This is a genomic window from Enterobacter cloacae complex sp. 385G4, assembly GCF_057320665.1.
Genome location: NZ_JBXWDD010000001.1, coordinates 960540 through 1416907, shown reverse-complemented (window position 1 = coordinate 1416907; position 456368 = coordinate 960540). Strand labels below are relative to the sequence as shown.

The 456368-nt window shown below is 55.9% G+C and carries 420 protein-coding genes, 7 tRNA genes, 8 pseudogenes, 2 riboswitches and 1 other annotated feature (2 of these 438 cut by a window edge); of the genes and pseudogenes, 269 read left to right on the top strand and 166 right to left on the bottom strand.

Annotation, left to right across the window (positions count from 1 at the left end; genetic code table 11):
• Together AC2FAJ_RS06950 and AC2FAJ_RS06945 are read left to right on the top strand one after the other, a co-directional pair.
• Nucleotides 1-63, top strand: the 3' end of a protein-coding gene (locus tag AC2FAJ_RS06950; RefSeq protein WP_041909050.1) for an ABC transporter ATP-binding protein. The gene continues 888 nt to the left of window position 1, outside the view; 63 of the gene's 951 nt are visible here — the last part of the coding sequence; its start codon lies off the left edge, out of view; the stop codon is at nt 61-63.
• Nucleotides 47-784, top strand: a complete 738-nt coding sequence (locus AC2FAJ_RS06945; protein WP_485453956.1) for an ABC transporter permease — start codon at nt 47-49, stop codon at nt 782-784. The genes AC2FAJ_RS06950 and AC2FAJ_RS06945 overlap by 17 nt, the downstream gene beginning before the upstream one ends.
• Here AC2FAJ_RS06945 and AC2FAJ_RS06940 read toward each other — a convergent pair.
• Both AC2FAJ_RS06940 and mlrA read right to left on the bottom strand, forming a co-directional pair.
• Entirely contained in the window at nt 759-872 is a 114-nt protein-coding gene (locus tag AC2FAJ_RS06940) for a protein YohO (protein ID WP_008500895.1), read from the bottom strand. The two genes, AC2FAJ_RS06945 and AC2FAJ_RS06940, sit on opposite strands and share 26 nt — an antisense overlap.
• A gap of 69 nt (nt 873-941) precedes the next feature.
• Entirely contained in the window at nt 942-1682 is a 741-nt protein-coding gene (mlrA, locus tag AC2FAJ_RS06935) for an HTH-type transcriptional regulator MlrA (RefSeq protein ID WP_041909054.1), read from the bottom strand.
• A gap of 218 nt (nt 1683-1900) precedes the next feature.
• On the opposite strand from mlrA, the gene AC2FAJ_RS06930 reads away from it, so the two are divergent.
• Genes AC2FAJ_RS06930 through AC2FAJ_RS06920 form a run of 3 tightly spaced genes read left to right on the top strand, consistent with a single transcriptional unit; the run spans nt 1901 to nt 4816 of the window.
• Nucleotides 1901-3586 carry a sensor histidine kinase gene (locus AC2FAJ_RS06930; protein WP_041909056.1) on the top strand — a complete coding sequence of 562 codons (1686 nt, stop codon included), beginning with the start codon at nt 1901-1903 and terminating at the stop codon, nt 3584-3586.
• Nucleotides 3580-4299, top strand: a complete 720-nt coding sequence (btsR, locus tag AC2FAJ_RS06925) for a two-component system response regulator BtsR (protein WP_023312443.1) — start codon at nt 3580-3582, stop codon at nt 4297-4299. Before AC2FAJ_RS06930 ends, btsR begins: the two co-directional genes overlap by 7 nt.
• A 46-nt stretch (nt 4300-4345) precedes the next feature.
• Entirely contained in the window at nt 4346-4816 is a 471-nt protein-coding gene (locus AC2FAJ_RS06920) for a YehS family protein (RefSeq protein ID WP_041909058.1), read from the top strand.
• Between the two features lie 30 nt (nt 4817-4846).
• Here the strand turns inward: AC2FAJ_RS06920 and metG are convergent, their stop codons facing one another.
• Nucleotides 4847-6880, bottom strand: a complete 2034-nt coding sequence (metG, locus tag AC2FAJ_RS06915) for a methionine--tRNA ligase (RefSeq protein WP_049000348.1) — start codon at nt 6878-6880, stop codon at nt 4847-4849.
• Between the two features lie 137 nt (nt 6881-7017).
• Here metG and apbC point away from each other — a divergent pair, with 137 nt between their 5' ends.
• Nucleotides 7018-8127 carry an iron-sulfur cluster carrier protein ApbC gene (gene apbC / locus AC2FAJ_RS06910; RefSeq protein WP_028013834.1) on the top strand — a complete coding sequence of 370 codons (1110 nt, stop codon included), beginning with the start codon at nt 7018-7020 and terminating at the stop codon, nt 8125-8127.
• A gap of 93 nt (nt 8128-8220) precedes the next feature.
• On the opposite strand, the gene AC2FAJ_RS06905 is transcribed toward apbC, so the two are convergent.
• A complete protein-coding gene (locus AC2FAJ_RS06905) occupies nt 8221-8700 on the bottom strand; it encodes a GNAT family N-acetyltransferase (RefSeq protein WP_041911989.1) in 480 nt (159 codons plus the stop codon).
• Nucleotides 8651-8983 carry an RcnB family protein gene (locus AC2FAJ_RS06900; protein ID WP_008500887.1) on the bottom strand — a complete coding sequence of 111 codons (333 nt, stop codon included), beginning with the start codon at nt 8981-8983 and terminating at the stop codon, nt 8651-8653. The genes AC2FAJ_RS06905 and AC2FAJ_RS06900 overlap by 50 nt, the downstream gene beginning before the upstream one ends.
• A gap of 474 nt (nt 8984-9457) precedes the next feature.
• On the opposite strand from AC2FAJ_RS06900, the gene AC2FAJ_RS06895 reads away from it, so the two are divergent.
• From AC2FAJ_RS06895 to AC2FAJ_RS06880, 4 genes are all read left to right on the top strand, one after another.
• Nucleotides 9458-10597: a polysaccharide export protein gene (locus AC2FAJ_RS06895; RefSeq protein WP_485453955.1), complete on the top strand. Its 1140-nt coding sequence runs from the start codon at nt 9458-9460 to the stop codon at nt 10595-10597.
• A complete protein-coding gene (locus tag AC2FAJ_RS06890) occupies nt 10597-11046 on the top strand; it encodes an arsenate reductase/protein-tyrosine-phosphatase family protein (protein WP_028013831.1) in 450 nt (149 codons plus the stop codon). Before AC2FAJ_RS06895 ends, AC2FAJ_RS06890 begins: the two co-directional genes overlap by 1 nt.
• Nucleotides 11046-13217, top strand: coding sequence for a polysaccharide biosynthesis tyrosine autokinase (locus AC2FAJ_RS06885; protein ID WP_485453954.1), 2172 nt, complete (start codon nt 11046-11048; stop codon nt 13215-13217). The genes AC2FAJ_RS06890 and AC2FAJ_RS06885 overlap by 1 nt, the downstream gene beginning before the upstream one ends.
• Before the next feature lie 75 nt (nt 13218-13292).
• Nucleotides 13293-13808, top strand: coding sequence for a protein disulfide oxidoreductase (locus tag AC2FAJ_RS06880; protein ID WP_248112483.1), 516 nt, complete (start codon nt 13293-13295; stop codon nt 13806-13808).
• Nucleotides 13809-13844: 36 nt separating this feature from the next.
• On the opposite strand, the gene AC2FAJ_RS06875 is transcribed toward AC2FAJ_RS06880, so the two are convergent.
• The 3 genes from AC2FAJ_RS06875 to AC2FAJ_RS06865 form a co-directional block, all read right to left on the bottom strand.
• Nucleotides 13845-15311 (bottom strand): pyridoxal phosphate-dependent decarboxylase family protein, encoded by a 1467-nt coding sequence (locus AC2FAJ_RS06875; RefSeq protein WP_028013828.1) that lies wholly within the window; start codon nt 15309-15311, stop codon nt 13845-13847.
• Between the two features lie 18 nt (nt 15312-15329).
• Nucleotides 15330-16706, bottom strand: coding sequence for a diaminobutyrate--2-oxoglutarate transaminase (locus tag AC2FAJ_RS06870; protein ID WP_014884533.1), 1377 nt, complete (start codon nt 16704-16706; stop codon nt 15330-15332).
• Nucleotides 16707-17049: 343 nt separating this feature from the next.
• Entirely contained in the window at nt 17050-18057 is a 1008-nt protein-coding gene (locus AC2FAJ_RS06865; RefSeq protein ID WP_045629848.1) for a LacI family DNA-binding transcriptional regulator, read from the bottom strand.
• Between the two features lie 237 nt (nt 18058-18294).
• Here AC2FAJ_RS06865 and AC2FAJ_RS06860 point away from each other — a divergent pair, with 237 nt between their 5' ends.
• Nucleotides 18295-19536, top strand: a complete 1242-nt coding sequence (locus AC2FAJ_RS06860; protein ID WP_028013826.1) for an MFS transporter — start codon at nt 18295-18297, stop codon at nt 19534-19536.
• 17 nt (nt 19537-19553) lie between these two features.
• The gene (locus tag AC2FAJ_RS06855) at nt 19554-20987 is read left to right on the top strand and encodes a glycoside hydrolase family 32 protein (RefSeq protein ID WP_045629847.1); all 1434 of its coding nucleotides are present in this window, start codon (nt 19554-19556) and stop codon (nt 20985-20987) included.
• Nucleotides 20988-21035: 48 nt separating this feature from the next.
• Here AC2FAJ_RS06855 and AC2FAJ_RS06850 read toward each other — a convergent pair whose 3' ends face one another.
• Nucleotides 21036-21506, bottom strand: a complete 471-nt coding sequence (locus AC2FAJ_RS06850; RefSeq protein ID WP_041909077.1) for a hypothetical protein — start codon at nt 21504-21506, stop codon at nt 21036-21038.
• 159 nt (nt 21507-21665) lie between these two features.
• Entirely contained in the window at nt 21666-22745 is a 1080-nt protein-coding gene (locus AC2FAJ_RS06845; protein ID WP_223239598.1) for a YadA C-terminal domain-containing protein, read from the bottom strand.
• A gap of 639 nt (nt 22746-23384) precedes the next feature.
• Nucleotides 23385-23482: riboswitch (TPP riboswitch) on the top strand.
• 35 nt (nt 23483-23517) lie between these two features.
• Here AC2FAJ_RS06845 and thiM point away from each other — a divergent pair.
• Genes thiM through AC2FAJ_RS06830 form a run of 3 tightly spaced genes read left to right on the top strand, consistent with a single transcriptional unit; the run spans nt 23518 to nt 25874 of the window.
• Nucleotides 23518-24288 (top strand): hydroxyethylthiazole kinase, encoded by a 771-nt coding sequence (thiM, locus tag AC2FAJ_RS06840; protein WP_047363130.1) that lies wholly within the window; start codon nt 23518-23520, stop codon nt 24286-24288.
• Entirely contained in the window at nt 24285-25085 is an 801-nt protein-coding gene (thiD, locus tag AC2FAJ_RS06835; protein ID WP_047363132.1) for a bifunctional hydroxymethylpyrimidine kinase/phosphomethylpyrimidine kinase, read from the top strand. Before thiM ends, thiD begins: the two co-directional genes overlap by 4 nt.
• Nucleotides 25086-25127: 42 nt before the next feature.
• On the top strand, nt 25128-25874 hold the full coding sequence (locus AC2FAJ_RS06830; RefSeq protein WP_028013821.1) for a GntR family transcriptional regulator: 747 nt from the start codon (nt 25128-25130) through the stop codon (nt 25872-25874).
• Here the strand turns inward: AC2FAJ_RS06830 and AC2FAJ_RS06825 are convergent.
• The 3 genes from AC2FAJ_RS06825 to AC2FAJ_RS06815 are packed head-to-tail and all read right to left on the bottom strand — an operon-like array spanning nt 25848 to nt 29076.
• Complete coding sequence (locus AC2FAJ_RS06825; protein ID WP_047363134.1) at nt 25848-26801, bottom strand: PfkB family carbohydrate kinase; 954 nt, start codon at nt 26799-26801, stop codon at nt 25848-25850. The genes AC2FAJ_RS06830 and AC2FAJ_RS06825 overlap by 27 nt on opposite strands.
• Entirely contained in the window at nt 26798-27802 is a 1005-nt protein-coding gene (locus AC2FAJ_RS06820; RefSeq protein WP_045629844.1) for an ADP-ribosylglycohydrolase family protein, read from the bottom strand. Before AC2FAJ_RS06820 ends, AC2FAJ_RS06825 begins: the two co-directional genes overlap by 4 nt.
• Nucleotides 27799-29076 (bottom strand): nucleoside permease, encoded by a 1278-nt coding sequence (locus AC2FAJ_RS06815; RefSeq protein WP_028013818.1) that lies wholly within the window; start codon nt 29074-29076, stop codon nt 27799-27801. The genes AC2FAJ_RS06820 and AC2FAJ_RS06815 overlap by 4 nt, the downstream gene beginning before the upstream one ends.
• A gap of 250 nt (nt 29077-29326) precedes the next feature.
• On the opposite strand from AC2FAJ_RS06815, the gene fbaB reads away from it, so the two are divergent.
• Complete coding sequence (gene fbaB, locus AC2FAJ_RS06810; protein WP_008500869.1) at nt 29327-30379, top strand: class I fructose-bisphosphate aldolase; 1053 nt, start codon at nt 29327-29329, stop codon at nt 30377-30379.
• 68 nt (nt 30380-30447) lie between these two features.
• On the opposite strand, the gene yegS is transcribed toward fbaB, so the two are convergent.
• The 11 genes and pseudogenes from yegS to yegD form a co-directional block, all read right to left on the bottom strand.
• Nucleotides 30448-31347 carry a lipid kinase YegS gene (gene yegS, locus AC2FAJ_RS06805; RefSeq protein ID WP_047363137.1) on the bottom strand — a complete coding sequence of 300 codons (900 nt, stop codon included), beginning with the start codon at nt 31345-31347 and terminating at the stop codon, nt 30448-30450.
• Between the two features lie 160 nt (nt 31348-31507).
• Nucleotides 31508-32059 (bottom strand): hypothetical protein, encoded by a 552-nt coding sequence (locus AC2FAJ_RS06800; protein ID WP_041911991.1) that lies wholly within the window; start codon nt 32057-32059, stop codon nt 31508-31510.
• A gap of 61 nt (nt 32060-32120) precedes the next feature.
• Nucleotides 32121-33085, bottom strand: a pseudogene (ssp4, locus tag AC2FAJ_RS06795) (Ssp4 family T6SS effector).
• A 415-nt stretch (nt 33086-33500) separates the two neighbouring features.
• The gene (gene trhP / locus AC2FAJ_RS06790; RefSeq protein ID WP_008500866.1) at nt 33501-34862 is read right to left on the bottom strand and encodes a prephenate-dependent tRNA uridine(34) hydroxylase TrhP; all 1362 of its coding nucleotides are present in this window, start codon (nt 34860-34862) and stop codon (nt 33501-33503) included.
• 168 nt (nt 34863-35030) lie between these two features.
• Nucleotides 35031-35753 carry an envelope stress response regulator BaeR gene (gene baeR / locus AC2FAJ_RS06785; protein ID WP_047363139.1) on the bottom strand — a complete coding sequence of 241 codons (723 nt, stop codon included), beginning with the start codon at nt 35751-35753 and terminating at the stop codon, nt 35031-35033.
• Nucleotides 35750-37153, bottom strand: coding sequence for an envelope stress sensor histidine kinase BaeS (baeS, locus tag AC2FAJ_RS06780; RefSeq protein WP_041909090.1), 1404 nt, complete (start codon nt 37151-37153; stop codon nt 35750-35752). The genes baeR and baeS overlap by 4 nt, the downstream gene beginning before the upstream one ends.
• Entirely contained in the window at nt 37150-38565 is a 1416-nt protein-coding gene (gene mdtD / locus AC2FAJ_RS06775) for a multidrug transporter subunit MdtD (RefSeq protein WP_485453953.1), read from the bottom strand. The genes baeS and mdtD overlap by 4 nt, the downstream gene beginning before the upstream one ends.
• Nucleotides 38566-41643 carry a multidrug efflux RND transporter permease subunit MdtC gene (gene mdtC / locus AC2FAJ_RS06770; RefSeq protein ID WP_485453952.1) on the bottom strand — a complete coding sequence of 1026 codons (3078 nt, stop codon included), beginning with the start codon at nt 41641-41643 and terminating at the stop codon, nt 38566-38568.
• Entirely contained in the window at nt 41644-44766 is a 3123-nt protein-coding gene (locus AC2FAJ_RS06765; RefSeq protein ID WP_485453951.1) for an MdtB/MuxB family multidrug efflux RND transporter permease subunit, read from the bottom strand.
• Complete coding sequence (locus AC2FAJ_RS06760) at nt 44766-45968, bottom strand: MdtA/MuxA family multidrug efflux RND transporter periplasmic adaptor subunit (RefSeq protein ID WP_485453950.1); 1203 nt, start codon at nt 45966-45968, stop codon at nt 44766-44768. Before AC2FAJ_RS06760 ends, AC2FAJ_RS06765 begins: the two co-directional genes overlap by 1 nt.
• Before the next feature lie 159 nt (nt 45969-46127).
• Nucleotides 46128-47480 carry a molecular chaperone gene (gene yegD / locus AC2FAJ_RS06755; protein ID WP_041909098.1) on the bottom strand — a complete coding sequence of 451 codons (1353 nt, stop codon included), beginning with the start codon at nt 47478-47480 and terminating at the stop codon, nt 46128-46130.
• Nucleotides 47481-47610: 130 nt separating this feature from the next.
• Between yegD and alkA the strand changes: the two genes are divergently transcribed.
• Nucleotides 47611-48483, top strand: a complete 873-nt coding sequence (alkA, locus tag AC2FAJ_RS06750) for a DNA-3-methyladenine glycosylase 2 (RefSeq protein ID WP_485453949.1) — start codon at nt 47611-47613, stop codon at nt 48481-48483.
• On the opposite strand, the gene AC2FAJ_RS06745 is transcribed toward alkA, so the two are convergent.
• The gene (locus AC2FAJ_RS06745; protein ID WP_485453948.1) at nt 48448-51777 is read right to left on the bottom strand and encodes a diguanylate cyclase; all 3330 of its coding nucleotides are present in this window, start codon (nt 51775-51777) and stop codon (nt 48448-48450) included. The genes alkA and AC2FAJ_RS06745 overlap by 36 nt on opposite strands.
• Before the next feature lie 343 nt (nt 51778-52120).
• On the opposite strand from AC2FAJ_RS06745, the gene udk reads away from it, so the two are divergent.
• The 3 genes from udk to asmA all read left to right on the top strand — a co-directional run bounded on the left by udk (nt 52121) and on the right by asmA (nt 55308).
• Nucleotides 52121-52762 carry a uridine kinase gene (gene udk / locus AC2FAJ_RS06740; RefSeq protein WP_008500855.1) on the top strand — a complete coding sequence of 214 codons (642 nt, stop codon included), beginning with the start codon at nt 52121-52123 and terminating at the stop codon, nt 52760-52762.
• Nucleotides 52763-52853: 91 nt separating this feature from the next.
• Nucleotides 52854-53435 carry a dCTP deaminase gene (gene dcd / locus AC2FAJ_RS06735; protein ID WP_028013805.1) on the top strand — a complete coding sequence of 194 codons (582 nt, stop codon included), beginning with the start codon at nt 52854-52856 and terminating at the stop codon, nt 53433-53435.
• Nucleotides 53436-53457: 22 nt separating this feature from the next.
• A complete protein-coding gene (asmA, locus tag AC2FAJ_RS06730; protein ID WP_041909104.1) occupies nt 53458-55308 on the top strand; it encodes an outer membrane assembly protein AsmA in 1851 nt (616 codons plus the stop codon).
• Between the two features lie 91 nt (nt 55309-55399).
• Here asmA and AC2FAJ_RS06725 read toward each other — a convergent pair whose 3' ends face one another.
• Nucleotides 55400-56983 (bottom strand): TerC family protein, encoded by a 1584-nt coding sequence (locus tag AC2FAJ_RS06725; RefSeq protein WP_041909106.1) that lies wholly within the window; start codon nt 56981-56983, stop codon nt 55400-55402.
• 692 nt (nt 56984-57675) lie between these two features.
• Between AC2FAJ_RS06725 and AC2FAJ_RS06720 the strand changes: the two genes are divergently transcribed.
• The 36 genes from AC2FAJ_RS06720 (at nt 57676) to ugd (ending at nt 98290) form a co-directional block, all read left to right on the top strand.
• Nucleotides 57676-58815: a polysaccharide export protein gene (locus AC2FAJ_RS06720; protein WP_014170829.1), complete on the top strand. Its 1140-nt coding sequence runs from the start codon at nt 57676-57678 to the stop codon at nt 58813-58815.
• A 6-nt stretch (nt 58816-58821) separates the two neighbouring features.
• Nucleotides 58822-59265: a low molecular weight protein-tyrosine-phosphatase Wzb gene (wzb, locus tag AC2FAJ_RS06715; protein ID WP_041909108.1), complete on the top strand. Its 444-nt coding sequence runs from the start codon at nt 58822-58824 to the stop codon at nt 59263-59265.
• A gap of 2 nt (nt 59266-59267) precedes the next feature.
• Entirely contained in the window at nt 59268-61430 is a 2163-nt protein-coding gene (wzc, locus tag AC2FAJ_RS06710) for a tyrosine-protein kinase Wzc (RefSeq protein ID WP_041909110.1), read from the top strand.
• 116 nt (nt 61431-61546) lie between these two features.
• Nucleotides 61547-62389: a colanic acid biosynthesis glycosyltransferase WcaA gene (gene wcaA / locus AC2FAJ_RS06705; RefSeq protein WP_028013800.1), complete on the top strand. Its 843-nt coding sequence runs from the start codon at nt 61547-61549 to the stop codon at nt 62387-62389.
• Nucleotides 62389-62880 carry a colanic acid biosynthesis acetyltransferase WcaB gene (gene wcaB / locus AC2FAJ_RS06700; RefSeq protein WP_041909112.1) on the top strand — a complete coding sequence of 164 codons (492 nt, stop codon included), beginning with the start codon at nt 62389-62391 and terminating at the stop codon, nt 62878-62880. Before wcaA ends, wcaB begins: the two co-directional genes overlap by 1 nt.
• Nucleotides 62877-64094 carry a colanic acid biosynthesis glycosyltransferase WcaC gene (gene wcaC, locus AC2FAJ_RS06695; RefSeq protein ID WP_041909114.1) on the top strand — a complete coding sequence of 406 codons (1218 nt, stop codon included), beginning with the start codon at nt 62877-62879 and terminating at the stop codon, nt 64092-64094. The genes wcaB and wcaC overlap by 4 nt, the downstream gene beginning before the upstream one ends.
• Nucleotides 64069-65289: a colanic acid polymerase WcaD gene (wcaD, locus tag AC2FAJ_RS06690; RefSeq protein ID WP_028013797.1), complete on the top strand. Its 1221-nt coding sequence runs from the start codon at nt 64069-64071 to the stop codon at nt 65287-65289. Before wcaC ends, wcaD begins: the two co-directional genes overlap by 26 nt.
• 16 nt (nt 65290-65305) lie before the next feature.
• On the top strand, nt 65306-66052 hold the full coding sequence (gene wcaE, locus AC2FAJ_RS06685; RefSeq protein WP_041909116.1) for a colanic acid biosynthesis glycosyltransferase WcaE: 747 nt from the start codon (nt 65306-65308) through the stop codon (nt 66050-66052).
• A gap of 15 nt (nt 66053-66067) precedes the next feature.
• Entirely contained in the window at nt 66068-66616 is a 549-nt protein-coding gene (wcaF, locus tag AC2FAJ_RS06680) for a colanic acid biosynthesis acetyltransferase WcaF (protein ID WP_041909117.1), read from the top strand.
• Between the two features lie 24 nt (nt 66617-66640).
• Nucleotides 66641-67762: a GDP-mannose 4,6-dehydratase gene (gene gmd / locus AC2FAJ_RS06675; protein WP_003863514.1), complete on the top strand. Its 1122-nt coding sequence runs from the start codon at nt 66641-66643 to the stop codon at nt 67760-67762.
• 2 nt (nt 67763-67764) lie between these two features.
• A complete protein-coding gene (gene fcl / locus AC2FAJ_RS06670) occupies nt 67765-68730 on the top strand; it encodes a GDP-L-fucose synthase (protein ID WP_024908102.1) in 966 nt (321 codons plus the stop codon).
• 2 nt (nt 68731-68732) lie between these two features.
• A complete protein-coding gene (locus AC2FAJ_RS06665) occupies nt 68733-69212 on the top strand; it encodes a GDP-mannose mannosyl hydrolase (protein WP_072201675.1) in 480 nt (159 codons plus the stop codon).
• Nucleotides 69209-70432, top strand: coding sequence for a colanic acid biosynthesis fucosyltransferase WcaI (gene wcaI, locus AC2FAJ_RS06660; RefSeq protein ID WP_045260413.1), 1224 nt, complete (start codon nt 69209-69211; stop codon nt 70430-70432). The genes AC2FAJ_RS06665 and wcaI overlap by 4 nt, the downstream gene beginning before the upstream one ends.
• 3 nt (nt 70433-70435) lie before the next feature.
• Complete coding sequence (gene cpsB, locus AC2FAJ_RS06655; RefSeq protein WP_028013792.1) at nt 70436-71872, top strand: mannose-1-phosphate guanyltransferase; 1437 nt, start codon at nt 70436-70438, stop codon at nt 71870-71872.
• A gap of 109 nt (nt 71873-71981) precedes the next feature.
• Nucleotides 71982-73352 carry a colanic acid biosynthesis phosphomannomutase CpsG gene (gene cpsG / locus AC2FAJ_RS06650; protein WP_485453947.1) on the top strand — a complete coding sequence of 457 codons (1371 nt, stop codon included), beginning with the start codon at nt 71982-71984 and terminating at the stop codon, nt 73350-73352.
• 46 nt (nt 73353-73398) lie between these two features.
• Complete coding sequence (wcaJ, locus tag AC2FAJ_RS06645) at nt 73399-74793, top strand: undecaprenyl-phosphate glucose phosphotransferase (protein ID WP_041909129.1); 1395 nt, start codon at nt 73399-73401, stop codon at nt 74791-74793.
• A gap of 1 nt (nt 74794) precedes the next feature.
• Nucleotides 74795-76273 (top strand): colanic acid undecaprenyl disphosphate flippase WzxC, encoded by a 1479-nt coding sequence (gene wzxC, locus AC2FAJ_RS06640; protein WP_041909130.1) that lies wholly within the window; start codon nt 74795-74797, stop codon nt 76271-76273.
• Between the two features lie 17 nt (nt 76274-76290).
• Nucleotides 76291-77571 (top strand): colanic acid biosynthesis pyruvyl transferase WcaK, encoded by a 1281-nt coding sequence (gene wcaK / locus AC2FAJ_RS06635; RefSeq protein WP_485453946.1) that lies wholly within the window; start codon nt 76291-76293, stop codon nt 77569-77571.
• On the top strand, nt 77568-78788 hold the full coding sequence (wcaL, locus tag AC2FAJ_RS06630) for a colanic acid biosynthesis glycosyltransferase WcaL (RefSeq protein ID WP_485453945.1): 1221 nt from the start codon (nt 77568-77570) through the stop codon (nt 78786-78788). Before wcaK ends, wcaL begins: the two co-directional genes overlap by 4 nt.
• A gap of 12 nt (nt 78789-78800) precedes the next feature.
• Nucleotides 78801-80192, top strand: coding sequence for a colanic acid biosynthesis protein WcaM (gene wcaM, locus AC2FAJ_RS06625; protein ID WP_041909137.1), 1392 nt, complete (start codon nt 78801-78803; stop codon nt 80190-80192).
• A 176-nt stretch (nt 80193-80368) separates the two neighbouring features.
• The gene (galF, locus tag AC2FAJ_RS06620) at nt 80369-81265 is read left to right on the top strand and encodes a GalU regulator GalF (protein ID WP_041909139.1); all 897 of its coding nucleotides are present in this window, start codon (nt 80369-80371) and stop codon (nt 81263-81265) included.
• Nucleotides 81266-81640: 375 nt separating this feature from the next.
• Nucleotides 81641-82591: an NAD-dependent epimerase/dehydratase family protein gene (locus tag AC2FAJ_RS06615; RefSeq protein WP_080351060.1), complete on the top strand. Its 951-nt coding sequence runs from the start codon at nt 81641-81643 to the stop codon at nt 82589-82591.
• The gene (locus tag AC2FAJ_RS06610) at nt 82591-83634 is read left to right on the top strand and encodes an MraY family glycosyltransferase (RefSeq protein WP_041909140.1); all 1044 of its coding nucleotides are present in this window, start codon (nt 82591-82593) and stop codon (nt 83632-83634) included. The genes AC2FAJ_RS06615 and AC2FAJ_RS06610 overlap by 1 nt, the downstream gene beginning before the upstream one ends.
• Complete coding sequence (locus tag AC2FAJ_RS06605; RefSeq protein WP_022648623.1) at nt 83627-84187, top strand: PglD-related sugar-binding protein; 561 nt, start codon at nt 83627-83629, stop codon at nt 84185-84187. Before AC2FAJ_RS06610 ends, AC2FAJ_RS06605 begins: the two co-directional genes overlap by 8 nt.
• Before the next feature lie 38 nt (nt 84188-84225).
• Complete coding sequence (locus AC2FAJ_RS06600; protein ID WP_041909144.1) at nt 84226-86112, top strand: polysaccharide biosynthesis protein; 1887 nt, start codon at nt 84226-84228, stop codon at nt 86110-86112.
• 102 nt (nt 86113-86214) lie between these two features.
• Complete coding sequence (gene rfbB, locus AC2FAJ_RS06595; RefSeq protein WP_041909146.1) at nt 86215-87300, top strand: dTDP-glucose 4,6-dehydratase; 1086 nt, start codon at nt 86215-86217, stop codon at nt 87298-87300.
• Complete coding sequence (gene rfbD, locus AC2FAJ_RS06590) at nt 87300-88199, top strand: dTDP-4-dehydrorhamnose reductase (RefSeq protein ID WP_041909148.1); 900 nt, start codon at nt 87300-87302, stop codon at nt 88197-88199. The genes rfbB and rfbD overlap by 1 nt, the downstream gene beginning before the upstream one ends.
• A gap of 52 nt (nt 88200-88251) precedes the next feature.
• Complete coding sequence (gene rfbA, locus AC2FAJ_RS06585) at nt 88252-89130, top strand: glucose-1-phosphate thymidylyltransferase RfbA (protein WP_041909149.1); 879 nt, start codon at nt 88252-88254, stop codon at nt 89128-89130.
• Nucleotides 89131-89133: 3 nt separating this feature from the next.
• Nucleotides 89134-89682, top strand: coding sequence for a dTDP-4-dehydrorhamnose 3,5-epimerase (rfbC, locus tag AC2FAJ_RS06580; RefSeq protein ID WP_041909150.1), 549 nt, complete (start codon nt 89134-89136; stop codon nt 89680-89682).
• A 62-nt stretch (nt 89683-89744) separates the two neighbouring features.
• Entirely contained in the window at nt 89745-90965 is a 1221-nt protein-coding gene (locus tag AC2FAJ_RS06575; RefSeq protein WP_041909152.1) for an oligosaccharide flippase family protein, read from the top strand.
• The gene (locus AC2FAJ_RS06570; protein WP_485453944.1) at nt 90962-92128 is read left to right on the top strand and encodes an O-antigen polymerase; all 1167 of its coding nucleotides are present in this window, start codon (nt 90962-90964) and stop codon (nt 92126-92128) included. The genes AC2FAJ_RS06575 and AC2FAJ_RS06570 overlap by 4 nt, the downstream gene beginning before the upstream one ends.
• Entirely contained in the window at nt 92125-93213 is a 1089-nt protein-coding gene (locus AC2FAJ_RS06565; RefSeq protein WP_041909156.1) for a glycosyltransferase WbsX family protein, read from the top strand. The genes AC2FAJ_RS06570 and AC2FAJ_RS06565 overlap by 4 nt, the downstream gene beginning before the upstream one ends.
• Before the next feature lie 13 nt (nt 93214-93226).
• Entirely contained in the window at nt 93227-94096 is an 870-nt protein-coding gene (locus tag AC2FAJ_RS06560) for a rhamnosyltransferase (RefSeq protein ID WP_041909157.1), read from the top strand.
• A 74-nt stretch (nt 94097-94170) separates the two neighbouring features.
• Nucleotides 94171-95283: a glycosyltransferase family 4 protein gene (locus AC2FAJ_RS06555; RefSeq protein ID WP_041909159.1), complete on the top strand. Its 1113-nt coding sequence runs from the start codon at nt 94171-94173 to the stop codon at nt 95281-95283.
• 208 nt (nt 95284-95491) lie between these two features.
• Nucleotides 95492-96898 (top strand): NADP-dependent phosphogluconate dehydrogenase, encoded by a 1407-nt coding sequence (gene gndA / locus AC2FAJ_RS06550; RefSeq protein ID WP_028013772.1) that lies wholly within the window; start codon nt 95492-95494, stop codon nt 96896-96898.
• A 225-nt stretch (nt 96899-97123) separates the two neighbouring features.
• A complete protein-coding gene (gene ugd / locus AC2FAJ_RS06545) occupies nt 97124-98290 on the top strand; it encodes a UDP-glucose 6-dehydrogenase (RefSeq protein ID WP_163332522.1) in 1167 nt (388 codons plus the stop codon).
• A gap of 51 nt (nt 98291-98341) precedes the next feature.
• On the opposite strand, the gene AC2FAJ_RS06540 is transcribed toward ugd, so the two are convergent.
• Nucleotides 98342-99346 (bottom strand): NAD-dependent epimerase, encoded by a 1005-nt coding sequence (locus AC2FAJ_RS06540; protein ID WP_063154995.1) that lies wholly within the window; start codon nt 99344-99346, stop codon nt 98342-98344.
• Between the two features lie 192 nt (nt 99347-99538).
• Between AC2FAJ_RS06540 and wzzB the strand changes: the two genes are divergently transcribed.
• A complete protein-coding gene (gene wzzB, locus AC2FAJ_RS06535; RefSeq protein WP_163332523.1) occupies nt 99539-100519 on the top strand; it encodes an LPS O-antigen chain length determinant protein WzzB in 981 nt (326 codons plus the stop codon).
• A gap of 40 nt (nt 100520-100559) precedes the next feature.
• Here wzzB and hisIE read toward each other — a convergent pair whose 3' ends face one another.
• The 9 genes from hisIE to hisL form a co-directional block, all read right to left on the bottom strand.
• Nucleotides 100560-101171, bottom strand: a complete 612-nt coding sequence (gene hisIE, locus AC2FAJ_RS06530) for a bifunctional phosphoribosyl-AMP cyclohydrolase/phosphoribosyl-ATP diphosphatase HisIE (protein WP_485453943.1) — start codon at nt 101169-101171, stop codon at nt 100560-100562.
• The gene (gene hisF / locus AC2FAJ_RS06525) at nt 101165-101941 is read right to left on the bottom strand and encodes an imidazole glycerol phosphate synthase subunit HisF (RefSeq protein WP_041909169.1); all 777 of its coding nucleotides are present in this window, start codon (nt 101939-101941) and stop codon (nt 101165-101167) included. The genes hisIE and hisF overlap by 7 nt, the downstream gene beginning before the upstream one ends.
• Nucleotides 101923-102660 (bottom strand): 1-(5-phosphoribosyl)-5-[(5-phosphoribosylamino)methylideneamino]imidazole-4-carboxamide isomerase, encoded by a 738-nt coding sequence (gene hisA / locus AC2FAJ_RS06520; RefSeq protein WP_063942195.1) that lies wholly within the window; start codon nt 102658-102660, stop codon nt 101923-101925. The genes hisF and hisA overlap by 19 nt, the downstream gene beginning before the upstream one ends.
• Nucleotides 102660-103250, bottom strand: a complete 591-nt coding sequence (gene hisH, locus AC2FAJ_RS06515) for an imidazole glycerol phosphate synthase subunit HisH (protein WP_028013765.1) — start codon at nt 103248-103250, stop codon at nt 102660-102662. Before hisH ends, hisA begins: the two co-directional genes overlap by 1 nt.
• Nucleotides 103250-104317, bottom strand: a complete 1068-nt coding sequence (gene hisB, locus AC2FAJ_RS06510; RefSeq protein ID WP_248112449.1) for a bifunctional histidinol-phosphatase/imidazoleglycerol-phosphate dehydratase HisB — start codon at nt 104315-104317, stop codon at nt 103250-103252. Before hisB ends, hisH begins: the two co-directional genes overlap by 1 nt.
• A complete protein-coding gene (hisC, locus tag AC2FAJ_RS06505) occupies nt 104314-105375 on the bottom strand; it encodes a histidinol-phosphate transaminase (protein WP_060571642.1) in 1062 nt (353 codons plus the stop codon). The genes hisB and hisC overlap by 4 nt, the downstream gene beginning before the upstream one ends.
• On the bottom strand, nt 105372-106676 hold the full coding sequence (gene hisD, locus AC2FAJ_RS06500; protein ID WP_193358770.1) for a histidinol dehydrogenase: 1305 nt from the start codon (nt 106674-106676) through the stop codon (nt 105372-105374). Before hisD ends, hisC begins: the two co-directional genes overlap by 4 nt.
• A gap of 5 nt (nt 106677-106681) precedes the next feature.
• A complete protein-coding gene (hisG, locus tag AC2FAJ_RS06495; protein ID WP_000886595.1) occupies nt 106682-107581 on the bottom strand; it encodes an ATP phosphoribosyltransferase in 900 nt (299 codons plus the stop codon).
• Nucleotides 107582-107626: 45 nt separating this feature from the next.
• Nucleotides 107627-107750 (bottom strand) — a sequence feature (His leader region).
• Complete coding sequence (hisL, locus tag AC2FAJ_RS06490; protein ID WP_001364200.1) at nt 107726-107776, bottom strand: his operon leader peptide; 51 nt, start codon at nt 107774-107776, stop codon at nt 107726-107728. Its footprint overlaps the feature before it by 25 nt.
• A 175-nt stretch (nt 107777-107951) precedes the next feature.
• Between hisL and AC2FAJ_RS06485 the strand changes: the two genes are divergently transcribed.
• The 4 genes from AC2FAJ_RS06485 to plaP all read left to right on the top strand — a co-directional run bounded on the left by AC2FAJ_RS06485 (nt 107952) and on the right by plaP (nt 111377).
• Nucleotides 107952-108776: an SDR family oxidoreductase gene (locus tag AC2FAJ_RS06485; RefSeq protein ID WP_485453942.1), complete on the top strand. Its 825-nt coding sequence runs from the start codon at nt 107952-107954 to the stop codon at nt 108774-108776.
• Nucleotides 108777-108817: 41 nt separating this feature from the next.
• A complete protein-coding gene (locus AC2FAJ_RS06480) occupies nt 108818-109747 on the top strand; it encodes a LysR substrate-binding domain-containing protein (protein ID WP_041909174.1) in 930 nt (309 codons plus the stop codon).
• Nucleotides 109748-109966: 219 nt separating this feature from the next.
• Nucleotides 109967-110029 carry a membrane protein YoeI gene (yoeI, locus tag AC2FAJ_RS06475; RefSeq protein ID WP_099458931.1) on the top strand — a complete coding sequence of 21 codons (63 nt, stop codon included), beginning with the start codon at nt 109967-109969 and terminating at the stop codon, nt 110027-110029.
• On the top strand, nt 110019-111377 hold the full coding sequence (gene plaP / locus AC2FAJ_RS06470; protein ID WP_028013759.1) for a putrescine/proton symporter PlaP: 1359 nt from the start codon (nt 110019-110021) through the stop codon (nt 111375-111377). The genes yoeI and plaP overlap by 11 nt, the downstream gene beginning before the upstream one ends.
• A 59-nt stretch (nt 111378-111436) precedes the next feature.
• Here the strand turns inward: plaP and sbcB are convergent, their stop codons facing one another.
• Nucleotides 111437-112873, bottom strand: a complete 1437-nt coding sequence (sbcB, locus tag AC2FAJ_RS06465; protein ID WP_153656654.1) for an exodeoxyribonuclease I — start codon at nt 112871-112873, stop codon at nt 111437-111439.
• Nucleotides 112874-113071: 198 nt separating this feature from the next.
• Here sbcB and dacD point away from each other — a divergent pair, with 198 nt between their 5' ends.
• The 4 genes from dacD to AC2FAJ_RS06445 all read left to right on the top strand — a co-directional run bounded on the left by dacD (nt 113072) and on the right by AC2FAJ_RS06445 (nt 116477).
• Nucleotides 113072-114238 carry a serine-type D-Ala-D-Ala carboxypeptidase DacD gene (gene dacD / locus AC2FAJ_RS06460; RefSeq protein ID WP_193358768.1) on the top strand — a complete coding sequence of 389 codons (1167 nt, stop codon included), beginning with the start codon at nt 113072-113074 and terminating at the stop codon, nt 114236-114238.
• Nucleotides 114239-114357: 119 nt separating this feature from the next.
• Nucleotides 114358-114831, top strand: a complete 474-nt coding sequence (gene sbmC / locus AC2FAJ_RS06455) for a DNA gyrase inhibitor SbmC (protein WP_041909176.1) — start codon at nt 114358-114360, stop codon at nt 114829-114831.
• Between the two features lie 92 nt (nt 114832-114923).
• Nucleotides 114924-115982: an FUSC family protein gene (locus AC2FAJ_RS06450; RefSeq protein ID WP_485453941.1), complete on the top strand. Its 1059-nt coding sequence runs from the start codon at nt 114924-114926 to the stop codon at nt 115980-115982.
• Nucleotides 115983-116141: 159 nt separating this feature from the next.
• Nucleotides 116142-116477: a DUF496 family protein gene (locus AC2FAJ_RS06445; RefSeq protein WP_028013754.1), complete on the top strand. Its 336-nt coding sequence runs from the start codon at nt 116142-116144 to the stop codon at nt 116475-116477.
• A gap of 163 nt (nt 116478-116640) precedes the next feature.
• On the opposite strand, the gene AC2FAJ_RS06440 is transcribed toward AC2FAJ_RS06445, so the two are convergent.
• Nucleotides 116641-116716: transfer RNA gene (locus AC2FAJ_RS06440), tRNA-Asn, on the bottom strand.
• 161 nt (nt 116717-116877) lie between these two features.
• Between AC2FAJ_RS06440 and emmdR the strand changes: the two genes are divergently transcribed.
• Both emmdR and AC2FAJ_RS06430 read left to right on the top strand, forming a co-directional pair.
• On the top strand, nt 116878-118332 hold the full coding sequence (emmdR, locus tag AC2FAJ_RS06435; RefSeq protein ID WP_222567013.1) for a multidrug efflux MATE transporter EmmdR: 1455 nt from the start codon (nt 116878-116880) through the stop codon (nt 118330-118332).
• A gap of 103 nt (nt 118333-118435) precedes the next feature.
• A tRNA-Asn gene (locus AC2FAJ_RS06430) sits at nt 118436-118511 on the top strand.
• A 142-nt stretch (nt 118512-118653) separates the two neighbouring features.
• On the opposite strand, the gene AC2FAJ_RS06425 is transcribed toward AC2FAJ_RS06430, so the two are convergent.
• The 3 genes from AC2FAJ_RS06425 to shiA form a co-directional block, all read right to left on the bottom strand.
• Nucleotides 118654-120420, bottom strand: coding sequence for an aminopeptidase P family protein (locus tag AC2FAJ_RS06425; RefSeq protein ID WP_485453940.1), 1767 nt, complete (start codon nt 120418-120420; stop codon nt 118654-118656).
• An 18-nt stretch (nt 120421-120438) separates the two neighbouring features.
• On the bottom strand, nt 120439-121893 hold the full coding sequence (locus tag AC2FAJ_RS06420) for an AMP nucleosidase (RefSeq protein ID WP_041909184.1): 1455 nt from the start codon (nt 121891-121893) through the stop codon (nt 120439-120441).
• 73 nt (nt 121894-121966) lie between these two features.
• Nucleotides 121967-123283 (bottom strand): shikimate transporter, encoded by a 1317-nt coding sequence (gene shiA / locus AC2FAJ_RS06415; RefSeq protein WP_041909186.1) that lies wholly within the window; start codon nt 123281-123283, stop codon nt 121967-121969.
• A gap of 255 nt (nt 123284-123538) precedes the next feature.
• Here shiA and pagP point away from each other — a divergent pair, with 255 nt between their 5' ends.
• Complete coding sequence (gene pagP, locus AC2FAJ_RS06410; protein ID WP_028013749.1) at nt 123539-124114, top strand: lipid IV(A) palmitoyltransferase PagP; 576 nt, start codon at nt 123539-123541, stop codon at nt 124112-124114.
• Here the strand turns inward: pagP and AC2FAJ_RS06405 are convergent.
• Genes AC2FAJ_RS06405 through AC2FAJ_RS06395 form a run of 3 tightly spaced genes read right to left on the bottom strand, consistent with a single transcriptional unit; the run spans nt 124111 to nt 129220 of the window.
• Nucleotides 124111-125076 carry an acyltransferase gene (locus AC2FAJ_RS06405; protein WP_045629806.1) on the bottom strand — a complete coding sequence of 322 codons (966 nt, stop codon included), beginning with the start codon at nt 125074-125076 and terminating at the stop codon, nt 124111-124113. The two genes, pagP and AC2FAJ_RS06405, sit on opposite strands and share 4 nt — an antisense overlap.
• A complete protein-coding gene (locus tag AC2FAJ_RS06400; RefSeq protein WP_485453939.1) occupies nt 125073-128135 on the bottom strand; it encodes an efflux RND transporter permease subunit in 3063 nt (1020 codons plus the stop codon). Before AC2FAJ_RS06400 ends, AC2FAJ_RS06405 begins: the two co-directional genes overlap by 4 nt.
• Complete coding sequence (locus AC2FAJ_RS06395) at nt 128135-129220, bottom strand: efflux RND transporter periplasmic adaptor subunit (RefSeq protein WP_045629805.1); 1086 nt, start codon at nt 129218-129220, stop codon at nt 128135-128137. The genes AC2FAJ_RS06400 and AC2FAJ_RS06395 overlap by 1 nt, the downstream gene beginning before the upstream one ends.
• A 395-nt stretch (nt 129221-129615) precedes the next feature.
• Here AC2FAJ_RS06395 and AC2FAJ_RS06390 point away from each other — a divergent pair, with 395 nt between their 5' ends.
• From AC2FAJ_RS06390 to ldtA, 3 genes are all read left to right on the top strand, one after another.
• Complete coding sequence (locus AC2FAJ_RS06390) at nt 129616-130047, top strand: universal stress protein (RefSeq protein ID WP_045629804.1); 432 nt, start codon at nt 129616-129618, stop codon at nt 130045-130047.
• 47 nt (nt 130048-130094) lie between these two features.
• The gene (locus AC2FAJ_RS06385) at nt 130095-132788 is read left to right on the top strand and encodes a cation-transporting P-type ATPase (protein WP_232927316.1); all 2694 of its coding nucleotides are present in this window, start codon (nt 130095-130097) and stop codon (nt 132786-132788) included.
• Between the two features lie 61 nt (nt 132789-132849).
• A complete protein-coding gene (gene ldtA / locus AC2FAJ_RS06380) occupies nt 132850-133746 on the top strand; it encodes a L,D-transpeptidase (RefSeq protein ID WP_045629803.1) in 897 nt (298 codons plus the stop codon).
• A gap of 145 nt (nt 133747-133891) precedes the next feature.
• Here ldtA and AC2FAJ_RS06375 read toward each other — a convergent pair.
• A tRNA-Asn gene (locus AC2FAJ_RS06375) sits at nt 133892-133967 on the bottom strand.
• A 320-nt stretch (nt 133968-134287) separates the two neighbouring features.
• On the opposite strand from AC2FAJ_RS06375, the gene nac reads away from it, so the two are divergent.
• The 3 genes from nac (at nt 134288) to AC2FAJ_RS06360 (ending at nt 137700) form a co-directional block, all read left to right on the top strand.
• Entirely contained in the window at nt 134288-135205 is a 918-nt protein-coding gene (gene nac, locus AC2FAJ_RS06370) for a nitrogen assimilation transcriptional regulator NAC (RefSeq protein ID WP_028013742.1), read from the top strand.
• Nucleotides 135206-135301: 96 nt separating this feature from the next.
• Nucleotides 135302-136252: an HTH-type transcriptional regulator Cbl gene (gene cbl, locus AC2FAJ_RS06365; RefSeq protein WP_041909200.1), complete on the top strand. Its 951-nt coding sequence runs from the start codon at nt 135302-135304 to the stop codon at nt 136250-136252.
• A 161-nt stretch (nt 136253-136413) separates the two neighbouring features.
• The gene (locus AC2FAJ_RS06360) at nt 136414-137700 is read left to right on the top strand and encodes a hypothetical protein (protein WP_485453938.1); all 1287 of its coding nucleotides are present in this window, start codon (nt 136414-136416) and stop codon (nt 137698-137700) included.
• A gap of 160 nt (nt 137701-137860) precedes the next feature.
• Here the strand turns inward: AC2FAJ_RS06360 and AC2FAJ_RS06355 are convergent, their stop codons facing one another.
• Nucleotides 137861-138781 carry a LysR family transcriptional regulator gene (locus AC2FAJ_RS06355; protein ID WP_485453937.1) on the bottom strand — a complete coding sequence of 307 codons (921 nt, stop codon included), beginning with the start codon at nt 138779-138781 and terminating at the stop codon, nt 137861-137863.
• A 141-nt stretch (nt 138782-138922) separates the two neighbouring features.
• Between AC2FAJ_RS06355 and AC2FAJ_RS06350 the strand changes: the two genes are divergently transcribed.
• The 4 genes from AC2FAJ_RS06350 to AC2FAJ_RS06335 all read left to right on the top strand — a co-directional run bounded on the left by AC2FAJ_RS06350 (nt 138923) and on the right by AC2FAJ_RS06335 (nt 141187).
• Nucleotides 138923-139312: a RidA family protein gene (locus tag AC2FAJ_RS06350; protein WP_045629800.1), complete on the top strand. Its 390-nt coding sequence runs from the start codon at nt 138923-138925 to the stop codon at nt 139310-139312.
• A 48-nt stretch (nt 139313-139360) separates the two neighbouring features.
• Nucleotides 139361-140320: a quinone oxidoreductase family protein gene (locus tag AC2FAJ_RS06345; RefSeq protein WP_319879121.1), complete on the top strand. Its 960-nt coding sequence runs from the start codon at nt 139361-139363 to the stop codon at nt 140318-140320.
• A gap of 276 nt (nt 140321-140596) precedes the next feature.
• Nucleotides 140597-140854, top strand: a complete 258-nt coding sequence (locus AC2FAJ_RS06340; protein ID WP_028013736.1) for an AbrB/MazE/SpoVT family DNA-binding domain-containing protein — start codon at nt 140597-140599, stop codon at nt 140852-140854.
• Entirely contained in the window at nt 140855-141187 is a 333-nt protein-coding gene (locus AC2FAJ_RS06335) for a type II toxin-antitoxin system PemK/MazF family toxin (RefSeq protein WP_485453936.1), read from the top strand.
• 54 nt (nt 141188-141241) lie between these two features.
• Here AC2FAJ_RS06335 and AC2FAJ_RS06330 read toward each other — a convergent pair.
• The 6 genes from AC2FAJ_RS06330 to AC2FAJ_RS06305 all read right to left on the bottom strand — a co-directional run bounded on the left by AC2FAJ_RS06330 (nt 141242) and on the right by AC2FAJ_RS06305 (nt 149448).
• Nucleotides 141242-141317 (bottom strand) — tRNA-Asn (locus tag AC2FAJ_RS06330).
• Between the two features lie 164 nt (nt 141318-141481).
• Nucleotides 141482-143671, bottom strand: coding sequence for a TonB-dependent siderophore receptor (locus tag AC2FAJ_RS06325; protein WP_028013734.1), 2190 nt, complete (start codon nt 143669-143671; stop codon nt 141482-141484).
• 26 nt (nt 143672-143697) lie between these two features.
• Nucleotides 143698-145023: a lysine N(6)-hydroxylase/L-ornithine N(5)-oxygenase family protein gene (locus tag AC2FAJ_RS06320; RefSeq protein WP_485453935.1), complete on the bottom strand. Its 1326-nt coding sequence runs from the start codon at nt 145021-145023 to the stop codon at nt 143698-143700.
• Nucleotides 145020-146762, bottom strand: a complete 1743-nt coding sequence (gene iucC / locus AC2FAJ_RS06315; RefSeq protein WP_485453934.1) for an aerobactin synthase IucC — start codon at nt 146760-146762, stop codon at nt 145020-145022. Before iucC ends, AC2FAJ_RS06320 begins: the two co-directional genes overlap by 4 nt.
• Nucleotides 146759-147706 (bottom strand): GNAT family N-acetyltransferase, encoded by a 948-nt coding sequence (locus AC2FAJ_RS06310; RefSeq protein WP_485453992.1) that lies wholly within the window; start codon nt 147704-147706, stop codon nt 146759-146761. The genes iucC and AC2FAJ_RS06310 overlap by 4 nt, the downstream gene beginning before the upstream one ends.
• A complete protein-coding gene (locus tag AC2FAJ_RS06305; protein ID WP_045629795.1) occupies nt 147706-149448 on the bottom strand; it encodes an IucA/IucC family protein in 1743 nt (580 codons plus the stop codon). Before AC2FAJ_RS06305 ends, AC2FAJ_RS06310 begins: the two co-directional genes overlap by 1 nt.
• A 138-nt stretch (nt 149449-149586) precedes the next feature.
• Here AC2FAJ_RS06305 and AC2FAJ_RS06300 point away from each other — a divergent pair, with 138 nt between their 5' ends.
• Nucleotides 149587-150798, top strand: coding sequence for an MFS transporter (locus tag AC2FAJ_RS06300; RefSeq protein WP_041909217.1), 1212 nt, complete (start codon nt 149587-149589; stop codon nt 150796-150798).
• On the opposite strand, the gene mtfA is transcribed toward AC2FAJ_RS06300, so the two are convergent.
• Nucleotides 150795-151592, bottom strand: coding sequence for a DgsA anti-repressor MtfA (gene mtfA, locus AC2FAJ_RS06295; RefSeq protein WP_222567025.1), 798 nt, complete (start codon nt 151590-151592; stop codon nt 150795-150797). The genes AC2FAJ_RS06300 and mtfA overlap by 4 nt on opposite strands.
• A gap of 550 nt (nt 151593-152142) precedes the next feature.
• Between mtfA and AC2FAJ_RS06290 the strand changes: the two genes are divergently transcribed.
• Entirely contained in the window at nt 152143-153348 is a 1206-nt protein-coding gene (locus AC2FAJ_RS06290; RefSeq protein ID WP_051486075.1) for a conjugal transfer protein TraF, read from the top strand.
• A gap of 315 nt (nt 153349-153663) precedes the next feature.
• A complete protein-coding gene (locus AC2FAJ_RS06285; protein WP_060571660.1) occupies nt 153664-154341 on the top strand; it encodes a class I SAM-dependent methyltransferase in 678 nt (225 codons plus the stop codon).
• A 70-nt stretch (nt 154342-154411) separates the two neighbouring features.
• On the opposite strand, the gene AC2FAJ_RS06280 is transcribed toward AC2FAJ_RS06285, so the two are convergent.
• From AC2FAJ_RS06280 to fliE (AC2FAJ_RS06245), 8 genes are read right to left on the bottom strand one after another with little or no spacing between them, the layout of a single operon-like run.
• Entirely contained in the window at nt 154412-154819 is a 408-nt protein-coding gene (locus tag AC2FAJ_RS06280) for a flagellar protein FlhE (protein WP_041909225.1), read from the bottom strand.
• Entirely contained in the window at nt 154816-156909 is a 2094-nt protein-coding gene (gene flhA / locus AC2FAJ_RS06275) for a flagellar biosynthesis protein FlhA (RefSeq protein WP_045629794.1), read from the bottom strand. Before flhA (AC2FAJ_RS06275) ends, AC2FAJ_RS06280 begins: the two co-directional genes overlap by 4 nt.
• Entirely contained in the window at nt 156909-158054 is a 1146-nt protein-coding gene (gene flhB / locus AC2FAJ_RS06270; RefSeq protein ID WP_485453933.1) for a flagellar biosynthesis protein FlhB, read from the bottom strand. The genes flhA (AC2FAJ_RS06275) and flhB (AC2FAJ_RS06270) overlap by 1 nt, the downstream gene beginning before the upstream one ends.
• Before the next feature lie 18 nt (nt 158055-158072).
• Nucleotides 158073-158711, bottom strand: coding sequence for a protein phosphatase CheZ (gene cheZ / locus AC2FAJ_RS06265; protein ID WP_041909231.1), 639 nt, complete (start codon nt 158709-158711; stop codon nt 158073-158075).
• 5 nt (nt 158712-158716) lie between these two features.
• On the bottom strand, nt 158717-159103 hold the full coding sequence (gene cheY / locus AC2FAJ_RS06260) for a chemotaxis response regulator CheY (RefSeq protein WP_041909233.1): 387 nt from the start codon (nt 159101-159103) through the stop codon (nt 158717-158719).
• Nucleotides 159104-159121: 18 nt separating this feature from the next.
• Entirely contained in the window at nt 159122-160171 is a 1050-nt protein-coding gene (locus AC2FAJ_RS06255) for a protein-glutamate methylesterase/protein-glutamine glutaminase (RefSeq protein WP_041909235.1), read from the bottom strand.
• Nucleotides 160168-161022, bottom strand: a complete 855-nt coding sequence (locus tag AC2FAJ_RS06250; protein WP_041909237.1) for a CheR family methyltransferase — start codon at nt 161020-161022, stop codon at nt 160168-160170. The genes AC2FAJ_RS06255 and AC2FAJ_RS06250 overlap by 4 nt, the downstream gene beginning before the upstream one ends.
• Nucleotides 161023-161038: 16 nt before the next feature.
• On the bottom strand, nt 161039-161362 hold the full coding sequence (gene fliE / locus AC2FAJ_RS06245) for a flagellar hook-basal body complex protein FliE (protein WP_041909239.1): 324 nt from the start codon (nt 161360-161362) through the stop codon (nt 161039-161041).
• 263 nt (nt 161363-161625) lie between these two features.
• On the opposite strand from fliE (AC2FAJ_RS06245), the gene fliF (AC2FAJ_RS06240) reads away from it, so the two are divergent.
• The 13 genes from fliF (AC2FAJ_RS06240) (at nt 161626) to fliR (AC2FAJ_RS06180) (ending at nt 172030) form a co-directional block, all read left to right on the top strand.
• Complete coding sequence (gene fliF, locus AC2FAJ_RS06240; RefSeq protein WP_041909241.1) at nt 161626-163305, top strand: flagellar basal-body MS-ring/collar protein FliF; 1680 nt, start codon at nt 161626-161628, stop codon at nt 163303-163305.
• Complete coding sequence (gene fliG, locus AC2FAJ_RS06235; RefSeq protein WP_041909243.1) at nt 163305-164291, top strand: flagellar motor switch protein FliG; 987 nt, start codon at nt 163305-163307, stop codon at nt 164289-164291. Before fliF (AC2FAJ_RS06240) ends, fliG (AC2FAJ_RS06235) begins: the two co-directional genes overlap by 1 nt.
• The gene (locus AC2FAJ_RS06230; RefSeq protein ID WP_485453932.1) at nt 164278-164982 is read left to right on the top strand and encodes a flagellar assembly protein FliH; all 705 of its coding nucleotides are present in this window, start codon (nt 164278-164280) and stop codon (nt 164980-164982) included. The genes fliG (AC2FAJ_RS06235) and AC2FAJ_RS06230 overlap by 14 nt, the downstream gene beginning before the upstream one ends.
• Nucleotides 164979-166343 carry a flagellar protein export ATPase FliI gene (gene fliI, locus AC2FAJ_RS06225; RefSeq protein WP_060571664.1) on the top strand — a complete coding sequence of 455 codons (1365 nt, stop codon included), beginning with the start codon at nt 164979-164981 and terminating at the stop codon, nt 166341-166343. Before AC2FAJ_RS06230 ends, fliI (AC2FAJ_RS06225) begins: the two co-directional genes overlap by 4 nt.
• A gap of 12 nt (nt 166344-166355) precedes the next feature.
• The gene (fliJ, locus tag AC2FAJ_RS06220; RefSeq protein WP_485453931.1) at nt 166356-166805 is read left to right on the top strand and encodes a flagellar export protein FliJ; all 450 of its coding nucleotides are present in this window, start codon (nt 166356-166358) and stop codon (nt 166803-166805) included.
• Nucleotides 166802-167851, top strand: a complete 1050-nt coding sequence (locus tag AC2FAJ_RS06215; RefSeq protein WP_485453930.1) for a flagellar hook-length control protein FliK — start codon at nt 166802-166804, stop codon at nt 167849-167851. The genes fliJ (AC2FAJ_RS06220) and AC2FAJ_RS06215 overlap by 4 nt, the downstream gene beginning before the upstream one ends.
• Before the next feature lie 129 nt (nt 167852-167980).
• Entirely contained in the window at nt 167981-168487 is a 507-nt protein-coding gene (locus AC2FAJ_RS06210; RefSeq protein WP_047362963.1) for a flagellar basal body-associated FliL family protein, read from the top strand.
• A 5-nt stretch (nt 168488-168492) separates the two neighbouring features.
• Nucleotides 168493-169485, top strand: coding sequence for a flagellar motor switch protein FliM (fliM, locus tag AC2FAJ_RS06205; protein WP_041909255.1), 993 nt, complete (start codon nt 168493-168495; stop codon nt 169483-169485).
• Between the two features lie 7 nt (nt 169486-169492).
• The gene (gene fliN / locus AC2FAJ_RS06200; protein WP_041909256.1) at nt 169493-169876 is read left to right on the top strand and encodes a flagellar motor switch protein FliN; all 384 of its coding nucleotides are present in this window, start codon (nt 169493-169495) and stop codon (nt 169874-169876) included.
• The gene (gene fliO / locus AC2FAJ_RS06195; RefSeq protein WP_309257303.1) at nt 169876-170244 is read left to right on the top strand and encodes a flagellar biosynthetic protein FliO; all 369 of its coding nucleotides are present in this window, start codon (nt 169876-169878) and stop codon (nt 170242-170244) included. The genes fliN (AC2FAJ_RS06200) and fliO (AC2FAJ_RS06195) overlap by 1 nt, the downstream gene beginning before the upstream one ends.
• Complete coding sequence (fliP, locus tag AC2FAJ_RS06190) at nt 170241-170972, top strand: flagellar type III secretion system pore protein FliP (RefSeq protein ID WP_447087459.1); 732 nt, start codon at nt 170241-170243, stop codon at nt 170970-170972. Before fliO (AC2FAJ_RS06195) ends, fliP (AC2FAJ_RS06190) begins: the two co-directional genes overlap by 4 nt.
• 9 nt (nt 170973-170981) lie before the next feature.
• The gene (fliQ, locus tag AC2FAJ_RS06185; protein ID WP_041909262.1) at nt 170982-171251 is read left to right on the top strand and encodes a flagellar biosynthesis protein FliQ; all 270 of its coding nucleotides are present in this window, start codon (nt 170982-170984) and stop codon (nt 171249-171251) included.
• Nucleotides 171251-172030 carry a flagellar biosynthetic protein FliR gene (fliR, locus tag AC2FAJ_RS06180; RefSeq protein ID WP_041909263.1) on the top strand — a complete coding sequence of 260 codons (780 nt, stop codon included), beginning with the start codon at nt 171251-171253 and terminating at the stop codon, nt 172028-172030. The genes fliQ (AC2FAJ_RS06185) and fliR (AC2FAJ_RS06180) overlap by 1 nt, the downstream gene beginning before the upstream one ends.
• A gap of 3 nt (nt 172031-172033) precedes the next feature.
• On the opposite strand, the gene AC2FAJ_RS06175 is transcribed toward fliR (AC2FAJ_RS06180), so the two are convergent.
• Nucleotides 172034-172558 (bottom strand): hypothetical protein, encoded by a 525-nt coding sequence (locus tag AC2FAJ_RS06175; protein WP_045629787.1) that lies wholly within the window; start codon nt 172556-172558, stop codon nt 172034-172036.
• The gene (locus AC2FAJ_RS06170) at nt 172524-173345 is read right to left on the bottom strand and encodes a winged helix-turn-helix domain-containing protein (RefSeq protein WP_485453929.1); all 822 of its coding nucleotides are present in this window, start codon (nt 173343-173345) and stop codon (nt 172524-172526) included. Before AC2FAJ_RS06170 ends, AC2FAJ_RS06175 begins: the two co-directional genes overlap by 35 nt.
• Nucleotides 173346-173801: 456 nt before the next feature.
• On the opposite strand from AC2FAJ_RS06170, the gene AC2FAJ_RS06165 reads away from it, so the two are divergent.
• The 4 genes from AC2FAJ_RS06165 to AC2FAJ_RS06150 all read left to right on the top strand — a co-directional run bounded on the left by AC2FAJ_RS06165 (nt 173802) and on the right by AC2FAJ_RS06150 (nt 178354).
• Nucleotides 173802-174293, top strand: a complete 492-nt coding sequence (locus AC2FAJ_RS06165) for a DoxX family protein (RefSeq protein WP_319879106.1) — start codon at nt 173802-173804, stop codon at nt 174291-174293.
• 113 nt (nt 174294-174406) lie between these two features.
• Complete coding sequence (locus tag AC2FAJ_RS06160) at nt 174407-175570, top strand: methyl-accepting chemotaxis protein (RefSeq protein WP_485453928.1); 1164 nt, start codon at nt 174407-174409, stop codon at nt 175568-175570.
• Nucleotides 175571-175589: 19 nt separating this feature from the next.
• Entirely contained in the window at nt 175590-177485 is a 1896-nt protein-coding gene (locus AC2FAJ_RS06155) for a methyl-accepting chemotaxis protein (RefSeq protein WP_485453927.1), read from the top strand.
• 419 nt (nt 177486-177904) lie between these two features.
• On the top strand, nt 177905-178354 hold the full coding sequence (locus AC2FAJ_RS06150; RefSeq protein ID WP_485453926.1) for a hypothetical protein: 450 nt from the start codon (nt 177905-177907) through the stop codon (nt 178352-178354).
• A 178-nt stretch (nt 178355-178532) separates the two neighbouring features.
• Here the strand turns inward: AC2FAJ_RS06150 and AC2FAJ_RS06145 are convergent, their stop codons facing one another.
• Nucleotides 178533-179990, bottom strand: a complete 1458-nt coding sequence (locus AC2FAJ_RS06145) for a FliC/FljB family flagellin (protein ID WP_485453925.1) — start codon at nt 179988-179990, stop codon at nt 178533-178535.
• Nucleotides 179991-180290: 300 nt separating this feature from the next.
• Between AC2FAJ_RS06145 and fliD (AC2FAJ_RS06140) the strand changes: the two genes are divergently transcribed.
• From fliD (AC2FAJ_RS06140) to fliT (AC2FAJ_RS06130), 3 genes are read left to right on the top strand one after another with little or no spacing between them, the layout of a single operon-like run.
• A complete protein-coding gene (gene fliD / locus AC2FAJ_RS06140) occupies nt 180291-181784 on the top strand; it encodes a flagellar filament capping protein FliD (protein WP_485453924.1) in 1494 nt (497 codons plus the stop codon).
• Nucleotides 181785-181827: 43 nt separating this feature from the next.
• A complete protein-coding gene (fliS, locus tag AC2FAJ_RS06135) occupies nt 181828-182235 on the top strand; it encodes a flagellar export chaperone FliS (protein WP_041909279.1) in 408 nt (135 codons plus the stop codon).
• On the top strand, nt 182228-182548 hold the full coding sequence (gene fliT, locus AC2FAJ_RS06130; RefSeq protein ID WP_060571669.1) for a flagellar protein FliT: 321 nt from the start codon (nt 182228-182230) through the stop codon (nt 182546-182548). Before fliS (AC2FAJ_RS06135) ends, fliT (AC2FAJ_RS06130) begins: the two co-directional genes overlap by 8 nt.
• 136 nt (nt 182549-182684) lie before the next feature.
• Here fliT (AC2FAJ_RS06130) and AC2FAJ_RS06125 read toward each other — a convergent pair whose 3' ends face one another.
• From AC2FAJ_RS06125 to flgA, 3 genes are all read right to left on the bottom strand, one after another.
• Entirely contained in the window at nt 182685-183128 is a 444-nt protein-coding gene (locus AC2FAJ_RS06125; protein WP_045629778.1) for a flagella synthesis protein FlgN, read from the bottom strand.
• A gap of 17 nt (nt 183129-183145) precedes the next feature.
• Entirely contained in the window at nt 183146-183439 is a 294-nt protein-coding gene (gene flgM, locus AC2FAJ_RS06120; protein ID WP_485453923.1) for a flagellar biosynthesis anti-sigma factor FlgM, read from the bottom strand.
• Between the two features lie 72 nt (nt 183440-183511).
• Entirely contained in the window at nt 183512-184210 is a 699-nt protein-coding gene (gene flgA, locus AC2FAJ_RS06115) for a flagellar basal body P-ring formation chaperone FlgA (protein ID WP_041909287.1), read from the bottom strand.
• Nucleotides 184211-184447: 237 nt separating this feature from the next.
• Here flgA and flgB point away from each other — a divergent pair, with 237 nt between their 5' ends.
• The 20 genes from flgB to psrA all read left to right on the top strand — a co-directional run bounded on the left by flgB (nt 184448) and on the right by psrA (nt 203429).
• A complete protein-coding gene (gene flgB / locus AC2FAJ_RS06110) occupies nt 184448-184858 on the top strand; it encodes a flagellar basal body rod protein FlgB (RefSeq protein ID WP_041909289.1) in 411 nt (136 codons plus the stop codon).
• 6 nt (nt 184859-184864) lie between these two features.
• Nucleotides 184865-185269 carry a flagellar basal body rod protein FlgC gene (gene flgC, locus AC2FAJ_RS06105; RefSeq protein ID WP_041909291.1) on the top strand — a complete coding sequence of 135 codons (405 nt, stop codon included), beginning with the start codon at nt 184865-184867 and terminating at the stop codon, nt 185267-185269.
• Between the two features lie 8 nt (nt 185270-185277).
• Nucleotides 185278-185985: a flagellar hook assembly protein FlgD gene (locus tag AC2FAJ_RS06100; protein WP_041909293.1), complete on the top strand. Its 708-nt coding sequence runs from the start codon at nt 185278-185280 to the stop codon at nt 185983-185985.
• 23 nt (nt 185986-186008) lie between these two features.
• Nucleotides 186009-187211 (top strand): flagellar hook protein FlgE, encoded by a 1203-nt coding sequence (gene flgE / locus AC2FAJ_RS06095; protein WP_041909296.1) that lies wholly within the window; start codon nt 186009-186011, stop codon nt 187209-187211.
• Nucleotides 187212-187220: 9 nt separating this feature from the next.
• Nucleotides 187221-187958, top strand: coding sequence for a flagellar basal body rod protein FlgF (locus AC2FAJ_RS06090; protein WP_485453991.1), 738 nt, complete (start codon nt 187221-187223; stop codon nt 187956-187958).
• Between the two features lie 21 nt (nt 187959-187979).
• Complete coding sequence (flgG, locus tag AC2FAJ_RS06085) at nt 187980-188762, top strand: flagellar basal-body rod protein FlgG (RefSeq protein WP_044856822.1); 783 nt, start codon at nt 187980-187982, stop codon at nt 188760-188762.
• Between the two features lie 64 nt (nt 188763-188826).
• On the top strand, nt 188827-189513 hold the full coding sequence (locus AC2FAJ_RS06080) for a flagellar basal body L-ring protein FlgH (protein ID WP_041909302.1): 687 nt from the start codon (nt 188827-188829) through the stop codon (nt 189511-189513).
• A 1-nt stretch (nt 189514) separates the two neighbouring features.
• Complete coding sequence (locus tag AC2FAJ_RS06075) at nt 189515-190642, top strand: flagellar basal body P-ring protein FlgI (RefSeq protein ID WP_041909304.1); 1128 nt, start codon at nt 189515-189517, stop codon at nt 190640-190642.
• On the top strand, nt 190642-191562 hold the full coding sequence (gene flgJ, locus AC2FAJ_RS06070; protein ID WP_047362926.1) for a flagellar assembly peptidoglycan hydrolase FlgJ: 921 nt from the start codon (nt 190642-190644) through the stop codon (nt 191560-191562). Before AC2FAJ_RS06075 ends, flgJ begins: the two co-directional genes overlap by 1 nt.
• Before the next feature lie 107 nt (nt 191563-191669).
• Nucleotides 191670-193310, top strand: a complete 1641-nt coding sequence (gene flgK / locus AC2FAJ_RS06065) for a flagellar hook-associated protein FlgK (RefSeq protein ID WP_041909307.1) — start codon at nt 191670-191672, stop codon at nt 193308-193310.
• A gap of 10 nt (nt 193311-193320) precedes the next feature.
• On the top strand, nt 193321-194211 hold the full coding sequence (gene flgL / locus AC2FAJ_RS06060) for a flagellar hook-associated protein FlgL (protein ID WP_041909309.1): 891 nt from the start codon (nt 193321-193323) through the stop codon (nt 194209-194211).
• 75 nt (nt 194212-194286) lie between these two features.
• Entirely contained in the window at nt 194287-195912 is a 1626-nt protein-coding gene (locus tag AC2FAJ_RS06055; protein WP_041909311.1) for a methyl-accepting chemotaxis protein, read from the top strand.
• Nucleotides 195913-196070: 158 nt separating this feature from the next.
• Nucleotides 196071-196796 (top strand): RNA polymerase sigma factor FliA, encoded by a 726-nt coding sequence (fliA, locus tag AC2FAJ_RS06050; protein WP_041909313.1) that lies wholly within the window; start codon nt 196071-196073, stop codon nt 196794-196796.
• Between the two features lie 361 nt (nt 196797-197157).
• Nucleotides 197158-197508: a flagellar transcriptional regulator FlhD gene (gene flhD / locus AC2FAJ_RS06045; protein WP_188245997.1), complete on the top strand. Its 351-nt coding sequence runs from the start codon at nt 197158-197160 to the stop codon at nt 197506-197508.
• A 2-nt stretch (nt 197509-197510) separates the two neighbouring features.
• Nucleotides 197511-198086, top strand: a complete 576-nt coding sequence (gene flhC, locus AC2FAJ_RS06040) for a flagellar transcriptional regulator FlhC (protein ID WP_041909315.1) — start codon at nt 197511-197513, stop codon at nt 198084-198086.
• 84 nt (nt 198087-198170) lie between these two features.
• Nucleotides 198171-199067: a flagellar motor stator protein MotA gene (gene motA, locus AC2FAJ_RS06035; RefSeq protein WP_041909317.1), complete on the top strand. Its 897-nt coding sequence runs from the start codon at nt 198171-198173 to the stop codon at nt 199065-199067.
• Nucleotides 199064-199969 carry a flagellar motor protein MotB gene (gene motB, locus AC2FAJ_RS06030; RefSeq protein ID WP_041909319.1) on the top strand — a complete coding sequence of 302 codons (906 nt, stop codon included), beginning with the start codon at nt 199064-199066 and terminating at the stop codon, nt 199967-199969. The genes motA (AC2FAJ_RS06035) and motB (AC2FAJ_RS06030) overlap by 4 nt, the downstream gene beginning before the upstream one ends.
• On the top strand, nt 199956-201911 hold the full coding sequence (cheA, locus tag AC2FAJ_RS06025; protein ID WP_041909321.1) for a chemotaxis protein CheA: 1956 nt from the start codon (nt 199956-199958) through the stop codon (nt 201909-201911). The genes motB (AC2FAJ_RS06030) and cheA (AC2FAJ_RS06025) overlap by 14 nt, the downstream gene beginning before the upstream one ends.
• The gene (locus AC2FAJ_RS06020; RefSeq protein ID WP_041909323.1) at nt 201908-202429 is read left to right on the top strand and encodes a chemotaxis protein CheW; all 522 of its coding nucleotides are present in this window, start codon (nt 201908-201910) and stop codon (nt 202427-202429) included. The genes cheA (AC2FAJ_RS06025) and AC2FAJ_RS06020 overlap by 4 nt, the downstream gene beginning before the upstream one ends.
• Nucleotides 202430-202529: 100 nt before the next feature.
• A complete protein-coding gene (gene psrA, locus AC2FAJ_RS06015; protein WP_041909325.1) occupies nt 202530-203429 on the top strand; it encodes an L-proline-binding transcription factor PsrA in 900 nt (299 codons plus the stop codon).
• Here the strand turns inward: psrA and AC2FAJ_RS06010 are convergent.
• From AC2FAJ_RS06010 to AC2FAJ_RS06000, 3 genes are all read right to left on the bottom strand, one after another.
• Nucleotides 203404-204195, bottom strand: a complete 792-nt coding sequence (locus tag AC2FAJ_RS06010) for a substrate-binding domain-containing protein (RefSeq protein WP_163332553.1) — start codon at nt 204193-204195, stop codon at nt 203404-203406. The two genes, psrA and AC2FAJ_RS06010, sit on opposite strands and share 26 nt — an antisense overlap.
• Nucleotides 204196-204210: 15 nt before the next feature.
• Nucleotides 204211-205506: an MFS transporter gene (tcuC, locus tag AC2FAJ_RS06005; RefSeq protein ID WP_041909329.1), complete on the bottom strand. Its 1296-nt coding sequence runs from the start codon at nt 205504-205506 to the stop codon at nt 204211-204213.
• A 261-nt stretch (nt 205507-205767) separates the two neighbouring features.
• Nucleotides 205768-207063, bottom strand: coding sequence for a serine hydrolase domain-containing protein (locus AC2FAJ_RS06000; protein WP_485453922.1), 1296 nt, complete (start codon nt 207061-207063; stop codon nt 205768-205770).
• A 95-nt stretch (nt 207064-207158) separates the two neighbouring features.
• Here AC2FAJ_RS06000 and AC2FAJ_RS05995 point away from each other — a divergent pair, with 95 nt between their 5' ends.
• Entirely contained in the window at nt 207159-208064 is a 906-nt protein-coding gene (locus tag AC2FAJ_RS05995; RefSeq protein ID WP_222567065.1) for a LysR family transcriptional regulator, read from the top strand.
• Here AC2FAJ_RS05995 and fumA read toward each other — a convergent pair.
• Together fumA and AC2FAJ_RS05985 are read right to left on the bottom strand one after the other, a co-directional pair.
• A complete protein-coding gene (gene fumA, locus AC2FAJ_RS05990) occupies nt 208053-209702 on the bottom strand; it encodes a class I fumarate hydratase FumA (protein ID WP_063437812.1) in 1650 nt (549 codons plus the stop codon). The genes AC2FAJ_RS05995 and fumA overlap by 12 nt on opposite strands.
• Nucleotides 209703-209755: 53 nt before the next feature.
• On the bottom strand, nt 209756-211264 hold the full coding sequence (locus AC2FAJ_RS05985; RefSeq protein ID WP_485453921.1) for an anion permease: 1509 nt from the start codon (nt 211262-211264) through the stop codon (nt 209756-209758).
• A 609-nt stretch (nt 211265-211873) separates the two neighbouring features.
• On the opposite strand from AC2FAJ_RS05985, the gene AC2FAJ_RS05980 reads away from it, so the two are divergent.
• Together AC2FAJ_RS05980 and AC2FAJ_RS05975 are read left to right on the top strand one after the other, a co-directional pair.
• Nucleotides 211874-214654, top strand: a complete 2781-nt coding sequence (locus AC2FAJ_RS05980) for a flavocytochrome c (protein WP_041909335.1) — start codon at nt 211874-211876, stop codon at nt 214652-214654.
• 58 nt (nt 214655-214712) lie between these two features.
• Nucleotides 214713-215675: an FAD:protein FMN transferase gene (locus AC2FAJ_RS05975; protein WP_248112425.1), complete on the top strand. Its 963-nt coding sequence runs from the start codon at nt 214713-214715 to the stop codon at nt 215673-215675.
• Here AC2FAJ_RS05975 and dcuR read toward each other — a convergent pair.
• Entirely contained in the window at nt 215656-216375 is a 720-nt protein-coding gene (gene dcuR / locus AC2FAJ_RS05970) for a two-component system response regulator DcuR (RefSeq protein WP_028013719.1), read from the bottom strand. The genes AC2FAJ_RS05975 and dcuR overlap by 20 nt on opposite strands.
• Entirely contained in the window at nt 216372-217988 is a 1617-nt protein-coding gene (locus AC2FAJ_RS05965) for a sensor histidine kinase (RefSeq protein ID WP_060571685.1), read from the bottom strand. Before AC2FAJ_RS05965 ends, dcuR begins: the two co-directional genes overlap by 4 nt.
• Nucleotides 217989-218153: 165 nt before the next feature.
• Between AC2FAJ_RS05965 and AC2FAJ_RS05960 the strand changes: the two genes are divergently transcribed.
• Nucleotides 218154-219017: an N-acetylmuramic acid 6-phosphate etherase gene (locus AC2FAJ_RS05960; RefSeq protein WP_193358744.1), complete on the top strand. Its 864-nt coding sequence runs from the start codon at nt 218154-218156 to the stop codon at nt 219015-219017.
• Between the two features lie 57 nt (nt 219018-219074).
• Here the strand turns inward: AC2FAJ_RS05960 and ompC are convergent, their stop codons facing one another.
• On the bottom strand, nt 219075-220241 hold the full coding sequence (ompC, locus tag AC2FAJ_RS05955) for a porin OmpC (RefSeq protein ID WP_047362895.1): 1167 nt from the start codon (nt 220239-220241) through the stop codon (nt 219075-219077).
• Nucleotides 220242-220526: 285 nt separating this feature from the next.
• Here ompC and AC2FAJ_RS05950 point away from each other — a divergent pair, with 285 nt between their 5' ends.
• The 3 genes from AC2FAJ_RS05950 to AC2FAJ_RS05940 all read left to right on the top strand — a co-directional run bounded on the left by AC2FAJ_RS05950 (nt 220527) and on the right by AC2FAJ_RS05940 (nt 223177).
• Complete coding sequence (locus tag AC2FAJ_RS05950; protein ID WP_045260359.1) at nt 220527-221228, top strand: phosphohydrolase; 702 nt, start codon at nt 220527-220529, stop codon at nt 221226-221228.
• A gap of 61 nt (nt 221229-221289) precedes the next feature.
• Nucleotides 221290-222705 (top strand): DNA cytosine methyltransferase, encoded by a 1416-nt coding sequence (locus tag AC2FAJ_RS05945; protein WP_309487351.1) that lies wholly within the window; start codon nt 221290-221292, stop codon nt 222703-222705.
• Complete coding sequence (locus AC2FAJ_RS05940; RefSeq protein ID WP_041909351.1) at nt 222686-223177, top strand: very short patch repair endonuclease; 492 nt, start codon at nt 222686-222688, stop codon at nt 223175-223177. The genes AC2FAJ_RS05945 and AC2FAJ_RS05940 overlap by 20 nt, the downstream gene beginning before the upstream one ends.
• On the opposite strand, the gene yedA is transcribed toward AC2FAJ_RS05940, so the two are convergent.
• The gene (yedA, locus tag AC2FAJ_RS05935; protein ID WP_028013712.1) at nt 223149-224063 is read right to left on the bottom strand and encodes a drug/metabolite exporter YedA; all 915 of its coding nucleotides are present in this window, start codon (nt 224061-224063) and stop codon (nt 223149-223151) included. The two genes, AC2FAJ_RS05940 and yedA, sit on opposite strands and share 29 nt — an antisense overlap.
• 175 nt (nt 224064-224238) lie before the next feature.
• Here yedA and AC2FAJ_RS05930 point away from each other — a divergent pair, with 175 nt between their 5' ends.
• From AC2FAJ_RS05930 to dgcQ, 3 genes are all read left to right on the top strand, one after another.
• On the top strand, nt 224239-225153 hold the full coding sequence (locus AC2FAJ_RS05930) for a DUF808 domain-containing protein (RefSeq protein ID WP_169804339.1): 915 nt from the start codon (nt 224239-224241) through the stop codon (nt 225151-225153).
• A gap of 78 nt (nt 225154-225231) precedes the next feature.
• Nucleotides 225232-225414 carry a YodC family protein gene (locus tag AC2FAJ_RS05925; protein WP_041909353.1) on the top strand — a complete coding sequence of 61 codons (183 nt, stop codon included), beginning with the start codon at nt 225232-225234 and terminating at the stop codon, nt 225412-225414.
• 73 nt (nt 225415-225487) lie between these two features.
• The gene (gene dgcQ, locus AC2FAJ_RS05920; RefSeq protein WP_485453920.1) at nt 225488-227188 is read left to right on the top strand and encodes a cellulose biosynthesis regulator diguanylate cyclase DgcQ; all 1701 of its coding nucleotides are present in this window, start codon (nt 225488-225490) and stop codon (nt 227186-227188) included.
• Here the strand turns inward: dgcQ and AC2FAJ_RS05915 are convergent.
• Together AC2FAJ_RS05915 and yodD are read right to left on the bottom strand one after the other, a co-directional pair.
• On the bottom strand, nt 227173-227973 hold the full coding sequence (locus tag AC2FAJ_RS05915; protein ID WP_485453919.1) for a mannosyl-3-phosphoglycerate phosphatase-related protein: 801 nt from the start codon (nt 227971-227973) through the stop codon (nt 227173-227175). The genes dgcQ and AC2FAJ_RS05915 overlap by 16 nt on opposite strands.
• Before the next feature lie 300 nt (nt 227974-228273).
• On the bottom strand, nt 228274-228501 hold the full coding sequence (gene yodD, locus AC2FAJ_RS05910) for a YodD family peroxide/acid resistance protein (protein WP_028013707.1): 228 nt from the start codon (nt 228499-228501) through the stop codon (nt 228274-228276).
• A 128-nt stretch (nt 228502-228629) separates the two neighbouring features.
• Here yodD and dsrB point away from each other — a divergent pair, with 128 nt between their 5' ends.
• Complete coding sequence (gene dsrB / locus AC2FAJ_RS05905; RefSeq protein WP_013097741.1) at nt 228630-228818, top strand: protein DsrB; 189 nt, start codon at nt 228630-228632, stop codon at nt 228816-228818.
• Between the two features lie 102 nt (nt 228819-228920).
• Here the strand turns inward: dsrB and rcsA are convergent, their stop codons facing one another.
• From rcsA to fliF (AC2FAJ_RS05835), 14 genes and pseudogenes are all read right to left on the bottom strand, one after another.
• On the bottom strand, nt 228921-229544 hold the full coding sequence (rcsA, locus tag AC2FAJ_RS05900; protein ID WP_013097740.1) for a transcriptional regulator RcsA: 624 nt from the start codon (nt 229542-229544) through the stop codon (nt 228921-228923).
• Between the two features lie 287 nt (nt 229545-229831).
• Nucleotides 229832-230624: pseudogene (gene fliR, locus AC2FAJ_RS05895) on the bottom strand (flagellar biosynthetic protein FliR); the annotation flags it as partial.
• 7 nt (nt 230625-230631) lie between these two features.
• Nucleotides 230632-230901 (bottom strand): flagellar biosynthesis protein FliQ, encoded by a 270-nt coding sequence (gene fliQ / locus AC2FAJ_RS05890; RefSeq protein WP_008500315.1) that lies wholly within the window; start codon nt 230899-230901, stop codon nt 230632-230634.
• A gap of 9 nt (nt 230902-230910) precedes the next feature.
• Nucleotides 230911-231648 (bottom strand): flagellar type III secretion system pore protein FliP, encoded by a 738-nt coding sequence (gene fliP / locus AC2FAJ_RS05885; protein ID WP_028013705.1) that lies wholly within the window; start codon nt 231646-231648, stop codon nt 230911-230913.
• The gene (gene fliO / locus AC2FAJ_RS05880) at nt 231648-232022 is read right to left on the bottom strand and encodes a flagellar biosynthetic protein FliO (protein ID WP_045260352.1); all 375 of its coding nucleotides are present in this window, start codon (nt 232020-232022) and stop codon (nt 231648-231650) included. Before fliO (AC2FAJ_RS05880) ends, fliP (AC2FAJ_RS05885) begins: the two co-directional genes overlap by 1 nt.
• Nucleotides 232023-232024: 2 nt before the next feature.
• Complete coding sequence (gene fliN / locus AC2FAJ_RS05875) at nt 232025-232438, bottom strand: flagellar motor switch protein FliN (RefSeq protein WP_003859592.1); 414 nt, start codon at nt 232436-232438, stop codon at nt 232025-232027.
• The gene (gene fliM, locus AC2FAJ_RS05870) at nt 232435-233439 is read right to left on the bottom strand and encodes a flagellar motor switch protein FliM (RefSeq protein ID WP_028013703.1); all 1005 of its coding nucleotides are present in this window, start codon (nt 233437-233439) and stop codon (nt 232435-232437) included. Before fliM (AC2FAJ_RS05870) ends, fliN (AC2FAJ_RS05875) begins: the two co-directional genes overlap by 4 nt.
• Before the next feature lie 4 nt (nt 233440-233443).
• A complete protein-coding gene (gene fliL / locus AC2FAJ_RS05865; protein ID WP_021241388.1) occupies nt 233444-233914 on the bottom strand; it encodes a flagellar basal body-associated protein FliL in 471 nt (156 codons plus the stop codon).
• A gap of 106 nt (nt 233915-234020) precedes the next feature.
• Nucleotides 234021-235253: a flagellar hook length control protein FliK gene (gene fliK / locus AC2FAJ_RS05860; RefSeq protein WP_485453918.1), complete on the bottom strand. Its 1233-nt coding sequence runs from the start codon at nt 235251-235253 to the stop codon at nt 234021-234023.
• Nucleotides 235250-235693, bottom strand: a complete 444-nt coding sequence (gene fliJ, locus AC2FAJ_RS05855; protein ID WP_485453917.1) for a flagellar export protein FliJ — start codon at nt 235691-235693, stop codon at nt 235250-235252. Before fliJ (AC2FAJ_RS05855) ends, fliK begins: the two co-directional genes overlap by 4 nt.
• Before the next feature lie 21 nt (nt 235694-235714).
• Complete coding sequence (gene fliI, locus AC2FAJ_RS05850) at nt 235715-237085, bottom strand: flagellar protein export ATPase FliI (protein ID WP_023330814.1); 1371 nt, start codon at nt 237083-237085, stop codon at nt 235715-235717.
• The gene (gene fliH / locus AC2FAJ_RS05845) at nt 237085-237792 is read right to left on the bottom strand and encodes a flagellar assembly protein FliH (protein WP_163332567.1); all 708 of its coding nucleotides are present in this window, start codon (nt 237790-237792) and stop codon (nt 237085-237087) included. Before fliH ends, fliI (AC2FAJ_RS05850) begins: the two co-directional genes overlap by 1 nt.
• The gene (fliG, locus tag AC2FAJ_RS05840) at nt 237785-238783 is read right to left on the bottom strand and encodes a flagellar motor switch protein FliG (protein ID WP_014832476.1); all 999 of its coding nucleotides are present in this window, start codon (nt 238781-238783) and stop codon (nt 237785-237787) included. The genes fliH and fliG (AC2FAJ_RS05840) overlap by 8 nt, the downstream gene beginning before the upstream one ends.
• Nucleotides 238776-240455 (bottom strand): flagellar basal-body MS-ring/collar protein FliF, encoded by a 1680-nt coding sequence (gene fliF / locus AC2FAJ_RS05835; RefSeq protein ID WP_150144302.1) that lies wholly within the window; start codon nt 240453-240455, stop codon nt 238776-238778. Before fliF (AC2FAJ_RS05835) ends, fliG (AC2FAJ_RS05840) begins: the two co-directional genes overlap by 8 nt.
• A 228-nt stretch (nt 240456-240683) precedes the next feature.
• Between fliF (AC2FAJ_RS05835) and fliE (AC2FAJ_RS05830) the strand changes: the two genes are divergently transcribed.
• Together fliE (AC2FAJ_RS05830) and yedD are read left to right on the top strand one after the other, a co-directional pair.
• Entirely contained in the window at nt 240684-240998 is a 315-nt protein-coding gene (gene fliE / locus AC2FAJ_RS05830; protein WP_013097729.1) for a flagellar hook-basal body complex protein FliE, read from the top strand.
• A 74-nt stretch (nt 240999-241072) separates the two neighbouring features.
• A complete protein-coding gene (gene yedD, locus AC2FAJ_RS05825) occupies nt 241073-241486 on the top strand; it encodes a lipoprotein YedD (RefSeq protein ID WP_045260349.1) in 414 nt (137 codons plus the stop codon).
• Nucleotides 241487-241588: 102 nt separating this feature from the next.
• Here yedD and amyA read toward each other — a convergent pair whose 3' ends face one another.
• From amyA to fliD (AC2FAJ_RS05805), 4 genes are read right to left on the bottom strand one after another with little or no spacing between them, the layout of a single operon-like run.
• A complete protein-coding gene (amyA, locus tag AC2FAJ_RS05820) occupies nt 241589-243076 on the bottom strand; it encodes an alpha-amylase (RefSeq protein WP_194385665.1) in 1488 nt (495 codons plus the stop codon).
• A gap of 52 nt (nt 243077-243128) precedes the next feature.
• The gene (gene fliT / locus AC2FAJ_RS05815) at nt 243129-243503 is read right to left on the bottom strand and encodes a flagella biosynthesis regulatory protein FliT (RefSeq protein WP_045260347.1); all 375 of its coding nucleotides are present in this window, start codon (nt 243501-243503) and stop codon (nt 243129-243131) included.
• A gap of 5 nt (nt 243504-243508) precedes the next feature.
• Nucleotides 243509-243913 carry a flagellar export chaperone FliS gene (gene fliS / locus AC2FAJ_RS05810; protein WP_045260346.1) on the bottom strand — a complete coding sequence of 135 codons (405 nt, stop codon included), beginning with the start codon at nt 243911-243913 and terminating at the stop codon, nt 243509-243511.
• 21 nt (nt 243914-243934) lie between these two features.
• The gene (fliD, locus tag AC2FAJ_RS05805) at nt 243935-245359 is read right to left on the bottom strand and encodes a flagellar filament capping protein FliD (protein WP_224065808.1); all 1425 of its coding nucleotides are present in this window, start codon (nt 245357-245359) and stop codon (nt 243935-243937) included.
• Nucleotides 245360-245758: 399 nt separating this feature from the next.
• Here fliD (AC2FAJ_RS05805) and AC2FAJ_RS05800 point away from each other — a divergent pair, with 399 nt between their 5' ends.
• The 9 genes from AC2FAJ_RS05800 (at nt 245759) to sdiA (ending at nt 253675) form a co-directional block, all read left to right on the top strand.
• Nucleotides 245759-246589, top strand: coding sequence for a flagellin N-terminal helical domain-containing protein (locus AC2FAJ_RS05800; RefSeq protein WP_126818452.1), 831 nt, complete (start codon nt 245759-245761; stop codon nt 246587-246589).
• A gap of 62 nt (nt 246590-246651) precedes the next feature.
• On the top strand, nt 246652-247857 hold the full coding sequence (fliB, locus tag AC2FAJ_RS05795; protein WP_485453916.1) for a flagellin lysine-N-methylase: 1206 nt from the start codon (nt 246652-246654) through the stop codon (nt 247855-247857).
• A 129-nt stretch (nt 247858-247986) separates the two neighbouring features.
• Nucleotides 247987-248706, top strand: a complete 720-nt coding sequence (locus tag AC2FAJ_RS05790) for an RNA polymerase sigma factor FliA (protein WP_014170714.1) — start codon at nt 247987-247989, stop codon at nt 248704-248706.
• 54 nt (nt 248707-248760) lie between these two features.
• On the top strand, nt 248761-249312 hold the full coding sequence (fliZ, locus tag AC2FAJ_RS05785) for a flagella biosynthesis regulatory protein FliZ (protein WP_028013680.1): 552 nt from the start codon (nt 248761-248763) through the stop codon (nt 249310-249312).
• An 86-nt stretch (nt 249313-249398) separates the two neighbouring features.
• Nucleotides 249399-250199: a cystine ABC transporter substrate-binding protein gene (gene tcyJ, locus AC2FAJ_RS05780; protein WP_028013679.1), complete on the top strand. Its 801-nt coding sequence runs from the start codon at nt 249399-249401 to the stop codon at nt 250197-250199.
• Nucleotides 250200-250305: 106 nt separating this feature from the next.
• Nucleotides 250306-251292 (top strand): D-cysteine desulfhydrase, encoded by a 987-nt coding sequence (dcyD, locus tag AC2FAJ_RS05775; RefSeq protein WP_485453915.1) that lies wholly within the window; start codon nt 250306-250308, stop codon nt 251290-251292.
• Nucleotides 251293-251313: 21 nt separating this feature from the next.
• Nucleotides 251314-251982 carry a cystine ABC transporter permease gene (gene tcyL / locus AC2FAJ_RS05770; RefSeq protein ID WP_028013677.1) on the top strand — a complete coding sequence of 223 codons (669 nt, stop codon included), beginning with the start codon at nt 251314-251316 and terminating at the stop codon, nt 251980-251982.
• A complete protein-coding gene (gene tcyN / locus AC2FAJ_RS05765; RefSeq protein ID WP_028013676.1) occupies nt 251979-252731 on the top strand; it encodes an L-cystine ABC transporter ATP-binding protein TcyN in 753 nt (250 codons plus the stop codon). Before tcyL ends, tcyN begins: the two co-directional genes overlap by 4 nt.
• A 221-nt stretch (nt 252732-252952) precedes the next feature.
• A complete protein-coding gene (sdiA, locus tag AC2FAJ_RS05760) occupies nt 252953-253675 on the top strand; it encodes a quorum-sensing transcriptional regulator SdiA (RefSeq protein ID WP_028013675.1) in 723 nt (240 codons plus the stop codon).
• 66 nt (nt 253676-253741) lie between these two features.
• On the opposite strand, the gene AC2FAJ_RS05755 is transcribed toward sdiA, so the two are convergent.
• Both AC2FAJ_RS05755 and AC2FAJ_RS05750 read right to left on the bottom strand, forming a co-directional pair.
• On the bottom strand, nt 253742-253966 hold the full coding sequence (locus tag AC2FAJ_RS05755; protein ID WP_222567081.1) for a DUF2594 family protein: 225 nt from the start codon (nt 253964-253966) through the stop codon (nt 253742-253744).
• A 25-nt stretch (nt 253967-253991) separates the two neighbouring features.
• Nucleotides 253992-254060 (bottom strand): annotated as a pseudogene (locus AC2FAJ_RS05750) (hypothetical protein); the annotation flags it as partial.
• Nucleotides 254061-254430: 370 nt separating this feature from the next.
• Between AC2FAJ_RS05750 and uvrY the strand changes: the two are divergent.
• The 6 genes from uvrY (at nt 254431) to AC2FAJ_RS05720 (ending at nt 257968) form a co-directional block, all read left to right on the top strand.
• Nucleotides 254431-255087 carry a UvrY/SirA/GacA family response regulator transcription factor gene (gene uvrY / locus AC2FAJ_RS05745; protein WP_013096026.1) on the top strand — a complete coding sequence of 219 codons (657 nt, stop codon included), beginning with the start codon at nt 254431-254433 and terminating at the stop codon, nt 255085-255087.
• Entirely contained in the window at nt 255084-256916 is a 1833-nt protein-coding gene (gene uvrC, locus AC2FAJ_RS05740) for an excinuclease ABC subunit UvrC (RefSeq protein WP_045631540.1), read from the top strand. The genes uvrY and uvrC overlap by 4 nt, the downstream gene beginning before the upstream one ends.
• Nucleotides 256917-256972: 56 nt before the next feature.
• Complete coding sequence (gene pgsA / locus AC2FAJ_RS05735; protein ID WP_041909393.1) at nt 256973-257521, top strand: CDP-diacylglycerol--glycerol-3-phosphate 3-phosphatidyltransferase; 549 nt, start codon at nt 256973-256975, stop codon at nt 257519-257521.
• A 152-nt stretch (nt 257522-257673) separates the two neighbouring features.
• A tRNA-Gly gene (locus tag AC2FAJ_RS05730) sits at nt 257674-257749 on the top strand.
• Between the two features lie 46 nt (nt 257750-257795).
• Nucleotides 257796-257869, top strand: a tRNA-Cys gene (locus AC2FAJ_RS05725).
• A 12-nt stretch (nt 257870-257881) separates the two neighbouring features.
• A tRNA-Leu gene (locus tag AC2FAJ_RS05720) sits at nt 257882-257968 on the top strand.
• Between the two features lie 208 nt (nt 257969-258176).
• On the opposite strand, the gene AC2FAJ_RS05715 is transcribed toward AC2FAJ_RS05720, so the two are convergent.
• From AC2FAJ_RS05715 to AC2FAJ_RS05685, 7 genes are all read right to left on the bottom strand, one after another.
• The gene (locus AC2FAJ_RS05715; protein WP_047362808.1) at nt 258177-258629 is read right to left on the bottom strand and encodes a DUF3828 domain-containing protein; all 453 of its coding nucleotides are present in this window, start codon (nt 258627-258629) and stop codon (nt 258177-258179) included.
• A 1-nt stretch (nt 258630) separates the two neighbouring features.
• Nucleotides 258631-258990: a CHAP domain-containing protein gene (locus AC2FAJ_RS05710; protein WP_485453914.1), complete on the bottom strand. Its 360-nt coding sequence runs from the start codon at nt 258988-258990 to the stop codon at nt 258631-258633.
• Between the two features lie 161 nt (nt 258991-259151).
• Entirely contained in the window at nt 259152-259868 is a 717-nt protein-coding gene (locus AC2FAJ_RS05705) for an ABC transporter ATP-binding protein (protein WP_045631541.1), read from the bottom strand.
• Nucleotides 259865-260740 carry an ATP-binding cassette domain-containing protein gene (locus AC2FAJ_RS05700; protein WP_045260336.1) on the bottom strand — a complete coding sequence of 292 codons (876 nt, stop codon included), beginning with the start codon at nt 260738-260740 and terminating at the stop codon, nt 259865-259867. The genes AC2FAJ_RS05705 and AC2FAJ_RS05700 overlap by 4 nt, the downstream gene beginning before the upstream one ends.
• Nucleotides 260737-262011, bottom strand: coding sequence for a high-affinity branched-chain amino acid ABC transporter permease LivM (gene livM, locus AC2FAJ_RS05695; RefSeq protein ID WP_047362806.1), 1275 nt, complete (start codon nt 262009-262011; stop codon nt 260737-260739). The genes AC2FAJ_RS05700 and livM overlap by 4 nt, the downstream gene beginning before the upstream one ends.
• Before the next feature lie 11 nt (nt 262012-262022).
• Complete coding sequence (locus AC2FAJ_RS05690; protein ID WP_060571696.1) at nt 262023-262937, bottom strand: ABC transporter permease subunit; 915 nt, start codon at nt 262935-262937, stop codon at nt 262023-262025.
• Between the two features lie 100 nt (nt 262938-263037).
• Complete coding sequence (locus AC2FAJ_RS05685) at nt 263038-264159, bottom strand: branched-chain amino acid ABC transporter substrate-binding protein (protein WP_028013667.1); 1122 nt, start codon at nt 264157-264159, stop codon at nt 263038-263040.
• Nucleotides 264160-264574: 415 nt separating this feature from the next.
• On the opposite strand from AC2FAJ_RS05685, the gene AC2FAJ_RS05680 reads away from it, so the two are divergent.
• A complete protein-coding gene (locus AC2FAJ_RS05680; RefSeq protein WP_049001195.1) occupies nt 264575-265243 on the top strand; it encodes a YecA/YgfB family protein in 669 nt (222 codons plus the stop codon).
• Between the two features lie 37 nt (nt 265244-265280).
• Here the strand turns inward: AC2FAJ_RS05680 and tyrP are convergent, their stop codons facing one another.
• The 3 genes from tyrP to yecR form a co-directional block, all read right to left on the bottom strand.
• The gene (gene tyrP / locus AC2FAJ_RS05675) at nt 265281-266492 is read right to left on the bottom strand and encodes a tyrosine transporter TyrP (protein ID WP_485453913.1); all 1212 of its coding nucleotides are present in this window, start codon (nt 266490-266492) and stop codon (nt 265281-265283) included.
• 245 nt (nt 266493-266737) lie between these two features.
• A complete protein-coding gene (gene ftnA, locus AC2FAJ_RS05670; RefSeq protein WP_028013664.1) occupies nt 266738-267235 on the bottom strand; it encodes a non-heme ferritin in 498 nt (165 codons plus the stop codon).
• Nucleotides 267236-267438: 203 nt separating this feature from the next.
• Nucleotides 267439-267777 carry a YecR family lipoprotein gene (gene yecR / locus AC2FAJ_RS05665; protein ID WP_041909409.1) on the bottom strand — a complete coding sequence of 113 codons (339 nt, stop codon included), beginning with the start codon at nt 267775-267777 and terminating at the stop codon, nt 267439-267441.
• Between the two features lie 254 nt (nt 267778-268031).
• Here yecR and AC2FAJ_RS05660 point away from each other — a divergent pair, with 254 nt between their 5' ends.
• From AC2FAJ_RS05660 to AC2FAJ_RS05650, 3 genes are all read left to right on the top strand, one after another.
• A complete protein-coding gene (locus AC2FAJ_RS05660; RefSeq protein WP_028013662.1) occupies nt 268032-268670 on the top strand; it encodes an RpiB/LacA/LacB family sugar-phosphate isomerase in 639 nt (212 codons plus the stop codon).
• A 118-nt stretch (nt 268671-268788) separates the two neighbouring features.
• Complete coding sequence (gene azuC / locus AC2FAJ_RS05655; RefSeq protein ID WP_014884364.1) at nt 268789-268872, top strand: stress response protein AzuC; 84 nt, start codon at nt 268789-268791, stop codon at nt 268870-268872.
• 110 nt (nt 268873-268982) lie between these two features.
• Nucleotides 268983-269234, top strand: a complete 252-nt coding sequence (locus tag AC2FAJ_RS05650; protein WP_008500405.1) for a DUF2766 family protein — start codon at nt 268983-268985, stop codon at nt 269232-269234.
• A gap of 40 nt (nt 269235-269274) precedes the next feature.
• Here AC2FAJ_RS05650 and AC2FAJ_RS05645 read toward each other — a convergent pair whose 3' ends face one another.
• Both AC2FAJ_RS05645 and AC2FAJ_RS05640 read right to left on the bottom strand, forming a co-directional pair.
• Nucleotides 269275-270618, bottom strand: a complete 1344-nt coding sequence (locus AC2FAJ_RS05645; protein WP_028013661.1) for an anaerobic C4-dicarboxylate transporter — start codon at nt 270616-270618, stop codon at nt 269275-269277.
• 163 nt (nt 270619-270781) lie between these two features.
• Nucleotides 270782-271285, bottom strand: a complete 504-nt coding sequence (locus AC2FAJ_RS05640) for a non-heme ferritin-like protein (RefSeq protein WP_028013660.1) — start codon at nt 271283-271285, stop codon at nt 270782-270784.
• Between the two features lie 787 nt (nt 271286-272072).
• Between AC2FAJ_RS05640 and araF the strand changes: the two genes are divergently transcribed.
• The 5 genes from araF (at nt 272073) to otsA (ending at nt 278022) form a co-directional block, all read left to right on the top strand.
• Complete coding sequence (gene araF / locus AC2FAJ_RS05635; protein WP_008500409.1) at nt 272073-273062, top strand: arabinose ABC transporter substrate-binding protein AraF; 990 nt, start codon at nt 272073-272075, stop codon at nt 273060-273062.
• Nucleotides 273063-273133: 71 nt separating this feature from the next.
• A complete protein-coding gene (gene araG, locus AC2FAJ_RS05630; RefSeq protein ID WP_485453912.1) occupies nt 273134-274648 on the top strand; it encodes an L-arabinose ABC transporter ATP-binding protein AraG in 1515 nt (504 codons plus the stop codon).
• Between the two features lie 14 nt (nt 274649-274662).
• Complete coding sequence (araH, locus tag AC2FAJ_RS05625) at nt 274663-275643, top strand: arabinose ABC transporter permease AraH (protein ID WP_032644894.1); 981 nt, start codon at nt 274663-274665, stop codon at nt 275641-275643.
• A 176-nt stretch (nt 275644-275819) separates the two neighbouring features.
• Nucleotides 275820-276623, top strand: a complete 804-nt coding sequence (gene otsB / locus AC2FAJ_RS05620; protein ID WP_028013657.1) for a trehalose-phosphatase — start codon at nt 275820-275822, stop codon at nt 276621-276623.
• A complete protein-coding gene (otsA, locus tag AC2FAJ_RS05615) occupies nt 276598-278022 on the top strand; it encodes an alpha,alpha-trehalose-phosphate synthase (RefSeq protein ID WP_485453911.1) in 1425 nt (474 codons plus the stop codon). Before otsB ends, otsA begins: the two co-directional genes overlap by 26 nt.
• Before the next feature lie 16 nt (nt 278023-278038).
• Here otsA and uspC read toward each other — a convergent pair whose 3' ends face one another.
• Nucleotides 278039-278467 carry a universal stress protein UspC gene (gene uspC, locus AC2FAJ_RS05610; protein WP_485453910.1) on the bottom strand — a complete coding sequence of 143 codons (429 nt, stop codon included), beginning with the start codon at nt 278465-278467 and terminating at the stop codon, nt 278039-278041.
• 795 nt (nt 278468-279262) lie between these two features.
• Here uspC and flhD (AC2FAJ_RS05605) point away from each other — a divergent pair.
• From flhD (AC2FAJ_RS05605) to cheW, 6 genes are all read left to right on the top strand, one after another.
• Nucleotides 279263-279613 (top strand): flagellar transcriptional regulator FlhD, encoded by a 351-nt coding sequence (gene flhD, locus AC2FAJ_RS05605; RefSeq protein ID WP_028013654.1) that lies wholly within the window; start codon nt 279263-279265, stop codon nt 279611-279613.
• 2 nt (nt 279614-279615) lie between these two features.
• Nucleotides 279616-280194: a flagellar transcriptional regulator FlhC gene (flhC, locus tag AC2FAJ_RS05600; protein WP_013096051.1), complete on the top strand. Its 579-nt coding sequence runs from the start codon at nt 279616-279618 to the stop codon at nt 280192-280194.
• A gap of 123 nt (nt 280195-280317) precedes the next feature.
• Nucleotides 280318-281205: a flagellar motor stator protein MotA gene (gene motA / locus AC2FAJ_RS05595; RefSeq protein ID WP_008500417.1), complete on the top strand. Its 888-nt coding sequence runs from the start codon at nt 280318-280320 to the stop codon at nt 281203-281205.
• Nucleotides 281202-282131, top strand: coding sequence for a flagellar motor protein MotB (gene motB / locus AC2FAJ_RS05590; RefSeq protein WP_028013653.1), 930 nt, complete (start codon nt 281202-281204; stop codon nt 282129-282131). The genes motA (AC2FAJ_RS05595) and motB (AC2FAJ_RS05590) overlap by 4 nt, the downstream gene beginning before the upstream one ends.
• A gap of 4 nt (nt 282132-282135) precedes the next feature.
• Nucleotides 282136-284172, top strand: coding sequence for a chemotaxis protein CheA (gene cheA / locus AC2FAJ_RS05585; RefSeq protein ID WP_045631228.1), 2037 nt, complete (start codon nt 282136-282138; stop codon nt 284170-284172).
• A gap of 19 nt (nt 284173-284191) precedes the next feature.
• On the top strand, nt 284192-284695 hold the full coding sequence (cheW, locus tag AC2FAJ_RS05580; protein WP_041909416.1) for a chemotaxis protein CheW: 504 nt from the start codon (nt 284192-284194) through the stop codon (nt 284693-284695).
• Nucleotides 284696-284790: 95 nt separating this feature from the next.
• On the opposite strand, the gene AC2FAJ_RS05575 is transcribed toward cheW, so the two are convergent.
• Complete coding sequence (locus tag AC2FAJ_RS05575; RefSeq protein WP_447615025.1) at nt 284791-286050, bottom strand: dicarboxylate/amino acid:cation symporter; 1260 nt, start codon at nt 286048-286050, stop codon at nt 284791-284793.
• A gap of 432 nt (nt 286051-286482) precedes the next feature.
• Here AC2FAJ_RS05575 and AC2FAJ_RS05570 point away from each other — a divergent pair, with 432 nt between their 5' ends.
• The 16 genes from AC2FAJ_RS05570 to bglB all read left to right on the top strand — a co-directional run bounded on the left by AC2FAJ_RS05570 (nt 286483) and on the right by bglB (nt 304850).
• Complete coding sequence (locus AC2FAJ_RS05570) at nt 286483-287055, top strand: Csu type fimbrial protein (RefSeq protein ID WP_485453909.1); 573 nt, start codon at nt 286483-286485, stop codon at nt 287053-287055.
• An 8-nt stretch (nt 287056-287063) separates the two neighbouring features.
• Nucleotides 287064-287612 (top strand): Csu type fimbrial protein, encoded by a 549-nt coding sequence (locus tag AC2FAJ_RS05565; RefSeq protein WP_028013649.1) that lies wholly within the window; start codon nt 287064-287066, stop codon nt 287610-287612.
• A 17-nt stretch (nt 287613-287629) separates the two neighbouring features.
• Nucleotides 287630-288391: a fimbrial biogenesis chaperone gene (locus AC2FAJ_RS05560; RefSeq protein ID WP_045260435.1), complete on the top strand. Its 762-nt coding sequence runs from the start codon at nt 287630-287632 to the stop codon at nt 288389-288391.
• Nucleotides 288367-290751, top strand: a complete 2385-nt coding sequence (locus AC2FAJ_RS05555) for a fimbria/pilus outer membrane usher protein (RefSeq protein ID WP_045260326.1) — start codon at nt 288367-288369, stop codon at nt 290749-290751. The genes AC2FAJ_RS05560 and AC2FAJ_RS05555 overlap by 25 nt, the downstream gene beginning before the upstream one ends.
• Nucleotides 290748-291710 carry a Csu type fimbrial protein gene (locus AC2FAJ_RS05550; RefSeq protein WP_319879082.1) on the top strand — a complete coding sequence of 321 codons (963 nt, stop codon included), beginning with the start codon at nt 290748-290750 and terminating at the stop codon, nt 291708-291710. Before AC2FAJ_RS05555 ends, AC2FAJ_RS05550 begins: the two co-directional genes overlap by 4 nt.
• Before the next feature lie 84 nt (nt 291711-291794).
• Nucleotides 291795-293462: a methyl-accepting chemotaxis protein II gene (gene tar / locus AC2FAJ_RS05545; RefSeq protein ID WP_193358907.1), complete on the top strand. Its 1668-nt coding sequence runs from the start codon at nt 291795-291797 to the stop codon at nt 293460-293462.
• Nucleotides 293463-293506: 44 nt separating this feature from the next.
• Nucleotides 293507-295108, top strand: coding sequence for a methyl-accepting chemotaxis protein IV (gene tap / locus AC2FAJ_RS05540; protein ID WP_485453908.1), 1602 nt, complete (start codon nt 293507-293509; stop codon nt 295106-295108).
• A gap of 19 nt (nt 295109-295127) precedes the next feature.
• Entirely contained in the window at nt 295128-295994 is an 867-nt protein-coding gene (gene cheR, locus AC2FAJ_RS05535) for a protein-glutamate O-methyltransferase CheR (RefSeq protein ID WP_014884342.1), read from the top strand.
• Complete coding sequence (locus tag AC2FAJ_RS05530) at nt 295991-297040, top strand: protein-glutamate methylesterase/protein-glutamine glutaminase (protein ID WP_014884341.1); 1050 nt, start codon at nt 295991-295993, stop codon at nt 297038-297040. The genes cheR and AC2FAJ_RS05530 overlap by 4 nt, the downstream gene beginning before the upstream one ends.
• Before the next feature lie 17 nt (nt 297041-297057).
• Nucleotides 297058-297447 (top strand): chemotaxis response regulator CheY, encoded by a 390-nt coding sequence (gene cheY, locus AC2FAJ_RS05525; protein ID WP_000763862.1) that lies wholly within the window; start codon nt 297058-297060, stop codon nt 297445-297447.
• Nucleotides 297448-297457: 10 nt separating this feature from the next.
• Nucleotides 297458-298102, top strand: coding sequence for a protein phosphatase CheZ (gene cheZ / locus AC2FAJ_RS05520; protein ID WP_028013643.1), 645 nt, complete (start codon nt 297458-297460; stop codon nt 298100-298102).
• Between the two features lie 148 nt (nt 298103-298250).
• Nucleotides 298251-299399, top strand: coding sequence for a flagellar biosynthesis protein FlhB (gene flhB / locus AC2FAJ_RS05515; protein ID WP_485453907.1), 1149 nt, complete (start codon nt 298251-298253; stop codon nt 299397-299399).
• Nucleotides 299392-301470: a flagellar biosynthesis protein FlhA gene (gene flhA / locus AC2FAJ_RS05510; protein ID WP_045631222.1), complete on the top strand. Its 2079-nt coding sequence runs from the start codon at nt 299392-299394 to the stop codon at nt 301468-301470. The genes flhB (AC2FAJ_RS05515) and flhA (AC2FAJ_RS05510) overlap by 8 nt, the downstream gene beginning before the upstream one ends.
• Entirely contained in the window at nt 301467-301859 is a 393-nt protein-coding gene (gene flhE / locus AC2FAJ_RS05505) for a flagellar protein FlhE (RefSeq protein WP_028013640.1), read from the top strand. The genes flhA (AC2FAJ_RS05510) and flhE overlap by 4 nt, the downstream gene beginning before the upstream one ends.
• A 263-nt stretch (nt 301860-302122) precedes the next feature.
• Nucleotides 302123-303706, top strand: coding sequence for an MFS transporter (locus tag AC2FAJ_RS05500; RefSeq protein ID WP_041909434.1), 1584 nt, complete (start codon nt 302123-302125; stop codon nt 303704-303706).
• Between the two features lie 4 nt (nt 303707-303710).
• Nucleotides 303711-304850 carry a beta-galactosidase BglB gene (bglB, locus tag AC2FAJ_RS05495; RefSeq protein ID WP_041911995.1) on the top strand — a complete coding sequence of 380 codons (1140 nt, stop codon included), beginning with the start codon at nt 303711-303713 and terminating at the stop codon, nt 304848-304850.
• Nucleotides 304851-304884: 34 nt separating this feature from the next.
• Here the strand turns inward: bglB and argS are convergent, their stop codons facing one another.
• Entirely contained in the window at nt 304885-306618 is a 1734-nt protein-coding gene (argS, locus tag AC2FAJ_RS05490; RefSeq protein WP_028013635.1) for an arginine--tRNA ligase, read from the bottom strand.
• 239 nt (nt 306619-306857) lie between these two features.
• Between argS and AC2FAJ_RS05485 the strand changes: the two genes are divergently transcribed.
• Both AC2FAJ_RS05485 and cutC read left to right on the top strand, forming a co-directional pair.
• Nucleotides 306858-307418 (top strand): VOC family protein, encoded by a 561-nt coding sequence (locus AC2FAJ_RS05485; protein WP_047362797.1) that lies wholly within the window; start codon nt 306858-306860, stop codon nt 307416-307418.
• Nucleotides 307419-307496: 78 nt separating this feature from the next.
• On the top strand, nt 307497-308240 hold the full coding sequence (gene cutC, locus AC2FAJ_RS05480) for a copper homeostasis protein CutC (protein ID WP_485453906.1): 744 nt from the start codon (nt 307497-307499) through the stop codon (nt 308238-308240).
• Between the two features lie 120 nt (nt 308241-308360).
• Here the strand turns inward: cutC and cmoB are convergent, their stop codons facing one another.
• The 5 genes from cmoB to AC2FAJ_RS05455 are packed head-to-tail and all read right to left on the bottom strand — an operon-like array spanning nt 308361 to nt 311942.
• Nucleotides 308361-309332 carry a tRNA 5-methoxyuridine(34)/uridine 5-oxyacetic acid(34) synthase CmoB gene (gene cmoB / locus AC2FAJ_RS05475; protein ID WP_028013632.1) on the bottom strand — a complete coding sequence of 324 codons (972 nt, stop codon included), beginning with the start codon at nt 309330-309332 and terminating at the stop codon, nt 308361-308363.
• Entirely contained in the window at nt 309329-310072 is a 744-nt protein-coding gene (gene cmoA / locus AC2FAJ_RS05470; RefSeq protein WP_041909439.1) for a carboxy-S-adenosyl-L-methionine synthase CmoA, read from the bottom strand. The genes cmoB and cmoA overlap by 4 nt, the downstream gene beginning before the upstream one ends.
• Nucleotides 310073-310112: 40 nt before the next feature.
• Nucleotides 310113-310508: an MAPEG family protein gene (locus tag AC2FAJ_RS05465; protein WP_028013630.1), complete on the bottom strand. Its 396-nt coding sequence runs from the start codon at nt 310506-310508 to the stop codon at nt 310113-310115.
• Between the two features lie 52 nt (nt 310509-310560).
• The gene (locus AC2FAJ_RS05460; protein WP_041909441.1) at nt 310561-311379 is read right to left on the bottom strand and encodes a DUF72 domain-containing protein; all 819 of its coding nucleotides are present in this window, start codon (nt 311377-311379) and stop codon (nt 310561-310563) included.
• Nucleotides 311376-311942, bottom strand: a complete 567-nt coding sequence (locus tag AC2FAJ_RS05455) for a hydrolase (RefSeq protein WP_041909443.1) — start codon at nt 311940-311942, stop codon at nt 311376-311378. Before AC2FAJ_RS05455 ends, AC2FAJ_RS05460 begins: the two co-directional genes overlap by 4 nt.
• 264 nt (nt 311943-312206) lie before the next feature.
• Between AC2FAJ_RS05455 and aspS the strand changes: the two genes are divergently transcribed.
• From aspS to ruvB, 6 genes are all read left to right on the top strand, one after another.
• The gene (gene aspS / locus AC2FAJ_RS05450; protein ID WP_041909445.1) at nt 312207-313979 is read left to right on the top strand and encodes an aspartate--tRNA ligase; all 1773 of its coding nucleotides are present in this window, start codon (nt 312207-312209) and stop codon (nt 313977-313979) included.
• Between the two features lies 1 nt (nt 313980).
• Nucleotides 313981-314424: a dihydroneopterin triphosphate diphosphatase gene (gene nudB, locus AC2FAJ_RS05445; RefSeq protein WP_041909447.1), complete on the top strand. Its 444-nt coding sequence runs from the start codon at nt 313981-313983 to the stop codon at nt 314422-314424.
• A gap of 27 nt (nt 314425-314451) precedes the next feature.
• A complete protein-coding gene (locus tag AC2FAJ_RS05440; protein WP_003859747.1) occupies nt 314452-315192 on the top strand; it encodes a YebC/PmpR family DNA-binding transcriptional regulator in 741 nt (246 codons plus the stop codon).
• Between the two features lie 34 nt (nt 315193-315226).
• Nucleotides 315227-315748 carry a crossover junction endodeoxyribonuclease RuvC gene (gene ruvC, locus AC2FAJ_RS05435; RefSeq protein WP_003859749.1) on the top strand — a complete coding sequence of 174 codons (522 nt, stop codon included), beginning with the start codon at nt 315227-315229 and terminating at the stop codon, nt 315746-315748.
• Nucleotides 315749-315828: 80 nt separating this feature from the next.
• Nucleotides 315829-316443, top strand: coding sequence for a Holliday junction branch migration protein RuvA (ruvA, locus tag AC2FAJ_RS05430; RefSeq protein WP_028013624.1), 615 nt, complete (start codon nt 315829-315831; stop codon nt 316441-316443).
• 8 nt (nt 316444-316451) lie between these two features.
• The gene (gene ruvB, locus AC2FAJ_RS05425; protein WP_028013623.1) at nt 316452-317462 is read left to right on the top strand and encodes a Holliday junction branch migration DNA helicase RuvB; all 1011 of its coding nucleotides are present in this window, start codon (nt 316452-316454) and stop codon (nt 317460-317462) included.
• Nucleotides 317463-317514: 52 nt separating this feature from the next.
• On the opposite strand, the gene znuB is transcribed toward ruvB, so the two are convergent.
• Nucleotides 317515-318300, bottom strand: a complete 786-nt coding sequence (gene znuB / locus AC2FAJ_RS05420; RefSeq protein WP_041909449.1) for a zinc ABC transporter permease subunit ZnuB — start codon at nt 318298-318300, stop codon at nt 317515-317517.
• Nucleotides 318297-319052, bottom strand: a complete 756-nt coding sequence (gene znuC, locus AC2FAJ_RS05415; protein WP_028013621.1) for a zinc ABC transporter ATP-binding protein ZnuC — start codon at nt 319050-319052, stop codon at nt 318297-318299. The genes znuB and znuC overlap by 4 nt, the downstream gene beginning before the upstream one ends.
• 77 nt (nt 319053-319129) lie before the next feature.
• On the opposite strand from znuC, the gene znuA reads away from it, so the two are divergent.
• The 3 genes from znuA to lpxM all read left to right on the top strand — a co-directional run bounded on the left by znuA (nt 319130) and on the right by lpxM (nt 322501).
• Complete coding sequence (gene znuA / locus AC2FAJ_RS05410; protein ID WP_041911996.1) at nt 319130-320074, top strand: zinc ABC transporter substrate-binding protein ZnuA; 945 nt, start codon at nt 319130-319132, stop codon at nt 320072-320074.
• Nucleotides 320075-320089: 15 nt separating this feature from the next.
• Nucleotides 320090-321409 (top strand): murein DD-endopeptidase MepM, encoded by a 1320-nt coding sequence (gene mepM / locus AC2FAJ_RS05405; RefSeq protein ID WP_028013619.1) that lies wholly within the window; start codon nt 320090-320092, stop codon nt 321407-321409.
• Nucleotides 321410-321529: 120 nt separating this feature from the next.
• On the top strand, nt 321530-322501 hold the full coding sequence (lpxM, locus tag AC2FAJ_RS05400) for a lauroyl-Kdo(2)-lipid IV(A) myristoyltransferase (protein ID WP_028013618.1): 972 nt from the start codon (nt 321530-321532) through the stop codon (nt 322499-322501).
• Nucleotides 322502-322549: 48 nt separating this feature from the next.
• Here the strand turns inward: lpxM and pyk are convergent, their stop codons facing one another.
• The gene (pyk, locus tag AC2FAJ_RS05395; RefSeq protein WP_028013616.1) at nt 322550-323992 is read right to left on the bottom strand and encodes a pyruvate kinase; all 1443 of its coding nucleotides are present in this window, start codon (nt 323990-323992) and stop codon (nt 322550-322552) included.
• 139 nt (nt 323993-324131) lie between these two features.
• Nucleotides 324132-325001: a MurR/RpiR family transcriptional regulator gene (locus tag AC2FAJ_RS05390; protein ID WP_041909454.1), complete on the bottom strand. Its 870-nt coding sequence runs from the start codon at nt 324999-325001 to the stop codon at nt 324132-324134.
• A gap of 358 nt (nt 325002-325359) precedes the next feature.
• On the opposite strand from AC2FAJ_RS05390, the gene zwf reads away from it, so the two are divergent.
• From zwf to kdgA, 3 genes are all read left to right on the top strand, one after another.
• Nucleotides 325360-326835, top strand: coding sequence for a glucose-6-phosphate dehydrogenase (zwf, locus tag AC2FAJ_RS05385; protein ID WP_028013613.1), 1476 nt, complete (start codon nt 325360-325362; stop codon nt 326833-326835).
• Between the two features lie 234 nt (nt 326836-327069).
• Nucleotides 327070-328881, top strand: coding sequence for a phosphogluconate dehydratase (edd, locus tag AC2FAJ_RS05380; protein WP_485453905.1), 1812 nt, complete (start codon nt 327070-327072; stop codon nt 328879-328881).
• Nucleotides 328882-328920: 39 nt separating this feature from the next.
• Nucleotides 328921-329562, top strand: coding sequence for a bifunctional 4-hydroxy-2-oxoglutarate aldolase/2-dehydro-3-deoxy-phosphogluconate aldolase (gene kdgA / locus AC2FAJ_RS05375; RefSeq protein ID WP_014884307.1), 642 nt, complete (start codon nt 328921-328923; stop codon nt 329560-329562).
• A 41-nt stretch (nt 329563-329603) separates the two neighbouring features.
• On the opposite strand, the gene purT is transcribed toward kdgA, so the two are convergent.
• On the bottom strand, nt 329604-330782 hold the full coding sequence (purT, locus tag AC2FAJ_RS05370; protein WP_041909459.1) for a formate-dependent phosphoribosylglycinamide formyltransferase: 1179 nt from the start codon (nt 330780-330782) through the stop codon (nt 329604-329606).
• 170 nt (nt 330783-330952) lie between these two features.
• Between purT and AC2FAJ_RS05365 the strand changes: the two genes are divergently transcribed.
• The gene (locus AC2FAJ_RS05365) at nt 330953-331603 is read left to right on the top strand and encodes a tellurite resistance TerB family protein (RefSeq protein WP_163332586.1); all 651 of its coding nucleotides are present in this window, start codon (nt 330953-330955) and stop codon (nt 331601-331603) included.
• Nucleotides 331604-331688: 85 nt separating this feature from the next.
• The gene (gene ptrB / locus AC2FAJ_RS05360) at nt 331689-333749 is read left to right on the top strand and encodes an oligopeptidase B (RefSeq protein ID WP_041909462.1); all 2061 of its coding nucleotides are present in this window, start codon (nt 331689-331691) and stop codon (nt 333747-333749) included.
• Here ptrB and exoX read toward each other — a convergent pair.
• The 3 genes from exoX to AC2FAJ_RS05345 all read right to left on the bottom strand — a co-directional run bounded on the left by exoX (nt 333746) and on the right by AC2FAJ_RS05345 (nt 335424).
• Complete coding sequence (exoX, locus tag AC2FAJ_RS05355) at nt 333746-334408, bottom strand: exodeoxyribonuclease X (RefSeq protein WP_025756911.1); 663 nt, start codon at nt 334406-334408, stop codon at nt 333746-333748. The two genes, ptrB and exoX, sit on opposite strands and share 4 nt — an antisense overlap.
• A gap of 24 nt (nt 334409-334432) precedes the next feature.
• On the bottom strand, nt 334433-335083 hold the full coding sequence (locus AC2FAJ_RS05350) for a nitrilase-related carbon-nitrogen hydrolase (protein WP_041909464.1): 651 nt from the start codon (nt 335081-335083) through the stop codon (nt 334433-334435).
• 110 nt (nt 335084-335193) lie between these two features.
• On the bottom strand, nt 335194-335424 hold the full coding sequence (locus AC2FAJ_RS05345) for a DNA polymerase III subunit theta (RefSeq protein ID WP_008500465.1): 231 nt from the start codon (nt 335422-335424) through the stop codon (nt 335194-335196).
• A gap of 136 nt (nt 335425-335560) precedes the next feature.
• Between AC2FAJ_RS05345 and yobA the strand changes: the two genes are divergently transcribed.
• The 3 genes from yobA to AC2FAJ_RS05330 are packed head-to-tail and all read left to right on the top strand — an operon-like array spanning nt 335561 to nt 337158.
• Complete coding sequence (gene yobA / locus AC2FAJ_RS05340; RefSeq protein ID WP_041909466.1) at nt 335561-335932, top strand: CopC domain-containing protein YobA; 372 nt, start codon at nt 335561-335563, stop codon at nt 335930-335932.
• A gap of 1 nt (nt 335933) precedes the next feature.
• Nucleotides 335934-336803 carry a copper homeostasis membrane protein CopD gene (copD, locus tag AC2FAJ_RS05335; RefSeq protein ID WP_041909468.1) on the top strand — a complete coding sequence of 290 codons (870 nt, stop codon included), beginning with the start codon at nt 335934-335936 and terminating at the stop codon, nt 336801-336803.
• 16 nt (nt 336804-336819) lie between these two features.
• A complete protein-coding gene (locus AC2FAJ_RS05330) occupies nt 336820-337158 on the top strand; it encodes a YebY family protein (RefSeq protein WP_028013604.1) in 339 nt (112 codons plus the stop codon).
• 441 nt (nt 337159-337599) lie between these two features.
• Here AC2FAJ_RS05330 and AC2FAJ_RS05325 read toward each other — a convergent pair whose 3' ends face one another.
• The 3 genes from AC2FAJ_RS05325 to AC2FAJ_RS05315 form a co-directional block, all read right to left on the bottom strand.
• A complete protein-coding gene (locus AC2FAJ_RS05325) occupies nt 337600-338268 on the bottom strand; it encodes a glycosyltransferase family 17 protein (RefSeq protein ID WP_485453904.1) in 669 nt (222 codons plus the stop codon).
• On the bottom strand, nt 338265-338435 hold the full coding sequence (locus tag AC2FAJ_RS05320; protein ID WP_395756337.1) for a hypothetical protein: 171 nt from the start codon (nt 338433-338435) through the stop codon (nt 338265-338267). Before AC2FAJ_RS05320 ends, AC2FAJ_RS05325 begins: the two co-directional genes overlap by 4 nt.
• Nucleotides 338436-338643: 208 nt before the next feature.
• A complete protein-coding gene (locus AC2FAJ_RS05315) occupies nt 338644-339585 on the bottom strand; it encodes a VirK/YbjX family protein (protein ID WP_041909470.1) in 942 nt (313 codons plus the stop codon).
• Between the two features lie 168 nt (nt 339586-339753).
• Here AC2FAJ_RS05315 and pphA point away from each other — a divergent pair, with 168 nt between their 5' ends.
• Nucleotides 339754-340398 (top strand): protein-serine/threonine phosphatase, encoded by a 645-nt coding sequence (gene pphA, locus AC2FAJ_RS05310; RefSeq protein ID WP_041909471.1) that lies wholly within the window; start codon nt 339754-339756, stop codon nt 340396-340398.
• Nucleotides 340399-340432: 34 nt separating this feature from the next.
• On the opposite strand, the gene AC2FAJ_RS05305 is transcribed toward pphA, so the two are convergent.
• The 4 genes from AC2FAJ_RS05305 to yebS all read right to left on the bottom strand — a co-directional run bounded on the left by AC2FAJ_RS05305 (nt 340433) and on the right by yebS (nt 346183).
• A complete protein-coding gene (locus AC2FAJ_RS05305; protein ID WP_041909472.1) occupies nt 340433-340672 on the bottom strand; it encodes a YebV family protein in 240 nt (79 codons plus the stop codon).
• A 105-nt stretch (nt 340673-340777) separates the two neighbouring features.
• Nucleotides 340778-342226, bottom strand: a complete 1449-nt coding sequence (rsmF, locus tag AC2FAJ_RS05300) for a 16S rRNA (cytosine(1407)-C(5))-methyltransferase RsmF (protein ID WP_204376005.1) — start codon at nt 342224-342226, stop codon at nt 340778-340780.
• A gap of 71 nt (nt 342227-342297) precedes the next feature.
• Nucleotides 342298-344931: a PqiB family protein gene (locus tag AC2FAJ_RS05295; protein WP_045630782.1), complete on the bottom strand. Its 2634-nt coding sequence runs from the start codon at nt 344929-344931 to the stop codon at nt 342298-342300.
• Nucleotides 344900-346183, bottom strand: a complete 1284-nt coding sequence (gene yebS / locus AC2FAJ_RS05290) for a membrane integrity lipid transport subunit YebS (RefSeq protein WP_041909475.1) — start codon at nt 346181-346183, stop codon at nt 344900-344902. Before yebS ends, AC2FAJ_RS05295 begins: the two co-directional genes overlap by 32 nt.
• 132 nt (nt 346184-346315) lie before the next feature.
• Here yebS and AC2FAJ_RS05285 point away from each other — a divergent pair, with 132 nt between their 5' ends.
• The 4 genes from AC2FAJ_RS05285 (at nt 346316) to htpX (ending at nt 350739) form a co-directional block, all read left to right on the top strand.
• Nucleotides 346316-346813 carry a GAF domain-containing protein gene (locus AC2FAJ_RS05285; RefSeq protein ID WP_008500476.1) on the top strand — a complete coding sequence of 166 codons (498 nt, stop codon included), beginning with the start codon at nt 346316-346318 and terminating at the stop codon, nt 346811-346813.
• 96 nt (nt 346814-346909) lie between these two features.
• The gene (gene proQ, locus AC2FAJ_RS05280) at nt 346910-347596 is read left to right on the top strand and encodes an RNA chaperone ProQ (protein ID WP_028013543.1); all 687 of its coding nucleotides are present in this window, start codon (nt 346910-346912) and stop codon (nt 347594-347596) included.
• Between the two features lie 19 nt (nt 347597-347615).
• Entirely contained in the window at nt 347616-349664 is a 2049-nt protein-coding gene (gene prc / locus AC2FAJ_RS05275; RefSeq protein ID WP_028013542.1) for a carboxy terminal-processing peptidase, read from the top strand.
• Nucleotides 349665-349857: 193 nt separating this feature from the next.
• The gene (gene htpX, locus AC2FAJ_RS05270; protein ID WP_010432647.1) at nt 349858-350739 is read left to right on the top strand and encodes a protease HtpX; all 882 of its coding nucleotides are present in this window, start codon (nt 349858-349860) and stop codon (nt 350737-350739) included.
• Nucleotides 350740-350789: 50 nt separating this feature from the next.
• Here the strand turns inward: htpX and AC2FAJ_RS05265 are convergent, their stop codons facing one another.
• On the bottom strand, nt 350790-352163 hold the full coding sequence (locus tag AC2FAJ_RS05265) for an MFS transporter (RefSeq protein WP_041909476.1): 1374 nt from the start codon (nt 352161-352163) through the stop codon (nt 350790-350792).
• A 178-nt stretch (nt 352164-352341) separates the two neighbouring features.
• Between AC2FAJ_RS05265 and kdgR the strand changes: the two genes are divergently transcribed.
• Nucleotides 352342-353133 carry a DNA-binding transcriptional regulator KdgR gene (kdgR, locus tag AC2FAJ_RS05260; RefSeq protein ID WP_014884288.1) on the top strand — a complete coding sequence of 264 codons (792 nt, stop codon included), beginning with the start codon at nt 352342-352344 and terminating at the stop codon, nt 353131-353133.
• Between the two features lie 65 nt (nt 353134-353198).
• On the opposite strand, the gene AC2FAJ_RS05255 is transcribed toward kdgR, so the two are convergent.
• Nucleotides 353199-353438: a YobH family protein gene (locus tag AC2FAJ_RS05255; RefSeq protein WP_041909477.1), complete on the bottom strand. Its 240-nt coding sequence runs from the start codon at nt 353436-353438 to the stop codon at nt 353199-353201.
• Nucleotides 353439-353597: 159 nt separating this feature from the next.
• Between AC2FAJ_RS05255 and mgrB the strand changes: the two genes are divergently transcribed.
• The 7 genes and pseudogenes from mgrB to rlmA all read left to right on the top strand — a co-directional run bounded on the left by mgrB (nt 353598) and on the right by rlmA (nt 358830).
• Nucleotides 353598-353741: a PhoP/PhoQ regulatory lipoprotein MgrB gene (mgrB, locus tag AC2FAJ_RS05250; RefSeq protein ID WP_006175995.1), complete on the top strand. Its 144-nt coding sequence runs from the start codon at nt 353598-353600 to the stop codon at nt 353739-353741.
• A gap of 74 nt (nt 353742-353815) precedes the next feature.
• Entirely contained in the window at nt 353816-354106 is a 291-nt protein-coding gene (locus AC2FAJ_RS05245) for a YebO family protein (protein WP_047364849.1), read from the top strand.
• A 23-nt stretch (nt 354107-354129) separates the two neighbouring features.
• Complete coding sequence (locus AC2FAJ_RS05240; protein ID WP_075206196.1) at nt 354130-355119, top strand: MBL fold metallo-hydrolase; 990 nt, start codon at nt 354130-354132, stop codon at nt 355117-355119.
• 524 nt (nt 355120-355643) lie between these two features.
• Nucleotides 355644-355788 (top strand): annotated as a pseudogene (locus AC2FAJ_RS05235) (DUF2627 domain-containing protein).
• 13 nt (nt 355789-355801) lie between these two features.
• Entirely contained in the window at nt 355802-356011 is a 210-nt protein-coding gene (cspE, locus tag AC2FAJ_RS05230) for a transcription antiterminator/RNA stability regulator CspE (RefSeq protein ID WP_001062678.1), read from the top strand.
• A 217-nt stretch (nt 356012-356228) separates the two neighbouring features.
• On the top strand, nt 356229-357947 hold the full coding sequence (gene ftsI, locus AC2FAJ_RS05225; protein WP_248112399.1) for a peptidoglycan glycosyltransferase FtsI: 1719 nt from the start codon (nt 356229-356231) through the stop codon (nt 357945-357947).
• A 67-nt stretch (nt 357948-358014) separates the two neighbouring features.
• The gene (gene rlmA, locus AC2FAJ_RS05220; protein ID WP_041909483.1) at nt 358015-358830 is read left to right on the top strand and encodes a 23S rRNA (guanine(745)-N(1))-methyltransferase; all 816 of its coding nucleotides are present in this window, start codon (nt 358015-358017) and stop codon (nt 358828-358830) included.
• Here the strand turns inward: rlmA and mntP are convergent.
• From mntP to manX, 5 genes are all read right to left on the bottom strand, one after another.
• The gene (gene mntP, locus AC2FAJ_RS05215) at nt 358827-359393 is read right to left on the bottom strand and encodes a manganese efflux pump MntP (protein ID WP_041911997.1); all 567 of its coding nucleotides are present in this window, start codon (nt 359391-359393) and stop codon (nt 358827-358829) included. The genes rlmA and mntP overlap by 4 nt on opposite strands.
• Before the next feature lie 81 nt (nt 359394-359474).
• Nucleotides 359475-359594, bottom strand: a riboswitch (yybP-ykoY riboswitch).
• 198 nt (nt 359595-359792) lie between these two features.
• Nucleotides 359793-360251 (bottom strand): DUF986 family protein, encoded by a 459-nt coding sequence (locus AC2FAJ_RS05210; protein WP_041909484.1) that lies wholly within the window; start codon nt 360249-360251, stop codon nt 359793-359795.
• A 54-nt stretch (nt 360252-360305) separates the two neighbouring features.
• Nucleotides 360306-361157, bottom strand: coding sequence for a PTS mannose transporter subunit IID (locus AC2FAJ_RS05205; protein ID WP_006810994.1), 852 nt, complete (start codon nt 361155-361157; stop codon nt 360306-360308).
• A gap of 12 nt (nt 361158-361169) precedes the next feature.
• Nucleotides 361170-361970: a PTS mannose transporter subunit IIC gene (gene manY, locus AC2FAJ_RS05200; protein ID WP_003859914.1), complete on the bottom strand. Its 801-nt coding sequence runs from the start codon at nt 361968-361970 to the stop codon at nt 361170-361172.
• Between the two features lie 47 nt (nt 361971-362017).
• A complete protein-coding gene (gene manX / locus AC2FAJ_RS05195) occupies nt 362018-362986 on the bottom strand; it encodes a PTS mannose transporter subunit IIAB (protein ID WP_028013533.1) in 969 nt (322 codons plus the stop codon).
• A 462-nt stretch (nt 362987-363448) separates the two neighbouring features.
• Here manX and yoaE point away from each other — a divergent pair, with 462 nt between their 5' ends.
• On the top strand, nt 363449-365008 hold the full coding sequence (yoaE, locus tag AC2FAJ_RS05190; RefSeq protein ID WP_028013532.1) for a CNNM family cation transport protein YoaE: 1560 nt from the start codon (nt 363449-363451) through the stop codon (nt 365006-365008).
• 240 nt (nt 365009-365248) lie between these two features.
• Here the strand turns inward: yoaE and sdaA are convergent, their stop codons facing one another.
• From sdaA to pabB, 3 genes are all read right to left on the bottom strand, one after another.
• Complete coding sequence (gene sdaA / locus AC2FAJ_RS05185; protein WP_028013531.1) at nt 365249-366613, bottom strand: L-serine ammonia-lyase; 1365 nt, start codon at nt 366611-366613, stop codon at nt 365249-365251.
• 184 nt (nt 366614-366797) lie between these two features.
• Nucleotides 366798-367376 carry a CoA pyrophosphatase gene (locus AC2FAJ_RS05180; RefSeq protein WP_028013530.1) on the bottom strand — a complete coding sequence of 193 codons (579 nt, stop codon included), beginning with the start codon at nt 367374-367376 and terminating at the stop codon, nt 366798-366800.
• 2 nt (nt 367377-367378) lie between these two features.
• The gene (pabB, locus tag AC2FAJ_RS05175; RefSeq protein WP_485453990.1) at nt 367379-368707 is read right to left on the bottom strand and encodes an aminodeoxychorismate synthase component 1; all 1329 of its coding nucleotides are present in this window, start codon (nt 368705-368707) and stop codon (nt 367379-367381) included.
• Nucleotides 368708-368768: 61 nt separating this feature from the next.
• On the opposite strand from pabB, the gene AC2FAJ_RS05170 reads away from it, so the two are divergent.
• Nucleotides 368769-368951 carry a YoaH family protein gene (locus tag AC2FAJ_RS05170; protein WP_008500497.1) on the top strand — a complete coding sequence of 61 codons (183 nt, stop codon included), beginning with the start codon at nt 368769-368771 and terminating at the stop codon, nt 368949-368951.
• 6 nt (nt 368952-368957) lie between these two features.
• On the opposite strand, the gene AC2FAJ_RS05165 is transcribed toward AC2FAJ_RS05170, so the two are convergent.
• Nucleotides 368958-369302, bottom strand: coding sequence for a RidA family protein (locus AC2FAJ_RS05165; RefSeq protein ID WP_028013528.1), 345 nt, complete (start codon nt 369300-369302; stop codon nt 368958-368960).
• Between the two features lie 133 nt (nt 369303-369435).
• On the opposite strand from AC2FAJ_RS05165, the gene yoaA reads away from it, so the two are divergent.
• The 5 genes from yoaA to rnd all read left to right on the top strand — a co-directional run bounded on the left by yoaA (nt 369436) and on the right by rnd (nt 375815).
• Nucleotides 369436-371346, top strand: coding sequence for a DNA repair helicase YoaA (gene yoaA / locus AC2FAJ_RS05160; RefSeq protein ID WP_485453903.1), 1911 nt, complete (start codon nt 369436-369438; stop codon nt 371344-371346).
• Nucleotides 371347-371412: 66 nt separating this feature from the next.
• Nucleotides 371413-372108: a tRNA (adenosine(37)-N6)-threonylcarbamoyltransferase complex dimerization subunit type 1 TsaB gene (gene tsaB, locus AC2FAJ_RS05155; RefSeq protein ID WP_059355709.1), complete on the top strand. Its 696-nt coding sequence runs from the start codon at nt 371413-371415 to the stop codon at nt 372106-372108.
• A gap of 37 nt (nt 372109-372145) precedes the next feature.
• A complete protein-coding gene (locus tag AC2FAJ_RS05150) occupies nt 372146-372727 on the top strand; it encodes a Slp family lipoprotein (protein ID WP_041909497.1) in 582 nt (193 codons plus the stop codon).
• 203 nt (nt 372728-372930) lie between these two features.
• Complete coding sequence (fadD, locus tag AC2FAJ_RS05145) at nt 372931-374616, top strand: long-chain-fatty-acid--CoA ligase FadD (RefSeq protein ID WP_072252102.1); 1686 nt, start codon at nt 372931-372933, stop codon at nt 374614-374616.
• A 71-nt stretch (nt 374617-374687) separates the two neighbouring features.
• Nucleotides 374688-375815, top strand: a complete 1128-nt coding sequence (rnd, locus tag AC2FAJ_RS05140; protein WP_028013523.1) for a ribonuclease D — start codon at nt 374688-374690, stop codon at nt 375813-375815.
• Nucleotides 375816-375889: 74 nt separating this feature from the next.
• Here the strand turns inward: rnd and minE are convergent, their stop codons facing one another.
• Genes minE through minC form a run of 3 tightly spaced genes read right to left on the bottom strand, consistent with a single transcriptional unit; the run spans nt 375890 to nt 377706 of the window.
• A complete protein-coding gene (minE, locus tag AC2FAJ_RS05135; RefSeq protein ID WP_010432714.1) occupies nt 375890-376159 on the bottom strand; it encodes a cell division topological specificity factor MinE in 270 nt (89 codons plus the stop codon).
• A 3-nt stretch (nt 376160-376162) separates the two neighbouring features.
• Nucleotides 376163-376975, bottom strand: a complete 813-nt coding sequence (gene minD / locus AC2FAJ_RS05130; RefSeq protein WP_028013522.1) for a septum site-determining protein MinD — start codon at nt 376973-376975, stop codon at nt 376163-376165.
• 23 nt (nt 376976-376998) lie between these two features.
• Nucleotides 376999-377706: a septum site-determining protein MinC gene (gene minC, locus AC2FAJ_RS05125; protein WP_193358917.1), complete on the bottom strand. Its 708-nt coding sequence runs from the start codon at nt 377704-377706 to the stop codon at nt 376999-377001.
• A 123-nt stretch (nt 377707-377829) separates the two neighbouring features.
• Here minC and AC2FAJ_RS05120 point away from each other — a divergent pair, with 123 nt between their 5' ends.
• The 3 genes from AC2FAJ_RS05120 (at nt 377830) to AC2FAJ_RS05110 (ending at nt 379346) form a co-directional block, all read left to right on the top strand.
• Nucleotides 377830-378105 (top strand): YcgL domain-containing protein, encoded by a 276-nt coding sequence (locus AC2FAJ_RS05120; protein WP_485453902.1) that lies wholly within the window; start codon nt 377830-377832, stop codon nt 378103-378105.
• A gap of 47 nt (nt 378106-378152) precedes the next feature.
• Nucleotides 378153-378812 (top strand): fumarylacetoacetate hydrolase family protein, encoded by a 660-nt coding sequence (locus tag AC2FAJ_RS05115; RefSeq protein ID WP_028013519.1) that lies wholly within the window; start codon nt 378153-378155, stop codon nt 378810-378812.
• A 93-nt stretch (nt 378813-378905) separates the two neighbouring features.
• Nucleotides 378906-379346 carry a YcgN family cysteine cluster protein gene (locus AC2FAJ_RS05110; RefSeq protein WP_041909501.1) on the top strand — a complete coding sequence of 147 codons (441 nt, stop codon included), beginning with the start codon at nt 378906-378908 and terminating at the stop codon, nt 379344-379346.
• A gap of 33 nt (nt 379347-379379) precedes the next feature.
• Here AC2FAJ_RS05110 and dsbB read toward each other — a convergent pair whose 3' ends face one another.
• Complete coding sequence (gene dsbB / locus AC2FAJ_RS05105; protein ID WP_028013517.1) at nt 379380-379910, bottom strand: disulfide bond formation protein DsbB; 531 nt, start codon at nt 379908-379910, stop codon at nt 379380-379382.
• A 46-nt stretch (nt 379911-379956) separates the two neighbouring features.
• A complete protein-coding gene (nhaB, locus tag AC2FAJ_RS05100; protein WP_248112396.1) occupies nt 379957-381495 on the bottom strand; it encodes a sodium/proton antiporter NhaB in 1539 nt (512 codons plus the stop codon).
• 201 nt (nt 381496-381696) lie between these two features.
• On the opposite strand from nhaB, the gene fadR reads away from it, so the two are divergent.
• The gene (fadR, locus tag AC2FAJ_RS05095; protein WP_028013515.1) at nt 381697-382416 is read left to right on the top strand and encodes a fatty acid metabolism transcriptional regulator FadR; all 720 of its coding nucleotides are present in this window, start codon (nt 381697-381699) and stop codon (nt 382414-382416) included.
• Nucleotides 382417-382461: 45 nt separating this feature from the next.
• Here fadR and AC2FAJ_RS05090 read toward each other — a convergent pair whose 3' ends face one another.
• Complete coding sequence (locus AC2FAJ_RS05090) at nt 382462-383994, bottom strand: SpoVR family protein (RefSeq protein WP_023293929.1); 1533 nt, start codon at nt 383992-383994, stop codon at nt 382462-382464.
• A gap of 321 nt (nt 383995-384315) precedes the next feature.
• Between AC2FAJ_RS05090 and AC2FAJ_RS05085 the strand changes: the two genes are divergently transcribed.
• The 3 genes and pseudogenes from AC2FAJ_RS05085 to AC2FAJ_RS05075 all read left to right on the top strand — a co-directional run.
• On the top strand, nt 384316-385614 hold the full coding sequence (locus AC2FAJ_RS05085) for a D-amino acid dehydrogenase (protein WP_041909503.1): 1299 nt from the start codon (nt 384316-384318) through the stop codon (nt 385612-385614).
• A 9-nt stretch (nt 385615-385623) separates the two neighbouring features.
• On the top strand, nt 385624-386694 hold the full coding sequence (gene dadX / locus AC2FAJ_RS05080; protein WP_485453901.1) for a catabolic alanine racemase DadX: 1071 nt from the start codon (nt 385624-385626) through the stop codon (nt 386692-386694).
• Nucleotides 386695-386710: 16 nt separating this feature from the next.
• Nucleotides 386711-386803 (top strand): annotated as a pseudogene (locus AC2FAJ_RS05075) (hypothetical protein); the annotation flags it as partial.
• 3 nt (nt 386804-386806) lie between these two features.
• Here AC2FAJ_RS05075 and AC2FAJ_RS05070 read toward each other — a convergent pair.
• Nucleotides 386807-388441 (bottom strand): annotated as a pseudogene (locus AC2FAJ_RS05070) (potassium/proton antiporter); the annotation flags it as partial.
• 121 nt (nt 388442-388562) lie between these two features.
• On the bottom strand, nt 388563-389477 hold the full coding sequence (gene ldcA / locus AC2FAJ_RS05065) for a muramoyltetrapeptide carboxypeptidase (RefSeq protein ID WP_485453900.1): 915 nt from the start codon (nt 389475-389477) through the stop codon (nt 388563-388565).
• 106 nt (nt 389478-389583) lie between these two features.
• Between ldcA and emtA the strand changes: the two genes are divergently transcribed.
• Nucleotides 389584-390195, top strand: coding sequence for a membrane-bound lytic murein transglycosylase EmtA (emtA, locus tag AC2FAJ_RS05060; RefSeq protein WP_028013510.1), 612 nt, complete (start codon nt 389584-389586; stop codon nt 390193-390195).
• 36 nt (nt 390196-390231) lie between these two features.
• Here emtA and ycgR read toward each other — a convergent pair whose 3' ends face one another.
• Complete coding sequence (ycgR, locus tag AC2FAJ_RS05055) at nt 390232-390963, bottom strand: flagellar brake protein YcgR (RefSeq protein ID WP_045630797.1); 732 nt, start codon at nt 390961-390963, stop codon at nt 390232-390234.
• A 207-nt stretch (nt 390964-391170) separates the two neighbouring features.
• Between ycgR and AC2FAJ_RS05050 the strand changes: the two genes are divergently transcribed.
• Nucleotides 391171-391425, top strand: a complete 255-nt coding sequence (locus tag AC2FAJ_RS05050) for a GlsB/YeaQ/YmgE family stress response membrane protein (protein WP_028013508.1) — start codon at nt 391171-391173, stop codon at nt 391423-391425.
• Between the two features lie 112 nt (nt 391426-391537).
• A complete protein-coding gene (locus tag AC2FAJ_RS05045) occupies nt 391538-393640 on the top strand; it encodes a TonB-dependent siderophore receptor (protein ID WP_485453899.1) in 2103 nt (700 codons plus the stop codon).
• 60 nt (nt 393641-393700) lie between these two features.
• On the opposite strand, the gene AC2FAJ_RS05040 is transcribed toward AC2FAJ_RS05045, so the two are convergent.
• Nucleotides 393701-395386: an alpha,alpha-trehalase gene (locus tag AC2FAJ_RS05040; protein ID WP_047364869.1), complete on the bottom strand. Its 1686-nt coding sequence runs from the start codon at nt 395384-395386 to the stop codon at nt 393701-393703.
• A 102-nt stretch (nt 395387-395488) separates the two neighbouring features.
• On the bottom strand, nt 395489-396445 hold the full coding sequence (locus AC2FAJ_RS05035; protein ID WP_485453898.1) for an AraC family transcriptional regulator: 957 nt from the start codon (nt 396443-396445) through the stop codon (nt 395489-395491).
• Nucleotides 396446-396560: 115 nt separating this feature from the next.
• Here AC2FAJ_RS05035 and AC2FAJ_RS05030 point away from each other — a divergent pair, with 115 nt between their 5' ends.
• Complete coding sequence (locus tag AC2FAJ_RS05030) at nt 396561-397748, top strand: MFS transporter (RefSeq protein ID WP_047364873.1); 1188 nt, start codon at nt 396561-396563, stop codon at nt 397746-397748.
• A gap of 40 nt (nt 397749-397788) precedes the next feature.
• Here the strand turns inward: AC2FAJ_RS05030 and gap are convergent, their stop codons facing one another.
• Both gap and AC2FAJ_RS05020 read right to left on the bottom strand, forming a co-directional pair.
• Nucleotides 397789-398799, bottom strand: a complete 1011-nt coding sequence (gene gap, locus AC2FAJ_RS05025; RefSeq protein WP_047364875.1) for a type I glyceraldehyde-3-phosphate dehydrogenase — start codon at nt 398797-398799, stop codon at nt 397789-397791.
• Nucleotides 398800-398877: 78 nt separating this feature from the next.
• Nucleotides 398878-399858: a GlxA family transcriptional regulator gene (locus AC2FAJ_RS05020; RefSeq protein ID WP_049138808.1), complete on the bottom strand. Its 981-nt coding sequence runs from the start codon at nt 399856-399858 to the stop codon at nt 398878-398880.
• 148 nt (nt 399859-400006) lie between these two features.
• On the opposite strand from AC2FAJ_RS05020, the gene AC2FAJ_RS05015 reads away from it, so the two are divergent.
• Both AC2FAJ_RS05015 and AC2FAJ_RS05010 read left to right on the top strand, forming a co-directional pair.
• Nucleotides 400007-400978, top strand: a complete 972-nt coding sequence (locus AC2FAJ_RS05015) for a fatty acid desaturase (protein ID WP_485453897.1) — start codon at nt 400007-400009, stop codon at nt 400976-400978.
• Complete coding sequence (locus tag AC2FAJ_RS05010; RefSeq protein ID WP_485453896.1) at nt 400971-401729, top strand: phosphate/phosphite/phosphonate ABC transporter substrate-binding protein; 759 nt, start codon at nt 400971-400973, stop codon at nt 401727-401729. The genes AC2FAJ_RS05015 and AC2FAJ_RS05010 overlap by 8 nt, the downstream gene beginning before the upstream one ends.
• On the opposite strand, the gene AC2FAJ_RS05005 is transcribed toward AC2FAJ_RS05010, so the two are convergent.
• On the bottom strand, nt 401708-402604 hold the full coding sequence (locus AC2FAJ_RS05005) for a LysR family transcriptional regulator (protein WP_048956565.1): 897 nt from the start codon (nt 402602-402604) through the stop codon (nt 401708-401710). The two genes, AC2FAJ_RS05010 and AC2FAJ_RS05005, sit on opposite strands and share 22 nt — an antisense overlap.
• Nucleotides 402605-402627: 23 nt before the next feature.
• Nucleotides 402628-404917 (bottom strand): annotated as a pseudogene (locus AC2FAJ_RS05000) (FdhF/YdeP family oxidoreductase).
• A 977-nt stretch (nt 404918-405894) separates the two neighbouring features.
• Between AC2FAJ_RS05000 and AC2FAJ_RS04995 the strand changes: the two are divergent.
• The 29 genes from AC2FAJ_RS04995 to comJ all read left to right on the top strand — a co-directional run bounded on the left by AC2FAJ_RS04995 (nt 405895) and on the right by comJ (nt 442512).
• Complete coding sequence (locus tag AC2FAJ_RS04995) at nt 405895-406389, top strand: hypothetical protein (protein ID WP_045630807.1); 495 nt, start codon at nt 405895-405897, stop codon at nt 406387-406389.
• A gap of 23 nt (nt 406390-406412) precedes the next feature.
• Complete coding sequence (gene tssJ / locus AC2FAJ_RS04990; protein WP_028013495.1) at nt 406413-406916, top strand: type VI secretion system lipoprotein TssJ; 504 nt, start codon at nt 406413-406415, stop codon at nt 406914-406916.
• 28 nt (nt 406917-406944) lie between these two features.
• Nucleotides 406945-408288, top strand: a complete 1344-nt coding sequence (gene tssK / locus AC2FAJ_RS04985) for a type VI secretion system baseplate subunit TssK (RefSeq protein WP_041909533.1) — start codon at nt 406945-406947, stop codon at nt 408286-408288.
• A 17-nt stretch (nt 408289-408305) separates the two neighbouring features.
• Nucleotides 408306-409544, top strand: a complete 1239-nt coding sequence (locus tag AC2FAJ_RS04980) for a DotU family type VI secretion system protein (RefSeq protein ID WP_028013493.1) — start codon at nt 408306-408308, stop codon at nt 409542-409544.
• A gap of 2 nt (nt 409545-409546) precedes the next feature.
• Nucleotides 409547-413167: a type VI secretion system membrane subunit TssM gene (gene tssM, locus AC2FAJ_RS04975; RefSeq protein WP_485453895.1), complete on the top strand. Its 3621-nt coding sequence runs from the start codon at nt 409547-409549 to the stop codon at nt 413165-413167.
• A 16-nt stretch (nt 413168-413183) separates the two neighbouring features.
• Nucleotides 413184-413900, top strand: a complete 717-nt coding sequence (tagF, locus tag AC2FAJ_RS04970; RefSeq protein WP_008502646.1) for a type VI secretion system-associated protein TagF — start codon at nt 413184-413186, stop codon at nt 413898-413900.
• 11 nt (nt 413901-413911) lie between these two features.
• Nucleotides 413912-414928, top strand: coding sequence for a type VI secretion system protein TssA (tssA, locus tag AC2FAJ_RS04965; protein ID WP_041909535.1), 1017 nt, complete (start codon nt 413912-413914; stop codon nt 414926-414928).
• 75 nt (nt 414929-415003) lie between these two features.
• Nucleotides 415004-415528, top strand: coding sequence for a type VI secretion system contractile sheath small subunit (tssB, locus tag AC2FAJ_RS04960; protein WP_022648413.1), 525 nt, complete (start codon nt 415004-415006; stop codon nt 415526-415528).
• Between the two features lie 3 nt (nt 415529-415531).
• Nucleotides 415532-417031 (top strand): type VI secretion system contractile sheath large subunit, encoded by a 1500-nt coding sequence (gene tssC / locus AC2FAJ_RS04955; RefSeq protein WP_006810956.1) that lies wholly within the window; start codon nt 415532-415534, stop codon nt 417029-417031.
• Between the two features lie 225 nt (nt 417032-417256).
• Complete coding sequence (locus AC2FAJ_RS04950) at nt 417257-417739, top strand: Hcp family type VI secretion system effector (protein ID WP_008502640.1); 483 nt, start codon at nt 417257-417259, stop codon at nt 417737-417739.
• Nucleotides 417740-418333: 594 nt separating this feature from the next.
• A complete protein-coding gene (locus AC2FAJ_RS04945; protein ID WP_041909539.1) occupies nt 418334-419323 on the top strand; it encodes a hypothetical protein in 990 nt (329 codons plus the stop codon).
• Complete coding sequence (locus AC2FAJ_RS04940) at nt 419317-419733, top strand: hypothetical protein (protein ID WP_041909541.1); 417 nt, start codon at nt 419317-419319, stop codon at nt 419731-419733. The genes AC2FAJ_RS04945 and AC2FAJ_RS04940 overlap by 7 nt, the downstream gene beginning before the upstream one ends.
• Nucleotides 419734-419820: 87 nt before the next feature.
• Nucleotides 419821-421581 (top strand): type VI secretion system-associated FHA domain protein TagH, encoded by a 1761-nt coding sequence (tagH, locus tag AC2FAJ_RS04935; RefSeq protein ID WP_193358934.1) that lies wholly within the window; start codon nt 419821-419823, stop codon nt 421579-421581.
• Nucleotides 421578-422375, top strand: a complete 798-nt coding sequence (locus AC2FAJ_RS04930) for a PP2C family protein-serine/threonine phosphatase (protein ID WP_302232080.1) — start codon at nt 421578-421580, stop codon at nt 422373-422375. Before tagH ends, AC2FAJ_RS04930 begins: the two co-directional genes overlap by 4 nt.
• A 16-nt stretch (nt 422376-422391) precedes the next feature.
• Nucleotides 422392-423390, top strand: a complete 999-nt coding sequence (locus AC2FAJ_RS04925) for a hypothetical protein (RefSeq protein ID WP_047364890.1) — start codon at nt 422392-422394, stop codon at nt 423388-423390.
• Nucleotides 423391-423399: 9 nt separating this feature from the next.
• Nucleotides 423400-424212 carry a type VI secretion system accessory protein TagJ gene (locus tag AC2FAJ_RS04920; protein WP_047364892.1) on the top strand — a complete coding sequence of 271 codons (813 nt, stop codon included), beginning with the start codon at nt 423400-423402 and terminating at the stop codon, nt 424210-424212.
• Entirely contained in the window at nt 424205-424768 is a 564-nt protein-coding gene (gene tssE, locus AC2FAJ_RS04915) for a type VI secretion system baseplate subunit TssE (protein ID WP_028013485.1), read from the top strand. The genes AC2FAJ_RS04920 and tssE overlap by 8 nt, the downstream gene beginning before the upstream one ends.
• 2 nt (nt 424769-424770) lie before the next feature.
• Nucleotides 424771-426642, top strand: coding sequence for a type VI secretion system baseplate subunit TssF (gene tssF / locus AC2FAJ_RS04910; protein WP_041909549.1), 1872 nt, complete (start codon nt 424771-424773; stop codon nt 426640-426642).
• The gene (gene tssG, locus AC2FAJ_RS04905; protein ID WP_041909554.1) at nt 426639-427682 is read left to right on the top strand and encodes a type VI secretion system baseplate subunit TssG; all 1044 of its coding nucleotides are present in this window, start codon (nt 426639-426641) and stop codon (nt 427680-427682) included. The genes tssF and tssG overlap by 4 nt, the downstream gene beginning before the upstream one ends.
• Nucleotides 427683-427717: 35 nt before the next feature.
• Nucleotides 427718-430333, top strand: coding sequence for a type VI secretion system ATPase TssH (tssH, locus tag AC2FAJ_RS04900; protein WP_041909556.1), 2616 nt, complete (start codon nt 427718-427720; stop codon nt 430331-430333).
• A gap of 24 nt (nt 430334-430357) precedes the next feature.
• A complete protein-coding gene (locus AC2FAJ_RS04895; RefSeq protein ID WP_473209192.1) occupies nt 430358-431776 on the top strand; it encodes a serine/threonine protein kinase in 1419 nt (472 codons plus the stop codon).
• Between the two features lie 20 nt (nt 431777-431796).
• Nucleotides 431797-432600 (top strand): DUF8093 domain-containing protein, encoded by an 804-nt coding sequence (locus AC2FAJ_RS04890; protein WP_485453894.1) that lies wholly within the window; start codon nt 431797-431799, stop codon nt 432598-432600.
• Entirely contained in the window at nt 432584-433036 is a 453-nt protein-coding gene (locus tag AC2FAJ_RS04885; protein WP_485453893.1) for a hypothetical protein, read from the top strand. Before AC2FAJ_RS04890 ends, AC2FAJ_RS04885 begins: the two co-directional genes overlap by 17 nt.
• A gap of 71 nt (nt 433037-433107) precedes the next feature.
• Complete coding sequence (tssI, locus tag AC2FAJ_RS04880) at nt 433108-435669, top strand: type VI secretion system tip protein TssI/VgrG (protein ID WP_485453892.1); 2562 nt, start codon at nt 433108-433110, stop codon at nt 435667-435669.
• On the top strand, nt 435669-436367 hold the full coding sequence (locus AC2FAJ_RS04875) for a hypothetical protein (RefSeq protein ID WP_041909562.1): 699 nt from the start codon (nt 435669-435671) through the stop codon (nt 436365-436367). The genes tssI and AC2FAJ_RS04875 overlap by 1 nt, the downstream gene beginning before the upstream one ends.
• Nucleotides 436368-436449: 82 nt before the next feature.
• Complete coding sequence (locus tag AC2FAJ_RS04870) at nt 436450-436890, top strand: DcrB-related protein (protein ID WP_485453891.1); 441 nt, start codon at nt 436450-436452, stop codon at nt 436888-436890.
• 3 nt (nt 436891-436893) lie between these two features.
• Nucleotides 436894-441357 carry an RHS repeat-associated core domain-containing protein gene (locus tag AC2FAJ_RS04865; RefSeq protein WP_485453890.1) on the top strand — a complete coding sequence of 1488 codons (4464 nt, stop codon included), beginning with the start codon at nt 436894-436896 and terminating at the stop codon, nt 441355-441357.
• A gap of 19 nt (nt 441358-441376) precedes the next feature.
• Nucleotides 441377-441742 (top strand): hypothetical protein, encoded by a 366-nt coding sequence (locus AC2FAJ_RS04860; RefSeq protein WP_071993716.1) that lies wholly within the window; start codon nt 441377-441379, stop codon nt 441740-441742.
• A 287-nt stretch (nt 441743-442029) separates the two neighbouring features.
• Nucleotides 442030-442512 carry a competence protein ComJ gene (gene comJ / locus AC2FAJ_RS04855; protein ID WP_041909565.1) on the top strand — a complete coding sequence of 161 codons (483 nt, stop codon included), beginning with the start codon at nt 442030-442032 and terminating at the stop codon, nt 442510-442512.
• A gap of 73 nt (nt 442513-442585) precedes the next feature.
• Here comJ and ychF read toward each other — a convergent pair whose 3' ends face one another.
• Together ychF and pth are read right to left on the bottom strand one after the other, a co-directional pair.
• On the bottom strand, nt 442586-443680 hold the full coding sequence (ychF, locus tag AC2FAJ_RS04850) for a redox-regulated ATPase YchF (RefSeq protein WP_003856650.1): 1095 nt from the start codon (nt 443678-443680) through the stop codon (nt 442586-442588).
• 126 nt (nt 443681-443806) lie between these two features.
• Entirely contained in the window at nt 443807-444391 is a 585-nt protein-coding gene (gene pth / locus AC2FAJ_RS04845) for an aminoacyl-tRNA hydrolase (RefSeq protein WP_008499504.1), read from the bottom strand.
• Nucleotides 444392-444665: 274 nt separating this feature from the next.
• Here pth and ychH point away from each other — a divergent pair, with 274 nt between their 5' ends.
• Both ychH and AC2FAJ_RS04835 read left to right on the top strand, forming a co-directional pair.
• Nucleotides 444666-444941, top strand: a complete 276-nt coding sequence (gene ychH / locus AC2FAJ_RS04840) for a stress-induced protein YchH (protein WP_028013466.1) — start codon at nt 444666-444668, stop codon at nt 444939-444941.
• A gap of 120 nt (nt 444942-445061) precedes the next feature.
• Complete coding sequence (locus AC2FAJ_RS04835) at nt 445062-446111, top strand: MerR family transcriptional regulator (protein WP_041909567.1); 1050 nt, start codon at nt 445062-445064, stop codon at nt 446109-446111.
• On the opposite strand, the gene dauA is transcribed toward AC2FAJ_RS04835, so the two are convergent.
• The 4 genes from dauA to lolB form a co-directional block, all read right to left on the bottom strand.
• Nucleotides 446106-447785, bottom strand: coding sequence for a C4-dicarboxylic acid transporter DauA (gene dauA / locus AC2FAJ_RS04830; protein WP_047364925.1), 1680 nt, complete (start codon nt 447783-447785; stop codon nt 446106-446108). The genes AC2FAJ_RS04835 and dauA overlap by 6 nt on opposite strands.
• A gap of 124 nt (nt 447786-447909) precedes the next feature.
• Nucleotides 447910-448857, bottom strand: coding sequence for a ribose-phosphate diphosphokinase (gene prs / locus AC2FAJ_RS04825; RefSeq protein WP_003856663.1), 948 nt, complete (start codon nt 448855-448857; stop codon nt 447910-447912).
• A 125-nt stretch (nt 448858-448982) separates the two neighbouring features.
• A complete protein-coding gene (gene ispE / locus AC2FAJ_RS04820; protein WP_028013463.1) occupies nt 448983-449852 on the bottom strand; it encodes a 4-(cytidine 5'-diphospho)-2-C-methyl-D-erythritol kinase in 870 nt (289 codons plus the stop codon).
• Entirely contained in the window at nt 449849-450460 is a 612-nt protein-coding gene (gene lolB, locus AC2FAJ_RS04815) for a lipoprotein insertase outer membrane protein LolB (protein ID WP_028013462.1), read from the bottom strand. The genes ispE and lolB overlap by 4 nt, the downstream gene beginning before the upstream one ends.
• Before the next feature lie 201 nt (nt 450461-450661).
• Here lolB and hemA point away from each other — a divergent pair, with 201 nt between their 5' ends.
• The 6 genes and pseudogenes from hemA (at nt 450662) to kdsA (ending at nt 455706) form a co-directional block, all read left to right on the top strand.
• Nucleotides 450662-451918, top strand: coding sequence for a glutamyl-tRNA reductase (gene hemA / locus AC2FAJ_RS04810; protein ID WP_021240361.1), 1257 nt, complete (start codon nt 450662-450664; stop codon nt 451916-451918).
• Nucleotides 451919-451959: 41 nt separating this feature from the next.
• The gene (gene prfA / locus AC2FAJ_RS04805) at nt 451960-453042 is read left to right on the top strand and encodes a peptide chain release factor 1 (protein WP_021240360.1); all 1083 of its coding nucleotides are present in this window, start codon (nt 451960-451962) and stop codon (nt 453040-453042) included.
• Nucleotides 453042-453872 carry a peptide chain release factor N(5)-glutamine methyltransferase gene (gene prmC / locus AC2FAJ_RS04800; protein ID WP_309257229.1) on the top strand — a complete coding sequence of 277 codons (831 nt, stop codon included), beginning with the start codon at nt 453042-453044 and terminating at the stop codon, nt 453870-453872. The genes prfA and prmC overlap by 1 nt, the downstream gene beginning before the upstream one ends.
• Nucleotides 453873-453880: 8 nt before the next feature.
• A pseudogene (locus AC2FAJ_RS04795) lies at nt 453881-453964 on the top strand (siroheme synthase); the annotation flags it as partial.
• Nucleotides 453965-454005: 41 nt separating this feature from the next.
• Nucleotides 454006-454815 carry an invasion regulator SirB1 gene (gene sirB1, locus AC2FAJ_RS04790; protein ID WP_028013460.1) on the top strand — a complete coding sequence of 270 codons (810 nt, stop codon included), beginning with the start codon at nt 454006-454008 and terminating at the stop codon, nt 454813-454815.
• Between the two features lie 36 nt (nt 454816-454851).
• Nucleotides 454852-455706 (top strand): 3-deoxy-8-phosphooctulonate synthase, encoded by an 855-nt coding sequence (gene kdsA, locus AC2FAJ_RS04785; protein WP_028013459.1) that lies wholly within the window; start codon nt 454852-454854, stop codon nt 455704-455706.
• A 74-nt stretch (nt 455707-455780) separates the two neighbouring features.
• Here kdsA and chaA read toward each other — a convergent pair whose 3' ends face one another.
• Nucleotides 455781-456368, bottom strand: partial view of a sodium-potassium/proton antiporter ChaA gene (chaA, locus tag AC2FAJ_RS04780; protein ID WP_041909576.1) — the 3' portion only. Its footprint extends 513 nt past the window's final position; only the last 588 of its 1101 coding nucleotides appear in the window; its start codon lies off the right edge, out of view; the stop codon is at nt 455781-455783.

Sequence of the window (456368 nt, the reverse complement as noted above, 5' to 3'; positions counted from 1 at the left end):
TGCGGCAGCCTGCATTTTCGCGATCTGCTGGCCGGGGAGGTGACGCGTGAAGGCACTGCGTGATCCGCTCCTCTGGCTGGTAGCGCTCTTTGTCGCCTTACTGTTTCTGATGCCTCACAGCGCGGCGCTGTTTAACACTCTTTTTCCGGGGCTACCGCGGCCGGTGTATCAGCAGGAGAGCTTTATTAACCTTGCCCTGGCGCATCTCTGTCTGGTGGCGCTCTCAAGCGTCATCGCGGTGGTGCTGGGAGTAGGGGCGGGCATCGCGGTCACGCGACCTGCGGGCCGGGAGTTTCGTCCGCTGGTGGAGACGGTTGCGGCCATTGGACAGACGTTTCCGCCGGTGGCGGTGCTGGCGATAGCGGTGCCGGTTATGGGTTTTGGTCAGCAGCCCGCGATTATTGCGCTGATTCTGTACGGCGTGTTGCCCGTTCTGCAGGGCACGCTGGCGGGCGTTGCGGCGGTCCCGGCGTCTGTTTTAAGCGTGGCGGAAGGGATGGGGATGAGCCGCTGGCAGCGGCTGCGCAAGGTAGAACTGCCGCTTGCGGCACCGGTTATTATTGCCGGGATCCGCACGTCGGTGATCATTAACATCGGGACGGCGACCATTGCGTCTACGGTCGGTGCCAATACGCTGGGAACGCCGATCATCATCGGCTTAAGCGGGTTTAATACGGCTTATATTGTGCAGGGGGCGGTACTGGTCGCGCTGGCGGCTATCGTCGTCGATCGCCTTTTTGAGCGGCTGGCGCTATACCTCAGCCGACACCGCCACGAACGATAAACGAGTATCCTGCAAGCATCACGCCGCCGATACCGCTTACGGCCATCAGGACAAAAAGGGTAATAATGGCGAGTTTGGTTGCCTTCATCATGTGCTCCTGTTGTTAACGGAACAATTATACGGTGAAGCGCAGCTGTTAATAAACCATTAAATGCCGTTATGGCTCATCCGGGCCAAGGGAATAAACCGGATAACCATGCTCACGCCACTCCGTCAGCAGCTGTTGCTGCGTGGCGGACGGCACTTCGCCACACCAGACCAGCAGGGTCTGGCCGTCGAAAAACTCGGGTTTGAGCTGCCCCAGCGAGTGCGCAAGGACATCCACGCGCCAGCCCTTTTGGGTGGCGATCCACGCTTCCAGCCACAGACGGGTGGTATCGTGCACGTTCCAGCCGACCACCAGCGCATCTTTTCCTGCCTTGTTCTTCGCCGAGGCAAGACAGACGGCAATATAGTTGATCAGCACCCCGTCAAGCATGCTGAGCAGCGCCTGCAGGGTAGACTGTTGGCACTGCAGGCGCCGACGGAGCGGAATGAAAAGATGGGTGATAAGCGTTTTCGCCGGATAATCGCGACCCTGCTCTTTGATCCAGGCGCGCAGTCGCTGCAGGTTACCGGCCTGCAGGAGCCGCAGCAGCGTTTCCTGCTGCTCGCGCCAGAGGCGTTGCGTGTCCGGGTCGTCGTGGCTCAGCAGGGACTTCACTTTCCCGACCTGCACCCCGTTGTCGATCCAGCTTTTGATTTCACGGATCCGGTCGATATCGGTATCGTTGAAAAGGCGATGACCACCGTCCGTCCTCTGCGGTTTGAGCAATCCATACCGTCGCTGCCACGCCCGTAGGGTAACGGGATTGATATCACAAAGGAGTGCCACTTCACCGATTGTGTAAAGCGCCATATTTGCCCCCTGGCTTACGCGTCCCCAGCTTAACTGTAGACCCACTTTGCCGAACCAGGAAGAATTGATTAATTTTTAAACAAATAATGCGAACCATGCACGATGTGCAGAAAAAGATGTGATAACGGACACGATTTTACGCTTTTTTGGGGCGCTTCAAAGAAAGTTCAGCCGCATCCGTGTATGTTACGCGTTTTTTAGCGTGTGCGGTTTTGAGTATGTACGAGTTTAACCTTGTGTTGCTGTTGCTTCAGCAGATGTGCGTGTTTCTGGTCATTGCCTGGCTGATGAGCAAAACGCGTCTTTTCATTCCGCTGATGCAGGTCACCGTACGCCTGCCGCACAAGCTGCTCTGCTACGTCACCTTCTCTATTTTTTGCATCATGGGGACCTACTTCGGCCTCCACATCGAAGACTCTATTGCTAATACGCGTGCCATCGGCGCTGTGATGGGCGGGCTGCTGGGCGGCCCGGTCGTCGGTGGCCTTGTCGGTTTAACCGGTGGGCTGCATCGCTATTCCATGGGCGGGATGACGGCGCTCAGCTGCATGATCTCGACGATCGTCGAAGGGCTGCTTGGTGGCCTGGTGCACAGCTATATGATTAAGCGCGGTCGCCCGGACAAGGTGTTTAGCCCGCTTACCGCCGGGGCCATCACATTTGTGGCTGAAATGGCGCAGATGGCGATCATTCTGCTGATTGCCCGCCCGTTCGAGGATGCTCTGCACCTGGTCAGCAGTATTGCCGCCCCGATGATGGTGACCAACACCGTCGGCGCGGCGCTGTTTATGCGTATTCTGCTCGACAAGCGCGCCATGTTTGAGAAGTACACCTCGGCCTTTTCCGCCACGGCGTTGAAGGTTGCCGCCTCGACCGAAGGGATCCTGCGTCAGGGGTTTAACGAAGAGAACAGCATGAAGGTCGCGCAGGTGCTCTATAAAGAGCTGGATATCGGCGCGGTGGCCATTACCGATCGCGAAAAGCTGCTGGCGTTTACCGGCACCGGAGACGATCACCACCTGCCGGGCAAACCGATCTCGTCGACCTATACGCTGCGCGCCATTGAAACCGGCGAAGTAGTGTATGCCGACGGTAACGAAGTGCCTTACCGCTGCTCGCTGCATCCGCAGTGCAAGCTGGGCTCCACGCTCGTCATTCCGCTGCGCGGGGAAAATCAGCGGGTGATGGGCACCATCAAGCTGTATGAGGCGAAAAACCGTCTGTTCAGCTCCATCAACCGCACGCTGGGGGAGGGTATCGCCCAGCTTCTTTCCGCGCAAATTCTGGCCGGGCAGTATGAACGGCAGAAAGCCCTGCTGACGCAGTCTGAAATTAAGCTGCTGCATGCCCAGGTCAATCCGCATTTCCTGTTTAATGCCCTCAACACGCTCAAAGCGGTGATTCGCCGCGACAGCGATCAGGCCGCGCAGCTGGTGCAGTTTTTGTCGACCTTTTTCCGTAAAAACCTGAAGCGCCCGTCAGAGATCGTGACCCTCGCCGATGAAATTGAGCACGTGAATGCCTATCTGCAAATTGAACAGGCGCGGTTTCAGTCCCGCCTGCAGGTGTCGCTCTCCGTTCCGGACGAGCTGGCGTATCAGCATCTTCCGGCCTTTACCCTGCAGCCTATTGTGGAGAACGCCATCAAGCACGGTACCTCGCAGCTGCTGGGGAGAGGGGAGATAACCATTGCCGCCAGCCGTTTTAACCACCATCTGGTGCTGGATATTGAAGATAACGCCGGGCTGTACCAGCCTTCCGCTTCGGGCGGATTAGGGATGAGCCTGGTTGATAAACGTCTGCGCGCCCATTTTGGCGACGACTGTGGCATTACCGTCGCCTGCGAGCCTGACCGTTTTACCCGTATTACCGTTCGACTGCCGCTGGAGGAAAACGCATGTTAAGAGTGCTGATTGTGGATGACGAGCCGCTGGCACGGGAAAACCTGCGCGTTCTGCTGCAGGAGCAGCCAGACATTGAGATTGTGGGGGAGTGCGCCAACGCCATTGAGGCCATCGGTGCGGTGCACAAGCTGCGCCCGGACGTGCTGTTCCTCGACATTCAGATGCCGCGCATCAGCGGGCTGGAGATGGTCGGCATGCTCGACCCGGCGCATCGTCCCTACATCGTGTTTCTGACGGCGTTCGACGAATATGCCGTTAAGGCTTTTGAGGAGCACGCGTTCGATTATTTACTCAAGCCGATTGAAGAGAAGCGGCTGGAAAAAACGCTCACCCGCTTACGCCAGGAGCGAACCGTCCAGGACGTTACGCTGCTGCCGGAAAACCAGCAGCCGCTGAAATTTATCCCTTGCACCGGGCACAGCCGGATTTATCTGCTGCAAATGGATGATGTGGCGTTTGTCAGCAGCCGCCTGAGCGGGGTGTTTGTCACCAGCGCGGAAGGGAACGAAGGGTTTACCGAGCTGACCCTGCGCACGCTGGAGAGCCGTACGCCGCTGATTCGCTGTCACCGTCAGTATCTGGTGAACATGGCACACCTGAAGGAGATCCGTCTGGAAGATAACGGTCAGGCCGAGCTGGTGCTGCGCGCCGGGCAGACCGTCCCCGTCAGCCGCCGCTATCTGAAAAGTTTGAAAGAGGCGATTGGCCTGTAAAACTGGTACACTGCGCGCCATTGCATCATCGACATTCGAAGGCTCTATGCTAAGTAACGATATTCTTCGTAGCCTGCGCTACACCCTGAAAGCAAACAATAACGACATGGTGCGCATTCTTGCGCTGTCCGACATTGAATCCACGTCTGCAAATTTTGATACCTGGATGACCAAAGAGGACGAAGAGGGCTTCGTCCGCTGCCCGGACATCATTCTGTCGGGTTTTCTGAACGGGCTGATTTACGATAAACGTGGAAAAGATGACTCCGCGCCCGAGCTGGCGCTGGAGCGTCGGGTGAACAACAACACGGTGCTGAAAAAGCTGCGTATCGCCTTCTCGTTGAAAACGGACGATATCCAGGCGATCATGACCGAGCAGAAATACCGCGTGTCGATGCCGGAAATCACTGCCATGATGCGCGCGCCGGACCACAAAAATTACCGCGAGTGCGGCGACCAGTTTCTGCGTAATTTCCTGCGCGGGCTGACCCATCGGGTGCATCACCCGAAACCATAAAAAAGCCGGAGATTATCTCCGGCTTTTTTTTTATTTCACCTGCTGGCCCGGCTTCGCGCCTTCGTCTGGGCTTAACAGGAAGATATCCTTCCCGCCAGGGCCTGCTGCCATCACCATCCCCTCGGAAATGCCGAAGCGCATTTTGCGCGGCGCCAGGTTAGCGACCATCACGGTTTGACGGCCGATCAGCACCTGCGGGTCCGGGTAGGCAGAACGGATGCCGGAGAAGACGTTGCGCTTCTCGCCGCCGAGATCCAGCGTCAGGCGCAGCAGCTTGTCAGAGCCTTCCACGAATTCTGCGTTTTCAATCAGCGCCACGCGCAGGTCGACTTTAGCAAAGTCATCAAAAGTGATGGTTTCCTGAATCGGATCGTCCGCCAGCGGGCCGGTTACCGGTGCTGCAGCCGCTTTCACCTCTTCTTTAGAGGCTTCGACCAGCGCTTCAACCTGCTTCATCTCGATGCGGTTATACAGCGCCTTAAAGGTGTTCACCTTGTGGCCGAGCAGCGGCTGTGCCATTGCATCCCAGGTCAGTTCGGTGTTCAGGAACGCTTCAGCGCGGGCTGCCAGCTGCGGCAGAACTGGCTTCAGGTACGTCATCAGTACGCGGAACAGGTTGATGCCCATGGAGCAGATGGCCTGCAGATCGGCATCGCGGCCTTCCTGTTTAGCGACAACCCACGGCGCCTGCTCGTCCACATAGCGGTTAGCCAGGTCAGCCAGCGCCATGATTTCACGCACTGCTTTACCGAACTCGCGCGTTTCCCAGGCTTCGCCAATGGTGGCTGCCGCGTCGGTGAAGGTTTGGTACAGGGCAGGGTCCGCCAGCTCAGCGGCCATTACGCCGTCAAAGCGCTTGGCGATAAAGCCCGCGTTACGGGACGCCAGGTTCACCACCTTGTTGACGATGTCTGCGTTCACGCGCTGCACGAAATCTTCCAGGTTCAGGTCGATATCGTCGATGCGGGAAGAGAGCTTCGCGGTGTAGTAGTAGCGCAGGCTATCCGCGTCGAAGTGGTTCAGCCAGGTGCTGGCCTTGATGAACGTCCCGCGGGACTTGGACATCTTGGCGCCGTTCACCGTGACGTAGCCGTGTACGAACAGGTTGGTCGGCTTGCGGAAGTTGCTGCCTTCCAGCATGGCCGGCCAGAACAGGCTGTGGAAGTAAACGATGTCTTTGCCGATGAAATGGTACAGCTCGGCGGTAGAGTCTTTCTTCCAGTATTCGTCGAAGCTGACGGTGTCGCCCCGCTTGTCGCACAGGTTCTTGAAGGAGCCCATGTAGCCGATTGGCGCGTCCAGCCAGACGTAGAAATATTTGCCCGGCGCATTCGGGATTTCGAAGCCAAAGTACGGCGCATCGCGGGAGATATCCCACTGCTGCAGGCCGGATTCGAACCACTCCTGCATCTTGTTCGCCACCTGCTCCTGCAGCGCGCCACTGCGGGTCCACGCCTGCAGCATTTCGCTGAAGGACGGCAGGTCGAAGAAGAAGTGCTCGGAATCACGCATCACAGGTGTGGCGCCGGATACCACGGATTTGGGCTCAATCAGTTCGGTCGGGCTGTAGGTCGCGCCGCAGACTTCGCAGTTATCGCCGTACTGATCCGGGGATTTACATTTTGGACAGGTGCCTTTGACGAAACGGTCCGGCAGGAACATGCCTTTTTCCGGATCGTACAGCTGAGAGATAGTGCGGTTTTTGATGAAACCGTTCTCTTTCAGACGGGTGTAGATCAGCTCCGACAGCTCGCGGTTTTCGTCGCTGTGCGTGGAGTGATAGTTGTCATAGCTGATGTCAAAGCCAGCAAAATCGGTCTGATGCTCCTGACTCATTTCGGCAATCATCTGCTCCGGGGAAATCCCCAGCTGCTGCGCTTTCAGCATAATCGGCGTGCCGTGGGCATCGTCCGCACAGATGAAGTTAACCTCGTGGCCGCGCATTCGCTGGTAACGGACCCAGACATCAGCCTGGATATGCTCCAGCATGTGGCCGAGGTGGATTGAGCCGTTGGCGTACGGCAGGGCGCACGTTACCAGAATTTTTTTCGCGACTTGAGTCATAGTAGGCATTACTTCTTTTAACTGTGAAAAGGGTTTTCGATATTACCAAAAGGGGCATTATTAAGTAAGCACAAACCACGGCCTTTCAGGTAAACTTGTTTGTCTAAGGTCTTATTCACAAGAACAAAGGAGTCGGGATGAGTTCTCAATCCCAGGCCAAATCACCGGAAGCCTTACGAGCAATGGTCGCCGGGACGCTGGCTAACTTTCAGCATCCAACCCTGAAGCATAACCTCACTACGCTGAAAGCGTTGCACCACGTCGCATGGCTGGACGATACGCTGCACGTTGAAGTGCAGATGCCGTTCGTCTGGACCAGCGCCTTTGATGCGCTGAAAGAGCAGACCAGCGCCGAGCTGCTGCGCATTACCGGTGCGAAAGCGATTGACTGGAAGCTGAGCCACAGCATTGCCACGCTGAAGCGTGTGAAAAATCAGCCGGGCGTCAACGGGGTGAAAAACATCATCGCCGTGAGTTCAGGTAAGGGTGGGGTGGGTAAATCCTCTACCGCCGTTAACCTCGCGCTCGCGCTGGCGGCGGAAGGGGCAAAGGTCGGTATTCTGGATGCCGATATCTACGGTCCGTCTATTCCAAACATGCTGGGTGCGGAAAATCAGCGTCCAACCTCGCCGGACGGCACGCATATGGCGCCGATCGTGGCGCACGGTCTGGCGACCAACTCCATCGGTTACCTGGTGACCGACGATAACGCTATGGTCTGGCGCGGCCCGATGGCCAGCAAAGCGCTGCTGCAGATGCTGCAGGAAACGATGTGGCCGGATCTGGATTATCTGGTGCTGGACATGCCGCCGGGCACCGGTGACATTCAGCTGACGCTGGCGCAGAACATCCCGGTAACGGGGGCCGTTGTGGTCACCACGCCGCAGGATATCGCGCTGATCGACGCCAAAAAAGGCATCGTGATGTTCGAGAAAGTGGAAGTGCCGGTGCTCGGCATCGTCGAGAACATGAGCATGCACATCTGCAGCAACTGCGGACACCATGAGCCTATCTTTGGTACGGGTGGGGCGGAAAAACTGGCAGCGCAGTATCACACCCAGCTGCTGGGGCAGATGCCGCTGCATATTTCCTTGCGTGAAGATCTGGACAGCGGGAAGCCGACGGTCGTCAGCCGTCCAGACAGCGAGTTCGCTGAGATGTACCGCCAGCTGGCGGGGCGCGTTGCGGCGCAGCTGTACTGGCAGGGTGAAGTGATCCCGGGTGAAATCGCCTTCCGCGCGGTGTAACCCCCCAGCGCTGGATTGCCGGGTGGCGGTTTCGCCTTACCCGGCCTACGAAATACGATTTTGTAGGTCAGGTAAGCGAAGCGCCACCTGACTTTACCCAAGCCGGTAATGCATAAGATAGTACTCTCCCTCAGGAGAATTCCCCGTCGCCTCAATGTGCCAGCCGTGCCGCTGGTAAAACGTAATAGCCCGCGTATTTTTCACCAGACACTTGAGTGAGCCCGTGCTGGTAAACGTCTTCTGTACGTGCTCAAGCAACACATGTCCGACGCCCAGGCTCTGATACTGCGGGTCGACAAACAGGTTGTGCAGAAAATTATCGTTCGTCCAGACTGAGGCGAAGCCAAGTCGGTGCCCATCCTGCTCCGCCACCCAAATCTCTTCGTCCAGGGTTGCCGCGTCAAAATCTTCAAGCTGCCACGCAGAACTGTCCAGCCACGGCCAGGCTTCACGCCGGGCGTGGAGGTAGAGCGTACGCAGGAAAGGGCGGTCGCTCTCCTGCCACGGACGGATTACGATCGTATCAGCGATGATAGAAAATATCTCCATTGTAGGCTTTGTAGATTTTGCCATCTGCATCGCCAATCAGGACGTAGTTTTCGCCCATGTAGGTCCAGTGGGTACCGGCATCCGGTGCCGGAAGGTTACGCAGCTGGTACTGTTTAATGGTGTACTCCGGCGTTTGATACTGCGCCGGTGCCGTATCGCCGATTTTAAACTTCGTGAAATCGGCGATGAACTCTTGTTCTTCATAGGCCTTGATGCCCGATGGCGCAGCGGCGGTTTGCGGGGCAGAAAACGCGGAGCCCGCCAGAGACAGTAACACACCCAGAAGCAGCAATTTACGCTTAGCCATTTTTTCTCCAGTGATATTGTTTCAGAGACTTTCGTCTGCAGGGCACACAGCACAAGACAGACGGTCTATTTTAAGTATCAAAGCATGATGCGTTTGATAAAAAATGTAACAAAAGTGGAGGGGTTTGGGTAGTCGATAACGGTGATGTTCATCATTGCTGTGAATGTTGATTGTGCGGAATATTTGTTATTTTTATTATTTTATTAATCTATTCTGAAAATAAGTTTATACGTCAAAATAGCACCGTTAAGCGAATGCTTTCGTAAGGGATAACATTTAATATCGCGGCGCATAAAGTATTATTACTCTCCGTTTTCTTGCGCAATTGTGCGCTGTTTTTTAACTTTTTAAACGACAGCGAACGTGTGTTTTACAGTATCACGGTGAAATAATAAATAACGATATTTCAAGGATTTGCTTGCTTTTTTTGCGAGTTAACTACCCAGCGCAACGATAAATCAACATTTTATATAAATGAAAAATACAACTGCTCTTTTACTGTCCTTTCTGACTCTCAGCCAGCTAACAGGATGTGTATTTTCACCAGGCCAGAACTTAAGTCTTTCCGGGAAAAAAGTCACTACCGGTGAGGAAATTAACGATCCGCTGGACAAACGCGTGGAAGTTTTTCCTTTAACCCCTGGATTGATTGAAAAACTGCGCCCACCCGTTTCTAAATCTCAGGCAAATCCTACTCTGGATGAGCAGCTCAAAAACTGGGAATACCGCATTGGCTCAGGGGACATTTTGACGGTCACCGTCTGGGATCACCCTGAACTCACGACGCCCGCAGGGCAGTACCGTAGCGCGAGCGACGCGGGTAACTGGGTTAACGCCGATGGTACGCTTTTCTACCCCTACGTCGGCAAGCTGAAAGTGGCGGGCAAAACGGTTTCGCAGGTACGTGAGGAGATCACCGCGCGGCTGGATGAGGTCATTGAGAGCCCTCAGGTGGACGTCAGCGTTGCCTCCTTCCGTTCTCAAAAAGCCTATATTACCGGAGAGGTTGAGAAATCGGGCCAGCAGCCAATAACCAATATTCCATTGACGGTAATGGATGCGGTGAACGCCGCGGGCGGTCTCTCTGCGGATGCCGACTGGCGTAACGTCGTGCTCACGCATGATGGCCAGGACTCGCGCCTTTCACTCTATGCTCTGATGCAACATGGCGATTTAACCCAAAATAAGCTGCTTTATCCGGGCGATATCCTGTTTGTTCCCCGGAACGACGCGCTGAAAGTGTTTGTGATGGGCGAGGTGGTTAAACAGAGCACCCTTAAGATGGATCGTAGCGGCATGACGCTGGCCGAAGCCCTGGGGAATGCAGGCGGGCTGAACCTGAATATGGCCGATGCAACCGGGATTTTTGTTATTCGCCCGGTTTCACGAAAAGGCGAGAAAGACAAAATCGCCAACATCTATCAACTCAATGCGGAAGATGCCTCAGCCATGGTGCTGAGCACAGAATTCGAGCTGGAACCGTACGACATTGTCTATGTCACGACGGCACCGCTTTCACGCTGGAATCGTGTGATCGCCCAGCTGGTACCCACCATCAGTGGTGTACATGACCTGACCGAAACCGTCCGTTACATCAGGTCGTGGCCGCAATAATGTTCAATTCAATTCTCGTGGTTTGCACCGGCAATATTTGCCGTTCACCGATTGGTGAGCGGCTGTTGCGCCAGCAGCTACCCGACGCGCAGGTGACCTCGGCAGGTATTTTCGGGCTTGAAGGACGCCCGGCGGATGCGACTGCAAAGGCAGTCGCCTTACGTCATGGCGTTTCGCTGGAAGGTCACGTGGCGCGTAAGGTCACACGTTTTCTGTTACAAAAATCCGATTTGATTCTGGTGATGGAGCCAGAGCATCTCCGTTTTATTGCCTCAGTGGCGCCGGAGAATCGGGGGAAATCGCTGTTGTTTGGTCAGTGGCTGGAAACAAAGGACATTCCCGACCCGTATCGCAAAAGCCGGGAAGCCTTCGAATATGTTTTCGAGCAGTTAGGAAAAGCCAGTCAGGAATGGGCTCGTCGTTTGCGTCAACAAGGAATGAAGCAGTAATGTCGTCTCATAAATCAGACAAATTTGGTGCTGCGTCACCGCATGATAATGAAATTGATCTCATTCAGCTGTTGGCTGAGATGTTTGATCATCGGGTAATGATAGCGTGCATCACGCTCCTGTTCACCGTATGCGCCGGGATCTATGCGTATAGCGTCACACCGATCTATCAGGCTGATGCTCTTGTGCAGATAGAAGCGAAGCAGGACAACTCGTTGCTCAAAAGCTTAAGCCAGTTTGGTACCGATCTTTCACCTGATGTTGCGCCCGAACTCTTGCTGCTCAAGTCGCGGATGATTCTGGGAGAGACCGTTGATAAGCTGGGGCTAACGTACAGCGTCAAACGGCGCGTGCCTGTCATTGGGCCGCTGCTGGAACGAGGGCGTAAAGCCGGTGAACTGACAATTGGCGCGCTTACCCTTCCTCTTCTGGAAGACAAGCCACAGGAACTTTTACTGACCGTTCAGGAGCAGGGCCGGTATCACCTCGAAGGAAAAACGCTTGAGGCTGATGGCGTTGTTGGGAAGACGCTGGTTAAAGACGGAGTAACGCTGCTTGTCACCTCGCTCAGTGCGGCACCAGGCACCCGGTTTGCCCTCAAAACCGTCACAAAGCTTGAAGCAATTAACGCCCTTCAGCGCCGACTCATTGTTTCTGAGTCGGCGAAGCAGAGCGGAATTATTACCTTAACGCTGACGGGCGAGGACCCTGACAAGATCGCCGTGGTGCTCAATACCATTGCTGAAAATTATCTCAGCCAGAATATTGCGCGCCAGGAAGCTAAAGATACCCGCAGCCTGACGTTTTTACAGGACCAATTACCTAAAATCAGGCGCGAACTGGATGAAGCCGAAGCACGACTGAACGCCTACAGAGAGCAGCGCGATTCTGTCGATCTATCCCTTGAGGCGAAGACGGTTCTCGATCAGGTTGTTAATGTGGAAAATCAGCTTAACGAGCTGACGTTCCGCGAAGCAGAAGTTTCTCAGCTTTTCAAAAAGGATCACCCAACCTACCGCGCATTACGGGAAAAAAAACAGACCCTGGAGCAGGAACGTACGCGTCTGAATAACCGCGTCTCATCCATGCCTTCTACACAGCAGGAAATTTTGCGTTTAAGCCGTGACGTTGAGTCCGGGCGCACCATCTATCTGCAGCTGCTGACGCGTCAGCAGGAGCTGAATATCTCGCGCTCCAGCGCCATCGGAAACGTGCGGATCATTGACCCGGCAGTAACGCAGCCTGGACCCGTCAAACCGCACAAAGTGATTATCATTGTGTTCGGTATGCTGGTGGGATTGATGCTCTCTGCAGGAACGGTGTTGGTGCGCTCTGCGTTTAAACGGGGCATCACCTCGTCTGAACAGCTGGAAGCGCAGGGAATGCCTCTTCTGGCTACGCTCCCGCGTTCAGTGTGGCTATGGAAAAAAACGCATTTACGCAGAAGGACGCTGTTTGCTTCCCACTGGAAGCACAGGACGTCAAACGTACCTTTCCCGCCCGTTGACCGTCCGGCGGATATATTTGTCGAGGCGGTGCGCGGGTTACGCACCAGTCTGCATTTTACCATGATGAATGCCGTTAATCGGATAGTGGTGATTTCAGGCCCTTCGCAGGACTGCGGAAAGACTTTGGTGAGCACCTCGCTGGCGTCGATTGCCGCTCAGGCAGGTCAACGGGTACTGTTTATTGATGCGGATATGCGCAAGGGATATGTTCACAATATTTTCAAACTGAACAACCAGCATGGCTTGTCCAGCGTGCTGGGGGGAAGCGTAGAGTGGCAGGATGCGATTCAACGCTCCGAGAAAGGTGGCTTTGATGTCTTGACCTGTGGGCCTCAGCCTTCACATCCTGTCGAGCTGCTCATGAATGAGCGCTTCCAGACGGTAATGTCGCGAATAGACAAAGCGTACGACATCGTGATTGTTGACACGCCACCGGTGCTGGCCGTAACGGATGCGTTACTCGTCGCCAGAGCCGCGGCAACCACATTGCTGGTTGCCCGTTTCGGTAAAACCAGCGTCAAAGAGATCGAAAACTGTCGGAAGCGTCTGCAGCAGATGGGCGTCCAGGTTGAAGGCGCGATTCTCAATGATATTGTGAAATCCGCTGCGTTCTATTACCACTCGGGTTATAGCCATTACAACTACGGCTATACCCCGGAATAAAGTGACGCGACACTTCTTTACAGCATGACGCCGAATAGCCCGCTAAGATGACCTCCGTTAAATCGAGAGGTCATAATGGATAACCGTAAATTGAGTCGCCTGCGCCGCTGGGCGCGGGAAGGGATCATACTCATTCTGCTTACGCTGGCGGTCCTGTGGGGCGTGGATCAATACCGAAAGCCGTCATTACCCGCCAGCTTTAGCGCAACGCCTATGCAGAGCATCGACGGTAACATTCACGATATCGCGGCGCTCAGCAAGGAGCGCCCCCTGTTGATTTACGTCTGGGCAACCTGGTGTAGCATCTGTCGTTATACGACACCTGCGGTCGATAAGCTGGCAAAAGAGGGCGGTAACGTCGTAAGCATTGCCATGCGCTCCGGTGACGATGCAAAGCTCGCTCGCTGGGTTGAAAAGAAAAACCTGAGTATGCCGGTGATTAACGATGCAAACGGTGCCGTGTCGCAGCAGTGGCAGGTGAGCGTAACGCCGACGCTGGTGATTGTGTCAAAGGGGAAAGTAGTCAGTACCACAACGGGCTTGACGAGCTACTGGGGATTGAAAATCAGAATGTGGTGGGCAGGCGTATAAAGATAACCCCTCTTCCGTCGGAAGAGGGGTTTTGTATTACTTCGCGAGAACTTCCTGCGCGGTGCGCTCAACCAGCGACAGCAGGATTTTGATATCCTCCAGCGTCACGGTTGGGTTCAGCAGAGTCAGCTTCAGGCAGGTGATGCCGTTATGCTCGGTCACACCGACGTTTGCACGGCCGGATTCCAGCAGCGCATCACCAATTTTCTGGTTCAGCAGGGCGATGCCCGCGTCGTCCATCTGCACCTGGCCACGGAAGCGGAACAGCACGCTTGCCAGCTGTGGCTGCATAACCAGTTCCAGAGCAGGCTGCTCTTTCACGTAGGCCGCAACCTGCTGCGCCAGCGTTACGCCGTGATCGATGATCGCCGCGTATTGCTCCTGACCCAGTGCTTCCAGGCTCATCCACAGCTTCAGCGCGTCGAAACGACGGGTGGTCTGCAGAGATTTGGACACCAGGTTAGGCACGCCCGCTTCTTCGTCGAACTCAGAGTTCAGGTAGGCCGCCTGATAGCGCATCAGCTCATAGTGACGCGCTTCTTTCAGCAAGAACGCGCCGCAGCTGATGGTCTGGAAGAACTGCTTGTGGAAGTCCAGGGTGACGGAATCCACCAGCTCGATGCCGTCCAGGTAGTGACGATACTGATCAGACATCAGCAGCGCGCCGCCCCAGGCCGCGTCAACGTGTACCCAGATGTTCTGCTTCGCCGCCAGTTCAGCAATGGCACGCAGCGGATCGATAGCACCGGCATCGGTAGTACCTGCCGTCGCGACGATGGCCAGAATCTGCTCCCCGTTCGCGTTGCACTGCTCGATTTTCGCCGCCAGATCGGTCAGATCCATGCGGGAGAACTCGTCGGTTTTCACCTGCACTACGGACTGATAGCCCAGGCCCATCAGCGCCATGTTTTTCTGCACGGAGAAGTGCGCGTTTTCGGAGCACAGCACGCGAATTTTGCGCAGATCGCCCACCAGACCGTCCTGCTGAACGGAGTGGCCCTGACGCGCAAAGAATGCGTCACGCGCCAGCATCAGACCCATCAGGTTGCTCTGGGTACCGCCGCTGGTGAACACACCCGCGTCGCCAGCCTGATAACCCACGCGGGTACGCAGCCACTCGATCAGTTTGATCTCAATAATGGTTGCGGACGGGCTTTGATCCCAGGAGTCCATACTCTGGTTAGTGGCGTTGATCAGCACTTCCGCCGCCTGGCTTACCACCAGGCTTGGGCAGTGCAGGTGCGCCACACACTGCGGGTGATGAACGGACAAGCTGTCTTTCAGGAAGAACTCCACGGCGCGTTCAATCGCCGCTTCGTTGCCCAGCCCTTTCGGGTTGAAATCCAGCTTAATACGGTCGCGCAGCTCCGCGACCGTTTTGCCCTGGTACATCTCAGGCTGCTTCAGCCACTGCATCACAGCCTGAGTGCTTTGTTCAATCGCCTGCTGGTAAGCTTCAATGCTCTGCGCAGAGGAGAACAAAATTGGGTTTGAATCTGACATCGTAATCTACTACTCCGGTTACGCCGGGCGAACGCCCGCAGCAAGCAGTGCCTGCTCGAATTTATCCAGGAAGATTTTCAGTTCTTCGTCGCTGATCAGCAGGGAAGGCAGCAGGCGCAGAACGATACCGTTACGACCACCACGCTCCAGAATCAGACCGGCTTCAAAGCACTTCTTCTGAATCAGCGCAGACAGCTCGCCGTCGCCAGGGAAGCAGCCCATATGGTCAGCAGCTTCGTGTGGCTTAACGATCTCGATACCGATCATCATGCCCAGACCGCGCACGTGACCGATGACCGGATAACGTTTTGCCATCTCTTTAAGCTGGCCTTTCAGCCATTCGCCCTGTGCAGCCACTTTGCCCGCGATGTTCTGGTCTTTCAGGATTTTCAGCGTCGTCAGGCCGGTTGCCATTGCCAGCTGGTTGCCGCGGAAAGTACCGGTGTGGTGGCCTGGCGCCCATGCGTCGAACTGCTTTTTGATACCGAGCACGGCCAGCGGCAGACCGCCACCAACCGCTTTAGACATCACGATGATGTCTGGCTCGATGCCTGCGTGTTCGAAGGCGAAGAATTTACCGGTACGGGCAAAGCCAGCCTGAACTTCGTCGAGGATCAGCAGAATGCCGTGTTCCTGAGTCACTTTACGAATGCGCTGCAACCACTCAGCCGGAGCCGGGTTCACGCCGCCTTCGCCCTGAACGGCTTCCAGGATCACCGCGGCAGGTTTACGCACGCCGCTTTCAACGTCGTTGATCAGGTTGTCGAAGTAGTAAGTCAGCGCTTTCACGCCCGCTTCACCACCGATACCCAGCGGGCAGCGGTACTCGTGCGGGTAAGGCATGAACTGCACTTCTGGCATCATACCGTCAACAGCTTCTTTCGGAGACAGGTTACCGGTCACGGACAGTGCGCCGTGGGTCATGCCGTGGTAACCGCCAGAGAAGCTGATGATACCGCTACGGCCGGTCACTTTTTTCGCCAGCTTCAGCGCCGCTTCAACGGCGTCGGCACCGGATGGACCGGTGAACTGCAGGCAGTATTCTTTGCCCTGACCAGGCAGCAGAGAGAGCAGATATTCAGAAAACGCGTCTTTCAGAGGCGTAGTCAGATCCAGAGTGTGTAACGGCAAGCCGCTGGTAATGACATTTTGGATGCTTTTCAGCACATCAGGATGGTTATGGCCAAGCGCAAGGGTCCCTGCGCCTGCTAAACAGTCAAGGTATTCTTTATTATCTGCATCGGTGATCCACACGCCTTCTGCTTTAGTAATCGCTAAAGGCAGTTTGCGCGGATAACTCCTGACGTTAGATTCAAACTCGGCCTGACGGGCCAGATAGGTTTCGTTGCTTTTGTGGGCATCTACGGTGTCAATACGGACTTTATCCGTCATCATATCACTCCTACAACCGCCGCTTCGCTATGAGCCACGATTGAATAAAAAGTTAAAAAACAGATGGGGCCTGAAAAAAACGCCGCCAATATAGAGCCTTTTGTCACGGGGCTCAATGGTTAATTTGTTTACTGTTTTGTGACATGGAGCACAGGAGAGGCAATATCACCATTTTTAAAAAGAAAATTGCAGTTTATTGCCAATAAAAACAATTGTTTATGCGGTATTCATTCGGGTTGTTAAATGACAGAAAAGAGTGTGACAAATCGTGCCATTGGCTGACAAAAGAAGGGGGTATGCTGCCTTCATACCCCCTTCTTTTTCCATCAACGACAAAAAGCGGTAGTCACATGGCGCGCGCCATGGAATCACGCATTAAAAATGGACTTTCAACGCGCGTCGTTTCCCGGTGTTGTGCTCCGTTAATAATGTGCAGGGCGCTCAGGCGACCAATTTCGTAGTGGGGCAACTGAACCGTTGAAAGAGGCGGCAAAAACAGCTCGCCAATGCCCACCATATTGTCATAGCCGATAACCGCGACATCTTCAGGGATGCGAAGCCCTTGCGCCAGCAGCGTCTGGTATACCATAAACGCGATACGATCGTTACCGCAGATAACGGAATCAAACCGCGGGATGCCCTTCCGGATGCGCGCCAGCAATGCGGTCGGAATATCACGATAATGCTCATCCCCCTGCGCCATATACGCATGTTCCAGGCTGTCCGGGTCGATTCCGGCTTCACGGCAGGCGCGTTCAAGCCCCTGACGGCGCCGGGTTGTGGCCAGATGGCCCACAGGTAAATGCAGACACAGGGGCTGCCGATAGCCTTCTGCGAGTAATGCCCTGACGGCGGCGTACTGCCCCTGTTCATCATCCGGGATATAGCTGGCGACCTTTTCACCGACACTCTCGCAGTTGGCCAGCACGCAGGGGAGGGTGAGCAGCTTGGCAGGAAGAGGAACCTGACGTAACCCCATCGTGGTGTAGATAATCCCGTCTGGCCGATGGGAGAGCAGAAGATCGACAATGGCATCCGGATTGTCGTCAGCAAACATATTCATGACGAAGCTATTCCAGCCGTGCATCCTGGCCGTCTCTTCAATGGACAGCGTAATCTCCACCGAAAAAGGTGTCGTGACCGTATCGAGCGCCAGCACGCCTATGGTTTTAGGCGAAGCATTCGCGCCGCGTATTTTCTTGGCGGACAGATCGGGAACGTAGCTGGTTTGCTCGATAGCCCACTGTACGCGCGCCAGCGTTTCCGGTTTAAGGCGCTCCGGGCTGTTAAGCGCGCGGGAAACCGTCATCAGCGATACGTTAGCCAGCTTTGCGACGTCCTTCAGGGAAGCCATTTTCTTACTCCGTTAATGCTCTGTGAGAGGGTATACAACTAAGTCGCTGATGTAAAAGGAAGGCTGATGACCAGGTTAAGTCATGCTTACCTCAGTTATGAATTTATGATAGCGATCTCACTTCCTTAATGTTAACGTTAACTTTCGTGATTAACATCTTAAATCTTCATCAGGCAGCATGAGAAAGCATGGATGTTAACGTTACCATTGGGGTCATTACTCCAACACGAGAATGCCATGATGAAAACGCATCACTCTCACAGCTATCCCTTACTGAGCGCATTACTGTTTTTCTTTTTTGTCACCTGGTCATCTTCCGGTTCGTTGCTCTCTATCTGGCTCCACCAGGAAGTGGGGTTAAAAGCGGGGGATACGGGCGTTATCTATGCCGTGCTTTCCGTCTCCGCGCTGTTTGCTCAAATCTGCTATGGATTTATTCAGGACAAACTCGGCCTGCGCAAAAACCTGCTCTGGTTTCTGACCAGTCTGCTTATTCTTTCCGGTCCGGCCTTTTTGCTGTTTGGCTATCTGCTGCAAATTAACGTATTGCTGGGCAGTATTTTCGGTGGGATTTTTATTGGCCTGACGTTTAACGGTGGGATTGGGGTGCTGGAATCCTATACCGAACGCGTAGCCCGTCAGAGCCAGTTTGAGTTTGGCAAGGCGAGAATGTGGGGATCGCTTGGCTGGGCGGCGGCAACCTTTTTTGCGGGGCTCCTGTTTAACATCAATCCGAAGCTGAATTTCGCTGTCGCGAGCGGCGCCGGGCTGGTGTTTTTTGTTTTGCTCGCGCGCCTGCGGGTCTCCTCCGCACCGCACGCCATGCAGGAAGCGGTGTCCGGTGGCAAGGTGACGCTGGAAGACGCATTGCGCCTGCTGACGCTGCCGCGTTTCTGGGCGCTGGTGTTTTTCGTTATCGGCACATGCATTTACGGCGTTTACGATCAGCAGTTCCCGGTCTATTTCTCATCACAGTTCCCGACGTTGCAGGAAGGGAACGCCATGTACGGCTATCTCAACTCCTTCCAGGTTTTCCTTGAGGCGGCGGGCATGTTTTGCGCCCCGTGGCTGGTGAACCGCCTCGGCGCGAAAAACGGCCTGATATTCGCGGGAATGGTGATGGCAATGCGTATGGTGGCATCTGGTCTGGTTGAGGGGCCGGTGCTTATCTCCATTACCAAGCTGCTGCACGCGGTAGAACTGCCCGTATTGCTGGTCTCGGTATTTAAATACAACAGCTTACATTTTGATAAGCGGCTCTCTTCCACGCTCTATCTGGTGGGCTTTGCCTGTACAAGCTCGGTGATTGCGTCTGTGCTGTCGCCGCTGGCGGGTTACAGCTATGAGAAATACGGCTTTGCCCAATCCTATCTCATTATGGGGCTGTTAGTTTTCAGCACCACGCTCATCTCCATCTTTCTGTTGCGCTCGGGTAAGTCTTCTTCTGACCCGCTCATGCCGCAACCCTCCACTATCTGACTGAAAAGAGTAAACAAATGATGTATTCCATTGCCAAAGCTGAACAATCATTACAGGCCAAACGCGGCGATCTTAACCTGCGCTGGTATCCGCGTTACCACCTCGCCGCGCGTGCCGGCTGGATGAACGACCCGAATGGTCTGGTGTGGTTTGACGGCTGGTATCACGCGTTTTACCAGTATCATCCGTACTCGACCCAGTGGGGGCCGATGCACTGGGGCCATGCGCGCAGCAAGGATTTAGTTCGCTGGGAACACCTCCCGGTGGCGCTGGCACCGGAAGGGCCAGAGGATAAGGACGGCTGTTTTTCCGGCTCGGCGGTGGTGGATGGCGATACGCTGGCGCTGATTTATACCGGCCACAAATTCCACGGCGATCCGGATGACGAGGCTAACCTTTACCAGGTGCAGTGCCTGGCAACCAGCCGTGATGGCGTCCATTTTACGCGGCAAGGAACGATCGTTGACACGCCGCCTGGGCTGCATCACTTTCGCGATCCAAAAGTGTGGCGGGAAGGGGAGCGCTGGTACATGGTTGTCGGCGCGCGGGATGGCGAGACGGGCCAGGTGCGCGTTTACCGTTCTGACGACCTGCGCGAATGGCAGGATATGGGCGTGCTTGCGGTGGCTGAAAAAGAGATGGGTTACATGTGGGAATGCCCGGACTTTTTCACCCTCAACGGCAAACGCGTGCTGATGTTTTCACCTCAGGGGCTGGCTGCGGAGGGATTCAAAAATCGCAATCTTTTCCAGAGCGGTTACCTGCTGGGGGAGTGGCAGCCCGGCCAACCTTTCGTGCGTGAAGGTGAGTTTGTGGAGATGGATAGCGGGCATGATTTCTATGCGCCACAAAGCTTCCTGACGCCTGACGGCCGCCGCATCGTTATCGGCTGGCTGGACATGTGGGAATCTCCCCTTCCGGAACAGCAGGACGGGTGGGCTGGCATGCTCTCCTTACCGCGCGAGCTGACGCTAAGCGCGGATAACCGCCTGCAGATGCGGCCAGCCAGAGAAGTGGAAAGCTTGCGGGGAGCGTGGTTCCCCTGGCCGGTGAGCACGCTCAACAATCAGCAGATCGTTCAGGTGGAAAGCTGCGATGCGATGGAGATCATTCTGCAGTGGGACTGTGCTAACAGCAGCGCGGAGCAGTACGGCATTCGTCTTGGCGACGGATTCCGTCTCTACGTTGATGCGCAGATGCAGCGCCTGGTGCTGGAGCGTTATTATCCGCAGTATGGCCTGTGCGGTACCCGAAGCGTCGCGCTGAACCTGAACGACACGTTAAGCCTGCGCCTGTTCGTTGACAGCTCGTCAGTGGAAGTGTTTGTCAATGAAGGGGAGGCGTGCCTGAGCAGCCGCATTTATCCTGATGAAGGGGCGCGCGAACTGACAATGTTTGCCTGGACGGGAACCGCATCGCTTATTGATGCTGGGGCGTGGCAGCTAGAGTAATTCGTTAAGGCCTGCAAATTAAAAAGGCGACAGGTGTCGCCTCTTTTTCTATTTAATCTTTGTTGCGTAGCCTTCAAACTTTCCTTCTTTACTCACCGCTAATTTGCCTTTAGCTGGATAGTAAATGAAGGTGTATAGCCCTTGTGAATAAACTTTTGCCTGAGGCTCATTTTCATCCAGCGCGCCCAATACGCCATCGACATCCAGGATCTCGCCTTTAATTGTGATCTTCATTCCTTCCCATTTAAAGGCGTGTACCGCTTTGGCCGCCTGAGCATGTTGTTTCGCGTCTTTTTTAGCCCAGATACCCGTACCCGATGCGGCATCACGCGCGTTCGCCCATGCTGCATTTTGTGCGGCTTCATTATAAGCATTCTGGCGATTTTGCTCAGCCAGGTAGCAGGTATCTTTGCTAATGCCCTGGCGCTCACATTCGGCCATGCGCTGAGCAGTTGAAGTACACGCAGAAAGCAGGATGGCAGCACCAGCTATTAATACCGCTAAGAGTGACTTTATCATTACGATGATACCTTTGGTGAAATATATTCTATAGAAGAAGGTTTAATGGTCGCAAATATAATAAGCCTGATACATAATACCTAACCATGCGCCAACGATAATAAGCATCAGGTACACTATTACAGAGATAACAATGTATTTTGTCATACTGGTTATTTATTAAAAGCCAATCCCTACGCCGACTGAAGCCCCCATATTATTTGCTGTGTCATCAGAGAAGCTCACTTTACCAACCATATGTTCGTTAAAGTTAACCGACGCCCCAACCGCTAACGCGCTTTCACCGTTGTAAGTCGCACCGCCAGCCGAGAACATCACGCGCTGATTTGTTTGCACCTGAGGTAAACCGGCCATCGCCATCGCGCCGCTGATACCTGCGTTTGCTTCTTTCTTGTTATTATCGACTTCCTCACGCAGCGATTTAAATTGCTGGTTAGCGTTGTTATTCAGAGCCTGTAATGTCTGTTTGGTCGCCTGCAGCTCCTGAACCTCGGCCGTAACCGCCTGACTATTAGTAGCGACTTTAGCTTGTGTTGTCGTGTCTACCTGCGTGCGTGTCACAGTGGTCATCACGCCATTTTTTCCATCTTTGCCGTCTTTACCGTCTTTACCATTCGCTCCGTCACGTCCGTTAATTCCGGCTACGCCCTGTGCGCCGGTATCGCCTTTCTCACCCTTAGCGCCGTCTTTTCCATCAACGCCGTTAGTTGGTTTTGGTGCATTCTCAAGAGCTAACAGGCGGTCATCTTGTATACCGTTAGTAGTTTCAACAGTTGCAAGGCGGCTATCCTGGACAGCGTTAACAGTTTCAATATTAGTAATTGCAGTTCCGTTAGTCAGCACGCCGTGTAACGCCGCATCACCTTTTTTATTAGCGGTGTCAGCAAGAGCGCCTGCTAATTTAGCTTCATGATCGACACCAGAAACAGAAGTCTGAAGAGAGGAAATATTATTGGCGTTAGTGCTGATATTACCTTTACTAGCGTCAATCTCGTTTTGCATACGCTCACGATCGCCTTGTAAGTTATAGATCTGCCCGTCTTGTTTTACATTCTCAGCTTTCATATCATCCAGATTATAAGCGGTATTGTCAGTTCCCTGAATCTGAATAAAAGTACCTGAATTGAATACGTTATCGTTAAGGTTTACGTTTACATCAGCTGCTTGAGTTACGTTCATAGAGCCAGTGAAAATAACACCAAATACAAAAGCAGTACGGGCATTTTTAACAACTTTCATTTGTAAAACACTCTTCATTTAAAAAGTAAAAAAGGGCAAGGCTGGCTATCCTGGCGTGTTGATGTAACGTCTGGTTACGCCCGATTTAAATACGGAGTTACGTTAAATTTTGAATAAATGACTTAATTCGTAACGTGCAGTAACTATCAATTAATGCGAGCTTTTGGATATTGATCTAAATCATAGATGGCATGAATAGCTAAAGTGATTTTTTAAGAGGTGAAGGAAAATATCTCAATGTTTACATTAACTTATAAGGCAAGGGGGCAACCGCGAGTTTCGCAGTAACCCCTTGATAGAGAGGCTAAATGTTTAGCGGGGTTAAACGGTTTGGGACTCACTTTATATTTCATTCGAAATAAGATTTAATACTTTATGAAACATAAAATAGACTAACTGAAAGCGGAAAAAATTATGTTGGTAGAGCTGTTTCTTACACCCTGAAAAAGTGGATGTTTTTTGGACGTAATGGAAATGTTATAGCGAATGGTATTGATTTAAAGAAGTGGCATATTGTTCTGTAATTATCGCTGCCAGCCCTTTCTTTCGCACCAACCCTGCGTGAAGATGCGATCCCCACAAGGTCGCTTGCGTCAGCCAGCAACTTCCCCTAATCTGGCAAAAGTAAGTCAATTCTTACCAAATGACTCGGGGTGCCCTTCTTCGTTGAAGGCTGAGAAATACCCGTATTACCTGATCTGGATAATGCCAGCGTAGGGAAGTCAGATGCCTTCCCGGTCATCGCTTCTTCACGCAAGGCAGGAGCGAACCCATGCAGCCTGACCTGCTCGATTTACACGTTTTACACCACTTCCGTACCCGTTCTCCGCTGACCCACTGCATGACCAATGACGTCGTACAGACCTTTACGGCCAACGTTTTGCTGGCCCTTGGCGCATCCCCGGCGATGGTGATTGAGGCCGAAGAGGCCGAACAGTTTGCCGCGATAGCCGATGCGCTGTTAATCAACGTCGGCACGCTGACCGCACCGCGCGCCCAGTCGATGCGTCGTGCCATTGAAAGCGCGGTGGCGGCAGGCAAGCCCTGGACGCTGGACCCGGTTGCGGTGGGTGCCCTGACGTTCCGCACCCGTTTTTGCCATCAAATTTTGGCCCTGAACCCGACCACCATTCGCGGCAACGCCTCCGAAATCCTGGCTCTGGCCGGAATGAGCGCGGGTGGGCGCGGCGTTGATACCACCGACACCGCCGCCAGCGCGTTGCCTGCCGCTCAGGCGTTGGCCCGCCAGACCTATGCCATTGTGGTGGTCACCGGCGAGGTGGACTACATCACTGACGGAGAGCGGACCCGAACGGTAACGGGCGGAGACCCGTTAATGACGCGCGTAGTGGGAACCGGGTGCGCGCTTTCTGCCGTTGTGGCGGCGAGCTGCTCGCTGCCGGGGGACAGGCTGGATAACGTTGCCGCCGCCTGCGGATGGATGAAGCGCGCCGGAACGGCAGCCGCTGCGCGCTCGCGCGGGCCAGGCAGTTTTACCAGCGCCTTCCTGGATGCGCTCTATACGCTGGAGGAACAAGCATGAAGCGGATTAACGCCCTGACCATTGCCGGTACCGACCCCAGCGGCGGCGCGGGCATCCAGGCCGATCTGAAAACTTTCTCGGCCCTTGGCGCGTATGGCTGCTCGGTGATTACCGCGCTGGTAGCGCAAAACACGCGCGGCGTGCAGTCGGTCTACCGTATCGAGCCGGATTTTGTTGCCGCGCAGCTGGATTCGGTGTTCAGCGACGTGCGGATTGATACCACCAAGATCGGCATGCTGGCCGATACGGATATTGTGGAGGCGGTGGCCGAGCGGCTTAAACGCTATCAGGTGCAAAACGTGGTGCTGGATACCGTCATGCTGGCAAAAAGCGGCGATCCGCTGCTCTCCGCCTCCGCCGTTGAGACGCTGCGCAATAAGCTGCTGCCGCAGGTGGCGCTCATCACGCCCAATCTGCCGGAAGCCGCCGCGCTGTTAGGCACGTCGCACGCGCAAACTGAACGCGAAATGAAAGAGCAGGGGTATGCGCTGCTGGCGATGGGCTGCGGGGCGGTGCTGATGAAAGGCGGTCATCTGGATGACGCTGAAAGCCCGGACTGGCTCTTTACCCGCGACGGCGAGCAACGTTTTACGGCTCCGCGCGTACAGACCAAAAACACCCACGGCACGGGGTGCACTCTCTCCGCCGCGCTGGCGGCGCTGCGCCCGCGGCATGACGGCTGGGCTGATACGGTGCGAGAAGCGAAAATCTGGCTCTCGGCGGCGCTGGCTAAAGCCGATACTCTGGAAGTCGGTCACGGTATTGGGCCGGTTCATCATTTTCATGCGTGGTGGTAACCCAGTATACTGGCAGGAAACACCACGCCTGAGAAAACAGAGATGGAACAAGCGCATACCCGGTTAATCGCTCAACTGACTGAACGGATCGCCGCGCCTGACAACACGCCGCTGTACCTGAAATTTGCCGAAACGGTAAAAAACGCGGTGCGCAGCGGCGTGCTGGAGCACGGGAACATTTTGCCCGGCGAGCGCGATCTGAGCCAGTTAACCGGCGTGTCGCGGATCACCGTGCGCAAAGCGATGCAGGCGCTGGAAGCCGAGGGCGTTGTCACGCGTGCCCGGGGTTACGGCACGCAAATTAACAACATCTTCGAATACTCGCTCAAGGAAGCGCGCGGGTTCTCTCAGCAGGTGGTGCTGCGCGGTAAAACGCCTAATACGCTGTGGGTCAATAAACGCGTGGTGAAATGCCCGGAAGAGGTGGCGGGCCACCTGTCGCTGGAGCCGAACAGCGACGTCTTTTTGCTGAAGCGTATTCGCTATGTGGACGACGATGCGGTGTCGATTGAAGAGTCCTGGGTGCCGGTCGGGCTCATTCCCGAACCGGATGCGATAGGGATTTCGCTGTACGACTACTTCCGTAGTCAGAATATCTTCCCGCAGCGCACCCGTTCACGGGTCAGCGCCCGCATGCCGGACAGCGAGTTTCAGGCGCACATTAAGATGGACGAAAAAATACCGGTGCTGGTGATCAAGCAGGTTGCGCTTGACCAGCAGCACCGGCCGATTGAGTACAGCATCAGCTACTGTCGCAGCGACCTATACGTCTTTGTGTGCGAGGAGTAATTCCTCACGAGTGGGCGCGCAGTCGCCGCCGCGATGGCTCACCACCCAGGACGCCACGGCATTCCCCAGCAGAACGGCGTCTGCCAGCGACCAATCCGCCGCCAGCCCGGCAAGCGTGCCGCCCGCGTGGCTGTCGCCAGCGCCAATGGTGTCCACTACCGTGGCGGGAAACGCCGGAACAACGCCCGATGCGTCGCCGTCATACCAGGCAGCACCGTCTTTATCATGCCGCACAATCAGCGCGGCGCCGAAGCGCTGCTGCCACTCCTCGCCCAGGTTTTCAGCCTCAACGCCCAGCCTTTCAGCAGCGAGCTCCGCTTCCTGACGATTAAGCGACACGATCGGCCTGCAGGCCATAATCCGCGCCATCAGCGCGTCGGGGATATCCGCGATGCGTGGGCCGAAATCGATAAGCGCCGTCACGTCCTCCAGCCCTTCAAGCCAGCCCGTAAGCAGCTCGCCGCACGGCGAGGCCAGCTGGTAGCCGGAGAGATAAACCAGGCTGTTTTGCGGGACGTTTAGCTCGTCAAGCCAGCGCTGCTGCCACTGGTTCTCGACGCCGCTAAAGGACATAAAGGTGCGCTCGCCGTCAGGCTCCACCAGCGCCAGACACCAGCCGTTGTCGCCGGTTTCAGCCTCCACGGCGCTGTGCAGATCCTGCTTCGCCATCGCGTTACGAATAATATCCGCCCACACGCCGTGGCCGACGGGAAGGGCGTTTTGCGCCGCAATGCCGAGCCGTTTCAGGGCGATGGCGATATTCAGCGCGCAGCCGCCGATATTCACCCCCTGCTGTTTAAGCTCGATATCACACCCGCGCCAGGGCAGGGCGTAGGCGTCGGCGATGACGTCAATCACCGCCGCGCCCAACACCGTCACCGGGCGCGTGGCGTGCAGGGTGTCGAGACGTTGGGCAAATGCATTCATACGCCCTCCCTTTGCTCCCTGAAGTGCAGCAGTTTTTCACAGTAGTGACCGAAATCGAGCTGATTAACGGCGTCGAGCTCGGCCTTCAGCGCCGGGTCAATGGCCTGCACGCCGTGGAGCGCGCCGCAGATGGCCGTCGCCATCGCGCCAATGGTGTCGGTATCGCCACCCAGATTGGCGCATAAAATGGCGCAGCGGTTCGGGTCGGTTCCCGCCAGCTCAACCATCGCGATGGCTGCCGGAACGGACTCAATGGTGCTGGTACCTGCGCCAGTGAGCTGATAAATCTGCTCGCTGGCGGAGTCGATGCCGTTGGCGTCCCGCACGGTTTTAAGCGCCAGCTCAATGCGTGCCGCGAGCGACGCGCTGAAGGTGGTGGTTTTCGCCTCCTGCGCATAGCGGGCGATCCCCGGCAGGGCATCGACGATGTTCTGCCAGCGTTCCCCATCGATGGCGCGGGAAACCGCCCAGGCAATCACCACCGCGCCGGCAATGGCGAGATCCGATTTATGCGTCGGGCTGGAGGCCTGCGCCACCTGGTCCACAAAGTGCTCCAGCCGCGTCGCCGGGAGCAGGCAGCCCAGCGGGGAGGCGCGCATCGCCGCCCCGTTAGTCACGCCGTTGTTGTCCAGCTCGCTGACCGGCTTCCCGTCACGAATCGCGTTAAGCGCGATTTTCGAGGTCGGGCCGAGCACGTTCTTGTTAAACGCGTCGAAATCAAGCGCCCAGTTCAGGATATGCTTGCCGATAACCTCCGCGTTAATCTCCCCGTCGCACTCGATGATCGCATCGGCCAGGCACAGCGCCATCGAGGTGTCATCGGTGAACTCTGCCTGTTTGAAATAGCAGGCCGCGTTATTCTCTGCCGGGCCGGGTAAAAAGCGGTCGATCCAGCCGAAGTGCGCCTTGACGCGCTTTCTCGGCCACAGCTCCGACGGCATGCCCATCGCATCCCCTAACGCCTGGCCGTAAAGGGCCCCGAGAATACGGTCTTGTTTCATTTAACTTCCCCTTGTGTCAGCGCGGTATCGCCATCAACCACCTCAATTGCGGTGATCTCTTTATCCGATTCGCGGAAAAACAGCATAAACAGCACGGCAATCACGGCAATCATGACTGCACCAAATGTCCACATTCCGGCCCAGTTGAAGGTCAGCCCATTCACCGGCTCTTTGTAAGCGAACATTTTTTCCATCATCACGCCGCCCAGGCGGTAACCCAGCAGGCTACCAAACCCCTGACAGCACAGCGTAATCAGGCCTTGCGCGGCGGTGCGCATGTGCACCGGCGCTTTTTTATCCACGTAGATGTACGCGGTCACGTAGTAGAAGTCATAGCTCACGCCGTGCAGCAGGATGCCGAGGAACAGCAGGGCGTAGGTGAAGTACTGCTCCGCACCGCCGTAAACGAAGAAGCCGTAGCGGATGGCGGCGGTAATCAGGCCCAGCAGCAAGACCTTCTTAATACCAAAGCGTTTGGTAAAGAACGGCAGGGCGAGCATAAAGAAGATTTCAGAGAACTGGCCGAGCGTCATCCAGCCGGTGGCGTTTTTCATCCCCACTTCGGTGAGATAGCCGTTGGCGAAGATGTAGTAGAAGGCCAGCGGCATGGCGAACAGGAACGAGCAGAAGAAGAACACCAGGAAGTTTTTGTCGCGCAGCAGGACCAGCGCATCCAGCCCCAGCATCACTTTGAAATCCAGCTTGCCGGTACTTTTCGGCGGCGTGTTCGGCAGGAACAGGGCAAAGACGCCGAGCAGGGCGGAGCTGGCTGCGGTCATCAGCAGCGGAATATTGGTATCGGAAATATCGCTGTAGCCGAGCATCTGTGGCAGGAACCCGCACGCCAGCCCCGAGGCGATCCAGCCGATAGTGCCCATCACGCGGATACGCGGGAAATCAGCCTCAACGTCGTCTACGTTCGCGAAGGCAATGCTATTGGTCAGCGCGATGGTCGGCATATAGGTCAGGGAATAGACCAGCAGCAGCGGGAAGAAGGTACTGAACTGGGTTTGCTGCGCGGCGAAGTACATCAGGATCGCGCCGGCGAACATCAGCACCGACAGCACTTTCTGCGCGGCGAAGAAGCGGTCCGTCAGCGAGCCGACCAGGATAGGAGAGAGGATCGCGGCAATCGCGGTACAGGCGTAAGACCAGCCAATTTCCCCGGCGGTAAACCCGCTTTTGCTCAGCCACAGCCACAATGGCACAAACCACGCGCCCCAGATAAACCATTCAACAAACATCATGAATGACAGTTGGACTTTCGTTTTCATTATTTAATCCTGCATGTCAGATAAGGTACGCCTTTAACATACCACTCAATAATACCTTTTAAATACCTTTGTGGCGATTGTTTGATCAATATAACAGTTTTGTTGTACACGAATCGAGCCAGCAGATTGTGCTGAAAAAAAATGCATATGGTGGAAAATCTGTTAAGTCGGTACCAGGCTTAGTCTGCCCATAAAAGATGGGACTGGATAAACACACACCGACACGACGTCGGATTTACGGGAGTATCACATGACTGATATTGCGCAGTTGCTTGGCAAAGACGCCGACAGCCTTTTACAGCATCGTTGTATGACCATTCCAGCCGACCAGCTTTACCTGCCTGGTCACGACTACGTTGACCGCGTGATGGTGGATAACAACCGTCCGCCTGCGGTTCTGCGAAACATGCAGACCCTCTACAATACCGGACGGCTCGGCGGTACCGGGTATCTCTCTATTCTGCCCGTGGACCAGGGCGTTGAGCACTCGGCGGGCGCCTCTTTCGCGGCGAACCCGCTTTACTTCGATCCGAAGAACATTGTTGAGCTGGCGATTGAAGCGGGCTGTAACTGTGTAGCCTCCACCTACGGCGTGCTGGCTTCGGTTTCGCGTCGCTATGCCCACCGCATTCCGTTCCTCGTGAAGCTGAATCACAATGAAACTCTCAGCTACCCCACCGAGTATGACCAGACCCTCTACGCCAGCGTCGAGCAGGCGTTCAACATGGGGGCGGTGGCCGTCGGGGCGACGATTTACTTCGGCTCTGAACAGTCCCGTCGTCAGATTGAAGAGATCTCCGCAGCGTTTGAGCGCGCGCACGAGCTGGGCATGGTGACCGTGCTGTGGGCGTACCTGCGTAACTCGGCGTTCAAAAAAGACGGGGTGGATTACCACGTCTCCGCCGATCTGACCGGCCAGGCGAACCATCTGGCGGCCACCATCGGCGCGGACATCGTGAAGCAGAAAATGGCGGAGAATAACGGTGGCTATAAGGCGGTGAACTTTGGCTACACCGACGATCGCGTTTACAGCAAGCTGACCAGCGATAACCCGATCGACCTGGTGCGCTACCAGCTGGCGAACTGCTATATGGGGCGTGCAGGGCTGATTAACTCCGGCGGCGCGGCGGGCGGCGATACTGACCTGTCAGACGCGGTGCGTACGGCAGTTATCAACAAACGCGCGGGCGGCATGGGGCTGATCCTTGGCCGTAAGGCGTTCAAGAAATCAATGGCCGACGGTGTGAAGCTGATCAATGCGGTTCAGGACGTCTATCTGGACAGTAAAGTCACAATTGCCTGACGTCTCCATCTCCCTCTCCCTGTGGGAGAGGGTTGGGGTGAGGGCATCATCGCGCACCGTGTGAAACATCAGCGCAAAAGCACACAGTCCGGCGGCAGCCTGCACTCCAGCGCGCCGGGCAATACCTCAATGCGGAACTGCGTCCCGCTAAGCGGCTCTCCGTCGAGGTTAAACGTCATCCCGTGCGGAGCATTCACCTCGAACCACGCCGATTTACCGTCAATGATATTCGGGCTCTCTTCCGGCTGCGTCAGCGTGGTAAACAGCGCGGGCAGCAGACCGTCGCCGGTGAAAATGCGCAGCTGTAGCTGACCATCGTTAATCAGCGCCTCCGGGCAGAGCTGCTGTCCGCCGCCTGCCTGACGTCCGTTGCCAATCCCAATCACCAGCGCGTCACCCTGCCACTGAAAATCCTCACCGCGAATTTCGCATCGGTCCGGCTTGAGGGTGTCCATACGCATCAATCCGTGGATCAGGTACGACACGCCGCCCAGCGCCGCCTTCAGTTTTTCCGGCGTTTCGCTGGTAATGCGCGTGCCGAATCCACCCGTCGCCATATTGATAAAGCAGGTTTTGTCATTCACCTGGGCGATATCCACGGCGGTGGCTTTGCCGAGGATCGCCAGCTGAAGCGCCTTCTCTAAATCTTCCGGGATCCCGGCGCTGGTGGCAAAATCATTGGCGGTGCCGAGTGGTAAAATGCCCATCACCGGGCGATCTGACGGTGGCAGGTCGATGAGCGCAGAGGCGATCTCATTGATGGTGCCATCGCCGCCGCCGGAAATGATGGTGCTGATACCTAACGCTAAGCCTTCGTTGATATAGCGTGCCGCGTCGCCTTTTTCCCACGTCACGCGCACGTGGATACGTGCGCCGTCGTCACGCAAACCCATAATCGCCTGACGCAACGGATCGTTGCCTGCACTTTTGCCATTGAGAATCAATAAACTGTCTGGATAGGTTGCCATCCGCGCTGCTCCCTTTTTTAGCGTTAATAAGAGTGTATAGCAGAGAGGAAAAAAGCGGGTAAGAACAGGATGAAAGACAAAAATATGGCTGCGGAAAGGGGGGTATCCCCCTTTGAGGCGTTTACCTTTTATAGGCCAGTCTCTCAATTGACTCTTGCTGTCAACGTTTGAGCCCTGTCATGTTCCTGTTCTCAATTTTCAGCTGCTTACGCCAAACCCGATTATGTAGCGTTAGCGCAATTGAACGGTAAAAGACCGATGTATTCATCCACACGATATTCAAGCAGAAAAATCCCAACCCTAATAATGAAGTTATTTGCGGTGTGTAATTCTCTACAGAGCTGAATAAAAGCGAAACCCACGTCCAGATAAAATAAACGATGCTCATCAAGCCAGTCAGTGTAATGACAGAAATATGCAGTTTAAATCCCGTCAATGACCCTCTGGCAGTTAAAAACATCGTGCACATCACAACCATGCAATACACCACTGCTCCAAGGAATACACCCATCATTACTTGAAATTCAGGTAAGCCGATCAAGCGAAATAGCAACATCCAGACAGAAACTTGTAGCATAGCGTAGCAAAAAATACTGAGTAAGGTACTTATTGCTAAGGGTATGCCAGTCATATGTACACCCACAGGAACACCGTGCTGATCTTTTAAGCGATCTTTCAATGATTCAAGCCGTTGACAATCGTCAGTCGCCATTTCACCTGTTATCACAGTACTTAATGCAAGGCTCTTCTTGATGTAATTTATCATGTCCGGGTCAATAACTTCCTGTAAATGAAAAAGACTGAATCAGACCAAAAACGTATTTACCAGATTGTGTAATATTCTGAGGATTCCGGATTGTACCCGAGAGAGCACTTCCAACAAATGCTGAGGAGTTTGAAATAGCATTCAACAGCTCTCGCTGTAAGAGCAACTGCAGCGCTTCCGATGGATAACGTTTAGGGTAAACCCCAGCTTTCATTGCCGCCTTAACCCCTGAATTCGAGATCCCGGGATTTCGGATACGAATGATCTCCTCCGTTAACCGCGTGCGGTCCGCTCGGCTCATTTTTTGTAATAACGAGAGTAAACTTTCAGACGTCGAGCGATTAAGAAGGCGGTAGGTTAATACAGCGCTTTTTAGACCTGCAGCTGCCCCGGCAAGTGAAATCGCATCCAGAGCAGTATTGGTTGCGGTATACCACTCCTGGGAGTCCATCCAGGCAACATAGTCATTATGATTCATGGCAATAAGTGACAAGCGGCCAAGCCCGTTTGCACACTGAATTCCTGTTGCTACACCGCCTGCGACAATCACAGCGGCAACAGCACCGGAAGAACCTGCGGTGAGAGGAATGGCCATACCTGCGCCTGCAGCAAGGACGACATTAAGAATGGCGGCTCCGCAAGAAATCGCCGTAGAACCTATTTCAGTCGCTAATGACGGTGACTGAATCGTCGTCGTCGTTGCCTGGATGGGATTATTTGATGAGCATTTACTTTAGTGATGACGACATGGCTTACCGAGCTTTCGTTTGGTGTCGCAATCCGCCTTGAGGGTCTTACTAACCACTGACGCGCACCGTCTGAGTAGATGATCCCAACCTGGCTAAAGTTACGGCTACAGTCCAACTGATTGGCAAGGGCGGTGAAATTTATATCCCCGCCGGAGGCAAGACCCAGACTACGTGCGAGTTCATAATCCGGAAAATCCTTTGAAATCTGACCAGCAAATGTCATGTCGTCTCTCCATCCATGTGAAATCGTATATCGTCAAGAAATCAAGAGTAAAGGGCATGTTGTAGACCGGAATTAGGAATAATCCGAATAATGCACCATCCCGCCAGATCCATTAAAAGTTGTGATGAATCTCGTATACCTGCCCGATTCTCGAAAAGATTTTCCAGCAGACGCTATCACGAATCAACACCCTTCAATTGGTGGGTCTACGCAATTTGATTTTTAATAAGTGGACTAAATGCGGCAAAAAATAAGCCCGCGTAAGGGAGATTACGCAGGCTAAGGAGGTGGTTCCTGGTACAGCTAGCATTTATGGGTTATGTTTTTCAGCGGGGGGATAATACCCGTATTGAACGAAGCGGTATGTGATCCGATTCTAAGAATTATCCCAGCGCGAAAAAATTTCCCTGATTGACTATTTGCCGTGTGGATTACGTGTGCTTTCACCGTTGAAGTTACGCATCAGCAGCGCGAACTTCAGCTCCACTTCTTCCGGAACCGGCAGCCAGACGGTATGCCCGTCGCCCGGCGCAACCTCAATCGCTTCGCCTTTGCCGTTTTCCAGATGCTCCAGCGTGAAGTTCATGTTGCCCTGCGGGGTCATCAGCTCCAGGCTGTCGCCTTTGGTGAACTTGTTTTTCACCGCCACCGCCGCCAGCGCGCCTTTGCGCTCGCCGGTGAAGTCGCCGACAAACTGCTGGCGCTCGGAAACGGAGTAGCCATGCTCGTAGTTCTGGTAGTCGTCGTGGGTATGGCGGCGCAGGAAGCCTTCGGTATAGCCGCGGTGCGCCAGGCCTTCCAGGGTTTCCAGCAGGCTGGTATCGAACGGTTTACCGGCCGCCGCATCGTCGATGGCTTTGCGGTACACCTGCGCGGTACGCGCGCAGTAGTAATAGGATTTGGTGCGGCCTTCGATCTTCAGAGAGTGCACGCCCATCTGCGTCAGGCGCTCAACGTGGGCGATGGCGCGCAGATCTTTTGAGTTCATGATGTAGGTGCCGTGCTCGTCTTCAAAGGCGGTCATGTACTCGCCCGGACGTTTGGCTTCTTCAATCATAAACACGCTGTCGGTTGGCGCGCCGATGCCCAGCGTTGGCTCAACGTTGGTTACCGGGATCGGCTCATGCTTGTGGACGATGTTGCCGATGTCATCCTCTTTGCCTTCCTGAACGTTATATTCCCAGCGGCAGGCGTTGGTGCAGGTGCCCTGGTTCGGGTCGCGCTTGTTGATATAGCCAGAGAGCAGGCAGCGGCCGGAGTAGGCCATGCACAGCGCGCCGTGAACGAAGATTTCAATTTCCATGTCCGGCACCTGGGTGCGGATCTCTTCGATCTCTTCGAGGGAAAGCTCGCGGGACAGAATGACGCGGGTCAGCCCCATCTGCTTCCAGAACTTCACCGTCGCCCAGTTGACGGCGTTGGCCTGCACGGAGAGGTGAATGTCCATTTCCGGGAAGTTCTCCCGAACCAGCATGATTAAACCCGGGTCCGACATGATCAGCGCGTCCGGCCCCATATCCACCACCGGCTTCAGGTCGCGGATGAACGTTTTCAGCTTGGCGTTGTGCGGCGCGATGTTGACCACCACGTAGAATTTTTTACCCAGAGCATGCGCCTCGTTGATGCCGAGCTGCAGGTTCTCGTGGTTGAATTCGTTGTTACGCACGCGCAGCGAGTAGCGTGGCTGGCCCGCATACACGGCGTCGGCGCCATAGGCGAAAGCGTAACGCATATTTTGCAGCGTTCCCGCCGGGGAAAGGAGTTCCGGTTTAAACATGTTTGTTCTCGTTCTGATGACAGGTCAGATCCGCGTGCACCAGGTGCAGCGGTAAGGGGAGATCCCCCACTTTAAGGGCGGGCATTGTAGCGCTGCGGGGCAGGGAGGTAAAGTTATTGTGCCGGGTGGCGGCTTCGCCTTACCCGGCCTGGATTAACCAGCGGCTAGCTAGGCAATCCTGCACGCATCCGCTTCCCAGCGATATCCCACGCCGTACACCGCGCGAATAAACGACTGCTCGGCGTCCAGCGCCTCCAGCTTGCGGCGCAGGTTTTTGATGTGGCTGTCGATGGTGCGATCGGTCACCACGCGGTAATCGTCGTACAGGTGGTTCAGCAGCTGTTCGCGTGAGAAGACTTTTCCCGGCTCGTGGGAGAGGGTTTTCAGCAGGCGGAACTCCGCAGGGGTGAGGTCCAGCAGCTTGCTGCGCCAGCTCGCCTGGAAGCGGCTCTCATCCACAATCAGCGGGCTTTCGGCGTCCAGCATCTGAAGCTCGCGCTGCGGCCTGCAGCGGCGCAGAATGGTTTTCACGCGGGCCACTACCTCACGCGGGCTGTAGGGCTTGCAGATGTAGTCGTCCGCGCCAATTTCGAGCCCCAGCAGGCGGTCAATCTCTTCAATTTTGGCGGTAACCATCACGATAGGCACGTCGGAGAAGCGACGAATTTCCCGGCACAGGGTCAGGCCATCAACGCCAGGCAGCATTAAATCCAGCAGGATAAGATCCGGCGGAGTCTGGCGCACGTACGGCAGCACCTGGTCGCCGTGGCTGATCAGTGACGGGGCATAGCTGGCCGCGCGTAAATAGTCGATCAGCAGTTGTCCCAGCTTGGGTTCATCTTCGACGATCAAAATGCGCGGCGTGTTTTCGTCAATCGGTAACTCGGTCATACTTCTCTCGATAAATCCCGTTCCAGAGGTAACTCTACTGTAATGCTAACCCCGCCAAAAGGCGAATGGGCGGCGCGAATGGTGCCATTATGCGCCTCGACGATGTTAACGCAAATCGCCAGCCCCAGGCCGGAACCGCCGCTGGCGCGGTTGCGGGAGCCTTCGGTGCGGTAAAAGCGCTCGAACAATTTTTCCAGCTGCGCGTCCTGCACGCCGGGGGCGGAATCGGCGAAGGTGAGGGCGAAGCGTCCGTTGTCCTGCCTGCCGGAGATATGCAGCCCGCCACCGCTGTCGGTGTAGCGCAGGCTGTTCTCCAGCAGGTTGTTGAACAGCTGCATCAGCCGGTCTTTGTCCCCAAATACCACCGCGCTGTCCGGCAGGGAGAGGTCGATTTTCAGGTTGCGGCTGGCAAACCGTTCCCGGAAGGCGCCGCTGGCAACTTCGAGCACGTTAATCACATCGACGGGCGCCTTCTGGTAGGCCAGTGCGCCTTCGTCGGACATGGAAAGCTGGTGGAGATCGTCCACCAGCTTGGTGAGCGTGCCCACCTCCGCCTGCAGGGAGGCCACCGATTCGGGCGTAAACTGGCGCACGCCGTCCTGAATGGCCTCGAGCTCACCGCGCAGCACCGCCAGCGGGGTGCGCAGCTCGTGGGAAATATCGGCCATAAAGTCGCGGCGCATCTGCTGGTTTTTCTCAAGCGTGCTGGCGAGTTGGTTAAAGTCCTGCGCCAGCTTGCCCAGTTCGTCCTGGCTGCGGGTGTCGACGCGGGTGGTGAAATCCCCGGCGGCCAGCTTGTGCGTGCCTTCCACCAGCCGTTTCACCGGCGCGAGCAGACCGCGCGCCAGCGGGAAGGTGGCGAGCGCGGCGAGCAGGGTGGAGAGAGCGACGATCAGCCAGCTGGTCCGGCGCTGCTGGCGGTCAAAGTTGATATCGGTGTTGCGCGTCAGGCGCTCCACCGGTGAGGCGATAACCCAGCCGACGGTCGCGTTATTCACCTTAATCGCCCGGCGGGTGCCGTCCGGCGGTATCGGCGCGCGCGGCCCAACCAGCGTGCGCATATCCTGATCGATTACCCAGAACTGGGTGCGCCAGCCGTGCGGCGGCATGCCCGGCCCCGGGCGATCGTCACCGGTGTCGTGCTCGAGCGAGCGCAGGATCTGGAAAATAAAGCGGTCGTTATTGCGCAGAAAACGCCAGTTGCCGTGCTGGGCGTACTGTTCACTCAGCGCATCGCTTAAGCCCTGTAAACGCTGCTCGTTGCCATGCTTAATGTAATCAATAAAACCGCGCTCAAAGCTGATCCGCACCGCCCAGTGCATAGTGATCAGCAGGACGATACAGGTGGCGAAGATCGCCACGAAGAGCTTGCCGGTAATACCCGGACGCCAGAATTTCATGAGCCACTCCTTTTGCCGCGCCTAATCACGACGTTCTTGCTGGTATCATCCGGCACTCGGGCAAAGATGACGGCGGGCAGGGCGATAATCACCGCCATGCTGATATAGGTATATAGAAAGACCTGATGCGCCACCGGCGTGTCGACGCTGAGATGGTGCTGGCCGTACATGCCGAGCAGTAAACCCGCGATGGTCACGCCGACGCTCATGGAGAGCTGCATGATCATCGACAGGAGGCTGTTGCCGCTGCTCGCCAGATCGTCCGGCAGGTCTTTCAGCGTGAGGGTATTCATCGACGAGAAGCGCATGGAGTTGACCATCCCCTGGCAGAACAGCACCAGCGGCAGGATGTAGTACCAGCCCATCAGCGCCACGGTCATAAACAGCAGGCTGACCAGCGACAGCCCCAGCGTGGCGGCCACCAGCACGTGACGGTAGCCAAAGCGGTTCACCACCTGCACCACGATGCGCTTCATCCCCATGCTCCCGAGCACCATCGGGATCATCATCAGGCCCGCGTGGAACGGCGAAAACCCCATGCCAATTTGCAGAAACACGGGCGTCATAAACGGCAGCATGCCGCTGCCGATACGTCCGGCGAAGCTGCCGAACAGGCCAAGACGGTAGGTAGGGTTTTTAAACAGATTCAGGCTGAACAGCGCCTGGTCATTCCCGCGAGCGTGCCACCAATACCATCCAATGGCGGTAAGGCCGAGGGCAACCAGAACGCCCAGCGTCAGGGACGAAATGCCCAGCCCCTTTTGCCCGTCGAGCGCCAGGGTGAGCGTGGCCATGCCTGCCGCCAGCAGAATAAAGCCGAAGAAATCAAAACGTCGGGTCTGCATTTTGTAGTTCGGCATCAGCGTCAGGGTGGCGATGGCGCCGATGATGCCCACCGGCAGATTGATCAAGAAGATCCAGTGCCAGGAGGCGTACTCCACCAGCATCCCGCCCAGCGCCGGGCCCAGCAGCGGCCCCACCTGACCGGGCAGGGTGACGAAGGTCATGGCCGCCATGTACTGCTCGCGTGGCACAATCTTCATCACCGTTAACCGCCCGACGGGCACCATCATCGCCCCGCCGACGCCCTGCAGCACGCGCGCCGTCACCAGCTGATCGAGGGTGCTGGCCTGGGCGCAAAACAGCGAGCCAGCGGTAAACAGCACGATGGCGGTAAAGAAGATATTCCGCACGCCCACTTTGTCCGCCAGCCAGCCGCTGGCGGGCAGCATCACCGCAACCGTCAGCACGTAGGCGACAATTACCATATGCATATGCAGCGGGCTCTCCCCCAGGCTTTTCGCCATCGAGGGGAGGGCGGTGTTAACGATGGTCGTATCCAGCGACTGCATAAAGAAGCCGAAGGCGACTATCCACAATTGCCAGCGAACGTTGCTGGGAAGCTCAGTCATTTACCCGTTTACCGTTTCTCTGTTTTTACGCGAAAAGCGCAGCCGCAGGCGGTCGAAGAACAGATAGACCACCGGCGTGGTGTACAGCGTCAGCAGTTGGCTCATCACCAGGCCGCCGACGATGGTGATCCCCAGCGGCTGGCGCAGCTCTGAGCCGTCTCCGCCCGAGATAACCAGCGGCAGTGCGCCAAACAGCGCCGCCAGGGTGGTCATCATGATTGGACGAAAACGCAGCAGGCAGGCCTGGAAGATCGCCTCTTCCGGCGAGAGGTTGCCGTTGCGCTGGGCGTCCAGCGCAAAGTCCACCATCATGATGGCGTTTTTCTTTACGATGCCGATTAACAGCATAATTCCGATAAGCGCGATCAGGCTGAACGGCGCGCCAAACAGCTCCAGCGCAAGCAGCGCCCCCACGCCCGCCGACGGCAGCGTAGAGAGGATGGTCAGCGGGTGAACGTAGCTCTCATACAGGACGCCCAGCACAATATAGACCGTGGCAATGGCCGCCAGGATCAAAATCACCTGCGAGTTCATCGTCTCCTGGAACACCTGCGCGGTCCCGGCAAAGCTGCCGCGCACGGTGGACGGCACGCCAAGCTGCGTCATCGCGCGGTTGATCGCGTCGCTGGCCTCGGAAAGCGACGAACCGGCGGGCAGGTTAAAGGAGATGGTCGACGCCGCCGACAGCCCCTGATGGTTCACCGACAGCGGCGCGTTGGCTGGCCGCCAGCTGGCAAAGTAGGAGAGCGGAATCGCCTTGCCGTCGCTGTTAATCACAAACATTTTATCCAGCGCGCTGATGTCCTGGATGTAGCGCGGGTCGACCTCCATCACCACCTTATACTGGTTCATCGGCTGATAGATGGTGGAGATCTCCCGCTGGCCGAAGGCGTTATTTAGCAGGCTGTTGGCGGCTTCAACGTTGATGCCCAGCCGCGACATGGTTTCACGGTCGTAGGTCAGGGCCATCTCCGCGCCGTTGTCCTGCTGATCGGAGTTCACGTCCGCCAGTTCCGGCAGGGCGGCCAGCGCCTTACGGATCTTCGGCTCCCACTCGCGCAGGGCGGCTAAATCATCCGAGAGCAACGTGTACTGGTAGCTGGCGTTCGCCTGCCGCCCGCCGACGCGGATATCCTGAACGGCCATCAAAAACAGGTTTGCGCCCGGCTCTTTGGCGAGCTTCACACGCAGGCGGTCAATCACCTGCTGCGCCGTTTCGTTGCGCTCGCCGCGCGGCTTAAGGGTAATGAACATCATCCCGCTGTTAACGCGCGAGCCGCCGGTAAAGCCAGTGACGTTGTCTACAGCCGGATCCTCACGAATGATCTCCATAAAGTCCTGCAGCTTGCCGCGCATCGCCTGGAATGAAATGCTCTGGTCCGCCTGGATGCCGCCCATCAGCACGCCGGTGTCCTGCTCCGGGAAGAAGGTTTTAGGGATGGTGATGTACATCCAGACGTTGAGCCCAATGGTGGCGATCAGCACCAGGCCGACCAGCCGCGTATGGTTCAGCACCCACTTCAGCGATTTGCCGTAGCCTTCCTGCATCGCCATCAGAAAACGACCAAAGCCTTTGCGGCGCGGCTGCGAGTGAGGCTTGCTGCGCTTGAGCATCCAGCCGCACATCATCGGCGTCAGCGTCAGGGAAACCACCAGCGAAATCCCGATGGCGACCGAGAGCGTGACGGCAAACTCCCGCAGCAGCCTGCCCGGCAGCCCGCCCATCAGCAGCAGCGGCAGGAAGACCGCCACCAGCGACAGGCTCATGGAAAGTACCGTAAAGCCCACCTCGCGCGTGCCCTGCAGCGCGGCCTGCAGCGGTTTCACGCCCGCTTCAAGGTGGCGGGAAATATTCTCCAGTACCACGATGGCGTCATCCACTACGAAGCCCGTCGCAATCGTCAGGGCCATCAGCGACAGGTTGTTAAGGCTAAAGCCGCACAGGTACATGGCGGCAAATGTCCCAATCAGCGACACCGGCACGGCCACCGCCGGGATCAGCGTCGCGCGGCCGGAGCGCAGGAACAGGAACACCACCAGGATCACCAGCGCGACGGAGATAATCAGCGTTTGCTCCACCTCTTCAAGCGAGGCGCGGATGGTCGGGGAGCGATCCTGGGCAATCTGCAGATCGATTGCTGCCGGGATGGTCTCCTGCAGCTCCGGGAGGCGGGCGCGAATGCTGTTCACCGTCTCAATAATGTTCGCCTCCGGCAGCTTGCGGATCATCAGCAGGATGGCCGGTTTAGCGTTGGTCATCCCGGCGTTGCGCACGTCCTGCACCGAGTCGGTGACGCTGGCGACGTCGCTCAGGCGTACCGCCGCGCCGTTGTTGTAGTGAATAATCAGCGGCTGGTATTCCGCGGCGGTTTTTAGCTCGTCGTTGGTCTGGATCTGCCAGCGGTGGCTGCCGTCCTCAATCGCCCCCTGCGGTTTACGCACGTTGGCGCTGCTGATGGCGGAGCGCACGTCGTCCAGCGACACGCCCTGGTTGAACAGCGCCTGCGGGTTCAGGCCCACGCGCACGGCGGGCAGAGAACTGCCGCCAACGCTCACGTCACCCACGCCGTTGATTTGTGAAATCGTCTGCGCCAGCTGGGTCGACGCAAAATCGTACAGCTGCCCCTGAGAATAGGTGTCCGAGGTCAGCGTCAGGATCATGATTGGCGCGTCGGACGGATTGGCCTTGCGGTAGGTCGGACGGCTCGGCATCCCGCTCGGCAGAAGGCTTTGCGCGGCGTTAATGGCCGCCTGCACGTCACGGGCGGCACCGTTAATATCCCGGTCGAAGCTGAATTCCAGAATGATGCGCGTGCTGCCCAGCGAGCTGCTGGAGGTCATCTCGTTGACCCCCGCAATCCGCCCAAGAGAACGCTCCAGCGGCGTGGCAACGGACGAGGCCATGGTCTCCGGTGACGCACCCGGCAGCGAGGCGCTGACCATGATCACCGGGAAATCCACCTGCGGCAGGGGGGCTACTGGCAGCAGCCGGAAGCCCAGCACGCCGCACAGGGTAATGGCGACGGAGAGTAAAATCGTCGCCACCGGACGGTAAATGAAGAGGGCGAAAAACTTCACTTACGCCTCCTCTTCACGTTTCGGGAAACGGCTTTTGGTCCACAGCGCCAGGCGGTCAAACAGCAGATAGATCACCGGCGTGGTGAAGAGCGTCAGCACCTGACTCACCAGCAGGCCCCCGACCATACCGATACCCAGCGGGCGGCGCAGCTCCGCGCCGACGCCGGTGCTGAGCATCAGCGGCAGCGCGCCCAACAGGGCGGCCAGCGTGGTCATCAGGATCGGACGGAAACGCAGCAGGCAGGCCTGGAAGATGGCATCGCGCGGCGACATGCCCTGCTCGCGCTCGGCGGCCAGCGCAAAGTCGATCATCATGATGGCGTTTTTCTTCACGATCCCGATAAGCAGGATGATGCCGATGATGGCAATAACGTCCAGCTCGCTGCCCGCCAGCATCAATGCCAGCAGCGCCCCCACGCCCGCCGTTGGCAGGGTAGAGAGGATGGTGATTGGGTGGATAAAACTTTCGTACAGTACGCCAAGCACGATGTACATCGCCACGACCGCCGCGACGATCAGCCAGACGGTGTTGCCCAGCGCGGCCTGGAACGCCAGGGTGCTGCCCTGGAACTGGGTCTGAATGTCGGACGGGAAGCTGAGCGCTTTTTCAGCAGCCTGGATGGCTTCCACCGCCTCGCCCAGCGAGTAACCGTCCGGCACGTTGAAGGAAATGGTGGTGGACGGGAACTGATCCAGGTGGTTAATCGACAGCGGGGTATAGCGCTCCTCCACCGTGGCGATGGCGCTCAGCGGCACAATGCCGCCGTCTTTGCTGGTCAGGCGCACCGAGTCCAGGCCGGCCAGGCCGGGGGTGTGCTCGGTGTTGTGCTCCAGCACCACGCGGTACTGGTTCGCCTGGGTGTAGATGGTGGAGATCAGGCGCTGCCCGAAGGCGTTGTACAGGGCGTTGTCCACATCAGACATGGTGATGCCCAGACGGCTGGCGGTGTCGCGGTTAACGTTGACGTAGGCCGCCAGCCCCTTGTCCTGCCAGTCGCTGCTGACGTCGGCGAGCTGCGGCAGGGTGTTAAGTTTTTCAACCAGCTGCGGCACCCAGGTGCTGAGGGCGTCAAGCGACGTAGCCTGGAGCGTGAACTGATACTGCGTGCGGCTGACCTGGGTATCAATGGTCAAATCCTGAATCGGCTGCAGGTAAAGCTCAACGCCCGGCACGCGGGTCACGGCGCTTTGCAGGCGCTCGATGACGGCGTTCACGCGGTCGTCGCGCTCATCCAGCGGCTTGAGGTTGATCTGCAGACGCGCGCTGTTGAGCGACGGATTGGTGCCATCCACCCCCACGTAGGACGTCAGGCTCTCCACCGCCGGGTCTTTCATGATGATCTCAGACACCTGCTGCTGGCGCTGCGCCATGTTAGCGAAGGAGACCGACTGCGGAGCCTGAAGCGTGCCCTGAATAATGCCGTTGTCCTGGATGGGGAAGAAACCTTTCGGAATAAAAATCCACAGCATTACGCTGAGCGCCAGCGTGCCCAGCGCCACGCCAAGCGTTGCCCACGGATGGTTCAGCACTTTCGCCAGCACGCGACCGTAGGCGGCAATAATTCGCTCGAACATCCGCTCGGAGGCGCGGGAGAAGCGGTTTTGCTTGCGCAGGGATTCGTGGCTCAGCATGCGGGCACACATCATCGGCGTCAGGGTCAGCGACACCACGGCAGAGATCAAAATGGCGACCGCCAGCGTCACGGCAAACTCGCGGAACAGCCGCCCGACGATGTCGCCCATAAACAGTAGCGGGATCAGCACCGCAATCAGCGAGAAGGTCAGCGAGATAATGGTAAAGCCGATTTCCCCTGCGCCCTTCAGCGCGGCGGCCAGCGGCTTTTCACCTTTCTCGATATAGCGCGAGATGTTCTCGATAACGACGATGGCATCATCCACCACGAACCCGGTGGCGATGGTGAGCGCCATCAGCGTCAGGTTGTTAATCGAAAAGTCGAGGAACACCATCACCGCAAAGGTCCCGACCAGCGAGAGCGGCACGGCGACGGCGGGGATAATGGTTGCCGGAACGTTGCGCAGGAACAGGTAAATGATCATTACCACCAGCGCAATCGCCAGCATCAGCTCGAACTGGGTGTCGGTGACCGACGCACGAATGTTGGTGGTGCGGTCGGAAAGGACTTTTACGCTGACCGATTTCGGCAGGCTTTCAATCAGCTGCGGCAGCATGGTGCGGATGCTGTCGGCGGTTTCGATGATGTTGGCGCCCGGCTGGCGCTGCACGTTCATCACGATCGCCTGCTGCTTGTTCGCCCACGCGCCGAGCCAGCTGTTTTCCGCGCCTTGTTCCACGGTGGCGACATCGCCCAGGCGGATAGGCGCGCCGTTCTGGTAGGCCACAATCAGCTGACGGTATTCGTCGGCGGACTGCATCTGGTCGTTTGCCGAGAGGGTGACCGCACGGGTCGGGCCGTCCAGCGAGCCTTTCGCCGAGTTGACGTTGGCACTGCTGATGGCGGTGCGGATGGTTTCGCTGGTCAGCCCCAGCGCGGCAATCGCCTGTGCGTTAAGCTTCACGCGCACGGCCGGGCGCTGGCCGCCCGCCAGCGTGACGAGGCCGACGCCGGAGACCTGAGAAATCTTCTGCGCCACGCGAGTTTCGACCATGTCTTCGACCTGGGTCATCGGCATGGCGGAGGAGGTGACGGCCAGCGTCATGATCGGCGGATCCGCCGGGTTCACCTTGCTGTAGACCGGCGGGTTAGGCAGGTCCGACGGCAGCAGGTTGGTGGCGGCGTTGATGGCGGCCTGCACTTCCTGCTCGGCGACGTCCAGTGACAGCGTTAGCTGGAACTGCAGCGTCACGACGGATGCCCCGCCGGAACTCTGGGAGGACATCTGTTTTAACCCAGACATCTGGCCAAACTGGCGCTCCAGCGGGGCGGTAATGGCGGACGTCACCACGTCCGGGCTGGCGCCAGGATAGAGAGTGACAACCTGAATCGTTGGATAATCCACCTCCGGCAGCGCCGACACGGGCAGGAAGCGGTAGCCAATGATCCCGGCCAGCAGGATCGCCAACATCAACAGCGTGGTGGCGACAGGGCGGAGGATAAACAGGCGTGACGGCCCACCTGTAGAGCTCGGGGGCATAACCTGCATCAGGAGGTCGCTCCCTGTTTCGCAGGTTCAACCACCTCAACTTTCGCGCCTTCGGTGAGACGGTCGATGCCGTCGGTGACCACGCGGTCGCCGGCGGAAAGCCCGGCGCTGATGACCACCGTCTGGCTGTCCTGAATCCCGGTTTTCACCAGATGCTTGCTCACTTTATTGTCGCTGTTCAGCACCCAGACAAAGCTTCCTTCGTTACCCATCTGCAGCGCTGCGGTGGGGATCACTACCGCGTTCTCTTCGGTAGCGACCAGCATTCGCGCGTTGACGAACTGGTTCGGGAAGAGAGCATCGTCCTGGTTGTTAAAGCGCGCCTTCAGCTTGATGGTGCCGGTGGTGGTATCGATCTGGTTGTCCAGACTAAGCAGGGAACCCTCGCTCAGCTTCTGCTTGTTGGTGCGGTCCCAGGCTTCCACCACCAGGCCTTTGCCGGCTTTTTGCGCCTGCATGACGGTTGCGATATCGCTTTCCGGCAGGGTAAAGACTAAATCAATCGGGTGGGTCTGGGTGATCACCACGATGCCCGTGGTGTCGCCGCTGGAGATCTGGTTACCGATATCGACCTGCTTCAGGCCCACGCGTCCGTCAATCGGCGCGGTGATGCGGCTCCAGTCCAGCTGCAGCTGCGCGCTGGCGACGGCGGCCTCGTCGGCTTTGATGGTGCCCAGCGTTTCGCTGACCAGCGACTGCTGGGTGTCCAGCTCCTGACGAGAAACGAGGTTGGTTTTCACCAGCTGCTGGTAGCGCGCCAGATCGCGACGGGCGTTGGCGAGGGTGGCTTTGTCTTTCGCGAGCTGCCCCTGCGCCTGAGCGAGGGCGACTTTAAACTGGCTCGGGTCGATTTCCGCCAGCAGATCGCCCGCTTTGACCTGCTGACCTTCCTGGAAGTGGATTGCGATGAGCTGACCGTCAACGCGGCTGCGCACCGTGGCGGTGTTGGCGGCGGTGATGGTTCCGAGCCCCGTCAGATAACGCGGAACGGCTTTGCTCACCGCCGTCGCCGCCTGAACCGGTGCCAGCGCGCCGCCGCGCATGCCGTGACGGCCGCCGCCAGCCGGGCGCTGGGCCTGGCTGCTGGCGCCAGCGGGAGCGGCGGAGTTCGCAGATTGACTGTGCCAGTACCAGGCGGCGGCAAGGACCACCACAATGATGCCAGCGGCGATTGCCCAGCGGGATTTGTTACTGCCTTTCATCGTTATACGTTCTCATCCTGAATACTTCGGGGAATGATACTAGTTTAGTCAGCTAACACAGCGGAAAAATGGAGGAAATATGGAAGACTGTCAGGAATGGTCTGAGTGTGGCGATCGTTTTAGCCGGGTAAGGCGAAGCCGCCACCCGGCACAACCGCATTAGCTAAACATCACCTGCGCCCAGCGCGCCAGCCCTGCGGTAACGGAGCCAAAGTCATCCCCACCGGCAATCGGAATGCCCGGCAGCTGTTCCGCCAGCGCTTTCTTGATCAGCGGCGAACGGGCGCTACCGCCGGTCAGGTAGATCACATCCGGCTTCTCTTTGCCGTTCTCCAGCGCCAGCTGGACTTGCTCCAGAATGCGCTGCAGCGGCTGGGCAAGCGCCGTTTCCAGCCCCTCCTGTGAAATCGCCGTGGCCAGATCCTCGCTGATAAACGGCAAGGAGACCGCATGTTCAGGACGGTCGGAAAGGGCGATTTTGCACTCCTCCGCAGTTCGCACCACGCGGTAGCTCAGGCGCTGACGCCACACTTTATAGAGCAGGGCGACCTTCTCGGCATCCTGCGCGTCGCGCACCAGGTCGTTGAGGAAGCGCCCGTTCGCGGTGCTGTAAAAATCACTCTGCGCCGGAACATCGTTGATGGCAATCGCGTTCCACCACGGCAGGATCGGCAGGGCAATGCCTTTTTCCGTTTGCCCGCCCATGCCCAGCAGCGGCATCAGGCTCTTAAAGGCCAGGGCGATATCCAGATCGTTGCCGCCTACGCGGCAGCCGCTGTGCCCGAGCAGGCTGTTTTCGCGGTCACGACGGTGATGCCACTGCGGCCCCATCAGCAGCAGCGAGCAGTCCGTTGTACCGCCCCCGATGTCGACGACCAGCACGCGCTTCTCTTCCGTCAGCGTGGCTTCAAAATCCAGCCCCGCCGCAACCGGCTCGTACTGAAACACCACGTCGCGGAATCCCGCCCGGTGCGCCGCACGTTCAAGGATCCCCTGCGCCTGCTGGTTGGCTTCGTCACCGCCCAGCCCCTGGAAGTTGATCGGGCGGCCAATCACCGCCTGGGTGATAGTATCCGGCACCTGCGACTGCGCCTGATTGCGGATATGCAACATCATGGCGCACACCAGATCTTCAAACATCGCCACCTGCTGCGGCTTCAGGCCGCTCGCGCCGAGGAAGGACTTTGGCGATTTAACGAAGTAGACCTCTTCCGGGTCTTCAATGTAATGCCCGAGCGAGGAGAGGCCAAACTGCACGCTGGAAGGGGTAACGTCGATGTCTTCCTCGCGGTTAAAGCTGACCGCCCGACGCAGCAGCGCCTGGGTCTCCGCCGCGGTGGCCGGAACCTGATGATGGCGAAACAGCCACTCGCTCACCGCTTCGCGCGTCGGCGCGCAGAGCATTGATGGCAGCAGCGTGCTCTCTTTTTCCATTTTCAGAAGCTGCGGTTGGCCGTTTTGCATGATCGCAACCGAGCAGTTTGCCGTACCGTAGTCAAATCCAATAAACACGATTAATCCCCATGCCGGTGAGAAGGGGCGAGACTTTAACGAAATGTCTGCATCGCGACAACAGGAATATGAAAGCAAGGCAAAACAAGGTCTTTCCGTTTATGCTGATAAAAATAAAAAAGGAGCAGCGATGTATACCCTGACGTGGCAACCCCCTTACGACTGGCAGTGGATGTTTGGCTTTCTCGGCGCGCGTGCGGTGACGGGCATTGAAATCGTCACGAGCGACTACTACGAGCGCAGCGTTGCCTGCGACGGCCATCAGGGGATATTTCGCGTGACGCCGGATATCGCTACCCATACGCTGACCGTGACGCTCAGCCCGGGGTTGGTTCCGGTTGCGCAGACGTGTCTTGAACGCATCGCGCGCCTGTTCGATCTCGCCTGTAACCCGCAGCACATCGCGGATACGCTGGGGGATCTTGGCGCTGCCCGCCCTGGCTTGCGTCTGCCGGGGGCGATGGATGCGTACGAGCAGGGCGTCCGGGCCATTCTCGGGCAGTTGGTCAGCGTGGCGATGGCGGCGAAACTGGCTTCCCGCGTTGTCGCCCTGTGCGGTGAGCCGGTGAAGGATGCACCGGGTTATGTCTGCTTTCCCTCCCCGCAAGCGCTGGCCGCTGCCGATCCGCTGGCGCTCAAGGCGCTCGGGATGCCGGTAAAACGCGCGGAGGCGCTGATTCATCTGGCGCAGTCGGTTGTTGACGGGACGTTTCCGCTGACGCCGCCCGAGGACGTTGAGGCGGGCATGAAGGCGCTACAGCAGCGGCCGGGCATCGGGCGCTGGACGGCAAATTACCTGGCCCTGAGAGGCTGGCAGGCGAAAGATGTGTTCCTGCCGGATGATTATCTGATTAAGCAACGCTTCGCCGGGATGACCCCCGCGCAGATCCGTCGTTACGCCGAGCGCTGGCAGCCGTGGCGCTCCTACGCGCTGCTGCACATCTGGTATACCGACGGCTGGACGCCATCAGTTGATGGCGAAATAACTGGTGTTGAGCAGTAGATCCAGCGGCTGCGGCTCGGCGATGGTGTCGCCATAGATAAAATCAATGCCGATGCCGGAAAGCGTATCCATCATGATGGGCTGGTTGCAGGGGCCCGCGATGGTTTTCATCCCCAGACGCTGGGCGTGGCCCTGAACGATGGTCACCATCATCTCATCCATCAGATTGCCATACACGTTGCTCACCACCTCGGCGTCCAGCATCAGATAATCGGCCATGTTCGGGCTCAGGTGGCTGAAGACGTTCATGTCGCGCCCTATCTGGCTTAAGATCACCCGGCAGCCCGCCTGGCGAAGCTTTTGCAGCCCTCGCTGCAGGTTCTCATCCGGGCTACACACCACGTCGCTCGCGATAACCAGATGCAGCAGACGGCCCGGCATGTGGCTGTTATCGAGCAGGTCGAGGAGTTCATCGACCAGCGTTACGCTGGCTAAACCGGCGGCGGAAAGCGGCAGTGCTACCCCCATCCCTTTACGGGCGACCTGTGCGGCAGAGGTGCGGAAAAACTCACCAAAGATACGTCTGTCGAGGGCGTGCAGCAGTTCGGGCTCCGCCAGACCAGAACGGAAGGCGCGCTCCTCCTGGACTTCACCCTGGCTGGTCCACAGGCGTAGCGAAATCAGCCAGAAGTTACAGCTTTCCGGTATGCGCGGGGAGGCGACGCTGCGGGCTATCATCATCAGATGATTGTCTTTGATCATATGCCACTGTTCGTCCAGCGACATCATGCTGCGCGCGCTCCGATCCCGCTCCTGCTGCGCTTCGTACACCGTCACGATGCCGCGGCCGCTGTTTTTCGAGGCATAACAGGCAATATCCGCCTGCGACATCACTTCTGACGCCTGGTTATTATGCTCATCAATCAGGGTGATCCCTGCGCTGGCGCCTATCCGGTGCAGGCGACCTTCCCACATAAAGTGATAGTCATTGATGGTATGGATCAAACGCCCGGTGATATAGCGCGCGCTCTCAATATTGCAGTCCGGCAGCAGCAGCCCAAACTCGTCGCCGCCCAGGCGCGCCAGCACGTCGCTGGAGCGAAGCATGGTTAACATCATGGAAGAGAGTTCCCGCAGCAGGGCATCTCCCGCCGCATGGCCTGCGCTATCATTGACGGCTTTGAAGCGGTCCAGATCGATAAAGACCAGCGCATGACGCTGACGCGTCTCGCGAACGGTTTGCAGAAGCCGTTTGAGATGGTTTTCGAAGCTGACCCGATTTGCCAGGTGGGTGAGGGCATCGTGCGACGCACTGTAGCTTAGCTGACGCAGCATTTTGCGCGACTCGGTGACATCCTGAATAACGATCACCGAGCCAATACTGTGCCCATCAAGGGTACTGAGTGGCGTAATGCTGTAGTGGATATCAAACGATCCGCCGGTGCGGCAGTTCAGCACTACATCCTGGTCGATATCGGAGCGTGACATATCGCCGCTGTGAATATTCTCCATCAGCTGGCCCCGTTCCCCAAAGGTGATGTGTAACACCTTCAGGATCGGCTGGCCGATGGCCTCGGTCTGCAGCCAGCCGCTCATCTTCTCGGCGACCGGGTTCATAAAGGTGACGTTCATGTCGATATCGGTACAGAGCACCGCTTCGCCGATGGAGTCGAGCGTGATGTGCAGACGCTCTTTTTCCTGAAACAGCGCTTCGTTAAGCTCCTTCACCTCGGTCATGTCCATATTGATGCCGAGCAAACGTTCGACTTCACCCTCTTTATTCAGCACCCGGTTGGCCAGGGATCGTATATGGCGCACGCCTTCCTTCACGCGGATACGGAATTCAAGCTTAAACGGCAGACGCGAAACCAGTGAATCCCGCAGCACCTGCTCCGCATGGGCGCGATCCTCCGGCAATATTCTTTCGTGCCAGAGCTGCCAGGTGGGCTTAATGTGCGGCGGAATTTCATACAGCTCAAACATCCGCTTATCCCAGCTGATGATGTCTGGCTCCAGATCCCACTCCCAGATACCGATGCCGCCCGCTTCGTTGGCCAGCGTAATGCGCTCCATCAGGCGCTTATTGACCCACTCGGTCTGCTTCAGGTCGTTAATGTCTTCAATCTGGGCGATGAAATAGAGCGGCGAGCCATCGGCATGGCGCACGACGGAGACGGCCAAAAGCGCCCAGACGACCTCTCCGTTGCGCGTGTAATAGCGCTTTTCAAGGGTGTAAGTGTTGATCTCGCCGTTGACCAGCTGTTCCAGCTGTTCCAGGTCGGTATGCAAATCTTCCGGCCAGGTGAGCTGCTGGAAGGTGAGCGACTGTAGCTCTGTCTGGCTGTAACCGAGGAAATTGCACAGCGCCTTGTTGGCCTGAAGCCACTGGCCCTCCATGCTGACTAACGCCATACCGATGGCGGAATACTCCATTGCATTACGAAAGCGCTCTTCGCTCTCGGTGATGTGTTTGCGTTCGGCACGGAAGGCATACATCACCATGGTCATCACGTTAGCGGGGAGGAGTAGCATCAGGAACGGCAGCCACGGCGCGTTCATCATCGGCCCGGCATGTTGGGTGGTCAGCGCCGAAGGGTTATGGGCAATCATCAGTGAAACGACCATCACGGTAACCAGAAACACCATGAACGCTTCCATCCGCGGCAAGCGCACGGCGCTCCACATCAGCAGGACAATCACGCAGGTAAAGGGCCACGGCAGCCAGGTGATGGATGCCCAACTGAGGGCCAGCGTTACGGCCATGGTAACCAGGGTTTCCAGCAGCAATCTCGGGTCACGGTGGCGGAGCAGGTAATGGGATTTAAACAGCAGCCCCAGCGGCACCAGCGCCAGCGCGCCAATGGATTCAGATAGCACCCAGACGATGAAATTACGCAGCGGCTCAGGGCCGGGGATCAGAAGCGTCATCAGAATACCGCCCACCAGCGGCGGCACCAGCGCGCTGCCTATTGCCAGGCGGATCCAGTCGTTTAGATTTTGCAGCGGGTTGTACCACGGAAGCAGCTTGCGCAGTAACACGGCACCGATGATGGCCTCAATAACGTTTATTGCGGTGTAGGTGGGGTTTATTGACGCCCAGGAGAACGCCATCCACGAGGCCAGAATATTGCCAAATGAACAGGCCAGGGCTATCCCGGGCCACATTTTTCCTGCATGGCGGTAAAACGCCACCATCATAATGGCGGTAGGAAACCAGAGTGGCGCCAGCAGGGTACCGAAGCGGGTAAGCTCCAGCGAAAATAAGGTAAAGATAAAGGTGACCAGGCCCAGACAGACAAGTCGTAATAAAGGATGTGGGGTGGTAACCAAAACCCGCTGGTATTGTTTATTCATTACCGCTTTATCCAGAGACGCCATGCCGTCAGGAGAGAAGTGCGCACGAGTGAATTTGATAAGTTGGTTTATGCTAGTACAAACAATTTACAATTCATATGGCGACTGCTCATAATTTGACATCATAGACTTATTAAATAGTTACTCGCTAAAAAATCCCTGTTAAACGCTGAAAAAACGGTCATTAAAATTTCTCTCAGGGAGCAATGCGCCACTTTTCAGCCCGTCTCGCAGAACCTGCGCATTCGACTGGTATCACGCCCGCGAAATCCCTATAATTGCCGCGTTTGACGCTCCGGCGTCGTCCTTCCTTTACATCCAGGTTATTCAGGTCGCTAAATTTATGACTGATAAGTCTCATCAGTGCGTCATTATAGGCATCGCCGGCGCATCGGCTTCAGGTAAAAGTCTAATTGCCAGTACGCTTTATCGCGAACTGCGTGAACAGGTAGGTGATGAGCATATCGGCGTCATTCCCGAAGACAGCTACTACAAAGATCAATCCCATCTGTCGATGGAAGAACGTGTAAAAACCAACTACGACCACCCGAATGCGATGGATCACAGTTTACTGTTCCAGCATTTAGAAGCGCTTAAGAGCGGCCAGGCGATCGAACTGCCCGTTTACAGTTACGTAGAACACACCCGTACCCAGGAAACGATCCGCATCGAGCCGAAGAAGGTCATTATCCTTGAAGGCATCCTGCTCCTGACCGATGCCCGCCTGCGTGAATCCATGAACTTCTCCATCTTCGTCGATACCCCGCTGGATATCTGCCTGATGCGCCGCATCAAGCGTGACGTTAACGAGCGCGGCCGTTCTATGGACTCCGTCATGGCGCAATACCAGAAAACGGTCCGTCCGATGTTCCTGCAGTTTATTGAACCATCCAAACAATACGCTGATATCATCGTGCCTCGCGGGGGCAAAAACCGCATTGCTATTGATATCTTAAAAGCGAAAATCAGCCAGTTTTTTGAATAAGCCGCGCGAATTGTGTACCGTTCAGAGATAACCTGGTTTTACCCTGAGCGTTCAACGGCTCAGGGTACGATGCATGAAAGGAGAAAGCACCATGCGTCTTTGCGATCGTGATATTGAAGCCTGGCTGGATGAAGGCCGCTTGTCTATTACCCCACGTCCCCCCGTGGAGCGCATCAATGGGGTGACCGTTGATGTACGGTTGGGGAATAAATTCCGCACCTTTAGCGGCCATACTGCGCCGTTCATCGACCTCAGCGGGCCGAAGGATGAAGTCAGCGCCGCGCTCGATCGCGTCATGAGTGATGAAATCATCATTGACGAAGGCGAAGCTTTTTATCTGCACCCGGGTGAACTGGCGCTGGCGGTGACGTATGAATCCGTGACCCTGCCTGCGGATCTCGTCGGCTGGCTTGATGGCCGTTCTTCTCTGGCCCGCCTGGGGCTGATGGTTCACGTGACCGCGCACCGTATCGACCCAGGCTGGTCCGGCCGTATCGTGCTGGAGTTCTTCAACGCCGGTAAACTGCCGCTGGCGCTGCGCCCCGGAATGATGATCGGCGCGTTAAGCTTTGAACCGCTGACAGGCCCGGCAGACAGGCCTTATAACCGCCGCCAGGACGCAAAATACCGCGACCAGCAGGGTGCGGTTGCCAGCCGTATTGATAAAGACTGATCGTTAGTCCATTGAGGATGCCATGAGAAGAGTTCTGACAACGCTGATGATTTTGCTGGTAGTGCTGGTTGCTGGCCTTTCGGCGTTGGTTCTGCTGGTTAACCCGAATGATTTCCGCGCTTACATGGTGCGGCAGGTCGAGGCACGCAGTGGTTACCAACTGAAGCTTGACGGGCCGCTGCGCTGGCACGTCTGGCCGCAGCTCAGCATTCTCTCTGGCCGCATGTCGTTAACCGCGCCGGGCGCGGCACAGCCGCTGGTCTCTGCGGACAACATGCGTCTCGATGTGGCGCTGATCCCGCTCATCTCCCATCAGCTGCAGGTTAATCAGGTGATGCTGAAGGGCGCGGTCATTCAGCTTACCCCGCAGACCGAAGCCGTGCGCGACGCGAATGCGCCGGTTGCGCCGCGCGAGAATACCTTACCGGATGAACCGTCCGATACGGGCTGGTCCTTTGATATAGGCAAACTGAAAGTGGCCGATAGCGTGCTGGTGTTCCAGCATGAGGATCAGGAGCAGGTCACCGTTCGCAACATCAACCTGCAGATGGAACAGGATGAACACCATCTTGCGTCGCTGGAATTTAGCGGACGGGTAAACCGCGACCAGCGCGATCTGTCCCTTTCGTTCAATGCAAACGTGAATGCGTCGGACTACCCGCATCAGCTGACGGCCGACATCCAGCAGCTTAGCTGGCAGCTGACGGGAGCGGATCTCCCTACCCAGGGGATCGCCGGGCAGGGGACGCTGCAGGCCGTATGGCGCGAAGAGCAAAAACAGCTGGCGCTGGAAAACCTTAATCTGCAGGCCAACGACAGCAGCCTGAAAGGGCAGGCGAGCGTCACGCTCGACGATAAGCCGAAGTGGGTGCTGAACCTGCAGTTTGACAAGCTCAACCTGGAGAACATCCTGCCACCGGTGCCGGCAAGCGCAACGGACAGCGATGCCGTGCAGACGGGGCAAAGCCAGTCACCGGTGTCGCGTCCGGTTATCTCATCCAACCTTGAACAGCCTGACTATAACGTGCTGCGCGGCTTCACGGCGGATATTCTGCTGAAAGCCAACAGCGTGCGCTGGCGCGGTATTGATTTTACCGACGTGAGCGGCCAGATGTTCAACCACAACGGGTTGCTGGTAATTTCAGAACTGAGCGGCAAAATGGGGGCGGGTCACCTGTCACTTCCGGGTACGCTGGACGTGCGTAAGGACGTTGCCAGCGCTGAATTCCAGCCGCGTCTCGACAACGTTGAGATTGGCAGCATCCTCAAAGCCTTTAACTATCCGATATCCCTGACGGGTCAGCTGACGCTGGCGGGCGATTTCTCAGGCACCAAAATTGATGCCAACGCCTTCCGCCGTGAGTGGCAGGGCGAGGCGCATGTTGACCTGAAAGATTCGCGAATGGAAGGGCTCAACTTCCAGCAGCTGGTTCAGCAGGCGGTGGAGCGCAGCAGCGATGTTAAAGCCCAGGAAAACTACGACAGCGCAACTCGCCTCGACAGCTTCACCACTGACCTGACGCTGGATAACGGGGTGCTGACGCTGGCCGGGATGCAGGGAACTTCATCTATGCTGTCCTTAACCGGAGAAGGCTCGCTGGATCTGGTCAAAGAGACGGCGGACACGCGCTTTAACGTCCGGGTGCTTTCCGGCTGGCAGGGCGAAAGCAAGCTGATTGACTTCCTCAAAGAGACGCCGGTTCCGCTTAGCGTATACGGCAAATGGCAGGCGCTGAACTACAGCCTTCAGGTAGATCAGATCCTGCGTAAGCATCTGCAGGATGAAGCGAAGCGTCGGCTCAACAGCTGGGCGGATCGTAATAAAGATTCCCAGAACGGCAAGGATGTGAAGAAGCTTCTGGATAAGCTTTGACGGCGGTGTGGCCTGATGGCCTCACCCAGACCCTCTCCCACGGGAGAGGGGCAAACACTAAAACGGCAACGGGGTTGCCGTTTTGGTTTACCTAGACCTCAAAATCCAGCTCTTCCTCATCCCGCAGTGGAATAAGCTGCACTTTCTGCACGCGATGGTTTTCAATCTGCAGGGTTTTAAGCAGATAGTCGCCCACCTGAACCTCTTCTCCCGGCTGCGGGATGCGCTGCAAATACTCCATCAGCAGACCGGCAATGGTGTGGTATTCCCGTTTTTCATCCAGCGGTAGCGGCACGTACTGCACAAGGTCTTCCAGCGGCATGTGGCCGTTGGCCGTCCACGAGCCGTCAGCGTTTTTCTGAATGTCGTGGCGGGCATCAATCTCATCCACCTCGTTTGGCAGATTACCGGCGATGGTTTCCATTACGTCGCTGAGCGTGACCAGCCCTTCCACCGAACCAAATTCATCCACCACAAACGCGAAATGGGTGCGCGCGTTGCGGAACTGCTCCAGCGCGGAGAGCAGCGGAAGCGCTTCCGGGAAGACCAGTGGCTGGCGTACCAGCGCGCGCAGGTTGAGCGGCTCGCCGTGCAGCTGCTGCTGGAGCAGGTCAATCACGTGTACCACCCCCAGCAGCTCCTCTTCCTCTTCACCGCCGGTGACCACCAGCCGGGTGTGCTGGTTTTTATCCAGCAGGGCGCGGATCTGCTCTTCTGGTGCCGTGAGGTCAATATGCTCAATGTCATGCCGGGAGGTCATGATGCTGCTGACCGTGCGCTGATTCAGGTTGAGCACGCGCTCGATCATCAGCCGCTCCTGCGTGTTAAAGATTTGCCCGTCGCTGTGATCGGCCAGCAGGGCAGAGGATTCGGCGTCCAGCTCGGCATCCTCTTTTCTGCCGCTCAACAGGCGCATCACGGTGTCGGCCGTGCGCTGGCGCAGGGTCTGATTCGCGGAGAGAAACCGGCGGCGGTTAAATATCGCCAGCTGGTTGAGCGCTTCAATCATGACGGAGAAGCCAATGGCGGCGTACAGGTAGCCTTTCGGAATGTGGAAGCCGAAACCGTCGGCAACCAGGCTAAAGCCAATCATCAGAAGGAAGCTGAGGCAGAGGATCACGATTGTCGGGTGGCTGTTCACAAAGCGGGTCAGTGCTTTGCTCGCCATCACCATCAGCGTGATGGCGATGATTACCGCGGCCATCATGACGGCGAGATGGTCCACCATCCCGACGGCGGTAATCACCGAATCCAGGGAGAAGACCGCATCGAGCACCACAATTTGCGCCACCACCGGCCAGAATCTCGCCCCGCGTCGCTGGGTCGGGTTCTCGCTGTCCTTGCCTTCGAGCCGCTCGTTAAGCTCCACCGTGGCTTTGAACAGCAGGAACAGCCCGCCGAAGAGCATGATCAGGTCGCGCGCGCTAAAGCTCAGGCCGCGAACGGAGAACAGAGGCTGAGTGAGCGTGACCATCCAGGAGATAGAGGCCAGCAGCAGTAAACGCATCACCATCGCCAGCAGCAGACCCGTCACGCGCGCGCGGTCGCGCTGGGAAGGGGGCAGTTTTTCAGCGAGGATGGCGATAAACACCAGATTATCAATACCGAGCACTAATTCGATGACGACCAACGTCACCAGCCCGGCCCAGATTGATGGATCGGCAATCCATTCCATAGTAATAGCAATACCTTCTGTTATATGACGAATGTCACACTTCGATCATGGATAAAGCTGGGGGAAAATGCAATGTCGGGCTGAGATTTCTCTTAATACGATGCGTAAAAAAGAGAGCAGTCTCAGATGAGTGTAAATAAGCAAAATACGTATATTTTATTATTTTGAGTGCTTTTTAGGATATATCGCAGATAATGGTTTTTACTCTCTTTTTGTCAATATAAAGAAAATCCTAAAAGGTCAAAACTTTGCTCTTAATATTAATCTTAAAAACAGATATTAGGACAGTTGTCTCCTTGCCTGCTATTAGGTTAGCTGCAACAATTCTCCCAGCATCAAATGTTAAATCTTGTTGTTGCTATTATTGTTTTGGTCTTCGGAATGGTCATTCATTATCCGTTGTGTATTTCAAGCGGCTGATATATTTCCAGAAGACCTTACTCAAGAGGGTGTCTATCCATAACACATTGTTTAGTCAGTGGATTGGTAACTGAAAGCCAAGGGCGGTAGCGTGCCTGAAAGCGTGTGAATCAGCCTCGATTATTCTGTCAATAGCCAATGGATGAATAAGCTTTTTTTAGGACTGATGCCAGTTATATTTCTATTTGATTAACTGCATGCTGAAACCCAATACGTCTCAGGCTTATTTAAATTGCACAGGATAATTACTCTGCCAAAGTGATAAATAATCAATGATGAAATCCAAAATGAAATTGATGCCATTATTGGTGTCTGTGACCTTGATGAGTGGTTGCACGGTCTTTCCCGGCAGCAATATGTCAACAATGGGTAAGGATGTGATCAAGCAACAGGATGCCGATTTTGATCTCGACAAAATGGTGAATGTTTATCCACTTACGCCACGTCTGGTCGAACAATTACGTCCACGTCCGAATGTTGCCCAGCCGAATATGTCTCTGGACCAGGAAATTGCCTCCTATCAGTATCGTGTAGGGCCGGGCGACGTGATCAACGTGACCGTCTGGGACCACCCTGAACTGACCACGCCAGCGGGCCAGTACCGTAGCTCAAGCGACACCGGGAACTGGGTACAGTCAGATGGCACCATGTTCTATCCGTACATTGGTAAAGTACATGTCGCCGGGAAAACGCTTGCCGAGATCCGTAGTGATATTACCGGCCGCTTAGCGCAGTACATCGCCGACCCGCAGGTGGACGTTAATATCGCCGCATTCCGCTCGCAAAAAGCCTATATCTCCGGTCAGGTGAACAAATCCGGCCAGCAGGCCATCACCAACGTTCCGCTCACCGTTCTGGACGCCATTAACGCCGCGGGCGGCTTAACTGACGGCGCCGACTGGCGCAACGTGGTGCTGACCCACAACGGCAAAGAGCAGCGCATTTCGCTGCAGGCGCTGATGCAAAACGGCGACCTGACCCAGAACCGCCTGCTCTATCCGGGCGATATTCTCTACGTACCGCGCAACGACGATCTGAAAGTCTTCGTGATGGGTGAAGTGAAGAAACAGAGCACCCTCAAAATGGACTTCAGCGGCATGACCCTGACCGAAGCGCTGGGCAATGCTGAAGGTATCGATCTGACCACCTCTAACGCGACCGGTATCTTCGTCATCCGTCCGCTGAAGGGTGAAGGCAGCGCGAAGGGCAAGATTGCCAACATCTACCAGCTGGATATGTCCGATGCGACGTCTCTGGTGATGGCGACGGAGTTCCGTCTCCAGCCATACGATGTGGTTTACGTCACCACCGCGCCGGTTGCCCGCTGGAACCGTCTGATCAACCAGTTGCTGCCAACCATCAGTGGCGTTCGCTACATGACGGATACGGCGCGCGACATTCATACCTGGTAATCCGCGATGTTTAACAAAATTCTGGTGGTATGCGTGGGGAACATTTGCCGTTCCCCCACGGCTGAACGGCTGTTGAAACAGTACCAGCCCGAGTTAACGGTCGAGTCCGCAGGGCTGGGCGCGCTGGTGGGCAAAGGTGCCGACGAGCGCGCCGCGAGCGTGGCCCGCGATCACAACCTCTCTCTTGACGGGCATATCGCCCGCCAGGTCACCGGCCGCATGTGCCGGGAGTATGACCTGATTCTGGCAATGGAAAAACGCCATATTCATGCGCTATGCGATATCGCTCCGGAGATGCGCGGCAAGGTGATGCTGTTTGGTCACTGGGACAACGAACGCGAAATCCCCGATCCGTATCGCAAGAGCCATGAAGCCTTCGAGGCGGTTTACACCTTACTTGACCAGTCTGCCCAACAGTGGGCGCAGGCACTGAAAGCTCAGCAGGGATAACAATGACAGAAAAAACAAGACCTTCTGCCGCCCCGACTTCGGGCAGTGATGAAATTGATATTGGTCGCCTGGTCGGCACGGTTATCGAGGCAAAGTGGTGGGTGCTTGGCATTACTGCCGTGTTTGCCGCAGCGGCCGTCGTGTATACGCTGTTCGCCACACCAATCTACAGCGCCGACGCGCTGGTGCAGATCGAGCAGAATACCGGCAACTCGCTGGTGCAGGATATCGGCTCCGCGCTGGCGAACAAACCGCCAGCATCCGACGCTGAAATTCAGCTGATCCAGTCGCGTCTGGTGCTGGGTAAAACGGTTCACGACCTCGGACTCGACATCTCCGTCACCAAAAATACGTTCCCGATCTTCGGTGCCGGCTGGGACCGTCTGATGGGGCGCAGCAATGACACCGTAAAGGTCACTGACTTTGTGCTGCCGAAAGGGGCGGGGGATCAAACCTTTACCCTGACGGTGCTGGGCCCGAAACAGTATCAGCTGACCAGCGATGCGGGCTTTAGCGCACGCGGCGAAGTGGGGCAGATGCTGAACAAAGACGGCGTTAGCATGATGGTTAGCGCGATCCACGCCCAGGAGGGCGGTGAATTCACCGTCACCAAATTCTCCACGCTGGGAATGATCAACAATCTGCAGAACAACCTGACCGTCACCGAAAACGGTAAGGACACCGGCGTGCTGAGCATGACCTTTACCGGTGAAGATAAAGATCAAATTCGCGACATCCTGAACAGCATTACCCGCAACTACCTTGAGCAGAACGTCGAGCGCAAGTCGGCGGAAGCGGCGAAAAGCCTGGCGTTCCTCGCTAAACAGCTCCCGGAAGTACGTGCCCGTCTGGATGATGCCGAGAACAAGCTGAACGCCTACCGTCAGGATAAAGACTCCGTCGACCTGCCGCTGGAGGCGAAATCGGTTCTCGACTCGATGGTGAATATTGATGCGCAGCTCAACGAGCTGACCTTCAAAGAGGCAGAGATTTCCAAGCTTTACACCAAACGCCACCCGGCCTACCGCACGCTGCTGGAGAAGCGCCGCACTCTCGAAGAGGAGAAGGCGAAGCTGAACGACCGCGTGACCGCGATGCCGAAAACGCAGCAGGAGATCGTGCGTCTTACCCGCGACGTTGAATCCGGACAGCAGGTTTACATGCAGCTGCTGAACAAACAGCAGGAGCTGAAAATCACCGAGGCCAGCACCGTGGGTGACGTGCGTATCGTCGACCCGGCCATTACCCAGCCTGGCGTGCTGAAACCGAAGAAAGCGCTGATTATTCTCGGCAGCATCATTCTTGGCCTGATGCTCTCTATCGTTGGCGTCCTGCTGCGCTCGCTGTTCAACCGCGGCATCGAAAGCCCGCAGGTGCTGGAAGAGAGTGGTATCAACGTCTATGCCAGCATTCCGCTGTCTGAGTGGCAAAAATCCCGTGACAGCGTCAAGACCATCAAGGGCGTTAAGCGTTACAAACAGAGCCAGCTGCTGGCCGTGGGTAACCCAACCGACCTGGCGATTGAAGCGATCCGCAGCCTGCGTACCAGTCTGCACTTCGCCATGATGCAGGCTAAAAACAACGTCCTGATGTTAACCGGCGTCAGCCCGTCAATCGGTAAGACCTTTGTCTGTGCCAACCTGGCGGCCGTGGTGAGCCAGACCAACAAGCGCGTGCTGCTGATCGACTGTGATATGCGTAAGGGTTATACCCACGAACTGCTGGGCACCAACAACGTGAACGGTCTGTCGGAAATCCTGCTGGGTCAGGGAGAGATTAGCCAGAGCGCCAAGCCGACCTCGATTCCGAGATTCGACCTGATCCCGCGTGGTCAGGTGCCGCCGAACCCGTCTGAACTGCTGATGAGCGAACGCTTCACCCAGCTGATTGAGTGGGCGAGCAAAAACTATGACCTGGTGCTGATCGATACGCCGCCAATTCTGGCCGTGACCGATGCTGCCGTGGTTGGCCGTCATGCGGGTACCACGCTGATGGTGGCGCGCTATGCGGTGAATACCCTGAAGGAAGTGGAAACCAGCCTGAGCCGCTTCGAGCAGAACGGCATTGAGGTGAAAGGGGTCATCCTGAACTCCATCTTCCGCCGCGCGACCGGGTACCAGGATTACGGCTATTACGAGTACGAATACAAGTCTGACAGCAAATAACAAAACACCCCCCCTCACCCTAACCCTCTCTCCTGAGGGGAGAGGGAACTGTCCGGTGCCGCCTTTCACCCTCTCCCCTCAGGAGAGAGGGCCGGGGTGAGGGGTAGGAGGAAAAGATGACCACACAACGCCCTTTAGTTTCTATCTATATGCCGACATGGAACCGTCAGCAGCTGGCGATCCGCGCTATTAAGTCGGTCTTGCGTCAGGATTACGATAACTGGGAACTGATCATCGTGGATGACTGTTCTTCCTCGTATGAACAGCTGCAAAAATTTGTCACCGAACTCAACGATCCGCGCGTGATGTACACCCATAACCCGATTAACTCCGGGGCGTGCGCGGTGCGTAATCAGGCGATTATGCAGGCCAAAGGGCAGTATCTGACCGGCATCGACGACGATGACGAATGGACGCCGAACCGCCTGTCCGTCTTCCTTTCGCATAAAGAGCAGCTGGTCACGCACGCTTTTCTGTATGCCAACGACTATGTCTGCCAGGGCGAGGTTTACTCGCAGCCCGCGAGCCTGCCGCTGTATCCGAAATCACCGTACTCTCGTCGCCTGTTCTACAAGCGCAACATTATCGGTAATCAGGTCTTTACCTGGGCGTGGCGCTTTAAGGAGTGCCTGTTCGATACCGAGCTGAAGGCCGCGCAGGATTACGACATCTTCTTGCGGATGGTGGTGGAGTACGGCGAGCCGTGGAAAGTGGAAGAGGCCACGCAGATCCTGCACATCAACCACGGGGAGATGCAGATCACCTCCTCACCGAAGAAGTTTTCAGGCTATTTCCATTTTTACCGCAAGCACAAGGACAAGTTTGACCGTGCCAGCCGCAAGTATCAGCTCTTTACCCTGTATCAGATCCGCAATAAGCGCATGAACTGGCGCACGCTGCTGACGCTGCTGTCGGTGCGTAACGGCAAGCGTCTGGCTGACGGGCTTCGGGGGAAATAATGTTTCTGGAAGATTGCCGCGCAAACAGCTGGAGCCTGCGCCCGTGCTGCATGGTTCTGGCGTACCGCATCGCGCACTTTTGCTCGGTGTGGCGCAAGAAAAACGTACTGAACAATATCTGGGCGGCACCGATTCTGGTGCTGTACCGCATCATCACCGAATGCTTTTTTGGCTATGAAATTCAGGCCGCTGCCACCATTGGCCGCCGCTTTACCATCCACCACGGCTATGCGGTCGTCATTAACAAGTTCGTGGTTGCGGGCGATGATTTCACCATTCGCCACGGGGTGACGATCGGCAACCGCGGGCCGGACAGCCTGGCCTGCCCGGTGATCGGCAATAACGTCGAGCTGGGCGCGAACGTGGTGATCATTGGCGACATTACGATTGGTAACAACGTGACGATCGGGGCGGGCAGCGTGGTGCTGGACAGCATCCCCGATAACGCGCTGGTGGTGGGAGAGAAAGCCCGCGTGAAGGTGATTAAATGAACATTCTGCAATTTAACGTACGCCTCGCAGAAGGCGGAGCGGCAGGCGTGGCGCTGGATCTGCACCAGCGAGCCCTGCAAAAAGGACTTCAGTCCCGATTTATTTACGGCTACGGCAAAGGCGGCAAGAAAAGCGTCAGCCATGATAACTTCCCGCAGGTGCACAAGCACACGCCGCGTCTGACCTCTGTTGCCAACATTGCGCTGTTCCGCCTGTTTAACCGCGATCTGTTTGGCAACCTGAACAGTCTTTATCGCACCGTGACCCGCACTACCGGCCCGGTTGTGCTGCATTTTCACGTCCTGCACAGCTACTGGCTGAATCTGGAAGAGGTGGTGGCGTTTTGTCAGAAGGTGCAGGCCCACAAGCCCGACACCCGCTTCGTCTGGACGCTGCACGATCACTGGAGCGTAACCGGACGCTGCGCGTTTACCGACGGCTGCGAAGGCTGGAAAGATAGCTGCCAGAAATGCCCGACGTTGAGCAACTATCCGCCGGTGAAGGTGGATCGCGCGCATCAGCTGGTAGACGGAAAGCGTCAGTTGTTCCGCGACATGCTTTCGCTAGGCTGCACGTTTATCTCCCCGAGCCAGCACGTGGCCGACGCCTTCAACAGCCTGTATGGGGCAGGGCGCTGTCAGATTATCAACAACGGTATCGACGTGGCGACGGAAGCCATCCTGGCCGAGCTGACGCCGGTGGCGGAAACCGCGGGCAAACCGAAAATTGCCATCGTTGCGCACGATCTGCGCTACGACGGCAAAACTAACCAGCAGTTGGTGCGCGACATGATGGCGCTCGGCGACAAAATTGAACTGCATACCTTTGGCAAATTCTCGCCGTTCGAAGGCGCTAACGTGGTGAATCACGGGTTTGAAACCGACAAGCGCAAGCTGATGAGCGCCCTGAATGGTATGGACGCGCTGGTGTTCAGCTCTCGCGTGGATAACTACCCCTTGATCCTCTGCGAGGCGCTCTCCATCGGCGTGCCGGTGATTGCTACCCACAGCGATGCGGCGCGCGAAGTGCTGGAAAAATCTGGCGGAAAAACCTTCGCCGCGCACGAGGTCCTGCCTCTGGTGCAACTGCCGAAGGCGCAGATCGCCGAGGCCGTTTTTGGCACTGACCTGGAATCGTTCCGCAACCGCAGCCGCAAGGCCTACAGTGGACAACAGATGCTGGAGGAGTATGTCTCGTTCTATCAGAATCTGTAGTTATCTGCTGCTGCCGCTGATCTACCTGCTGGTCAACGTCAAAATTGCCCAGCTCGGCGAAAGCTTCCCGATAACCATCGTGACTTTTTTGCCCGTTCTGCTTCTGCTGTATGTCGATAAAATCAACCTGAAGAAGCTGATGATTGCCCTGGGGCTGGGCACGGGCCTGACGCTGTTTAACTACATCTTTGGCCAGTCGCTGGATGCCAGTAAATACGTCACTTCAACCATGCTGTTTGTTTATATCGTTATTATTATTGGCATGGTCTGGAGTATTCGCTTCAAAACTATTTCACCGCACAATTATCGGAAAATCCTCAGGTTCTTTTATATTGCCGTTGCGTTAATTGTTGTGCTTGCCGCACTGGAAATGGCGCAGATTATTTTGACCGGTGGCAGCAGCCTGATGGAGATAATTTCGAAATATCTCATTTACAGTAACAGCTATGTACTGAACTTCATTAAGTTTGGTGGTAAGCGTACAACGGCGCTCTATTTTGAACCGGCGTTTTTCGCTCTGGCGTTAATCTCAATTTGGCTCAGCATCAAACAGTTTGGTATCAAAACGCCTAAGACCGATGCTATGATTCTTGCAGGAATCGTTCTGTCTGGATCGTTCTCAGGGGTAATGACATTTATCCTGTTTTACCTGCTGGAGTGGGCGTTCCAGTACCTGAACAAAGATGCGATTAAGAAAAAACTGCCGCTGGCGATAATCTCTCTGACGGTATTTTTAGTGGGCGTCATATTCGCGTTTCCGTACATTTCAGAACGTCTGGGTGATTTGGGAACGGAAGGGTCATCGTCCTATTATCGCATCATTGGTCCGCTGGTGATGGTGGGTTATTCCTTAACCCATATCGATGGTGTAGTAAGATTCGGCTCACTTTACGAATATGTTGCATCATTCGGAATCTTTAACGGTGCGGATGTCGGTAAAACCATAGACAATGGTCTGTATCTGTTAATTATTTATTTTTCGTGGTTCGCCGTACTGTTGACGCTGTGGTATCTGTTTAAAGTTTTCAAAATGATGATCAACGCGTTTGGTGATAACCAGAACTTCCGCGTGCAGCTTTATCTTTTTACGCCGGTGTCGCTGTTTTTTACCGGGTCAATATTTAGCCCGGAATATGCTTTCTTGATTGTCTGTCCGTTTATTTTGCGTAAGGCGCTTAATATTACGAACGTATGACGAAATGAGGTGATTTATGTTTCTTAGCGTCATTACTGTCGCTTTTCGTAATTACGAAGGGGTGGTAAAAACCTGGCGCTCGCTGCGCAACCTGGCGCGCGATCCAAGCCTCACCTTTGAGTGGATCGTGGTCGACGGCGGCTCGAACGATGGCACGGCGGAGTTTCTGGAAAAACTCAACGGTGAGTTCAACTTACGCTACATCAGCGAGAAAGATAAAGGCATCTACGATGCGATGAACAAGGGCATTTCTATGGCCCAGGGCCGTTATGCCATCTTCCTCAACTCCGGCGATATTTTCCACGACGACGTGGCGCTGTTTGCTCGTCAGCTGGCGCGCCAGAAAGAGGATGCCATGTATATTGGCGATGCGCTGCTCGATTTTGGCGACGGGCATAAAGTCTGCCGCAGCGCCAAGCCAGGCTGGTATATCTACCACAGCCTGCCGGCCAGCCATCAGGCTATTTTCTTCCCGGTAAACGGTCTGAAAAAACAGCCTTACGATTTGCAGTACAAGGTGTCATCCGATTATGCGCTGGCCGCCAGCCTGTATAAATCAGGTTACCCGTTCCGTCGAATTAAAGGGCTGGTGTCTGAATTTTCGATGGGCGGCGTGTCAACGTCTAATAATCTGGAATTATGCCAGGATGCAAAAAAGGTGCAGCGTCAAATATTACGCGTGCCGGGATTCTGGGCGGAATTGTCTTATTTATTACGCCTGCGTACGACAGGTAAAACGAAAACCTTATATAACAAAGCCTGAATATAAGGAAAAGCAATGCAGGATTTAAAAGGTTTCTCCGTGCCGAAAGGTTTTCGGGGCGGGAACGGTATTAAGGTACAGCTATGGTGGGCGGTTCAGGCAACCTTATTTGCCTGGTCGCCGCAAATACTGTACCGCTGGCGAGCCTTTTTATTGCGCCTGTTTGGCGCAAAAATCGGAAAAAACGTAGTTATTCGACCTTCGGTAAAGATTACCTACCCCTGGAAATTAACCCTCGGGGATTACGCCTGGGTAGGGGATGACGCGGTGTTATATACCCTGGGCGAGATTACGATTGGCGCAAATTCGGTGGTTTCACAGAAGTGTTATTTGTGCACCGGCAGCCACGACTTTATGAGCCAGCATTTTGATATTACCGCTTCGCCTATTGTGATCGGTGAAAAGTGCTGGCTGGCAACGGATGTTTTTGTTGCACCAGGTATTTCTGTTGGCGATGGCACGGTAGTCGGTGCCCGCAGCAGCGTTTTTAAATCGCTACCGGCAAATAAAGTTTGCCGTGGCAACCCCGCAGTGGTGATACGCGAACGCGTTGAAACTGATTAAATTCATAAGTAGAGGAATATAAACATGTCTAAAGTCGCTCTCATCACCGGCGTTACCGGGCAGGATGGTTCTTACCTGGCAGAACTGCTGCTGGAGAAAGGGTATGAAGTGCACGGTATTAAACGTCGTGCGTCTTCTTTCAACACCGAACGTGTGGATCACATCTATCAGGATCCTCACGCGGCAAACCCGAAATTCCACCTGCACTACGGCGACCTGACCGATACCTCCAACCTGACCCGTATCCTGCAGGAAGTACAGCCGGATGAAGTGTACAACCTGGGGGCGATGAGCCACGTAGCGGTCTCCTTCGAGTCCCCGGAATACACCGCTGACGTTGACGCCATGGGTACCCTGCGTCTGCTGGAAGCGATTCGCTTCCTCGGTCTTGAGAAGAAAACCCGCTTCTACCAGGCATCTACCTCCGAGCTGTACGGCCTGGTGCAGGAAATTCCACAGAAAGAGACCACGCCGTTCTACCCGCGTTCCCCGTACGCTGTGGCGAAACTGTACGCCTACTGGATCACCGTGAACTACCGTGAATCCTACGGTATGTACGCCTGTAACGGCATTCTGTTCAACCACGAATCCCCGCGCCGCGGCGAAACCTTCGTGACCCGTAAAATCACCCGCGCGATCGCCAACATTGCTCAGGGTCTGGAATCTTGCCTGCACCTCGGCAACATGGACTCCCTGCGTGACTGGGGCCATGCCAAAGACTACGTGAAAATGCAGTGGATGATGCTGCAGCAGGAACAGCCAGAAGACTTCGTTATCGCGACCGGCGTGCAGTACTCCGTGCGTCAGTTCGTTGAGATGGCTGCGGCGCAGCTGGGCATCAAGCTGCGCTTCGAAGGCACCGGCGTGGAAGAGAAGGGTATCGTTGTATCCGTGACCGGCCACGACGCGCCGGGCGTGAAGCCAGGCGACGTGATTGTCCAGGTTGACCCGCGCTACTTCCGTCCTGCTGAAGTGGAAACCCTGCTGGGCGACCCAACCAAAGCGCACGAGAAGCTGGGCTGGAAACCAGAAACCACTCTGCAGGAGATGGTTTCCGAGATGGTGGCCAAAGATCTTGAAGCAGCGAAAAAACACTCCCTGCTCAAGTCTCATGGCTACGAGGTTGCCATCGCGCTGGAGTCCTGAGAATGACAAAACAACGTATTTTTGTCGCCGGTCATCGCGGAATGGTGGGTTCCGCGATTGTCCGCCAGCTGGAACAGCGCGGTGACGTAGAGGTGATTGTCCGCACCCGTGACGAGCTGAACCTGCTCGACAGCCGTGCGGTACAGGACTTCTTTGCCAACGAACGCATTGACCAGGTGTATCTGGCGGCGGCGAAGGTGGGCGGCATTGTCGCTAATAACACCTACCCGGCGGATTTCATCTACGAGAACATGATGATCGAGAGCAACATCATTCACGCGGCGCATCTGCACAACGTGAACAAGCTGCTGTTCCTCGGTTCATCCTGTATCTACCCGAAGATGGCGAAGCAGCCGATTGCCGAGAGCGAACTGTTGCAGGGCACGCTTGAAGCCACTAACGAGCCGTATGCAATTGCCAAAATTGCCGGGATCAAGCTGTGCGAGTCCTACAACCGTCAGTACAACCGCGACTATCGCTCGGTGATGCCGACTAACCTGTACGGACCGCACGACAACTTCCACCCGAGCAACTCGCACGTGATCCCGGCGCTGCTGCGTCGCTTCCACGAGGCGACTGCCGAAAACGCCCCGGACGTGGTGGTGTGGGGCAGCGGGACGCCAATGCGCGAGTTCCTGCACGTGGACGACATGGCGGCAGCCAGCATTCACGTGATGGAGCTGGATCGCGAGGTGTGGCAGGAAAACACCGAGCCGATGCTGTCGCACATTAACGTGGGCACCGGCGTGGACTGCACCATCCGCGAGCTGGCGCAGACCATCGCGCAGGTGGTGGGCTACAAGGGCCGCGTGGTGTTTGACGCGACCAAACCGGACGGCACGCCGCGCAAGCTGCTGGACGTGACCCGTCTGCATCAGCTGGGCTGGTATCACGAGGTTTCACTGGAGCAGGGGCTGGCCAGCACCTACCAGTGGTTCCTGGAAAACCAGCACCGCTTCCGGGGGTAATGATGTTTTTAAGTCAGGAAGATTTTGCCACGGTAGTGCGTTCCACTCCGCTCATCTCGATTGATTTGATCGTGGAGAACGAACGCGGCGAGTTCTTGCTGGGGAAACGAACCAATCGTCCTGCACAGGGCTTCTGGTTCGTGCCCGGCGGGCGCGTGCAGAAGGATGAGACGCTGGTTGATGCGTTTGAGCGTCTCACTCTGGCGGAGCTGGGCCTGCAGCTGCCGATGGCAGCGAGCCAGTTTTACGGGGTCTGGCAGCACTTCTATGACGATAACTTTTCGGGCACCGGGTTCTCCACGCACTACATCGTGCTGGGGTTCCGCCTGAAGGTGAGTGAGGCAGACCTGCGTCTGCCTGATTCTCAGCATGACGATTACCGCTGGCTAACGCCAGAGGCGCTGCTGGCAAGCGACAACGTCCATGACAACAGTCGGGCGTACTTCCTCGCGGAACGTCAGGCCGAGGTGCCAGGACTATGAAAATCCTCGTCTACGGAATTAACTACTCGCCGGAATTAACCGGTATCGGGAAATACACCGGCGAGATGGTGGAGTGGATGGCGAGCCAGGGACATGACGTGCGGGTGATTACTGCCCCGCCGTACTACCCGGAGTGGAAGGTAGGCGAACGCTATTCCAGCTGGCGCTATCGCCGTGAAGAGGGGGCCGCGACCGTCTGGCGCTGCCCGCTCTACGTGCCGAAACAGCCCTCGACGCTGAAACGTTTAATTCATCTGGGCAGCTTTGCCCTCAGCAGTTTCTTCCCGCTGATGGCGCAGCGTCGCTGGAAGCCGGATCGCATTATCGGCGTGGTGCCGACGCTGTTCTGCACGCCGGGCATGCGCCTGCTGGGAAAACTCTCCGGCGCGCGCACCCTGCTGCACATTCAGGATTATGAAGTGGACGCCATGCTCGGTCTGGGTATGGCCGGGAAAGGCAAGGGCGGCAAGGTGGCGAAGCTCGCCAGCGCCTTTGAGCGCAGCGGCCTGCATAACGTGGATTACGTCTCAACGATCTCGCGCTCGATGATGAACAAAGCGCAGGAGAAGGGCGTCCCGGCGGAGAAGGTGATCTTCTTCCCGAACTGGTCCGAAGTGGCGCGTTTTCGCGACGTGACGGAGCAAGAGGCTCAGGCGCTGCGCGCCCGGCTCGGTTTGCCTGAAGACCAAAAAATCATTCTTTACTCAGGCAACATCGGTGAAAAGCAGGGGCTGGAGAGCGTTATTGAAGCGGCCCAGCTGCTGATCGAACAGCCGTGGACGTTTGTGATTGTCGGACAGGGCGGGGGAAAAGCGCGGCTGGAGAAGATGGCCAGTGAACGCGGCCTGACCAACGTGAAGTTTTTCCCGCTGCAATCGTACGACGCGCTGCCCGCGCTGCTGAAAATGGCGGATTGCCATCTGGTCGTGCAAAAACGCGGCGCGGCGGATGCGGTGCTGCCGTCCAAGCTGACCAACATTCTGGCAGTGGGCGGTAACGCGGTGATTACGGCGGAAGCCGAAACAGAATTAGGCCAGCTGTGTGGCAGCTATCCGGGAATTGCCGTGTGCGTGGAGCCGGAATCGGTCCCGGCGCTGGTCACCGGCATTGAACAGGCACTCGCCATGCCAAAAGTGAACACGGTGGCACGTGAATATGCCGAACGCACGCTCGAGAAAGAGAACGTGCTGAGCCAATTTATTGCAGATATACGGGGATAAATCATGAGTCAAACCACTTTGTATCCGGTTGTGATGGCTGGTGGCTCTGGTAGCCGGTTGTGGCCGCTGTCCCGCGTGCTCTATCCAAAACAGTTCCTCTGCCTGAAAGGGGATCTCACCATGCTGCAGACGACGGTAAACCGTCTGCACGGCGTGGAGTGTGAAAGCCCGGTGGTGATTTGTAACGAACAGCACCGCTTTATCGTTGCCGAGCAGCTGCGCCAGCTGAACAAGCTCACGGAAAACATCATCCTGGAGCCTGCCGGACGTAATACCGCGCCCGCGATCGCCCTGGCGGCGCTGGCGGCAAAACGCAGCAGTCCTGACTGTGACCCGCTGATGCTGGTCCTGGCGGCAGATCACGTTATCCAGCAGGAAGACGCATTCCGCGACGCGGTGCGTGCCGCGATCCCTTACGCCGAGAGCGGCAAGCTGGTGACCTTCGGCATCGTGCCGGATCTGCCGGAAACCGGCTACGGCTACATCCGTCGCGGCAGCGTAACGCCGGGTGAAGGCGACAGCGTGGCGTTTGACGTGGCGCAGTTTGTCGAAAAACCGAATCTCGAAACCGCCCAGGCCTATGTCGCCAGCGGTGAATATTACTGGAACAGCGGGATGTTCCTGTTCCGCGCCGGACGCTATCTCGAAGAGCTGCGCAAATACCGCCCGGATATTCTGAACGCCTGCGAAAAAGCGATGGCGGTGGTGGACCCGGATCTCGACTTTATCCGCGTGGATGAAGAGGCGTTCCTCGCCTGCCCGGAAGAGTCTATCGACTACGCCGTGATGGAACGCACGGCTGACGCGGTGGTGGTACCGATGGATGCAGGCTGGAGCGACGTTGGCTCCTGGTCCTCCCTGTGGGAGATCAGCGCCCATACCCCGGAGGGTAACGTCCATCACGGCGATGTGATTAGCCACAAAACCGAAAACAGCTACGTTTACGCCGAGTCTGGCCTCGTCACCACCGTCGGGGTGAAGGATCTGGTGGTTGTCCAGACCAAAGACGCGGTGCTGATTGCCGACCGTAACGCCGTGCAGGACGTTAAAAAAGTGGTTGAGAAGATCAAGGCCGATGGCCGTCACGAACACCACATTCACCGTGAAGTGTACCGTCCGTGGGGCAAATATGACTCCATCGACGCGGGCGACCGCTATCAGGTGAAGCGCATCACCGTGAAGCCGGGCGAGGGGCTGTCGGTGCAGATGCACCATCACCGCGCTGAACACTGGGTGGTGGTGGCGGGTACGGCCAAAGTGACCATTGACGGCGAAGTGAAGCTGCTGGGTGAAAACGAGTCCATTTATATTCCGCTGGGCGCCACGCACTGTCTGGAAAACCCGGGAAAAATTCCTCTCGATTTAATTGAGGTGCGCTCCGGCTCGTATCTGGAAGAGGACGATATTGTGCGCTTCCAGGATCGCTACGGGCGCGTGTAGCACGCCGCATCATGCCCGGCGGCGCTGCGCCTGCCGGGCCTACGAATGACAAAAATAAATTTGGCCATTAAGTGGTCAGGGCCAACTGTTGCCTGAAAAAGGGGTCATCATGGAAAAATTAACCTGTTTTAAAGCCTACGATATTCGCGGCAAGCTGGGCGAAGAGCTGAATGAAGACATCGCGTGGCGCATCGGTCGCGCGTACGGCGAATATTTAAAACCTAAGACCATCGTGCTGGGCGGCGACGTGCGTCTGACCAGTGAATCCCTGAAGCTGGCGCTGGCAAAAGGGCTGCAGGACGCGGGCGTGGACGTGCTGGACATCGGCCTGTCCGGTACCGAAGAGATCTATTTTGCCACCTTCCACCTTGGCGTGGACGGCGGTATCGAAGTGACGGCCAGCCACAACCCGATGGACTACAACGGCATGAAGCTGGTGCGCAAGGGCGCGCGCCCGATTAGCGGCGACACCGGTCTGCGCGACGTGCAGCGCCTTGCGGAAGCCAACGACTTCCCGCCGGTGAACGACGCGAAGCGCGGCAGCTACAAGCAGATTAACCTGCAGAAAGAGTACATCGACCACCTGCTGGGCTACATCAACGTGGCGAACCTCAAGCCGCTGAAGCTGGTCATCAACTCCGGTAACGGCGCGGCAGGCCCGGTTGTCGATGCGCTGGAAGCCCGCTTTAAGGCGCTGAACGTGCCGGTGACCTTCGTCAAGGTACACAACACGCCGGACGGTAACTTCCCGAACGGTATTCCTAACCCGCTGCTGCCGGAGTGCCGCGACGACACCCTTAACGCGGTGATTGAGCACGGTGCCGATATGGGCATCGCCTTCGACGGCGACTTCGACCGCTGCTTCCTGTTCGACGAGAAAGGGCAGTTTATCGAAGGCTACTACATCGTTGGCCTGCTGGCGGAAGCGTTCCTGGAGAAAAACCCGGGCGCGAAGATCATTCACGATCCGCGTCTTTCCTGGAACACCGTCGACGTGGTGAAGGCCGCGGGCGGCGAGCCGGTGATGTCCAAAACCGGTCACGCGTTTATTAAAGAGCGCATGCGCGAAGAAGACGCCATCTACGGCGGCGAGATGAGCGCGCACCACTATTTCCGTGATTTTGCCTACTGCGACAGCGGGATGATCCCGTGGCTGCTGGTGACCGAGCTGCTGTGCCTGAAAGGACAGAGCTTGGGCGAGCTGGTGCGCGACCGCATGGCGGCATTCCCGGCGAGCGGGGAGATCAACAGCAAGCTGGCGCAGCCGGCCGAGGCGATTGCCCGCGTTGAACAGCACTTTGCCATTCACGCGCTGGAGATTGACCGTACGGACGGCATCAGCATGGCGTTCCCGCAGTGGCGCTTTAACCTGCGTTCGTCCAACACCGAGCCGGTGGTGCGCCTGAACGTGGAATCCCGCGCTGATACGGCGCTGATGGAAGCCCGAACGAAGGACATTCTGGCGCTGTTGAATCAGTAACAATTGCCCCTCCCGGCGGGAGGGGGAACCGAATACAGGAACAACGATGACGAATCTAAAAAAACGCGAACGAGCGAGAACGAATGCATCGTTAATCTCTATGGTGCAGCGTTTTTCTGATATCACCATCATGGTCGGTGGATTGTGGGCGGTGTGTCGGATCAGCGGGCTGCCGTTCTTATATATGCATCTTCTGATGGCCCTGATTGCGCTGGTTGTGTTTCAGATGATCGGCGGGATGACCGATTTCTACCGCTCGTGGCGCGGCGTGAAAATGACCACCGAACTGATGCTGCTGCTGCAGAACTGGACCCTGAGCCTGATCTTCAGCGCCGGTCTGGTGGCGTTCAGCCATGATTTTGACAACCGCTTCGTGACCTATCTCTGCTGGTACCTGTTAACCAGCGTCGGCATGGTCGTGTGCCGCTCCCTGATCCGCTTTGGCGCGGGCTGGCTGCGTAACCGCGGCTATAACCGTCGTTTCGTCGCCGTAGCGGGTGATTTACCGGTCGGGAGAGTGCTGCTCGACAGCTTCCGCAAAGAGCCGTGGTTAGGGTTTGAAGTGGTGGGGATTTACCACGACGCGAAGCCGGGCGGCGTGCCTGCGGACTGGGCGGGCAATTACGCGCAGCTGATTGAAGACGCGAAGGCCGGAAAAATTCATAACGTCTATATCGCCATGCAGATGAAAGACGAAACCCGCATCAAGCAGCTGATGCGCGAGCTGGCGGACACCACCTGCTCGGTGATCCTGATTCCGGACGTCTTTACCTTCAACATTCTGCACTCCCGCATTGAAGAGGTGAATGGCGTACCGGTGGTACCGCTGTATGACACGCCGCTGTCGGGTATTAACCGCGTGCTCAAGCGCGTGGAAGATATCGTACTCTCTTCCCTGATTTTACTGCTCATTTCCCCGGTGCTGTGCTGCATCGCTCTGGCGGTGAAGCTGAGCTCTCCCGGCCCGGTTATCTTCCGTCAGACCCGCTACGGCATGGACGGTAAACCGATCATGGTGTGGAAATTCCGCTCCATGAAGGTGATGGAGAACGACAAGGTGGTGACCCAGGCGACGCAGAACGATCCGCGCGTCACCCGCGTGGGGAACTTCCTGCGCCGCACTTCGCTTGACGAGCTGCCGCAGTTCATCAACGTCTTTACCGGCGGCATGTCGATTGTTGGCCCGCGTCCGCACGCGGTGGCGCATAACGAGCAGTACCGTTCGCTGATTGAAGGCTACATGCTGCGCCATAAGGTGAAGCCGGGCATCACCGGCTGGGCGCAGATCAACGGCTGGCGCGGCGAGACCGACACGCTGGAAAAAATGGAAAAACGCATCGAGTTCGATCTGGAGTACATCCGCGAGTGGAGCCTCTGGTTCGATATCAAGATTGTTTTTCTGACCATCTTCAAAGGTTTCGTGAACAAAGCGGCGTACTAAGATGAGCTTACGTGAAAAAACCATCAGCGGCGCCAAGTGGTCAGCGATGGCGACCATCGTCATCATTGGCCTCGGCCTGGTGCAGATGACGGTGCTGGCGCGCATTATCGATAACCACCAGTTCGGCCTGCTGACCGTCTCGCTGGTGATTATCGCGCTGGCCGACACGCTGTCTGACTTTGGTATCGCCAACTCCATTATCCAGCGCAAAGAGATCAGCCATCTTGAGCTGACCACGCTCTACTGGCTGAACGTGGGGCTGGGCATTTTCGTCTTTGTGCTGGTGTTCCTGCTGAGCGACACCATCGCCAGCGTACTGCACAACCCGGATCTCGCCCCGCTGATGCGCACGCTATCGTTTGCCTTTGTGGTGATCCCGCACGGGCAGCAGTTCCGCGCGCTGATGCAAAAAGAGCTGGAGTTCAACAAGATCGGCATGATCGAGACCAGCGCCGTGCTGGCGGGCTTTACCTTTACCGTGGTGAGCGCCCATTTCTGGCCGCTGGCGATGACCGCCATCCTCGGTTACCTGGTTAACTCTGCCGTGCGTACGCTGCTGTTCGGCTACTTTGGCCGCAAGATTTACCGTCCGGGGCTGCATTTCTCTCTCGCGTCCGTCTCGTCCAACCTGCGCTTTGGCGCGTGGCTGACGGCGGACAGCATTATTAACTATGTGAATACCAACCTCTCGACGCTGGTGCTGGCGCGCATCCTGGGCGCGAGCGTGGCGGGGGGCTACAACCTGGCCTATAACGTTGCGGTTGTTCCTCCTATGAAGCTGAACCCCATTATCACCCGCGTGCTGTTCCCGGCGTTCGCCAAGATTCAGGACGACACCGAGAAGCTGCGCGTCAACTTCTACAAGCTGCTTTCCGTGGTGGGGATTATCAACTTCCCGGTGCTGCTGGGGCTGATGGTGGTTTCCAGCAATTTCGTGCCGCTGGTGTTTGGCGAGAAGTGGAACGGCATTATCCCGATCCTGCAGCTGCTGTGCGTGGTGGGGCTGCTGCGCTCCGTGGGCAATCCGATTGGTTCTCTGCTGATGGCGAAGGCGCGCGTGGATATCAGCTTTAAGTTCAACGTGTTCAAAACTTTCCTGTTTATTCCGGCGATTATCATCGGCGGGCATATGGCGGGCGCCATCGGCGTCACGCTGGGCTTCCTGCTGGTGCAGATCGTTAATACCGTTCTGAGCTACTTCATCATGATCAAACCGGTGCTGGGCTCCAGCTACCGTCAGTACATCCTGAGCCTGTGGCTGCCGTTCTATCTCTCATTGCCGACCCTGGCGGTGAGCTACGGTCTGGGCATTATCCTCAGCGGGCATCTGCCGCTGGCCGCGCTGCTGGCGGTGCAGGTTGCCGCGGGCGCGCTGGCGTTTGGCGTGATGATTGTGCTGTCGCGCAACGCGCTGGTGGTAGAGATGAAGCGCCAGTTTTGCCGTAACGAAAAAATGAAAACGCTGCTTCGCGCAGGCTAGTTCTTTAAGAGGCCATTATGAAATTATTAATTCTTGGCAACCATACCTGCGGCAACCGTGGCGACAGCGCCATCCTGCGCGGTTTACTGGATGCAATTAACACCCTTAAGCCTGAGACTGAAGTGGACGTGATGAGCCGTTATCCGGTCAGCTCATCCTGGTTACTGAACCGCCCGGTGATGGGCGACCCGCTCTACAGCCAGATGAAACAGCACAACAACGCCGCGGGCGTGATGGGGCGCGTGAAGAAAGTGCTGCGCCGTCGCTACCAGCATCAGGTGCTGCTTTCCCGCGTCACCGACACCGGCAGGCTGCGCAACATCGCGATCGCGCAGGGATTTACGGACTTCGTGCGTCTGCTTTCCGGCTATGACGCCATTATTCAGGTCGGCGGCTCGTTCTTCGTCGATCTCTACGGCGTGCCGCAGTTTGAGCATGCGCTGTGCACGTTCATGGCGAAAAAGCCGCTGTTTATGATCGGCCACAGCGTCGGGCCGTTCCAGGATCCGCAGTTTAACCAACAGGCAAATTATGTGTTTGGCCACTGCGACGCGCTGATCCTGCGCGAATCGGTCAGCCTCGACATGATGAAGCGTAGCGAAATTGACACCTCTAAAGTAGAACACGGCGTGGATACCGCCTGGCTGGTGGATCACCAGGACGATAACTTCCAGCCGAGTTACGCGGTGCAGCACTGGCTCGACGTGACGGCGAAACAGAAGACCGTCGCGATTACCCTGCGTGAACTCGCCCCGTTCGATAAGCGTCTTGGCACCACCCAGGCAGCCTATGAGAAAGCGTTCGCCGACGTGGTGAATCGCGTGCTGGACAGCGGTTACCAGGTGCTGGCGCTCTCAACCTGTACCGGCATCGACAGCTACAATAAAGATGACCGCATGGTAGCGCTGAACCTGCGCAATCTGGTGAACGACCCGTCCCGCTACCACGTGGTGATGGACGAGCTGAACGACCTGGAGATGGGCAAACTGCTCGCAGCCTGCGACCTGACCGTGGGCACCCGTCTGCACTCGGCGATTATCTCCATGAACTTTGGCACGCCGGCCATCGCCATTAACTATGAGCACAAGTCCGCCGGGATTATGCAGCAGCTTGGCATGCCGGAGATGGCCGTGGATATTCGTCATCTGCTGGACGGATCGCTCGGTGCAATGGTGGGGGACACCCTGGGTCAACTGCCCGCGATCAATGAACGCCTGGCGGTGGCGGTGAAAGCCGAGCGCGAGAAGGGCATTGACATGGTGAAATCGGTGCTTGAACGCGTGCGGGAGGGGAAATGAAGGTTGGTTTCTTCTTACTGAAATTTCCGCTGTCGTCTGAGACCTTTGTACTGAACCAAATTACCGCGTTTATCGATATGGGATATGACGTGGAGATCGTCGCCCTGCAAAAGGGCGACATCAAAAATACCCATGCGGCGTATACCCATTATGGGCTGGAGGCGAAGACCCGCTGGCTGCAGGACGAACCGGCCGGGAAGCTGAGCAAACTACGCTACCGGGCCAGCCAGACGTTACGCGGGATCCACCGCGCGTCGACGTGGCGCGCGCTGAACGTTTCCCGCTATGGATCGGAATCTCGCAATTTAATTCTGTCGGCCATCTGCGGGCAAACGGCGCAGCCGTATCGTGCCGACGTGTTTATCGCCCACTTTGGCCCGGCGGGGGTCACCGCCGCGAAACTGCGTGAGCTTGGCGTAATTGACGGCAAAATTGCGACCATCTTCCACGGTATCGATATTTCCAGCCGCGAGGTGCTGAACCACTACACGCCGGAGTATCAGCAGCTGTTCAGGCGCGGCGACATAATGCTGCCTATCAGCGACCTGTGGGCCGGACGCCTGAAAAACATGGGCTGCCCGGGAGAGAAAATTGCCGTGTCGCGTATGGGCGTGGATTTAACGCGCTTCACTCGCCGCCCGGTTAAGGTGCCGGGAAAACCGCTGCAGATCATCTCCGTAGCCCGTCTGACCGAGAAGAAAGGTCTGCACGTGGCCATCGAAGCCTGCCGACAGCTGAAGGCACGCGGGGTGGCGTTCCACTATCGCATTCTCGGCATTGGCCCGTGGGAACGTCGTCTGCGCACGCTTATCGAACAGTATCAGCTGGACGATGTCGTGGAGATGCCGGGCTTCAAGCCGAGCCATGAGGTTAAAGCCATGCTCGATGAGGCTGACGTGTTCCTGCTGCCTTCGGTAACGGGCGCCGATGGCGATATGGAAGGCATTCCGGTGGCGCTGATGGAGGCGATGGCCGTTGGGATCCCGGTGGTATCGACGCTGCACAGCGGGATCCCGGAGCTGATCAAATCTGATCATTCCGGCTGGCTGGTGCCGGAGAATAACGCGATGGCTCTTGCAGATCGATTGGCTGCCTTTAGCGACATCGACCAGCAGGCGCTGGAGCCTGTGCTCCAGAATGCCCGACAAAAAGTTGAAACCGATTTTAACCAGCAGGTAATCAATCGCCAGTTAGCGAGCCTGCTGCAAACGCTGTAACGCCGAGGTTGTATGCTGAAAAAGATTACCCGACGCACCTTTGTCTCTTCTCTGTCTGTTCTGGCGGCCTCGCCGCTGCTGTCGTCCCGCATGGCGCGGGCGGCAAGCGGAAAGACGGTCTCCATTAATCAGTACAATAACAACGACTGGATCGCCGCTTTTAAGCAGGCGTTTAAGGACGGTGACACCGTCGTTGTCCCGGCCGGACTTACCTGCGAAAACATCAATACGGGCATTTTCATTCCCGACGGTAAAACGCTGCTGATCCGCGGAGCGTTGACCGGCAACGGACGTGGGCGTTTTGTGCTGCAGGAAGGCTGCAAAGTGATCGGTGAAGGCAGCGGGCGCACGGAGAACATCACGCTCGATGTTCGCGGCTCGGACTGCGCGATCAAAGGGCTGGCAATGAGCGGATTTGGGCCGGTGACGCAGATTTACATTGGCGGCAAGAAACCTCGCGTGATGCGCAATCTGGTGATTGATAACATCAGCGTGAGCCAGGCTAACTACGCCATCCTGCGTCAGGGCTTTCACAATCAGGTTGATGGCGCCCGGATCACCAACAGCAAATTCAGCCATCTGCAGGGCGATGCGATCGAGTGGAACGTTGCCATCAATGACCGCAATATCCTGATCTCCGATCATGTGATCGATAACATCAACTGCACCAACGGCAAGATCAACTGGGGCATCGGCATCGGCCTTGCCGGCAGCACCTACGATAACGACTACCCGGAAAAGCAAACCGTGAAGAACTTCGTGGTGGCAAATATCACCGGCAGCAACTGTCGCCAGCTGGTGCACGTTGAGAACGGCAAACACTTTGTTATCCGCAATATAAAGGCCAAAAATATTACCCCCGATTTCAGTAAAAAGGCGGGTATAGACAACGCAACGGTCGCCATTTATGGCTGTGATAATTTCATTATTGATAATGTCGACATGGTCAACAGTGCCGGAATGTTAATCGGCTATGGCGTAATTAAAGGCGATTATTTGTCCATCCCGCAGAACTTCAAGCTCAACAATATCCACCTGGATAATCGCCAACTTGCGTATAAGCTGCGCGGAATTCAAATTTCATCCGGTAATGCGACCTCCTTTGTAGCGATCACCAACGTGGAGATGAAGCGGGCGACGCTTGAGCTGCACAATAAGCCGCAGCATCTTTTCTTACGTAATATCAACGTGATGCAGGAGGCAGCTATTGGCCCCGCGCTGAAGATCAACTTCGACCTGCGTAAAGATGTACGGGGTAAATTTATGGCCAAAGACGAAACCTTGCTGTCGCTGGCGAACATTAAAGCGGTGAATGAGAAGGGGCAGAGTTCGGTGGATATTGACCGGGTGGATCAGCAGGTAGTGAATGTGGAAAGGCTGAATTTTGCGCTTCCGCACAGATAATCGACAACTTTCTTTTTTGAGACTATTCCTGGCACAGAAGTGTGATCTATTCAGATTACAACTACAGAAATTCGTGGGGCTAAGGCGTAACATTGTCAGAGGATTACGGCAAATCATGCTGGCGAAAACAGGTTTAAGAGCTATAATTCGTCAACCATTTTAAGGTGGAAGAAATAATGATTAATTTGAAAGCAGTCATTCCGGTAGCAGGCCTGGGCATGCATATGCTGCCCGCCACTAAAGCCATTCCTAAAGAGATGCTGCCGATCGTCGACAAACCGATGATTCAATACATCGTCGACGAGATTGTTGCTGCGGGGATCAAAGAAATCGTCCTGGTTACCCATTCGTCCAAGAATGCGGTTGAGAACCACTTCGACACCTCTTACGAACTCGAAGCGCTGCTTGAGCAGCGCGTCAAACGCCAGCTGCTGGCAGAAGTGCAGTCTATCTGTCCGCCAGGCGTAACCATTATGAACGTGCGTCAGGCACAGCCGCTGGGTCTGGGTCACTCGATTTTGTGTGCCCGTCCGGTAGTGGGTGATAACCCATTCATCGTTGTTCTTCCGGACATCATCATCGATACCGCTTCAGCCGATCCGCTGCGTTACAACCTGGCGGCAATGGTGGCGCGTTTCAATGAAACCGGCCGTAGCCAGGTGCTGGCGAAACGCATGAAGGGCGATCTTTCTGAGTACTCCGTTATCCAGACAAAAGAAGCGCTGGAGACGGAAGGGCAGGTGAGCCGCATCGTTGAGTTCATCGAAAAACCCGATCAGCCGCAGACGCTGGATTCGGATCTGATGGCGGTTGGCCGTTATGTTCTGAATGCCGATATCTGGGCGGAGCTGGAAAAAACTGAGCCAGGCGCCTGGGATCGTATCCAGTTGACCGATGCAATTGCAGCACTGGCGAAAAAACAGTCCGTTGACGCAATGCTGATGACAGGTGACAGCTACGACTGTGGTAAGAAGCTGGGATACATGCAGGCGTTTGTGAACTATGGGCTGCGCAACCTGAAGGAAGGGGCGAAGTTCAGAAGCCGGATTGAGAAGCTGTTGGCTAACGACTGATATTCCTTCCGCGTCCAGAACAAACGGCAGTTATCATTTTTGGTGTTGAGACATAACCAAAATGATAACTGCCGTTTTTTGTTATTAATTTTAATGATTACATAGGGTTATCTGATTCAAATCTCAGCAGCTTTGTAGCGATTTGTGCTTGTTTCTCTGGTCGTTTAGGACGACAATTAACGCCTGTTATTGTCTGTATCCAGACAAGCAAAATCATTAATCAAACATCGCTCAGTGCACTGGTAGCTGTTAAGCCAGGGGCGGTAGCGTGCCTGGCATTTACAATTGAATTTTAAACGAACAGTTGTGAACGAGACAGTTTCACGCAAATCTGCACTACGTGCGGGCGTAAATATCAGATTGAGCGGATAGGGGATGTCAATGAAAGTAATGGTGACGGGCGGGACCGGGTTTCTTGGAACTGCTTTAGTCCAGGCGTTGAAGTCATCAGGACACGAGGTGATATTAACAACGCGCAAGCAGGAGAACCCTGAACAGGGCATTTACAACCTGGGTGATATCTCAGCCAATACCAACTGGTTAAATCTCCTGCAAGGATGCGACACTGTCATTCATACCGCAGGAAGGGCGCATATCCTTAATGATGATGCTCAGGACGCTTTAGCGGAATTTCGCCGTGTCAATCACGACGCAACGATGAAATTAGCGAGCGATGCTGCGACCAGCGGAGTTAAACATTTTATCTTTGTAAGCTCAATCGGCGTTAACGGTAATGCCACCTCAGGGATCCCATTTACTGAGGCCTCGGAGCCACAACCCACTTCTGATTACGCCATTTCTAAGCGAGAAGCCGAGCAGAGTCTGCTTAATCAATTTGCAGAAAGCGATATGGCGATCACCATTGTTCGCCCGGCATTGATTTGTGGTGAAAATGCACCGGGTAATATACAGCGCCTTTTAAAACTGGTTTCTAAAAACCTACCGTTGCCATTTAAAAATGTCAGGAACAAGCGAGCGCTGGTATCTCTGGATAATGTCGTCAGTTTCATCAGCGAATGCGTGGTAAATGAGAAATCCAAAAATCAACTCTATTTACTCGCCGATGCAGAACGTCCTTCAACCGAAGATATGATTAATGCCTTTGCCTCAGGAATGGGCATTAAAGCGAAACTGGTCTCATTTCCAACGGGTATCTTCAGGTTATTGCTTTCTTCAGTTGGTAAACGAGGTATTTACGATCAGCTGTTTGGCGATCTGGAAGTCGATGCCTCTAAATCCCGGAAACATTTAAACTGGACGCCCCCGATAACCCTTTTTGAAACGATGAAAAAAACGGCGAAATATTATATCGAAGGTAATAAATAATGATGAGTTTTGGGATTGTGATATTCGCTTTTTTAGTATCATGCGCGCTGACCTGGGGGCTACGTGGTTATGCCATTAAGCATAACGTTATTGACCGTCCAAACCAGCGAAGTTCGCATTCGGTACCAACCCCACGAGGGGGCGGAGTGGCTATCGTTCTGACGCTCCTGGCGGCGTTAGTCTGGTTTTATTTCAGCCGCGCGCTGACGCTGGATAGCTTCCTGGGTTTATTTATTCCAGGATTGATTGTTGCCATCATCGGTTTCCTTGACGATCACGGCCATATCGCGGCACGCTGGCGTCTGTTGATGCATTTCCTTGCGGCAGCAATCGGCATCTATTTCTTAGGTTCTTTCCCTGTCATTACGCTGTTTGGTTATGACGTTTCCTTATCCTGGGTTGGTATGATTCTGGGCTGCGTTTATCTGGTCTGGATGCTTAACTTATATAATTTTATGGATGGGATTAATGGCTTAGCTAGCTCGGAGGCCATCACCTTTGCTGCATGTAGTGCGGTATTGATGGCTATCAACCCGTATACAGACGCGCCAGGCTCTCTTTATCCTCTCACGCTTGCCCTTATTGGTGCCGGAGCTGGCTTTCTTGTCTGGAACTTCCCGGTCGCGAAAATCTTCATGGGCGATGCCGGAAGTGGTTTTCTTGGTATAACAATCGGACTGATGATCCTGCATATTGCGAAAGTTGACTCGCACTTCTTTATTGCAGAATTATGCTTGCTGGGCATATTTATCGTCGATGCCACGACAACGCTATTGAGGAGGCTCGTAGCAGGTAAAAAGGTCTATGAAGCACATGCCAGCCATGGCTACCAAATCCTAGCAAGAAAATATGGCAGCCACGTTCCGGTGACATCATTGGCAATTGCCGTCAATCTGCTGTGGCTTTTCCCCTTCGCCTTTTTTATTGCCTCAGGCAAAATTGATGGTGTTGTGGGGCTGCTCATCGCCTGGTTCCCGCTTCTCGTTGTTGCACTGAAATGTGGGGCAGGAGTTAAAGACAAAGAGAGCAACGTCAATGCATGACTTATTGATTTTGGGCGCGGGTGGTCATGGCCGTACGCTGTACGAGACAGCGAGACTGCTGGGATATAAGGATATCGTTTTCCTCGACGATAATACCTCTGCCTGCCAGGAAATTAATCAGCTCATTATTGGAAAAATTTCCGAACTACAGTTACATATTGGTAAGGTCAGTCATGTCGCTATTGGCATCGGAAACAATAAAGTCAGAGAGCAGCTCTATCAGCAACTGCTCGGCTTAGGTATTCATCCTGTAACGCTTATACATCCCTTTGCATTTGTCAGTCCATCGGCGACCCTTGCTGAGGGAACTGTTGTGTTAGCGGGAGCTGTAGTGGGTGCCAACGCAAAATTAGGTTTGGCGACGATTGTGAATAGCCACTCGACAATAGATCACGATGCCATTCTTGGTGATTTCGCTCATTTAGGTGTTGGTGTCCATCTTGCGGGCAGCGCTGTGATTGGGAAAGCAGCGTTTCTCCAGGCGGGGACAGTGGGCGGTTATAATACTAAAGTAGACGATTACTCAGTGTGTCCTGCTGGTACTATTTTATAAACTGAATGCAAGCTTTAGTGAGGCGACCAGTTTTTAGTATGCTAAATTATTTAATATCTTTACCCAGACCAATTAAGCGAATTATTACTCTCTTCATAGATGTTATACTGCTCTTATCCGCTTTTTGGTTTGCATTTTGGGTGCGTATTGATTCAATGACTCCGATATATAGTACGGAGCATTGGCTTTTTATTTTCTCAATAATTTTAGTTACTCTGGCAATATTTGTTAAATTAGGGCTATATCGGGCCGTAATCCGTTACATTACTGCCAAGATATTATTAGTAGTAACGATGGGGATGGTCATATCGTCCATTTTGCTTATTATCGCAGCGTTCTATACCAACCTCTATTTGCCGAGAACGATTCCTTTTATCTATTTCTCATTCGGTCTGCTGCTTATTGCCGGATCACGGCTTGGAATGAGGATGTTGGTGAATCGTGGGTTGAATCTGGGCACTCGGGTAGTTATTTATGGTGCAGGTGCTTCGGGTCGTCAATTACTGCCTGCGCTGAGCCAGATGGACGAATACTACCCCGTTGCTTTTGTCGACGATAATCGCGCCCTGCAAGGTCAGGTGATTCACGGAGTAAGCGTCTTCGCACCAGAAAAACTGCCCTGGCTGGTTGAGAAATACGAAGCGAAGAAAATTCTGCTGGCCATGCCAAGCGCAAGCCGGGCCAGAAAAAACGAAGTCATTAAAACCCTGGAAGGTCTGCCGTGCGAAGTGCTCTCGATCCCGGGAATGGTCGATCTGGTGGAGGGGAAGGCAAGTATTGATTCCTTGCGGAAAGTCGTTATTACAGACCTGCTGGGCCGCGATCCTGTCTCACCCATTCCGGAACTGATATCCCGTAATATCAACGGGAAAACAGTGATGGTTACCGGGGCAGGGGGGTCTATAGGGTCTGAACTATGCCGACAGATAATTAAAAATAAGCCAAACCAGCTTATTCTGTTCGAACTGTCCGAATTCTCCCTCTATTCCATTGATTCCGAACTGCGTAACCTGAATCTGGGTCAGGATTTTAAAGTTAAAATCTATCCAATCCTCGGAAACGTTCAGGATAAAGAGCATCTCGAAAGGTTAATCAGAGCATTCAACGTCGACACAATTTATCATGCTGCGGCGTACAAGCATGTACCGCTTGTCGAGTTCAACGTACTTGATGGCGTGCGCAATAATATCTTTGGTACGTTGAGTTGCGCTCAGGCCGCGGCAAGTTGCGGTGTTGAAAACTTTGTCTTGATTTCGACTGATAAAGCCGTTCGCCCTACCAACACCATGGGGGCGACCAAGCGCATGGCGGAGCTGGTGCTGCAAGCGCTGGCGAAGGAATCCAGTAAAACCTGCTTCAGTATGGTTCGTTTCGGCAACGTGTTAGGCTCATCAGGCTCAGTTGTGCCGTTATTTGAAAAACAGATTGCTGCAGGTGGACCGGTGACGCTGACTCACGAAGATATCACGCGTTACTTTATGACTATTCCTGAAGCGGCTCAATTGGTTATCCAGGCGGGAGCCATGGGCACGGGCGGCGATGTTTTTGTTCTGGATATGGGGGAACCCGTCAAGATCATCGACCTTGCGCACCGCATGATTACGTTGCAAGGGCTTACCGTTCGCGATGATAAAAACCCTTATGGTGATATCGCGATAAAAACAACGGGTCTGCGGCCTGGTGAGAAACTGTATGAAGAGTTGCTTATCGGCGACAATGTATCCGTTACGCAGCACCCGCGTATCAGGACTGCTAACGAGGTGATGTTGCCGTGGAGTGAGATGAGCATTATTCTCCGTGACCTCGACAACGCCTGCTGTCAGTTCGACTACGAGCGCGTGCGAGAGATACTTTTACAGGCACCTGCAGCATTTAATCCAACCGACGGTATCTGCGATTTACTTTGGAATGTAAAGGTAAGTTAAAATAGCAGATTGTCAGTTTCTCCGCCCTGGAAGCTTATCAATAGTTACCTGGGCGACAGCAACTAATTAATTGTTTCTGATAACATTAAGAGCGAAATAAACGTGAAAATTCTGGTCACTGGTGGAGCAGGCTTTATTGGGTCTGCGGTGGTACGACACATTATTAATGATACGCAAGATTCTGTTATTAACGTCGATAAACTGACTTATGCAGGGAATCTTGAATCGCTGGCCGATGTCTCGCACAGCGAACGCTATCATTTTGAACATGCCGATATCTGCGACAGCAATGCCATGGCGCGTATTTTTGCAGAGCACCAGCCGGATGCGGTGATGCACCTGGCGGCCGAAAGCCACGTTGATCGCTCGATCACCGGCCCGGCAGCCTTTATTGAGACTAACATTGTTGGTACCTATGTACTGCTGGAAGCAAGCCGCCAATACTGGTCAGCGTTAGATGCTGATAAAAAAGCGTCTTTCCGTTTCCACCATATCTCAACAGATGAAGTCTATGGCGATCTTCCGCATCCGGATGAAATGGCCAAGGGAGCTGAACTGCCGCTGTTTACTGAAAAAACGGCCTATGCCCCAAGCAGTCCCTATTCTGCTTCTAAAGCATCCAGCGATCATTTGGTCCGTGCCTGGCTGCGTACCTATGGTTTCCCTACCATTGTGACTAACTGTTCTAACAATTACGGTCCATATCACTTCCCGGAAAAACTTATCCCGCTGGTCATTCTCAATGCGTTGGAGGGTAAAGCCCTGCCTGTTTACGGTAAAGGAGACCAAATCCGCGACTGGCTGTACGTAGAAGATCACGCCCGTGCGTTATACACCGTGGTAACCCAGGGCAAGATTGGCGAAACCTATAACATCGGCGGCCACAATGAGAAGCAGAATCTTGATGTGGTAAATACCATCTGCTCATTGCTGGATGAAATCGTGCCGAAGGAAGGTTCCTATCGTGACCAGATAACGTATGTGGCTGACCGCCCGGGTCACGATCGCCGCTACGCGATTGATGCAGAGAAAATTGGTCAGGAGTTGGGCTGGAAGCCTCAGGAAACTTTCGAAAGTGGCATTCGTAAAACCGTAGAATGGTACCTGGCGAACACAAAATGGGTAGAGAACGTGAAAAGCGGCAGCTACAAGTCCTGGATTGAAGAAAACTATGGAGATCGCGCCTGATGAATATTCTTCTGTTCGGTAAAACCGGTCAGGTGGGTTGGGAGCTACAGCGTGCTCTGGCACCGCTGGGCAATTTGATTGCGGTTGACGTCCATTCGCAGGAGTATTGCGGTGATTTCAGCAACCCTGAAGGCATTGCAGAAACGGTGCGCCGCATTAAGCCTGATGTCATCGTCAACGCGGCTGCGCATACCGCCGTCGATAAGGCCGAGTCAGAACCCGAATTTGCTCAGCTGCTGAATGCCACGAGTGTCGAGGCGATTGCCAAAGAGGCCCAAAAATTGGGGGCCTGGGTTGTTCACTACTCTACTGATTACGTATTCCCGGGTAATGGCGATACGCCGTGGCTTGAGACGGACGCCACAGCGCCGCTTAATGTGTATGGCGAGACCAAACTTGCGGGTGAAAAAGCCTTAAGTGAAAATTGCTCACGCCATTTGATCTTCCGGACTAGCTGGGTTTATGCCGGTAAAGGGAATAATTTTGCGCGTACCATGCTGCGACTGGCAAAAGAGCGCTCTGAGCTGTCTGTTATTAACGACCAATTCGGGGCCCCTACGGGTGCTGAATTATTAGCAGACTGTACGGCTCATGCTATTCGGGTTGCCCTGAATAAACCTGAAGTGGCGGGAACTTATCATCTGGTTGCCAGTGGTACAACAACCTGGTACGACTATGCCTCTCTGGTATTTGATGAAGCGCGCAAAGCCGGAATTGAACTGGCATTACAGCAGCTTCATGGCGTGCCGACCAGTGCGTACCCAACGCCTGCAAAACGTCCGGCAAACTCGCGCCTCAATACGTTAAAGTTCCAGCAGAATTTCAACCTCGTACTGCCTCAGTGGGACGCGGGGGTTAAGCGTATGCTGACTGAGTGGTTTACAGCGACAGCGATTTAATAATGATCGGGATGCCTGGGAGTGGGCATCTTATGACTATAGAGATGATGAAATGAAAACGCGTAAAGGTATTATTCTGGCGGGTGGCTCTGGTACTCGTCTGTATCCAGTAACAATGGCTGTTAGTAAACAATTATTGCCTATTTATGATAAGCCGATGATTTACTATCCGCTTTCAACGCTGATGCTGGCTGGTATTCGAGATATTTTAATTATTAGTACTCCGCAGGATACACCGCGTTTTGAACAGCTTCTGGGTGATGGAAGCCAGTGGGGGCTGAATCTGCAATATAAAGTCCAGCCAAGCCCGGATGGTCTGGCGCAGGCTTTCATTATTGGCGAAGAATTCATTGGTAACGATGATTGCGCCCTGGTGTTGGGGGATAACATTTTCTATGGTCACGACCTTCCTAAATTGATGGATGCAGCGGTTAATAAAGAAAATGGTGCAACGGTTTTTGCCTATCACGTGAACGATCCTGAGCGTTACGGTGTTGTCGAGTTTGATAAAAATGGTACCGCCATCAGCCTCGAAGAAAAACCGCTGGAACCGAAGAGTAATTATGCAGTGACGGGACTCTATTTCTACGATAACAGTGTCGTTGAGATGGCGAAGAATTTAAAACCGTCAGCACGTGGTGAACTGGAAATCACGGATATTAACCGTATTTACATGGAGCAAGGAAAGCTTTCCGTGGCTATGATGGGCCGTGGCTTTGCCTGGCTTGATACAGGGACTCACCAGAGCCTGATTGAAGCGAGTAACTTCATTGCAACTATTGAAGAGCGCCAGGGGCTGAAAGTGGCTTGTCCTGAAGAAATTGCTTACCGCAAAGGATTTATTGATGATGAGCAGGTTAAAAAACTCGCTGCTCCGTTGTCAAAAAACCAATACGGACAATATTTACTGAAAATGATCAAAGGTTATTAATTAATGAATATCATTAAAACAGAAATACCCGATGTGCTAATTTTTGAGCCGAAAGTTTTTGGTGATGATCGTGGTTTCTTTATGGAAAGTTTCAATCAGCGAATTTTCAACGAAGCCGTTGGTAAAGAAGTGAATTTTATTCAGGATAATCACTCTAAATCCAGCAAAAATGTACTTCGTGGTTTGCACTACCAACTACAGCCCTATGCTCAAGGTAAATTAGTCCGTTGTGTCGTCGGTGAAGTTTTCGATGTCGCTGTCGATATTCGTAAAGACTCACCCTATTATGGGAAATGGGTTGGCGTACATTTATCTGCAGAAAATAAAAAACAATTATGGATCCCTGAGGGATTTGCTCATGGATTTTATGTTCTGAGCGATACAGCAGAATTTGTGTATAAAACAACTAATTATTATTCTCCTGAACATGAGCGTTCAATCTTATGGTCAGATAGCGAACTGAACATTGCATGGCCTGTCAGCCACGATTGTTCACCGAGTTTGTCTTCGAAAGATCTTGCTGGTAAAGCTTTTAAAGATTCAGACTATTAATTTCTACTCAGGCCTGTAAATAGCATACAGGCTTTTTTCACATTACTGAGTGTATCATACCAGTGAAAAAAAACATTATACTGCTATTTTTTGTTCAGGCTTCAAACTATTTATTCCCTTTGTTAACCCTCCCATATTTAATGCGAGTGTTAGGGGCTGAAAATTTTGGAATTGTAGCTATGGTCCAGGCGTGGCTACAATACATTATAATTTTTGTTGATTATGGCTTTAACTTTAGTGCGACGTTACTGGTTTCAGTTAATAAGAATAATCAATCCAAAATTGATTCTATTTATACAGCAGTAACTGCTGCTAAGTTAGCGTTATTACTGATAGTTTCATGTATTTTTGCTTTATATGTAATTATCAATGGCACGAGTATATACTCTTATCTGATCCTGTTAGGGATGATATCCGTAATAGGTACAGTTTTATTCCCTGTATGGTTATTTCAAGGGATTGAAAAAATGCAGGGTATTGCAATATGTACAACCATTGCAAAATTCGTCTCCCTTATTCTGATTTTCCTTTTAGTAAAAACGCCTGAAGATATGAATATGGCCGTTATAAGCCAATCATCAGGGATGTTTATCTCAGGTATTTTGGCTTGTTTCTTTATAAAAAAACAAAAATTGGCCAAATTTACAAGAGTTTCAATAAAAGAAATCTATTCGGTTTTATCTAAGGGATTTGACCTTTTTGTATCTAATATAACTATAAGTTTTTATACGACTTTAAATATATTAATTATAGGATATTTTGGTGGCCCGACGCTGGCAGGTTATTTCTCAGCAGCAGATAAAATCCGAACTGCAGCGCAAGGTTTGATGAGTCCTGTTCAGCAAGCGATGTTCCCAAGAGTCAGTTCATTGATTAGTGAAGGAAAAACACTCAATGAAATCTGGCACTTGTATGGTAAGAAGTTTATTGCGTTCGGATTGTTAATATCGGTCGCAATGGCTGTCATAGGATACCCTGTATCACTTTATTATTACAGTGAAGAATATCGAATATCGTCGATGATATTGTTGATGATGTCTCCTTTGCCATTTATCGTTTCAGTGGGCGTTGTATATGGACAATGGTGGTTAATACCTAATCATTTCACAAAAGTTGTCAGGAAAACATATCTTGCTGTGAGTTTTATGCATATTATAGTTTCTATACTATTAATGCATCTGACTCCAACATATGGCGTGACAATTAGCGTGATTATTACAGAAATAATTGTTTCGGCTATTTTTGTCCTGGTGAGTTTTAATAGCGAAAAGAATTCAAGATGATTAAACGAAGACCTAGAAATCCATCTTTTTATTTATGTCTGTATGTTGTCTTTGCATTAGTATTATGGGTTTCACAAAGTAGCCTCTACATCACATTTGATTCTGGTTTGATGATCCTAATTGTTTCTTATTTATATTTTTTCTTAGGATGCTATATAGGTAATAAAACAACAAGATTTCATCAGCAAGATAATCTAATAAATAATCAATCGCTCTTTAATATTTCCTTGCAGGTAAAAATTCCACTTGTAATCAACTTCTTCATATTGATTTATCTGGCGTTCCTGTTTAAAAATATTGTGACGAGTGGTATTTCGTTCGCAGAATACAGAGAAAGTTTATTTAAAGATCAATCAATAAAAGAATACTATGGAGCATTTGCAGCTTATTTATTTGTATTTGCAACCCTGGTGCCGCTTTTTGGCATTAGTTATGGTTTGTATTTGAAGATTAATAAAAATAAATCTGCAATCTTATTTTTCTCATTTTTAATGTTGGTAGGAAAAGAAAGTATCTTGATTTCAAGATACTATGTTTTCGCTCCGGTGTTGGCAGCAATATTAATATTATATTGCTATGATAGAAAAATGACTTTGAAGAAAGTTATTTTTGCTCTGGGTGTATTTTTGATTTTGTTATTAGCCATATTCACTTTTAGAGGTGATAGCGACTTAAGTCAAAGTCTTATTAATACTCGCAATTATGCGATTGCAGGTTACTCACTTTTTACTCATGCAATTGATAGCGGTGATACTGATATCTTGTATGAGCTTTCTAGTCCATTTTCATTCTTAGGTATACTAGGCGCTAAGTTTTACGACCAAAGCGCTTTCTTCACAAAAGTCCAAGATTTCGTTCTGCTAGGCAGTGCTGGTTATTTTAATGCCTTTTATACATCCTTGTTATTACCCTTCCTGTATTTCGGTAGTATAGGGTTAGCTGTACTCAGTATGTTGTTTGGATATATTGTATCGAGAAATCACAATTGCTTTATCAATAAGAACTCATTCCTTAACTTCAACTCCCTGTTTGCTTTGATTGTTATTTTCTTTTCTCATCAGTTTTTGCCGGTGCAGTTATCCTTCTTTTGGGATTATTTCCTGATTTCGTTATCAGTTCATTTGTTTGTAGTTTGTTATAGAAATATAAGGAGCAATTTTTGAAAACGTTAGCATTTTATCTTCCGCAATTTCATGAGATTGAAGAAAATAATAAATGGTGGGGAGAGGGTTTTACCGAATGGGTCAATGTTAAAAAGGCTACGCCTCTTTTTAAAAATCATAACCAGCCCAGAGAACCTCTGAACGATTATTATTATAATTTGCTCGATGTAGAAACATTAAAATGGCAATCGGAACTTGCAAAAAAGCATAATATTGATGGTTTTTGTTTTTATCATTACTGGTTTAATGGTAAGCGTTTACTGGACAAACCAGCTGAACTTTTACTGGAGAACAAAGATATACATCTCCCGTTCCTTTTTTCATGGGCTAACGAGCCATGGACGCGTAGTTGGGATGGTAGTCATCGAGATGTTATCATGCCCCAAAGTTATGGTGACGAATCAGACTGGCTAAATCACTTTAACTATCTCAAGCCATTTTTCGAAGACGAAAGATACATTAAACATAATGGTAAGCCTGTATTTCTATTATATCGTTCTGCTAGCTTTGAAAAGTGTAATGAGTGGATTCAGTATTGGCGGAAACTGGCAAAAGAAACGTCTTTCGGTGATATACATTTTGTGTCAACACTTACCTCATTCGCTCAAGATCATCGTAAGCTAGATTTTGATGCCGAGTTAAATTTTGAACCAATGTGTACTTTTGAACACAATATGGGGAAACTTAAACCGATATTGCGAAAAGTGATCGGAAGAATAAAACGTATTTCTAATGAAAAATTAAAAACAAATTACGTTGAGCAGATATTATCTTATCAATCAATTTGGGATAAAATCCTTGAAAAGGATTTTAGTGAAACACATTATTCAGGTGCATTCGTTGATTGGGATAATACGCCAAGGAAAAAAACTAAATCACTCGTGATGAAAGGAAGTAATCCTCAGGTATTTAAGAATAATTTCGATAAACTTTATAAAAAATCTATTTCTGCTAATGTTCCATTCTTATTCATAAATGCATGGAATGAATGGGCTGAGGGTACGTATCTTGAGCCGGATAAAAAAAATGGATATGGTTATTTGAATGCAGTAAAAGATACTGTTAAAAAATACAAAAAAAATTAATAGGTGATAGGTCGTGATTAGTTCTGTAACTGTAACATTTAACCCTGATATACTTTGCTTAGAAAAGCAATTTCTTTCTTTGCAAGGCCAAATAGACAGTGCTGTTATAATAGATAACGGCTCTCGAAATTACGAAGAGATAAAAGATTTAGCAGAAAAATTTAATTTCGTCATGATCAGTTTGCCCGAGAATATGGGTCTTTCGCATGCGCAAAACATTGGTATCGAAAATGCTATATCTCGCGGTGCCGAATATTTATTACTTCTTGATCAAGACAGTGTATTAGGTGCTAATTTCATCAGTGCCATGAGCAAGATGTACACCCAGAATAACGTTGGTATCCTGGGTCCTTCTTTTTATGATCCGCACACAAACGAATTTTATTGGGGCACTAATTACATCGGTCCATTTATTAAACGAACGCCAATAGAAGAAATAACAGATGTCACCTACGTTATTGCATCTGGCTCTTTCTTTTCTTCTGAAGTTTACGAGAAAGTTGGTAAAATGGAAGAAGCATTGTTCGTGGATTATATTGATGTGGAGTGGGCCCTGCGTGCTAAAAAATTAGGGTATCGCGTTGCAATGACTAATCAGGCGTCAATGGCTCACACGATTGGTGATTCAAGGCTGAATCTGTTAGGACGTAAAATATCTGTTCATAGCCCGATGCGACGTTACTTTTTGGTCAGAAATAGCTTCTTTATGATCAGAAAGTCATATATTCCAGTGGGTTATAAAGTTCGTGAGGTTTTCCTTAATTTTGCTCGTGCTGCAATATCTTTAATTCTTAATAAAGAAAAAAAGAAAACGTTGATGATGATCTTTTACGGTATTTCTGATGGTCTTTCTGGAAGATTTGGACCATTCAAAAGACATTAATACCAGGTGTAGCTGTCTCGTTGCAAGTTAATGAGCGTTAGTAACGATATACTTATCGGACTGTTTCAAAAACTATGAAAATTCTTTATATAATTACACGCGCGAATGAAATCGGTGGGGCTCAGACTCATTTGCGTGATATGACATCTGGTTTAGTAAAGGATGGTCATCAAGTTGAGTTAATCGTTGGAGAGCAAGGCGCTCTGGTTGATGATGTTCGCGCATTAAATGTGAAAGTTCACATTATCCCTGAGCTGGTAAGGGAAATATCGCCTTATAAAGATATTAAATGCGCTTTAATTATACGCAAGATTATAAAAGAATTTTCTCCGGATGTTATTGCACTTCATTCTTCTAAAGCTGGAATTGTAGGGAGGTTGGCAGCTCTTTTCCTGAAAATTCCTGTTGTTTTCACCGTACACGGTTGGTCATTCGCAAATGGGGTTCATGATAAGAAACGTCGCTTGTACATTGTTATTGAACGATTATTCAGTAAAATTACTGATGAAATAATCACAGTCTCTGCTCAAGATAAACAACTTGCAATCGAACATAACGTTGCGTCTGCCAGTCAGCAAACGGTGATCCATAATGGCGTGCCGTTAAAAAGTGCTGCTCCTCATGTTTACCATACTCATGACGTAGTGAAGTTGATTTCGGTAGCTCGTTTTTCAGAACAAAAAGATCATGAAAGCCTATTGAAAGCGTTGAGTCGATTAGAAACAAGAAACTGGGCGTTGACGCTGGTAGGAAAAGGCCCCAGATTAGATGAGATGAAACAGCTTTCACAGGATCTTGGAATTAGCGAAAATGTACTGTTTACAGGCGAACGTTTAGACGTTGATGCCTTGCTGGCAGACAGTGATATTTTCCTGTTAATTTCTAACTGGGAAGGTTTCCCTATCAGTATTCTCGAGGCTATGCGTGCAGGCTTGCCTGTTTTAGCATCAGACGTTGGTGGCGTTTCTGAATCTGTCATTGATGGCAAAACGGGATATCTCGTTCCTCGTGCAGATATTGATGCCATTAAAAACAGACTCGCTGACTTAATTAGTGATAGTGCTTTACGTGTTGAATTAGGCAAGTCAGGAAATGAATTTTTCCTTGAAAACTTCTCATTCAACGCAATGTATAATAAAACGGTTGAACTTTATCAAAAAGCAATTAATAAAAAACATAATAAATAAGAGAATTTATTATCTGTTGTGATTTAGTTCATTTATAAATAAAATATACCTGCACCTTTTGTGGGGGTTTGATATATCCCGTTTTGTGTCGTCTGGCGTGATCAAGGCCACAAATGCCTACCTCTGTCCCTGATTTATGAGTTAAGATTCTTGCAAATTATATCTGTCGGGGTTACCCGACAGTGACCACACCTGACAGGAGTATGTAATGTCCAAGCAACAGATCGGCGTTGTCGGTATGGCAGTGATGGGGCGCAACCTGGCGCTCAACATCGAAAGCCGTGGTTATACCGTCTCCGTTTTCAACCGCTCCCGTGATAAGACTGAAGAAGTGATTGCCGAAAACCCAGGCAAGAAACTCGTTCCTTTCTATACGGTAAAAGAATTTGTTGAGTCTCTGGAAACGCCTCGTCGAATCCTGCTAATGGTGAAAGCGGGCGCAGGTACCGATGCAGCTATAGACTCCCTGAAGCCTTACCTCGAAAAAGGCGACATCATCATTGATGGCGGTAACACCTTCTTCCAGGACACCATTCGTCGTAACCGTGAATTGTCCGCTGAAGGCTTCAACTTCATCGGTACCGGTGTTTCCGGTGGTGAAGAGGGCGCGCTGAAAGGTCCATCTATTATGCCTGGCGGCCAGAAAGAAGCGTACGAGCTGGTTGCGCCAATTCTGACTAAAATTGCAGCCGTTGCTGAAGATGGCGAGCCTTGTGTGACCTATATCGGTCCGGACGGTGCGGGTCACTATGTCAAAATGGTGCACAACGGCATCGAATACGGCGATATGCAGCTGATTGCAGAGGCATACTCCCTGCTGAAAGGCGGCCTGAATCTCTCTAACGAAGAGCTGGCTGAAACCTTTACCGAGTGGAATAAAGGCGAGCTGAACAGCTACCTGATCGACATCACCAAAGATATCTTCACGAAGAAAGATGAAGAAGGTAAATATCTGGTTGATGTGATTTTGGATGAAGCAGCGAACAAAGGTACCGGTAAATGGACCAGCCAGAGCTCTCTGGATCTGGGCGAGCCGCTGTCTCTGATCACCGAATCCGTCTTTGCGCGTTATATCTCTTCTCTGAAAGAGCAGCGCGTTGCGGCTTCTAAAGTGCTGTCAGGCCCACAGGCTAAACCAGCCGGTGACAAAGCTGAGTTCGTCGAGAAAGTTCGTCGCGCCCTGTACCTGGGTAAAATCGTCTCCTACGCGCAGGGCTTCTCACAGCTGCGTGCGGCGTCTGACGAGAATAACTGGGACCTGAACTACGGCGAGATCGCGAAGATCTTCCGCGCGGGTTGCATCATTCGTGCGCAGTTCCTGCAGAAAATCACCGATGCCTATGCTGAAAACGCAGGTATCGCTAACCTTCTGCTGGCACCGTACTTTAAGAAGATTGCAGACGAGTACCAGCAGGCGCTGCGTGACGTGGTTGCCTACGCTGTACAGAACGGTATCCCGGTTCCAACCTTCTCGGCTGCGGTGGCGTATTACGATAGCTACCGCGCTGCCGTTCTGCCTGCCAACCTGATTCAGGCACAGCGTGACTATTTCGGCGCGCATACTTACAAGCGCACGGATAAAGAAGGCGTGTTCCACACCGAATGGATGGAATAAGTTAACTTACTCGCTTTCATCAAACCCGGAGCCTGTCTCCGGGTTTTTTTATGCAAAAAATGCCGCGCATTATTCGAAGTAGTCTGAATCTCATCCCCCTCGTTGTGATTACTCCTGGTTTGCCTTGACAGTGCTGTTTGCCAGGAGGTACAAAGCCCATCAGTTATGTTTATCGCGATGGTCTGCCGGCCATCAGTACAGTTAACTAAAAGAAGTCATTAGCGAATGAAAATAACAATTTCCGGAACAGGGTATGTCGGTCTTTCTAACGGCATTCTGATTGCTCAGAACCATGAAGTGGTTGCGCTGGATATCGTGCAGGCCAAAGTGGATATGCTCAATCAGAAGAAATCGCCGATTGTCGACAAAGAAATCCAGGACTTTCTCAGCAACAAACCGCTGAATTTCCGCGCCACGACAGATAAAGAAGATGCATACCGCGATGCGGATTACGTCATCATTGCGACGCCTACTGACTACGATCCAAAAACCAATTACTTCAACACCTCAACCGTAGAAGCGGTTATCAAAGATGTTATTGCGGTCAATCCTGCTGCGGTGATGGTTATTAAATCAACCATTCCTGTCGGCTTTACCAAATCCATCAAAGAAAAGTTTGGTATCGATAATATTTTCTTCTCGCCTGAGTTCCTGCGTGAGGGGAGAGCGCTTTACGATAACCTGCATCCTTCCCGTATCGTTATTGGCGAACGCTCTGAGCGCGCTGAACGTTTCGCTGCGCTGCTTCAGGAAGGTGCGGTGAAGAAAGATATTCCGGTGCTGTTCACAGACTCCACCGAAGCAGAGGCGATTAAGCTTTTCGCGAATACCTATCTGGCAATGCGAGTCGCGTACTTCAATGAGCTCGACAGCTACGCAGAAAGTCTTGGATTGAATACCCGCCAGATTATTGAAGGGGTTTGCCTCGACCCGCGTATTGGTAACCACTACAACAACCCGTCATTTGGCTACGGTGGCTATTGCCTGCCAAAAGATACCAAGCAGCTGCTGGCAAACTACCAGGCTGTGCCGAATAACCTGATATCGGCGATTGTTGACGCTAACCGTACGCGTAAAGATTTCATCTCCGATTCTATTCTTGCGCGCCAGCCGAAAGTGGTCGGCGTGTACCGTCTGATCATGAAGAGCGGTTCCGATAACTTCCGCGCCTCTTCCATTCAGGGGATCATGAAGCGCATCAAGGCGAAAGGCGTTGAGGTTATTATTTATGAACCGGCCATGCAGGAAGATCAGTTCTTCAATTCCCGCGTGATCCGCGATCTGGATGCTTTTAAGAAGGAAGCGGATGTCATCATCTCGAACCGCATGGCCGAAGAGCTGGCTGACGTCGCTGACAAAGTCTATACCCGCGATCTGTTCGGTAGCGACTAATTCTCTTACGTTAAAATAAAAAACCCGGCTGATTTGCCGGGTTTTTTATTTTCAGACCTTGTAAAACTCGCGGTACCAGTCAACGAAGTTCTTCACGCCGTCTTTAACCGAGGTTTGCGGTTTGAAACCGATCACGTCATAGAGCGCTTTCGTGTCGGCGCTGGTTTCCAGGACGTCGCCCGGCTGGAGTGGCAACATATTTTTCTCGGCTTTCTTACCCAGCGCCTCTTCCAGCGCGGTGATATAGTCCATCAGTTCTACTGGCGAACTGTTACCGATGTTGTAAACGCGGTAAGGTGCTGAACTGGTTGCCGGTGAGCCAGTCTCGACGGTCCAGTTTGCGTCAGGATGGGGAATAACATCCTGCAGGCGGATAATTGCTTCAGCGATATCATCGATGTAGGTGAAATCGCGCTTCATCTTGCCGTAGTTATAGACATCGATGCTTTTGCCTTCAATCATCGCCTTAGTAAACTTAAACAGCGCCATGTCCGGGCGTCCCCACGGACCGTATACGGTAAAGAAGCGCAGTCCGGTGGTCGGCAGGTTGTAGAGATGCGAATAGGTGTGCGACATCAGCTCATTGGCTTTTTTGGTCGCGGCATAGAGTGAAACCGGGTGATCTACGGAATCGTCAGTTGAGAAGGGCATCTTACGGTTGAGGCCATATACGGAGCTGGATGAGGCATATAGCAAATGCTGAACGTGGTTATGGCGGCAGCCTTCCAGCACGTTGAGGTGGCCAATAAGGTTGGCATCGGCGTACGCATGCGGGTTTTCCAGGGAGTAGCGTACGCCTGCCTGTGCGGCCAGGTGAATAACGCGATCGAACTTCTCGTCAGCGAAAAGCGCAGCCATACCTTCCCGGTCAGCTAATTCCATCTTGTGGAAGGTGAATCGCTCAGATTGTAGCCGTTCCAGACGTGCCAGCTTTAAATTAACATCGTAATAGTCGTTCAGGTTATCAATACCGACAACCTCATGACCGCCCTCAATGAGGCGTTTGCTGACATTCGAACCGATAAAACCCGCTGCACCCGTTACCAGAAATTTCATATCTTTCCTCAAATACCCAACGCTTACAGATGCGATAACGCATCACATGGTGACTATGATAGCGCGAAGGGGGCGAGTTACATAACGCATCTTTCCGATATAACTCATCGGATTCTTATAGAAAAATCCCCAGCAATAGATAAACTATGAAAACACAATTATGTTTGCCCTTTTTCATCTGTTAGGGAATGTATGACGCACAACAACAATAGCCAGGTCATCCGAAGCAATGACCCTGAGCAAATTGATTTACTTGATTTAGTGCTGCAGCTGTGGCGTGGGAAGTGGATGATAGCAACGTTTGTTGTTGTTTTTATTGCACTTGCTGTCGGTTATCTTACTTTCGCGAAAGAAAAGTGGACCTCAAGCGCAATTATTGCGCAACCTGATGTCGCTCAAATTGCAACATATTCTAATGCGTTGAATATCCTCTACGGTAGTGCTGCACCCTCAATGCTTGATGTTCAAACACGCGCTATTGGTCGTTTCAATTCTTCCTTCTCTGCATTGGCACAGGCACTGGAAAATCAGGACGAACCTGAAAAACTGACAATCGAGCCTGCTGTTAAAGGGGAATCGCTCCCGTTGAGTGTTTCCTATACCAGTACTTCCGCAGAAGCGGCGCAGAAGCAGCTTGCGCAATATATCCAGCAGGTTGATGAGCAAACTTCCAAAGAGCTCACGGTTGACCTGCAAAACAGCATCAAAGAGCAGATTAAAACCCTGAACGATTCTCTGGTAAACCAGGAGAAGGTCGCTCAGGAGCAGAAAGACCTGCGTATTAAACAAATTACCGAAGCGCTGAAAAACGCTGAGGCGGCGAAAATCTCCTCGCCACAGATTCAACAAACTCAGGATGTGACCCAGGAAACAATGTTCCTCCTGGGAAGCGTAGGGCTGAAATCGATGATTGAAAACGAAGCCTCTCGTCCCCTGGTCTTTTCTGCTGCATACTATCAGACCAGGCAAAACCTGCTGGACATCCAAAACCTGAACGTTAAGCCGGACACAATACACGTCTACCGTTACGTCATGAAGCCGGATCTGCCCGTTCGTCGCGATAGCCCGAAAAAAGCCATTGTGCTGATTCTTGCCGTGCTGCTGGGCGGAATGATTGGTTCCGGTGTGGTATTAGGGCGTAACGCATTGCACAACTACAAACCAAAAGCCTGATTTGCAGATTAAAAAAAACCGGGGAAATTCCCCGGTTTTTTTATTTATGACGCTTTCGAAGATTCTCAATCACCGCCGTCAAATCCAGCTCCTGATCCTGCAGTAGCACCAGCAGGTGATACATCAAATCCGACGCTTCATTCGTCAACTCTTCCCGGTCGTGTACGGTCGCGGCCAGCGCCGTCTCAACGCCTTCTTCACCCACCTTCTGCGCAATACGCTTAGTCCCGCTGGCATACAGCTTCGCGGTATAGGAGCTCTCAGGATCCGCAGATTTACGCTCCGCCAGGAGTTGCTCAAGCTGATACAGGAACAGCCACTGGTGACTCGCCTCGCCGAAGCAGCTGCTGGTGCCTTTATGGCAGGTTGGGCCGATTGGGTTCACCAGCACCAGCAGGGTGTCGTTATCGCAGTCTGGCGTCATGCTGACCACGTTCAGGAAGTGACCCGAGGTTTCCCCTTTGGTCCACAAGCGCTGTTTCGTGCGCGAGAAAAACGTCACTTTGCCGCTGTCGATTGTTTTTGCCAGCGCGTCCTGGTTCATATACCCCAGCATCAGCACTTCGCCTGAGACGGCATGCTGTACAACCACCGGCAGTAATCCGTCAGTTTTTTTCCAGTCCAGCTGCGCCTGTTGTTGCTCTGTTAACATACCCTGATCTCCACGCCCTGGTCGGCCAGGTACGTTTTTAACTCGCCAATATTGATAATCTGTTTGTGGAACACGGACGCGGCCAGCGCACCGTCCACGTTCGCATCGCGGAAAGCTTCCAGGAAGTGTTCCATGGTGCCCGCGCCGCCGGAGGCAATCAGCGGAACGTGGCACACCGCGCGAACTTTCTTCAGCTGCTCGAGATCGTAACCGTTACGCACGCCGTCCTGGTTCATCATGTTCAGTACAATCTCACCTGCGCCGCGCTTCTGCACTTCCTCTACCCAGTCGAGCGTTTCCCACTGCGTCACGCGCGTCCGGCTTTCATCGCCGGTATATTGGTTAACGTGATATTTGCCGGTTGCGGCGTCGAACCAGGTATCAATCCCAACCACTATGCACTGCACACCAAAGCGATCGGCCAGGCGGGTAATCAGTTCCGGCTCGGCCAGGGCAGGGGAGTTGATGGAAATCTTGTCGGCACCAAAAGAGAGAATTTTGGCGGCGTCATCAGCAGACTTAATCCCGCCCGCCACGCAGAACGGAATATCAATCACTTCCGCCACGCGCGCGACCCAGCTTTTATCGACCACGCGGCCATCGCTGGAGGCGGTGATATCATAGAAGACCAGTTCGTCAGCGCCTTCATCGGCATAGCGTTTTGCCAGCGGGACGATATCGCCAATGATCTCGTGGTTGCGGAACTGCACGCCTTTCACAACCTGACCATCCCGCACGTCAAGACAAGGAATTATCCGTTTTGCCAGCATTGAATCGCCTCCGTCACCGTAAATTTACCTTCCAGCAGGGCCCGGCCCACAATCACGCCCTGTACCCCCGTTCCGCGCAGCGCGGCGATATCGGCTAAGTCACCGATGCCACCAGATGACTGGAATGCCACCTGCGGATAACGGGCGCAAACTTCTTCATATAAAGAAACGTTGGAACCCGCCAGCGTGCCGTCGCGCGAGATGTCCGTGCACAGCACGTGCTTCAGGCCCACAGGGAGATACGTCTCGACCAGCGCTTCCAGCGTTACGCCGGAATTTTCCTGCCAGCCGCTGACCGCCACCTGTTTATTACCCTGTTCGTCAATGCGCACGTCCAGCGCCAGTACCAGGGCGTCGGCGCCAAAGCGGCGGAACCAGCCTTTCACCGTCTCAGGATCTTTCACGGCGGTTGAACCGACCACCACGCGCGCCACGCCCGCATCCAGCAGAGCCGCCACGTCGTCTTCGGTGCGTACGCCACCGCCTACCTGCACGGGCACGTCAACACCAGCAACCAGTTTTTTCAGCAGCGGGATCTGGCGCTTCGCCGGATCTTTCGCGCCCGTTAAATCCACCAGATGCAGCACCTGTGCACCCTGGGCGGCATAATCCTGCAGGCGCGGCAGCGGGTCCTTTCCGTAGTCGCGCTGTTGACCGTAATCGCCCTGATGAAGACGGACAACCGTGCCGTCGATTAAATCTAAAGCGGGAATAATCATCACATCTCCAGGAAGTTTTTCAGCAGCTGCGCGCCCGCGGCGCCTGAGCGTTCCGGGTGGAACTGTACGCCGAAGAAATTGTCTTTCTGCACCGCCGCGGTAAACGCCTCGCCGTAAGTGCACTGGGCGATGGTATTGACGTTCACCGGCATAGCGTAACTGTGCACGAAGTAAAAGTACGCGCCGTCTTCGATGCCGCGAAACAGCCGGTCACCCGCTTTGGCGTAAACTCGGTTCCAGCCCATATGAGGCAGAGGCAGGCCGTGGTCGGTCATTTTCGGTACGTCTTCGTCGATAATGCCCAGCAGGTCAACGCCGTTGCTCTCTTCGCTGCGGCGGCCAAGAAGCTGCATGCCCAGGCAAATCCCCAGCACCGGCTGGGTACAGGCTTTGATCAAATCGACCAAATCGCGTTCGCGGATCTGGTCCATCGCCGCCTGTGCGGTGCCAACGCCCGGCAGGAAAAGCTTGTCAGCGCGCAATACAATGTCCGGATCGCGGCTCACCACCGGCTCATAGCCGTGGCGCGCGATGGCCGATTTCACGGAGTTGAGGTTGGCGCATCCGGTATCCAGAATCACCACGTTCATCACAGCACTCCTTTCGACGAGGGCAGGGCATCGCCTTCCACGCGGATCGCCTGGCGAAGCGTACGGCCAAAGGCTTTAAACAGGCTCTCCACGCGGTGGTGATCGTTTTTGCCTTTGGTTTTCAGGTGCAGCGTCAGTCCCATGGTGTAGGACAGGGAACGGAAGAAGTGCTCCACCATTTCGGTGCTGAGATCGCCGACGCGCTGGTAGGTGAAATCAGCTTTGTATTCCAGGTGCGGACGACCCGAGATGTCCATGGCGCAGCGCGCCAGGCACTCGTCCATCGGCAGGACGAAGCCGAAACGGTTGATGCCGCGCTTGTCGCCGAGCGCCAGCTTCAGGGCTTCACCCAGCGCCAGGCCGGTATCTTCCACGGTGTGGTGATCGTCAATATAAAGGTCGCCTTTTACCGCGATCTCCATGCGGAAACCGCCGTGGGTGGCAATCTGGTCCAGCATGTGGTCAAAGAAACCGACGCCGGTGTGGATCTTGCTGCCGCCTTCACGGTCCAGCCATACTTTTACATCAATCTGCGTCTCTTTGGTGTTACGCTCAACGTGGGAATAGCGGTCGCGTTTTGTCAGTTGCTCGCCAATCTTTGCCCAGTTAAGGTCGTTACGATCGTAGCGCAGCCCCGCGATGCCCATGTTTTCCGCCAGCGTAATATCGGTGATGCGATCGCCGATGACGTAGCTGTTGGTTTTATCCAGCATATCTTCGGCCAGATAGCGCTCAACCAGCTTCACCTTTGGCTTACGGCAGTCGCACTCCTCGGCTGGCATATGCGGGCAAATCAGCACTTCATCAAATACCACGCCCTGAGAGGTCAGCACCTGCATCATCAGGTTATGCGGGCCGTCGAAGTCCGCCTGCGGGAAACTGTCCGTACCCAGACCGTCCTGGTTGGTAATCATTACCAGCTTATAGCCCGCTTTCTGAAGCTTAAGCAGCACCGGGATCACGTCCGGTTCAAAAGCCAGCTTGTCGAAACGATCGACCTGGAAATCGGCTGGTGGCTCCGAAATAAGGGTGCCGTCACGATCGATGAAAAGGATCTTCTGGGTCATACTTTCTCCGCTTTCAGGGCGTCAATGACGCGCTGGCTCTCTGCGCGGGTGCCTACGGTGATACGTAAACAGCCACTCAGGGAAGGTTGTTTATTCTGGTCTCGTAAGATAATGCCCTGATCCCATAAAGATTTAAATACGGCACTGGAGGCGGTGAAGCGCGCCAGGATGTAGTTGGTTTCCGAGTCGAACACCTGCTCGACGCAAGGGATGTCTTTCAGCGCGGTGACAAGGTACTGACGTTCCTCCAGGATCTGCGCCACGCGTTCGCGCATCGCGTTGATACCCTGAGGCGTCAGCGCCTGTGCCGCAATATCGGCAACCGGCGTTGAGAGCGGGTACGGGGCGATCACTTTCAGCAGCAGGTCGATAACCTCTTTATTCGCCAGCGTAAACCCGCAGCGCAGGCCCGCGAGGGCGAAGGCTTTTGACAACGTGCGCAGCACAACGAGATGCGGATACTCTTCCAGCCAAGCCGTCAGCGTCGCCTGCGGGCAGAACTCGATGTAGGCTTCGTCGGCCACCACCAGCGCTTTACCACGGGTCATCTCCAGCAGGGTGCGGATATCCTGCGGGTTAATAATCTGCCCGGTTGGGTTATTTGGGCTGCAGACGAAGACGACCTTCACGCCGTCGAGATTGTCGGCAATGCCCTGTAAATCGAGCTGCCAGTTCTCCAGCGCCTGGACGTTGCGGCACGCCACGCCGAAGGTTTCGGCGCTGACGCTGTACATGCCGTACGTGGGCTGGCAGTACATCACCGCGTCTTTGCCCGGCTCGCAGAACGCGCGGATCAGCAGCTCAATGCCCTCATCCGCGCCGCGGCTGACCAGTACCTGCTCCGGCTTCACACCCGCGTACTGGGCGTAGTTTTCAATCACCGCTTTTGGCTGACACTCCGGATAGCGGTTCAGCGTTTGCTGCGACAGCTCAAATTGCACCGCAGTCGGGAATTCGTTGGCGTTCAGCCAGACGTCCCCGTTTCCACCCAGACGACGCGCAGACTGGTAAGGCGTCAGGCGGCGGACATTTTCGCGGGCTAATTCTTCAATGTTCATGCTTGCTCCTTCAGGGCGGCAACGCGCAGCGTCACGGCGTTTTTGTGGGCGGTCAGACGCTCAGCGGCGGCCAGGGTTTCAATAGTAGAAGCCAGTGAAGCAAACCCCTCGCGGGACAGCTCCTGCACGGTCATGCGTTTCTGGAAATCCGCCAGGCCGAGGCTGGAACAGGTAGAGGTGTAGCCATACGTTGGCAGCACGTGGTTGGTGCCGGAGGCGTAATCCCCCGCGGACTCCGGTGACCAGTCGCCGAGGAACACCGAGCCCGCGCTGGTGATGCTGTCGACCAGATCGCGCGCGTTGCGGGTCTGAATAATCAGGTGCTCCGGGCCGTACTGGTTGGAGATGGCGATGCACTGCTCGAGATCGCGCGCCACAATCAGGCGGCTGGCCGCCAGCGCCTGACGTGCCGTGTCGGCGCGGGGCAGGTCGGCAAGCTGGCGTTCAACGGCTTCGCCCACGCGTTTCGCCATATCGGCATCCGGCGTCAGCAGGATGACCTGCGAGTCCGGGCCGTGTTCTGCCTGTGAAAGCAGGTCGGAGGCCACGAAGTCCGGCGTTGCGCCGCTGTCGGCAATGACCAGCACTTCAGACGGACCGGCAGGCATATCGATGGCAGCGCCGTCGAGACGCTGGCTGACCTGACGCTTGGCTTCGGTCACATACGCATTGCCCGGGCCAAAGATTTTGTCGACTTTAGGAATGGACTCTGTCCCGAACGCCAGGGCGGAAATCGCCTGTGCGCCGCCCACTTTATACACCGCCTGCACGCCGCAGAGTTTTGCCGCGTAGAGGATCTCATCGGCGATCGGTGGCGGCGAGCACAGCACTACTTTCTGGCATCCGGCGATACGCGCCGGCGTGGCGAGCATTAATACGGTCGAAAACAGCGGCGCTGAACCACCAGGGATATAAAGTCCCACTGACGCAACCGGGCGCGTCACCTGCTGGCAACGCACGCCGGGCAGGGTTTCCACATCCACGGTCTGCAACTTTTGCGCGGTGTGGAAGGTATCGATATTTTTCACCGCGACGGCCATCGCCTGCTTGATATCGTCACCGAGACGATTACTGGCATCAATGATTTCCTGCTCCGTAACCTGCAATGCGCCAACTTCCGTCTTATCAAACTTTGCACTGTATTCACGCAGCGCGTCATCGCCACGGGCTTTGACGTTATCCAGGATCTCCGCCACGGTGCGGGAGATGCTTTCAGAGGCGGAAATCGCCGGGCGCATCAGCAGCTCACGCTGCTGTGCGTCGCTACAGGTATTCCAGTCGATGATTGTGTTAAAGCTCATGGCCATTACTCCATCATCTTCTCAATTGGCAGCACCAGGATGGAGCTTGCGCCCAGCGCCTTCAGTTTTTCCATGGTTTCCCAGAACAGGGTTTCGCTGCTCACCATGTGCATCGCCACGCGCTGCTGATCGCCCGCCAGCGGCAGGATGGTTGGGCGCTCAGCGCCCGGCAGCAGGGCAATCACTTCATCCAGACGCTCGGTTGGGGCGTGCATCATGATGTATTTGGACTCACGCGCCTGAATCACGCCCTGAATACGGGTCAGCAGCTTGTCGATCAGCTGCTGTTTGGCGTCGGCCATCTCGCCGTCGCGCTGAATCAGGCACGCTTTAGAGCGGTAGATGACTTCCACTTCGCGCAGACCGTTCGCTTCCAGCGTCGCGCCGGTCGAGACGAGGTCACAGATGGCGTCCGCCAGACCCGCACGCGGTGCCACTTCAACGGAGCCGTTCAGCAGGCAGGATTTAAACTGCACGCCTTTCTGGTCAAGATAACGCTTCAACAGGTGAGGGTAAGAGGTGGCGATACGTTTGCCGTTCAGCGCGGCCGGGCCGTCCCACGCTTCATCAACCGGCGTGGCCAGCGACAGGCGGCAGCCGCCGAAGTCCAGACGACGCAGGGTGAAGTAACGCGGGTCTTCACCCTGCGCGCGGCGGGTCAGCAGCTCTTCTTCCAGCACGTTTTCACCGATGATGCCGAGGTCAACGACGCCGTCCATCACAAGGCCGGGAATATCGTCATCACGCACGCGCAGAATGTCGATGGGCATGTTTTCAGCCAGAGCAATCAGGCGCTGGGTGTGCAGGTTGATTTTAATCCCGCAGCGGGCCAACAGTTCGCGTGAATCGTCACTCAAACGGCCTGATTTTTGAATAGCTATGCGTAAACGTGAGTTATCTAACATTCTTTATTCCTCGTTAACCTGTTTTAACCTGTCTGAATTTGGTCCAAAAAAAAGCCCCCGGAAGAAGATCTTCCGGGGGCTTTTTCATGCGTTCATGCACCACTGGAAGATCCAAACGTCTTCCAGCACACATCGCCTGAAAGACTAGTCAGGATGATGGTGATGATGGTGGTGTTTAAATTGAACGCGTGTCATATAAATTCTCGATGAATGCTTATTCATTTGATGTCTTTTAACCTAAACCAGTTGTACGACATATTGCAAGGGCTTTTTTTGATCATTAATTCATTTCATATTGATGCTATGAATTGTGTGTTCTGCCGGGCTGGCGTAGCCTTATGAAAGACGAGTGAGAGTCAGGAGAATACGCATGAAAAAGGTCGCGATTGTCGGTTTAGGATGGCTGGGAATGCCGCTGGCGATGTCATTAGCCGCGAAAGGCTGGCAGGTGACCGGGAGCAAGACCACCCGGGATGGGGTCGAAGCGGCGCGCATGTGCGGTATTGATGGCGTTGAACTGCGTCTGGAGCCGGAGCTGGTGTGTGATGCGGACGATCTGGACACGCTGATGAACGTAGATGCGCTGGTGATTACGCTACCCGCACGGCGCAGTGGCCCGGGCGAATCATTCTACCTGCAGGCGATGCAGGAGATTGTCGACAGCGCGCTGGCGCATCACGTCCCGCGCATTATTTTTACCAGCTCGACGTCGGTTTATGGCGATGCTGAGGGCGTGGTGAAAGAGAGTTCCGAGCGCCGTCCCGTAACCGCGAGCGGTCAGGTTCTGAAAGAGCTGGAAGACTGGCTGCATAACCTTCCCGGCACGCAGGTCGATATCGTTCGTCTGGCGGGGCTGGTTGGCCCGGGGCGTCATCCGGGGCGCTTCTTTGCCGGTAAGACGGCACCAGACGGTCAGCATGGCGTGAATCTTGTGCATCTTGAAGATGTTATTGGCGCGATTGGGCTACTCTTACAGGCTCCAAAAGGCGGACACATCTATAATATATGTGCACCGTCTCATCCGGCGCGCAGCACGTTTTACCCGCTCATGGCACGCCAGCTTGGGTTGGCTCCGCCGGTTTTTGGTGAGGCAAAGAACGAAAGTAAAGGCAAAATTGTTGATGGCAATCGCATTTGCCATGAGCTGGGGTTGGAGTATCAGTATCCCGATCCGCTGGTGATGCCCATGGAATAAGCCCCGCAGCGGAGACAATCGCACACCAGAAGGGGGCGAGCATGAAACCGCTGCTGGATGTTCTTATTATTCTGGATGCACTGGAAAAAGAGGGGAGCTTTGCGGCTGCCTCGGCAAAGCTTTACAAAACCCCTTCGGCCCTGAGCTACACCGTTCAAAAACTGGAAAGCGATCTTAACATACAGATCCTCGATCGCTCCGGGCACCGCGCGCGGTTTACCCGCACCGGGCAGATGCTGCTGGAAAAAGGCCGTGACGTTCTTCATACCGTTCGCGAGCTGGAAAAGCAGGCCGTTAAGCTCCATCAGGGATGGGAGAATGAGCTGGTGATTGGCGTGGATGATACCTTTCCGTTTTCTCTACTGACGCCGCTCATTGAAGCGTTTTATCAGCATCACAGCGTCACCCGGCTGATTTTCATCAACGGCGTGCTGGGCGGCTCCTGGGATGCCTTAACCCAGGGCAGGGCGGACATTTTTGTCGGTGCCCTGCACGAGCCTCCCCAGTTGAGTGACTTTGGTTTTGCCCGCCTGGGCGTGCTGGAGCAGGTATTTGCCGTGGCGCCCCATCATCCGCTGGCTCAGGAGCCTGATCCTCTTAACCGTCGCGTTATTAAGGGGTACCGCGCGATAGTAGTCGGGGACAGCTCGCGCCCCGAATGTGCGGTTTCCTCGCAGCTGCTGGATGAGCAGGAGGCCATTACCGTTTTTGACTTTAAAACCAAGCTGGAGCTGCAAATTAGCGGCCTGGGCTGCGGCTATTTGCCGCGCTATCTGGCGCAGCGCTTTATTGATAGCGGTGCGCTTGTTGAAAAACAGGTGCTTGCGCAAAGCAGTAACGAATCGGTGTGGGTCGGCTGGAATGAACAAACCGCCGGGCTGGCCAGCGCCTGGTGGCGGGACGAAATTTTAGCAAATAGTGCTATCGCTGCAGTTTACTCTCAGGGGAGCGCCGAGAAATCAGCCAGTTAGAAAAAAGAAAATGACCCGGTGCGTTGCAAAGTATTGCCTTTTGTATCCGATGTGGGGCAAAATGCCGCCGCTGCAACCAAATGAATAATCGACGATATAAAAGGCGTCGGTTATTTTTTTTTGCATGTACGAAACGAAACTAAAAACCAAGAGGCCGGGCTTCGTACCGGATAGATATTTACTAAAATCCGACAGTTGTTGTCGCTGAGGAAGAAAGAAATGGGGCAATTTTTCGCTTACGTGGCGGTTATCACCGTAAAGGAGAATAACTATGTCGCATAACGCAACTCCAAACACCTCTCGCGTGGAATTACGTAAAACGCTTACGTTGATTCCGGTTGTTATGATGGGCCTTGCCTATATGCAACCGATGACGCTGTTCGATACATTCGGTATCGTATCGGGCCTCACTGACGGTCATGTGCCGACGGCTTACGGCTTTGCGCTGATTGCGATCCTCTTTACCGCGCTGAGCTACGGTAAACTGGTGCGTCGCTATCCGTCTGCAGGTTCCGCCTACACCTATGCCCAGAAATCCATCAGCCCGACGGTTGGCTTTATGGTGGGCTGGTCTTCGCTGCTCGACTACCTGTTCGCGCCGATGATCAACATTCTGCTGGCAAAAATCTATTTTGAAGCGCTGGTGCCATCGATTCCCTCGTGGATCTTCGTCGTGGCGCTGGTAGCCTTTATGACGGCCTTTAACCTGCGCAGCATCAAGTCCGTTGCCAACTTTAACTCCGTTATCGTTGTGCTTCAGGTTGTCCTGATTGCCGTGATTCTTGGCATGGTGATCTATGGCGTATTCCACGGCGAAGGCGCGGGCACCCTGGCGAGCAGCAAACCGTTCTGGTCTGGTGATGCGCATGTGATCCCGATGATTACCGGGGCGACGATTCTGTGCTTCTCCTTTACCGGTTTCGACGGGATTAGCAACCTGTCTGAGGAAACGAAGGATGCAGAGCGCGTGATCCCGCGTGCCATCTTCCTGACGGCGCTGATTGGCGGTCTGATCTTTATTTTCTCGACCTATTTCCTGCAGCTGTACTTCCCGGATATCTCGCGCTTCAAGGATCCGGATGCGTCTCAGCCGGAAATCATGCTCTATGTGGCGGGTAAAGCGTTCCAGGTCGGCGCGCTGATCTTCTCCACCATCACCGTACTGGCGTCCGGTATGGCCGCGCATGCAGGCGTTGCGCGTCTGATGTACGTAATGGGTCGTGATGGCGTATTCCCGAAAAGCTTCTTCGGCTACGTACATCCAACCTGGCGTACCCCGGCGATGAACATTATCCTTGTCGGTGCGATCGCGCTTCTGGCGATTAACTTTGATCTGGTGATGGCAACGGCGCTGATTAACTTCGGTGCGCTGGTGGCGTTCACCTTTGTTAACCTGTCGGTTATCTCTCAGTTCTGGATCCGTGAAAAGCGTAACAAGACGCTGAAAGATCACTTCCAGTATCTGTTCCTGCCGATGTGCGGTGCCCTGACCGTGGGCGCGCTGTGGGTTAACCTGGAAGAGAGCTCGATGGTGCTTGGCCTGATTTGGGCAGGTATCGGCCTGGTTTACCTGGCCTGCGTTACGAAGAGCTTCCGTAACCCGGTTCCTCAGTACGAAGACGTTGCTTAAGTCTTAACGTATCAAAAAAAAACCGGAGACCCTTGTCTCCGGTTTTTTTATATCTCACTTCAGACTATCTCTTGCGCGTACTGGAACAGGGCTTTTAACAGGATCTGTTTTTCTGCGTTGCCTTCATACTGGTTGTATAACGACTCAAGCTCCTGCGCGTAATGCTGCAGATACTCTGGCGTAAACACGTTTCGACGGTGTTGCAGCCAGCGCGCCTGTTCTGCTTCATCCAGCGTGCCGGGATAATTGCGCGCCCGGTAGTTAAACATCAGCTTTTCGATGCGCTTATCGGCGAAGGTGATGTCCAGCGCAGGTAAGTTACGCGGCTCGGTTTGCAGAACAATATTCATGGCTGCACGGTCGGCATCGCTGAAGAAGCCGTTGTAGAGCTGGGCATCCACGTTTTCGGACGGCACAAACGGCTCCGCCTCGGCAAAGATGGCGACCACTTTCTCGCGCACCTGCGGGTTATCGCGAAGCACTTTCAGGTTATCCAGGCAGTGTTGACGGTTAATGCCCAGCCTGTCGGCATCTTCCGGACGCAGCGTGTTCGCCTGCGCCAGCACCGGACATTTATTGATATGCACCAGCTTAACCGGCACCGCAGGCAGATCCCCGAGTTCATTTTTCGGGGTGTAAAGCCGTTCGCGCAGGGTATCGCTGTCAAGCTCCAGCAGCGGCGAAATATCGCCCGCCAGGTCCACCATGATAACCGCATTACGGTTATCCGGGTGCCACGCCAGCGGCGCAACCCAGCTGGTATTGCCGCGCCAGGCGCCAAACATGCCGGAGATATGCACCAGGGGCTTCATCTGCGGTACGTCGATAAGGGTCATGAGCTTCTGCTTGCTTCGGTGGCTCAGCAGATATTCAAACAGCCGGGGCTGTGCGGTTTTCACCAGCTTCGCCATGGCAATGGTGGCATAAACGTCTGCCATCGCATCGTGGGCATTGCTGTGCTCGATGCCGTTGGCGCGCGTCAGGTGTTCCAGCCGGAAGCTGGTCAGCCCTTCCTCATTTTCCGGCCAGTTAATGCCTTCAGGGCGCAGGGCATAACAGGCGCGCATGATGTCGAGCAGATCCCAGCGTGAATTGCGGTTCTGCCAGCTCCAGGCGTACGGATCGTAGAAGTTGCGATAGAAGATATTGCGCGTCACTTCATCATCGAAGCGGATGTTGTTGTAACCGACCACGCAGGTATTAGGCACGGTAAACAGATCGTGGATGCGGCGGGCGAACTCTGCCTCGTTAACGCCTTTTTCCCGCGCTTCCTGCGGGGTGATCCCGGTGACCATCACCGCGCCGGGCTGCGGCAGGTAATCATCCGCTGGCTTGCAGTAAAAGACCTCAGGCTCGCCGATGATGTTGAATTCGTCATCGGTACGGATGGCGGCAAACTGCGCCGGTCGGTCCAGCGCCGGATGCGTGCCAAAGGTTTCGTAGTCGTGGAATAAAAAAGTCGGGCGAGCGGCAGAGTCAGACACCAGTAATACCATCCTGTTAAAAAATGACGTCACTATGGTAAACGATCGTGCGGGTCAGACCGAATAAAAAGCGCCGCCGCGGCGCAAATTTGCGAGACCGCTTCCGCGTAAAACCTGCGTTCTGTCACATTTTTTTGCAATTAAGCCAGGTAACGACATCAGAACTCCCGTAAAAAGGTCATCGATTTTTAATGACCTGAGGATATACCGTTGAAACGCCGTCTGTTTATTGCTGTTTCTTTACTCGCTTCGAGTGTCTCATCTGCTTTTGCGGCCGAACCACTGGATTTTTCGCCGCAGCCTCCGGCCATCCAGGCTGGCTCCTGGGTGCTGATGGATTACACGACTGGTCAAATTTTAACGGCGGGCAACGAACATCAGCAACGTAACCCGGCGAGCCTCACCAAGCTGATGACGGGTTATGTGGTGGATCGGGCCATTGATAGCCACCGCATTACCCCGGATGACATCGTCACCGTAGGGCGTGACGCATGGGCAAAGGGCAACCCGGTTTTTGACGGTTCGTCGCTGATGTTCCTGAAAGAGGGCGATCGCGTCACCGTGCGTGACTTAAGCCGCGGTCTGATTGTCGATTCCGGCAACGATGCCTGCGTGGCGCTGGCCGATCACGTGGCTGGCGGGCAGCCGCAGTTTGTGAAGATGATGAACGACTACGTGCAGAAGCTGAACATGCGTGATACGCACTTTGAAACCGTCCACGGTCTGGACGCGCCGGGCCAGCACAGCTCGGCCTATGACCTGGCCGTGCTCTCCCGGGCCATCATTCACGGTGAGCCAGAGTTTTATCATATGTACAGCGAAAAGAGTCTCACCTGGAACGGCATCACCCAGCAAAACCGTAACGGCCTGCTGTGGGATAAAACCATGAACGTGGACGGCCTGAAAACGGGGCATACCTCAGGAGCAGGCTTTAACCTTATTGCCTCCGCGGTGGACGGTCAGCGTCGTTTGATTGCGGTGGTGATGGGAGCGGACAGCCCGAAAGGGCGCGAGGACCAGGCGCGTAAGCTACTGCACTGGGGACAACAGAACTTCGATACGGTGCAGATCCTGCATAACGGTAAAAAAGTGGGAACAGAGCGTATCTGGTACGGCGATAAAGAACAGGTGAAACTGGGCACCGACCAGGACTTCTGGCTGGCCCTGCCGAAAGCGGAAGTACCGAACATCAAAGCCAAATACGTGCTGGATAAAAAAGAGCTGGAAGCACCGATTGCCGCGCATCAGCGGGTCGGGGAGATCCAGCTCTATGACCGCGACAAAGTCGTGGCGCACTGGCCTCTGGTCACTCTGGAAGCCGTTGATAAGGGAGGCGTATTCTCACGCCTGAGCGATTATCTTCACCACACGCTTTAACCGCTGATGGGCAGACTGGCAGGGTTGCGAGTCTGCTCACATAATAAACACTCCTCGTTTGCCGATAATAGAAATCCTGCTTTATAGTGTATAAATATACAGTGCTAATCGGAGGCAGCATGGACTACAGCATCAAGCAGCAACAGAAACGTAAGATTGCGGGTTTTCATCTTGTTGGGCCGTGGGAAAAAACGGTCAAGCAGGGCTTTGAACAGCTGGTCATGTGGGTAGACGGGCGTCACATTGAGCCGCTGGAGTGGGTGGCGGTCTATTACGATAACCCCGATGAGGTTCCGGCAGAAAAACTGCGCTGCGATACGGCCGTTACCGTACCGGATGATTTCGTCATCCCGGAAAACAGCGAAGGGGTGATGATGACCGAAATCGCGGCCGGTGATTATGCCGTGGCGACGGCGCGCGTGGAAAACTACGACTTTGCAACCCCGTGGTATCAGTTCTTTAATTCCCTGCTGCAGGATAATAAATATCAGATGGTGCTTAAGCCCTGCTTTGAGCGCTATCTCAATGATGGCAACGCGGACGGCTACTGGGATATTGAAATGTTTATCGCGGTAGAGCACAAAACGGTTTAAGCCTGCTCAATGAAGGGTTTTTCAGCCGGGAGCGATCCGCCCGGCTGAAAACACAGTACAATTGTGATTTGCCGTGTTGCTGGAGAGCGGGTGTGCGTCCCGACAAATCATTAACCCCTTTTGAAATTCGCTTATATAAACATTACCGCGTGGTGCACGGGTGTCGCATCGCGCTGGCGTTCGTGTTGACCTTTGTACTGGTCAGGTTGCTGGATATACCGGAAGGAACGTGGCCGCTGATCACGCTGGTGGTGGTGATGGGGCCAATCTCATTTTGGGGAAACGTTGTCCCGCGCGCCTTCGAGCGAATAGGTGGTACCGTGCTTGGCTCTGCCCTGGGGCTGATTGCCCTGAAGCTTGAGCTCATCTCATTTCCAGTGATGCTGGCATGGTGCGGTGCCGCCATGTTCCTGTGCGGCTGGCTGGCGCTGGGCAAACGGCCTTATCAGGCGCTGCTGATTGGTATCACTCTCGCGGTCGTGGTCGGCGCGCCAGCAGGGGATATGACCACGGCGATGTGGCGAAGCGGGGACGTTATTCTGGGCTCGCTGCTCGCCATGCTGTTTACCGGCATCTGGCCGCAGCGGGCTTTTCTGCACTGGCGTATCCAGATGGCTAACTACGTCACGGCGTTTAACCGCGTCTACCAGGCGGGGTTTTCACCGAATCTGGTTGAGCGTCCCCGGCTGGAAAAGCATCTGCAAACCATCCTCAACGACGTGGTCAAAATGCGCGGCCTGATAGTACCAGCCAGTAAAGAGACCCATATTCAGAAAGCGATTTTCGAAGCTATCCAGACGGTCAGCCGCAATCTGGTGTGTATGCTTGAACTGCAAATCAACGCGCACTGGGCCACGCGTCCCAGCCATCTGTTGATGCTTAACGCCCAGACCCTCAAAGAGACGCAGATGATGACGCATCAGACCCTGCTGACCATCGCCCATGCGCTCTATGAAGGCAACCCGCAGCCCGTGCTGGCGAACAGCGAGCGGCTCAATGAAATCGTGGCGGAACTGAAGCAGTTAATCAACGAGCGGCAGGGCGATAACGTGGCGGAAACGCCCATTCACGGCTATGTCTGGCTGAGCCTGGAGCTGGCGCGACAGCTTGAGCTGCTATCGCACCTGATTTGTCGGGCGCTGCGCAAATAAAACGCGGATGTGACGCCTGCTGCTTCGATTCAGCAGCAATTGGGGTTATGATAGCTTTAAACGATATAGCCATTGTCATTCGCAGCCGCTGTCAGTAAGGTTATTGTTACAGCGGTTGCTTTAACGAATCCGAATCTCACATTATCAGGGGTGTAAAAAATGGAAACTATCAAGCCTTCGTTCCAGGATGTTCTGGAATTCGTCCGCCTGTTCCGCCGCAAAAACAAACTGCAGCGTGAAATCCAGGACGTTGAGAAGAAGATCCGTGACAACCAGAAACGTGTTCTGCTGCTCGACAACCTGAGCGACTACATCAAGCCGGGCATGAGCGTTGAAGCTATTCAGGGCATCATCGCCAGCATGAAGAGCGACTATGAAGACCGCGTTGATGATTACATCATCAAAAATGCCGAGCTGTCCAAAGAGCGTCGCGACATCTCCAAAAAGCTGAAAGTGATGGGCGAAATCAAAAACGCCGAAGCTAAAAGCGAATAATCGCAGCGAATTGTGAAAAAGGCTCTCTGGTGTCAGGGAGCTTTTTTATTTGACAATCAACGGTCCGCTGATTTGTAGGTCGGGTCATGCGCGGCCACCAGCCGACAATTCTACCCGACGCAGAAAAGCAAAAAGCCTGCTTCAAAAGCAGGCTTTTCAAATTTGGCTCCTCTGACTGGACTCGAACCAGTGACATACGGATTAACAGTCCGCCGTTCTACCGACTGAACTACAGAGGAATCGTTGTGGAGGCTTATCTTAGCGGCGAAAAAACTTTTGTCAAACCTGATCTTAGGTAAAATCGATTGATTGCCGATTCTGTCGTCAGTTTGTTGTAAATACACACATCTTTTTCAGGAAAATACTTTGCAGGATTAGCATTTCTCCCCCATCATTTGAAATGGAGTTTCAACTATTCTCGCTAAGGTCCATTTTGAACGTCACTGCCCCTCTGCGCCAGGCGATCGTGCGCACGCCATGGTACGCAAAACGTAAAAGCTATCGTGTTCTGTTCTGGCGTGAAATCACCCCTCTTGCCGTGCCTATTTTTCTGGAAAATACCTGCGTTCTGCTGATGGGAGTGCTGAGCACCTTCCTGGTAAGCTGGCTGGGGAAAGAGGCGATGGCGGGGGTCGGGCTGGCAGACAGCTTTAACATGGTGGTGATGTCATTCTTTGCCGCCATCGATCTCGGGACGACGGTTGTGGTGGCCTTTAGTCTCGGCAAGCTGGATCCCAAACGCGCGCGCGAGGCTGCACGTCAGTCGCTGATGATCATGACCCTCTTTTCGATTGTTCTGGCGGCGGTGATCCACTATTTCGGTAAAGATATTATCGATTTTGTCGCCGGGGAAGCCACGAACGAGGTCAAAGACCTGGCGCTGACCTATCTCGAAATGACCGTCTTAAGCTATCCGGCGGCGGCCATCGCGTTGATTGGCAGCGGCGCGCTGCGCGGGGCAGGTAACACCAAAATCCCGCTGCTGATCAACGGTGGGATGAATATCCTGAATATCATCATCAGCAGCGTGCTGATCTACGGCGCGTTCTCGTGGGATGGTCTGGGGTTCGTCGGGGCCGGGCTGGGATTAACCATTTCACGCTATATCGGTGCGGCGGCCATCATCGGGGTGCTGATGACGGGGATTACCCCCTCGCTGCGTCTTACGCTTAAGAGCTACTTCCGGCCCTTTAATTTCGCCATTATCTGGGAAGTGATGGGGATTGGTATTCCCGCGAGCATTGAATCCGTGTTGTTCAACGGTGGGAAGCTGCTCACGCAGATGTTTGTCGCCGGAATGGGCACCGACGTTATCGCCGGTAACTTTATCGCCTTCTCCATCGCCTCGCTGATTAACCTGCCGGGTAACGCCCTTGGGTCGGCATCAACCATCATCACGGGGAAACGGCTCGGGAAAGGGCAGATAGGCCAGGCGGAGCGGCAGCTGCGCCATGTGTTCTGGCTGTCGACGATTGGGCTGACGCTGATCGCCTGGGGCACAGCGCCGTTTGCCGGGCTGATGGCCGCGTTCTATACCCACGAAGATGACGTGAAAGAGGTGGTGAAGATCCTTATCTGGCTCAACGCCGCCTTTATGCCCATCTGGGCGGCATCCTGGGTGTTGCCTGCCGGGCTGAAAGGGGCGCGCGATGCCCGTTTTGCCATGTGGGTGTCCATGCTTGGCATGTGGGGGTGTCGCGTTGTGGCGGGCTATACGCTGGGTGTGGTGCTGGGCTGGGGCGTGGTGGGCGTCTGGCTGGGGATGTTCCTTGACTGGGCCGTACGCGGGGCGCTGTTCTACTGGCGCATGGTCAGTGGGCGCTGGCTGTGGAAATATCCGCGACAAAATGCCTGACAAATGCGCGAAATGGAGAATAATTCGGCAAACGATCGGAAATATGCATTCTGCCTTTGACATCATCGGGGAGCATCGATAATATGCGCCCCGTTCACACGATTCCTCTGTAGTTCAGTCGGTAGAACGGCGGACTGTTAATCCGTATGTCACTGGTTCGAGTCCAGTCAGAGGAGCCAAATTTGAAAAGCCTGCTTTTGAAGCAGGCTTTTTGCTTTTCTGCGTCAGGTAAATGCAAAACGGCAACTAGGTTGCCGTTTTTAGTGTTTTCACCCTCTCCCGTGGGAGAGGGATGGGGTGAGGGCATCATACCGCACGAAATTACACACGAACCGGCGCCGTTGCCTCCTTGAGCCACGAACGCGCCTCGCTATTCACCAGCGGTGACAGCGCCTCCCGTACCTGCTGGTGATACTCATCCAGCCACTGCTTTTCCTGCTCGCTCAACAGCTGCAATTCCACTTGGCTTAGATCGATCGGGATCAGCGTCAGAGAAGCAAATTTGCAAAACCCCGGACGGCTCTCCACTATCTCCACCTGGTTTTCAATACGGATACCGTGGCTATCGCCCAGATAGTATCCCGGCTCAATGGTCATGATGTTCCCTGCCACCAGCGGCCACGGGTTGACCTTTTTGGCGATGCGATGCGGGTTTTCGTGGATCAGAAGCTGGTGGCCCACGCCGTGCCCGGTACCGTGATCGTAATCCAGCCCCATCTCCCACAGCGGACGACGCGCGAAAGCATCCAGCTGGTGCCCCTGCGTACCGGAAGGGAACTGCAGGGTAATCAGCGACAGGAAGCCTCTCAGCACGGCGGTGTAGTGCAGACGCTGCTGCGAGGGGACATTACCCCACGCCAGCGTGCGCGTGGCATCGGTGGTGCCGTTAGCGTACTGACCGCCCGAATCGTTCAGGTAAAAATGGTTATGGCCGATGGGCTTGTTGCTGGCCTCGCTTGAATGATAGTGGCACATCGCCGCATTGCTCGAAGAGGCGGAAATGGTCGCGAAACTCTGCTCGATAAAACCGGGCTGCTGTTTGCGAAATGCCAGCTGCTGCGCCTGCACTTCCAGCTCCGTTAGCGGTTGTCCCGCCGCCGCACGCAGCGGCACTTCGCGGCTCAGCCAGGCCAGGAAGTTGACCCACGCGGCGCCGTCCTGGAGATGGCACTCGCGATACCCTGCCAGCTCGACCGGGTTTTTGGTAGCCTTAATGAGGGTAATGGGATCGGTTCGCCAGACAATTTCACCGCGCGGTTCAATGGCAAAGCGCAGGGCCACCGGCGCGGAGTCGGCATCAACCATCACCCGCTTCCCTTCAGCAAGTTGCTGACAGCGTTCAATAAAGGTGTCTTGCGACGCAATCGTGAAGGCGTTCAGAACTGCATCAGGGAGTTCTGCGAGCTTATTATCGTTAACAAACCACTCAACGCGGCCGTCGCGACCGAGCAGGGCAAATGAGAGCGGTACCGGACTGGTGGGGATATCTGAGCCGCGCACGTTGAGCAGCCACGCAATGTTATCCGGCAGCGTAACGGCCAGGTAGTCAGCGTTGTTCGCGGCCAGCACGGCGGCAATGCGCTGACGTTTGTCTTCGCTGCTTTCACCGCTTATCGCAACCGGCATCTCACGGATAAGCCCCGCCGGTGCGGCAGGGCGATCGGTCCATAAGGCGTCAAACGGTGACGCGTTCAGCGGCACGAGCGTGCACGGTGTGGCAGACAGCTGCGTAAACTCGGTATTCGTCATCAGCATTGGGTCAAAACCGATGCGCGTGCCCGCCTCGACGTTGGTCGTCAGCCAGTCTGCCAGCGGCTCGTTGTGCAGATGGTGGATCTCAACCTCATCCATATTCACCTGAACGCGGGCCTGCACCTGATAGCGCCCGTCGACGAACAGCAGCGCTTTATCCCTCAGTACCAGCGCGACGCCAGCAGAGCCGTTAAAGCCTGTCAGCCAGGCCAGCCTTTCGTCGTTCGACGCGCAATTCTCGCTTTGCCAGGCATCGGTGCGCGGAACGATCATCCCGTCGAGGCTGTTTTCCTGAAGCCACTGACGCAGGGCAGAGAGCGGAGTAGGGGTGTGCATGGTTTTTCCTTATTGTTATTAGCGGAACGGCGGCTCGTTGAAGGTGCGCAGCTTGCGTGAATGCAGTCGGTCGCCTTCCGCCCGCAGCAGGTCGATGGCGCGAATGCCGATCTGCAAATGTTCGGAAATCGCCCCTTCATAGAAACGGTTGGCCTGACCCGGCAGCTTAATTTCGCCGTGCAGCGGCTTATCGGACACGCACAGCAGCGTGCCGTAAGGAACGCGGAAGCGATACCCCTGGGCGGCGATGGTGGCGCTCTCCATATCAATCGCCACCGCTCGGCTCAGGTTGAAGCGCAGCGCGGAGGCGGAGTAACGCAGCTCCCAATTGCGGTCATCCGTCGTCACTACCGTACCGGTACGCAGGCGCTGTTTGACCTCTTCACCCGGCATGCCGCTGACCTCTTTGGTGGCGTCGTAGAGCGCGCGCTGTACTTCGGCGATGCTCGGGATTGGGATATCCGGCGGCAGTACCGCATCCAGCACGTGGTCGTCGCGCAGATAAGCGTGGGCCAGCACGTAATCGCCAATCAGCTGGCTTTCGCGCAGGCCGCCGCAGTGGCCAATCATCAGCCACACGTCGGGGCGCAGCACCGCCAGATGGTCACAGATGGTTTTGGCGTTCGACGGGCCGACGCCGATGTTGATCAGGGTGATCCCCTGACCGTCGGCGGTGATCAGGTGCCAGGCGGGCATCTGGTGTTTTTTCCACGCCAGGTCGGAAATGGCCTGCTCGGGGGCTTCGGTCTCGGCGGTGATCCAGATCCCGCCCGCGCAGGAGAGGGCGATATATGGACTGTCCGGATCAAGGATCTGGCTACAGCCCCAGCGAACGAACTCGTCCACGTAGCGGGTGTAGTTGGTAAACAGCACAAACGGCTGGAAATGCTCGGCGGGCGTGCCGGTGTAGTGGCGCAGGCGCGCCAGGGAGAAATCCACCCGACGGGCGTCAAAATGCGACAGGGGGGAAAACTCTGCCGGGTGATAAATCCCGTCAGCCGTCTCATCGCCAATCTGTGACAGCTCGGTCGTTGGGAAGTGGCGGGTCAGTCCCGCGCTCATGGAGCGGTCAAGAGTTAGCGCCGAACCGTCAATCACGTACGGGTACGGGATCTCGTGCTGTGAAGGCTCCACGGCAATGTGCGCGCCGTAATCCTGATACAACAGCGTTAGCTGCTCTTCCAGATAGGGGCGGAACAGTGCAGGGCGGGTGACGGTGGTGCTGTAGCAGCCGGAGTGGGTAAAACGGGCGTAGGCGCGGGTTTTCGGCGTCGTGCTTGCGCTGCCGTCCCAGGTCACAGAGAGCGATGGATAAACAAAAAGGCCTTCGTTTCTGGCCTTTTGATCGGGAAGTTTCCCCGTTTCGATATATTCGCTGATGGCGCTGCGCAGCGCGTTGACGGACTGTTCATACAGCGCGTCGAGTTTTTCCAGCGCCTGAGCCGGGGTCAGGCTGGAGCCCTTATTATTCATCTCTGTCTCCTTGTTCCACAGGTGTGCGACTCTACCCGATAGTATGTCACACGCCTGTTAAACAAAAGGGAGATCAGGCGTGGCTCGTCCCTTTCATCAGAAGCGCCGTCGCTGCCGACAGCAGGCAGCCGGCCAGCAGATAAATCGCCACGCTGTGCCAGTTACCGCCGGAGAAGGTCACCAGCGCGGCGGCGATAAACGGCGTAAACCCGCCGCCGACCACGCTTGCCACCTGGTAGCCCACGCCCGCGCCGCTGTAGCGGTAGCTGGCACCGAACAGTTCGGTAAACATCGGCTGCTGCACGCAGACCACCATATCGTGGGCGATGTTCGCGAGCATAATGGCGAAGAAGACAATCCAGAACACAGACTGAGCCTCCAGCGCCATAAAGAACGGCCAGGCGCTGAGGGTGCCAATCAGCGCCCCGGTGATATAGACGCGGCGGCGACCAAACCGGTCCGCCAGCCAGGCGAAGCAGGGGATGGTCAGACAGCTGATTCCGCCGACCAGCAGGCCAATATTCAGGAACAGTTCGCGCGGCAGGCCGAGATTCTGCGTCGAGTAGTTCAGCGCAAAGGCGGTGACGATATACATCGTCAGCAGCTCGCACAGGCGCAGGGCGATGATTTTCAGAAAAGCGCCAGGGTGCCGAATCAGGGCTTCCATCACCGGCAGCCGCTTTTTGACGGACGGCTCCTCACGCTGTTGCTGTTCGAACTCTGCCGACTCATCCATCCCGTTGCGGATCCACAGCGCGGCAATCACCAGCACGATGCTGAAGATAAACGGGATGCGCCAGCCCCAGCTCAGAAACTGCTCGTCGGTGGTGAGCTGGCTGATTAACGATACCAGCCCGGTGGAAAGCAACAGCCCGACGCCGTAGCCGACCTGCACGCCGCTGCTGTAAAACGCTTTCTTGTTTTTTGGCGCGCTCTCAACGGATAACAGCGCCGCGCCGCCCCATTCGCCGCCCACGGCGAAGCCCTGAATGGCGCGTAATGTCACCAGCAACACCGGCGCCCACCAGCCGATGGCGGAAAACGACGGGAGAATGCCAATCAGCGCGGTGGCGATCCCCATCATCCAGACGGTAAGCATCAGCATGCGCTTGCGGCCAAGCCGGTCGCCGAAGTGGCCGAAAATCACCCCGCCCAGCGGGCGAAACAGAAAGCCGACGCCGAAGGTGGCAAACGCGGCGAGCGTGCCCATCGCAGGGCTGACCTGGGGAAAAAACTCGCGGTTAAACACCAGCGCGGCGGTAATGCCGTAAAGCAGAAAATCATACCAGTCGACGACGGCACCTGCGAAGCTGCCGAGTGCAGCGCGGCGGGCGCGATTGAGCGAAGGTGTCTCCTCGTTGGGACGATCGGAGATGAGGGTGGAGTCCATAGTTATCCTGTCCGTACTGTTTTTTATTATTGGTATAAGAAAAGGTCACTCACATAGCAGCCGTCATATAAACGGAACCTATGAGACTACCGCGACAAAACGCCTGAGAAAACGTTTTTATCTTTCCGGAAGGCGCTGAATAAATAAATTTCATCTTCCCCTGCCTCAAGATAAATCAGTCTGTTTGGCTCCGGTTCGTGCTGAATGGATTACAGTAATAGATACCGCTGCGTGACTAAAGCTGAGGGAAAAACGATGCAACGTAACTTTTCGGCGTTCTGGATGGTCCTGTTTTTATTCGCCGCACCGCTTCATGCCGAGCCGAAAGTCTATGGCGAACAGCGTATTAGCGGCTGGTGGAATGCGCTGACGGATGATATCTCCCAGACCTGGGAAGAGCCGCAACGTTACGATTTGTACTTGCCGTTTCTGAGCTGGCACGCCCGCTTTATGTACGATAAAGAAAAAACCGACAATTACAACGAAATGCCGTGGGGCGGCGGCCTGGGCGTGTCCCGCTATAACGAAGAGGGCAACTGGAGCGCGCTTTTCGCAATGATGTTCAAGGACTCGCACAACGAATGGCAGCCCGCGATGGGCTATGGCTGGGAGAAGGGCTGGTATCTGGATAATGCCAAAGATTTCCGCCTTGGGCTCGGTGCCGCCGCGGGCATCACGGCGCGAGATGATTTTGCGAACTATGTGCCTCTGCCGTTCATCTTCCCACTGTTTTCTGCCGGCTATAAGCGCGTTACCGTCCAGTTCACCTATATTCCCGGAACGTATAACAACGGCAACGTGCTTTTTGCCTGGCTGCGCTTAGGCTTTTAAAGGGTGATCACCTTTTTTGCCACGGCGTTAGACAATACCAGCATGGAGAAGAGAACAGAGGTGACGAACGTAAGCACAATCAGCGCCAGCTTCATGCCGAGAGAGGTCACCGGTATCAGCGCCGTCAGCAGATGAAACACCGAGTAGTGCACAATATATACGCCGGTCATCGTTTTGCTGATGGCGGCCAGAATGGACTCCTTTAATTCAGCATTGCGGCGAAAGCGCACGCCGTTCGCCGCAATCACCAGGGCAATAATCAGGATGTAGATCTGCGAGCCGGTGAGAATAAAGGCGTTTCTGTCGGCCTTAAACAGGGCAAAAAAGAAGTGGCGCTCGTAAAACCAGGTGAAGAGATAGATAAACGGGATGGCGACAACCGCCGCCCGAACCACGTTTTTGCGGCTTATCCACTCGGCCACTTTTGGGTCGCAGAAGAGCTGCCCGGTCAGATAAAACAGCAGCCATGTCCACAGCCGATACTGCGGCGAAAGCGAAAGGACGTGCGTTTCAGGATAAAGCGCCGATAGCAGATCGTATCCGTAGGAAAAGCACAGCAGAGCAGCAATCGCGCCGCAGAACAGCGATCTCCGCTGGCTAAGCCACTCCACCGCCGGGTGGAAGGTGTAAATCACCACAAAGGCGAACACGAACCATGGCTGAATTAAATACCCGCGCTGATAAGGCTCCCACAGGTAGTAGATGGTTATCCAGAACAGAAAAACAATCACCAGACTTTTTATTTTACCCAGCTGCCAGCGCGTGCCGTGCCGGGATTGCCCGTCGAGATAGCCCGACACCACAAAAAACAGCGGCGTGGCGATGGTCGAGATAAAGGTTAAAAAGCCCAGGATCCAGTGATAGTCATAGTCATAATGATCCCAGGTATTGTAGATGGTGAAGAAGGTGACCGCCGTCATACAGCCCAGCGTCTTGATAATGTTCAGCCCTGTCGCATTCATTGTTGTTTGGCTTCGTCCTTACGATGGAAACACGCATAGATCACGGGGAGTACCAGTAGCGTCAGGATTGTAGCAAACCCCAGTCCAAACATAATCACAACGGCCATGCTCTGGAAGAAAACATCCAGCAGCAGCGGTGCCAGGCCAAGTACGGTCGTGAACGCGGTGAGCAGGATAGGGCGCAGGCGCGAGGTGGCGGCATAAACGATCGCGCTGTGCTGATCCTTGTGCGTTTTCTGCTGTTCAATCTCTTCCACCAGCACGATGCCGTTGCGGATGAGCATTCCGCTCAGGCTCAGCAGACCAATCAGCGCCATAAAGCCAAAGGGAATGCCGGTAATTAAAAATCCTGGCGTGACGCCAATCAACGCCAGCGGTACGGTTAGCCAGATCGCGACGGCATTTTTTACCGAGCTGAACATCAGCACCGTAATGACAAACATCACCAGATACCCGAGAGGTAGCGTAGTGAACAGCCCTTGCTGCGCTTCGCTGGAGTTTTCCGCGTCGCCCCCCCACTCGATGCTGTAGCCGTGTGGCAGGGGAAGGGCATCCACCTGCGGCTTCACGCGGGCGAGAATATCACCGGAGGTTTGCTGGCTCAGCGGGTTCGGATCCGTCTGAACCGTCAGTACCCGCGAGCGGTCGCGTCGAAGGATGAGCGGATCTTCCCACTCCAGGGTGAAGCTGCTAACGACGTTACTCAGCGGGAGATACTGCTGCCGCGCATGGCTCCACACCAGCACGTTGTTCAGGTGGCTGGCGTCCAGCCTTTCGCTTTCCGGAGGCCTCACCACCACGGGCAGCAGGTCACTGCCTTCCCGATACAACCCCGCCCGGCTGCCGGAGAAATTCATCTCCAGCGCGTTGTCGACGTCCTGCTTATCCACGCCAAGCTCGCGTCCCAGCGCGGCGACGTACTGTGGACGGATCACTTTGCTGCGGTTTTGCCAGTCGTTTCGGACGCTCCCCGTGGCCGGGTCGCGCGCCAGGATATCGTCCACCTGGCTGGCAATCAGACGCAGCCTGTCAGGATCCGAGCCTTTAATGCGCACTTCAATGGCGCTGTCGCCGGAGGGCCCAAACATCACCCGTTTCGTGCTGGCGTTGACCTGCGGGTAGTTACGCGCGATGTACTCATCCACGTAGCGCGTCAGCGCGGAGATGCTGCGCTGGTCATCCATACGCACCATGATCTGCGCGTAGTTGCTGTACTGCCGCTGTCCGCTGTAGGTCAGAATAAAGCGCATGCTCCCCTGACCAATGGTCGAGACGGTGGTTTCCACGCCGGGCCGTCCCTTGATGGTTTTCTCAATGTCGCCGGTCATTTTCTCGGTCCATTTGATATCTGTCCCGTAGGGTAACCAGAGGTCGACAAAGAAAATCGGCGTATTGGACGACGGGAAAAAGTTTTGCCGCACCGCGCCAAACCCCCAGACAGACGCGGCCAGCAGGGCGGCCATCACTACCAGCGTCGGCGCTTTATGGTGCAGCAGTGCGTTCAGCAGGTGCTGGTAAAGGCGGTAGAGACGTTTGTCGTAAGGATCTGACTCGTCAGTAGTGTCCGGTGCGCTGTCGTTTTTAAACAACCACCACTTAATCAGCACCGGGGTGAGGGTGAGCGCCGAGAACCAGCTCAGCATCAGGGAAATCAGCAGCACCTGGAACAGAGATTTACAGTATTCCCCGGTGGAATCCTGCGATAACCCGATAGGAGCAAACGCAAGGATGGCGATCACCGTCGCCCCCAGCAGCGGCAGGGCGGAGCGGCGGATGATGTTGTTTACGGCGGTTAACAGCGGGGAGCCCTGCTGCCGGGCAATCAACACCCCTTCGACAATCACGATGGCGTTATCCACCAGCATGCTGAGGGCGATAATCAGCGCCCCGAGCGAGATGCGCTGTAGCTCAATGCCACACAGATACATAATCAGCAGCGTGCCCAGCACGTTAAGGGCGAGAGAAACCGCGATGATGATCCCGCTGCGTACCCCCATAAAGATCAGCAGCACGCCGATGACAATCGCCAGCGCCATCAGGAAGTTAATAATAAAACCGTTAACAGAATGGCCCACTTCGGCTGCCTGATCGTAAAACAGATCTATCTGTATGCCTGCCGGTTTTTCCGCCGACATCTGGTTTAGCTTCGCCTCAAGCGCGTGGCCCACGTCGATCACGTTCACGCCGGGAATAAACGAGACGCCCATGGTGACGGCTTTTTTGCCGTTGGCATGGTAGATACTGGCGGGCGATTCGTTCAGCCCGCGCGACAGCGTGGCGATATCCCGCAGGCGCGTCGCCGCCCCGGTACCGGAAGGCGTGATGATGAGATCCGCCAGTTCATCAAGATTCTCGAACTCACCGGTGGGGTGTAGACGAATGGATTCGCTGCCCGAGGTGATTTCTCCGGCGCTGGAAACGACGTTGAGCCTGCTGAGCAGGGCGGAAAGCTGGTTCAGCGTAATGCCGCGCGCGGCCATTTTGGTCAGAGAGATATCGATGTTGATCTGTTGGCTAATGGCCCCGCCGATGGCGACCTTCGCGACGCCGGGGACCAGAATCAACGCACGGCGCAGCTGCTCCGCATATCTCACCAGTTCAGGATTACTGAATTCATCCCCGGAAATGGCGAAGAAGAAGCCGAATACGTCGCCGAAATCGTCATTCACAAAGGGCGTGACGACGCCGGGCGGGAACTGACGCGAGGCATCGCCCACGCGGCGGCGCAGCTCATCCCAAATCTGCGGCAGTTCGTTCGAGTGATAGCGTGAAGCGATGTTAACGGTGATTTGCGACAGCCCGTTTGAAGAGATGGAGCTCACGTTGTCCAGATAAGGCAGCTGCTGAAGGGCATTCTCCAGCGGCAGCGTCACTTCTTCTTCAACCTGCTGAGCGGATGCGCCTGGGTAGTGGGTGACCACCACTGCGGTTTTGATGGTAAAGGCGGGATCTTCCAGCCTGCCGATATTCAACAGGGCGAAAATCCCCCCCATGCCCAGCAGCAGAATCGTTAGCCAGACGCGAACCGGGTTATTAATAAATTGACGAGTGATATCCATTACAGTCCCCGCTCACGCGTCCAGATACGCACCGGCTGGTTAGCATGGAGCTCTCCCACGCCTGCGGCCACCACGCGCTCGCCCGCCTTAAGCCCGCTGGTGATCGTCACGCCTTCGGTTATCACTTGACCCACGCTGACCTTGCGGTCTTCAAGATGGAGCGTGTCGCCTTCTCCCGCCACAACCCAGACGTGCGGCTCATTGCGTGGGCTGTTGTCCGGGTTAAAGACGGCCTCAACCGGTACAACCAGCGCCTGAGCGCCCGCGCCAGCCGGGAGGTTGGTTAAATTGATGGTAACCGTACCGCTTACGCCACCGACGGCGGGAAAATCCTCTGGTCGCGGCATGGTCAGTATCACCTGCCAGGTCAGGGTATTACTGTCGCTGCTGCCCGAGTGCTCTTTGTAGACGGCGGTAAATTCCCGATCCGGAATGGCGTTAATTCTCACTACCGGACGATACTGCGCGTTGCGGATATCAAAGGTCTTAAACAGGTTTTCAGGGATGCTGAACACCACGTCAAGCAGATCGGTGCGGGTTAACGTCGCGATGGGCTGACCAGCAGACACCACCTGATGGTTTCGGACATGTACGCTGGCCGCCGTCCCGCTGAAGGGGGCGACGAGCGTCATCTGATTCAACTCTTCTCGGGCAATCTGCAGCGCCGCATTCGCCGAATCGCGGTTTGCACGCTGCACGTCCATTTCGGCTTTCGAAATCGCCTGGCGGCCCGCCAGCGTCTGGAAGCGATCGAACTGCCTCTGGGCCAGCGTCGCCGCCGTCTGCCTGTCGTTAACCCGCTGCTGGGCTTCACGGGCGTTCAATCTTGCAAGCTGTTGGCCCTGCTTGATGGCTGCGCCCTGACGCACATCGAGCGCTTCAATTTGACCAGCGCGCTTGAAGGAAAGGTCTGTGGCATCGCCCGATTCAATGCGGGCGGGAAAAACGCGCTGCTGGGCATGACCGGGAACCGTCACCTCCGCCACTTTAACCATTCTGGGCAGGGGGGAGGCTTGTTCAGGTTTAGGATCGCACGCTGTGAGCGTTAACAAAACGAACGGTAAAAGAGAGAGGTAGCGGTTCACTGTATTCCCCTAATAAATAACTGTTTTATTTATTCCATAACCTGGACAGGGGTGACACTATTCTGCCAGAACAGTGACGACCATATAGGTAAATAAACCAATCGCCGTGCTGGCGATAATGGCAAGCGCAATAAACATACCCAGTCGGATCAGGCTTATGCCATACATACATTCCTCCATGAGCCGGAAGCGGTAACTCACTATGAGCATAGTCGGCGAAAAGATAAATGTTAAATAACCATTAGCAGCGGGGACGCGCTAAACCTGAAATTCCTGTGCTACGTTTAATATTATTCATCTCTTTTACCGTAACTGGCATTAAGGGCAACCCCCTGCATTTAATGCGTTTTTTTGCTTCATTCACTCTCATGTTGGTTATAAAAAGGATGCTCGATATGTATAAAAACATTCTCGTTCCGGTGGATGTCTACGAGACAAGCCTGGCGGATAAAGCGTTGCAGCATGCACAGTTTCTGGCGCAAAGCGCATTGGGTGACATTCATTTGCTGCACGTCATGCCAAAATTTTCAGCCGAGCTGACGCGCGGTTTTATTTCAGATGCGCGAAAGATGGATGAATATATGATTAATAATTCAAAAGAAAAACTGTCTGACCTGGTCAAAAAATTGAATATGCCAGAAGAGCGCGTTCACCTCCATGTTCGTAGCGGAAATGTTCGTGATGAGGTTATTAAGCTGGCGGATGAACTTGCTGCTGGCGCGATTATCGTCGGCTCCCGCAATCCAAATATTCAAACCCATTTGTTAGGATCGGAGGCGGCAAGTATTGTCCGTTACGCCCATGTTCCTGTTTTCGTTATTCGTTAATTTCATGAAAGCAAGGTGATTTCTGAATAGAACCTGAGGAAGTAACAATGAAAACAGGAAAACCTGAACGTCCGTATTATCAACAAACCGTTGATGAAACCCTGTCGAATATCCACTCCACTCTGGAAGGACTTAGCGGCACTGAGGCATCAGCCCGACTTCAGCAGCATGGTGAGAATGCATTGCCGCAAAAAAAGGGCAAACCCGCCTGGCTGCGCTTCCTGGCGCATTTTAACGATGTACTGATTTACGTTCTGCTGGTGGCCGCGTTGCTTAAGCTCTTTATGGGCCACTGGGTAGACATGTTTGTGATCCTTGGGGTTGCCATCATTAACGCGCTGATTGGCCATATCCAGGAGAGCAATGCTGAAAAATCGTTGCAGAGTATTCGCAATATGCTCTCCAGCGAAGCCGTGGTGGTACGACAGGGGAATCATGAAACGATCCCCACCACGGCGCTGGTCCCGGGCGATATCGTGGTGATCCGCGCCGGGGATCGTATCCCTGCGGACCTGCGCGTAATTGAAGCGCATAACCTTCGCGTGGAGGAGGCCATCCTGACTGGCGAATCCACCGTTGTTGAGAAAAACAGCGATGCGTTAAGCGGGGAACTGCCCTTAGGCGATCGCTATAATCTGCTCTACTCAGGCACCACCGTCAGCTCCGGCGGCGGTAAAGGCGTGGTGGTGGCCACCGGGGGGGAGACCGAGCTTGGCCACATCAACCAGATGATGTCCGACATTGAAAAGCACCGCACGCCGCTGATGGTGCAGATGGACAAGCTCGGTAAGACCATCTTCATCACTATCCTGGTGATGATGTTAGCGCTGTTCGTCTTTAGCCTCCTGTTCCGGGATATGCCGGTTTCTGAACTGGTGCTGTCGCTTATCAGCCTCGCCGTTGCCGCCGTGCCGGAAGGCCTGCCGGCCATCATTTCCATCATCCTTTCGCTTGGCGTACAGGCCATGGCGCGTCGCAAGGCCATTATTCGCAAGTTGCCCACGGTGGAAACCCTGGGCGCAATGACGGTCATCTGCTCGGATAAAACCGGCACCCTGACGATGAATGAAATGACGGTCAAAGCGGTGATTACCGCTGACACGACCTATCGCGTGGAGGGCGACAGCTACGAACCGGTGGGGAATATTCACCCCGTAGATGACCCGACGCCCGTCAGCGTGACCCAGGGTTCCCTGCTGGAACGCTACCTGCGCACCATTGACCTCTGTAATGACAGCCAGCTGATCAAAGACGAGCAGGGGCTGTGGAAAATCACCGGAGGACCAACCGAGGGTGCCCTGAAGGTGCTGGCGGCGAAAATCCCGCTCCCACCGCTTGATACGGAAATGCGCAGTAAAATCCCGTTTGATTCGCAGTATAAATATATGTCCACGCTGTATCGGCTGGGTGATGAAGAGGTGATTTTAATTACCGGCGCGCCGGACGTCCTGTTCCGCCTCTGCCAGCACCAGCAGACGAATGACGGACTGCAGCCGTTCGATCAACCTTACTGGGAAGGGAAGATTGAAGAGTATGCCCGGGAAGGGCTGCGCATGGTGGCGGCGGCCTGGAAACCTGCCCGCGAGGGACAGCGCGATCTGGATCACCCGGACCTCCATGATGGCGTGATCCTGCTGGGTATTGCAGGAATGATGGATCCGCCGCGTCCGGAGGCCATCACCGCGATTGCCGACTGTCTGCAGGCCGGGATTCGCGTGAAAATGATCACCGGCGACCACCCGCAAACGGCCATGAGCATCGGGCAAATGCTGGGGATTGGTAACGCCGCAAGCGCGATCACCGGACGCGAGCTGGAGGCGATGGATGACCGTCAGCTGAGCGACGCCGCGCAGCAGTACGATATTTTCGCCCGAACCAGCCCGGAGGATAAATTCCGCCTCGTGCAGGCCCTGCAAAGTAAACAGGAAGTGGTGGGCATGACCGGGGATGGCGTAAATGATGCCCCAGCGCTCAAGCGGGCGGATGTGGGTATCGCCATGGGGATTAAGGGGACTGAGGTCACCAAGGAAGCCGCCGACATGGTGTTAACGGATGACAACTTTGCCACCATTGCCAGTGCGGTCCACGAGGGACGGCGGGTTTACGATAACCTGAAAAAAACGATTCTGTTCGTTATCCCGAGCAACATCGCGCAGGCTTTGCTGATCATCATCGCGCTGCTGGCGGGGAACCTGATTCCGCTGACGCCGGTCCTGATCCTGTGGATGAACATGGCGACGTCGGCAACCCTGTCGTTTGGCCTGGCGTTTGAAGCGGGTGAGAAGGACATCATGAACCGGCCACCGCGCAAGGCGAATCTGCATGTGATGGACGGCTACGCCATCTGGCGCGTGGTGTTTGTCGGTCTGATGATTGCCATTAGCGCCTTCGTGCTGGAAGCCTGGCTACAGCCGCGCGGCTACTCGGCGGAATTCATCCGCACCGTGCTGCTGCAAACCCTGGTGACCGCGCAGTGGTTCTACATGCTCAACTGTCGCGTTAATGACGGCTTCTCGCTGAGCAAAGGTCTGCTGGCGAATAAAGGGATTTGGATCGTGAGCGGCGTACTGCTGGCGCTTCAGCTTCTTATCATTTACGCCCCGTTCATGCAGATGCTGTTTGGTACCGAAGCGCTGCCGTTCCGCTACTGGGTCATCACCTTCCTGATTGGTTTTGTGATGTTCCTTATTGTCGAGGCGGAAAAAGTGCTGACGCGCAGATGGCGCAAAACCGAGGCGTAATAGCGTAAACTGAGAAAGCCTGCCTGAGTCCAGGCTTTCTCTTTTTTGAGCACAGGAAATTATGATGCGATTTACCTGGTTCGTCCTTACGCTGTGTGCCGCTGTACCCGGCGCGTTTGCCGTAACCTATACCTTACCGCCGGAAGGCAGTCGGCTGGTGGGAACCCCGATTACCATCACCGTTCCCGAGCGCAATACATTACCGCTTGAGGCCTTTGCTGCACAGCACGGGCTGGGGCTCAGCAATATGCTGGAAGCGAACCCGGGCGTGGATCCTTTTTTGCCCAAATCCGGCACCCGGCTGGTCATTCCTCAGCAGCTGATTTTACCCGACACCGTGCGCGAGGGGATTGTCGTTAACGTGGCGGAAATGCGTCTTTACTATTATCCACCGGGCAGCAATACCGTCGAAGTATTGCCCATCGGCATTGGTCAGGCCGGTCGCGAAACCCCGCGTAACTGGGTCACGGCGGTTGAGCGCAAGCAGGAGGACCCCACCTGGTCACCTACGCCGAACACGCGTCGTGCCTATGCGGCAGAGGGGAAAACGCTGCCCGCCTTCGTGCCCGCCGGGCCGGATAACCCGATGGGGCTGTATGCGATATATATCGGCAGGCTATATGCCATACACGGCACAAACTCCAATTTCGGCATTGGGCTGCGGGTGAGCCAGGGCTGTATTCGTCTGCGTAACAACGACATTAAATATCTTTTTGATAACGTCCCCGTGGGCACCCGCGTGCAGCTTATCGATCGGCCCGTTAAGGTGACCACGGAGCCGGACGGCAGCCGCTGGGTGGAGGTTCACGAACCGCTGTCGCGTAACCGGGCGGAATTTGAATCGAGCCGGAAAGTGCCTCTGCCCATCTCCGCCGCACAGCAGACACAGTTGATAAACGAGGGGGCGGGCGCTGAACTGGAACGGCGGTCGGGGATGCCGGTTAAAATCGGCATGTGAGGGCATAGTGCGGGCTGGTGCCCTCACCCCAACCCTCTCCCACGGGAGAGGGGGAACACACTAAAAACGGCAACCTAGTTGCCGTTTTGTATTTACCTTGCGCAGAAAAGCAAAAAGCCTGCTTTAAAAGCAGGCTTTTCAAATTTGGCTCCTCTGACTGGACTCGAACCAGTGACATACGGATTAACAGTCCGCCGTTCTACCGACTGAACTACAGAGGAATCGTGTGAACGGGGCGCATATTATCGACCTGCGTTCGCCTTGTCAAAGGGTGGATCAATGCCTTTTGATCGTTTGCTGACAAAATCGGCAAAATGATGTTTTTGACAGCGGAATGCACCGTAATGGTGCGGATATACCTCTAATGGGGCAGATCGTAAACTGCTGTTTCAGTAATAAATCACCCCTCCATGATTAGGTTTCCTTATTTTCAGGCGGTTAGCGAACAATTCAGACCGCACGATAAAAGTGGCATTCATATTGCAAAACCTGTTCAACAACGACAGCCGGTTCCGGCAATGCATTTCGAACAGGGGGCAAAATGAACTTAAGACGACTGAAATACTTCGTAAAAATCGTCGATATCGGCAGCCTGACTCAAGCGGCAGAAGTGCTGCACATCGCGCAGCCTGCGCTGAGCCAGCAGGTGGCTACTCTGGAAGGCGAGATGGATCAGCAGTTACTGATCCGCACCAAACGCGGCGTCACGCCAACGGAAGCAGGCAAGATCCTGTATACCCATGCCCGCACTATCCTGCGTCAGTGTGAACAGGCGCAGCTGGCGGTGAACAACGTGGGCCAGACCCTGAGCGGGCACGTTTCTATCGGGCTGGCGCCGGGAACGGCGGCGTCCTCTATCACCATGCCGCTTCTGCAGGCCGTGCGCGCCGAGCTGCCGGAAGTGCTGGTCTATCTGCATGAAAACAGTGGTTCTGTACTGAATGACAAGCTGCTCAACGGCCAGCTGGACATGGCGGTCCTTTACGATCGCTCCCCGGTTGCCGGGATCACCAGCCAGCCGCTGCTCAAGGAAGATCTCTACCTCGTGGGCACCCGCGACTGTCCGGGCCAGAGCGTCGATCTTACCGCCGTGGCAGAGATGAACCTCTATCTGCCGCGCGACTACAGCGCCGTGCGCGTGCGTGTGGACGAAGCGTTCTCCCTGCGCCGCCTGACGGCCAAAATCATCGGCGAAATCGACTCAATCTCCACGCTGACCGCAGCCATTGCCAGCGGAATGGGCGTCACCGTACTGCCGGAATCCGCCGCGCGCTCGCTGTGCGGTGCGGCAAACGGCTGGATGGCGCGGATCACCACGCCTTCGATGAGCCTGCCGCTGTCGCTGAACATGTCCGCTCGCGGCTCGCTTTCGCCGCAGGCGCAGGCGGTAAAAGAGATTTTAATGTCGCTGGTCAGCAAGCCGTCGCTTGAGAACCGTGAGCTCCAGCTCGTGAGCTGATATTCCATAAAAGCATAAGATGCTGGTTTTTATTATTTGTTCTGCAGCTCGGCTGACTCTAACAATAGAGCTATGTCAGATGCGCCGGAGTGAATCGTGAATTTCCAGCAACTTAAAATTATCCGTGAGGCGGCCAGGCGGGACTACAACCTGACCGAGGTCGCCAATATGCTTTATACCTCTCAGTCCGGCGTCAGCCGCCATATCCGCGAGCTGGAAGAGGAGCTGGGCATAGAGATCTTTATTCGTCGCGGCAAGCGGCTGCTCGGCATGACGGAGCCGGGTAAAGCATTGCTCACCATCGCGGAGCGGATCCTCAACGAAGCCAGCAACGTGCGTCGCCTGGCGGATCTCTTCACCAACGATGCCTCCGGCGTGCTCACCATCGCCACCACCCACACCCAGGCGCGCTACAGCCTGCCGCCGGTGATCAAAGCCTTCCGCGAACTTTTCCCTGACGTCCGTCTGGAGCTTATCCAGGGCACGCCACAGGAAATTGAAGGGCTGCTGCAAAACGGTGGGGCAGATATCGGCATTGCCAGCGAGCGGTTGAGCAACGACCCGCTGCTGGTGGCGTTCCCCTGGTTCCGCTGGTACCACAGCTTATTGCTTCCGGTCGATCATCCGCTGAATCAGGTCTCTCCCCTGACGCTGGAAGACATTGCGAAATGGCCGCTGATTACCTACCGCCAGGGGATCACCGGACGCTCGCGCATAGACGAGGCCTTCAACCGTAAAGGGTTAACGCCGGACATCGTGCTGAGCGCGCAGGACTCTGACGTGATCAAAACCTACGTCGAGCTGGGGCTGGGCATTGGCCTGGTGGCGGAACAGTCCAGCGGCGAACGCGAAGACGGGAACCTGGTGCGTCTTGACACGCGTCATCTGTTTGACGCCAACACCGTATGGCTGGGCCTGAAGCGCGGGCAGCTGCAGCGCAACTATGTGTGGCGCTTTATCGAGCTGTGCAATGCCGGGCTGTCGGTGGACGAGATCAAACGCCAGGTCATGGAGCCGGAAGAAGTGGCGATTGATTATCAAATTTAATAATCCAACTTAGACAAGCAGTATGTTATCGTTTATGCCCGGTGCGTAAGTATCGCGGCATAAATTTTATGAAGTATGCATGCAGGAATAAATACTGAATATTGATAGCAAAAGCTTAGGCGTGTTAAAAATGGAGGCTAGGTCGATGCCGGGAGGGCACAATGGCAAATGTTATTCATGATTTTATTTATGATATCTGCCAATCAGGAAATCTTGAGGCAGCTGTTCAACAATATGCACTCTATTACCACTATCTTGACGATTATACCTTCATTTTTGCAGCGGAGAAAGGTGCGACTCCGGGCTTATCGGTTAACAGGAACTTCAGCAGTGGTTCTGCCGTGCGTAGCTTATTCAAAACGCCGCATGTGTTTATTCTTACATCAGACATATTCAGAGAAATGTTTATCTCTGGTAACCGCGTTACATTTCCCATCGACTATTCTATCTCGCTCGATACGCAGGTATTAAGTTATCTTAAGCCTTTCTTTGAAGGGCAAAGATCGCGACTTCCCGATGATTTTGAAGAAATTTTTGACTTCATCGCCAGAGAGGAAGTCAATGTTGATCCTTTGCTGTATGAACTCGAAAATCTTTGTAATTTTAGCGATCTCAATAAACAGGAAAACATCTTCGAACGCATTCGAGCTTATGAGATGTTACGCAACCTGGATGTTGCGGCTTGGCAGCAGCATAGGCAGTTAAAATTTAATGTGTCTGAACAGGAAATTATAGCTAAAACGCAGCAATATATGGCACGTAAAAATTATGAGTTTATAAATAAGTCGCTAATGGAAGAGCTGGCTCGTGACTATAATCGCTTATATGTATATGTGTTAAAAATGTGCGCGATTCACCTGCGGAACCCAAAAACAAGTGCTAAGCAGGTGCAGGAAAAATTACTCGAACTGCTAGAATTTACTCACAATGAAGCCCATTTCTTTGGCATTAGAGAGATTTTGCTCGCTAAGCGTTTTTTTGAAAATGGTTCTAAGGAAGCCTTTTTTCACAAAGTGAACCGTAATACGGCGGGATTTTGGGAGTACGTTAGAGGTATGGCCTGGGATCTACGCCATCAGCGCTTTCTCGAATTTGTTATTACCTTAAATATTGATAAAAACGCGGCATTCTTTTTTCCCGCAATCTTAACCTGTGATAAAAAATTCATTGAAGTTCTGGATGCTCATAGCGTCAAAGTCATCGTTTTTAATAACAAAACTAAAGAAATTCTTCCATTTTATGATGTTGATTTTATTGAAGAGATAGCGTCATGCGGTGAGCGAGTCAAAGAACGATTAACTTTGCTCTCTACCGAAGAATACCAGTTACAACGTCGCCAGTATCAGGAAGGGCCAGACTATCTTCAATCGTTGGTTAAAACACTCGAAGCCGAACTTGAGGGCATTTGCGGTATTGCCTGTGAAAAGAATCCGCTTGGTAACTATTAGTGGATCACAGATGCAAAAAGCCGGCTTCAAAAGCAGGCTTTTCAAAAATGGCTCCTCTGAATGGGTTCGACTTTGCCAGTAACAGACAAATAAATATTTCCCTTTCTGTCAAAACCGCCTGAATGACCACCAATCGGCGGTGATGAGCGAATAGATGTAGTCACTTAATGGTAGAAGTAGGGACATGCTGCTGCATCAACTCAACAATCCAGTCAATAAAAACGCGCAGTTTAGCGTTGACATGGCGGTTAGGCGGGAATGCCAGGTACAGGGGCATTGGAGCGATACGCCAGCGTTCAAATAGCGGAATCAAGGCACCGCGAGCCTGATATGCTGCCGCCATATAGACCGGCAGCGCAATCACGCCCAATCCCGCTAGCCCAGCTTCGAGGTAAGCATTGCCATCATCCACAGCAAGCACATAGTTGCCCGTAATTTCAATACGTTCACTCTCACCGTGCAGCACCAGAGGATCAATCTTACCGGTGCGTGAGGACAAGAATCCCACGATGCGATGGTCCGTGTTTTCCAGCTCTCGCGGATGCGCGGGGGCGCCGAGGCGTTCCACATAACTCGGTGCAACGTAAACACCGATTTGCAAATCGCCAACATGGCGTGCGATTAGTGACTGGTCATTGATTTCGCCACCCCGCAGGACGCAATCCACGTTGTCGCCGATCAGATCCACCACCCGGTCACTTACGCCCATGTCAAACTGGATATCAGGGTAGCGCGCGTGAAAAGCCGGTAGCGCGGGCACCAGCACAAGGCGGGCGAGAGGAGTGGGCACATCCACCCTTAGGCGTCCCCTGGGCGTCATCGCCGCACTGGACAGGCTGTTTTCTGCATCTTCCATGTCCGCCAGCAGGCGGATAACGCGCTCGTAGTAGACCGCGCCATCGGGAGTGACGCCGAGCCTGCGGGTGGTGCGATGGAGCAGCTTGACGCGCAGGCGCGCTTCCAGCTGCTGAATAAGCTGCGTCACCGTGGTTTTGCTCATATGGAGCGTTTGGGCAGCCTTTGTGAAGCTGCCTGCCTCCACCACGCGAGCAAAGGCGCGCATCGCATCAAAACGATCCATCCCATGTCCTCTCTTTTCACCGATTGTTTGGATATTACAAACAATGATGGACAAAGTCGCCTGTTTATCCCTCTGCTTCAGCAGCTGTAAAGTCTCTTTACGTTCACCGGGCAGAGTTCGCCCCATTACAAAGGTACAAATATGACAACACGCGAAGCCGTTTTTCCCTTCGGGCGCCAGGCGCTCTATGAGCGCAATCGCTATTCACCCGCCATCAAATCTGATGGCTTCTTGTTTGTTTCGGGGCAGGTGGGTAGCCGGGAAGATGGTTCGCCTGAAGAGGATATTAAAGCGCAGATCCGTCTGGCGTTTGATAACCTTAATGCTGTTCTCACGGCTGCGGGCTGCACGTTCGATGACGTGGTTGACGTTACCCTTTTTGTTGTCGATCCCGAGTCAAACCTCGACGCTATCTGGAGTGTCCTGCCAGAATACTGGGGGGAAGCACCTTACCCAACCTTGACCGGGATCGGAGTGACGTGGCTGTACGGATTCCAGTTTGAGATAAAAGTGATTGCCAGGCTACCCTGAGCGTTACGGATCTTTCCGACGGTCAAAAGGCAAGTCAGAGGAAAATTTATGAAGGCAGCGGTTTATGACGTGGAAGGCGCTCCCGGCGTCCTGCAGTATGTCGATGTTCCGGATCCGGTCGCAGGGCCTGACGATGTGCTGATTTCTGTCGAGGCTATCTCGATTGAAGGGGGAGATCTGATCAACCGACGTTCAACACCGCCGCCTTTTCCTTCATGGATTGTTGGCTACGCGGCCGCGGGGACGGTGGTTGCCGTCGGGTCGAAAGTCCGTAGCCGCAAGGTTGGAGACAGAGTGACTGCTTTTAGCATGCAGGGATCGCATGCGGAACGTTGGGCTGTGCCTGCGGAACGAACCTGGCTTATACCTGACGGAGTGGATGCAGCAGAAGCGGCGGTGGTACCGATCTCCTTTGGAACAGCATATCACTGCCTCTTCACACGAGGCATGCTCCGGCACGGAGAAACCGTTCTGATTCAGGCAGCAGCGGGTGGCGTGGGGCTCGCTGCCGTTCAGCTTGCCTCACAAGCTGGCGCGACGGTCATCGCCGTGGCAAGCGGAACGCAGCGAAAAAACCGGTTGCTGGAACTGGGGGCCGATCATGTTGTGGATCGTGTAGAGAATAACGTCGTGGAGAGTGTCCGACAGGTCACTCGTGGCACCGGTGTTAACCTCGTCATCGATCCGGTAGGGACGACGTTGCCTGCGTCGCTTTCTGCACTCGCGCCGGAAGGGCGTCTCGTTTTCGTCGGTAATGCGGGCGGTGGCAGCCTGACAGCCGACTTATGGCCGGCAATGCAGTCTAACCAGACGCTCAAGGGGGTATTCATGGGCCCCCTTTTTGAAAGGCCCGAGGTTCGGGCAAGCGTGGACGAGATGTTGCAGGCTGTAGCGGCAGGGCGCATCAGGGTTGTCATTGACCGCATCTTCCCCCTGGCTGACGCCGCCGCGGCCCATGAATACGCCGAGACAGCGAAACCGCTTGGCCGTATTGTTATGAAGCCATGAGGGGGTGGACCTTAGCCTGGCTCCTACAATGCTCCCGATGCGGAAGCCGCCTCGCATTTCGTTTATCCGATCCGCCATAATTCTTTTAACCGTAAAAACAGTTTTTTATTATCAGCCTTCTTAGTGACGCAATTCGTTCCCACCAGCGCTGCCCTTCGATGGATAACGGCTCTCTGCCCACTTAATTACGAAAAGGAAATCACCATGAATCTGATGAATAACTGCGCATCTCCTGGCATAAATGTTATATTAAAATATAATATTAGGAGGTGCGCTATGTATAAAACTCGCCTGAAAAAGGTCGGCGGATCCATCATGTTGGCGGTTCCTCCCGCCGTGTTGAAAACGCTGGAGCTGTCGACGGACAGCGAAGTCGGCATGACCATTAACAATGGCTGCCTGATCATTGAACCCCAAAAACGGCCTCATTATTCGCTTGAGGAGCTGCTGGCGCAGTGCGATCCGCACGCTGAAATGAGTGAAGAGGATCGGGAATGGATTGATGCGACTGCGGTAGGAAAGGAGATCCTGTAAATGGACAGAGGGGAAATCTGGCTTGTTTCACTGGATCCGAATGCAGGCCACGAGCAAAGTGGAAAACGTCTGGTACTCGTCGTATCGAAGGCATCGTTTAACAAGCTGACCCGGCTACCGGTAGTGGTTCCCGTCACCAGCGGCGGTAATTTTGCTCGCACGGCAGGTTTCACCGTTTCACTGGAAGGGGCGGGGACAAAAACGATGGGCGTTATTCGCTGCGACCAGCCCAGAACTATTGATATGGCTGCCCGAAACGGCATGCGGCTGGAACGCATACCTGATGCTGTTATAAATGAAGTGCTTGCCAGGCTGGATGCAATTCTGAGTTAGCATCAGAGACGCAGAAAAGCAAAAAGCCTGCTTTAAAAGCAGGCTTTTCAAATTTGGCTCCTCTGACTGGACTCGAACCAGTGACATACGGATTAACAGTCCGCCGTTCTACCGACTGAACTACAGAGGAATCGTGTGAACGAGGCGCATATTATCGACCTCGGTACGCCTTGTCAAAGGGTGAAAACGCGCTTTTTGTTCGTTTGCCGACTATTTCAGCAAATCGCTGATTTTATAGCAAATTCGCGTTGAAATTACTCAACGAAATGCGCCGCCCGCAGGCGGCGCGAAGGATCAGAACAGCACGGAGTAGTTCAGACCAAACGTACGTCCGCGGCCTTTGTAGGTGTACAGGCCCGGTGCACCGTAGGTTGGGCTATACAGCCCCGGCGCGCGCTGGCCCCAGGCGGTGGTGTAGTCTTTGTCCAGCAGGTTTTCCACGCTGAAGCTGACTTTCCCCACCGGCAGGGCGTAGCTGCCCAGGAAATCGACCGTGTTATAGCCATCGATCTTCTTGCCGTCAGCGTCAGACACGTCAAAGGTCTGCGTGCTCTGCACGCGCAGGGTCCAGTCGCCCGGCGCCCAGTTCACCCATGCGCTGGCTTTCGACGGGCTGGCGCTGTCGACCGTCAGCTTCTCCCACTTCCCGTTTTCGCGGGTTTCAGACTTGATGGCGTTAAAGTTCGCGCCGGTGCTCCAGTCGCTGTCGGTGAAGAAATAGTCCACCTGGCCTTCAATCCCGTAGATACGACGCTTGTCGTCTTCCAGGTTGATGGTCATATCCGTCTTGTTGATGGTGATGGTTTTATCCGAGAGCGAGTAATACGCCGCGACCTGCGTGCGCAGGTTGTCGCCGGTGAAGCGCCAGCCCAGCTCGTAGGCGTTGACCTTGATGCCGTCCAGCGTTGAGTCGTTGACGTTCACGCTGTTCAGCAGGCGATAGTGGCCGTTGCTGAGTTGGTAGGTGCCGGAGCCGTAGTACTTCGCCAGGTCAGGAATTTCAAAGCCCTGGGAGAAGTTAAACCACAGTTGCTGCTGTTCGGTCAGACGACCGAGGATCCCCGCGTTAAACAGGAAGTTGTTGTAATCGGTTTTCCCGCCCGGCACCGCGTCGGCGGAGGTGGCTTTCCCGGTGGCGATGGCTTGCTGCTGGGCGTAGCCAACAAAATCATCCACCTTGTTTTCGGTGTACTGGTAGCGCACGCCGCCGCTCAGGGTGATGGCGTCAATGTCGTAGCTCGCCTGCAGGAACGGAGCGAGGTTGGTGATGCTGTAGCCCGGATAACGGCCCACGTTGTAGGCGTTGTCCAGCTCCATGCCGCCGCTCGCCGCCGCTTTGCTCAGGTCAAAGAACTGCTGGTTGGCATCGAACGTTTCGTGGTCGGCATCGACACCCCAGGTCAGCGTCAAATCGTCCACCGGCTTGCTGTTCAGCGTCAGCTTGCCGCCGTAAAAATCGGTTTTCTGCTGCGACGCGCCGATGCTGCTCACCACGCCTTTGGTCAGGGTCGGGAACGGGTAGTAGGTCAGGCTCTCGTCACGGTAGTAAATCTGCGCGACCAGATCCTGGCCCCAGAAATCAGTATTAGAGTACTGCAGGTTAATCAGATGGCGCTCGGTGCCCGGCACGCGGTCAGAGTCGAGATTATCCTTGTTGTACGCGGTGGCATCGCCCGTTACCGCCGAGAAGTTCTTCCCGAGATACAGCCCATGCTTGCCGTCGGATTCGCTCTTGTAGTACTGGGTAGTGAGCTGCAGCTGCTGGTGATCGTCGATGTTGAGAGTGCCTGTTCCCATCACATCAATACGGTCGGAATACTGTAGGCCGGTCTGGGTGTTGTCGATGATCACCTCGTCGCCGTTGCCGTCATACCAGCCGCCGTAGCGCTGATACGACACCGACAGACGGCCGGAGGCGTTGTCGTTGCCGCCGCTGACCGCAGCCGACACGTTCTCATCGTGGTCATTGTGGCTGTTAAACCCGCTTTTTGCTCCGGTCTGGAACTCAACTTCGGTCTCCGGCTGGCCCTTTTTGGTGACGATGTTCACCAGGCCGCCGGTGCTGCCGCCGCCGTACAGTGACGTGGCGCCGGAGATGACTTCGATGCGGTCAATGTTGAACGGGTCGATGGAGTCGAGCTGGCGGCTGTCGCTGCGGGACGAGTTCAGGCGCACGCCGTCCACCATCACCATCATGGAGCGGCCGCGCAGGTTCATGCCGTAGTTGGTTCGCCCCTGGCTGCTGACGTCCATACCCGGGATCAGCTGCGCCAGCACCTCTTTAATCTCTTTCCCGCCCTGAACCTGCTGCTCGATCTCAGAGCGTTCAATGACCCAGGTGGTCTGCGCCATCTCGGCCACGCTGCGGTGCGCGCGGCTGGCAGAGACCACGATATTTTCTTCCTTTTGTTCTTCCGCCCACGCAGAGGTAGAAAGCATTGCAAGCAAGCAAGGATTTAAAACCCAAAGATGAGAACGTTTCATTGTTATGTTGATCCTGATTGTGTGTGTCAGTACTCAGTGGTTTTTGCTAACGATTTTAAAACCTGGCTGCTCTCCGGGCTGGTGGTGCTCCGCCAGTGGATAACGCCAGGGGTGGTGGCCAGTTCAAACGGCTCGTCGGCATGTGCGCGATTCAGAATTCGCGCCGCGCGCCAGGCCATCAGGCTGAGCTGGGGTTCGGCAATGCCGAGACGGTGCATCCCGGCGTTCACGGCGAACAGGCGGTTGCTCTGCGGACCGTCCCATTCGAGGGTGAAATCGTTGTTAATGCAGAACGCTTCGTCCGCATCCAGATGCAGGCGGTGAGACAGCGGCGCAAGGAACGCGGGCTGCACGGCGCGGTAGCCGGTGGCGAAAATCACCACGTCGCTCTCCAGCTGCTCGTGGCCGCCGTCGAGGTGATGCTGAATGCTCAGGCGATGTCCGGTTTCCTGGCGCGTCAGGGCCGTCACCGAGCGGGACGGCATCAGGTGCGCCCAGGGTTTTTCACGCAGCACTTCGAAGCGGTGATACATGGCGCGGTAAATCGCCAGCAGGGACTCGGTGGTGATGCCGTCGGAGGTCATCTTCTGCTCGTGCAGCATCTGACGACGCGCCTCTTCACCGAGCGTGGAGAAGCTGTCCACGTACTCCGGCGTGAAATACTCGTTAGCAAAGGCGGCTTCATCCAGCGCGTTGTAGTTGTTGCGGCGCGAGACCCAGTTCAGGCTGAGCGGCTGGCCCCATTCGCCACGGAAAATATTCAGGAACAGGTCGGCGCCGCTCTGGCCGCCGCCGACAACGGTGACGCGCTTGCCGGCGAGATCCGGCGTGCGCAGCATCATCTCGCTGGCGTGGAAGCAGGTATCGTCCTGCGCCGTGACGCAGTCCGGCAGGTTGATCTGTTTGCCAATCCCCACGCAGACGTGGCGCGCCAGGAAGCGGTCGCGCTGGGTCACGACCTCAAACAGACCGCGTTGCTCATCAAAGCTCACCTGCTGAACCTGCTGGCTGAAGGCGAGGTTGGTGAGGTTATCCGCCGCCCAGCACAGGTAGTCCGCAAACTCTTCGCGGGAAACCGTGCGCTGCTCGGTGGTCAGGAAGCGGTAGAACTTTTTGCGCTGCACCAGGTAGTTCAGAAAACTGTGGCGGTTGGTCGGGTCCACGGCGCTGACCAGATCCTTCAGGAAGCTGGTCTGCATGTGGCAGTCCGGCACCATCATGCCCGGGTGCCATGAGAAGTGCGGTTTACGCTCAAGGAACAGCGAGCTAAAGCCGTCCAGACCTTCTGCGAGGGCGGCGACGCTGAGGTTAAACGGGCCAATACCAATGCCGATGAAATCATAGGTTTTCATTGCGCGGACTCCCGGGAGGCCAGAAAAAGAGGGTTATCAAGATCGGTAACGTAGTTCGGCAGCATGCGGCTGCCGCCGTCGTGTTCGGAGAAGGTCAGTTTGACCGGGTTGAGGATCACGCGAATAATCTGCGGCTTAAACAGATCGAATTTCGCAAAGCGCTCCGCAAGCTCCGGGTGCGCGGCCATATAGCGGTGCAGCACCCCGACGAGGATCTGATAGAAGCGGTTTTCGCTCACGCCGCTTTGCAGCGTGAGGCGCGAAATAAAGCGCAGCACCGTCACAAAGTTGCCGGTCTGCAGGTCGTGAATGATGTAATCCGCGCTCAGGCGCGCCGTCACCGCTTTTACCTGCTCCGGCAGGCTCTGCGCCTGCGGGAAATCCTCGTCCACCAGGCGCATATCGCCCTGGAAATCCTTCAGCAGGATGCGCTGCGGGACGTAGTCCTTCATCACCAGCGTCACGTTCTGGCCGTGGGCAATCAGCGCCACGCCGTAGCGGCAGAGCAGGTGGTAGAACGGGATCACCGTTGCCTCAAACAGCTTTTCCAGCCACGCGTCGGCGCTTAACCCCGAGCGCGTGATCCACGCGTCGATCAGCGGACGTCCGGCGTTGTCGGTTTCCATTAGCGCCGCCATCAGCACCGCCTGTTCGCCGTCCTGTAAATAGCAGGATGGGTTCTCGCGCCAGATCACGCCCAGCATCTCCTGGTAGCGGTAGGGCGCTTTCGGCAGCGCCGCGTAGCCCGGATGCGACAGATACCCGGCGGCGGGTTCGCCCAGCACCTGCGCGCCAGAGCGGATCAGCGTGGCGTCAGCGGCGAACTGCTGCTGCAGCCAGCGCGAAGCCAGAGGCCCGGCGGCAATATACTTGCCCGGAATGCCGCGATAGCAGGAGGTGTTGTAGATGGTCAGCGGCAGCTTGATGTCATACGGCGCGCGGCGGCTGGCGTTGGTGAGCGTGCGCAGGGACTGCTGGGCAAGATACTCATCTCCAAACTCGCCCAGCTCAACCATTTCACCGCGCGCCAGCTGTGCAAGAAAATGAATGGCAATTTTTTGCTGCCACTGCCACGGGTGCAGCGGCACGGGCAGCCAGCCGTCGTCGAGACCCAGCGCCTGCCAGCGAGCGTCAAACCGGGCGCGCTCGGCATCGTCCATGGTGCTGGCCAGCAGAGCGTGAGTGTCGCAATCGGCGTCGCTGCTCCAGACCAGATGTTCACGCTGGACGGCGACCCAGTGCAGGCGGAAGCGCCCGCGGTATTCCGGCGCGTACTGGCGCAGCGCGTCCAGACCCCAGCCGCGGCGGCCTTTGTTGAAAATAAACTTCGGGTGGCCGCTCATCAGACACTGTAATTCGTCCGGGTCGAGGTGGATCAGCGCGTCCGCGTCCAGCGCTTCACGCGCCTGCAGCAGCTGCATGTCGCCGCGCAGCGTGGCGTAGAGATCTTCCATGTGCTCCGCCGTTTGCGCGTCGCTCATCTCCAGCACCGTCGCCAGCTGCAGCAGCGCGCTTTCCGCTTCCACGGCGGCGCCGCTGGCGGCGATCAGGCTGTCCGGGTCGATATGCAGCCAGCCCCAGATCCCGCGCGCGGCGCGAAACTGCCAGCACTCGTTGCCCATGGCGATGCGCCAGCCGTCCGATGAAACGGGCTCAGCGCGCAGGGTGCGTTCGTATTCCAGCTCCGCGAGGATCTTCGCCACCATCTCGCGGTTCACTTTCTGCCAGAGCGCGTTCACAGTCCCACCTCGCTGAAGAAGCGGTGACGCTGGCTCATGATGAGGCGCGAGCGCTTGTGCGGGAAGTCGAACTCTTTCACCGTGTCGAAACCGGCGGAGGCCAGATGGCGGAACAGGCGCTGGTTGTCGAAGCGCGGCTCGGCCACGATGCGCGCGGTGCGCGGTTCATCGAGATACAGATAGTGGCTCAGGCCGCGCAGCCAGCTGCGGATATACTGCGCGCCGCGCCAGTTTTCTTCGCCCACCAGCATGTGCAGCCCGCGGTCAAACGGCTGCCAGCGGTAGTGGCGGCCAATGCGGTCTTCTGCCGCCCAGTAGAGTTCAAAATAGCCAAACGGCTGCTCGTCGAAGCAGCCGATAACCGGGTAGCAGTAGGTCGAGTCAAGCTGGCGGCGCAGGTAGTTTTCCTGCTCGGCCTGCGGGCCTGCCATCTCCCAGAAGGCGTTCACGCGCGGGTTATTCATCCATTGAGTGAAACGCTCGCCGTCCAGCGCCACGTCCGCCACGCGGAAGCTCAAAGTGCGCTTGATTTGCGGATCGTAACGGCGATATACCTCGCCCTGCGGGCGACGAGGACGCAGCGGGAAGTACAGCTGGCGGCTCTCATCAAACTGCATCCCGCCGCTTGCCTGCGGACGTTCGCCTTGCAGCCACAGCGGCAGCTGCCAGAAGGTTGCACGCGCCAGATAATCCCCGTGGGCCTGGCTAAACAGCGCCTGCGCCTGGGGTTCATCCTGCCAGTCCGCCCACGGCAGGGTAATGCCGGTCAGGGCCGGCGCGGCAACAAACAGCTGATCGAGGGCTTCCACCAGCCAGCCGGCCGGGATCCCGGTCAGGCGCTCCAGCACCGCGCTGCCGTCAAGACCCAGCGTCAGCGGCAGGTTTTGTTCCGTTGCGGTGCAGCGAAAGCCGTAGCCGGAATGGACGATATTCGCGATGGCCATCACGCCTTCTCCTTGTAAAACGGGTTGCTAAAGTCGAAATAGATCACCGCCGGATCGACGATGGTGTTCTCATTGCGATCGTGCAGGTAGCAGAAGAAGTTGCCTTTGCAGTTCCAGGTCGGGCTGTCGAGCACGTAGTCGAGGCAGCGGGTCTGCTTCGCCGTCGTGCGCAGCCCGGCCAGCGCGTCACGCACGCGGGACATCAGGTGCTCTTCGCTGTCGAAACCGGCGGCGGCGAGAGCGGCGGTGACCGCAAGGGTGGAGTTGAGCAGCAGGTAATAAGGGAAGTAGCGCAGCAGCTGGCTTTCACCGAAACGGTTTTCCACGTCGGTTTCGCCCGCCTCTTTCAGCCACGCGTCGGCCCCTTCGGTCCAGGCGCTGCCCTGGCAGTCGCGGTAGATCAGCCCGACGGGGAAATCCTGCTGCATCTCAACGAGGATATTTTGCTGGTGCGCCAGCAGCACCAGACCGTAGTCCGCCTCGGCGCTGAACAGCGGAAGCAACACGCGGTCGCAGTAGGCGTCCAGCCAGCAGCGGGCGGCCTGGGCGAGCGGTAAATCCAGACGCTGGCTAAGACGGCGCACCGCTGCGGCCAGCAGGCTGTCACCGCCGTCAGGCGCGGCCTGGGTCAGGCTGACCAGCACGTTGGTCTGGGTGTCTGGCGTATCGAACAGCAGGTTAACGCGCAGGGCCATCAGGCTCTCTTCCTGAACGACGCCGCTTTCATCACGCAGTCCCGCCCAGCCGTCTTCCTGCATCACGCGCATGGTCGGGTAGCGGGCCTGTAAATCTTGCCAGCGTTCTGTTTTCGCCAGCCGCGCCAGGCGCATACCGCGCTTAACCTCTTTGACCGACAGCGTGCGCACGGAGTTGGTCAGGCGCACGCTGAGGGAGAATTTAATCATGTCGCTGTTGGTTTCGCTGTACAACGAGCGTGAGGAGCTGGTGGGCAGCCACTGTGCGCCCGCTTCACCCAGGTCCTGTAATGAACCGTTTGCCGCCAGACGCTGACACCAGTCCTGCTCCAGCAGATAGTCGGCCTGCCACGGATGCATCGGCAGCAACCAGCGGGTGTCGGTGAAGTGGCCGAGCAGATCGGGCGCGCTCTGGGCGGCGAAGCGCAGCAGACGCTCGCGCAGAGAGACGTTCAGGCTGTCGCCGGCAACGAGCGTGCTCTCAACGGCAAACCAGCGCAGCGGGAAGCGGGAGCCGAAATCCGGCAGATACCGGCGCGCCTCGGTTTCGTTGAACGGCTCGTGGGATTTTGGCGCTGGGTGAAACGCGTGGCCCACCAGCAGCGCCTGTTCCGCTTCGGCAAACGTCAGCGGCTTGTCTCGCAGCGTTGCCCAGCCGTGGCGCAAATCAATCGCCTGCCAGGTATGGGTATGGCTTTCCAGCGCGCGCTGTTTAAAACGCGTCAGCGTATCGGCATCCAGTGAGCCTTTTACTGAGGGTTTTTCAAGAATTAAATCAATCAGTTGAGTGAAGGTGACGGCGTCACCACTGTCGCTATCGCTCTGAATAAGCGTTGCCGGGAAACGGTACTGATGGTGCTGGGTTGGGGAGAAATAGCGTACCGGAACCCGAAGGGCCTGGGAGGAAGAGAGTGGAATATGAATGTGCGCTAACTCATCCGCTGCAGCTGCGGGGAGATAGCGCCAGTCCTTCGTTTCGCGTAACAGGGCGTTTAAAAAACACTGGGCTGCAACGTCTGTACCGGCAGAGCGGGGCAGAGCACGCATAGATGTACCTCATTCCATGACTGATAATAATTCTCGTTATGATATTCATTCTGTTTACAGTCGCAACTATTTTTGCAATATTTGTTTTCATTAACTTCATAATTTCCACACATTTATTGACACTATGTTCACATTCTCATGCGCGCTGATTCTGAAACGTTGACCGAAAACATCACCTCCAAAGCCAACTGGCCCCTGGCGCTCTGCGCGGGCCTGCTGGGCATCGGGCAAAACGGTTTGCTGGTCATGCTTCCGCAGCTGGTGACCCTGACCGGACTTTCACTCTCGGTCTGGGCCGGGCTGCTGATGTTCGGCTCCATGCTTTTTTTACCCGCGTCCCCCTGGTGGGGACGCCAGAGCGAGCGCCGCGGCTGTAAGGTCGTTATGGTGGCCTCCCTCAGCGGCTATCTCGCCAGCTTTGGCGTCATGGCGCTGGTGGTCTGGGCGATGGCGGCAGGGAGGCTGGAAAGCACCTGGGGGCTGGCGGGGCTGATCCTCTCGCGTCTGCTGTATGGCCTGACGGTGTCGGGCATGGTGCCTGCCGCGCAGACGTGGGCCATTCAGCGTGCGGGCCTGGATAAACGCATGGCGGCGCTGGCAACCATCAGTTCCGGCCTCAGCTGCGGCCGCCTGCTGGGGCCTCCGCTGGCGGCGCTGATGCTCAGCGTTAACCCGGTCGCGCCGCTCTGGCTGATGGCGATCGCGCCGTTAATCGCTCTGCTGCTGGTGCTGCGCGAGGTGGCGGATCCGCCGCTGCCGCCGGTGGCACACCAGGCGACCCGTCTGCAGATGTCCATGCTGCCGTTCCTGCTGCTGGCGATGCTGCTGGCGGCGCTGGTGAGCCTGATGCAGCTCGGCCTGTCACCGCACCTCAGCCCCTTGCTGGACGGCAACGCCCGGGATATCAGCCATCATGTTGCGCTCCTGCTGAGCCTGGCCGCGCTGGCTACGCTCGCGGCGCAGTTCCTGGTGGTTCGTCCGCAGCATTTCAGCCCGCTGACCCTGCTTTGCATGGCGGCGGTGCTGATGGTGGCTGGGCTGGCGCTAATGTGTATCGCCGAACTGGCGCTGTTCTATGTGGGGATTGCTATCACTTCGCTCGGCGCGGCAATGGCAACGCCGGGCTATCAGCTGCTGCTGAACGATCGCCTGACCACGGGGAAGGGGGCGGGCGCTATTGCGACCAGCCACACGCTGGGCTATGGCGTCAGCGCGCTGCTGGTGCCCGTTGTGACGCGCTTTTTCGGCGAACAGTATTTAACGACGGCGGCCTTTGGCGTGGCGGCGCTGTTTTTAGCGCTGAGCATCGGGGTACGGTTAACCGAGCGTACCCCTGTCGAAAAAAATTAATGTACGTGGTGGGATGAAGGGCCGCCTGCGCCCTCATTTTGCCGCAGGCGCTGGAGCGGATCCTGCTGATAAAACTGGCTGAAACGCTGCCACAGCGCCGGGAAACGGGGCGCGAAGAGTTCGGGGGCGCTGAAGAAGTACTCCGAGAGCACCGCAAAGCACTCGGCGGGGTCAGTTGCCGCATAGGCATCAATGCTGGCCGCGCTTTCGCCCACCAGATCGATCTCATCCTGGATGTTATCCATCGCCGCGTGCAGATCGTGCTCCCATCCTGCGACTTCACGTAGCGGAATAAAAGGCACGCCGCTGGCGCGATCGCCGTTGCGGGTATCAAGCTTATGCGCCACCTCGTGAATAATCAGATTAAAGCCTGAGGCGTCGAACGAGTCCTGAATGTCGAGCCAGTTGAGGATAATTGGCCCCTGCTGCCAGCTTTGCCCGGACTGCACCACCCGCTGGTTGTGTACCAGCCCGATATCATCCTCCCACTCGTCATCGACGACGAACGGTGCAGGATAAATCAGCACTTCATGAAAACCGTCCAGCCACTCAATGCCGAGCTCCAGCACCGGCAGGCAGAAAAGCAGGGCGATGCGGGCGTTTTTCAGCGGATCCAGCTCGAACCCCTGCAGCGGCACCAGGCGTTTTTGCTGCAAAAAACGCTCGGCCAGTTGAACCAGCTTTGATTGCTCTTCAGGCAAGAGATTCGCCAGCACGGGGATCGCCAGCGCCTCATCCCAGGGCAGCGCCATATTTCGACCAGCTTCGTTCGTTTTCCAGGGCCACTTAATCATCGCTTTGCTCGTTACTCGCACGTGAACAAAATGGAAAGGTGATGTGCTGTTAACATGCCAAAGAACCCGGCATGAAGGCAACAATAAAACGGAGCAGAGGGGAATGTTCCGCACGTTCCAGGCCCCTCTCCTGGCCGCTATTCAAACATTTATGCCGTTTTGTTTCAGTGACAAAACTCCCATAGGCAAGATCGGGTATGCGCAGCCCTGTCCTGTTGGCATCGTCAAAGATAAAAATTTCAGAAAATGCGCCTTCCGCCGAAGTCACTTTAATCCGTCGAGTCAAATAAGTGGAAAAGCAAAAAATGAATAAGCGAATAGCGTTTTTTCCAATGCGGAGATCTGCTTGTCAGCAAAATGCTGGGATTGCTTAAGCACCTTATATTCTCTGGGGAGAACCTCCACGGGAAGGCAATATTTCATTACGGTAATGAGCGCGCACTAGTGATGCATTATTTCAAAATTGAAATAATGAACTCATTGCTACCATAGCAATTAGGTTATTACTCCACTAGCCCAGCACCTGGGCATAAATATGCTATCCGGAATGATGAAATATAAATTACGCACATATTATCTGATTACTGCAGGGGTTGTTGTGTTGGCGCCTTACGCCAGCGCATCGACAAATGGGTTCGATGCCCGTAGCACCGCGATGGGGGGCGTAGGCGTGGCGTCTGCGCACTTTGGTGCGGCTCCCTTAACCAATCCGGCATTGCTTGCCACCTCGCGCGGAGAAGATCGTTTAAGCCTGATTGCGCCGTCGATTGGCGCGCAGGCCAGCGATTCGGCAAACCTGATTGACGGGTTCGATGACGTCACCACGGCGTGGGATAATCTGGAAAACGCCCTTGGCAGCGGTAACGAAGCGGAGGCGGCAGGTAAACTGGCGGAGGTCGTTTCCGGGCTCGCTGGCGAAAAGGCCAATGCGAACCTCGGTTTGAGTATGATGCTGGCGGTGCCGGATGATTCTCTTCCGATCGCGCTGTCCGTGAACAGCTGGGCCAAAGGCCATGCGCGTGCGTTAATCAGCCAGGCTGACCTGGATTATCTGGACGGTGTGGCGAATGGCACCATCATTCCGGGCAAAGACGATCTTGATAAATTAACGTCTCGCGCGGAAGGTATGGCGGCCCTGGTGACGGAATACGGTGTTTCCATTGCCCATCCATTTTCGATTGGCGACACCCGGGTCGGGGTGGGGATCACACCGAAGATCCAGCGCATTGAAACCTGGAATTATAACGTCGCCATCAATAATTATGACTCTTCCGATCTGCGTGACGGGAACTGGCAGCACCAGACCATGAGCGCCAATATTGATGCGGGTTTTTTTGCCGCATTGACTCCCGAGTGGATGGTTGCGCTCTCTGCACAAAATCTCTTCGAGAATAAAGTGAAAACGCGGGAAATTAACGGCTATCAGCCCGCGTTTATCATTCGCCCTCAGGTTACGGCAGGGACAGCATGGACGACAGAACGTGTTACCCTGAGTACCGATATCGATCTGACACCCGTGAGTGATTTCCAGTATGCGGATAAAAACCAGTATGCGGCGTTTGGTGGCGAATTCCGGGCCACCGACTGGATGCAGCTACGGGCTGGATATCGCGTGGACATGCGTGGTAACGATCACCGCATTGTGACGGGTGGGGTGGGCCTTTCAGCCGGGGAATCAATGCAGTTTGATTTAACGGCAATGGCAGGACGAACCCGTACTCTTGGCGGTATTGCGCAGTTTACGTTCCGTTTCTGAACACCGTCAGGATATGAAGAAAGACCCCTTCAGCACGTAAGGGGTCTTTTTCTATACCTGTTGAACACGTTAAGCCGTCCGGGGCAGGTGAAATGCTGATACAGCATCGGTTAGAGCAATTTTTTGCAGGGTAATGACAACCTCTGCTATTTCGTAAAGAAAACTAAAGAAAATTTTCAGATATAGGTTTGTATGGAATGATATTAAATGTCGTCAATAGTGCGATCTTATTGAGTGATTGAGGTGTTGAAAGATATCGCATTTGTGTCATCCTGACTGACCTTTCTCTCTTATTTTATGCTTCAGGCGATTCAGATGATGAATAAAACCCACGATGGAATAAAAGTTTATACCCCGCTAACACTGAAATTGTATGACTGGTGGGTGCTACGCATATCAAATCAGTACGCATGGAAATGCTCGACAGAGCGTTATCTTATTCCTCATTTCAGAAATAATATGAAAAGTAATCATCTGGACGTCGGCGTGGGAACGGGGTTCTATCTGAAGACAATACCGGATATTTGCAATGTTTCGCTGATGGATCTAAATACTTCAAGCCTCAGTGCGGCGAGCAGACGAGCTGGCAAAGACAACATCATAGCGTCTATTCAGCACGATGTCTTCAACCCTTATCCCACTCACTTGCACGATCGGTTTGATTCCCTTTCAATGTTTTATCTTCTCCACTGTCTGCCTGGAGAAATGCAGGATAAGGCAGTCGTTATCCGCCATGCTGCCGCTGCGTTAACGAAAGAGGGCTGTTTATATGGGGCAACCATTCTGGGCGATGATGTCAACCATAATGCCTTTGGGCGCAAACTTATGGCTGTTTATAATAAAAAAGGTATCTTTTCTAACCGCAACGACACCGTGGGGAATTTACGGTCTATTCTTTCAGACGCTTTTCACGAGGTGGAGATTACAGTGGAAGGAAAAATTGCGCTCTTTAAGGCGGAAAGAAAGCGAGCTAATCCTGAGTTGGTGGATTAATTTTTAGCAGATACGCTTTCCAGAGATATATACGTTTAAGGCTTTGCCGGCATCCCGGCAAAGCCTTTTTTCAATGTTGAGAGGAATAACTCACCGTCATTTGATTGCTCATCACGGTCAGAGGAAAGTTGAATGTACCCCCTTTGGGCGAGGCATATTCAAACCGAAAAGGCCCACCAGCGGGAATATCTGCAAACAAAGCCATCTCACCTGCTAATCCTGGCAGTTTCAGACAGCGCGTCGCACTGCACAGTCGGATCCGAAACCCGGCTGGCGTCGGGCCGCTGGTGTTAATTTTCCAGTATACGCGTGTCGCCACCGTGCCCGGAGACAGGGGAGAGGGGCTTTGTACAGGTTTGCTTTTGAGCGTCTGATTCTCGCGCGTAATTGTGCCGCCAAAGCTCTGGTTGCTCCAGGAGCCGTCAGCCGCTATCGCCAACGGCGAGGCCAGAATTAGCCCGAGCCCAAATTTCCTCATCCTTTTCCTCCAATCAGATACGTCATCCGCACGTTGCGCGAGGTATTGATCTCCTGGCTGGACAGCACTGCCATCTGCGGGAAAATACGACGCAGGTAGCGGGACAGCATCAGACGCAGGGCCGGATTGACCAGCAGCACTGGCGGTGCGCCTAATCCCTCCTGATGCTGCAGCGCCTGTTCGGTCTGCTTCATCAGGTTTTCCGCAATGCCCGGTTCGATGGCGCTACCGCTCTGGGTTGCCTGTACCAGAAGTTGCTCCAGCGACAAATCCAGCCCAATCAGCTGAATATCCCCGTCGCCCGGGAACCACTGTTGAGTAATGGCGCGGGAAAGACGCACGCGCACGCGGGTGGTCAGCTCGTCGGCATCGCTCTGGGCGGTGGCAAACTCTGCCAGCGTATCGATGATGGTCCGCATATCACGGATCGGCACACGCTCGGCAAGCAGGTTCTGCAGCACCTTATGCAGGGTGGTCAGGCTGATAACCGCCGGGATCAAATCCTCCACCAGTTTTGGTGACTGTTTGGTGATCTGATCGAGCAACTGCTGCGCCTCCTGGCGGCCAAACAGCTCTTCGGTATGGGTGCTGATAAGGTGGTTAAGATGCGTTGCCACCACTGAACTCGGGTCAACCACCGTGTAGCCCAGCGTCTGCGCCAGTTCACGGTGAACTTCGTCAATCCACAGGGCAGGCAGCCCAAAGGTGGGCTCGGTGCACGGTGTACCCGGAACTTCACCCTCTGCACAGCCGGGGTTGATTGCCATCCAGCGGTCCGGCTGAACGTCGCCTGAACCAATCGTGACCCCTTTAAGCAGGATGCGGTAGTGCGTCGGAGCCAGATCCAGGTTGTCACGAATATGCACGGCAGGGGGAAGAAAACCCATCTGCTGGGCGAACTTCTTACGAATACCGCGCACCCGGGTCAACAGCTGGCCCTGTTGCTCATGATCCACCATTGGGATCAGGCGGTAGCCCACTTCCAGGCCGAGCGTATCTTCCATTTGAACATCAGACCAGGTTGCCTCGTTGATTGGCGTGACCTCGGCCTCCGCCGCATCGGTATCGGCCTGCACGCCACCGCTCTTCTTCACATCGCCTTCGCGACCGCGCAGCCACCAGGCGACGCCCAGCAGGGCGACAGTAAACAGCAGGAAAACAAAATTTGGCATGCCGGGGATCAGACCCAGCAGACCAATCACGCCCGCCGCCAGGACAATCACGCGTGGAGAGGTAAACAGCTGGCCCACCATCTGCTCGCCCACATCCTGATCGTTGGCGACGCGGGTGACCACCACACCGGCGGCGGTAGAAATCACCAGCCCCGGGATCTGCGCCACCAGACCGTCACCGATGGTCAGCAGGGTATAGGTTTCCCCGGCCACGCCCGCTGACATGTCGTGCTGCATCACGCCGATCACCAGACCACCGATAATATTGATCGCCATAATCAGCAGTCCGGCGATGGCATCGCCGCGCACAAACTTACTGGCACCGTCCATCGATCCGTAGAAATCGGCTTCCTGCGTCACCTCTTTACGGCGGCGTTTTGCCTCTTCTTCGCCAATAAGTCCGGCATTCAGGTCGGCATCTATTGCCATCTGCTTGCCCGGCATGCCGTCGAGGGAGAAACGCGCGCCCACTTCCGCAATACGCCCCGCCCCCTTGGTGATCACCATAAAGTTAATAATGATCAGGATGACGAAGACGATAATCCCGATGGCGAAATTTCCGCCGACCAGGAAGTGACCAAAGGCCTCCACTACCTGACCCGCCGCGTCCGAGCCGGTATGGCCGTTCATCAGGATCACGCGCGTGGAGGCCACGTTCAGCGCCAGACGCAGCAGGGTGGAGAACAGCAGCACCGTCGGAAACGCCGAAAACTCCAGCGTATTTTGGGTAAACATGGCGACCAGCAAAATCATGATCGACAGCACGATGTTGAAGGTAAACAGCAGGTCCAGCACAAAGGTCGGCAGCGGCAGGATCATCATCGCCAGGATGGTCATGATCAGCACCGGCCCGGCCAGCACCTGCCACTGGGTTTCCTTCATGTTGGGTAATCGTAATTTGGTGGCGATATTGGCCATCACTCTCTACTCTCTTGTGCAAAATCCATCCCCGTGGGAACGGGAAGATCTTTAGGTGTCAGCGGACGTAAGCCATAGCCTTTACGCCAGCGCTTAAGGCCATAAACCCAGGCCAGCACTTCCGCCACCGCACTGTACAGCTCGGCGGGAACCGGTGTGCCGGGGTCACAATGGCGATACAGGGCGCGCGCCAGCGGCGGCGCCTCAAGCATGGGGACCCGGTTCTCTTCGGCCAGCTCGCGGATGCGCAGGGCAATTAATCCGCTGCCGCTGGCAACCACCATCGGCGCGCCCATGGCGCCGTCCTGATACTTCAGGGCGACCGAATAGTGGGTCGGGTTATTCACCACCACGTCGGCGGTGGGGACATCGCTCATCATTCGCTGCTGCGCCATCTGACGCTGCAGCTGGCGAACCTTACTTTTAATCAGCGGGTCGCCTTCCTGGTTTTTGAATTCGTCTTTGATTTCCTTCAGGCTCATGCGCAGCTTTTTAAAGTTGCTCCAGAGCTGGTAAACCACGTCGAACGCCACCATCGGGATCAGCGATAAAATAATGGCCAGCATGCAGCCCAGCAGCAGGGCGCTGATATCGCTAAGCGCCATGCCGAGCGGTTCAAACATCAGGCTGATAAACTTCGCTTTGTTAAACCACAGGAACAGCCCGCCGCCGACCGCAGCCAGCGTGACCTTCAGAATGCTCTTCACCATCTCCGACACCATTTGCCCGGAAAACAGGCGCTTGATGCCGCTCAGCGGATTGAGCTTCTTCAGGTTAAATTTCAGCGCTTTGGCGCTCATGTTCAGGCCGCCAATGAGCGACGGCGTGGCGACGGCGGTGAGAAACAGCCCGCCGACGAACGGCAGCAGCGCCAGGAAGGCGATCCCCAGCAGCGATGCGGCGTGATGCAGCATCTGCTGCGGGTCGCTGACTAACAGCCGATCAAACGTCAAACCGTTATGCAGCAGGCGCTGCAGCTGTTTTGCCAGCCAGCTCCCCGCGCCCATGATTAACCCCCAGCCTGCCAGCAGCATGAGGAGGCTCGTCAGCTCGCGCGATCGCGGAACCTGTCCCTCTTCACGCGCTTTTTGCTTTCGGTGGGGGGTGGGGTCTTCTGTTTTTTCGCTGTCGTTTTGTTCTGACATACCTTTCGCCCGGCGGGATTAGAAGCCGAGAGACTCCAGCAGATCGTCCACCTGCTCCTGAGAAGCGACGATCCCCTCGGCACGGGTATCGATTTGCGGACCATTCTTCAGGTGCGCATCGCCCGTTTCGGCAATCGCATCGCGCTCGCTCATGTTTTCCACCAGTACGCTGATCAGCTCTTTCTCAACGGTCTCAATAACGTGCATCAGGCTCTGCAGCACCTGCCCGGTGAGATCCTGAAAATCCTGCGCCATCATGATTTCGGTCAGCTGGCGGTTGGTTTGCTGGGTCACTTCCGGCACCTGGTGAAGAAAGGTACGGGTGGCTTTGACCAGCTCGCGGGCGTCGTCCAGCGGCTGCGGATTTTCGAACCAGGCATCCCAGCGCGTGCTCAGCGCGGTGGCGCTATCGCTCAGCCCTTCCTGCAGGGGACGCGCCACTTCAACGCTGGTCAGCGCGCGGTCGGCTGCCTGCGAGGTCTTGCCGACCACGTAGTTCAGGCGGTCGCGGGTGTTTGGAAATGCATCCGCCACTTCCATAATGGCCTGTTCCAGACCGAGGTTGGCCATGCTGTCGCGCAGCAGGCGGGTCAGTTGCCCGATGCGAACGAAAATCTCTGTGGCGTTATCCGCCTGCATGTTTAACGGGGTGTTCATAGGGGTTACCCGAGTTTTTCAAAGATTTTGCCGAGCTTTTCTTCCAGCGTGGCAGCGGTGAACGGCTTAACGATGTAACCATTGGCACCCGCCTGAGCAGCGGCGATGATGTTCTCTTTCTTCGCTTCCGCGGTCACCATCAGCACCGGCATTTTTGCCATGGCCGCGTCGCTGCGGATGGTTTTCAGCAGCTCTAGCCCGTCGACATTGGGCATATTCCAGTCGCTGACGACGAAATCGAAGCCGCCTGCACGCAGTTTGTTGAGCGCGTCCTGACCGTCTTCGGCCTCGTCAATGTGCTTGTAGCCCAGATCCTGCAGCAGGTTTCGTACGATGCGCCGCATGGTGGCGAAGTCATCCACCACCAGAAAACGCAAGTTTTTATCCGACATGGGGAAATCTCCTTAATGTCATGAGTCGGTTTTAGATGAATTTTTATAGTGAAAACTGTCCAGCAGGCACTGGCTGATATCGTCAAGATCGACGACCTTTTTCGCGGCACCGAGGGTAATGGCTTCCCGGGGCATGCCGAAAACCACGCAGGTGGCTTCGCTCTGTGCGAGGGTAAACGCGCCGGTCTGGCGCAGGTGCAGCAGGCCGCGCGCGCCGTCAGCGCCCATGCCGGTTAACAGGGCGGCGCTGGCGTGTTTGCTGGCCTGACGTGCCACCGAGTCAAAGAGCACATCCACCGAGGGGCGATGGCGATTCACCGGTGGGGCATCGCTGAGCCTGACCCGGTAGCCGTTGTCGTGGCCGAGGATCTCCATATGGCTGTCACCCGGTGCTATCAGGGCGCAGCCCGGGCGTACCGGTTCACCATCCTGCGCTTCACGCACGGTAATCTGGCACAGCGAATCGAGACGCTGGGCGAAAGAGTGGGTGAAACCGGCAGGCATATGCTGGGCGATGACAATCCCCGGCGTGCTGACCGGCAGAGGCATCAATACCCGACGCAGCGCCTCCGTGCCGCCCGTGGAAGAGCCAATGGCGATAATGCTCTGCTGACGCACGGGAATACCGGCGAGAACCGGTCGGGTGACGGGGCTGTGCGCTGCCAGTTTTGCACGAGCGGCGACGCGGATCTTCTCCACCACCAGCTGGCTCCATGTATCGATATTTTCTGCCCCGCGGTGTTCCGGCTTGGGCAGAAAATCGACCGCGCCGTGCTCCAGCGCGCTCATGGTCGCTTTCGAACCTCGGGTGGTCAGGGAGGAAATCATAATGACCGGCATCGGGCGCAGGCGCATCAGGCGGGAGAGAAACTCCAGCCCGTCCATCCGTGGCATGTCGATATCCAGCGTCAGCACGTCCGGGTTGAGCTGTTTAATCAGCTCGCGGGCAATAAACGCGTCCGGCGCCGTGCCGACCATTTCCATATCAGGCTGCTGATTGACTACCACACTGAGCATGTTACGCATCAGGGCTGAATCGTCGACCGCCAGCACACGAATCGCCTTCACCGTGTGGCCTCCGTCAGTTCATAAACCGACTGCCCGCGCAGGCGCAGCGGAATATGTGCGTGGTTAAAATGTTCCGAGTGGCCCACAAAAAGCAGACCGCCGGGCTTAAGCAGACGCGCAAAGCGCTGCAACAGGCGCTGCTGCGTCGGCGCGTCGAAATAAATCATCACGTTACGACAGAAAATGGCGTCGAACGGCCCGGGTACGGACCACTTCTCGTCCAGTAAATTAAGCTGCTGATAGTGAATGGCGGAAAGCAGCTCCCGTCTGGCTTTCACCCACTCGCTGTTGTCGCCTGTGCCGCGCAGAAAGAAGTGACGCTTCTGCGCCAGCGTCAGCGCGTCCAGATCGCTCAGCCGGTAAACGCCCGCTTCCGCTTTTGCCAGCACCTCCGTGTCGATATCCGACGCCCAGATGCGCGGTCCGGCCACCGACGCGCCTAACAGCTCGTGCAGCGTCATCGCGATAGAGCAGGGCTCTTCGCCCGTTGACGCGGCGGTACACCAGACGCGATAGCCTGACGCGCGCTGGCGCGCATGTTCCGCGAGGATCGGGAAGTGATACGCCTCGCGGAAAAAGGAGGTCAGGTTGGTCGTCAGCGCGTTAATGAAGTTCTGCCATTCCGGGTGTTCTGAGTGCGACTCCAGAAGGCCGATATAGTCGCTGAACGTGGCAAGACCCAGCGTGCGCACGCGACGGGAGAGACGATTAAAAATCATCTCCCGCTTTTGCGCGTTGACGACAATTCCGGCGCGCTTATAAATTAATTTCCCGACACGCTGTAATTCGCTGTCGGTCAAAGAAAGCGTATTCAGGGATAAGCGTGCAGAAGTGCTGATAATTTCACTCATAGAATAGGAGCAGACCTTAAACCGGTGTATTCATTATTTCCTGATACGCGCCGATCATTTTATTTCGCGCCTGCATACCAAAGCTGAATGAAATAGAAGACTTCTGCATCGCGAGCATCACGTCATTCAGGGCTATATCATGACTTCCGGACATCCACTGCTGTGTTTTGCTCTTCGCCTCGACCTGGGTTTTATTTATTTCGTTAATGCTGTTAAATAAAACGTCAGAAAAAGAGGGCGTGTCGCCGCGCGGAGACTGGAGGCGAGTAGACGCCCCGCCGACCTGCTGCGCCTGACGCTGAATTTGATCGAGTACGCCATGCATTAATGTTGCTGACATGTTCAATTCCTGGTAAATGAGATAAAAAGCGCTGTTTGTTGCACATCTTTTAAACGTCGACAGCTTAACACGCGAATAAAAACCTCAGAAAATCCAATAAGCCGACAGAACTTTGAGCTTATTTATCCTTAAAAAAAACGCCTTTCAGACGATAATGCCCGCCTGAAAAATTCTTATATTTTTGAAATCGTCGACATCACTCTCGCGAATTTCGTGAGCTGACGCGCATCGCCGATGCGTGCTATTTCATACAGGAATACGGCATGAGTGCCACACTAAATGATTTAACCAACAATCCGGCAGAGCGAATTAAATCAATACTGTCCTCACTTCGCAGCAGTCCGAAGCTTTTGCTGGTGATTTGCGGCGCTGCGGCGCTTTCCGTCATCATCGCCTTACTGTTCTGGGCAAAGGAGCCGGACTACCGGGTGCTGTTCAGCAACATCAGTGATGAAGAGGGCGGCGCGATTGTTGCGCAGCTCTCGCAGCTCAACGTCCCTTATCGTATTGAAACCGCCGGTGGCGTCATCATGGTACCGGGATCCCAGGTACATGAAGTGCGTATGAAGCTGGCGCAACAGGGGCTGCCGAAAGGCGGCTCGGTGGGCTTTGAACTGCTCGATCAGGAGAAGTTCGGCGTCAGCCAGTTTACCGAGCAGGTGAACTACCAGCGCGCCCTGGAGGGCGAGCTGGCGCGCACCATTGAAAATCTCGGGCCGATTCAGAGCGCGCGCGTGCATCTGGCTACGCCGAAACCGTCGATGTTTGTCCGTGAACAGAAAAAACCGACCGCCTCAGTCACCGTGAACCTGCTTCAGGGCCGCACCCTTGACGACAGCCAGGTGGTGGCCATCACCCATCTGATCTCCAGCGCCGTCACCGGGCTTTCTGCCGAGAGCGTCACCATTGTCGATCAGCGCGGTAATCTGCTGACCCAAAGCGGCGTGCGCGGCTTGCAAACGGCGCATCTCAAATACACCAACGACATTGAGAGTGACTACCAGCAGCGTATTCAGCGCATTCTGGCCCCGCTGGTGGGGGACGAAAATATTCGCGCGCAGGTCACGGCGCAGATTGACTTCACCGAGCAGGAACAGACGCTGGAGCAGTATCAGCCGAACAGCGAGCCTGAAAAAATGGCGATCCGCAGCCGCCAGACGAGCCTCTCCGAGCAGGGCAACCGCCGCGGCGCAGGCGGCGTGCCGGGGGCATTGAGCAATACCCCACCCGCACCGGCCACCGCACCGCTGACCCAGCCGCTCAACACCCCGGCGGACGACAATAAAGAGAAAACCACCGGTAACAGCGCCAACCGCGAGCCAGCCCAGCCTTATAACAACCGCAGTGATGAAACCACTAACTTTGAGGTGGATCGCACGCTAACCCACACCAAATCTAATACGGGACGAATTCAACGTCTCTCGGTGGCCGTGGTCATCAACCATTTGCCGCAGGGGGAAGAGGGTAAACCCGGCCCGATCGGTGAGGCGGAGTTGACCCGCATCAACGCCCTGGTGAAAGAGGCGATTGGTTACAACGCCGCGCGCGGCGACAGCGTCAATATTCTCAACTCCGCGTTTAACGGCGTGGTGGAAGCTCCGGTACCGCCGTTCTGGAAGCAGGAAAGTTTCTACGTCCTGCTGATGGCGATTGCTCGCTACCTGGTGATTGCGATTATCGCCTGGGTGATGTGGCGCAAGCTGGTCCAGCCAGCCTGGACCCGCCACCAGGAGACCACAATCCGTCGTCTGGAGATGGAGAAAGAGGCGCGAGAGGAAGAGATCGCGGCGAAAAAACGTGCCGCGGAGAAAAACAACCGCGACCGTGCCCAGCAGCGGGTGGATACGGAACTCAATGGTCAACAGCTGCGTGAGCTGGCAGAGCAGGAGCCGCGCGTTATCGCCCTCGTTATCCGCCAGTGGATGAGTAAGGAGCCTAAATAATGAATGCCTCAGAAAAAAGCGCCATCGTCATGCTGACGCTGGGAGATGTCCTGGCGGCGGAGGTGTTCAAGCACCTCAACGCCCACGAGGTGAAGCAGATCAGTAGCTCAATGGTCAATATGGCGGGCTTTACCCATGACCAGATGGCAATGGTATTAGAACAGTTTAAGAAAGACTCCAGCGAATATGCCGCACTGAGTCTCAATACCAACGATTATCTGCGCAGCGTGCTGGTGAAGGCGCTGGGTGAAGAGCGCGCCTCCTCGCTGCTGGAAGACCTGCTGGATACCCACCAGGGCGGCAACGGCATCGAGACGCTCAACTTTATGGAGCCACAATCGGTATTCGATCTCATTCGTGAGGAGCATCCGCAGATCATCGCCACCATCCTGGTGCATCTGAAGCGTAACCAGGCGGCGGACGTACTGGGCAAATTTGACGACCGCGAGCGTAATGACATCATGCTGCGTATCGCCACGTTTGGTGGCGTACAGCCTGCCGCGTTGCAGGAGCTCACCGAAGTGTTGAACAACCTGCTCCACGGTCAAAACCTGAAGCGCAGCAAGATGGGCGGCGTGCGTCCGGCGGCAGAGATCCTCAACCTGATGAAGTCTCACCAGGAAGAGGCGGCCATCGAGGCGGTACGCGAATTCGACGGCGAGCTGGCGCAGAAGATTATCGACGAGATGTTCCTGTTCGAAAACCTGGTGGAAGTGGAAGACAGAAGTATTCAGCGCCTGCTGCAGGAGATCGAGAGCGAGACGCTGATCATCGCCCTGAAAGGGGCCGACGAGCCGCTGCGCATGAAGTTCTTCCGCAACATGTCCCGTCGTCAGGCCGAGCTGATGACCGACGACCTGGCCTCCCGTGGCCCGGTTCGTCTGTCTCAGGTCGAAGCCGAACAGAAGACGATCCTCAACGTTGTTCGTCGCCTGGCCGAGTCTGGCGAGATCCTGATTGGAGGCAGCGACGATGCCTACGTTTAAGGATAGCCACGCCCAGGAGTGGCACAGCTGGCAGCCTGAAAATCTGCTCGGGGAACCCCTTGAAACGCCGCTGCCGACGCTGGATAGCGCCCAGTCCGAGGCGCAGCTGAAAGCCGAGCTGGCACGCCTGCGAAAACAGGCGGAGCAGCAGGGCTTTGCGCAGGGACAGCAGCAGGGACGGGAAGAGGGGCGCAAGCAGGGCTATGAGGCGGGCCTTAAAGAAGGCCGTGAAGCGGGCTTTGCAAAGGGGCTGGAGCAGGCGCGCGCGGATCAGCAGACGGTGTTGCGTGAAGCGGAACAGTGGGTCACTCACTTTAAGCTCGCGCTGGAGAACATCGAAAGCCTGATCCCTGGCCGTCTGGTGCAGTTCGCGCTCACCGCCGTGCAGCAACTCTACGGCAACGCCAGCGTGGTGGATAACCAGGCCCTGGTGAGCCAGATCCGTAGCCTGATGAAACAGGATGTACTGCTCCACGGTGCCTTTAAGCTGTATGTGAATCCGGACGCGTTTACCTCGGTTGAGCAGGCGCTGGGTGACACGCTCACGGCGCTGGGCTGGGAGCTGCACCGGGACGCGCACCTGGCGTCCGGCGGCTGCCGCGTGGTGTCACCTGATGCAGAGGTGGACGCCAGTATGGAAACGCGCTGGCAGGCGCTCTGTCAGCTGGCTCGCGAGGAACTGTCGCAATGAGCGCGCAGCTAAAAAAATGGCTATCCGTCCTCGACCGGGTGGAAGAGAGACTGGCGCAGGTGCCGGATTTTCGCCAGTACGGTAAGCTGACGCGCGCCACGGGTCTGGTGATGGAGGCGGTTGGGCTGAAGCTGCCGATTGGCGCGTTGTGCATCGTGGAGCGCCAGACGGAGCAGGGCATTATCCCGGTTGAAAGCGAAGTGGTGGGCTTCAATGGTCAGACGCTGTTTCTGATGCCGCTGGAGCACGTCGACGGCATCCTGCCGGGGGCGCGTATTTACGCTCTGCAAAACGACAGCCATGCCGGTAAACAACTGCCTGTGGGCCCGCATCTGCTGGGACGCGTGCTGGATGCGCAGGGCCGAGCGCTGGATGGTCGTCCCGCGCCGGGGAACCCGTCGGCGGGGCTATTTACGCCAACCCTCAACCCGCTCCATCGCGACCCGATTAAAAACGTACTGGATGTCGGCGTGCGCGCCATCAACGGCCTGTTGACGGTGGGGCGCGGCCAGCGCATGGGCCTGTTTGCCGGGTCCGGTGTGGGCAAAAGCGTGCTGCTCGGCATGATGGCGCGCTTCACCACCGCCGATGTCATCGTGGTGGGGTTGATTGGCGAGCGCGGCCGTGAAGTCAAAGATTTTATTGAAAATATCCTCGGCGAGCAGGGGCTGGCGCGCGCGGTGGTGGTTGCCGCCCCGGCCGACGTCTCGCCAATTTTGCGTATGCAGGGGGCGGTCTATGCCACCCGCATCGCCGAAGATTTTCGCGATCGCGGCCTCAACGTGCTGCTGATCATGGACTCCCTGACGCGCTACGCCATGGCGCAGCGCGAGGTGGCGCTGGCCATCGGCGAACCGCCCGCGACCAAAGGTTATCCGCCGTCGGTCTTTGCCCGCCTGCCTGCGCTGGTAGAACGGACCGGTAACGGCGTGAAGGGCGGCGGGTCGATCACCGCGTTTTATACCGTGCTGACGGAGGGTGATGACCAGCAGGATCCGATTGCCGACTCCGCGCGGGCGATCCTCGACGGACATATCGTCCTGTCGCGTCGTCTTGCCGAAGCGGGCCACTATCCGGCCATTGATATCGAAGCTTCGATCAGCCGCGCCATGACCGAGCTGATCCCGCACGCCCAGTACCGCAAGGTGCAGCGTTTCAAACAGCTGCTTTCTGCGTATCAGCGCAACCGCGATCTGGTCAGCGTGGGCGCATACGTTAAAGGCAGCGACGCGATGCTGGATCTGGCGATCGACAAATACCCGTCACTGGAGGCGTACCTCCACCAGGCGATCCACGAACGCAGCGGCTATGACGACGCCGTGCACACCCTGTCCGGGCTCTTCCCGGACGTCAGGGACTAACCGGGAGGCGCAATGAAGGTAAACAACCCAATGACCCTGCTGCGTGACATGGCAGAGGAGGCGCTGACAAAGACCACCCTCGCGCTGGGCGGCGCGCAGCAGCAGCTTCAGCAAGCAGTCGCCCAGCATGACCAGCTGCAGCACTACGAGCAGGAGTATCAGCAGTCCCTGCGTCAGGGAATGATGGGTAACGGCATGTCGGTGGCGGATCTGGTTAATCATCAGTCGTTTATTTTGTCGTTGAAGCAGGTGGTGAAGCAGCAGGAAGGGCACGTCAGCGCCTGCGAGCAGGCAGTCGACAAGGTGAAACAGAACTGGGTGCAGAACAAGCAGCGTCTGAACGCGTTTGAAACGCTGATTGAACGCCGGGCGACGGCGCAGGCGTTGGTTCAGAGCCGACATGAACAAAAGCTGATGGATGAATTCGCGCAGCGTGCCGGACAAAAGAGAGAAAGGCTATGAACATTGATATTGCTGCCCTGTTACTGGGCGGCGGGGCGCAGGGCAAACCGAAAGCCGGGTTGCTGTCTGACGAGGATTTTGGCCCGGCACTGGAGGGCAAGCTGGCGCAGCTGTTTACCGGTCTGGAGCCGCAGGCGCTGCCGGAGGCGATGCTGCCCGCCGCTATGCTGCCGGAACAGCTCACGGAGGTGACGGTGGGGAATGATGAGGAGATCGCAGACACGCTGCTGATGGCCCCGCCGGGGCTGGCGGAGGCGCTGACGGGTGTGACCATCACAGAAGTCGAAGGGGAAGAAAGCCCGCAGTGGCAGCTACAGCAGCTGATTACCCGCAGCGTGACGGGCGCGGAGACAGCGGCGAAGCCAGAACCTGGCAAGCCTGCGGTGGGCGAGAAGCCTGACGCGCCGGGCGGTAAAACGTTAACACCCCTCAGCGTGACGGAGAAATCACCCTCGGTGACGATGACGCCTCTGACGGCGCAGTCTGCGCCGGTCGCGAGCGAAACGGTCGCCACGCCAGAGATGTCATCAACCGCGCCGGTCAGTGCCGTGGCGCTACCTGCCGCCGTACGCACCAGCGTTGCCCCTGCTCCGCAGCGGGTGGTTACCGTGAATCACCCGCCGGAAACGCCGGAGTGGAAGCAGTCGGTAAGCCAGCATATCGCTATCTTTAGCCGCAACGGCCTGCACAGCGCCGAGATCCGCCTACACCCTGAGGAGCTAGGTTCACTGCAAATTTCCCTGCGCGTTCAGCAGGATCAGGCGCACATTCATATCGTCAGCGAGCATTCTCACATTCGCCACGCTATGGAGCAGGCCATGCCGCAGCTGCGCGCCGCGATGGCAGAATCGGGGATTCAACTCGGTCAGGCGAACGTCAGCGCCGAGGGACAACAGTACGCTGCGGCAGGTGAGCAGCGCGACAATACGCCGGGCGAGCAGCAGGCTCAGCTGGAGGGCGAAGGGCAGCCGGACGATGACGACAGCGTCCCGACATTATTAACCACCACGCCGGGAAATATATACGGAATTAATACCTTTGCCTGAAGTGGCGAATTAGCTTCAGGAATGAAATTTTATCGCCTGATTATCAGGGTGATTAAATGGACTACAATGTCCGCCATATTGACACGAGGGTAGTACGCTGCCTTCTCTTATTTATCAGGTGTACGTTCAATGAGTAATAAAAATAAAAAGGTCGCCAGCGGCGGAGGGGTTCGCTCGCTTCTGATGACGTTCATGTTTTTGACTGCCGTTGCGGCGTGCGGGTTTTCCGGCTACCTGTTCTGGGAAATGAAATTCGCCAAACCGGCAGACGTGGTGGTGGAAGGGGAAGTGAAAACAGCGCCTGCGCCCGAGCAAGTCGAGCCGCTTTACGCCTCGATGAATACCTTTACCGTGAGCCTGAAACCGACGGCGAATGAATCCGATCGGGTATTGTACCTGGGTTTATCTATTCGGGTGGCAGAGCAGCAATCACTTGCCGTACTGGAAAAATATTTGCCGGAATACCGCAGCCGTTTATTTATGTTGCTCACCCACCAGACCTATGAAGATTTAGCCACCGACGAGGGGAAACGCCGCCTGATTACCAACATTAAGAGCGAGCTGGATAAACCGCTGGCGTTTAACCAGTCCATTCGCGTCACTGACGTCCTTATTAACGAATTTATTCTGCGGTAATAATTATGGCTGACAGCTTTTTATCACAGGATGAGATCGACCGTTTACTGAACGCCGATGCTGAGAGCAGTAGCGATCTCAATAACAGCCGTACAGACGCAGGGATAAAACCCTACGACCCGCATACGCAACGCCGGGTTATTCGTGAACGTCTGCATTCGCTGGAAATTATTAACGAACGTTTTGCCCGTCAGTTCCGTATGGGGCTGTTTAACCTGCTGCGCCGTAGCCCGGATATTACGGCGGGAAATATTAAGATCCAGCCGTATCACGAGTTTGCCCGCAACCTGCCGGTGCCGACAAACCTGAACCTGCTGCACCTTAACCCGCTGCGCGGCACCTCGCTGATGGCCTTCTCGCCGGGGCTGGTATTTATGGCCGTAGACAACCTGTTCGGCGGCGACGGACGTTTCCCGACCAAGGCCGACGGGCGTGAATTTACGCCAACCGAACAGCGCGTGATCCATCGCATGCTGTCGATGGCGCGCGAGGCGTACGAATTTGCCTGGAGTTCAATCTATAAAATCAAAACGGAGTACATCCGTTCGGAAATCCAGGTGAAGTTCACCAACATCACCTCCTCGCCCAACGATGTGGTGGTCACCACGCCGTTTTCGGTGGAGATCGGCTCGCACCGCGGGGAATTCAACATCTGTATTCCCTTCAGCACCATTGAACCGCTGCGCGAGCTGCTAAGTAATCCGCCGATGGACAACTCCCGGCAGGAAGATACCCAGTGGCGTGGCCTGCTGGCGAGCCAGATGCGGGAAACGGAGCTGGAGCTGACGGCACGCTTTGCGGATGTCGGAACCCGCCTCTCCCGCGTGATGCAAATGAAGAAAGGCGACATTATCGCGCTCGATAAGCAGGAGTTTATCGAAGCCAGCGTGGGTGGCGTACCGGTCTTCACGGCCCGCTACGGCGCAGTTAACAATCAATATGCCCTGAAGGTCGAGCAGATGATTCAGCCTTCATTACTATCATTAAACAAGGAGTAATTTCCCCATGAGCGATATGAACACCTCATCGGGTTCTGACGATCAGTCCATTGATAATCTCTGGGGTGATGCAATGAGCGAACAGCACGCGGCGGGAATTACCGACACCATGGCTGCACCGCAATTTTCTGACGAGATGAACCTGATCCTCGATATCCCGGTAAAAATGACCGTGGAGCTGGGGCGTACCAAAATGACCATCAAAGAGCTGCTGCGCCTGAGCCAGGGCTCGGTGGTGTCGCTGGACGGGCTGGCGGGGGAACCGCTGGATATCCTGATCAACGGTTATCTGATTGCGCAGGGTGAAGTGGTGGTCGTTTCCGATAAGTTCGGCATCCGCATCACGGATATCATCACGCCGTCTGAACGTATGCACCGCCTGAGCCGCTAATGAACGCCACTGACTCCCTCCCGGCGACCGGCTCGGTGCTGATGACGGTCACCGGCGCGCTGGCCCTGATTATCCTGCTGATGGTGGCGATGGCCTGGGCTGCCCGCCGCAGCGGGCTGTCGCGTCGGCTCAACGATGCCCAGGGCAACATGACCCTGGTGGCGACCCAGTCGCTGGGGCCGCGCGAGCGCCTGGTGCTGGTGGACGTGGGCGAGCAGCGGCTGGTGCTGGGCGTCACCGCTTCGCAGATTACCTGCCTTGCGACGCAGGCGCGCCCGGAGCACGCCCCGCAAACCTCTGCGCCTGCGACCTTTCCACAGATGCTGGAAAAGGTGCGCCAGAAATACCGTTCGGGAGGTGAGCAATGAACCGCCGCCTGCTGCTGGCGCTCGTCCTGATGTTGCCTGCCGCCGGTGCGCTGGCGGCCAACGGTGATATCACCCTCGGTAAACCGTCGGGGGAAGAGGGCTGGACGCTGCCGGTGCAAACCCTGCTGCTGCTGAGCGGGTTTACCTTTATTCCTGCCGTACTGCTGATGATGACCGGCTTTACCCGCATCATCATTGTGCTGGGGCTGATGCGTAACGCCCTCGGCACGCCCACCGCGCCGCCAAACCAGGTGCTGGTGGGGCTGTCGCTGTTTTTGACCTTTTTCGTCATGTCTCCGGTGTTCAGCCAGATCTATGAAAAAGCCTGGCAGCCGCTGCAGGAAAACAAGATCACCATGGAAGTGGCCCTCACGGAAGGGGTGAAACCGCTGCGTGCCTTTATGCTCGACCAGACCCGCGAAAGCGATCTGGCGATGTTTGCCCGTATCGCCAAAACCCCGGATATCGCCTCGCCGGAAGAGGTGCCGCTCAGCATTCTGATACCGGCGTTTATCACCAGCGAGCTGAAAACCGCCTTCCAGATAGGCTTTACCATCTTTATTCCGTTCCTGATTATCGATCTGGTAGTCGCCAGCATTCTGATGGCGCTGGGGATGATGATGGTGCCGCCCACCACCATTGCGCTGCCGTTTAAGCTGATGCTGTTTGTGCTGGTCGACGGCTGGCAGCTGCTGGTGGGATCGCTGGCCCAGAGCTTTTACAGTTAGGAGAGACCCATGACCCCGGAAAGCGTAATGGTGATTGGCATGCAGGCGATCAAGGTGGGACTAATGGTGTCAGCCCCGCTGCTGGTGGCCGCGCTGGTCACCGGTCTTATCATCAGTATTTTGCAGGCCGCCACCCAGGTCAATGAAATGACCATGACCTTCATCCCGAAGATCCTGATCATCGTTGGCGTGGCGGTGGCGCTGGGGCCGTGGATGATGAAGATTTTTATTGAATACACCCGCGCGGTGTTCGCCAGCATTCCTTTCGTGATTGGCTGATGGCCTTCGGACTTCCTCTCGACCAGCTCTACGGGCTGGTCAGTCACACTTTTTTCATCATGGTGCGCATTGCCGCGCTGCTGCACGTTGCGCCGATTTTCGGCGAGAAGGCGGTCAGCGCCCGTCTGCGCGCGGGCCTGGCGCTGTTGATTGCGATCCTGATTGGCGGCACGCTGCCTGATGCGCAGATTGGCCTCTACTCCTGGGAAGGGGTCTGGGTGATGGCGAAACAGGTGATTATCGGCGCGGCGATGGGGCTGACGCTGCAGCTGCTGTTTGCCGCCGTGCGCATGTCCGGCGAAATCATCGGCATGCAGATGGGACTTTCGTTCGCCACCTTTTTCGACCCAGGCGCTGGCAACAGCCCGGTGATCTCACGTTTTCTCAACCTGCTGGTGACGCTGCTGTTCCTCGCCTTTAACGGCCATCTCTGGCTGCTGGCGCTGCTGGCGGAAACCTTCCAGACGCTGCCGGTCGACGCCACGCCGCTACACGCGGGCGGGTTTATGTATCTGGTGACCCACGCGGGGATGATCTTTAGTCAGGGGCTGATGTTGGGGCTACCCGTGATTGCGCTGCTGCTGTGCATTAACTTCATCCTCGGGCTGTTAAACCGCCTGACGCCGCAGCTCTCTATCTTTGTGATTGGCTTCCCGTTGACGCTGACCTTCGGCATGCTGGCGCTGTTCCTGATTGCCGAAACGCTGGCACCGTTCTTTGAGCGCCTGATGGCCCTCGGGTTTGACACCCTTGATGGCCTGATTCAGGCGCTGGTCTGACCCTCAATTCATGCAGGCGATACGGGCGACGGTCTCCGTGCCGGAGGCGAGGACTTTGTCGTCCAGCAGGTAGACAGTGCTGGTCGCCTCTTCACCCGGTTTGATTTGCGGGAAGATATAATCGGTCACGTCTTCATCCGAGCTTTGGCCGCCGAGCTTGCGATGCTGGCTGGTGACGGTCAGATGGAGCCGCTTGCCCGACATATCAATGTCGTAGCGCACTTCGCGGTTTACGGCTTTCGGCAGCCCGTCGCGCTTGCCGTCTTTGAAGTGACTGATGCTGCCGATATAGGTGGTATGCCCGTTGAACAGGCCGTCACGGTAAGACCGGTAGATACCGCGCGCCAGCGTCGCGTTGTTATCGTCCTCAATAATGTAATACGAGGTCGGCGCAATACAGGCCTCCTTGTAGGGCGAGGTATAAAACCCGTACAGCGCCATGGCGCCGGTCCCGATAATAACGCCGCCAAGAAACAGCAGCGCGAGCGGCGATTTAATAATGGCGAAAATAGAACGATTCGCAGTCATTCCCTGAATCCTTAAAGGGTTGTTGGCAGGCAATAAGCCCCTGGAATTTACTCATCTTTTCCGAGCCCGTGGTCACATACAGTACGGCAGCGGGCTTCTCGTCGGTACGGCGCGCCAGAACGTGGCGGGTATAGGTTTGCAGCGTGGATTCAATCAGCGCGGTCTGCGACTGTTTGTCCTGCTGAACCATCACCTCGGTACCGGGCGGCACGCCGGGGCCATTCCAGCGCACAAAGTGCACCGGCTGCGGGCTAAAATCTAAAATGCCGCGCAGGAGGAGCGCAATCACCAGCCCAACGAGCACGCCGCTGAGCGTGGCGCAGATCTTTTGCATGAGCGTGCTGCGGGCGCGCGGCGGGGCGGGTTCGACCGTCGGCGGTACCTCTGGCGCAACGGCCTGTTCGGGGGCTTCCTGCTGCGGGAGATCTGGTATCTGCGTTGCAGGCGCCACTTCGCTGCCGCTCTCCCGCACCAGCAGGCGATAGCCGCTGCGCGTTACGGCGATGAGCGTGACGGCCTCCTGCAGGTTTAGCTGAGCGAACGCACGGCGTAACTTGGTGATCATCACCCGCACGCTGTTGTCGGTGACCTCCACCCCGGCGCTGCGCCAGCCGATCTCCATCAGCTGTTCCTGGGAAAGCACTTCCCCATGCGCCTCCACCAGCGCGGCAAGGCACAGACATGCGCTTTGGGGAAGCGTGACGGTCTCTTGCGTATCCGTTCGGGCAAGCGTACGGATCTGCAAATCCAGCGACACTAACGATCCAATCGCGATATTGTTTAGCATAGTTATTTGATTCTTCTGGTGTATTGGGTATCGCTTCTGGCTAATGTAATTAATAGTAATGAATGCACGTTATTGCTAGCCGGGAGCCAGAGCGACCTGTTTTTTATGTCTTACTTCATCTTTTTGCAACCATTATGTAAAAGCAGCCTTAACACCTTTAAGGTTATTAATTGCGGTGTTTTAACCACACCAAAAATAACGTTATGAGTGATTGCGTTTTAATCACATTAAAACCAATTGGTTACCAATTTAACTGCGCGTGCGCGGCGTCAGCAGCGTTGATAATGAGACGCTGTTATCACTTTTGATTAAACATTTTTTAATCTGTACAAAATTATTAATTGTGCCGGAAATGGCGGGGCGGCGGTTGCGCACGAGGTCTGCGAATTTATACTGAGTAAAAGGCAGGTTATTGAATTTATTAAACAGTATTCATTTTCTTAACAAGGATGACCGATGTTCTCTCTTAAGCGTTTTATGCATACGTCCGATATGCCGGCCATGTTTCCCGTATTTATCTGTCGTCTGGTGACAGGTGTATTTTTCTTTACTGCCGGGTTTAATAAATTATTTGTTCCTGAGAACCAGCTGCTGATGGTGGATACCCTGCACGATGCGGGGATCCCTTTCCCGGTTGTTATGGCGGTAGTGGTGGCGTTCCTGGAATGCAGTATGGGTCTGCTGTTGACGCTGGGGTTGTTCAGCCGCGTTAGCGCGCTGATATTAATGGTCATCAGCAGCGTGGCGCTGATCACGATTGGGATTTACACCATTCCGCGCGGGCTGAATTTGATTTCATGGCTGAGCTGGCTGCTTTATCTGCCCGAGACGCTCTATGTGGTGCTCTGCGTGTTCCCGTTGACCTGGGGCGGCACCCTTTGCAGCCTCGACGGCTGGCTGGTCAAACGCTGGCAGAAGGTCCGCAAAATTGTTTTTGTTGAGGGTTAACATAAGTGCGCGGTTATCAACGCTTTGAAGAGCATATTTCCTGATGCCTGCATAATAAAATAGCCCTGCAGAGGCAGCATTGTGCTGCCGTTAAAAGAACAGGCGCTGATGTTATGGTTTTTATTGTCATACTGGTCGTTATTTTCATTACCCTGGTGATTCTGGTGCAGGCTGGCGTCATGCCGTGGTTTATTCGCACGGAGGGGCAGCGCCTGCGCACGCAGGTTGATGTCCTGGCGACCCAGCTGCGCGAGCAGCTCGATCGTGTTGAAGCGCAGCAGCGTTCAATGACCGAAAGCGTGGTCACCCTTAAAAGCTTCGCGCTGGACAAAAGCGCGCCGGGCGAGACGGATAGTGCCGAAGAGACGGGCAACAGCCGTCAATTTCTCAATGCACTGGTCAAAGAGACGGGCGAACGTCTTGGCGGTCGCGCCTGGATTGTGGACGACACCGGACGCATCATCGGCGATGCCGCCGGTGCGCCGTCGGTACAGTCCCTCAACGATATTAACCTGCCGATGGCGGTGCCGTTGCGTGCGCTGGTGGCCCAGTCGGATGGCGGGTTGCGTCATACCCATTTTCGCAGCGCCAGCGGCGAGCATACGCTGATGGTAATGCCCATTCCCGACAGGCCGTGGCTGCTTGCCCTTGACGTGCCCACCCGGCGAATGGGCGAGCGGCCGGGCATTATGTTGCATAAGCCGTGGCCGCTGGCGGCCTTGCTGCTGGTCTCTACGTTGACCCTGCTTCGCAGCCTGAACCAGCATCTATCCCGCCTCAACGAAGAGCTGCCGTCGCAGCTGAAAACCGAGCAGGGCGCGCATTTGCCGCCGCTGATGCAGGAGATTGGCGAGCAGGCGAGCGCGATTGCCAGGGCAGCCAGCACGATTGCCGAGGAGAATGAACGTCTGCTGCGGGTACCCGAAGCGAACGCCAATATGCTGGCCGTGTTGAGCGAAAGCGCCACGGGTGCGATCCGGGCAATGAACGCGCTACACGACGCCGCGCTGCACATTGCCGACAGCAGCGGCACGCTGGTGCAGCTGGCCAGTCGCGCCTACAGCTATTCCCTTCATAACGATGAGAGCGTGTTTGCCGTGGAGTCGCGCAACCTGGCGAGCCGCTGCGCGCGTTCGTCGAAAGAACTCCGGGCCCTGATTGACGATGCGATGATGCAGGCGCAAAGCGGGGCACCTTCGGTGACGCAAAATAACAGCGTGCTGATTGAAGAGGTTTACACGGTGGCGAACACCTTAATTCACCGCACGAGCGGATAATCTACGAGTATTTCATATTATGTTTTCCTCCCTTCAAAGCAGGGCCATTATGCTGGTCTCTGCTTTCTTTATTTTACTGACCCTCATTACCCTCTGGGTTGTTATGCACTTCATTGCGCCCGCGCTGCTGAAAGATGAGCACCGGCGCGTGCACTATCAAATTAACGAGCACACCGCCGCCGTGACGCAGCTGATGTCGCGGGTACAGGCGCAGCAGCGCGTATTGACGGAAACCGTCGCGCAGCTCGACAGCGCGCAAATCGACCGTCTGCTTCCTGCCCTGGTGAACCAGAACGGTGACAGCACCCTGTTTGGCGGCGGCGTGTGGCCGCTGCCGGGGAAGCGTGAGCCGGGCGTGGAGAAAAACAGCACGTTTTATGCCAGAGACAAGCAGAACCAGCTGCAGCTGAACGGTACGTGGAATCAGCCGGATGCGGCTGCTTACTGGCAGCAGCCGTGGTTTAAGGCTGGGATGCGTACTGCAAAAGGGCAATGTGCGTGGGCCGACGCCTATATGGACGCCGCCAGCCCGCAGCCGCGAACCAACTGTGCGATGCCGATCTGGCGTGACGGTCAGCTGTGGGGCGTGGCGACGCTGGACGTGACGCTGGGCTTCTTCAATGAGCTTGCGCGCAAGATCGCCGAGCCGCTGCAGGGCGGCGTGCTGATTGTCGAGGCCAACGGTAAAATTATCGGCTACAGCCGCGCCAGCGACACCACGCCGCAGCTGAAAAATATTATCGACCTGCCCGGAGATGAAATTGCCCTTCTGCAGGAGATGCTGTCGCAGGGCAGCGGTGGCTACATCGAACGCACCTATGAGGCTGACGATGGCGAACATACCATCTTCCTCTCTCCGATTGCCGGCAGTCCGTGGTTTGTGGCAACTGATACCCAAAGTAGCTTGCTGAACCAGCAGACCCACAGCATTCTGCTGCGTTTGGGAATGGTGCAGATCCCGCTGCTGCTGCTGTTGGGAGTGGTTTTGATTCTGACCGTGCACTTTATGATGCGTAACCTCCAGACCGTGAGCGACCGTCTGGCCGCGCTGTCCGCGGGCGGGGCCGATCTGACCCTGCGCCTGCCGCAGAGCCGTACGCGCGAGCTGAACGCTATCGCCGACAACGTGAATACGTTTATGCGCTATCTGCAGGGGTTGATACAGCAGGTTGGAGCGAGTACGCGCACGATTGCGGCAGCCTCTCATCAGATTGCAGAGGGCAACGTGTCGCTCTCGTCACGCACCGAAGAGCAGTCCGCCTCTCTGACGCAAACGGCGGCGTCGATGGAGCAGATTGCCGGTATTGTGGGCAACAACGCCGACAACGCGGCGGATGCCGACAGGCTGGCCACGCAGGCGGCCGCCGTGGCGCAGCAGGGCGCGACGCTGATGAATGCTGCGGTGGAAAAGATGAGTCATATTGAATCGTCATCCCTGCGCGTGACCGACATCGTCGGGGTGATCGACGGTATCGCGTATCAGACCAACATTCTGGCGTTGAATGCGGCGGTTGAAGCGGCACGAGCGGGCGAGCAGGGGCGCGGTTTTGCCGTGGTGGCGGCAGAGGTGCGAAGCCTGGCCCTGCGATCCTCCAGCTCGGCGAAGGAGATCCGCGAGCTGATTAACGACGCGGTGATCGGCGTGCAGGACGGCAGCCGTCTGGTGCAGGAGGTCGGGGAAATCATGAACGCGCTGGTGACGTCGGTTAATGAGGTCTCCATGCTGATGGAAGAGGTCAAAACCGCCAGCCGTGAGCAGAGCGTCGGTATTGAGCAGGTGAACGTGGCGGTATGTCAGCTTGAAAGCGCCACTCAGCAGAATGCCGCGCTGGTGGCGGACGTGTCGACGGCGGCGAAGGCGATGGAGGAGCAGGCCGCGGAGCTGGAAAGCGTGGTGAACCGGTTTAGGGTGTGATGCGGTGCGCGCTGTCGGTCTTGCCCGGCGGCGCTTCGTTTGCACGGGCCTACAGGAAGCTACGCAAATGTAGGCCGGGAAAGGCGAATCCGCCACCCGGCACAAATCTGGAAGGCGCCTCGTAATCCTGGAAGTAACCTTATGTAATTCGTGGTTTGCCCTTTTTTTTGTTTTCATCACTTCGTAAAGTGCCCGTGTTGCGGCAACGTCCGCAACCGGGCGTGAGAACCTGAAAATACAAGGCGATACATTTTTGTATCGTACATGCGCACACGTCGTTACAATCATGGCGGCGCTGGCGGAGCAACCGTTAGGTTGGTCGGCTCCCTTGTATGTCGATTCTCACCTCCGTCAGCGCCACCACCTTTGAGCGTGAGAACTCCGGTGGTGGTTGTATGAATATACAAGGAGACTTTCATATGACTATTCTTTCCACACTCTCTGAATCATCCCACGTTAACTTTATCGAACAGCTCATTGCCTTACCGCTTCCGGCCTCTGCCGACCTTTTTGATGTGGCCGATATCTGTGCGGCATTCGCGAGCGCGTTGGTTGAGGTCGACACTATACGCGAACGCAACGCGCTCTGCGGGCGCTTGCTACACGCTCTGGATGAACTGGAGCATTGTTGCGACGATGATCTGCCACCGCATTTGATTGAACAGCTCATTGCAGGGGACGCTGCGCCGTCATGCATGTCGGATAGCTGGCAGGATACGGCCACACCGGTTAGTTATGCGCAAGCGCTGGCACAGGCTATTCTGGGTAATACTCTGCCGCAGAGTGTGAATAAGGCATTGACCGGATTACTGCATGACATGGTGCATCTGTTAGCCGATTTTGTGAAGGAACCTTACCTGCACGCTTAAAAATAAAGTCGGGTGGCGGCTTCGCCTGACCGGCCTACATTTACGTTGCTTCCTGTAGGCCTGTGCAAGCGGAGCGCCGCCAGGCAAGAAGATGATGCATAAACAAAAAAGCCCTCCACCAGGGAGGGCAACCGCGCATGGAGGACATGCGCGTAAGTGTTTGAGGCGGTTAAGCAGATTAACGCAGCAGGGACAGCACGTTCTGCGGAACCTGGTTCGCCTGGGCCAGTACGGACACGCCAGCCTGCTGGAGGATGTTCGCGCGGCTCATAGCAGACACTTCCACGGAGAAGTCTGCATCCTGAATACGGGAGCGCGCTTCGGTGGTGTTGATGATGTTGGTATTCAGGTTCGCAATGATGGAGCTGAAGCGGTTCTGAACGGCACCCAGGTCGGCACGGAAATCGGCAACTTTGGTGATGGCTTTATCCAACTGATCGATCAGAGTATCTGCGCCAGCCGCGCCTGAAGCGGCTTTAGCGAAAGCGTAGGCATCACGTGGAGCGGGATCGGCACCAATAGTCACAGCCCCTGCAGCATTAAGGGTGAACGACTTAACTTCACCATTATTGTCGACCGCATAGTAACTGTTTGGCGTGCCGCCAGAGAATACCTGAATACCAGAGGTTGCGGCATCAGCACCAGCGAATGCAGCCGCGGAAATTTCGTCTAATTTATCTGAAAGTTTAAATGCGGTTGCTGCACCAGTATTATCTTTCAGAATATCGTCGTTTTTAACCGCGACTGGAGTGAATGTGCTCAGGCCGTTAATCAGAACATCGGCATCCAGCTTGGAAAGTGCAGCACCAGGTGTTGCATCACCATCAATTTCAACGTTACCAGCATTATCTTTAAATTTGATATTCATTTCTTGTGCTTCCTGGGTTGTGGAGTTAACCGCAAAGAAGCGTACAGTGCCATCATCCTCTTTAAAGGTATGTAATTTGTCAGCACCAGGTACAGTTGATTTAGCCAGGACAGCAGTAATATCGGTGGTGGTCAGAGTGTATTCGCCTACGGGGGTATCATATTTTTGACCATTAGCACCTACAACGCCTTTCCCGCTAAATTGTGGATCGTCTATCGTCGCCGTAATTTTAGCAAAGTCGCTACCGAAGTTTTCCAGACCCAGTTCTTTGAGGTTCAATTCGTTCAGATTGATATCAATAGTGTCGCCATCTTTATCGCCGATCTGAATGGTGATTTTATCCTTAGAACCGTCGAACACTTTCACACCGTTGAAGTTGGTCACGTCGGCAACGCGCTGAATTTCTTCCAGACGGGAACCGATCTCTTTCATGATGGATTTGCGGTCATCTTCAGAGTTGGTGCCGTTTTTCGCCTGCACGGTCAGCTCGCGGATACGCTGCATGTTTTCGGTCACTTCTTCCAGCGCGCCTTCAGTGGTCTGCGCCAGGGAGATACCGTCGTTGGCGTTACGTGCCGCCTGGGTCATACCGCGGATTGAAGAGGTGAAGCGGTTGGAGATGGCCAGACCCGCTGCATCGTCCTTCGCGCTGTTGATACGCATACCGGAAGAGAGACGCTGAATAGCGGTGCCCAGGGCAGACTGAGATTTGTTCAGGTTGTTCTGAGCCATCAGGCTCAATGCGTTGGTATTAATGACCTGTGCCATTGTTGTATCCTTCTAAGTAATAATGACTGTGAGTGATATGCGTTCGTTGATGCGCATACTTCTTTCATCGGGGGGAATAAAAAAGACTGAATTATTTTTTTGCTTTTTTTATTGATGGCGAAAAATGGCGACAGGTTTGGCGTCTATTATTTAAATGGCGAAGGGTAATGACGTAATAAGCGCACGAAACTGTCTTTACCCTTCTTCCATATTGTTGTGCTCCCTGTGAAAAATTAAACTTCCTTCTCTATTATCCGATGAAAAGAGTGTGAACTATTTCATTTCTGGAGGAACATTATTATGGCTGGAACGAATTTTTTAGGCGTGGGGTCCGGGCTGCCGTTTGATCAGTGGCTGGCAGATGAGCGCAAAGGTATTACGAAAAAACTCAATCCTTATCTGCAGAAGCAAACCACCTATAAAGGGCAGATTTCTGCATGGGGCTCTATTTCCAGCGCGCTGAGCACGATGAAGGACAGTCTCGGCAAGCTGGAAGATGAGGGATTTAACGGCGTCAGCGTGAGTGACAACAAAACCTTTAAGGCCACAGCGGGCGAAGGGGCGATTCCCAATAGCTATTCCATCGCTGTTAAACAGCTGGCGCAAGCCCATCAGTTGGCAGTAGTGAACGATACGCGAGATCAAAAAATTGGTGACAGTGCCGCGAAGGTCACCATCACCCTGAAAGAGGGTGAAAAACCGATGGAGCTGGATCTCAAGAGAGACGAAACTTCTCTCGAGCAAATAGCCAAAAAGATCAATGAACAGAAGGGCGATGTCGTAGCGGAAGTGATAACCATTGGGGGCGGGAAGCACAAACTGGTGCTGACCTCGAAAAAAACCGGTGTAGCCGGGGAAATGCATATCAAAGTGACAGGCAATACGGCGCTGGAAGCTAAGCTGGCAGATGCTGCCGCAAAGCCTGAAACAGAAGCGCAAAATGCGGAAATATTTCTCAACGGTAACCTTGTCACCCGCAGTGCTAACACCATAAAGGATTTGATCACCGGTGTGACGCTTGAACTGCGGGAAGTATCGGATATGAAGGACCCTCCTGCTGACCCGGCCGACCCTAACAATCCGGAAAACTACAAAACCGAATCCCTGACCATCACCGAAGACACCTCAAAGGTGAAAACGTTGATTGAGGAGTTTGTCAAAAATTACAACAACTACCTCAACACCGTGGCTGGCGCGACCAAATATACCGCTCCCGATCGCGACAAATTAGCAAAAGATGAGGTCCCCACATCCGACCCGACCAATGGTGCGTTGTTCAGTGACGGGTCTTTACGTCGACTGACCAGCGAGCTGAAAGCCACCGTGACGGGCAGCTATCCCGAGGTTGGGGATGTCATTCAGACGCTGGGTAAAATAGGGATTACCGTCACGTTCGACGGTAAAACCGGCGATGATCGTACCGGTACGCTCGGCACCCTGACCATCGACAGCAAAAAACTTGATGCCGCCCTGAAGGACAACCCGAAAGAGGTTGAAGCGCTGTTCCTCGGTAAAGGTGGTAAAGAGGGAATTAAGGACCGGATGGAAGGGATTTTTAATACCTATCTTGGTGACAAAGAGTCGATTGAGAAGAAAGAAGGCGTGATCGAAACCGCGCTGGACTCCCTGCGCGATCAGGAAAAGCGCATCGGCAAGCAGATCACGGCCATTGAACGACGCATTGAAGAGACCATGCTGCGCAGGGAGAAAGAGTATCAGCGCCTGGATAAGGCCATGAGCGATATGAACAACATGAGTACCCGTCTACAGCAGTCGCTGGCGGGGCTGGTTTAATCACTACTATCCCGGGCAGCGTGCTGCCCGGCAGGATTTGACGATGTACACCAAAACGGGCAAAAGTGCCTACACCGCTGTCTCTCTCGACAGCCAGATCGCTGGCGCGACGCCGCATCAGCTTATCGTCCTGCTCTATGACGGGGCGATTAACGCCATGAAGCGGGCAGAGATTTATTTCCAGTCGGGCAATATTGCTCGTCGCGGCGAGATGATCTCCCGCGCCATCAATATTATCGACAACGGCCTGCGCGCCGGGCTGGATCACGAGAAGGGCGGGAAAATCGCCGAAGAGCTGGAGAGCCTGTACGAGTATATTTCCCGTACGCTGCTGGAGGCGAATCTCAACAAATCCGGTGAAAAGCTGCCGCACCTTATTGCCCTGATGACGGGGATGCAGGAAACCTGGCAGGCCATCGCCCCGCAGCACAAGCAGGTGAAACATGGATAACGACGTGATGGCGCTGATTGATGAGTTGCTCATCAGCAACGCGAAGCTGCGGCAGCAGGCCAATGCCGGCGAGTGGGATGTGTTTCTTGACGAGTCCGTGGCGTACACCATGGGAATGAGAACGCTGTGTGATATCGATTTAAGCCAGCTGGCACAGCACAATAAAACGTCGGTCAGCGCCCGGCTGGCGACCCTGCTTGAGAACGATGCCCTCTTAACGCGCGCCATTCAGGGGCGCCTGAGCACCATCAGCACAGAACTCTCCGCCATGCGCAAAACCAGCAGCGTGGCAAAATCTTACACCGCTGTTTAATTTACCTCTCACCCTAACCCTCTCCCCGTAAGGGAGAGGGGATTGTCAGCCCGTAGGCCCGCTCAAGCGAAGCGCCGCCGGGCAAAAAAAAAGCCCACCAGAGGCGGGCAAAAGAGGACAACGCAGAGAGGAACGATCAGATACTGATGTTGTACTTGCGGCCCGCGGGCAGCTGGCTGGATTCGCCCGCGGGTCCATAGAGCGTGCTAGCGTGGCCCACGTGGTCGATGGCCTTGCGGATATGCTGATTTTTCTTCATATGGCTTTGCAGCAGCGATTCCACCTTTTGATTCAGCGACTTTGTGCTGCGCACCTTCTCATGCACCTGCTGCCAGCTGGCAAACAGCTTGCCGAGCCCCGGGTAGGGGGCTTCCGCGCCGCAGCTTTGCTCCTGCTGACGGCGCATATCGTCGTAATACTGAATGGTCGACAGCAGCTGGTTTTTGTTATCCGCCAATACCTGCAGCGACACCGGGTTGATCTGCGTGCGGTTGAGCTGATTGACCTCTTCAATCATGATCGCCTCCAGCTCATCCAGGGACGTTTTCATCTGCGCGAGTATCGGGTAAAGCTTGTCCATAGGGGTCCTGCTTACGGTTAAAACTGAAACATGTCCTGCACCATTGCCTGAGCGATTTTCTCAGGCTCAATGCGCAGGGTACCTGCCGACAGCGCGGCGCGAAGCTCGGCGACGCGCGCGTAGTCCACGTCGCGGCTGTCGTCGGTCTGGATCTTTTTGGTCATTTCGCTCAGGGTGACGTTGGTGTTGTCGCGCTTGTCCGAACGTTTTGCCGCAGTGTCACTCTCCTGAGGCTGCGTGCGGGCGCGCAGATCCTGAGTTGGGGCGATTTTTGCAATCGGCGCGGTGGTCTGGCTGCTGTTGATGCTCATGGTGGTCCTCTCAGGGAAACATGTTCTGTACTCAATATTGTTTTCATCGGTGATTCAAAGAAAACCTAAAATTTATTGTTGTGAAATAATCATCACCTGCCCGTCAGCTCCCACTTTTCCACTCACGGTGCGTCCGCCTGCCGTTTTGACTTTGAGCAGGTCATCCACCGCGGCGTTGTTGAGCGCCTTGCCCTGGCTGCGAATACGAAAGCCTGAACCGGTCGTCACCAGGTCGACCGTCTGTCCGGCGCGCAGACGCCACTGCTGGCGAAGCTGGTTTTCTAACAGCGGCTTACCGGCGTCGATGGCGCGGGTCAGGCGCTGACCAATAATCTCATCGGCGTTAAAGATGAGTCCCCCCGGCTGGTGGTCGAGACTGCCGGTAACCGGCTCGATATCGCTGCGCTGGACAATCGCCCCGCCGGGCAGGCTTTGGCTTGCCACCCACCAGGTGCCCTGCGCGCTGATGCGAACCGGCAGGAAATGGCGACGCGCGCCGCACTGCGCGAGCACGGTGCGTTTGCCGGTCAGACGGCTGTTGCTTCCCACCAGGCTCAGCTCCGGGTTATCGCACACGGCGGCCAGCTGCGCGGGTGCGGCGAGCAGGGTTACGGTGCGCACGATGTCGCTACCGACTTCAGGCTGTGGGATCAGCGCATCCAGTTTAAGCATCAGCCGCTGCTTTGCCGTCTGGTCAGAGGGTACGCTGGCTGCGGCGGATGCAGAAAAGAGCAAAGCGGCCACCGCCGTGCTGATTATTCGGAGCTTCATCGTATTGCCTTAATCATATCTGTGATGGCTAAATTATATCCGCAGGCACCTGGGTTTTATTGCTTCAAATAATGACACTTTTGCAGGTAATTAAATCTATCGTCGCGTTAACGTTATTAGGATTATTTCTATTTCCCTAAATAGGCTTATTTCTGTCGGGTCTTCGCAGTGTGATATTTCACCAGCGCTGACTACACTATCGCAGTTTAATTAACGCAAGACAGGAGTGCTGTTGTCATGAATAAACTTGATGACGCCTTTCGCTTTCAACAGCAGGCGTTAGGTTTGCTGTCGCGCCGCCAGGATATATTGGCTTCAAATATTGCGAATGCCGACACGCCGGGCTACAAGGCGCGCGATATTGATTTTACTCAGCAGCTAAAAGCCGCCATGGAAAATAACGCTATGGCGAAATCTCCCGTATCACTGGCATTAACGTCACAGAAGCATATTGAAGGTAAAGCGATGCCGTTTGACGATGCGAATGTGCTGTATCGCATACCGGATCAGCCGAGTGCCGACGGTAATACCGTGGATATGGATCGCGAGCGCGTCAATTTTGCGGATAACGCCGTGAAATATCAGTCGGGACTGACGTTCCTTGGCGCGGATATTAAAAAAATGATGACTGTGCTCAGTCAGGGGTAATCAACGATGTCGCTCTTTAGCGTATTTGATATTTCCGGTTCGGCGATGGCGGCCCAGTCCCGACGCCTTAACGTCAGCGCCAGCAACATGGCCAACGCCGACAGCGTGGCGGGGCCGGACGGTCAACCCTACCGCGCGCGTCAGGTGGTCTTTTCCGTTGACGCGTCTGTCGGTCAGGAGATCGGCGGCGTGCAGGTTAGCGACGTAGTCGAGAGCAGCGCGCCGGACCGCCTGGTTTATGAACCGGGCAATCCGCTGGCTGATGAACAGGGCTACGTGCGGATGCCCAACGTCAACGTCATCAACGAGATGGTGAACACCATTTCCGCCTCACGCAGCTACCAGGCCAACGTGGAAGTGATGAATTCCGCCAAAAGCCTGATGCTGAAAACATTAACGCTTGGTCAGTAAGGACGCATATGGCGGTCTCTTCGATTAACAACAATAACGGCGGTGCGGGTGGCACCGGCACCGGCAACAGCGCGGCGGATCTGTCAAACCAGTTTATGAACCTGCTGGTGGCGCAGATGAAAAACCAGGATCCCACCAATCCGATGGATAACAACCAGCTCACCTCGCAGCTGGCGCAGTTCAACATGGCGGCGGGCGTCGAGAAGCTCAACAGTTCCGTCGCGGGCGTGCAGGCGATGATGATCCAGCTTGGCAGCATGAGCGCCTCCTCCTGGGTAGGGCGCAGCGTGCTGATTGAAGGCGAGGCGAAGGTCTCCTTTGGCGAGCCGGGGATCGGCATCATGCAGGAAGGCGTGGAACAGCCGGGTAATTCGGACGACTTCCACTTTGTATTAGGAGGCGATGCCGAAACGGTAACCGTCACCCTGCACGACGGTGATAAGGCGTACACCGCAGAGCTGAAGAACGTGAAGCAGGGCATGAATACCTACAACCTCGACGACCTGGAAAACTTCAAGCCGGAGCCGGGGCCGCCGCGCGACAGGGAATACACCCTCTCCTTTGAAGCCAGCAATCCTGAGGGGGAAAACCCGGAAGTGTTTGGTCTGGTTCAGGATCAGGTTCAGGGCGTCACGATGGATCCGAGCGGACCAATTCTGCATCTGCTGAATAACGATCCGATTGGCATGGGCAAAGTTTTTGTCATTCAAAAATAGTCATTACTTTCTGGAAATTAATTATGGGTTTTTCACAAGGTCTTAGCGGCCTGAGTGCCGCAGCAAAAGCGCTGGACGTGGTGGGTAACAACATCGCCAACTCCCAGACGGTCGGGTTTAAAGCAGGATCCGTCTCCTTCGCCGATATTTTTGCCGGTTCGACCGGTATGGGTGTGCAGGTGGCGGGCGTCAACCAGAATATGGGCGACGGCAGCCTAATGAACGGCACCTCCGCGCTGGATATGGGGATTACCGGTCGTGGCTTTTTCCGCATGGTCGACCAGGCGGGCAGCGTGTTCTACGGACGCAACGGCCAGTTTGAGCAGGACCAGAACGGCTTTATCGTCAACAAAACCAACGGGCTGTTTTTAACCGGCTATCAGGCGACGGATGGGGTGATTAACCCGGGCGCGCAGGTCGGACCGATTCGCATTCCGAAGGACGACATGCCTCCGGCGGCGTCAACCAAAGGCGACGTGACCGGCAATCTGAAGTCCGATGATAAAATCATTCCGCCGGCGCCGGGCTTCGATCCTGACAACCCTGATACCTACAACTACGTCAGCGAAGTGACCGCCACCGACAGCCTGGGGAATAAGCACGCTATCAAGGTGTACTACGTGCATACCGCAGAAGGTGAGTGGAAGGTTCATGCCCAGGACTCTACCGCGCCTGGCACGGGTGCGGATGAGTGGAGTGAGCAGACGCTTACGTTTGGGCCTGACGGCAAACTCACCACGCCGAAGACAATAAACATCAAAGGAGAGCCTTACAACGGCTCAGCGGCGCTGGATCTGACACTTGATCTGAATATTACCCAAAACGCCAGCGATACCCAGGTGATGCTCGGCGAGATTGACGGTCAGGCACCGGGTAAATTTAACAGCTATCAGGTCAGCGACACGGGCGAGGTGATTGCCATCTACAGCAACGGCAAACGTCAGACCGTGGCGCAGGTGGTGCTGGCCGATTTCGCCAATGCGGGTGGCCTGGAGCAGCAGGGCAACAACCTGTGGGCGGAAACCGTGCAGTCCGGCCAGCCGTTCCTGGGGACCTCGGGCACCGGCAGTTTCGGGGATATCACCGGCGGCATGCTGGAGTCCTCCAACGTGGAACTGGGCAACGAAATGGTCAACATGATCGTCTACCAGCGTAACTACCAGTCCAACTCGCAAACCATCAAAACCCAGTCTGAAGTCCTGCAGACGCTGGTTAACCTGCGTTAAGGCTGAATGATGGATCGCGCTATCTATACCGCCATGAGTGCCGCTAATGCGGCGCTCAACCGCCAGGCGGTCACCTCTAACAATCTGGCGAACAGCTCCACCGCGGGCTTTCGCGCCCAGCTGGCGGCCTTCCGCGCGGTGCCCATTGAAGGGGAAACCCTGCGCACCCGCGCGCTGGTGGCAGAGTCCACGCCGTTCCACGACACCACCATGGGGCCGATCACCCACACCGGGCGCAGCCTGGACGTGGCCTTGCCACAGGACGGCTGGCTGGCCGTGGCGATGGACGACGGCAGCGAAGGCTATACCCGCAACGGCGCCATCGAGGTGGATCAGGACGGGGCGCTGAGCGTCAACGGCCGTCCGCTGATGGGCGACGGCGGGCCGCTGGAAGTGCCGCCGCAGTCTCACGTCACCATCGGCAGCGACGGCACCGTGTCGGCGCTTGGCATGGGCGATGACCCGACGGCGCTGGTGCCCGTTGGCCGCCTGAAGCTGGTCAACGCTGAGATGAACAGCATGGTTCACGGCGATGACGGTCTGTTCCGCCCGGCGAGCGGCGTAATGTTGGCTCAGGATGAAACCCTGCGCCTGACGCCGGAGGCCATCGAGGGCAGCAACGTCAGCCCGGTGCAGGCCATGACGGCGATGATCGCTAACTCCCGCGGCTTTGACATGAACATGAAGGTGATTCGCACCGCCGACGAGAACGCCCAGAAGGCCAATCAGCTATTAAGCGTGAGCTAAATTCGCGCAAGGAGCCACAACATGATTCGTTCTTTATGGATCGCAAAAACCGGGCTGGAAGCACAGCAGCTCAATATGGACGTCATCTCCAACAACCTGGCGAACGTCAACACCAACGGCTTTAAGCGTCAGCGCGCCGTGTTTCAGGATCTGCTCTATCAGAACATGCGCCAGCCAGGCGCCCAGTCGAGCGAGCAGAACACCCTGCCGAGCGGTCTGCAGTTGGGTACCGGCGTGCGTCCGGTCTCCACCCAGCGGGTACACACGCAGGGCGGTATGAACCCGACCGGCGACGAGTACGACGTGGCTATCGAAGGTGAAGGTTTCTTCCAGGTGCAGATGCCGGACGGCAGCACCGCCTACACCCGCGACGGCCACTTTGCCAAAAGCCCGGACGGCCAGCTGGTGAATGCCGAAGGCTATCCGATTCAGCCGGGCATCGTGATACCGCAGGATGCCACCAAACTGAACATCGGCAGCGACGGTATCGTCAGCGTGAAGGTGCCCGGTCAGGCGGAAGAGCAGCAGATTGGGCAGCTGACGCTGACCACCTTCGTCAATAACGCGGGGCTCGAAAGCATCGGCGGCAATCTCTACAAAGAGACCCAGTCTTCCGGCGCGCCGAACGAGCTGAACCCCGGCATGGAGAGCGCGGGCACGCTGAAGCAGAGCTACGTGGAGATCTCCAACGTCAACGTAGCGGAAGAGCTGGTGACCATGATTCAGGTGCAGCGCGCCTACGAAATCAACAGCAAAGCGGTCTCGGCATCCGATCAGATGCTGCAGCGCCTTTCCCAGCTGTAATGTCCTCTCTCTGGCCGCTCGCGCGGCCAGACTTTTTATCGACACTGAAATGAAAATATTGTCTATGCACATTCCGGCAGCCGCGCTGCTGGCCAGCACGCTGCTGCTTAGCGGCTGCGCGCACATTATGCAAAAGCCCCTTGTTGAAGGCCCGACAACGGCAACACCATTACCGATGGCACCGGCAGCGACCGGCGGCTCACTGTTTCAGGCAGGGCAGGGAATGAACTACGGCTACCAGCCGATGTTCGAAGACCGCCGACCGCGTAACGTGGGCGATACGCTGACCATCCTGCTGCAGGAGAACGTGAGCGCCAGCAAAAGTTCCTCCGCCAGTGCCAACCGTAATGGATCGGCCGGGATGGAATTGCTTGCCGTGCCGACGGGGGCCGATAGCTGGCTGGGTGACGGGAAGGCGGATTTCAAAGCCCAGGGCACGAATGACTTCGCAGGCAAAGGCGGCGCGGCGGCGCGTAACACCTTTACCGGCACCATCACCGTGACCGTGAAAGAACTGCTGTCTAACGGCAACCTCAGCGTGGTGGGCGAGAAGCAGATCGCCATCAACCAGGGCACCGAATTCATCCGCTTCTCCGGCGTGGTGAACCCGCGCACCATCAGCGGCAGCAATACCGTGCCCTCCACCCAGGTGGCGGATGCGCGCATTGAGTACGTCGGCAACGGCTACATCAACGAAGCGCAGAACATGGGCTGGCTGCAACGCCTGTTCCTCAACCTTTCTCCTTTCTGATATGACCATGAAAAAAGAATCTATCCTGTTTTTTCTCAGCATCCTGCTGTATGGCATGACGCTGGCGGTGCCTAAAGTGGGACACGCGGAACGTATTCGCGACCTGGCGACGGTGCAGGGCGTGCGTTCTAACTCCTTGATGGGCTACGGCCTGATTGTCGGCCTTGACGGTACGGGCGACCAGACCATGCAGGCGCCGTTTACCGGCCAGAGCCTGAATAACATGCTCTCCCAGCTGGGGATCACCGTACCCGCAGGCACCAATATGCAGCTGAAAAACATTGCGGCGGTGATGGTGACCGCCGAGCTGCCTCCCTTTGCGCGTCCCGGCGATAAGCTGGACATTGTGGTCTCCTCGGTCGGTAACGCCAAAAGCCTGCGCGGCGGTACGCTGCTGATGACCCCGCTCAAAGGGGCGGATAACCAGATCTACGCCATCGCCCAGGGCAATATTTTGATCTCCGGCGCAGGCGCGCAGGCGGGCGGCAGCCGCGTGCAGGTGAACCAGCTTAACGGCGGGCGCATCAGCGGTGGGGCAACCGTCGAGCGTGAAGTGCCGAACGATTTCGCGACCCAGAACATCGTGCGTTTGCAGCTGAACGAGACCGATTTCTCGCTGGCGCAGCAGATCAGCGACGCCATCAACCAGCGCTACAGCGGCGGGGCGGCGCTGCCGGAAGATGCCCGCACCGTGCGTCTGTTCGCGCCGCCGGACGGCCCGTCCCGCGTGCGTTTCCTCGCCAACATTCAGGACATCCCCGTGAAGGTGAACGTGCAGGACGCGAAGGTGATTGTGAATTCGCGCACCGGCTCGGTGGTGATGAACCGCCACGTGTCGCTCGATTCCTGCGCGGTGGCGCACGGCTCCCTGACGGTTGAAGTGATGCAGAACAACATCATCAGCCAGCCGGATACGCCGTTTGGCGGCGGGGAGACGGTGGTGGTGCCGCAGACGGATATCTCGGTACGCGACAGCGGCGGCTCGCTGCAGCACGTGCGCAGCAGTACCGATCTGAACGCGGTGATCCGCGCCCTGAACAGCCTGGGCGCGACGCCAAACGAGCTGATGTCGGTTCTGCAGGCGATGAAAAACGCCGGCTGTCTGCGGGCGAAGCTGGAGGTGAACTGATGAACGCTTTCGACAAGTTCGATCAACCCGCCTTTGACGTCCGCTCGCTGGACACGCTGAAACGGGAGGCCGGGCGGCAAACGCCCGGCGCGCTGAAGGCGGCGGCAAAGCAGATGGAGGGTATTTTCGTGCAAATGATGATGAAGAGCATGCGCGATGCCAGCTTCAAGAGCGATCTGCTGAGCAGCCAGTCTTCGGAAATGTACACCGCCATGCACGATCAGCAGATCGCGCAAAACATTGCCGGGAGTGGTCAGCTCGGCTTTGCCGATCTTATCGTTCGCCAGCTGGGGGGCGAAAGCGATGCCCCGGTAATCGCCCCGCCGGGGCGCGATGTTTTACGCCCGGAGCTGTCGTCGGCTCCCGCCACCGGCCCGCTGCGTCTGCCTGCGCCGGTGTCATTTGCCAAACCGGTCGAAGGGGCGCATCCGTTTATATCCCGTCTGCTGCGCCCGGCCCAGGCGGCTGCGCAGCAGAGCGGGTTGCATCCGCATCTGATTCTGGCTCAGGCGGCGCTGGAGTCCGGCTGGGGGAAACGGGAAATCCCCGCCGCTGACGGCAGCCCGAGCCACAACCTGTTCGGCATTAAGGCCACGGGCGACTGGCGCGGCAAAACCACCGAAATCACCACCACTGAATATATCAACGGCGTGAAGCAGAAGGTGAAAGCCGCGTTCCGCGTCTACGACTCCTATGAACATGCGCTCTCGGACTACGCAAAGCTGCTGACAAAAAACCCGCGCTATCGCGGCGTGGTGCAGTCAGATTCAGCAGAGCAGGGGGCGAAAGCGCTGCAGGCGGGCGGCTACGCGACCGATCCGGCCTACGCGAAAAAGCTCATCACCATTATTCAGAAGGTAAAAGGCGATATTCAGCAGGGCGTGAATGCCTATAAAAACGATATCGACACTATTTTCTGACAAAGATGTTTTAGAGAATTTTTGAATCACCGATGAAATAAAAAGAGCCATGAACTTTCTGGCCCGGATGCGAACCCGGGCCCGCAATCAGGGAATATCCAGAACGTATGAATAACCTATTTAATTTAGCCAGAAACGGCATCAGCGTGGCGCAGGCCGCGATCCGGGTGACCGGTGATAACCTGACCAACGGCATGTCCGGCAACTATAGCCGCCGCAGTCTGATTATCGGTGAGCTTGGCGGCATGTCGACCGCGCAGGGATTTTACGGCTATGGCGCCCGCGCCAGCGGCGTAGAGCGTGCCTACGATGCCTTCGCCAACAACCAGCTGCGGGACTCGCTCTCCGGCTACGCCTCTTTCACCGGACGGATGGAACAGCTGGCGGATATCGATAACATGCTGGCGGACGAGGCGGATAACGTCTCCGTTTCGCTGGGCAAGCTGTTTAAGGATATGGCGACGCTGAGCGGCGACCCGGCGGATGGTCCGGCGCGTGCGGCGGTGTTTACTTCCCTTGACGTGCTGGCCAACCGCTATAACGCCAGCGCCAAACGTCTTTCCGGCCTTGAAAAGAGCACCAATACCCAGATTGAGCGCAGCGCCAAGGAGATCAACAGCTATACCGAACAGCTGGCACAGCTGAACACACAGCTGGAGCGTCTGCAAGGGAACGGCGCGCCCCCTGCCGATCTGCTCGACCAGCGCGATGCGCTGCTGGAAGGGCTGAGCGAACAGCTGGGGATCACCGTCACCGAGGATCAGATTTCAGGTCGCGTGAGCGTCACGCTGCCCGATGGGCGTCCGCTGGTTTCTGGCGGCACTGCCTACAAGCTGGAAACCTCTCCGTCGGATGCCGATCCCAACAAGATGATTGTGTCGTACGTGGATGCGAACGGCAAAGCGTCGCCGCTGGATGAAAACGCCATCACCAAAGGGCGTCTGGGCGGGCTGTTTAAATTCCGCAACGAGGATCTCACCGCCGCGCGCCAGGATCTGGATCAGATCGCCTTTATGATGGCGCACCGGATGAACGAGCAGCACGGCGAAGGGCTTACGCCTGAGGGCAATCCTGGCGGCGATCTCTTCTCGTTGCCGGATATCCACGCTATCGCGAACGCCAAAAACAGGGGCGGCGACGCGCTTGATCAGATCGCGGTGACCAATTTCAAAGAGGTGAAGTCGGAGAACTATGACATCAGCTTTGATGGTACAGACTGGGTGGTGAAAGGGGCCGATGGTCGTACCGTACCTCTCGATCCCGCTGCACCAGCAGGAACGTTAAGGTTCGATGGTATCGAAATTACCCTTCCGAACCCTTCCACCGCCGTTGCGGGGGATAAATTCACGCTTAACCCGATGGCGGGCGCAGCCGAAGGCATCAGCCGTAAGATAACCAGTGCGCAGGACTTTGCGGCTGCCGACCTGACGGGCGGAGAGGGGAATAACAATAACCTCGAAAAGATGCTGGAAATCCAGACTGAAAAACTCATTGGTGACGACACGCTGAGCGCGGCCTACGCGAGCCTGGCAGGCAAAATCGGCGAAAGCGCGCGCGAGGTGAAATCCTATGCCACCAGTGCCGAAAGCGATTTACGCACCAAATATGACACCAAACAGGCGCTCTCCGGGGTCAACATGGACGAGGAATATATCAACCTGGACATGTTCCGCCAGTACTACAACGGCAGCGCGCAGCTGCTGAAAACGGCGACCGCCATGTTTGATGCCCTGCTGGCCATCCGATAAGGAAAAGATGATGCGATTAAGTACGCTTTATATGTACAAGCAAAGTTCGGAAGCGATGACAAAACGCATGAGCCAAAGTAATGAGGCTTATCTGCGGATGTCTGCGGGTAAAACGCTGCTCAAAGCCTCGGACGACCCGACTGCCGCGACCGATGCGGTAAAACATCAGGACGCGCTGGCAAAGCTTGAGATGTACAGCAGCGTGCGCTCCCGCGCGCGCGGCGCGCTGGAGTTTCAGGACCATATTCTGAACGGCGTGGGTAATCTAATGACCACCACCCTGAAGGAAAAAATAGTGGCGGCCGGAAATGGTGCTTATTCCGATGAAGCTCTCCAGGCACTGGGCGAAGAGATAAAAGGGGTCCGCGAAAATCTGCTGGATTTAGCAAACAGCCGCGACAGCAGCGGCCGCTATATTTTCTCCGGATTTAACACCGATACGCCCGCTTTTGACGAAGTCGGCAATTATCGCGGAGGTAATGAAGCGCGTAAACAGACCGTTGCCGATGGAACGGAAATGCAAACGGGCCACCTCGGCGATGAAATTTTTGATGATATTTTTATGGTATTGAATGATGCCGTCGCGGCCTTGATGGCGGGATCGGAATCGGCGGGCTTTGACGCTGCCCTCACCGCCGCAAGTCAAAGCATCGACGCGGGTATCGACCGCCTTGGGAAAGCCCAGGCCGAGCTCGGCACCAACATGCAACAGCTTGACGCCCTGGATCTCACCGGCGACGTGCTGATTAACGACACCATTGTCAAAGTGCAGGATGCCATTGGTGCCGACACCAGCATGCTGGTGTCGCTGGTGTCGGAGTCGCAAATGTCCGAGCTGGCGTTTAACGCCTCGATGTACGTCTACAAAAATATGCAGAAGATGAATCTGTTTAATATGTGACGTCCCAACCCGTTTAATTCCCTTTATTCAGGCGTCACCGCGTACGGTTAAGCCGTGCGCGGCGAGTGAGAAACTATGTTAACGAAACTCAAAATTTACAGCGCAATCAGCCTTATTATTGGCCTGTTTGCGGTGATACTGTTCGGCGTAACAGCCTATTCCGTCTATGACGCGGTCTCTAATAACACCAATTTTAAACGTATAGTCGTGGCCTCTGAAAATAACGATCAGATGCGCGATGCGGCCTATAACATCAGCGCGGTGATGGCCAATACCAACGGCCTGATGCTGCAGGCGGCGCTGGGTAATCCGGTCTCTGAGAACGTGGCCAAACACACGCTGAACGTGGTGAAAATTGCGCGCCGTAATATGGATGCCTTTATGGCGTCGCCGTTCAATACCCCGGAAGAGAGCCGTCTGGCCGCCGAGGTGAATACCGCGTTCAACGAGGTATATAAGGTTGCCGAAATTAAGCTGGGCTACCTGCAAAACCCGGCAGGGTATACCGGTTCGCTGGAACATGATATGGAGCTGCGCACCGCGCTGCGTAATAAGGTGGATCAGTACAGCGATGCCAGCGCCCGGTTGAGCCAGAGCTATATTGAAGCTTCCGAGCGCGGCTACCAGATCATGCTGGGCGTTGGGATTGTGGTGATGGTTCTGGCCGTCGGTCTGCTGTTCGCCATTCGTTTCTGGCTGCGCCACACCCTGGTGCGTCGTATGGAGACGACGGTAGAGATGCTGCGCCGCGTGGCGGCGGGCGATCTCAGCCAGGAGATTGAAAGCGGTAGCCAGAATGAAATCGGTAATATGCTGACCGAGCTGGAGAGCATGCGTACTTCCCTGACCAGCACGATCCTCGGGATCCGCGACAGCGTGCAGCGTATCCACACCAACGCCCAGGAAATTGCCCACGGCAATAACGATCTCTCTTCCCGCACCGAAGAGCAGGCGGCGGCGCTGCAGGAGACGGCGGCGAGCATGGAGCAGATCAAGACCACCGTGCGCCAGAATGCCGACAACGCCCACGCGGCCCGCGAGCTGGCGGAAAGCGCCAGCCACAATGCCCATAACGGCGGCGAAGTGATGCAGAGCCTGGAGCAGATCATGGCGCAGATCACCACCAGCTCGCGTCAGATTGCCGACATCAACGGCGTGATTGACAGTATTGCCAACCAGACCAACATCCTGGCCCTGAACGCGGCGGTGGAAGCGGCGCGCGCCGGTGAGCAGGGCCGCGGCTTCGCGGTCGTCGCGGAAGAGGTGCGTAACCTGGCAAAACGCAGCGCCGATGCGGCGAAAGAGATTAACCAGCTGATCAACACCAGCGTGAGCAATATTGATATCGGTTCGCGTCAGGTGGGGCAGGCCAGCACCGTGATGCAGGAGATCGTGACGTCCGTGTCGCAGGTGACGCAGATCATGGGTGAAATCACGTCGGCCTCGGACGAGCAGAGCGCAGGTATAAACCAGATTTCGCAGGCGGTTAACGAAATGGATCTGGTGACCCAGCAGAACGCGGCCATGGTGGAAGAAGCGGCGATGGCGGCGGGCGATCTGGAAGCCCAGTCCGACGCGCTTGAGCGGCTGGTAGCGCAGTTCAGGCTGAACCAGGAGAGCACTATGGTGAACGTGGTTGAAGAGCCTAATAAACCACGGCGTCAAAAAGAGCCTGACCTGGCCCAGTGGGAAACCTTTTAATCTTATTAATTACCATCATTAATAGCGCTGTTTTTTAAAATAGCCCGATAATACAAATGAATTAACAGAATGCGCATTTTTATAAAGGCTTATTGCACTATTTGAATGCGCCATTTCACCGGATAATTCTCACAGAGAATAGCAGGTGGAATGCAATCGTGGATGGTATTTACACGGCCGAAGGGCTGGAAGATAAATCGGTAGTCTGGTCTAAATATCACTATCTGGTGCGGCAGGAAGCGTTGCGGTTACATAAGCGGCTTCCTGCCAGCGTCGAGCTGGATGATTTAATTCAGGCGGGTTCGATCGGTTTTTTAAGCGCAGTCGAAAGTTTTGACCCGAAAAAAGGGGTGACGCTCACGGCGTGGATCACCCAGCGGGTAAAATGGGCATTATTAGATGAGCTGAGGGAAAGCGACTGGGTTCCGCGGCGGGTACGAACCCATACGCGTGAAATCGTCGCCATTATTCAGAGAATAGAGCAGGAAAAAGGCGGGGAGGCGACGGAAGCTGAAATTGCAGAGCGCATGGGCGTGTCGTTGCAGGAATTTCAGCAGATGCTGGCGGATAATAACACCAGCCAGATGTACTCGGTTGACGAATTGCAGGAAAATTATGCTGACAGTTGGGAAACAAGCGGTGACGATCATGAGCAGCTTAATCCGCTCAATGACACCATCAAGGAAAATTTGATGGGGCAGATCGCCGGGCATATTCAGTTCATCCCCGAGAGAGAGCAGCAGTTACTGCAGCTTTATTATCTTCAGGATCTGAATATGAAAGAGATTGGATTGATTTTAGGCATTACGGAAACACGCGTGAGTCAGTTGCACAGTCTGGCGCTAAAAAGGTTGCGCAGTCGAATGGAATCGGCGTACAGATAATTACAAGGCATTAACATTAATCTTGTTAATACTGCTTTTAATGCAGGTTTAATCATTAATATCAAGGTTTAATAAGGTTTAATAATTCTTTATTAATTTTTAAAATCAATGAGTTAATAGTGATTCAGTAATTTGGAGAAATTTCTGTCGCTTGTTCGGAAAATACTTAGTGTTTATGATTTTGCCAGTTTTGTGATGCAGCCTCCTTTGGCATTGACATGATTGTCATTCATTTACTGAGGAAGATTGACTTACCTGAGTGAATATCAATGCCAAAAGACTCTCTGCATCAGTTCGAAAACGTTATCTGACTAAACTGACATGCCAGTTGATGGCTATATAACATTGGGAGTTTTCGCCTGTGTCTAATTTCGACGAGTACCTGCAAAATATTCATGATATTAACCTGTCCTATCTTCTGCTGGCCCAGCAGCTGATCCGCCAGGATAAATTTGCGGCGGGTTTTCGCCTTGGATTATCTGAAGGGACAATTGATAACCTGAAAGAACTGTCGTTACCGCAGTTAATGAAGCTGGCGGCCACCAATCAGCTTATTTGTCGATTGCGCGTTGATGATGAAGTGGTGATTGAAAATCTGACCAAAGATTCACGTATTGAAGCACTGCAGCAAATTCATACCGGCATTATTTTGTCGACCAACCTTCTTAACGCCTTAAGCGAAGAAGAAGCCATTGCCGCTGAGGGGGCATAATTATGTGTGGTGAAAAAAGTCTGCTGCAGGAAATTGATGAGGTCAATATTGCCATGGGCTTAATTTCCCTTGGCGCAAGAATGCAGGTACTGGAGTCGGAAACGTCGCTGAGCCGTCGTCGCCTGCTTCGTTTATACAAAGAATTACGCGGCTGCCCACCGCCGAAAGGCATGCTGCCATTTTCCGAAGACTGGTTTATGTCGTGGGAACAGAATATTCATTCTTCTATGTTCTACAACATTTACCTGTATTTAAAAAAGACCGAGCAGGGGCGCTCGATTGAAATGTTGATGAAGACCTATCGTCTTTATCTTGAGCAGTGCAGTACCTGTGCTGATGAGAAGCCGGTACTGGGGCTGACGCGTGCCTGGACATTATTACGTTTCATCGACTGCGGCATTATTTCGCGTAAAGCCTGCAGCGTGTGTGGTGGAGGTTTTGTCGTCACCACTGAGTTTATTAAAAACCCATTTACCTGCAGCTTGTGCAGCCCGCCGTCGCGTGCGCTGAAGAAATCCCAGGTGAATAACACCGGATTATTAAGGAACGCGATCTCGCCAGAAATCATGACGGCGTAATCCCTGACGGACAGCTGTGCGCAAGATGGCGTTTACCTGATGCCGGGACAACTGGCATCGGTCAAAAAAGTAAAAGGAGAGAGTGTGTTAGTTATTGTTGGCTATCTTGTTGTCATACTCACCGTTTTTGGCGGCTTTATTCTGTCCGGCGGTAATCTGATGGCGCTGTTTCAGCCGCTGGAGCTGCTGATTATCGGCGGTGCTGGCGTCGGGGCGTTCATTGTCGGTAACAACGTGAAATCCCTGAAGGCCACCGGAAAAGCGCTGGTGAAAGTCTTCGTGGGCAAGCGCTATAACAAAGCGGTCTATATGGACCTGATGGCGCTGATGTTCCTGCTGCTGTCGCAAAGCCGTGTTCACGGGCTGATGTCGCTGGAAAAGGATATTGAAGATCCGCAGAACAGCGATATTTTTAGCGCCTATCCCCGCCTGATGAGCGACCCGATGCTCGCCAACTTTATCCTCGACTACTTCCGCCTGATGATTGGCGGCAGCATGAATTCTCATGAAATCGAAGCCCTGATGGATGAAGAGATTGAAACCTGCGAAGAAGAGCTGGAAGTGCCGGCCCACAGCCTGAATACCGTGGGCGATGCGTTTCCGGCCTTCGGTATTGTGGCGGCGGTGATGGGGGTGGTAAATGCGCTGGGCTCTGCTGACCGCCCGGCGGCGGAGCTGGGCATGCTGATTGGCCACGCGCTGGTGGGCACCTTCCTCGGTATTCTTATTGCCTATGGTTTTGTTTTGCCGCTGGCGACGCTGCTACGTCAGAAAAGCTCCGATCAGGTCAAAATTCTTCAGTGTATCAAAGTCACGCTGCTCTCCAGCCTGAACGGCTATGCCCCGCAGATTGCGGTGGAGTTTGGTCGTAAAACTATCTTTACCAGCGAACGTCCGTCGTTTGAAGAGCTGGAAGAGCACGTGCGCGAGGTCAAATCTAACGCCACGCTGAAAACCAAAGCCTCGGACAGCGCCGCATGAAGAACGTCACGCCTGTCATCATTTCACGTAAGCGTAAAAAGAAGAAACATGCCCATCACGGCGGGACGTGGAAGATTGCCTATGCCGATTTTATGACCGCGATGATGGCCTTCTTTCTGGTCATGTGGCTGCTTTCCCAGTCCACGGACATGGAAAGAGAGCTGATTGCGGATTACTTCCGCATGCCGCTTAAGCCGTCGATGGCAAACGGTGATAAAACCAGCCTCAGCGACAGCGTCATACCCGGCGGTGGGGATGACATTCTCAAGCGGCAGGGCGAGGTGTTCAAAGGGCAAATCAACGCGATTGACAAGCACAAGCGCTTTGAAAGCCTGAAGCAGGCGAAAGAGAAGCTGCAGAAGATGATCGAAACCGATCCCCGGCTGAACAACTTTAAATCCAACATTCTGCTGAACCTCACCAACGACGGCCTGCTGATCCAGATCACCGACTCGCAGGACCGCCCGATGTTCCGCGTCGGTAGCGAACTGCCGGAGTCCTATATGAACGGCATTCTGCAGGCCCTGGTGCCGCTGCTACAGGAGTTGCCCAACGCGCTGAGCCTGACGGGGCATACCGACTCGCTGCCGTATGCCGGGGGCGACGGCGGCTACAGCAACTGGGAGCTTTCCGCCGGGCGCGCCAACGCCGCCCGCCGGGTACTGGTCCGCGGCGGGCTAAGCGATGAGCGCTTTTTACGCGTGATCGGCACCGCCAGCCGGATGCCGCTGGACAACTCGTCGCCTGATAGCGCCGTCAACCGCCGCATCAGCATTCTGGTCCTCAGTCGCGCGAAAGAGCAGGAGATCCGCCTGGAGGATACCCAGGCCCAGCGCGCAGACAGCGTGCTGAACGATATCAATCTGCAAAACGTGCAGGGTTATACCGATGGACATGAATGATTTTTCGCAGATCTTTTTTACCGAGGCGGAAGAGTTGCTGGCCGAAATGGAACAGCTGCTGCTGCAGCTTGACGTCGCGGCGCCGGACCTGGAGCAGCTGAACGCCATCTTTCGCGCGGCGCACTCGCTGAAAGGGGGGGCGGCCACCTTTGGCTTCAGTGCATTACAGGAGACAACCCACCTGCTGGAAAACCTCCTCGATCAGGCGCGGGCAGGGGAGAGGGCGCTCAGTCGGTCAATCATTAACCTTTTTCTGGAATGTAAGGACATTATGCAAGCGCAGCTGGAAGCCTATCAGTCTTCGCAGGAGCCTGATGAAGCCCGTTATCGCTATATCTGTGAAGCCCTGAGGGAGATTGCCCTTGAGGGCCAACAGCCCGCGCCGCCAGCGGCAACCCCTGAACCCGCAGCAGCGCAGCCCGTCAGCGCGGCGCAGGAGACGGAAACTTCGCTGGTGGTGACCCTGCATAACGTCGGGGAGCGCGAGCAGACGATGCTGCGCGACGAGCTGACCAATATGGGCGAGATTACGCACATCGAGACGACGCCGGACAGCATGACGGTCACGCTGCTGACCACCGCCTCGGGGGACGATATCACCGCCGTACTCTGCTTTGTAGTGGACAGTAAGCAAATTGCGGTGAACCCCGCAGAGCCCGTGACCGCACCTGCGCCAGAGCCGGAGCAAAAACCGGCTGTCGCGCCAGAGACCGTCGCCAAAAAAGTGTCGCCAGCCTCGCGGGCGGCGAATCAGGAGTCGGGCAGCATTCGCGTAGCGGTGAGCAAAGTTGATCAGATCATCAACCAGGTCGGCGAGCTGATCATCACTCAGGCGATGCTCTCCCAGCTGTCGAGAACCCTCGATCCGGCCAGCTACGATCTGCTGTCCGGCTGCGTGGCGCAGATGGAGCGAAACACTCGCGAGTTGCAGGAGTCGGTGATGTCCATTCGTATGATGCCGATGGATTACGTCTTTAGCCGCTTCCCGCGGCTGGTGCACGACCTGGGCTCCCGTCTCAATAAAGAGGTCGAACTGACGCTCAAAGGCGGGTCCGCCGAGCTGGATAAGAGCCTGATCGAGCGCATTATCGACCCGCTTACCCACCTGGTGCGTAACAGCCTCGACCACGGTATTGAAGAGAAAGAGGCGCGCGTCGCCAAAGGGAAACCGGTGACCGGAAACCTGACGCTCTCCGCTGAACACCACGGCGGCAATATTGTGATTGAAGTCAGCGACGATGGGGCTGGCCTTAACCGGGAAAAAATCCTCGCCAAAGCCCGTTCGCAGGGGATGGCGATCAGCGACACCATGAGCGATGACGATGTGTGGATGCTGATCTTCGCCGCCGGTTTTTCCACCGCCGAGAGCGTGACGGACGTATCCGGGCGCGGCGTGGGGATGGACGTGGTCCGACGCAATATTCTGGCGATGGGCGGCCACGTGGACGTGCTATCGACGCCCGGTGCCGGAACAACTATCCGCATTATCCTGCCGCTGACGCTGGCGATCCTCGACGGCATGCTGGTGAAGGTGGGGGACGAGATTTACGTTCTGCCGCTGGGCGCGGTGATGGAATCGCTGCGCCCAACCGACGAGATGCTGTGCCGCTTTGTGGGGGAAGAGCGGCTGCTGCAGGTGCGCGGGGAATATCTGCCGCTGGTGCTGCTGCGCCAGCGCCTCTCGGTAGCGGGCGAAGCGCCTGCCGACGACGGCATTGTGGTTATCGTGCAAAGCGCGGGCTGCCGCTATGCGCTGTGGGTCGATCAGCTTATCGGCCAGCAGCAGGTGGTGGTTAAGAATCTAGAACATAACTACCGCAAAGTGCCTGGCGTCTCCGCAGCGACCATCCTCGGAGATGGCAGCGTGGCGCTGATCCTTGATGTGGTTGAGCTGTCGACGCTCAACGTTCCACAACCCCAGAGGGAGGGGGTAATAGCATGACTGTAGCAACCGCCAGTAAACCCACCGCCGCTGACGCTACCGCGCAGGAGTACCTGGTATTCCGCCTGGGCGACGAAGAGTACGGCATTGATATTCTCAAAGTGCAGGAGATCCGCGGCTGCGACCGCCTGACGCGCATTCCGAATGCGCCGAACTTTATTACCGGCGTCACTAACCTGCGCGGCGTGATAGTGCCGATTGTGGATCTGCGCGTGCGCTTTGAACTGCCTGACCCGTCGCAGGACGACAAAACGGTGGTCATTGTGCTTAATCTGAATGACCGCGTGGTGGGCATTGTGGTTGACGGCGTGGCGGACGTGCTGTCGATTGACGTGGATAACATCAAGCCGACCCCGGATGTGGCCTCGGTACTCTCCGGCCGTTACCTGCTTGGGCTGGGGGTGCTCGACAGCCGAATGATCATCCTGGTGAATATTGAGAAGCTGCTGAGCCGCGAGGAGATGGCGCTGGTAGAGTCGGCGGCCGAGTCATACATTGACGAACACTGTTGCGCATAGCACTTTCCGGGCGCATATCAGCGGCGAAGGTTGCCGCTGATTCATAACTCGCTATTATGAATGTTCGAGTTTCCAGAAGCGCTAAGGATTGCCAGAAAGTATGCCCGTCAATTTCGACCTCAACGATCTTTACGCCTTCAGAGCCCTGGTGGAATACGGTAATTTCCGTATTGCGGCAGAATCTATCTGCATTTCTCAGTCTGCCTTAAGCCGCCGCATCGAAAAGCTGGAGGCGGCAGTGGGGGCCAAACTGTTCGACAGAACCACCCGACGCGTGACGCTGACGCTCTTCGGGCAAACCTTTGCCGAGCGCTGTGGGGTGCTTCTGGAAAACGTGGAGTCGATGCTGGCCGATATCGACAAGGTGAGCGAGGAGCGCACCGGGCTGATCACCGTCGCCACTGTGCCTTCGGCTGCCTGTCATTTTATGCCCGAGGTCATCCGCCAGTTCCACAGCCGCTTTCCGCGCGTGCGCATTAAGCTTATCGACAGCAGCGCGGGGAATGTCATAGAGGCAGTGGCCAGCGGTCAGGCGGATTTTGGGATCTGTTTTGCGAGAAGCCTGCAGCCGGATATCACGTTTATTCCGCTGGTGGAGGATGTGTACGTTGCCGCATGCCGTCGCGATCATCCATTGGCGGGGCGTAAGAATCTGACCTGGCAGGCGTTTTATCAGCAGGATTACATCAGCCTGGATATCACCTCCGGAAACCGCAACCTGCTCGACCAGATGCTCGGCCACATTAAGCCCGAGCGTCCGGGGATCTGTGAAACGCGCCACGTGACCACGATGCTGGGGATGGTGGAAGCGGGGATTGGCATTGCGGCCGTCCCCGCGATGTCAATGCCGCACGCTGAACATTCGATTCTGACGCAGATCCCGCTGACCGAACCCGAAGTCAAACGCACCGTCGGGCTGATTCGGCGCAGCGGGCGTATTCAGTCATGGATTGCCGCCGAGCTGGAAACGCTGATTACCGCGCGCTATCGTGCGGCGTAGCGACGGGGATCATCCCGGTAGCGGTAATGGTCTCTCGCGAGCTGGCTGACGCGAGGTAATCCAGCAGCGCTTGCGCCTCTGAGGGATGATCCGCGTGGGCCGTCACTGCACCGGCAAAACGAGTAATGTATTGCAGATTATTCGGGAGCTTGCCGACAAAGGTTACCCCCGGAACAGGCAGCAGTTCGCTCACCTGCTGGAGCCCGATGCTGTACTTCCCTTTTGCCACTTCAGACGCGACCGGGATCCGCTCAACCTTGTGCGCTTTTCCCGCAACCTGCTCTTCAATTCCCAGTTTTTTAAACAGCTGAGTTTGCACATACCGCCCGCTGGCGCTGTCGGAGTAGGCGATAGCGTTCGCCTTCAGCAGGGTCTGGCGCAGGGTAGCCTCCGTAGCGATATCCGGCACCGGCGAGCCTGCTTTGACCACCACGCCGACGGGCGAATCCGCCAGCTCAACGCGCGAGCCGTCTTTGACCATTCTGTCCTTCGCCAGATGCGCCAGCGCATCCCCGACCATAATCACCACGTCCGCTTTTTCACCGCGCGACAGGCGGTTGGGGATGGCCTGGGGCGTTTGTCCCATGGACGGTCCCGGGATCAGCACAATGCGGTCACCGCTTTTGGCTTCATACTCTGGCGCGAGCTTTTCCAGGGCGGCTTTAAAACCGCCCGAGATCATAACGGTCACCTCCTGGGCCAGCGCCGCTGCGCTGGTTGCCAGCAATACCAGCCCGGTCAGTCCTGAACGTATAAATGTGTGCATATCATCCTCTCCGGATTAACGGGCTGTTTGCAGATGCAGCGCGCTGCGACGGTAGAGATAGAGCGTTGCCAGCATGGCACAGACCGCGGCGAAGCTCATCCAGTACCCCGGGGAGGCTTTGTCACCGGTGTACTCAATTAAGGCGGTAGAAATCACCGGTGTGAAACCGCCAAAGACCGCCGTTGCCAGGCTGTACGCCAGCGAGAAACCGGCCACGCGCACTTCAACGGGCATGATCTCCGTCAGCGCCGGGATCATCGCGCCGTTATACAGGCCGTACAGGAAAGAGAGCCACAGCAGCACGCTCAGCATCATGGTGAAGCTTGGGGACTGCGCCAGCAGCGTCAGCGCCGGGTAGCTGGTCGCCAGCGCCAGAAGCGTCATGGCAATCAGTACCGGTTTGCGTCCGAAGCGGTCCGACAGCGCGCCGCCCACCGGCAGCCAGATAAAGTTAGAGATCGCCACCAGCAGCGTGACCAGCAGGCTGTCAGAGGCGCTCAGCATCAGCACTTTTTTGCCGAAGGTCGGCGCGTAGACGGTGATCAGATAGAACGCCGTGGTGGTCATCGCCACCATCAGCATGCCTGCAACCACAACCGGCCAGTTCGCCAGCAGGGTGGTAAAGACCTGACGCATCGCCAGCGTGTGGCGGCGCGCGCGAAACGCTTCCGTCTCTTCAAGCCTGCGGCGCAGGATAAAGATAAACGGCACGATTAAGCAGCCAAACAGGAACGGAATGCGCCAGCCCCATTCGCGGATGGCACTCTCTTCCATCAGTGCGTTCAGGGCAAAGCCCATTGCCGCCGCCACCATAATCGCCACCTGCTGGCTGCCGGACTGCCAGCTGGTATAAAAGCCCTTGCGGCCCGGCGTGGCGATTTCTGCCAGATAGACCGACACCCCGCCAAGCTCCGCCCCGGCGGAAAAGCCCTGCAGCAAGCGCCCCATCAGCACCAGCAGCGGCGCCCACAGGCCGATGCTTTCATAGGAAGGGATCAGCACGATCAGGAAGGTTCCCGCCGCCATAATCGACAGCGTGACGATCAGCCCTTTGCGGCGGCCAACCTTATCAATATACGCGCCGAGCACGATTGCCCCGATGGGGCGCATCAAAAAGCCCGCGCCGAAGACGGCGAAGGTCATCATCAGCGAGGCAAATTCACTGCTCGCCGGGAAGAAGGTATGCGCAATGTAGGTGGCATAAAACCCGAACAGGAAGAAATCGAATTGCTCAAGGAAGTTGCCGGAGGTGACGCGAAGTATCGCGCCCGCTCTTGCGCGAACGGTTGCAGGTGGGGTTGAGGAAATCATCGTAGTCTCCAGTTTTATTATTGACGTGTTGTCCGTCTGTTTCTGAAAACTGGCTCATTAAACGGAAATTAATAAGCGCAAATCGCGCATGAACTGATGCGTGGTGTGCATCAATGACAGGACGTTGACCAGGATTTACGGTTCTAACAATAACTTAACAATTCATTTATTTTTCATTCACCGCATTCTGCTAAGTGGCTGATATCCCTGTTTTGTGACATTGCGCAGAAGATAAGCCAGGCAGGGCCTGGCTTATTCTATTCAGCGTAGCGCGTTCGCTATCGCGCTAAACATCAGCGACGCTTCCAGCGGCTGGGCGCTGAATGACGGCTCAGCCTGCGGCCAGGTGGACCACTGGACGATAACCAGATTTTCTTTCTGGTTAACCATGATCATCTGGCCAAAAATACCCAGCGCCCAGAGTGAATCTTTCAGGGAGTCCTGCACCGCTGGCTTAACCCCCGTGGCCGTAGCGGGCACCTCGTTATTCCACCACTGATAGCCGTACAACCCTTTCGGGTGCGCCTTTGACACCGATCCCGTTGCCTGCGTCCAGTCTGCGGACTGCTTCACCCAGCCGTCAGGCAGGATCTGTTTGCCTGAGGGGAGCGTACCGTTATGCAGGATAAATTCGCCGAAACGCCCCCAGTCTTCCAGCGTGGCGTTAAAGCCGTGGGCGCCGACGTCGTGCTGGTCCTTGCGGTAGGCATGCCATACGCCGTCGCTCGCCATCCCGTACGGTTGCCAGATGCTTTTCTCCAGATACGCCGCAAGCGTCATGCCGGTGGCGCGTTCAAGCACGTCCCCAAGTAGCCATGCGCCACCTGAGGAGTATGACCAGTTTTCGCCCGCCGGGTGTTCGCGATGTAACCCTTTCACCAGCGTGCGCACGCAGTCATAGGTACCCGGTTTCGCTTCACATTGGGTCAGCTGAGCGAAGTCTGATTTCGGGTCGGTATAGTCTTCATTCCACGCCACGCCGGAGGTGTGGGTGATGAGCTGTTTCAGCGTCACGCCGTCCCATGCGGTGGCTTTCAAATCCGGTTCGTATTGGGTGATGAGGTCATCAAGGGAGCGAATTTTGCCCTCTTTGATCGCGACCCCAACCAGCGCCGAGACCACGGATTTGCCCACGGAACGTGAGGTCCAGAGCGTGGAGTCGGTATTGCCTTCACCCAGATATTTATAGGCCACTTTGCCGTTCTTCAGCACCAGCATACCGCTGACGTTCTGGCGTTTCAGGTAATCCTGAAGGTTCCAGGTCTTGCCGTTAACCTGATAGCGGGCACCGGTGAGCGGTTTTTCTGCGGGCAGCAGCGGCGTAGCGTTGCCGTGGCGGAACACATCGCCCGCATAGTTGCGGTAGTCATTGCGGAAGCCCACCACGCGGTCGGACTGGCTCCAGGTGAGCATGGTATGCGCGTCCGGGAGTCTGGCATCGAAAGGCGCCGGACAGGTGGTGAGGTCGGTACCGTTGCAGGCCGCCATAACGGCGGGCGAGAGCAGGCTGCTGACAACCAGCGCCGCGAGCAGCGTGCGGTTTGTTTTGATTTTCATATTTATCTCGTTTGGCTCAGGAAGGACTTCAGTTTAAGAACCTGCGGCCTATAATAAAAAACGCGTTATGGGGGAAAATCCCCCGGAAAAATCGCGTGGAGAATGACTTGGCATCACCGATCTATTCCTTTGCCCAGCTTGAGGCGTTCACCGCCGTTGCTGAGCACGGCAGCCTGATGAAGGCGGCCAGTAAACTCGGCAAAGATCGCACTACCCTCAGGGATCTGATCGATTTTCTTGAGGATGGGCTGGGCTACGCTCTGTTCCTGCGGGAGGGGCGCAGCCTGCGCCTGACGCCGGAGGGGGAGCAGCTTCAGCGGCAGGCGCACCTGCTGATGCGGCAGGTCAAAGCGTTTGAGGCGTTTGCCAGATCGGTACCGGACAGCGCGACGCAGGACATTGCTCTCGTTTACGATCCGTTCACCCCCAGAGCCTTTTTACAGGCGCTGATTGCCACACTGGCGACGAAAAAGATCCGCCTGAGCCTGACCAGCGCATCGCGCGATGAAGCGGAAGCGATGCTGGCAAACGGTCAGGCCGATCTGGGGATCTGCCAGGCGCGCAACCGCAGCGTGGGCAATGAGATGGAGTGGCGGGCGCTGGGGGCGATCGAAATGGATTTTTACGCCGCAACGGCGCTTTTTGCGGAGGTTGCGTCGCCGGTGTCGCTGCTCGATCTCTCTCTGGTCCCACAGGTGATTATGCATGCCGCATCAGACGAGCCGGTTGCCCGTCGCCTGCAAATTTCAGGGCACACGCTTTTCACTAACGAACTGGAGATGCTGCGCGGCCTGCTGGAGCAGGGCTGCGGCTGGGGGTTTTTGCCGACCCATCTTCACGCAACGCAGTGGAAAAACGTAAAAAGGCTGCCCACCGAAGTGGGCAGCCAGGGGATAAGCCAGACGATGGTCACCATCTGGAAGCCGGGCAGCGACAAGCGCGGGTTAATCAACGATACGCTGTCGCTGCTTCCGGCGTTATGGAAACGCTCAGCGCTGTGAACACCCTTTGCACTGTTTATTCTGGATCTGCTGGAAGAAGTCGTTGCCTTTGTCATCCACCAGAATAAACGCCGGGAAGTTCTCCACTTCGATCTTCCAGATGGCTTCCATGCCCAGCTCAGGATACGCGACGCACTCCAGGCTCTTAATGCTGTTTTGCGCCAGCACCGCCGCCGGGCCGCCGATGCTGCCCAGGTAGAAGCCGCCGTGCTTATGGCAGGCGTCGGTCACCTGCTGGCTGCGGTTGCCTTTCGCCAGCATGATCATGCTCGCGCCGTGGGACTGCAGTAAGTCCACATACGAATCCATGCGCCCTGCGGTAGTTGGACCGAGTGAGCCAGACGCGTAGCCTTCCGGGGTTTTTGCCGGACCCGCATAGTAAATCGGATGATCTTTGACGTACTGCGGCAGCGCTTCGCCGTTATCCAGCAGCTCTTTAAGCTTCGCGTGGGCAATGTCGCGCGCCACGATAATGGTGCCGTTCAGCGACAGGCGGGTAGAGACCGGATGCGCGGAAAGCTGCGCCAGAATCTCGTTCATCGGCTTGTTCAGGTTGATGCTCACCACGTCGCCTTCGCCCTGCTGGCGCAGTGACTCCGGAATATACTGACCCGGGTTGTGCTCAAGCTTCTCAATCCAGATCCCGTCGCGGTTGATCTTCGCCTTGATGTTGCGGTCAGCGGAGCAGGAGACCCCCATGCCGATTGGGCAGGAGGCACCGTGGCGCGGCAGGCGGATCACGCGAATGTCGTGGGCGAAGTATTTACCGCCAAACTGCGCGCCGAGGCCGAGGTTCTGTGCTTCCTGCAGCAGCTCCTGTTCCAGCTGAACATCGCGGAACGCCTGACCGTGTTCGTTGCCTTCCGTTGGCAGCGCGTCGTAGTAGCGCGTGGAAGCCAGCTTCACGGTTTTCAGCGTGGCTTCCGCTGAGGTGCCGCCGATAACAAACGCGATATGGTACGGCGGGCAGGCTGCGGTCCCCAGGGTACGCATCTTCTCAACCAGGTAGTTTTTCAGCTTCGCCGGGGTAATCAGCGCTTTGGTTTCCTGGTAGAGATAGGTTTTGTTGGCAGAGCCGCCGCCCTTCGCCATGCACAGGAATTTATACTCGTCACCGTCAACGCTGTAGAGGTCAATCTGTGCGGGCAGGTTGGTGCCGGTATTCACCTCTTTATACATATCCAGCGCCGCATTCTGCGAGTAGCGCAGGTTGTCTTCAATATAGGTGTTATACACGCCCTGGCTCAGGGCCGCTTCGTCACCGCCGCCGGTCCAGACGCGCTGGCCTTTCTTACCCATAATGATTGCCGTGCCGGTATCCTGGCAGGTTGGCAGCACGCCTTTCGCCGCAATTTCCGAGTTGCGCAGGAACTGCAGGGCCACGTACTTATCGTTCTCGCTGGCTTCCGGGTCGTTAAGAATGGCGGCAACCTGCTTCTGGTGGGAAGGACGCAGCATAAATGCGGCGTCGTGGAAGGCCTGCTGCGCCAGCAGGGTCAGGGCTTCGGGCTCCACCTTCAGCACTTCCTGGCCGTCGAATTCGGCAATGGAGACATGCTCGTTGGTCAGCAGGTAGTATTCGGTGTCGTCATGCGAAAGAGGGAAGGGGTTCTGATAAAAAAACGGTTTATTCGACATAGTATTGCTCCACAAAAATAAAACCGCCGGAGGAGAAGTCCGGCGGTCAGGAATCAGAACATCATGGACATCCACGGGTAGCCAATCAGCAGCAGGGTCGCCAGGAAGATGGCACCGAAGATGGTGCCGAGGCGCCAGTAGTCTTTGGTTGGCAGGTAGCCGCTACCGTAGTAAATCGGGCTTGGGCCAGTGCCGTACGGGGTGATGATCCCCATGACGCCCAGCGAGGTCACCATCAGCAGAACGAACACTTCCATATTCATGCCCGGAATGGTGGAGGCGATGGTCAGCATCGCTGGCAGCAGCGCCGTGGTGTGCGCGGTGGTGCTGGCAAACAGGTAGTGCAGCAGGTAGAACGCCAGCAGCAGCACGATGGTCGCCACGCCCGGAGAGATACCGCTCATCAGCAGGCCGCCTTCTTTACCTAACCAGCTGATAAAGCCGGTAGAGGAGAGGCCATCCGCCAGCGCCACCAGGGTGGCGAACCAGACGAAGGTGTTCCACGCCGCTTTGTTGCCGGTGATATCGTTCCACTCCAGCACGCCGGTCCACAGCATCAGGCCAACGATAAGCAGGGCTGCCATCGCGGGTTCAATCCACGCGGCGGCGAAGATCCACATCAGCAGCGCGCAGCATACGAACACCAGCAGAAGGATCTCATTGCGCGACAGTTTGCCCAGTTTTTCCAGTTCACGGGTCGCCCACAGCGGCACTTCATTGTTCACCTTCACTTCTGGCGGGTAGAACCAGTAGGCCAGCAGCGGCATGGTCAGGATCAGCAGGATGCCCAGCGGCAGGAAGGCGAGGAACCAGGTCCCCCAGGAGATGTCGATCCCAACCGTACTTTTCACCAGCGCCAGGGCCAGCAGGTTCGGCGCGAGGGCGGAGAGGAACATTGAGCTGGTGATACAGGCCGCGGTGATCGCCACCCACATCAGGTAAGAACCAATCTTACGCGCGCTTGGGTCGTTGGGTTTTGAACCGTACAGCGGCGGCAGGTTAGCGATGATCGGGTAGATGGTCCCACCGCTGCGCGCGGTATTGGACGGAGTGAACGGTGCCAGCAGCAGGTCCGCAAACGTAATCGCGTAACCGAGCGTCAGGCTGCGACGGCCAAGATACTTCACCAGAATCAGCGCCAGACGGCGGCCGAAGCGGGTTTTGTCATAGCCAGCGGCGAACATAAAGGCACCGAAAATCAGCCAGACGGTGGAGTTACCAAACCCGCTCACCGCCCATTTAAAGGAGGCGCCCGCCAGCTTGAATTTCGGGTCAGCCAGCTGTTCAGGGCTGAACAGCACCCACTGGCTGCACAGGGCAATGGCGACCACGCCGGTCAGGCCGATCACCGCGCCCGGCAGGGGTTCGAAGATAAGACCGACGATCACGCCGACGAAGATGGCGAAGTAGTGCCATGCATAAGGAGGCAGTCCTTCCGGTACCGGAACAAACAGCAGCAGTACGGCGACGATGACGGGCAGTGCCATCATCAGCAGACGTTTTGCGTTTCCATTTGATGCCTGGTTCGCCACAGGGGGCGTTACAGCAGTTTTTGTATTCATAGTATCACGTCTTAAGTTGTCAAAAATTCGGTCGCACTGAAAAGTCAAAATTGCTTTCTTAAGTTTCTTTGCTTTTTTTAGTTATTAAAGGTGCGTTTTGGTATTTTCAGTAATAGCGATTTAACGCTTTTTTTTGTGCGTTAAATTAAAAAATGATGATGTTTTTATATTGCGCTTTTAAATGCCATGACTATTGATCGAGATCAAAAAAACAGAATTGCAGTGTTATTTTTATGCTTTTATTAATAACCACTCTGGCGTATGGGGTTATTATCTTTTTTGCGGGTTTGTTTTATCATTTCTGTAACAATTCGAATTTTTAATAATGGCTATTTGTTTGATTTTAAAGGATTTTTTGGTTTTTGGCGAAATGGTTTTACCATTTTTTATTTAACGTATTTTAAAATATTGTGAATGCCTCAATGACAATCGCTAACACCAATGTATTATTAGTGTTATCACAGGGATTAAATAGTTTTTTAACTAACGTAATAACTTTAGAAACTAAAAAAACCATTATATTAATATCATGACATCGGCAAAAAACGACGAAATAAAAAATCAATCCGATAACGAATTCTCAATTTTTAAAAGTTTGGAGTTTCTATTATGAGCACTAACGAACGCATTCTTAGCCCCTTCACATTACCGAATGGCACTGAACTGAAAAACCGTTTGTTAATGGCCCCTATGACCACCTGTACCGGCTATTATGACGGCACCGTCACCAGCGAGCTGGTGGAGTACTATCGGGCCCGTTCCGGCAGCATTGGCACCATCATCGTGGAGTGCTGCTTCGTCGACGATCTCGGCCTCGCCTTCCCGGGCGCAATTGGTATTGATAACGACGAGAAAATCGCCGGGCTGGCGAAAATCGCCGAGGCCATTAAATCCAAAGGATCTAAGGCCCTGCTGCAGATCTACCACGGCGGCCGCATGGTTGATCCGAAACTGATCGGTGGCCGTACCCCGGTTGGCCCAAGCGCCGTAGCCGCGCCGCGTGACGGTGCCGCAACGCCGGTTGCCCTGACCGCCGAAGAAGTGGAAGGCATGATCGGCAAGTTTGGTGAAGCCGTGCGCCGCGCCATCCAGGCCGGTTTTGACGGCGTGGAAATCCACGGGGCGAACACCTACCTGATTCAGCAGTTCTACTCTCCAAACTCTAACCAGCGCGACGACGAGTGGGGCGGCAGCCGCGACAACCGCGCGAAGTTCCCGCTGGCGGTGCTGGACATCACCCACAAAATGGTGCGCCAGTACGCGGACGACGCGTTTATTATTGGCTACCGTTTCTCCCCTGAAGAGCTGGAAGTGCCGGGCATCCGCTTTGAAGACACCATGTACCTGCTGGAGAAACTGGCGGCGCGCGGCGTGGACTACCTGCACTTCTCCGTCGGCGCGACTCTGCGTCCGTCCATTGTCGACACCCAGGACCCGACGCCGCTGATCGAAAAATACTGCGCGATGCGCTCTGAAACCCTGGCGCAGGTTCCGGTGATGGGCGTGGGCGGCGTGGTGAATGCGTCAGACGTGAATGAAGCGCTGGACCACGGTTACGACCTGATTGCCGTTGGCCGCGCCACTATTGCCTACCCGGACTGGACCGACCGCATCGCGGCGGGTGAAAGCCTTGAGCTGTTTATGGACAGCACCAAACGCGAGGAACTGAGCATTCCTGAACCGCTGTGGCGCTTCTCGCTGGTGGAAGCGATGATCCGCGACATGAGCATGGGCGAATCGAAATTCAAACCGGGCATGTTCACCGAGAAGGTGCAGGACGACGCGAACGAGCTGGTGATTAACGTCAGTCTGGAAACCGACCGCATTGCGGACATCGAGCTGGCCTCTGGCCCGAGCGAAGATATTGAGTTCGTCACCAGCTTTGAAGAGATCCGTACCCGCATTCTGGACGCCAATACCCCGCACGTGGATGCCATCACCGGTGCAACCAGCCAGAGTGAAGCGGTGAAGAAAGCGGTCTCTAAAGCGATGCTGAAATCCAGCAAAGCGCTGGCAGCGGAAGAGGGCGTGGACCCGAACGAAACCCGCAGCGTGGACGTGGTTGTTGTCGGTAGCGGCGGCGCCGGTCTGGCGGCGGCGATTCAGGCTCACGACGAAGGCGCGAGCGTGCTGATTGTTGAGAAGATGCCGACCATCGGCGGGAACACCATTAAAGCCTCTGCCGGTATGAATGCCGCCGAAACCCGCTTCCAGCGCGTGAAGGGCATTCAGGACAGCAAAGAGCTGTTCTACCAGGAAAGCCTGAAAGGCGGCGGCAACAAGAACAACCCTGAACTGCTGCGCCGCTTTGTCGAGAACGCGCCGCAGGCGATCGAGTGGCTGGCAACGCGCGGCATCATGCTGAACGACATCACCACCACCGGTGGGATGAGCATCGACCGTACTCACCGTCCAAAAGACGGCTCTGCGGTGGGGGGCTACCTGATCAGCGGCCTGGTGCGTAACGTCAACAAACGTAACATCGAGGTGATGCTGGATACCTCCGTCAGCGACATTATCTTCGAGAACGGTGAAGTGACCGGGGTTCGCCTGACCACCGAAGAGAACGAAACCGTCACCGTGGCAGCGAAAAGCGTGATCGTGGCGACGGGCGGCTTCAGCGCCAACAGCCAGATGGTCGTCAAATACCGTCCGGATCTGGAAGGGTTCGTCACCACCAACCACAAAGGGGCAACCGGCGGCGGCATCGCGCTGCTGGAGCGCATCGGGGCGGGCACCGTGGATATGGGCGAAATCCAAATTCACCCCACCGTTGAGCAGAACACCTCGTACCTGATTTCCGAATCCATCCGCGGGGGCGGGGCGATTCTGGTCAACCAGAAAGGGGAGCGCTTCTACAACGAAATGTCGACCCGCGATAAAGTCTCGGCGTCAATCATCGCGCTGCCGGAGAAATACGCGTACATCGTCTTTGACGAGCACGTACGTGCCAAAAACAAAGCCGCGGATGAGTACATTGCGAAAGGCTTCGTGACCAGCGCCAGCTCGCCAAAAGCGCTGGCGGAAGCGCTCGGTATGGATCACCACGCTTTCCTCGCGACCCTGGAACGTTACAACGGTTTCGTTGAAAAACAGCACGATGACGATTTTGGTCGTACCACCGCGCTGCGTGCGCCCATCAACGAAGGGCCTTTCTACGCTATTCAGATTGCGCCAGGCGTGCACCACACCATGGGCGGCGTGACCATCAACACCGAAACCTGCGTGCTGGACAGCAACCACAACGTACTGCCGGGGGCGTTTGCGGCGGGTGAAGTGGTCGGGGGGATCCACGGCGGCAACCGTATCGGCGGTAACGCGGTGGCGGATATCATTATTTTTGGTACCCTTGCAGGACATCAGGCGGCGATGCGCTCAAAAAGAACGTAAGGCTCCTGTCTCCCCGGCGGCGCGGTGCCTGCCGGGGCTACATCTGAGGACACATGCAATGCCTGATAGCCATCGCGTTTACAGCTACACCGCCGTTCTGATGGGCTCGCCCATTCTCCTGAAGCTCTTCTCCCATGACGAAGCCCTCGCGTCCCGCGTTTTCCGCCTGATCAAACAGTACGAAGATCTCCTCACCGTTAACCGGGCGCATTCCCAGGTGATGGACATCAACCATGCGGCGGGCCAGCATCCGGTTGCCGTCAGTCGTCCGGTGTTTGAACTGATCCGCTGTGCCAAAGCGGCAAGCCTGCTAAAAGACAGCGCGTTTAACCTGGCGATCGGCCCGCTGGTGAAGCGCTGGAAGATTGGCTTTCAGGGAGACAGCGTTCCGCCTGCCGATGACATTGCGTCCCTGCTGGCGATAACCCGGCCCGAGGAGGTCATCCTTGATGAGGCGCAGACCAGCGTGTTTCTGACCAGATCGGGGATGGAGATTGATCTGGGGGCCATCGCCAAAGGCTATATCGCCGACCGGGTGCGGGACTACCTGCGCAAAGAGGGCGCTGAGCTGGGGCTGATCAACCTCGGCGGAAACATCCAGACGTTAGGCTCGCCGGAAGGGGGCTGGAGCGTGGGGCTAAAAAAACCGTTCGCCGGTGACGCGCTGATCGGTGCGATGACGGTGGAGAACCTCTCCGTAGTGACCTCGGGAACGTACGAGCGCTACTTCGAGCAGAACGGCAAGCGCTATCACCATATTCTCGATCCGCGCACCGGGTATCCGCTCGACAACGAGCTGGAGAGCGTCACTATCATTTCAAAAGACTCCATTGACGGCGACATCTGGACCACGCTGATGTACGGCATGGGGGTAGAAAAGGGCTGTGCCGCCCTGCGTGCGCGCCCCGATATTGAAGCTATCTTTGTGACCAAAACAAAAGAAGTGGTGATCTCCTCGATGCACCACTTCCGTTTTACCCTTCTGGACGAGAGCTACCGCGTTATTGGCAGTACTGTTTGAGCAGCCCGATCTGTTCCGGCTGTAAGCGGTAGCGGTACACCGGACGCCCGGTGGCGCCGTAGTGAATGCTGGTGAACAGAATGTTGATCTGCGCAAGCCAAATCAGGTACTTACGGCAGGAGACGCGGGAGATATTGACTGCGTTAGCCAGATCGTCGGTGGAAAATTCCGTCTCCGGGTGGCCATCAATCCACTGGCAAATCGTGCGCAGCGTTTGCGGCGTTAACCCCTTCGGCAATTTTTTAGTGTCCGCCAGCTCCGGCGCGCCGCCGTGGATCAGCCTGTCGACGTCCGCCTGCTCGTAATACTGGTGCGAGCCCATCAGGCTGTGCTTTGCCTTCCAGCCGTTCAGCGCTTCTTCAAAGCGCGGGAACTGGAACGGCTTTATCAGATAATCCACCACGCCGTAGTGGATGGAGGTCTGGATCGTGGCGGCATCGGCGGCCGAGGAGATCATAATCACATCAATCGGGCGGCCTGACGCGCGAATATCGGGCAGCAGATCCAGCCCGTTATCCTGCTGCATGTAGACGTCCAGCAGCACCAGATCGACAGGCTGGCTGGGGTTATTGATAAAGGCCCTGGCCTGATTGAGCGTGGAGGCGACGCCGCAGCAGCTGAAGCCTTCAACACGGTTGACGTACAGACGGTTGAGATCGGCTACCATGGCGTCATCATCGACAATTAATACATTTATCACGCGATATTCCTCTCGCTATCCCAGGGGATGTGAACAAAAAATTGGGTAAATACGCCAGGCTCAGACTCGACGGTAATATCGCCGCCCAGGTTCTGGATCTGCTGGCGAGCAAGGAACAGCCCAACGCCGCGGTTTTCACCTTTTGTTGAGAACCCCTTAGTAAAAATAGCCTCCAGCTGAGTGGGATCAATGCCGGGGCCGTCGTCGCTGACTTCGCAGCTGAGCCAGCCATTCTGATAATGCAGCAGCAGGCCAATCTCGCCTTCCTGCTGTCCTGCCATCGCGTCGAGCGCGTTTTCGATTAAGTTACCCAGCGCGGTGATAAGCACCGCAACCTGCTCTTCACTGCCGGTATCCGGTATCAGGCTTTCATCCGCCAGCGTCAGGGTGATGCCGGCCTCTTTCGCCCGGTTGATTTTGCCCAGCAGGAACCCGGCAACGACCGGGGACTTTACCTTGCTCTGTATCGTACCGATATCCGTCTGGTAATTATGCGCCGTCTGGATGATGTACTCCTCCAGCTTGTCGTAACGCTTCATGTGCAGCAGGCCGAGGATCACATGCAGTTTATTCATAAACTCGTGCGTGTGGCTGCGCAGGGCGTCGACGTAGTTGACCATGCCATCAATACGCTGCATCAGCTGGCTGATTTCCGTTTTATCGCGGAAGGTGCTGATAGCCCCGATCACCCGATTCTGGCTTTTGACCGGCACCATGTTGCAGAGCAGCAGTCGTCCGTTGCAGCTAATCTCCTGATCCTGACGCGCAATCCCGGTTTTCGATACCTCACGCAGGCTTGCCAGCAGCGGCTCGCTGGTGTTTTCGGTCTGCTTGCCGGAGGGGAGAAGTAATATCTCTCTGGCAGCGTGGTTAATCATCGTCACGCGGCCGTGAATGTCGACGGCCAGTACCCCTTCGCGAAGCGACTGCAGCATCGCCTGGCGCTGTTCGAACAGGGCGGAGATTTCATAGGGTTCTAGCCCGAACAGGATGCGTTTCAGGACCCGTACCAGACCCCATATCGCCATCGAACTCATAAAGATGCTGAACAGAATCGTCCAGAGCGCGTTGAGCCGCCCGCGGGCTATCTGGTCTTCCACCTTTTTGAGGGAGATTCCGACCACGACGACCCCGATCTGATCGTGCTGGCTGTCATAGACCGGCGTGAAAACGCGAAGCGCCTCGGCGAGGGCACCACGGTTAACTGAGACATTCTCTTTGCCTTCCAGCGCGGGTTCCAGATCGTTGCCGATAAAATGCAGGCCGATGAGCGCCTCGTTCGGGTGCGAGTAGCGAATCCCCCGCATGTCGGTCACAACGGTAAGCAGCAGATCGTTGCGTTGGGTGACGGCTTTAGCGATGGGCTGAATGATGTCGGCCTGCGGCGACTGCATCAGGCCGCGCTGGATCTCCGGGCTGTCGGCCAGCGTGCGGGCGATGCCCAGAGCGGTATCTTTTACATCATCGCGGGTCGCACGGGTGATCTGCACGGAATAGAGCGCAAAAACTACCAGCAACACCGAGGCGATAATCGCGGACACCATCAACGTGACCAGCGTGTACAGTTTCATGGGGCGCTTGCGCGTCAGAGGGAAAGGCTGCAAATCGCTCATCAACACTCCGCGATGATTAAGAAAGGGAGTGATTATCGCTGATGATGGGCTTTTCTTAAAGCCATGTAAAAGCGTCGATTTACTCTTCTTTTCGTGACCCCACTCGCAGGTCATCTATATAAAACACTTTATAGTGTGTGGGTACTCATAATAAGGAGGCTGTTTATGAGCATTACGCTTACCGGTTCAGTCAAGGAAAGACGGCACGCCAGCACGATGAATATAGATAGATTGTCCACGCTGGACATGCTGAAGGTTATCCACGAGGAAGATGCACGCATTTCTGCTGCTATAACCCCCTGCTTAACGACAATCGCCCGCGCGGTGGATAACGCCGCCTCGGCGCTCAACCACGGCGGCCGTCTGGTGATTGTCGGCGCGGGCCCGTCAGGCTGCATCGCACAACAGGCTGCAGATGAGTATGCGCCGGGTAAAACGCCGGTAATTGCCGTGACGGCAGAAGAGGGGGATGGGGGCTACGAGCGCGGGGTGGCTGACCTGCAGGCCATTAAATTTGATGAACACGATATGATGCTTGCCGTGACCGTCAGCGGAAAAACGCCGTGGGTCTGGGGGGCAATGCGGCATGCTTGGTCGTTGGGAGCGCCGGTTGCGGTCATCACCGGTGATGCACAAAGTGAAGCAGCACAGCTGGCAAGCATGGTAATTGCCCCAGAGCTTGGGGCTGATGTGGTTGCCGGGTATCGCAATACCAGGGCGGGGATCGCGCAAAAAATGATCCTCTCAATGATTACCACCGCGCTGGCCGTTCGCACCGGGCGCGTTTACAGCAACCTGCGCGTGGATCTTGAGGCAAGCAGTACCAAATGGGCCGAACGGCAGATCGCCATCGTGATGGAGGCGGGAGGATGCACCCGGGCGCAGGCAAAGGCCGCGCTGGAGAGCTGTAACCATCACTGTAAAACCGCGGTATTGATGGTGCTGACAGGCCTTGATGCGTGGAAAGCCCATGAGCTGCTGGTGCAGAATAACGGGTTTATCCGCGTGGCGCTGCAGGAAGCGCCGTAAAATAGTGTCCCTTGAAACAAAAAAGCCCGCAAATGCGGGCTTTAGTATTTTCAGGGATCAGAACTGGTAGATCATGCCGATGCCAACAATGTCATCGGTTGCAATACCGTTGTCATTGTAGAAGGCGTCATCTTCGTCCAGCAGGTTGATTTTATAATCAACATAGGTGGAGAAGTTCTTGTTGAAGTTGTAGGTCATGCCCAGGTCGATGTAGTTAACCAGATCCTGGTCTACATAGTCATAGCCATTGCGTGGGTGATAATCGTTACCGCCCAGATCGATGCCTTTGGAATAGACCCACGCCAGGGATGGACGCAGACCGAAGTCAAACTGGTATTGCGCTACGGCTTCAAAGTTCTGCGTTTTGTTGGCGATGCCGTCGCTGCCGTACGGCGTCATGTTGCGGGTTTCCGCGTACATCATCGCCAGGTAGACGCCTTGAGCATCATATTTTGCGCCAACGGTCCATGCGTCTGCACGGTCACCGCCTGCGTATTTGCTGAAGCGGTTATAGTTGCCCGCGCCATAAGCAACCTGATCGTTGGTACGGTCAGAGGAAGAATACGCCGCACCCAGCGTCAGACCGAAGTCGAAGTCATAGGTGGTAGACATACCGAAGCCGTCGCCGTTCTGGAAGCGTACGTCGTCGTGACCGTTTTTGGTGCCTTCCTGATCTTCGTTAGCGTTTGCGCCTTCGTTAGCACCCTGATACTGCAGCGCGAAGTTCAGGCCATCAACCAGACCGAAGAAATCATTATTACGGTAGGTCGCAACACCGTTGGTACGGCCAACCATATAGTTGTCAGTCCAGGTGTAGGAATCACCACCAAATACCGGCAGCATATCCGTCCAGGCTTCAACGTCATACACGACGCCGTAATTACGGCCGTAGTCGAATGAACCGTATTCGCCATATTTCAGGCCCGCATAGGCCAGACGGTTGAAAGAGGTGTCCCCGGCGTTTTCGGTATCATTTGCGTAGGTTTTATATTCCCACTGACCGTAACCGACCAGATCGCGTGTAATCTGCGTTTCGCCTTTGAAACCAATCTGCACGTAGGTTTCGTCGCCGTCGTCGCCAGGGTTGTCGGAGAAGGTATGACGCGCGTCGACCTTGCCGTACAGGTCAACTTTATTGCCGTCTTTGTTATACATTTCAGCCGCGTTTGCCGCGCCAGCCATTAATAATGCGGGTACAAGAATTGCCAGAACTTTTCTTTTCATTATATATTCCCTTTAAAGATAATTTATATGAATATATGTAATCACCCTCCGTAATTACGTGTCTGATACTATTCTATGGCTAGTAAATTTGGTTCAAAAATAAATGTAATTAAACCAGTGAAAATATTACAAAATATTTCCAAGGATCTCTTTATTTTTCAAATGAATTAATCGCTTGAAAGTATTGCGGGTAATTATTATTAAGTATTTCGGGGTTCTATTTTTTAATTTATTTTATTTAGCTATGTTATAATTCAGTGCCCATTTTCGTAACAGGAAAGGATGATGGAACTCATACAGTGGCAGCAGCGCTTTGAATCCTGGCTTGATGAACATCACGCGACCGACGACACCGCGCACGATATTTCACACTTCCGTCGCGTCTGGCTGACGGCGCAGAAAATCATGGTTCATCACCACGTCGACCCGCTGACGATCCTGACCGCCTGCTATTTTCACGACATCGTTAGCCTGCCGAAAAATCATCCTGAACGCAGCCAGTCGTCGCGTCTGGCTGCCCGCAGAACGCGGGACATTCTGCACCGCGATTTCCCTGACTTCCCGTCCGATCGCTATGCCGCCGTGGAGCACGCCATCGAGGCGCACAGTTTCAGCGCCGGCCTGACGCCGTACACGATTGAGGCCAAAATTGTCCAGGATGCAGATCGTCTGGAGGCGCTGGGGGCGATTGGCCTGGCGCGCGTGTTTGCAGTGTCAGGCGCGCTGGGCGTACCGCTTTTTGACGCGGACGATCCGTTTGCCGACGCGCGCCCGCTTGATGACCGGGCGTTTGCGCTCGATCATTTTCAGACCAAGCTGCTGCGCTTGCCTGATACAATGCAAACCGACGTCGGGCGCGAGCTCGCGCAGCACAACGCCGATTTTCTGATTCAGTTTATGGCGAAACTCAGTGCCGAATTACAGGGCGACTGCATCGGGCTGGATAGCCAGATTCAACACCGCTTCCGTCGCAGTTTGCGAAAGTGAACTGTGGTAATCTGTTTCCAGTCTTTATTGCCCGGTTAAAAGAATGCAGGAAAATCGATCAGTGACAGAGCCCGCGCCAGAGCAGGCTGAGAAGTCAACGGCAACGGTGCAGGCATTACTGCGCCAGCTGCTGGATATTTATGACGCTAAAACGCTGGCAAACCAGCTGGTGGCGCACGGCGAGAGCCACTGGAGCCCGGCCATCCTTAAGCGACTGCTGACCAGCGATCGGGCAGGGCGCCGCCTGAGCGAAAGCGAGTTTCGTTATCTGCAAGACCTGCTTCCGCGGCCGTCTGCCGCGCACCCGAACTATGCCTTCCGCTTTATCGATCTGTTTGCCGGCATCGGTGGCATCCGGCACGGCTTTGAAGCTATCGGCGGTCAGTGCGTGTTTACCAGCGAGTGGAACAAACATGCGGTACGCACCTATAAAGCGAACTGGTACTGCGATCCGCATGAACATCATTTCAACGCCGATATCCGCGACGTTACCCTGAGCCATAAAAGCGGCGTCACGGATGAACAAGCCGCCGAGCACATTCGCCAGACGATTCCGGCGCATGACGTGCTGCTGGCGGGCTTCCCGTGCCAGCCTTTCTCGCTGGCCGGCGTCTCCAAAAAGAATGCCCTCGGGCGTGCCCACGGTTTTGCCTGCGATACGCAGGGAACGCTGTTTTTCGATGTGGCTCGAATCATTGACGCCCGTCGCCCGGCCATATTCGTGCTGGAAAACGTCAAGAACTTAAAGAGCCATGACGGTGGAAAGACCTTCCGCATTATCATGCAAACGCTGGACGAGCTGGGCTATGACGTGGCGGATTCCGAGGACATGGGCGCGGATGACCCGAAAATTATCGACGGGAAACACTTCCTGCCCCAGCATCGCGAACGCATTGTGCTCGTCGGTTTCCGCCGCGATCTCAATCTGAAGGGGGATTTCACCCTGCGGGATATTTCCTCCTTATACCCCGAGCGTCGTCCAACGATTGCCGACCTGCTGGAGCCGGTGGTCGACGCGAAATTTATCCTTACCCCGATCCTGTGGAAATACCTCTACCGCTATGCCAAAAAGCATCAGGCCAAAGGCAACGGATTTGGGTTTGGCATGGTGAACCCAAACGATCCGCACAGCGTGACCCGCACGCTGTCCGCTCGCTACTACAAAGACGGCGCGGAAATCCTGATCGACAGAGGCTGGGATAAAGCGCTGGGCGAGAAAGATTTCGACGATCCGCAAAACCAGCGTCACCGTCCGCGGCGCCTCACGCCGCGGGAGTGCGCCCGGCTGATGGGCTTTGAAACGCCGCAGGGCTACCGTTTCCGCATTCCGGTTTCGGACACTCAGGCTTACCGTCAGTTTGGTAACTCGGTGGTGGTGCCCGCGTTCGCGGCGGTGGCAAAACTGCTGGCCCCGCGCATCAGACAGGCGGTGGCGCTCCGCCAGGGTGAGGCCGTCAATGACGGACGTTCACGATAAGGCCACGCGGAGCAAAAACATGCGTGCCATCGGCACGCGTGACACCGCGATAGAAAAGCGTCTGGCCGGGCTTCTGACGCAGGCGGGCTTCGACTTTCGCGTGCAGGATCCCGCACTTGCGGGTCGCCCGGATTTCGTCATCGACGCGTATCGGTGCATTATCTTCACCCACGGCTGTTTCTGGCATCATCACGACTGCTACCTGTTTAAAGTCCCGGCGACGCGCACCGATTTCTGGCTGGAGAAGATTGGTAAGAACGTTGAGCGCGACGCGCGGGATCTCGCCACGCTTGTCGCGCAGGGCTGGAGAGTGCTGATCGTCTGGGAGTGTGCGCTGAGAGGACGGTTAAAGCTGAACGATGCCGATCTGAGCGAACGGTTGGAAGAGTGGATCTGCGGCGGCGGCCAGGCCGCGCAGATCGACACCCAGGGGATCCACGCGCTTACGGTTTCTCCACCTCGCAAGGCGTAACCACGGGCTTTGCCGGCAGCAAATATTTGCCTAAGGTCACCAGCACGACGGCAAAAACAATCACCCCTAAAGCTAACCACTCAACCGGAGAGAGCGTTTCACCGCCAAGCCCGGTGCCGAGCAGCACGGCCACGACCGGGTTGACGTAGGCATAGCTGGTGGCGACCGCCGGTGAGACGTTACGGATCAGGAACATATAGGCGTTGATGGCGATGATTGAGCCAAACAGCGCCAGATAGCCTACCGCCAGGAAGCCCGACAACGGCGGCAGGGTCGTCAGCTCCTCTCCCGTCAGGGCTGAGGCCAGCAGCAGCACAATCCCAGCCGCAAGCATCTCTATTGCCCCCGCCATCATGCCGGTCGGCAGTTCGATACGCGAACCGTATACGGAGCCAAACGCCCAGCTCATCGAGCCGATAAGGATAATCACTGCGCCCCACGGATTCCCGCTCAGGTTACCGCCGCTGTTAAGCAGAATAATGCCGGCAAGGCCGATGCCAATCCCCAGCCACTCCAGCTTGCGGGTGCGGATGCCGAAAAGGCGGCTGAAGCAGAGGGTAAACAGCGGTACGGTGGCAACGACTACGGCGGCGATCCCAGACGGTACGTTCTGGTGCTCGGCAATGGTCACAAAGCCATTCCCCACCGCCAGCAGCAGCAGGCCTATCAGGGCGGCGTTCAGCATTGGGCGGAGCGGTGGAAGCTTATGCCCGCGCAGCAGCAGGAAGGCCAGCAGCAGCACACCCGCCGAGAGGAAGCGAATGCCCGCCATCATCAGCGGCGGCCAGCTTTCCACGCCGATGCGAATGACAAAATAGGTTGAACCCCAGATGATATACAGCGAAAAAAGTGCCCCGATAAGCGGAAGCAGTTGCCGGAAACGCATAATCCCTCACGACGAAATAAAAAGGTCGCTGATAGTAAACGCGAAAACTATCGCGCTGGCGAGTCCTTTAATTGTGTAGTTGATGTGAATTTTTTGTTGACGAAAGCTGCCTGTTTCCGCGATTGCGCTTTTGCTCCATACTATTCACTTAATTACCAAAAAAAGAAGGATCACCATTTTGGCAGGAAGTAGCTTATTAACATTGCTGGATGATATTGCCACCTTACTGGATGATATTTCCGTGATGGGGAAACTGGCGGCGAAGAAAACCGCAGGGGTGCTGGGGGACGATCTCTCGCTTAACGCCCAACAGGTGAGCGGGGTACGGGCTAACCGTGAGCTGCCTGTGGTGTGGGGTGTGGCAAAAGGCTCGTTTCTGAACAAAGTGATCCTGGTGCCGCTGGCGCTGCTGATCAGCGCATTCATCCCCTGGGCCATCACGCCGCTGCTGATGATTGGCGGGGCATTCTTGTGTTTCGAAGGCGTGGAGAAGGTCCTGCACTCTTTGAGCTCGCGCAAGCAGAAGGATACCCCGGAGGCGCGCCAGCAGCGCCTTGAAGCGCTTGCCGCGCAGGATCCGAAAGTTTTCGAGCGCGATAAAATCAAAGGCGCCATTCGCACCGACTTTATTCTGTCGGCTGAAATTGTCGCCATTACGCTGGGCATCGTCTCCGATGCGCCGCTGCTGAATCAGGTGTTGATCCTCTCCGGGATCGCCATTCTGGTCACGGTGGGCGTTTACGGCCTGGTCGGGCTGATCGTGAAGCTGGATGATATCGGTTACTGGCTGGAGGAGAAATCCAGCGCGGTGGCTAAAGGTATCGGTAAAGGCTTACTGACGCTGGCGCCGTGGCTGATGAAGAGCTTGTCCGTGGTGGGTACCCTGGCGATGTTTCTCGTGGGCGGCGGCATTGTGGTCCACGGCATTGCGCCGCTGCACCATGCCATCGAACATTTCGCCTCGGCGCAGGGGAGCGTGGTGGCAGCGATTCTGCCCACGCTGCTTAATCTGGTGCTGGGCTTTATCGTTGGCGCTATCGTGGTGGCGGCGGTGAAACTGATCGAAAAAATGCGCGGTACGGCGCACTAATTGTTACCCGTCGCAGGGTGCAAAAAGACCATTCCTCGTCTAAATTGAAACAGTTTCACCCTGATACAGGAGGCAGGTATGGTCTTTTTGGTCAGTGATGAAGTTAAGCCTAAGAAGGGCGGCCCGCGCATGATTGTCACCGGGTATTCCAGCGGAATGGTGGAATGTCGGTGGCATGATGGCTACAGCATTAAGCAGGAAGCCTTTCGTGAAGATGAGCTTCAGCCGGGTGACGGCAAGCGCAAGCACGATCAGGCTTAATCACATAACGCCCGGCTTTGCCGGGCGTTTTTAACTGAAGTACCGGGTGTAAGGTAGTAATCAGGGAGTGTGTGTGCAGCGCGATACCTTTGTTGTAAGACGATCCTTTCTGCAATGGCTGCATAAGCGTAGCAATCCGGGTTTGATTGTTAACCTCTGTTTTATCACTGTTCTGGTATTTTCAACCCTCCTGACCTGGCGTGAAGTGGTGGTCCTCGAAGAGGCGTATATTTCCAGCCAGCGCAACCACCTGGAAACCGTGGCCAGCTCGCTGGACAGGCCGCTGCAGTACAGCGTGGATAAAATGCTGTTATTTCGCCAGAGCATGCGCGATGCGCTACAGACGCCGCTGGCCTTCAATGTTATGCACGATGCAGTATCGCACTTTAACGCATTACGCATGCGTCCCACCTGGCAGCTCCTCGTTGACAAAAATCGCACACTTCCGATTAACGGCGTCTCGGATGCGTTTGTTGAAAAAACGTCGATTCTGAACCGGGACGCTGAACGCATCAGCAATGAAATTTCAGCCGCGCTTGAGGTGGGTTATCTGCTCAGGCTGGCGACGTCAAGCAGGCATAGTGAATCGCGGGTGATCTACGTTTCACGCGCCGGGTTTTATCTTTCGACGGATACGCTAACAGAGGCGAGCGATATTATCCCCCGCTATTATCACCTGGTCACGCAGTCCTGGTTTACCCAGCAGTCGGAACGTAACAATCGCTCCCGCGCGGTGCGCTGGTTTATCTCCACGCCGTCATCCTGGACCGGTGACGAGCGAACGATCACTGCCAGCGTCCCCATCTATTTCAATCGCTACTGGTATGGCGTGGTGGCGATGGATTTTTCGCTGAATACGATGCAACGCCTGCTGGCAGAGGCGACGGACGACCGTACGGAGGGGGAGTATAAGCTGTACGACTCCCGGCTCAATATGATTGCCACCTCTGAAAAGACAGATAAACAGGTGAACCATTTCGATGAACGCGAACTCGCGCAGATAGCGCAGGCGATCGAGCACGATACTGGCGGTGGCATCCGCCTCGGCAGCCGTTTCATCAGTTGGCAGCGGCTCGATCATTTTGATGGCCTGGTTTTGCGTGTCCATACTCTGCAGGAAGGGGTACAGGGCGACTTCGGCAGCATCAGTATCGTACTGGCATTACTGTGGGCGCTTTTTACCGCGATGCTGCTGATTTCGTGGCTGGTGATCCGCCGGATGGTCAGCAATATGTATACGCTGCAGCACTCGCTCAAGTGGCAGGCCTGGCACGACCCGCTAACCCGCCTGAATAATCGCGGCGCGCTGTTCGAACGCGCGAAACTGCTGGCGAAGAAGTGTCATCAACAGTCGTTGCCGTTCTCGGTCATTCAGTTAGACCTCGACCATTTTAAAAGCGTCAACGATCGGTTCGGTCACCAGGCCGGTGATAAGGTGCTTTCCCACTCTGCAGGGCTGATTTCCAGCGCCTTGCGTAAAAACGACGTGGCAGGACGCGTGGGCGGGGAAGAGTTTTGTATCGTCCTGCCGGGGCTCGGTCTTGAGGAGGCGAGAGGCGTCGCGGAGCGTATTCGCTGCCGAATCAACAGCAAGGAGATTCTGGTGAAGAAGAGTACGACCCTGCGTATCAGCGCGTCACTCGGCGTCAGCAGCGCCCGGGAAAACGGAAATTACGATTTCGAACAGCTGCAGTCCGTGGCGGATGCCCGGTTATATAAAGCTAAACAGGACGGACGTAACCGGGTTGTCTGGCACGATCATGACAAAAAATGATCCAGCCCCTCCTGCCAGCCGAGCGGTCCCGCCTGCCGGGTGTGATAAACCCGGCGGGGGTTATCGTCCCGTAACGTAATACCCTGGCGGTTTATCCCCTTAATCACCACCGCGAAGTCCACGCTGTCCAGCAGCGGCGCGTCGTTCGGCCCATCGCCGAGCCCCAGGGTCGTGGGTTCAATATTTTCCCGTTCACGGTACTGCGCGATTAGCCAGTTAGCCGCAACGTCCTTACCGCAGCCGGCATCAAGAATATGCCAGAAACGGGCTCCCTGCAGGCATTTCAGCCCGCGTTGCGCCAGCGCCGCTTCAAACCGGGCCATGGCTTCGTCGGAATCACGCCAGATGAGCGTGACGGAGGCGTCATGCTTGCGGGCAAGCGCCGCCCGGTAGCGGGTCACCCCCGTCCATTCGCTAATGACGCGTTCGTCCACGTCGTCAAAGGTGGTGAATTTGAAGCCCGCCTGCTGGCGGATTTGCTCAATAAGCGGACGAATCTCCCGGTGCGTCATGCCGTTGATGTGGTGCTGACCCATTTCCCAGCGCACGTCAGGCTGAATCACCGCGCCGTTCTCAGCGATAAACGGTAACCCTTCCAGACCCAGATCCTGCTGAATATCCAGCATCTCTGCCGCGCTCTTGCTGCTGCAAAGAATCACCGGTACCTGGTTATCCTGCAGTTTATCCAGCCACGGCATCGCGGGCTGCCACTCATAGGTATGAATATCCAGCAGCGATCCATCCAGATCGGAAAAAATCAGCAGGGGACCCCGGAGTGAAAGCATAGTAACTCCCGAAAACGAATGAACCTTAATCTAAGAATATTCCTAAAAAATATCTGGGCTCAAACCGAATTGAGGAGAACCGATCCAGCCAAACCCGCATTCGGCGTATGTTGTTGCTCATAACCAAAACGATTATGTTAAAAATATTATATTCGCCGTAAGAATATATGCTTGTCATGCAAAATCGTTGGGGATAGTGTTGTTTGTACATCAGATTTCCTGGTGTAACGAATTTTCAAGTGCTTCTTGCATAAGCAAGTTTTGATCCCGGCCATCCCCATGACCGGGATTTTTTTCGTGTTAACGATTTGCTTCAGATACGCTAAAGTCATGAATATCCAGCTCGAAGGCCTCCGCCAGCTCGCGGTAGGTGTGATAATCCCTCCCGTTAACAATGACGTGGTCCGAACCATCGTTTGTGCGGCGGACTTCTGACTCACTGATCTCATTGATGGCGGCCAGCAGGGCATCGACATCCACCTCGACCTCGCGTTTGATGGTGTCGCTGTACTCTTTATCGGTCTTCATTACGGGGCTCCTCATTAAACCGTGTCCACGGTAAGTATAGACTGTGTATAAAAACGCCATTCACGCCGTGCGGCGATGTGTGTTTTTGCGTTTTGTTCTACACTGGCTCAAAACCAGAGGAGGAATGTATGAAGGTCAACGATCGGGTAACCGTTAAAACGGACGGTGGGCCGCGCCGCCCGGGGGTGGTGCTGGCAATTGAAGAGTTTAGTGAAGGCACAATGTACCTGGTCTCACTGGAAGACTACCCGCTCGGTATCTGGTTTTTTAACGAACTGGGGCATCCGGACGGCATTTTTGTTGAGAAAGCGGAGTAGTACGGCGTCGGGTAGCATTGCGCGTGCCCGACCACGTCCGCAAAAGCAAAAATCTCTGGCCAGGCCAGAGATCAAAGGTAGGGTGCAAAGGGGTTTAAGCCACTAACGCATGTTGACGAAAATCCCGTTCGTCACATTATCGGTCAGACGTACCACGTGATAGATCACTTGCTTATTATGCGTTTTAATTTTCCTTTTAATATTTCCTTTGTGTGACGAAACGGTTTTCGCTTTAATATTCATCTGGTCAGAGATCTGAATAGTTCCTTGTCCAGCCATCCACATTCGCAGCATACTTGATTCAGTCCTGCTTAATGAAAGGGTGGGTAAGTTAACCGCTCCTACATTTTTAACTTCTTTATTCAAATAATCACCCAGAATGTCATCCAGCGACTCGGGTTTAATCGACTTAGAACTGATCAATAAATTTTTACGGACCAACAAATACTCATCGAAATGGATATTCGCGATCGCCATAAAAACAATAAACAGGGTTTTTGGATGCTGATTAATGATTTGCTTAATGTGCTGACTGTTGGCTGGATCGTGAATGAAACAGTCCTCATTAATAAACACCACGCCTGGTTTGAGTTCGTCACAAGCGGCTGCGAGTTCTTCAACGGTGTGTGCATCGTTGATGTCTCTCTTTCTTACCCCTCTGCTTGCCAGGTACCCGGTTAACCCTAGCCGGGTGTAGCTGCATAAATCCATAATGATCGTTGACATGGCATACCCTCACTCAATGCGTAACGATAATTCACCATCTGCCTGAGAGCTCAAAACAGCCATACGGGATGGAAAAAAATAATAAACCTGTGAGCATGACAAAGACTTTCAGGCGGACTCACTATCCCGTAAAGTTACGTATAATTTGCCAGGAATCTTCTTAAAGTAAAGTAAATATTAAGTATTGTGAGGTGGTTAGAAACATTTAAACCGCGTCAGATATATCCTGGAAGATGTTTTTCGCGTTTTATTTTAGGAATATCCTCAGAAAGACAATAGCGATCGTGAGGACTATTATTTACGTGGCAATTCGCTGACAATATCCGCTAACAGATTGAATATCTCGCCGAATAAATGTTCACAGAAGGGGGCGATAAGGGGCATCAGTAGTGACATTAATAAAATTCCGACCGTCAACGTTAGCGGAAAACCAATCACAAACACCGAGAGCTGCGGTGCCATTCTGTTCAGTAAGCCTAATGCCAGGTTGACGGTGAGCAGCAGCGTGATGATCGGCAGAGCCAACATCAGACCGTTGAGGAAGATCAGCCCCGCCGCGCGGGTCAGCGCGAGGAAGGCATTGCTGTTGACCGGGTTATCACCGATCGGCAGCGTATGGAAAGTATCCACCAGCATGGAGATGAGCCACAGATGACCGTTGAGCGACAGAAACAGCAGCATCGCGAGCAGATCGATGATGCGCGCCAGCACCGGCATGTTGAGATGGCTGCCGGGATCGACAAACGTGGCGAACGATAATCCCATCTGCAGGCCAATCAACTCACCGGCCGTGCGCACGGCGGCGAAGGCGAGCTGCATGGTAAAGCCCACGGCGACGCCAATCATCACCTGCTGTAAAGCGACCCATATTGCGTTAACCGAGAAGATGGGAATATCCACCGGTGGCAGGGAAGGGGCGACGATAATGGTGATGATAATGCCCAGCCCCACCTTAACGCGCTTGGGGATCGATTTCTCGCTGAGAATGGGGGCGGTGGAGATCAGCGCCAGAATGCGCAGCATCGGCCAGAAATAGACGCCGAGCCACTGAACCCACTGGTCGCTGGTGAAGTGCAGCATCGTCAGGTCAGCCGATGATGTACGGCAGATTGGTAAACAGGTTGCGCATATAGTCCAGCAGCAGGTTCAGCATCCACGGCCCGGCCACGATAATCGCCACGAACACGGCGATGATTTTCGGGATGAACGACAGCGTCATTTCGTTAATCTGCGTGGCGGCCTGAAGAATACTGATAATCAGGCCGGTAACCAGCGCGACAAGCAGCAGCGGCGCGGCAACGGCAATGGCGATTTTCATCGCTTCCGTGCCCATCATCATGACCGATTCGGGTGTCATTACCGTTCCTTAACTGTAAAAACTTTGCGCCAGCGAGCTGACCAGCAGCTGCCAGCCGTCGACCAGCACAAAAAGCATGATCTTAAAGGGCAGGGCAATGGTGGCAGGCGGCACCATCATCATCCCGAGCGCCATCAGGACGCTGGCGATCACCAGGTCGATAATCAGGAACGGGATAAAGATGGTAAAGCCAATCTGGAACGCGGTTTTCAGCTCGCTGGTGACATAGGCCGGCAGCAGAATGCGCATCGGTACCGCTTCCGGGCCCTGCAGCTCGCCGGTGTTGGACAGGCGGGCGAAGAGGGCCAGGTCCGCCTCGCGCGTCTGGCGCAGCATAAATTCCCGCAGCGGCTGCGCGCCTTTTTCCAGCGCCTCCTGCATCGAAATTTTGTCTTCGCTGAACGGCTGGTAGGCGTCGGTATAAATCTTATCGATCACCGGCGACATGATGAAAAAGGTCAAAAACAGCGCCAGCCCGAGCAGAACCTGGTTTGGCGGCGCCGAAGGGGTGCCCAGCGCGTTTCGCAGCAGACCAAAAACGATGATGATGCGGGTAAAGCTGGTCATCATCAGCAGAATGGCCGGAATAAAGGTCAGCGAGGTGATGAAGACCAGCGTCTGAACCGGGAGCGACCAGCTCTGGCCGCCACCCGCAATCGGCGTGGAGACCAGACCGGGCAGCTGCGCATAAACCGCAGGAGCAAACAGGCCAACGCCCGCAAGCGTCAGGGATAACAAACGGCGCATCAGGTTCTCCCGGAACGCTTAAGCAAACTCTTCATGACGGACTGAAAATCCGCAGGGGCTTGTGCGCGCTCGTCCACCGTGACCGGGGCGGGCGGCAGTTTATGTAATACGTTGATGTTTGAGCCGGTTACGCCCAGAACCAGACGCGCATCTTCCACATCGACGATGACCACGCGTTCGCGCGGCCCAAGCGTCGTGCTGGCGCTGACCTTCAGGCCGCGGGTGCCGGCAGTTTTACCCGCCAGGCCAAAACGCTTTGCCAGCCAGGCGGCGATAAGAATAAAGGCAATAATACCGAACAGCGCCCCGCTCACCTGGAGCAGCGGGGAGCCGGGAACGGCGGAAGGCTGTGATATTGTTGCCTGGGTTTTCATGCTTAACGGCTCAGACGACGCATGCGTTCAGACGGGGTGATGATGTCGGTGATGCGCACGCCGTATTTATCGGCAACCACCACCACTTCACCCTGGGCAATCAGATAACCGTTGATCAGAATATCCAGCGGCTCGCCGGCCAGGCCGTCAAGGGCCACAACTGAACCCTGCGTGAGGCGCAGCAGCTCTTTAATGGTCATCCGGGTGCGTCCCAGTTCAACGGTCAGCTTAACCGGGATGTCCATAATCAGGTCGATGTCCTGCAGCGTGCCGCTGACGTCGCCGCCGCCTAACTGCTGGAATACCGCGTCCGCCGCGCTTTTTGTCGGAGTCGTTTTTTGCTCGTTTAACGCGTCAGCCCACAGATCGTCCAGTGCTCCGCTGTTTTCATCGGACGGATTGTTCATGTCACTCATTTGGGCTGTTCCTCATTCAGCGAATTCAAAATCGGGTTGATCAAGTGCTCAACGCGTAACGCATACTGACCGTTAATCGTGCCGTACTGGCTTGTAAGTACGGGGACACCATCTACGTGGGCAATAATGCGGTCGGGTTTGTCTATCGGCAAAACGTCGCCGGGTTGTAATTTCAGGATCTGGGATAACCGCATCGAAATGTCGGCGAAGTTCGCCACCAGCTCCAGCTGCGAGTGCTGCACCTGGCGCACCAGGTTTTCACGCCAGTTCTGATCTTCGTTGCGTGAGTTCTCCAGCGGCGGGTTAACCAGCAGCTCGCGCAGCGGTTCAATCATGCTGAACGGCAGGCAGATGTTGAACTCACCGGTCAGGTTACCGATCTCCACGTGGAACGGCGTATTGACGACGATATCGTTCGGGGAGGTGGTGATATTGGTAAATTTCACCTGCATCTCAGAACGGACGTACTCCACTTCCAGCGGGTTAATCGCTTTCCACGCGTCGCTGTAGGATTCCAGCGCCAGCTTCAGCATGCGGTTAATGACGCGCTGCTCGGTGTGGGTGAATTCACGACCTTCCACTTTGGTCGGAAAACGCCCGTCGCCGCCGAACAGGTTATCCACCGCGATGAACACCAGGCTTGGGGAAAACACCACCAGACCGGTGCCGCGCAGCGGCTTCAGATGAATCAGGTTAAGGTTGGTTGGCACCGGCAGGTTGCGGGCAAACTCATGATACGGCTGGATGCGGATCGCACCGACCGTGATATCCGGGCTACGACGCAGCAGGTTAAACAGCCCCATACGGAACTGACGTGCAAAACGTTCGTTAATGATCTCCAGCGCCTGCAGACGTTCACGTACCACGCGACGCTGGGTATTGGGATCGTAAGGACGAATATTATCGTCGCCGGTGAGACCCGGTTGCGGGTCGTCACTCTTATCGCTGTCGCCGTTAAGCAGCGCGTCGATTTCTGCCTGAGAAAGAATACTGTCGCCCATGTCGTTACCGCAGAATAAAGGCTGTGTACAGAACGTCAGTGACTTCCTGCTTAGGTTGACCGTTTACCAGCGGGGTGGCCAGCGTCTGCTTGATGGCGTCGACCAGCTTTTGCTTACCCACGTCGGTAGCCAGCGCGGAGGCGTCCTGACGAGAAAACAGCAGGAGAAGGCGGCTACGCACTTCCGGCAGATAATCGTTCAGGCGCGCGCGGGTTGCTTCGTCCTTCAGGCGCAGCGTAATACCGACATACAGCACGCGATCCGCATCACCGAGGTTAACGGTGAAGGTGTCCAGAGGGAAAAAGACCGGCGCCGGCGGTGGGGCAGGTTCGGCTTTGGCCGCAGCGGTTGAAGGTTCCTGCTGCATACGCCAGTAACTATAGCCCGCGGTAGCGCAGGCGGCGAGCGTGATCAACACCAGCAGCGGGATCCAGATGGAACGCTTGCTTTTTTTGGTGATAGCGGAGTCTGTCATCTGATACGAGCTTCCTGTTTCGGTACAGCTTAATAAGGTGATTATCCCGTGTCCTGCCGTCGTCAAAGCGTGGAAAAGACGGGGATAATCACGCTACCTCTGGCGTTTAGGCGAAGATGTCTACGGCACCGTTACCGCGCGCCGCGGATTGCAGGGCGGCAGGGGTCGGCAGGAGCTCATCGCTCTCTTCATTAAAACCGCCGTGCTGGCCCGGGCGTGAAGCATGGTGCTGCTGGGATGAAGACTGTTGTTGCCCGGCAAAGCTCTCGCTGCTGACGCTGCTTTGAGAAAGCTGAATGCCGTTCTCCGCCAGCGAGGTCCGCAGGACCGGCAGCGCGGCTTCCAGCGCCGCGCGTACGTGGCTGTGCGCAGAGACCATCTGCAGCTGTGCCTGGTTATCGTCCAGCTTCAGCGAGATTTGCACCTGGCCCAGATCTTCCGGGTGCAGGCGCAGCTCCGCCGTCTGCTGGCCCTGCTTAGTGAACAGGGTGATGTGCTGGCTCAGGGACTGCTGCCATTCATGTGTGCCCAGAGGCTGGCTTAGCACCGGGGCGGTGGCAACAGTTGCGGCAGGCTGGCTGGCCGCATGGCTGGAGATAATCGGCGCCAGGGTAGCGGTCGGCGAAGATGACGAGGAGGCGCTGGCGAAGTCCTGCTTCTCAGCGGCTGCGGCCACGACCGGTGTGGCTGGCGCGTTGGCGGCGAGATCCGGACCGATGTTCTTCGCCTGGCTCTGATAGGACGCAGAAAGCTGCGCTTTATCATGGCTTCCCGCAGGCGCGTTCAGGGACGGCGGCTGTCCCGCACCGTTTTGCGAAAGCGTTGCTGAACTCAGCGCCGAGGTGGCGTGAACGCCGTCGCTGCCTGCCGCACGAGAGGTGGTCGTCTGCTGGTGCGGCAGCATCGCCATCAGCGCGCTTAGCCCCGCCAGCTCTTCTTCGCTCAGCTCGGTTTTAGCGTCATCTTTACCGTTGGCCGCAGTGAGCGTCTTCAGCGCGTCGCCCTTTGACAGCGGCACCAGCCCGGAGACCAACGTTTCAAGCGGCGCAGACTCCGACGTTTCAACGCCATTCAGCGCAGGCTGACGCGAGAGCAGGTCGGCAATTTTGGCCTGCAGAGCGGTATCGCCTTTGGCATCCTGCGCGACTTTCGACAGCTTGCTGCCGGCGGCTTTCAGGTCCGCCAGGGTGAGCGGCGCATCGTTGCCCTTGCCCGTTGTATCCGTCAGGGCGCCCGCCAGCAGGGAGAGAAAGTCTTGTGCACCCTCGGTGCCTTTCCCTGTTTGCATCCCGCCTGACAGGTCGCTGTCGCTCATGAGCAGTTGTTGCAGTGTGATCATTCCGGTTTCCTCATTGATGCGCGCTGGGCAAACTCATCCATTTTCTTCTGATCCAGGCGGTTTTCCGCCAGGGTCGAGGCTGCAATCTGCCGGTCCTGTAAGGTCTGCCAGGCCTGCAGCCGCTGTTTTTTCTCGCGCCAGAAATTCAGCGCGGTATCGACTTTTTGGGTCCACTGGTTTAGCTGCTGGCGGTGCTGCTCTATCGCCTTCTCGAGCGTCTGGATAAACTGCTGATAGTTAATCCAGCGCTGGCTGCCAATGCCCTGCGTCATATCGGTATTGAGGTTGGTGCGATATTCATGCTGATAGTCGATTAACATCTTCAACTGTTCTTCAGCCTGCTGGCACCCGCGTCGCATTGTGCCAAGCTGCAATGCGGCATCATCAACTTCTTTTTCAGCCAGATCTTTCAGCGTTGATAACGCGCTGTTTTGCGCCATGACCTTCGCCCTCCACCTGTGTTACACCTGCGGGAAAATCAGCTCCAGCGCCTGGATTGAATCTTCCCAGTCGGCACGCTCAAAAATGCCCTGTTGTAAAAACGCCTCCAGCTGCGGCCACAGGCTAATCGCCTTGTCGAGCATCGGGTCGCTGCCTTTGGCATACGCCCCCACGCTGACCAGATCGCGGTTGCGCTGGAAGCTGGAAAGCAGTTGTTTGAAGTTACGCACGCGGGCGTAGTGCTTCTCGGTAATCAATGCCGTCATCGCACGGCTGATGGACGCTTCAATATCAATCGCCGGGTAGTGCCCGGCTTCGGCCAGGCGGCGCGACAGCACGATATGGCCGTCCAGGATCGCGCGCGCGGAGTCGGCAATCGGGTCCTGCTGGTCGTCGCCCTCGGTCAGCACCGTATAGAACGCGGTGATGGAGCCGCCGCCGCTGATGCCGTTCCCCGCACGCTCTACCAGCGCCGGAAGTTTGGCGAAGACCGAAGGCGGATAGCCTTTGGTGGCCGGCGGCTCGCCGATGGCCAGCGCGATTTCACGCTGAGCCATCGCGTAGCGGGTGAGGGAGTCCATGATCAGCAGCACGTGCTTGCCGCGGTCACGAAAATCTTCGGCGATACGGGTGGCGTAGGCGGCACCCTGCATACGCAGCAGTGGCGACACGTCCGCCGGCGCGGCGATCACCACCGAGCGGGCGCGGCCTTCCGCACCCAGAATGTTTTCAATAAAGTCTTTTACTTCGCGACCACGCTCGCCGATCAGCCCCACGACGATCACGTCGGCCTGGGTATAGCGCGCCATCATGCCGAGCAGGACGGATTTCCCGACGCCGGAACCGGCGAACAGGCCCATGCGCTGTCCGCGCCCTACGGTGAGCAGGGCGTTAATCGGACGCACGCCGGTATCCAGCACGTGCTCAATAGGGGTACGCTGCAGGGGATTGAACGGCTGGGTAATCAGCGCGCCGGTTTCGGTGGTGTCCGGCGCGGGCAGGCCATCCAGCGGCTTCCCGCTGCCGTCCAGCACGCGGCCGAGCAGGGCAGGGCCAAGCGGCAGCTGTTTCCCGCTTTGCAGCCCGTCGCCGCTGATGTTTTTCGCGTAAACGCGCGCGCCGGGCAATATGCCTTCCACCTCTTCAAGCGGCATCAGGAACAGGCGCTGGCCGTTAAACCCGACCACTTCGCTTTCCACTTCACGCGTTTCCTGCCCATCCTGACGCTCAATGACGCAGGTCGCACCCAGAGGAAGCTGCAGGCCGGTGGCCTCCAGTACCAGACCGGTGGCGCGCGTCAGTCGCCCATAACGACGAACAGATGGCAGTTGCGCCATCTTCGTCTCAAAGTTGTCGAGCGTGGTGAGCCAGCGGGTAAGGCGTGCGGTCATCAGACGACTCCCGGTGCCGCCAGGCGACACAGTTCCTGCCAGCGGGTGGCGACGCTGGCATCCAGGTCGCCTTCATCGGCAGAGACTTTGCATCCGCCGTGGTGTAAGGATGGGTCGCCGCGCAGACGCCAGCCGTGCAGGCTAAGCGTTGCGCCCAGGCTCTCTTCAACGCGCTGCAGATCGTCCGGGTGGACGCGCAGCTGCGGTTTGCCGCTGAACAGCGGCTCCTGCTGAAGCAGACCCTGAATTTGTTTGATCAGCGCGGTGTTATCCACCACGGGCGTCTGGCCGATAACCTGACGCGCCGCCTCCAGCGCCATCTGCATCAGACGCGAGGCAATCACGCTGTCCAGCGCGTCCAGCGTGTGCTGGAACTCGCTGACCAGCTGCTGCATGCGGGCATGGATCGGCGCCTGCTGCTGGCGCGCCTGATCGATGCCGTGCTCTAACCCTTTCGCCAGGCCTTCCTGGTACCCCAGATCGTGCCCCTTCTGGCGGCCTTCGTTCAGACCGGCGTTATAGCCCTGCTCGTGCGCCTGCATTTGCAGCTGCGCCAGCATCTGCGCTTGCTGCTCCTCTTCGCTCAGCTCGGGCTGTTCAACGTCCGCGTCGGGCTCTGTGGGCGAGACCACCGCGGGCGTGAATTCGGCAAGGGGAGGGGCCAGATCGTCCGGCGTCCAGCGCTTCCACGACAGCTCATTAGACATAGGTGTCGTCTCCGCTGCCAATCACCATCTCGCCGGTTTCCGCCAGACGACGAACAATAAGCAGGATGGCTTTCTGTTCGTTTTCCACCTGAGACAGACGCACCGGGCCGCGGTTGGCAAGGTCGTCGCGAAGGATATCGGCCGCACGCTGGGACATGTTGCGCAGGAACTTCTCGCGCAGCGGCTGTTCGGCGCCTTTGAGGGCGATAAGCAGCGACTCGGAATCCACTTCCTGGAGCAGGCGCTGGATGCTGCGGTCGTCCACTTCGACGAGGTTTTCGAACAGGAACATCTCGTCGATGATTTTCTGCGCCAGCTCGCCGTCGAATTCGCGAACCGCCGAAATGACGGCTTCTTCCTGCTGCGTTTTCATCAGGTTGATGATTTCCGCCGCCGTTCTCACGCCGCCCATTTTGCTGCGCTTGAGGTTCTGGCCGTCGAGCAGGTTGTTTAGCACTTCGGTCAGCTCCGCCAGCGCGGCCGGCTGAACGCCGCCGAAGGTGGCGATACGCAGCATCACGTCGTGACGCAGGCGCTCTTCGAACAGGGCCAGAATATCGGCCGCCTGACCACGCTTGAGGTGAACCAGGATGGTGGCGATAATCTGCGGGTGCTCGTCGCGAATCAGGTCTGCGGCGCTCTGCGGCTCCATAAAGTTGAGCGTTTCGATACCGCTGGCGGTATCGCGGGTTTCCAGAATGTCTTCCAGCAGGCTGGCGGCACGCTCTTCGCCCAGCGCCTTGACCAGCACGGAGCGCAGGTAGTCGTTGGCGTTGACGTTCAGCGCGGCAAACTGTTCGGCTTCCTGTTCAAACTCTGACAGCACTTCGGTCAGCTGTTTGTTGGAGATTTGACGCACGTTGGCCATCGCCGCACTGAGAATTTGCACTTCTCGCTGGGAGAGGTGTTTAAACACCTCTGCCGCGCGATCTTCGCCAATGGTCATCAGCAGGATGACGCTTTTATCGGTGCCCGTAAGCGTATTACTCATGTTCGTTACCCATCCACTGGCGGATGACCAGCGCCACGACGCGCGGATCGTTATCTGACATTTCGCGAATGCGCTGGCTCATCACCTCAGCGCCCATGCGCTGGTTAGCACGACGCTGCTGCATCTGTTCATCTTTGCTGAGGCGAACTTCAACCGCTTCTTCCGTTTCCTGACGCGTATTCATCTGCTCGCGCGCCGCTTTTTCGGCTTCCGCACGGCGCTGGAGCTGAGGACGAACGCCCTTACGCCACAGCAGCCACGCGACAATCAGCACCAGCAGCCAGCGGCCTGCGGACATCAGCTGGTCGATAAACGCCTGCTGTTGCCAGAACGGCAGTTCACCGCCGGTCTCTTCAACCGAGTTAAACGGAGAGTTCACCACGTTGAGGGTATCGCCGCGCTTCTCGGAGTAGCCCATCGCTTCGCGGGTCAGGTTTTCAATCTGCTTCATCTGCTCGGCGGTTAACGGCAACGGTTTGCCGTCCGGCAGGGTTTTGTAGTTCACCACCACCGCAACGGAAAGACGCTGAATATCGCCCACGTTCAGCTTAGTGTGGCGGATCGTCCGGTCCACTTCATAGTTCGTGGTTTCGTTACGGCTGCTGGAGCGCGGACCGGCGTTATTGGTCGTTGAGGTGGTCTGCTGATTATTTTGCTGACTGTTCTGCTGGTTGGCCGGCGGCGTGGAAATTGGCGCCGCGTTTGCCGGCGCTGGCTGGTTAGAGAGCGCGCCCGGCACGCCGCCAGGATAGGCGCCGCCGATCTGTTCGCTGGAGTTGATCTGGCGTGAACGCATGACCGCCTGAGCCGCATCACCGTTCGGGCTGTATTGCTCTTCGGTTTGTTCTTTATTAGAGAAGTCAATCTGCGCGGTCACCTGGGCGTGCACGTTGCTGTTGCCCACCACCGGGCCGAGGATCGCTTCGATGCGGCGCTGGAGACGGCTTTCAACGTCGGCGGCGTATTTCAGCTGCGCGTCGTTCAGGTCACGCCCGGCGGTATTGGATTGCGTCAGCAGGTGTCCGCTTTGATCCACCAGCGTCACGTTACCCGGCGGCAGGCCGGCGACGGCGCTGGAGACGAGATGTGTTACCGCGCTGATTTGCCCTTCGTCCAGCGCGCGGCCGGGTTCGAGGTTCACGGTAACGGAAGCTGAAGGGGATTTCTGTTCCCGAACAAATAAAGAGGGTTTAGGCATTGCCAGGTGCACGCGGGCACTCTTTACCGGGCCTAACGTTTCAATGGTGCGGGCCAGCTCGCCTTCCAGCGCACGCTGGTAGTTCACCTGCTCGCTGAACTGGCTGATGCCGAATTTTTCCTGGTCCAGCAGCTCAAAGCCGACCGCACCGCCCTTTGGCAGGCCCTGCTGTGCCAGGCGCAGACGCAGCTCGTGCACTTTATCCGCCGGTACCTCAAGCGCACCGCCATTATCGGCAAAGCGATACGGGATGTTCATCTGGGTAAGCTGGGTGACGATGGCGCCGCCATCCTGATCGGAAAGGTTGCTGTAGAGCGTGCGGTAATCAGGGCTTTTCGCCCACAGGACCATCGCTACAAGGATCGCAATTGCGGCAGCGCCTGCCACGATCAACGGGATTTTAGGATTCGCGCGAAGGCGGTTCATCCACTCGAGTGATTTATTCTGCGGCGCTGTCGATGCTGTTGCACTCATTGCGCACCTCTTAAATCCTGGTGGTTTACGTTATTCGTGTAGAGAAACAAAACTGACTCCCGGGTCGGCAAACACGACAAAAGTTCCATATTGATGGCCCTGCCATTATTTGACGATTCCGGATTTTCTATGCGTCAAATAACCTGGTTTTTTCACGCTATTTACCGCCATTATCTTATTGACAAGCTGTTAGTCTTGACCGCGTAAAAAACCATCCAGGGGAGAGTCATGGCTATACAGGGCATTGAAGGGGTCATCAGTCAGTTGCAGGCAACGGCGATGACGGCCCGTAATCAGAATGTGGCAGAACAGCAGCCGACCATCAGCTTTGCGGGGCAACTGCATGCCGCCCTTGACCGTATCAGCGATACCCAGACCGCTGCGCGTACGCAGGCGGAGAAGTTCACCCTCGGCGAGCCGGGCGTGGCGCTCAATGATGTGATGACCGATTTGCAAAAAGCCTCGGTTTCCCTGCAGATGGGGATCCAGGTGCGTAACAAACTGGTGTCGGCGTATCAGGAAGTGATGGGCATGCAGGTTTAAGCCCCCTCGATCTTCGCTGGCAGCCTCAGCGCTTTAATGCCACAATATTTTTTTCTTCGAATGCAGGAAAGATGATGAAAAAAATAGCAATTGCTGGCGCGCTGCTGGCACTGACCGGGTGCGTTCAGGTCGATAACTATAATGACGTGATCAAGCATCCCGTCCCGGCGAACCTGGCGGGATACTGGCAGTCGAAAGGGCCGCAGAGCAGTCTGGTCAGCCCTGAAGCGATTGCCACCCTGGTGGTGACGGAAGAGGGCGATACGCTGGACTGCCGCCAGTGGCAGCGCGTGATTGCCGTACCGGGTAAGATCATGTTGCGTTCAGACAGCTATTACAACGTCACACGCAAGCTGGATATCTATCCGCTGGATCGCGACGGCGCTACGCTTGAATATGACGGGATGGAGCTGCAGAAGGTTGACCGCCCAACGGTGGAATGTGCGGATTACCTGAGCAAGAATCCGCTGGAGAGTAAACTGCCCTAAGGGTAAAAGCAAAACGGCAACCTCGTTGCCGTTTTTGGTGTTTGCGCCCTCTCGCGGTGGGAGAGGGATGGGGTGAGGGCATCAGGCCGCACGTTTCCCGTTCTACAACGCATCCTCAATCACCCACACGCTGACGCTTCCCCCTTTACAGGTAAAGGTGCCTTCGCCATCCGCCGCCGTGGTGACCGTTTCTTCACGATTGCCGAGAAAATCACGCCACGTTTTGTTGCCGTAGTTTTCCCCCAGGCAAATTACCTTCTCGCCGTCGTCGCCGTTCGACATCACCACCACGCAGCCGGGATCGTCTTCCGTGCCGCTGCGGCTGAAGGCGATGCAGTTAGGATGGTCAAAAAAGAGCGTCTGCACGCCGTGGGCAAAACGCTGGCGGGCGAGGATCAGCTCGTGAAGCTGCTCAATCACCGGCATATCAATATGGTACGTTTCACCGTCGCCTCCCGTATCGTCATAGCTTGCGCCGAACAGATCCGGATAGAAGACGCTCGGCACGCCGTTTTCCCGCAGCAGGATCAGCGCGTACGCCAGCGGTTTAAACCAGGCTTCGACCGGGGCCTCCAGCGCCTGTAGAGGCTGCGTGTCATGGTTCGCGACGAGGGTCACCGCATGGAACGGGTCGGCCTCCACCAGCGTGCCGGTGAAGATTTGGCTCATGTCGTAATCCCGACCCTGGCGTGACGCCTCGTGGAATTTCATCTGCAGGGGGGCATCAAACAGCATGGTTTTACCGTCGACCTGGTCAATATAGGCCTGAAGTTTATCCACCTCGTGAGACCAGTATTCCGCCACGATAAACAACGGCTGTTCGGCGACTTCCTGAACGTGCTCAATCCACTCTTTGTAAAACCAGGCGGGAATATGCTTGACGGCGTCCAGACGAAAACCGTCGCAGCGCGTCTGTTCCATGACCCAGCGGGCCCAGTATTTGATCTCCTCGGTGACGGCGTGATTGCGAAAGTCGATATTTTCGCCCATCAGGTAATCGAAGTTACCCATCTCATCATCGACCTGGTCATTCCAGCCTTCGCCGGTGTAGTCGTTGACGATTTTGAAGATCCCGTCTTCATCCGGGTTTTCAATATGGTCGACGCCGCTAAAGCATTTGTAATCCCAGATAAACTGCGAATATTGCCCGGCGCGGACAGGGAAGGTGTAGCGAGTCCAGGCCTCACACTCGATGATTTCATCATCAATCTGTGTACGGTCCTGTTCGTTCACGCGCTGAACGCGGACAGGCTCTTTCTCATCTGCCCCCATTTTGTGGTTCACCACCACGTCCAGCAGGACGGCAATGTCGTTGCTTTTGAGGGCGTCGATGGCCTCCAGCAGCTGCGCTTTGTCGCCGTATTTCGTGGCGATGCTGCCTTTCTGATCAAACTCGCCGAGGTCAAACAGATCGTAAGAGTCATAGCCAACCGAATACCCGCCGGAAGCTCCTTTATACGCGGGCGGCAGCCAGATCATGTTAATGCCGATTTCGTTAAGATTGGGGGCTAACGCCGTGACTTCTCGCCACAATTCACCGCCAGCGGGGTAATACCAGTGAAAGCATTGTAACAGGGTGGGGTTTTTCATCGTCCGTGCTCCAGAAGCCATATGGCAGACTTCTGGAGTATGGATGAAGAAATCATAATTGTGTGTCGCGGGTAACACTTTCTGGATAAAGAATATTCCCTGACAGCTTTCCATAGGTAGAGGTGATGGATTGCTGTTTGCCGGTTTGATCGATGAGATTACGCAGTTCGTCCATCCGCACTTTCAGCAGCGCCTTTAACGTATTCTCATTGTCGAGGATCATCTCCAGCAGCGCACGCGCTTGCTCAACCTGAGCCGGGGGGCATGACATGATGGGCGTTTGCGAAATCCTTTCCACCAGTTGAACGTAATGCATTTCCTGCTCAATAAGCGCATCCCATTGACCAGAATGTGCGAGATTTAGCATAGCAATGCTCTGAGCATGTAACGCCTGCCAGTGGCTAAGCGCTGCGCTGGGATTATTCATCAAAATTATCCTGAAATAGAGGACGCATTGGGGCCGATTTGCTTCCACGCATCCGCAATGTTGTTTAATAAACCCTCGACTTCAACAATTGCGTCTACGTCATTACTGACGTTCGCCAGTAATAAACGTCGAACCATATATTCGTACAAGGAGGCAAGATTACTGGACAGCTCGCTCTCAACCTCCATGTTCAGTCCTGCTTTTAAACCGTTGTCGATGATGTTAATGGCTTTCGATAACGCTTCGCCTTTTTCACGAATTTGTCCGGCTTCCATGAACAAACGCGCGCGGACGAGGGCGCTATGCGCCCCGTCGAACAACATGACAATCAGCTGGTGTGGACTGGCATTCATAACTGCGCTTTCTACTCCTATCTGCTGATAGGATTGAACACCAGAGGTCTTATACATATCCACTCCTGAAGGCTACGACTATTTTTGTGAGAACTGTTGGGTCAGATAGTTGGCCGTACTGGTCATTTTGGTGACTAATACGTCCAGGCTGGTGAACTGCGCTTTGTAACGCGCCATGGTGGCATCAATAGAGGCTTCCATAGAGTCGTAACGTTCGCCCAGGGTTTTCAGCGTTTTGTTGATACCGTCTTTCGCGTTCTGGATCACGCCCGCGCTGCCGGTGCTGGTGCTGAGCATGGTGGTCAGCGTGTTGTTCATCTGGGTCGCCAGACCGGTTTTCTTTCCGTCACCGATAAAGTACTGCTGTACGGCGGTCGGGTTGTCGGTCAGCGCTTTTTTCAGCTTATCGGAATCCACTTTGAGGTTACCGACCGTACCGTCTGCACCTTTTACCGGATCCTGGGTAATCCCCAGCTGAGCCATGATCTGAACGGAGCCAGCCTGAACTTCGGTCAGCAGACCGCGCAACTGAGACTGGATCCCGCGCACGTTTGCATCACCCACCAGCGCGCCGTTGCTGGTGGACTGACCGCCAGCACCCGCGTCGACCGCGACATATTTGGTGAGGCTGTTAATGGTGGACTGCAGCGAGTTATACGCGGTTACCCAGTCCGTTACGGCTTTTTGGTTTGCATCCGTGGCGCGCGTTACTTCCAGCATTTCATCCGCTTTACTTTCTGCCTTCACGGTGAAGGTCATCCCCGGCAGCGCATCGGAAATGGTGTTCGATTGACGCTCAATCTTGATGTCGTTCACAACGACAATCGCGTTCTGGGCCGCGGTATTTACCGCCAGCGCGCCGGTTTTGGCGGTTGAGTCGTAGCCGATTACGCTTTGCAGCTTGTCGTCCCCGGTGACGCTGATGGTCATCTCGCCATCCGTACCGGTGGTTTTCGAGGAGAGCATCAGGCGGTAATCGCCGTCTTTCGCCTTGATTACGCTGGCGGTGACGTTGCCGTTCGCTTTATTAATCGCGCTCGCGATCCCGGCAAGCGACGTATCGCCATCGGCAAGGTTCACCTCTAAAGGCGTTTTTGTCCCCGGCTGGGTAATCGTAATTTTACGCGTCGTGCCGGTCGTATCGCCCAGCAGCTCCGTGTTGGTGGCATAGGAGCCCGTCGTGAGCGCCTGTGCTTTTGCCACCTGGTTGACATTAACCACATAAGAGCCGACGGATGCGTCTGCGGTCGTGGTTGCCGTAAAGGCCGTGTTGGTGCTGCTTACGGCGGTTGAGTTCCATGTGGTCGCTTTACCCAGCGCAGCGGTCGCAGTCTGCAGCGAGGTCATGGCACTCTGCAGCTTGCCGTACGCGCTTAACTGTGCGTTATACGTTGATTGCTGGGTAGTAATCGTCGTCAGCTTGGTTCGTTCTGCTGCATCCAACTGATTATATAATTCCCCGAGTCCTGCAGAACCTATCCCGAGGTTACTGATAGTAGCCATGCATATTTTCCTTAAATACGAAAGTAGTTCAGGACTCTTATCGGCCTCGAATAGTAAAAGTTTACGATGGTGAGAAAAAAATAATCCAAAGAATAGGCATGTCCTGGCGCGTTAAATGAAACGATTGCACTTTGGGATGATTTTTAGCGCGTCAATAACACAGATAAGTGTGTGCCTTTTTTGGCATATTCCGCGTAATAAAAAGCCGTAAATAATAACCTTATGATGAACCTTAATTGATTTTTTAAAAATAAAACCATTGATAATCATTTAGTTATAATTTTTTCGAAATTGATTCTAAAGTCTTTTCGGGACCCGTCGATAACCTTGTTGACGGTGAGAGACGCTGTGAGTGTTAGGCACCGGACCTAAAACCCAATTTTTGAAGGAAAGAAAATTATGGCAGTTATCAATACTAACCTGTTGTCCCTGACTACTCAGAACAACCTGAACAAATCTCAGTCTTCTCTGGGCACTGCTATTGAGCGTCTGTCTTCAGGTCTGCGTATCAACAGCGCGAAAGACGATGCCGCTGGCCAGGCGATTGCAAACCGCATGACCTCCCAGATCAAAGGTATGACTCAGGCAGCGCGTAACGCCAACGACGGTATTTCCATGGCGCAGACTGCTGAAGGTTCCCTGAACGAAATCAACAACAACCTGCAGCGCGTTCGTGAACTGGCTGTTCAGGCAAGCAACGGCACCAACAGCACGTCTGACCTGGCCTCTCTGCAGGATGAAGTTACCGCTCGTCTGGCTGAAATCGACCGCGTTGCAGGCAAGACTGACTTCAACGGCATCAAACTGCTGACTGGCACTGCGGGTGCAGCTGGTGATGGTAAAGTTGCGATTCAGGTTGGTGTTAACGATGGCGACACTATTACTCTGGACCTGAGCGGTGCTAAAGCTGACTCCACTACTCTGGGCGTAAATGGTCTTGACCTGAAAGCAATCAAAGCAACCGATCTGGACACCATTGACAAAGCAATCGCTAAAGTTGATACCGCTCGTTCCGGTCTGGGTGCTGTGCAGAACCGCTTCACTTCTGCAATCAACAACCTGAACAACACCTCTAACAACCTGTCTGCTGCTCAGTCCCGTATCCAGGACGCTGACTACGCAACTGAAGTTTCCAACATGTCCCGCGCGCAGATCCTGCAGCAGGCTGGTACTTCTGTTCTGTCCCAGGCAAACCAGGTTCCACAGACCGTTCTGTCTCTGCTGCGTTAATTTTACGCATCAAACCCCGCTTCGGCGGGGTTTTTTTGTCTCTGAATTTTGAGGATCCTCCCGTGAAACAGATCGTTATTACCCAGCCTAAACTGGTCGCAGATTTTTCCTGTGTCGGTGGGGAATGCCGTGAACATTGTTGTCAGGGCTGGACCATCGCGTTCGATAAATCCTCCGTCAACCGCTATCTCAACAGTAAAAACGCGGCAATTCGCCAGACGGCGAAGACGGGAATTAAAATTACCAAAAAACAGTACGGCCACTGGGGTGAGGTGATTTTCCATACGGAGAGTAAAAACTGCCCGTTTATGGATACCGATAAGCTCTGCTCAATTCATGGTGCGATGGGCGCTCAGGCCTTAAGCCCGACCTGTTCGTCGTTTCCCCGGACAAACCGGGTCTATAAAACCGAAATCGAAAAATCCCTTAACCTCTCGTGTCCGGAAGTGACCCGTCTGCTGCTGAACGATCGGGAGTCGATGGCGATGATGGAATCCATCAGCGTTCAGCAGGACGTTAATAATGCGCCAGCGATGGATTTGAAGGCTAAGGTCATCAATCTCTTCTGCCAGAACCTGTTCAGCGTTGAGGCGGTGAGCGTTGAAGAACAAGTTTATGCCGTGGTGAAATTCCTGATGGTGGCTGAAAAGCTACAAAACCTGGAAGAGAATATCAGCACGCTCGAAACGGTTTATTATTCACTGGTGAACGAGCTGGTGAGCGGTAAAATCAAGGCTGAATTGAGTGGCTTCAACCAGAACTATAGCCTTAAATTCGGATTAATTTCGCTTATTCAAAGCTTCTTTACAAAGAAAACGGCCAGCCGCGGTGGGGCAGTTTTAAACCGTTATTTCTCCCAGCTGTACCAGCAGTTCGAGGCTGTCGGTGACAGCGTGCCGGCTGAAAAGGTCATGGAAAACATCGAGTCCGTCTGGCGCGATGTGGCGGGCGGTTACATAGCGGCAAACGATCACCTGTTTAAGAACTTTTTTAAATACAAGCTCTGGGAGCAGGGTTTCCCGCAGAGCAATGGCCGCAGCATGCTGAATAATCTTTATTTAATCGTTGCGGAGTTCTATTTTCTCAAATCGCTGCTTGCCGGTCAGGCCATCGCGGCGGGGAAAATTGAACAAGACAATATTATTGACGTTATTTACAGCTTCCACTCCCTGAGCCAGCATAATCAGGAAGCCGGAAAGCTCTTTCATCAACATATAGATAGCGTCAAATTGGGCGACGATCTTTCATTGTTACAACTGTTAATTTAGCCAGAAAAGTTGCCCCTGCTGCGGGCAACCTCAGAATAACCTCACTTTATCCCCCTTTTTCATCCAATTGAACGCCCTGCAGAATCGGATAATCATGCCGATAACTCAACTAACGCAGGGCTGTTTATCGTGAATTCACTCTATACCGCTGAAGGTGTAATGGATAAACACTCGCTGTGGCAGCGTTATGTCCCGCTGGTGCGTCACGAAGCATTGCGCCTCCAGGTGCGTTTGCCGGCGAGCGTGGAACTTGACGATCTGCTACAGGCGGGCGGTATCGGGTTATTGAATGCAGTTGACCGATACGACGCTCTGCAAGGAACGGCATTTACGACTTACGCAGTTCAGCGTATTCGTGGTGCGATGCTGGACGAGCTGCGCAGCCGCGACTGGGTGCCGCGCAGCGTTCGCCGCAACGCGCGCGAAGTGGCGCATGCGATGGGACAGCTGGAACAGGAACTGGGACGCAACGCAACGGAAACCGAAGTGGCGGAACGTCTTGGTATTGCTGTTGAAGAGTATCGTCAGATGTTGCTCGATACCAATAATAGCCAACTCTTCTCCTATGACGAGTGGCGCGAAGAGCATGGCGATAGCATCGAGCTGGTGACGGACGAGCACCAGCAGGAAAACCCGTTACACCATTTAATGGAAGGGAATTTACGCCAGCGCGTAATGGAAGCGATTGAAGCTCTGCCTGAGCGCGAACAGCTGGTGTTGACCCTTTATTACCAGGAAGAGCTTAATCTCAAAGAGATTGGCGCGGTTCTGGAGGTGGGGGAGTCGCGGGTTAGCCAGCTGCACAGCCAGGCCATTAAACGCTTACGAACCAAACTGGGTAAGTTATAGGTGAACCAATCACCCGAAAAATGCCGCACAACGTATTGACAACCAGGAGTTATCATGACGGTGCAGCAATCTAAAAGACGGCCTTTAAGCCGCTACCTGAAAGACTTTAAACACAGCCAGACGCATTGCGCCCACTGTAACAAATTACTCGATCGTATCACGCTGGTTCGCCGCGGCGAGATCGTGAATAAAATCGCTATCTCTCGCCTCGACACGTTAATGGATGAAGCCGCGTGGCTCGAAGAGCAAAAAGAGTGGGTGGCGCTTTGCCGTTTCTGTGGCGATCTCCACTGCAAAGAGCAAAGCGACTTCTTCGATATCATCGGCTTCAAACAATTCCTGTTTGAACAAACGGAGATGAGCCACGGCACCGTGCGCGAATATGTGGTTCGCCTGCGCCGTCTTGGGCAGCATCTGAGCGTTAACAATATATCTCGCGATCTGCTGAAGACCGGTTACCTGGATGAAAATCTGGAGCCGTGGCTGCCTGCAACCAGCACCAACAACTACCGTATTGCGCTGCGCAAGTATGCGCAATATAAGGTGCAAATGCCGGGTTCCGTGAAGCAGAAAGCGCTCGCCGGAACAACTTCTGATATATATTAAAAAAGAATAAGATGTAGCGCAGTCGCCTTTGACGTTGCAGGCGATTTCTCTACACTACGTAAAAATTCCACTATATCGGGGTATTTATGAAATTTGCACTTCTGGGTCGTCAGGCGCTGATGGGTGTTATGGCTGTCGCGCTGGTTGCGGGCATGAGCGTGAAAACGTTCGCTGCAGAAAACCTGCTGAATAAAGTAAAAGAGCGCGGTACGCTGCTGGTCGGGCTGGAAGGAACCTATCCTCCGTTCAGCTTCCAGGGCGATGACGGCAAGCTGACCGGTTTTGAAGTGGAATTTGCAGAAGAACTGGCGAAGCACCTCGGCGTTAAAGCCTCCCTGAAACCGACCAAATGGGACGGTATGCTGGCCTCGCTGGATTCAAAACGCATTGACGTGGTGATTAACCAGGTGACCATTTCTGACGAGCGTAAGAAGAAGTATGACTTCTCCACGCCGTACACCGTGTCCGGTATTCAGGCGCTGGTGAAGAAAGGCAACGAAGGCTCCATTAAATCCGCTGCCGATCTTAAAGGCAAAAAAGTCGGCGTCGGTCTGGGAACTAACTACGAAGAGTGGCTGCGCCAGAACGTTCAGGGCGTGGACATCCGCACCTATGATGATGACCCGACGAAATATCAGGACCTGCGCGTAGGCCGTATCGACGCCATTCTGGTTGACCGTCTGGCCGCTTTGGATCTGGTGAAGAAAACCAATAATACCCTGGCAGTAGCGGGTGATGCGTTCTCTCGTCAGGAATCCGGCGTGGCCGTCCGTAAAGGCAACGAGGATCTGGTGAAAGCCATTGATTCCGCGATTGCTGACATGCAGAAAGACGGCAGCCTGAAGGCGCTGTCTGAGAAGTGGTTCGGAGCAGACGTCACCAAATAAGTCGGTGACCTGGAAAAAGGCGCTTTTAAAAGCGCCTTTTTTATTTCTTACGCGTCTGCGTGCATAATGAAAAATATCACATTTTGTCTGAGTTACCGGAGAGTCCATGTCACTACAGAATTTAACGCGCTTTCCCCGTCTGGAGTTTATCGGCGCGCCGACGCCGCTGGAGTACCTGCCGCGATTTTCTGATTATCTGGGACGCGATATTTTTATTAAGCGCGATGACGTGACGCCGATGGCGATGGGGGGCAATAAGCTGCGCAAGCTGGAGTTTCTGGCGGCCGACGCGCTGCGCGAAGGCGCGGATACGCTTATTACTGCCGGGGCCATTCAGTCCAACCATGTTCGTCAGACGGCCGCCGTGGCGGCAAAACTCGGTCTTCACTGCGTGGCTCTGCTGGAAAACCCGATTGGCACGCGGGCGGAAAACTATCTCACCAACGGTAACCGCCTGCTTTTAGACCTGTTTAACGTGCAGGTGGAGATGGTGGATGCGTTGACCGACCCGACCGCGCAGCTCGACGATCTGGCCACGCGTCTGGAAGCGCAGGGTTTCCGCCCCTACGTTATTCCCGTCGGCGGTTCGAACGCGCTGGGCGCGCTGGGCTATGTGGAAAGTGCGCTGGAAATCGCCCAGCAGTGCGAGGGCGCCGTTAGCCTCTCGTCAGTCGTTGTCGCCTCCGGAAGCGCGGGCACGCATGCCGGGCTGGCGGTGGGGCTGGAACAGCTTCTGCCGGATGTCGAGCTGATTGGCGTGACGGTTTCCCGCAGCGTCGCGGACCAGAAGCCAAAAGTAGTGGCGCTGCAACAGGCGATGGCAGAGCAACTGGAGCTGAAGGCCAGGGCCGAGATCCTGCTCTGGGATGACTATTTTGCGCCGGGCTACGGCACGCCTAATGAAGAGGGGATGGAAGCCGTTAAGCTGCTGGCGCGCCTTGAAGGTATACTGCTCGATCCGGTCTATACGGGTAAAGCGATGGCCGGGCTTATCGATGGCATTGCGCAGAAACGCTTTAAGGATGAAGGGCCGATTTTATTTGTGCACACCGGCGGGGTGCCCGCGCTGTTTGCTTATCATCCTCATGTCTAAAAATCAGGTCGAAAAATAATAATGCAAGAAAGTATTCAACTGGTTATTGATTCCCTGCCATTCCTGCTGAAAGGTGCGGTATTCACGCTACAGCTCAGTATCGGCGGGATGTTCTTCGGTCTTGTGCTGGGCTTTGTACTGGCCTTAATGCGCATGTCGCCCATCCTGCCGGTACGCTGGCTGGCGCGCTTTTATATTTCCGTGTTTCGCGGTACGCCGCTTATCGCCCAGCTCTTTATGATCTACTACGGTTTACCGCAGTTCGGCATCGAGCTGGATCCGATCCCGGCGGCGATGATTGGCCTGTCGCTTAACACGGCGGCCTATACCTCCGAAACCCTGCGCGCGGCGATCTCGTCGATTGATAAAGGCCAGTGGGAAGCGGCGGCCAGTATCGGGATGACGCCGTGGCAGACGCTGCGACGCGCCATTCTGCCGCAGGCGGCGCGGGTAGCGCTTCCGCCGCTGAGCAACAGCTTCATCAGCCTGGTAAAAGATACCTCTCTGGCGGCAACCATTCAGGTGCCGGAGCTGTTCCGTCAGGCGCAGCTCATTACCTCGCGCACCCTTGAAGTTTTCACCATGTATCTGGCCGCCTCGCTGATCTACTGGGTGATGGCGACGGTGTTGTCTGCTCTGCAAAACTACTTTGAAAACCAGCTTAACCGCCAGGAGCGTGATCCAAAATGAGTGCAATTGACGTCAAAAACCTGGTGAAAAAATTCCACGGGCAAACGGTGCTCCACGGCATCGACCTGGAAGTTGAGCAGGGAGAAGTCGTGGCGATTATTGGGCCGAGCGGGTCGGGGAAAACCACGTTGCTGCGTAGTATCAACCTGCTTGAGCAGCCGGAAGGGGGCACCATTCGGGTTGGGGAGATAACGATTGATGCCGGTAAATCCATCAGCCAGCAGAAAGGGTTGATTCGCCGCCTGCGTCAGCATGTTGGCTTTGTGTTCCAGAGCTTCAATCTATTCCCGCACCGCACGGTGCTGGAAAATATTATTGAAGGACCGGTCATTGTAAAAGGTGAGCCCAAAGAGGAAGCGACGGCACGCGCCCGCGAGTTGCTCGCCAAAGTCGGGCTGGCAGGGAAAGAGACCAGCTATCCGCGCCGCCTGTCGGGCGGACAGCAGCAGCGCGTGGCCATCGCGCGCGCGCTGGCGATGCGCCCTGACGTGATCCTGTTTGATGAACCGACCTCCGCGCTCGATCCAGAACTGGTGGGTGAGGTGCTGAACACCATCCGCCAGCTGGCGCAGGAAAAACGCACGATGGTTATCGTGACCCATGAAATGAGCTTTGCGCGCGACGTGGCGGATAGAGCCATCTTTATGGACCAGGGGCGGATTGTGGAGCAGGGACCGGCGAAAAGCTTATTTGCTAACCCCCAGCAGCCGCGAACCCGTCAGTTCCTGGAAAAATTCCTTATGCAGTAGCATTTATGTACTCATTTGCTCCAGAAAGTTCTTCTGGAGCAAATTATTCTCGCTCTTCGCCTTAAACGGTGTTCTTTTATTCTACCCGAACAGAATAATCCTTATCCATAGCACAGTTAATTGTGCTAGTGCCGATATTTTGTGGTTAGAAATAAGTTTTATGTGTTAGGTTATATTCACCATAATAATGATTATCTTTTCAGAGGCTTCTTTTAGTAAGTATGAAGGATTCAGACTTTTTCACCTGGCGACGGGATTGCTCCCTGCGGTTTCAGGAATTGACCTGTGCCGCCGAGGTATATCATGAACTTCAGCGACAAACTCAGGCGCTGGAATTCGATTATTACTCACTCTGTGTGCGCCATCCGGTGCCGTTTACGCGGCCTAAAATTGCTGTGCATGCCACTTATCCGCAACAGTGGCTGGCGCAATATCAATCAGAGAACTATTTCACCATCGATCCGGTGCTAAAGCCGGAGAATTTCATTCAGGGGCATTTACCCTGGACGGACGAATTATTTGCGGATGCTCAGGAATTATGGCATAGGGCGCAGGACTTCGGTCTACGTTCGGGAATAACGCAGTGTCTGATGCTGCCTAATCATGCGCTCGGCTTCCTCTCTGTTTCCCGTACTCGCGCGCAGGAAGGACCGTTTGCCGGCGAGGAAATAGAGCTGCGGCTGCAGATGCTGGTGCAAATGGCATTAACCGCGCTGCTGCGTTTTGAAGATAAGATGGTTATGCCGCCTGAGATGAAATTCAGTAAACGCGAACGAGAAATTCTGAAATGGACCGCGGAAGGGAAGACGTCGGCGGAAATAGCGATCATTCTCTCTATTTCAGAGAATACGGTTAACTTCCATCAGAAGAATATGCAGAAAAAATTTAATGCGCCAAACAAGACGCAGATTGCCTGTTATGCGGCGGCTACGGGACTGATCTGATTAGAGAGTACGTTCTGCGTGACAGACGAGTGGACGGCTGAATGCACTGCATCCAGCCGTTTTTTGTTACTGGCGGTACGCTTGTTTGATTTGCTTAACGGTGTTAGCAAATACGGCCGATTCCGCTTGGTCTTCCATCTGCGAGATTTGTTTTTCCATTTTAATGATCACACGACCAGCATCAGCCTGGCCCATCGCCTGCAGCATCAGCGTTAGCAGCGCTTTCAGGCAGTTTACTTCCTGTGCCAGTTCCTGGTTATTCTCCGCAGTGGCAAATTCAGGTGTGCTCATTTATTTTCCTCATTATTAAACGGCGCTAAAGCGCGACGACGAAAGTCAAGGCGGCGGAGTATACCACAAGCTGCAGCAAAAAATGCAGCGGTTGTTTTTCGTACTTTTACGCCAGTGTTTATTTGCGTAAACAGAGCCAGCCAGTAAACTGATGCTCTGGTACGGCTATTAATTGTTTGCGCCTGGTTTACTTGCCGTTAATTATTGTTACAAAAATTGAGAACAGTTTTTCCGCGAGGAAAGCGTGCATGCTTTTTGTAACTTTTTGAATACAGATGCTTAAAAATTGCCGCAAAAGCTCTGATGGCAAGGGCTCTCTTTCCATCGACTGTACAGGCTAATTTCCAAAAACGAGAGCAAAATCGAATAGCCGATTTTTTAACGTTTTAATCTTGTGATGAAAACCGTTAATATAAGCCAAATTATCACTCAGTAGCGTTATCCCTATTCTGGAGACATTTCCTTTGATCAACGTCCTTCTTGTTGATGACCACGAACTGGTGCGCGCAGGGATACGACGCATTCTTGAAGATATTAAAGGTATTAAAGTTGCCGGTGAGGCGTGCTGTGGGGAAGATGCCGTAAAATGGTGCCGCACAAACTCGGCCGATGTGGTGCTGATGGATATGAATATGCCCGGTATCGGTGGCCTTGAGGCAACACGCAAAATCGCGCGTACCTTTGTTGATACAAAAGTCATCATGCTGACCGTGCATACTGAAAATCCGCTTCCCGCGAAGGTGATGCAGGCGGGGGCAGCCGGTTACCTGAGCAAAGGCGCCGCACCGCAGGAAGTCGTGAATGCTATCCGTTCTGTATTTGCCGGGCAGCGTTACATTGCCTCCGACATTGCGCAGCAGATGGCGCTGAGCCAGATCGAACCCGAGAAAACGGAATCACCGTTTGCCAGTTTGTCTGAGCGTGAATTGCAGATTATGCTGATGATCACCAAGGGTCAGAAAGTGAATGAGATCTCAGAGCAGCTGAATCTCAGCCCGAAAACGGTCAACAGCTATCGTTATCGTATGTTCAGTAAACTGAACATTCATGGTGATGTTGAACTGACTCATCTGGCCATCCGGCACGGTTTATGTAACGCGGAGACGTTGTTAAGTCAGTGAGTGATGTATTCGATTCAAAAGCATTTCTGAAAACCGTAACCAGCCAGCCAGGCGTCTATCGCATGTATGACGCTGGCGGTACGGTTATCTACGTGGGGAAGGCCAAAGATCTTAAAAAGCGTCTTTCCAGCTATTTCCGCAGCAACCTTGCCTCCCGTAAGACCGAAGCGCTGGTCTCACTCATTCAGAATATTGATGTCACCGTGACGCATACCGAGACGGAAGCGCTGCTGCTTGAGCACAACTATATTAAGCTCTATCAGCCGCGCTATAACGTGCTGCTGCGGGACGACAAATCCTATCCGTTTATTTTTCTGAGTGGCGACACCCATCCGCGTCTGGCGATGCACCGCGGCGCAAAACACGCGAAAGGGGAATATTTCGGCCCCTTCCCGAATGGCTATGCCGTGCGGGAGACGCTGGCGCTGCTGCAAAAAATCTTCCCGATCCGCCAGTGTGAAAACAGCGTCTACCGCAACCGCTCGCGCCCGTGTTTACAGTACCAGATTGGGCGTTGCCTTGGCCCCTGTGTTGCCGGGCTGGTCAGTGAAGACGAGTATGCGCAGCAGGTAGAATACGTACGCCTGTTCTTAGCTGGCAAAGACGATCAGGTTTTAACCCAGCTGATCGCCAGAATGGAAAAAGCCAGCGCCGCACTTGAGTTTGAAGAGGCTGCGCGGATCCGCGACCAGATCCAGGCGGTGCGCAGAGTCACTGAGAAACAGTTTGTCTCAAATACCGGCGACGATCTCGACGTTATCGGCGTGGCCTTCGACGCCGGCATGGCCTGCGTGCATGTGCTGTTTATTCGCCAGGGCAAAGTGCTCGGCAGCCGCAGCTATTTCCCGAAGGTGCCTGGCGGCACCGAGCTGGGTGAAGTGGTGGAAACCTTTGTTGGTCAGTTTTATCTTCAGGGCAGCCAGATGCGTACGCTACCCTCGGAGATCCTGCTCGATTTTAGCCTCGATGATAAAACCCTGCTGGCCGATTCGCTTTCCGAACTGGCCGGGCGTCGGGTCAATGTTCAAACCAAACCGCGCGGTGACCGTGCACGCTATCTGAAGCTGGCGCGGACCAACGCGGCGACGGCGCTCACCACTAAACTGTCCCAGCAATCGACGGTTAACCAGCGTCTAACCGCGCTGGCGACGCTCCTGAAGTTGCCGGAAGTGAAGCGAATGGAATGTTTCGATATCAGCCATACGATGGGTGAGCAGACGGTGGCGTCCTGCGTGGTATTTGACGCCAACGGCCCGCTGCGCGCCGAGTATCGCCGCTATAACATCACCGGCATCACGCCGGGTGACGACTATGCTGCCATGAATCAGGTGCTGCGCCGTCGCTACGGTAAAGCGATTGAAGAGAGCAAGATCCCGGACGTGATTCTTATCGACGGTGGGAAAGGGCAGCTAGGTCAGGCGAAAGCGGTATTCGAGTCGCTCGACGTTGAGTGGGACAAGAATCATCCGCTGCTGTTAGGCGTGGCAAAAGGGGCCGATCGTAAGGCCGGTCTGGAAACGCTGTTTTTTGAGCCGGAAGGTGAGGGCTTCAGCCTGCCGCCGGACTCCCCGGCGCTGCACGTCATTCAGCATATTCGCGATGAGTCGCACGACCATGCCATCAGCGGCCACCGTAAAAAACGGGCGAAGGTCAAAAACACGAGCACGCTTGAGACTATTGAGGGCGTTGGGCCAAAACGCCGCCAGATGCTGCTGAAGTATATGGGCGGATTGCAAGGATTACTCAACGCCAGTATGGAGGAAATTGCAAAAGTGCCGGGTATTTCGCAAGGGCTGGCAGAAAAGATCTACTACTCGTTGAAACATTGAGGGCTCTGTAGCAACATAGAGCTAAATTTTACTGACAACAAATAGTTACCGTCACTATGCAATATAATATCCCTACGTTGCTCACTCTCTTTCGTGTTGTACTCATTCCGTTCTTTGTGCTGGCGTTTTACCTGCCGGTCGTCTGGGCACCGTTCGCCTGCGCATTGATCTTCCTTATTGCAGCGGTAACTGACTGGTTTGATGGCTATCTGGCGCGCCGCTGGAACCAGAGCACCCGTTTCGGCGCCTTTCTCGATCCGGTAGCGGATAAAGTGATGGTCGCGATCGCGATGGTGCTGGTGGCTGAGCACTATCATACCTGGTGGGTGACGCTGCCCGCCGCGACTATGATTGGCCGTGAGATCATCATCTCTGCGCTGCGTGAGTGGATGGCGGAGCTGGGGAAACGCAGCAGCGTGGCGGTATCCTGGATTGGTAAAGTGAAAACCACCGCGCAGATGGCCTCGCTGGTGTGGATGCTCTGGCGTCCGAACGCCTGGGTTGAGTGGGCGGGGATTGGCCTCCTGTGGGTCGCGGCGGTGCTGACGCTGTGGTCAATGCTGCAATATTTGAACGCTGCGCGCGGGGATTTGCTTGATCAGTGATCGTTTCGCCGTAATTTTCAGCAAACAATCCAGACAAGCAAAAAATAACGTTGACTCATCACGTCATATCAGTAGAATGCAACGCATCGAACGGCGGCACAGCAAGCCGGACGATAATGAAATCAAGTGGTTAGCAGTTAACTTGATAACATGCGGGAATAGCTCAGTTGGTAGAGCACGACCTTGCCAAGGTCGGGGTCGCGAGTTCGAGTCTCGTTTCCCGCTCCAGATTAAAGACATGCGCAATTGCGGGTGTCAGTTAGAAAAGTTTTACGGCGCGTTAGCAAAGCGGTTATGTAGCGGATTGCAAATCCGTCTAGTCCGGTTCGACTCCGGAACGCGCCTCCACTTTCTTCCCGAGCCCGGATGGTGGAATCGGTAGACACAAGGGATTTAAAATCCCTCGGCGTTCGCGCTGTGTGGGTTCAAGTCCCACTCCGGGTACCATGGGAAACAAAGAATAATCAAAGCAATAAGCAGTGTCGTGAAACCACCGAAAGGTGGTTTTTTTGTGCCTGAAATCCACTTTCTTGCATCATTGTTATTATTCAGTTATTCAGTTATTCAGTTATCCAGAGCGAAGGTGTATTTGTCGGCGATACGACAGGGATTCGCGAAGATGCATTGCATCAGTACCCCTGTCATATCGCCGATATCATTCTGCGCCCAGGTTGTCAGAAATATTCACGCTTGCCACGGACTGAACTTTCCATGCGCCATTTTCTTTGACCATGCAGTCAATCACGGTGTGATCCCGCTTTTTGCCGAATGATATATACACCTGCATGCATGCGGCATCGTAATCTAATGCCCGCGCACTGACGATGCCCCAGTCATCATCATATCCCTGGGCCTTTATGAACATATCGACGTCAGGCACGTCATATTCATCCGGATCCAGCTTATCCATGGCTTTGAGCTTGCTGATTGTTTCGCGGGTAACGTATCGGCTCAGCGCTTCATAGTTTTTTATTGGCTCTTTCCCACTAAGAATCTGCGAGATGTACCACTTATTAAACTGAAGGGCGGCGGATGCCTCAGGGGGTAGCTTCTGTGCAGCTGATACGAGAGTGGGCAGAAGCAGGGCAGCAAGAATTATTTTTTTCATGTTAGTCATGCCTGTATATTGCATACACTGGCTTTACTTCCCGGTATTCTTTTCCCGGATACATTGTTCGCTGAACAAAATCAGAGTACCAGACGCCGTTCCCGCCATAGATGCATGCATGGCCATAGGGGTGGTGGGCTGTAGGCTGGATCACTGCCACGTCACCCTCAACAGGCTCGCCGTAAATCTGATGGAAGCCAGCCAAAATCAAATTGCTTTTCATATCCTTAGCATAATGTGTGTTCTGCAGATTCGCACCGCCAACGCGAATGGCTTTTGAAACAAATTCTGCACATCTTTTCTGGCTATGCTCGCCCGCATGCTGGCGGGCATAAACTGCGGCTTTATGGGCACTCCACATAATTTAATCCCTTATAGACTTAATGGTTAACAAGGGAAACATTACGCCTGTAAGTTGCAGTTTTTTGTAAATAAGGGTGATCGGAATTAAACCACTATCTGTTTGGATAATGGTGTTTGGTTAATCCATACGGCATCTTTATGCCCGCTATCGCGGGCGTTTTAATATCCACCCAAATACGCCTTCCTCACCTCCTGATTTCCCAGCAGCTCCTCGCCGCTGCCGCTCAACCGGATCTGCCCGTTAACCATCACATATCCGCGGTCGGAAAGCTTCAACGCATGGTGCGCATTCTGCTCCACCAGAAAAATGGTCATGCCGTTGCGGGCCAGCTCGCGCAGCGTCTGGAAGATCTGTTTCACCACTATCGGCGCTAAGCCCAGGCTCGGTTCATCCAGCAACAGCAGCCTGGGACGGCTCATCAGCGCCCGGGCGATCGCCAGCATCTGCTGTTCCCCGCCGGACATGGTCATCGCGCGCTGCTTGCGCCTCTCCTTGAGGCGAGGGAACAGGTCGAACATGGTTTGCATATCTTCAGCCGCAAACCGATTGCCGATGGGGATGGTTCCCATCAGCAGGTTCTCTTCGACGGTCATATCCGGGAAGACACGCCGGCCTTCAGGCGCCTGCGCAATGCCGCCGGAGGCGACGTAGTGGGTGGATTGATGGCTAATGTCGTCACCACTGAACAGAATCTGCCCGCTCCGGATGCGCGGCTGGCCAAAGATAGACATCAGCAATGTGGATTTACCCGCGCCGTTAGCGCCAATCAGCGCCACGGTCTCACCTTTATTGACCTCCAGGGAGACCTGCTTCAGCGCCTGAATGGCGCCGTAGAACACATCCACCTTGCGAAATGCCAGCAGCGGTTCGGTCATAGGGTCACCTCGCTTTCGTCCGTACCCAGGTAGGCAGCAATCACCTTTTCATCATGCTGGATCTGTTCGGGTTTCCCTCTGGCAATGACATCGCCGTGGTCGAGCACGATAATGTCGTCCGAAATCTCCATCACCATCCCCATATCATGTTCAATCAGTAAGACCGTGATGTCATGACGATCGCGCAGGAAACGAATAATGCTGCTCAGCTTATGCGTTTCGACCGGGTTAAGCCCGGCGGCAGGCTCATCGAGACAGATCATCTCGGGCCCGGTACACATTGCCCGCGCGATCTCCAGACGCCGCTGCTGCCCGTACGACATCTCTCCCGCCAGGCGATTGGCGCACTCCACCAGGTCCACCACCTCCAGCCAGTAGAAGGCCCTGTCCAGGGCATCGCTTTCCGCCCGCCGATATGCCGGCGTGTTTAAGATCCCGGCGAGCAGATTGCGGTTAACGCGCATATGCTGCGCAACCAGCAAGTTTTCCACGACAGACATCTCGCGAAAAAGGCGGATGTTCTGAAAGGTGCGCGCCAGCCCGGCGCGGTTCACCAGGTGCGTTCCACCAAACATTTTGTAGAACAGGCGCTGCCCGAACTGCGCGGGGTTAATCCAGTCGCCCGGCTGGAATTTTTGTCCGAGGACCTGAATAACGTTGGTCGTTTTAGTGCGGGTAGAAAATAAAATATTGCCGCCGGAGGCCTTATAGAAACCCGTCAGGCAGTTAAACACGGTTGTTTTTCCCGCTCCGTTTGGCCCGATAAGAGCGGTAATGGAGCCGCGCTGCACGTCCAGATTAACGTCGTTAAGCGCCTTAATCCCACCGAAGTGCATCATCAGATGTTCCACGCGCAATATCGTTCCGTTCATGGCGCCACTCCCTTACGCACGGCAAACCCGCTGCGGTTAATGCGGATCAGGCCGCGTGGACGCCAGATCATCATCACCACCATCAGCATGCCAAACAGCAGGACGCGGTACTCCGCAAAACTGCGCAGCAGCTCCGGCGTTACCGTCAGCACGAAGGCGGCCAGCACCACGCCAAGGGTCGAGCCCATGCCGCCCAGCACCACGATGGCGAGGATCAGCGCGGATTCAAAGAAAGTAAAGGAGGTCGGATTCACAAACCCCTGATAGGTAGCGAAGAACACCCCGGCAATCCCCGCGGTCGACGCGCCCAGCGTAAAGGCGGAGAGCTTCACCAGGACGTGATTCAACCCCATCGAGCGGCAGGCAATTTCGTCTTCTCGCAGGGCTTCCCACGCCCGGCCAATCGGCATCCGCGTCAGGCGGTGTTTGACGTAGAGCACCAGCATCACCACCAGGAACAGCACCGCGTAGATAAAAATAAACTTCATGTTCGGGTTGTAGGTCAGGTGGAAAAACTCGTGAAAAGGCACGCCGCCTTCTTTCGCGCGTCGTCCAAATTCCAGGCCGAAAAAGGTGGGGGGAGGGGCTGACACGCCGTTGGGGCCGCCGGTGAAGGTCAGCCAGTTGTTCAGGATCAGGCGAATGATCTCCCCGAACCCGAGGGTGACGATCGCCAGATAGTCGCCGTGCATGCGCAGTACCGGGAAACCGAGCAGGGCACCGGCGGCGGCGGCCATGATTGCCGCCAGCGGCAGCATGCTCCAGAAGCCTAACCCCAGATACTGATACCCCAGCGCCAGACCGTACGCGCCAATCGCGTAGAAGGCGACGTACCCCAGGTCCAGCAGGCCGGCCAGCCCCACGACGATGTTCAGCCCCAGACCGAGAAGCACGTAGATCAGCCCGAGAATGGCGACGGTCAGTACATACTTGGTGGCGACAAACGGGAAGCAAACCGCAAGCGCAATCAACAGAGGAATAATCCAGCGCATGCGGCTTTTGTAGTCCGGTGGCCTAACATAGACGCCCGCGTTATCAGCTTCGAAGCGCGCCTGGAAACGAGCGCCCGCGGCGGTACCCAAAAAAGCGCTCAAGAGAAAACGCCCCAGCATTACAATGCCGACCATCCAGGCCAGCCGTTGTCCGGCAAAGTTAAAGCTGTACCCGTCCAGCACCACGCCAGCAATCGGGCCGAAGATAATCAGCGCAATCAGCCCGGAAAAAATCGCGTCCAGAACGCAGCGCTTTAGAGAAAAACCGTGCGATGTCATCATTCTCTTCCTCACACTTTGGCCACAACCGGACGCCCGAGCAGACCCTGGGGCCGGAAAATCAGGATCAGGACCAGCAGGCCAAACGAGAAGACATCTTTATAGTCCGAGTTCACCATGCCCGAGAACTGGGCTTCCGCGACGCCCAGGATTAGGCCACCGAGCATAGCGCCGGGCAGGGAACCGATACCGCCGAGCACCGCCGCCGTAAAGGCCTTAATGCCAATCACAAACCCGACGTAGAAATCAAAGGTGCCGTAATTCATGGTGATGAGCACGCCCGCCAGGCCGGCCATCGCCGCGCCGATAACAAAGACCAGGGAGATAATCCGGTCGGTGTTGATCCCCAGAATAGAGGCCATTTTGCGATCCTGCTGAACCGCGCGGCACATCCGCCCCAGCCGGGTATGGTTGATTATCCACGTAAGCACCAGCATGCCGGCAAACGAGGCGAGCAGAATAAACACTTTGGTGTAGGTTATCTGCACGAACCCGTCGCCAAGATGCAGTCGAATCACGCCGTCGAGCATGGTCGGCACCCCTTGCTGGCGCGGGCCCTGGCTCAGCTGGGCGTAGTTTTGCAGGATAAGCGACATCCCGATGGCGGAGATAAGTGGCGCCAGGCGCGTGGAGTTGCGCAGCGGCCTGTAGGCGATACGCTCGATAGTCCAGCCGTACACGCCAGTTACCGCGATGGTGAACACCAGCGTACCCAGAATCAGCAGGGGGAAGGACTCAAGCCCGAAGAAAGAGAGCAGCGCCAGACCAATGGCGCAGAGATAGGCGGAAATCATATACACTTCGCCGTGGGCGAAATTGATCATCCCGATAATGCCGTACACCATGGTGTAGCCGATGGCGATCAGGCCGTAGACGGAGCCCAGCGTTAAGCCATTGACTAACTGCTGCAGGAAGAATGTACTCATCTTAGCGCGCTCGTTTTATAGGCTGCGCGAGGCGCGCAGGCCTGATGTTTATTACGCGCCGACGGGCAAGCCCGCCGACGTTGAGCGTGATTCCGTCCCGTTACTGCACTTCCTTATATTTTCCCTTGTCGTCCCACTGGTAAACCACGTAGTCAGACACTTTCAGGTCGCCTTTGCTGTCCCAGGCTTTTTTGCCCATCACCGTGTCGACGGAATTGGCTTTCAGCCACTCGCTGGCTTTCGCGGAATCCTTGCCGCCGGTGGCCTTGAAAGCTGCGGCAATGGCCTGTACGGAGGCATAGGAGTAGAGGGTATAACCTTCCGGCTCGAATTTACCGGCGCGGAATTTGTCGATAACCGCTTTACCGTCCGGGATCAGGCGCGGATCTTTACCAAAGGTCATGTAAATGCCGTTGGTATATTGCGGGCCGCCCGCTGCCGTCACCATCTCTTCGTTGACAATGCAGTCGCCGGAGAAGAATTTCGCCTGCACCCCCTGTTCACGCATCTGGCGAACCAGCGGGCCAGCTTCCGGGTGACAGCCGCCGAAGAACACCACGTCCGGTTTTTGCGCGCCGATCTTCGTCACCAGCGCGTTAAAGTCTTTTTCACCGCGGGATAAACCTTCATACATCACATCCTTGACCCCGCGCTTCGCCAGCGCCGCTTTAGTGGCATCAGCCAGTCCCTGTCCATAGGTGTCTTTATCGTGAATGATGACCACGCGTTTGGCTTTCAGCTTGTCGATGATGAAGTCGCTGGCGACCTGACCCTGCTGGTCGTCGCGGCCGCACATGCGGAACATGTCGCTCATGCCGCGTTCGGTGATCTGCGGGTTAGTTGAGCCAGGAGTAATCGCGATGATGCCCGCGTCGCTATACACCTCGGAGGCGGGCATGGTGGAAGAGGAGCAGAAATGGCCGACCACGGCGTTGACCTTATCCTGGTCGACTAAGCGGTTGGCGACGGCCACCGCCTGCTTAGGCTCGCAGGCGTCATCCCCCTGAACCAGTTTGATCTTCTCACCGTTAATACCGCCTGCGGCGTTAATGTCTTCGGCGGCCTGCGTTGCGCCGTGCCAGTACTGATCGCCGTAGGTGGCATTAGGGCCCGTGAACGGTCCGGCGACACCGATCACGATATCTGCCCGGGCGGAAAATGCCGTTACCAGACAACCGGCCAGCACAAGAGAAACAGGCGTTTTGATAAATTTCAGCGACATTATTATGTTCCTTAGCAAAGAGGTTTTTGCACCACGGCGTAAGCCTGAACGCCCAGGGCGCAGCCAATCCAAAAACACGAGCAAGAACAAAATGCACTAAACGAACGGCATCCTGCGTGATACGGCGAGGTTTCCATGCGCAGCGTCGCGCGAAGAACAGCAAGCAAAAACGTTGCCAGAATGGTTAACCCCTTGACGGGGTTATGACATGTTTGAGTATAGAGCGCCGCGTTATCTCGCCCTGCGCCAGGAGAAGAATTTACAGCGGAGATCACACATCGTTAACAATAAAGCCCATAAGTTGTGCAACGGTCACGATTTGCACACTTTTGCAGCAATATAGACCTAAACTTCAGCCAGGGCAGGCGTGCGATCTGTGGTAGGATCCTTTCCTTTTTTATCAGGAGTGTCCGCGATGACGGAAGGTCCATTAAATGAAAGCGAAATGGCGTGGCTGGAAGAGACATTAATGTCTTACGGTCATGACGATGCGTCCGTGATTGACGTGTCCGAACTGGACGGCATGCTTACTGCAGTGCTTTCCGGCCCTGTTGTCGTTGAGCCAGATGCCTGGCTGGTGGCGGTGTGGGGCGGGGAGAAGTACATCCCGCGCTGGAAAAACGATCGTGAAATGAACCGTTTTATCGATCTCTGCTTTAAGCATATGAACGACATTGCCGAGCGCCTGAGTGAATACCCGGATCAGTTTGAGCCGCTGTTCGGCTATAACGACGTTGACGGTGAGAGTTACACCGTGGTCGAAGAGTGGTGCTATGGCTACATGCGCGGCGTGGCGCTGACGGACTGGTCAGCCTTGCCGGAAACCCTGAAGGCCGATCTCGACGTGATTGCCCTGCACGGAACGGAAGAGAACAGCGAGAAGCTGGATGAACTGTCCGAAGAGGAGTATATCGCCAGCATCGAGAGCATCCAGCCTGCGGCTCTGCGCTTATACAACTACTGGGTGGAGAACCCGCAGCAGCCGGAAGCGAAGAAGCCTGTCGTGAACGGCACGAAAGTGGGGCGTAACGATCCGTGCCCTTGCGGCAGCGGGAAGAAGTTTAAGAGCTGCTGCCTGCACTGATAAAAAAAGGGGCTGATGATAGCCCCTTTTATCTTCTTTAACCCACTTCCGGCAGCATCCCGGCTGCAATCAACACCTGCACCAGAATAATCATTACCCCGCAGCCAAACACAACGCACAGCAGCGGTTTTCCTCCCACGACGCGATATCCTTGCTGAGGATGCTGCTGACGGCTTTTCCACGCCAGCAGGGAAGGGAGCAGCAGGGCCAGGACAGAGAGCGCCACCCCCGCGTAGCCCAGCGCCATCACAAACCCGCGAGGGTAAAACAGCGCAAACGCCAGCGGCGGCAGGAAGGTAATGGCTCCGGTCTGTAATCGCCCGGCGGCAGTATTGCGACGCTGGAACAGGTCGGCCAGGTAATCGAACAGGCCGAGCGCTACGCCCAGGAACGAGGTCGCGAGCGCCAGGTCGGCGAACAGGTGAACCGCCAGCTCCACGTGCGGCGAGGTGACCACCTCGCGCAGCGACAACAGAAAACCGTTCAGGCCAGCGTGCTGCGCCATCAGCCCGACAAAGGTTGAAGAGTCAATGCTACCCAGCGTCACCAGCTGCCAGAAAATGTAGGCGATCAGCGGAATGGCGCTGCCGATAACAAACACACGACGCAGCTTGCGGACATCACCGTTCATATAGCTGACGATGCTCGGCACGCTGCCGTGGAAGCCAAACGAGGTGAAAATGACCGGGATGGCGGAAAGCGCCAGCCCTTGCTCCAGCGGCAGCGTCAGCAGGTTCACCTTGTGCACGTGCGGTGCCAGCAGCGCCAGCATGACAACCAGAAACAGAATTTTGGCGCTGAACAGAAAGCGGTTAAAGAGATCGACCAGCGATGTGCCCACGCAGACCACGCCGCCGCCAATAAGCGCAAAGAAGATAGCCCCCGTTGCAGGGGTAATGTCAGAGCCAAACCAGTCGTTGACGCTGGAGGCGATTAACTCCCCGGCACCGCTGATATACGCGGCCGTGAGGGCGTACATCAGGAACATCATGCTAAAGCCGGTGATCCACTGGCCGTAGCGTCCCAGATAGCGCGCCGCCAGCGAACCCAGCCCGGTATCTGCGGGCACATGCTGGTAAACCTCAAGCAGCAGCAGTGCGGTATAGCACATTAATGCCCAGAGCGTGCCAAGCAGCAGCAGGGTCATCCCAAATCCCACTCCCGCGGCAGCCAGAGGCATTGCCAGCATTCCTGCGCCAATCGTCGTTCCGGCGACGATAAAAATACTTCCCAGGGTTCTGTTCTTCACGCTTTCCTCTACAACGACGCTTAACCGCAACAAAATCTGCGGCGCAGAGTAAGGCAAAAGCGGTAATTCGTCAAACCACCGTTACAAGGCGTGTAATGAAAGGTTTACGTATTGCGCTACTGCTCATCCTGAGTGGGGCGACGGTCAGGCGTGACGTAAATAAGGCGTACGGGGAATAAAATGCGTGTTTTAATGCAGGGGAAAGGTAAATTAACGCGGCGCCGGAAACCGGCACCGCGCTGATATTAATTCTGCGTATCGAGAGTCGACAGTTCTTTATCAATAAAGTAAAGTCCTTCGCCGGATTTACCCACCAGGGATAATTTATCCAGCACGGATTTAAACAGCTTCTCTTCTTCGTGTTGTTCCGCAACGTACCACTGCAGGAAATTAAAGGTTGGATAATCCTGGCCGATCATTGCCGCATGAACCAGTTCGTTAATTTTCTGGGTGATCAGCTGTTCGTGCTCGTAGGTGGCGCGGAACAGTTCGTCGAGAGAATTATATTCAGCAAAAGGCGATGCCACGTTCTCAATGCGCGGCAGGCTGCCCGTATCGGTCAGATAATCAAACAGGCGCTGCATGTGGGTCATCTCTTCCTGGGCGTGACGACGCAGAAACGCGGCCGCACCTTCAAAGCTGTGATAGCTGCACCAGGCGCTCATCTGCTGGTAGAGAAGGGATGAATAGAGCTCAAGGTTCATTTGTGCATTGAGCTTGTCGATCATTTCAGTTTTCAGCATGGTGGCGCTCCGGATTATTATTACGGGTTCATAATGAGCGACACTATAATTTGTTATTTAATTATTTGCAAAACGTAAAATTAAATATTTGTTCGTTTAAAATACGAATGGGAATAAAACGCATTGGCGATATTTATTTTTATTAATGCGAATTATTTTTGTTCTTAGTTAAATAAAGCGCCAGCAAACGCTGGCAGCTTTGATTAATACCAGGGATTATTTGCCTTAGGGTTAACGGCATACCCCATGCACTTATACTGGATAGTAACGCTCTCGTTCAGGCACAAAGAGCCGCTTGTCAGGGTACAGGTTTTGACCGGCTGCCCGTAGGCAGAGGCGGTGGCATAGCCCATGTTCTGACAGGCTTTTACCGCGGTACCGTTATTAACATATTCATCGGACCAGGCGTTTTGCAGCACGGCCTGGCCATAGTCGAGGCGGACAATGCCGTTCGGCGCGTCGAGGCTGCTGATTTCCGCCTGGCGTTTAACGCTGCATCCCGCGAGCAGCAGGACTGTAGCGGCTACGATGGCTCTTTTCATGGTTCGCTCTGAGTGGATGGAAATACGTTATCGTACCCGCAGATGCCCGCTGCAATGCCAGGAATAGCCGGACGATCTACCCTCACTCTTTGCAACGGACGGCGTAGATCCTCCCCTTCACAAAATTGTGAGCGTGCATTTAGTTTTTAAAACTGCATTTCATTTACTTTGAAAGTCTGTTTATTTGATGCCAGAATGAACGGGAACAGGTATCCATGGCGGGGAGCGCCCGCAGCGCATTCTGGAGAGACACGATGAAAATTGCACTGATGATGGAAAACAGCCAGGCGGCTAAAAACCCAGTCATATTAAAAGAGCTGAAAACGGTAGCCGATGAAAAAGGGTTTCCGGTTTACAACGTGGGTATGAGCGACGAAAACGATCATCACCTGACCTACATCCACCTGGGCATTATGGCGAGCATTTTGCTGAATGCGAAAGCGGTGGATTTTGTGGTCACCGGCTGCGGCACCGGGCAGGGGGCGCTGATGTCGTTAAACATCCACCCTGGCGTGATATGCGGCTACTGCATCGATCCCGCAGACGCGTTTCTCTTCGCGCAAATCAATAACGGCAATGCGCTCTCGCTGCCTTTTGCCAAAGGGTTTGGCTGGGGAGCGGAGCTAAACGTTCGCTTTATCTTTGAAAAGGCGTTTACCGGCCGAAAAGGGGAGGGTTATCCTCCAGAGCGTAAAGAGCCGCAGGTGCGTAACGCCGGTATTCTGAACCAGGTAAAAGCGGCCGTGGTAAAAGATAACTATCTTGACTCGCTGCGCGCCATCGATCCTGAGCTGGTGAAGACCGCTGTTTCCGGCCCGCGTTTCCAGCAGTGCTTCTTTGAAAATTGCCAGGATAAGGCGATCGAGGATTTTGTTCGCAGTATCGTGGGTTAATGCGCACTGCGCAGTTTAAATTGTGATATGCGTCACAAAAATATTGATTTTTGTGACGATGGTCATATTATAGGCACATTGACAATAAAGTTGTATAACAAGTTAATGGAGCATCACAATGAAACTGCGCAAAATCCTGAAAAGTATGTGGGCCAATTACTGCCGCACTTTTAAAGACGTGCCGCCTGGCGCCATGTTCTGATAAAAAAAAACCTGCTTCGGCGGGTTTTTTTGTGTCCTGCGGCAATGAAGGGCAGATGTCACGGGCCACGTTTTGATACTATGGCGGCCTTTGAATAAGGAGAAACCCCCATGTCACAAAACCTGAGCGCCGATCAGGAACTGGTCTCTGACGTTGTCGCCTGTCAGCTGGTTATCAAGCAAATTCTTGATGTTCTGGACGTTATTGCACCGGTTGAAGTGCGCGAGAAGATGTCCACGCAGCTGAAAAACATCGATTTTGCCAGCCATCCCGCGGCTGCCGACCCGGTGACGCTTCGCGCGATCCAGAAAGCCATCGCGCTGATTGAACTGCGCTTTACGCCGCAGGGCGAGTCTCATTAAAACGCGAACGGGCGACCACGCGTGTCGCCCGTTGAAAACGTTAAAAGAAGGTCTGGACCAGCAGGTAGCTCGCCGCGCAGGCGCAGCTCACGCCAATTAGCCCCGGCAGAATAAAGCTGTGGTTAATGATGAATTTGCCGATGCGGGTTGTTCCCGAGCGGTCAAAGCCGATGCAGGCTAAATCACTCGGGTAGGTCGGCAGAACAAAATAGCCGTAGGACGCCGGGAAGAAGGCGATCAGCATTTTTGGATCGATGCCCAACATCAATCCCATCGGCGCCACGGCCGTCAGGGCCGCCGCCTGGCTGTTTACCAGCTTCGACACAAGGAAAAGCACGATGGCATACGTCCACGGATGGCTTTTCACAACCCCTTCCAGCGCCAGCTTTAACTCATCGAGATGCGCCTGGAAAAAGGTATCGCTCATCCACGCCACCCCGAACACCGAGAAGATCGCCACCATACCGGCCTTGAATACCGCACCGTTTGAGATGGCTGAGGCATTGACCTTGCAGGCCATCAGCATCACGGCACCGGCAATGAGCATCATCATCTGAATGACGAGGTTCATCGACAGGGCCGTCATTTTACCTTTCAGTTCGAAGGCCGGGCGCAGTTCGGGGAAAGCCCCGAGCAGGACTACCACCGCAATACCGGCAAAGAAAATCCATGTCGACCAGTAGGCCTGCTTCGGAAAACGCTGGTTCATTAACGTCTCCGTGCCGCCATAGATAAACTCGCGCTGTTTGGGATCTTTCAGTTTCTCCTGAAACTCCCCGTCGTCAGCCAAATCTTTCCCCCGACGTAAACTCCACAGGGCCGCGATCGCGACGCCGAAAAGCGAAGCGGGAACCGATACGGCGAGGATTTCCAGGATCCCCCACGCGTGCCCAATCCCATGCTGTGCGGCCAGGATGGAGACCAGCGACACAACGGCGACGGAAACCGGAGACGCGGTGATCGCCATCTGGGATGCCACCGATGCCACCGCCATTGGGCGTTCCGGGCGGATCCCTTTTTTCAGGGCGATATCCGCAATGATGGGGAACATGGTGTAGACCACGTGCCCGGTGCCGCACAGAAAGGTCAGCATCCAGGTGGTAAAAGGGGCGAGAAGCGTGATGTGCTGCGGGTGTTTGCGCAGCAGGCGTTCAGCAAACTGCATCATGACGTTGAGGCCACCCGCGGTCTGCAGGGTAGCGGCACAGCCTATCACCGCGAGAATGGTTAACATGACGTCAACCGGAGGCTTGCCGGGCTGGAGCCCAAAGACAAAACACAAAATAAAAAGGCCAATACCGCTGATTAACCCAAGCCCCATGCCGCCGAAACGTGTTCCCGTCAGCAGGCAGAGGAGAATGACAACAAACTCAATGGTGATCATGCTTTTCCCTCGTCAATGATTATGTAATTAAATAAATCATTACATTTTGTAGGGTTAATCATTGAGAGCGAGATCTGATTTGTTAAATTTCAGCAAAAGCAGAGGGTTGGGGAGATAAGAAGAAACCTGCCTCCCTGAACCAGGGCAAAGGCAGGTTAAACGCTTAGTGGTGCTGCACCGTCACAAGATCGAGCAGGTGGCGGTCGGCTTGCTCCGGGCGTAAACCGGCCTGGCGCGCATTGTGGATCTCATCCGCCAGCGTTTTCAGCAGCATACCGTCCTGCTGCTGTTCTTTATCCATATCGCGTAAAAATTTAAGAGTGATGATGTCATGCTGTGCTCTGGCTTCATCGGCCAGCTTGTTGAGCGTCGTACAGCGCTGCTCATGCTCTTCCAGCGTTTTCTGGAACAGTTCTTCCAGAGAAGAGTAATTTTCGTTGATCCCATCAAGGGCTTTAACAACCGGGTTAGCCCCCGCGGCCTTCAGGAAGTTAAAGACGCGCATCATATGGGTGACGTTGCTTTGTGCCTGTGAACGAAAGAACGTGGCAGAGCCCGTGAGACTTTTTTCAGAACACCATGCACTTAGGTGAAGGTGCAGGTTCGAGGCGTAGAACTCAAGGTTCATCTGCGCGTTAAGTTTTTGCATCATCGTTTGGGTAGCCATACTCATATCCTTATAGACTGTGGGACGTGATGTCCGCTGCTTAACCTGACAGCCAGGCAAATACGAAGAAAAACAGAATTGCAATTTTTGCAGTGACTAAAATCGATCGAAAATTCACTTCCTGTGTTCGATATAAATAAGCATACCTTTGTCTTATGATTAAGAAAACTCTTAATTAGGCTGTGTTTACCATACATTACAAAGTTTAATATAGTACAAAAATACAAATATATAGCCACCAAATGAAATTTTATTAACCTGTTGATATTAAAGGTTAAGTGTCTTTCGAGGGATACTGATTTACTTTCGTGAACATTTAGCTGGAATAATGCTCTGTAAGAAAAATAAATACAGATTATTCATTTCAAATATATGATGCGTTGCTGAATTTGCGCTAAGTCAATTTTAACGGAATAACGCCTTTTCATGATGCGTTCGTTTTTTTGATGAAAAGCATGGATCCCCGTCAGGGGAGAGCCGCAGCGACATCCGCCGTAAGGCATCAGGGATTTCTTAGCTAATCTTATGGATAATTCTGCTTACCCTGCTTTCATTTGTCAGACAATTCCTACCTTTTTTATGTCATTTTTCGCTGAATTTATGTACGCAATTACTGTAATTCTGCGGTGTGATGGGGCTCTCTTATGGATGATTAATTTCCCGCTAAAACTATCACCAGCAATAACGCTTATGACGAGGTAAGCGCTAATGCCTTGTTTTAAGTCCGATTAAATAAGAAGCACGCAAATCTTCCCTACAGAAAAGAATGCTAAAGCTGGAGTTTACCATGCACAAATTTACTAAAGCGCTGGCGGCCATCGGTCTGGCTGCCGTTATGTCACAATCCGCTATCGCTGAGAATTTAAAACTCGGTTTTTTGGTAAAACAGCCGGAAGAACCCTGGTTCCAGACCGAATGGAAATTCGCTGATAAAGCCGGAAAAGATTTAGGTTTTGAAGTGATTAAAATCGCCGTGCCGGACGGTGAAAAAACCCTGAACGCCATCGACAGCCTGGCGGCCAGCGGCGCGAAAGGCTTTGTTATCTGCACTCCGGATCCAAAACTCGGATCGGCAATTGCGGCGAAAGCCCGCGGTTACGACATGAAGGTTATTGCGGTTGACGATCAGTTCGTTAACGCCAAAGGCAAACCGATGGACAGCGTTCCGCTGGTCATGATGGCGGCGACCAAAATTGGTGAACGTCAGGGGCAGGAGCTTTATAAAGAGATGCAGAAACGCGGCTGGGATGTGAAAGAGACCGCCGTCATGGCCATCACCGCAGACGAGCTGGACACGGCGCGTCGTCGTACGACCGGATCAATGGACGCGCTGAAAGCGGCCGGCTTCCCTGAAAAACAGATCTATAAAGTGCCAACCAAATCTAACGACATCCCGGGCGCCTTTGACGCGGCGAACTCTATGCTGGTCCAGCACCCGGAAGTGAAGCACTGGCTGGTGGTCGGCATGAACGACAACACCGTGCTGGGCGGCGTGCGCGCGACGGAAGGTCAGGGCTTCAAGGCGCCTGACGTTATCGGGATCGGCATCAACGGCGTGGATGCGGTGAGCGAGCTGTCCAAAGCGCAGGCCACTGGCTTCTACGGCTCTCTGCTGCCAAGCCCGGACGTTCACGGCTACAAATCCAGCGAAATGCTCTACAACTGGGTAACCAAAGGGGCTGAACCGCCGAAATTTACCGAAGTGACCGACGTGGTGCTGATTACACGCGACAACTTCAAAGAGGAACTGGCGAAAAAGGGATTGGGCGGTAAGTAATACGCTGTGATTGTGCCCCTTACTCGCCGTAAGGGGCCAGACGTACACACTACAGGAATCACGGAGTCGTTATGCAACAGTCTAATCCGTATCTCTCTTTTCGCGGCATCGGGAAAACGTTTCCCGGTGTTAACGCGCTGACCGATATCAGCTTCGACTGCTATGCCGGCCAGGTTCATGCCCTGATGGGGGAAAACGGAGCGGGGAAATCCACGCTGCTAAAAATCCTCAGCGGCAACTACGCGCCAACAACCGGCACGCTGGCCATTCGCGGTGAAGAGATGGCCTTTGCCGATACCACGGCGGCGCTCAACGCCGGTGTCGCCATTATCTATCAGGAGCTGCACCTCATCCCTGAGATGACCGTGGCCGAAAATATCTATTTAGGCCAGCTTCCGCACAAAAGCGGCGTGGTGAATCGTTCGCTACTTAATTATGAAGCGGGGCTGCAGCTTAAGCATCTTGGTCTGGACGTCGATCCCCAGACCCCGCTGAAATACCTCTCCATCGGCCAGTGGCAGATGGTTGAAATTGCCAAGGCGCTGGCGCGTAACGCCAGGGTTATTGCCTTTGATGAACCCACCAGTTCGCTTTCCGCACGTGAAATTGAAAACCTGTTCCGCGTGATCCGCGAGCTGCGGCAGGAAGGCCGCACCATTTTGTACGTGTCGCACCGCATGGAGGAGATATTTGCCCTGAGCGATGCCATCACCGTATTTAAGGATGGGCGCTATGTGCGCACCTTTACCGATATGCAGCAGGTTAACCATGACCAGCTTGTTCAGGCGATGGTCGGGCGCGATCTGGGCGATATCTATCACTGGAAACCGCGCGAGTACGGCCCCGAGCGCCTGCGTCTGGACAACGTCAAAGCGCCGGGCGTGCGAACGCCGATTTCGTTATCCGTACGCAGCGGTGAGATCGTCGGTCTGTTTGGCCTTGTAGGGGCGGGGCGCAGCGAGCTGATGAAAGGGCTGTTCGGCGGTACACGTATTACCGCAGGGCAGGTCTCCATTGACGGCGAGCAGGTGGATATTCAGAAACCCGCCCACGCAATCAGGGCCGGGATGATGCTCTGCCCGGAAGACCGCAAGGCGGAGGGGATCATTCCGGTGCATTCGGTGCGCGACAACATCAACATTTCCGCCCGGCGTAAATTTATCCGTGCGGGTTGCCTGATTAACGACGGCTGGGAGTCGAGCAACGCCGACCATCATATTCGCTCGCTGAATATCAAAACGCCGGGACCGGAACAGCTGATTATGAATCTGTCAGGAGGAAACCAGCAGAAGGCCATTTTAGGCCGCTGGCTGTCGGAGGATATGAAGGTCATTTTGCTGGACGAGCCGACGCGCGGTATCGATGTGGGCGCAAAACACGAGATTTACAACGTGATATATGAACTGGCAAAACGCGGCGTGGCGGTGCTGTTCGCCTCCAGCGATCTGCCTGAGGTGCTTGGCGTTGCTGACCGCATTGTAGTGATGCGCGAAGGCGAAATCGCCGGTGAATTACTTCATGAACAGGCGAATGAACAACAGGCGTTGAACCTCGCCATGCCTAAAGTCAGCCAGGCTGTCGCCTGAGTAAGGAGTTAATGATGTCCTCTGTTACTACATCCGGAGCGCCGAAGTCGGCTTTTAGTTTTGGACGCATCTGGGATCAGTACGGCATGCTGGTGGTCTTTGCCGCACTCTTCATCGCCTGTGCAATCTTCGTCCCTAATTTTGCCACCTTCATTAATATGAAAGGGCTGGGACTGGCGATTTCCATGTCCGGCATGGTGGCCTGCGGCATGCTCTTCTGTCTGGCCTCCGGTGATTTCGACCTGTCGGTGGCCTCGGTTATCGCCTGCGCGGGCGTCACCACGGCGGTGGTTATCAACATGACGGAAAGCCTGTGGATTGGCGTTTTTGCCGGTCTGTTGCTCGGCGTGATCAGCGGTCTGGTGAACGGTTTTGTTATCGCACGCCTGAAGATTAATGCCCTGATTACCACGCTTGCAACGATGCAGATAGTCCGCGGTCTGGCCTATATCATCTCCGACGGTAAAGCGGTAGGGATTGAAGACGAGCGCTTCTTTACGCTGGGCTACGCCAACTGGCTGGGCCTGCCTGCGCCTATCTGGCTCACCGTGGCCTGCCTGATCCTGTTCGGCTTCCTGCTGAACCGCACCACCTTTGGTCGTAACACGCTGGCGATCGGCGGCAATGAAGAAGCGGCCCGTCTGGCAGGGGTGCCGGTTGTACGCACCAAGATTATTATCTTTGTGCTCTCCGGGCTGGTCTCCGCCGCGGCGGGGATTATTCTGGCGTCGCGTATGACCAGCGGCCAGCCAATGACGTCTATCGGTTATGAGCTGATCGTCATCTCGGCGTGCGTTTTAGGGGGCGTTTCCCTCAAGGGAGGCATCGGAAAAATCTCATATGTGGTGGCCGGTATCCTGATTTTGGGCACGGTGGAAAACGCCATGAACCTGTTGAATATTTCGCCGTTCTCTCAGTACGTCGTGCGCGGCCTGATCCTGCTGGCAGCCGTGATTTTCGACCGTTACAAGCAAAAAGCGAAGCGTACCGTGTAACCCCAGCGCTGACTTTTTATTGCTCAACTAATAACCATAGTTGACCCCTGAACCGCCTCGCCAGTTTTGCTGGCGGGGCGGTTGTCAAATGGCGAGGCCCATCACACTGTCTATACTTACATGGCTATGAAAGAGGTAAAGGCGTTTACCTCTCGTAAACCGTAAGGAGGATTAGGGTGGCTGACTTGTTAACCGCACCGCCTGTACTGCCCGGAAAATATGCTTTCTTTTTTGACCTCGACGGGACGCTCGCCGGGATCCAGCCGCATCCTGACGACGTGGTCGTACCGGATACGGTGCTAGAGAATTTGCAGCAGCTCTCTCGACTGAACGAGGGCGCATTGGCATTGATTTCAGGGCGCTCAATGGCCGAGCTGGATGTGCTCGCCAGTCCTTACCACTTTCCGCTGGCCGGTGTACACGGAGCGGAGCGCCGCGATATCCATGATCAACTGCATGTTGTATCACTCCCCGATACCTTAATTCAGGCGTTACATACTGAACTCTCCTCGGCGCTGGCGTCGCTCCCGGGCACGGAACTGGAAGCGAAAGGCATGGCGTTCGCCTTGCACTATCGGCAGGCTCCGCATCACGAAGCGGCGATCTTTGCGATTGCCCGCAGCGTGGCCGATGCACATCCGCAGCTCGCGCTGCAGCCGGGGAAGTGTGTCGTTGAGATAAAACCTGAGGGCATCAATAAGGGGGCCGCTATTGCGGCGTTTATGGCGGAACCGCCATTTAAGGGACGTACACCGGTATTTTTTGGCGATGACCTGACCGATGAGGCCGGTTTTCGCGTGGTGAAACAGGCCGGAGGGATCGCCGTCAAGGTAGGGCCTGGTGACACTGTCGCAGAGTGGCGTCTGGCGAATGTCGAGGCCGTCTGGCAGTGGATTTCTGATATCGCTAACCAGCAACAACAACAAATAGCGCAAAACAAAGGGGGAAACCATTATGGGTCGCTTAGTCGTCGTCTCTAACCGAATTGCACCGCCTGATGATAAAAAAGCCAGTGCAGGTGGCCTGGCGGTAGGGGTATTAGGTGCCTTAAAAGCTGCTGGCGGGCTGTGGTTTGGCTGGAGCGGTGAAATCAATGAACAAGAGAAACCGCTTAAAAAGGTGACGCGCGGGAACATTACGTGGGCATCATTTGCGCTCAAAGAGAAAGACTATGACGAGTATTACTCGCAGTTCTCCAATGCGGTCCTGTGGCCTGCGTTTCACTATCGTCTTGACCTGGTGAAATTCCAGCGTGAATCCTTCGAGGGCTACTCGCGGGTGAATGCGCTGCTGGCGGATAAACTGCTGCCTTTAATTGAGGAAGACGATATTTTATGGATCCACGATTATCATCTGCTCCCCTTCGCCAGAGAGCTGCGTAAAAGGGGAGTCAATAACCGGATTGGCTTCTTCCTGCATATTCCGTTCCCGACGCCGGAAATTTTCACCGCGCTGCCGCCGCATGAAGAACTGCTGGAGGCGCTGTGTGATTATGACCTGCTGGGCTTCCAGACCGAAAATGACCGTCTCGCGTTCCTGGACTCCGTGTCAGGCAAAACGCGCCTGGTAACCAACGGCGGCAAAACCCATACGGCGTGGGGCAAAACCTTCCACACCGAGGTCTATCCGATTGGCATTGAACCCGACGAAATTGCGGAACAGGCCTCGGGCCCGCTGCCGCCGAAGCTGGCCCAGCTTAAGAATGAACTCAAGCACGTGAAGAATATCTTCTCGGTAGAGCGTCTGGATTATTCCAAAGGGTTGCCGGAACGCTTCCTGGCGTATGAAACGCTGCTGGATAAATACCCTCAGCACCACGGTAAAATCCGCTATACCCAGATCGCGCCAACGTCGCGCGGGGAAGTGCAGGCCTATCAGGACATTCGTCATCAGCTGGAGACCGAAGCGGGGCGCATCAACGGGCGCTACGGCCAACTGGGCTGGACGCCGCTCTTTTATCTCAATCAGCATTTTGACCGTAAGATCCTGATGAAGGTCTTCCGCTACGCCGACGTTGGCCTGGTTACGCCGCTGCGTGACGGGATGAACCTGGTGGCAAAAGAGTACGTGGCGGCTCAGGACCCGGCGGATCCGGGCGTGCTGGTGCTTTCCCAGTTTGCAGGGGCAGCGAACGAACTGACCTCAGCGCTGCTCGTTAACCCTTACGATCGGGATGATGTGGCAAATGCCCTCAACCGCGCGCTGACCATGCCGCTGACGGAGCGAATTTCCCGCCATGCCGAAATGATGGAGACGATCCGGAATAACGATATAAATCACTGGCAGGCGCGTTTTATTCAGGATCTACGCGAAATAGCCCCGCAAAGTCACGAAGGCTATCTGCAAAAAAAGATCGCGACCTTCCCTAAACTCGCCTGATATTCCTCTGGGGGGGTTAAGCCCCCCCAAGCGGCACTAACAGCACGTCAACCTGGCTTGAGGCGATAATAGATTTTGCCGCGCAGCTAGCCCTTGATATAAAGCTGTGGTTATGGTTCCCGCAAATCACTAAATCAATTTTCTGCTTGCGGCACATATCAAGAATATGGGCATTCAGTTCCCCCGTCGCAATAACGGTTTCATCAATGGGGTACTCTGCTTTTTCGACAAGCTCTCGCAGAAACTGCTGCGTTTCCTCCTGCAAAACCTCACGAATATCTTCCAGCATCGGGGCCGCCAGTTGATTGTACATCTCGGGCTCGGCCGCGAGGGTAATGAGGCTGATGCGCGCATTATGCGGCCGGGCGATGGAAACGGCCCGGGCGACAAGCTGGTGGCTTTCGGGGGAAACGGCAACAGAAACAAGAAGATGGGAGTAACTCATGGCGCACTCCTTAGATGTCTGACAGACAGCGTTTCATCACCATTACCGCGAATTTCCTGGTTTCGCAAGACTTGAATACGACATTAGTGTGAAGCTTATCATAATTATTCATTAATTATTCTTATAAGAAGAATAACTGATAAATGCGCCTAAATGAAAAAAATTAACAACTTAACGTAAGTCACACAAATCTTCGCTTTCGCTATTAAATCATTCTAACAAGTTATAAACGCATTTCGAATGATCACGCAATGAAACAAATTTTTTGCCAGAAATGCATAACTCTATGTTTTATCGAAGTAATCAAAATGTGTCCCTGACGCATACGCGATGTAAACGATTGCCGATACTGCACGCACGGGTAAAAGCACATTGCGTGCCACTTATTCTCACGCTTATGCATGAGTATTCGTCGATTAAGAATACAAAACAGTGCCGATTGATTAAAAAATGAGCAAATTAGAAGTCATACTGATGGATTTATGGGTAACATTCACTTAAATTGTGTGACGTGGATCACATTTTTTTTAAATTTGAGGGTGGCTGCATTGTATGTGTCAAATCTGGCGAGTAGAGTTTGCGTCGAATTAGGAAAAATCTTAGTTATTTGTAAGAAATGATAAAACCTGTAAGAGATGTAACCGCGTTGCATCCCTTACGCGTTTGGATGAATACAAACCTAGATTCAACTATGCATTTAGCCTTTTCTTTTTTATACCGGGTGATTTCCCGGCGACATCACGGGGTGCGGTCTTTCCGCATAAAAATAATAGTTGGTTATTCGGGATGGGAACAATGCATACATCCGAGTTGCTAAAACATATCTATGACATCAATTTGTCATATTTACTGCTCGCGCAGCGTTTAATTAGTCAGGACAAAGCGTCCGCGATGTTTCGTCTGGGTATTAACGAAGAAATGGCAACCATGCTGGGTGGATTAACCCTCCCGCAGATGGTAAAACTGGCGGAAACGAATCAACTGGTGTGCCAGTTCCGTTTTGATAATCCGCAGACGATAACGCGTCTGACGCAGGAATCCCGCGTGGACGATCTGCAACAGATCCATACCGGTATCCTGCTCTCCACTCGCTTGCTTAGCGACATCAGTCAGCCTGATGACGCAGCCCGTAAGAAAAGGGCCTAGCAATGAGCGAAAAAAGCATTGTTCAGGAAGCGCGTGACATACAGCTGGCCATGGAGCTGATTACGCTGGGTGCTCGTTTACAAATGCTGGAAAGCGAGACTCAGCTGAGCCGTGGTCGCCTCATCAAACTGTATAAAGAGTTACGCGGTAGTCCCCCGCCGAAAGGCATGCTGCCGTTTTCTACGGACTGGTTTATGACCTGGGAGCAGAACATCCACGCTTCCATGTTCTGTAATGCCTGGCAGTATCTTCTCAAAACCGGTTTGTGTAGCGGCGTAGACGCCGTGATCAAAGCGTACAAACTTTACCTTGAACAATGCCCACAGCAGGAAGAAGGCCCTCTGCTGGCGCTGACCCGCGCATGGACGCTGGTGCGTTTTGTTGAGAGCGGAATGCTTGAACTGTCGCGCTGCAATTGCTGCGACGGCAATTTTATTACCCATGCTCATCAGCCTGCAGGCAGCTTCGCCTGTAGTTTATGTCAGCCGCCGTCCCGCGCAGTAAAAAGACGTAAACTTTCCCGGGATGCTGCCGATATTATTCCACAACTGCTGGATGAACAGATCGAACAAGCTGTTTAACCCGAACGTGTGGGCAAGATTCCAGCAGCGGTAAGTCATTACCGCTGCTTTTTTTTACCCCGCAAACGGTAAACGCTGCGAGCTGGACGTCCTTGCCATAGTCACTAGCGGAAGGATGATGTCGTGCTTATCTTATTAGGTTACCTGGTAGTTCTCGGTACAGTTTTCGGCGGTTACATGATGACCGGCGGGCACCTTGGAGCACTCTATCAACCGGCTGAACTTATTATCATCGGCGGCGCAGGGGTAGGGGCTTTTATCGTTGGCAACAACGGTAAATCGATCAAGGGCACGTTGAAGGCAATTCCATTGCTGTTCCGTCGCTCGAAATACACCAAAAGCATGTATATGGATCTGCTGGCGCTGCTCTATCGCCTGATGGCGAAGTCGCGTCAGCAGGGGATGTTCTCGCTTGAACGGGATATCGAAAACCCGAAAGAGAGCGAAATTTTTGCCAGCTATCCGCGCATTCTGGCGGACGCCATGATGCTGGATTTCATCGTCGATTACCTGCGTCTCATCATCAGCGGCAACATGAATACCTTCGAAATCGAAGCGCTGATGGACGAAGAGATCGAAACCCACGAAAGCGAATCTGAAGTGCCGGCCAACAGCCTGGCGCTGGTTGGCGACTCCCTTCCGGCGTTTGGTATCGTGGCGGCGGTCATGGGGGTGGTACACGCCCTGGCCTCGGCGGACCGTCCGGCGGCTGAACTGGGCGCGCTGATTGCCCATGCGATGGTGGGCACCTTCCTCGGTATTTTGCTGGCTTATGGTTTTATCTCTCCGCTGGCAAGCGTGCTGCGCCAGAAAAGCGCGGAAACCACCAAAATGATGCAGTGCGTGAAGATCACGCTGCTCTCTAACCTCAACGGTTACGCGCCACCGATCGCGGTTGAATTTGGCCGTAAAACGCTTTACTCCAGCGAGCGTCCGTCGTTTATCGAGCTTGAAGAACACGTGCGCGCGGTGAAAAACCCAAACCAACAGACGACAACTGAGGACGCATGAAAAACCAGTCCCATCCGATCGTCATTGTCAAAAAACGCAAGCACAAGGGCGGCGGGCACGGTTCCCACGGCTCCTGGAAAATCGCGTACGCCGACTTTATGACCGCAATGATGGCGTTCTTTCTGGTGATGTGGCTGATCTCCATCTCCAGCCCGAAGGAGCTTATCCAGATTGCCGAATATTTCCGTACCCCGCTGGCGACGGCGGTGACCGGTGGGCCGCGTATCTCTAACAGCGAAAGCCCGATCCCTGGCGGCGGCGATGATTACACCCAGCAGAAGGGTGAGGTGAAAAAAGAGCCGAACATCGACGAGCTGAAACGCAAGATGGAGCAGGCGCGTCTGAAAAAACTGCGTGGCGATCTCGACCAGCTGATTGAAGCGGATCCTAAACTGCGCGCGCTGCGGCCGCACCTGAAAATCGATCTGGTCCAGGAAGGGCTGCGTATTCAGATTATCGACAGCCAGAACCGCCCGATGTTTAAAACCGGGAGTGCGGAAGTTGAGCCGTACATGCGCGATATTTTACGCGCCATTGCGCCGGTGCTGAACGGTATTCCTAACCGAATCAGCCTGTCGGGCCACACGGATGACTTCCCGTACGCCAGTGGGGAGAAGGGATACAGCAACTGGGAGCTTTCTGCCGATCGTGCCAACGCCTCGCGTCGCGAGCTGGTGGCAGGTGGGCTTGATGATGGCAAGGTACTGCGCGTGGTCGGCATGGCAGCAACCATGCGGGTCTCCGACCGCGGGCCGGATGACGCCATCAACCGTCGTATCAGTCTTTTAGTGCTGAACCAGCAGGCGGAGCAGGCCATCCTGCACGAAAACGCCGAAAGTCAGAATGAGTCACTGGACGATTTAAAACAGCCTGGGGCCGTCCCTGCGGCTGCCGTTCCAACATCGCCACCAGCCAATCCGAGGTGATAGCGTGAGCATGGATATTAGCGATTTTTACCAGACATTCTTTGATGAAGCCGACGAACTGTTGGCGGATATGGAGCAACATTTGCTCGATCTGGTGCCCGAAGCACCGGACTCCGAGCAGCTCAATGCCATCTTCCGCGCGGCGCATTCTATTAAAGGCGGAGCCGGAACGTTTGGATTTACCATCCTGCAGGAAACGACCCATTTAATGGAAAACCTGCTTGATGAAGCACGACGCGGTGAGATGCAGCTCAATACCGACATTATCAACCTGTTTTTGGAAACCAAAGATATTATGCAGGAACAGCTCGACGCCTATAAAAGTTCGGCAGAGCCTGATGCCGCCAGCTTTGAATACATCTGCAATGCGCTGCGCCAGCTCGCCCTGGAAGCAAAAGGTGAGGTCGCTGCAGCCGTTGTCCCTGCGGCAAAGCTGAGCGTTGTCGATGCGGTTGCTGCTGAAGAGGCTGCGCCAGCCGCTGCGCAAGCGGGCAAGCTGCGCGTTGTGCTGTCACGCCTGAAAGAGAGCGAAGTTAACCTGCTGGAAGAAGAGCTGGGTAACCTGGCGAAATTAAGTAACGTAGTGAAAGGCAAAGACAGCCTCGCAGCGACCCTCGATGACGGTATCAGTCAGGACGATATCGTGGCGGTGCTGTGCTTTGTCATTGAAGCCGACCAGATCGCCTTCGAAACGGAAGCCGCCGCGGTAGCAGCTCCGGCTGCAGAAGAAGAGGTTGCTGTCGTTGCCCAGGCCTCCGCACCAGCTGTGGCCCCAGCGGCCCCGGTGCTGAAGGCGGTGCCAAAAGAGGCCGCGGCGCCTGGCCGTGGTGAAAAACCGGCCGCGCGCTCCAGTGAGTCCACCAGCATCCGTGTCGCCGTTGAGAAGGTTGATCAGCTGATTAACCTGGTTGGCGAACTGGTGATCACCCAGTCCATGCTGGCGCAGCGTTCTAACGAACTGGACCCGGTCACGCACGGCGATCTGATCACCAGCATGGGCCAACTGCAGCGTAACGCCCGCGACCTGCAGGAATCGGTGATGTCCATCCGCATGATGCCGATGGAATATGTCTTCAGCCGCTTCCCACGCCTGGTGCGCGACCTTGCCAGCAAGCTGAATAAGCAGATTGAACTGACCCTGATGGGCAGCTCAACGGAGCTGGATAAGAGCCTGATCGAGCGCATCATCGACCCGTTAACGCACCTGGTGCGTAACAGCCTCGACCACGGTATTGAACTGCCGGAAAACCGCATTGCCGCCGGGAAATCTCCGGTCGGGAATCTGATCCTCTCTGCGGAACATCAGGGCGGGAACATCTGCATCGAAGTGACCGACGACGGCGCGGGCCTTAACCGCGAGCGCATCCTGGCGAAAGCCATTTCACAGGGGATGGCGGTGAATGAAAACATGACCGATGAAGAAGTGGGCATGCTGATCTTCGCGCCGGGCTTCTCGACCGCCGAGCAGGTGACGGACGTTTCCGGACGCGGCGTCGGCATGGACGTGGTGAAACGTAACATTCAGGAGATGGGCGGCCACGTTGAGATCCAGTCTAAACAGGGCTCCGGCACCACCATCCGCATCCTGCTCCCGCTGACGCTGGCGATCCTCGACGGCATGTCGGTCAAAGTCGCGGACGAAGTCTTCATTCTGCCGCTGAACGCGGTGATGGAATCCCTCCAGCCGCGTGAAGAAGATCTGCATCCGCTGGCGGGCGGCGAGCGCGTTCTCGAAGTGCGCGGTGAGTACCTGCCGCTGGTCGAACTGTGGAAAGTGTTCGAAGTGGACGGGGCGAAGACCGAGGCCACGCAGGGTATCGTGGTGATCCTGCAAAGCGCGGGCCGTCGCTACGCGCTGCTGGTCGATCAGCTGATTGGTCAGCACCAGGTGGTGGTGAAGAACCTCGAAAGCAACTACCGCAAGGTGCCGGGTATTTCTGCTGCCACCATTCTGGGGGATGGTAGCGTGGCGCTGATCGTCGACGTGTCGGCGCTTCAGGGATTAAATCGTGAACAACGTGTGGCGTACACAGCCGCCTGATTAAGTAGAAGGTAATAACATGACCGGTATGAGTAATGTAACGAAACTGGCGGGCGAGCCATCAGGGCAGGAGTTCCTGGTATTCACTTTGGGCGATGAGGAGTACGGCATCGATATCCTGAAAGTGCAGGAAATTCGTGGTTACGACCAGGTTACCCGCATCGCTAACACGCCAGCGTTTATTAAAGGCGTCACCAACCTGCGCGGCGTGATTGTGCCAATCGTGGATCTGCGCGTGAAGTTCAGCCAGGGTGACGTTGACTACAACGACAATACCGTCGTGATCGTCCTCAACCTGGGACAGCGCGTGGTGGGTATCGTGGTGGATGGCGTATCTGACGTGCTTTCCCTGACCTCTGACCAGATTCGTCCTGCGCCGGAGTTTGCGGTCACGCTGTCGACCGAATACCTGACCGGCCTGGGGGCGCTCGGCGAGCGTATGCTGATTCTGGTGAACATCGAAAAGCTGCTGAACAGCGAAGAGATGGCGCTGCTGGATATCGCCGCGAGTCACGTAGCCTAAAACAAAGCCGGGTGGCGCTGACGCTTACCCGGCCTACGTGTCGAGCCATTTGTAGGCCGGGTAAGGCGAAGCCGCCACCCGGCTTTTTCATACCCTTACGCTTCCTGCTTTACCAGCTCAGCGTCCGCTTCCCGCGCACCTTCATTCTGCGACAGCATCGCGGTCGCAATGCCGTTCCCCAGCACGTTAATCGCGGAACGCCCCATATCCAGGAAGTGGTCGATACCCATCAGCAGCAGGATCCCCGCCACCGGAATGTTAAAGCTCGGGATCGTCGCGGCCAGCACCACCAGCGAAGAACGCGGCACGCCCGCAATGCCTTTTGACGCCAGCATCAGGGTTAACATCAGCACCGTCACCTCAGAGAAGCTCAGGTGAATGTTGTACGCCTGCGCAATAAACATCGAGGCAAACGAGCAGTACACCATCGACCCCACGAGGTTGAAGGAGTAGCCAATCGGCAGAACGAAAGAGGCGATATTGCGCGAGCAGCCAAAGCGCTCCAGCTGCTCCAGCGTTTTAGGGTAGGCCGCTTCAGAACTGCTGGTGGTGAATGCGACCAGCACCGGATCTTTCAGCATGCTGACCAGGCGAAACACCTCTTTTTTCAGCACCATGTAACCCACGGCCAGCAGCACCATGCAGGTGAGAAGAATGGCAACGTAGTAGCCGCCAATAAAGGAGGCGTAGTTCAACAGGATGCCCAGACCCTGCGTGGCAATGACGGAGGAGATCGCCGCGAAGATGGCCAGCGGCGCAACGTACATCACGTAACCCGTTACCTTCAGCATGATATGGGAAACCACATCCAGTGCGGCCACCAGCGGCGCGTTGAATTTCTGCCCCAGCGACGCGCCGCCGATGCCGAAGAACATCGAGAACACCACTATCTGCAGGATCTCATTGTTCGACATCGCCCCCGCGATGCTGGTGGGAATGGTGTGAGACAGGAACGCTTTCAGCGTCATCCCGCCCACGGCCAGACCGGTATCCACCGCCTCGGTTGGAACGGTCAGGTTCAGGCCGCTTCCCGGACGCTCCAGCGTGACGATAAACAGTCCGACCAGAATAGAAAGCACGGATGAACTGATGAACCATACCATCGCTTTGCCGCCCACCCGGCCTATGGTGGAGGTTTCTCCCAGCTTCATAATGCCTACGGTCAGCGTGCTGAAGACCAGCGGCGCAATAACCATTTTGATCAGACGGAGGAAAATATCGGTCAGAAGGGTAATATTATCCGACCAGGCTTTGATGGCATCCGCAGATGCGTACTCGTGAATTGCCGCCCCTGAAAGAATACCCGCCAGCATGAATATCACGATGAAGAGTGTAAGTTTGTTTGCACTTGCCACGAAAAAAGACCCTCTATGCGCTATCAGATGTCGCCCGCGCCGATACATATAAATTTTTTATTACTGCGCGGGAAAATATTCGGCACATAAATTGACGCAAAGCGTAGGGGGTTACAACAAGTTTTTAAGTTTTATTGATTTTGTTGTTGGTGGCATAACGATATATTGTGATGGTGATCACACTATAAGGGATATATTCTCTTCTAAAAAAAATAAAAATGCGGCCAAAATAATTTTAATTCATTGTTATTTATAAGAATATTAAGTCAATAGGACTCAAGGATTATGCGTTTTGGGGCGGGTGGTGGAAGCGATATCCGTAAACTAAATTCTCATTAACCCCTCTCAGAGGAACCTTAAGCGGGGCTAACATCTTGAACAGCATAAATAAAATGTGGCAAGGGAACGCGTTTGACTTCCGGAGGGTGGAAAATGAAAAGAAAACGCCTTTTAATCTGCGCTGGCGCGTTACTGGCGGCGACAACGGTACATCCTGCGCTGGCCGTGACCAGCAGCGGCACCATCGGTGCGACGCTGACCCTCACAAACGGGTGTCTGATTAACGGATCGCCCACGCAAAACGGTATTAACTTCGGGACACTCGATTTTGGTACCCATCCCGCCACGTTTTCCACGCTGACCACCCAGCTCACCGGCGCCAGCGGCGGGAATACGTTCACCATTCAGTGCACCACCGCCAGCTATACGGTGGCGATCACCGGCAACACTAACTCCACCGCACCCGGTACCGTGGTCGGCACGTCGGGCACGCCTGCGCGCTATCTGATCAATACCGCCAATGCGGCGCAGGGCGTGGCTTACAGTCTGTACAGTGACAGCGGATTTAACAACGTCATCGCCAACAACGCGGCGCTGCCGGTCGCGTCGACGGCGGGCGGGGTCAATAGCTACACCCTTTACGGGCGCATCACCGGCGGTGGTAACAGCGTCACGGTGGTGCCGGGCACTTATACCGACACGATCAACGTCAGCGTCACCTACTAGCTCCAGCCATGAAGGCCTCCTTTTTAAGTCTGCGCGCTTGCGCAGAGGGGATCGTGCAGCCTTTTTTTGCGCTAGCGCTGGGGCTGACCCTGGTTTCCGGGGCCGGCGCGGTGACGTCGCAGTCGTTTAAGGTGAGCGCGACCGTCGTGCCGGGATGTTCTGTCACGACGGGGACCGGCGGGATCTTCGGGACGCTGGATTTTGGGACCCATACCGGCGTGGAGAGTGCCCCGGTCAGCACCAGCTTTGTGCCCAACGGGGCGCTGTCCATCGCCTGCACGCCGGGCGTGGCGCTGAGCATGAGCATCAACGGCGGGCAAAACTACGCCTCGGTGCGCCGCATGACGCGTTCAGGCGGCACCGACGTGGTGGGCTACCGGCTTTACAGCAGCAGTTCACTGGCGGCGAACAGTGAGATTGGGGTCAACCAGGCCATCCCGGTGACCTACACCAACAGCAACAATATTGCACTACCACTTTTTGGCGTAGCGCTGCTGACGGGATTTAGCCCGGCAGGCACCTATTCCGATCAGCTCACCGTGACCTTGTCATGGTGAAAAAGGGAGAACATTCGATGAAGCCACTATTCAGGCATTGGTACCTGGTGAGTATGTTGGGCGTGACCGCCATGGCGGCAGGACAGGCGCAAGCGGCGGCGACCATTCTGTTATGGCCCATCGATCCGTGGCTGTCGGCCGACAGCAAAGCGACTGAATTGTGGATCCAGAATCAGGGAAACAGTGCCACAACGATGCAGGTGCGCATTGTGCGCTGGAAGCAGGAGGGGGGCTTTGAGCGCTATACCGCCCAGCAGGACGTGGTCGCCAGCCCGCCCATCGTCACCATCGGCAAAGGCAGTAAACAGCTGATCCGCCTGATCAAACAGGGTACGGTTCCGATGGGCGTTGAACAAGCCTATCGCATTATCGTGGATGAAATTCCCCAGCCGGACGCGAAGGCCGACCCCGCCATCGGCCTTAAACTGCAGATGCGCTATTCCATACCCCTGTTCGTTTACGGACAGGGGATACCGACAATAAAAGAGGGGGCGCATCATGCCCTCGTGGATACCCGTAACCTGAGCTGGCGCGTCACGCAGGTGGCGGGCCAGCCTGCCATTGAAGTCCGCAATCAGGGCGATGTTCACGTCAGGCTCAGCCAGGTGGCGCTGGAGCAGGGGGGACAAAAGCGCATGATTGCGGATGGCCTGCTGGGCTATGTGCTGCCGGGCAGCACCCGCAGCTGGCCGATTCCGGCCGGGATCCGCCAGCCCAGCCAGATCAGCGCGCAGATTAATGCCAGGGATGCACAATGGCAGTCGACGCCCGTCAACTGAAGCCCGCAATGATGATCCTGCTTTGCGTGAGTACCAGTACCTGGGCCGAACCGGGTGATGACAGCTTACCGCCGCCGCCGCAAGCGCAGGCGATAAACGGGGAGGCGGTTTTCCAGCTCGCCCTGGTACTGAACCACTACGACACCGGGCTGGTGGTTCCCGTGACGCAACGCGACGGCGCTTACTATATCTCCAGCGCCGATTTGCTGCGCGCCGGGCTTCCGCCTGAACATGTGCCCAACGGCGACGTCAATCTCAGCACGCTTCCGGCGGTGCGGGTGGAGTACGACAGTCCCGCCCAGCGTCTGCTGCTGACCGTGCCCCGTGAGTGGATAACCTCCCGCGTCACCCCGTTTGGCGGCCAGCCGACGCAGAGTAAGCCTCACTATGGCAGAGGCGCGCTGCTCAATTACGATTTTTATACCAACCATACCGAGCACGTCGGCGGGCAGGCCTCGCTCTGGCATGAATTCCGCTACTTCAATGAAAACGGTTCATTCTCCTCCACCGGCTACGCCCGCGAAAATTTCACCGGCAACGACGGTCAGCAGGAGGGCTATGTCCGCTATGACACCACCCTGCTGGTGACCAACGAGGAGGACGCCACCACCTGGACCGCCGGGGATGTCATCAGCGATGCCCTGAGCTGGAGCAGCAGCGTCCGCATGGGCGGGATCAGCTATGGGCGTGATTTCTCCCTGCGTCCGGACCTGGTGACCTGGCCGCTGCCGGAATTTTCAGGTGAAGCGGCGGTGCCGACCTCGGTCGACCTCTTCATCAACGGCTACCGCTCCGGGTCCACGCAGCTGCAGCCCGGGCCGTTCACCCTGACGAACCTGCCCTACATTAACGGCGCCGGGGATGCGGTGCTGGTCACCACCGATGCGCTGGGGCGCCAGGTGAGTACCACGCTGCCGTTTTACGTCACCAGCGATCTGCTGAAAGAAGGGCTGAGCGATGGGGCCGTTACCCTGGGGAGCCTGCGGCGCAACTACGGCATTAAGAATTTTGACTACGGCCCGGCGGCGGGGAGCGGATCGTATCGCTACGGCCTGACGGACTGGCTGACGCTGGAGGGGCACGCCGAAGGCGCGGAGGAACTGGCGCTCGCCGGTGCGGGGACGGTGGTCAAGCTGGGGCGTTTTGGCGTGGTGAATACCTCCTACAGCCAGAGCCGGATGCGCGGAGATGACGGCGGGCAAATCAACTGGGGCTACCAGTACAGCACCAGCGAGTTCAGCCTCGCCACCCAGCATACCCGCCGCGATCGCGGCTTTGGTAACCTGGCCCTGTATGACCAGCCGACGGTGTACGACGAAAATGACCGCCCCATCGCCAGCTTTAGCCGCAATACCGATCAATATTCCCTGACCTTCAACCTGGGGGAATACGGCAACATCGGGGCGGCCTGGATCGGCGTGGAGAGCTTTGACAGCCAGAAAACCGAGCTGCTTAACCTCTCCTGGAGCCGAAATCTGTGGGGCTCCAGCAGCATTTACCTCGCCGCCAGCCGGGACCAGCAGCGGGGCGACTGGACGGTCGCGATGTCATTCCAGGTGCCGCTGGGCGAACGCGACAGCGCGGCGCTCACCGTGGAAAATACCCCGGATGCAGGCAGCACGCAGCGCATCAACTACAACCACTCGATGCCCTCCGACGGCGGCTTCAGCTGGAATATGGCGTGGGCGAACCAGTCGCGATCGAATAACTACCAGCAGGGAACGGTGGGCTGGCGCAATAACAATATCGAGCTGCAGGGGGGCGGGTACGGCGAGAAGGGCATGATGACCTGGTGGAGCGAAGCGATGGGCTCCCTGGTGCTGATGGACGGCGAACTGTTTGCGGCAAACAAAATCAACGATGCGTTTGTGGTCATCAGCACCGATGGCCAGCCGGATGTCCCCGTCAGCTATGAAAACCAGCCGGTTGGTAAAACCAACCGCAACGGGTATCTGCTGGTGAGCGGCGTCTCGGCCTATTACCCGGCAAGCTACAGTATTAATACCCTGAACCTGCCTGCCGACACCCGGCTGAAAGAGACCGAGCGGCGGGTGGCGATCCGCCGCCACAGCGGTTATCTGGTGGATTTCCCGATGGAACAGGAGCGGGTAGCGAGCGTCATCCTGCACGACGCGCAGGGGGAGGCCATTCCGGTGGGAAGCCAGGTTCGACGCGCCTCGCGCAGCAATGCGGTGGTGGGATATGACGGGATTGCCTGGCTGGAAAACCTCAGCGACGTCAATCTGCTCGACGTCACGACGCCGACAGGCAAACGCTGCAGGGCAACGCTGACCATCGGCGCGAACCCGGACCACAGGCTGCAAACCTACGGCCCGCTGGTCTGCCGGGAGGGGCCATGAAGCGCTGGGTGATGTTGCTCCTGCTGCTGCTCTCCGGCGGCAGCTGGGCGGCCTGTACCGTCAGCACGGTCAATGCGTCGTTCGGCAGCGTCACGTCGTTTGCGCTGAGCGGCTCCGGGGAGGTGGAGACCACCGGCACGCTGGTGGTGGCGTGTGATGCGATACTCAACCTGCTGACGAACGACTCGGTGACGCTGAACTACACCGCAGCAACGATATCGGCCAACAGTCGTGCGACCCTGAAACGCACCGATAATGCCGCCATCACGGACGTGATCCCCACCCGGCTGTGTGGACTTTCGGGTTGCGCGAGCAGCAGTGAGGTACAGATAAGTAAATCGTATACCTGGAGCGGAAATACCTTGCTGGGATTGCTCGGGTCAAAGCAGTACAACATTCCGCTCTATTTCCGCACCGTCGCCGGACAAAACGTCTCTGCCGGGCCGTATCAGGTGCAGTTAACCTTCAGCGTTAACTACAGCGTCTGTTCCGTGGGGGCGCTCGGTATTTGCACCATCAATCAAACGGGAACCGCGACGACCAGTATTCTGCTTAACCTAACCGTCACCAACGACTGCAGCGCCATGACCACGCCGGACGTCAACTTTAGCAGTGCGCCGCTGGTGCAAAATTTCCCCACGGTCTCGCAGGCGATTGCCGTCACCTGTACCAAAGGCAGTACCTATACCATCGGGATTAACAATGGTGCCAACGCGCTGAATAACGTGCGCCGGATGGTGAGCGGCAGTAACTACCTGAGTTATGACATCTATAAAGAAGCCACGACTAACCGCTGGGGCAGCAGCGGCAGCGAACGCTGGACCAGCGCGACCTCCTCGCTGGTCAGCGCCGACGGCCTGCTGCGTACCTATAACTACTCCGCCAAAGTTCTGACCAGTCAGGCCACGCCGCCCGCCGGCACCTACACCGATACGCTGATTGTTGACGTCGCGTTTTAACCCCGCGCTTTTCCCTTTCGCAAATGTAAAGTTCCTGTGGCCTGTGCCGATAACACCGTTAATAAATCTATGAGAAGGTGTTGTATGTTGAACCGTATCCGCGTTGTCACAATGCTAATGATGGTGCTGGTCATTTTCGCACTACTTCAGCTTATCTCCGGCGGGCTTTTTTTCTCGTCTTTAAAACAGAACCAGGACAGTTTCGCCGCCTCAAACGATCTCCGCCTGCAGCAGAGTGAGCTCACGTCGACGTGGGATCTGATGCTGCAAACGCGCATCAACCTGAGCCGCTCGTCCGCGCGCATGATGATGGATCCGAACAATCAGCAGAGCAGCGCGAAAAACGATCTGCTAAAAAATGCCCGGGCCACGCTGGCCGACGCGGCTAAACACTACGCCGCCTTCAGGCAAATCGCACCGCAGCCTGCTATGGCGCAGGTGAGCCAGAACATTGATGAAAAATACAGCGCCTACTATGCCGGGCTGACGGAGCTGATCCAGTTCCTGGAGAGCGGCAACATGGACGCCTACTTCGCACAGCCGACGCAGGGGATGCAAAATGCACTCGGCGCGGCGCTGGGGGAATACGCGAAGGCCAGCGGCGATCTGTATCACTCGGCCTTTACTGAAAGCCAGAATGACTACCGCTTTGCGAAATGGCAGATGGCGGTGTTGGCCCTGGCGCTGGTCATTGTGCTGTTCGCTGTGTGGTACGGCATTCGCCACATCCTGCTAAACCCTCTCGGCCGCGTGATTGCCCATATTCGCGAGATTGCCTCTGGCGATCTGACCAAAACGCTGACCGTTTCCGGACGTAACGAGATCACCGAGCTGGCCAACAGCGTCGACCACATGCAGCGTTCATTGATCGAGACCGTCGCCAACGTGCGTAACGGATCCGAGGCGATCTATACCGGCACCAGCGAAATCGCGATGGGGAATAACGATCTCTCATCTCGTACCGAGCAGCAGGCGTCGGCGCTGGAAGAGACGGCCGCCAGCATGGAGCAGCTCACCGCAACCGTGAAGCAGAACGCCGATAACGCCCGCCAGGCGTCTCAGCTGGCGGAAAGCGCCTCCGAAACCGCGCAGCGCGGCGGTCGCGTGGTGGATGGCGTGGTGAAAACCATGCACGAAATCGCCGACAGCTCGAAGAAAATCGCCGACATCATCAGCGTCATCGACGGCATTGCCTTCCAGACCAACATCCTCGCGCTCAACGCCGCCGTGGAAGCGGCGCGCGCGGGCGAACAGGGGCGCGGGTTTGCGGTGGTGGCCGGGGAGGTGCGCAACCTTGCCAGCCGCAGCGCCAACGCGGCAAAAGAGATTAAATCCCTGATTGAAGACTCCGTCTCCCGCGTGGATACCGGCTCCGTGCTGGTGGAGAGTGCCGGGGAGACCATGAATGACATCGTGAATGCCGTTACCCGCGTGACGGACATCATGGGTGAAATCGCCTCTGCGTCCGATGAGCAGAGTCGTGGAATCGACCAGGTTGCCCTGGCGGTATCGGAAATGGACCGCGTGACACAGCAAAACGCCGCCCTGGTGCAGGAGTCCGCTGCGGCGGCCGCTGCGCTGGAAGACCAGGCGAGCCGTCTGAAGATGGCCGTCTCGGCGTTTCGTCTCGCTTCACTTGCTGGAAATACGGTCACTGCGCAAGCTACGTACCGCGCGCCAGCCGCCGACACGGCGGTCACCCGCACGCGTGCTGCAACGACCGGACAAGATGAAAACTGGGAAACATTTTGACTGACAATTAAACCGCGGCTGCTTGCCGCTTGATGGGAGCGTGGATGTTAAATCGTATTCGTATCTCGACCACACTGTTTTTGATTCTGATCCTTTGCGGTGTGTTGCAGGTTGGCAGTAACGGGTTGTCTTTTTGGGCGTTTCGCGATGGCTATCAGAATTTGCAGGACGTTGAGGCGAGTAATCAGCAGCGCTCCGCACTGGCACAAACGCGTGCCGTGCTGTTGCAGGCAAGCACTGCGCTGAACAAGGCAGGAACCTTAACCGCGCTCAGCTATCCGCCGGATGACATTAAGGCGCTGATGGCAACGGCGCGCGACAGCCTGAAGCAGGCAGACGCACAGTTTAAGGCCTTCACGGCGCAGGCGGCCGACGGCGAGAAAGAGAAAGCGCTGAAGGCGGCCATGAAAAAGAACTTTGAGCAGTGGTACAGCGATCTGGACCACCAGGCGACCTGGCTTGAGAACAACCAGCTTTCGGACTTCATGACCGCTCCGGTCCAGGCATCTCAGGCGGCGTTTGACGGCAGCTTTGACGCATGGCAGCAGGATATCAATCAGTCTGTTCTGCGCGCCGGTGAAGCAAGCCGCACCAGCTATCACATGTCTGGCGTTATCTTTGCCGTCGTTGTGATTCTGGCGGGGCTGCTGACCGGCGGGGCGCTGCTCTGGGCGCGCAGAATGATTGTGCAGCCGCTGGCGATTATCAGCAGCCACTTCGACAGTATTGCGAAGGGGGATCTGGCGCGTCCGGTGGCGGTGTTTGGCAAAAACGAAATTTCGGCGATCTTTGCCAGCCTGAAGGCCATGCAGGGGTCGCTGCGGGAAACGGTATCCGACGTGCGTCAGGGCAGTTATGCCATGCATACGGGGATCTCAGAGATTGCGGCGGGGAATAACGATCTCTCGTCCCGCACCGAGCAGCAGGCGGCGTCGTTGGCGCAGACGGCGGCCAGTATGGAACAGCTGACCGCGACGGTAAGCCAGAACGCCGATAACGCGCGTCAGGCGTCTGACCTGTCAAAACAGGCGGCGCTGACGGCGAAGAGAGGGGGAGATCAGGCCTCTCACGTGGCCAGCACCATGCAGGAGATTGCCGCCAGCTCGCAGAAGATCGGCGACATCATCAGCGTGATTGACGGTATTGCGTTTCAGACCAACATCCTGGCGCTGAACGCCGCCGTGGAAGCGGCGCGCGCCGGCGAGCAGGGACGTGGGTTTGCGGTGGTGGCAGGTGAAGTGCGAAACCTGGCGAGCCGCAGCGCCAACGCGGCGAAAGAGATTAAGTCCCTCATTGAAGAGTCGGTCTCTCGCGTCCAGCATGGGTCTGCCCTGGTGGATACGGCGGCGCATACCATGCACGAGATCGTCACCTCCGTGACGCGGGTTAACGACATCATGGGCGAGATTGCCTCGGCGTCGGACGAACAGCGTCGCGGGATAGAGCAGGTGGCTCAGGCCGTTAGCCAGATGGATCAGGTGACGCAACAGAATGCCTCGTTAGTTGAGGAAGCGGCAGCGGCAACCGATCAGCTGGCCAGCCAGGCGGATCGTCTCACCGGGCTGGTCGCGGTATTTAATGTGAAAGAGCACGTTGAAGCAGTAACAGAAGTCGGGCGGTCGCAGGCCGTGCCAGTTGTATCCTGAATGTAATTAAGAAGGCGCTATGACATCACCAATGCCCCCTGGGCAAACGTCATTATTGTTGCAGATGACACAGCGCCTCGCGCTGTCCGACGCGCATTTTCGTCGGATATGTCAGTTAATCTACCAGCGTGCGGGGATCGTGCTTGCGGATCATAAGCGGGACATGGTCTACAACCGACTGGTGCGGCGCTTGCGTACGCTGGGGCTGGATGATTTTGGCCGCTATCTGAGCATGCTCGAAGCGAACCAGAACAGCGCGGAGTGGCAGGCTTTTATTAACTCACTCACGACCAACCTGACGGCCTTTTTCCGTGAAGCCCACCACTTTCCGGTTCTGGCCGAGCACGCGCGCCGTCGCACCGGGGAGTATCGCGTATGGAGTGCGGCCGCCTCAACGGGCGAAGAGCCGTACTCGCTGGCGATCACCCTTGCAGACACGCTGGGCATGGCGCCGGGACGCTGGAAAGTCTACGCCAGCGATATCGACACCGAGGTGCTGGAGAAGGCGCGTAACGGCGTGTATCGCCAGGACGAGCTGAAAACGCTGTCGCCGCAGCAGCTGCAGCGTTACTTCATGCGCGGTACGGGGCCGCATGAAGGCCTGGTTCGCGTACGCCAGGAGCTGGCGAACTGCGTCGAATTCGCGCCCGTTAACCTGCTCGATAAGCAGTACAACGTGCCGGGGCCTTTCGACGCCATTTTTTGCCGTAACGTCATGATCTATTTTGATAAAACGACGCAACAGGACATTCTGCGTCGGTTTGTTCCGTTGCTCAAGCCTGACGGTTTACTGTTTGCCGGGCATTCGGAAAACTTCAGCAACCTCGCGCGTGAGTTTAGCCTGCGTGGGCAAACGGTATATGCGCTGAGTAAGGAAAAAGCATGAGTAAAATCAGGGTATTGTCTGTCGATGATTCAGCGCTGATGCGTCAGATCATGACTGAAATCATCAATAGCCACAGCGACATGGAGATGGTGGCCACTGCGCCGGATCCGCTGGTAGCGCGGGATTTAATTAAAAAATATAACCCCGACGTGCTAACGCTGGATGTCGAGATGCCGCGCATGGATGGCATAGATTTCCTTGAGAAATTGATGCGCCTGCGTCCCATGCCGGTGGTGATGGTCTCCTCCCTGACCGGGAAAGGTTCGGAAATCACTCTGCGCGCGCTGGAGCTGGGGGCGGTGGATTTTGTCACCAAACCGCAGCTCGGCATTCGCGAGGGGATGCTGGCGTACAGCGAGATGATCGCCGAGAAAATTCGCACCGCCTCGCGCGCGAAGCTCGCGGCCCACAAGCCGATGGCCGCGCCGGCAACCCTGAAGGCCGGACCGTTACTCAGCTCGGAAAAACTGCTGGTTATTGGGGCGTCAACCGGAGGAACAGAGGCAATTCGCCATGTACTCCAGCCATTGCCGCTTTCAAGTCCGGGTATTCTGATCACGCAGCATATGCCGCCTGGCTTTACCCGCTCCTTCGCCGAACGTCTGAACAAGCTGTGCCAGATCAGCGTGAAAGAGGCGGAAGACGGCGAGCGCGTGCTGCCGGGACATGCGTATATCGCGCCGGGGGACAAGCATATGGAGCTGGCGCGCAGCGGCGCTAACTATCAAATCAAAATTCATGACGGACCGCCGGTTAACCGGCACCGTCCGTCGGTGGATGTGCTGTTTCATTCGGTGGCGAAACATGCGGGGCGCAACGCCGTTGGGGTGATCCTGACGGGGATGGGCAACGACGGTGCCGCCGGAATGCTTGCAATGCACCAGGCTGGCGCCTGGACGATTGCGCAGAATGAAGCAAGTTGTGTGGTGTTCGGCATGCCGCGCGAGGCCATCAATATGGGTGGCGTGAGCGAAGTGGTCGATCTTAGCCAGGTAAGCCAGCAGATGCTGGCGAAAATCAGTGCCGGACAGGCAATACGTATTTGACTCAGGAGTATTATTTTATGGCGGATAAAGAGCTTAAGTTTTTGGTTGTGGATGACTTTTCCACCATGCGTCGCATTGTGCGCAACCTGCTGAAAGAGTTGGGCTTCAACAACGTTGAAGAAGCAGAAGACGGCGTGGATGCGCTGAACAAACTGCAGGCTGGCGGGTTTGGTTTTGTCATCTCCGACTGGAACATGCCGAATATGGACGGTCTGGAGCTACTGAAAACTATTCGTGCGGACGCGGGCATGGCGTCTTTGCCGGTGCTGATGGTCACTGCAGAAGCGAAAAAAGAGAACATCATTGCCGCTGCACAGGCGGGCGCAAGCGGCTACGTGGTGAAGCCATTCACCGCAGCGACCCTGGAAGAGAAGCTCGGTAAGATCTTCGAGAAACTCGGCATGTGAGGTGTTGGTGATGATGCAACCTGCAATGAAACCCGTTGAAGAACACTCGCCGAGCGACATCATCGTCCGCATCGGCAGCCTGACGCGCATGCTGCGTGACAGCCTGCGTGAACTGGGGCTGGATCAGGCCATTGCCGAAGCGGCGGAAGCGATCCCGGACGCCCGCGACCGTCTGGACTACGTTGTGCAGATGACCGCTCAGGCAGCTGAACGTGCGCTGAACAGCGTTGAAGCCTCACAGCCGCATCAGGATGCGATGGAAAAGGGCGCGAAAGCCCTGACCCAACGCTGGGATGAGTGGTTTGAGAACCCCATCGAGCTGGCGGATGCCCGCGAACTGGTGACTGACACCCGTCAGTTCCTGGGGGATGTGCCGGGCCACACCAGCTTCACCAACGCCCAGCTGCTGGACATTATGATGGCGCAGGATTTCCAGGATCTGACCGGTCAGGTCATCAAGCGCATGATGGATGTGATTCAGGAGATTGAGCGCCAGCTGCTGATGGTGCTGCTGGAGAACATCCCGGAACCGGCTGCCCGTCCAAAACGCGAGAACGAAAGCCTGCTCAATGGCCCACAGCTCGACGCCAGCAAGGCGGGCGTCGTGGCAAGCCAGGATCAGGTGGACGACCTGCTGGACAGCCTCGGCTTCTGATTGTCCATTCCGCCTCAGGGGGGTTACGCCGCCTGAGGCGGTTTACGACAAAATCACCGAAAAGAGCCCGAATAAACGGGCTTTTCCCGCCATTGGATTTCCGCTGCGCTGGCATGATACCCGTGACGTAATGGGCTGAGCATGCACTGTGGCAGAAGAGAACGACGACAAAACGGAAGCCCCCACACCCCACCGACTAGAAAAGGCGCGTGAGGAAGGGCAGATCCCCCGATCCCGAGAATTGACCTCCCTGCTGATCCTTATCGTAGGCGTGTGCATTATCTGGTGGGGTGGGGAGTCGCTCGCCCGCAAGCTGGCGGGGATGCTCTCCACCGGCTTACGTTTTGACCACAGCATGGTCAACGACCCGAATCTGATCCTCAGCCAGATTATTCAGCTGATAAAAGGGGCCATGGTTGCGCTGCTGCCCCTGATTACCGGCGTGGTGCTGGTGGCGCTGGTCTCCCCGGTGATGCTGGGCGGGCTGGTCTTTAGCGGAAAATCGCTGCAACCTAAATTTTCAAAACTGAACCCGCTGCCGGGCATTGCGAAAATGTTCTCGGCGCAGACCGGGGCCGAGCTGCTCAAGGCTATTCTCAAATCGGTGCTGATGGGCAGTTCCGCAGGATTTTTCCTCTGGTACCACTGGCCCGAAATGATGCGCCTTATCAGCGAGTCGCCCCTTACCGCGATGAGCAATGCGCTGAACCTGGTTGGGCTTTGCGCGCTGCTGGTGGTGCTCAGCATTATTCCGATGGTGGGTTTTGACGTTATCTTCCAGCTCTATTCCCACTTCAAGAAACTGCGAATGTCACGTCAGGACATCCGCGACGAATATAAGCAGATGGAAGGTGACCCGCACGTGAAGGGGCGCATCCGGCAGATGCAGCGTGCCGCTGCCCGTCGCCGCATGATGGAAGATGTGCCGAAAGCGGACGTCATCGTTACCAACCCGACGCACTATTCCGTGGCGCTGCGCTATGACGAAAACAAAATGAGCGCGCCGAAAGTGGTGGCAAAAGGGGCGGGGCTGACTGCATTGCGCATCAGGGAAATTGGTACCGAAAATCGCGTGCCGATCCTGGAAGCGCCTCCGCTGGCGCGAGCCCTTTACCGCCACGCGGATATCGGACAACAGATCCCTGGACAGCTCTACGCCGCGGTGGCGGAAGTGCTGGCCTGGGTATGGCAGTTGAAGCGCTGGCGTCTGGCCGGCGGTCAACGGCCTGTCAAACCTGAGAACCTTCCGGTGCCTGCCGCGCTGGATTTTATGAACGAGAAGGACACTGATGGCTAATCTGGTGGCAATGTTGCGCCTGCCCGGCAACCTGAAATCGACCCAATGGCAGATCCTCGCCGGGCCGATCCTCATCCTGTTAATTCTGTCGATGATGGTACTGCCGCTCCCGGCGTTCATCCTCGATCTGCTTTTCACCTTCAATATTGCGCTGTCCATTATGGTGCTGCTGGTGGCGATGTTCACCCAGCGCACGCTGGAGTTCGCCGCGTTCCCGACTATTCTGCTGTTTACCACCTTGCTGCGGCTGGCGCTGAACGTGGCCTCCACGCGTATCATCCTGATGGAGGGCCACACCGGCGCGGCAGCGGCGGGTAAGGTGGTCGAGGCCTTCGGCCACTTCCTGGTGGGCGGGAACTTCGCTATCGGTATCGTGGTGTTCGTTATCCTCGTGATCATCAACTTTATGGTTATCACCAAAGGTGCAGGGCGTATTGCGGAAGTGGGCGCGCGCTTTGTGCTGGACGGGATGCCGGGCAAGCAGATGGCGATCGACGCCGATCTGAACGCCGGGCTTATCGCCGAAGATGAAGCGAAAAAGCGCCGCGCGGAAGTGACCCAGGAAGCGGACTTCTACGGCTCCATGGACGGTGCAAGTAAGTTTGTGCGCGGTGATGCCATCGCGGGCATCCTGATCATGGTGATTAACGTGGTCGGCGGCCTGCTGGTGGGGGTACTGCAGCACGGGATGGACATGGGCCATGCGGCGGAAAGCTATACGCTGCTGACCATTGGTGACGGTCTGGTCGCACAGATCCCGGCGCTGGTTATCTCCACTGCGGCGGGCGTTATCGTGACCCGCGTCAGTACCGATCAGGACGTTGGCGAGCAGATGGTGGGCCAGCTCTTCAGTAACCCGCGCGTGATGCTGCTGGCGGCTGCGGTGCTCGGGCTGCTCGGCCTGGTGCCGGGGATGCCAAACCTCGTGTTCCTGCTGTTTACGGCGGGGCTGCTGGGGCTGGCCTGGTGGATGCGTGGTCGTGAGACCAGGCCGGCTGCGGAACCGGTTCCGGTGAAAATGCCGGAGAACACCCAAGCCGTAGAAGCGACCTGGAACGACGTTCAACTGGAAGATTCCCTGGGAATGGAAGTGGGGTATCGCCTGATCCCGATGGTGGATTTCCAGCAGGATGGAGAGCTGCTTGGCCGCATCCGCAGCATCCGTAAAAAATTCGCCCAGGACATGGGCTTCCTGCCGCCAGTGGTGCATATCAAGGACAATATGGACCTGCCGCCTGCGCGCTATCGTATTCTGATGAAGGGTGTTGAAATTGGCAGCGGCGATGCTTACCCGGGACGCTGGCTGGCGATTAACCCTGGCACTGCAGCTGGCACGCTGCCGGGCGAGCAGACCGTCGATCCGGCCTTTGGCCTGGCGGCAATCTGGATTGAAAGCGCGCTGAAAGAGCAGGCACAAATTCAGGGTTATACGGTTGTCGAAGCCAGTACCGTGGTGGCAACCCACCTTAATCATCTGATTGGGCAATTCTCGGCCGAGCTGTTTGGCCGTCAGGAAGCGCAGCAGCTTCTCGATCGCGTGACGCAGGAGATGCCGAAGCTGACAGAAGACCTGGTGCCGGGCGTGCTGACGTTAACTACGCTGCACAAGGTGCTGCAAAACCTGCTTGAGGAAAAAGTGCCGATCCGCGATATGCGTACCATCCTGGAAACCCTTGCCGAGCATGCGCCGCTGCAGAGCGATCCGCACGAGCTGACGGCGGTGGTGCGCGTGGCGCTGGGGCGTGCGATCACCCAGCAGTGGTTCCCGGGGACCGGCGAAGTCCAGGTGATTGGACTCGATACGCCGCTTGAACGCCTGCTGCTGCAGGCCCTGCAGGGCGGCGGCGGCCTCGAGCCTGGCCTGGCGGATCGCCTGCTGGAGCAAACTCAGGAGGCGCTGGCGCGTCAGGAGATGCTGGGCGCGCCGCCGGTGCTGCTGGTCAACCACGCGCTGCGTCCGCTGCTGTCGCGCTTCCTGCGCCGCAGCCTGAATCAGCTTGTTGTGCTGTCGAATCTGGAGCTGTCGGATAACCGCCATATCCGCATGACGGCAACGATTGGAGGAAAATAATGAAATGGCTATGGATTTTGCTCTTCCCGCTGGCGGCTCAGGCTGCCGGGGAAGGGACCTGGCAGGCAAGCAGCATGGGCGTGACCCTCAGCAACCGGGGTGTCGCCATGTCTTCTAATCCGCTGTCGCCCTCTGAAACGGTTTCTGGTCAGATGGGAATGGTGGTGTGGAACTACAGGCTGATTGGCCCAACGCCAGCCGGACTGCGGGTGCGCCTCTGCTCACAGACCCGCTGCACGGAAATCGACGGCGAAAATGGCACAACGCAGGCGTTCAACGGAGTGCCGGCCATTGAACCTTTACGTTTTATCTGGGAAGTGCCGGGCGGAGGACGTTTGATCCCGGCGCTGAAGGTGCAGAGCAATTCTGTCATCGTCAACTACCGCTAGCTGCCTGCCTTTGTCACCAGCCATCAGTCAATTCTGATGGCTGTCTCGCAAAATTGACCTCACCTTTTGATGCAACAGAAACGCTGTTTTATAAATTAGTGACACGCGTGACGCAACTCTTTGCATTTTTGCCATTTACCCTGCCCGTGATGGCAGAAACAGAAAGGTATCAGGACGTCGTTGCATTTACTGTAGCCGTGTAAAAACTCCCCGATGAGCCTTACTTGCAGGGAGTCTCCCAAATTTGCTTAGGGTTGACGGCAATGAAAACACGTAAAATTGGACTCGCAAATTATCTTGCTTACGGGGCAGGCGATTTTCTCGGGGCCGGTACGACCGCCCTGACGGCGGCCTGGCTTTTGTATTTTTATACCACCTTCTGTGGACTCACACCGATTGAAGCAACCTTCATCTTTGCCGCTGCGAGGGTGCTGGATGCTGTTGTCAGCCCGTTAATGGGCTTTTTGACGGATAACTTCGGTACGACCTGGCCTGGAAAGCGCTTTGGTCGCCGTAAGTTCTTTATCCTGCTAGGCATTCCGTGCGTGTTCAGCTACTCGTTGATGTGGGTAGGGGACATGAATTTCTGGTACTACCTGCTGACCTATCTGGTGTTTGATATTGTCTACACCATGATTCTGGTGCCTTACGAGACGCTGGTGCCGGAAATGACCGACGACTTCAAACAGAAAACCAAGTTCTCCGGGGCGCGTATTTCTATGGCGCAGATGTCAGCGATTCTGGCCTCCTTCCTGCCGGGGATCCTGCTCACCCACTTCGGTAAAGACAACGCCATCTCATTCTTTTACGCAAGCCTGGTTTTCTCCGTGCTGTGCGCCCTGATGCTTACCTTTGTCTGGTTCTTTACCTGGGAGCGCCCGCGTGAGGAGTGGTCTGAAGCGGCGCTGCGTGCCGAAGAAGAGAAGAAGAAACTGACGCTGGGGCAAAGCATCAATCGTCTATTTGTCGAATTAAGCTCTACGCTGCGCATCAAGATTTTCCGCCAGCATCTCGGCATGTACCTCGGCGGCTACATCGCACAGGACGTATTTAACGCAGTCTTCACCTACTACGTGGTGTTTGTGCTGATGCAGGAAGCGTCAATGGCGTCCAACCTGCTGGGCACGATGGCTATCTTCCAGTTCCTCGCCGTGATCGGGATGATCCCGCTGTGTATTCGCTTCGGACCTGCGCCGTCCTACCGCATGGTGGTGGTGCTGTTTGGCCTGGCGTCTCTCTCTTACGCCATGCTCTATTACGCCGATCTGAGCGACGTCTACGCTCTGCTGTTACTGATCTCTGCGGTGGCTGGGCTGGGTCGCGGCGGTATTAACTACGTGCCATGGAATACCTATACCTACATTGCTGACGTGGATGAAGCGATCACCGGCCAGCGCCGGGAAGGGATTTTCGCCGGCATCATGACCCTGACCCGTAAGGCGTCACAGGCCGGTGCGGTGATGCTGGTGGGCATCGTGATGCAAATGTCCGGCTTTGTCAGCGGTCAGAAGGTACAGCCTGCTGAAGTGAGCCACACCATTCTGCTGATCCTGAGCGTGGGCACCATCCTGGTGCTGTTCTGCGGTTTCCTCGTTTCCCTGCGCTTCAGGCTTAATTTGCAGACCCACCGCACGCTGCGCGAGGAGACCGCGAAAATGCGTGAGTGTGGTCATGCGATGCCGGAGTCAGCGACGCCACACGCCCGCGCCACCGTCGAGATGCTGGCCGGTATGCCTTATGAGTCACTGTGGGGCAATAACAACATCGGTTATCTGAATCGCAATAAGCCAGCTGCATCTTCGCTGAAGGATCGCGCGGTACTCAATTCGACATACAACAGAGGTTAAGATGATGAAAGTTTGGCCTGTCAAACATAGCCCGCTATTGCGTCAGCCAGAGCGCTTTATCGCCCGGGACGAGCTGAAATCGCTGATTCAAAAAGTGACGCACAACCTGGTCAATATCCACGATAAAACGGGTGAATTTTTGCTGCGGCTGGACGACGGGCGCGTGATCGACACCAAAGGCTGGGCCGGATGGGAGTGGACGCACGGCGTCGGCCTGTATGGCATCTGGCAGTACTACTGCCAGACCGGTGACGAAGGGATGCGCAACATTATCGACAGCTGGTTTGCCGACCGCTTTGCGGAAGGCGCCACCACCAAAAACGTCAATACGATGTCGCCGTTTCTGACGCTGGCCTATCGCTACGAAGAGAGCAAAAACCCGGCCTGGCTGCCGTGGCTGGAAAGCTGGGCGGAGTGGGCGATGAATGAGATGCCACGCACCGAACACGGCGGTATGCAGCACATCACGCTGGCGGAAGAGAATCATCAGCAGATGTGGGACGACACGCTGATGATGACGGTGCTGCCGCTGGCGAAAATCGGCAGGCTGCTGAATAAGCCGGAGTACGTAGAGGAGGCGATCTATCAGTTCCTGCTCCACGTGCAGAACCTGATGGACCGGGAGACGGGGCTGTGGTTCCACGGCTGGAGCTACGACGGCAATCATAACTTTGCCCGGGCCCGCTGGGCGCGCGGCAACAGCTGGCTGACCATCGTGATCCCGGACTTCCTTGAGCTGGTGGATCTGCCGGAAAACAACGCCGTGCGCCGTTATCTGGTGCAGGTGCTGAAGGCGCAGGTTGCCGCGCTGGCAAAATGTCAGGACGAAAGCGGGTTGTGGCATACGCTGCTGGACGATCCGAACTCGTACCTGGAAGCATCCGCCACGGCAGGGTTTGCCTACGGGATCCTGAAAGCGGTGCGGAAGCGCTATGTTGAGCCTGAATATGCTGACGTTGCTGAAAAAGCGATTCGCGGCATCGTGAAAAATATCTCGCCGGAAGGGGAGCTGCTGCAAACGTCGTTCGGGACGGGAATGGGCAGCGATCTTGAGTTTTATCGCCAGATCCCGCTGACGTCGATGCCGTATGGCCAGGCGATGGCGATTCTCTGTCTGACAGAGTATTTGCGGAAATACTTCTGATAATAAAAAACCCGGCGTTTGCCGGGTTTCTTTTTTACATACGTTCTACGGTTTCGATACCCAGGGTATCCAGACCCAGCTTCAGAGTCTTCGCCGTCAGCTGAGCCAGCTTCAGGCGGCTGTTACGCACCGATTCATTTTCTGCAGACAGAATAGGGCAGTGCTCGTAGAAGCCGGAGAACAGACCCGCCAGATCGTACAGGTAAGCACACATCACGTGCGGCGTGCCGTCACGCGCGACAACCGTCAGCGTCTCTTCGAACTGCAGCAGACGCGCCGCCAGCTGTGCTTCACGATCCTCCGTGATGGTCACTGTAGCATTCGCCAGCACGCTTTCATCAATGTTCGCCTTGCGGAACACGGAGAGCACGCGGGTATAGGCGTACTGCATGTACGGCGCCGTGTTGCCTTCAAACGCCAGCATGTTGTCCCAGTCGAAGATGTAGTCGGTGGTGCGGTTCTTGGAAAGATCCGCGTATTTCACCGCGCCGATACCGACGGCGTTGGCCAGTTTTTCCAGTTCGTCAGCAGGCATGTCCGGGTTCTTCTCCGCCACCAGGCGACGGGCGCGCTCCAGCGCTTCGTCCAGCAGATCGGAAAGCTTCACGGTACCGCCCGCGCGGGTTTTGAACGGCTTGCCGTCTTTACCCAGCATCATGCCGAACATGTGGTGTTCCAGCGGCACGCAGTCCGGCACGTAACCGGCTTTACGCACGATAGTCCACGCCTGCATCAGGTGCTGGTGCTGACGGGAGTCGATGTAGTACAGCACGCGGTCGGCGTGCAGGGTTTCGTAACGGTATTTCGCACACGCGATGTCCGTGGTGGTGTAGAGATAGCCGCCATCCTTTTTCTGGATAATCACGCCCATCGGTTCGCCTTCCTTGTTTTTGTACTCATCAAGGAACACTACCGTTGCGCCTTCGCTCTCCACCGCCAGGTTTTTGGCCTTCAGGTCCGCCACAATGCCTGGCAGCATCGGGTTATACAGGCTTTCACCCATCACGTCGTCGCGGGTCAGGGTCACGTTCAGACGGTTATAGGTAAGCTGGTTCTGGGACATGGTGATGTCAACCAGCTTGCGCCACATCTCGAGGAAGTATTGATCCCCGCCCTGCAGCTTCACCACGTAGCTGCGTGCGCGCTCGGCAAAGGCTTCGTCTTCGTCATAGTGCTTTTTGGCTTCGCGGTAGAACCCTTCCAGGTCCGCCAGCGCCATTTCACCCGCGTTTTCCTGCTGCTGTTTTTCCAGGTAAGCAATCAGCATGCCGAACTGGGTGCCCCAGTCGCCCACGTGGTTCGCGCGGATCACCTTGTGACCGAGGAACTCAAGGGTGCGTACCGCGGCGTCACCGATGATGGTGGAGCGCAGGTGGCCTACGTGCATCTCCTTCGCCACGTTCGGGGCAGAGTAGTCGACCACCACGGTCTGCGCTTCCGGCTGGGAAACGCCCAGACGGTCAGACTTCAGCGCCGCGTCAACGTGGCTCGCCAGGAACGCAGGCTCAAGGAAAATATTGATAAAGCCCGGACCAGCAATTTCGGTTTTGCTGGCAATGCCGGAGAGATCCAGATGCGTCAGTACCTGCTCAGCGAGCTGTCGCGGCGGCATGCCCAGTTTTTTAGCCACTGCCATCACGCCATTAGCCTGATAGTCGCCAAACTGTACTTTTGCTGACTGACGAACCTGCGGTTCGCAATCCGCAGGTGCGCCTGCGGCAATCAGTGCCTGACTGACTTTTTCGGAGAGAAGAGCCTGAATATTCACCTGGATACCTTACGTTTTTGATGCGGGCTTACAACCGCCCGCGCCAGTTAAAGAATTTAGGGCGGGAGTATACTGCAAATGCCTTCTGGCGTCAGCATTGCGGGGCCCGAAGATTGCTCAGAATCCAGGCTAAGAAAGCGTGCATAACCATGCAGTCATAAAAAGCCGGATTCAGCGGTTGGTCAAAACGGGGCAACGGAGTAAATTAGCGGCTTTGCGACACGAAAAGAGACTGACTTATGGCGAACTGGCAATCCATTGACGAACTGCATGATATTTCCGCAGATTTACCTCGCTTCACAAAGGCGTTCACAGAACTTGCCACCCGTCTTGGTCTGGATATCGTGCCGCTTGCGGCGGATCACATTTCCTTGCGCTGCCACCAGAATGCCACCGCCGAGCGCTGGCGTCGCGGGTTTGAACAGTGTGGCGAGTTGCTTTCTGAGAACATCATCAATGGACGCCCCATTTGTCTGTTCAAACTGCATGAGCCGTTGAACGTGGCGCACTGGCAGTTCACCGTGGTTGAACTGCCGTGGCCGGGCGAGAAACGCTATCCGCACGAAGGCTGGGAGCATATCGAAATCGTCCTGCCGGGTGAGCCGGAAACGTTGAACGCGCGCGCCCTGGCCCTGCTGTCAGACGACGGGTTAAGCAAGCCGGGGATTGTTGTGAAGACGAGTTCACCCAAAGGCGAGCGCGAGCGTCTGCCTAACCCAACGCTGGCCGTGACGGACGGGCAGGTGACCGTGAAATTTCATCCCTGGACCATTGAGCAGATTGTTGCCAGCGAAGCCTGAGAGTTGTGATTCGTCGCTGAGACACGAAACGAGAGGCGTGCAATGATGGCGCGTTAAGCTGATTTTAAGGAGAAGCAGATGGCGCTGCTGGAGATTTGTTGTTACAGCGTGGAATGTGCCGTAACGGCGCAACAGATGGGAGCTGACCGTATTGAGCTATGCGCCGCCCCGAAAGAAGGGGGCTTAACGCCTTCATACGGCGTGTTGAAGTCTGCCCGCCAGGCCGTCACCATCCCGGTCCACCCGATTATTCGGCCTCGCGGCGGCGATTTTTGTTACACGGCGGGCGAGTTCAGTGCCATGCTTGAAGATATCGCCCTTGTTCGCGACCTGGGGTTCCCGGGGCTGGTGATCGGCCTGCTTGATGAGGATGGTCACGTCGATCTGCCGCGGATGCGTAAGGTGATGGACGCCGCGAAAGGAATGGCCGTCACGTTTCATCGTGCGTTTGATATGTGCAAAGATCCCCTGCAAGCATTTGATACGCTTGCCGAACTTGGCGTGGCGCGCGTCCTGACATCGGGACAGCAGTCTTCGGCGGAAAAAGGTCTGCAATTAATTACGGAACTAAAAGCACATTCCGGTGTTCCAATAATAATGGCGGGTGCGGGAGTCCGTGCCAGCAATCTGGAACGGTTTTTAAACGCCGGGGTGGAAGAGCTTCACAGCTCTGCGGGGAAATGGATACCTTCACCCATGCGTTATCGCAATACAGGGCTGTCAATGTCGACGGATGCTGAAGCGGATGAATATTCTCGCTACGGCGTAGAGGGAGAGTCGGTTGCGGAAATGAAGTCGCTGATTGAGCGTCATCACGTGTAGCAACGTACCGATTTTTACCGCGCATCATGTCGCCCAATATGATGCTTGCTTGTACCAGGCCCCTGCAATTTCAACAGGGGCCTTTTTTTATCCCCTCACCCCAGGGGGGAGAGGGAAAAACTACGGCTTGGTCGCAATCAACACCGCACGCATCGGTGCAGGATAGCCTTCAACGGTTTTGCTGTGGTCGGCCGGGTCGAGGAACTGCTCCAGCGATTCGGTGATCATCCAGTCGGTGCGGCGCTGCTCTTCGATAGACGTTACGCAAACATCGGCAATGCGCACATCCACAAATCCGCATTTCTCCAGCCAGTTTTTCAGCGCCAGCGCGGACGGGATGAAGTAAACGTTGCGCATCTGCGCGTAGCGATCGCCCGGCACCAGAACCGCATGCTCATCGCCTTCAATCACCAGCGTCTCCAGCACCAGCTCGCCGCCGCTGACCAGCTGATCTTTGAGCTGCCACAGGTGTTCAAGCGGGGAACGACGATGATACAGCACGCCCATCGAGAAGACGGTATCGAACGCTTTCAGGGCAGGGAGCTGCTCTATGCCCAGCGGCAGCAGATGCGCGCGCTGGTCGTTGCCGAGCAGTTTTCGCACCGCCTCAAACTGGCACAGGAAGAGCTGCATCGGGTCGATGCCGACCGCCAAATGGGCTCCCGCGCCAATCATGCGCCACATGTGGTAACCGCTGCCGCAGCCTACGTCCAGAATGGTGCGCCCGGTCAGGTCGGAAAGGTGCGGCAGTACGCGATCCCACTTCCAGTCTGAGCGCCACTCGGTATTGATGTTCACGCCGTACAGCGAGAACGGCCCTTTGCGCCACGGCATTAAATTACGCATCAGCGTTTCGATGCGGTTGATCTGCCCGGCAGGGAGCGGCTCTGCGCTTTCCGCCGTCACGCTGTGCAGTAAATCCAGACGATGCGGCGTCAGCTCCGGCAGATACTCCACGGCATTTGACCACTGCTTTAACAGGCCGTGCTGCTGATCGCGCTGCCAGGCGGCAATCTGCGCCGGCAGGGTCTCCAGCCAGTGGGAAAGATGGTTTTTAGCAATCAGCTGATAAAAGTTGCTGAATTCAATCATGCGGCATCCCCGGCTTTAAGCGCCACCAGAGAGCCAAAGTTAAAGCACTGGAACCACAGTTCGCTGTGCTCAAAACCGGCTTTGTGCAGGCGCGCTTTATGGGTTTCCACGGAGTCCGTCAGCATCACGTTTTCCAGCATGCTGCGCTTCTGGCTGATCTCCAGCTCGCTGTAGCCGTTCGCCCGTTTGAAATCGTGGTGCATGTTGAACAGCAGCTCGCCTACTTTGGCATCCTCAAAGCTGAATTTCTCAGAAAGCACCAGCGCGCCGCCGGGATTCAGCCCCTGGTAAATTTTGTCCAGCAGCAGCTGGCGGTCTTCAGGCACCAGGAACTGCAGGGTAAAATTCAGCACTACCATCGAGGCGTTGTTAATCTCGATCTCGCGGATATCGCCTTCCACCACGTCCACCGGAACGGGGGCTTTGTACGCGTCAATATGGCGACGGCAGCGTTCCACCATGGCCGGGGAGTTATCGACGGCAACGATTCGGCAGCCATCGTGATGAATGTTACGACGTACCGACAGCGTTGCCGCGCCGAGCGAGCAGCCCAGGTCATAGACCTGCGTACCGGGTTGAACGAAGCGCTCAGCCAGCATACCGATCATAGAGATAATATTGGAATAACCGGGAACAGAGCGCTGGATCATATCCGGGAAGACTTCGGCTACCCGTTCATCGAAGGTCCAGTCGCCCAGGCTGGCGATAGGCGCGGAAAAAAGCGTGTCGCGATCTGACATAACGTAAAAATCCGGGAAAAATAAAGTGGCGTATTGTGCGCTAATGAAGGGAGAAAACCAACTCCCACGGCATATACCACAGGTTAGCCAGCACCATCAGCAAAAGCGAACACCAGGTCGCGCTCATGCCGGAACGACGCCAGCGGAATAAACGGTGGTGAAAGCCGTAATAATGCATTAACCGGCCAGCAATAAGCATCAGGCCACAAATATGCACCATCCAGGTTTCCGCGCCATTCATCTCCATAAACAGCAGCAGGATGAGAGCAACGGGAATGTATTCCACCGCATTACCGTGAATGCGAATAGCGCTTTGCAGTTCGGAGAAACCGCCGTCGCCGTAAGAGACGCGGTACTGCATCCTGAGGCGCACAACATCAAATGAAAATTTAATCAGCAGTAACGCACCTAACACCGCATACAGCGCGCTGACCATACTAACTCCCTGTTTTTTGGCAGATGGCACTTCACTATGATAGGGGGTGATATCAGAAAAGAGAAGATTGTTGTGGGATGGAAGGGACGCTGCCCACGGACGGCACCGCGGCCTGCAAGGCCTGCCACAGAGCATCGACCAGTTCGGGCGCCTGAGCAATATCCGGCGTGTGCAAAAAGAGGTACGGCGTGGTGGCTTGCTCCCAGCTCGCGAGTTTTTGCAGCCAGACGGCGAACATCGCCTGATTTTGCTGCATATTGTCGCTGCCGATGAACCTGACCATCGGGTTCTGTGCGGTCACGATGGCGTGGACCGGCACTTTCGGTTTTTTACGCTGAGCATCAACGATGGCCTCGTTATGCGGTACCGCGCTGTGCACCGGACGACTGTCGAGGATCACCCGGTTAACGGAACGATCCAGCAGGCCCCGGTTGAGCGCTTTTTCGGCTTCGCCTTTCGCAAAGAAGTCCTGGTGTCGGACTTCCACGCCGTAGGTGAATTCGCGGGGCAGGGCATCCAGGAACTGCCACAGGGCGGGCAAATCGCGCGGGCCAAACGTGGCGGGAAGCTGGAGCCAGTATTGTCCAATTCGGTTCGCCAGCGGCGACATGCGCGTGAAAAATTCTTCCGTTAAGTCCCCGCAGTTGCGCAGCGCGGCCTGGTGGGAAATGGTCGCCGGAAACTTAAAGCAGAAACGGAAATCGTCCGTTGTTTGCTCCCGCCAGCGTTCGACTATCTCGGCTTTGGGCAGCGCATACAGCGTGGTGTTACCCTCGACGCAGTTAAAGTGTCGGGCATACTCTTCAAGGCTGGTAATGCCCAGGCGCACCCATTTCGGGTGCGACCACTGGGGCAGGCCCACGTACATCATAGCGCGCTTAAAATCTCATCCGTGCTGCGCACGCGTCCGATGCGCGGGAAGATATGGGTCATGCTGCCCTGATGCTGTTCCGCGGAAGCCGCGCTGCAGGCATCTTCAGCAATTACCAGATTAAAGCCCAGCTCCCAGGCGTTACGGGCTGTCGATTCCACGCCGATGTTGGTGGATATGCCGCACAGAATAATGGTGTCGATACCGCGGCGGCGAAGCTGCAGCTCAAGGTCGGTCCCGTAGAACGCGCCCCACTGGCGTTTAGTTACTTCGATATCGCTGTCGCGTTTGCCCAGCGACACCGGGTACGTCCACCAGTTTTCCGGCAGGGCATGTGCGGGCGCCTGGGCATCAACGGGCTGTTTTAACGCCTCGGCGAAATCAGCGGACCAGCCGACGCGTACCATGACCACAGGGGCACCGCTGGCGCGGCACTTCTCGGCCAGGCGAGCGGTGCGGCTGACGACTTCATCCGCTGCGTGTGGGCCACCGGCGAAGGGCAGGATCCCTTCCTGTAAATCAATCACAACAAGCGCGGTTTTGCGGGCATCAAGTGTTAACATCGTCACTCCAGGTAAATTAATCACTTCCGTAACACCTTACGACGTGATGACCTGTTATCGGTCGGATAATTTTGTTAATTTTTGTGAGAATGCGCAATAAGAGTGCAGCAAACGACCGTCTGGCGGTGGTTCGCTCTTATCGTCCGGCGGAATTTCCAGTATAATAGCCGCCTTTTTTCATCCAGTTGTGACATACAGAAAGCTGCGACATAGTAGCCTGCATACCAGGCGACATTTAGCCTGCGGCTAATTAAGGGATATCTCATGCGTACAGAATATTGCGGGCAGCTGCGTCAGTCCCACGTCGGACAGCAGGTCACCCTGTGTGGTTGGGTCAACCGTCGTCGTGATCTTGGTAGCCTTATCTTCATCGATATGCGCGACCGTGAAGGTATCGTTCAGGTGTTCTTCGACCCGGATCGCGCAGATGCGCTGAAGCTGGCCTCTGAGCTGCGTAATGAGTTCTGCATTCAGGTCACCGGCACCGTGCGTGCGCGTGACGAGAAAAACGTTAACGCAGACATGGCGACGGGCGCTATCGAAGTGCTGGCGTCCGATCTGGTTATCATCAACCGTGCCGAAGCGCTGCCGCTGGACTCCAACCACGTCAACACTGAAGAAGCGCGTCTGAAATACCGCTACCTGGATCTGCGTCGTCCGGAAATGGCACAGCGCCTGAAAACCCGTGCGAAAATCACCAGCCTGGTGCGTCGCTTTATGGATGACCACGGTTTCCTCGATATTGAAACCCCGATGCTGACCAAAGCGACGCCGGAAGGCGCGCGCGATTACCTGGTGCCATCCCGCGTCCACAAAGGCAAATTCTACGCGCTGCCGCAGTCACCGCAGCTGTTCAAACAGCTGCTGATGATGTCCGGCTTCGACCGCTATTATCAAATCGTTAAGTGCTTCCGCGACGAAGACCTGCGCGCTGACCGTCAGCCAGAATTTACCCAGATCGATGTGGAAACTTCCTTCATGACCGCCGAACAGGTGCGTGAAGTGATGGAAGCCCTGGTGCGTAGCCTGTGGAACGACGTGAAGGGCGTTGAGCTGGGCGATTTCCCGATCATGACCTTCGCCGAAGCGGAACGTCGCTACGGCTCCGACAAACCAGACCTGCGTAACCCGATGGAGCTGGTGGACGTGGCTGACCTGGTGAAATCCGTTGAGTTCGCGGTATTCGCGGGACCGGCTAACGATCCGAAAGGCCGCGTGGCTGCCCTGCGCGTACCGGGCGGCGCGGCGCTGAGCCGTAAGCAGATTGATGACTACGGCAACTTTATTAAGATCTACGGCGCGAAAGGTCTGGCCTATATTAAAGTGACCGAGCGTGCGAAAGGTCTGGAAGGGATCACCAGCCCGGTGGCGAAATTCCTGAACGCGGACATCGTGGGTGCGATCCTTGAGCGCACCGGTGCGCAGGACGGCGACATGATCTTCTTCGGCGCAGACAACAAGAAAGTCGTTGCGGATGCGATGGGCGCGCTGCGTCTGAAGCTCGGCAAAGACCTGAACCTGACCGATGAAAGCAAATGGGCGCCACTGTGGGTTATCGACTTCCCGATGTTTGAAGACGACGGTGAAGGCGGCCTGACCGCGATGCACCACCCGTTCACCTCGCCAAAAGAGATGACGGCGGCAGAGCTGAAAGCGGCGCCGGAAGAGGCAGTGGCAAACGCTTATGACATGGTTATCAACGGCTATGAAGTGGGCGGCGGCTCCGTGCGTATTCACAGCGGTGAAATGCAGCAGACCGTGTTCGGCATTCTGGGTATTAACGAGCAGGAGCAGCGCGAGAAGTTTGGCTTCCTGCTGGACGCCCTGAAGTACGGCACGCCGCCGCATGCGGGTCTGGCCTTCGGTCTCGACCGTCTGACCATGCTGCTGACCGGCACCGATAACATTCGTGACGTTATCGCCTTCCCGAAAACCACTGCCGCAGCGTGTCTGATGACCGAAGCGCCAAGCTTTGCCAACCCGGCAGCGCTGGCCGAGCTGGGCATTGAAGTGGTGAAGAAGGAAGAGAAAAACTGATATGGCATATAAGCTTCCCGTTTCTGTCCTGGTGGTCATTTATGCAGAAGACACGAAGCGGGTGCTGATGTTGCAGCGGCGCGATGACCCTGAATTCTGGCAGTCGGTTACCGGCAGCCTGGAAGAGGGGGAGACCGCGCCGCAGGCCGCCGCGCGTGAAGTAAAGGAAGAGGTCACCATTGACGTTGCTCATGAGCAACTGACCCTGAAGGACTGTCAGCGCACGGTGGAGTTTGAAATTTTTAGCCATTTACGTCATCGCTATGCGCCGGGCATTGAGCGCAACACGGAGTCGTGGTTCTGTCTCGCGCTCCCCCATGAGCGGGAGATCGTGTTTACCGAACACCTGAACTACCGCTGGGTGAACGCGGCGGATGCCGCCGCACTGACCAAGTCGTGGAGCAACCGGCAGGCGATTGAAGAATTTGTAATTAACGCGGCCTGAGAAGGCGCGATTTTTGGAGAACTTTTTATGGCAGGTCATAGTAAGTGGGCCAACACCAAACACCGTAAAGCGGCACAGGATGCCAAGCGCGGTAAGATCTTTACCAAAATCATTCGCGAGCTGGTGACAGCAGCGCGTCTGGGCGGCGGCGACCCGGCTTCTAACCCACGCCTGCGCGCGGCGGTAGATAAAGCGCTGTCTAACAACATGACGCGTGACACCCTGAACCGTGCTATCGCACGCGGCGTGGGCGGTGATGAAGACGCGAACATGGAAACCATCATTTATGAAGGTTACGGCCCTGGCGGTACTGCGGTGATGGTTGAATGCCTGTCCGACAACCGTAACCGTACCGTTGCGGAAGTGCGCCACGCGTTCACCAAAACCGGTGGTAACCTGGGCACTGACGGCTCCGTAGCTTACCTGTTCAGCAAAAAAGGCGTCATCTCTTTCGAGAAAGGCGACGAAGATGCGATCATGGAAGCGGCGCTGGAAGCGGGTGCGGAAGACGTGGTGACCTACGATGATGGTGCCATTGACGTCTACACCGCGTGGGAAGAGATGGGTGCCGTGCGCGATGCGCTGGAAGCGGCGGGCCTGAAAGCGGACAACGCTGAAGTCTCCATGATCCCGTCCACCAAAGCGGATATGGATGCAGAAACCGCACCGAAACTGCTGCGTCTGATCGACATGCTCGAAGACTGCGACGACGTGCAGGAAGTGTACCACAACGGTGAAATCTCTGATGAGGTTGCAGCGACTCTCTGATGAGAGCCTGTAAACCATTTACGGGAGACGCGTGATGTCGATTATCCTCGGGATTGACCCCGGCTCGCGCGTCACCGGGTATGGCGTTATCCGTCAGGTGGGACGCCAGCTAACCTACCTCGGCAGTGGATGCATTCGCACCAAAGTGGACGATCTGCCGTCGCGCCTCAAGCTTATTTATGCGGGCGTATCGGAGATCATCACCCAGTTTCAGCCAGACTATTTCGCCATTGAGCAGGTCTTTATGGCGAAGAACGCGGATTCGGCGCTTAAGCTCGGTCAGGCGCGTGGGGTGGCCATCGTGGCTGCGGTGAACCAGGATCTGCCGGTGTTCGAATACGCCGCGCGTCAGGTTAAGCAGACGGTGGTGGGCATCGGTAGCGCGGAGAAGAGCCAGGTGCAGCACATGGTGCGCACCCTGCTGAAGCTTCCCGCGAACCCGCAGGCCGACGCCGCCGATGCGCTGGCGATTGCGATTACCCACTGCCACGTCAGCCAGAACGCGATGCAAATGAGCGAGTCGCGGCTCAATCTGGCGCGAGGCAGGTTACGATAATCAGAAATCAGGCTGGATAAACATCCAGCCTTTTTTTATTATGTCGGCAGTTAATTTCTCCCAGAACGCAGGAGCGTCACGTGATAGGCAGACTCAGAGGCATCATCATTGAAAAACAACCCCCGTTAGTGCTGCTGGAAGTGGGTGGCGTGGGCTATGAAGTCCATATGCCGATGACCTGTTTCTACGAGCTGCCGGACGCGGGCAAAGAGGCGATTGTCTTTACCCAGTTTGTGGTGCGTGAAGACGCTCAGCTGCTGTACGGCTTTAACAACAAGCAGGAACGCACCCTGTTTCGCGAGCTGATTAAAACCAACGGTGTGGGGCCTAAGCTGGCGCTGGCGATTTTGTCCGGCATGTCCGCTCCGCAGTTTGTGAATGCCGTTGAGCGTGAAGATCCCGCGGCGCTGGTTAAGCTTCCGGGCATTGGTAAGAAAACCGCAGAGCGTCTGATTGTTGAGATGAAAGACCGCTTTAAAGGTCTGCACGGCGATCTGTTCACTCCGGCTGCCGATTTGGTTCTGACTGCTCCGGGTGCGCCTGCCTCTGATGATGACGCCGAGCAGGAAGCGGTTGCCGCGCTGGTGGCGCTGGGCTATAAACCTCAGGAGGCCAGCCGGATGGTGAGCAAAATTGCCAAACCGGACGCCAGCAGTGAAACTCTGATTCGTGAAGCGCTGCGCGCTGCATTGTGAGGTAAAGGATGATTGAAGCAGACCGCCTGGTATCGGCAGGCACCCTTCAGGCAGAAGACGTGGTGGATCGTGCGATCCGCCCGAAGCTGCTTGATGAGTACATCGGCCAGCCGCAGGTACGTTCCCAGATGGAGATTTTCATCCAGGCGGCAAAGCTGCGCGGCGATGCGCTCGATCACCTGCTGATTTTTGGCCCGCCGGGGTTAGGGAAAACTACCCTGGCGAATATCGTCGCCAATGAAATGGGCGTCAACCTGCGTACCACCTCCGGCCCGGTGCTGGAGAAAGCGGGCGATTTGGCGGCGATGCTGACCAACCTTGAACCGCATGATGTGCTGTTTATCGACGAGATCCACCGCCTGTCACCGGTGGTGGAGGAAGTGCTCTATCCGGCGATGGAAGATTACCAGCTGGATATCATGATCGGCGAAGGCCCGGCCGCGCGCTCCATCAAAATCGATCTGCCGCCGTTTACCCTGATTGGCGCCACGACCCGCGCCGGGTCGTTGACCTCTCCGCTGCGCGACCGCTTTGGCATCGTTCAGCGTCTGGAGTTTTATCAGGTACCCGATCTTCAGCATATCGTGGGGCGCAGCGCGCGCTACATGGGGCTGGATATGAGCGAAGAGGGGGCATATGAAGTGGCGAAGCGTTCCCGCGGTACGCCGCGTATTGCCAACCGCCTGCTGCGCCGCGTGCGTGACTTTGCTGAAGTGAAGCACGATGGTTCGATTTCCGCCGAGATCGCCGCCCAGGCGCTGGATATGCTGAACGTCGATGCTGAAGGCTTTGACTATATGGACCGCAAACTGCTGCTGGCGGTGCTGGACAAGTTCTTTGGCGGGCCGGTCGGGCTGGATAACCTGGCGGCGGCAATTGGCGAAGAGCGTGAGACTATCGAAGATGTGCTGGAGCCGTATCTGATCCAGCAGGGCTTCTTACAGCGTACCCCACGTGGTCGTATGGCGACGGTGCGGGCGTGGAATCATTTCGGTATTACGCCGCCCGCGATGCCGTAAGTAGCAATAAATTGTAGCCCCGGTAAGCGAAGCGCCACCGGGGACATGCTCACTACTGCGCGGTCTTTTTCATCATACTGAAAACAAACAACACCGCCGCGCTCAAGACCACCGACGGTCCGGCTGGCGTGTCATAAAACGCCGAAAAGGTTAACCCGCCCGTGACGGCGATCATCCCGATAACCACCGCGATACCGGCCATTTGCTCTGGCGTACGTGCAAAACGGCGCGCCGTGGCGGCAGGGATAATCAGCAGCGACGTGATGATCAGTGCCCCGACAAACTTCATCGCCACGCCAATCGTTAACGCCGTAACCAGCATCAGTAGCAGCTTCACGCGCTGCAGCTTCACGCCGTCGACGAAGGCTAAATCCGGGCTGACGGTCATTGCCAGTAAATTCCGCCACTGCCACAGCAGAATACCCAGTACCACCACCACGCCAATGGCGATCGCGATGAGATCGTCAGGCGTTACGGCCAGCAGATCGCCGAACAGGTAGGCCATCAGGTCAACGCGGATATTTGACATCAGGCTAACAACGACCAGACCCAGCGACAGCGCGCTGTGCGCCATGATGCCAAGCAGCGTATCAATCGCGAGGTGAGGACGCTTCTCCAGCCAGACCAGACCGGCCGCCAGCAGCAGCGTGACCACAATCACCGCGTAAAAGGGATTCACATCCAGCAGCAAACCAAAGGCAACGCCCAGCAGCGACGCATGCGCCAGGGTATCACCGAAGTAAGACATTCTGCGCCACACCACAAACGAGCCGAGTGGGCCTGCGGCGCAGGCAAGCATAACCCCGGCCAGCCAGCCGGGCAGTAACAGTTCAATCATGAGTGTCCATTTCCCCGACGCAGAACGATTCGTCCCTGCAAATCATGGCGGTGATTATGATGATGGCGATAAATGCCAAGCTGTTCAGCGCCGCGAGGGCCGAACATGGAGATAAATTCCGGGTGCATTGAGACCACTTCAGGCGTGCCGGAACAGCAAATGTGATGGTTGAGACACAGCACTTCGTCGGTTTTCGCCATCACCAGATGCAGGTCATGGGAGACCATCAGCACGGCGCAGTTCAGTTCGCGGCGCAGCTGGTCGATCAAATCATAAAGCGCGACCTGACCATTGACGTCCACGCCCTGGGTTGGCTCATCCAGCACCAGCAGCTGCGGGCTGCTCAGCAGCGCACGGGCCAGCAAAACGCGCTGCGTCTCACCGCCGGACAGCTTCTGCAACGGCGCATCGATAAGGTGGCCCGCCTGCACGCGCTTCAGCGCCGGGAGAATATCGGCTTTTCGCGTGCCGGGACGCAGACGCAGAAAACGATTTACCGTCAGCGGCAGGGTGGCGTCCAGATGTAATTTTTGCGGCACATAGCCGATCCGCAATTTTTCCTCACGCGTAATTACACCTTCATCCGGTGTAACCAGACCCAGCACCACGCGCACCAGAGTGGATTTACCTGCGCCATTGGGGCCGAGCAGCGTCAGAATTTTTCCGGGCTTGAGATCCAGCGATACGTCAGAGAGGACGCGGCGCTGGCCAAAGGAGACCGAAATATTGTCGAGAGAAACCAGAGTCGTCATGTCAATTTAAGCTTGAAGAAGTCAACGAATGTTATAATATCACATTCCACGCATTCACTACGATGATTAGTCGCATTATGTTACATAAAAATACGCTTCTTTTCGCAGCATTATCCGCTGCCCTTTGGGGAACAACCGCACAAGATGTTAACGCTGCCGTTGTTGCTTCGCTTAAACCGCTTGGATTCATCGCGTCGGCCATTGCCGATGGGGTAACGGAAACCCAGGTTCTGCTCCCTGACGGGGCCTCAGAGCATGACTATTCTCTGCGTCCGTCTGATGTAAAACGCTTACAAAACGCAGACTTAGTTGTCTGGATTGGTCCGGAGATGGAAGCATTCATGCAGAAATCCGCCAAACAGGTTGCTGATGAAAAACAGGTCGCGATTTCCGGGCTTTCCGGCGTGAAACCGTTGCTCATGAAAGGGGCGGATGATGACGGTGACGAACATGACCATCACGCTGCAGAGGGTGAAAAAGGTGATGGAGATCACCATCACGGCGAGTACAACATGCATCTCTGGCTATCCCCAGAGATAGCGCGGCTTTCAGCGGTTGCAATCCATGACAAATTAGTGGAACTTATGCCGCAAAGTCGAGCCAAACTAGACGCCAACCTGAAGGATTTTGAGGCACAATTAGCCGCAACCGATAAGCAGGTAGGTAATGAGCTCGCACCGTTGAAAGGAAAAGGGTATTTCGTTTTTCATGACGCCTACGGCTACTACGAAAAACACTACGGCCTGACCCCGCTTGGGCACTTTACCGTCAACCCTGAAATTCAACCTGGTGCGCAGCGTTTACATGAAATCAGAACACAGTTGGTTGAGCAGAAAGCGACATGCGTTTTTGCTGAGCCACAGTTCAGGCCAGCGGTCGTAGAAGCCGTGGCCAGGGGAACATCCGTGCGCATGGGAACCCTTGACCCGCTAGGTACGAATATCCAGTTGAGCAAAGCGAGCTATTCGCAGTTCCTCAGCCAACTGGCGAACCAGTATGCGAGCTGCCTGAAAGGAGATTAACGAGGAAGTGAATACGTGCAACAGATAGCCCGCTCTGTCGCCCTGGCATTTAACAATCTGCCTCGACCCCACCGCGTTATGCTGGGGTCGCTTACAGTTCTCACCCTAGCGGTCGCCGTCTGGCGGCCCTATGTTTACCACCCGAGTTCTGCCCCTATCATTAAAACCATCGAGCTTGAAAAGAGCGAGATCCGCTCTTTGCTGCCTGAAGCCAGCGAGCCTATCGACCAGGCCGCTCAGGAAGATGAAGCTATCCCTCAGGATGAACTGGACGATAAAACCGAGAACGAAGCGGGGATCCACGAATACGTTGTCTCTACCGGTGACACGCTGAGCAGCGTGCTCAACCAGTACGGTATCGACATGGGCAATATCAGCCAGCTGGCCGCTGCGGATAAAGACCTGCGTAACCTGAAAATCGGGCAACAGCTCTCCTGGACATTAACGGCGGATGGCGATCTTCAGCGTTTGACCTGGGAAATGTCCCGCCGCGAAACCCGTACCTATGACCGCACTGCAAACGGTTTCAAAATGACCAGTGAAATGCAGAAAGGCGACTGGGTTAACAGCGTGATGAAAGGTACCGTGGGCGGAAGCTTTGTTTCCAGCGCCCGTGATGCGGGCCTGACCAGCGGTGAAATCAGCGCGGTGATCAAAGCCATGCAGTGGCAGATGGATTTCCGTAAGCTGAAGAAAGGCGATGAGTTTTCCGTCCTGATGTCCCGCGAAATGCTGGACGGCAAGCGCGAGCAGAGCCAGCTGCTGGGGGTGCGTCTGCGCTCCGAGGGAAAAGATTACTACGCCATTCGCGCTGAAGATGGCAAGTTCTATGACCGCAGCGGTACGGGCCTTGCGAAAGGCTTCCTGCGTTTCCCGACGGCGAAACAGTTCCGCGTCTCCTCTAACTTTAACCCGCGTCGTCTGAACCCGGTTACCGGGCGCGTTGCGCCTCACCGCGGGGTAGACTTCGCGATGCCGCAGGGCACGCCGGTGCTGTCCGTTGGCGATGGCGAAGTAGTGATGGCAAAACGCAGCGGTGCTGCGGGCTATTACGTGGCTATCCGTCACGGTCGTACCTATACCACCCGCTATATGCACCTGCGCAAGCTGCTGGTCAAACCGGGGCAGAAAGTGAAACGCGGCGACCGTATCGCGCTCTCCGGCAACACCGGACGCTCTACTGGCCCGCATCTGCACTATGAAGTGTGGATCAACCAGCAGGCCGTGAACCCGCTGACGGCCAAACTGCCGCGCACCGAAGGCCTGACAGGTAAAGATCGTTCCGATTACCTGGCGCAGGCGAGAGAGGTGATACCGCAGCTGAGCTTAAACTAAGCTCTCTGTTTTGTGAAAAAAGCCGGTGTCAGCATGCGCCGGCTTTTTCTTTTGTGCGTGGGCGACTGCCTCGCTACACTATCTGAATAATTTTTTGCGTCACCAGACCCTGGAACCAGCATGGAAACAAAAAAAAATAATATTGAATACATTCCTGAGTTTGAAAAATCCTTTCGACATCCGCGCAACTGGGGCGCCTGGCTGGGGGTTTACACCTTTGCGGGCATCGCTATGCTGCCTGCCGCGCTGCGCGATCCCGTACTGGGAAAAATTGGCCGTCTGGCCGGACGCTTAGGTAAAAGCGCGCGTCGTCGTGCGCAGATCAACCTCTATTACTGTTTTCCTGAAAAAAGCGATGCCGAGCGCGAGGCCATCATCGACGCGATGTATACCACCGCACCGCAGGCCATGGCGATGATGGCGGAGCTGGCGCTGAAAGGACCGGAAAAAATCATCGACCGCGTTGACTGGAAAGGGCTGGAAATCATCGACGAAATGCGTCGCAATGATGAGAAGGTCATTTTCCTCGTGCCGCACGGCTGGGGCGTGGATATCCCGGCAATGCTGATGGCTTCCCAGGGGCAGAAAATGGCGGCGATGTTCCATAACCAGGGCAATAAAATCTACGATTTTGTCTGGAATACGGTACGTCGTCGTTTTGGCGGACGTTTGCATGCGCGTAACGACGGCATCAAGCCGTTTATTCAGTCGGTACGTCAGGGGTACTGGGGCTACTATCTGCCGGACCAGGACCACGGACCCGAGCACAGCGAGTTTGTCGACTTCTTTGCGACCTATAAAGCCACGCTCCCCGCGATTGGGCGTCTGATGAAGGTCTGCCGTGCCCGCGTGATCCCGCTCTTTCCGGTTTACGACGGTAAAACGCATCGTCTGAGCATTGAAGTCCGTCCGCCGATGGACGACCTGCTGACTGCGGACGATCGCACCATCGCGCGCCGCATGAACGAAGAGGTGGAGCTGCTGGTGGGGCCGCATACCGAACAGTACACGTGGATACTGAAGCTGCTGAAAACGCGGAAGCCGGGAGAGACGGAGCCCTATAAGCGTAAAGAGCTTTACCCGAGGAAATAGAAAACCTTCACCTTGTCCCTCTCCCCTTAGGGGAGAGGGGATCGGATCTTACTCTACAGTCAGTACGCGCGTGGTATTGGTTGAGCCGATGGTGCTCATCACGTCACCCTGCGTCACGATGACGATATCACCAGACACCAGGTAACCTTTATCGCGCAGCAGGTTTACGGCATCGTGCGCCGCGGCTACGCCGTCATTGGTGCTGTCGAAGTGTACCGGGGTAACACCGCGGTACAGCGCCGTCAGGTTCAGCGTACGCTCGTGGCGTGACATGGCGAAAATCGGCAGGCCGGAGCTGATGCGAGAGGTCATCAGCGCGGTGCGGCCAGATTCGGTCATGGTGATGATCGCCGTAACGCCTTTCAGATGGTTGGCCGCATACATGGCGGACATCGCAATCGCTTCTTCCACATTGTCGAACTGGATATCCAGGCGGTGCTTGGAGACGTTAATGCTTGGGATCTTCTCCGCGCCCAGGCAGACGCGCGCCATTGCGGCCACGGTTTCTGCCGGATACTGGCCCGCCGCAGTTTCCGCTGACAGCATCACCGCATCGGTACCGTCCAGCACGGCGTTAGCGACGTCCATGACTTCCGCACGGGTTGGCATTGGGTTAGTGATCATGGATTCCATCATCTGGGTGGCGGTGATCACCGCGCGGTTCAGCTGACGTGCGCGACGAATCAGCGCTTTCTGGATACCGACCAGTTCAGGGTCGCCGATTTCCACGCCCAGATCGCCACGGGCAACCATCACCACGTCAGAGGCGAGGATCACATCGTCCATCGCATCCTGATCGCACACGGCTTCCGCGCGTTCAACCTTAGCGACGATTTTGGCATCACAGCCTGCGTCACGGGCCAGGCGGCGCGCATAGTTCAGATCTTCGCCACAGCGTGGGAAGGAGACCGCCAGATAGTCAACGCCGATCTGGGCCGCCGTTACGATATCCGCTTTGTCTTTGTCGGTCAGGGCTTCCGCAGAGAGGCCGCCGCCCAGTTTGTTGATGCCTTTATTGTTGGAGAGCGGGCCGCCGACGGTGACTTCAGTGAACACTTTCATCCCCTGAACTTCCAGCACCTTCAGCTGGACGCGACCGTCGTCGAGCAGCAGGATATCGCCAGGGACCACATCAGCCGGCAGGCCTTTATAGTCGATCCCGACTTTCTCTTTATCGCCTTCGCCTTTGCCGAGGTTGGCATCCAGCAGGAATTTGTCGCCGATATTGAGGAAAACTTTACCTTCTTTAAAGGTTGATACACGAATTTTTGGACCCTGCAGGTCGCCGAGGATAGCGACGTGGCGGCCCAGCTTAGCGGCGATCTCACGCACTTTATCGGCACGCAATTTATGGTCTTCTGGCGTACCGTGAGAGAAGTTCATACGTACCACGTTGGCGCCAGCGGCGATAATCTTTTCGAGGTTATTATCGCGATCGGTGGCCGGGCCTAAGGTGGTGACGATCTTGGTTCTGCGAAGCCTTCTGGACATGTAATACTCCGTTGACTGAAACAACTTTGGTGTTGCGTGAACATTGAATCGGCCTTCATCTACCGCAAGGCAGCAAAGAGGGGGCCGAATGCCGAAAATCGTTACATCTAATTATGGGTTACGTCTTCGTTATCTACTTTCAGGGAACATCGCTCTTTATAAGCAATTCTTTATCAAAACGCGATTCCTTCAGCGCTTCCTTGACTCGCTTCAAGTTATCTCGGAATTTTGCGCCCCGGCGTAAGGTAAATCCGGTCGCCAGTACGTCGATTACCGTGAGCTGCGCCAGACGAGACACCATTGGCATATACATGTCGGTATCCTCAGGCACGTCCAGGGTAATGGCGAGAGTCGCCTCCCGCGCCAGCGGCGTGCCGGCGGTGGTGAGGGCGATTACCATGGCATCGTTTTCACGGGCCAGCTGCGCCAGCTCAACCTGGCTTTTGGTGCGGCCAGTGTGCGAAATCAGTACCACGACGTCATCCTCACTGCAATTCATACAGCTCATGCGTTGCAGCACAATGTCATCGGAATAAATAACCGGCACGTTAAAGCGGAAGAATTTATTCATGGCGTCGTGCGCCACGGCGGCTGACGAGCCAAGACCGAAGAACGCAATGCGTTTGGCCTGGGTGAGTAAATCCACCGCGCGGTTTACTGAACTCATATCCAGACTTTGACGAACGTGATCGAGCGTGGCCATGGCCGACTCAAATATTTTTGCCGTATAGGCATCTACGCTGTCGTCTTCATCCACATTACGATTAACATAGGGGGTGCCGTTTGCCAGACTTTGTGCCAGATGCAGTTTAAAATCAGGAAAGCCGCGCGTTTCCAGGCTGCGGCAGAACCGGTTGACCGTCGGTTCACTGACGCCCGCTTCCTGAGCCAGAGCGGCGATGCTTGAATGAATCGCCTGACCGGGCGCGGCCAGAATGACTTCAGCCACTTTTCGCTCGGATTTGCTAAGGTGTTCCAGTTGATACTGGATTTTTTCAAGCATGTTCATTGTTAACAAGGCGCTCATGGGGGTGGAAACGATTTCACTCATTGATGAAATCTTGATTCGATTAGCCGATATTACCCCTGTGGCTTCCCTAAAGGGTAACAGTCGACAAGATAATGTTGTTGTTTTTTTTCATTACTTGATCGATGTCGGGTTTTGCTATGACCCTGTTGCGCAAATTATCGACGGCTGTTGCGTCATTACGTCGCCATAATCGGCTGAATGGCGAAAAATCGCCGTATCGCACGAGACGATAAGCGCTAATGGTTTCGGGAATGACGTAAAAGCAGTACAGTGCATTGTAATAAAATTACAACGATACCTGGCAGAAGCACCAGGTGATCCAACTGAGGAGAATGACATGGCGGTAACGCAAACAGCCCAGGCATGTGACCTGGTCATTTTCGGCGCGAAAGGCGATCTTGCACGCCGGAAATTGCTGCCTTCCCTGTATCAACTGGAGAAAGCGGGCCAAATTCATCCGGATACGCGTATCCTGGGTGTTGGGCGCGCCGACTGGGACAAGGACGCTTATACCAAAGTCGTCCGCGAGGCGCTCGAAACTTTCATGAAGGAAAAAATTGATGAAAGTTTGTGGGATACCCTCAGCGGTCGTCTCGATTTCTGCAACCTGGACGTTAATGACGTCAGCGCGTTTTCCCGCCTGGGTGCCATGCTGGATCAGAAAAACCGTGTCACCATTAACTATTTCGCCATGCCGCCAAGCACCTTTGGCGCCATCTGCAAAGGTTTGGGCGAAGCCAAACTGAACGCCAAGCCGGCGCGCGTGGTGATGGAAAAGCCGCTGGGGACGTCGCTGGCTACCTCCCGTGAAATCAACGACCAGGTGGGCGAGTTCTTTGAAGAGTGCCAGGTCTACCGTATCGACCACTATCTCGGTAAAGAGACGGTACTGAACCTGCTGGCGCTGCGTTTCGCTAACTCCCTGTTTGTGAATAACTGGGACAACCGTACCATTGACCACGTGGAAATTACCGTGGCGGAAGAGGTGGGGATTGAAGGTCGCTGGGGTTACTTTGACCAGGCCGGCCAGATGCGCGACATGATCCAGAACCACCTGCTGCAAATTCTGTGCATGATTGCCATGTCTCCACCGTCTGACCTGACGGCTGACAGCATCCGCGATGCCAAAGTGAAAGTGCTGAAGTCGCTGCGCCGCATCGACCGCTCCAACGTGCGCGAGAAAACCGTTCGCGGCCAGTACACTGCCGGGTTTGCGCAAGGTAAAAAAGTGCCAGGCTACCTGGAAGAAGAGGGCGCGAACAAGTCCAGCAATACCGAGACGTTTGTGGCCATCCGCGTGGATATCGACGACTGGCGCTGGGCGGGCGTGCCGTTCTACCTGCGCACCGGTAAGCGTCTGCCGACGAAGTGTTCCGAAGTGGTTGTCTACTTTAAGAACCCGGAACTGAACCTGTTCAAAGAGTCCTGGCAGGAGCTGCCGCAGAACAAGCTGACCATCCGTCTGCAGCCGGACGAAGGGGTGGATATCCAGATCCTCAACAAAGTGCCGGGCCTGGATCATAAGCACAACCTGCAGACCACCAAGCTGGATCTGAGCTACTCCGAAACCTTCAACCAGACGCACCTTGCGGATGCTTACGAGCGTCTGCTGCTGGAAACCATGCGCGGTATCCAGGCGCTGTTCGTGCGTCGCGACGAAGTGGAAGAGGCGTGGAAATGGGTCGATTCCATCACCGAAGCCTGGGCTGCCGATCAGGATGCGCCAAAACCGTATCAGGCGGGTACCTGGGGGCCTGTGGCGTCGGTGGCGATGATCACCCGCGATGGCCGCTCCTGGAACGAGTTTGAGTAGGATAATCCACTAGCCCGAAAGTGTTATTTTACCGGTAACATGATCTAACACAGTTAGTGGCACAATTTTTATACTTTTAAGCTCCGCGTGGATTCACCCGCGGGGCTTTTTTTATTACACTGCCGGAAGTGATTTTGCCCCTGAGCTCCGGACAGCAAGCGTTTCAGCGTTGTTAACAACCGCCAGCGACTTTGTAAACTCCCGAGCCCGGACAGATAAATTAAAGGAGCTTTTATGAATCCTGTAATGTTACGCGTAACACAACGCATTATCGAGCGCTCGAAAGAGACCCGTTCGGCCTACCTCGCCCGCATTGAACAGGCGAAAAGCAACACCGTTCACCGCTCCCAGCTGGCCTGCGGTAACCTGGCCCACGGCTTCGCCGCCTGCCAGCCCGATGACAAAGCCTCCCTGAAAAGCATGTTGCGTAACAATATCGCTATCATCACGTCTTATAACGATATGCTCTCCGCGCACCAGCCGTATGAGGTCTATCCCAACATCATTCGTAAAGCGCTGCACAGCGTGAACGCGGTGGGGCAGGTGGCGGGGGGCGTCCCGGCCATGTGCGACGGCGTGACGCAGGGGCAGGATGGTATGGAGCTGTCGCTGCTGAGCCGCGAAGTGATTGCGATGTCTGCGGCTGTGGGCCTGTCACACAACATGTTTGATGGTGCGCTGTATCTCGGCGTGTGCGACAAAATCGTCCCGGGCCTGGTGATGGCAGCGCTGTCGTTTGGTCATCTGCCAGCGATTTTCGTGCCGTCCGGCCCGATGGCCAGCGGTCTGCCGAATAAAGAAAAAGTGCGTATCCGCCAGCTGTATGCGGAAGGCAAAGCCGATCGTCAGGCGCTGCTGGAAGCCGAAGCCGCGTCCTACCATGCGCCGGGCACCTGTACGTTCTACGGCACGGCCAACACCAACCAGATGGTGGTGGAGTTTATGGGGATGCAGCTTCCGGGCTCGTCCTTCATCCAGCCGGACGCGCCGCTGCGCCAGGCGCTGACCGAGGCCGCGGCCCGTCAGGTGACGCGCCTGACAGGAAACGGCAATGAATGGATGCCGATGGGCAAAATGGTCGACGAAAAAGTGATCGTCAACGGTATCGTCGCCCTGCTGGCGACCGGCGGTTCAACTAACCACACCATGCACCTGGTGGCCATGGCGCGCGCGGCGGGTATCCTGATTAACTGGGATGACTTCTCCGACATCTCCTCCGTGGTACCGCTGATGGCGCGTCTGTACCCGAACGGTCCGGCGGACATCAACCACTTCCAGGCTGCGGGCGGTGTGCCGCTGCTGATGCGCGAGCTGCTGAAAGGCGGTCTGCTGCATGAAGACGTGAACACCGTAGCCGGATTTGGTCTGCAGCGCTACACCCAGGAGCCGTGGCTGAACAACGGCGAGCTGGACTGGCGCGACGGGGCAACCGCGTCTCTTGATCCGCAGGTGATTGCCACTATCGACAAACCGTTCTCCCACCACGGCGGTACCAAAGTGCTGAGCGGCAACCTTGGCCGCGCGGTGATGAAAACCTCTGCCGTGCCGGAAGAGAACCAGGTTATCGAGGCCCCGGCGGTAGTGTTTGAAAGCCAGCACGACGTGTTGCCTGCCTTCGACGCCGGTCTGCTGGATAAAGACTGCGTGGTGGTCGTGCGTCATCAGGGGCCAAAAGCGAACGGCATGCCAGAATTACATAAACTTATGCCACCACTTGGTGTATTATTGGACCGCCGTTTCAAAATTGCGTTAGTGACCGATGGCCGCCTGTCAGGCGCATCCGGCAAAGTGCCTTCCGCCATCCACGTCACGCCTGAAGCCTACGACGGCGGCTTGCTGGCGAAAGTGCGCGACGGCGACATGATCCGCGTGAACGGCCAGACTGGCGAGTTAACCCTGCTGGTGGATGACGCGGAGCTGGCGGCACGTCAGCCTCATATTCCTGACCTGAGCGCATCGCGCGTGGGAACCGGACGCGAAATGTTCAGCGCGCTGCGTGAGAAGCTCTCCGGTGCGGAGCAGGGCGCAACCTGTATTACGTTTTAAGACGACTTGATTTTAACGATCTGGCGAGAGAGAACTCTGATGAAAAACTGGAAAACAAGTGCAGAAGCAATCCTGACCACTGGCCCTGTCGTGCCGGTTATCGTGGTAAACAAGCTGGAGCACGCTGTGCCAATGGCGAAAGCGCTGGTTGCGGGCGGCGTTCGCGTTCTGGAAGTGACCCTGCGTACCGCCTGCGCGATGGATGCCATCCGCGCCATCGCTAAAGAAGTGCCGGACGCCATCATCGGTGCGGGTACCGTTCTCAACGCGCAGCAGCTGGCGGAAGTGACCGAAGCTGGCGCACAGTTTGCCATCAGCCCGGGCCTGACCGAGCCGCTGCTGAAGGCCGCGACCGAAGGCACCATTCCCTTGATCCCGGGCATCAGCACCGTTTCTGAACTGATGCTGGGCATGGACTACGGTCTGAAAGAGTTCAAATTCTTCCCGGCAGAAGCGAACGGCGGCACCAAAGCGCTGCAGGCAATTGCGGGTCCCTTCTCTCAGGTACGCTTCTGCCCGACGGGCGGTATCTCCCCGGCTAACTACCGCGACTACCTGGCGCTGAAAAGCGTGCTGTGCATCGGCGGCTCATGGCTGGTTCCGGCGGATGCGCTGGAAGCGGGCGACTGGGATCGCATCACGAAACTGGCTCGTGAAGCGGTTGAAGGCGCGAAGCAGTAAGCCATATGCAGCATGAAAAACGGGCCTTTCGGCCCGTTTTTTTATCCTGCTACCTGAACGTTCGCAGCCGCCGCTTTTGCTCTTACTACGGCCTCGTCAACGTTATCCCCGGTGGCTAACGCCACGCCCAGACGACGCGTACCGTCGATCTCCGGCTTGCCGAACAGACGGACCTGCAGGCCTGCGCCCACCGCGCCTTCGACGTTATCAAACGTCACATTCTGGCTGGTCAGCTGCGGAAGGATCACCGCCGACGCCGCCGGGCCGTACTGGCGGATGCCGCCAACCGGCAGGCCGAGGAAGGCGCGCACGTGCAGGGCGAACTCCGAGAGATCCTGCGAAATGAGCGTGACCATACCGGTGTCGTGCGGGCGAGGGGAGACTTCGCTGAAGATCACTTCGTCACCGCAGACGAACAGCTCCACGCCGAACAGGCCATAACCGCCCAGGGCCAGAACGGTCTTACGGGCAATCTCCCGGGCACGCTCCAGCGCCAGGTCGCTCATCTGCTGCGGCTGCCAGGATTCACGATAATCGCCATCTTCCTGGCGGTGGCCAATCGGGTCGCAGAAATGGACGCCGTCCACGGCACTGACGGTGAGCAGAGTGATTTCGAAATCAAACTTCACCACGCCTTCGACGATCACGCGACCGGCACCGGCACGGCCACCCTGTTGCGCATAATCCCACGCGCTGTCCAGCGCGCTGCTGTCGCGAATAAAGCTCTGACCTTTCCCCGAAGAGCTCATCACCGGCTTAATGATGCACGGGTAGCCAATCTCTTCAACGGCCTGCAGGAATGCGGCTTTGTCACCCGCAAAACGGTAGCTTGAAGTAGGCAGCCCCAGCTCCTCCGCCGCCAGGCGGCGAATGCCTTCACGGTTCATGGTCAGCTTTGCGGCTTTCGCGCAGGGCACCACGCGCTGGCCTGCCTGCTCAAGGGCGATCAGCGTATCGGTTGCGATAGCTTCAATTTCCGGCACGACAAAATCCGGTTTCTCCCGTGCAATAAGCGTACGCAGGGCATCACCGTCCAGCATGTTAATCACATAAGAACGATGGGCGACGTGCATGGCGGGCGCGTCGGCGTAGCGGTCTACGGCAATCACCTCCACCCCTAAACGCTGACACTCAATGGCGACTTCTTTACCCAGTTCGCCCGATCCCAACAGCATTACGCGCGTCGCCGCAGGTCGCAGCGCGGTTCCTAAACGAGTCATGATATTCCCCCTGAAAAAGATGCGCGCAGTATAAACGAAAACGTTTGCGTCTGTCTTGCGCACGGCAAAAGGGCAGACCAGAAATTTGCGCTTCTTTAGGCTTGATGGACATTTCCTGACGCCTGCTCGCTTACGCTGGAGAACATGTTAACCGTTAAGCGAGGGAAACCATGTCAGGCTGGTTAAATCAACTGCAATCCATGTTAGGGCAGAAAACGTCAGGTTCCGGCGAACAGGGGCTGAGCAAACTGCTGGTACCGGGGGCGCTCGGTGGGCTGGCAGGGCTGCTGGTTGCCAATAAATCCTCACGCAAGCTGCTGGCGAAGTACGGTACCGGCGCGCTGCTGGCCGGGGGCGGCGCTATCGCCGGCACCGTGCTGTGGAACAAATATAAGGACAGGGTGCGTGCGGCGCACCGCGATGAACCTCACTATGGGGAGCATACTTCTCCGCTGGATCTGCGCACGGAGCGGCTCATCCTTGCGCTGGTGTTTGCCGCCAAAAGCGACGGGCATATTGATGATAAAGAGAGAGCGGCTATCGAACAGCAGCTGCGCGAGGCGGGTGTTGAAGAACAGGGCAGAACGCTGGTGGCGCAGGCCATTGAACAGCCGCTCGATCCGCAGCGTCTGGCACTGAGCGTGAAAAATGAGGAAGAGGCGCTGGAACTCTATTTTCTCAGCTGTGCCGCCATAGATATCGATCACTTTATGGAGCGTAGCTACCTTAATGCCCTCGGCGACGCGCTGAAGATCCCTCAGGACGTGCGCGAGGGGATTGAAAAAGATATCGGGGAACAAAAACTGGCGCTACAGGGCTAACTCGCGCCCCCGTGGTCATGTTTCGCTTGCATCATGCGCGGGTTTTGCCAACCTTATAGGGTGTAAAACTTAAAAGAATGATGACATGCCACCGAAAGCCCGACGTACTCCTTATGCGATCGTCACGCATGGCGATACGCGCATAGACAACTATTACTGGCTGCGGGACGATTCGCGTTCCCGGCCAGAGGTGCTCGACTACCTGCACGAGGAAAACGACTATGGCCGCAGGGTCATGGCCAGCCAGCAGGCGCTTCAGGACCAGCTGCTGAATGAAATGGTGCAGCGTATTCCCCAGCGCGACATCTCCGCGCCCTGGACCAAAAACGGCTATCGCTATCGCCATATCTATGAGCCGGGCAACGAGTATCCCATCTATCAACGACAGTCGGTATTAAGCGCCGAGTGGGATGAATGGGACATTTTGCTGGATGCGAACCAGCGTGCCGCCCACAGCGAGTTTTATACCCTGGGCGGTATGTCCATCTCCCCGGACAACACCATCATGGCGCTGGCGGAGGATTATCTCTCCCGGCGCCAGTACGGCCTGCGTTTTCGCAATCTGGAAACCGGCAACTGGTATCCGGAAATGCTGGAAAACGTCTCCCCGGATTTTGTCTGGGCGAACGATTCCGAGACGGTCTACTACGTTAAAAAGCACGCCTCCACGCTGCTGCCTTATCAGGTGTGGCGGCATACTGTAGGTACGGACTCAGCCGATGACGAGCTGGTCTATGAAGAGAAAGACGAAACGTTTTATGTCAGCCTGCATAAAACCTCCTCACGCCACTATGTGATTATCTTCCTCGCCAGCGCGACCACCTCGGAAGTGCTGCTCCTGGATGCCGAACTGCCTGACGCCCAGCCGCTCTGTTTCCTGCCGCGCCGCAAGGACCACGAGTACAGCCTGGATCACTTCCAGCACAGCTTTTATCTGCGTTCGAATCGTGAAGGCAAGAACTTTGGTCTGTACAAAACCAAGGTGCGCGACGAGCGCAAGTGGGAGGTGCTTATTCCCGCGCGGGATCAGGTTATGCTGGAAGGGTTCACGCTGTTTACCGACTGGCTGGTGGTGGAGGAGCGCCAGCGGGGGCTGACCAGTATCCGGCAGATCAACCGTAAAACGCGTGAGGTGATAGGGATTGCGTTCGACGATCCGGCCTACGTCACGTGGATCGGCTTTAACCCGGAACCTGAATCGTCCCGGCTGCGCTACGGTTACTCGTCGATGACCACGCCGGATACGCTCTTCGAGCTGGATATGGATACCGGACAGCGCCAGGTGCTTAAGCAAACCGAAGTGAAGGGCTTTGATTCCGACAATTACCGCAGCGAACACCTGTGGGTCACCGCGCGCGATGGCGTGGAGGTGCCTGTTTCGCTCGTTTATCACAAGGCGCACTTCCAGAAGGGTAAAAATCCGATCCTGGTCTATGGCTACGGCTCCTATGGCTCCAGCATGGATGCCGACTTCAGCAGCAGCAGATTAAGCCTGCTCGACCGCGGCTTTGTTTTCGCCATTGCCCATATTCGCGGCGGCGGCGAGCTGGGGCAGCACTGGTATGAAGACGGGAAATTCCTGAAAAAGAAAAACACCTTCAACGACTATCTCGACGTCTGCGATGCGCTGATTGAGCAAGGCTATGGCGATCCTCAGCTTTGCTTCGGCATGGGCGGTAGCGCGGGGGGGATGCTGATGGGGGCGGTCATCAATCAGCGGCCCGAACGCTTTAAGGGTATTGTTGCGCAGGTCCCGTTTGTCGATGTGGTTACCACTATGCTCGATGAGTCCATCCCTTTGACAACCGGAGAGTTTGAGGAGTGGGGCAACCCGCAGGATGAAACCTATTATCGCTATATGAAAGAGTACAGCCCGTATGACAACGTGGAAGCGAAAGCGTACCCGCACATGCTGGTGACGACCGGTTTGCACGATTCACAGGTGCAATACTGGGAACCGGCAAAATGGGTAGCAAAGCTGCGGGAGCTGAAAACCGATGACAACCTGCTGCTGCTCTGTACCGATATGGACTCCGGGCACGGGGGGAAATCGGGTCGATTCAAATCCTACGAAGGGGTGGCACTTGAGTATGCCTTTTTGATAGGCCTGGCGCAGGATACGTTGCCAGGCCGTGTACAGCGTTAAGCTTCACCCAGATAGTGTTTCAGGGTTAAGCGCAGCTCCGGGCTCATTTTGTCGAGGTTGTTATACAGCCAGCGCAGATAGCCCGGATCTTTATCCGCAATATCCGATACCGCTCTCCCGCGGTATTTGCCGAAGGTGAACGTCGTCAGCAGCGCAGGGCGTCCGGTGATCGTTGCCATATCATCCGGCGTCCAGCCCGATGTGTTCATAATATCTATGAGTAGCGCAGCGGTGATATAGCAGTCATACAGGGCGCGGTGATGGTGCAGCCCTTCAGGGGTTCTGACGCTGAGCTTGCGGGATTTATACAGCGCCATATTGCTGTACTTGATCCCTGGCCAGAGGCGACGCGCCAGCTTCATGGTACAAATCCACTCCCCGGGCATTTCGGGGAGTACCCGACGGTCAAAGCTGGCGTTGTGGGCAACGTACCATGGGCTGCCGTAGTAGTGCGGAATAACGTCTTCTATCCAGGGTTTATCCGCCACCATTGATTCTGTAATGCGATGGATAGCCATGGCCTGTGGGCTAATAGGACGATCGGGACGCACCAGATGGCTCATCGGGTTGACGATTTTTCCATCAACCACGTCGACCGAGGCCACTTCCACAATTCCGCCCTGAAGATCGCAAGTTTCGGTATCAATGACGCGCAGCATGAAAATCTCCTGAGCTTAAAACGCTTAGCCTAAAGGAATGATATCGCCTTGCCAACCCTGTCCGTTGCGCGTGCCGGTCAACAGGAGCTCACCCTTATCTGCCCGAACGATCAGCTGGCCTTTTTCATCCCATAACGCGCTGCCCGTGCCGGCATTTGCCATTAACACCGCGATGGCATACCTGTGCGCAAAGCGCTGCAGGGTATTGATGGACTGTCGCCAGCGGTAATCCCTCACCGACTGGCAGCTGGTGAAGAGTGTTGCCTGCGGATCAAGATTCGGGGAATCGCTTTGCCCATCGATAATCGTGAGTTGTTTATCACCCGGCACCAGGCTGGCGCCGCTCCCCTGAGGGTAACGCAGAATACGATCGCGAGAGGGGATAAACAGCGCAAGGCCTTTCTGGCGCTGACCGTTTCGTTCAACGGGAAGCCCTGCAATGAGGGTAATGCGGTAAAAATGCGCGGCGTCAAGCAACGGCTGTAGTCGATCGTCTTCGGGCGGGAGCGGTAATGCCGTCGCGCCCGGGCCGGTTAATGAGAGTTCCGGAAAAACCAGCAAATCGCACTGATGCTGTGCTGCTTCGGCAATAAAGTGGAGATGGTGCGCAATATGGTCATCTACGCTGTGATGCTGCCCGCCATACTGGGCTGCCGCAATATTCCAATGTGACATCGTGACTTCCTTATACACAGAGTCGCAGGGATTAAAGAGTACACCTAATTTAATCAGGGTTTTCTTATCCTGCCAGATTCCGCGTAAGGAAGTGTAACGAGTCGTTAAGCTTATTTAACTTTCGGCTCGTACGGCAAGCGGGAGAGGTTGACCGAGGCGAGACGGTGGGCAATTAACCTTTCGCGAAACCAGTCACGCAGATGGGCGGGCTGTTCTCGCTCCACCACTTCAGCCACGACGGGCATGTTGTAACGCTCTTTAAAGGCGACGCCAGCGGCAGCGAGATCGACATTCACTTTATCCATCTCGTCCTGAGGAAGGGCGGCCAGATTAATCTTCATTACCTTCTCCTTATTTTGCGGCGGCAACGTTACCGCGATTGCGCGACGATAACAAGCAGAGCGGGATGATCCTCGACTCGTTTATTATACAGCGTTATTCTTTAGCATACAGACATAACAAAAAGGAATGATTGTGATGGGTTTATCCGCTTCCCGCGCGGTATGCGCACTGGTTTTTTTGGCCTCAACGGTAATCTCACCCTCCGTGCTGGCGCATGCGCATCTTGAGCAGCAGAGCCCGGCAGCGGACAGCCAGGTGGCGTCACCGCAGGTGCTGACGCTGAATTTCTCCGAAGGTATCGAGCCCGGATTTAGCGGCGTCGTGGTGACGGATGCGCAAAATCAGGTGATCAAAACCGGTACCGCCACGCGAGACGAAAAGAACAAAGCACAGCTGACCGTTCCGCTGGAACAGACGCTGGCGCCGGGGGCTTACCGGGTGGACTGGCACGTGGTTTCCGTCGACGGCCATAAAACCAAAGGCAGCTATCGCTTCAGCGTGAAATAGCATGCTGGGACTGTTATACGTAGGATTGCGCTTTATCCATTTTGCGGCGCTAATGCTCGTTTTTGGCAACGCGCTTTACAGCGTCTGGTTTGCGCCTTCCGGGCTGCACCGCCTGATGGCCCGGCGTTTCCAGCTCCAGCAGAGAGTGGCATCCATCGTCAGCCTGACCGCTGCGATCCTGATGTTTATGCTTCAGGGCGGCTTAATGGGCAACGGCTGGGGCGATGTGTTTAACCCGCAAATCTGGAACAGCGTGCTGGGAACGCGGTTTGGTGGCGTCTGGTTGTGGCAAATTATCCTCGCTGCCATCACCGTTGTCGTCGCGTGGCTCGCGCCGCTGAAAGGCTCGCGCCTGCTGCTGCTCGCCATGGGCCAGCTTATCCTGCTGGCAGGTGTAGGGCACGCGGCGATGAGCGACGGCCCGATGGGGGCGATACAGCGAATCAATCATGCTGTTCACCTGCTGTGTGCCGCAACCTGGGTGGGTGGATTGCTGCCGCTGCTGTTTTGCATGCGTCTGGCGAAAGGACGCTGGCAGAACGCGGCCATCTATACCATGATGCGTTTCTCGCGCGTGGGGCATTATGCCGTCGCAGGCGTGCTGCTTACCGGCGTAGTGAATGCGCTGTTGATTCTGGGCATCCATATTCCCTGGCAGGCTGGCTACGTGCAGTTTTTGTTGTTCAAATGTGCTCTCGTGGCGTTGATGGTGGCAATTGCGCTGGCAAATCGGTATTTTCTGGTGCCACGGTTCCGTCCGGATTCCGGGCGCGCACAACAGATGTTTATCAGGATGACACAGGCAGAGGTGGTGCTGGGCGCGCTGGTTCTGGCAACGGTCAGTCTGTTTGCTACCTGGGAACCCTTCTGACAAGGTTAACTATTAAATGAAAAAGACAGTACTTTCTCTCTTATTGCTGGCCTGCGCGGGAAGCGCTCTGGCGGCACCGCAGGTAATCACCGTAAGCCGCTTTGAAGTGGGCAAAGACAAATGGGCCTTTAATCGCGAAGAGGTGATGCTGACCTGCCGTCCGGGCCATGCGCTGTATGCGATCAACCCGAGCACGCTGGTCCAGTACCCGCTCAACGATACCGCTGAGCAGCAGGTCGCCAGCGGCAAGAGCAGCGGTCAGCCAGTCAGCGTGATTCAGATTGATGACCCGGCCAACCCGGGGCAGAAGATGAGCCTGGCACCGTTTATCGAGCGCGCTGACAAGCTCTGCTGACGTTCAGGTTTCCAATAAAAAAACCGCAGATGCTCGCCAAAGCACTGCGGTTTTTCACTTTTAATGATGCTCTGACGCTTTTTTTCAGGCCACTTTTGCTGTGGACTGGAAAACCTGGCGTCGTCATCTATTCTTAAAAGGCAAGGCGACTTAGCCTGCATTAATGCCAACTTTTAGCGCACGGCTCTCTCCCAAGAGCCATTTCCCTGGACCGAATACAGGAATCGTATTCGGTCTCTTTTTATCTCTATGTTTCTCAAAAGGTTTCTTCGGTTATGGACCGAAAACCCCGAGAATGGCTGGACAGTTCCCTATCCTGACTAAACCATAACATACTCAGGACCGCGTACGTCCAGGGTTTTTTGGCATCTTTGTTAAAAAATTGTGTCCTGGCGATCGCTGTGGAATCTTCGTCGGTGAAGTAAAGGCCCGGCCTGATAGTTAAATAATGAATTCCCTGAATTTATCTTTGTTGTTAACGATATACTCGGGGAAACTGTCTGCCGACAGCTCTTGCCTGATTAACTTCCTGTCTCGTCCCCAGATATCTTCGGCGTTTTTTATCACCTTCATGATATGTTCCGGGTTATTGAACTCAGGCAGATCGTATTCCGTGTGGGAGATGGTGGACATTTTTTCTGATATGCGTTCAGGGGTCATAACCCATGAGAAATGCCAGACACTATTTTCAATGATGCGATTGTTAAGTTTGAACCAGTTCCATTTGAGCCAGGACCAGTTTTTGACGCTTCTGGTGCGTTTAAGATTTCTGAACGACTCAGGCTCGCCGCCAAAAAAATGAACGAGGTTTTTATATTTTGTGGCTCTCGGCAGTTTACATTTTCTTGGGGTGTTATCTGTATTAAAAACCTGCAGATTAAACTGATAATTATAAAAGTTTTGATAAAGCGTTGTGCAGAGTTTATTCGCGTTGATAGAGCCGATAACCTGTGGTGAAAAAATCTCGTCCACATCGCAAATTAAAATCAAATCATCATATTTAGCACTTTTGAGGCCCTGCATGATGGCATTTCTCTGCGCGGCTTCATTCGCCCATGCATCCACCACCAGACCGTCCTGATGCTGATCGCCGCCGTCAGAGGCTTTCATGAGAGGTGTTTCATCATGCACAACATAAATAATTTTATCTTTAAAAGGACCGTATTTATGTCAAAGTTAAGCTGCCGCTTTTTGCCGGTAAAGGTATGCGTTGACTCAACGATAACGAACCGATCAATAACGTCCGCTAGCGTATTCAGCCTGATATCAAGAAGCATATCTTCATCGTAATACAAGAAGCAGTCGTAAATCATCATTAAAGTCCTTAAATTTGCGTCTACACTGCGCTTTTCCAACGCATTCGCTATTTTCATTTCGCGCAATGCTAACTGAGCACCCCTGGCATATGCAAGAGTGCTCTGCTTTATCATTCCTTTCTCAAACCGAGTGCATTCTCTGTGCTGAGAGCGAAAACGCTTGTCGCGATTAGAAATGGGACTTAACGGACGCCTCAATTTCATCAAGCAGTTCAAAGCGACGACGGTATTCAGCGCGTTTTTTACTGGCTATCTCGTCGAGGGATTTGCGCTCCATCTGCAGCGGCAGCTGCCAGCAGAAGGCGGAAAGTTTTTTCCCACCCAAAGAATCCCAGAATTCGTCATAGCTGGCGTGGAAATGACGGCCTTTGCTGAGGCGATAGCGCAGCGCGCGGAAAACGTGTCCCTCATCGCTGACGGCAAAAATGGCCCGAACAGAGGACTGCGCTGCCAGCTGGAAAAGTACCTCCATCAGCACGCGCTTGGGAAACAGGCCATGGCAGGCGCGAGTTGCCAGTTTAATGGCATCTCGTGACACGCAGCGACGGGGGCCCTGAAGTCCGCCAATGACCATAACGGGCTGGCCATTGCTGCGGGCGACGCTAAAGGTCAGGCTGGCCAGAAGCGTATCCTCGTTGTCGCGCAGCCAGAGCGTACTCTCACCTTCACGCTCGGCTTTGCCAGCTGAGGACGCATTAATCGTGTAGGTCATGCCGTCTTTGACATGGAACTGCGCGATAGGTTGTTCCTGCGCGCCGGTCATAGCCTGGGCAAGACGGCTCTCCTTCAGGCGATCGATCCAGTAGTAATGGTTAACGATAGCGTCGGCGCGATCGTTTGCCGTCAGACCACGCATCAGGTATTGCCGATGGGTCTTGCTGGGCAACGTAATTTGCGATGTCAGCAGTTTGTCGAAATCGTCACGGCCAGAGAGGGCTTCCAGCATACGGTGGGTGGAAGACCAAAAGAGCAGGGAACGTAAAAGGAACTTCAGTCGGTAGTCGCGTTTCCGCCAGATTGGCCCCGGGACGCGTTTGCCGTTCACCAGCTCGGAAATAATATTCGTGCGATGCGGATAGAAAACATCGTTATGTAGCTGTGTATTAGACACGTGAAGACCTCTCGTTTTTATCTCCCCTTATTCTAAGGAGCCAGTAAAAAGGGATTAAGAGCGCGCGGATCTTTATTTCTCTTTGGTTTACCGTTTGTTTTACTTTGTAAGGGCTGCGCTGATCTTCTTGCGCTTTTGACGGCGGCTATACTGTTAAAGGGAGGCCTTATGTATCAGCGAATAGAAGGTGGAGAGTGGCGTCACGTATGGGTTGTCAGCGACATACACGGCTGTTACCAGAGGCTCATGGAGGAACTGAAACGCCGTCATTTCAATCCTTATGAGGATTTACTTATTTCCGTTGGCGATCTGATCGATCGTGGTCCGGACAGCGTGAAATCATTGCAGCTCATCAATGAGAAATGGTTTCGAGCAGTGCGGGGCAATCATGAGCAAATGGCAATAGATAGCCTGGATAATAATGATTTTGCGCTCTGGACAATGAATGGCGGAATGTGGTTTTCGCGGCTTGAGCATGAGGAGCAGCAGCGGGCGCGCTCGTTACTTAACGCATGTCGTGCGTTACCGCATATTATCGAAATTACCTGCGCGAACGGATTGAACGTTATTGCTCATGCTGATTACCCGGCGGAGGAATACCGCTGGGAAAAACCGGTAAGCGCCCAGCGCGTGTTATGGGATCGCGACCGCCTGATGGGGTTTATGGTGGGCAAAGGGCAGGGTATTAGCGGGGCGGATCATTTCTGGTTCGGACATACGCCCGTCGACAGAAGGTATGATTTTGACAATCTGCACTACATTGATACGGGGGCCGTATTTGACGGTTACTTTACGCTGGCGCAGCTGCAGTAATAAATAACCCGCCTTCGGGCGGGTTCTCTTTAGGTCAGGCAAGACGCATGACCCAGGCATCGGCTTTACTATCGTAATGCTCACGGTAAAGGACAGAATGTTCGCCATCAAGTATTGCCGGGACGCTGGTGTCTGCATCCCATGCATCGAGCTGCATGCACAAATCCGGGTCGGATTTGCAGGGAATACTTAACGTTCGATCGCCTTGTGCTTCGCCGCGCAGCTCTGCGTCGTCGATCTCAAAAGCGCCAATACGCACGCTGGTTTTCGTCATAGTGCTCTCCGGGTCGGTTGTCAAAATCTGGTATGACCAGTATGGGGATCCATTTTTGATCGTAGACAAGGAGAGCAAAATCGCCAGTAAAAAAATGCGCTTTTTTCAGGCGGTGCGATCGTTACCGGTAAACAGTCGGCCATCCCGGACCAGTTCGCGTGGATAGCTGTTTTTGAGTCTTGAACCGACCTTTTTGGCCAGCCCCAGCGGGAATCCCTGATAGGTCACCACCACTTCATCTGCGGAAGGCGAGCTGTCAGGATAAACATCGCGGCCACGGTACCACTCTTCGGCTTCCTGATGCGTCAGGGCAAAGGTATTCTCGTGTCCGGCAAGCGCGATGACGGCCTCATGCTGCCAGCGATAGCCTTTATTATGCACTTCCGCCAGGCGGATCCCGATTCGGGAAAAACGCACTTTGCCAATCAGTGGCTCGATATTCGCCGGGAAAAGCCAAACCTCTTTGTCCCGCTGCCAGAGATGCATGCTCTCATCCCACTGCAACCCGACCTTGCTGGCTGCGGCTTCAAGCTGCGCGACGTCGCGGCCTTTAAGCGGCGCAAACGGGAAGTTGCCGACCTTGAATTTGGGGGCGGGCAGGGGAGCAACCGCCTGCGTTTTACGCAGACGCGCCACAAAGAACCCTTCGCAGTCGTAAATCTGCGGGAACACGTGGAGGAAACCTTCCGGCGTGACCGCCTCCTGTGCCGAGGAAAACAGATCGTTAAGCGGCAGGAACTCGACCGCATCCGGATATTGCGCTTTCAGCCACAGGCAGACGTCTTCGTTTTCATCGCGGTTTAAGGTACACGTTGAATAGACCAGCGTGCCGCCGGGGCGCAGGGCGTGGAACGCGCTGTCGATCAGCTCGCGCTGCGTGGCGGCGATCTCAAGATTGCTCTCCACGGACCAGTTCTTTAACGCATCGGGATCTTTACGCACTACCCCTTCACCGGAGCAGGGGGCGTCCAGCAGGATGGCATCAAACATTTCCGGCAGGGCGGCGCCAAAGACGCGACCGTCGAAGTGCGTAAGAGCGACATTATGAATACCGCAGCGGCTGATATTGGCATGCAACACCTTCACGCGGCTGGCGGAAAATTCGTTGGCGAGGATTGCTCCGCGATTGCCCATGCGCGCGGCAATCTGCGTGGTTTTCGAGCCGGGCGCGGCGGCGACATCCATCACGCGTTCAGGCGCGTTGCCGTCGGCGAACAGGGCGGCAACCGGTAGCATTGAGCTCGCTTCCTGAATATAAAACAGACCGCTCAGATGTTCTGCGGTACTTCCCAGCGGCACCGCGTCTTCGTCATCGCGGTCGATCCAGAAACCCTCTTCACACCACGGAACCGGCGTAAGTTGCCAGCCGTACGGAGAAACCAGGGCCAGAAAATCCTCGACGCTGATTTTCAGGGTGTTGACGCGAATGCTGCGGCGTAACGGACGCTGGCAGGCGGCGATAAAATCGTCCAGCGACAGATGAGAGGGAAGCGCCTCGCGCATCTGCGCCAGGAATTGATCGGGAAGAAATACGGAGTTTTGAGCCACGAGCACACCACAGGGAAAAGTTCAGGTGCGCAGTGTAACATAAAGGCTCCGGCGCGTTGACACCGGAGCCTGTCAGATTAACGCGGCAGGGCCGTTCCCCATTCGCGCCACTCTTTCGGTTCGCTTTCCAGCAGCAGGAAGTGTTTACCCGGCTGCGCTTTCGGCGCCAGCGGCGTTCCTGGCGGGGTGGCAAAGGCAATACCGCCGCGGATGAACTGGTTGAAGGTACCGGTTTTCACCACGCCACCCGTCAGGCCGAAGTCCAGCGAATAGCCGGATGCCAGCCAGAACACCGAGTTATTACGCACCAGATGCTGGTAACGCTCGCTGATGCGTAGCGCCACCATCACGCGGTCGGAGAGCGTGCCGAGCGTGAGGCCCGTAACCGTACCCACCTCAATGCCGCGGAACAGCACCGGCGTACCGATGCCAAGCGAGCCCGCTTCCGGCACTTCCACTACAATGCTCAGGCCGCCAAGGTAGCGCGAGTCGGTAATGGTAGCTTCCTGCAGCTCGAAATCACGACGGGCTTTGCCCTGACCGGGCTCGACGTTGATGTAAGGCTGCAGAATGGTGTCGAGATGCTCAACGCCCGCGGCCGAAATCTGTGGGGTCACCACCGAGAAGCGGGAACCCGAGCGGGCGAAGGTCTGCACATATTCCGGATAAAGCACGGCGGTGGCCTGCACCTCGTTGCGCGAGGTGATGAGCGTCAGCTTCTGGATCTGCCCGATATCAATGCCCAGGTAGCGAATTGGCATGCCTTCCGCCAGCTTGCCGGCATCGAACGCATGCAGGGTAATCTGCCCACCCACGGCACGCGCGGCAGTTTCGGATGGGAAGAGAATTCGCTTATCGCCTTTTCGCAGGTTCGCGCCCGCGCCGCTGAGGTTATCAAAGCTGATCGCCCCGCGCAGCGCGCGCGAGAGCGGGGAGGCCTGCACGGTCAGGCCGTTGCCGTTAAGCTGCACCTTCGCGCCGCCCTCGGCCCAGAAGACGCTGTTTGGGGTCAGCAGCTTGCGGTACTCGGGCTTGATATGCAGTTCGATATCAAACGCGTCCGCACGCGGGCGAACGGCGATCACCTCCCCAACCTCAAACTTGCGGTAGAGCACCACGGAGCCCGCCTGAACGTCAGGCAGCGTCTCGGCGCTTAAGGTCAGGGTCGTGGTTGGCATATCGCTCAGGCTGTTTTCAATCGCTTTGTCCAGGTTGGCGTACAGCGGGTAGCTGTCGCGAACGGGGCCTTTATTGCCCGGCAAAATGCGAATACCGCCGTTAACCCATTCGCTGGCGCTGGCGCCGAGAAACTCCACGCCGTCCAGACCCACCTTCACGTCGACGCGGCTGTTCACCACGAACTTACTGTCGCCATGGACGAGGTTGCTGTATTGCGGATCGATAGCTACCGAGAAGCTCACGCCATTTTCGGAGAGCGTTCGCTCCAGCACCTGACCCACCTGTACGCCGTGCAGAATCAGCGGCTGACCGGCCTCAATGCCGTAACTTTCAGGCGCATTGAGCGTAACCGTCACGACGCCCGGTTTTTGCAGCAGCGCTTTATCCGCCGGGGCAATGACGAAGCTATTGCTGGGCTGACCTTCACCGGGGATCAGTTCAAAGGTATTTCCGGTCAGCAGCGTGCTGAGGCTGGCATCGTTCAGAGAGAGTTTAGGGCTGCGCATCTCGATGCGCGTTTTCTCGCGCAGGAGATCGACCACGCTCGGATCGACCGTCATTTCGCCCGTGACCGAGCCGCCCGGATTGAGCGTCATTTTGGTGAGCTGGCCGACCTGCAGTCCCTGGTACATCAGCGGCGTTGACCCCGCTTTCAGCCCTTTGGCATCAGGCAGAACGAGCTTAACGATCACGCCACGCTGGCTGTGCGCCAGATCCGGATATAAACCGAACGTGTCATCGGCCGTGGCAGGGCTTGAGTTTTCCGGGGAGTCAAAGGCAATGGCACCGTTAACCAGGGCGGCCAGACTCTCAAGCTTCACTTTTGCACCGCTCAGGCTGAGGTCGGCATCCACGCCGGAGACATTCCAGAAGCGGCTGCCTTTTTTCACCAGATTGGTGAAGCGACGCTCGATCAGCACATCAATGGTGACGCCTTGTTTGTTCGGGTTAATCGAGTAATCGTACACGCGTCCAACCGGAATCTTGCGGAAGTAGACCAGCGAGCCGCTGTTCAGGGAGCCCAAATCCGGTGCCTGAAGATGGATCATCAGATCGCCGTTATTGAGGCGGTATTTCGGCTGCGTATCCAGCGCGACAAAGTGATCCTGCGGTTCACCTTTGCCCGGCATCATGCCGATGTAGTTGCCGCCAACCAGCGCATCCAGCCCGGACACGCCGGCCAGGGAGGCTTTCGGCGTCACCAGCCAGAACTGCGTTTCGCTGCGCAGGGCATCCTGCATGTCAGATTTTATACTGACCCGCACCTGAATCTTGTTAAGCCCTTTTCCAAGGGAGATGTCCTGAACCGTACCGACTTCGACCCCCTGAAAACGAACGGGGGTTCGTCCGGCGACGATGCCGTCGGCGGTTTGAAAATCAATGGTGACGGTACTGCCGCGATCTTCATAGCTCGTCCAGATAAGCCAGCCTGCAATCATCAGGGCGATGACGGGCAGCAACCAGAATGGCGAAATGCGGCGTTTAGTTTTAATTCTCGCTTCAGTCGGCGAAGCGGGGGTTTCCTGACTCATGTGCATCCCAAAGTAAGCGGCTATCCAGCCATTCCACAGCAAGAATAGTCAATATCACCGCAGAGCCGAAATAAAAAGCCGCGGGTCCCATAGTAAAAGCAAGAAGCTGGTCGCGATTGATCAGCGACATCATCAGCGAAATCACAAACAGATCCAGCATTGACCAGCGGCCAATCCAGGTGACGAATCGCAGAAGCAGAATACGGGTACGTAAACCTTGTTCACACTTAAAGTGAATGCTGACGAGCAGGGTAAACATCACCACCACTTTGGTAAAGGGAACCAGGATACTGGCAATAAAGACGATGGCCGCCACCCCAACGTTACTGTGTGCAAGAGAGATAATACCGGAGAGGATAGTATCTTCCTGACGGCCACCGTTCACGTAAATAATGGATATCGGCAGCATATTGGCCGGGAACAGAAACACCAGGGAGGCAATCAGCGCCGCCCAGCATTTTTGCAGGCTGTTGTTGCGTCGTAACCTCAACGGTATGTGGCAGCGCGGGCAGCGTCCACGCTTGTCGGGCAACCCGGTGTAATGGCATCCCAGACAGACGCGGAGGTTTTCATCCGGGCGGGTGGCAGGGCGCTGCGGGTAAAAACGCTCCCAAAGCTGCTCAACATTCAGGTGGATCAGTGTCAGGATGCTGAGCAATACCAGGCAGATAAAGGCAAAAAGCCCGACGCCCGGCTGCAGAAAGGCATAGTCCTGCACCTTGATTGATGCCACGCCCACGCCCACCAGATAGATATCCAGCATGACCCACTCTTTAAGCTTTTCCAGCATCAGCAACACAGGACGCAGGTTCATTCCCAGGATGTTACCAAACCACAGGTAGGCAATGGCTGCAACCAGCACCAGCGGCGCGCCGACAACGCAGAACAGTACCATGGCGGCGGTGAGAGGATCGCCCTGGCTCGTCATCTGCCAGATACCCTGCAGCACGTTGGCGTCAATGCGCACACCAAGCAGGTAAAGCTTCAGAAGCGGCTCGGTCCAGGCGAAAGGCATCAGCAGCAGCATGGTAACGGCCATAGCGGCAAGGCGGGTTAACGACCAGTCGCGGCCGTCACGAATTTTAGCGTCGCAGCGGGGACAAAAGGCGCTTTGGTGCGATTTCATCTTCGGCAACATAAAAAGCGTATCGCACTGGGGGCAACGCTGATAATGTGCACGAGGCAAAGCGTCGCTTACCGTATGGACAGTTATCTTTTTTGTCGGCGTAATTTTGGTTGTTTTTAAGGCCATCAGCTGCGCGCAAATAAGTATTGTTGAACGTTATATTAACTCATGAACGGATTCATCTTGAGCATGAGCGCATTTATTGCTTATTTTAATAGGCTATGCGGTAATTTTGTAAGACAACTAAGTGATTGAATAATGAACAAAACAGAATTCTACGCGGATCTGAACCGCGATTTTAAGGCATTGATGGCAGGTGAAACCAGCTTCTTAGCCACTCTGGCAAATACTAGCGCATTGCTGTTCGAACGGCTATCCGATGTGAACTGGGCTGGCTTTTACCTCCTGGAAGGTGAAACGCTGGTGCTGGGTCCGTTTCAGGGCAAACTGGCCTGCGTGCGTATTCCGGTAGGGCGCGGCGTATGCGGTACCGCGGTGGCCGAGAATCAGGTTCAGCGCGTGGAAGATGTTCATGCGTTTGACGGGCATATCGCCTGTGATGCTGCCAGCAATTCAGAGATCGTTCTGCCGCTGGTGGTAAAAAATCAGATTATTGGCGTTCTGGATATCGACAGTACGGTCTTCAGTCGCTTTACAACCGAGGATGAACAGGGGCTGCGCGAGCTGGTGGCGAATCTGGAAAACGTCCTCGCTGCAACCGATTATCAAAAATTCTTTGCGAGCGTCGCAGGATAATCAACGGATAACGTAGCATTTACTGATAGCGTCATTATAATGACGCCTGTTCATGCCTGCGCTTGTTGGCAACGTCCGTTGTAATCAGGAAATTTCATGGAAAATCAACCTAAGTTGAATAGCAGTAAAGAAGTTATCGCATTTCTGGCCGAGCGTTTCCCGCAGTGCTTCAGCGCGGAAGGTGAAGCACGTCCCCTGAAAGTCGGTATTTTTCAGGATCTGGTAGCGCGTGTTGAAGGGGAAATGAACCTCAGCAAAACTCAGCTGCGTTCTGCCTTACGTCTTTATACTTCGAGCTGGCGTTACCTGTACGGTATCAAACCGGGCGCGACCCGCGTGGATCTCGACGGCAACCCTTGCGGCGAGCTGGACGAGCAGCACGTAGAACACGCGCGCAAGCAGCTGGAAGAAGCCAAAGCACGCGTTCAGGCACAACGTGCAGAACAGCAGGCGAAAAAACGCGAAGCCGCAGCGGCAAACGGTCAGGAAGAAGCGCCTCGTCGTGAGCGTAAACCACGTCCTGCGCCGCGTCGTCACGACAATAACGATCGCAAACCGCGTGCAGACAAACCAGCAGCGAAAGCCCCTCGTGCGCCTCGTGAAGAGCAGCGCCATACTCCGGTTTCTGACATTAACGCCCTGAGCGTGGGTCAGGCTCTGAAGGTAAAAGCGGGCAACAACGCAATGGACGCCACCGTACTGGAAATCACCAAAGATGGCGTTCGTGTACAGCTGACTTCTGGTATGTCAATGATTGTACGCGCAGAACACTTGTTGTTCTGAAACGGAGGCCAAGCCTGGCATGAACACTTTTTTTAAGCTCACCGCGCTGGCGGGCCTGTTTGCCATAACAGGTCACGCTTTCGCAGTGGACGATATCACGCGTGTTGATCAAATTCCGGTACTCAAGGAAGAGACGCAGCACGCGACGGTAAGCGAGCGTGTAACCTCTCGCTTTACCCGCTCGCACTATCGTCAGTTCGATCTCGATCAGGCCTTTTCGGCCAAAATCTTTGACCGCTATCTGAACTTGCTGGATTACAGCCATAACGTTTTGCTCGCCAGCGATGTCGAGCAGTTCGCTAAGCGCAAATCCGAGGTGGGTGATGAGCTGCGGTCAGGCAAGCTGGATCTGTTCTACGATCTCTACAACCTGTCGCAAAAGCGCCGCTTTGAACGCTATCAGTACGCGCTGAAAGTGCTGGAACGTCCAATGGACTTCACCGGCAACGACACCTTTAATCTCGATCGCAGCAAAGCGCCCTGGCCGAAAGACGAAGCCGAGCTGAACGCGCTGTGGGATGGAAAGGTCAAATACGATGAGCTAAGCCTCAAGCTGACCGGCAAAGATGAAAAAGAGATCCGCGACACGCTGACGCGTCGTTACAAATTTGCCATTCGCCGTCTGGCGCAGACCAACAGTGAAGATGTTTTCTCACTGGCGATGACCGCCTTTGCGCACGAAATCGATCCGCACACCAACTATCTCTCTCCACGCAATACCGAACAGTTCAATACTGAGATGAGCCTGTCTCTGGAAGGTATTGGCGCGGTACTGCAAATGGATGATGACTACACGGTGATCAACTCCATGGTCGCGGGCGGCCCGGCATCCAAAAGCAAAGCGATAAGCGTAGGCGATCGCATTGTGGGGGTAGGACAAACCGGTCAGAGCATGGTTGATGTCATTGGCTGGCGTCTGGACGATGTGGTTGCGCTGATCAAAGGTCCGAAAGGCAGCAAAGTTCGTCTGGAAATTCTGCCTGCCGGTAAAGGCACCAAAACCCGTATCGTGACCCTGACCCGCGAGCGTATTCGTCTGGAAGACCGCGCGGTGAAAATGTCGGTGAAAACCGTGGGTAAAGAGAAGGTGGGTGTCCTGGATATCCCTGGCTTCTACGTGGGGCTGACCGACGATGTAAAAGTTCAGCTGCAGAAACTTGAGAAGCAGAACGTGAGCAGCGTCATCATCGACCTGCGCACGAACGGTGGCGGTGCGCTGACCGAAGCGGTGTCGCTCTCAGGGCTGTTTATCCCGTCTGGCCCGGTTGTACAGGTGCGTGATAACAACGGTAAAGTTCGTGAAGATGCTGATAACGACGGTGTGGTCTATTACAAAGGCCCGCTGGTGGTCCTGGTTGACCGCTTCAGCGCGTCCGCATCTGAAATCTTTGCCGCTGCAATGCAGGACTATGGCCGCGCGCTAATCGTGGGTGAGCCCACCTTCGGCAAAGGTACTGTTCAGCAGTATCGCTCGCTGAACCGTATTTACGATCAGATGCTGCGTCCGGAATGGCCTGCGCTGGGCTCCGTTCAGTACACCATTCAGAAGTTCTACCGCGTTAACGGCGGCAGTACGCAGCGTAAAGGCGTAACGCCGGATATCATGATGCCGACCGGCACTGAAGAGACTGAAACCGGCGAGAAGTTTGAGGATAACGCGTTGCCGTGGGACAGCATCAATGCTGCGACATTCGTGAAGGCAGGTGATATGACGCAGTTTGGCCCTGAGCTGCTGAAAGCGCATAATGAACGCATCGCGAAAGACCCGGAATTCCAGTACATCATGAAGGACATTGCGCGTTTCAATGCTCTGAAAGATAAGCGGAATATTGTTTCTCTGAACTACGCTCAGCGTGAAAAAGAGAACAACGAGGACGACGCAACGCGTCTGGCGCGTATCAACGATCGCTTCAAGCGAGAAGGTAAGCCTCTGCTCAAGAAACTGGACGATCTGCCAAAAGATTACCAGGAGCCGGATCCGTACCTGGACGAGACGGTGCATATCGCGCTCGACCTGGCGAATCTGGAAAAAGAGAAGCCTGCCGTACAGCCCGCTCCGGCAAAATAATCTCTCAACAGGCACAAGAAATTGTGCCTGTTTCTTTTTGTTCTGCATCCTTCCGTCAGGCTGATTTCCAATTGTGTAAAGTTGTGTCTTTCTGGTGACTTACGCCCACCGGATGCTTGAAAATAGCCGTAATACCCATACGATGTGGGTAATCGCATAGTGCGTTTTGTTAAACTGAGGTTAAAAGAAAATTATGATGCGAATCGCGCTCTTCCTGCTCACCAACCTGGCGGTGATGGTGGTTTTCGGGCTAGTGCTAAGCCTGACGGGAATTCAGTCGAGCAGCGTTCAGGGTCTGTTGATTATGGCGCTGCTGTTTGGTTTTGGTGGCTCTTTCATTTCCCTGCTGATGTCAAAGTGGATGGCGCTGAAATCCGTAGGCGGTGAGGTGATTGAACAGCCGCGTAACGACATGGAACAGTGGCTGATGAATACGGTGGCACAGCAGTCTAAGCAGGCAGGCATTGCGATGCCGCAGGTTGCTATTTACCATGCCCCGGATATTAACGCGTTTGCTACGGGTGCCCGTCGTGATGCGTCGCTGGTTGCCGTGAGCACCGGGTTGTTGCAGAACATGAGCCGTGACGAAGCCGAAGCGGTTATCGCGCACGAAATCAGCCATATCGCCAACGGTGACATGGTGACCATGACCCTGATTCAGGGTGTGGTGAACACCTTCGTTATCTTCATCTCTCGTATCCTGGCGCAGATTGCGGCTGGCTTCATGGGTGGCAACCGTGATGAAGGTGAAGAGAGCAACGGTAATCCGCTGATCTACTTCGCCGTATCGATGGTGCTGGAACTGGTGTTCGGTATTCTGGCCAGCATTATCACCATGTGGTTCTCCCGTCACCGTGAGTTCCATGCGGATGCCGGTTCAGCGAAGCTGGTAGGGCGTGAAAAGATGATTGCCGCCCTGCAGCGTCTGAAAACCAGCTACGAGCCGCAGGAAGCGAACAGCATGATGGCCTTCTGCATCAACGGCAAATCAAAGTCGCTGAGCGAGCTGTTTATGTCTCACCCACCGCTGGATAAACGTATTGAAGCGCTGCGCAGTGGAGAATACCTGAAGTAACGCTAAGCGCTTAAATAAGCCGGGCAGGAGAACACTCCGCCCGGCTTTTTTTATGCCTGAACGCCGGGTTGGGTCACGCGCAACCCGCTGACGATGGCTGCAAGGGTGGCAAGGGCGCCTGCGGTGAGAAGCGCAACGTGGTTGCCGTTTTGCCCGGCAAGGTTAAACATCAGGGCAACCAGCGCCGCACCGGTGCTTTGCCCCAGCAGACGCGCGGTCCCCAGCATGCCGCTGGCACCTCCGCTGCGGTGGCGCGGTGCAGAGGTAATAATGGTGTGGTTGTTGGGGGACTGAAACAGGCCAAACCCGGCTCCGCACAGGATCATGCGCCAGATGATGTCCAGATCCCCTGGCGATGATGGCAGCAGCGCCAGCGCGAAAAGACCTGTTGCCATCACGGCCAGCCCCACCGCGCCCAACAAACCGGCATGTACACGTTCTATTAAATAACCTGCCAGGGGGGCCATCACCATCGTCGCCAGCGGCCAGGGGGTTAACAGCAGCCCGGTCTCCACTTCGGAACGTCCTATCACGCTTTGCAGGAAGAAGGGCAGAGAAACCAGAGCCAGCATCTGGGCGCAGAATGAGCAGACGGAGGTGCAGATGGAAAGCGAAAAGAGGGGAATACGCAGCAGATCGACCGGCAGTAAGGGCACCGGCAGGGAAAGCTGGCGGCGAACAAAGAAGAAGCCCGTCACCAGCAGGGCAACAAGCTCCACGGCGGTTAGCATCAGGGATTGACCCTGCGCAAAACCGCTCAGGGCGGTAATCAGCAGACCAAAGGTGAGCGCATTCATCACCGCGCTTGCTACGTCAAAGCGCGGCATGGTGCTTTTCGGGCCGTTAGCGGGGAGAAATCGCAGGGCAAAGAAGATGGCCACGATACCCAGCGGCACGTTTATGGCGAACAGCCACTGCCACGAGGCGACAGAAAGAATGGCCGCTGCAATCGTTGGCCCGGCGGCAGAAGAGACCGCGACAATAAACGAATTTATCCCCATGCCGCGGCCCAGATGGCGGTGCGGATAAATTAGGCGGATTAGCGCCGTATTGACGCTCATCAGCGCCGCGCCGCCAAAACCTTGCGCGATGCGCGCCAGCGTCAGCGTATGCAGAGAGTCCGAAAGGGCGCACAGCAGTGATGTAAAGGTAAATACCACCAGCCCGCACTGATATACCCGACGGTAGCCGAACATATCGCCCAGAAAAGAAAAGGAGAGCAGGGAAACCACAATCGCAATCTGATAGGCGTTAACAATCCATATCGAACTGGCCGGGGAAGCATGCAGATCGGTGGCAATGGTGGGAAGGGCAACGTTCGCAATCGCGCCGTCAAGAACGGCCATTGAGATACCAATAATAATCGTAGCGATAGCGCCATACCGCTGGGGCAAAGGCAGGCCATCGGAAAGGTTCTTTTCCATCGGGGATAAATAGCTCAGAGTGAAATTATTCTCAGGGTAACTATTTTAGCATCGTTAACACCGTTTTATGTCGCAGATTTGTAACGAAGTAAACGCGGATTGATTGCAGGTAACATGACGGGAATTTATAATAAAAACCGGTTCTGATTTTTATAAAACACTCTCTATGAGGTGGTAAATGGCAATTGCGGATTTGGATAAACAGCCAGATTCAGTTTCTTCCGTGCTGAAGGTGTTTGGCATCTTACAGGCGCTCGGGGAAGAGCGTGAAATTGGTATCACAGAGTTGTCACAGCGCGTGATGATGTCGAAAAGCACCGTTTACCGCTTTTTGCAAACCATGAAATCACTGGGTTACGTTGCACAGGAAGGCGAATCTGAAAAATATTCTCTGACGCTGAAACTGTTTGAACTGGGTGCCCGGGCATTGCAAAACGTGGATCTGATCCGTAGCGCGGATATTCAGATGCGCGAGATCTCCCGCCTGACCAAAGAGACTATCCACCTGGGCGCGCTGGATGAAGACAGTATTGTTTACATCCATAAAATTGACTCCATGTATAACCTGCGTATGTATTCGCGCATTGGTCGTCGCAACCCGCTTTACAGCACGGCAATCGGTAAGGTTCTGCTGGCGTGGCGCGATCGTGAAGAAGTTAAACAGATCCTCGATGGCGTGGAGTACAAACGCAGCACTGAACGCACCATTACTAACACCGATGAGTTATTAACGGTGCTCGACAAGGTGCGTGAGCAAGGGTACGGCGAAGATAACGAAGAGCAGGAAGAAGGGCTGCGCTGTATTGGCGTTCCGGTGTTTGACCGTTTTGGCGTCGTGATCGCAGGGTTGAGCATCTCTTTCCCAACGCTTCGCTTCTCGGAAGAGCGCCTGCACGAGTACGTGGCTATTCTGCATACCGCCGCGCGTAAGATTTCTGAACAGATGGGTTACCACGACTATCCGTTCTAACCCCGGTTAGCATAAAAAAACGCCGCATCTTTGCGGCGTTTTTTATTTGTCGTAAACGCTGTGGCTCAGCCATTATCAATCACGACGGAGGTCTTACGCAGTACCGGGCAGTTGGTTAACCCAATGATCCCGCTATCCGAATGGAGATACTGCGCCGTGCTGACTCCCTGTGCTGTTAAATACTTACATTGAATGCCTAACCCTGCGGCGTTTTCGGTGCTTCCCACCAGCACGCCATAACCCGTTAAAAGAAGGCCAATCCAGAGTATCGCCAGTGCAACAATTGTACGAATAATTAAGCGCATTATTACCTCTTTATCATTGTTATCATGATGCTAGCCTAACCGGTTTACGTAATGAAACAAGTGCAGGATTCTGAAAAGAGCCTGATGGCGCTACAGTTAGTCCTTGTTTAAGATAACCGTGATAACCTGGTCATATCAGGTCTTTAAACGGAGTGTGGAGTGAAAAAAATACGCTGGGTGATTCTGATTATCGTGCTGATAGCGTGCGTGGTGTTGTGGACGCAGACTATCAACGTGATGTGCGATCAGGATGTACAGTTTTTTAGCGGCGTTTGCGCAATCAATAAGTTTATTCCGTGGTAGCACGCATTTTTTCTTCAGGTGATTTCCTTCCTTCGCGCCAGTGGTAAAATAGACGTTTTTATTGAGGTGGTGAAATGGGTGAGTTACTGAATTCAGGGCTGCTAAATATGGCATCCCTGACGATCTCTTTGGTTGTTCTGCTGGTGGGGCTGGTCATTTGGTTTTTCGTAAACCGTGCCAGTTCACGTACCAATGAGCAGATCGAACTGCTGGAAGCGCTGCTTGAGCAGCAAAAACGGCAGAATGCACTGTTGCGTCGTCTGTGCGAGGCTAACGAGCCGGAAGAGAAAGAAGCACAAAAAGAAGCGGTCGCTGACGAGAACAACGATCAAGACGATTTTATCCGCCTGGTGGCTGAGCGTTAATCGTATTATTCCGGGAGGTGGCAGTGGTCTGGAAAAATCCCTGGTATGACCCCTCCCTGAAACATCACACCCCAAACGGTTTTCGTAATACCACTTCTGCAGGACACCAGCCTGGCGACCTTGACCGCTGGCGCAAAGAACGCAAAGCAGCTGGCTTACCGAAGCCGCCCGCGCTCGGCTACGATGACTTTATCCGGCGGTGGTGGCAACCGGCCGATCTTCAGCAGCCGCAGCAGGATGGGGCGTGGTGGCTCGGACATGCGAGCATACTGCTGCAGCTGGACGGCAATTTCCTTCTTACCGATCCCGTTTTTTCAAGGCGCGCTTCTCCACTTCCTTTCTTAGGGCCGCAGCGTAGAACGCCTCCGGCACTCTCTGTCGATCAACTGCACCAGCTTGACGCGGTCGTTATCTCGCATAACCATTACGATCATCTTGATGAACTCACTGTTCGCCACATTCTCAAACGCTTTCCCGACGTCAGTGTGTTTGTTCCTTTAGGCCTGGGCGGCTGGTTTCGCCGCCGGGGCGCAAAACAGGTGGTTGAGCTCGACTGGTGGCAGAGTTTTACCTGGCAGGGGATAACATTATCCGCCGTACCGGCGCAGCACTGGAGTATGCGCACGCTCTGGAACCGCAATCGCTCATTGTGGTGCGGCTGGGTCTTTGAAGGGCGGCATCACCGGTTCTGGTTTAGTGGCGATACCGGCTATTCGCCTGAGCTGCTGATGATACCGGAACGTTTGGGGAAAATTGATGCTGCAGCATTGCCCGTTGGCGCCTATGCTCCACGATGGTTTATGGCCGTACACCATATGGATCCCCAGTCTGCCGTTGCGCTGTGGCAACAGTTAGGTTGCCCGCTGGCGTTCCCTGTTCACTGGGGCGTGTTTGAGCTGGCGGATGAAGCGCTGGATGACCCCATAAAAGAATTAACTGATGCGCTGGATAATGTAGCACCAGTTAATAATACTTTCAGGATACTGAAAGTTGGCGAGTATTTACCCTTATAAACGAAGCGATGAATTGTTGCGTATATTATGTATGTATTCGTCGTCAGGAAAATTTTAATTTTATCGAAACGTTTTGCTTGCCTTGTTTTGATGCAGAGTCATAAAAATTTCATTATTTTGGTGCATAACAATGCTAATTACCTGATGGATTTTAATACAGAAGGGTGCGGATTATTAACATCGTTTTTGGCTGAAACAATACGGTCACGTTACAATGATTTAAGCATAAGTTTTCACAATTTGTTCTAACTCAATCAACACCAAAGATTTCTTTTCCCGACTGCTGGACGCATTGTAATGATTGAGCTATGTTAAAAAAGTCTTAGATTACAGCGGTTGTGCAAGCAGCGTTGAGTCTGTGTAAGGGAGTATAGCCGTCTGTTTGAGAAGCGCATAATTGTGCAATTCCTTACAGACAGTGTTCGAATTTGTGCGGCGGATCGAGACATGTTTAAAAATGGCTTGCCATATTAAACATAGTGTGTGATAACACGTTTTGGGTCAAACGAGGTACAGTTCTGTTTATGTGTGGCATTTTCAGTAAAGAAGTCCTGAGTAAACACGTTGTCGTTGAATACCGCTTCTCTGCCGAACCTTATATTAGTGCCTCATGCAGTAATGTCTCAGTTTTATCTCAGTTAATGCCTGCGGGCTAAGAAAACACTCTAAGGAATTTTGCAAAATGGCAAAGATTAAAGGTCAAGTTAAGTGGTTCAACGAGTCTAAAGGTTTTGGTTTCATTACTCCTGCTGATGGCAGCAAAGACGTGTTCGTACACTTCTCTGCAATCCAGGGTAACGGCTTCAAAACTCTGGCCGAAGGCCAGAACGTTGAGTTCGAAATTCAGGACGGCCAGAAAGGCCCAGCTGCAGTTAACGTAACTGCTATCTGATCGAACCGCTGCTGACTGGGGCGCATAGCGCTTCACTCTCAGACATAAAGCCTCGCATCATGCGGGGCTTTTTTATTCCCTATCTTTCAAAATATTACTATCTACGGTCTTGTTAGCAACTTGTTGCAAAGCTGCGAGGTTAGTATCACAGTTTCGCCTCCCTAAGCGCATCTTTTCTCGTTAAATCAGAGCGTTGTTTAACAGCTCTGGGGTTCAGGTGAAGAAAAAATTGATATTAACCGCTGGCAATTTCACGCCGGCGCGTTTTGCGCTGCTCTGTTTCGCTATTTTCTGCAGTCTGGCCTTTTTACTTGGCCGCGTTGCCTGGCTACAAATCATCAAACCTGACAATCTGGTGAAGCAAGAAGATATGCGATCCCTCCGTCAGCTGGCGATTGATGCGCCGCGTGGGATGATTATGGATCGTGAAGGGCGACCGCTGGCGGTCAGCGTGCCTGTCCGGGCCGTATGGGCCGATCCAAAAACGGTGCTGGCAAAAGGGGGCGTTGGGTTTGATGAACGCTGGCAGGCGCTGGCGAGCGCGCTGCATCTTTCGTTGAGCACCCTTTCATCACGAATTAACGCCAACCCCCAGGGCCGCTTCATCTACCTGGCGCGTCAGGTCGATCCTGCTCAGGCGAAGTGGATTGATAAGCTCAATTTACCCGGCATTAATTTGCGCGATGAATCCCGCCGCTTTTACCCGGCAGGCCACGTGGCGGCGAACCTGATTGGCTTCACCAATATTGACGGGCAGGGCATTGAAGGGGTGGAGAAAAGCTTCAACACTCAGCTGACCGGTAAAGCGGGTATCCGACAGGTCCGGGAGGATCGCTACGGGCGCGTGGTTGAAAACCTGACGGAAGTGGCACCCACGCCGGCACATAACATCCAGTTGAGTATTGACGAGCGGCTGCAAACCATTACCGAAGACGCGCTGGACAATGCCGTCGCCTGGAATAAGGCCGAGTCAGGGGCATCGGTGCTCATTAATATCCCCACCGGGGAAATACTCGCCATGGCGAGCTATCCGGATTTCAATCCCAATAACCGGGAAGGCGCGACGATAAACGATTTTCGCAACCGGGCAATCAGCGATACGTTCGAGCCCGGTTCGACCGTTAAGCCGCTGGTGTTGATGACGGCTCTGCAGCAGGGGCTGGTCCAGCCGGACAGCGTCATTGATACCCACCCGTATACCCTTGACGGGCATCGTATCCGCGACGTGGGTTATTATCCTGAGCTGACTATGACCGGGATCCTGCAAAAATCGAGCGACACCGGCGTATCCCGGCTCTCGCTGGCGATGCCTGTCCAGCATCTTATTGATACCTATCGAAACTTTGGATTTGGCACCAACACGGGGCTTGGCTTAACGGGCGAAAGCGCCGGGCTGTTGCCACAGCGTAAATACTGGAGTCAGCTAGACCGTGCGACTTTTGCCTTTGGCTACGGCCTGATGGTCACACCGCTCCAGCTTGCCCACGTCTACGCGACGATTGGCGGCTTCGGGCTTGAGCGTCCACTCTCCATCACCCGCATCGATCCCCCGGTTATCGGCCACCGCGTCATGCCGGAGGAGATCGCGCATGAAGTGGAGCACATGATGGAAAGCGTCGCGCTGCCCGGCGGCGGGGGCGTTAAGGCCGCCGTTCGCGATTATCGCGTGGCGGTTAAGACCGGGACGGCGAAGAAAATTGATGATAGCGGCAAATATGTCGATAAATACGTCGCCTATACCGCAGGCGTTGCGCCTGCCAGCGACCCGCGTTTCGCCCTGGTGGTGGTGATTAACGATCCACAAAACGGGGCCTACTATGGCGGGGCGGTTTCCGCGCCGGTCTTCAGCGAAATCATGGGCAACGTGCTGCGCCTGGAGAATATTAAACCCGATGGCCTGCCGGCCGGTTCAGACCACCTTATCGTCATGCGGTAATCCAGCCATTTTATAGCAGGGCGAATAGCGGTACACTTCGCCCTTTGGTTTATCTCCCGGAGTTTCCATGTCCTTCAGCTGTCCCCTTTGCCACGCGTCACTGACGCGCTCAGATAAAAGTTATGCCTGTCCGCAGGGACATCAGTTTGATATGGCGAAAGAAGGGTATGTGAATCTTCTTCCGGTGCAGCACAAGCGCTCCCGCGATCCGGGCGATAGCGCAGAGATGATGCAGGCGCGCAGGGCGTTTCTCGATGCCGGGCACTATCTGCCGCTACGGGAGACGGTAGCGCAGATGCTGGGTGACTTATTGCCTGATTCGGCGTCCGCCATGCTTGATATCGGCTGCGGGGAAGGGTACTACACCGCACGGTTTGCGGATGTGGTGCGGGAGAAGGGGGCCGTGACATTCGGTCTCGACGTGTCGAAAGTGGCGATCCGCGCAGCGGCTAAACGTTACGCTGGCGTGACGTTTTGCGTGGCATCCAGCCACCGGCTGCCGTTTGATAATGCCAGTATGGATGCCGTTATCCGCATCTACGCGCCGTGTAAAGCAGACGAGCTGGCGCGCGTGGTGAAGCCCGGAGGCTGGGTGATAACCGTCACGCCGGGCCCGCGTCACCTGATGGAGCTGAAGGGACTCATTTACGATGAGGTGCGTCTGCATGCCCCCCACTCTGAACAGCTGACAGGCTTTACGCTGAAGCAGGAGCATTCAGTGGCGTATGAAATGAGTTTGAACGGGGAAGAAGCGGTAGCCCTGCTGCAGATGACGCCGTTCGCGTGGCGGGCAAAGCCGGAAGTATGGGATGCATTAGCGGCTCGGACGACGTTTGGCTGCCAGACGGATTTCAGTATCCACGTCTGGCAGCGCGACGCTTAAGGCGCGAAGTGTGCCCAGAGGATCTGGGCACCAATGCCGATCAGAACAATACCGCCTAAGATCTCGGCGCGTTTACCCAGCAGCGGGCCAATAAACCGCCCGACCATCATGCCCAGCGTGGACATAATCAGCGTTGCACAGCCAATGGCCAGCGCGGTGGCGATAATATTGACCTGCAGGAATGCCAGACCCACCCCGACGGCCATGGCGTCCAGGCTGGTGGCAATTGCCGTGGTGACCAGCAGCCAGAAACCGTGGCGGTGCAGCGGTGCTTCATCTTCATCATCATTCCCGCGAAAACCTTCAATCATCATTCGGCCTCCGAGAAACACCAGCAGGACGAACGCAATCCAGTGGTTCCACTCCAGCACGAACTGGCTGGCGAGCATGCCCAAACCCCAGCCGATGAGCGGCGTCAGCGTTTCGATGGCACCAAAGATCAGACCGGTGCGCAGAGCTTCTGTGAATTTAGGTTTGTGAAGCGTGGCGCCTTTGCCGATGGAGGCGGCAAATGCATCCATGGACATGCCAAAAGCGAGAAGGATCGTAGCGGAGATGTTCATAAGAGCGTCCAGACCGGGGATATCCATATGACACATCACTGCCCCCAGTAAACAGCAGTTGATGTATCTATGGTCTCGCCTGATCTCTTTTGCACGGTAAGCGTGCTGAAAGAGATCCGTACGCGCCACGTTTTTCAACGAGTATGTTGACGCGTACATTTCCTGCGTGCAGGAAATCGGCTACTCCCCAACGACGGGCGCAACCTTAACATATTTTGAGAATATAAAACAACAACGAGCAAGACTTAATTTACCTGCGTCTTTGATAACGATTTTCATTTAGGTTTATGCGTGAAAATATCGTTAATAAATATAAGTCAAAGAGGCGAGAAGATATAGCAACGGCTATATTCTTTGCGAAAGAATATCACAATATATAGCCGAGGGTATAATGTTAACTTATTGAGTTTTAACGAGTAATGTGTAGATTTTCTCAAGGTCATCAATATTTTTGACCCGAATGAGCAGGCGGCGCTGTTCTAATTGCATCACTAACACGCCGTCCTCGGATAAATTCATCTCTTTAATACGGTTATATTCTATCCAGACATTGGCGAAGAAGAATCCGTGTTTTTTAAAAATGAGTTTTGGCGAGCGGATCCAGAACAGGTAAATCGCCATTAATGCCAGCGCACATAATAACCATGTGGTTAATATTGCACCGTGGCTGGTCACATTATTGTAAATCAGAATGACCACCAGGCCGGCGAAGATAAATGCATCAATGCGTCCACGGCGTAAGAGGGGAAGGGTCAGCAGCGTCTCGCCGTTACGGCGAGGCATAATGAACTCGTCATAGATCGCGTAAGCCAGAAGGGCAACAATAAACAACACCAGTACGATGTCCGTAACAGTCATTCATCCTCCAGATAAAAAGACCGGGGGCAAGCCCCCGGTCGATAACGCAATGTTTTACAGGCCCAGCAGGCCGACAGCGTAGCCCGCGATACCGATGACGAAGAAGCCAACGATGATCCACAGCGGGTTCACTTTCTTACGCAGCAGCCACATACAGGCGAAGGTCAACAGCAGCGGCACCAGGCCAGGCATCAGCTGGTCCAGAATCGTCTGCACGGTGGTGACGCGGGTTTGACCATCCTGACCGGTGATGGTTGAAACCACCAGCGGGATGTTCACGTGCGTCCACTTGTTAACCAGCGCCCCCATCACAAACAGGCCGAGAATAGACGCCCCCTCGGTCAGTTTCTGCAGGAAGCCGCCGCCCATATCCTTAACGATGTCCACGCCCTTACGGTAGCCGTAGGCCACGCCGTAGTAACGGGTCAGCAGACGTACCGCGTTGAACAGGATAAAGAACAGCAGAGGACCGAGCAGGCTGCCGCTCATCGCGATCCCGGCACCCAGCGCCGCGAAGACCGGACGAACAGTACCCCAGAAGATAGGGTCGCCCACGCCAGCCAGCGGACCCATCAGACCGACTTTGATACCGTTGATGGCACCATCGTCAATCTCCGCGCCGTTCGCACGCTGCTCTTCCATCGCCAGCGTCACGCCCAGAACCGGAGCCGCGACATAAGGATGGGTGTTGAAGAATTCCAGGTGACGCTTAATCGCCTGACGGCGTGCTTCGTTGTTCTCAGGGTAGAGGCGTTTTATCGCCGGCACCATTGAGAAGCAGAAGCCCAGCGCCTGCATACGTTCGAAGTTCCATGAACCCTGAAACAGGTTAGAACGGATGAACACGCCACGAATATCACCCGGAGTGAGTTTTTTCTCTGTGGTAGTTTTTGTCATATCAACCATTTCGCTCACCTGTTAGTCCAGTTCGTTATCGAGATCGTTGTTACCAGCAGCCTGCGCTGGGGCACCCGCAACACGGTTGTATTTTGGGCTGAGCTGGATGTAGAGAATCGCCATCACGGCACCAATCACGCCCAGCGCAACCAGGTTGAAGTTGGTGAATGCTGCGGTGACGAAGCCGAGGTAGAAGAACGGCATCAGGTAGCCCGCGCGCATCATGTTGATGACCATCGCGTAACCTACCACGACGATCATACCGCCTGCGATGTTCAGACCGCTGGTGACCACTTCAGGAATCGCGTTCAGCATGCCCTGAACTTCACTGGTGCCGACAGAGATCGCAACGATAACCGCCGGGATTGCGATACGCATCGCCTGCAGGAACAGGGACGACACGTGGATCCAGGAGAGTGCCGTGAGGTTGCCGTTCTCGGCCGCCTTATCCGCCGCGTGCTGGAAGGCCACGGTGATGGTACGAACGATGATGGTCAGCACCTGGCCTGCTGCGGCCAGAGGAATGGCAAGGGCAATACCTGCACCAATACTCTGATGACCGGCAATAACCAGAACGGTTGAGATGATAGAGGCCAGTGCGGCATCAGGCGCAACGGCGGCACCGATGTTCATCCAGCCCAGGGCGATCATTTCCAGCGTACCACCGATGATGATACCGGTTTTCATATCACCCAGAACGGCACCGATCAGCGTACAGGCCACCAGAGGGCGGTGGAACTGAAATTCATCAAGTACGGATTCCATACCCGCAATACACGCGACGATGAACACCAGCACAATCTGAAGAGTGGTAATCTCCATTGTACTTCTCCTATAACATAAGCTTTATGTGAAAAACCGGCGCGGGCTTATTTCCCAACTTTACCGATCAAATCCATCATTTTCAGTTTCTGGTCAGTGGAAACCTTACGGGCTTCCAGCTCAATACCGCGGGCATTCAGCTTGTTGAACGCCTCGATATCTTTCGCATCAACTGAAATCGCGTTGTTGACCTGCGTTTTGCCCTGACGGAAAGCCATACCGCCGATGTTCACGGAGGTGATTTTCACGCCGCCTTCAACAATGCGCTCGACGTCTGTCGGGTTAGTAAACAGGAGCATCACGCGTTCACCCGCATATTTCGGGTTGTTGTAAACGCGGATCATCTTGGCGACATCCACCACGTGCGCGGTAACGCCCGGTGGTGCAACCTGAGTCAGAAGGGTTTTACGGACAGTGTCGGCGGCCACTTCGTCACTGACCACGATGATACGCTGTACGTTGGTCTCTTTGGTCCAGCGAGTCGCAACCTGTCCGTGAATCAGACGGTCATCAATACGCGCCAGGCCGATAACCATGTAATCGTTCGGTCCCATCGGTTTTGCCGGTGCTGCTGCTTTCGGTGCCGCCGCAGCCGGGGCAGGGGCGGGTTTTTCAACCGGCTGGGCCTTCAGGGCTTTCACCCCTTCGCGGCCGGTTTCAACGGCCAGCGCGACCAGCTCATCGAAGCCTGGGTTATCGTCGCGCGCCATAAAGGTTTCCACCAGCATGGGAATGTTTACCCCGGCGACGACTTCATAATGCTCTTTATCGACGACAATGCGGCTGGCAGCATTAAACGGACTGCCGCCCCATGTATCGACGAGAAACAGCACGCCTTTGCTGGTATCCAGCTTCGCGAGTTGAGCGTTGTACTTCTCAATCAGCGTCTCGGCATTTTCACCGGGAACGAAATCGATCCAGCCGACGTTTTCCTGCTCGCCCAGCAGCATCTCTGCCGTTTTGAGTAGCTGCTCAGCAGCCCAACCATGTGTGCCTATGACAATAGCAATGGTCACTTGCTACCTCCTTTTATTATCATTAATACGCCTGCCCGGCAGACGTACTGAGAATCGTATTGGCGAACCGAATCGATTCAGATAAGGGTTAGAGTTCAAAAAACTAAGACTTCCGCGAATTATTTTAGATAGTGAAAAAATAATTTATGTGATGAAGATCCGTAATTTAGCCACGCGTTACAGAATTATCTGTAGCGTACAGCCGCTGTGTTACAGAACTTTGCAAAGGAACGTAAATCTTTGCTAAAAACACAGTCTCTCTGATATGTTTAGCCTCCGTTTACTTGTTCAGGAGTATAGGGCTACAGCCCACTATATGGACCGTCACCGACGTCAGTCATCTACCAGGCCATTCCGCGCCTTTTTCACCGGCGAACCACGCCACGTATCAACTCTGTCTGCCTCTTATTTGCCCACGTTGAGTGGGGCACCGTTTTGTCATTCCTTTAGCAGGAGCTTGTCATGGAATTCTTAATGGACCCGTCAATCTGGGTGGGACTGCTCACGCTGGTCGTACTGGAGATCGTTCTCGGCATCGATAACCTGGTGTTTATCGCCATCCTTGCGGATAAGCTGCCGCCAAAACAGCGTGATAAAGCGCGTCTGATTGGACTCTCGCTGGCGCTGGTCATGCGACTGGGGCTGCTCTCCGTGATCTCGTGGATGGTCACGCTGACCAAACCGCTGTTCTCCGTCATGGATTACACCTTCTCCGGCCGTGATTTGATCATGCTAATCGGGGGGATATTCCTGCTCTTCAAAGCGACAACAGAGTTGCATGAACGGCTGGAGAACCGGCAGCATGATGATGGTCACGGTAAGGGCTACGCCAGCTTCTGGGTCGTGGTGCTGCAAATTGTGGTGCTGGATGCAGTCTTCTCGCTGGATGCGGTGATTACCGCGGTCGGTATGGTGAACCACCTGCCGGTGATGATGGCGGCTGTCGTGATTGCGATGGCGGTGATGCTGCTGGCCTCGAAACCGCTGACGCGCTTCGTCAACCAGCATCCGACGGTGGTCGTGCTCTGTCTGAGCTTCCTGCTGATGATTGGTTTGAGCCTGGTGGCGGAAGGTTTCGGCTTCCATATTCCGAAAGGCTACCTGTACGCCGCGATTGGCTTCTCGATCCTGATCGAACTGTTCAACCAGATTGCGCGCCGTAACTTTATTAAGCAGCAGTCAAATCAGCCGCTGCGCGCCCGTACGGCGGACGCCATTCTGCGCCTGATGGGCGGACGCCGTCAGGTGAACGTCCAGTCTGACCCTGAAAACCGTAACCCGGTGCCGGTTCCGGAAGGGGCGTTTGTGGAAGAAGAACGCTACATGATTAACGGCGTGCTCTCCCTGGCCTCCCGCTCGCTGCGCGGCATCATGACGCCGCGCGGGGAAATTAGCTGGGTCGATGCGAACCTGAGCGTTGATGAAATTCGTCAGCAATTGCTCTCATCTCCGCACAGCCTGTTCCCGGTATGCCGCGGTGAGCTGGATGAAATCATCGGCGTGGTTCGGGCGAAAGAGATGCTGGTGGCGCTGGAAGAGGGCGTCAACGTGGAGGCCATTGCAGCTTCGTCGCCGGCGATTGTCGTACCGGAAACGCTGGATCCGATCAACCTGCTGGGCGTATTGCGTCGCGCGCGCGGTAGCTTTGTTATCGTCACCAACGAGTTTGGTGTGGTACAGGGGCTGGTGACGCCGCTGGACGTGCTTGAAGCGATTGCCGGTGAATTCCCGGATGAAGACGAAACGCCTGAAATTGTGGCCGACGGCGAAGGCTGGCTGGTCAAAGGTGCGACCGACCTGCACGCGCTCTCGCATACGCTGGGGCTGGAAAACGTGGTTAACGATGAAGAAGACATCGCAACCGTGGCGGGGCTGGTTATCGCCGTAAACGGTCAGATCCCGCGCGTCGGGGATGTGATCGAGCTTCCTCCATTGCACATCACTATCGTTGAAGCTAACGACTACCGCGTCGATCTGGTCCGCATTGTTAAAGAACAGTCTGCACACGACGAAGATGAATAAGTCTGCGTAACGGGTACTATGTGCCCGTTACGATCTTCTGGCGGGGAAGATATTCCCGCCAGCCATTGTGGCGTTACTACCGCGCCTGCTTCTCTCTCAACCCGTTCGCTATTTAGCCGCTGCCTGATGCCAGGCCGAGCGCGAGCAGCCGCGACCGTAAAAGTGTAGTGGGGAAAGGAGAAGGAGACGAGAATGAAGGGCGAAATTCGCCCATCCGTTGCGGATGGGCGAAAGAGAGGTTTAGTCGCACTGCACCTTAATGGCCAGACCGCCGCGCGACGTTTCACGGTACTTCGCGTTCATGTCTTTGCCGGTTTCGTACATGGTTTCGATAACCTTATCCAGCGACACGCGTGGTTCGCTGGTACGGCGCATCGCCATGCGCGAGGCGTTAATCGCTTTGACGGAGGCAATCGCGTTACGCTCAATGCACGGTACCTGCACCTGGCCTGCGACCGGGTCACAGGTCAGACCGAGGTTATGCTCCATGCCAATTTCCGCCGCCACGCAAACCTGTTCAGGGCTTGCGCCCAGCAGCTCGGCCAGACCGGCCGCCGCCATGGAGCAGGCCACGCCTACTTCACCCTGACAGCCCACTTCAGCGCCTGAAATGGACGCGTTCATCTTGTACAGCGCGCCGATAGCGCCTGCCGCGAGGAAATAACGGATATAAATATCCGGCGTCACAGGCTCGATAAAGTGATCGTAGTAGGCCAGCACCGCCGGAACGATCCCGCACGCACCGTTGGTTGGCGCAGTCACGACGCGCCCCCCAGCGGCGTTCTCTTCGTTCACCGCCAGAGCAAACATGTTCACCCAGTCAACTACGTTCATCGGGTCGTTAGAGAATTTGTCCGTGGTCACCAGCATACGGCGCAGGGCAGAGGCACGACGCGGCACGCGCAGTGGCCCTGGCAGTACGCCTTCGGTGTTCATCCCGCGATCGATACAGGCGCGCATGGTTTGCCACACGTTGGCAAAATAGTCTTCGATCTCTTTTTTGCTGTGCAGCGCCAGCTCGTTCTGCATCACCATGCCGGACAGCGACAAACCGGTCTCTTTGCAGTAGCCCAGCATCTCGGTGGCCGATTTGAACGGATAGGGCACGTTCACGTCGCCCGCGCTCTCTTTACCGAAATGCTCTTCGTCAACGATGAAGCCACCGCCGATGGAGTAGTAGGTTTTGCTGTAGATCTCTTTTTCGCCGCTCCAGGCGTGGATAGTCATGCCGTTTTCATGCAGCGGCAGGTTGTCGCTGCGAAAACGCATGCCGTCATCCTGCGGGAAATCCACTTCGTGCTGACCGTTAGCCAGCAGCAGGCGACCGCGCGCTTCCACGTCACGGATGAATGCCGGGATGGCATCAATATCAACAGTGTCCGGCATATTGCCCGCCAGACCCATAATAATGGCGATATCGGTGTGGTGGCCTTTACCCGTTAATGACAGTGAACCGTAAACGTCTACGGCGACACGGGTAACGCTTTCCAGTAATCCTTTTTCGACCAGATCATCGACGAACTGTTTACCGGCCTTCATCGGCCCTACAGTGTGGGAAGAAGAAGGACCAATCCCCACTTTGAACATGTCGAATATACTAATCACTTTCACACTCCTGACAGGGTTACCGGGGTTCCAGTAACGATGTTATAACTGCGCATAGTGTAAGAGGGAACACCAACCTCGGCTTAACTATTCACATGAATTAAACTAATGGTTAACGATGGGTTTTGCTAATAGCGCGACGCGGATCGCAAACCTGCAAAAAAGGCTGGAATGTAAAGTATAGTCAAGGCTTCAGGCCGATTTGTAGCGCCAGTTCACGAATGATGCCCGCCGTCATGCCCCAGACAAAATAATGCTGATACCAGGACAACCAGACCCGATGGTCGTGCCCCCGGCGATGGATATCCAGCGGATGATAGCGGCTTAGCCGGAGCGCCTCTTCAAGCGGCATCTCAAACACCGCAGAGACTTCGTCGACGCTGGCGTGATACTGAAGATTGGGGGGGATAATGCCGACTACCGGCGTGACCTGAAAGCCGGTCACGCTGTCGACGGGCGGCAGCACGCCAATGACTTCCACCGCGTCAGGCGGGATCGCCACCTCCTCCTGCGCTTCCCGCAGCGCGGCGGCAATCAGCGACGCATCGGTGCTGTCCACCGCGCCTCCCGGGAAGGCCACCTGACCGGCGTGTTTGCGCATATGCGGCGAACGCTGCGTAAGCAGCAGGCCCGGCTGTTCCCGGCGCACCACCGGGATCAGCACCGCCGCCTGACGCTGATTCAGCGTGGCGCGGTTGACCTGCGGCCGTAGCAGCTGAAAGCGCGACAGAAAATCATCCAGCGTCAGGTTCTCTTTCTCCACCGTTAGTTCTCCAGTTGCTTCAGGATGCGGTTCACCTTATCAAAGGTTTCCTGATATTCCGCCTCGACCTGGCTGTCCGCCACAATGCCGCCGCCCGCAGAACAGTACAGATTGCCGCCGCAGGCCGTCAGCGTGCGAATGGTAATGCTGGTATCCATGGTGCCGCACAGGCTGATATAGCCGATGCTGCCGCACCAGGCGTTGCGGCGGTGCGGTTCCAGTTCGTCGATGATTTCCATGGCGCGAATTTTTGGCGCACCGGTGATGGAGCCGCCCGGGAACGCGGCCCGGAGCAGATCGCAGGCGGTGCGAGAGGCGGGCAGACGCGCGGTGATGGTGCTGACCAAATGATGCACTGCCGGGAAAGGCTCGACGACGAACAGCTCCGGCACGCGCACGCTGCCTGGTTCGGCGACCCGGCCAATATCGTTACGCATCAGGTCGACAATCATCAGGTTTTCGGCGCGATCCTTCGGTGACCCGGCGAGTTTCTCCGCCTGCTGGCGATCGGCGTCCGGATCGGCAAGGCGCGGCAGCGTGCCTTTAATCGGGCGGGTCTGAATCGTCCCTTCCGCCAGATGGATAAAACGCTCCGGCGACAGGCTGAGGATGGCCCCCTGTTTCAGACGTACAAACGCGCTGAACGGAGCCCTGTTGTTGGTATTGAGACGGGTAAACGCCTGCCACTCGTCCCCCTGGTATGCTGCCTGGAAACGCTGGGCAAGGTTAACCTGATAGCAGTCGCCGCTTTGCAGATAGACCTGCACGCGGGAGAATTTTTCCGCGTATTCCGGCGCGGTCATGTTCGAGCGCCAGCCGGAGGTCAGGGTAAACGCCTCAGCTGGAGCAGGCTGCTGTGCCTCAAGCCAGGCCAGACGCGCCTGCACGTCATCATGGCTCAGCAGGGAGACCCTTTTTTTCTGGTGGTCCACAATCAACGCCCAGTCATACAGCCCCACGGCCATGTCCGGCAGGGCAATATCCTCCTGCGCATGCTCGGGCAGCATTTCGAAGCGGCGACCCAAATCGTAGCCAAACAGGCCCAGCGCGCCGCCCTGGAAGGGCAGGTCCAGGTTAGGGGTAGCGGATAAGCCCAGCGCGTTGATTTCCTGCTGAAGCTGCATCAGCGGATCGTCCGTCGTCGACAGATCGTCGGTCGTCAGCGTTTTCAGGGGATCGGCCACCAGAATATCGAAGCGGCTGTACGGGTGATCCGCATGGCCGGAGTGCAGCAGCATGGCAAAGGGAAGATGGCTCAGACGGGCAAACCAGAACTCAGCGGCGTCAGCGCGCCAGGGTAAGGTAACAACAGTGGGGAAGCGCATGTTCATGTATGGCATACTACCGGGCAGCGTGAAATAATTAGCGCGAATAATTTAGCAGGAGTTGACGATGTTTGCAGGTTTACCTTCTCTGAGCCATGAACAGCAGCAGAAAGCGGTTGAGCGAATTCAGGAACTGATGTCCCAGGGGATGAGCAGCGGACAGGCGATTTCCCAGGTGGCGGAGGAGCTGCGCGCCACCCATACCGGCGAGCGGATCGTGGCGCGTTTTGAGGATGAAGATGAAGAATAATCGGGCTTAAACCGCCGCGATAATCTTGATCTCAACCTTGTATTCCGGTTTCATCAGCGTGGCCTGTACGGTGCAGCGTACAGGCGCGTGACCCGCCACCACCCACGCATCCCAGGCTTTGTTCATCGCCGCGAAATCGTCTTTATTTGCCAGGAAAATGGTCGCATCCAGAATGCGGGATTTATCGCTGCCCTGTTTTTCCAGCACGGCATCAATCTGCGCCAGGGTATTCGCCGTCTGTTCGAACGCATCCGCGTCCAGATTTGACGGTACACCGGTGTAATACAGCGTCTGGTTATGGATCACCACATCAGACCAGCGGGCTTCGGCATCAATGCGCACAATTGTCATAAACGTTTCCTCGTTATTTTTCGTCGTCAGGCGGCAAGACTGCCATATTGTTCTGCCGTCGTCACTATTTGGGGTGGCACAGGAGAAGATGGGCTGACATAATCCCTGTGCAAAAATACAGTGAGAGAGCAACGTGGCAGACGATTTTTCCCCTGAAGGTCAATTAGCGCAGGCGATCCCCGGCTTCAAGCCCCGTGAGCCTCAGAGACAGATGGCGCACGCCGTTGCCCGCGCCATTGATAAGGCCCAGCCGCTGGTGGTTGAAGCCGGAACCGGCACGGGTAAGACCTATGCTTACCTTGCGCCGGCGCTGCGGGCGAAAAAGAAGGTGATAATTTCCACCGGATCGAAAGCGCTGCAGGATCAGCTCTACAGCCGCGATCTGCCTACCGTAGCAAAAGCGCTGAAATACAAAGGACGCCTGGCACTGCTGAAAGGGCGATCGAACTACCTTTGCCTGGAGCGACTCGAACAACAGGCGCTGGCCGGCGGCGATCTGCCGGTACAAACCCTGAGCGACGTCATCATCCTGCGCGCCTGGGCGAACCAGACCGAAGAGGGCGATATCAGCACCTGCGCGAGCGTGCCGGAAGACTCCCCGGCCTGGCCGCTGGTGACCAGCACCAACGACAACTGCCTCGGCAGCGACTGCCCGCTGTATAAAGACTGTTTTGTGGTGAAAGCGCGCAAAACCGCGATGGACGCAGACGTGGTGGTGGTGAACCACCACCTGTTCCTCGCGGACATGGTGGTTAAGGACAGCGGTTTCGGCGAGCTGATCCCGGAGGCGGAAGTGATGATTTTCGATGAAGCCCATCAGTTGCCGGATATCGCCAGCCAGTATTTCGGCCAGTCGCTCTCCAGCCGCCAGCTACAGGATCTGGCGAAAGATTTTACCATTGCCTACCGTACCGAACTTAAAGATACCCAGCAGCTGCAGAAGTGCGCCGACCGTCTGGCGCAAAGCGCGCAGGATTTCCGCTTACAGCTTGGCGAGCCGGGCTATCGTGGCAACCTGCGCGAACTGCTGGAGGACAAAAATATCCAGCGCGCGCTGCTGCTGCTCGATGATGCACTTGAGCTCTGCTACGACGTGGCGAAGCTGTCCCTCGGACGCTCCGCGCTGCTTGACGCCGCCTTCGAGCGCGCCACGCTCTATCGCGGGCGGCTGAAACGGCTAAAAGAGATCAACCAGCCGGGGTACAGCTACTGGTATGAATGCACCTCGCGCCACTTTACCCTGGCGCTCACGCCGCTGACGGTGGCCGATAAATTCAAAGAGGTGATGGCGCAGAAGCCGGGAAGCTGGATCTTCACTTCCGCAACCCTGTCTGTAAATGACGATCTGCATCACTTCACCGAGCGCCTCGGTATTGAGCAGGCGGAATCACTGCTGCTGCCCAGCCCGTTTGATTACGAAAAGCAGGCGCTGCTCTGCGTGCCACGCAATCTCCCGCTGCCGAACCAGCCGGGCGCGGCGCGGCATCTCGCGGCGATGCTCAAGCCGATGATTGAGGCCAACAACGGGCGCTGCTTTATGCTCTGCACCTCACACGCCATGATGCGCGATCTCGCCGAGCAGTTTCGCGCCACCATGACCCTCCCGGTGCTGCTGCAGGGCGAAACCAGCAAAGGCCAGCTGCTGCAGCAGTTCGTCAGCGCCGGTAATGCCCTGCTGGTGGCAACCAGCAGCTTCTGGGAAGGGGTGGACGTGCGCGGCGACACGCTCTCGCTGGTGATCATCGATAAGCTGCCGTTCACGTCGCCGGACGATCCGCTGCTCAAGGCGCGGATGGAAGACTGCCGCCTGCGCGGCGGCGATCCGTTCGACGACGTTCAACTACCGGACGCGGTCATCACGCTTAAGCAGGGGGTAGGGCGACTGATCCGTGACGTCACCGACCGCGGCGTGCTGGTGATCTGCGATAACCGCCTGGTGATGCGTCCTTACGGCGCAACGTTCCTCGCCAGCCTGCCGCCCGCCCCGCGTACGCGGGACATTAAACGCGCGGTGCGTTTCCTGGCAAACCCAACGGCGGAGTAATTCGCTCCGGAGTGTGCTAAGATGCGCGCCATTTTGTGACTGACCCTTGCGAGAGCGCGACGACTGATGCGAATTCTGGCTATTGATACCGCGACAGAGGCTTGCTCTGTTGCTCTGTTGAACGACGGTGCTGTTTCTGCTCATTTCGAAGAGTGCCCACGGGAACACACCCAGCGTATTCTGCCCCTGGTAAAAGCCATTTTAACCCAGGGCAACACCACCTTAACCGACCTCGACGCGCTGGCCTTTGGCCGCGGTCCCGGCAGCTTTACGGGCGTGCGCATTGGGATTGGCATCGCGCAGGGGCTGGCGCTGGGCGCTGACCTGCCGATGATCGGCGTCTCTACGCTTGCGACGATGGCGGAGGGAGCCTGGCGCATGACGGGCGCGACCCGCGTGCTCGCCGCTATTGACGCTCGCATGGGTGAAGTTTACTGGGCGGAATATACCCGCGATGAAAACGGCGTCTGGCACGGCGAAGAGACGGAAGCAGTGCTTAAGCCTGAAGCCGTTACTGAGCGCCTGAAGCAGCTGTCCGGCGAATGGGCGACCGTCGGCACGGGCTGGCCGGCGTGGCCAGAGATGGCGAACGACACCGGGTTGACGCTGGTGGACGGCAACATGCTCCTGCCTGCGGCAGAAGATATGCTCCCGATTGCCCGTCAACTGCTTGCAGCAGGAAAAACCGTGGCCGTTGAACACGCGGAACCGGTTTATTTGCGAAACACCGTCGCGTGGAAGAAACTTCCGGGCCGCGAGTGAATCTCAGTAACAGGAACTGAGAAAAAGGAGTCGCATCATGGCGGTTCAGACTAAAGTAGTACGCCTTTTTATGGCAGGCGCGGTTGCCATAGCACTGAGCGGTTGCGTAACCGTACCTGATGCGATCAAGGGCAGCAGCCCGACGCCACAGCAGGATCTGGTTCGGGTAATGAATGCGCCCGAGCTTTACGTCGGCCAGGAAGCCCGCTTCGGTGGGAAAGTGATCGACGTGCAGAACCAGCAGGGGAAAACCCGTCTGGAAATTGCCACGGTACCGCTCGACAGCGGCGCGCGTCCCGTACTCGGTGAAGCCTCTCGCGGGCGTATCTATGCCGACGTTAGTGGTTTCCTCGACCCGGTCGATTTTCGCGGACAGCTGGTAACCGTTGTCGGGCCGATTACCGGTTCGGTGCAGGGCAAAATCGGCAACACGCCGTATAAATTTATGACTATGCAGGTGAATGGCTATAAGCGCTGGCGTATCGCCCAGCAGGTGGTGATGCCGCCTCAGCCAATCGACCCGTGGATGTGGGGTCCACATCCTTACCGTTACGGTTATCCGGGATGGGGCTGGTATAACCCGGGCCCTGCACAGGTGCAAACGATCGTAACTGAGTAACTTACTGTTATTGTTAAGAAAGAGACAGCGGCTCAGCCGCTGTCTCTGTTTTTTTACGGATAAAACGAAAAAAAAGAGTGACGCGCTTCGCAACCTGCAATCTGAACAATTAATAAACTGGTACGCTGAGTTAATATAATGTTAACAAACTGTTTATTATCGGGGCTGTGATGACGACGAACACTCATTTCAGAGGTGATGCATTGCAAAAGGTTTGGCTTAACCGTTATCCCGCAGATGTGCCTGCGGAGATCAATCCTGACCGTTATCAATCCCTGGTGGAATTATTTGAGCACTCGGTAAGACGTTACGCAGACCAGCCCGCGTTTGTGAATATGGGCGAGGTGATGACGTTCCGTAAGCTTGAGGAGCGTAGCCGGGCGTTTGCGGCTTATCTGCAGGAAGGACTTGGGCTGCAAAAAGGGGATCGCGTCGCGCTGATGATGCCGAACCTGCTGCAATACCCGGTGGCGCTGTTCGGCATCCTGCGTGCCGGGATGATTGTCGTCAACGTTAACCCGCTTTACACGCCGCGCGAGCTGGAACATCAGCTGAATGACAGCGGGGCGGTGGCGATTGTCATTGTTTCTAACTTTGCCCATACCCTGGAAAAAGTGGTCGACAAAACCCAGGTGAAGCACGTCATCCTGACGCGCATGGGCGATCAGCTTTCCACCGCCAAAGGGACGCTGGTTAACTTTGTCGTTAAATACGTCAAACGTCTGGTACCAAAATACCACCTGCCGGATGCTATCTCCTTCCGCCGCGCGCTGCATGCGGGCTATCGCATGCAGTACGTCAAGCCTGAAGTCGTCTCCGAAGACCTGGCCTTCCTGCAATACACGGGCGGCACTACCGGCGTGGCCAAAGGGGCGATGCTGACCCACCGCAACATGCTGGCGAACCTTGAGCAGGTCAATGCCACCTACGGGCCGCTGCTGCATCCGGGTAAAGAGCTGGTAATCACCGCGCTGCCGCTGTATCACATCTTCGCGCTGACCATGAACTGCCTGCTGTTTATCGAGCTGGGCGGGCAAAACGTATTGATCACCAACCCGCGCGATATCCCGGGTCTGGTGAAAGAGCTGGCAAAATACCCGTTTACCGCCATGACCGGGGTGAACACCCTGTTTAACGCGCTGCTCAACAACAAAGAGTTCCAGCAGCTTGATTTCTCCACGCTGCATCTCTCCGCGGGCGGCGGCATGCCGGTTCAGCAGGCGGTGGCCGAGCGCTGGGTGAAGCTAACCGGGCAATATCTGCTGGAAGGCTATGGCCTGACGGAATGTGCCCCGCTGGTGAGCGTCAACCCGCACGATATCGACTACCACAGCGGCAGCATCGGCCTGCCGGTCCCGTCGACGGAAGCAAAGCTGGTGGATGATGAGGATAACGAAGTGCCTCACGGCGAGCCGGGCGAGCTGTGCGTCAGAGGGCCGCAGGTGATGCTGGGTTACTGGCAGCGTCCTGATGCGACCGACGAAATCATTAAAGACGGCTGGCTTCACACCGGCGATATTGCGGTGATGGATGACGAAGGCTTCCTGCGCATCGTCGATCGCAAAAAAGATATGATCCTGGTCTCCGGCTTCAACGTCTATCCGAACGAAATCGAAGACGTGGTGATGCAGCACAGCGGCGTGCTGGAAGTGGCGGCGGTGGGCGTTCCTTCCGGCAGCAGCGGTGAAGCGGTGAAGATATTTGTGGTCAAGAAAGATCCTTCTCTTACCGAGGAAGCGCTGATAACGTTTTGTCGCCGTCAGCTGACGGGCTATAAAGTGCCGAAGCTGGTGGAATTCCGCGATGAGCTGCCGAAATCCAACGTCGGGAAGATATTACGACGAGAATTACGTGACGAAGCCCGTGCCAAAGTAGACAATAAGGCCTGAGCTTCACGTTAATCGCCCAGACGCCGGTTAAGCCGGCGTTTTTTATGGGCGCAAACAAAAGAGAATCCGATTTGAATTACCAGATGATCACGACCAACGACGAGCTGGCTTCGCTGTGCGAAGTGACGCGCGACTTTCCTGCCATCGCTCTGGATACCGAGTTTGTCCGTACTCGCACCTATTATCCACAGCTGGGTTTGATACAGATGTACGACGGTAAGCACGTCTCGCTGATCGACCCGCTCGGCATTACCGACTGGGCGCCGATGCGTGACCTGCTGCTGGATACTGCGGTAACGAAATATCTGCACGCGGGCAGTGAAGATCTGGAAGTCTTTCTTAACACCTTTGGCATCATGCCTCAGCCGCTGATTGATACGCAGATCCTCGCGGCGTTCAGCGGTCGTCCGCTGTCGTGGGGCTTTGCCGCCATGGTGGAGGAGTACACGGGCCTGACGCTGGATAAAAGTGAATCCCGGACCGACTGGCTGGCGCGTCCGCTTACCGAGCGTCAGCTGGAATATGCGGCGGCAGACGTGTTTTACCTGTTGCCGATTGCCGGACAGCTGATGAAAGAGGCGGAAGCCTCCGGCTGGCTCTCTGCCGCGCTGGACGAGTGCCGTATGACGCAGCAGCGTCGCCAGGAAGTGGTTGACCCGAAAGAGGCCTGGCGTGATATCACCAACGCCTGGCAGCTTCGCACGCGTCAGCTGGCCTGCCTGCAGCTGTTAGCGGACTGGCGTTTGCGTAAAGCGCGTGAGCGCGATCTGGCCGTGAATTTTGTGGTGCGTGAAGAGCATCTCTGGGCGGTCGCGCGCTATATGCCGGGCAGTCTGGGCGAGCTGGACAGCATTGGCCTTTCCGGCAGCGAGATCCGTTTCCATGGTAAAACCCTGCTGGCGCTGGTCGCCAAAGCGCAGGCGCTGCCGGAGGATGCACTGCCTGAGACGCTGCTGAATCTCATGGATATGCCGGGCTATCGTAAAGCATTTAAGGATATCAAAGCGCTGGTGCAGGATGTCGCAACGGAAAGCAAGCTGAGCGCTGAACTGCTGGCGTCACGCAGACAAATTAACCAGCTGCTGAACTGGCACTGGAAGCTGAAACCGCAGAATGGCGTGCCGGAACTGATGGCTGGCTGGCGCGGGGTATTGATGGCCGATCGCCTGAATACCTTGCTGGAAGGTTATCCGCGATAAAAATATGCCGGGCGATATACCCGGCATATTCTCCCCGGTGGCGCTGTGCTTACCGGGGCTACGACACCAGGAACCTACGGACGCGACTCTTCCGCTTCCGGAAGCGTTACGTTCAGCTCCAGAATCGAAATATCCCCGTCTTTTTGCTCCAGCTGTACGGTGACCATCTCCGGGTCAATCTGCACATACTTACAGATCACTTCCAGGATGTCCTTGCGCAGCTGCGGCAGGTAGTGAGGCTCGGCGTCGCTACGACGACGCTCCGCAACGATAATTTGCAGGCGTTCTTTTGCGATGTTGGCGGTGCTTTTTTTCCGCGAGAGAAAAAAGTCCAGTAATGCCATAACTTATCCTCCGAACAGGCGTTTGAGGAAACCTTTCTTCTCTTCTTCAATGAAGCGGAAAGGACGTTCTTCTCCCAGCAGACGGTCAACGGTATCGGCGTAAGCTTTACCTGCATCTGCCGTTGTATCAAGGATCACGGGCTCGCCCTGGTTAGAGGCGCGTAACACGGACTGGTCTTCCGGGATAACGCCAACCAGTTTAATGCGCAGGATCTCCAGCACGTCTTCCATGCTCAGCATGTCACCTTTGTTTACGCGACCCGGGTTATAGCGGGTCAGCAGCAGGTGCTCTTTGATCGGATCCTGGCCATTTTCCGCACGGCGGGATTTGGAGGCCAGAATACCGAGAATACGGTCGGAGTCACGCACGGAGGAGACTTCCGGGTTGGTGGTGATGATCGCTTCATCAGCAAAGTAGAGCGCCATCAGGGCACCGGTTTCGATGCCGGCAGGGGAGTCACAGACGATGAAGTCGAACTCCATTTTTTTCAGCTCGTCGAGCACCTTTTCCACGCCTTCACGGGTCAGGGCATCTTTATCACGCGTCTGAGAAGCCGGAAGAATGAAGAGGTTCTCGGTGCGCTTGTCTTTAATCAGCGCCTGGTTCAGCGTGGCATCGCCCTGAATGACGTTCACGAAGTCATATACGACGCGACGCTCACATCCCATGATGAGGTCGAGGTTACGCAGACCGATATCGAAGTCGATAACGACGGTTTTCTTTCCCTTCTGGGCCAAACCAGTAGCGATGGCCGCGCTGGAGGTGGTCTTGCCAACGCCTCCTTTACCCGAAGTAACAACAATAATGCGTGCCATAGAAATTCCTTGTTAAAAAGGGATTAATTCAACGGTTGAACGGTCAACGCGTCGTCTGCCAGAAGCAGGCGAGCCGCTTTGCCATAAAATTCGGCTGGGATCTTGTCGCTCAGCCAATATTCACCTGCGATGGACACCAGTTCCGCCGTCAGGTGAGTACAAAATATTTGCGCGTCCCGATCGCCACTTGCGCCCGCGAGCGCACGTCCACGCATCATACCGTAAACGTGAATATTGCCATCTGCAATAAGCTCTGCGCCAGCACTGACGTGGCTTGTAACAATTAGATCACAGTTTGGCGCATAAATGCGCTGACCGGAACGAACCGGCACATCAATCATTCGCGTTTTTGTGAGAGCGGTAACGTTTTGCGCCGCAGGAGGGGGCGTTTGTACGGCAGCGGGTGCTGCACGTGGGGTTTTTTCTTTGCCTTCATTAAGAAGAGGCAGCCCCGCACGGTCGATTTCCGCTTTCAACTCGGGATCTTTGCAGCCGCTGATGCCGACAATACGCAGCCCGGTAGAGGAGACCGCCTGCTGGAGACTTGTCCAGTTAACCGGAGCCTCAAGACCGCTGACGTTGATGACGACGGGGGCGTGCTTCAGAAAGGCGGGAGCCTGGGCGATTTTGTCTTCTAACGCCTGACGAATAACCTCGGGTTTTGCATCATGCAAATGAACCACTGATAAGGTGAAGCTACTGCCTTTAAGCTCGATGGGCGTGTTTGACATCCTGGCCTTACTCAATTTGCTATTAACCGCAACCATTCGCTGCGATATTCCGAAGAGTATCAGGCATGTTATAGTCAGGAGTATATTGAGGCAAGCAACCACCCATTAATTTAGAGTAAAAACATGTTTTGTGTGATCTACAGAAGTACAAGCCGTGACCAGACCTATCTTTATGTCGAAAAGAAAGACGATTTTTCACGCGTGCCGGAAGAATTAATGAAGAGCTTTGGCCGACCACAGCTGGCGATGCTGCTGCCGCTGGACGGCCGTAAGAAACTGGTGAATGCCGATCTGGAAAAAGTGAAAACGGTATTAGCCGAGCAGGGCTATTATTTACAGCTTCCACCGCCGCCTGAGAATTTATTAAAACAGCACCTCGAGGCGTCCGGGAAAAAATAGCCTCAGCTGTTTTCGGGCATAACACATCAACCGATTAGGGGTCGAGCATGTATCAACATCATAACTGGCAAGGTGCATTACTGGATTATCCCGTCAGCAAAGTGGTCTGCGTGGGCAGCAACTATGCGAAGCATATTCAGGAGATGGGCAGCGCAACCCCAGAAGAGCCGGTCCTGTTTATTAAGCCCGAGACGGCGCTATGCGACATCCGCCAGCCGCTGGCGCTGCCGCAGGGGCTGGGGTCGGTGCATCACGAAGTAGAGCTTGCCGTGCTGATCGGCGCCACGCTGCGCCAGGCTTCCGAAGAGCATGTCGAGAAAGCGATTGCTGGCTACGGCGTGGCGCTGGATCTGACCCTGCGCGACGTGCAGGGCAAAATGAAGAAGGCAGGGCAGCCGTGGGAAAAAGCCAAAGGCTTTGATAACGCATGTCCGATTTCAGGGTTTGTTCCGGTGAATGAATTTACCAACGATCCGCAGGACACTCCGCTCAGCCTGAAGGTTAACGGCGAGATCCGCCAGCAGGGCACCACGGCAGATATGATCCACAAGATCGTGCCGCTGATCGCCTACATGAGCCGTTTCTTCACCCTGAAGCCGGGCGATGTGATCCTCACCGGCACGCCGGAAGGCGTGGGCCCGCTCGCCAGCGGCGATGAGCTTGAGGTCGGTTTTAACGGCCTGTCGCTAAAAACCCGCGTGCTGTAACCGCATCTTGCCGCCTGCAAAGGGCGGCAAAACTTGCAACCACGTGCCAGACTCGTTATAAGGTGCGCTTTCTTTTGACGTGTGGACATCCTGATGAACGACATTCCTTTCTGGCAAAGCAAAACTCTTGACCAAATGACCGACGCGGAGTGGGAATCGTTGTGCGACGGCTGCGGGCAGTGCTGCCTGCACAAGCTGATGGATGAAGACTCCGATGAGATCTATTTCACCAACGTCGCCTGCAGGCAACTGAACATTAAAACCTGCCAGTGCCGCAACTACGAACGCCGCTTCGAGTTCGAGCCGGACTGCATCAAGCTCACCCGTGAAAATCTGCCGACTTTTGAGTGGCTGCCGCACACCTGCGCGTATCGCCTGCTGGCGGAAGGGAAAGAACTGCCGAACTGGCATCCGCTGCTGACGGGCTCAAAAGCGGCGATGCACGGCGAGCGTATCTCGGTACGCCACATTGCGGTGAAGGAGTCCGAGGTACGGGACTGGGAAGATCACATCATGAATCACCCTAATCGGTGATAATAAAAAACCCGCCGTGGCGGGTTTTTGCTTTTACCTTCCAAACAAATCGCGTTTCTTCGGTTTGAATGGCTGAGCAATCAGCACCAGCAGCGCCACGACGAAGTAGGCCACAAAAATGCCCACCAGCCACTGCGGCATCTCCAGCGTCAGGAATTCCCACTGACGTACGGAGCAGTCACCGGATGCGACAAACACCTGCGGAAGCCACTTATCCAGTGGCAGCCAGCTCGGGAAGCGGGCGGCGAAATCACAGGTCATAAACGGTGACGGATGCAGCTGCATCATGGTGTGCTGCCAGGAAAGCTCAATCCCTTTCCAGGCGCTGTACAGCCAGATGGCAATACCCACATAGCGCAACGGCGTTTTTGGGGCAATTGCGCCCACCAGGCCTGCACCCATAATGCCGAACAGCGCGCAGCGCTCGTAGATGCACAGCACGCAGGGCTTGAGTCCCATCACGTGCTGGAACCACAGCGCAACCATTTCCAGCGCAAAGGCGGTCAGGGCCATCAACAACCACGCTCCGCGACCGCGGGAGCACTGGTTTAAAAATCTCAACATAATCATTTCCCTGGAACATGCTTAGAAAGCGCAGTGTAAACGAATTTTAATGCGCCGCAAGTATACCCGCTTGTAGCAGCCATTGCGTACAGGGAACGAGAGTAATTTTGATGCACAGCAAACCAACAACGGTGAGCACCAGCGTGTACGGCAGCGCCATCCAGACCATTCTTCCATAAGAAAGCCGTATGAGTGGCGCCAGCGCCGAGGTCAGGAGGAAGAGAAATGCCGCCTGGCCGTTCGGTGTTGCAACGGAGGGTAGGTTTGTTCCGGTGTTGATGGCTACTGCCAGCAGGTCGAACTGCCCGGTGCTGACGATCCCTTGATCCATCGCCGCTTTGGCCTCATTGATATACACCGTCCCGACAAAGACGTTATCGGAAATAGAGGACAACAGACCGTTAAATAGATAGAACAGCGTAAGCTGCGAGTCCGGCGAGGCCTTAAGCACAAACGCGATAATCGGTGCGAAAAGGTGTTGGTCAATAATCACCGCCACGACCGCAAAAAAGACCGCCAGCAGCGCGGTAAACGGCAGGGCTTCGGTAAAGGCTTTACCAATAGCATGTTCGTCCGTTACCCCGCTAAAGGTGGTGGCAAGAATAATGACGGAGAGGCCAATCAACCCGACTTCGGCAAGATGCAACGCCAGCGCGGCGATAAGCCAGACGCCGATGATCCCCTGCGCAATCAGACGCAGCGTCTCCTGGCGCGTACGCTGTTTGCGGCTCTGCTCGTCAAATTTATGCAGTTCTTTGCGGACCGGTTCAGGCAGCTGTGCGCCGTAGCCGAACAGCCTGAATTTTTCGACCAGAATGCAGGTCGCTAACCCGCAGACCAGCACAGGCACGCTGACGGGGGCCATGCGCAGGAAAAACTCGCCAAAATGCCATTCAGCCGCTTTCGCGATGATCAGGTTTTGCGGCTCGCCCACCATGGTCATCACGCCGCCCAGCGCCGTACCGACCCCTGCGTGCATCATCAGGCTGCGCAGAAACGCGCGGAACTGTTCCAGCACGTCGCGGTTATGCGCCTCGACGTGGCTATCGTCCTGTAAATCCTCACTTGGGCGAGAGGAGGCCACGCGGTGATAAATGCCGTAAAATCCGACGGCGACGCTGATCACCACCGCGACAACGGTGAGCGCATCCAGGAAGGCCGACAGAAAGGCGGCGGCAAGGCAAAACGCCAGCGAGAGGATCGTTTTTGACGTAATGCTCAGCAGCAGGCGGGTAAAGATAAACAGCAGCAGCTGTTTCATAAAGTAGATACCGGCCACCATAAAAATGAGCAGCAGTAGCACTTCCAGATTGGAGGCCAGCTCTGCTTTTACATGCTCTGCGGACGTCATGCCGATGACAACGGCTTCAAATGCCAGCAAACCGCCGGGCAGCAGGGGATAACACTTCAGCGCCATGGCCAGGGTGAAGATAAATTCCGCCACCAGCAGCCACCCGGCGATAAACGGATCCACGCTAAAAATGATGGGATTAACGACCAGGAAAACCAGCAGTATCAGTTTGTACCAGTCAGGAGAATGACCTAAAAAATTGCGCCACAGCGCGCGCCCAAAAGAAATTTCCACAACAGACGTCCTTCCCGTTAAGTAATACAAAACATCAGTATACGCAAAAATCGCGGCCCGGAGGCGGATAAGACCGCATTGTAAATTTCACAAAAATGAAACGGCGATCCCTCTTTTCTCACTTTGCCGCGCTACCTGCCGTTGCACGCCTCTGGTATGATGAGTCCAATTTGCAAAAAGCTGTGTAATGGAAATCTCACTATGGTCATTAAGGCGCAGAGCCCGGCGGGTTTCGCGGAAGAGTACATCATTGAAAGCATCTGGAATAATCGTTTTCCTGCGGGGTCCATTCTTCCGGCTGAACGCGAACTCTCTGAACTGATTGGCGTCACTCGCACCACGCTGCGTGAAGTGCTTCAGCGACTGGCGCGTGATGGATGGTTGACGATCCAGCACGGCAAGCCAACAAAGGTAAACAACTTCTGGGAAACCTCGGGGCTGAACATTCTTGAAACGCTGGCGCGCCTCGACCACGAAAGCGTGCCGCAGCTGATTGATAATCTGCTCTCCGTGCGCACCAACATCGCGACTATTTTTATTCGTACCGCTTTCCGTCAGCATCCTGAAGATGCGCTTGCGGTGCTGGCCAGCGCGAATGAAGTTGAAGATCACGCCGACGCCTTTGCCACCCTCGATTACAACGTGTTTCGCGGCCTGGCGTTTGCCTCCGGCAACCCGGTTTACGGCCTGATCCTCAACGGTATGAAAGGGCTCTATACCCGCATTGGTCGTCACTACTTCGCTAACCCTGAAGCCCGCAGTCTGGCGCTGGGCTTCTACCATAAGCTGAGCAAGCTCTGCACCGAAGGCCTGCACGATCAGGTATATGAAACCGTACGCCGCTACGGCCACGATTCCGGTGAAATCTGGCACCGTATGCAGAAAACGCTGCCGGGCGATTTGGCGATTCAGAGCCGCTAAAATAAAAAACCTCTCAATCGAGAGGTTTTTTTTCGTCGGGTGGCGCTACAGCGTATTCAACCTCGCCGGGCAGCGTTCCAGCAGCTCCACGCTGCCGTCCTCATTCTGCTGCTCCAGCTGCACGTCAAAGCCCCACAGGCGGTGCACGTGCTTCAGCACCTCTTTACGTCCTTTATCCAGCGGCGCGCGGTTGTGCGGAATATAGCGCAGCGTCAGAGAGCGGTCGCCGCGCAGGTCCACGTTCCACACCTGAATATTGGGTTCAAGGTTGCTCAGGTTGTACTGGGAGGAGAGGCGCGAGCGGATCTCCCGGTACCCTTCCTCGTTGTGGATCGCGGAGATCTCCAGATAATTGTTGCGGTCATCGTCCAGCACGGTGAAGAAGCGGAAATCGCGCATGATCTTCGGCGACATGAACTGGCTGATAAAGCTCTCATCCTTAAAGTCGCGCATCGCAAAATGCAGCGTTTCCAGCCAGTCAGAACCGGCGATATCCGGGAACCAGTACTTGTCCTCTTCCGTTGGCGACTGGCAGATGCGCTTAATATCCTGGAACATCGCAAAGCCCAGCGCATACGGGTTAATCCCACTGTACCACGGGCTGTTGTAGGGCGGCTGGAACACCACGTTAGTATGGCTGTGGAGGAATTCCATCATGAACCGCTCGGTGACTTTCCCCTCGTCATACAGATGGTTGAGGATGGTGTAGTGCCAGAATGTTGCCCAGCCTTCGTTCATCACCTGGGTCTGTTTCTGCGGATAGAAATACTGGCTCACCTTACGCACGATACGCAAAATCTCGCGCTGCCACGGCTCCAGTAGCGGGGCGTTCTTCTCCATAAAATAGAGCAAGTTTTCCTGCGGCTCGGACGGATAACGACGCGCTTCGGCAATCGTTTTTTCCTCCTCACGCTTCGGCAGGGTGCGCCACAGCATGTTCACCTGGCTCTGCAGATACTCCTCGCGGCTTTTCTGCCGGGCTTTCTCCTCCTGCAGTGAGATTTTCTGCGGGCGTTTATAGCGGTCCACGCCGTAGTTCATCAGCGCGTGGCAGGAGTCGAGCAGCTTCTCTACCTCGTCCACGCCGTAGCGCTCTTCGCAGTCGGTAATGTATTTACGGGCGAAGATCAGGTAATCGACGATGGAGCTGGCGTCCGTCCAGCTGCGGAACAGATAGTTATTTTTAAAGAAGGAGTTATGGCCGTAGCAGGCGTGCGCCATCACCAGCGCCTGCATGGTAATGGTGTTCTCTTCCATCAGATAGGCGATACACGGGTTGGAGTTAATGACGATCTCATACGCCAGCCCCTGCTGGCCGTGCTTGTACAGCCGCTCCGTTTCAATGAATTTTTTACCAAACGACCAATGCGGATAGTTGATCGGCATCCCGACGCTGGAGTAAGCGTCCATCATCTGTTCGGAGGTAATCACCTCAATCTGATGGGGATAGGTATCCAGGCGATACAGTTTTGCCACCCGGTCGATTTCGGCGAGGTAGACATCCAGCAGCTCGAAGGTCCAGTCGGGTCCATCGCTCAGACGTGTGTTGTCCTTGTTCAGGGAATCAATAGTAGCCATTAGCGCGCCCTCGTTGTGGGTGCTCTCTCTGTCTGGAGAGCCTCCTTTCAAGCATAGATCAACGTGTTAAAAAGCGTGCTGGCGCAGAAATTTTTTCTTTGCGATTTCCCGTTTTTGATACGGCAAAAAAAGCGCACTCATCAGAATTTTATGCTGGTTAAAAATAAAGCTCAGCAGGAGATCCCAAATTATCCCTGTCCCCTGATGCTGGGGGATGTGTGAGGTAAGTCACCATAAAAAAGTCGTATGTTGAATAATATTTTCAACTAGGTTATCAATCTGTAATTAGATGATTGTTCTTTTGCTCATAATGGAGTGGCTATGCGTGTTGTCATACTGGGAAGTGGTGTCGTTGGCGTAACCAGCGCCTGGTATTTAAGTCAGGCGGGACATGAGGTTACCGTTATCGATCGTGAATCCGGCCCGGCGCTTGAAACCAGTGCGGCAAATGCCGGTCAAATCTCTCCTGGCTATGCGGCCCCGTGGGCGGCGCCCGGCGTGCCGCTGAAGGCAATCAAATGGATGTTCCAGCGCCACGCGCCGCTGGCCATCAGCCTTGACGGCACGCAGTTCCAGCTGAAGTGGATGTGGCAGATGCTGCGCAATTGCGACACCCGGCACTACATGGAAAACAAAGGGCGCATGGTGCGTCTGGCGGAATACAGCCGTGACTGCCTCAAAGCCCTGCGCGCGTCGACGGGTATCGAGTACGAAGGCCGTCAGGGCGGCACGCTGCAGCTGTTCCGCACCGAGCAACAGTATGAAAACGCCACCCGCGATATCGCCGTGCTGGAAGATGCCGGTGTACCGTATCAGCTGCTGGAAGCCAGCCAACTGGGGCAGGTGGAACCCGCGCTGGCCGAAGTGGCCCACAAGCTGACCGGCGGTCTGCGTCTGCCGAATGACGAAACCGGCGACTGTCAGCTCTTTACCCAGCGTCTGGCACAGATGTGCGAGCAGGCTGGGGTGAAATTCCGCTTTAATACCTCCGTCGACAAGCTGCTGTCGGAAGGCGAAAAAATTTATGGCGTGAAGTGCGGCGACGAGGTGATAAAGGCGGATGCCTACGTGATGGCGTTTGGTTCCTACTCCACCGCCATGCTGAAAGGCATCCTCGATATTCCGGTCTACCCGCTCAAGGGCTACTCATTGACTATCCCGGTGAAAGAGGAGAGCGGGGCGCCCGTGTCAACCATCCTGGATGAAACCTACAAAATCGCCATTACCCGCTTCGATAACCGTATTCGTGTCGGCGGCATGGCGGAGATTGTCGGCTTCAACACCGAGCTGCTGCAGCCGCGTCGTGAAACGCTGGAGATGGTGGTGGGCGATCTCTTCCCGCGCGGCGGGTTTGTGGAACAGGCGACGTTCTGGACCGGCCTGCGTCCGATGACCCCGGACGGCACGCCAATCGTGGGCCGCACGCCATACAAAAACCTGTGGACCAATACCGGACACGGCACGCTCGGCTGGACGATGGCCTGCGGCTCGGGCCAGCTGCTGAGCGACCTGATTTCCGGGCGCACGCCGGCAATTCCGTTTGACGATTTAAGTGCTGCGCGCTATCAATCAGGATTTACGCCATCGCGTCCTCAGCACCTGCACGGCGCGCATAATTAAGGAGTTGTCATGTCCCGTCCTGTTCTGGCTCAGCTGGATCTGCAGGCCCTGAAGGAAAACCTGCAAATTGTTCGCCGGGCAGCACCTGGTTCGCGCGTCTGGTCAGTCGTCAAGGCAAACGCCTACGGCCACGGTATTGACCGTATATGGAGCGCGCTCGGCGCGACCGACGGTTTTGCGTTACTGAATCTGGAAGAGGCCATCCTGCTGCGCGAGCGCGGCTGGAAAGGACCTATTCTGCTGCTGGAGGGGTTCTTCCACGCGGACGATCTGCCGCTGCTGGATAAGTATCGCCTGACCACCAGCGTTCACAGCAACTGGCAGATTAAAGCCATTCAGGATGCGAAGCTCCACGCTCCGCTGGATATTTATCTCAAGGTGAACAGCGGCATGAACCGCCTGGGCTTCCAGCCCGAGCGGGTGCATACGGTCTGGCAGCAGCTGCGTGGCCTGAAAAACGTTGGCGAAATGACGCTGATGGCGCACTTTGCCGATGCGGAAAAACCGGACGGCATTGCTGATGCTATGGTCCGCATTGAGCAGGCGGCTGAAGGGCTCGATTGTCCGCGCTCCCTGTCGAACTCGGCGGCGACGCTTTGGCATCCTGAAGCCCACTATAACTGGGTGCGTCCGGGGATCGTTCTGTACGGTGCATCACCCTCAGGCCAGTGGCAGGATATCGCCAACAGCGGCCTGAGGCCGGTCATGACCCTGCGCAGCGAGATCATCGGCGTGCAGACGCTGAAGGCGGGCGACACGGTAGGCTACGGCAGCCGCTTCCGGGCGCAGGGCGAGCAGCGGATTGGCATCGTCGCGGGCGGTTATGCCGACGGCTATCCGCGTATCGCGCCGACCGGCACGCCGGTTTGGGTGGATGGGGTGCGCACGGGCACGGTAGGGACCGTCTCAATGGATATGCTGGCCGTTGACCTGACGCCATGCCCGCAGGCGGGCATCGGTTCACCGGTCGAGCTGTGGGGCAACGAAATCAAAATTGATGACGTGGCGGCCGCGGCGGGAACGGTAGGGTATGAACTGATGTGTGCCCTGGCACCAAGAGTGTCGGTTGTGACGGTGTAACTTGTATCTTTACCGGGTGACGCGAAGCCGCCACCCGGCAAAAAAACTACTCCGCGTCCTCTTCCATCGGCCTCAAACCGACCTTCCGCACCGCGTTATCTTCTTTTTCTGCCACCGTCCAGATCATCCCGGCAAACTCCACCTGGTCACCAACAACCGGCGCAGCGCCAAGCCGCTGCTGAATGATTTCGCCCAGCGTTTGCGGGTTATCACCGTCTTCTGCACCTTCATCCAGGCCATAAATGAGCGCCACATCCGCAAATTTGGCGCTGGCTTCCAGAATAAAATCGCCGAAGAAACGCTGGTCCAGCGCCACGGGAGGCGACTGGCTGAACAGCTTGCCCAGCGCGGGCAGGTCGCGCTCGCGGCCAATGACGCACAGAATATCCCCTTCGCGCAGGCGGGTGCTGCCGGTCGGGTGCAGCAGGACATTATCGCGGAACAGGGCGGCAATACGCGTTTCAGTCGGCATGTGCAAATCGCGCAGCGAGGCCCCCACGCACCATTTATCGGCGCTCAGCTGATAGACGAACTGCTCCCACGGGTTTTCCGGGTGAATATCCAGCCCAACGCGGGAGACCGGCCAGCCTACGGGCGGCACCACCACTTTGGCCTTTTTCGCCGCCCACCCGAGCGACGTGCCCTGGAATAGCAGGGAAATCAGCACTACGAAGAACGCCACGTTGAAGAACAGCCGCGCGTTGTCGAGGCCGGCCATCATCGGGAACACCGCAAGGATAATCGGCACCGCGCCGCGCAGGCCGACCCAGCTGATAAAGACGCGCTCGCGCAGGTTAAAGCCGCGAAACGGCAGCAGGCCTGCAAATACGGAGAGCGGACGGGCGAAGAAGATCATCCACGCCGACAGCAGCAGCGCCGGAACGGCGATCGGCAGCAGGTCCGACGGGGTCACCAGCAGGCCCAGCACCAGGAACATGCCGATTTGCGCCAGCCACGCCAGGCCGTCAAAGTTCTGCAAAATAGCATGACGGTTGCGAATAGGGCGGTTGCCCATCAGGAACCCGCAGAGGTAGACGGCGAGAATACCGCTGCCGTCCAGCGCGGTGGTAACGGCAAAAATGAGAATGCCGCCGCTCAGCGCCAGCAGAGGGTAAAGCCCCGAGGGCAGAGAAATGCGGTTGATCGTCTGCTGTAACAGGTATCCCCCCGCCAGGCCGATGACAATCCCCAGCCCGAACTGCTGCAGAATATGCAGGGCAAACATCCAGCTCAGGCCCGTCTCGTGCTGCTGGATCATCTCTATCAGCGTGATGGTCAGGAACACAGCCATCGGATCGTTACTGCCGGATTCAATCTCAAGCGTTGAGCCAACGCGTTCGTTAAGCCCTTTACCCCCAAGCAGGGAAAAGACCGCCGCCGCATCGGTAGAGCCAACGATTGCGCCAATCAGCAAGCCTTCCATCAGATTGAGATTGAAAAGCCATGCGGCCATCATCCCGGTGAGGCCGGAGGTGATCAACACGCCGACGGTCGCCAGCGACAGCGCAGGCCCTAAGGCCACGCGGAAGGAGCTCGCCTGAGTGCGCATCCCGCCGTCGAGCAGGATCACCGCCAGCGCGAGGTTACTCACCATGTAGGCGAAGGGATAGTTATCGAAGGGGATACCGCCGATGCCGTCAACGCCGGCCAGCATGCCGATGGCCAGGAAAATAACAAGAATGGGTATGCCAAGACGCGATGAAAATGAACTTAATAAAATACTGCTGGTTACAAGTACAGAACCCAAAATGAAAAGGCTGATTATCGCTGCGGCATCCAATGTTCTCTTACTCCCACCTCAATGTTAACGCTGTTACTAAAACCCTAACATATTAACAACGGCAACAGCGTTTTATTAAGGGGGTTTTTTATGCTTTTATGACCGGATGACCGCCGATCGTTAACCGACTACCCGAAACATCATGTGTAAGCGTCGCCTGCGCGCCCAGCGCAAGGGTAACGGTCTGCTGTTCATGGCCAAAATCCAGACCGGTGATAACCGGAATATCCAGCCGCGAGCGGATGAAATCGACCATCGTTTCCAGGGAGTAGCCTGCATCATAGTCATTCGGGGCAGAGCCGCTGAAGCTGCCCAGCACGATCGCGGACTGGCGATCGAGAATACCGGCATGATAAAGCTGCAATAACATACGCTCGACGCGGAACGGATGTTCGTTAATATCCTCCAGCACCAGAATGCCGTCCTTGATTTGCGGCATCCACGGCGTGCCGATGAGCGAGACCAGCATCGCCAGGTTACCGCCCCAGAGCTGGCCCTCACACTCCCAGTGCGGTCCATTGCCTTGCCATTCAACGCTGTAGGTGGGATTGCGCAGCGCGCGCCAGAAATGCTCCACGGTGAACGCGTCCAGTTCCGGCGCGCCGAAATTACCGGCCAGCATCGGGCCGCTAAACGTGATGGCGTTATGCAGCGCCAGAAGACCAAGCTGGATGGCGGTGAAATCGCTGTGGCCGCATATCAGCAGCGGATCCTGCTGCTGGCGCTGCGCCAGGCCCTGCCAGTCAATGCTCTCAAGCAGCCTGCTCGCACCATAGCCGCCGCGCACCGCAAGGACTATTCGGTTTTCGCCCTTCAGGTTCACCAGGCTATTGATATCATTCAGCCTCTGCGCTTCTGTTCCGGCAAAACGCTGCTGGCGGCGGGGGATAATTGTCTGATTTTCTACCTGATGGCCGGATTCCAGTAAGCGCTGAACGCCCCGCTGCGCCGCGTCCTGGTTAATACAGTAGCCCGACGGCGCGATGAGATGAAACTGAGACATGGCAATTCCTTGCTGAATGAGAAACTAATTGTCTATATCATGCCGCGTATACGCCGCCTGCTTCAAGGGCGGCGCACCGCGATGACCGGCTATAAGGATAGATGACGTGAAATTGAGATGGTTTGCTTTTTTGATTGTTTTGCTGGCTGGCTGTAGTTCAAAACATGATTATCAAAACCCGCCCTGGAATCCGGAAGTGCCGGTGAAACGGGCCATGCAGTGGATGCCGATCAGTGAAAAAGCCGGGAAGGCATGGGGCGTCAGCCCGCGGTTGATCACCGCCATTATTGCGGTGGAGTCCGGTGGCAATCCTACGCTTGTCAGCAAATCCAACGCGGTGGGGCTGATGCAGCTGAAAGCCTCTACGGCGGGGAGAGAGGTCTACCGCTATATGGGCTGGAGCGGCCAGCCGTCGACCAGCGAGCTGAAGAACCCGGAACGCAACATTTCTATGGGGACCGCTTACCTGAGCATTCTGGAACACGGCGTGCTGAAGGGCATTGAGGATCCGGAAGTGATGCAATACGCGCTGGTGGTCTCGTACGTGAACGGCGCCGGGGCGCTGCTCAGAACCTTCTCCTCTGACCGCAAAGAGGCGATTGAGGAGATCAACGACATGGACAAAGATGAGTTCGTCGAGCATGTGGCGAAAAATCATCCGGCACCGCAGGCGCCTCGCTATATCTGGAAAGTACAGAAAGCGATGGATGCCATGTAATGCCGCAAACGGGCGGCGCTCGCTGCCCGACTTTTCCTACAGAACCTTATTCGCACGTTCCCGTGCTTCCCGTTCCAGCGAATAGATAATGCGCTGCAGCTCGCGCTCCGCGCCGGGCCCGACGTTCAGAAAACGGAAGCTCAGACGCGGCGTGGTAATCGTTTCATTTTTGCTGTCCACCACCGTGCGCTCGCTGATGGCAATCAGCTGTGCATCGAAATAAAAGCGGCCCCAGCCCGCCATATCCAGTTCAATTTGCGTGAACCGCATGCCTTCTACCAGACCCTCCGGCTTCGGGGTATCCATCAGCGCGCCCATTCCACCCAGCGACAGGTCAAAGAGACGGAAGCGGATCTCTTTTTTGTCCGGCATTTTAGCCTTACAAAAATAGGCAGGATGAAGCGGGGCGCTGATGCGAAAATATTCACGACGCTGGACAAACCAGAGGTTGCCAGGAAGGGGGGTAACAAAAGCCGGAAGTCCCTGGTATTCGCTCAATTCCAGACGCGGCAGGACAAATTCCACTTTGGCCCCATGGGTTTCGGCCATGACCACGATATTCTCTGCTTTCAGCGCCGCGCGGTTTTCATACTCCTGGCTGCCCAGGTCAATAACCAGCCTCTCCTGCGAGACGTCAAGGATCTTGCTGATGAACTGATTATTCGACCAGCTGATGCGCAGCGGCACTTCGCCTTTTTGCAGGTCGCGTAATACCCCTAATACAGCCAGCGGATTTTGCTTGAGGAACTGCTCACTGTAATGACTCACGCCGGATGGCTCCTTGATTGATGACAGACTGTCTTAGCGTTATCGGCAATCCACCCTCAAACTTAATACAAACCGGTGAGATTTTTTTACTGTTGTCCGCCGGATAAGTCGGTGAGACGAAACTGGTTTTCCGGTGATGACCTATACTTAAGTTAGCTGTGCAGAAGGTTTTCTGCACATGCGTTTAATCTGCAAGAGGGCATTGCTATGGGTATCATCGCCTGGATTATCTTTGGCCTTATTGCCGGCGCTATCGCAAAACTGATCATGCCGGGAAACGATGGCGGCGGCTTTATTCTGACCTGCGTACTCGGGGTCGTTGGTGCGGTTGTAGGCGGCTGGCTGGCGACGATGTTTGGTTTTGGTGGTGACATCAGTGGTTTCGACATGCACAGTTTCCTGGTCGCTGTCGTGGGAGCCATTGTCGTGCTGGGCATATTCAGATTACTGCGACGAGCATAAAATGACAGAACGGCTCTCTGCGGAGGGCCGTTTTTTTTGCCGCCATATTGATTTGCTAATCTAAATGATAATAATTGTCGTTCCGTATTGCATGTAATCACAAGACGACATTATGAACTCCTCACGTTTTACGTTATGCACCCTGGCGGGTGCCGTCACGCTGGCATTGCAGGTCCAGGCTTTCGCCGAAGAATCAACCATTGTCGTCACGGGCTCAGAGCAGGGCAGCGCGCTGCCGGCCTGGACCAACAGCGCCACCAAATCGGCCGTTGCCGAAAGTAAAACGCCGCAGGTTATCAACACGCTCTCTGCGCCGGAGATCGAAAAGCGTCACGCGAACTCCGTGAATGAAATCCTGCGCTATGCCCCAGGCGTCTCAACCGAGGTGCGGGGGAATACCTCCTATATGAGCGAATACAAAATTCGTGGCTTTACCGTTGATCAGGAGTTTTACAACGGACTGCAGCTACCCTATAACGTCACCGGCAACACCAAGGCGCGCATCGATCCGCTGTTAATAGAGAGCGTCGATATCCTGAAAGGGCCTTCATCGGTGCTTTACGGCGGCGGTTCGCCGGGCGGGCTGGTAAATATTCAAAGCAAAAAGCCGCAGCGGGAAGCCCGAACCGAGGTCGGTTTTAACACCGGGAACCGTAATCTGAAAGAAGGCTACCTTGATTCGACCGGACAAATTGCCGACAGCGACTGGAATTACCGCCTGCTGGGTAAGGCGACGGAGAATGACGATCAGCCGCACACCAGCCGCTATGAAAATTATCTGGTCGCCCCGTCCGTTACATGGCAACCCGACAGTAAAACCCGCCTCACCCTGGATGCGCTGGCGCAAAACTCCCCGAGCCTGACGCCGTCTAACCCGCTGCCGCTCGCTTATCTGCGGTCCAAATATGCCGATCGCCGGGATTACGCCGGAGATGAGTGGAGCGGGTTTAAGCAGCGGCAGTGGATGCTGGGCTACAGCTTCGAACACGAGTTTGACAGCGGCTGGGGCTTTAATCAGAAAGCGCGCTATTTCGACGTCGATACCCACCAGAACAGCGTCTACGCGACGGGAACGGGAAGTGAGGTCTATCAGCTTAACCGCTTTGCCTATACCACCGATGAAGATCTTAAGAGCTTCAACATCGACAACCAGGTGACTAAAACCGTTGCGCTGGGCGGCTGGAAACACCATCTGCTGGCCGGGTTTGACTATCAGAGGCTGAACTCCCATTTCCACTACCGCTACGCGTCGACTACGCCGGGCATGGATATGCGTAATCCGGATTATTCGCAAATCCACGAAAGCGCGCTGGGGCTCTACACCGCCCAGAAAAACCGCCTCAGCTATCAGCAGAACGGGTATTACCTGCAGGATCAGGTGGAATTTGGCGGCTTAAATCTGTTGGGCAGCCTGCGCTACGACGATTACCGCTCCGTCACCACCGATTACCTGCAAAATGGCGATAAGGCCTGGGTATCGCAGGATCGCGTTACCAAACGCCTGGGGGCGCTTTACGCCTTCGATAACGGTATTTCGCCTTTTATCAGCTATTCAGAAGGTTTTGCACCGGTCTCGCCGCAGGGGACGCTCACGGCGAAAGACGTCAAGCCAACCACCAGCAAGCAGGTGGAAGGCGGGGTAAAATATCTGCTGGCAGAGTACGCCACGACGTTTACCGCCTCGGTGTTTAACATCCGGCAGAAAAACGTCGTCACCTCCGACCCGGGCTTCCTGAACTACCGTCAGACTGGTGAAGTGGAATCCAAAGGCGCGGAGCTCTCCGCCATCAGCCGCCCGACGGACAACCTGACGCTGATTGCCAACTATGCCTATACCCACGTAATTAATACCGAAGATGATAAATACCAGGGCAAGCGTCCCACTCAGGTGCCGGAAAATGCATTCAACCTGTGGGGGGACTACACCTTCGAGAGCACGTCGCTGAAGGGGCTGATGCTGGGCGCCGGGGCGCGCTATACCGGGCCGATGGAGATTTCACCGTCTAACGATGCGGGTAAGCTGGGGGGCACTACGCAGTACGATCTGGCGGCGTCGTACCGGATGGGCGAAATTCTGCCTTCGCTGGCGGGGCTGACGCTTAAAGCGAGTATGCAGAACATCACCAATAAAGAGACGCTGACCTGCTACGATGCGACTAACTGCTGGATTGGGCGTGACAGGACGTATCAGCTAGGGGCGAGTTACAGCTTCTAAATCCCTGTGAGTTCAAAATGAAGGCCGGGTAAGGCGTAGCCATCACCCGGCAATACTCCCTTACTGCGCCGAAGCTTTCACCGGCGCAGCCTCATCATTCGCCGCAGGCTGATTTTCCGGCACGCTGTCGCACGGTTTCTCTTTCGGACAAACCAGATCCAGCATTTTCAGCGTCACGCCGTTACTCCAGCCGAACCCATCCTGGAGCGGATATTCACCGCCGCCACCGCCGGTTCCGGTAGAAGAGACATCATACTTCTCCACCAGCTTCTTCTCGCGGTCGTAAGTGTGCTGAACGTTCTTCAGGAAGCGCCAGGTCACGTCCATTGCAACCTTATCCTGCCCATAGTTCTGCAACCCTTCCGTTGCCACCCACTGCAGCGGTGCCCAGCCGTTTGGCGCATCCCACTGCTGACCGCTGTTGATGGTGGTGGTGGTAATACCACCCGGCTTCAACAGGCGCGCGGAGGTGGCCGCGGCCACTTTATCGGCGCGATCCTGTGCCGCCGCCTTCACGTATAGCGGGAAGAGGGCTGCCGCCGTGAGCTGGTTACGCACCTTCTTACTCTTGAGATCGTAATCGGCGTACCAGCCCTCTTTATCGTTCCACAGGTGGCGCTCAATGGCTTTTTGACGCGCGGTTGCTAATGCCTCGTATTTACTCGCCGCCGCGCTGTCGCCCGCCTCCTGGCCTGCTCGCGCGAGCAGTTTTTCCATTTTAAACATCAGGGCGTTCAGATCGACGGGCACAATGCTGGTGGTGCGGATGGTGCCGAGCTTTTGCGGGTCGTCCATCCAGCGGGAGCTAAAGTCCCAGCCCGAGGCCGCCGCGGAGCGCAAATCGCGGTAGATCTGCGTCGCAGGCCGGTTAGGGTTGCTCTTCGCCGTGGTGATATCGTCAAGCCAGGACTCCGGGCGCGGGGTATCGCGATCGTCCCAGTAGCGGTTGAGTACGGAACCGTCATCGAGCTTCACCACGCGCTGGTTAGCTTGCCCAGGCTGAAGGCTTTCTACACCCTCCATCCAGTAGGTGTACTCTTTCTCCATTTGTGGACGGTATTTTTTCAGCGCGTCTTTGTCATGCGTCGCCAGCAACTCAACCATCAGTGAGAAGAACGGCGGCTGGGAGCGGCTCAGGTAGTAGCTGCGGTTACCGTTGGGGATATGGCCGAAGGTATCAATCTCATACGCAAAGTTATCCACCATATCGCTGATTTTGTCCCAGTGATCGCTCTCCGCCAGGCCCAGCATGGTGAAATAGCTATCCCAGTAGTAGACCTCGCGGAAGCGCCCGCCGGGCACAACGTAAGGTTTCGGTAACGGCAGCAGGGAATCCCATTTGTTACTGGCTTTATCCGTGGTGCGCGTCAGCACAGGCCAGAGGTCGTCAATGTGCTCACGTAAGCTTTGTCCCGCAGGCGGCACATATTTTTCACCTTCCGCAGGCAGCGTGAAGTTCATCTCCACAAAGTGGCGCAGGTCAAAGCTTGTCTGGGTGTGCTGCATCCGGTAATCCGCCAGAATCATCAGCGGGTCGCTTTTGGGAACGGCATCGGCAAAGGTTTTCTGATCGGGAAACAGTTTGGCACTCTGCACGTCGTTAAACAGAGGGCCCAGTAAAATATCGGGTGAAGTTGTCTGGGCGGTGGGGCTATCGTCGGCATATCCCAATGTCGTTACGCCGAGCAGCGCGCCACCTAACGCAAGGGGCAAAAAGGCGGGGCGTAGTGTACGAGGTCTTATCATGAGTTCGTCTCCTGTCTTCACTAAACAGCGTGACCGCTGTTGTCAATCACCTGAATACCTTAGACGAATATTGCCCGCTTCGCGTTAAATATTGCCGCGCTATCAGACCTCTTCCTGCGTCTGACCGGCTTCCCGCAGCGTGCCCGGCGCATGGCCAATGATGCGCTTAAAGGCCCGGCTAAACGCCGCCAGCGATCCGTAACCCAGCCTAAGTGCGACCGTTTCAATCGGCTGATTTTCGTGACGAATGTACTGAATCGCCAGCCGCATTCTCAGTTCGCTGAGATACTTTGCCGGGGTCGTCCCCGTCGCGGCCAGAAACCGTTCGGCAAACACGGAGCGTGAGGTGCCCGCTTCTTTCGCCAGATCCGCCACGCTCCAGTTCAGGCCAGGCTGCTGGTGCATGGCGTAAATGGCCCGGCTCAGGCGCGGGTCGCGTAAAACCTGCACCCAGCCGGTGGCTTTACCGCAGCCGCCCTCAACCCAGCCGCGCACAATTAACGCCGCCACCACATCAGCCAGCCGGGCAAGGATCCCGGCGAACCCGGCCTGACGGGTCATGGATTCTCGCTCCATCGCCGCCAGTAGCGGATGAATTTCCGGCCAGGTGGACATCAGCCGGCTGACCATCATCACTTCCGGCATTGCTTTGATCAGCGGCTGCATCCCGCCGAGCTCAAAATCCATACACCCGCTAAAGATGATGGTGTTCTCGCTCTCCGGACAGGGCTCGCAGGTAATGGCGCACACCGAGCCGCAGATAGGTTCGCTCGGAAAAGCGTTCACCGGGGTAATGGCTGCCTGCGCGTCAGAGAGCAGGGCGTGGGCATTCCCGCCAGGAATAAACAGCGCGTCGCCGCCGCTCAGTTCGAAGGTCGCACCGCTCTCCATACGCAGCAGGGCGCTACCGTGGCTCACAAAATGGAACTGCGCCTTACCGGGCGCCTGGTGGAACGCCACGCCAAACGGCGCGCTGGCTTCAATCCGTCGGTATTTCACGCCCGACAGGCGCATGCCGCGTAAGAGTTCGCTGATCAAATCGGGGGACTGAACGGTCATGGCGCAACTCCGGACGAATAATCAATAAGTGGAGATTATATGTCATAGATCGTCCACGGTGAACCCTCTATGCTTTTGCGACAGTTGTCACATTTTTATAACGGGAGAACAACAGATGAATTCATGTGTCGTGGCGAGAGAGGCCGTGGCGCCTGCCAGACCCGCCTGGCGGGCCGTCTATTCACTGGGGCTGGGCGTGTTTGGGTTGATAACGGCTGAGTTCCTGCCAGCCAGTTTGCTGACGCCGATGGCCGCGAGCCTGGGCGTCAGCGAGGGCATGGCCGGGCAGGCCGTCACCGCCACCGCGCTGGTGGCGCTGATCACCGGGCTTCTGATTACGCCGGCGACCAAAAGTATCGACCGTCGCTGGGTACTGATGTTTTTCTCCGTGCTGCAAATCATCTCCAGCCTGCTGGTGGCCTTTGCGCCTACGCTGCACGTCCTGCTGATGGGGCGCCTGCTGTTAGGGGTCGCCATCGGTGGCTTCTGGGCGATGTCGACGGCCACCACGATGCGCCTGGTTCCGACGGATAAAGTACCGAAGGCGCTGGCGGTGATTTTCTCCAGCGTGTCGATTGCCACCGTGGTTGCTGCCCCGCTGGGGAGCTATCTGGGTAGCCTGATCGGCTGGCGCAACGTCTTTGTGCTCTGCATTCTGCCGAGCGTACTGGCGCTGCTGTGGCAGATCTGGGTGCTGCCGTCTATGAAGCCCGAGAGCAGCGGTAGCCTCAGCACGCTGTTCCGCGTGCTGCGTCGACCGGGCATGATCGGCGGCATGCTGGCCACTATTCTGATCTTCAGCGGCCATTTCGCCTTCTTTACCTACCTGCGCCCGTTCCTGGAAACGGTGGGGCAGGCGAACGTTGAGACCATTTCACTGATCCTGCTGGGCTTTGGGCTGGCGAACTTTGTCGGTACTTCCGTTGCCGGACATCTGCTGGCACGTAATCTGCGCCTGACGCTGGCGCTGGTGCCGTTCGCCATGGGCATACTGGCGCTGACGATGGTGGCGTTTGGCCATCTGGCAATGCTGGACGGTTTCCTGGTGGCGCTGTGGGGCTTTGCGTTTGGTCTGGTTCCGGTGGGCTGGTCAACCTGGCTTGCCACCACCGTTCCTGATGAAGCCGAAAGCGCAGGGGGGCTGCTGGTGGCCTCAATCCAGCTGGCGATAAGCGCCGGTGCGGCCGGGGGCGGGGCGGTATTTGACCTTAACGGTGCCAGCGGCGTGTTTGCGGGCAGCGGCTTCCTGCTGGTGACGGCGATGGTGATTGTGTTGATGGGCGTGAAAGTGAAAGCGGAATGATTTTTTGCCGGGTGAGCGTTCGCGCCACCCGGCTCCAGGCTTACAGCCCTTTCTTATCCATTAGCACCGCCAGATCCACCAGGCGGTTAGAGAAGCCCCACTCGTTGTCATACCACGCCAGGATCTTCACCATGTTCCCGCCAGTCACCAGCGTGGAAAGCCCGTCGATAATGGAGGAGCGCGGGTCGCCCTGGTAGTCGCTGGAGACCAGCGGTTCATCGCTATAGCCCAGGATCCCTTTCAGAGGCCCGCTGGCGGCCGCGTTGCGGAACGCCTCATTCACCTCTTCGGCGGTTACGCTACGGCTGAGCGTTACCGTTAAATCCACAATCGACACCACCGGCACCGGCACGCGCAGGGAGTACCCGGTCAGCTTGCCGTCCAGGGAGGGGATCACTTTGCCCAGCGCTTTCGCCGCGCCGCTGGAGTAAGGCACAATCGACAGCGCCGCCGCGCGCGCGCCGCGCAGATCTTTTTCCGGCTGGTCGTGCAGCGCCTGGCTGTTGGTGTAGGCGTGCGTCGTGTTCATCAGACCATGCTCGATCCCGAACTGCTGATGCAGCACCTGAGCCGCCGGCGCCAGACCGTTCGTGGTACAGCTCCCGTTACTGACGACCACGTGCTGTGCCGGGTCGTAGCGATCGTGGTTCACTCCCATCACAACCGTCAGATCGTCATTCTTGCCGGGCGCGGAGATGATGACGCGCTTTGCGCCACCCTGCGTGACGTGCACCGCCGCTTTTTCCCGATCGGTAAAGAAGCCGGTGGCCTCAATTACCACGTCAACACCAACATCGCGCCACGGAATATTTGCCGGGTCGCGTTCGCTAAACACCACAATCCGCTGACCGTCCACCTGCAGCGCGCCGTCAGCCGCTTCAACGGGCGCGGGCAGTTTGCCCAGAAGGGAATCATGTTTCAGCAGGTGGGCGAGGGTTTTGCTGTCCGTCAGATCGTTAATGGCCACAATCTGAAGATCCGGGTTACCCAGCGCCGCGCGCAGGAAATTACGTCCGATACGGCCGAAACCGTTAATACCGACCTTAACCATGGTGCACTCCTTATCTCTGTTGTCTGGAGTCACTGTAGGCGCGGGGCCGGTTGGCGTAAACGACAAAAAAGGATCAGATTACGCCATCTTGCGGCAGTGGAAGCGCTGGCGGTACTCGCCCGGCGTGAGGTGGAGCTGTTTCTCAAACACGCGGCGCAGGTTAATGCTGGTGCCAAACCCGCTTTGCTCGGCAACCCGCTCAAGGGGATCATGGGTCTGCTCAAGCAGCTGTCGGGCGGCGGCCAGGCGCGCTTCCGTAACGTAACGGGCAGGCGAGACGCCCGCGTCGCGGGTAAAAACCCGGGTGAAATTGCGCGGGCTCATCGCCACCTTTTCGGCCAAATTTTCCACGCACAGGTCGGCGGTGAGGTTCTGCAGGATCCAGGTTTGCAGTTCGCTGATAGGCCCCGATGCGCCAGGCTGCTGCAGGCTATAGCGGCTGAACTGCAGCTGTCCGCCGGGGCGACGCAGATACATCACCATATCCTGCGCCACGTCGCGGGCGAGGGTAAATCCGTAGTCGTCTTCCACCAGCGCCAGGGTTAGATCGAACCCGGAACTCACGCCCCCGGAGGTCCAGATGGGGCCATCCTGAATATACAGCGGGCCGCCTTCGACGTGGATAGCCGGGTACTGGGCTTGCATCGTCTCCAGCAGCCGCCAGTGGGTGGTTGCGCGGCGGCCGTCCAGCAAGCCGGTCTGGGCAAGCAGCATCGCGCCCCCGCAAATGGAGGCGACCCGCCGGGCGTGCGGGGCCGCGAGGTGCAGCCAGTCCACCACCGCCGTGCTCTCCTGCTCGTTGATCCCGCGCCCGGTGATGATAATGGTGTCCAGCGGTTCGCGCGGATCCAGCTCCGGCAGACGATAGTCCGCCAGCAGGTTCAGGCCAGACTGGCCGTGGATCACCTGGTGGGGCTGCGTGGTGGCGATGATAATCCGGTAGCGGGGCTGCGCCAGCCCTTCCGGATGCAGCCGGTTGGCCTGCATCAGAATGTCGGCGATACCGGCGGCCTCAAACAGCATGCCTCCGTCAGGTACGATAATTAATATTTTCTTCATGTCCTGAAAAGTACCTTTACTACAGAATAAGTCAAGCCGGGCGTGACCCTGCGTTTCCGGCAAAGCAAAGCGATTTAAGTTCTTTGTCATTTCAGGCGTTATCCCCGATCGTCAGAGCATTGTCTCTGGCGAAACGGCATCTGAAGGAATGAGTAAACGAAGCTCCCTCTATTTACATCCGCAGCAGCGCAATCACATCCACCGACTTGCATCTGGGGTTCTGTGGCGAAGTGAACTCCCTACGTGGCTGCTGATCGTCATTATCTATACCGGCTGGTTTTCCACCCTAACATTCTGGCAAACGCTCGGCCTGCTTCCCGCCACGCTGCTGCTTATCTGGTTTACCGCCTGGTACATGTCCCTGCAGCACGAGCTGATCCACGGGCATCCCACCCGTTTTGCCCGGCTTAACCAGCTGTTTGGCACGCTCCCGCTGGCGGTCTGGTATCCGTATGGCCTGTACCGGGATTCCCATCTGGCCCACCATCGGTACGATAGCCTGACCGATCCGGTGGATGACCCGGAGTCGTATTATTTTACCGAGGCGAGCTGGGCGCGCTTTTCCCCGTGGCAGAAGCGCCTGATCCGGGCCCGGAATACCTTTGCCGGGCGGCTTCTGCTGGCGCCGCTGCTGGATATCCTTCAGGCGCTGGGCGGCGCCGTGGCGGCGTTTCGTGATTTTCACCTGCGGGCGATGGCGATGTGGCTGGTTCACGCTCTGCTGCTGGCGGCACTTTTCGCGTGGATGGTGCATCACGGCTTTTCACCCGTCTGGTTTGTGCTGGCGGTAAGCTATCCGGCGCTGGCGCTGACCAAGGTCCGCTCGTTCTACGAACATCGGGCGGCGGACGATCCGCTCGCGCGCTCGGTCATTAACGAGGCCGGGCTAGTCTGGCGGGTGCTGTTTTTGAATCTCAACTACCATTCTATTCACCACGATTTACCGGGCGTTCCCTGGTACGGGTTGCCGACGATCTACCGGCAAAACCGGGAGGCGTACCGGCAGCGTAACCACGGCTTTGTGGTCCGGGGCTACGGTGAATGGCTACGCCAGTTCTGGACCCGGCCAGTGGAGGTCACCGTCCATCCCGGAAAACAACAGGAGGAGAGGTATGAGTAACCTGCTGGCGTTTCCCATGTACGCCGTGGATCGCGGCGATACCCGCGCGCTCTGGCTGGCGGTGCAGCATCTGCTGGCCGCGCGTGGCGTGCCCGTCGATCGTGCTCCCGGCTGGCCGGAGTCTGACCTGCTGGCCCACTGGCAGCAGCCTGAGCTTATCCTCAGCCAGACATGCGGCTACCCGCTGGTGACGCAGCTCCCGGAGGTACAGGTGGTGGGCTGTTTTCACTACACCGCCGCGGGCTGCGAAGGGAGCCAGTACCGCAGTTTTCTGGTAGCGCGCGAGGAGGAAAGGCATCTCACGCTGGCGGATTTTCGCGGACGTCGGGCGGTTTGTAATTCGCAAGATTCACAGTCCGGCTATAACGCGCTGCGAAAAAAGGTGGCGCCCCTGATTGTTGACGGGCCATTTTTCTCACAAACGTCCTTCAGCGGCAGCCACCGTCAGTCGCTGATTGACGTGCAGCGCGGGAAGAGCGATATCGCCGCCATCGACTGCGTGACCTGGGCGCTGCTGGAACGTCATGAGCCGGAACGGCTTGCGGGGCTGGCGGCGTTCGATCGAACGCCGCTGACGCCAGGGCTGCCATTAATCACGTCGCGACGCACGTCCCCCGAAACGCTCAGCGCCATTCGCGATGCGCTGCGCGAGCTGGTGAGTGCGCCGGAATACCGGAAGGTTTGCGCCGCAGTGCTGATCGGCGGTTTTAGCGTGGTGTCGCGGCAGGCTTACGCCTCCTTGTCCGCGTGATAAATCGCCTGCGCGTCGGTAAAGCAGCGCAGCGCCAGCGAAGAGACGGGTTTCTGCCTGCGCATAATCAGGCCGATGGGAGCCTCAATGTTCGCGTCGGCGATGGGGACAATCCTGAAAGTGCTGTTCAGGGCTTCCAGCCCGTTATTCAGCGGCATCACGGCGCAGCATACACCGCTCTGAACCGCCTGAATGATCTGGAACGTGGAGTCGCTCTCAAAAACGGCCGTCGGTTCGATGCCAGCAGCTTTAAAGCTGGCCTCCATATGTGCCCGGTAGTGCATCCCTTTGGTCAGGAACCCCAGCGGAAAATCCGTCAGGTCGTGCCAGGTCAGCGTCTCCGGGGTAAGCTGGAAATGACGGGTGTCGTGGAGCAGCCCCATCTTCGTTTTAGGAAGCTGAATAATGTCAAACAGGCTGGTGTCGATGCTGTTCAGGTAGCAAATCCCCAGCTCAAGCTGATTGCGGCTGACGCCGTCGGCAATCTGCGCCGAAGACATAGAATAGAGGCTGTAGGTCAGCTCCGGGTATTTTTGCGTCAGCAGGCGGATAAAGATCATCGGATCCACGCTCGCCAGCGGCACCATCCCCAGACGTAATTCCCCCACCACCTGGCCTTTGCACAGCGCGGCTTCCGCCTGCAATCCGTCGTGCGCGGCAAGAAGCGCGCGCGCCCATGCGAGGATGCGCTCTCCCTCCGGCGTAAACCCTTCAAAGCGCTGCCCGCGCACGATCAACACCAGCCCCAGCTCCTCTTCCAGGCTGCGGATGCGCATGGAGAGGGTCGGCTGGGTGATGTTGCACCGCAATGCCGCTTTACCAAAGTGGCGGGTCTCGTCGAGCGCGAGTAAATATTTTAACTGTTTTATGTCCATCACTCTTCTCTGCGCGTAAAGACTTACAGCATGCGGATCTCTTTCGAGCGCAGGGTAATGCGAACCGGAACCGATTTATACGACGGCGTACCGCTGTCCTTGTCGAGATAATCGAGCGGCACCAGCACGTTGGCCTCCGGGTAATACGCGCCGACGGAGCCCGGGGCGATGTTGTACGCCACCACCGTAATATCTTCCAGCCGCTGCGCGCTGCCGGGGAGGGCGGTTTCGATATCCACGCGATCGCCGTGTTCCAGCCCTGACTGCGCCATATCTTCTTCGTTCATAAACAGCACGTCGCGGCGGCCAAATACGCCACGGTAGCGATCGTCCAGGGCGTAAATGGTGGTGTTGTACTGGTCGTGGCTGCGCAGCGTGATCAGGCGCAGCACATGCTCGCCTTCACCGCTGGCGTTTTCCTGTACGCCGTCGAATACCGAAAACATCGCTTTGCCCGTTGCGGTCGGCCAGATACGCTGTGTCGGAGGCAGCGGCATGCGGAAGCCGCCGGGAACACGGATCCGCGCATTGTAGTTCTCAAAGCCCGGAATGGTCTGCTCGATCAAATCGCGGATGCGGTCGTAATCCTCGACCAGCGTCAGCCAGTCCACGCGTGTTTCCGGCAGGGTAGCCTTTGCGAGGCCAGCGACGATGGCAGGCTCCGAACGGAGCAACGGCGAGGCGGGTTTCAGCTTGCCGGAGGAAGCATGCACCATCGACATAGAGTCTTCGACGGTGATGGACTGACGGCCGGTGGCCTGCATATCCAGCTCCGTGCGGCCGAGACACGGGAAAATAAAGGTCTCTTTGCCCACCAGCAGATGGGTACGGTTCAGCTTGGTCCCGACGTGCACGCTCAGATCCAGTTTACCCATCGCCGGGAAACCGTTCTCGTGGTCGGGCATCGCGACGGCAAAGTTACCGCCGAGGCAAATGAGCGCTTTTGCGCGACCGTCGATCATGGCCCGCGTCGCCTGCACCGCATCGTGTCCGTGACGGGAAGGGGGCTCAAAGCCAAACACCTCTTTCAGGCGGTTCAGGAAGGCCGGGGCAGGCTTCTCGCTAATCCCGACGGTCCGGTTCCCCTGAACGTTAGAGTGGCCGCGCAGGGGGGCAGATCCCCGCGCCGGGCTTGCCGATATTCCCGCGCAGAAGCAGCAGGTCAGCAATCAGGCGGACGTTCGCCGTGCCTTTATTGTGCTGGGTAATCCCCATTCCGTAAGTAATGATGGTGGCGTTTGATTTGGCATAGGCCTCGGCCACCTTTTTGAGCGCCGCCTGGCTGAGCCCCGACTCGCGCTCAATGTCGTCCCAGCGGGTCTGCGCGATATCGGCGGCAAAATCTTCAATACCCCGGGTGTGTTCTGCAATAAACGCGCGGTCAAGCACGGCACCGCGTTCGGCCTCCATCTCCAGAAGGTGTTTAGCAATGCCTTTCAGCGCGGCGGCATCGCCCCCGGCCTTCACCTGGAAGTAGGTCGAGGCGATGTCAGTAGAGCCATAGGTTGCCATTTCAATCACGCTTTGCGGGTCGGCAAAACGTTCGAGGGCGCGTTCGCGCAGCGGGTTGAAAACGATAATCGGCACATTGCGACGCGCCAGCTCGTGCAGGGTACCCATCATTCGCGGATGGTTGGTGCCGGGGTTGTGACCGATGGAGATCACCAGCTCAGTCTTGTCGAAATCGTCCAGCGAGACGGTGCCTTTCCCAATTCCGATGGAGCGCGGCAAGCCGACGCTGGTGGCCTCGTGACACATATTCGAGCAGTCCGGGAAATTATTGGTGCCGTACTCGCGAGCGAACAGCTGGAACAGATACGCCGCTTCGTTGGAGGCGCGCCCGGAAGTATAGAACTCGACCTGGTCCGGTTCGAGCCCGCGCAATATTTCCCCGATGCGTTGAAACGCCTCGTCCCAGTCGACGGGCCGGAAGGTATCGCTGGCCCGATCATAGCGCAGGGGATGCGTCAGACGACCGTAACCTTCCAGCTCAAAGTCTGATTTAGCCAGCAGCGAGGAGACGCTGTTTTCCGCCAGAAAATCGGGCGTCACGCGCTTACTGGTCGCTTCCCAGGTCACCGCTTTCGCGCCGTTCTCGCAGAACTGGAATGTCGACTTGTGCTCTTTATCGGGCCACGCGCAGCCGGGGCAGTCAAAACCGTCCGGCTGGTTGGTACGCAGCAGCGTCGCGGGAGCGTCCAGGGTATCCATTTGGGTACGTACTGCAATGGCCGTCGCCTTCAACGCGCCCCAGCCGCCGGCAGGACCATCGTAGTGTCTGATACCGGGAACTGAGCGTCTTTTCGTGTTCATACTGACTCCTGACGTGTTTGGTCGCGCAACGGCTGGGTAATAAGCAAAAGCAATGACTGGCGGAGATGGAAATCCACGCGGTCGAGTTACGGCTCTTGCCTGTAATTATCTTTATAACAATGAGTTAAAAATGTTGGCATGCAACTATTTAAAGAAATTATAACGAAATTTTATCATTTTAATAATAAATTGTATCTATCATCCGGTAGGCAGGATAGATAGCGTCGAGAGAGAAAGCATGTAGCGCAGTTAAAATTTCGAATGAAAGAGACGGTCGCTCAAAAATGAATACATGGCGGCTGGCAGGCGCTGTAGCAACGTCGGTATTCGAAATAGTGACGAGAAGGTTTACTCAGGCTTAATGATTAATGGAAATGTATTATCACTTACAGGGTTATTATCACAACATGAAATATAAGTTATTTTGAGTCGTAAAATTAAAGGCGCAGTCAATAAGTTAAATAGCGATGGTGTCGTCAGGTGATGCGGCAATATTAAACATACCCTGTTAGTGCAACAAATAATTCATCGTCGATATCTTCTTCTGATATCACTAAAACGACATTTCTACTAATTATGGTAGTGGCGATAATAGCGTTATTGCGTTAATGAAATCCGTTCTCTTTTAATTTTATGATTTAATAACAGTGTGTTATATCATTATCAGGTGTTGAAATAAGTAGATCCAGGCCATGTCGGGTTTTTTTATCAGATTATTCCTATAATGTTTTGGCTGCTTCAATTACCACCACTTACGATGCGGTAAATATTGAATTGAAGCAAAGCTCATGTAAACTTGTTTACCGTTTGTCAAAATATGTCAGGAAGACGCTGGGCCTTATTCTGAAGGGCTCGTGCGGTAGCTATGTCTTTAAATTAGTAACACCCCGAAATTATCCTGACTATTTTAACAACAGCACCTAAGTCAAATTTCATCCCCTTATCTCCATCATCAAAATATCGCTACGGAAAAGCATATGAAAATGCGCGTACTGTTTTCACTTCTGTTTGTAATGGCGGTGGCGGGCTGTAAAGCGCCACAGAAACCGGCAATCACTGACGACACGATCGTGACCAGCCAGGTCAACGGTGTCACCCTGACCCACCGTCACGCCGTGGTGCCGCCAACGGAATTCACCCAGCTCAACGAGCCTTATCGTGCCATGTACCCGGCCTCCCTGATGAGCCGTCCTGATTTTGGCGGAAAGGTTATCCGTACGCTGGAAACCGGAAAAACCTATGTAGTGCTGGGGCAGGTTGAACACTACTGGATGGCGCTCGCCGATGAGGGGAACGAGCAGCTGATTGGCTACGTCCCGATGCGTGCCGTTATCAAAGCCGACCAGTACGAAGCCACCGTCCGCAAACAGGCCATTCGTCCTAAGGTGCGTAAAAAAGCGACCTGTGTCGATGTGGATGGCAACAGCAAAGCCTGCAAAGACAGCGCTAACGGTACCTGGATCCTGAACTAAACGGCTTTCGTGGGCGTATTTTTATGAATAATAAAAAGTTTCATCGGCTGTGGTTAGTCTTTTACGCGGCGATTTTCGCCCTTGTCAGTGGTTGTACGTCGTCTTCACACAGCGACCCTTCCCGCTACAATCTGCAGTTTCAGGCTCATCCACAAATCAATGATTCTGCGCCACTTAAAGTCCGGGTGCTGTTGTTGAAATCCGATGCGGATTTCATGTCCAGCGACTTCTATTCCCTGCAGAACAACGCGTCAGCAACGCTTGGCGCGAATCTGCTGAACAGCGACGTTTTCTTCCTGATGCCGGGACAACTGTCCAAAACCCTCAGCGGTCAGAGCGATCCTGAGGCGCGTTATATCGGCGTGATGGCAGAATATCAGAAGCTGGATGGTAAAAAATGGCGCGTTTCACTCCCGCTGCCTGTGCCAGGCGAAAATCATATCTACCAGTTCTGGAAATGGTCCGCGGATGAACTCCAGGCCAACGTTTTTCTCGACGTAAACGGCATTCGGGTCATCAGCCAGTAACGCGCTTCACAACAGGAAACACATCATCATGACCAAAGCAGAAAAGGTCGTCTGGACCGAAGGCATGTTCCTGCGTCCACACCATTTTCAGCGGACTGAAAGTTATCTGCTCAACCATGTTCGTGAATGGGGTGCGCTGCAGCGTTCCTATCTCTGGGGCTTTCTCGACGTAGAACTGGACGAAGCGATGCTTCGCCAGGGCTGCATTGCCCTGAGCTACTGCAGCGGGTTACTGCCGGACGGCACCTTTTTCCAGGTCCGCAACGGACGCAATGGTCCCGCGCCGCTAAAAATTCCTGACAATCTCACCAACGAAAAGGTGGTGCTCGCGCTGCCGGTTCGTCGTGGCGAGCGGGAAGAGGTGATTTTCAGCGAAGAGCCTGCCTCGCTGGCCCGCTTCGTCGCGTTTGAGCAGGAGGTGGAGGACGATAACGCCATGTCGGTGGGGGATGCCACCGTCCAGTTTGGCCGCCTGCGCCTGACGCTGATGCTGGAAAAAGACCTCACGGCAGAATGGACATCCATCGGCGTGGCGTTTGTGACTGAAAAACGCAACGACAACCACGTGCGGCTGGATAACAGCTACATCCCGCCGATGCTGAACGCCAATAACAGCCCGCAGATCTACAGCATGATCAACGATCTGCACGGTTTGCTGGTGCAGCGCAGCCAGCAGATTGGCGGCCGCCTGCGTCAGCCTGGCCGCTTTAACACCTCTGAACTGATTGAATTTACGCTGCTTTCGCTCGTGAACCGTCATCTGGGCGAGGTTTCACATTTAAAAACGCTGCCGCTGCTGCACCCGGAAACGCTCTGGCGCAGCTGGCTGCCGTTTGCCACCGAGCTCACGACCTGGACGTCGCAGCGCACCACCGAGAGCGTGCTGCCGATCTACGATCACGACGATCTGGCGAACTGCTTCAGCAAGCTGATGCTGATGCTGCGCCAGGGGCTGTCGCTGGTGATGGAAGACCACGCCATTCAGCTGCCGCTTAACGAGCGCTCGCATGGCCTGAACATCGCCACCGTTCCTGAAACCAGCATGGTGCGCGAATTTGGCTTCGTGCTGGCGGTGAAAGCCAACGTGCCGGGCGAACACCTGCAAACCCATTTCCCGGCGCAGATGAAAATTGCCCCGGTCTCGAAAATTCGCGATCTGGTTCAGCTGCAGCTGCCGGGCATTATGCTGCGCGCCATGCCGGTCGCGCCGCCGCAGATCCCGTGGCATGCCGGCTACAGCTACTTCGAGCTGGAGAAGGGCAGCGAGCTGTGGCACGAGATGGATAAGTCCGGCGCATTCGCCCTGCACCTTGCAGGGGAGTTCCCGGGGCTGGATATGGAGTTTTGGGCCATCCGTAGCCCGACAGAATAATAAAGCGAGCGCTTAATATGCAGGAACGACAGGATAGCGGCAGTGATGCCGCGTTTACCGGAGCCAGTAGCAACAATCAGCTGGTGGCGGCCGCCAATCCGCTGCTCAACGCGATTCCGCAGATCCGTCATTCGGTTTCACATGACGATCAGGTGGCGTTACGCCAGCGCCTGATCGATGAGATTCGCCGTTTTGAAGTCCGCTGTCAGCAGGCGGGGCTGCCCTACGAAGTGATCGTCGGGGCGCGCTACTGCCTGTGCACGGCGCTGGACGAGGCCGCCGCGCTGACTCCCTGGGGCAGCAGCGGCGTCTGGTCCAGCAATGGCCTGCTGGTGACGTTCCATAACGAAACCTGGGGCGGCGAAAAGTTCTTCCAGCTGCTGGCGCGCCTGTCGCAGAACCCGCGCGAGCATATCCTGCTGCTGGAGATGATCAACTACTGCCTGCTGCTCGGCTTCGAGGGGCGCTATCGGGTGCTGGACAATGGCCGCACCCAGCTTGAAACCATCAAGCAGCGGCTGTGGCAGATGATCCGCGGCGTGCGCGGCAGCTATCCGCCGCCGCTTTCTCCTCATCCGGAAGATCGTCCGGTGCTGCGCAAGCTCTGGCGGCCGATGGTTCCCCTGTGGGCCTGCGTGGCGCTGGCCGGGTTTATCGCCTGCCTGTTTTACATCGTGCTTAACTGGCGCCTTGGCGACAACACCAACCCGGTGCTGGCGAAGATTTATCAGTCCCAACTGCCGGAAACCACCATCCAGCAGCCAGCGCGTCAGCTGCCCGCAGTGCTTAACCTGCGCGGCTTCCTGAAGCCTGAAATTGAGGCGGGCCTGGTGGCGGTAAAAGACCAGGCAGATCGCAGCGTCGTGATCCTGAAGGGCGACGGGCTGTTTGCCTCAGCCTCGACCGTCGTGCGTGACCGCTATGAACCGGTCATCAACCGCATTGCGCAGGCGATGAACAACGTCAGCGGCAAAATTCTGGTGGTGGGCTACAGCGATAACGTGCCGATCCGCAGCGCGCGCTTTGCCTCTAACTACGAGCTCTCACTGGAACGCGCGCGCTCCGTACAGAAAATGCTGCAGGGAAGCCTCTCTCAGCCTGGCCGCGTGAAGGCGGAAGGGCGGGGCGAGATTAACCCGGTGGCGCCGAACACGACGCCGGAAAACCGCGCCCGTAACCGCCGTGTGGAAATTACTCTGCTGGTGTCGCCTGAAAACACCCAGGCCGAGCTGAACGGATTGCCGCAAGGAAACTAAGGATGCTGACTACACTTCTTTCCATTCTGACCAACCGCATTCTGTGGAGCTTCCTCGGCGTAACGGCGCTGGCGGCGGTGATCTGGATGATTGGCCCGCTGTTGTCCATCGTGGACACCCGACCGCTCGAATCCGAACAGAACCGCATCATCAGTATCGCCGTGGTCTACCTGCTGTGGGCGCAGGGCCATATTCTGCCGCGCCTTTATAACGCCTGGCTGAACCGCAAGCTGATGGACAAGCTCAACGAGAACACCACCAGCCCGGAGGCGGCGGATCCGCAGCAGCGCCTGAACAGCGAGGAGCAGATCCTCGCCAGCCGTTTTGATGAAGCCGCGCAGATGCTTAAAAAAGCGCACTTCAGCAAAGCGGGCCAGGGCGCTCAGTGGACCCAGCGCTTCAGCACGCAATATCTCTATCAGCTGCCGTGGTACGTCATTATCGGCGCGCCGGGCTCCGGTAAAACCACGGCGCTGGTGAACTCCGGGCTGCAGTTCCCGCTGGCCGACCGTTTTGGTAAGACCGCGCTGCGCGGTATTGGCGGCACGCGCAACTGCGACTGGTGGTTCACCAACGAGGCCGTGCTGCTGGACACCGCGGGTCGCTATACCACCCAGGAGAGCGAGCAGGCGCAGGATGCCGGTGAGTGGCTGCAGTTCATGGGGCTACTGCGCAAGTACCGTCGCCGCCAGCCGATCAACGGCGTCATTGTCACGATCAGCATTTCGGACCTGCTGACCCAGTCTGCCGAGGCGTCCCGCCAGCAGGCGGTGAACCTGCGCCAGCGCCTGTCCGAGCTGCATGAACAGCTGGGTATCCGCTTCCCGGTGTACGTGATGGTGACCAAGGCCGACCTTCTCAAAGGCTTCCGCGCCTGGTTTGCCGACTACGATAAAGCGCAGCGCGACCAGATATGGGGCTTCACGCTGCCGTGGGAGCAGACCAAACACGCCGATTACGACCTGATGGGCAACTTCCAGCAGGAATTTTCTCTGTTACAGCAGCGTCTTGATGCCGGGCTGCCGGAAACCATGCTCAAAGAGCATGACGCGAAAACCCGCGCCGAAGCGTATCTCTTCCCGCAGGAGTTCGCTGCACTGCGTCCGCTGCTGGCGGACTACCTGAGCACGGTCTTTGCGCGCTCCAACTTCGAAACTGAGTTCTCCCCGCGCGGGATCTACTTCGCCAGCGGGACGCAGGAAGGCATGCCGTTTGACCGCGTAATGGGCGAACTGAACCGCGCGCTCTCCCTGCCGGAAGGGGCAGAGCGCGATAACTGGGATTCGGTCAGTAAAGAAGCCCCAATCCCGGGCGCGAAGGGCCAGAGTTTCTTCATCAAGAACCTGCTGCAAAACGTTATTTTCCAGGAAGCCGGGATCGCCGGGGAAAACCGCTGGTGGGAACTGCGCAACCGGGCGGTGATCTGGTCCGGCAACGCGGCGCTGCTGGCCCTGCTGGCGATCCTCGGCGGGCTGTGGCTCACCAGCTATGCTAAAAATAAGGCCTATCTGGAAGAGGTGGATGCGAAGGTGCCGCTGCTGGACCAGCAGAGCAAAGCGTTGCAGAACCAGCCGCAGCGTGACCTGTTCGATCTGCTGCCATTGCTGAATGGCCTGGTGGACCTGCCGAAAAGCGACGCGTTTGATGTCAACGATCCGCCAGTCTCCCGCCGCATGGGGCTTTACCGTGGGGATGACGTCAGCGATGCTTCGCAGTCCCTGTACCAGAAGGCGCTGGATCAGCTGCTGTTGCCCGCCGTTGCTATGCACATCACCACCTGGCTGCGCAACGACAACGGCAGCGACGTGGAGTACAGCTACGAGGCGCTGAAAGCCTATCAGATGCTCTATCAGCCGAAGCACTACGACGGCAAATTCCTGCACTCCTGGGTGATGCTCAACCTGCAGCGCAACCTGCCGCAAAACGTCACGAAGGCGCAGCTGCAGCAGCTCGAATGGCATCTCACCCAGCTGCTGGAGCCGAAAATTCAGGCCTCGCCGTACGCGCAGGACGAATCCCTGGTGGCGCGTGAAAGAGCGCTGATCAACCAGCAGCCGCTTTCAACCCGCGTCTACGGTCGCCTGAAGCGCCTGCTGGAACATGACGACAACCTCAAACCGGTCTCCCTTTCCGACCTGGGCGGGCCACAGAGCGAACTGGTGTTTTCCCGCAAAAGCGGTAAGCCGGTGAGCGAAGGGGTGCCGGGTCTTTATACGCCGGACGGTTACTGGAAAAGCTTTAACAGCCAGATTGACAGCGTAACGACCGCTCTGCATGAAGACGACGCCTGGGTGCTGGGCGCCGCGACCGCGCAGGAAGATAAACAGCAGATCGATAACGCCGTACGCCAGCTCTACATGCGAGACTTTATCGCGAACTGGGATCGCTTTCTCGCCGACATCCAGCTTAACAACAGCGCCGATCTCTCCCAGCGCATCAACACTGCGCGTCTGCTCTCTGGCGCAAACTCTCCCCTGCGCCGTCTGGTGCAGAACCTGAGCCAGGTGCTGACGCTCTCCCGGGATACCCCGGCACCGGAAGATGCCGATAAAGCGCAGGCGCAGAGCAACCGCGCCACCCGCACGCTGGAAGCGCTGTTCAGCAATAATGACAATGCCCCGACGCAGGCCGCCGCGATTACTCAGGCGCCGGAGCAGCTGGTGACGGACCACTACGCGCCGATGATTGAGCTGGCCCAGCCGCTGGAAAAGGGTGGCAAGACCATCGTCTTTGATGATTTTCTTAAGCAGGTGGACGAGCTTTATCGTTACCTGACCGCCGTGCAGGACGCCGCCAACAGCGGTATGCCGGCACCGGGCGGCGAGGCGATTAGCCGTCTGCAGGCCAGCGCCGGTCGACTGCCGGGCGGATTGCAAACCATGTTCAGCAACATGGCGGTGGGGGCCAGCAGCGATACCCAGCGCCGCGATCTGGAAAACGTGCGTAAGCGGATCAACGTTGAAGTCGGCGGTTTCTGCCGTCAGGCGATCGCCGGTCGCTACCCGCTGGTGCGCAGCGCCAGCACTGAGGTCACCCCGGACGATCTCGCCCGCATGTTCGCGCCGGGCACCGGGCTGATGGATACCTTCTTTCGCGACAACCTGACCAGCAAAGTGGATACGACGCAGGCAAACTGGCGCTTTATGCCGGGGATCGACGGTAAAACCCTGCCGGGCAGCGAAGGGCTGCTGAGGCCGTTCCAGCAGGCCCAGTCGATTCGCGACGCCTTCTTTGCTAACGGCGCAACCACGCCGTCCTTCAGGGTGACGGTTCGCACCGTGCGAATGGATAACACCATTCTGAACCTGACGCTGGATGTCGACGGTCAGCTGCTGCGCTATAGCCACGGTCCGCAGGCGGTACAAATCATGAACTGGCCGGGGCCGGGCGGCACCAACCAGGTCCGTATGCAGCTGGGTCTGGCTAACGGCAGCACCGCGACGCTTGTGACCAACGGCTCCTGGGCGCTCAACCGCTTTTTTGACAAAGCGAGCAGCAGCCCGGGCGCGGGAAGCCTGAGCCGTCAGGCCACCTTCAGCGTCGACGGACATCAGGTCACGCTGGAGTTTGCGCCGAACAGCATCCGCAACCCGTTCCAGCTTCCCCGTTTTTCATGCCCATAACCGCAAGGACAGCCGTATGACGAATACCCCTGCGATGAACCGCTACAGCTGGTATGGCAAATTACCCAGCGCCGGAGATTTTTTGCAGCGTCGCTTTCCTGACACCTTACAGCGCCAGTGGTCGCACTGGTTCCAGGTCGGTCTGCTGGCCTGGCAGCAGGAAGAGCAGCGCAGCGGCGAGCGCCCGTTTCAGAAAGCGCCAGTCTGGAATTTTGTGGTGCCGCCCATGCTGGGCAGCCAGATGATCCAGATGGGCTGCCTGCTGCCCGGCCGCGACAGCGTTGGCCGACAGTACCCGGTCTGCATTCAGCTGAGCTTCGCCCCGTCAGAGTGGTCGACCAGCCTGCTCAGCCAGGCGGAGAGCTGGTATCAGCAAATTGGTCGTCTGGGGCTGCACGCGGTGCGTAACAGCTTTTCCGCCTCGCAGCTGGATGAGATGCTGATGTCCATTCCGGCGCCGCAGCCCGTCGAGCCGCAGAAGCGCTCTGACATCCTCGACGTCATTGGCTACGACGAGGACGGCCAAAGCACGCTGGGCTGGCCGCAGGCGGCAGAGTGTTTTGACCCGCTGCGTCAGACCAGCTACTGGTGGACCAACCGCTGCGACGGGTACCCGCTGTACACCCACGTTCACAGCGGCAACTTCACCGGGCAGCTTTTTACCCTGCTGTTCGACCCGGCAGGGGGCGCCCGCCCGGGGCGTCACGGTCTCTATCCGCCTATGTTTGAATAAGCAGGGATCACATGAATATCGAAGAATTTCTCGCGCCGATAAGCGCCGACAAGCCCTGCGGCGACAATCTGGAATATGACGCTGACTTTCAGGCGATGAACCAGGCCAGTCAGGGCAAAGCGGAACAGCAGTTTGGCGACACCATCATCCCGGCAGAGCCTGCGGACTGGAACACGGTAGAAAAATTCGCTACCAGCCTGCTGAGCCGCACCAAAGATCTTCGCGTGATGCTGGCTTTAACCCACGCCTGGACCCGCCGTCGCGGTCTTGCGGGCTACGCCGACGGGCTGTTGCTGGTGCAGGAGGCTATCGCGCGCTACTGGGAGCCGCTCTATCCGCTGCTGGAAGAGTATGGCGAAACCGACCCATTCTATCGCATTAACGCTCTGGCAGGGCTGAGCGATAAATCCGAGCTCACCGTCGCGGTACGTAACGCCTCGCTGCTGCGTTCAAACGGTGATGAAATTTCGCTGCGTGACGCCCAGGCACTGCTGGACGGCAGTAAAACCGAGTGTCCGGACTATCCCGGCGGTCGCCCGAGGCTGATTGACGAACTGGCCCGCGGCGACCAGCCGGGGACCGCAGCGGTCATTGTGATTAACGAACGGCTGCTGGCCATCCGCGAGCTGCTCACCGGGCATCTCGGTGAAAGCGGCGTACCGGAAATGGAACAGCTGCTGAAAACAGTGGGGCTGGTCGCCAGCGCGTGTCAGGTGACCGACATCAGTAAGCTGCTGCCGAACCGTGAAGCGCAGGCTGAACAGCACGCTGAGCCGCAGCCTGCGGCAGCGCAGCCCGTTCAGCCGGTCACCGACTGGCGCAGCGTGCAGGTTACCAGCCGCGCCGACGCGCAGCTAATGCTGGAAAAAGCGAAGCAGTATTTCGCGCAGTACGAACCGAGCCACCCCGCGCCGCTGATGATTGAACGGGTGCAGCGGCTGTCAGAACTTAACTTTATGGACATTATTCGCGACCTGGCGCCAGACGGCGTTAACCAACTGGAAAACATCTTTGGACGCCGCGAATGACGCGTCCTGGCATTATGACGACAGGCATGGAGTCTGCCGTTTCACCTTCACCGCGCATCTTTGATGGAGAACATCATGGCAATGAGTAACAGTGGACAGAAATTCATCGCACGCAACCGTGCTCCCCGCGTGCAGATCGAATACGACGTAGAGATCTACGGTGCAGAACGCAAAATTCAGCTGCCGTTTGTGATGGGCGTTATGGCCGATCTGGTTGGCAAGCCGGTGGAAAACCTGCCAGCCGTCGACGAGCGTAAATTCCTGGAAATCGACATCGATAACTTCGATGAACGCATGAAGGCGCTGAAGCCACGCGTGGCGTTCCAGGTAGATAACACCCTGACCGGCGAAGGTAAGCTCAACGTCGATCTGACCTTCGACAGCATGGACGACTTCCTGCCGGACGCGGTGGCCCGCAAGGTTGAGCCGCTGAACAAGCTGCTGGAGGCGCGCACGCAGCTCTCTAACCTGCTGACCTACATGGACGGCAAAAACGGTGCGGAAGAGCTGATCGCAAAAATCCTTCAGGATCCGACGCTGCTCAAATCCCTGAGCCAGATGCCAAAAAATGACGAAAGCGCGAAAGGTAGCGAGGAATAATCGATGAGCAACCAGACTCAACAACACGATCAGCAGGCGGGTCAGGCGTTCAGCCAGGATGAGTTCAGCGCGCTGCTGAACAAAGAATTCCGCCCGAAAACCGATCAGGCGCGTTCCGCCGTGGAGAGTGCGGTCAAGACTCTGGCGCAGCAGGCGCTGGAAAATACCGTTACCTTCTCGAACGACACCTACCGCACCATTCAGAACCTGATTGCCGGTATCGACGAGCAGCTCTCGCAGCAGGTGAACCAGATCATTCACCACGAAGAGTTTCAGAAGCTGGAGAGCGCCTGGCGCGGCCTGAGCTACCTGGTCAACAATACCGAAACTGACGAGATGCTGAAGATCCGCTTTATGAGTATCTCCAAGCAGGAGCTGGGCCGCACCCTGAAGCGCTACAAGGGCGTGGGCTGGGACCAGAGCCCGATCTTCAAGAAAATCTACGAGCAGGAGTACGGTCAGTTCGGCGGCGAGCCGTTTGGCTGCATCGTCGGCGACTATTACTTCGACCACAGCCCGCAGGACGTTGAGCTGCTGGGGGAAATGGCGCGCATTGGCTCTGCGGCGCACTGTCCGTTCATCACCGGCACCGCGCCGGGCGTGATGCAGATGGAGTCCTGGCAGGAGCTGGCCAACCCGCGCGATCTGACCAAGATCTTCCAGAACACCGAATACGCCGCCTGGCGTTCACTGCGTGAATCGGAAGACGCCCGCTATCTGGGGCTGGTGATGCCGCGCTTCCTGTCGCGCCTGCCGTACGGCATTCGCACCAACCCGGTGGACAGCTTCGATTTTGAAGAGCAGACCGACGGCGCAAACCACAACAGCTACTCGTGGGCGAACGCCGCGTACGCTATGGCCGCCAACATCAACCGCTCCTTTAAAGAGTACGGCTGGTGCACCTCGATTCGCGGCGTGGAGTCCGGCGGTGCGGTGGAAAACCTGCCGTGCCACACCTTCCCGAGCGATGACGGCGGAGTGGACATGAAGTGCCCGACCGAGATCGCCATCAGCGACCGTCGCGAAGCCGAGCTGGCGAAAAACGGGTTTATGCCGCTGGTTCACCGTAAAAACTCCGACTTTGCCGCCTTCATCGGCGCGCAGTCTCTGCAAAAACCGGCCGAGTATCACGATCCGGATGCCACCGCCAACGCGCGCCTGGCCTCCCGTCTGCCGTATCTGTTTGCCTGCTGCCGCTTTGCCCACTACCTGAAGTGCATCGTGCGCGACAAAATCGGCTCCTTCCGCGAGCGCGAAGAGATGGAGCGCTGGCTGAACGACTGGGTGATGAACTACGTCGACGGTGACCCGGCTAACTCCTCCCAGGAGACCAAGTCCCGTAAACCGCTGGCGGCTGCGGAAGTGCAGGTGCAGGAGATTGAGGACAACCCGGGCTACTATGCCGCGAAGTTCTTCCTGCGTCCACACTACCAGCTGGAAGGTCTGACCGTTTCTCTGCGTCTGGTTTCTAAACTGCCGTCGCTGAAGACGAAAGACGCGTAAGAGCAACATCTTGCACGGGCCGGCAAGAAAGACGGCTGGAACGGTAATAATGACTTCACATTCATTCCGTTATTTCGGAGGAATGTAAGACTGTCAAATGACACGGGTCATTTGATATGAGGCAGAGGTAAAATATGGACGGTTTTATTCAGCCCCATGCTTTCCTGTTTGCCATATAAGTGCTTTTTCGAAAGCAATATTGTTCATCCACGAAGAGTAGATATTATGGCTATTGATATGTTTCTGAAGGTCGAGGGTGTTACGGGCGAATCTAAAGATTCTAACCACACCGGCTGGACTGATATTACCTCCTTCTCCTGGGGCGCTTCCCAGCCAGGTAATATGAGCGTTGGCGGTGGCGGCGGTGCCGGTAAAGTCAACTTTAACGACCTGCACGTTAACGCGCTGATCGACAAATCCACCACCGCTATCCTGAAACACTGCGCCAGCGGTAAACACCTTACCAAAGTTGAGCTGTCCGTATGTAAAGCGGGTGGCCAGCAGGTGGAATATTCCCGCATTACGCTGGAAGATGTGCTGGTGACTTCCGTTCAGTACACTGGTGCAGACAATGGCGATACCGTTGGTGTGACCTACGCATTCCAGGCTGCGAAAGTGAAGCAGCAGTACTGGGAGCAGACCACCTCTGGTGGCAAAGGTGCTGAAAGCAGCGCTGGCTGGAACATCAAAGAGAACAAAGAAGCGTAATTGCGCAGGTGACCGGGGAGTTTTCCCCGGTCATTACGATTGGTTCACTACTCGGTGTATAATAGCGATGGAAAGAGCGATAACTGTTATATCCATTGTATTATCATGTAGCGCGTGCATATCCCATCCTGCTCAGTTTAAAAGTTTAACTGTTAAGCTGGAAAAAAATGTCCCCTGTTTTGGATTTTTGGAAGACACGAGGCCAGGTGAAACTGTTTTAGTTTACGAACCTTCAATATCTCGACAGGTAGGTAATGAATGGGAAGCTATATATTCCCCACAAATTTTTCATTCCGGCCGCATTCTAAAGTCTGAGGATTGTCTTCGCTGGGATAAAGTTGACTGGCAGCCAGGAAAGTATGATGTGGTATTAAAGTTGAGAAATCATAATGCCGCTCTTCGGTACGCGACTCGCTTTGTGCTCAGTGCGAATGCTAAAGGTGAACTATCGCTGACTAAAATAGAATAGAAGAGTTTCCAAATGTTGGCTTTTTTTTAGAAAAACGTCAACATTTGGGTGCTGCTTAACTTCATTTTTATTTAAATGTTTGTGCTTATTTGTAAGCGTTTCGGTGAAAATCAGAGGGAATTAATATGACTGGTCAATCATTAGTTAATCCGGGATATTGCATTGTTCAGCAACCCGGAACTCTGGATTTCCAGGCAAGGCTCTTATTCAACAATCCAAATAGTGATGCTGCACGTTATTTTATGCGGGTTAATAGTGATATGCAGTGGTCAAAACCTGGGCAGATGTTGATTCTTGATGCGCCGGGAAGTAATAATGCTGTGCAACTTAAGCAATTACAGCTTGCAAAAAATAAAGTCAACGGTGCTCTGGCCGAACTTAACTCTGGAGAAGCGAATTTTTTTAATCACCATTTTAGTACCATAGCCGCAGTTACTAATTTTATGGATAAGTCCCTTGGAGTTGTTGCTGACGCAGGTGAAAAATATTTCAGTGAAATAGAAAAAAAACTTAAATCCATTGAGTTGGCATACCAGAATCAGTTCAGGGCACAAGGGACATTGATAAGCCAGCAGTTTTTTGTTGAGCGTCAGCGCCTCTTTTCTGAGTTGGATGGTTTATTAAATAAATTGTCCAGGCTGACGTTAAAGATGAAACCTTATAACGAACTGAAGCATGCATTAGGGTTGTCAAGCAGATCAATTGTACATGAATGGAGCACAGCGGGTGTCGCTTCTATTCGTGGTTATTCAACTTATGTCGATAATGCCTCTAAAGCCGCTCGTTTTCTTAAAGCCGGGGGATGGCTTGCAATAGGTTTTGCCGGTGCAAATACAACCAATGAAGTTTACAATGCATGCACCACGGGACGAGAGCAAAGTTGTACTAAAGTCGCTGTAAAAAAATACAGCAGCTTTGGTGCAAGTCTTGCAGGAGGTATTTACGGTGGCAAATACGGGGCCATGGCAGGTGCCGGTGTATGCGTTGCGCTTGGTGTCGCGACGGGTGGTGTAGGTTTGCTCGCCTGTTCCATTGTCGGGGCGGCTGCAGGTGGATACGTTGGTGGCGAGATAGCGGGCGGAGCGACTGAGTATATGATGGATAAAATATGGTGAATATTGAAAATTTACTATTATTCCTTATCGTGGCTTTATTGCTGATTGTGATAGTTATGGATCTATTCAGTTCTCGTTACTTCAAAAAACACGAGGCTGATTATAATCAGTTACTTTCTGAGTACCGGCGAAAAGGATATGACCTGGATCTTGTTACCGACTACGCTTCTTTTTTTGGTTCGTTGGCAAATTATCAAAAAATAATCTGGTTTGTTCGCCTTTATAAAGGCGTTAAAATGAAATTTACGCGTGAACGGCTTGTTCAGGAAGATGCTTATAAATATGTACAGTCGTTACCTGAAGAAAAAATTGGCTGGATACTAAAGTTACATCGCCGTTATAAGTTACAGGCGTTAATATTCACTCTATGGCTCATTGTTGGATTATATTTTATCATCTTCATTAAATAGTTTTTGATATTCAATTTCTCAAACGCCGCCGTTCTCGCCCCGAGAGCGGCAGCGTTTGAGCGCTAATCATACCAGCAGGAATACGCCATGCGATTCACGATTATTTCTACGAAACCCGGTCATCAGCCGCCGCAAAGCAGCTGTGATTTTTACGCCCCGGGCGGCACCATTGGGCGCGGTACGGATAACAATCTGGTATTACCGGACAATGACCGCACCATCTCGCGTCTGCAGGCCATTGTCCACGTTGACGCTCAGGGCGAATGCCGTGTCACCAACCGTGGCAGCGTCACCCGCGTGGTATTGAATGATATTCCGCTGGAGCGTGGGCGTCAGGTTGAACTGCAGGATGGCGACATTCTCGGTATTGATGACTACCGTATCGAAGTGACCGAACTGATCCACGACACACAGCCGGTGAGCCGCATGGCGGCCAGCATGCAGCAGCAGGCGCGTCCGACAGCCGCACCCGCTGCGCCCGCAGCGCAAGCGAAGCCTGCTAACCCCGCGCCACGCGGGAAGGCGGAACCGACCGCCGTGCCTTCCGAAATCTGGGACAGCCTGATGCAGGAGTTCTCCATCTCCGACAGCATCTCCAGCAACCGCGCTAAACCGCAGCCTGCGGCCTCACAGGATCCCTTCTCCCAGCCCGCCGCGCCGGAGCGTAATGCCGAAGATCCGTTGGCGATGTTCAACGACAGCGATCCAACGCTTGAGCGCAAGAACGTCGACCCGGACACGCTGTTCAGCGACGAAGCGCTGTTCAAAAAAGAGAGCATTTTTGACGACGTGACGCCTTCCACGCTGGTGCCGCCGGTTGAGGGGCAACCCGCCCCTAAAGAAGACGCGGCGGACGAGCTTGACCCGCTGGCGCTGTTCGGTGGAAAGGCCAGCGCGCCAGCCGCGCGCAATGATGACCCGCTCGGGCTGATGGGCGGAGCACCGTTAACCCACCCGGATGATATTGCAGACGAAAAGCCAGCACCAACGCCTGAACCGGAGCAGGAAGAGGACGTGCTTGCCGATTCTCCGCTGTTCGCCCCAGAGCCGCAGGATACGCCGCGTGAAGAAGAGCCTGCACGGCCGGATTACGCAGGCTTCACCATGCCTACGCCGCAGGCCGTTGCGCGCAGCAGCGCTCAGGCACCGAAGGGGCGCCTGCGCATCGACCCGGTCAATAACGCGGCATCCCCAACCGCCAGCCCGAATAATGGCGAGAAGGGTGAAGTGCTGCAGGGCGAGCTGCTGCAGGCGCTGCTTGAAGGTATGGGCCTGAGCGAAATGCAGCCTGTTCCGCAGTTTGACCGGGAAAATATGCGTCAGTTGGGGCAGATTCTCGGCATGTTCTCGCAGGGCACAGTGGCGCTGCTCTCGTCGCGCTCCATCCTGAAACGCGGTGTAAAAGCCGATATGACCATGGTGCTGGACGATGCCAACAACCCGTTCAAGCTGTTGCCGACCGGGAAAACCGTCTTAATTCAGATGTTCGGCACCCCGATGCCGGGCTTTATGCCGCCGACCAAATCGGTGCGCGACGCGCTGATCGACCTGCAGGCGCACCAGCTGGGGATGATCTCCGGTATCCGCGCCATCATCGCCGCGATGCTGCAGTCCTTTAACCCGGAACAGCTGGAGGAGCAGGCGAAGCAGAACGGCATGACCTCGCGTCTGGCGCTGCCGGGCAGCCGCAAAGCCGCCCTGTGGGACTATTTTGTTCGCAGCTATGGCGAGACGGCGGGCGAGATTGAGGATGACTTCCACACCCTGTTCGGCGAAGCCTTCCTTCATGCGTATGACATGGAGGTGAATCAGTACAAAGACTCACAGAGCGGATCGGAAGACAAATGAATATCGCAACCGCTTCTCTCTCCCGCCAGGGGACGCGCGCCAGCAACCAGGATCAGACGGGAGAAGCCATAGGGGAACGCTCAGCCTGCTTTGTCGTCTGCGACGGCATCGCGGGTCTGCCCGGTGGTGAAGTCGCCGCGGAACTGGCCCGTAACAGCATTATCTCCCGCTTCGATGGCGACAAGCACCTCAACGCGCAGCATATCCGCGACTACGTGCAGACGGCGAATCGCACCATTCTGAGCGAACAGCAGGCCGTTCAGGACTATCGCCGGATGGGCACGACGCTGGTCAGCCTGTTCATTGACCGGGATTACGGGCTGGCGTACTGGGCACATGCCGGCGACAGCCGCCTCTACCTGTTTCGCCGGGGGTGGCTGTGGCACGTCACCACGGACCACAGTCTGGTGCAGCAGATGAAGGATGCCGGGCATCAGACGGACGATCTCAACAGCAACCTGCTTTATCTGGCGCTGGGAATTGAAAACGGCGGACCGGAAGCGAGCTACAGCGACGTGGTGCAGGTAGAAGACGGCGATGCCTTTTTACTCTGCACCGACGGGTTCTGGCACGGCGTCAGCGAAGAGCAAATGAAGCAGTCGCTGCACATGGTCAATACGCCGCAGGAGTGGCTGACCTTAATGAACCAAATCATTCAAAAGAATGGCGAGCAGGAGGGGAATGCGCAGGATAACTATACCGCCCTGGCGGTATGGATGGGCAACCCTCAGGACACCACTTTGCTGCACACCCTCTCTGATGCAGCACAATTTCTTCCCTGCGGAACTGATTAGACACACAAGGAACGATATGAAACTTTGGCTATCGGGTTTGGCACTTCTGGCGGCGACCTCCACCGCGCAGGCTGAAAATTTCCGCATCGTGCAGTCTCCTGCGCAGAAGCTGGATATCTGGATCGACAACATCAAAGACAACACCCCGCAGAGCTGGTGTAAGCCAGAAGTGGCGCTGCGCATTGTGGCGAACGGCAAGAAAGAGGTCTCCGTGCTGGAAAACTTTGTGCCGCGCCTTGGCTCGCTGCTGGAACACCAGTGCAGCAAAGTGAATAAACTCAGCTGGACGCTCAACGATCCCGAGGGGACGACGCTGGCGCAGGGCACGGCAGCTAAAGCGCAGGACTGGGCGCTGGTGGTGAAACAGCAGCAGGCCGCGCCTGCCGAGACCGTCACCGCAACCCCAGCCAGCGGCGCGTTACTGCCACCCGATCAGAACGTGGCTTCCCGCACCGTTGCCGCCGACCGCACGCCGTGGCAGGAGTTTACCCTGCAGGATGGCTGCCACCTGCGCACCTTCTGGGAGGGCGGCGCGTCCGCTCCGGCGCTCTTTATTCCGGATTCTGACACCACCCGCTGTGGTAACGGCAGTTGGCTGAGCGGTCACACCGTTATCTCTCAGTCCCGCAACGGCGGGCAGAAAGAGATGGCAGTGACCTACATTCACGGCTTCCCGGTGATGGGGCTGAATCAGAGCGCCGATCCGGAAAACGCGCTGATCACCTCCGTCAATAAAGAGCGCATGGTATTCAGCACGCCAGACAGCGATCAGAGCTGGATGATCCTGCCTTACGACAGCACCCTGAACAGCTGGAAGAGCAACGGCACGGTTGCGGTAGAAATTTCCCGCGAGACCGCCAGCGACGATGCAAAACTGCAGGCGCGTATTGCGGCGGTGAAGAAAACCTGGAGCGCCTGGGTTGCCCCAGGCACCCCGCTGAATATCGTTCTGATTGATACCCTGCGTCCTCAGCTGCGCGATCCGGCAGTGGGCGCCTGGCGCGCGGCGAATTAAGGAATGGCTATGAATACGCTCTATCAACACCTGGCGGGTGAAACGCTCAACGACGCGCTGGCGCGTCTTGAAGCTGAGATCAAAGCCCGTCCGGCAGATGCAGACCTCCGCGCCGCGTTCGTGCAGTTTTTAATCCTCAGCGGCAACGGGACGCGCGCGCTGACCCAGCTGAAAAGCTGGCTGGCGCTGAAGCCGCAGGCGAAACCCACCGTCACGCTGCTGGAGCAGTCCATTCAGGGTGAGCTGCAGCGCGCACAGGTGATGGCGGGGCAGGCGCGTCCGGCCATGCCTGAAACTCAGTGGCCGTGGCTGACCCCCCTGGCCGCGGCGCTCCGCGAGGAGGGCGAGCGTGCCCGGTCGCTGCGCCTTGAAGCGCTTGACCAGGCGCAGGCCACTCCCGGCCACATCACCCTCGAAAACGATGAGGCTCAGGCGTTTGACTGGCTGATGGACGGCGATGCCCGTCTCGGCCCGGTGTGCGAAACCATCGTGAACGGCCGCTATTTCTGGCTGCCGTTTAACGCTATCGCCGAGATCCGTTTCCAGGCGCCTGCCAGCGTGACCGATCTGGTCTGGCGTCACGCGCTGGTGCGCCTGACTGACGGTACGGAGCAGGTATGTCAGATCCCGGCGCGTTATCCGTTTGCTGCCGATGCGTCGGATGCGATCAAACTGGGCCGCACTACCGAGTGGCAGCCGCTCGACGAGGACGGCACCCTCTACGAAGGGATGGGCCAGAAAGCCTGGCTCAGTGAGCAAAGCGAAAGCCCGTTGCTGTCGTTAAGCCTCGTGTCGTTTGCGACGGATGGAGCCGATGAGTAATCCCGCTGGCGAAGGCGATCTGCTGCGCAGCGGCTGGCAAGCCCGCAGCAGGCAGGAGAAGGTGGGGGCGCGCGACAAAATGCAGCCTTCGCTGCTCGATCGCCTCACCGATAACGACCCGGAAAAAAAACGCGAGCCGGCTAACAGCAACCTGATCACCCACGCCGCGCTGCGTCGTAACGTGCTGCGGGATCTGCAGTGGCTGTTTAACACCATCAACCACGATGCCTCCGGCGATTTAAGCGCGCTACCGCACGTGAGCCGCTCGGTGGTTAACTTCGGCGTCGCGCCGCTCGCCGGGAAGAGAATGTCGGACATCGAATGGCACGATATTCAGCGCAAGCTCACCGAGGCCATCATCAATTTTGAACCGCGAATTTTGCCGCAGGGGCTGCAGGTCCGCTGCGTGTCGGATACCTCCTCGCTGGATCTGCACAACGTGCTCTCCATCGAGATTAAAGGGCGCTTATGGTGTGTGCCGTACCCGCTGGAGTTTCTGTTTCGCACCGATGTCGATCTGGAAAACGGCCATTTTGAACTGAAAGATGCGGGGTAATCATGGAAAGTAAACTGCTCGAATATTACAACCGTGAGCTGGCCTACCTGCGCGAAATGGGGGCCGAGTTTGCCGAACGCTATCCGAAGGTCGCCGGGCGGCTGGGCATGCGCGGCATCGAAGTGGCGGACCCGTACACCGAACGCCTGATGGAAGGTTTCGCGTTTCTGACCTCCCGCGTGCAGATGAAAATGGACGCGGAGTTTCCGCGCTTCTCCCAGCGTCTGCTGGAGATGATCGCGCCGAACTACCTCGCGCCCACCCCTTCAATGGCGATTGCGGAAATTGAGCCCGACAGCAGCCGCGGCGATCTGAGCAACGGCTTTATTGTGCCGCGCGGCACCATGATGGACAGCCTGGCGCTGAAAAAAACCGGCGTAACCTGCAGCTATACCACCGCGCACGAGGTTAATCTGCTGCCGCTGAAAATCGACAAAGTGGAGTTCGGCGGCGTGCCCGCTGACCTGCCGCTGGCGCAGCTCGGCTTAAGCCAGCGGGGGATCAACAGCGCCTTGCGGATCCGCATTGCCTGCGACGGCCCGCAAAACCTCGGGCACCTGAATTTTGACCGGCTGGAGTTTTTCCTCAGCGGCCCGGACATTGAGGCGCTGAAGCTGCTGGAGCTGGTGATGGAGCACCACGCCGGGATCGTCTGCCAGACGGTCAGCCCGCAGCCGCAGCGACAGCTGCTGGCAACGGATGCGCTGCGTCAGGAGGGCTTTGCGCCGGACCAGGCGCTCCTCCCGGACGATCTGCGCAACTTTGACGGCTACCGTCTGCTGCAGGAGTATTTTGCGTTTCCGGCCCGCTTCCGCTTTATCAGCCTGAGCGGTCTGAGCACGCTTATCCAGCGCTGCGAAAACGAAAAAGCCTTCGATATCTTCATTCTGCTGGATAAGTCGGATGAACAGCTGGAGCGCGTGGTCGACGCCAGCCATCTGGCGCTGCACTGCACGCCGGTCATCAACCTGTTCCCGAAAGTGGCGGCCCGGCAGAAGCTGAATGAAGGCCAGCATGAATACCATCTGGTGGTCGATAACATCCGCCCGCTGGACTACGAAATTTATGCGGTAAATAAAATTTTTGGCAGCGCCGACGGCCAGCGCGACGACCAGACGTTTCGTCCGTTCTGGAGCACCTGGAGCGGCGACGCGGGTAACTACGGGGCCTATTTTTCCCTGCGCCGGGAACAGCGCGTGCTCTCCGAGCACGCCCTGCGCTACGGCACCCGTACCGGCTATATCGGCTCGGAGGTCTTTGTCTCGCTGGTGGATGAACAGCATGCCCCGTGGCAGGAAAACCTGCGCTACATCTCTGCCGAGGTGCTCTGTACCAGCCGCGACCTGCCGCTGATGCTCCAGCAGGAGCTCGGGCAGTTCATTATGGCCGACTCCATGCCGGTGAAGGGGTTAACCCTGCGCAAAGGCCCGACGCCGCCGCGTCCGGCGCTGGCGGAAGGGTTCAGCACCTGGCGGCTCATCAGCCAGCTGCAGATGAACTACCTCAGCCTGATGGACAGCGAAAATGAAGAGGGGGCAGCGGCGCTGCGCCAGCTGTTAGGTCTGTACGCCAACCTGGCCGAAACGCCGGTTGCGCGTCAGGTGGAGGGGGTTCGCCACTGCGTACTGGAGCCGGTACACCGCCGCGTGCCTGAACCCGGCCCGGTCGTTTTCGCCCGCGGAATTGGCATCACCCTGACGGTGGACGAGCGGGCGTTTTCCGGCGCCAGCCCGTGGCTTTTCGGCAGCGTGATGGAGCGCCTTTTTGCCCGTCTGGTCTCCATCAACAGCTTCACCGAGTTCACCCTGAAGAGTCAGCAGCGCGGCGAGATAGGCTACTGGGCGCCGCGCATGGGTAAAAGGGCGCTGGTATGAGTGACGCTGCCACCGCACCGCTGCGCGTGCATCGCCTGACGAAGCTGCCGGATACGTTCTGGCACGGGGTCCGCGAGACGCCCTGGCGCTACGATCTGTTTCAGCTGTTAAGGCGCATTGATGCCCAGGGCGGCGAGCGCTACCCGCTGGGACGCGCGCCGCTGCCGAAATTTGAGCCGCTGCGCATTGGCCAGCAGCCCTCAATGAGCTTTGCGCCGTCGACGCTGGCCCAGGTGCGAAAGCGTGAGGAAAGCGGGCTGCATGAGGTGTCGATCCTCAGCTTTGGCCTGTTTGGCCCGAACGGCCCGCTGCCGGTGCATATGACCGAGTACGCCCGCGAGCGGATTCATCATCATCAGGACACCAGCCTCAGCGCGTTTGCCGATCTGTTCCATCATCGTCTTGCGCTGCTGTTTTACCGCGCCTGGGCGGATGCGCAGCCTGCCGTTTCCCTCGATCGCGCCGACAATAAGCGCTTTGAGGGCTACCTGGCGTCGCTGATCGGAATGGGACAGCCGGGTCAGATGAACAAGGGCAGCCTGAGCGCCCATGCCCGCTTTACCCACGCCGGGCACCTGACCCGCCACGGGCGGGATCCGGAAGGGCTGGAGAAGATCCTGCGCAGCTATTTTAAAGCGCCGGTTAAGCTGGTGAGCAACGTGCCGCAGTGGATGCCGCTCTCCACCCGCGAGCAGGCGCAGCTGGGAGCAGGACGCTGCATGCCGCGCATGGGGGAATCCGCTTTTCTCGGCGTCGCCGTCCGCGACGTGCAGCATAAGTTTCGTATCGAGATTGGCCCGCTGAGCGCGGAGGAGTACAACCGCTTTCTGCCGGGCGAAGCGTGGGTCACCGAGCTGCGCGACTGGGTGCGCCAGTACGCGGGAATTGAGTTTGAATGGGAAACACGGGTGATCCTGCGTGAAGACGCGGTGCAGGGTACCACGCTCGGCAGCGATGGGCGATTAGGCTTTAACACCTGGCTGGGGCATCAGCCGCAGCCTGTCCCGCGTGGCGATCTGGTGTATCGCGCAGAGCGATAAATTTTTCTAACGCATTGTTATCAACGGAACCGAACATGTCAGAAATTAGCCGTGCCGTGCTTTTCGGCAAACTGGATACGCTGTTATTTACCTCTCTGGAAAGCGCGACTGCCTTCTGCAAGCTGCGCGGCAACCCCTACGTTGAGCTGGTGCACTGGCTGCATCAGCTGATGCAGCAGCAGGATGGCGATCTGCAGCAGGTCATCCGCCACTTTGCCCTCGACGAACAGCAGCTAACGCGCGATATCGTGGCGGCGCTGGACGCTCTGCCGCGTGGCGCAAGTTCCGTTTCCGATCTCTCCGAACATATCGACAGCGCCGTGGAGCGCGCCTGGGTATTCGGCTCGCTGAAGTTTGGCGTCAGCCGCATTCGCGGCGGCCATTTGCTGATCGGCATCCTAAAGACCTGGAATCTGGCCAACGTGCTGAAAAGCATCTCGTCGCAGTTCACCCGCCTTAACGTCGAAGTGCTGATTGAGCAGTTCGACGCCATCTGTGGCAACAGTAAAGAGACGCAGCAGGCCGCTGCCGCCGTCGATGCACCGGCGGGTGCGGTCCCGGCGGCTCAGGGTACGCTGGCCCAGTACGGCCAGGACCTGACCGCTCGTGCCCGCGACGGGAAGATTGACCCGGTTGTCGGGCGCGACGAGGAGATCCGCCAGATGGTCGATATCCTGATGCGCCGCCGCCAGAACAACCCGCTGCTGACCGGGGAGGCCGGGGTCGGCAAAACCGCAGTCGTTGAAGGGCTGGCGCTGCGTATCGCCGACGGCGACGTGCCGGAGCCGCTGCAAAATATTCAGCTGTGGCTGCTGGATATCGGCATGCTGCAGGCCGGCGCGGGCATGAAAGGCGAATTTGAAGCCCGTCTGCAGGCGCTCATTAATGAAGTCCAGTCCAGCGCCACGCCGATTATTCTGTTTATCGATGAGATCCACACTCTGATTGGTGCAGGCGGCCAGCAGGGAACCGGCGATGCGGCGAACCTGCTGAAACCGGCCCTGGCGCGCGGTCAGCTACGCACCATCGGTGCCACCACCTGGGCGGAATACAAAAAGTACATTGAAAAAGACCCGGCGCTGACCCGTCGTTTCCAGACCGTACAGGTTCACGAGCCGGACGAAGCGAAAGCGATTCTGATGCTGCGCAGCACCGTGTCGCCGCTTGAGACGCACCACCAGGTCCTGCTGCTCGACGAAGCGGTCAGCGCGGCGGTGAAGCTGTCCCATCGCTACATTCCGGCGCGTCAGCTGCCGGACAAAGCCGTAGCCCTGCTCGATACCGCCTGCGCCCGCGTGGCGGTCAGCCAGAGCGCGCCGCCGGCGCAGCTGGAAGACTGCCTGCGCCATCTTGCCGCGCTGGACGTGGAAATTGAAATTGCTGAACGCGAAGCGCGCGTCGGCGCCGGTGACGCAGAGCGCGTAACGGCATTAATCACAGAGCGCGACGCGTATGAAACAAAACGCGAAGCTCTGGCCCGGCGCTGGGAAGACGAGCGCGGTCTGGTGCAGGAGATCATCCGCCTGCGCGCCGCGCTGTTTGCGGCGGGCGAGGAAGAGACCGCCGAGCTGCGCAGCCAGCTGGCGGAGCAGCAGCAGGCGCTGAACGCCTTGCAGGGTGACGAGCCGCTGCTGTTTGCGGCGGTAGATGAAAACGTGGTCGCCGCAGTCGTCTCTGACTGGACCGGGATCCCGCTGGGCCGGATGGTGAAAAACGAGATCGACGCGGTGCTGAACCTTGCCGATACGCTGAACCAGCGCGTTATCGGCCAGCGTCACGGGCTGGATCTCATTGCCCGCCGCGTGAAAACCTCGCGGGCGAAGCTCGACGATCCGAACAAACCGGTGGGCGTCTTTATGCTGTGCGGCCCGTCCGGCGTCGGGAAAACTGAAACCGCGCTGGCGCTGGCGGAATCCCTGTACGGCGGCGAGCAGAACGTCATTACCATCAACATGAGCGAGTTCCAGGAAGCGCACACCGTTTCCACCTTAAAAGGTGCGCCTCCGGGATACGTAGGGTATGGTGAAGGCGGCGTGTTAACCGAGGCCGTGCGCCGTCGCCCTTACAGCGTGGTGCTGCTGGACGAAATTGAAAAAGCGCACCCGGACGTCCATGAGATCTTCTTCCAGGTCTTCGACAAAGGCTGGATGGAGGACGGCGAGGGGCGCCACATTGATTTCCGTAACACCATTATCATTCTGACGTCCAACGTGGGCACCGAGCTGATAAGCGCCATGTGCGCCGATCCGGAGCTGATGCCGGAGCCTGACGCATTAAGCGGCGCGCTGCGCCAGCCGCTGCTGGAAGTATTCCCGCCGGCGCTGCTGGGCCGCCTGCTGGTGGTGCCGTACTACCCGCTCAGCGACGAGATGCTCGGGCAGATTGTGCGCCTGCAGCTCAAGCGCATTCAGCGTCGTCTGGAAGAGAATCACAGCATTATTTCTGAGTTTGACGACAGCGTGGTGGAACAGATTGTTCAGCGCTGCACCGAGGTGGAGTCCGGCGGCCGCATGGTAGATGCTATCCTGACTAACACCCTGCTGCCTCAGATGAGCCAGATCTTACTTACCGCCAGCCGCAGCGACGAGCAGTTCCGACGCCTGCACGTCACCTGCGAGCAGGGCGAGTTTCACTGTCAGTTTGCCGCGTAATAATCATCAAGAGAACTGTAAAAGATGACGGATAATGATAACAATCGGACTGTCCCAAACGCGCTCCCGGTCGGGTACCGCTTCAACGAGTTTGAAATCAAAGAGGTGATCGGCGGCGGCGGTTTTGGCATTGTCTATCGCGCGTGGGATCACCAGCTCGAACGCACTATCGCTATCAAAGAATTTATGCCTTCCTCGCTCGCCGTGCGCGGCGACGACATGACCCTGGTGCTGCGCAGCGAGCGCTTTGGCAAAGCGTTCTCCGCGGGCCTGAACAGCTTCATTCAGGAAGCCCGTCTGCTGGCGCGCTTTAACCACCCGAACCTGCTGCACGTTCTGCGCTTCTGGGTGCAAAACGACACGGCCTACATGGGGACGCTGTTTTACAGCGGCACCACGCTTTCGCGCCTGCGCGAGGAAAAGCCGGAGCTGATCAACGAAGCCTGGATCCGCCGCACGCTGCCGATGCTGTTCGGTGCGATCAAGACCATCCACGACGAAGGCTACCTGCACCGCGACATCTCTCTGGATAACATTCAGATCCAGGATAACGGCCTGCCGGTGCTGCTCGATTTCGGCTCCGCGCGCCGCACGATTGGTAACCTCTCCGACGAAACGGAAACCATGCTGCGCCCGGGCTTTGCGCCGATTGAGCAGTACACCGACGACAACGAGAGCGAGCAGGGGCCGTGGACGGATATTTACGCCCTCGGCGCGGTGCTGCGTACCTTGATTGTGGGTTCTCCGCCGCCGGTCAGCGTGGTGCGTTCCATCCAGGACACCTGTAAGCCGCTGGTGGAAATCATGCCGCAGGGCTACTCCATTCCGCTGCTGCAGGCCATCGACCGCGCGCTGGCGCTGCACATGGAGGATCGTCCGCAGTCTATCGACGAATTCGCGGCGCTGATTGAGATGCCGGTCGCCGGGATCAACGACGTGCTCACCGCCAAAAAGACCGGCACCATGCTGGTTCCGGTTGAGGAAGAGAAGCCAGCTTCGGTGCTCGACTGGCGTCGCTATAAGATCCCGGGCATGGTTGCCGCGGGCGTGCTGGTGGGCGTTGTCGCCGGGGCGATGCTGTTCAGCGGTGGGAATGATGCGCCTGAGCAGGCTGCCCAGGTTCCGTCAGAGACGCGTCCGACAGAGACCGCCGCGAACGCGCCAGAGGTGAAGCCAGAAACGGCGACGGTGAGCGAACCGGCGACGGCTCAGCAGACGCCACCGCCTGCCGCGAGCCCGATTGCGCTGGTCTATATCCGGATCCTCGACGGCGAAACGCTGAAAGTTAACGGTGAGCCAAAAGCGCTGCGCCCGGGAGCTAACGGCTATGCATCGCTCAAGCTGCCGGCCGGTGAGGCGAAGATTGAGCTGCAGGGCAACGGAAGAACGCGTGGCCAGACGCTGGAGATTGCCAAGCCGGGCACCTGGCTGGTGAATCCGTAGAAATATAAACAGGAGAAACTATGGAAGTGTACGATCTTCGAAGCCAAAGGCTTCATCCAAAGGAATTCGAAAAGATTGTCTCTCCTGTTTATGCACGGAGCGACGTAGGGCGTGAATTTGTTGTGGTGCGCGGTGCTTTAAATCCATTTCACAGCATTGATGGTTTAACGTTGCGACGTCGCTTCGAATTTAATCCTAATGCCGTGTTTGATCCTCTCTACGCACAAAATCTTAGTAAAATTGAACGGTTAATTGACTCAGGAGAAGTCGTTTTAACAGACCACCGTCAACGGACAAAAGCCATATATCCCTTTTTCATCTCTGAGTCAGGAGAGTTGTTTTGTGTAGATGAGAAGATGTACAGCTCAGCTTTCGTGAGTTACATCCTCGAACGTTACCGAAACAATGTCGCTCTATTTGGAAAACCAGCCCCAACGCGTGATGCTTTTATTCCCTTGACTGCTCACTATGGGCCAGGTTACTGGAAAACTGTGGAAGATGATTATCATGGCACAAAAAATGTTATGATCATGGCGATTAATCGTCTGACGAGCATGGGGGATGAGGGAAGAGTATTTGGATCGGACGGTAAAGATTACATGAATACGTCGCGCGACAAAATCCAGCGCTGGACAGCACTACCCGCAGACCTGGACGGAGTATCACGCGCGTTGATATCTGAAAAATCTGTAATTAGACGATTCGGAGAACAACGATCCATTTATCAGAAATACCTGGAGAGCGATGATGCCTGGGCAGTAAGTGGTAAATCATGGCAATGGATACCTGGAGTCAGAGAAGAGGATTATGAATTTAAAAAATAAATTATGGTGTTTCTGGGGATGCATGGATGTACTGGCTCTTTTGCTTTACTCTATAAATTCACTTCGCCAGAACAGGATCCCCTTCATTTCAGATATAATCGCGTTCACAGGGAACTCAGATGTCATTTCAGGAGGCGGTTACAGCTTTATCGTAACCCTCTTTTTTATATTTGATTTGCTTTTGTTGCTTTCTCTTTTTGCTTCGGCCTGGCTGTTTTTTAAGAGAAAAAATGTTGCGATTAAGTTTGCCCTTATTCAGGAAGTCTTTCGTCTCATTTCATTCAGATGTTCGGTTTCTCTTTTCCCACTTCTGATAAGTGTGTTTGGTATTTCAAATGTGTGGGTGAATTTAGGGTTGTTTGTTATCTCGGAGTTTCTGAAGATATATTCTCTCATTTACGTAATGGGCAAAAGAGAAAAAACTCATTCACTTTGATATATAAATGACGCTCATGCATAGATGCGAACCTCTTTTCTGAATCGCATAAGCAATATGGAATAAAGATTATGCTCAACCGAATTACCGTTCAGCTCCCGGTGGAGGGGCTTCTGTTCTGGAAACTGACGGGCCGCGAGGCGATGTCCGAGTCGTTTGCGCTGACGCTGACAGTGCTCGGCACGGACGCGCGCATTGACCGCAGTAAGCTGCTGGGCCAGCCGGTCACGGTGACCATCCCGACGCAGAATCTGCTGACGTCCCGCTATATTAACGGCAAGATTACCCGCGTGGCGGTGAGCGCCGTTGAGCTGACGGGCACCCGCTATGCGGTGTACCAGCTGACGGTGGAGCCGGACCTGTGGCCGATGAAGCGCGACCGTAACCTGCGTATTTTCCAGGGGCAGACGGTGCCGCAGATTGTGAAAACCCTGCTGGGCGAGCATCAGGTCAACGTTGAGGATAAACTCACCGGCAGCTACCGGGTCTGGGACTACTGCGTGCAGTATCAGGAGTCGAGCCTGGACTTTATCAGCCGCCTGATGGAGCTGGAGGGGATTGCGTATCACTTCAGACACGATGCGGACAAGCACACGCTGGTGCTGACTGACGCCGCCACGCAGCATCAGCCGTTCAGCGGCTATGAGGTCATTCCTTACCACCAGACGCCGTCCGGCGGCAGTACGGATGAAGAGGGTATCAGCCAGTGGGCGCTGGAGGACAGCGTGACGCCGGGGATTTACAGCCTCGACGACTATGACTTCCGCAAGCCGAACGCGTGGCTTTTCCAGGCCCAGCAGAACCCGGCGTCGCCGAAGCCGGGCAGCATTGACGTGTACGACTGGCCGGGTCGCTTTGTGGACAAAGGTCACGGGGAGTTCTATGCCCGTATCCGTCAGGAGCGCTGGCAGGTTGAGCACCAGCAGATTCAGGCCACCGCCACGGCGGCGGGGATAGCGCCGGGGCACACCTTCACGTTAACCAACGCGCCGTTCTTCAGCGACAACGGGGAGTATCTGGTGACGGCAGCGGGCTACCACTTCGAGGAGAACCGCTACGCCAGCGGCGAGGGGGAGACCATACACCGTACCGATTTCACGGTCATTCCTGCGTCGGTGGCCTACCGTCCGGCGCAGAGCACGGCGTGGCCGCGCACCTACGGCCCGCAGACGGCGAAAGTGGTGGGGCCGAAGGGGGAAAGTATCTGGACGGACAAATACGGCCGGGTGAAGGTGAAGTTCCACTGGGACCGTCTGGCGAAGGGCGATGACACCAGCTCCTGCTGGGTGCGCGTGTCGAGCGCGTGGGCGGGCCAGGGCTACGGCGGGGTGCAGATCCCGCGCGTCGGCGATGAGGTGGTGGTGGACTTTATCAACGGCGACCCGGACCGTCCGATTATTACCGGCCGCGTGTATAACGACGCGAGCATGCCACCGTGGGCGCTGCCGGCTGCGGCGACGCAGATGGGCTTTATGAGCCGCTCTAAGGGGGGCTCCGTGGACAACGCCAACGCCCTGCGCTTTGAGGATAAAGCGGGCGCAGAACAGGTATGGATCCAGGCCGAGCGCAACATGGATACCAGCGTTAAAAATGATGAAACGCACAGCGTCGGCGGGGCGCGCAGCCATTACGTGAAGAAAAACGAGCTGCATCGTGTGGAAGCAAACCAGACTCAAGCGGTGAAAGGTGGAACCGAGATCCTGACGGGGAAAGGCAAGCTGGATGCGGCGGTCGAGCAGTATGTTATTGCATCCGGGACGAAGCTGCGGCTGGTCTCAGGTGAGAGCGCTATTGAGCTGAACGCTAACGGCAAGATTAACCTGATCGGCAAAGAGTTTAACTTCTTCGTTGAGGGAGATGGTTATATCACCACGGGCGGTAAGCTGCATCTGAATACCTCTGGCACTAAGCCGGGCACAACGGCGCCGGGGGCAGGGCATAAAGGGGATATTGATGCGGCGGTGCAGGCGAAGTTTTCGCCGGAACAAAGCAAGAAAGGGGCAGGAGCGTCTCCTGTGCCATCACAGTCTGCAACGAAACCAGCACCTCAAGCCCCAGTAAGTAATGCCACTTCAGCAACACCGACTCAAAGTGAGGACAAGTTTTCAAAGATCTCACCTATTATCTTCCAAAATGAAGGAGGATACGTTAATGACCCTAACGACGCAGGGGGTGCTACCAATAAAGGAATTGCGTGGAAAACATGGCAGAAATATGCCAAGGAAGATCTTGGTGTTGAACCCACATTGGATAACCTAAAAAATTTAACCAATGAACAAGCTGAGACAATTTACCGTAAACGTTACTGGGAGCCGTCTGGGTTTAACAATCTTAATGATCCTAAACTCGCACTAATGTCTTATGATTGGACCATAACCTCCGGCGGAGCCGGTAAACAAATCCAAAAATTGCTGAACAATGAGTTTGGCCAGCAGTTGATTGCAGATGGGAAAATAGGGCCTAAGACTATAGACGCAATGAACAGCGTAAGCGACTCAGCGAAGCTTACCTCCAGAATAGCGGACATTCGTAAAGAATATTATGAAAATCTTGTGGTAAATAACTCAAAAAATGCTAAGTTTTTGACAGGTTGGTTAAATCGAGTTGATCGGTGTGCACAGGTGGCTTTGTAATGAATATAAAATTAGTAATGCTATTGATGGTTGCAGGTTTTAATAGTGGTCATGTAATAGCTAAAGATTTGTTTTCTGGTCAGTGGAGCGGAGAACAAAAAAATGAGTCAACACTGACTTTACGATTAACTCAAGTTGGTCAAAATGTGAATGGTAGTTATTGTTATGTTACGCAAAACGGTAACCGCATTGACTGTCCCCCAGATGATGAGAATAATCTAAAGGGTGTTATTGCTGAAAATCGAGCAAATGTGGAATTTAACTCTTCATTTGGTGGTGAAAAGGGACATGCGAAACTGGAAGTTGTTGGTGATAAAATGATCTGGACTTTAATTACACCGCCACAGAAAGGTGAATATTATGCTCCGCAGAATTATAAACTAACAAAAGTGTTAAAGTCGCCGGTTTCCGAAAAAAGAATTTTTGAAACCGATAAATTTAACATTACTCTAGTAAATAAATGTGGTTCGTTTGAAAGCGACTGCAATGATATGTTTTATCTTGGAATTAGAAAAGGTGACAATAGTACAATTTCTTTAAATGGGAAGACTTTAAACGATGCGACAGGAAAAGTAATTGGCTCCTTATTTAAAAATGGCGAAATTACCTATGCGGTTACCTATAACCCATTGAAATTGGTAGTCAGTAAGGGTGGCGATATTTTAGTTGATCAGTCAGGTCAATGGATTAATAAGTAGAATTTATTACTAAAGGGTCAGTGTTCTCTGGCCTTTATTTTTGCCTTCACTTTTCTTGATATTAATCATCCCGAGTTCACTTATGAAATACACCCTCCAGGAAGGTTCGTTTTCCCTATTTCCTGCTGCCTGGCAGGATAACAGCATGAACATCATTCGCGATGACGAAAGCGGGCTGTCCGTGGTGGTCAGCCGCGGCGTGATTCCCGATGGCAGCGACTACGAACAAGAGTTTCACCGCCAGTGGGATGTGCTGCGTCCTCAGATGGGTGAGATTGCCCAGAGCGAGTTCCGGAGCGTAAAAGCCGGGCCAGACGGAAACATTAACGGACTGGAAGTTGAGACCACGTTTGACCGCAACGGGCAGCGTCTGTGGCAAAAACAGCTGGCTGTGCAGACGCCGGGCAAATCGGTATTGATGATTTTTACCCTCTCAGCGCTCAGAGCATTCACTGAAGAGGACGAGGTGCGCTGGAGCGCGCTTAAGCAGAGTCTGACGCTAAACGACAACCGGAATGTGTAAGGCATGAGCGATAACAACGCGGCCCGTAAGGGCGACGAGATTATTCACTCCAGCATTTTTGCTGACATCACCAGCATTGTGGCGGAAGGTGCCGCCTATGCGGTGATTGGCGCGGCGGTAGGGCTGGCGGCTACGGCGGCCGCGCCACTGCTCGGTGCCGGAGCCGCCGCCGCGGGCGTGGCAGCAATTGGATCCAGTTGTCTGTTAAGCGGCATCATTGGCGGCGTGCTGGCGAACGTGGCGGGTATCACAGACGATATCAGCAACGCCGCGGAAGGGTTAGGTAATGCGCTTTTCCCGCCGTCGCCTGCGGGCAAAATCACCACCGGTTCGAACAACGTTCTGACCAACGCAATCCCTGCCGCGCGCGCAGCAGGCACGCTCACGCCCGCCGATACCCCGCCCCCTGAGCCGCAGTCGCCGGGCAGCTTTGCCGATTACGCGGGCATGCTGCTTTCCGCCGCCGGACAGTTTGGCAGCGAAATGTGGCAGCCGAGCGTGGCCTCTGCCGCTGCGGGAACTTCGCCGCTGGAAGAAGACAAGGTGGCGTGTGAAAAACACTCCGGGCCGCAGTATCTGGCGGAAGGCTCCAAAAGCGTCTTCATTAACGGACAGCCCGCGGTGCGCGCGAAAGATCGCACCACCTGCGAAGGCACCGTTTCCGACGATGTCTCTCCTAACGTGATCATCGGCGGGGACACGCTCACGGTCCGCGATATCAAAAGCGGTAAAACGCCGGGTCTGGCGCTGGGGATGATTGCGCTCTCCCTGCTGCGCGGGCGTCCGGGCAAAATCCTGAAAAACATGCCCTGTGCGCTGGCGGCGGCAGGCGGCGGGATGCTGGCGGATATGGCGGTGAATGCCGTGTTTGGCTCCTCGCACCCGGTTCACGCCGCCACCGGCGTGAAGGTGCTGAATGACGACGACGAGCTCGATTTCTCGCTGCCGGGGCGCTTTCCGCTGCGCTGGCAGCGCAGCTATAACAGCCTGACCACCCGCGAAGGGCTGTTCGGTCTGGGCTGGGCTACAACTTTTGACAGCTATCTGACGCTGGAAGATAACAATGCGACCTGGTTCGATGAAACCGGGCGCGAGCTGAGCTTCGAGCTGCCGCCGGTCGACCGGGCGTTTTACAGCATCAGCGAAGGCATCATTATCCGCCGCAATGAGAGCGGCGACGTGGCGATTGCTGACGATGACGGCGCGGTGTGGCGTCTGTACAAACCGACCCGCGCGAATCCTTCTATCCTGCGTCTGGCCTCCCTCAGCGACGAATACGGCAACGCGCTGCTGACGGCGTGGGACGAGCACGGCAGGCTGGTTGGTCTTCACGACGAGCCGCGGGCTATCGACGTCACCCTGCGCTATGAGGATGAACGTTTCCCGCAGCGGGTTACCGCAGCCAGCCATTTCGACGGCAACCAAACCTGGCCGCTGATGCAGTGGGGCTACGATGCGCGCGGCCAGCTGGCGAGCGCGACGGATGCCTCCGGCGTGGTGACGCGTGAATACCGTTACAACGACCACGGCCTGATGGTCTGGCACCGCTTGCCGGGGGGGCTGGAGAGCGAATACCGCTGGAAACAATTCGATCACTGGCGCGTGGTGGAAAACCGCACCAGCACCGGCGATGGCTGCCGCTTTAGCTACGATTTAGACGCGGGGCTGACGACCGTCGAGCACTACGACGGCCAGACGCGACGCCACTACTGGAACGCACAGAATCTGATTGTGCGCTACGTCGACGAGCGCGGTGAAAACTGGCGCTACGAGTGGGACGATAACGAGCTTCTGACGCGTCGCATCGATCCGCTCGGCAATGCCGTCACCTTCGTCTACGACGAGATGGGCAACCGGGTGCAGGAGATCGACGCCGATGGCAATACCCGCACCACCACCTGGCTGGAGCACCGTGCGCTTCCGGCGTCAATCATTGAAGCAGACGGCAGCGCGACTCGCTTCTGGTACGACGAACACCACGGGCTGAAGCGCGTGGTGGATCCGCTGGGGCAGACCACGCAGCTGCGCCGGGACGAGTTCGGCCAGGTCGTTGAAGAGGTCGATGCCGCCGGAAACAGCCGCTACCAGGAGTACAACGAGGCCGGGCAAATTGTCCGTTCGACGGACTGTTCCGGGCGTATTACCCGCTATCGCTATCATCCGCTGGGCTGGCTGGTGGCTGAGACAGGCGCCGACGGTGAAGAGACGCGCTACCGCTACGACGCCGCAGGGCGCCCGGTGCAGCTCGATCGCCCGGAAGGCTGGACGGAATCGCTTAAATGGAACGAACGTGGCCTGCCGGTGAAGCATGCGGGCGCCGACGGGAAAGAGAGTGAGTTCAGATACGATGCGGCGGGGCGCTTAACCGCCACCCGTAATACGCAGGGTGAAGAGGTCCGTCGCCGCTGGGACAGCCGCGGGCGTCTGATTGCCCTGGAAAACGAAAACGGCGAAGCGTACCAGTTCCGCTGGGGCGCTGACTCGCTGCTGCTGGAAGAGGTAGGGCTTGATGGCGTGGCCTCGCAGTATCGCTATGACGCCTGCGGACGCACGATAGCGCGCACGTATGCCGCCGGCCATCCGGAGGCCATCACCCACGCCTTCGCCTGGAGCGCGAGCGGCCAGCTGGTCGCCCGCACCACGCCAGAAGGGCAGACCCGCTACCACTACACGCCGTCCGGGCTGTTAAGCCGCATTGGGCTGCATCCGGCGCTTTCAGCCGACGCGTGGACCACCGAGGCAGAGCAGGAGCTTGCCTTTGAGTATGACGCGCTCGGTCGCGTTACGCGCGAAGCGAGCGAGCATGGTGAGCTGGCGTGGGGATATGATGCGCTGGGCAACCGCACTTCCGTCACGCTACCCGATGGCCGCGAGCTGAAACAGTTCTACTACGGCAGCGGGCATCTGCTCAGCATTGCTCTCGATAAGCTGTCGGTCTCCGACTTTACCCGCGACGAGCTTCACCGTGAAACCAGCCGCACGCAGGGGCTGCTGACCACCCGCAGCGAATACGACCGCCTGGGCCGACTGCATCGGCGGGACGTCTTTACCGGCAATGCGCAGCGTCCGTCGCCGCGCCGCTGGTCCCGCCGCTGGGATTACGATTACCGTAATAACCTGGTTCGCGAAGAGCGGGACGATAACCCGTTCAGTTGGTACCGCTGGCAGTACGACAGCGCCGGGCGTCTGCTGGTTCAGGACGGTACGCTGCCCGGCCAGGAGCAGTGGCGCTGGGATGCTGCCGGTAACCCGCTCGAAGGAACTGCTGAGAAGGTCACGCACAACCGCCTGACGCAACTGAATGGCATTCGCTGGCGCTATGACATACACGGCCGCACCGTTGAGAAGGATAACGGCCAGACCCGCTGGCACTACCGCTACGATGGCGAGCATCGCCTGACGGAAGTCATCAGCCAGCCGCGGGATCGCAACAAGCCGCAGACGCAGGTCAGCTTCCGCTACGATCCGCTCGGTCGGCGCATCAGCAAAACGCGCCGCCAGATGCTGGGCGGCCAGCCAACCGGTAAGCCTGTCACCACGCGGTTTGTCTGGGAAGGGTTCCGCCTGCTGCAGGAAGTTCACGGGGATGTACCGCTGACCTACGTCTACAGCGATCAGGACAGCTACGATCCGCTGGCGCGTATTGACGGCGCTGATGACCCGGAGATCTTCTGGTTCCACTGCCAGCCCAACGGCACGCCGGAGCGGATGACGGATAGCGAAGGGCAGGTGCGCTGGGAAGGGGTCAACAGCGCCTGGGGCAAGCTGCTGCGGGAAAGCGAGACGCAAGTATCAGGATATTCTCAGAACCTGCGCATGCAGGGGCAATACCTGGACCGTGAGACAGGGCTGCACTACAATCTGTTCCGGTATTATGACCCGGACTGCGGACGATTTACGCAGCAGGACCCGATAGGGCTGGCGGGGGGGATAAACCTTTACCAGTATGCGCCGAATGCGCTGGGGTGGGCAGATCCATTAGGCTTACGATGTGGGCGAACTAATACTTGGAATGATTTTCAGCGGCAGCATAAAGGTCGTTTCAAATCATCAACTGAAGCGGCTTCTGCTTATAAAAAATTAGTTAATGAACAATCGCCTTGGCCATTAAATGAGCCTCCTTTAGATGCAACATTAGTCCCAGGGACTCGAGTAAAAATGGCCGTATCTCCAGGCCAGCCAGCGACGAGACCTGGAGGGTTTGCTACATTTGACGATATTCCTAATGCTTCATATGTTAGAAATGAGCTCGCTGTGAAGATGGAATGGAAACCGGATATTGATAGAGTAATAACTTATGAAGTTAAGAAACCATTACCAGTTAAAATTGGTGCGGTTGGACCTCAAGTTGATAAAGGTGCGAATGTATATCTGCCTGGTGGCGGTTCACAAGTCGAAATGGCTGTGCCACCTGCAGAACGCATGAATTATTTGGAAGTTATTGACGAGTCGTTGCTCAAGCCCTAATTTATGAAATGAGATTAACATGATTAATAATTTTATCTGTAATAAAGAAAAAAATGAATTGCATTGGATATATAATACACACAAAGTCACTATCGGTATAGATGATTTAGATCTGGCAATGATAGATGAAAAGAGAAAAATCATTTTTGTATTGAGTAAACCATTACCCTTACCGATGTTATTAACTGTTTTAAATATTGATGGGACTTTGCTTTCAACATTTACGCCTCCAGAAGGTGCGTCTTTTTCTTATTTGACATTAAACGATAAAAAAGAGGTTTTGATTGTCTGCTCCTTTTCGGAAAAAATAAATGGTTGGTATGATTGGCATTATTCTTTAGACTTGGATAAAAAAGTGATAACAAGAATGGCGCCATCTTATTAGAATCTGATAAAGCCATTTTAAAGTAAGGCTTTTGTGGCTTAATACAATCATAACACTAAATATGAGGCTCATCATATTCTTAGCCATAGCTATCCAAATAATAAAGTTTGCTGCCCCGTATTGTCAGCCTTGAAGCGACGGAGATCTTCTGATTCCACTGTTTGCCCAACGGCACGTCGGAGCGAATGACGGATAGCGAAGGGCAGTAACTGTAGTACAGGTTCAAGTATTGGTAAACTTTTATCAGAACTTCCAGTTAGAACGATAATAAAAGTCGAGGTAGTGTAATGAATGATAAAAAACTACAAATAGTTGATCTGCTGATTTCGCATAGTCAAATAGTGATACGATCCCGAGATTATGACGAAAAACTGAGTCAGTGCGGAAAAGGCAATGTTTCTCAAGGTGCTGTTCTCCACAAGGATTATGTTATATTCGATCCATTACCAGAGGACGCGTTTGGAGCAAACGTCAATATCAAGAAAGATAATGCTTTCAAAATGGATGAAAATGCTCAGCGCTGTATTGTTGTGCCATTTTTCATTACGGATAAAGATAAGCTGCAAATCGCTTCTGCAACTGAGAAATTCGATTTAAATATAGATGTGAACGAAAAAGTTTATTCACTCTTTTATGAGATTTGTGAAGGAGATGAAATTTACTATAATTTCACTCTTGTACCGGCAAAAGAAGCTATTGCTGCTAAGTTTTTGCTAGATGACCCTTGGGGAGGAATAAAAGATCATCCTCTCAAAGAAGGTATTTTTTAAATTAATACTATCAGGGAAATTTATCTCGAAAAAAATCCACGCTTTGGCGTGGATTTTTTTCATTCAAAACAAATCAAACGTTAAACAGGAAGTTCATCACGTCGCCATCTTTAACGATGTAATCTTTCCCTTCCGCACGCATCTTGCCTGCTTCTTTCGCTCCTTGCTCACCCTTATAGGTAATGAAGTCTTCAAACGCGATAGTCTGCGCACGAATAAAGCCCTTCTCGAAGTCGGTGTGGATCTTACCGGCCGCCTGAGGCGCAGTCGCACCCACAGGAATCGTCCACGCACGCACTTCTTTAACGCCAGCGGTGAAGTAGGTCTGCAGGTTCAGCAGCTCATAGCCTGCGCGGATCACGCGGTTCAGGCCCGGCTCTTCCAGACCCAGTTCGGCCATGAACTCTTCACGGTCGGCGTCGTCCAGCTCGGCGATATCGGACTCAACGGCTGCGCAAACCGCCACAACCACAGAACCTTCCGCCGCGGCGATTTCACGGACTTTGTCCAGGTACGGGTTGTTCTCAAAACCGTCTTCGTTAACGTTGGCGATGTACATGGTTGGCTTCAGGGTCAGGAAGCTCAGGTATTTGATCGCCGCTTTGTCTTCGTCAGTCAGGTTTTTCAGCGCGCGCAGCATGCCCGCATTTTCCAGCTGTGGCAGGCATTTTTCCAGCGCAGCCAGTTCCGCTTTCGCATCCTTGTCGCCGCCTTTCGCTTTCTTCTGCACGCGGTGAATGGCGCGTTCGCAGGTGTCGAGGTCAGAGAGCGCCAGCTCGGTGTTGATGACGTCGATATCGTCAGCCGGATCCACTTTGTTATTAACGTGGATGATGTTGTCGTTCTCGAAGCAGCGCACAACGTGGCCGATCGCTTCGGTTTCACGGATGTTGGTCAGGAACTGGTTACCCAGACCTTCGCCTTTGGAGGCACCCTTCACCAGGCCCGCGATGTCCACGAACTCCATGGTGGTTGGCAGAATGCGCTGCGGCTTCACGATTTCCGCAAGCTGATCCAGACGCGGGTCCGGCATTGGCACCACGCCGGTGTTCGGTTCGATGGTACAGAACGGGAAGTTCGCCGCTTCAATACCCGCTTTGGTAAGCGCGTTAAACAGGGTGGATTTGCCCACGTTTGGCAGACCGACGATACCGCATTTGAATCCCATTTCTAAATCACCTTAATATCTTGATAATCAATCCGTTAACGATAACCGATTGATGAAAAGTAAATAACTACGCCTATTATACACGTAACCCGCATGACGCGCGGTAAAAAAGCCGTATCGGGCGGATTATTGCGCTTTGAAAGCGTGTAAGCGATTTGTCGCTTTGGTTAAGCCGTCTTGCAGCCAGATTTCAGTGCAGCGTGCCGCTTCGTCTACCGCCTCGTCAATCAGTTTTTGTTCGGAAACCGGGGGTTTACCGAGCACGAAACCGACAACTTTGTTTTTATCGCCCGGATGGCCGATTCCCACGCGCAAACGGTGGAAATTCGGGTTATTGCCCAACTTGCTGATGATGTCTTTAAGACCGTTGTGACCGCCGTGTCCGCCGCCCAGCTTGAATTTTGCTACGCCAGGCGGGAGATCCAGCTCATCGTGAGCCACCAGAATTTCATCCGGGTTGATGCGATAAAACGTTGCCATTGCCGCCACCGCTTTACCACTCAGGTTCATAAAGGTGGTGGGCACCAGCAGGCGAACATCCGCGCCTGCAAGGTTGATGCGTGAGGTGTAGCCGAAGAATTTAGGTTCTTCACGCAGGGGAGCACGTAACCGTTCGGCCAGCAGATCGACGTACCAGGCTCCGGCGTTGTGGCGGGTGGCCGCATACTCCGCGCCCGGGTTGGCGAGGCCGACAATCAGTTTAATCGTCACGATTCAATTCCTAATGGGTTCCAGATCTGGCGCGTAGTTTACTGTCTGGCGCGCCGCTTGACAAAATTCTGCGGTTATCCCGGCGAAATTCGAATAATTACTCATCTGAACAATTAGAATTTCAAGCTGTTCAACGCCTTATTTGTAAACTTTTGTTTGTGCGTTATCCGTAATTGTGATCATTCACGCAACTCATAAAAGGGGCGTTGTCTATACTTTACACACAAGGATTAGGGGCTTTTCCCCTGACAACCCAAAGTTCCGGAGGTGACATATGAAACGCAAAAACGCTTCGATGCTCGGTAACGTGCTAATGGGGTTGGGACTGTTCGTGATGGTAGTCGGCGTAGGTTATTCCATTTTAAACCAACTGCCGCAGCTTGATCTCCCACAATACTTCGCGCACGGCGCGGTATTGAGCATCTTCCTCGGTGCAGTATTGTGGCTCGCCGGGGCGCGCGTAAGCGGACATGAGGAAGTCTGCGATAAATACTGGTGGGTGCGCCACTACGACAAACGCTGTCGTCGTGACCAGCATAAGCACAGCTAGTGCCTGATTAAGAACATCGAAACGACTCCATCCGGAGTCGTTTTTTTTGCATAGCATATTGACCCTCACGTAACGTAAGGCTCCAGAGTGGTGGCACTGGCAAAGTAAAAAGGAGCAGTTATGTTGATTCAGGTGGGTGAGCTGGCGAAACGAGCCGGTATCACCGTGCGGACATTGCATCACTACGAGCAAACAGGGCTGTTGCTGCCTTCTGCCAGAAGCGCGGCAGGTTACCGGCTTTACAACCTGGCGGATGTCCAGCGTCTGCACATGATCCAGGCGCTGGCAAAAGCGGGGCTGGAACTTGCTGAAATCAGGGATTTTCTGGAAAAGGAGTCGCTGTCGTTGACTGAGCTACTCGATGCGCAAATCACGCTGCTGGATAAACAGCTGCGCAGCATACACACGCTGCGCGACCGGCTGGTGGAGCTGCGTACCGGGCTTACCGACGATGCGACGCCGGATCTGGAGTCCTGGCTACAGACTCTGGAGTTAATGAATATGTACGATCGCTGGTTTAGCAAAGAAGAGTTACAGCAGTTGCCGTTTGCGGTACAGAAGGATGCGCTGGCGGCTATCTGGTCAGGGCTGGTGGCAGAGGCTAACGCGCTGCTGGAACAGGATATACCCGTTACTGACACGCGGGCGATGGATCTGGCGACCCGCTGGATGGAACGTCTTGAACAGGACACGGCGGGCAAGCCGGAGTTTCTCACCCGGCTGAACGAGATGCACAGCGTAGAGCCACAGATGCAGGCGCAGACCGGCATCACCCCGGAGATGACAGATTACATCACGCGGGCGTTTGCGGAATCTAAGCTCAGGATATGGGAGAAGTATCTCACTGCCGAAGAGATGGCCTTTACCCGGGCACATTATTTTGACCGCATGATGGAGTGGCCGCCGCTGGTGGCGAAACTGCATCAGGCGCAGCGGGACAATATCGCTCCTGACTCGAAGGAGGCGCAAAAGCTGGCTGAAAACTGGCTGGCATTGTTCCAGTCCTACGCAGGCACCAACCCCGAGACCCAGCAAAAGTTTCGTACGGCTATGCAGCAGGAGCCGCATCTGATGAAAGGAACCTGGATGACGCCTGCCGTGCTTGCATGGCTCCAGCAGGCGATCGGGGTGATGATGCAGAGACGTTTCTCTGCATCAGGTAACTCATAGATCCGCTAACGCGGCTTCACGGTTAGGATAAAAGGCAAGGCGGCCAGGGATCGGCTGCACGCCCGCACGCGCCATGGTGCGCAGGGGCTGGAATTCCAGGTTGCTGACCCGCAGCTCGCAGCCTTCCGGCAGACGTGCAACAAAGCGCTGGAAGGCATCCAGACCACCGGCATCCAGAACCGGGACGGCATCCCACTTCAGCACCACAACCCGTTTCCCCGCGATGCGGGACTCCAGATCGCTGAACAATCCTTCCGCCGCGGCAAAGAATAGCGGGCCAATCACGCGCAGCACCAGCACATCCTCAGGCACCTCCACGTTAACCGGCGTGAGGCGCGTCATCTGCGCGATGCGGCGCATAAATAGCAGGGACGCAAGCACGATCCCGACGCTGATGGCGATAACCATATCGAACAGCACGGTCAGCGACATGCAGATCAGCATCACGATGATGTCGTCTTTCGGCGCGCGACGCAGCAGGTTCACCACCTTATGCGCCTCGCTCATGTTCCAGGCCACCATCAGCAGCAGGGCGGCCATGGCGGAAAGCGGCAGCCAGGAGAGCAGCGGGGCAAGGATCAGCAGCGCCAGAATCACCAGCAGGGAGTGGATAACCGCTGAAACGGGGGAGGTCGCACCTGCGCGCACGTTTGCCGCAGAACGGGCGATGGCTGCCGTGGCGGTAATACCGCCAAAGAATGGTGCGATGAGGTTGCCTAAGCCCTGACCGACCAGTTCGCTGTTGGCTTTGTGCTTGGTGCCGGTCATGCCGTCGAGCACCACGGCGCACAGCAGGGATTCAATCGCTCCCAGCATCGCCATAGAGAACGCGGCGGGCAGCAGGGCGCGAAGGGAATCCCAGCTCAGGGTGAAGCTCGAACCAGGCATATCCCACGGTAGCACCAGCTGCGGCAGCAGCTGCGGAATGCCGTTACCCTGCGAACCGTCCGCCAGAACATAGTGGAACTGCGAGCCGATAGTCGCGACATGACCGCCGAACATATTGACGATAGCCATCACCGCGCAGCCCAGCAGCAGGGCGGGCAGATGGCCCGGCAGGCGAATACCGAGGCGAGGCCAGACGATCAGCGTCCCCAGGGTGACTATTCCGATGGCGGCGTCGCCCAGGTTGGCCGTTGGCAGCGCCATAAACAGCGCCCCCACTTTTTGTAAATAGTGCTCCGGGACGTGGGGCATCTGCAGACCGAGAAAATCTTTGATCTGCATGGTTCCGATGGTGATCCCAATCCCCGAGGTGAACCCCAGCGTCACGGAAAGAGGAATATATTCAATCAGGCGACCAAAACGGGCCAGACCGAACAGAATCAAAAAGACGCCGGACATCAGGGTGGCAACCAGCAGGCCTGCCAGACCAAACTGTTGTGAAACCGGGTAGAGGATCACCACAAAGGCGGCGGTTGGGCCGGAGACGCTGAAGCGCGAGCCGCCCGTCAGGGCAATAACAATCCCGGCAACGGCCGAGGTATACAGACCGTACTGTGGCGCAACGCCGCTGCCAATCGCCAGCGCCATCGCCAGCGGGATGGCAATAATCCCGACGGTGATCCCGGCAAGCAGGTCACGGATAAAGCGTGACGAGGTGTACTTCTCTTTCCAGCAGGCGTCGATGAGGGCGCGAAAGGGCAGAACATGTGAGGAGGCTACGTTTTTCACAATTATCTATCATCCGTGTGCGCATCATCTGTCATATGAATGGCAGGTGAAGGAGGCATTAATCATACAAATAAAACCCAGAGACAAAAAAACCCGCCGCAGCGGGTTTTTTGGCCGTGTTCGATTAGTGTTCGAACATTGCAGAGATGGATTCTTCGTTGCTGATACGACGAATCGCTTCGGCCAGCATCCCGGACAGGGTCAGGGTACGCACGTTTGGCAGTGCCTTGATCTCGTCGCTCAGTGGGATGGTATCGCATACCACAACTTCGTCAATGACGGAGTTGCGCAGGTTGTTCACGGCATTACCGGAGAAGATCGGGTGGGTCGCGTAAGCGAACACGCGCTTGGCACCGCGCTCTTTCAGCGCTTCAGCGGCTTTACACAGCGTACCGCCGGTATCGATCATGTCGTCAACCAGCACGCAGTCGCGGCCAGCTACGTCACCGATGATGTGCATCACCTGAGAAACGTTAGCGCGCGGACGACGCTTGTCGATGATCGCCATGTCGGTATCGTTCAGCAGCTTAGCGATAGCACGGGCACGTACCACGCCGCCGATGTCCGGAGAAACCACGATTGGGTTGTCCAGGTTCAGCTGCAGCATGTCTTCCAGCAGGATTGGGCTGCCGAATACGTTATCAACCGGGACGTCGAAGAAGCCCTGGATCTGCTCTGCGTGCAGGTCAACGGTCAGTACGCGGTCAACGCCGACGCTGGACAGGAAGTCAGCGACAACTTTTGCGGTGATTGGCACACGCGCGGAACGGACGCGACGGTCCTGGCGGGCATAACCAAAGTAAGGGATAACAGCAGTGATACGGCCTGCGGAAGCGCGACGCAGGGCGTCGACCATAACAACCAGTTCCATCAGGTTGTCGTTTGTTGGAGCACAGGTGGACTGGATGATGAAAATATCACCACCGCGTACATTTTCGTTGATTTGTACGCTGACTTCGCCGTCGCTAAAGCGACCTACGGCGGCGTCGCCGAGGGAAGTGTACAGGCGGTTGGCAATACGTTGTGCTAGTTCCGGGGTGGCGTTACCAGCAAAAAGCTTCATATCAGGCACGAGAAGAACCTCAGGCATGCGTCCAGTGGTGGATAGCGTTCGCCGCAAACTGCGGGGCCTAAGCGAAGGCTATCCAGGCGGTGTATTAAAGAGCGCGATGCAACGTCTGGAACAGGGTGACGTTGTCACCGAAACTCAGTCTGCGCCAGAATGGCCTGCTGTAGGGGGGAGGTGTTCATCCCGCGCGCTACAAAACCATGCAGCCAATCCGGCGCTTGCTCAAGCACCTGACGGGCGGCGGATTCGGTGTCAAATTCAGCAAAGACACAGGCCCCTGTACCGGTCAGGCGCGACGGCGCGTATTCTAACAGCCAGGAAAGCACCGCATCAACCTCGCGAAAACGTTTTCTTGCGATATCCTCGCAATCGTTGCTGAATTCACAATTTAATAACGTTTCTATTGACCGTACCGGGGTATTTCTTTTCAGGTCAGGATCTTTAAAGATGACCGGGGTCGGAATGCTCACGCCGGGGTGGGCAACCAGATACCATTTCTCCGGCGGGTTGACCGGGGAGAGGATCTCACCCACGCCCTCGGCAAAGGCCGCATGGCCGCGAACAAACACAGGGACATCTGCACCCAGCGTTAAGCCCAAACCAGCCAGTTCATCCGTCGATAGCCCGCAGCCCCAGAGGTGGTTCAGCGCAACCAGCACGGTGGCGGCGTTTGATGAGCCCCCGCCGAGACCGCCACCCATCGGCAGACGCTTCTCAATGCGGATATCCGCACCGCTTCCCGCCGGCAGACGGCCCGATTCCGCGGCGGCTTTCATCAGCAGGCGCGCGGCGCGGACGATCAGGTTGTCCTCATGCGCCACGCCGTCGACCGGCGTCAGCAGGCAAATCTGTCCATCCTGACGCGGCTCGATGGCAATCGTGTCGCCATAGTCAATAAACTGAAACAGCGTCTGCAGAGTGTGATAGCCGTCAGCACGCTGGCCGGTGATGTATAAAAACAGGTTCAGTTTTGCCGGAGAAGGCCAGTGGGTCATCATTTAACGATCCAGTTGTCCATTTTCAGCTTGATGCGCTGGCTGCCCTGGGTCAGCTCCATGTTTGATGGCAGCGAAGGTTTACTCTTGCTGTCATAGGCGCTGTACACCACTTTCCAGGTTTTGCCGTTCTGGGTGTAGTTGACCTGGCTCAGACGGTATTGATCGTCAAGCGTATAGTCGGTCGCTTCGCCCGGCAGGCCGAGGATCCACTGGCGCAGGCTGTTCAGTGGAATTGGCATCCCGGTCAGCTTGCCAATCATCTCTTCAGCATCAGTCGCCGTATAGTGCTGGCCTTTGTTATCGGTGATCTGCGCTTCGCCCGGTTTGGCGATAAGCTCCAGCTCGGTGCTGCCAAGCGGGTTCAGCAGCAGCAGGCGATAGTTGTCCTGCCCCGTTTGCTGCCAGAAGAAGCGGGCATAAACCTTTTGTTCGTCAGAGAGATACGCGAAGGCGCCGCGCGTCTGGTACTGCTTCAAATTAAGGACGTCCTGCTGGTGCTGACGCCACTGCGGTGAATCAGGGCTTTTGCCCGGGCCTTTTGGTTGGGTGACAGTACAGGCGGTCAGAACCAGTGCTGCCAGCGGCAGCAGGCGAATCAGTCGGGTCATAATGAGGACAAATCCTTGAGATACGTTGCAGTTATAACTGTTAATGCTAGCGCCCCGCAGTGCTACCGTCTACGTTCAAATTATCTCAAAGCGTTGAGTAACCTATTACTCCGAAAGGAGGCGGTCTCTTTTATTGATCTCGCGCATCCTGTATGATGCGTCCTGCTAACCTTATTAACGCTGGTACTACTCCCGCTCAACATGACCCTATTAGCACTCGGCATCAACCACAAAACGGCCCCGGTTTCGCTGCGAGAACGCGTTACGTTTTCGCCGGATACGCTTGACCTGGCGCTGGACAGCCTGCTTGCACAGCCGATGGTGCAGGGTGGCGTGGTGCTTTCGACGTGCAACCGTACCGAGCTGTATTTGAGCGTGGAAGAGCAGGATAACCTGCACGACGCGCTGATCCGCTGGCTATGTGACTACCACAATCTCAACGAAGACGAGCTGCGCAACAGCCTGTACTGGCATCAGGATAACGATGCGGTCAGCCATCTGATGCGCGTCGCCAGCGGTCTGGATTCGCTGGTGCTTGGCGAGCCGCAGATCCTCGGCCAGGTAAAAAAAGCCTTCGCAGATTCCCAGAAAGGGCATCTCAAGGCCAGCGAGCTGGAGCGTATGTTCCAGAAGTCCTTCTCCGTGGCGAAGCGTGTGCGAACCGAAACCGACATTGGTGCCAGTGCGGTTTCTGTTGCTTTCGCGGCCTGTACCCTTGCACGGCAAATCTTTGAATCCCTGTCGACCGTCACCGTGATGCTGGTAGGCGCGGGCGAAACCATCGAGCTTGTGGCGCGCCATCTGCGCGAGCATAAAGTGAAAAAGATGATTATCGCGAACCGCACCCGCGAACGCGCGCAGGTGCTGGCGGACGAAGTGGGTGCCGAGGTGGTTGCGCTGAGCGATATTGATGAACGTCTGAAAGAGGCGGACATTATTATCAGCTCTACCGCCAGCCCGCTGCCGATCATCGGTAAAGGGATGGTGGAGCGTGCGCTGAAATCCCGCCGTAATCAGCCAATGCTGCTGGTGGATATCGCCGTTCCGCGCGATGTTGAGCCAGAGGTTGGCAAGCTGGCTAACGCCTATCTTTACAGCGTGGATGACCTGCAAAGCATTATTTCGCACAACCTCGCCCAGCGTAAAGCGGCGGCGGTGCAGGCGGAAACCATTGTTGAGCAAGAAACCAGCGAATTTATGGCCTGGCTGCGCGCGCAAAGCGTCAGCGAGACCATCCGCGAGTATCGCGGACAGGCGGAGCAGGTGCGTGATGACCTGACTGCCAAAGCGTTAGCGGCCCTGGAACAGGGCGGCGACGCGCAGGCGATTATGCAGGATCTGGCGTGGAAGCTGACCAACCGCCTGATCCATGCGCCAACCAAATCTCTTCAACAGGCTGCCCGTGACGGGGATGATGAACGCCTGACTATTCTGCGCAACAGCCTCGGGCTGGAATAGCGCCCTATACCCATTTTCTAAGACAAGGTGCACTTACGCCTATGAAGCCTTCTATCGTCGCTAAACTGGAAGCTCTGCACGAGCGCCATGAAGAAGTACAGGCGCTGCTCGGCGATGCCGGGACTATCGCAGACCAGGAACGTTTTCGCGCGCTTTCGCGTGAATATGCGCAGTTGAGTGATGTATCAAAATGCTTTACCGACTGGCGACAGGTTCAGGAAGATATTGAAACCGCGCAGATGATGCTCGACGATCCTGAGATGCGCGAGATGGCGCAGGAAGAGCTGCAGGATGCAAAAGCGCGTTCCGAAGAGATGGAGCAGCAGCTTCAGGTGCTGCTCCTGCCGAAAGATCCGGACGATGAACGTAACGCGTTTGTCGAAGTGCGCGCCGGTACCGGCGGTGACGAAGCGGCGCTCTTTGCCGGGGATCTGTTCCGCATGTACAGCCGCTACGCCGAATCGCGCCGCTGGCGCGTGGAGATCATGAGCGCCAACGAAGGCGAACATGGCGGCTACAAAGAGGTTATCGCCAAGATCAGCGGCGACGGTGTGTACGGACGTCTGAAGTTTGAATCCGGCGGTCACCGCGTGCAGCGCGTTCCGGCCACCGAATCTCAGGGCCGTATTCATACCTCCGCCTGTACGGTGGCGGTGATGCCGGAGCTGCCGGAAGCGGAACTGCCGGACATCAACCCGGCGGACCTGCGCATCGACACCTTCCGCTCCTCCGGGGCGGGCGGTCAGCACGTTAACACCACCGACTCTGCCATCCGTATTACCCACCTGCCGACCGGCATCGTGGTGGAGTGTCAGGACGAACGTTCGCAGCACAAAAACAAAGCCAAAGCGTTGTCCGTGCTGGGCGCGCGCATCCACGCGGCGGAAATGGCGAAGCGTCAGCAGGCGGAAGCCTCTACGCGTCGTAACCTGCTGGGCAGCGGCGATCGCAGCGACCGTAACCGTACCTACAACTTCCCTCAGGGGCGCGTGACCGACCACCGCATCAACCTGACCCTGTACCGTCTGGATGAGGTGATGGAAGGGAAGCTGGATATGCTGATTGAGCCTATCGTGCAGGAATACCAGGCCGACCAGCTGGCGGCGCTGTCCGAGCAGGAATAATGGATTTTCAGCGCTGGTTACGCGAGGCGGCCGCTGAGCTTTCCAAAAGCGAAAGCCCGAAGCGCGATGCCGAAATTTTGCTTGAGCATGTGACGGGTAAAGCCCGCACGTACCTGCTGGCGTTCGGCGAAACTGAGCTGACTGCAGAGCAGGAAGCACGGCTCGCCGCACTCCTTGCCCGCCGTAAAAACGGCGAGCCGGTGGCTCACCTTGTCGGTGAGCGCGAGTTCTGGTCGCTACCGCTTTACGTATCGGCGGCGACGCTGATCCCGCGTCCGGATACCGAGTGTCTGGTTGAGCAGGCGCTGGCACGTTTACCCGCAGCGGCCTGCCGCATTCTCGATCTCGGTACTGGCACCGGTGCTATCGCGCTGGCGCTGGCCAGCGAGCGGCCTGACTGCGATGTGACGGCAGTGGATGTGATGTCCGACGCGGTGGCGCTGGCGCTGCGTAATGTGGAACGTCTCAGGCTCAGCAACGTAACGGTGCTGCAAAGCAGCTGGTTTGCCGCGCTGGAGAACCGCTCATTTGCGATGATTGTCAGCAATCCTCCTTACATTGACGAACATGATCCGCACCTTGCGCAGGGAGATGTTCGCTTCGAACCGCTGACGGCGCTTGTGGCCGCCAACGCGGGATTAGCCGATCTTGATCACATTGTGACAACGTCACGAGAGCATTTGCTCCCCGGCGGCTGGCTGCTCGTGGAGCATGGCTGGACGCAGGGAGAATCCGTGCGGGCACTGTTTACCCAGGCAGGCTACGCCGCTGTCGAAACCTGCCGCGACTACGGCGGCAACGAACGCCTGACGCTGGGGCAGTGGTCTTGAGTTCCGGGTATCTGCCATTTACTGATAAAGGCGTAAGGCTGACTGAAAGGCAGTTTGGCGTTATCATCTACATCGTTTTGAGTTTTATCGCGCCTGAGCGTCATTGTTCGCTCAGTCGTTACTGGGGTAAGTCATGAGGTCCTTAGCCGATTTCGAATTTAATAAAGTGCCGCTTTGCGATGGCATGATCCTGATTTCGGAGATGATACGCGACGATTTTACGTCGCAGTACGTTTACGATGAGCTGGAGAATCTGGTCAGCCTGGCGCGTGAAGAGATCAATCAGGCGCGCCCGCAGGACTGGCAATTAGAGAAGCTTCTGGAGCTTTTCTACGGCGAATGGGGTTTCTGCGACACGCGTGGCGTGTATCGCCTGTCTGACGCATTATGGCTGGACCAGGTCTTAAAAAATCGTCAGGGCAGCGCCGTTGCGCTGGGCTCTATTTTGCTGTGGGTTGCGCACCGCCTGGATATTCCGCTGGTGCCGGTTATTTTCCCGACGCAGATGATCCTGCGTGCGGAGTGGCTGGACGGTGAGATGTGGCTCATTAATCCGTTTAACGGCGACACCCTGGACGAGCATACGCTGGACGTCTGGCTGAAAGGCAACATCAGCCCGGTGGCCGAGCTCTTTAACGAAGATCTCGACGAAGCCGACAACGCCGAAGTCATTCGCAAGCTGCTGGATACGCTGAAGTCAGCGCTGATGGAAGAGCGTCAGATGGAGCTGGCCTTGCGTGCCAGTGAAGTGCTGTTGCAGTTTAATCCGGAAGATCCTTACGAAATTCGCGACCGCGGGCTTATCTATGCCCAGCTCGACTGCGAGCACGTGGCGCTGAACGATCTGAGCTATTTCGTCGAGCAGTGCCCGGAAGATCCGATTAGCGAAATGATTCGCGCGCAGATCAACGCGATCTCGCACAAACAAATTACACTGCATTAATCTTAATTCCGATTCACACCTGAATAAGGCGATCCTATGAAACAAAAAGTGGTTAGCATTGGTGATATCAAGGTAGCAAACGACCTGCCGTTCGTGCTGTTTGGCGGTATGAACGTGCTGGAATCCCGCGATCTCGCCATGCGTATCTGCGAGCACTACGTGACCGTGACCCAGAAGCTGGGCATTCCGTACGTGTTTAAAGCCTCTTTTGACAAAGCCAACCGCTCCTCCATCAACTCTTACCGTGGCCCTGGCCTGGAAGAGGGGATGAAAATTTTCCAGGAGCTGAAGCAGACGTTTGGCGTGAAAGTGATCACCGACGTGCATGAGTCCTGGCAGGCGCAGCCTGTGGCAGACGTGGTAGACGTAATCCAGCTTCCGGCGTTCCTGGCGCGTCAGACCGACCTGGTTGCCGCGATGGCGAAAACCGGTGCCGTGATCAACGTGAAAAAACCGCAGTTCGTGAGCCCTGGCCAGATGGGTAACATCGTCGATAAGTTTATCGAAGGCGGTAACGACAAGATTATTCTGTGCGACCGTGGCGCTAACTTCGGTTACGACAACCTGGTTGTGGACATGCTGGGCTTCAGCGTGATGAAGAACGTTTCTAACCAGTCGCCGGTGATCTTTGACGTGACCCACGCGCTGCAGTGCCGCGACCCGTTTGGTGCAGCCTCTGGCGGCCGTCGTGCTCAGGTGACCGAGCTGGCGCGCGCCGGTATGGCGACCGGCCTGGCAGGTCTGTTCATTGAAGCGCACCCGGATCCGGCTAACGCGAAATGCGATGGCCCATCCGCGCTGCCTCTGGATAAGCTGGAGCCGTTCCTGAAGCAGATCAAAGCGATTGACGATCTGGTGAAAAGCTTCGACGAGCTGGATACCAGCAACTAATAAAAAAACCCGCTTCGGCGGGTTTTTTTATGGGACATATTGCCGGGTAAGCGAAGCGCCGCTGGGCAAAAAGACTACGCAAAAATTGTCATCAAATACGCTACAAACAGCGCCATATGCGCCGCGCCGTTCAGGACATTGGTGCGGCCAGTGGAGAATGAAATCTGGCACAGCAGCAGCGAGGCCACCATCACAATCATCTCCGGCGCGCCCAGCGCAAACTGCAGCTCGTTACCGGTCATAAAGGCAATCAGCGTCACCACCGGCACGGTGAGTGAAATGGTCGCCAGCACGGAGCCGAAGAACAGATTCATCGCACGCTGCACCTGATTGTTCAGCACCGCCTTCAGCGCGCCTAAACCCTCAGGGGAGAGGATCAGGAGCGCCACCAGGAAACCGGTAAAGGCCACCGGCGCGTTCAGCTCGGTTAACAGCGTCTCCAGCGGGTTGGCGTTCATCTTGGTGACGGCAATCACCGCAATCAGATGCACGATCAGCCAAACCGTGTGCCACGCGCTGCTGTGGGCCGACGGCTTGCCGTGGTGCGGGTCATCGTCGTCGCTGTCATCTTCATGTTCGTAAACAAACAGGCTCTGGTGCGTTTTGGTCTGAATGAGCAGGAACACGCCGTACATGGCGGCGGAAATCAGCGCGACCAGCAG

Excerpts from the sequence above, each read along its gene's own strand:
- tssC (WP_006810956.1), top strand. The coding sequence starts at position 415,532 with ATGAGCAACCAGACTCAACAACACGATCAGCAGGCGGGTCAGGCGTTC.
- yedD (WP_045260349.1), top strand. The coding sequence starts at position 241,073 with ATGAAAAAAATAGCAATTGCTGGCGCGCTGCTGGCACTGACCGGGTGC.
- otsA (WP_485453911.1), top strand. The coding sequence starts at position 276,598 with ATGGGTCGCTTAGTCGTCGTCTCTAACCGAATTGCACCGCCTGATGAT.
- purT (WP_041909459.1), bottom strand. The coding sequence starts at position 330,782 with ATGACTCGTTTAGGAACCGCGCTGCGACCTGCGGCGACGCGCGTAATG.
- AC2FAJ_RS05915 (WP_485453919.1), bottom strand. The coding sequence starts at position 227,973 with ATGCTTTCACTCCGGGGTCCCCTGCTGATTTTTTCCGATCTGGATGGA.
- mtfA (WP_222567025.1), bottom strand. The coding sequence starts at position 151,592 with ATGATTAAGTGGCCCTGGAAAACGAACGAAGCTGGTCGAAATATGGCG.
- prc (WP_028013542.1), top strand. The coding sequence starts at position 347,616 with ATGAACACTTTTTTTAAGCTCACCGCGCTGGCGGGCCTGTTTGCCATA.
- pabB (WP_485453990.1), bottom strand. The coding sequence starts at position 368,707 with ATGAACATGCGCTTCCCCACTGTTGTTACCTTACCCTGGCGCGCTGAC.
- AC2FAJ_RS05245 (WP_047364849.1), top strand. The coding sequence starts at position 353,816 with ATGGGTGAGTTACTGAATTCAGGGCTGCTAAATATGGCATCCCTGACG.
- AC2FAJ_RS04950 (WP_008502640.1), top strand. The coding sequence starts at position 417,257 with ATGGCTATTGATATGTTTCTGAAGGTCGAGGGTGTTACGGGCGAATCT.
- yoaE (WP_028013532.1), top strand. The coding sequence starts at position 363,449 with ATGGAATTCTTAATGGACCCGTCAATCTGGGTGGGACTGCTCACGCTG.
- hisD (WP_193358770.1), bottom strand. The coding sequence starts at position 106,676 with ATGAGCTTTAACACAATCATCGACTGGAATACCTGTAGCGACGCACAG.
- AC2FAJ_RS05690 (WP_060571696.1), bottom strand. The coding sequence starts at position 262,937 with ATGAGTACATTCTTCCTGCAGCAGTTAGTCAATGGCTTAACGCTGGGC.
- AC2FAJ_RS06385 (WP_232927316.1), top strand. The coding sequence starts at position 130,095 with ATGAAAACAGGAAAACCTGAACGTCCGTATTATCAACAAACCGTTGAT.
- AC2FAJ_RS06555 (WP_041909159.1), top strand. The coding sequence starts at position 94,171 with ATGAAAATTCTTTATATAATTACACGCGCGAATGAAATCGGTGGGGCT.
- AC2FAJ_RS04925 (WP_047364890.1), top strand. The coding sequence starts at position 422,392 with ATGAAACTTTGGCTATCGGGTTTGGCACTTCTGGCGGCGACCTCCACC.
- AC2FAJ_RS05680 (WP_049001195.1), top strand. The coding sequence starts at position 264,575 with ATGACGGAAGGTCCATTAAATGAAAGCGAAATGGCGTGGCTGGAAGAG.
- AC2FAJ_RS06830 (WP_028013821.1), top strand. The coding sequence starts at position 25,128 with ATGGAACAAGCGCATACCCGGTTAATCGCTCAACTGACTGAACGGATC.
- AC2FAJ_RS04870 (WP_485453891.1), top strand. The coding sequence starts at position 436,450 with ATGAAATACACCCTCCAGGAAGGTTCGTTTTCCCTATTTCCTGCTGCC.
- AC2FAJ_RS06280 (WP_041909225.1), bottom strand. The coding sequence starts at position 154,819 with ATGAGGAAATTTGGGCTCGGGCTAATTCTGGCCTCGCCGTTGGCGATA.
- AC2FAJ_RS06855 (WP_045629847.1), top strand. The coding sequence starts at position 19,554 with ATGATGTATTCCATTGCCAAAGCTGAACAATCATTACAGGCCAAACGC.
- AC2FAJ_RS06895 (WP_485453955.1), top strand. The coding sequence starts at position 9,458 with ATGAAAAATACAACTGCTCTTTTACTGTCCTTTCTGACTCTCAGCCAG.
- AC2FAJ_RS06170 (WP_485453929.1), bottom strand. The coding sequence starts at position 173,345 with ATGCTAAACAATATCGCGATTGGATCGTTAGTGTCGCTGGATTTGCAG.
- wcaK (WP_485453946.1), top strand. The coding sequence starts at position 76,291 with ATGAAATTATTAATTCTTGGCAACCATACCTGCGGCAACCGTGGCGAC.
- AC2FAJ_RS05500 (WP_041909434.1), top strand. The coding sequence starts at position 302,123 with ATGAAAACACGTAAAATTGGACTCGCAAATTATCTTGCTTACGGGGCA.
- AC2FAJ_RS04890 (WP_485453894.1), top strand. The coding sequence starts at position 431,797 with ATGGAAGTGTACGATCTTCGAAGCCAAAGGCTTCATCCAAAGGAATTC.
- AC2FAJ_RS05645 (WP_028013661.1), bottom strand. The coding sequence starts at position 270,618 with ATGATCACCATTGAGTTTGTTGTCATTCTCCTCTGCCTGCTGACGGGA.
- galF (WP_041909139.1), top strand. The coding sequence starts at position 80,369 with ATGATTAATTTGAAAGCAGTCATTCCGGTAGCAGGCCTGGGCATGCAT.
- AC2FAJ_RS05980 (WP_041909335.1), top strand. The coding sequence starts at position 211,874 with ATGAGCACTAACGAACGCATTCTTAGCCCCTTCACATTACCGAATGGC.
- tcyN (WP_028013676.1), top strand. The coding sequence starts at position 251,979 with ATGAGTGCAATTGACGTCAAAAACCTGGTGAAAAAATTCCACGGGCAA.
- pyk (WP_028013616.1), bottom strand. The coding sequence starts at position 323,992 with ATGTCCAGAAGGCTTCGCAGAACCAAGATCGTCACCACCTTAGGCCCG.
- lpxM (WP_028013618.1), top strand. The coding sequence starts at position 321,530 with ATGGAAACAAAAAAAAATAATATTGAATACATTCCTGAGTTTGAAAAA.
- wcaI (WP_045260413.1), top strand. The coding sequence starts at position 69,209 with ATGAAAATCCTCGTCTACGGAATTAACTACTCGCCGGAATTAACCGGT.
- AC2FAJ_RS05285 (WP_008500476.1), top strand. The coding sequence starts at position 346,316 with ATGAACAAAACAGAATTCTACGCGGATCTGAACCGCGATTTTAAGGCA.
- flhC (WP_041909315.1), top strand. The coding sequence starts at position 197,511 with ATGTGTGGTGAAAAAAGTCTGCTGCAGGAAATTGATGAGGTCAATATT.
- znuA (WP_041911996.1), top strand. The coding sequence starts at position 319,130 with ATGTTACATAAAAATACGCTTCTTTTCGCAGCATTATCCGCTGCCCTT.
- baeR (WP_047363139.1), bottom strand. The coding sequence starts at position 35,753 with ATGACCGAGTTACCGATTGACGAAAACACGCCGCGCATTTTGATCGTC.
- AC2FAJ_RS05800 (WP_126818452.1), top strand. The coding sequence starts at position 245,759 with ATGGCAGTTATCAATACTAACCTGTTGTCCCTGACTACTCAGAACAAC.
- AC2FAJ_RS06355 (WP_485453937.1), bottom strand. The coding sequence starts at position 138,781 with ATGGATCGTTTTGATGCGATGCGCGCCTTTGCTCGCGTGGTGGAGGCA.
- ftnA (WP_028013664.1), bottom strand. The coding sequence starts at position 267,235 with ATGCTGAAAACTGAAATGATCGACAAGCTCAATGCACAAATGAACCTT.
- AC2FAJ_RS06145 (WP_485453925.1), bottom strand. The coding sequence starts at position 179,990 with ATGGCACAGGTCATTAATACCAACGCATTGAGCCTGATGGCTCAGAAC.
- cheW (WP_041909416.1), top strand. The coding sequence starts at position 284,192 with ATGACCGGTATGAGTAATGTAACGAAACTGGCGGGCGAGCCATCAGGG.
- tssE (WP_028013485.1), top strand. The coding sequence starts at position 424,205 with ATGAGTAATCCCGCTGGCGAAGGCGATCTGCTGCGCAGCGGCTGGCAA.
- lolB (WP_028013462.1), bottom strand. The coding sequence starts at position 450,460 with ATGACCCGACTGATTCGCCTGCTGCCGCTGGCAGCACTGGTTCTGACC.
- flhD (WP_028013654.1), top strand. The coding sequence starts at position 279,263 with ATGCATACATCCGAGTTGCTAAAACATATCTATGACATCAATTTGTCA.
- cutC (WP_485453906.1), top strand. The coding sequence starts at position 307,497 with ATGGCGCTGCTGGAGATTTGTTGTTACAGCGTGGAATGTGCCGTAACG.
- AC2FAJ_RS05550 (WP_319879082.1), top strand. The coding sequence starts at position 290,748 with ATGAAGCGCTGGGTGATGTTGCTCCTGCTGCTGCTCTCCGGCGGCAGC.
- flgA (WP_041909287.1), bottom strand. The coding sequence starts at position 184,210 with ATGAAGCTCCGAATAATCAGCACGGCGGTGGCCGCTTTGCTCTTTTCT.
- AC2FAJ_RS05345 (WP_008500465.1), bottom strand. The coding sequence starts at position 335,424 with ATGAAGATTAATCTGGCCGCCCTTCCTCAGGACGAGATGGATAAAGTG.
- yobA (WP_041909466.1), top strand. The coding sequence starts at position 335,561 with ATGGGTTTATCCGCTTCCCGCGCGGTATGCGCACTGGTTTTTTTGGCC.
- tagF (WP_008502646.1), top strand. The coding sequence starts at position 413,184 with ATGACGAATACCCCTGCGATGAACCGCTACAGCTGGTATGGCAAATTA.
- AC2FAJ_RS06480 (WP_041909174.1), top strand. The coding sequence starts at position 108,818 with ATGAAACCGCTGCTGGATGTTCTTATTATTCTGGATGCACTGGAAAAA.
- psrA (WP_041909325.1), top strand. The coding sequence starts at position 202,530 with ATGCCCGTCAATTTCGACCTCAACGATCTTTACGCCTTCAGAGCCCTG.
- asmA (WP_041909104.1), top strand. The coding sequence starts at position 53,458 with ATGAGAAGAGTTCTGACAACGCTGATGATTTTGCTGGTAGTGCTGGTT.
- AC2FAJ_RS06540 (WP_063154995.1), bottom strand. The coding sequence starts at position 99,346 with ATGAAATTTCTGGTAACGGGTGCAGCGGGTTTTATCGGTTCGAATGTC.
- AC2FAJ_RS05440 (WP_003859747.1), top strand. The coding sequence starts at position 314,452 with ATGGCAGGTCATAGTAAGTGGGCCAACACCAAACACCGTAAAGCGGCA.
- baeS (WP_041909090.1), bottom strand. The coding sequence starts at position 37,153 with ATGAAATTCTGGCGTCCGGGTATTACCGGCAAGCTCTTCGTGGCGATC.
- flhC (WP_013096051.1), top strand. The coding sequence starts at position 279,616 with ATGAGCGAAAAAAGCATTGTTCAGGAAGCGCGTGACATACAGCTGGCC.
- gap (WP_047364875.1), bottom strand. The coding sequence starts at position 398,799 with ATGGTTAAGGTCGGTATTAACGGTTTCGGCCGTATCGGACGTAATTTC.
- tap (WP_485453908.1), top strand. The coding sequence starts at position 293,507 with ATGTTAAATCGTATTCGTATCTCGACCACACTGTTTTTGATTCTGATC.
- wcaA (WP_028013800.1), top strand. The coding sequence starts at position 61,547 with ATGACCACACAACGCCCTTTAGTTTCTATCTATATGCCGACATGGAAC.
- AC2FAJ_RS06725 (WP_041909106.1), bottom strand. The coding sequence starts at position 56,983 with ATGGAATGGATTGCCGATCCATCAATCTGGGCCGGGCTGGTGACGTTG.
- AC2FAJ_RS06325 (WP_028013734.1), bottom strand. The coding sequence starts at position 143,671 with ATGAAACGTTCTCATCTTTGGGTTTTAAATCCTTGCTTGCTTGCAATG.
- AC2FAJ_RS06210 (WP_047362963.1), top strand. The coding sequence starts at position 167,981 with ATGAGTAATAAAAATAAAAAGGTCGCCAGCGGCGGAGGGGTTCGCTCG.
- hisC (WP_060571642.1), bottom strand. The coding sequence starts at position 105,375 with ATGAACATTGAAGAATTAGCCCGCGAAAATGTCCGCCGCCTGACGCCT.
- ldtA (WP_045629803.1), top strand. The coding sequence starts at position 132,850 with ATGATGCGATTTACCTGGTTCGTCCTTACGCTGTGTGCCGCTGTACCC.
- dcyD (WP_485453915.1), top strand. The coding sequence starts at position 250,306 with ATGTCACTACAGAATTTAACGCGCTTTCCCCGTCTGGAGTTTATCGGC.
- fliG (WP_041909243.1), top strand. The coding sequence starts at position 163,305 with ATGAATGCCTCAGAAAAAAGCGCCATCGTCATGCTGACGCTGGGAGAT.
- manY (WP_003859914.1), bottom strand. The coding sequence starts at position 361,970 with ATGGAGATTACCACTCTTCAGATTGTGCTGGTGTTCATCGTCGCGTGT.
- azuC (WP_014884364.1), top strand. The coding sequence starts at position 268,789 with ATGAAACTGCGCAAAATCCTGAAAAGTATGTGGGCCAATTACTGCCGC.
- cheA (WP_041909321.1), top strand. The coding sequence starts at position 199,956 with ATGGACATGAATGATTTTTCGCAGATCTTTTTTACCGAGGCGGAAGAG.
- amyA (WP_194385665.1), bottom strand. The coding sequence starts at position 243,076 with ATGAAAAACCCCACCCTGTTACAATGCTTTCACTGGTATTACCCCGCT.
- tssF (WP_041909549.1), top strand. The coding sequence starts at position 424,771 with ATGGAAAGTAAACTGCTCGAATATTACAACCGTGAGCTGGCCTACCTG.
- alkA (WP_485453949.1), top strand. The coding sequence starts at position 47,611 with ATGTATACCCTGACGTGGCAACCCCCTTACGACTGGCAGTGGATGTTT.
- gmd (WP_003863514.1), top strand. The coding sequence starts at position 66,641 with ATGTCTAAAGTCGCTCTCATCACCGGCGTTACCGGGCAGGATGGTTCT.
- AC2FAJ_RS06360 (WP_485453938.1), top strand. The coding sequence starts at position 136,414 with ATGGCAAATGTTATTCATGATTTTATTTATGATATCTGCCAATCAGGA.
- AC2FAJ_RS04920 (WP_047364892.1), top strand. The coding sequence starts at position 423,400 with ATGAATACGCTCTATCAACACCTGGCGGGTGAAACGCTCAACGACGCG.
- AC2FAJ_RS06150 (WP_485453926.1), top strand. The coding sequence starts at position 177,905 with ATGACTATTCTTTCCACACTCTCTGAATCATCCCACGTTAACTTTATC.
- fliO (WP_309257303.1), top strand. The coding sequence starts at position 169,876 with ATGAACGCCACTGACTCCCTCCCGGCGACCGGCTCGGTGCTGATGACG.
- AC2FAJ_RS04995 (WP_045630807.1), top strand. The coding sequence starts at position 405,895 with ATGAAAATGCGCGTACTGTTTTCACTTCTGTTTGTAATGGCGGTGGCG.
- minD (WP_028013522.1), bottom strand. The coding sequence starts at position 376,975 with ATGGCACGCATTATTGTTGTTACTTCGGGTAAAGGAGGCGTTGGCAAG.
- shiA (WP_041909186.1), bottom strand. The coding sequence starts at position 123,283 with ATGGACTCCACCCTCATCTCCGATCGTCCCAACGAGGAGACACCTTCG.
- AC2FAJ_RS06425 (WP_485453940.1), bottom strand. The coding sequence starts at position 120,420 with ATGCACACCCCTACTCCGCTCTCTGCCCTGCGTCAGTGGCTTCAGGAA.
- AC2FAJ_RS06000 (WP_485453922.1), bottom strand. The coding sequence starts at position 207,063 with ATGAAAATCAAAACAAACCGCACGCTGCTCGCGGCGCTGGTTGTCAGC.
- AC2FAJ_RS05975 (WP_248112425.1), top strand. The coding sequence starts at position 214,713 with ATGCCTGATAGCCATCGCGTTTACAGCTACACCGCCGTTCTGATGGGC.
- cheZ (WP_028013643.1), top strand. The coding sequence starts at position 297,458 with ATGATGCAACCTGCAATGAAACCCGTTGAAGAACACTCGCCGAGCGAC.
- araF (WP_008500409.1), top strand. The coding sequence starts at position 272,073 with ATGCACAAATTTACTAAAGCGCTGGCGGCCATCGGTCTGGCTGCCGTT.
- AC2FAJ_RS05565 (WP_028013649.1), top strand. The coding sequence starts at position 287,064 with ATGAAGGCCTCCTTTTTAAGTCTGCGCGCTTGCGCAGAGGGGATCGTG.
- AC2FAJ_RS05485 (WP_047362797.1), top strand. The coding sequence starts at position 306,858 with ATGGCGAACTGGCAATCCATTGACGAACTGCATGATATTTCCGCAGAT.
- AC2FAJ_RS06405 (WP_045629806.1), bottom strand. The coding sequence starts at position 125,076 with ATGAATGCGACAGGGCTGAACATTATCAAGACGCTGGGCTGTATGACG.
- kdgA (WP_014884307.1), top strand. The coding sequence starts at position 328,921 with ATGAAAAACTGGAAAACAAGTGCAGAAGCAATCCTGACCACTGGCCCT.
- AC2FAJ_RS06940 (WP_008500895.1), bottom strand. The coding sequence starts at position 872 with ATGAAGGCAACCAAACTCGCCATTATTACCCTTTTTGTCCTGATGGCC.
- AC2FAJ_RS06010 (WP_163332553.1), bottom strand. The coding sequence starts at position 204,195 with ATGCACACATTTATACGTTCAGGACTGACCGGGCTGGTATTGCTGGCA.
- AC2FAJ_RS05110 (WP_041909501.1), top strand. The coding sequence starts at position 378,906 with ATGAACGACATTCCTTTCTGGCAAAGCAAAACTCTTGACCAAATGACC.
- fadR (WP_028013515.1), top strand. The coding sequence starts at position 381,697 with ATGGTCATTAAGGCGCAGAGCCCGGCGGGTTTCGCGGAAGAGTACATC.
- nudB (WP_041909447.1), top strand. The coding sequence starts at position 313,981 with ATGGCATATAAGCTTCCCGTTTCTGTCCTGGTGGTCATTTATGCAGAA.
- AC2FAJ_RS06600 (WP_041909144.1), top strand. The coding sequence starts at position 84,226 with ATGCTAAATTATTTAATATCTTTACCCAGACCAATTAAGCGAATTATT.
- wcaL (WP_485453945.1), top strand. The coding sequence starts at position 77,568 with ATGAAGGTTGGTTTCTTCTTACTGAAATTTCCGCTGTCGTCTGAGACC.
- motB (WP_028013653.1), top strand. The coding sequence starts at position 281,202 with ATGAAAAACCAGTCCCATCCGATCGTCATTGTCAAAAAACGCAAGCAC.
- AC2FAJ_RS05005 (WP_048956565.1), bottom strand. The coding sequence starts at position 402,604 with ATGGACATAAAACAGTTAAAATATTTACTCGCGCTCGACGAGACCCGC.
- htpX (WP_010432647.1), top strand. The coding sequence starts at position 349,858 with ATGATGCGAATCGCGCTCTTCCTGCTCACCAACCTGGCGGTGATGGTG.
- AC2FAJ_RS06400 (WP_485453939.1), bottom strand. The coding sequence starts at position 128,135 with ATGGATATCACTCGTCAATTTATTAATAACCCGGTTCGCGTCTGGCTA.
- ptrB (WP_041909462.1), top strand. The coding sequence starts at position 331,689 with ATGCCACCGAAAGCCCGACGTACTCCTTATGCGATCGTCACGCATGGC.
- fliN (WP_003859592.1), bottom strand. The coding sequence starts at position 232,438 with ATGAGTGACATGAACAATCCGTCCGATGAAAACAGCGGAGCACTGGAC.
- AC2FAJ_RS05170 (WP_008500497.1), top strand. The coding sequence starts at position 368,769 with ATGTTTGCAGGTTTACCTTCTCTGAGCCATGAACAGCAGCAGAAAGCG.
- rlmA (WP_041909483.1), top strand. The coding sequence starts at position 358,015 with ATGTCCTTCAGCTGTCCCCTTTGCCACGCGTCACTGACGCGCTCAGAT.
- cpsG (WP_485453947.1), top strand. The coding sequence starts at position 71,982 with ATGGAAAAATTAACCTGTTTTAAAGCCTACGATATTCGCGGCAAGCTG.
- dcd (WP_028013805.1), top strand. The coding sequence starts at position 52,854 with ATGCGTCTTTGCGATCGTGATATTGAAGCCTGGCTGGATGAAGGCCGC.
- cpsB (WP_028013792.1), top strand. The coding sequence starts at position 70,436 with ATGAGTCAAACCACTTTGTATCCGGTTGTGATGGCTGGTGGCTCTGGT.
- rfbA (WP_041909149.1), top strand. The coding sequence starts at position 88,252 with ATGAAAACGCGTAAAGGTATTATTCTGGCGGGTGGCTCTGGTACTCGT.
- AC2FAJ_RS05330 (WP_028013604.1), top strand. The coding sequence starts at position 336,820 with ATGAAAAAGACAGTACTTTCTCTCTTATTGCTGGCCTGCGCGGGAAGC.
- AC2FAJ_RS05030 (WP_047364873.1), top strand. The coding sequence starts at position 396,561 with ATGAATTCATGTGTCGTGGCGAGAGAGGCCGTGGCGCCTGCCAGACCC.
- wcaJ (WP_041909129.1), top strand. The coding sequence starts at position 73,399 with ATGACGAATCTAAAAAAACGCGAACGAGCGAGAACGAATGCATCGTTA.
- bglB (WP_041911995.1), top strand. The coding sequence starts at position 303,711 with ATGAAAGTTTGGCCTGTCAAACATAGCCCGCTATTGCGTCAGCCAGAG.
- fliJ (WP_485453931.1), top strand. The coding sequence starts at position 166,356 with ATGAAGGTAAACAACCCAATGACCCTGCTGCGTGACATGGCAGAGGAG.
- sbcB (WP_153656654.1), bottom strand. The coding sequence starts at position 112,873 with ATGGTATTACTGGTGTCTGACTCTGCCGCTCGCCCGACTTTTTTATTC.
- fliJ (WP_485453917.1), bottom strand. The coding sequence starts at position 235,693 with ATGGCGCAAAACAGCGCGTTATCAACGCTGAAAGATCTGGCTGAAAAA.
- dsbB (WP_028013517.1), bottom strand. The coding sequence starts at position 379,910 with ATGTTGAGATTTTTAAACCAGTGCTCCCGCGGTCGCGGAGCGTGGTTG.
- AC2FAJ_RS06880 (WP_248112483.1), top strand. The coding sequence starts at position 13,293 with ATGGATAACCGTAAATTGAGTCGCCTGCGCCGCTGGGCGCGGGAAGGG.
- AC2FAJ_RS05350 (WP_041909464.1), bottom strand. The coding sequence starts at position 335,083 with ATGTCACATTGGAATATTGCGGCAGCCCAGTATGGCGGGCAGCATCAC.
- AC2FAJ_RS04860 (WP_071993716.1), top strand. The coding sequence starts at position 441,377 with ATGATTAATAATTTTATCTGTAATAAAGAAAAAAATGAATTGCATTGG.
- fliM (WP_028013703.1), bottom strand. The coding sequence starts at position 233,439 with ATGGGCGACAGTATTCTTTCTCAGGCAGAAATCGACGCGCTGCTTAAC.
- AC2FAJ_RS06320 (WP_485453935.1), bottom strand. The coding sequence starts at position 145,023 with ATGAAAACCTATGATTTCATCGGCATTGGTATTGGCCCGTTTAACCTC.
- btsR (WP_023312443.1), top strand. The coding sequence starts at position 3,580 with ATGTTAAGAGTGCTGATTGTGGATGACGAGCCGCTGGCACGGGAAAAC.
- fliI (WP_023330814.1), bottom strand. The coding sequence starts at position 237,085 with ATGACCGCACGCCTTACCCGCTGGCTCACCACGCTCGACAACTTTGAG.
- fliS (WP_045260346.1), bottom strand. The coding sequence starts at position 243,913 with ATGTATAAGACCTCTGGTGTTCAATCCTATCAGCAGATAGGAGTAGAA.
- flhA (WP_045631222.1), top strand. The coding sequence starts at position 299,392 with ATGGCTAATCTGGTGGCAATGTTGCGCCTGCCCGGCAACCTGAAATCG.
- wzb (WP_041909108.1), top strand. The coding sequence starts at position 58,822 with ATGTTTAACAAAATTCTGGTGGTATGCGTGGGGAACATTTGCCGTTCC.
- fliT (WP_045260347.1), bottom strand. The coding sequence starts at position 243,503 with ATGAATAATCCCAGCGCAGCGCTTAGCCACTGGCAGGCGTTACATGCT.
- fliD (WP_485453924.1), top strand. The coding sequence starts at position 180,291 with ATGGCTGGAACGAATTTTTTAGGCGTGGGGTCCGGGCTGCCGTTTGAT.
- AC2FAJ_RS06345 (WP_319879121.1), top strand. The coding sequence starts at position 139,361 with ATGAAGGCAGCGGTTTATGACGTGGAAGGCGCTCCCGGCGTCCTGCAG.
- cheY (WP_041909233.1), bottom strand. The coding sequence starts at position 159,103 with ATGTCGGATAAAAACTTGCGTTTTCTGGTGGTGGATGACTTCGCCACC.
- yebS (WP_041909475.1), bottom strand. The coding sequence starts at position 346,183 with ATGGCCTTAAAAACAACCAAAATTACGCCGACAAAAAAGATAACTGTC.
- fliL (WP_021241388.1), bottom strand. The coding sequence starts at position 233,914 with ATGACAGACTCCGCTATCACCAAAAAAAGCAAGCGTTCCATCTGGATC.
- tssK (WP_041909533.1), top strand. The coding sequence starts at position 406,945 with ATGACCAAAGCAGAAAAGGTCGTCTGGACCGAAGGCATGTTCCTGCGT.
- ispE (WP_028013463.1), bottom strand. The coding sequence starts at position 449,852 with ATGATGACCCACTGGCCTTCTCCGGCAAAACTGAACCTGTTTTTATAC.
- AC2FAJ_RS06230 (WP_485453932.1), top strand. The coding sequence starts at position 164,278 with ATGCCTACGTTTAAGGATAGCCACGCCCAGGAGTGGCACAGCTGGCAG.
- yecR (WP_041909409.1), bottom strand. The coding sequence starts at position 267,777 with ATGAAAAGAGCCATCGTAGCCGCTACAGTCCTGCTGCTCGCGGGATGC.
- AC2FAJ_RS06865 (WP_045629848.1), bottom strand. The coding sequence starts at position 18,057 with ATGGCTTCCCTGAAGGACGTCGCAAAGCTGGCTAACGTATCGCTGATG.
- yedA (WP_028013712.1), bottom strand. The coding sequence starts at position 224,063 with ATGCGTTTCCGGCAACTGCTTCCGCTTATCGGGGCACTTTTTTCGCTG.
- fliP (WP_028013705.1), bottom strand. The coding sequence starts at position 231,648 with ATGCGCCGTTTGTTATCCCTGACGCTTGCGGGCGTTGGCCTGTTTGCT.
- AC2FAJ_RS05265 (WP_041909476.1), bottom strand. The coding sequence starts at position 352,163 with ATGGAAAAGAACCTTTCCGATGGCCTGCCTTTGCCCCAGCGGTATGGC.
- cmoA (WP_041909439.1), bottom strand. The coding sequence starts at position 310,072 with ATGTCAGATCGCGACACGCTTTTTTCCGCGCCTATCGCCAGCCTGGGC.
- AC2FAJ_RS06815 (WP_028013818.1), bottom strand. The coding sequence starts at position 29,076 with ATGAAAACGAAAGTCCAACTGTCATTCATGATGTTTGTTGAATGGTTT.
- ruvB (WP_028013623.1), top strand. The coding sequence starts at position 316,452 with ATGATTGAAGCAGACCGCCTGGTATCGGCAGGCACCCTTCAGGCAGAA.
- fliD (WP_224065808.1), bottom strand. The coding sequence starts at position 245,359 with ATGGCTACTATCAGTAACCTCGGGATAGGTTCTGCAGGACTCGGGGAA.
- minE (WP_010432714.1), bottom strand. The coding sequence starts at position 376,159 with ATGGCATTACTGGACTTTTTTCTCTCGCGGAAAAAAAGCACCGCCAAC.
- mlrA (WP_041909054.1), bottom strand. The coding sequence starts at position 1,682 with ATGGCGCTTTACACAATCGGTGAAGTGGCACTCCTTTGTGATATCAAT.
- AC2FAJ_RS05560 (WP_045260435.1), top strand. The coding sequence starts at position 287,630 with ATGAAGCCACTATTCAGGCATTGGTACCTGGTGAGTATGTTGGGCGTG.
- fliQ (WP_041909262.1), top strand. The coding sequence starts at position 170,982 with ATGACCCCGGAAAGCGTAATGGTGATTGGCATGCAGGCGATCAAGGTG.
- sbmC (WP_041909176.1), top strand. The coding sequence starts at position 114,358 with ATGGACTACAGCATCAAGCAGCAACAGAAACGTAAGATTGCGGGTTTT.
- AC2FAJ_RS05320 (WP_395756337.1), bottom strand. The coding sequence starts at position 338,435 with ATGCTTCTTGATATCAGGCTGAATACGCTAGCGGACGTTATTGATCGG.
- thiD (WP_047363132.1), top strand. The coding sequence starts at position 24,285 with ATGAAGCGGATTAACGCCCTGACCATTGCCGGTACCGACCCCAGCGGC.
- flgE (WP_041909296.1), top strand. The coding sequence starts at position 186,009 with ATGGGTTTTTCACAAGGTCTTAGCGGCCTGAGTGCCGCAGCAAAAGCG.
- AC2FAJ_RS06215 (WP_485453930.1), top strand. The coding sequence starts at position 166,802 with ATGAACATTGATATTGCTGCCCTGTTACTGGGCGGCGGGGCGCAGGGC.
- AC2FAJ_RS06160 (WP_485453928.1), top strand. The coding sequence starts at position 174,407 with ATGGTTTTTATTGTCATACTGGTCGTTATTTTCATTACCCTGGTGATT.
- fliS (WP_041909279.1), top strand. The coding sequence starts at position 181,828 with ATGTACACCAAAACGGGCAAAAGTGCCTACACCGCTGTCTCTCTCGAC.
- AC2FAJ_RS06605 (WP_022648623.1), top strand. The coding sequence starts at position 83,627 with ATGCATGACTTATTGATTTTGGGCGCGGGTGGTCATGGCCGTACGCTG.
- trhP (WP_008500866.1), bottom strand. The coding sequence starts at position 34,862 with ATGTTTAAACCGGAACTCCTTTCCCCGGCGGGAACGCTGCAAAATATG.
- kdsA (WP_028013459.1), top strand. The coding sequence starts at position 454,852 with ATGAAACAAAAAGTGGTTAGCATTGGTGATATCAAGGTAGCAAACGAC.
- AC2FAJ_RS06305 (WP_045629795.1), bottom strand. The coding sequence starts at position 149,448 with ATGCGTGCTCTGCCCCGCTCTGCCGGTACAGACGTTGCAGCCCAGTGT.
- minC (WP_193358917.1), bottom strand. The coding sequence starts at position 377,706 with ATGTCAAACACGCCCATCGAGCTTAAAGGCAGTAGCTTCACCTTATCA.
- AC2FAJ_RS05365 (WP_163332586.1), top strand. The coding sequence starts at position 330,953 with ATGTCAGGCTGGTTAAATCAACTGCAATCCATGTTAGGGCAGAAAACG.
- AC2FAJ_RS05020 (WP_049138808.1), bottom strand. The coding sequence starts at position 399,858 with ATGAAGAAAATATTAATTATCGTACCTGACGGAGGCATGCTGTTTGAG.
- AC2FAJ_RS06420 (WP_041909184.1), bottom strand. The coding sequence starts at position 121,893 with ATGAATAATAAGGGCTCCAGCCTGACCCCGGCTCAGGCGCTGGAAAAA.
- plaP (WP_028013759.1), top strand. The coding sequence starts at position 110,019 with ATGTCGCATAACGCAACTCCAAACACCTCTCGCGTGGAATTACGTAAA.
- hisIE (WP_485453943.1), bottom strand. The coding sequence starts at position 101,171 with ATGTTAACAGAGCAACAACAGGCGCAGCTGGACTGGAAAAAAACTGAC.
- fliH (WP_163332567.1), bottom strand. The coding sequence starts at position 237,792 with ATGTCTAATGAGCTGTCGTGGAAGCGCTGGACGCCGGACGATCTGGCC.
- nac (WP_028013742.1), top strand. The coding sequence starts at position 134,288 with ATGAACTTAAGACGACTGAAATACTTCGTAAAAATCGTCGATATCGGC.
- wcaE (WP_041909116.1), top strand. The coding sequence starts at position 65,306 with ATGTTTCTTAGCGTCATTACTGTCGCTTTTCGTAATTACGAAGGGGTG.
- tcuC (WP_041909329.1), bottom strand. The coding sequence starts at position 205,506 with ATGATTTCCTCAACCCCACCTGCAACCGTTCGCGCAAGAGCGGGCGCG.
- AC2FAJ_RS05465 (WP_028013630.1), bottom strand. The coding sequence starts at position 310,508 with ATGGTCAGCGCGCTGTATGCGGTGTTAGGTGCGTTACTGCTGATTAAA.
- AC2FAJ_RS06745 (WP_485453948.1), bottom strand. The coding sequence starts at position 51,777 with ATGAATAAACAATACCAGCGGGTTTTGGTTACCACCCCACATCCTTTA.
- AC2FAJ_RS06075 (WP_041909304.1), top strand. The coding sequence starts at position 189,515 with ATGACCATGAAAAAAGAATCTATCCTGTTTTTTCTCAGCATCCTGCTG.
- AC2FAJ_RS06310 (WP_485453992.1), bottom strand. The coding sequence starts at position 147,706 with ATGGCCATCGCGAATATCGTCCATTCCGGCTACGGCTTTCGCTGCACC.
- gndA (WP_028013772.1), top strand. The coding sequence starts at position 95,492 with ATGTCCAAGCAACAGATCGGCGTTGTCGGTATGGCAGTGATGGGGCGC.
- AC2FAJ_RS05715 (WP_047362808.1), bottom strand. The coding sequence starts at position 258,629 with ATGAAAAAAATAATTCTTGCTGCCCTGCTTCTGCCCACTCTCGTATCA.
- AC2FAJ_RS05950 (WP_045260359.1), top strand. The coding sequence starts at position 220,527 with ATGGAACTCATACAGTGGCAGCAGCGCTTTGAATCCTGGCTTGATGAA.
- ldcA (WP_485453900.1), bottom strand. The coding sequence starts at position 389,477 with ATGTCTCAGTTTCATCTCATCGCGCCGTCGGGCTACTGTATTAACCAG.
- AC2FAJ_RS05985 (WP_485453921.1), bottom strand. The coding sequence starts at position 211,264 with ATGAATACAAAAACTGCTGTAACGCCCCCTGTGGCGAACCAGGCATCA.
- fliF (WP_150144302.1), bottom strand. The coding sequence starts at position 240,455 with ATGAGTGCAACAGCATCGACAGCGCCGCAGAATAAATCACTCGAGTGG.
- AC2FAJ_RS06125 (WP_045629778.1), bottom strand. The coding sequence starts at position 183,128 with ATGGACAAGCTTTACCCGATACTCGCGCAGATGAAAACGTCCCTGGAT.
- livM (WP_047362806.1), bottom strand. The coding sequence starts at position 262,011 with ATGACATCGCACGGTTTTTCTCTAAAGCGCTGCGTTCTGGACGCGATT.
- AC2FAJ_RS06100 (WP_041909293.1), top strand. The coding sequence starts at position 185,278 with ATGGCGGTCTCTTCGATTAACAACAATAACGGCGGTGCGGGTGGCACC.
- AC2FAJ_RS05150 (WP_041909497.1), top strand. The coding sequence starts at position 372,146 with ATGGCGGTTCAGACTAAAGTAGTACGCCTTTTTATGGCAGGCGCGGTT.
- AC2FAJ_RS06845 (WP_223239598.1), bottom strand. The coding sequence starts at position 22,745 with ATGAAAGTTGTTAAAAATGCCCGTACTGCTTTTGTATTTGGTGTTATT.
- AC2FAJ_RS05010 (WP_485453896.1), top strand. The coding sequence starts at position 400,971 with ATGAGTAACCTGCTGGCGTTTCCCATGTACGCCGTGGATCGCGGCGAT.
- AC2FAJ_RS06615 (WP_080351060.1), top strand. The coding sequence starts at position 81,641 with ATGTCAATGAAAGTAATGGTGACGGGCGGGACCGGGTTTCTTGGAACT.
- AC2FAJ_RS05965 (WP_060571685.1), bottom strand. The coding sequence starts at position 217,988 with ATGAGCGATTTGCAGCCTTTCCCTCTGACGCGCAAGCGCCCCATGAAA.
- uspC (WP_485453910.1), bottom strand. The coding sequence starts at position 278,467 with ATGAGTTACTCCCATCTTCTTGTTTCTGTTGCCGTTTCCCCCGAAAGC.
- pgsA (WP_041909393.1), top strand. The coding sequence starts at position 256,973 with ATGCAATATAATATCCCTACGTTGCTCACTCTCTTTCGTGTTGTACTC.
- AC2FAJ_RS06850 (WP_041909077.1), bottom strand. The coding sequence starts at position 21,506 with ATGATAAAGTCACTCTTAGCGGTATTAATAGCTGGTGCTGCCATCCTG.
- AC2FAJ_RS06765 (WP_485453951.1), bottom strand. The coding sequence starts at position 44,766 with ATGCAGGTTATGCCCCCGAGCTCTACAGGTGGGCCGTCACGCCTGTTT.
- fcl (WP_024908102.1), top strand. The coding sequence starts at position 67,765 with ATGACAAAACAACGTATTTTTGTCGCCGGTCATCGCGGAATGGTGGGT.
- apbC (WP_028013834.1), top strand. The coding sequence starts at position 7,018 with ATGAGTTCTCAATCCCAGGCCAAATCACCGGAAGCCTTACGAGCAATG.
- AC2FAJ_RS05390 (WP_041909454.1), bottom strand. The coding sequence starts at position 325,001 with ATGAACATGCTTGAAAAAATCCAGTATCAACTGGAACACCTTAGCAAA.
- AC2FAJ_RS06300 (WP_041909217.1), top strand. The coding sequence starts at position 149,587 with ATGCGCGCTGATTCTGAAACGTTGACCGAAAACATCACCTCCAAAGCC.
- flgM (WP_485453923.1), bottom strand. The coding sequence starts at position 183,439 with ATGAGCATCAACAGCAGCCAGACCACCGCGCCGATTGCAAAAATCGCC.
- AC2FAJ_RS04835 (WP_041909567.1), top strand. The coding sequence starts at position 445,062 with ATGTTGATTCAGGTGGGTGAGCTGGCGAAACGAGCCGGTATCACCGTG.
- wcaB (WP_041909112.1), top strand. The coding sequence starts at position 62,389 with ATGTTTCTGGAAGATTGCCGCGCAAACAGCTGGAGCCTGCGCCCGTGC.
- AC2FAJ_RS05295 (WP_045630782.1), bottom strand. The coding sequence starts at position 344,931 with ATGAGTCAGGAAACCCCCGCTTCGCCGACTGAAGCGAGAATTAAAACT.
- AC2FAJ_RS06335 (WP_485453936.1), top strand. The coding sequence starts at position 140,855 with ATGGACAGAGGGGAAATCTGGCTTGTTTCACTGGATCCGAATGCAGGC.
- AC2FAJ_RS04875 (WP_041909562.1), top strand. The coding sequence starts at position 435,669 with ATGAATATAAAATTAGTAATGCTATTGATGGTTGCAGGTTTTAATAGT.
- wzc (WP_041909110.1), top strand. The coding sequence starts at position 59,268 with ATGACAGAAAAAACAAGACCTTCTGCCGCCCCGACTTCGGGCAGTGAT.
- wcaD (WP_028013797.1), top strand. The coding sequence starts at position 64,069 with ATGTCTCGTTCTATCAGAATCTGTAGTTATCTGCTGCTGCCGCTGATC.
- tcyL (WP_028013677.1), top strand. The coding sequence starts at position 251,314 with ATGCAAGAAAGTATTCAACTGGTTATTGATTCCCTGCCATTCCTGCTG.
- rfbD (WP_041909148.1), top strand. The coding sequence starts at position 87,300 with ATGAATATTCTTCTGTTCGGTAAAACCGGTCAGGTGGGTTGGGAGCTA.
- tssG (WP_041909554.1), top strand. The coding sequence starts at position 426,639 with ATGAGTGACGCTGCCACCGCACCGCTGCGCGTGCATCGCCTGACGAAG.
- fliR (WP_041909263.1), top strand. The coding sequence starts at position 171,251 with ATGGCCTTCGGACTTCCTCTCGACCAGCTCTACGGGCTGGTCAGTCAC.
- AC2FAJ_RS05085 (WP_041909503.1), top strand. The coding sequence starts at position 384,316 with ATGCGTGTTGTCATACTGGGAAGTGGTGTCGTTGGCGTAACCAGCGCC.
- tcyJ (WP_028013679.1), top strand. The coding sequence starts at position 249,399 with ATGAAATTTGCACTTCTGGGTCGTCAGGCGCTGATGGGTGTTATGGCT.
- hisH (WP_028013765.1), bottom strand. The coding sequence starts at position 103,250 with ATGAACGTGGTGATTCTGGATACCGGATGCGCCAACCTCAACTCCGTG.
- fliT (WP_060571669.1), top strand. The coding sequence starts at position 182,228 with ATGGATAACGACGTGATGGCGCTGATTGATGAGTTGCTCATCAGCAAC.
- flhB (WP_485453933.1), bottom strand. The coding sequence starts at position 158,054 with ATGTCAGAACAAAACGACAGCGAAAAAACAGAAGACCCCACCCCCCAC.
- udk (WP_008500855.1), top strand. The coding sequence starts at position 52,121 with ATGACTGATAAGTCTCATCAGTGCGTCATTATAGGCATCGCCGGCGCA.
- fliE (WP_013097729.1), top strand. The coding sequence starts at position 240,684 with ATGGCTATACAGGGCATTGAAGGGGTCATCAGTCAGTTGCAGGCAACG.
- AC2FAJ_RS05650 (WP_008500405.1), top strand. The coding sequence starts at position 268,983 with ATGTCACAAAACCTGAGCGCCGATCAGGAACTGGTCTCTGACGTTGTC.
- thiM (WP_047363130.1), top strand. The coding sequence starts at position 23,518 with ATGCAGCCTGACCTGCTCGATTTACACGTTTTACACCACTTCCGTACC.
- flgG (WP_044856822.1), top strand. The coding sequence starts at position 187,980 with ATGATTCGTTCTTTATGGATCGCAAAAACCGGGCTGGAAGCACAGCAG.
- aspS (WP_041909445.1), top strand. The coding sequence starts at position 312,207 with ATGCGTACAGAATATTGCGGGCAGCTGCGTCAGTCCCACGTCGGACAG.
- fliG (WP_014832476.1), bottom strand. The coding sequence starts at position 238,783 with ATGAGTAATACGCTTACGGGCACCGATAAAAGCGTCATCCTGCTGATG.
- znuB (WP_041909449.1), bottom strand. The coding sequence starts at position 318,300 with ATGATTGAACTGTTACTGCCCGGCTGGCTGGCCGGGGTTATGCTTGCC.
- AC2FAJ_RS06165 (WP_319879106.1), top strand. The coding sequence starts at position 173,802 with ATGTTCTCTCTTAAGCGTTTTATGCATACGTCCGATATGCCGGCCATG.
- AC2FAJ_RS05120 (WP_485453902.1), top strand. The coding sequence starts at position 377,830 with ATGTTTTGTGTGATCTACAGAAGTACAAGCCGTGACCAGACCTATCTT.
- AC2FAJ_RS06920 (WP_041909058.1), top strand. The coding sequence starts at position 4,346 with ATGCTAAGTAACGATATTCTTCGTAGCCTGCGCTACACCCTGAAAGCA.
- yegS (WP_047363137.1), bottom strand. The coding sequence starts at position 31,347 with ATGGCAACCTATCCAGACAGTTTATTGATTCTCAATGGCAAAAGTGCA.
- wcaC (WP_041909114.1), top strand. The coding sequence starts at position 62,877 with ATGAACATTCTGCAATTTAACGTACGCCTCGCAGAAGGCGGAGCGGCA.
- tssM (WP_485453895.1), top strand. The coding sequence starts at position 409,547 with ATGCTGACTACACTTCTTTCCATTCTGACCAACCGCATTCTGTGGAGC.
- AC2FAJ_RS06390 (WP_045629804.1), top strand. The coding sequence starts at position 129,616 with ATGTATAAAAACATTCTCGTTCCGGTGGATGTCTACGAGACAAGCCTG.
- AC2FAJ_RS05705 (WP_045631541.1), bottom strand. The coding sequence starts at position 259,868 with ATGACCGAACCGCTGCTGGCATTTCGCAAGGTGGATGTGTTCTACGGC.
- flgK (WP_041909307.1), top strand. The coding sequence starts at position 191,670 with ATGAATAACCTATTTAATTTAGCCAGAAACGGCATCAGCGTGGCGCAG.
- AC2FAJ_RS05115 (WP_028013519.1), top strand. The coding sequence starts at position 378,153 with ATGTATCAACATCATAACTGGCAAGGTGCATTACTGGATTATCCCGTC.
- AC2FAJ_RS05040 (WP_047364869.1), bottom strand. The coding sequence starts at position 395,386 with ATGATAAGACCTCGTACACTACGCCCCGCCTTTTTGCCCCTTGCGTTA.
- AC2FAJ_RS04885 (WP_485453893.1), top strand. The coding sequence starts at position 432,584 with ATGAATTTAAAAAATAAATTATGGTGTTTCTGGGGATGCATGGATGTA.
- AC2FAJ_RS06875 (WP_028013828.1), bottom strand. The coding sequence starts at position 15,311 with ATGTCAGATTCAAACCCAATTTTGTTCTCCTCTGCGCAGAGCATTGAA.
- AC2FAJ_RS05015 (WP_485453897.1), top strand. The coding sequence starts at position 400,007 with ATGAGTAAACGAAGCTCCCTCTATTTACATCCGCAGCAGCGCAATCAC.
- AC2FAJ_RS06870 (WP_014884533.1), bottom strand. The coding sequence starts at position 16,706 with ATGATGACGGATAAAGTCCGTATTGACACCGTAGATGCCCACAAAAGC.
- AC2FAJ_RS05700 (WP_045260336.1), bottom strand. The coding sequence starts at position 260,740 with ATGAACGGAACGATATTGCGCGTGGAACATCTGATGATGCACTTCGGT.
- AC2FAJ_RS06175 (WP_045629787.1), bottom strand. The coding sequence starts at position 172,558 with ATGACTGCGAATCGTTCTATTTTCGCCATTATTAAATCGCCGCTCGCG.
- zwf (WP_028013613.1), top strand. The coding sequence starts at position 325,360 with ATGGCGGTAACGCAAACAGCCCAGGCATGTGACCTGGTCATTTTCGGC.
- yodD (WP_028013707.1), bottom strand. The coding sequence starts at position 228,501 with ATGAAGACCGATAAAGAGTACAGCGACACCATCAAACGCGAGGTCGAG.
- tar (WP_193358907.1), top strand. The coding sequence starts at position 291,795 with ATGTTGAACCGTATCCGCGTTGTCACAATGCTAATGATGGTGCTGGTC.
- ychH (WP_028013466.1), top strand. The coding sequence starts at position 444,666 with ATGAAACGCAAAAACGCTTCGATGCTCGGTAACGTGCTAATGGGGTTG.
- AC2FAJ_RS05640 (WP_028013660.1), bottom strand. The coding sequence starts at position 271,285 with ATGGCTACCCAAACGATGATGCAAAAACTTAACGCGCAGATGAACCTT.
- emmdR (WP_222567013.1), top strand. The coding sequence starts at position 116,878 with ATGGAGTTTCAACTATTCTCGCTAAGGTCCATTTTGAACGTCACTGCC.
- ompC (WP_047362895.1), bottom strand. The coding sequence starts at position 220,241 with ATGAAAAGAAAAGTTCTGGCAATTCTTGTACCCGCATTATTAATGGCT.
- flgB (WP_041909289.1), top strand. The coding sequence starts at position 184,448 with ATGAATAAACTTGATGACGCCTTTCGCTTTCAACAGCAGGCGTTAGGT.
- tssB (WP_022648413.1), top strand. The coding sequence starts at position 415,004 with ATGGCAATGAGTAACAGTGGACAGAAATTCATCGCACGCAACCGTGCT.
- AC2FAJ_RS05255 (WP_041909477.1), bottom strand. The coding sequence starts at position 353,438 with ATGCGCTTAATTATTCGTACAATTGTTGCACTGGCGATACTCTGGATT.
- proQ (WP_028013543.1), top strand. The coding sequence starts at position 346,910 with ATGGAAAATCAACCTAAGTTGAATAGCAGTAAAGAAGTTATCGCATTT.
- araH (WP_032644894.1), top strand. The coding sequence starts at position 274,663 with ATGTCCTCTGTTACTACATCCGGAGCGCCGAAGTCGGCTTTTAGTTTT.
- AC2FAJ_RS06720 (WP_014170829.1), top strand. The coding sequence starts at position 57,676 with ATGATGAAATCCAAAATGAAATTGATGCCATTATTGGTGTCTGTGACC.
- AC2FAJ_RS06350 (WP_045629800.1), top strand. The coding sequence starts at position 138,923 with ATGACAACACGCGAAGCCGTTTTTCCCTTCGGGCGCCAGGCGCTCTAT.
- AC2FAJ_RS04980 (WP_028013493.1), top strand. The coding sequence starts at position 408,306 with ATGCAGGAACGACAGGATAGCGGCAGTGATGCCGCGTTTACCGGAGCC.
- ugd (WP_163332522.1), top strand. The coding sequence starts at position 97,124 with ATGAAAATAACAATTTCCGGAACAGGGTATGTCGGTCTTTCTAACGGC.
- fliP (WP_447087459.1), top strand. The coding sequence starts at position 170,241 with ATGAACCGCCGCCTGCTGCTGGCGCTCGTCCTGATGTTGCCTGCCGCC.
- tssJ (WP_028013495.1), top strand. The coding sequence starts at position 406,413 with ATGAATAATAAAAAGTTTCATCGGCTGTGGTTAGTCTTTTACGCGGCG.
- AC2FAJ_RS06820 (WP_045629844.1), bottom strand. The coding sequence starts at position 27,802 with ATGAAACAAGACCGTATTCTCGGGGCCCTTTACGGCCAGGCGTTAGGG.
- pagP (WP_028013749.1), top strand. The coding sequence starts at position 123,539 with ATGCAACGTAACTTTTCGGCGTTCTGGATGGTCCTGTTTTTATTCGCC.
- AC2FAJ_RS05570 (WP_485453909.1), top strand. The coding sequence starts at position 286,483 with ATGAAAAGAAAACGCCTTTTAATCTGCGCTGGCGCGTTACTGGCGGCG.
- AC2FAJ_RS05530 (WP_014884341.1), top strand. The coding sequence starts at position 295,991 with ATGAGTAAAATCAGGGTATTGTCTGTCGATGATTCAGCGCTGATGCGT.
- AC2FAJ_RS05710 (WP_485453914.1), bottom strand. The coding sequence starts at position 258,990 with ATGTGGAGTGCCCATAAAGCCGCAGTTTATGCCCGCCAGCATGCGGGC.
- edd (WP_485453905.1), top strand. The coding sequence starts at position 327,070 with ATGAATCCTGTAATGTTACGCGTAACACAACGCATTATCGAGCGCTCG.
- hisG (WP_000886595.1), bottom strand. The coding sequence starts at position 107,581 with ATGTTAGATAACTCACGTTTACGCATAGCTATTCAAAAATCAGGCCGT.
- AC2FAJ_RS04940 (WP_041909541.1), top strand. The coding sequence starts at position 419,317 with ATGGTGAATATTGAAAATTTACTATTATTCCTTATCGTGGCTTTATTG.
- AC2FAJ_RS05325 (WP_485453904.1), bottom strand. The coding sequence starts at position 338,268 with ATGAAAGCCTCTGACGGCGGCGATCAGCATCAGGACGGTCTGGTGGTG.
- metG (WP_049000348.1), bottom strand. The coding sequence starts at position 6,880 with ATGACTCAAGTCGCGAAAAAAATTCTGGTAACGTGCGCCCTGCCGTAC.
- AC2FAJ_RS05555 (WP_045260326.1), top strand. The coding sequence starts at position 288,367 with ATGGCAGTCGACGCCCGTCAACTGAAGCCCGCAATGATGATCCTGCTT.
- AC2FAJ_RS05090 (WP_023293929.1), bottom strand. The coding sequence starts at position 383,994 with ATGGCTACTATTGATTCCCTGAACAAGGACAACACACGTCTGAGCGAT.
- fbaB (WP_008500869.1), top strand. The coding sequence starts at position 29,327 with ATGACTGATATTGCGCAGTTGCTTGGCAAAGACGCCGACAGCCTTTTA.
- fliQ (WP_008500315.1), bottom strand. The coding sequence starts at position 230,901 with ATGACACCCGAATCGGTCATGATGATGGGCACGGAAGCGATGAAAATC.
- AC2FAJ_RS05165 (WP_028013528.1), bottom strand. The coding sequence starts at position 369,302 with ATGACAATTGTGCGCATTGATGCCGAAGCCCGCTGGTCTGATGTGGTG.
- araG (WP_485453912.1), top strand. The coding sequence starts at position 273,134 with ATGCAACAGTCTAATCCGTATCTCTCTTTTCGCGGCATCGGGAAAACG.
- pphA (WP_041909471.1), top strand. The coding sequence starts at position 339,754 with ATGTATCAGCGAATAGAAGGTGGAGAGTGGCGTCACGTATGGGTTGTC.
- AC2FAJ_RS06665 (WP_072201675.1), top strand. The coding sequence starts at position 68,733 with ATGTTTTTAAGTCAGGAAGATTTTGCCACGGTAGTGCGTTCCACTCCG.
- AC2FAJ_RS05455 (WP_041909443.1), bottom strand. The coding sequence starts at position 311,942 with ATGTTAACACTTGATGCCCGCAAAACCGCGCTTGTTGTGATTGATTTA.
- AC2FAJ_RS06885 (WP_485453954.1), top strand. The coding sequence starts at position 11,046 with ATGTCGTCTCATAAATCAGACAAATTTGGTGCTGCGTCACCGCATGAT.
- AC2FAJ_RS05205 (WP_006810994.1), bottom strand. The coding sequence starts at position 361,157 with ATGGTTGATATGACAAAAACTACCACAGAGAAAAAACTCACTCCGGGT.
- cmoB (WP_028013632.1), bottom strand. The coding sequence starts at position 309,332 with ATGATTGAATTCAGCAACTTTTATCAGCTGATTGCTAAAAACCATCTT.
- fliN (WP_041909256.1), top strand. The coding sequence starts at position 169,493 with ATGAGCGATATGAACACCTCATCGGGTTCTGACGATCAGTCCATTGAT.
- AC2FAJ_RS06155 (WP_485453927.1), top strand. The coding sequence starts at position 175,590 with ATGTTTTCCTCCCTTCAAAGCAGGGCCATTATGCTGGTCTCTGCTTTC.
- AC2FAJ_RS06485 (WP_485453942.1), top strand. The coding sequence starts at position 107,952 with ATGAAAAAGGTCGCGATTGTCGGTTTAGGATGGCTGGGAATGCCGCTG.
- AC2FAJ_RS05045 (WP_485453899.1), top strand. The coding sequence starts at position 391,538 with ATGAACTCCTCACGTTTTACGTTATGCACCCTGGCGGGTGCCGTCACG.
- tagH (WP_193358934.1), top strand. The coding sequence starts at position 419,821 with ATGCGATTCACGATTATTTCTACGAAACCCGGTCATCAGCCGCCGCAA.
- AC2FAJ_RS05940 (WP_041909351.1), top strand. The coding sequence starts at position 222,686 with ATGACGGACGTTCACGATAAGGCCACGCGGAGCAAAAACATGCGTGCC.
- wzzB (WP_163332523.1), top strand. The coding sequence starts at position 99,539 with ATGACGCACAACAACAATAGCCAGGTCATCCGAAGCAATGACCCTGAG.
- cheY (WP_000763862.1), top strand. The coding sequence starts at position 297,058 with ATGGCGGATAAAGAGCTTAAGTTTTTGGTTGTGGATGACTTTTCCACC.
- AC2FAJ_RS06020 (WP_041909323.1), top strand. The coding sequence starts at position 201,908 with ATGACTGTAGCAACCGCCAGTAAACCCACCGCCGCTGACGCTACCGCG.
- AC2FAJ_RS04945 (WP_041909539.1), top strand. The coding sequence starts at position 418,334 with ATGACTGGTCAATCATTAGTTAATCCGGGATATTGCATTGTTCAGCAA.
- AC2FAJ_RS05210 (WP_041909484.1), bottom strand. The coding sequence starts at position 360,251 with ATGACTGTTACGGACATCGTACTGGTGTTGTTTATTGTTGCCCTTCTG.
- AC2FAJ_RS05925 (WP_041909353.1), top strand. The coding sequence starts at position 225,232 with ATGGTCTTTTTGGTCAGTGATGAAGTTAAGCCTAAGAAGGGCGGCCCG.
- AC2FAJ_RS05035 (WP_485453898.1), bottom strand. The coding sequence starts at position 396,445 with ATGACCGTTCAGTCCCCCGATTTGATCAGCGAACTCTTACGCGGCATG.
- AC2FAJ_RS04930 (WP_302232080.1), top strand. The coding sequence starts at position 421,578 with ATGAATATCGCAACCGCTTCTCTCTCCCGCCAGGGGACGCGCGCCAGC.
- sdiA (WP_028013675.1), top strand. The coding sequence starts at position 252,953 with ATGAAGGATTCAGACTTTTTCACCTGGCGACGGGATTGCTCCCTGCGG.
- tssA (WP_041909535.1), top strand. The coding sequence starts at position 413,912 with ATGAATATCGAAGAATTTCTCGCGCCGATAAGCGCCGACAAGCCCTGC.
- flgL (WP_041909309.1), top strand. The coding sequence starts at position 193,321 with ATGCGATTAAGTACGCTTTATATGTACAAGCAAAGTTCGGAAGCGATG.
- hisF (WP_041909169.1), bottom strand. The coding sequence starts at position 101,941 with ATGCTGGCAAAACGGATAATTCCTTGTCTTGACGTGCGGGATGGTCAG.
- cheZ (WP_041909231.1), bottom strand. The coding sequence starts at position 158,711 with ATGAACACCCCGTTAAACATGCAGGCGGATAACGCCACAGAGATTTTC.
- AC2FAJ_RS05460 (WP_041909441.1), bottom strand. The coding sequence starts at position 311,379 with ATGATGTACGTGGGCCTGCCCCAGTGGTCGCACCCGAAATGGGTGCGC.
- dadX (WP_485453901.1), top strand. The coding sequence starts at position 385,624 with ATGTCCCGTCCTGTTCTGGCTCAGCTGGATCTGCAGGCCCTGAAGGAA.
- cheR (WP_014884342.1), top strand. The coding sequence starts at position 295,128 with ATGACATCACCAATGCCCCCTGGGCAAACGTCATTATTGTTGCAGATG.
- AC2FAJ_RS06890 (WP_028013831.1), top strand. The coding sequence starts at position 10,597 with ATGTTCAATTCAATTCTCGTGGTTTGCACCGGCAATATTTGCCGTTCA.
- AC2FAJ_RS06905 (WP_041911989.1), bottom strand. The coding sequence starts at position 8,700 with ATGGCAAAATCTACAAAGCCTACAATGGAGATATTTTCTATCATCGCT.
- hisA (WP_063942195.1), bottom strand. The coding sequence starts at position 102,660 with ATGATTATTCCCGCTTTAGATTTAATCGACGGCACGGTTGTCCGTCTT.
- AC2FAJ_RS06340 (WP_028013736.1), top strand. The coding sequence starts at position 140,597 with ATGTATAAAACTCGCCTGAAAAAGGTCGGCGGATCCATCATGTTGGCG.
- flhA (WP_045629794.1), bottom strand. The coding sequence starts at position 156,909 with ATGGCCAATATCGCCACCAAATTACGATTACCCAACATGAAGGAAACC.
- AC2FAJ_RS06570 (WP_485453944.1), top strand. The coding sequence starts at position 90,962 with ATGATTAAACGAAGACCTAGAAATCCATCTTTTTATTTATGTCTGTAT.
- kdgR (WP_014884288.1), top strand. The coding sequence starts at position 352,342 with ATGGCAATTGCGGATTTGGATAAACAGCCAGATTCAGTTTCTTCCGTG.
- fliO (WP_045260352.1), bottom strand. The coding sequence starts at position 232,022 with ATGAAAACCCAGGCAACAATATCACAGCCTTCCGCCGTTCCCGGCTCC.
- flgC (WP_041909291.1), top strand. The coding sequence starts at position 184,865 with ATGTCGCTCTTTAGCGTATTTGATATTTCCGGTTCGGCGATGGCGGCC.
- AC2FAJ_RS06290 (WP_051486075.1), top strand. The coding sequence starts at position 152,143 with ATGAAATATAAATTACGCACATATTATCTGATTACTGCAGGGGTTGTT.
- flgJ (WP_047362926.1), top strand. The coding sequence starts at position 190,642 with ATGAACGCTTTCGACAAGTTCGATCAACCCGCCTTTGACGTCCGCTCG.
- fliM (WP_041909255.1), top strand. The coding sequence starts at position 168,493 with ATGGCTGACAGCTTTTTATCACAGGATGAGATCGACCGTTTACTGAAC.
- copD (WP_041909468.1), top strand. The coding sequence starts at position 335,934 with ATGCTGGGACTGTTATACGTAGGATTGCGCTTTATCCATTTTGCGGCG.
- dsrB (WP_013097741.1), top strand. The coding sequence starts at position 228,630 with ATGAAGGTCAACGATCGGGTAACCGTTAAAACGGACGGTGGGCCGCGC.
- sirB1 (WP_028013460.1), top strand. The coding sequence starts at position 454,006 with ATGAGGTCCTTAGCCGATTTCGAATTTAATAAAGTGCCGCTTTGCGAT.
- AC2FAJ_RS06930 (WP_041909056.1), top strand. The coding sequence starts at position 1,901 with ATGTACGAGTTTAACCTTGTGTTGCTGTTGCTTCAGCAGATGTGCGTG.
- wcaF (WP_041909117.1), top strand. The coding sequence starts at position 66,068 with ATGCAGGATTTAAAAGGTTTCTCCGTGCCGAAAGGTTTTCGGGGCGGG.
- tssI (WP_485453892.1), top strand. The coding sequence starts at position 433,108 with ATGCTCAACCGAATTACCGTTCAGCTCCCGGTGGAGGGGCTTCTGTTC.
- tsaB (WP_059355709.1), top strand. The coding sequence starts at position 371,413 with ATGCGAATTCTGGCTATTGATACCGCGACAGAGGCTTGCTCTGTTGCT.
- AC2FAJ_RS05660 (WP_028013662.1), top strand. The coding sequence starts at position 268,032 with ATGAAAATTGCACTGATGATGGAAAACAGCCAGGCGGCTAAAAACCCA.
- AC2FAJ_RS06080 (WP_041909302.1), top strand. The coding sequence starts at position 188,827 with ATGCACATTCCGGCAGCCGCGCTGCTGGCCAGCACGCTGCTGCTTAGC.
- motB (WP_041909319.1), top strand. The coding sequence starts at position 199,064 with ATGAAGAACGTCACGCCTGTCATCATTTCACGTAAGCGTAAAAAGAAG.
- AC2FAJ_RS05755 (WP_222567081.1), bottom strand. The coding sequence starts at position 253,966 with ATGAGCACACCTGAATTTGCCACTGCGGAGAATAACCAGGAACTGGCA.
- znuC (WP_028013621.1), bottom strand. The coding sequence starts at position 319,052 with ATGACGACTCTGGTTTCTCTCGACAATATTTCGGTCTCCTTTGGCCAG.
- AC2FAJ_RS06250 (WP_041909237.1), bottom strand. The coding sequence starts at position 161,022 with ATGAGTGAAATTATCAGCACTTCTGCACGCTTATCCCTGAATACGCTT.
- AC2FAJ_RS06900 (WP_008500887.1), bottom strand. The coding sequence starts at position 8,983 with ATGGCTAAGCGTAAATTGCTGCTTCTGGGTGTGTTACTGTCTCTGGCG.
- rfbC (WP_041909150.1), top strand. The coding sequence starts at position 89,134 with ATGAATATCATTAAAACAGAAATACCCGATGTGCTAATTTTTGAGCCG.
- wzxC (WP_041909130.1), top strand. The coding sequence starts at position 74,795 with ATGAGCTTACGTGAAAAAACCATCAGCGGCGCCAAGTGGTCAGCGATG.
- wcaM (WP_041909137.1), top strand. The coding sequence starts at position 78,801 with ATGCTGAAAAAGATTACCCGACGCACCTTTGTCTCTTCTCTGTCTGTT.
- hemA (WP_021240361.1), top strand. The coding sequence starts at position 450,662 with ATGACCCTATTAGCACTCGGCATCAACCACAAAACGGCCCCGGTTTCG.
- AC2FAJ_RS06055 (WP_041909311.1), top strand. The coding sequence starts at position 194,287 with ATGTTAACGAAACTCAAAATTTACAGCGCAATCAGCCTTATTATTGGC.
- fliI (WP_060571664.1), top strand. The coding sequence starts at position 164,979 with ATGAGCGCGCAGCTAAAAAAATGGCTATCCGTCCTCGACCGGGTGGAA.
- AC2FAJ_RS06610 (WP_041909140.1), top strand. The coding sequence starts at position 82,591 with ATGATGAGTTTTGGGATTGTGATATTCGCTTTTTTAGTATCATGCGCG.
- fliF (WP_041909241.1), top strand. The coding sequence starts at position 161,626 with ATGAGTGCCACACTAAATGATTTAACCAACAATCCGGCAGAGCGAATT.
- AC2FAJ_RS06825 (WP_047363134.1), bottom strand. The coding sequence starts at position 26,801 with ATGAATGCATTTGCCCAACGTCTCGACACCCTGCACGCCACGCGCCCG.
- AC2FAJ_RS04895 (WP_473209192.1), top strand. The coding sequence starts at position 430,358 with ATGACGGATAATGATAACAATCGGACTGTCCCAAACGCGCTCCCGGTC.
- fliZ (WP_028013680.1), top strand. The coding sequence starts at position 248,761 with ATGACGGTGCAGCAATCTAAAAGACGGCCTTTAAGCCGCTACCTGAAA.
- cspE (WP_001062678.1), top strand. The coding sequence starts at position 355,802 with ATGGCAAAGATTAAAGGTCAAGTTAAGTGGTTCAACGAGTCTAAAGGT.
- AC2FAJ_RS05050 (WP_028013508.1), top strand. The coding sequence starts at position 391,171 with ATGGGTATCATCGCCTGGATTATCTTTGGCCTTATTGCCGGCGCTATC.
- ychF (WP_003856650.1), bottom strand. The coding sequence starts at position 443,680 with ATGGGATTCAAATGCGGTATCGTCGGTCTGCCAAACGTGGGCAAATCC.
- AC2FAJ_RS06285 (WP_060571660.1), top strand. The coding sequence starts at position 153,664 with ATGATGAATAAAACCCACGATGGAATAAAAGTTTATACCCCGCTAACA.
- AC2FAJ_RS04865 (WP_485453890.1), top strand. The coding sequence starts at position 436,894 with ATGAGCGATAACAACGCGGCCCGTAAGGGCGACGAGATTATTCACTCC.
- AC2FAJ_RS05305 (WP_041909472.1), bottom strand. The coding sequence starts at position 340,672 with ATGACGAAAACCAGCGTGCGTATTGGCGCTTTTGAGATCGACGACGCA.
- AC2FAJ_RS05960 (WP_193358744.1), top strand. The coding sequence starts at position 218,154 with ATGAGCATTACGCTTACCGGTTCAGTCAAGGAAAGACGGCACGCCAGC.
- mntP (WP_041911997.1), bottom strand. The coding sequence starts at position 359,393 with ATGAACATCTCCGCTACGATCCTTCTCGCTTTTGGCATGTCCATGGAT.
- AC2FAJ_RS06860 (WP_028013826.1), top strand. The coding sequence starts at position 18,295 with ATGATGAAAACGCATCACTCTCACAGCTATCCCTTACTGAGCGCATTA.
- ruvC (WP_003859749.1), top strand. The coding sequence starts at position 315,227 with ATGTCGATTATCCTCGGGATTGACCCCGGCTCGCGCGTCACCGGGTAT.
- prmC (WP_309257229.1), top strand. The coding sequence starts at position 453,042 with ATGGATTTTCAGCGCTGGTTACGCGAGGCGGCCGCTGAGCTTTCCAAA.
- AC2FAJ_RS06445 (WP_028013754.1), top strand. The coding sequence starts at position 116,142 with ATGGAAACTATCAAGCCTTCGTTCCAGGATGTTCTGGAATTCGTCCGC.
- hisB (WP_248112449.1), bottom strand. The coding sequence starts at position 104,317 with ATGACCCAGAAGATCCTTTTCATCGATCGTGACGGCACCCTTATTTCG.
- fumA (WP_063437812.1), bottom strand. The coding sequence starts at position 209,702 with ATGTCGAATAAACCGTTTTTTTATCAGAACCCCTTCCCTCTTTCGCAT.
- mdtD (WP_485453953.1), bottom strand. The coding sequence starts at position 38,565 with ATGACTGAGCTTCCCAGCAACGTTCGCTGGCAATTGTGGATAGTCGCC.
- fliK (WP_485453918.1), bottom strand. The coding sequence starts at position 235,253 with ATGATCACACTGCAACAACTGCTCATGAGCGACAGCGACCTGTCAGGC.
- prfA (WP_021240360.1), top strand. The coding sequence starts at position 451,960 with ATGAAGCCTTCTATCGTCGCTAAACTGGAAGCTCTGCACGAGCGCCAT.
- AC2FAJ_RS06800 (WP_041911991.1), bottom strand. The coding sequence starts at position 32,059 with ATGGCGACTGACGATTGTCAACGGCTTGAATCATTGAAAGATCGCTTA.
- AC2FAJ_RS05685 (WP_028013667.1), bottom strand. The coding sequence starts at position 264,159 with ATGTCGCTGAAATTTATCAAAACGCCTGTTTCTCTTGTGCTGGCCGGT.
- tssH (WP_041909556.1), top strand. The coding sequence starts at position 427,718 with ATGTCAGAAATTAGCCGTGCCGTGCTTTTCGGCAAACTGGATACGCTG.
- comJ (WP_041909565.1), top strand. The coding sequence starts at position 442,030 with ATGAATGATAAAAAACTACAAATAGTTGATCTGCTGATTTCGCATAGT.
- rcsA (WP_013097740.1), bottom strand. The coding sequence starts at position 229,544 with ATGTCAACGATCATTATGGATTTATGCAGCTACACCCGGCTAGGGTTA.
- fliE (WP_041909239.1), bottom strand. The coding sequence starts at position 161,362 with ATGTCAGCAACATTAATGCATGGCGTACTCGATCAAATTCAGCGTCAG.
- AC2FAJ_RS06090 (WP_485453991.1), top strand. The coding sequence starts at position 187,221 with ATGGATCGCGCTATCTATACCGCCATGAGTGCCGCTAATGCGGCGCTC.
- AC2FAJ_RS06760 (WP_485453950.1), bottom strand. The coding sequence starts at position 45,968 with ATGAAAGGCAGTAACAAATCCCGCTGGGCAATCGCCGCTGGCATCATT.
- exoX (WP_025756911.1), bottom strand. The coding sequence starts at position 334,408 with ATGCTGCGCGTCATTGATACCGAAACTTGCGATCTTCAGGGCGGAATT.